This is a genomic window from Streptomyces sp. NPDC049837, assembly GCF_040674455.1.
Lineage (GTDB): Bacteria > Actinomycetota > Actinomycetes > Streptomycetales > Streptomycetaceae > Streptomyces.
Genome location: NZ_JBFAMP010000005.1, coordinates 115041 through 557598, shown reverse-complemented (window position 1 = coordinate 557598; position 442558 = coordinate 115041). Strand labels below are relative to the sequence as shown.

At 72.5% G+C, this 442558-nt stretch carries 420 protein-coding genes, 4 tRNA genes, 1 pseudogene and 1 riboswitch (1 of these 426 running past the window's edge); of the genes and pseudogenes, 227 read left to right on the top strand and 198 right to left on the bottom strand.

Translation table 11 applies throughout. The features are described 5' to 3' along the window. From AB0J57_RS17530 to mshD, 5 genes are all read right to left on the bottom strand, one after another. Nucleotides 1–376, bottom strand: the 5' end (the start) of a protein-coding gene (locus AB0J57_RS17530) for an RNA degradosome polyphosphate kinase (RefSeq protein WP_366129045.1). Its footprint begins 1850 nt before the window's first position; only the first 376 of its 2226 coding nucleotides appear in the window; it begins with the start codon at nucleotides 374–376; its stop codon lies off the left edge, out of view. 171 nt (nucleotides 377–547) lie between these two features. Beyond that, nucleotides 548–1528 (bottom strand): ABC transporter permease, encoded by a 981-nt coding sequence (locus tag AB0J57_RS17525; RefSeq protein WP_366129044.1) that lies wholly within the window; start codon nucleotides 1526–1528, stop codon nucleotides 548–550. After that, entirely contained in the window at nucleotides 1525–2418 is an 894-nt protein-coding gene (locus AB0J57_RS17520) for an ABC transporter ATP-binding protein (RefSeq protein WP_366129043.1), read from the bottom strand. Before AB0J57_RS17520 ends, AB0J57_RS17525 begins: the two co-directional genes overlap by 4 nt. Continuing rightward, nucleotides 2415–2804, bottom strand: coding sequence for a GntR family transcriptional regulator (locus AB0J57_RS17515; protein WP_366129041.1), 390 nt, complete (start codon nucleotides 2802–2804; stop codon nucleotides 2415–2417). Before AB0J57_RS17515 ends, AB0J57_RS17520 begins: the two co-directional genes overlap by 4 nt. 102 nt (nucleotides 2805–2906) lie before the next feature. After that, the gene (mshD, locus tag AB0J57_RS17510; protein WP_366129040.1) at nucleotides 2907–3845 is read right to left on the bottom strand and encodes a mycothiol synthase; all 939 of its coding nucleotides are present in this window, start codon (nucleotides 3843–3845) and stop codon (nucleotides 2907–2909) included. Between the two features lie 134 nt (nucleotides 3846–3979). Between mshD and AB0J57_RS17505 the strand changes: the two genes are divergently transcribed. Together AB0J57_RS17505 and AB0J57_RS17500 are read left to right on the top strand one after the other, a co-directional pair. Next, nucleotides 3980–5788, top strand: coding sequence for a bifunctional metallophosphatase/5'-nucleotidase (locus AB0J57_RS17505; RefSeq protein WP_366129039.1), 1809 nt, complete (start codon nucleotides 3980–3982; stop codon nucleotides 5786–5788). 92 nt (nucleotides 5789–5880) lie between these two features. Beyond that, complete coding sequence (locus AB0J57_RS17500; RefSeq protein ID WP_366129038.1) at nucleotides 5881–6765, top strand: phosphatidylinositol-specific phospholipase C; 885 nt, start codon at nucleotides 5881–5883, stop codon at nucleotides 6763–6765. 134 nt (nucleotides 6766–6899) lie between these two features. Here AB0J57_RS17500 and AB0J57_RS17495 read toward each other — a convergent pair whose 3' ends face one another. The 5 genes from AB0J57_RS17495 to AB0J57_RS17475 form a co-directional block, all read right to left on the bottom strand. Continuing rightward, complete coding sequence (locus AB0J57_RS17495) at nucleotides 6900–8315, bottom strand: HAMP domain-containing sensor histidine kinase (RefSeq protein WP_366129037.1); 1416 nt, start codon at nucleotides 8313–8315, stop codon at nucleotides 6900–6902. Next, a complete protein-coding gene (locus AB0J57_RS17490; protein ID WP_366129036.1) occupies nucleotides 8312–9037 on the bottom strand; it encodes a response regulator transcription factor in 726 nt (241 codons plus the stop codon). The genes AB0J57_RS17495 and AB0J57_RS17490 overlap by 4 nt, the downstream gene beginning before the upstream one ends. A gap of 19 nt (nucleotides 9038–9056) precedes the next feature. Continuing rightward, nucleotides 9057–10010, bottom strand: a complete 954-nt coding sequence (locus tag AB0J57_RS17485; RefSeq protein WP_366129035.1) for a trypsin-like peptidase domain-containing protein — start codon at nucleotides 10008–10010, stop codon at nucleotides 9057–9059. Nucleotides 10011–10111: 101 nt separating this feature from the next. Beyond that, nucleotides 10112–11140 carry a LacI family DNA-binding transcriptional regulator gene (locus tag AB0J57_RS17480; protein ID WP_366129034.1) on the bottom strand — a complete coding sequence of 343 codons (1029 nt, stop codon included), beginning with the start codon at nucleotides 11138–11140 and terminating at the stop codon, nucleotides 10112–10114. A 24-nt stretch (nucleotides 11141–11164) separates the two neighbouring features. Next, nucleotides 11165–11950 (bottom strand): response regulator transcription factor, encoded by a 786-nt coding sequence (locus AB0J57_RS17475; protein WP_366129033.1) that lies wholly within the window; start codon nucleotides 11948–11950, stop codon nucleotides 11165–11167. A gap of 233 nt (nucleotides 11951–12183) precedes the next feature. On the opposite strand from AB0J57_RS17475, the gene AB0J57_RS17470 reads away from it, so the two are divergent. The 8 genes from AB0J57_RS17470 (at nucleotide 12184) to AB0J57_RS17435 (ending at nucleotide 17199) form a co-directional block, all read left to right on the top strand. Beyond that, nucleotides 12184–13011, top strand: a complete 828-nt coding sequence (locus tag AB0J57_RS17470; RefSeq protein WP_366129031.1) for an alpha/beta fold hydrolase — start codon at nucleotides 12184–12186, stop codon at nucleotides 13009–13011. Between the two features lie 42 nt (nucleotides 13012–13053). Further along, nucleotides 13054–13308, top strand: coding sequence for a MoaD/ThiS family protein (locus AB0J57_RS17465; RefSeq protein ID WP_366129030.1), 255 nt, complete (start codon nucleotides 13054–13056; stop codon nucleotides 13306–13308). 10 nt (nucleotides 13309–13318) lie between these two features. After that, nucleotides 13319–14398, top strand: coding sequence for a hypothetical protein (locus tag AB0J57_RS17460; RefSeq protein WP_366129029.1), 1080 nt, complete (start codon nucleotides 13319–13321; stop codon nucleotides 14396–14398). 103 nt (nucleotides 14399–14501) lie between these two features. Next, nucleotides 14502–15197 (top strand): DUF2993 domain-containing protein, encoded by a 696-nt coding sequence (locus AB0J57_RS17455; protein WP_366129028.1) that lies wholly within the window; start codon nucleotides 14502–14504, stop codon nucleotides 15195–15197. A 195-nt stretch (nucleotides 15198–15392) separates the two neighbouring features. Beyond that, nucleotides 15393–15473, top strand: a complete 81-nt coding sequence (locus tag AB0J57_RS17450) for a putative leader peptide (protein WP_350497993.1) — start codon at nucleotides 15393–15395, stop codon at nucleotides 15471–15473. A gap of 167 nt (nucleotides 15474–15640) precedes the next feature. Continuing rightward, on the top strand, nucleotides 15641–16486 hold the full coding sequence (locus AB0J57_RS17445) for a sulfurtransferase (protein WP_366129027.1): 846 nt from the start codon (nucleotides 15641–15643) through the stop codon (nucleotides 16484–16486). 46 nt (nucleotides 16487–16532) lie between these two features. Beyond that, nucleotides 16533–16820 carry a DUF1416 domain-containing protein gene (locus AB0J57_RS17440; protein WP_064067594.1) on the top strand — a complete coding sequence of 96 codons (288 nt, stop codon included), beginning with the start codon at nucleotides 16533–16535 and terminating at the stop codon, nucleotides 16818–16820. A gap of 118 nt (nucleotides 16821–16938) precedes the next feature. Further along, nucleotides 16939–17199 carry a DUF3099 domain-containing protein gene (locus tag AB0J57_RS17435; RefSeq protein WP_366129026.1) on the top strand — a complete coding sequence of 87 codons (261 nt, stop codon included), beginning with the start codon at nucleotides 16939–16941 and terminating at the stop codon, nucleotides 17197–17199. On the opposite strand, the gene AB0J57_RS17430 is transcribed toward AB0J57_RS17435, so the two are convergent. Beyond that, nucleotides 17196–17558: a DsrE family protein gene (locus tag AB0J57_RS17430; RefSeq protein WP_366129024.1), complete on the bottom strand. Its 363-nt coding sequence runs from the start codon at nucleotides 17556–17558 to the stop codon at nucleotides 17196–17198. The two genes, AB0J57_RS17435 and AB0J57_RS17430, sit on opposite strands and share 4 nt — an antisense overlap. A gap of 242 nt (nucleotides 17559–17800) precedes the next feature. Between AB0J57_RS17430 and AB0J57_RS17425 the strand changes: the two genes are divergently transcribed. The 3 genes from AB0J57_RS17425 to AB0J57_RS17415 all read left to right on the top strand — a co-directional run bounded on the left by AB0J57_RS17425 (nucleotide 17801) and on the right by AB0J57_RS17415 (nucleotide 19856). Beyond that, nucleotides 17801–18373, top strand: a complete 573-nt coding sequence (locus AB0J57_RS17425; protein ID WP_366129023.1) for an FABP family protein — start codon at nucleotides 17801–17803, stop codon at nucleotides 18371–18373. Between the two features lie 69 nt (nucleotides 18374–18442). Then, complete coding sequence (locus AB0J57_RS17420; protein WP_366129022.1) at nucleotides 18443–18880, top strand: transcriptional repressor; 438 nt, start codon at nucleotides 18443–18445, stop codon at nucleotides 18878–18880. A gap of 10 nt (nucleotides 18881–18890) precedes the next feature. Beyond that, nucleotides 18891–19856: a folate-binding protein gene (locus tag AB0J57_RS17415; RefSeq protein WP_366129021.1), complete on the top strand. Its 966-nt coding sequence runs from the start codon at nucleotides 18891–18893 to the stop codon at nucleotides 19854–19856. A gap of 9 nt (nucleotides 19857–19865) precedes the next feature. Here the strand turns inward: AB0J57_RS17415 and dtd are convergent, their stop codons facing one another. Then, nucleotides 19866–20291, bottom strand: coding sequence for a D-aminoacyl-tRNA deacylase (gene dtd / locus AB0J57_RS17410; protein ID WP_366129020.1), 426 nt, complete (start codon nucleotides 20289–20291; stop codon nucleotides 19866–19868). Between the two features lie 156 nt (nucleotides 20292–20447). Between dtd and AB0J57_RS17405 the strand changes: the two genes are divergently transcribed. From AB0J57_RS17405 to AB0J57_RS17390, 4 genes are all read left to right on the top strand, one after another. After that, on the top strand, nucleotides 20448–21002 hold the full coding sequence (locus AB0J57_RS17405; RefSeq protein ID WP_366129019.1) for an ABC transporter substrate-binding protein: 555 nt from the start codon (nucleotides 20448–20450) through the stop codon (nucleotides 21000–21002). A 39-nt stretch (nucleotides 21003–21041) separates the two neighbouring features. After that, nucleotides 21042–22004, top strand: a complete 963-nt coding sequence (locus AB0J57_RS17400) for an asparaginase (RefSeq protein WP_366129018.1) — start codon at nucleotides 21042–21044, stop codon at nucleotides 22002–22004. A gap of 72 nt (nucleotides 22005–22076) precedes the next feature. Beyond that, complete coding sequence (locus AB0J57_RS17395) at nucleotides 22077–23324, top strand: GNAT family N-acetyltransferase (protein WP_366129017.1); 1248 nt, start codon at nucleotides 22077–22079, stop codon at nucleotides 23322–23324. A 76-nt stretch (nucleotides 23325–23400) separates the two neighbouring features. After that, a complete protein-coding gene (locus AB0J57_RS17390; RefSeq protein ID WP_366129016.1) occupies nucleotides 23401–23892 on the top strand; it encodes a hypothetical protein in 492 nt (163 codons plus the stop codon). A gap of 6 nt (nucleotides 23893–23898) precedes the next feature. On the opposite strand, the gene AB0J57_RS17385 is transcribed toward AB0J57_RS17390, so the two are convergent. After that, nucleotides 23899–24873: a zinc-binding dehydrogenase gene (locus tag AB0J57_RS17385; protein WP_366129113.1), complete on the bottom strand. Its 975-nt coding sequence runs from the start codon at nucleotides 24871–24873 to the stop codon at nucleotides 23899–23901. 111 nt (nucleotides 24874–24984) lie between these two features. On the opposite strand from AB0J57_RS17385, the gene AB0J57_RS17380 reads away from it, so the two are divergent. Next, nucleotides 24985–25587: a TetR family transcriptional regulator gene (locus tag AB0J57_RS17380; RefSeq protein ID WP_366129015.1), complete on the top strand. Its 603-nt coding sequence runs from the start codon at nucleotides 24985–24987 to the stop codon at nucleotides 25585–25587. Between the two features lie 104 nt (nucleotides 25588–25691). On the opposite strand, the gene AB0J57_RS17375 is transcribed toward AB0J57_RS17380, so the two are convergent. Both AB0J57_RS17375 and AB0J57_RS17370 read right to left on the bottom strand, forming a co-directional pair. Continuing rightward, nucleotides 25692–26903: a cytochrome P450 gene (locus tag AB0J57_RS17375; protein ID WP_366129014.1), complete on the bottom strand. Its 1212-nt coding sequence runs from the start codon at nucleotides 26901–26903 to the stop codon at nucleotides 25692–25694. Continuing rightward, entirely contained in the window at nucleotides 26893–27666 is a 774-nt protein-coding gene (locus tag AB0J57_RS17370) for a tRNA-dependent cyclodipeptide synthase (protein ID WP_366129013.1), read from the bottom strand. The genes AB0J57_RS17375 and AB0J57_RS17370 overlap by 11 nt, the downstream gene beginning before the upstream one ends. A 210-nt stretch (nucleotides 27667–27876) precedes the next feature. Between AB0J57_RS17370 and AB0J57_RS17365 the strand changes: the two genes are divergently transcribed. Beyond that, complete coding sequence (locus tag AB0J57_RS17365; protein ID WP_366129012.1) at nucleotides 27877–29868, top strand: AAA family ATPase; 1992 nt, start codon at nucleotides 27877–27879, stop codon at nucleotides 29866–29868. Here AB0J57_RS17365 and AB0J57_RS17360 read toward each other — a convergent pair. From AB0J57_RS17360 to AB0J57_RS17350, 3 genes are all read right to left on the bottom strand, one after another. Next, on the bottom strand, nucleotides 29846–31279 hold the full coding sequence (locus AB0J57_RS17360; protein ID WP_366129011.1) for an MFS transporter: 1434 nt from the start codon (nucleotides 31277–31279) through the stop codon (nucleotides 29846–29848). The genes AB0J57_RS17365 and AB0J57_RS17360 overlap by 23 nt on opposite strands. Nucleotides 31280–31411: 132 nt before the next feature. Further along, nucleotides 31412–31900, bottom strand: coding sequence for a MarR family winged helix-turn-helix transcriptional regulator (locus AB0J57_RS17355; protein WP_366129010.1), 489 nt, complete (start codon nucleotides 31898–31900; stop codon nucleotides 31412–31414). 58 nt (nucleotides 31901–31958) lie between these two features. After that, nucleotides 31959–32381 (bottom strand): MarR family transcriptional regulator, encoded by a 423-nt coding sequence (locus tag AB0J57_RS17350; protein WP_366129009.1) that lies wholly within the window; start codon nucleotides 32379–32381, stop codon nucleotides 31959–31961. A gap of 98 nt (nucleotides 32382–32479) precedes the next feature. On the opposite strand from AB0J57_RS17350, the gene AB0J57_RS17345 reads away from it, so the two are divergent. From AB0J57_RS17345 to AB0J57_RS17330, 4 genes are all read left to right on the top strand, one after another. Next, nucleotides 32480–33385 carry an MBL fold metallo-hydrolase gene (locus AB0J57_RS17345; protein WP_366129007.1) on the top strand — a complete coding sequence of 302 codons (906 nt, stop codon included), beginning with the start codon at nucleotides 32480–32482 and terminating at the stop codon, nucleotides 33383–33385. Nucleotides 33386–33473: 88 nt separating this feature from the next. Then, a complete protein-coding gene (locus AB0J57_RS17340; protein ID WP_366129006.1) occupies nucleotides 33474–33878 on the top strand; it encodes a helix-turn-helix transcriptional regulator in 405 nt (134 codons plus the stop codon). A gap of 26 nt (nucleotides 33879–33904) precedes the next feature. After that, nucleotides 33905–34444 (top strand): hypothetical protein, encoded by a 540-nt coding sequence (locus tag AB0J57_RS17335; RefSeq protein ID WP_366129005.1) that lies wholly within the window; start codon nucleotides 33905–33907, stop codon nucleotides 34442–34444. 182 nt (nucleotides 34445–34626) lie between these two features. Further along, nucleotides 34627–34968, top strand: coding sequence for a DUF2516 family protein (locus tag AB0J57_RS17330; protein ID WP_366129004.1), 342 nt, complete (start codon nucleotides 34627–34629; stop codon nucleotides 34966–34968). Here the strand turns inward: AB0J57_RS17330 and AB0J57_RS17325 are convergent. The 3 genes from AB0J57_RS17325 to AB0J57_RS17315 all read right to left on the bottom strand — a co-directional run bounded on the left by AB0J57_RS17325 (nucleotide 34965) and on the right by AB0J57_RS17315 (nucleotide 38579). Then, complete coding sequence (locus AB0J57_RS17325) at nucleotides 34965–36293, bottom strand: PP2C family protein-serine/threonine phosphatase (RefSeq protein ID WP_366129003.1); 1329 nt, start codon at nucleotides 36291–36293, stop codon at nucleotides 34965–34967. The two genes, AB0J57_RS17330 and AB0J57_RS17325, sit on opposite strands and share 4 nt — an antisense overlap. A 239-nt stretch (nucleotides 36294–36532) precedes the next feature. Further along, complete coding sequence (locus AB0J57_RS17320; protein ID WP_366129002.1) at nucleotides 36533–37606, bottom strand: NlpC/P60 family protein; 1074 nt, start codon at nucleotides 37604–37606, stop codon at nucleotides 36533–36535. Nucleotides 37607–37763: 157 nt separating this feature from the next. Further along, the gene (locus AB0J57_RS17315; RefSeq protein WP_366129001.1) at nucleotides 37764–38579 is read right to left on the bottom strand and encodes a class I SAM-dependent methyltransferase; all 816 of its coding nucleotides are present in this window, start codon (nucleotides 38577–38579) and stop codon (nucleotides 37764–37766) included. Nucleotides 38580–38770: 191 nt separating this feature from the next. On the opposite strand from AB0J57_RS17315, the gene mshA reads away from it, so the two are divergent. From mshA to AB0J57_RS17300, 3 genes are all read left to right on the top strand, one after another. Then, nucleotides 38771–40132 carry a D-inositol-3-phosphate glycosyltransferase gene (gene mshA, locus AB0J57_RS17310; protein ID WP_366129000.1) on the top strand — a complete coding sequence of 454 codons (1362 nt, stop codon included), beginning with the start codon at nucleotides 38771–38773 and terminating at the stop codon, nucleotides 40130–40132. Continuing rightward, nucleotides 40125–40613 carry a YbjN domain-containing protein gene (locus AB0J57_RS17305; protein ID WP_366128999.1) on the top strand — a complete coding sequence of 163 codons (489 nt, stop codon included), beginning with the start codon at nucleotides 40125–40127 and terminating at the stop codon, nucleotides 40611–40613. Before mshA ends, AB0J57_RS17305 begins: the two co-directional genes overlap by 8 nt. Before the next feature lie 334 nt (nucleotides 40614–40947). After that, nucleotides 40948–42594 carry a glycosyl hydrolase family 28-related protein gene (locus AB0J57_RS17300; RefSeq protein ID WP_366128998.1) on the top strand — a complete coding sequence of 549 codons (1647 nt, stop codon included), beginning with the start codon at nucleotides 40948–40950 and terminating at the stop codon, nucleotides 42592–42594. Here AB0J57_RS17300 and AB0J57_RS17295 read toward each other — a convergent pair. Next, nucleotides 42584–43840, bottom strand: coding sequence for an MFS transporter (locus AB0J57_RS17295; RefSeq protein ID WP_366128997.1), 1257 nt, complete (start codon nucleotides 43838–43840; stop codon nucleotides 42584–42586). The genes AB0J57_RS17300 and AB0J57_RS17295 overlap by 11 nt on opposite strands. Nucleotides 43841–43958: 118 nt before the next feature. On the opposite strand from AB0J57_RS17295, the gene AB0J57_RS17290 reads away from it, so the two are divergent. Continuing rightward, on the top strand, nucleotides 43959–44717 hold the full coding sequence (locus AB0J57_RS17290) for a phosphoglyceromutase (protein ID WP_366128996.1): 759 nt from the start codon (nucleotides 43959–43961) through the stop codon (nucleotides 44715–44717). Nucleotides 44718–44780: 63 nt separating this feature from the next. On the opposite strand, the gene AB0J57_RS17285 is transcribed toward AB0J57_RS17290, so the two are convergent. Both AB0J57_RS17285 and phoU read right to left on the bottom strand, forming a co-directional pair. Next, the gene (locus tag AB0J57_RS17285; protein ID WP_366128995.1) at nucleotides 44781–44930 is read right to left on the bottom strand and encodes a hypothetical protein; all 150 of its coding nucleotides are present in this window, start codon (nucleotides 44928–44930) and stop codon (nucleotides 44781–44783) included. Nucleotides 44931–45044: 114 nt separating this feature from the next. Further along, entirely contained in the window at nucleotides 45045–45725 is a 681-nt protein-coding gene (phoU, locus tag AB0J57_RS17280; RefSeq protein WP_366128994.1) for a phosphate signaling complex protein PhoU, read from the bottom strand. Nucleotides 45726–45925: 200 nt separating this feature from the next. Here phoU and AB0J57_RS17275 point away from each other — a divergent pair, with 200 nt between their 5' ends. Together AB0J57_RS17275 and AB0J57_RS17270 are read left to right on the top strand one after the other, a co-directional pair. Continuing rightward, a complete protein-coding gene (locus AB0J57_RS17275; RefSeq protein ID WP_366128993.1) occupies nucleotides 45926–47152 on the top strand; it encodes an ATP-binding protein in 1227 nt (408 codons plus the stop codon). Next, nucleotides 47149–47829 (top strand): response regulator transcription factor, encoded by a 681-nt coding sequence (locus AB0J57_RS17270; RefSeq protein ID WP_064067557.1) that lies wholly within the window; start codon nucleotides 47149–47151, stop codon nucleotides 47827–47829. The genes AB0J57_RS17275 and AB0J57_RS17270 overlap by 4 nt, the downstream gene beginning before the upstream one ends. An 81-nt stretch (nucleotides 47830–47910) precedes the next feature. Here the strand turns inward: AB0J57_RS17270 and AB0J57_RS17265 are convergent, their stop codons facing one another. Further along, a complete protein-coding gene (locus tag AB0J57_RS17265) occupies nucleotides 47911–48582 on the bottom strand; it encodes a DUF461 domain-containing protein (RefSeq protein ID WP_366128991.1) in 672 nt (223 codons plus the stop codon). Between the two features lie 643 nt (nucleotides 48583–49225). On the opposite strand from AB0J57_RS17265, the gene AB0J57_RS17260 reads away from it, so the two are divergent. The 6 genes from AB0J57_RS17260 (at nucleotide 49226) to AB0J57_RS17235 (ending at nucleotide 55404) form a co-directional block, all read left to right on the top strand. Next, a complete protein-coding gene (locus AB0J57_RS17260) occupies nucleotides 49226–49708 on the top strand; it encodes a CarD family transcriptional regulator (RefSeq protein ID WP_003953493.1) in 483 nt (160 codons plus the stop codon). A 269-nt stretch (nucleotides 49709–49977) separates the two neighbouring features. Further along, entirely contained in the window at nucleotides 49978–50715 is a 738-nt protein-coding gene (gene ispD / locus AB0J57_RS17255; protein ID WP_366128990.1) for a 2-C-methyl-D-erythritol 4-phosphate cytidylyltransferase, read from the top strand. Continuing rightward, the gene (ispF, locus tag AB0J57_RS17250; protein ID WP_366128989.1) at nucleotides 50705–51208 is read left to right on the top strand and encodes a 2-C-methyl-D-erythritol 2,4-cyclodiphosphate synthase; all 504 of its coding nucleotides are present in this window, start codon (nucleotides 50705–50707) and stop codon (nucleotides 51206–51208) included. Before ispD ends, ispF begins: the two co-directional genes overlap by 11 nt. Before the next feature lie 58 nt (nucleotides 51209–51266). Then, nucleotides 51267–52664, top strand: coding sequence for a cysteine--tRNA ligase (cysS, locus tag AB0J57_RS17245; protein WP_366128988.1), 1398 nt, complete (start codon nucleotides 51267–51269; stop codon nucleotides 52662–52664). A 76-nt stretch (nucleotides 52665–52740) separates the two neighbouring features. Then, nucleotides 52741–53691, top strand: a complete 951-nt coding sequence (gene rlmB / locus AB0J57_RS17240; RefSeq protein ID WP_366128987.1) for a 23S rRNA (guanosine(2251)-2'-O)-methyltransferase RlmB — start codon at nucleotides 52741–52743, stop codon at nucleotides 53689–53691. 117 nt (nucleotides 53692–53808) lie between these two features. Then, nucleotides 53809–55404: a DoxX family protein gene (locus tag AB0J57_RS17235; RefSeq protein WP_366128986.1), complete on the top strand. Its 1596-nt coding sequence runs from the start codon at nucleotides 53809–53811 to the stop codon at nucleotides 55402–55404. Nucleotides 55405–55476: 72 nt separating this feature from the next. Here the strand turns inward: AB0J57_RS17235 and AB0J57_RS17230 are convergent, their stop codons facing one another. The 3 genes from AB0J57_RS17230 to ugpC form a co-directional block, all read right to left on the bottom strand. Next, nucleotides 55477–56187 carry a nucleotidyltransferase family protein gene (locus AB0J57_RS17230; protein WP_366128985.1) on the bottom strand — a complete coding sequence of 237 codons (711 nt, stop codon included), beginning with the start codon at nucleotides 56185–56187 and terminating at the stop codon, nucleotides 55477–55479. Nucleotides 56188–56227: 40 nt separating this feature from the next. Then, nucleotides 56228–56641, bottom strand: coding sequence for a hypothetical protein (locus AB0J57_RS17225; protein ID WP_366128983.1), 414 nt, complete (start codon nucleotides 56639–56641; stop codon nucleotides 56228–56230). A gap of 212 nt (nucleotides 56642–56853) precedes the next feature. Then, a complete protein-coding gene (gene ugpC / locus AB0J57_RS17220) occupies nucleotides 56854–57951 on the bottom strand; it encodes a sn-glycerol-3-phosphate ABC transporter ATP-binding protein UgpC (protein WP_366128982.1) in 1098 nt (365 codons plus the stop codon). A gap of 184 nt (nucleotides 57952–58135) precedes the next feature. Here ugpC and AB0J57_RS17215 point away from each other — a divergent pair. Continuing rightward, nucleotides 58136–58212, top strand: a tRNA-Thr gene (locus AB0J57_RS17215). 49 nt (nucleotides 58213–58261) lie between these two features. On the opposite strand, the gene AB0J57_RS17210 is transcribed toward AB0J57_RS17215, so the two are convergent. Further along, nucleotides 58262–59653 (bottom strand): FAD-dependent oxidoreductase, encoded by a 1392-nt coding sequence (locus AB0J57_RS17210; protein WP_366128981.1) that lies wholly within the window; start codon nucleotides 59651–59653, stop codon nucleotides 58262–58264. Nucleotides 59654–59712: 59 nt separating this feature from the next. On the opposite strand from AB0J57_RS17210, the gene AB0J57_RS17205 reads away from it, so the two are divergent. Both AB0J57_RS17205 and AB0J57_RS17200 read left to right on the top strand, forming a co-directional pair. Next, on the top strand, nucleotides 59713–60597 hold the full coding sequence (locus AB0J57_RS17205; protein WP_366128980.1) for an aminoglycoside phosphotransferase family protein: 885 nt from the start codon (nucleotides 59713–59715) through the stop codon (nucleotides 60595–60597). Between the two features lie 59 nt (nucleotides 60598–60656). Further along, the gene (locus tag AB0J57_RS17200; protein WP_366128978.1) at nucleotides 60657–61127 is read left to right on the top strand and encodes a GNAT family N-acetyltransferase; all 471 of its coding nucleotides are present in this window, start codon (nucleotides 60657–60659) and stop codon (nucleotides 61125–61127) included. Here AB0J57_RS17200 and AB0J57_RS17195 read toward each other — a convergent pair whose 3' ends face one another. The 3 genes from AB0J57_RS17195 to AB0J57_RS17185 form a co-directional block, all read right to left on the bottom strand. Then, a complete protein-coding gene (locus AB0J57_RS17195) occupies nucleotides 61128–62048 on the bottom strand; it encodes a hypothetical protein (protein ID WP_366128976.1) in 921 nt (306 codons plus the stop codon). It abuts the gene before it with no gap. Nucleotides 62049–62157: 109 nt separating this feature from the next. Further along, nucleotides 62158–63156 (bottom strand): zinc-binding dehydrogenase, encoded by a 999-nt coding sequence (locus AB0J57_RS17190; protein WP_366128975.1) that lies wholly within the window; start codon nucleotides 63154–63156, stop codon nucleotides 62158–62160. 91 nt (nucleotides 63157–63247) lie between these two features. Further along, on the bottom strand, nucleotides 63248–63748 hold the full coding sequence (locus tag AB0J57_RS17185; RefSeq protein WP_366128974.1) for a hypothetical protein: 501 nt from the start codon (nucleotides 63746–63748) through the stop codon (nucleotides 63248–63250). 120 nt (nucleotides 63749–63868) lie between these two features. Between AB0J57_RS17185 and AB0J57_RS17180 the strand changes: the two genes are divergently transcribed. Beyond that, nucleotides 63869–64495, top strand: coding sequence for a Uma2 family endonuclease (locus tag AB0J57_RS17180; protein ID WP_366128973.1), 627 nt, complete (start codon nucleotides 63869–63871; stop codon nucleotides 64493–64495). Nucleotides 64496–64499: 4 nt separating this feature from the next. Here the strand turns inward: AB0J57_RS17180 and AB0J57_RS17175 are convergent, their stop codons facing one another. Continuing rightward, entirely contained in the window at nucleotides 64500–65102 is a 603-nt protein-coding gene (locus AB0J57_RS17175; RefSeq protein WP_366128972.1) for a response regulator transcription factor, read from the bottom strand. Then, on the bottom strand, nucleotides 65099–66253 hold the full coding sequence (locus tag AB0J57_RS17170; protein WP_366128971.1) for a sensor histidine kinase: 1155 nt from the start codon (nucleotides 66251–66253) through the stop codon (nucleotides 65099–65101). The genes AB0J57_RS17175 and AB0J57_RS17170 overlap by 4 nt, the downstream gene beginning before the upstream one ends. A gap of 78 nt (nucleotides 66254–66331) precedes the next feature. Between AB0J57_RS17170 and AB0J57_RS17165 the strand changes: the two genes are divergently transcribed. Together AB0J57_RS17165 and AB0J57_RS17160 are read left to right on the top strand one after the other, a co-directional pair. After that, on the top strand, nucleotides 66332–66904 hold the full coding sequence (locus tag AB0J57_RS17165; protein ID WP_366128970.1) for a heme-binding protein: 573 nt from the start codon (nucleotides 66332–66334) through the stop codon (nucleotides 66902–66904). A 29-nt stretch (nucleotides 66905–66933) separates the two neighbouring features. Next, on the top strand, nucleotides 66934–68313 hold the full coding sequence (locus AB0J57_RS17160; RefSeq protein ID WP_366128969.1) for a M1 family metallopeptidase: 1380 nt from the start codon (nucleotides 66934–66936) through the stop codon (nucleotides 68311–68313). On the opposite strand, the gene AB0J57_RS17155 is transcribed toward AB0J57_RS17160, so the two are convergent. Both AB0J57_RS17155 and AB0J57_RS17150 read right to left on the bottom strand, forming a co-directional pair. Continuing rightward, a complete protein-coding gene (locus tag AB0J57_RS17155; RefSeq protein ID WP_366128968.1) occupies nucleotides 68294–68809 on the bottom strand; it encodes a GNAT family N-acetyltransferase in 516 nt (171 codons plus the stop codon). The two genes, AB0J57_RS17160 and AB0J57_RS17155, sit on opposite strands and share 20 nt — an antisense overlap. Nucleotides 68810–68870: 61 nt before the next feature. Continuing rightward, nucleotides 68871–69446: a TerD family protein gene (locus tag AB0J57_RS17150; RefSeq protein WP_366128967.1), complete on the bottom strand. Its 576-nt coding sequence runs from the start codon at nucleotides 69444–69446 to the stop codon at nucleotides 68871–68873. Nucleotides 69447–69553: 107 nt separating this feature from the next. On the opposite strand from AB0J57_RS17150, the gene arfB reads away from it, so the two are divergent. Then, complete coding sequence (gene arfB / locus AB0J57_RS17145; RefSeq protein ID WP_366128966.1) at nucleotides 69554–69991, top strand: alternative ribosome rescue aminoacyl-tRNA hydrolase ArfB; 438 nt, start codon at nucleotides 69554–69556, stop codon at nucleotides 69989–69991. A 165-nt stretch (nucleotides 69992–70156) separates the two neighbouring features. Here the strand turns inward: arfB and AB0J57_RS17140 are convergent, their stop codons facing one another. Next, nucleotides 70157–70711: a flavin reductase family protein gene (locus AB0J57_RS17140; RefSeq protein ID WP_366128965.1), complete on the bottom strand. Its 555-nt coding sequence runs from the start codon at nucleotides 70709–70711 to the stop codon at nucleotides 70157–70159. A gap of 317 nt (nucleotides 70712–71028) precedes the next feature. On the opposite strand from AB0J57_RS17140, the gene cdgB reads away from it, so the two are divergent. Next, entirely contained in the window at nucleotides 71029–72714 is a 1686-nt protein-coding gene (cdgB, locus tag AB0J57_RS17135) for a diguanylate cyclase CdgB (protein ID WP_366128964.1), read from the top strand. A gap of 65 nt (nucleotides 72715–72779) precedes the next feature. Continuing rightward, nucleotides 72780–73742, top strand: a complete 963-nt coding sequence (locus AB0J57_RS17130) for a CBM35 domain-containing protein (RefSeq protein ID WP_366128963.1) — start codon at nucleotides 72780–72782, stop codon at nucleotides 73740–73742. A gap of 34 nt (nucleotides 73743–73776) precedes the next feature. Here AB0J57_RS17130 and AB0J57_RS17125 read toward each other — a convergent pair whose 3' ends face one another. The 5 genes from AB0J57_RS17125 to AB0J57_RS17105 form a co-directional block, all read right to left on the bottom strand. Further along, on the bottom strand, nucleotides 73777–74628 hold the full coding sequence (locus AB0J57_RS17125) for a class II fructose-bisphosphate aldolase (protein WP_366128962.1): 852 nt from the start codon (nucleotides 74626–74628) through the stop codon (nucleotides 73777–73779). 15 nt (nucleotides 74629–74643) lie between these two features. Continuing rightward, on the bottom strand, nucleotides 74644–75570 hold the full coding sequence (locus AB0J57_RS17120; protein ID WP_366128960.1) for a 1-phosphofructokinase family hexose kinase: 927 nt from the start codon (nucleotides 75568–75570) through the stop codon (nucleotides 74644–74646). A gap of 117 nt (nucleotides 75571–75687) precedes the next feature. Further along, nucleotides 75688–76893, bottom strand: coding sequence for an N-acetylglucosamine-6-phosphate deacetylase (nagA, locus tag AB0J57_RS17115; RefSeq protein WP_366128959.1), 1206 nt, complete (start codon nucleotides 76891–76893; stop codon nucleotides 75688–75690). Further along, nucleotides 76893–77828, bottom strand: coding sequence for an ROK family protein (locus AB0J57_RS17110; RefSeq protein ID WP_366128957.1), 936 nt, complete (start codon nucleotides 77826–77828; stop codon nucleotides 76893–76895). Before AB0J57_RS17110 ends, nagA begins: the two co-directional genes overlap by 1 nt. Before the next feature lie 111 nt (nucleotides 77829–77939). Beyond that, nucleotides 77940–78851, bottom strand: coding sequence for an SIS domain-containing protein (locus AB0J57_RS17105; RefSeq protein WP_366128956.1), 912 nt, complete (start codon nucleotides 78849–78851; stop codon nucleotides 77940–77942). A 125-nt stretch (nucleotides 78852–78976) separates the two neighbouring features. Here AB0J57_RS17105 and AB0J57_RS17100 point away from each other — a divergent pair, with 125 nt between their 5' ends. Genes AB0J57_RS17100 through otsB form a run of 3 tightly spaced genes read left to right on the top strand, consistent with a single transcriptional unit; the run spans nucleotide 78977 to nucleotide 81378 of the window. Further along, the gene (locus AB0J57_RS17100) at nucleotides 78977–80230 is read left to right on the top strand and encodes an extracellular solute-binding protein (RefSeq protein WP_366128955.1); all 1254 of its coding nucleotides are present in this window, start codon (nucleotides 78977–78979) and stop codon (nucleotides 80228–80230) included. A gap of 31 nt (nucleotides 80231–80261) precedes the next feature. Further along, on the top strand, nucleotides 80262–80495 hold the full coding sequence (locus AB0J57_RS17095) for a DUF3263 domain-containing protein (protein WP_366128954.1): 234 nt from the start codon (nucleotides 80262–80264) through the stop codon (nucleotides 80493–80495). Nucleotides 80496–80532: 37 nt separating this feature from the next. Beyond that, on the top strand, nucleotides 80533–81378 hold the full coding sequence (otsB, locus tag AB0J57_RS17090; RefSeq protein ID WP_366128953.1) for a trehalose-phosphatase: 846 nt from the start codon (nucleotides 80533–80535) through the stop codon (nucleotides 81376–81378). A 247-nt stretch (nucleotides 81379–81625) separates the two neighbouring features. Here the strand turns inward: otsB and AB0J57_RS17085 are convergent, their stop codons facing one another. Beyond that, on the bottom strand, nucleotides 81626–83068 hold the full coding sequence (locus tag AB0J57_RS17085; RefSeq protein WP_366128952.1) for a trehalose-6-phosphate synthase: 1443 nt from the start codon (nucleotides 83066–83068) through the stop codon (nucleotides 81626–81628). A gap of 45 nt (nucleotides 83069–83113) precedes the next feature. Further along, nucleotides 83114–84058, bottom strand: a complete 945-nt coding sequence (locus AB0J57_RS17080) for a glucosyl-3-phosphoglycerate synthase (RefSeq protein ID WP_366128951.1) — start codon at nucleotides 84056–84058, stop codon at nucleotides 83114–83116. Nucleotides 84059–84173: 115 nt separating this feature from the next. Beyond that, nucleotides 84174–84318: riboswitch (SAM riboswitch) on the top strand. 17 nt (nucleotides 84319–84335) lie between these two features. Between AB0J57_RS17080 and thrC the strand changes: the two genes are divergently transcribed. The 5 genes from thrC to AB0J57_RS17055 all read left to right on the top strand — a co-directional run bounded on the left by thrC (nucleotide 84336) and on the right by AB0J57_RS17055 (nucleotide 89026). Continuing rightward, on the top strand, nucleotides 84336–85619 hold the full coding sequence (gene thrC, locus AB0J57_RS17075) for a threonine synthase (RefSeq protein ID WP_366128950.1): 1284 nt from the start codon (nucleotides 84336–84338) through the stop codon (nucleotides 85617–85619). Nucleotides 85620–85643: 24 nt separating this feature from the next. Continuing rightward, nucleotides 85644–85922 carry a ubiquitin-like small modifier protein 1 gene (locus tag AB0J57_RS17070; protein WP_366128949.1) on the top strand — a complete coding sequence of 93 codons (279 nt, stop codon included), beginning with the start codon at nucleotides 85644–85646 and terminating at the stop codon, nucleotides 85920–85922. A gap of 410 nt (nucleotides 85923–86332) precedes the next feature. Next, a complete protein-coding gene (locus AB0J57_RS17065; protein WP_008743607.1) occupies nucleotides 86333–86539 on the top strand; it encodes a cold-shock protein in 207 nt (68 codons plus the stop codon). Between the two features lie 330 nt (nucleotides 86540–86869). Then, on the top strand, nucleotides 86870–88492 hold the full coding sequence (gene groL, locus AB0J57_RS17060; RefSeq protein ID WP_366128948.1) for a chaperonin GroEL: 1623 nt from the start codon (nucleotides 86870–86872) through the stop codon (nucleotides 88490–88492). 90 nt (nucleotides 88493–88582) lie between these two features. Next, nucleotides 88583–89026: an SRPBCC family protein gene (locus AB0J57_RS17055; RefSeq protein WP_366128947.1), complete on the top strand. Its 444-nt coding sequence runs from the start codon at nucleotides 88583–88585 to the stop codon at nucleotides 89024–89026. 24 nt (nucleotides 89027–89050) lie between these two features. On the opposite strand, the gene AB0J57_RS17050 is transcribed toward AB0J57_RS17055, so the two are convergent. Together AB0J57_RS17050 and AB0J57_RS17045 are read right to left on the bottom strand one after the other, a co-directional pair. Beyond that, on the bottom strand, nucleotides 89051–89293 hold the full coding sequence (locus tag AB0J57_RS17050; protein WP_366128946.1) for a DUF397 domain-containing protein: 243 nt from the start codon (nucleotides 89291–89293) through the stop codon (nucleotides 89051–89053). Continuing rightward, the gene (locus AB0J57_RS17045) at nucleotides 89274–90116 is read right to left on the bottom strand and encodes a helix-turn-helix transcriptional regulator (protein ID WP_366128945.1); all 843 of its coding nucleotides are present in this window, start codon (nucleotides 90114–90116) and stop codon (nucleotides 89274–89276) included. Before AB0J57_RS17045 ends, AB0J57_RS17050 begins: the two co-directional genes overlap by 20 nt. A 115-nt stretch (nucleotides 90117–90231) precedes the next feature. Here AB0J57_RS17045 and AB0J57_RS17040 point away from each other — a divergent pair, with 115 nt between their 5' ends. From AB0J57_RS17040 to AB0J57_RS17020, 5 genes are all read left to right on the top strand, one after another. Continuing rightward, nucleotides 90232–90429 (top strand): hypothetical protein, encoded by a 198-nt coding sequence (locus AB0J57_RS17040; RefSeq protein ID WP_366128944.1) that lies wholly within the window; start codon nucleotides 90232–90234, stop codon nucleotides 90427–90429. Then, the gene (locus AB0J57_RS17035) at nucleotides 90426–90629 is read left to right on the top strand and encodes a hypothetical protein (RefSeq protein WP_366128943.1); all 204 of its coding nucleotides are present in this window, start codon (nucleotides 90426–90428) and stop codon (nucleotides 90627–90629) included. The genes AB0J57_RS17040 and AB0J57_RS17035 overlap by 4 nt, the downstream gene beginning before the upstream one ends. Nucleotides 90630–90746: 117 nt before the next feature. After that, complete coding sequence (locus AB0J57_RS17030; protein WP_366128942.1) at nucleotides 90747–91370, top strand: Uma2 family endonuclease; 624 nt, start codon at nucleotides 90747–90749, stop codon at nucleotides 91368–91370. Between the two features lie 75 nt (nucleotides 91371–91445). Continuing rightward, nucleotides 91446–92840: an ABC transporter permease gene (locus AB0J57_RS17025; RefSeq protein WP_366128941.1), complete on the top strand. Its 1395-nt coding sequence runs from the start codon at nucleotides 91446–91448 to the stop codon at nucleotides 92838–92840. A gap of 31 nt (nucleotides 92841–92871) precedes the next feature. Beyond that, nucleotides 92872–93555, top strand: coding sequence for an ABC transporter ATP-binding protein (locus AB0J57_RS17020; RefSeq protein ID WP_366128940.1), 684 nt, complete (start codon nucleotides 92872–92874; stop codon nucleotides 93553–93555). On the opposite strand, the gene AB0J57_RS17015 is transcribed toward AB0J57_RS17020, so the two are convergent. From AB0J57_RS17015 to AB0J57_RS17005, 3 genes are all read right to left on the bottom strand, one after another. Further along, a complete protein-coding gene (locus AB0J57_RS17015) occupies nucleotides 93533–94921 on the bottom strand; it encodes a PTS transporter subunit EIIC (protein ID WP_366128939.1) in 1389 nt (462 codons plus the stop codon). The genes AB0J57_RS17020 and AB0J57_RS17015 overlap by 23 nt on opposite strands. Nucleotides 94922–95054: 133 nt before the next feature. Next, on the bottom strand, nucleotides 95055–95957 hold the full coding sequence (murQ, locus tag AB0J57_RS17010) for an N-acetylmuramic acid 6-phosphate etherase (protein ID WP_366128938.1): 903 nt from the start codon (nucleotides 95955–95957) through the stop codon (nucleotides 95055–95057). 22 nt (nucleotides 95958–95979) lie between these two features. Further along, nucleotides 95980–96921 carry a MurR/RpiR family transcriptional regulator gene (locus AB0J57_RS17005; protein ID WP_366128937.1) on the bottom strand — a complete coding sequence of 314 codons (942 nt, stop codon included), beginning with the start codon at nucleotides 96919–96921 and terminating at the stop codon, nucleotides 95980–95982. A 66-nt stretch (nucleotides 96922–96987) separates the two neighbouring features. On the opposite strand from AB0J57_RS17005, the gene AB0J57_RS17000 reads away from it, so the two are divergent. Together AB0J57_RS17000 and AB0J57_RS16995 are read left to right on the top strand one after the other, a co-directional pair. Then, complete coding sequence (locus tag AB0J57_RS17000) at nucleotides 96988–97344, top strand: hypothetical protein (protein WP_366128936.1); 357 nt, start codon at nucleotides 96988–96990, stop codon at nucleotides 97342–97344. Next, nucleotides 97341–97610 (top strand): DUF4031 domain-containing protein, encoded by a 270-nt coding sequence (locus AB0J57_RS16995; RefSeq protein ID WP_366128935.1) that lies wholly within the window; start codon nucleotides 97341–97343, stop codon nucleotides 97608–97610. The genes AB0J57_RS17000 and AB0J57_RS16995 overlap by 4 nt, the downstream gene beginning before the upstream one ends. Here AB0J57_RS16995 and AB0J57_RS16990 read toward each other — a convergent pair. After that, nucleotides 97564–98787: a Cmx/CmrA family chloramphenicol efflux MFS transporter gene (locus tag AB0J57_RS16990; protein WP_366128934.1), complete on the bottom strand. Its 1224-nt coding sequence runs from the start codon at nucleotides 98785–98787 to the stop codon at nucleotides 97564–97566. The genes AB0J57_RS16995 and AB0J57_RS16990 overlap by 47 nt on opposite strands. 74 nt (nucleotides 98788–98861) lie before the next feature. Continuing rightward, entirely contained in the window at nucleotides 98862–99515 is a 654-nt protein-coding gene (locus tag AB0J57_RS16985) for an HD domain-containing protein (RefSeq protein ID WP_366128933.1), read from the bottom strand. A 61-nt stretch (nucleotides 99516–99576) separates the two neighbouring features. On the opposite strand from AB0J57_RS16985, the gene AB0J57_RS16980 reads away from it, so the two are divergent. The 4 genes from AB0J57_RS16980 to AB0J57_RS16965 all read left to right on the top strand — a co-directional run bounded on the left by AB0J57_RS16980 (nucleotide 99577) and on the right by AB0J57_RS16965 (nucleotide 103430). Beyond that, entirely contained in the window at nucleotides 99577–100254 is a 678-nt protein-coding gene (locus AB0J57_RS16980) for a maleylpyruvate isomerase family mycothiol-dependent enzyme (protein ID WP_366128931.1), read from the top strand. Between the two features lie 132 nt (nucleotides 100255–100386). After that, on the top strand, nucleotides 100387–101595 hold the full coding sequence (locus AB0J57_RS16975) for an argininosuccinate synthase-related protein (RefSeq protein ID WP_366128930.1): 1209 nt from the start codon (nucleotides 100387–100389) through the stop codon (nucleotides 101593–101595). A gap of 39 nt (nucleotides 101596–101634) precedes the next feature. Next, entirely contained in the window at nucleotides 101635–102375 is a 741-nt protein-coding gene (locus AB0J57_RS16970; protein ID WP_366128929.1) for a 2OG-Fe dioxygenase family protein, read from the top strand. Between the two features lie 50 nt (nucleotides 102376–102425). Beyond that, nucleotides 102426–103430, top strand: a complete 1005-nt coding sequence (locus AB0J57_RS16965) for a DMT family transporter (RefSeq protein WP_366128928.1) — start codon at nucleotides 102426–102428, stop codon at nucleotides 103428–103430. Here the strand turns inward: AB0J57_RS16965 and AB0J57_RS16960 are convergent. Beyond that, entirely contained in the window at nucleotides 103365–104390 is a 1026-nt protein-coding gene (locus AB0J57_RS16960) for a helix-turn-helix transcriptional regulator (protein ID WP_366128927.1), read from the bottom strand. The two genes, AB0J57_RS16965 and AB0J57_RS16960, sit on opposite strands and share 66 nt — an antisense overlap. A gap of 465 nt (nucleotides 104391–104855) precedes the next feature. Between AB0J57_RS16960 and AB0J57_RS16955 the strand changes: the two genes are divergently transcribed. Beyond that, nucleotides 104856–105719: a hypothetical protein gene (locus AB0J57_RS16955; RefSeq protein ID WP_366128926.1), complete on the top strand. Its 864-nt coding sequence runs from the start codon at nucleotides 104856–104858 to the stop codon at nucleotides 105717–105719. Here the strand turns inward: AB0J57_RS16955 and AB0J57_RS16950 are convergent. Beyond that, nucleotides 105716–106417 (bottom strand): copper homeostasis protein CutC, encoded by a 702-nt coding sequence (locus AB0J57_RS16950; protein WP_366128925.1) that lies wholly within the window; start codon nucleotides 106415–106417, stop codon nucleotides 105716–105718. The two genes, AB0J57_RS16955 and AB0J57_RS16950, sit on opposite strands and share 4 nt — an antisense overlap. Nucleotides 106418–106663: 246 nt before the next feature. Here AB0J57_RS16950 and AB0J57_RS16945 point away from each other — a divergent pair, with 246 nt between their 5' ends. Continuing rightward, complete coding sequence (locus AB0J57_RS16945) at nucleotides 106664–108916, top strand: heavy metal translocating P-type ATPase (protein ID WP_366128924.1); 2253 nt, start codon at nucleotides 106664–106666, stop codon at nucleotides 108914–108916. Nucleotides 108917–108960: 44 nt separating this feature from the next. Here AB0J57_RS16945 and AB0J57_RS16940 read toward each other — a convergent pair whose 3' ends face one another. Next, entirely contained in the window at nucleotides 108961–110910 is a 1950-nt protein-coding gene (locus tag AB0J57_RS16940; protein ID WP_366129112.1) for an ATP-binding domain-containing protein, read from the bottom strand. A 330-nt stretch (nucleotides 110911–111240) separates the two neighbouring features. On the opposite strand from AB0J57_RS16940, the gene AB0J57_RS16935 reads away from it, so the two are divergent. Beyond that, a complete protein-coding gene (locus AB0J57_RS16935) occupies nucleotides 111241–111414 on the top strand; it encodes a hypothetical protein (protein WP_366128923.1) in 174 nt (57 codons plus the stop codon). Between the two features lie 3 nt (nucleotides 111415–111417). Here the strand turns inward: AB0J57_RS16935 and AB0J57_RS16930 are convergent, their stop codons facing one another. The 3 genes from AB0J57_RS16930 to AB0J57_RS16920 all read right to left on the bottom strand — a co-directional run bounded on the left by AB0J57_RS16930 (nucleotide 111418) and on the right by AB0J57_RS16920 (nucleotide 116385). Further along, nucleotides 111418–113082, bottom strand: a complete 1665-nt coding sequence (locus AB0J57_RS16930; RefSeq protein WP_366128922.1) for a DNA repair helicase XPB — start codon at nucleotides 113080–113082, stop codon at nucleotides 111418–111420. Nucleotides 113083–113245: 163 nt separating this feature from the next. Next, the gene (locus AB0J57_RS16925) at nucleotides 113246–113398 is read right to left on the bottom strand and encodes a hypothetical protein (protein WP_366128921.1); all 153 of its coding nucleotides are present in this window, start codon (nucleotides 113396–113398) and stop codon (nucleotides 113246–113248) included. A gap of 341 nt (nucleotides 113399–113739) precedes the next feature. Next, nucleotides 113740–116385, bottom strand: a complete 2646-nt coding sequence (locus tag AB0J57_RS16920; protein ID WP_366128920.1) for a helicase C-terminal domain-containing protein — start codon at nucleotides 116383–116385, stop codon at nucleotides 113740–113742. Between the two features lie 42 nt (nucleotides 116386–116427). On the opposite strand from AB0J57_RS16920, the gene AB0J57_RS16915 reads away from it, so the two are divergent. Then, the gene (locus tag AB0J57_RS16915) at nucleotides 116428–117303 is read left to right on the top strand and encodes a hypothetical protein (RefSeq protein ID WP_366128919.1); all 876 of its coding nucleotides are present in this window, start codon (nucleotides 116428–116430) and stop codon (nucleotides 117301–117303) included. A gap of 455 nt (nucleotides 117304–117758) precedes the next feature. Here AB0J57_RS16915 and AB0J57_RS16910 read toward each other — a convergent pair whose 3' ends face one another. The 3 genes from AB0J57_RS16910 to AB0J57_RS16900 are packed head-to-tail and all read right to left on the bottom strand — an operon-like array spanning nucleotide 117759 to nucleotide 120570. Next, a complete protein-coding gene (locus tag AB0J57_RS16910) occupies nucleotides 117759–118553 on the bottom strand; it encodes an ABC transporter ATP-binding protein (protein WP_366128918.1) in 795 nt (264 codons plus the stop codon). Beyond that, nucleotides 118550–119581 carry an iron chelate uptake ABC transporter family permease subunit gene (locus tag AB0J57_RS16905; protein ID WP_366128917.1) on the bottom strand — a complete coding sequence of 344 codons (1032 nt, stop codon included), beginning with the start codon at nucleotides 119579–119581 and terminating at the stop codon, nucleotides 118550–118552. Before AB0J57_RS16905 ends, AB0J57_RS16910 begins: the two co-directional genes overlap by 4 nt. Beyond that, entirely contained in the window at nucleotides 119578–120570 is a 993-nt protein-coding gene (locus AB0J57_RS16900) for an iron ABC transporter permease (protein ID WP_366128916.1), read from the bottom strand. Before AB0J57_RS16900 ends, AB0J57_RS16905 begins: the two co-directional genes overlap by 4 nt. A gap of 92 nt (nucleotides 120571–120662) precedes the next feature. Between AB0J57_RS16900 and AB0J57_RS16895 the strand changes: the two genes are divergently transcribed. Beyond that, nucleotides 120663–121295, top strand: coding sequence for a haloacid dehalogenase-like hydrolase (locus tag AB0J57_RS16895; RefSeq protein ID WP_366128915.1), 633 nt, complete (start codon nucleotides 120663–120665; stop codon nucleotides 121293–121295). On the opposite strand, the gene AB0J57_RS16890 is transcribed toward AB0J57_RS16895, so the two are convergent. After that, complete coding sequence (locus AB0J57_RS16890; RefSeq protein WP_366128914.1) at nucleotides 121262–121522, bottom strand: hypothetical protein; 261 nt, start codon at nucleotides 121520–121522, stop codon at nucleotides 121262–121264. The genes AB0J57_RS16895 and AB0J57_RS16890 overlap by 34 nt on opposite strands. 153 nt (nucleotides 121523–121675) lie before the next feature. Here AB0J57_RS16890 and AB0J57_RS16885 point away from each other — a divergent pair, with 153 nt between their 5' ends. Continuing rightward, nucleotides 121676–122059, top strand: coding sequence for a cold-shock protein (locus tag AB0J57_RS16885; RefSeq protein ID WP_031073201.1), 384 nt, complete (start codon nucleotides 121676–121678; stop codon nucleotides 122057–122059). Between the two features lie 7 nt (nucleotides 122060–122066). Here AB0J57_RS16885 and AB0J57_RS16880 read toward each other — a convergent pair whose 3' ends face one another. From AB0J57_RS16880 to AB0J57_RS16865, 4 genes are read right to left on the bottom strand one after another with little or no spacing between them, the layout of a single operon-like run. Then, nucleotides 122067–122900 (bottom strand): 1,4-dihydroxy-6-naphthoate synthase, encoded by an 834-nt coding sequence (locus tag AB0J57_RS16880; RefSeq protein ID WP_366129111.1) that lies wholly within the window; start codon nucleotides 122898–122900, stop codon nucleotides 122067–122069. Between the two features lie 2 nt (nucleotides 122901–122902). Then, nucleotides 122903–123733 carry a futalosine hydrolase gene (locus AB0J57_RS16875; RefSeq protein WP_366128913.1) on the bottom strand — a complete coding sequence of 277 codons (831 nt, stop codon included), beginning with the start codon at nucleotides 123731–123733 and terminating at the stop codon, nucleotides 122903–122905. A gap of 17 nt (nucleotides 123734–123750) precedes the next feature. Continuing rightward, nucleotides 123751–124233: a DUF2771 domain-containing protein gene (locus AB0J57_RS16870; protein WP_366128912.1), complete on the bottom strand. Its 483-nt coding sequence runs from the start codon at nucleotides 124231–124233 to the stop codon at nucleotides 123751–123753. Between the two features lie 27 nt (nucleotides 124234–124260). Beyond that, nucleotides 124261–125607 (bottom strand): MFS transporter, encoded by a 1347-nt coding sequence (locus tag AB0J57_RS16865; RefSeq protein ID WP_366128911.1) that lies wholly within the window; start codon nucleotides 125605–125607, stop codon nucleotides 124261–124263. Between the two features lie 286 nt (nucleotides 125608–125893). Between AB0J57_RS16865 and AB0J57_RS16860 the strand changes: the two genes are divergently transcribed. From AB0J57_RS16860 to AB0J57_RS16850, 3 genes are all read left to right on the top strand, one after another. Beyond that, nucleotides 125894–126817: a DUF3027 domain-containing protein gene (locus AB0J57_RS16860; RefSeq protein ID WP_366128910.1), complete on the top strand. Its 924-nt coding sequence runs from the start codon at nucleotides 125894–125896 to the stop codon at nucleotides 126815–126817. A gap of 424 nt (nucleotides 126818–127241) precedes the next feature. Beyond that, complete coding sequence (locus AB0J57_RS16855) at nucleotides 127242–130343, top strand: molecular chaperone Hsp90 (RefSeq protein ID WP_366129109.1); 3102 nt, start codon at nucleotides 127242–127244, stop codon at nucleotides 130341–130343. Nucleotides 130344–130464: 121 nt separating this feature from the next. Next, nucleotides 130465–131361 carry an ALF repeat-containing protein gene (locus AB0J57_RS16850; RefSeq protein ID WP_366128909.1) on the top strand — a complete coding sequence of 299 codons (897 nt, stop codon included), beginning with the start codon at nucleotides 130465–130467 and terminating at the stop codon, nucleotides 131359–131361. A gap of 79 nt (nucleotides 131362–131440) precedes the next feature. Here the strand turns inward: AB0J57_RS16850 and AB0J57_RS16845 are convergent, their stop codons facing one another. Together AB0J57_RS16845 and AB0J57_RS16840 are read right to left on the bottom strand one after the other, a co-directional pair. Beyond that, nucleotides 131441–133993 carry a cation-translocating P-type ATPase gene (locus AB0J57_RS16845; RefSeq protein ID WP_366128908.1) on the bottom strand — a complete coding sequence of 851 codons (2553 nt, stop codon included), beginning with the start codon at nucleotides 133991–133993 and terminating at the stop codon, nucleotides 131441–131443. Between the two features lie 105 nt (nucleotides 133994–134098). Then, complete coding sequence (locus AB0J57_RS16840; protein WP_366128907.1) at nucleotides 134099–134359, bottom strand: DUF2530 domain-containing protein; 261 nt, start codon at nucleotides 134357–134359, stop codon at nucleotides 134099–134101. Between the two features lie 172 nt (nucleotides 134360–134531). Here AB0J57_RS16840 and AB0J57_RS16835 point away from each other — a divergent pair, with 172 nt between their 5' ends. Further along, nucleotides 134532–135989 carry an NCS2 family permease gene (locus AB0J57_RS16835; protein WP_366128906.1) on the top strand — a complete coding sequence of 486 codons (1458 nt, stop codon included), beginning with the start codon at nucleotides 134532–134534 and terminating at the stop codon, nucleotides 135987–135989. 390 nt (nucleotides 135990–136379) lie between these two features. Here AB0J57_RS16835 and AB0J57_RS16830 read toward each other — a convergent pair whose 3' ends face one another. Next, nucleotides 136380–136568: a ribbon-helix-helix protein, CopG family gene (locus AB0J57_RS16830; RefSeq protein WP_366128905.1), complete on the bottom strand. Its 189-nt coding sequence runs from the start codon at nucleotides 136566–136568 to the stop codon at nucleotides 136380–136382. 131 nt (nucleotides 136569–136699) lie between these two features. Here AB0J57_RS16830 and AB0J57_RS16825 point away from each other — a divergent pair, with 131 nt between their 5' ends. Together AB0J57_RS16825 and AB0J57_RS16820 are read left to right on the top strand one after the other, a co-directional pair. Then, nucleotides 136700–137143 (top strand): MarR family transcriptional regulator, encoded by a 444-nt coding sequence (locus AB0J57_RS16825; RefSeq protein WP_366128904.1) that lies wholly within the window; start codon nucleotides 136700–136702, stop codon nucleotides 137141–137143. A gap of 28 nt (nucleotides 137144–137171) precedes the next feature. Continuing rightward, the gene (locus AB0J57_RS16820; RefSeq protein WP_366128903.1) at nucleotides 137172–138515 is read left to right on the top strand and encodes an MFS transporter; all 1344 of its coding nucleotides are present in this window, start codon (nucleotides 137172–137174) and stop codon (nucleotides 138513–138515) included. A gap of 11 nt (nucleotides 138516–138526) precedes the next feature. Here AB0J57_RS16820 and AB0J57_RS16815 read toward each other — a convergent pair whose 3' ends face one another. Continuing rightward, a complete protein-coding gene (locus tag AB0J57_RS16815; RefSeq protein ID WP_366129108.1) occupies nucleotides 138527–139048 on the bottom strand; it encodes a GNAT family N-acetyltransferase in 522 nt (173 codons plus the stop codon). A gap of 47 nt (nucleotides 139049–139095) precedes the next feature. Between AB0J57_RS16815 and thpR the strand changes: the two genes are divergently transcribed. Next, nucleotides 139096–139668, top strand: a complete 573-nt coding sequence (thpR, locus tag AB0J57_RS16810; protein ID WP_366128902.1) for an RNA 2',3'-cyclic phosphodiesterase — start codon at nucleotides 139096–139098, stop codon at nucleotides 139666–139668. 124 nt (nucleotides 139669–139792) lie between these two features. Here thpR and AB0J57_RS16805 read toward each other — a convergent pair whose 3' ends face one another. The 3 genes from AB0J57_RS16805 to AB0J57_RS16795 all read right to left on the bottom strand — a co-directional run bounded on the left by AB0J57_RS16805 (nucleotide 139793) and on the right by AB0J57_RS16795 (nucleotide 142043). Beyond that, the gene (locus AB0J57_RS16805) at nucleotides 139793–140779 is read right to left on the bottom strand and encodes an aldo/keto reductase (RefSeq protein ID WP_366128901.1); all 987 of its coding nucleotides are present in this window, start codon (nucleotides 140777–140779) and stop codon (nucleotides 139793–139795) included. A 61-nt stretch (nucleotides 140780–140840) separates the two neighbouring features. Further along, complete coding sequence (locus AB0J57_RS16800; protein WP_366128900.1) at nucleotides 140841–141431, bottom strand: Uma2 family endonuclease; 591 nt, start codon at nucleotides 141429–141431, stop codon at nucleotides 140841–140843. A gap of 105 nt (nucleotides 141432–141536) precedes the next feature. Beyond that, nucleotides 141537–142043 carry a MarR family winged helix-turn-helix transcriptional regulator gene (locus tag AB0J57_RS16795; protein ID WP_366128899.1) on the bottom strand — a complete coding sequence of 169 codons (507 nt, stop codon included), beginning with the start codon at nucleotides 142041–142043 and terminating at the stop codon, nucleotides 141537–141539. 13 nt (nucleotides 142044–142056) lie between these two features. Between AB0J57_RS16795 and AB0J57_RS16790 the strand changes: the two genes are divergently transcribed. Further along, nucleotides 142057–142566, top strand: a complete 510-nt coding sequence (locus tag AB0J57_RS16790) for a carboxymuconolactone decarboxylase family protein (RefSeq protein ID WP_366128898.1) — start codon at nucleotides 142057–142059, stop codon at nucleotides 142564–142566. On the opposite strand, the gene AB0J57_RS16785 is transcribed toward AB0J57_RS16790, so the two are convergent. Then, nucleotides 142563–143009, bottom strand: a complete 447-nt coding sequence (locus AB0J57_RS16785) for a MarR family transcriptional regulator (RefSeq protein WP_366128897.1) — start codon at nucleotides 143007–143009, stop codon at nucleotides 142563–142565. The two genes, AB0J57_RS16790 and AB0J57_RS16785, sit on opposite strands and share 4 nt — an antisense overlap. 181 nt (nucleotides 143010–143190) lie before the next feature. Here AB0J57_RS16785 and AB0J57_RS16780 point away from each other — a divergent pair, with 181 nt between their 5' ends. Next, nucleotides 143191–144327, top strand: coding sequence for an alpha/beta hydrolase (locus AB0J57_RS16780; RefSeq protein WP_366128896.1), 1137 nt, complete (start codon nucleotides 143191–143193; stop codon nucleotides 144325–144327). Between the two features lie 138 nt (nucleotides 144328–144465). Continuing rightward, nucleotides 144466–145827 (top strand): serine hydrolase domain-containing protein, encoded by a 1362-nt coding sequence (locus AB0J57_RS16775; RefSeq protein ID WP_366128895.1) that lies wholly within the window; start codon nucleotides 144466–144468, stop codon nucleotides 145825–145827. 22 nt (nucleotides 145828–145849) lie between these two features. Here the strand turns inward: AB0J57_RS16775 and AB0J57_RS16770 are convergent, their stop codons facing one another. Both AB0J57_RS16770 and AB0J57_RS16765 read right to left on the bottom strand, forming a co-directional pair. Next, nucleotides 145850–146026, bottom strand: a complete 177-nt coding sequence (locus AB0J57_RS16770) for a DUF397 domain-containing protein (RefSeq protein ID WP_366128894.1) — start codon at nucleotides 146024–146026, stop codon at nucleotides 145850–145852. Further along, nucleotides 146023–146841, bottom strand: a complete 819-nt coding sequence (locus tag AB0J57_RS16765) for a helix-turn-helix transcriptional regulator (RefSeq protein ID WP_366128893.1) — start codon at nucleotides 146839–146841, stop codon at nucleotides 146023–146025. The genes AB0J57_RS16770 and AB0J57_RS16765 overlap by 4 nt, the downstream gene beginning before the upstream one ends. Before the next feature lie 82 nt (nucleotides 146842–146923). Between AB0J57_RS16765 and AB0J57_RS16760 the strand changes: the two genes are divergently transcribed. Both AB0J57_RS16760 and AB0J57_RS16755 read left to right on the top strand, forming a co-directional pair. Then, nucleotides 146924–147340, top strand: coding sequence for a hypothetical protein (locus AB0J57_RS16760; protein WP_366129106.1), 417 nt, complete (start codon nucleotides 146924–146926; stop codon nucleotides 147338–147340). A gap of 118 nt (nucleotides 147341–147458) precedes the next feature. Continuing rightward, on the top strand, nucleotides 147459–148001 hold the full coding sequence (locus AB0J57_RS16755; RefSeq protein ID WP_366128892.1) for a hypothetical protein: 543 nt from the start codon (nucleotides 147459–147461) through the stop codon (nucleotides 147999–148001). On the opposite strand, the gene AB0J57_RS16750 is transcribed toward AB0J57_RS16755, so the two are convergent. Further along, nucleotides 148002–148700 carry a GDSL-type esterase/lipase family protein gene (locus AB0J57_RS16750; RefSeq protein WP_366128891.1) on the bottom strand — a complete coding sequence of 233 codons (699 nt, stop codon included), beginning with the start codon at nucleotides 148698–148700 and terminating at the stop codon, nucleotides 148002–148004. 59 nt (nucleotides 148701–148759) lie between these two features. Here AB0J57_RS16750 and AB0J57_RS16745 point away from each other — a divergent pair, with 59 nt between their 5' ends. After that, nucleotides 148760–149755, top strand: coding sequence for a WD40 repeat domain-containing protein (locus AB0J57_RS16745; RefSeq protein WP_366128890.1), 996 nt, complete (start codon nucleotides 148760–148762; stop codon nucleotides 149753–149755). A 27-nt stretch (nucleotides 149756–149782) separates the two neighbouring features. On the opposite strand, the gene AB0J57_RS16740 is transcribed toward AB0J57_RS16745, so the two are convergent. Then, a complete protein-coding gene (locus AB0J57_RS16740; protein ID WP_366128889.1) occupies nucleotides 149783–150697 on the bottom strand; it encodes a LysR family transcriptional regulator in 915 nt (304 codons plus the stop codon). An 84-nt stretch (nucleotides 150698–150781) separates the two neighbouring features. Here AB0J57_RS16740 and AB0J57_RS16735 point away from each other — a divergent pair, with 84 nt between their 5' ends. Next, nucleotides 150782–151654, top strand: a complete 873-nt coding sequence (locus AB0J57_RS16735; protein WP_366128888.1) for a PhzF family phenazine biosynthesis isomerase — start codon at nucleotides 150782–150784, stop codon at nucleotides 151652–151654. On the opposite strand, the gene AB0J57_RS16730 is transcribed toward AB0J57_RS16735, so the two are convergent. Next, the gene (locus AB0J57_RS16730) at nucleotides 151651–152451 is read right to left on the bottom strand and encodes a TetR/AcrR family transcriptional regulator (RefSeq protein WP_366128887.1); all 801 of its coding nucleotides are present in this window, start codon (nucleotides 152449–152451) and stop codon (nucleotides 151651–151653) included. The two genes, AB0J57_RS16735 and AB0J57_RS16730, sit on opposite strands and share 4 nt — an antisense overlap. 103 nt (nucleotides 152452–152554) lie before the next feature. On the opposite strand from AB0J57_RS16730, the gene AB0J57_RS16725 reads away from it, so the two are divergent. After that, nucleotides 152555–153502 carry an ATP-binding cassette domain-containing protein gene (locus AB0J57_RS16725; protein WP_366128886.1) on the top strand — a complete coding sequence of 316 codons (948 nt, stop codon included), beginning with the start codon at nucleotides 152555–152557 and terminating at the stop codon, nucleotides 153500–153502. After that, on the top strand, nucleotides 153499–154329 hold the full coding sequence (locus AB0J57_RS16720; RefSeq protein ID WP_366128885.1) for an ABC transporter permease: 831 nt from the start codon (nucleotides 153499–153501) through the stop codon (nucleotides 154327–154329). The genes AB0J57_RS16725 and AB0J57_RS16720 overlap by 4 nt, the downstream gene beginning before the upstream one ends. A gap of 54 nt (nucleotides 154330–154383) precedes the next feature. Here AB0J57_RS16720 and AB0J57_RS16715 read toward each other — a convergent pair whose 3' ends face one another. From AB0J57_RS16715 to AB0J57_RS16680, 8 genes are all read right to left on the bottom strand, one after another. After that, complete coding sequence (locus tag AB0J57_RS16715; RefSeq protein WP_366128884.1) at nucleotides 154384–155046, bottom strand: DUF4360 domain-containing protein; 663 nt, start codon at nucleotides 155044–155046, stop codon at nucleotides 154384–154386. A gap of 226 nt (nucleotides 155047–155272) precedes the next feature. After that, on the bottom strand, nucleotides 155273–156391 hold the full coding sequence (gene serC / locus AB0J57_RS16710) for a phosphoserine transaminase (RefSeq protein WP_366128883.1): 1119 nt from the start codon (nucleotides 156389–156391) through the stop codon (nucleotides 155273–155275). A 69-nt stretch (nucleotides 156392–156460) separates the two neighbouring features. After that, nucleotides 156461–157687, bottom strand: coding sequence for a cytochrome P450 (locus tag AB0J57_RS16705; protein WP_366128882.1), 1227 nt, complete (start codon nucleotides 157685–157687; stop codon nucleotides 156461–156463). Then, complete coding sequence (locus tag AB0J57_RS16700) at nucleotides 157684–158901, bottom strand: cytochrome P450 (protein WP_366128881.1); 1218 nt, start codon at nucleotides 158899–158901, stop codon at nucleotides 157684–157686. The genes AB0J57_RS16705 and AB0J57_RS16700 overlap by 4 nt, the downstream gene beginning before the upstream one ends. After that, nucleotides 158898–159497: an ATP/GTP-binding protein gene (locus AB0J57_RS16695; protein ID WP_366128880.1), complete on the bottom strand. Its 600-nt coding sequence runs from the start codon at nucleotides 159495–159497 to the stop codon at nucleotides 158898–158900. The genes AB0J57_RS16700 and AB0J57_RS16695 overlap by 4 nt, the downstream gene beginning before the upstream one ends. After that, nucleotides 159478–159846, bottom strand: coding sequence for a DUF742 domain-containing protein (locus tag AB0J57_RS16690; protein ID WP_366128878.1), 369 nt, complete (start codon nucleotides 159844–159846; stop codon nucleotides 159478–159480). The genes AB0J57_RS16695 and AB0J57_RS16690 overlap by 20 nt, the downstream gene beginning before the upstream one ends. Further along, on the bottom strand, nucleotides 159843–160256 hold the full coding sequence (locus tag AB0J57_RS16685; RefSeq protein ID WP_366128876.1) for a roadblock/LC7 domain-containing protein: 414 nt from the start codon (nucleotides 160254–160256) through the stop codon (nucleotides 159843–159845). The genes AB0J57_RS16690 and AB0J57_RS16685 overlap by 4 nt, the downstream gene beginning before the upstream one ends. Next, the gene (locus tag AB0J57_RS16680) at nucleotides 160253–161518 is read right to left on the bottom strand and encodes an ATP-binding protein (RefSeq protein ID WP_366128875.1); all 1266 of its coding nucleotides are present in this window, start codon (nucleotides 161516–161518) and stop codon (nucleotides 160253–160255) included. Before AB0J57_RS16680 ends, AB0J57_RS16685 begins: the two co-directional genes overlap by 4 nt. A gap of 172 nt (nucleotides 161519–161690) precedes the next feature. Between AB0J57_RS16680 and AB0J57_RS16675 the strand changes: the two genes are divergently transcribed. The 10 genes from AB0J57_RS16675 (at nucleotide 161691) to AB0J57_RS16630 (ending at nucleotide 175620) form a co-directional block, all read left to right on the top strand. Further along, nucleotides 161691–164480 carry an FAD-binding and (Fe-S)-binding domain-containing protein gene (locus AB0J57_RS16675; protein ID WP_366128874.1) on the top strand — a complete coding sequence of 930 codons (2790 nt, stop codon included), beginning with the start codon at nucleotides 161691–161693 and terminating at the stop codon, nucleotides 164478–164480. A gap of 162 nt (nucleotides 164481–164642) precedes the next feature. Further along, nucleotides 164643–165539, top strand: coding sequence for an EamA family transporter (locus tag AB0J57_RS16670; protein ID WP_366129104.1), 897 nt, complete (start codon nucleotides 164643–164645; stop codon nucleotides 165537–165539). Between the two features lie 78 nt (nucleotides 165540–165617). Continuing rightward, a complete protein-coding gene (locus AB0J57_RS16665; RefSeq protein WP_366128873.1) occupies nucleotides 165618–166403 on the top strand; it encodes a TIGR03084 family metal-binding protein in 786 nt (261 codons plus the stop codon). After that, the gene (locus AB0J57_RS16660; RefSeq protein ID WP_366128872.1) at nucleotides 166400–168076 is read left to right on the top strand and encodes an acyclic terpene utilization AtuA family protein; all 1677 of its coding nucleotides are present in this window, start codon (nucleotides 166400–166402) and stop codon (nucleotides 168074–168076) included. Before AB0J57_RS16665 ends, AB0J57_RS16660 begins: the two co-directional genes overlap by 4 nt. Next, a complete protein-coding gene (locus AB0J57_RS16655) occupies nucleotides 168073–169671 on the top strand; it encodes a carboxyl transferase domain-containing protein (protein ID WP_366128871.1) in 1599 nt (532 codons plus the stop codon). Before AB0J57_RS16660 ends, AB0J57_RS16655 begins: the two co-directional genes overlap by 4 nt. 7 nt (nucleotides 169672–169678) lie before the next feature. After that, entirely contained in the window at nucleotides 169679–171586 is a 1908-nt protein-coding gene (locus AB0J57_RS16650) for a biotin carboxylase N-terminal domain-containing protein (protein WP_366128870.1), read from the top strand. After that, the gene (locus AB0J57_RS16645; RefSeq protein WP_366128869.1) at nucleotides 171583–172716 is read left to right on the top strand and encodes an acyl-CoA dehydrogenase family protein; all 1134 of its coding nucleotides are present in this window, start codon (nucleotides 171583–171585) and stop codon (nucleotides 172714–172716) included. Before AB0J57_RS16650 ends, AB0J57_RS16645 begins: the two co-directional genes overlap by 4 nt. Before the next feature lie 11 nt (nucleotides 172717–172727). Then, nucleotides 172728–174305: a 4-coumarate--CoA ligase family protein gene (locus tag AB0J57_RS16640; protein WP_366128868.1), complete on the top strand. Its 1578-nt coding sequence runs from the start codon at nucleotides 172728–172730 to the stop codon at nucleotides 174303–174305. Further along, a complete protein-coding gene (locus AB0J57_RS16635) occupies nucleotides 174302–175039 on the top strand; it encodes an enoyl-CoA hydratase family protein (RefSeq protein WP_366128867.1) in 738 nt (245 codons plus the stop codon). Before AB0J57_RS16640 ends, AB0J57_RS16635 begins: the two co-directional genes overlap by 4 nt. Next, nucleotides 175027–175620: a TetR/AcrR family transcriptional regulator gene (locus AB0J57_RS16630; protein ID WP_366128866.1), complete on the top strand. Its 594-nt coding sequence runs from the start codon at nucleotides 175027–175029 to the stop codon at nucleotides 175618–175620. Before AB0J57_RS16635 ends, AB0J57_RS16630 begins: the two co-directional genes overlap by 13 nt. 65 nt (nucleotides 175621–175685) lie before the next feature. Here AB0J57_RS16630 and AB0J57_RS16625 read toward each other — a convergent pair whose 3' ends face one another. After that, on the bottom strand, nucleotides 175686–176786 hold the full coding sequence (locus AB0J57_RS16625; RefSeq protein ID WP_366128865.1) for a citrate synthase 2: 1101 nt from the start codon (nucleotides 176784–176786) through the stop codon (nucleotides 175686–175688). A gap of 268 nt (nucleotides 176787–177054) precedes the next feature. On the opposite strand from AB0J57_RS16625, the gene pdxH reads away from it, so the two are divergent. Next, on the top strand, nucleotides 177055–177681 hold the full coding sequence (gene pdxH, locus AB0J57_RS16620; RefSeq protein WP_366129103.1) for a pyridoxamine 5'-phosphate oxidase: 627 nt from the start codon (nucleotides 177055–177057) through the stop codon (nucleotides 177679–177681). A 3-nt stretch (nucleotides 177682–177684) separates the two neighbouring features. On the opposite strand, the gene AB0J57_RS16615 is transcribed toward pdxH, so the two are convergent. Continuing rightward, nucleotides 177685–178563: a winged helix-turn-helix transcriptional regulator gene (locus AB0J57_RS16615; RefSeq protein ID WP_366128864.1), complete on the bottom strand. Its 879-nt coding sequence runs from the start codon at nucleotides 178561–178563 to the stop codon at nucleotides 177685–177687. 120 nt (nucleotides 178564–178683) lie between these two features. Here AB0J57_RS16615 and AB0J57_RS16610 point away from each other — a divergent pair, with 120 nt between their 5' ends. The 3 genes from AB0J57_RS16610 to AB0J57_RS16600 are packed head-to-tail and all read left to right on the top strand — an operon-like array spanning nucleotide 178684 to nucleotide 181375. Further along, a complete protein-coding gene (locus AB0J57_RS16610) occupies nucleotides 178684–179493 on the top strand; it encodes an ABC transporter permease (protein ID WP_366128863.1) in 810 nt (269 codons plus the stop codon). Nucleotides 179494–179495: 2 nt separating this feature from the next. Further along, nucleotides 179496–180542 carry an ABC transporter ATP-binding protein gene (locus AB0J57_RS16605; protein ID WP_366128862.1) on the top strand — a complete coding sequence of 349 codons (1047 nt, stop codon included), beginning with the start codon at nucleotides 179496–179498 and terminating at the stop codon, nucleotides 180540–180542. Next, entirely contained in the window at nucleotides 180539–181375 is an 837-nt protein-coding gene (locus tag AB0J57_RS16600) for an ABC transporter permease (protein ID WP_366128861.1), read from the top strand. The genes AB0J57_RS16605 and AB0J57_RS16600 overlap by 4 nt, the downstream gene beginning before the upstream one ends. A 6-nt stretch (nucleotides 181376–181381) precedes the next feature. Here the strand turns inward: AB0J57_RS16600 and AB0J57_RS16595 are convergent, their stop codons facing one another. Then, entirely contained in the window at nucleotides 181382–181750 is a 369-nt protein-coding gene (locus tag AB0J57_RS16595; RefSeq protein WP_366128860.1) for a hypothetical protein, read from the bottom strand. Nucleotides 181751–182187: 437 nt separating this feature from the next. Here AB0J57_RS16595 and AB0J57_RS16590 point away from each other — a divergent pair, with 437 nt between their 5' ends. Next, nucleotides 182188–183501 (top strand): PAS domain-containing protein, encoded by a 1314-nt coding sequence (locus AB0J57_RS16590; RefSeq protein ID WP_366128859.1) that lies wholly within the window; start codon nucleotides 182188–182190, stop codon nucleotides 183499–183501. 265 nt (nucleotides 183502–183766) lie between these two features. Here the strand turns inward: AB0J57_RS16590 and AB0J57_RS16585 are convergent, their stop codons facing one another. From AB0J57_RS16585 to AB0J57_RS16570, 4 genes are read right to left on the bottom strand one after another with little or no spacing between them, the layout of a single operon-like run. Continuing rightward, complete coding sequence (locus tag AB0J57_RS16585; RefSeq protein ID WP_366128857.1) at nucleotides 183767–184966, bottom strand: ABC transporter permease; 1200 nt, start codon at nucleotides 184964–184966, stop codon at nucleotides 183767–183769. After that, on the bottom strand, nucleotides 184966–185649 hold the full coding sequence (locus AB0J57_RS16580; protein ID WP_366128856.1) for an ABC transporter ATP-binding protein: 684 nt from the start codon (nucleotides 185647–185649) through the stop codon (nucleotides 184966–184968). Before AB0J57_RS16580 ends, AB0J57_RS16585 begins: the two co-directional genes overlap by 1 nt. Continuing rightward, nucleotides 185646–186701 carry a peptidoglycan-binding protein gene (locus tag AB0J57_RS16575; protein ID WP_366128855.1) on the bottom strand — a complete coding sequence of 352 codons (1056 nt, stop codon included), beginning with the start codon at nucleotides 186699–186701 and terminating at the stop codon, nucleotides 185646–185648. Before AB0J57_RS16575 ends, AB0J57_RS16580 begins: the two co-directional genes overlap by 4 nt. Continuing rightward, the gene (locus AB0J57_RS16570; protein WP_366128854.1) at nucleotides 186698–187165 is read right to left on the bottom strand and encodes a hypothetical protein; all 468 of its coding nucleotides are present in this window, start codon (nucleotides 187163–187165) and stop codon (nucleotides 186698–186700) included. The genes AB0J57_RS16575 and AB0J57_RS16570 overlap by 4 nt, the downstream gene beginning before the upstream one ends. A 90-nt stretch (nucleotides 187166–187255) precedes the next feature. On the opposite strand from AB0J57_RS16570, the gene AB0J57_RS16565 reads away from it, so the two are divergent. Beyond that, a complete protein-coding gene (locus tag AB0J57_RS16565) occupies nucleotides 187256–187915 on the top strand; it encodes a response regulator transcription factor (RefSeq protein ID WP_366128853.1) in 660 nt (219 codons plus the stop codon). Continuing rightward, entirely contained in the window at nucleotides 187912–189087 is a 1176-nt protein-coding gene (locus AB0J57_RS16560) for an ATP-binding protein (RefSeq protein WP_366128852.1), read from the top strand. Before AB0J57_RS16565 ends, AB0J57_RS16560 begins: the two co-directional genes overlap by 4 nt. A gap of 4 nt (nucleotides 189088–189091) precedes the next feature. Here AB0J57_RS16560 and AB0J57_RS16555 read toward each other — a convergent pair whose 3' ends face one another. After that, entirely contained in the window at nucleotides 189092–189847 is a 756-nt protein-coding gene (locus AB0J57_RS16555; protein WP_366129102.1) for an SIS domain-containing protein, read from the bottom strand. A gap of 163 nt (nucleotides 189848–190010) precedes the next feature. Between AB0J57_RS16555 and AB0J57_RS16550 the strand changes: the two genes are divergently transcribed. Together AB0J57_RS16550 and AB0J57_RS16545 are read left to right on the top strand one after the other, a co-directional pair. Next, on the top strand, nucleotides 190011–190703 hold the full coding sequence (locus AB0J57_RS16550; protein WP_366128851.1) for a metal-dependent transcriptional regulator: 693 nt from the start codon (nucleotides 190011–190013) through the stop codon (nucleotides 190701–190703). 712 nt (nucleotides 190704–191415) lie between these two features. Beyond that, a complete protein-coding gene (locus AB0J57_RS16545; RefSeq protein WP_366128850.1) occupies nucleotides 191416–192279 on the top strand; it encodes an alpha/beta hydrolase in 864 nt (287 codons plus the stop codon). Here the strand turns inward: AB0J57_RS16545 and AB0J57_RS16540 are convergent. From AB0J57_RS16540 to AB0J57_RS16530, 3 genes are all read right to left on the bottom strand, one after another. Continuing rightward, entirely contained in the window at nucleotides 192266–193858 is a 1593-nt protein-coding gene (locus AB0J57_RS16540) for a transporter (RefSeq protein ID WP_366128849.1), read from the bottom strand. The genes AB0J57_RS16545 and AB0J57_RS16540 overlap by 14 nt on opposite strands. After that, nucleotides 193855–194670, bottom strand: coding sequence for an ABC transporter ATP-binding protein (locus AB0J57_RS16535; protein ID WP_366128848.1), 816 nt, complete (start codon nucleotides 194668–194670; stop codon nucleotides 193855–193857). The genes AB0J57_RS16540 and AB0J57_RS16535 overlap by 4 nt, the downstream gene beginning before the upstream one ends. 93 nt (nucleotides 194671–194763) lie before the next feature. After that, on the bottom strand, nucleotides 194764–195468 hold the full coding sequence (locus AB0J57_RS16530) for a bifunctional DNA primase/polymerase (protein WP_366128847.1): 705 nt from the start codon (nucleotides 195466–195468) through the stop codon (nucleotides 194764–194766). Nucleotides 195469–195826: 358 nt separating this feature from the next. On the opposite strand from AB0J57_RS16530, the gene AB0J57_RS16525 reads away from it, so the two are divergent. Then, entirely contained in the window at nucleotides 195827–197209 is a 1383-nt protein-coding gene (locus tag AB0J57_RS16525) for a transcriptional regulator (protein WP_366128846.1), read from the top strand. Between the two features lie 157 nt (nucleotides 197210–197366). Next, on the top strand, nucleotides 197367–198710 hold the full coding sequence (locus tag AB0J57_RS16520) for a hypothetical protein (protein ID WP_366128845.1): 1344 nt from the start codon (nucleotides 197367–197369) through the stop codon (nucleotides 198708–198710). Between the two features lie 13 nt (nucleotides 198711–198723). On the opposite strand, the gene AB0J57_RS16515 is transcribed toward AB0J57_RS16520, so the two are convergent. Beyond that, a complete protein-coding gene (locus AB0J57_RS16515) occupies nucleotides 198724–200007 on the bottom strand; it encodes an ABC transporter substrate-binding protein (RefSeq protein ID WP_366128843.1) in 1284 nt (427 codons plus the stop codon). Nucleotides 200008–200164: 157 nt separating this feature from the next. Here AB0J57_RS16515 and AB0J57_RS16510 point away from each other — a divergent pair, with 157 nt between their 5' ends. Together AB0J57_RS16510 and purU are read left to right on the top strand one after the other, a co-directional pair. Next, a complete protein-coding gene (locus AB0J57_RS16510; protein WP_366129101.1) occupies nucleotides 200165–200611 on the top strand; it encodes a hypothetical protein in 447 nt (148 codons plus the stop codon). A 46-nt stretch (nucleotides 200612–200657) separates the two neighbouring features. Then, entirely contained in the window at nucleotides 200658–201509 is an 852-nt protein-coding gene (purU, locus tag AB0J57_RS16505) for a formyltetrahydrofolate deformylase (protein WP_366128842.1), read from the top strand. A gap of 348 nt (nucleotides 201510–201857) precedes the next feature. On the opposite strand, the gene AB0J57_RS16500 is transcribed toward purU, so the two are convergent. Continuing rightward, entirely contained in the window at nucleotides 201858–203078 is a 1221-nt protein-coding gene (locus AB0J57_RS16500; RefSeq protein WP_366128841.1) for a zf-HC2 domain-containing protein, read from the bottom strand. Further along, nucleotides 203075–203638, bottom strand: coding sequence for a sigma-70 family RNA polymerase sigma factor (locus AB0J57_RS16495; RefSeq protein ID WP_366128840.1), 564 nt, complete (start codon nucleotides 203636–203638; stop codon nucleotides 203075–203077). Before AB0J57_RS16495 ends, AB0J57_RS16500 begins: the two co-directional genes overlap by 4 nt. A gap of 230 nt (nucleotides 203639–203868) precedes the next feature. On the opposite strand from AB0J57_RS16495, the gene AB0J57_RS16490 reads away from it, so the two are divergent. Continuing rightward, nucleotides 203869–204243 (top strand): STAS domain-containing protein, encoded by a 375-nt coding sequence (locus tag AB0J57_RS16490; protein WP_366128839.1) that lies wholly within the window; start codon nucleotides 203869–203871, stop codon nucleotides 204241–204243. 31 nt (nucleotides 204244–204274) lie between these two features. Continuing rightward, nucleotides 204275–204796, top strand: coding sequence for an EF-hand domain-containing protein (locus AB0J57_RS16485; protein ID WP_366128838.1), 522 nt, complete (start codon nucleotides 204275–204277; stop codon nucleotides 204794–204796). On the opposite strand, the gene AB0J57_RS16480 is transcribed toward AB0J57_RS16485, so the two are convergent. Next, nucleotides 204774–206294 carry an AMP-binding protein gene (locus AB0J57_RS16480; RefSeq protein WP_366128837.1) on the bottom strand — a complete coding sequence of 507 codons (1521 nt, stop codon included), beginning with the start codon at nucleotides 206292–206294 and terminating at the stop codon, nucleotides 204774–204776. The genes AB0J57_RS16485 and AB0J57_RS16480 overlap by 23 nt on opposite strands. Before the next feature lie 133 nt (nucleotides 206295–206427). On the opposite strand from AB0J57_RS16480, the gene AB0J57_RS16475 reads away from it, so the two are divergent. From AB0J57_RS16475 to AB0J57_RS16460, 4 genes are all read left to right on the top strand, one after another. Beyond that, nucleotides 206428–207618, top strand: a complete 1191-nt coding sequence (locus tag AB0J57_RS16475; protein ID WP_366128836.1) for an amidohydrolase family protein — start codon at nucleotides 206428–206430, stop codon at nucleotides 207616–207618. Next, nucleotides 207618–208751, top strand: coding sequence for an acyl-CoA dehydrogenase family protein (locus tag AB0J57_RS16470; RefSeq protein WP_366128835.1), 1134 nt, complete (start codon nucleotides 207618–207620; stop codon nucleotides 208749–208751). The genes AB0J57_RS16475 and AB0J57_RS16470 overlap by 1 nt, the downstream gene beginning before the upstream one ends. 2 nt (nucleotides 208752–208753) lie before the next feature. Beyond that, the gene (locus AB0J57_RS16465; RefSeq protein WP_366129100.1) at nucleotides 208754–209629 is read left to right on the top strand and encodes an acyl-CoA dehydrogenase family protein; all 876 of its coding nucleotides are present in this window, start codon (nucleotides 208754–208756) and stop codon (nucleotides 209627–209629) included. Nucleotides 209630–210056: 427 nt separating this feature from the next. After that, on the top strand, nucleotides 210057–210530 hold the full coding sequence (locus AB0J57_RS16460; RefSeq protein ID WP_366128834.1) for an ATP-binding protein: 474 nt from the start codon (nucleotides 210057–210059) through the stop codon (nucleotides 210528–210530). Nucleotides 210531–210790: 260 nt separating this feature from the next. On the opposite strand, the gene AB0J57_RS16455 is transcribed toward AB0J57_RS16460, so the two are convergent. After that, nucleotides 210791–211717: a cyclase family protein gene (locus tag AB0J57_RS16455; RefSeq protein WP_366128833.1), complete on the bottom strand. Its 927-nt coding sequence runs from the start codon at nucleotides 211715–211717 to the stop codon at nucleotides 210791–210793. Nucleotides 211718–211815: 98 nt separating this feature from the next. On the opposite strand from AB0J57_RS16455, the gene AB0J57_RS16450 reads away from it, so the two are divergent. The 3 genes from AB0J57_RS16450 to AB0J57_RS16440 are packed head-to-tail and all read left to right on the top strand — an operon-like array spanning nucleotide 211816 to nucleotide 214909. Then, nucleotides 211816–212727 carry an SDR family oxidoreductase gene (locus tag AB0J57_RS16450; protein ID WP_366128832.1) on the top strand — a complete coding sequence of 304 codons (912 nt, stop codon included), beginning with the start codon at nucleotides 211816–211818 and terminating at the stop codon, nucleotides 212725–212727. An 8-nt stretch (nucleotides 212728–212735) separates the two neighbouring features. Further along, nucleotides 212736–213860: an acyl-CoA dehydrogenase family protein gene (locus AB0J57_RS16445; protein ID WP_366128831.1), complete on the top strand. Its 1125-nt coding sequence runs from the start codon at nucleotides 212736–212738 to the stop codon at nucleotides 213858–213860. Continuing rightward, nucleotides 213857–214909, top strand: a complete 1053-nt coding sequence (locus tag AB0J57_RS16440) for a Zn-dependent alcohol dehydrogenase (protein WP_366128830.1) — start codon at nucleotides 213857–213859, stop codon at nucleotides 214907–214909. The genes AB0J57_RS16445 and AB0J57_RS16440 overlap by 4 nt, the downstream gene beginning before the upstream one ends. A gap of 12 nt (nucleotides 214910–214921) precedes the next feature. Here AB0J57_RS16440 and AB0J57_RS16435 read toward each other — a convergent pair whose 3' ends face one another. Beyond that, nucleotides 214922–215917, bottom strand: coding sequence for a helix-turn-helix domain-containing protein (locus tag AB0J57_RS16435; RefSeq protein ID WP_366128828.1), 996 nt, complete (start codon nucleotides 215915–215917; stop codon nucleotides 214922–214924). A 59-nt stretch (nucleotides 215918–215976) separates the two neighbouring features. Between AB0J57_RS16435 and AB0J57_RS16430 the strand changes: the two genes are divergently transcribed. Continuing rightward, nucleotides 215977–217296: an MFS transporter gene (locus tag AB0J57_RS16430; RefSeq protein ID WP_366128827.1), complete on the top strand. Its 1320-nt coding sequence runs from the start codon at nucleotides 215977–215979 to the stop codon at nucleotides 217294–217296. Here AB0J57_RS16430 and AB0J57_RS16425 read toward each other — a convergent pair. From AB0J57_RS16425 to AB0J57_RS16410, 4 genes are all read right to left on the bottom strand, one after another. Further along, on the bottom strand, nucleotides 217286–217870 hold the full coding sequence (locus tag AB0J57_RS16425) for a flavin reductase family protein (protein ID WP_366129099.1): 585 nt from the start codon (nucleotides 217868–217870) through the stop codon (nucleotides 217286–217288). The genes AB0J57_RS16430 and AB0J57_RS16425 overlap by 11 nt on opposite strands. A 19-nt stretch (nucleotides 217871–217889) precedes the next feature. Next, nucleotides 217890–218612, bottom strand: coding sequence for an enoyl-CoA hydratase-related protein (locus AB0J57_RS16420; protein ID WP_366129098.1), 723 nt, complete (start codon nucleotides 218610–218612; stop codon nucleotides 217890–217892). 65 nt (nucleotides 218613–218677) lie between these two features. Then, nucleotides 218678–220900 (bottom strand): acetate--CoA ligase family protein, encoded by a 2223-nt coding sequence (locus AB0J57_RS16415; protein ID WP_366128825.1) that lies wholly within the window; start codon nucleotides 220898–220900, stop codon nucleotides 218678–218680. A gap of 91 nt (nucleotides 220901–220991) precedes the next feature. Then, nucleotides 220992–221537, bottom strand: coding sequence for a hypothetical protein (locus AB0J57_RS16410; protein ID WP_366128824.1), 546 nt, complete (start codon nucleotides 221535–221537; stop codon nucleotides 220992–220994). 116 nt (nucleotides 221538–221653) lie between these two features. On the opposite strand from AB0J57_RS16410, the gene AB0J57_RS16405 reads away from it, so the two are divergent. Beyond that, a complete protein-coding gene (locus AB0J57_RS16405) occupies nucleotides 221654–222109 on the top strand; it encodes a DoxX family membrane protein (protein ID WP_366128823.1) in 456 nt (151 codons plus the stop codon). Further along, the gene (locus tag AB0J57_RS16400) at nucleotides 222106–222537 is read left to right on the top strand and encodes a Zn-ribbon domain-containing OB-fold protein (RefSeq protein WP_366128822.1); all 432 of its coding nucleotides are present in this window, start codon (nucleotides 222106–222108) and stop codon (nucleotides 222535–222537) included. The genes AB0J57_RS16405 and AB0J57_RS16400 overlap by 4 nt, the downstream gene beginning before the upstream one ends. On the opposite strand, the gene AB0J57_RS16395 is transcribed toward AB0J57_RS16400, so the two are convergent. The 3 genes from AB0J57_RS16395 to AB0J57_RS16385 all read right to left on the bottom strand — a co-directional run bounded on the left by AB0J57_RS16395 (nucleotide 222500) and on the right by AB0J57_RS16385 (nucleotide 225397). After that, entirely contained in the window at nucleotides 222500–222805 is a 306-nt protein-coding gene (locus AB0J57_RS16395) for a hypothetical protein (RefSeq protein WP_366128821.1), read from the bottom strand. The two genes, AB0J57_RS16400 and AB0J57_RS16395, sit on opposite strands and share 38 nt — an antisense overlap. 40 nt (nucleotides 222806–222845) lie before the next feature. Continuing rightward, complete coding sequence (locus AB0J57_RS16390; RefSeq protein WP_366128820.1) at nucleotides 222846–223508, bottom strand: GPP34 family phosphoprotein; 663 nt, start codon at nucleotides 223506–223508, stop codon at nucleotides 222846–222848. Nucleotides 223509–224545: 1037 nt separating this feature from the next. After that, nucleotides 224546–225397 (bottom strand): helix-turn-helix transcriptional regulator, encoded by an 852-nt coding sequence (locus tag AB0J57_RS16385; protein WP_366128819.1) that lies wholly within the window; start codon nucleotides 225395–225397, stop codon nucleotides 224546–224548. A 133-nt stretch (nucleotides 225398–225530) separates the two neighbouring features. Between AB0J57_RS16385 and AB0J57_RS16380 the strand changes: the two genes are divergently transcribed. Beyond that, nucleotides 225531–226139: an NAD(P)H-dependent oxidoreductase gene (locus AB0J57_RS16380; RefSeq protein ID WP_366128818.1), complete on the top strand. Its 609-nt coding sequence runs from the start codon at nucleotides 225531–225533 to the stop codon at nucleotides 226137–226139. Nucleotides 226140–226156: 17 nt separating this feature from the next. On the opposite strand, the gene AB0J57_RS16375 is transcribed toward AB0J57_RS16380, so the two are convergent. After that, nucleotides 226157–226831 (bottom strand): hypothetical protein, encoded by a 675-nt coding sequence (locus AB0J57_RS16375; protein WP_366128817.1) that lies wholly within the window; start codon nucleotides 226829–226831, stop codon nucleotides 226157–226159. A 164-nt stretch (nucleotides 226832–226995) separates the two neighbouring features. Here AB0J57_RS16375 and AB0J57_RS16370 point away from each other — a divergent pair, with 164 nt between their 5' ends. Next, a complete protein-coding gene (locus AB0J57_RS16370) occupies nucleotides 226996–227436 on the top strand; it encodes a hypothetical protein (RefSeq protein ID WP_366128816.1) in 441 nt (146 codons plus the stop codon). Next, complete coding sequence (locus AB0J57_RS16365; RefSeq protein ID WP_366128815.1) at nucleotides 227433–228245, top strand: hypothetical protein; 813 nt, start codon at nucleotides 227433–227435, stop codon at nucleotides 228243–228245. Before AB0J57_RS16370 ends, AB0J57_RS16365 begins: the two co-directional genes overlap by 4 nt. A gap of 6 nt (nucleotides 228246–228251) precedes the next feature. On the opposite strand, the gene AB0J57_RS16360 is transcribed toward AB0J57_RS16365, so the two are convergent. Together AB0J57_RS16360 and AB0J57_RS16355 are read right to left on the bottom strand one after the other, a co-directional pair. Then, the gene (locus tag AB0J57_RS16360; protein ID WP_366128814.1) at nucleotides 228252–228905 is read right to left on the bottom strand and encodes a pyridoxal 5'-phosphate synthase; all 654 of its coding nucleotides are present in this window, start codon (nucleotides 228903–228905) and stop codon (nucleotides 228252–228254) included. Between the two features lie 7 nt (nucleotides 228906–228912). Continuing rightward, the gene (locus AB0J57_RS16355) at nucleotides 228913–230046 is read right to left on the bottom strand and encodes an acetyl-CoA acetyltransferase (RefSeq protein WP_366128813.1); all 1134 of its coding nucleotides are present in this window, start codon (nucleotides 230044–230046) and stop codon (nucleotides 228913–228915) included. An 85-nt stretch (nucleotides 230047–230131) separates the two neighbouring features. Here AB0J57_RS16355 and AB0J57_RS16350 point away from each other — a divergent pair, with 85 nt between their 5' ends. Together AB0J57_RS16350 and AB0J57_RS16345 are read left to right on the top strand one after the other, a co-directional pair. Then, the gene (locus tag AB0J57_RS16350; protein WP_366128812.1) at nucleotides 230132–231295 is read left to right on the top strand and encodes an acyl-CoA dehydrogenase family protein; all 1164 of its coding nucleotides are present in this window, start codon (nucleotides 230132–230134) and stop codon (nucleotides 231293–231295) included. After that, the gene (locus tag AB0J57_RS16345; protein ID WP_366128811.1) at nucleotides 231292–231780 is read left to right on the top strand and encodes a nitroreductase family deazaflavin-dependent oxidoreductase; all 489 of its coding nucleotides are present in this window, start codon (nucleotides 231292–231294) and stop codon (nucleotides 231778–231780) included. Before AB0J57_RS16350 ends, AB0J57_RS16345 begins: the two co-directional genes overlap by 4 nt. Before the next feature lie 81 nt (nucleotides 231781–231861). Here AB0J57_RS16345 and AB0J57_RS16340 read toward each other — a convergent pair whose 3' ends face one another. Then, on the bottom strand, nucleotides 231862–232509 hold the full coding sequence (locus AB0J57_RS16340; protein ID WP_366128810.1) for a TetR family transcriptional regulator: 648 nt from the start codon (nucleotides 232507–232509) through the stop codon (nucleotides 231862–231864). A gap of 375 nt (nucleotides 232510–232884) precedes the next feature. On the opposite strand from AB0J57_RS16340, the gene AB0J57_RS16335 reads away from it, so the two are divergent. Both AB0J57_RS16335 and AB0J57_RS16330 read left to right on the top strand, forming a co-directional pair. Further along, nucleotides 232885–233667, top strand: coding sequence for a VOC family protein (locus AB0J57_RS16335; protein ID WP_366128809.1), 783 nt, complete (start codon nucleotides 232885–232887; stop codon nucleotides 233665–233667). 138 nt (nucleotides 233668–233805) lie between these two features. After that, the gene (locus AB0J57_RS16330) at nucleotides 233806–236214 is read left to right on the top strand and encodes a PQQ-binding-like beta-propeller repeat protein (protein ID WP_366128808.1); all 2409 of its coding nucleotides are present in this window, start codon (nucleotides 233806–233808) and stop codon (nucleotides 236212–236214) included. Between the two features lie 313 nt (nucleotides 236215–236527). On the opposite strand, the gene AB0J57_RS16325 is transcribed toward AB0J57_RS16330, so the two are convergent. Beyond that, nucleotides 236528–237169, bottom strand: a complete 642-nt coding sequence (locus tag AB0J57_RS16325; protein ID WP_366128806.1) for a hypothetical protein — start codon at nucleotides 237167–237169, stop codon at nucleotides 236528–236530. Between the two features lie 136 nt (nucleotides 237170–237305). Between AB0J57_RS16325 and AB0J57_RS16320 the strand changes: the two genes are divergently transcribed. Continuing rightward, complete coding sequence (locus tag AB0J57_RS16320) at nucleotides 237306–237818, top strand: hypothetical protein (protein ID WP_366128804.1); 513 nt, start codon at nucleotides 237306–237308, stop codon at nucleotides 237816–237818. A 2-nt stretch (nucleotides 237819–237820) separates the two neighbouring features. Here AB0J57_RS16320 and AB0J57_RS16315 read toward each other — a convergent pair whose 3' ends face one another. Genes AB0J57_RS16315 through AB0J57_RS16305 form a run of 3 tightly spaced genes read right to left on the bottom strand, consistent with a single transcriptional unit; the run spans nucleotide 237821 to nucleotide 240157 of the window. Continuing rightward, complete coding sequence (locus tag AB0J57_RS16315; protein ID WP_366128803.1) at nucleotides 237821–238591, bottom strand: enoyl-CoA hydratase/isomerase family protein; 771 nt, start codon at nucleotides 238589–238591, stop codon at nucleotides 237821–237823. Then, nucleotides 238588–239004 (bottom strand): OB-fold domain-containing protein, encoded by a 417-nt coding sequence (locus AB0J57_RS16310; protein WP_366128802.1) that lies wholly within the window; start codon nucleotides 239002–239004, stop codon nucleotides 238588–238590. Before AB0J57_RS16310 ends, AB0J57_RS16315 begins: the two co-directional genes overlap by 4 nt. Before the next feature lies 1 nt (nucleotide 239005). After that, nucleotides 239006–240157: a lipid-transfer protein gene (locus AB0J57_RS16305; protein WP_366128801.1), complete on the bottom strand. Its 1152-nt coding sequence runs from the start codon at nucleotides 240155–240157 to the stop codon at nucleotides 239006–239008. A 53-nt stretch (nucleotides 240158–240210) separates the two neighbouring features. Here AB0J57_RS16305 and AB0J57_RS16300 point away from each other — a divergent pair, with 53 nt between their 5' ends. Next, entirely contained in the window at nucleotides 240211–241761 is a 1551-nt protein-coding gene (locus AB0J57_RS16300) for a FadD3 family acyl-CoA ligase (RefSeq protein ID WP_366128800.1), read from the top strand. Nucleotides 241762–241946: 185 nt separating this feature from the next. Here the strand turns inward: AB0J57_RS16300 and AB0J57_RS16295 are convergent, their stop codons facing one another. Both AB0J57_RS16295 and AB0J57_RS16290 read right to left on the bottom strand, forming a co-directional pair. Further along, the gene (locus tag AB0J57_RS16295; RefSeq protein ID WP_366128799.1) at nucleotides 241947–242180 is read right to left on the bottom strand and encodes a sigma-like protein; all 234 of its coding nucleotides are present in this window, start codon (nucleotides 242178–242180) and stop codon (nucleotides 241947–241949) included. Nucleotides 242181–242354: 174 nt separating this feature from the next. After that, the gene (locus tag AB0J57_RS16290) at nucleotides 242355–245396 is read right to left on the bottom strand and encodes a BTAD domain-containing putative transcriptional regulator (protein ID WP_366128798.1); all 3042 of its coding nucleotides are present in this window, start codon (nucleotides 245394–245396) and stop codon (nucleotides 242355–242357) included. A 143-nt stretch (nucleotides 245397–245539) separates the two neighbouring features. Between AB0J57_RS16290 and AB0J57_RS16285 the strand changes: the two genes are divergently transcribed. From AB0J57_RS16285 to AB0J57_RS16245, 9 genes are all read left to right on the top strand, one after another. After that, nucleotides 245540–246757 (top strand): amidohydrolase family protein, encoded by a 1218-nt coding sequence (locus AB0J57_RS16285; protein ID WP_366128797.1) that lies wholly within the window; start codon nucleotides 245540–245542, stop codon nucleotides 246755–246757. 52 nt (nucleotides 246758–246809) lie between these two features. Continuing rightward, nucleotides 246810–247223 carry a PaaI family thioesterase gene (locus tag AB0J57_RS16280; RefSeq protein WP_366128796.1) on the top strand — a complete coding sequence of 138 codons (414 nt, stop codon included), beginning with the start codon at nucleotides 246810–246812 and terminating at the stop codon, nucleotides 247221–247223. 94 nt (nucleotides 247224–247317) lie between these two features. Then, nucleotides 247318–248223, top strand: coding sequence for an LLM class F420-dependent oxidoreductase (locus AB0J57_RS16275; RefSeq protein WP_366129097.1), 906 nt, complete (start codon nucleotides 247318–247320; stop codon nucleotides 248221–248223). A 10-nt stretch (nucleotides 248224–248233) separates the two neighbouring features. Next, a complete protein-coding gene (locus AB0J57_RS16270) occupies nucleotides 248234–248995 on the top strand; it encodes a glucose 1-dehydrogenase (RefSeq protein ID WP_366128795.1) in 762 nt (253 codons plus the stop codon). Between the two features lie 96 nt (nucleotides 248996–249091). Further along, the gene (locus AB0J57_RS16265; protein ID WP_366129096.1) at nucleotides 249092–250219 is read left to right on the top strand and encodes an LLM class flavin-dependent oxidoreductase; all 1128 of its coding nucleotides are present in this window, start codon (nucleotides 249092–249094) and stop codon (nucleotides 250217–250219) included. 486 nt (nucleotides 250220–250705) lie between these two features. After that, nucleotides 250706–252436, top strand: a complete 1731-nt coding sequence (locus AB0J57_RS16260) for a D-aminoacylase (protein ID WP_366128794.1) — start codon at nucleotides 250706–250708, stop codon at nucleotides 252434–252436. After that, a complete protein-coding gene (locus AB0J57_RS16255; RefSeq protein ID WP_366128793.1) occupies nucleotides 252433–253878 on the top strand; it encodes an aldehyde dehydrogenase family protein in 1446 nt (481 codons plus the stop codon). Before AB0J57_RS16260 ends, AB0J57_RS16255 begins: the two co-directional genes overlap by 4 nt. A 215-nt stretch (nucleotides 253879–254093) precedes the next feature. Continuing rightward, the gene (locus AB0J57_RS16250) at nucleotides 254094–255647 is read left to right on the top strand and encodes an APC family permease (RefSeq protein ID WP_366128792.1); all 1554 of its coding nucleotides are present in this window, start codon (nucleotides 254094–254096) and stop codon (nucleotides 255645–255647) included. Nucleotides 255648–255749: 102 nt separating this feature from the next. Next, nucleotides 255750–256067, top strand: a complete 318-nt coding sequence (locus tag AB0J57_RS16245; RefSeq protein ID WP_126884967.1) for a cupin — start codon at nucleotides 255750–255752, stop codon at nucleotides 256065–256067. Nucleotides 256068–256088: 21 nt separating this feature from the next. On the opposite strand, the gene AB0J57_RS16240 is transcribed toward AB0J57_RS16245, so the two are convergent. The 3 genes from AB0J57_RS16240 to AB0J57_RS16230 are packed head-to-tail and all read right to left on the bottom strand — an operon-like array spanning nucleotide 256089 to nucleotide 258695. Beyond that, entirely contained in the window at nucleotides 256089–256418 is a 330-nt protein-coding gene (locus AB0J57_RS16240) for a putative quinol monooxygenase (protein WP_366128791.1), read from the bottom strand. A gap of 38 nt (nucleotides 256419–256456) precedes the next feature. Further along, entirely contained in the window at nucleotides 256457–257224 is a 768-nt protein-coding gene (locus AB0J57_RS16235) for an IclR family transcriptional regulator C-terminal domain-containing protein (protein WP_366128790.1), read from the bottom strand. A 10-nt stretch (nucleotides 257225–257234) separates the two neighbouring features. After that, entirely contained in the window at nucleotides 257235–258695 is a 1461-nt protein-coding gene (locus tag AB0J57_RS16230; RefSeq protein ID WP_366128789.1) for a CehA/McbA family metallohydrolase, read from the bottom strand. Between the two features lie 91 nt (nucleotides 258696–258786). On the opposite strand from AB0J57_RS16230, the gene AB0J57_RS16225 reads away from it, so the two are divergent. From AB0J57_RS16225 to AB0J57_RS16210, 4 genes are all read left to right on the top strand, one after another. Continuing rightward, nucleotides 258787–259614, top strand: a complete 828-nt coding sequence (locus AB0J57_RS16225; protein WP_366128788.1) for a TIGR03619 family F420-dependent LLM class oxidoreductase — start codon at nucleotides 258787–258789, stop codon at nucleotides 259612–259614. Between the two features lie 27 nt (nucleotides 259615–259641). Continuing rightward, nucleotides 259642–262224 (top strand): bifunctional FO biosynthesis protein CofGH, encoded by a 2583-nt coding sequence (locus AB0J57_RS16220; RefSeq protein WP_366128787.1) that lies wholly within the window; start codon nucleotides 259642–259644, stop codon nucleotides 262222–262224. Nucleotides 262225–262228: 4 nt separating this feature from the next. Next, nucleotides 262229–265849: a tetratricopeptide repeat protein gene (locus AB0J57_RS16215; protein ID WP_366128786.1), complete on the top strand. Its 3621-nt coding sequence runs from the start codon at nucleotides 262229–262231 to the stop codon at nucleotides 265847–265849. Between the two features lie 143 nt (nucleotides 265850–265992). After that, a complete protein-coding gene (locus AB0J57_RS16210) occupies nucleotides 265993–267114 on the top strand; it encodes an ADP-ribosylglycohydrolase family protein (RefSeq protein WP_366128785.1) in 1122 nt (373 codons plus the stop codon). On the opposite strand, the gene AB0J57_RS16205 is transcribed toward AB0J57_RS16210, so the two are convergent. Together AB0J57_RS16205 and AB0J57_RS16200 are read right to left on the bottom strand one after the other, a co-directional pair. Then, nucleotides 267099–268622: a sodium:solute symporter family protein gene (locus tag AB0J57_RS16205; protein ID WP_366128784.1), complete on the bottom strand. Its 1524-nt coding sequence runs from the start codon at nucleotides 268620–268622 to the stop codon at nucleotides 267099–267101. The two genes, AB0J57_RS16210 and AB0J57_RS16205, sit on opposite strands and share 16 nt — an antisense overlap. A 316-nt stretch (nucleotides 268623–268938) precedes the next feature. After that, nucleotides 268939–269721: an SDR family oxidoreductase gene (locus tag AB0J57_RS16200; RefSeq protein ID WP_366128783.1), complete on the bottom strand. Its 783-nt coding sequence runs from the start codon at nucleotides 269719–269721 to the stop codon at nucleotides 268939–268941. A 55-nt stretch (nucleotides 269722–269776) separates the two neighbouring features. Here AB0J57_RS16200 and AB0J57_RS16195 point away from each other — a divergent pair, with 55 nt between their 5' ends. Beyond that, nucleotides 269777–270613 (top strand): hypothetical protein, encoded by an 837-nt coding sequence (locus tag AB0J57_RS16195; RefSeq protein ID WP_366128782.1) that lies wholly within the window; start codon nucleotides 269777–269779, stop codon nucleotides 270611–270613. A gap of 71 nt (nucleotides 270614–270684) precedes the next feature. On the opposite strand, the gene AB0J57_RS16190 is transcribed toward AB0J57_RS16195, so the two are convergent. The 3 genes from AB0J57_RS16190 to AB0J57_RS16180 form a co-directional block, all read right to left on the bottom strand. Further along, nucleotides 270685–270885 carry a DUF397 domain-containing protein gene (locus AB0J57_RS16190; RefSeq protein ID WP_126884956.1) on the bottom strand — a complete coding sequence of 67 codons (201 nt, stop codon included), beginning with the start codon at nucleotides 270883–270885 and terminating at the stop codon, nucleotides 270685–270687. Between the two features lie 290 nt (nucleotides 270886–271175). Beyond that, entirely contained in the window at nucleotides 271176–272042 is an 867-nt protein-coding gene (locus AB0J57_RS16185; RefSeq protein WP_366128781.1) for a helix-turn-helix transcriptional regulator, read from the bottom strand. Between the two features lie 245 nt (nucleotides 272043–272287). Next, the gene (locus tag AB0J57_RS16180) at nucleotides 272288–273022 is read right to left on the bottom strand and encodes a GPP34 family phosphoprotein (protein ID WP_366128780.1); all 735 of its coding nucleotides are present in this window, start codon (nucleotides 273020–273022) and stop codon (nucleotides 272288–272290) included. A 178-nt stretch (nucleotides 273023–273200) separates the two neighbouring features. Between AB0J57_RS16180 and AB0J57_RS16175 the strand changes: the two genes are divergently transcribed. From AB0J57_RS16175 to AB0J57_RS16155, 5 genes are all read left to right on the top strand, one after another. Beyond that, on the top strand, nucleotides 273201–275489 hold the full coding sequence (locus AB0J57_RS16175) for a D-alanyl-D-alanine carboxypeptidase (protein ID WP_366128779.1): 2289 nt from the start codon (nucleotides 273201–273203) through the stop codon (nucleotides 275487–275489). Nucleotides 275490–275846: 357 nt separating this feature from the next. Further along, a complete protein-coding gene (locus tag AB0J57_RS16170; protein ID WP_366129095.1) occupies nucleotides 275847–277544 on the top strand; it encodes an MFS transporter in 1698 nt (565 codons plus the stop codon). A 41-nt stretch (nucleotides 277545–277585) separates the two neighbouring features. Further along, on the top strand, nucleotides 277586–278269 hold the full coding sequence (locus AB0J57_RS16165; protein WP_366128778.1) for an adhesin: 684 nt from the start codon (nucleotides 277586–277588) through the stop codon (nucleotides 278267–278269). 164 nt (nucleotides 278270–278433) lie between these two features. Then, on the top strand, nucleotides 278434–284262 hold the full coding sequence (locus tag AB0J57_RS16160) for a hypothetical protein (protein WP_366128777.1): 5829 nt from the start codon (nucleotides 278434–278436) through the stop codon (nucleotides 284260–284262). Next, a complete protein-coding gene (locus AB0J57_RS16155; protein WP_366128776.1) occupies nucleotides 284259–285749 on the top strand; it encodes a hypothetical protein in 1491 nt (496 codons plus the stop codon). The genes AB0J57_RS16160 and AB0J57_RS16155 overlap by 4 nt, the downstream gene beginning before the upstream one ends. Nucleotides 285750–285947: 198 nt before the next feature. Here AB0J57_RS16155 and AB0J57_RS16150 read toward each other — a convergent pair whose 3' ends face one another. The 3 genes from AB0J57_RS16150 to AB0J57_RS16140 form a co-directional block, all read right to left on the bottom strand. Continuing rightward, on the bottom strand, nucleotides 285948–286370 hold the full coding sequence (locus AB0J57_RS16150) for a hypothetical protein (protein WP_366128775.1): 423 nt from the start codon (nucleotides 286368–286370) through the stop codon (nucleotides 285948–285950). Between the two features lie 405 nt (nucleotides 286371–286775). Next, nucleotides 286776–286848, bottom strand: a tRNA-Arg gene (locus AB0J57_RS16145). A gap of 60 nt (nucleotides 286849–286908) precedes the next feature. Then, nucleotides 286909–287832: a ScbA/BarX family gamma-butyrolactone biosynthesis protein gene (locus AB0J57_RS16140; RefSeq protein ID WP_366128774.1), complete on the bottom strand. Its 924-nt coding sequence runs from the start codon at nucleotides 287830–287832 to the stop codon at nucleotides 286909–286911. A gap of 85 nt (nucleotides 287833–287917) precedes the next feature. On the opposite strand from AB0J57_RS16140, the gene AB0J57_RS16135 reads away from it, so the two are divergent. Genes AB0J57_RS16135 through AB0J57_RS16125 form a run of 3 tightly spaced genes read left to right on the top strand, consistent with a single transcriptional unit; the run spans nucleotide 287918 to nucleotide 290273 of the window. After that, nucleotides 287918–288559, top strand: coding sequence for a ScbR family autoregulator-binding transcription factor (locus AB0J57_RS16135; RefSeq protein WP_366128772.1), 642 nt, complete (start codon nucleotides 287918–287920; stop codon nucleotides 288557–288559). Then, entirely contained in the window at nucleotides 288556–289503 is a 948-nt protein-coding gene (locus AB0J57_RS16130; protein WP_366128771.1) for an NAD(P)H-binding protein, read from the top strand. Before AB0J57_RS16135 ends, AB0J57_RS16130 begins: the two co-directional genes overlap by 4 nt. Then, nucleotides 289500–290273, top strand: coding sequence for a glucose 1-dehydrogenase (locus tag AB0J57_RS16125; RefSeq protein WP_366128770.1), 774 nt, complete (start codon nucleotides 289500–289502; stop codon nucleotides 290271–290273). Before AB0J57_RS16130 ends, AB0J57_RS16125 begins: the two co-directional genes overlap by 4 nt. 30 nt (nucleotides 290274–290303) lie before the next feature. Here the strand turns inward: AB0J57_RS16125 and AB0J57_RS16120 are convergent, their stop codons facing one another. Next, nucleotides 290304–290885, bottom strand: a complete 582-nt coding sequence (locus AB0J57_RS16120) for a TetR/AcrR family transcriptional regulator (protein WP_366128769.1) — start codon at nucleotides 290883–290885, stop codon at nucleotides 290304–290306. 199 nt (nucleotides 290886–291084) lie between these two features. Here AB0J57_RS16120 and AB0J57_RS16115 point away from each other — a divergent pair, with 199 nt between their 5' ends. The 4 genes from AB0J57_RS16115 to AB0J57_RS16100 all read left to right on the top strand — a co-directional run bounded on the left by AB0J57_RS16115 (nucleotide 291085) and on the right by AB0J57_RS16100 (nucleotide 296189). Beyond that, nucleotides 291085–292371, top strand: coding sequence for a transposase (locus AB0J57_RS16115; RefSeq protein ID WP_366128768.1), 1287 nt, complete (start codon nucleotides 291085–291087; stop codon nucleotides 292369–292371). 71 nt (nucleotides 292372–292442) lie between these two features. Next, the gene (locus AB0J57_RS16110) at nucleotides 292443–293537 is read left to right on the top strand and encodes a diaminopropionate ammonia-lyase (RefSeq protein ID WP_366128767.1); all 1095 of its coding nucleotides are present in this window, start codon (nucleotides 292443–292445) and stop codon (nucleotides 293535–293537) included. Between the two features lie 160 nt (nucleotides 293538–293697). Then, nucleotides 293698–294360: a ScbR family autoregulator-binding transcription factor gene (locus AB0J57_RS16105; RefSeq protein ID WP_366128766.1), complete on the top strand. Its 663-nt coding sequence runs from the start codon at nucleotides 293698–293700 to the stop codon at nucleotides 294358–294360. A 128-nt stretch (nucleotides 294361–294488) separates the two neighbouring features. Beyond that, nucleotides 294489–296189, top strand: coding sequence for a class I adenylate-forming enzyme family protein (locus tag AB0J57_RS16100; protein WP_366128765.1), 1701 nt, complete (start codon nucleotides 294489–294491; stop codon nucleotides 296187–296189). On the opposite strand, the gene AB0J57_RS16095 is transcribed toward AB0J57_RS16100, so the two are convergent. Then, nucleotides 296176–297456 (bottom strand): M6 family metalloprotease domain-containing protein, encoded by a 1281-nt coding sequence (locus tag AB0J57_RS16095; protein ID WP_366128764.1) that lies wholly within the window; start codon nucleotides 297454–297456, stop codon nucleotides 296176–296178. The two genes, AB0J57_RS16100 and AB0J57_RS16095, sit on opposite strands and share 14 nt — an antisense overlap. A 250-nt stretch (nucleotides 297457–297706) precedes the next feature. Here AB0J57_RS16095 and AB0J57_RS16090 point away from each other — a divergent pair, with 250 nt between their 5' ends. From AB0J57_RS16090 to AB0J57_RS16070, 5 genes are all read left to right on the top strand, one after another. Further along, nucleotides 297707–298357: a helix-turn-helix domain-containing protein gene (locus tag AB0J57_RS16090; protein WP_366128763.1), complete on the top strand. Its 651-nt coding sequence runs from the start codon at nucleotides 297707–297709 to the stop codon at nucleotides 298355–298357. A gap of 144 nt (nucleotides 298358–298501) precedes the next feature. After that, the gene (locus AB0J57_RS16085) at nucleotides 298502–300040 is read left to right on the top strand and encodes an MFS transporter (RefSeq protein WP_366128762.1); all 1539 of its coding nucleotides are present in this window, start codon (nucleotides 298502–298504) and stop codon (nucleotides 300038–300040) included. A gap of 95 nt (nucleotides 300041–300135) precedes the next feature. Next, nucleotides 300136–301041, top strand: a complete 906-nt coding sequence (locus tag AB0J57_RS16080; RefSeq protein ID WP_366128761.1) for a LysR family transcriptional regulator — start codon at nucleotides 300136–300138, stop codon at nucleotides 301039–301041. Between the two features lie 86 nt (nucleotides 301042–301127). Then, the gene (locus tag AB0J57_RS16075; RefSeq protein WP_366128760.1) at nucleotides 301128–301688 is read left to right on the top strand and encodes a cysteine dioxygenase family protein; all 561 of its coding nucleotides are present in this window, start codon (nucleotides 301128–301130) and stop codon (nucleotides 301686–301688) included. Next, complete coding sequence (locus AB0J57_RS16070; RefSeq protein WP_366128759.1) at nucleotides 301688–302755, top strand: putative sulfate exporter family transporter; 1068 nt, start codon at nucleotides 301688–301690, stop codon at nucleotides 302753–302755. The genes AB0J57_RS16075 and AB0J57_RS16070 overlap by 1 nt, the downstream gene beginning before the upstream one ends. Before the next feature lie 23 nt (nucleotides 302756–302778). Here AB0J57_RS16070 and AB0J57_RS16065 read toward each other — a convergent pair whose 3' ends face one another. Beyond that, nucleotides 302779–303300: a MarR family transcriptional regulator gene (locus AB0J57_RS16065; protein ID WP_366128758.1), complete on the bottom strand. Its 522-nt coding sequence runs from the start codon at nucleotides 303298–303300 to the stop codon at nucleotides 302779–302781. A gap of 113 nt (nucleotides 303301–303413) precedes the next feature. Between AB0J57_RS16065 and AB0J57_RS16060 the strand changes: the two genes are divergently transcribed. Further along, nucleotides 303414–304220 carry a class III extradiol ring-cleavage dioxygenase gene (locus AB0J57_RS16060; protein WP_366128757.1) on the top strand — a complete coding sequence of 269 codons (807 nt, stop codon included), beginning with the start codon at nucleotides 303414–303416 and terminating at the stop codon, nucleotides 304218–304220. Here AB0J57_RS16060 and AB0J57_RS16055 read toward each other — a convergent pair. Continuing rightward, a complete protein-coding gene (locus AB0J57_RS16055) occupies nucleotides 304217–304738 on the bottom strand; it encodes an N-acetyltransferase family protein (RefSeq protein ID WP_366128756.1) in 522 nt (173 codons plus the stop codon). The genes AB0J57_RS16060 and AB0J57_RS16055 overlap by 4 nt on opposite strands. Before the next feature lie 148 nt (nucleotides 304739–304886). Between AB0J57_RS16055 and AB0J57_RS16050 the strand changes: the two genes are divergently transcribed. Next, complete coding sequence (locus AB0J57_RS16050; protein ID WP_366128754.1) at nucleotides 304887–305900, top strand: sigma-70 family RNA polymerase sigma factor; 1014 nt, start codon at nucleotides 304887–304889, stop codon at nucleotides 305898–305900. Nucleotides 305901–305972: 72 nt separating this feature from the next. On the opposite strand, the gene AB0J57_RS16045 is transcribed toward AB0J57_RS16050, so the two are convergent. Next, complete coding sequence (locus AB0J57_RS16045; RefSeq protein WP_366128753.1) at nucleotides 305973–306944, bottom strand: transcriptional regulator; 972 nt, start codon at nucleotides 306942–306944, stop codon at nucleotides 305973–305975. Nucleotides 306945–307006: 62 nt separating this feature from the next. On the opposite strand from AB0J57_RS16045, the gene AB0J57_RS16040 reads away from it, so the two are divergent. The 4 genes from AB0J57_RS16040 (at nucleotide 307007) to AB0J57_RS16025 (ending at nucleotide 312505) form a co-directional block, all read left to right on the top strand. Continuing rightward, nucleotides 307007–308527: an MFS transporter gene (locus AB0J57_RS16040; RefSeq protein WP_366128752.1), complete on the top strand. Its 1521-nt coding sequence runs from the start codon at nucleotides 307007–307009 to the stop codon at nucleotides 308525–308527. A gap of 167 nt (nucleotides 308528–308694) precedes the next feature. Continuing rightward, entirely contained in the window at nucleotides 308695–309456 is a 762-nt protein-coding gene (locus AB0J57_RS16035) for a DeoR/GlpR family DNA-binding transcription regulator (RefSeq protein ID WP_366128751.1), read from the top strand. Next, nucleotides 309453–310391, top strand: coding sequence for a 1-phosphofructokinase (gene pfkB / locus AB0J57_RS16030; protein ID WP_366128750.1), 939 nt, complete (start codon nucleotides 309453–309455; stop codon nucleotides 310389–310391). The genes AB0J57_RS16035 and pfkB overlap by 4 nt, the downstream gene beginning before the upstream one ends. 11 nt (nucleotides 310392–310402) lie before the next feature. Further along, nucleotides 310403–312505: a fructose-specific PTS transporter subunit EIIC gene (locus AB0J57_RS16025; RefSeq protein ID WP_366128749.1), complete on the top strand. Its 2103-nt coding sequence runs from the start codon at nucleotides 310403–310405 to the stop codon at nucleotides 312503–312505. A gap of 104 nt (nucleotides 312506–312609) precedes the next feature. On the opposite strand, the gene AB0J57_RS16020 is transcribed toward AB0J57_RS16025, so the two are convergent. From AB0J57_RS16020 to AB0J57_RS16010, 3 genes are all read right to left on the bottom strand, one after another. Further along, nucleotides 312610–313335, bottom strand: a complete 726-nt coding sequence (locus AB0J57_RS16020; protein WP_366129094.1) for a DUF6227 family protein — start codon at nucleotides 313333–313335, stop codon at nucleotides 312610–312612. A gap of 178 nt (nucleotides 313336–313513) precedes the next feature. Next, a complete protein-coding gene (locus AB0J57_RS16015; protein WP_366128748.1) occupies nucleotides 313514–314542 on the bottom strand; it encodes a P1 family peptidase in 1029 nt (342 codons plus the stop codon). Continuing rightward, the gene (locus tag AB0J57_RS16010; RefSeq protein WP_366128747.1) at nucleotides 314539–315720 is read right to left on the bottom strand and encodes a low temperature requirement protein A; all 1182 of its coding nucleotides are present in this window, start codon (nucleotides 315718–315720) and stop codon (nucleotides 314539–314541) included. The genes AB0J57_RS16015 and AB0J57_RS16010 overlap by 4 nt, the downstream gene beginning before the upstream one ends. Before the next feature lie 719 nt (nucleotides 315721–316439). Between AB0J57_RS16010 and AB0J57_RS16005 the strand changes: the two genes are divergently transcribed. Next, nucleotides 316440–316766: a hypothetical protein gene (locus tag AB0J57_RS16005; RefSeq protein ID WP_366129114.1), complete on the top strand. Its 327-nt coding sequence runs from the start codon at nucleotides 316440–316442 to the stop codon at nucleotides 316764–316766. 10 nt (nucleotides 316767–316776) lie between these two features. Here AB0J57_RS16005 and AB0J57_RS16000 read toward each other — a convergent pair whose 3' ends face one another. The 6 genes from AB0J57_RS16000 to AB0J57_RS15975 all read right to left on the bottom strand — a co-directional run bounded on the left by AB0J57_RS16000 (nucleotide 316777) and on the right by AB0J57_RS15975 (nucleotide 322652). Then, entirely contained in the window at nucleotides 316777–317292 is a 516-nt protein-coding gene (locus AB0J57_RS16000) for an MscL family protein (protein ID WP_366128746.1), read from the bottom strand. A gap of 90 nt (nucleotides 317293–317382) precedes the next feature. Then, nucleotides 317383–317883 carry a hypothetical protein gene (locus tag AB0J57_RS15995; protein ID WP_366128745.1) on the bottom strand — a complete coding sequence of 167 codons (501 nt, stop codon included), beginning with the start codon at nucleotides 317881–317883 and terminating at the stop codon, nucleotides 317383–317385. A 303-nt stretch (nucleotides 317884–318186) separates the two neighbouring features. Then, a complete protein-coding gene (locus AB0J57_RS15990) occupies nucleotides 318187–319053 on the bottom strand; it encodes an S-methyl-5'-thioadenosine phosphorylase (protein WP_366128744.1) in 867 nt (288 codons plus the stop codon). 74 nt (nucleotides 319054–319127) lie between these two features. After that, nucleotides 319128–319448 (bottom strand): FmdB family zinc ribbon protein, encoded by a 321-nt coding sequence (locus AB0J57_RS15985; RefSeq protein ID WP_366128743.1) that lies wholly within the window; start codon nucleotides 319446–319448, stop codon nucleotides 319128–319130. Between the two features lie 68 nt (nucleotides 319449–319516). After that, on the bottom strand, nucleotides 319517–320812 hold the full coding sequence (locus AB0J57_RS15980) for an MFS transporter (protein WP_366128742.1): 1296 nt from the start codon (nucleotides 320810–320812) through the stop codon (nucleotides 319517–319519). Nucleotides 320813–321098: 286 nt separating this feature from the next. After that, a complete protein-coding gene (locus AB0J57_RS15975; RefSeq protein ID WP_366128741.1) occupies nucleotides 321099–322652 on the bottom strand; it encodes a potassium/proton antiporter in 1554 nt (517 codons plus the stop codon). 173 nt (nucleotides 322653–322825) lie between these two features. Here AB0J57_RS15975 and AB0J57_RS15970 point away from each other — a divergent pair, with 173 nt between their 5' ends. After that, on the top strand, nucleotides 322826–325627 hold the full coding sequence (locus tag AB0J57_RS15970; protein ID WP_366128740.1) for a penicillin acylase family protein: 2802 nt from the start codon (nucleotides 322826–322828) through the stop codon (nucleotides 325625–325627). 34 nt (nucleotides 325628–325661) lie between these two features. Here the strand turns inward: AB0J57_RS15970 and AB0J57_RS15965 are convergent, their stop codons facing one another. Beyond that, nucleotides 325662–326255 (bottom strand): 5-formyltetrahydrofolate cyclo-ligase, encoded by a 594-nt coding sequence (locus AB0J57_RS15965; protein ID WP_366128739.1) that lies wholly within the window; start codon nucleotides 326253–326255, stop codon nucleotides 325662–325664. A gap of 95 nt (nucleotides 326256–326350) precedes the next feature. Between AB0J57_RS15965 and galU the strand changes: the two genes are divergently transcribed. The 7 genes and pseudogenes from galU (at nucleotide 326351) to AB0J57_RS15930 (ending at nucleotide 331797) form a co-directional block, all read left to right on the top strand. Next, nucleotides 326351–327262 (top strand): UTP--glucose-1-phosphate uridylyltransferase GalU, encoded by a 912-nt coding sequence (galU, locus tag AB0J57_RS15960; protein WP_366128738.1) that lies wholly within the window; start codon nucleotides 326351–326353, stop codon nucleotides 327260–327262. Then, on the top strand, nucleotides 327259–328566 hold the full coding sequence (glp, locus tag AB0J57_RS15955) for a gephyrin-like molybdotransferase Glp (RefSeq protein WP_366128736.1): 1308 nt from the start codon (nucleotides 327259–327261) through the stop codon (nucleotides 328564–328566). Before galU ends, glp begins: the two co-directional genes overlap by 4 nt. Nucleotides 328567–328598: 32 nt before the next feature. Beyond that, nucleotides 328599–329193: pseudogene (gene moaC, locus AB0J57_RS15950) on the top strand (cyclic pyranopterin monophosphate synthase MoaC). Next, nucleotides 329190–329789 carry a MogA/MoaB family molybdenum cofactor biosynthesis protein gene (locus AB0J57_RS15945; protein WP_366128735.1) on the top strand — a complete coding sequence of 200 codons (600 nt, stop codon included), beginning with the start codon at nucleotides 329190–329192 and terminating at the stop codon, nucleotides 329787–329789. The pseudogene moaC and the gene AB0J57_RS15945 overlap by 4 nt, the downstream one beginning before the upstream one ends. A 14-nt stretch (nucleotides 329790–329803) precedes the next feature. Continuing rightward, on the top strand, nucleotides 329804–330406 hold the full coding sequence (locus tag AB0J57_RS15940) for a GNAT family protein (protein WP_366129093.1): 603 nt from the start codon (nucleotides 329804–329806) through the stop codon (nucleotides 330404–330406). A gap of 169 nt (nucleotides 330407–330575) precedes the next feature. Next, nucleotides 330576–331637 (top strand): hypothetical protein, encoded by a 1062-nt coding sequence (locus AB0J57_RS15935; RefSeq protein ID WP_366128734.1) that lies wholly within the window; start codon nucleotides 330576–330578, stop codon nucleotides 331635–331637. Between the two features lie 86 nt (nucleotides 331638–331723). After that, a tRNA-Ala gene (locus AB0J57_RS15930) sits at nucleotides 331724–331797 on the top strand. Nucleotides 331798–331869: 72 nt separating this feature from the next. Here AB0J57_RS15930 and AB0J57_RS15925 read toward each other — a convergent pair. The 13 genes from AB0J57_RS15925 to AB0J57_RS15865 form a co-directional block, all read right to left on the bottom strand. Then, nucleotides 331870–333093, bottom strand: a complete 1224-nt coding sequence (locus tag AB0J57_RS15925; protein ID WP_366128733.1) for a site-specific integrase — start codon at nucleotides 333091–333093, stop codon at nucleotides 331870–331872. Continuing rightward, entirely contained in the window at nucleotides 333090–333296 is a 207-nt protein-coding gene (locus AB0J57_RS15920) for an excisionase family DNA-binding protein (protein WP_366128732.1), read from the bottom strand. The genes AB0J57_RS15925 and AB0J57_RS15920 overlap by 4 nt, the downstream gene beginning before the upstream one ends. Next, complete coding sequence (gene repSA / locus AB0J57_RS15915; RefSeq protein ID WP_366128731.1) at nucleotides 333293–334699, bottom strand: replication initiator protein RepSA; 1407 nt, start codon at nucleotides 334697–334699, stop codon at nucleotides 333293–333295. Before repSA ends, AB0J57_RS15920 begins: the two co-directional genes overlap by 4 nt. Continuing rightward, nucleotides 334696–334884, bottom strand: a complete 189-nt coding sequence (locus AB0J57_RS15910; protein WP_366128730.1) for a hypothetical protein — start codon at nucleotides 334882–334884, stop codon at nucleotides 334696–334698. The genes repSA and AB0J57_RS15910 overlap by 4 nt, the downstream gene beginning before the upstream one ends. Nucleotides 334885–334973: 89 nt before the next feature. Further along, on the bottom strand, nucleotides 334974–335291 hold the full coding sequence (locus tag AB0J57_RS15905; RefSeq protein WP_366128729.1) for a SpdD-like protein: 318 nt from the start codon (nucleotides 335289–335291) through the stop codon (nucleotides 334974–334976). A 20-nt stretch (nucleotides 335292–335311) separates the two neighbouring features. After that, entirely contained in the window at nucleotides 335312–335467 is a 156-nt protein-coding gene (locus tag AB0J57_RS15900) for a hypothetical protein (protein ID WP_344355378.1), read from the bottom strand. A 13-nt stretch (nucleotides 335468–335480) separates the two neighbouring features. Beyond that, entirely contained in the window at nucleotides 335481–335675 is a 195-nt protein-coding gene (locus AB0J57_RS15895) for a mobile element transfer protein (protein WP_366128728.1), read from the bottom strand. Between the two features lie 17 nt (nucleotides 335676–335692). Continuing rightward, nucleotides 335693–336352: a DUF2637 domain-containing protein gene (locus tag AB0J57_RS15890; protein WP_366128727.1), complete on the bottom strand. Its 660-nt coding sequence runs from the start codon at nucleotides 336350–336352 to the stop codon at nucleotides 335693–335695. After that, a complete protein-coding gene (locus AB0J57_RS15885) occupies nucleotides 336349–336621 on the bottom strand; it encodes a hypothetical protein (protein ID WP_366128726.1) in 273 nt (90 codons plus the stop codon). Before AB0J57_RS15885 ends, AB0J57_RS15890 begins: the two co-directional genes overlap by 4 nt. Nucleotides 336622–336701: 80 nt before the next feature. Continuing rightward, on the bottom strand, nucleotides 336702–336884 hold the full coding sequence (locus tag AB0J57_RS15880) for a hypothetical protein (RefSeq protein ID WP_366128725.1): 183 nt from the start codon (nucleotides 336882–336884) through the stop codon (nucleotides 336702–336704). Then, nucleotides 336881–337090, bottom strand: coding sequence for a hypothetical protein (locus AB0J57_RS15875; protein ID WP_366128724.1), 210 nt, complete (start codon nucleotides 337088–337090; stop codon nucleotides 336881–336883). Before AB0J57_RS15875 ends, AB0J57_RS15880 begins: the two co-directional genes overlap by 4 nt. Before the next feature lie 79 nt (nucleotides 337091–337169). Continuing rightward, nucleotides 337170–338522: an FtsK/SpoIIIE domain-containing protein gene (locus AB0J57_RS15870; RefSeq protein ID WP_366128723.1), complete on the bottom strand. Its 1353-nt coding sequence runs from the start codon at nucleotides 338520–338522 to the stop codon at nucleotides 337170–337172. A 2-nt stretch (nucleotides 338523–338524) separates the two neighbouring features. Next, on the bottom strand, nucleotides 338525–338881 hold the full coding sequence (locus AB0J57_RS15865; protein ID WP_366128722.1) for a hypothetical protein: 357 nt from the start codon (nucleotides 338879–338881) through the stop codon (nucleotides 338525–338527). A gap of 147 nt (nucleotides 338882–339028) precedes the next feature. Between AB0J57_RS15865 and AB0J57_RS15860 the strand changes: the two genes are divergently transcribed. From AB0J57_RS15860 to AB0J57_RS15850, 3 genes are all read left to right on the top strand, one after another. Beyond that, nucleotides 339029–339397, top strand: a complete 369-nt coding sequence (locus tag AB0J57_RS15860; protein ID WP_366128721.1) for a winged helix-turn-helix domain-containing protein — start codon at nucleotides 339029–339031, stop codon at nucleotides 339395–339397. Nucleotides 339398–339631: 234 nt separating this feature from the next. Next, nucleotides 339632–340846 (top strand): helix-turn-helix domain-containing protein, encoded by a 1215-nt coding sequence (locus AB0J57_RS15855; RefSeq protein WP_366128720.1) that lies wholly within the window; start codon nucleotides 339632–339634, stop codon nucleotides 340844–340846. A 19-nt stretch (nucleotides 340847–340865) separates the two neighbouring features. After that, nucleotides 340866–341351 carry an NUDIX hydrolase gene (locus AB0J57_RS15850; protein WP_366128719.1) on the top strand — a complete coding sequence of 162 codons (486 nt, stop codon included), beginning with the start codon at nucleotides 340866–340868 and terminating at the stop codon, nucleotides 341349–341351. A 449-nt stretch (nucleotides 341352–341800) separates the two neighbouring features. Here AB0J57_RS15850 and AB0J57_RS15845 read toward each other — a convergent pair whose 3' ends face one another. Continuing rightward, nucleotides 341801–342043 (bottom strand): hypothetical protein, encoded by a 243-nt coding sequence (locus AB0J57_RS15845; RefSeq protein ID WP_366128718.1) that lies wholly within the window; start codon nucleotides 342041–342043, stop codon nucleotides 341801–341803. An 804-nt stretch (nucleotides 342044–342847) separates the two neighbouring features. Between AB0J57_RS15845 and AB0J57_RS15840 the strand changes: the two genes are divergently transcribed. After that, on the top strand, nucleotides 342848–344776 hold the full coding sequence (locus tag AB0J57_RS15840) for a ricin-type beta-trefoil lectin domain protein (protein WP_366128716.1): 1929 nt from the start codon (nucleotides 342848–342850) through the stop codon (nucleotides 344774–344776). A gap of 60 nt (nucleotides 344777–344836) precedes the next feature. Here the strand turns inward: AB0J57_RS15840 and AB0J57_RS15835 are convergent, their stop codons facing one another. Next, nucleotides 344837–345805 carry a peptidase gene (locus AB0J57_RS15835; RefSeq protein ID WP_366128715.1) on the bottom strand — a complete coding sequence of 323 codons (969 nt, stop codon included), beginning with the start codon at nucleotides 345803–345805 and terminating at the stop codon, nucleotides 344837–344839. 146 nt (nucleotides 345806–345951) lie between these two features. After that, on the bottom strand, nucleotides 345952–346431 hold the full coding sequence (locus AB0J57_RS15830; protein ID WP_366128714.1) for a GNAT family N-acetyltransferase: 480 nt from the start codon (nucleotides 346429–346431) through the stop codon (nucleotides 345952–345954). A gap of 59 nt (nucleotides 346432–346490) precedes the next feature. On the opposite strand from AB0J57_RS15830, the gene AB0J57_RS15825 reads away from it, so the two are divergent. The 3 genes from AB0J57_RS15825 to AB0J57_RS15815 all read left to right on the top strand — a co-directional run bounded on the left by AB0J57_RS15825 (nucleotide 346491) and on the right by AB0J57_RS15815 (nucleotide 349002). After that, nucleotides 346491–347288 carry an exodeoxyribonuclease III gene (locus tag AB0J57_RS15825; protein ID WP_366128713.1) on the top strand — a complete coding sequence of 266 codons (798 nt, stop codon included), beginning with the start codon at nucleotides 346491–346493 and terminating at the stop codon, nucleotides 347286–347288. 108 nt (nucleotides 347289–347396) lie between these two features. Further along, entirely contained in the window at nucleotides 347397–348416 is a 1020-nt protein-coding gene (locus AB0J57_RS15820) for a DUF6528 family protein (RefSeq protein ID WP_366128712.1), read from the top strand. 91 nt (nucleotides 348417–348507) lie between these two features. After that, complete coding sequence (locus AB0J57_RS15815; protein ID WP_366128711.1) at nucleotides 348508–349002, top strand: hypothetical protein; 495 nt, start codon at nucleotides 348508–348510, stop codon at nucleotides 349000–349002. Here AB0J57_RS15815 and AB0J57_RS15810 read toward each other — a convergent pair. Beyond that, nucleotides 348992–349618, bottom strand: a complete 627-nt coding sequence (locus AB0J57_RS15810; RefSeq protein ID WP_366129092.1) for a MerR family transcriptional regulator — start codon at nucleotides 349616–349618, stop codon at nucleotides 348992–348994. The two genes, AB0J57_RS15815 and AB0J57_RS15810, sit on opposite strands and share 11 nt — an antisense overlap. A 195-nt stretch (nucleotides 349619–349813) precedes the next feature. Here AB0J57_RS15810 and AB0J57_RS15805 point away from each other — a divergent pair, with 195 nt between their 5' ends. From AB0J57_RS15805 to AB0J57_RS15790, 4 genes are all read left to right on the top strand, one after another. Further along, nucleotides 349814–351313 (top strand): NAD(P)/FAD-dependent oxidoreductase, encoded by a 1500-nt coding sequence (locus AB0J57_RS15805; protein WP_366128710.1) that lies wholly within the window; start codon nucleotides 349814–349816, stop codon nucleotides 351311–351313. Further along, nucleotides 351310–352206 carry an alpha/beta hydrolase gene (locus AB0J57_RS15800; RefSeq protein WP_366128709.1) on the top strand — a complete coding sequence of 299 codons (897 nt, stop codon included), beginning with the start codon at nucleotides 351310–351312 and terminating at the stop codon, nucleotides 352204–352206. The genes AB0J57_RS15805 and AB0J57_RS15800 overlap by 4 nt, the downstream gene beginning before the upstream one ends. Further along, nucleotides 352203–353099, top strand: coding sequence for an SDR family oxidoreductase (locus AB0J57_RS15795; RefSeq protein WP_366128708.1), 897 nt, complete (start codon nucleotides 352203–352205; stop codon nucleotides 353097–353099). The genes AB0J57_RS15800 and AB0J57_RS15795 overlap by 4 nt, the downstream gene beginning before the upstream one ends. A 97-nt stretch (nucleotides 353100–353196) precedes the next feature. Beyond that, complete coding sequence (locus AB0J57_RS15790) at nucleotides 353197–353391, top strand: hypothetical protein (protein WP_366128707.1); 195 nt, start codon at nucleotides 353197–353199, stop codon at nucleotides 353389–353391. A gap of 356 nt (nucleotides 353392–353747) precedes the next feature. Here the strand turns inward: AB0J57_RS15790 and AB0J57_RS15785 are convergent, their stop codons facing one another. Further along, a complete protein-coding gene (locus AB0J57_RS15785) occupies nucleotides 353748–357050 on the bottom strand; it encodes a S41 family peptidase (protein WP_366128706.1) in 3303 nt (1100 codons plus the stop codon). A gap of 171 nt (nucleotides 357051–357221) precedes the next feature. Here AB0J57_RS15785 and AB0J57_RS15780 point away from each other — a divergent pair, with 171 nt between their 5' ends. Both AB0J57_RS15780 and AB0J57_RS15775 read left to right on the top strand, forming a co-directional pair. Then, a complete protein-coding gene (locus AB0J57_RS15780) occupies nucleotides 357222–357794 on the top strand; it encodes a TetR/AcrR family transcriptional regulator (protein ID WP_366128705.1) in 573 nt (190 codons plus the stop codon). A 128-nt stretch (nucleotides 357795–357922) separates the two neighbouring features. Then, the gene (locus AB0J57_RS15775; RefSeq protein WP_366128704.1) at nucleotides 357923–360109 is read left to right on the top strand and encodes an MMPL family transporter; all 2187 of its coding nucleotides are present in this window, start codon (nucleotides 357923–357925) and stop codon (nucleotides 360107–360109) included. A 125-nt stretch (nucleotides 360110–360234) separates the two neighbouring features. Here the strand turns inward: AB0J57_RS15775 and AB0J57_RS15770 are convergent, their stop codons facing one another. Further along, nucleotides 360235–360591 carry an SsgA family sporulation/cell division regulator gene (locus tag AB0J57_RS15770; protein WP_366128703.1) on the bottom strand — a complete coding sequence of 119 codons (357 nt, stop codon included), beginning with the start codon at nucleotides 360589–360591 and terminating at the stop codon, nucleotides 360235–360237. A 160-nt stretch (nucleotides 360592–360751) separates the two neighbouring features. On the opposite strand from AB0J57_RS15770, the gene AB0J57_RS15765 reads away from it, so the two are divergent. The 4 genes from AB0J57_RS15765 to AB0J57_RS15750 are packed head-to-tail and all read left to right on the top strand — an operon-like array spanning nucleotide 360752 to nucleotide 364569. Next, nucleotides 360752–361804, top strand: coding sequence for an energy-coupling factor ABC transporter permease (locus tag AB0J57_RS15765; RefSeq protein WP_366128702.1), 1053 nt, complete (start codon nucleotides 360752–360754; stop codon nucleotides 361802–361804). Nucleotide 361805: 1 nt separating this feature from the next. Beyond that, on the top strand, nucleotides 361806–362567 hold the full coding sequence (gene cbiQ, locus AB0J57_RS15760) for a cobalt ECF transporter T component CbiQ (RefSeq protein ID WP_366128701.1): 762 nt from the start codon (nucleotides 361806–361808) through the stop codon (nucleotides 362565–362567). Continuing rightward, on the top strand, nucleotides 362564–363337 hold the full coding sequence (locus AB0J57_RS15755; RefSeq protein ID WP_366128700.1) for an ABC transporter ATP-binding protein: 774 nt from the start codon (nucleotides 362564–362566) through the stop codon (nucleotides 363335–363337). The genes cbiQ and AB0J57_RS15755 overlap by 4 nt, the downstream gene beginning before the upstream one ends. 47 nt (nucleotides 363338–363384) lie before the next feature. Then, nucleotides 363385–364569: a serine hydrolase domain-containing protein gene (locus AB0J57_RS15750; protein ID WP_366128699.1), complete on the top strand. Its 1185-nt coding sequence runs from the start codon at nucleotides 363385–363387 to the stop codon at nucleotides 364567–364569. On the opposite strand, the gene AB0J57_RS15745 is transcribed toward AB0J57_RS15750, so the two are convergent. Next, nucleotides 364559–364984 (bottom strand): hypothetical protein, encoded by a 426-nt coding sequence (locus tag AB0J57_RS15745; RefSeq protein WP_366128698.1) that lies wholly within the window; start codon nucleotides 364982–364984, stop codon nucleotides 364559–364561. The genes AB0J57_RS15750 and AB0J57_RS15745 overlap by 11 nt on opposite strands. Nucleotides 364985–365082: 98 nt before the next feature. Between AB0J57_RS15745 and AB0J57_RS15740 the strand changes: the two genes are divergently transcribed. After that, the gene (locus AB0J57_RS15740) at nucleotides 365083–365847 is read left to right on the top strand and encodes a hypothetical protein (protein WP_366128697.1); all 765 of its coding nucleotides are present in this window, start codon (nucleotides 365083–365085) and stop codon (nucleotides 365845–365847) included. Nucleotides 365848–365854: 7 nt separating this feature from the next. On the opposite strand, the gene AB0J57_RS15735 is transcribed toward AB0J57_RS15740, so the two are convergent. The 7 genes from AB0J57_RS15735 to AB0J57_RS15705 form a co-directional block, all read right to left on the bottom strand. Then, on the bottom strand, nucleotides 365855–366055 hold the full coding sequence (locus AB0J57_RS15735; RefSeq protein WP_366128695.1) for a type II toxin-antitoxin system VapB family antitoxin: 201 nt from the start codon (nucleotides 366053–366055) through the stop codon (nucleotides 365855–365857). 65 nt (nucleotides 366056–366120) lie between these two features. Beyond that, nucleotides 366121–366972, bottom strand: coding sequence for an EamA family transporter (locus tag AB0J57_RS15730; RefSeq protein ID WP_366128694.1), 852 nt, complete (start codon nucleotides 366970–366972; stop codon nucleotides 366121–366123). Next, a complete protein-coding gene (locus AB0J57_RS15725; RefSeq protein ID WP_366128693.1) occupies nucleotides 366969–367454 on the bottom strand; it encodes a YbaK/EbsC family protein in 486 nt (161 codons plus the stop codon). Before AB0J57_RS15725 ends, AB0J57_RS15730 begins: the two co-directional genes overlap by 4 nt. 42 nt (nucleotides 367455–367496) lie before the next feature. Further along, nucleotides 367497–369134 (bottom strand): penicillin-binding transpeptidase domain-containing protein, encoded by a 1638-nt coding sequence (locus tag AB0J57_RS15720; protein ID WP_366128692.1) that lies wholly within the window; start codon nucleotides 369132–369134, stop codon nucleotides 367497–367499. 162 nt (nucleotides 369135–369296) lie between these two features. After that, nucleotides 369297–369974: a hypothetical protein gene (locus AB0J57_RS15715; protein WP_366128691.1), complete on the bottom strand. Its 678-nt coding sequence runs from the start codon at nucleotides 369972–369974 to the stop codon at nucleotides 369297–369299. A gap of 35 nt (nucleotides 369975–370009) precedes the next feature. Beyond that, nucleotides 370010–370564 carry a hypothetical protein gene (locus AB0J57_RS15710; protein WP_366128690.1) on the bottom strand — a complete coding sequence of 185 codons (555 nt, stop codon included), beginning with the start codon at nucleotides 370562–370564 and terminating at the stop codon, nucleotides 370010–370012. A gap of 182 nt (nucleotides 370565–370746) precedes the next feature. Continuing rightward, the gene (locus AB0J57_RS15705; protein WP_366128689.1) at nucleotides 370747–372480 is read right to left on the bottom strand and encodes a phospholipid carrier-dependent glycosyltransferase; all 1734 of its coding nucleotides are present in this window, start codon (nucleotides 372478–372480) and stop codon (nucleotides 370747–370749) included. Between the two features lie 73 nt (nucleotides 372481–372553). Here AB0J57_RS15705 and rsmI point away from each other — a divergent pair, with 73 nt between their 5' ends. From rsmI to AB0J57_RS15670, 7 genes are all read left to right on the top strand, one after another. Beyond that, nucleotides 372554–373432: a 16S rRNA (cytidine(1402)-2'-O)-methyltransferase gene (rsmI, locus tag AB0J57_RS15700; RefSeq protein ID WP_366129091.1), complete on the top strand. Its 879-nt coding sequence runs from the start codon at nucleotides 372554–372556 to the stop codon at nucleotides 373430–373432. 128 nt (nucleotides 373433–373560) lie between these two features. Continuing rightward, on the top strand, nucleotides 373561–373980 hold the full coding sequence (locus AB0J57_RS15695) for a hypothetical protein (protein ID WP_366128688.1): 420 nt from the start codon (nucleotides 373561–373563) through the stop codon (nucleotides 373978–373980). Between the two features lie 43 nt (nucleotides 373981–374023). Further along, nucleotides 374024–374893: a TatD family hydrolase gene (locus AB0J57_RS15690; RefSeq protein WP_366128687.1), complete on the top strand. Its 870-nt coding sequence runs from the start codon at nucleotides 374024–374026 to the stop codon at nucleotides 374891–374893. A gap of 97 nt (nucleotides 374894–374990) precedes the next feature. After that, nucleotides 374991–376655 (top strand): ubiquitin-like domain-containing protein, encoded by a 1665-nt coding sequence (locus AB0J57_RS15685; RefSeq protein WP_366128686.1) that lies wholly within the window; start codon nucleotides 374991–374993, stop codon nucleotides 376653–376655. Next, entirely contained in the window at nucleotides 376652–377512 is an 861-nt protein-coding gene (rsmA, locus tag AB0J57_RS15680; protein ID WP_366128685.1) for a 16S rRNA (adenine(1518)-N(6)/adenine(1519)-N(6))-dimethyltransferase RsmA, read from the top strand. The genes AB0J57_RS15685 and rsmA overlap by 4 nt, the downstream gene beginning before the upstream one ends. Further along, entirely contained in the window at nucleotides 377509–378426 is a 918-nt protein-coding gene (locus AB0J57_RS15675; protein WP_366128684.1) for a 4-(cytidine 5'-diphospho)-2-C-methyl-D-erythritol kinase, read from the top strand. Before rsmA ends, AB0J57_RS15675 begins: the two co-directional genes overlap by 4 nt. A gap of 48 nt (nucleotides 378427–378474) precedes the next feature. After that, on the top strand, nucleotides 378475–379758 hold the full coding sequence (locus AB0J57_RS15670) for an acyltransferase (RefSeq protein WP_366128683.1): 1284 nt from the start codon (nucleotides 378475–378477) through the stop codon (nucleotides 379756–379758). A gap of 273 nt (nucleotides 379759–380031) precedes the next feature. On the opposite strand, the gene AB0J57_RS15665 is transcribed toward AB0J57_RS15670, so the two are convergent. Next, entirely contained in the window at nucleotides 380032–380682 is a 651-nt protein-coding gene (locus AB0J57_RS15665) for a lipoprotein (RefSeq protein WP_366128682.1), read from the bottom strand. Nucleotides 380683–380722: 40 nt separating this feature from the next. Continuing rightward, nucleotides 380723–381784: a hypothetical protein gene (locus tag AB0J57_RS15660; protein WP_366128681.1), complete on the bottom strand. Its 1062-nt coding sequence runs from the start codon at nucleotides 381782–381784 to the stop codon at nucleotides 380723–380725. A gap of 95 nt (nucleotides 381785–381879) precedes the next feature. Here AB0J57_RS15660 and AB0J57_RS15655 point away from each other — a divergent pair, with 95 nt between their 5' ends. From AB0J57_RS15655 to AB0J57_RS15635, 5 genes are all read left to right on the top strand, one after another. Next, nucleotides 381880–383682 carry an ABC-F family ATP-binding cassette domain-containing protein gene (locus tag AB0J57_RS15655; RefSeq protein ID WP_366128680.1) on the top strand — a complete coding sequence of 601 codons (1803 nt, stop codon included), beginning with the start codon at nucleotides 381880–381882 and terminating at the stop codon, nucleotides 383680–383682. Between the two features lie 245 nt (nucleotides 383683–383927). After that, complete coding sequence (locus tag AB0J57_RS15650; RefSeq protein ID WP_366128679.1) at nucleotides 383928–385796, top strand: PQQ-binding-like beta-propeller repeat protein; 1869 nt, start codon at nucleotides 383928–383930, stop codon at nucleotides 385794–385796. A gap of 139 nt (nucleotides 385797–385935) precedes the next feature. After that, the gene (locus AB0J57_RS15645) at nucleotides 385936–387330 is read left to right on the top strand and encodes a PQQ-binding-like beta-propeller repeat protein (RefSeq protein WP_366128678.1); all 1395 of its coding nucleotides are present in this window, start codon (nucleotides 385936–385938) and stop codon (nucleotides 387328–387330) included. Nucleotides 387331–387389: 59 nt separating this feature from the next. Further along, complete coding sequence (locus tag AB0J57_RS15640; protein WP_366128677.1) at nucleotides 387390–389174, top strand: PQQ-binding-like beta-propeller repeat protein; 1785 nt, start codon at nucleotides 387390–387392, stop codon at nucleotides 389172–389174. 222 nt (nucleotides 389175–389396) lie between these two features. Beyond that, the gene (locus AB0J57_RS15635) at nucleotides 389397–390086 is read left to right on the top strand and encodes a response regulator transcription factor (RefSeq protein ID WP_366128676.1); all 690 of its coding nucleotides are present in this window, start codon (nucleotides 389397–389399) and stop codon (nucleotides 390084–390086) included. A gap of 19 nt (nucleotides 390087–390105) precedes the next feature. Here the strand turns inward: AB0J57_RS15635 and AB0J57_RS15630 are convergent, their stop codons facing one another. Next, entirely contained in the window at nucleotides 390106–390381 is a 276-nt protein-coding gene (locus tag AB0J57_RS15630; RefSeq protein ID WP_366128675.1) for a hypothetical protein, read from the bottom strand. Nucleotides 390382–390402: 21 nt separating this feature from the next. Beyond that, the gene (locus tag AB0J57_RS15625; protein WP_366128674.1) at nucleotides 390403–392091 is read right to left on the bottom strand and encodes a sodium:solute symporter family protein; all 1689 of its coding nucleotides are present in this window, start codon (nucleotides 392089–392091) and stop codon (nucleotides 390403–390405) included. 195 nt (nucleotides 392092–392286) lie between these two features. Here AB0J57_RS15625 and galT point away from each other — a divergent pair, with 195 nt between their 5' ends. The 4 genes from galT to AB0J57_RS15605 all read left to right on the top strand — a co-directional run bounded on the left by galT (nucleotide 392287) and on the right by AB0J57_RS15605 (nucleotide 396458). Then, nucleotides 392287–393330 carry a galactose-1-phosphate uridylyltransferase gene (gene galT, locus AB0J57_RS15620; RefSeq protein ID WP_366128673.1) on the top strand — a complete coding sequence of 348 codons (1044 nt, stop codon included), beginning with the start codon at nucleotides 392287–392289 and terminating at the stop codon, nucleotides 393328–393330. Further along, the gene (gene galE, locus AB0J57_RS15615) at nucleotides 393327–394289 is read left to right on the top strand and encodes a UDP-glucose 4-epimerase GalE (protein ID WP_366128672.1); all 963 of its coding nucleotides are present in this window, start codon (nucleotides 393327–393329) and stop codon (nucleotides 394287–394289) included. Before galT ends, galE begins: the two co-directional genes overlap by 4 nt. After that, nucleotides 394286–395428, top strand: a complete 1143-nt coding sequence (gene galK / locus AB0J57_RS15610; RefSeq protein WP_366128671.1) for a galactokinase — start codon at nucleotides 394286–394288, stop codon at nucleotides 395426–395428. Before galE ends, galK begins: the two co-directional genes overlap by 4 nt. A gap of 244 nt (nucleotides 395429–395672) precedes the next feature. After that, a complete protein-coding gene (locus AB0J57_RS15605; protein WP_366128670.1) occupies nucleotides 395673–396458 on the top strand; it encodes a response regulator transcription factor in 786 nt (261 codons plus the stop codon). Here AB0J57_RS15605 and tamR read toward each other — a convergent pair. Continuing rightward, entirely contained in the window at nucleotides 396417–396914 is a 498-nt protein-coding gene (gene tamR / locus AB0J57_RS15600; RefSeq protein WP_073757514.1) for a MarR family transcriptional regulator TamR, read from the bottom strand. The genes AB0J57_RS15605 and tamR overlap by 42 nt on opposite strands. A gap of 131 nt (nucleotides 396915–397045) precedes the next feature. On the opposite strand from tamR, the gene AB0J57_RS15595 reads away from it, so the two are divergent. After that, complete coding sequence (locus tag AB0J57_RS15595) at nucleotides 397046–397885, top strand: trans-aconitate 2-methyltransferase (protein WP_366128669.1); 840 nt, start codon at nucleotides 397046–397048, stop codon at nucleotides 397883–397885. Nucleotides 397886–397991: 106 nt separating this feature from the next. On the opposite strand, the gene AB0J57_RS15590 is transcribed toward AB0J57_RS15595, so the two are convergent. Together AB0J57_RS15590 and AB0J57_RS15585 are read right to left on the bottom strand one after the other, a co-directional pair. Further along, on the bottom strand, nucleotides 397992–398669 hold the full coding sequence (locus AB0J57_RS15590) for a TetR/AcrR family transcriptional regulator (RefSeq protein WP_366128668.1): 678 nt from the start codon (nucleotides 398667–398669) through the stop codon (nucleotides 397992–397994). Continuing rightward, nucleotides 398666–399652: a fatty acid desaturase gene (locus tag AB0J57_RS15585; protein WP_366128666.1), complete on the bottom strand. Its 987-nt coding sequence runs from the start codon at nucleotides 399650–399652 to the stop codon at nucleotides 398666–398668. The genes AB0J57_RS15590 and AB0J57_RS15585 overlap by 4 nt, the downstream gene beginning before the upstream one ends. 214 nt (nucleotides 399653–399866) lie before the next feature. Here AB0J57_RS15585 and ppc point away from each other — a divergent pair, with 214 nt between their 5' ends. Further along, complete coding sequence (gene ppc, locus AB0J57_RS15580) at nucleotides 399867–402596, top strand: phosphoenolpyruvate carboxylase (protein ID WP_366128665.1); 2730 nt, start codon at nucleotides 399867–399869, stop codon at nucleotides 402594–402596. 67 nt (nucleotides 402597–402663) lie between these two features. Here ppc and AB0J57_RS15575 read toward each other — a convergent pair whose 3' ends face one another. The 8 genes from AB0J57_RS15575 to AB0J57_RS15540 all read right to left on the bottom strand — a co-directional run bounded on the left by AB0J57_RS15575 (nucleotide 402664) and on the right by AB0J57_RS15540 (nucleotide 409142). After that, nucleotides 402664–403362 (bottom strand): hypothetical protein, encoded by a 699-nt coding sequence (locus AB0J57_RS15575; RefSeq protein ID WP_366128664.1) that lies wholly within the window; start codon nucleotides 403360–403362, stop codon nucleotides 402664–402666. Nucleotides 403363–403507: 145 nt separating this feature from the next. Further along, nucleotides 403508–403975, bottom strand: a complete 468-nt coding sequence (locus tag AB0J57_RS15570; protein ID WP_366128663.1) for a hypothetical protein — start codon at nucleotides 403973–403975, stop codon at nucleotides 403508–403510. Between the two features lie 54 nt (nucleotides 403976–404029). Further along, nucleotides 404030–404626 (bottom strand): aminoacyl-tRNA hydrolase, encoded by a 597-nt coding sequence (gene pth, locus AB0J57_RS15565; RefSeq protein WP_366128662.1) that lies wholly within the window; start codon nucleotides 404624–404626, stop codon nucleotides 404030–404032. A gap of 84 nt (nucleotides 404627–404710) precedes the next feature. Then, nucleotides 404711–405304, bottom strand: a complete 594-nt coding sequence (locus AB0J57_RS15560) for a 50S ribosomal protein L25/general stress protein Ctc (protein ID WP_366128661.1) — start codon at nucleotides 405302–405304, stop codon at nucleotides 404711–404713. 208 nt (nucleotides 405305–405512) lie between these two features. After that, a complete protein-coding gene (locus AB0J57_RS15555; protein ID WP_366128660.1) occupies nucleotides 405513–406490 on the bottom strand; it encodes a ribose-phosphate diphosphokinase in 978 nt (325 codons plus the stop codon). 108 nt (nucleotides 406491–406598) lie between these two features. Beyond that, nucleotides 406599–408050, bottom strand: coding sequence for a bifunctional UDP-N-acetylglucosamine diphosphorylase/glucosamine-1-phosphate N-acetyltransferase GlmU (gene glmU, locus AB0J57_RS15550; protein ID WP_366128659.1), 1452 nt, complete (start codon nucleotides 408048–408050; stop codon nucleotides 406599–406601). A gap of 143 nt (nucleotides 408051–408193) precedes the next feature. Beyond that, nucleotides 408194–408267, bottom strand: a tRNA-Gln gene (locus tag AB0J57_RS15545). 8 nt (nucleotides 408268–408275) lie between these two features. Next, a complete protein-coding gene (locus tag AB0J57_RS15540; RefSeq protein ID WP_366128658.1) occupies nucleotides 408276–409142 on the bottom strand; it encodes a hypothetical protein in 867 nt (288 codons plus the stop codon). Nucleotides 409143–409297: 155 nt separating this feature from the next. Between AB0J57_RS15540 and AB0J57_RS15535 the strand changes: the two genes are divergently transcribed. Then, on the top strand, nucleotides 409298–410611 hold the full coding sequence (locus tag AB0J57_RS15535; RefSeq protein ID WP_366128657.1) for a histidine kinase: 1314 nt from the start codon (nucleotides 409298–409300) through the stop codon (nucleotides 410609–410611). A gap of 5 nt (nucleotides 410612–410616) precedes the next feature. Here the strand turns inward: AB0J57_RS15535 and AB0J57_RS15530 are convergent, their stop codons facing one another. Next, the gene (locus AB0J57_RS15530; protein WP_366128656.1) at nucleotides 410617–411105 is read right to left on the bottom strand and encodes an SUKH-3 domain-containing protein; all 489 of its coding nucleotides are present in this window, start codon (nucleotides 411103–411105) and stop codon (nucleotides 410617–410619) included. A gap of 10 nt (nucleotides 411106–411115) precedes the next feature. After that, nucleotides 411116–411631 carry a YwqJ-related putative deaminase gene (locus tag AB0J57_RS15525; RefSeq protein ID WP_366128655.1) on the bottom strand — a complete coding sequence of 172 codons (516 nt, stop codon included), beginning with the start codon at nucleotides 411629–411631 and terminating at the stop codon, nucleotides 411116–411118. Between the two features lie 227 nt (nucleotides 411632–411858). Here AB0J57_RS15525 and AB0J57_RS15520 point away from each other — a divergent pair, with 227 nt between their 5' ends. The 3 genes from AB0J57_RS15520 to AB0J57_RS15510 all read left to right on the top strand — a co-directional run bounded on the left by AB0J57_RS15520 (nucleotide 411859) and on the right by AB0J57_RS15510 (nucleotide 416431). After that, the gene (locus AB0J57_RS15520; RefSeq protein ID WP_366128654.1) at nucleotides 411859–412857 is read left to right on the top strand and encodes an SMI1/KNR4 family protein; all 999 of its coding nucleotides are present in this window, start codon (nucleotides 411859–411861) and stop codon (nucleotides 412855–412857) included. Further along, nucleotides 412851–415472 (top strand): SUKH-4 family immunity protein, encoded by a 2622-nt coding sequence (locus tag AB0J57_RS15515; protein WP_366128653.1) that lies wholly within the window; start codon nucleotides 412851–412853, stop codon nucleotides 415470–415472. Before AB0J57_RS15520 ends, AB0J57_RS15515 begins: the two co-directional genes overlap by 7 nt. Nucleotides 415473–415564: 92 nt before the next feature. Further along, nucleotides 415565–416431 (top strand): cellulose-binding protein, encoded by an 867-nt coding sequence (locus tag AB0J57_RS15510; RefSeq protein WP_366128651.1) that lies wholly within the window; start codon nucleotides 415565–415567, stop codon nucleotides 416429–416431. 88 nt (nucleotides 416432–416519) lie between these two features. Here AB0J57_RS15510 and AB0J57_RS15505 read toward each other — a convergent pair whose 3' ends face one another. Then, complete coding sequence (locus tag AB0J57_RS15505; RefSeq protein WP_366128650.1) at nucleotides 416520–418346, bottom strand: MFS transporter; 1827 nt, start codon at nucleotides 418344–418346, stop codon at nucleotides 416520–416522. Nucleotides 418347–418701: 355 nt separating this feature from the next. Here AB0J57_RS15505 and AB0J57_RS15500 point away from each other — a divergent pair, with 355 nt between their 5' ends. Then, nucleotides 418702–419490, top strand: a complete 789-nt coding sequence (locus AB0J57_RS15500) for an ABC transporter ATP-binding protein (protein WP_366128649.1) — start codon at nucleotides 418702–418704, stop codon at nucleotides 419488–419490. Then, complete coding sequence (locus AB0J57_RS15495) at nucleotides 419487–422066, top strand: FtsX-like permease family protein (protein WP_366128648.1); 2580 nt, start codon at nucleotides 419487–419489, stop codon at nucleotides 422064–422066. Before AB0J57_RS15500 ends, AB0J57_RS15495 begins: the two co-directional genes overlap by 4 nt. 19 nt (nucleotides 422067–422085) lie before the next feature. Here AB0J57_RS15495 and AB0J57_RS15490 read toward each other — a convergent pair whose 3' ends face one another. Next, entirely contained in the window at nucleotides 422086–423534 is a 1449-nt protein-coding gene (locus AB0J57_RS15490) for a DUF2079 domain-containing protein (protein WP_366128647.1), read from the bottom strand. A 257-nt stretch (nucleotides 423535–423791) separates the two neighbouring features. Here AB0J57_RS15490 and mfd point away from each other — a divergent pair, with 257 nt between their 5' ends. Beyond that, nucleotides 423792–427322 carry a transcription-repair coupling factor gene (mfd, locus tag AB0J57_RS15485; RefSeq protein ID WP_366128646.1) on the top strand — a complete coding sequence of 1177 codons (3531 nt, stop codon included), beginning with the start codon at nucleotides 423792–423794 and terminating at the stop codon, nucleotides 427320–427322. A 16-nt stretch (nucleotides 427323–427338) separates the two neighbouring features. Here mfd and AB0J57_RS15480 read toward each other — a convergent pair whose 3' ends face one another. Beyond that, nucleotides 427339–427905: a dihydrofolate reductase family protein gene (locus tag AB0J57_RS15480; RefSeq protein WP_366128645.1), complete on the bottom strand. Its 567-nt coding sequence runs from the start codon at nucleotides 427903–427905 to the stop codon at nucleotides 427339–427341. A 22-nt stretch (nucleotides 427906–427927) separates the two neighbouring features. Then, nucleotides 427928–428482: a dihydrofolate reductase family protein gene (locus tag AB0J57_RS15475; protein ID WP_366128644.1), complete on the bottom strand. Its 555-nt coding sequence runs from the start codon at nucleotides 428480–428482 to the stop codon at nucleotides 427928–427930. Between the two features lie 205 nt (nucleotides 428483–428687). On the opposite strand from AB0J57_RS15475, the gene AB0J57_RS15470 reads away from it, so the two are divergent. After that, nucleotides 428688–429329: a TetR/AcrR family transcriptional regulator gene (locus AB0J57_RS15470; RefSeq protein ID WP_366128643.1), complete on the top strand. Its 642-nt coding sequence runs from the start codon at nucleotides 428688–428690 to the stop codon at nucleotides 429327–429329. 7 nt (nucleotides 429330–429336) lie between these two features. Here the strand turns inward: AB0J57_RS15470 and AB0J57_RS15465 are convergent, their stop codons facing one another. Beyond that, entirely contained in the window at nucleotides 429337–429891 is a 555-nt protein-coding gene (locus tag AB0J57_RS15465) for a TetR/AcrR family transcriptional regulator (RefSeq protein ID WP_366128642.1), read from the bottom strand. Nucleotides 429892–430000: 109 nt separating this feature from the next. Between AB0J57_RS15465 and AB0J57_RS15460 the strand changes: the two genes are divergently transcribed. The 3 genes from AB0J57_RS15460 to AB0J57_RS15450 are packed head-to-tail and all read left to right on the top strand — an operon-like array spanning nucleotide 430001 to nucleotide 432423. Beyond that, nucleotides 430001–430855, top strand: coding sequence for a hypothetical protein (locus AB0J57_RS15460; RefSeq protein ID WP_366128641.1), 855 nt, complete (start codon nucleotides 430001–430003; stop codon nucleotides 430853–430855). Nucleotides 430856–430871: 16 nt separating this feature from the next. After that, complete coding sequence (locus AB0J57_RS15455; RefSeq protein WP_366128640.1) at nucleotides 430872–431624, top strand: HNH endonuclease family protein; 753 nt, start codon at nucleotides 430872–430874, stop codon at nucleotides 431622–431624. 52 nt (nucleotides 431625–431676) lie between these two features. After that, on the top strand, nucleotides 431677–432423 hold the full coding sequence (locus AB0J57_RS15450) for an N-acetyltransferase (RefSeq protein WP_366128639.1): 747 nt from the start codon (nucleotides 431677–431679) through the stop codon (nucleotides 432421–432423). Between the two features lie 127 nt (nucleotides 432424–432550). On the opposite strand, the gene AB0J57_RS15445 is transcribed toward AB0J57_RS15450, so the two are convergent. Next, nucleotides 432551–433315, bottom strand: a complete 765-nt coding sequence (locus tag AB0J57_RS15445; RefSeq protein ID WP_366128638.1) for a hypothetical protein — start codon at nucleotides 433313–433315, stop codon at nucleotides 432551–432553. Nucleotides 433316–433531: 216 nt separating this feature from the next. Here AB0J57_RS15445 and AB0J57_RS15440 point away from each other — a divergent pair, with 216 nt between their 5' ends. The 3 genes from AB0J57_RS15440 to AB0J57_RS15430 all read left to right on the top strand — a co-directional run bounded on the left by AB0J57_RS15440 (nucleotide 433532) and on the right by AB0J57_RS15430 (nucleotide 437818). Then, on the top strand, nucleotides 433532–435565 hold the full coding sequence (locus tag AB0J57_RS15440) for an N-6 DNA methylase (protein ID WP_366128637.1): 2034 nt from the start codon (nucleotides 433532–433534) through the stop codon (nucleotides 435563–435565). A gap of 115 nt (nucleotides 435566–435680) precedes the next feature. Then, a complete protein-coding gene (locus AB0J57_RS15435) occupies nucleotides 435681–436295 on the top strand; it encodes a hypothetical protein (protein WP_366128636.1) in 615 nt (204 codons plus the stop codon). Continuing rightward, nucleotides 436292–437818, top strand: coding sequence for a protein kinase (locus AB0J57_RS15430; protein ID WP_366128635.1), 1527 nt, complete (start codon nucleotides 436292–436294; stop codon nucleotides 437816–437818). The genes AB0J57_RS15435 and AB0J57_RS15430 overlap by 4 nt, the downstream gene beginning before the upstream one ends. Before the next feature lie 15 nt (nucleotides 437819–437833). Here the strand turns inward: AB0J57_RS15430 and AB0J57_RS15425 are convergent, their stop codons facing one another. Together AB0J57_RS15425 and AB0J57_RS15420 are read right to left on the bottom strand one after the other, a co-directional pair. After that, the gene (locus AB0J57_RS15425; protein WP_366128634.1) at nucleotides 437834–438649 is read right to left on the bottom strand and encodes a class I SAM-dependent methyltransferase; all 816 of its coding nucleotides are present in this window, start codon (nucleotides 438647–438649) and stop codon (nucleotides 437834–437836) included. Between the two features lie 19 nt (nucleotides 438650–438668). After that, nucleotides 438669–441026 carry a YfhO family protein gene (locus AB0J57_RS15420; RefSeq protein WP_366128633.1) on the bottom strand — a complete coding sequence of 786 codons (2358 nt, stop codon included), beginning with the start codon at nucleotides 441024–441026 and terminating at the stop codon, nucleotides 438669–438671. A gap of 126 nt (nucleotides 441027–441152) precedes the next feature. Here AB0J57_RS15420 and AB0J57_RS15415 point away from each other — a divergent pair, with 126 nt between their 5' ends. Both AB0J57_RS15415 and AB0J57_RS15410 read left to right on the top strand, forming a co-directional pair. Further along, complete coding sequence (locus AB0J57_RS15415; protein ID WP_366128632.1) at nucleotides 441153–442124, top strand: glycosyltransferase family 2 protein; 972 nt, start codon at nucleotides 441153–441155, stop codon at nucleotides 442122–442124. Beyond that, nucleotides 442121–442540: a GtrA family protein gene (locus AB0J57_RS15410; RefSeq protein ID WP_366128631.1), complete on the top strand. Its 420-nt coding sequence runs from the start codon at nucleotides 442121–442123 to the stop codon at nucleotides 442538–442540. Before AB0J57_RS15415 ends, AB0J57_RS15410 begins: the two co-directional genes overlap by 4 nt. Nucleotides 442541–442558 lie beyond the last annotated feature (18 nt).

The following is a 442558-nucleotide window of genomic DNA, read 5'->3' as shown; positions in this document are numbered from 1 at the left end:
CGGACGCGGAGCGGGTGGCCACACCGGTGGCGATCCGGCGCTTGAGGCCGGCGACCCGGACCATGAAGAACTCGTCCAGGTTCGAGGCGAAGATCGCGAGGAAGTTCGCTCGTTCGAGGAGGGGCGTCGCCGGGTCCTCGGCAAGCTCCAGCACCCGTTCGTTGAACGCCAGCCAGCTTCGTTCCCGGTCCAGGAACCGGCCGGCGGGCAGTTCGGCGCCGGTGCCGTCCTCTTCGTACGAGTCGAGATCGGCGTCGAGATCCCGCGCCAGATCGGACACGGGCACGTGCGCCACGGTGTGCGGCCGGTGCGCGGCTATGGAGCCGACGGACGGCTGGGAGTGCGGGACCTGGACCTCGGCGGGCTGCTGGCTCATGGCACCATTCTTCCGCGCGATGGGCTGGTCAAGCGCGTCGGAGCGGGCCGCGGACACGGCGGGCTTCATTCGCCGAGCTTCGCAAGCGTGTCTGAATGGTCGGTAACGACGACGTGACGTGCCGGGGGCGGACGGCCGGACCCCCGTCCAGGCCGTCCGCCCCCCGTCCGGTCACGCGTGCCGGCGGCGCAGCACGCGGAACGCGAGCAGGGTGGCCAGGGCCGCGAGGGCGAGGACGATGCCGGTCTCGACGAGCTGGAGCGGCCAGAAGTGCGAGGCGGGGTGGTAGTCGGCGTACCAGCCGGTGACGTCCGGGGGACACCGGGTGTCGCCGCTCGGCTGAAGACAGGTGTCGGGATGGAGCCGCTGCCCGTCCGTGGTGACGTAGCCGGAGCGGAGCAGGAGGACGTCGGGGGGCAGGTCCGACAGGCCGAGCGCCAGATCCGCGCCGCGACCGCTCGCGTGCACCGACGGCCAGAGCTCCCAGCGGAGGGACCCGAAGCCCAGCAGCACCGTGCCGATGACGGCCGCCGTCGTGGCCATGGCGGCGACGGTACGGCGGACCAGCAGGCCCACCAGCGCCCCGACGGCGACCCCGAGCAGGCAGTAGGCGCCCAGGGCAGGGCCCATCAGCTCGTAGGCGCCCAGGTCGGACCAACTCAGGTTCGGTTCGTAGCGGACCGGCACCCGGCCGAAGCGGAACACGGCGGTGAGCACGGTGGCCGTGGTGGCCGCCAGGGCGGCGGCGAGGACGAGTTTCGAGGCGAGCCAGCGGGCCGGGGTGGCCGACTGCGCCCAGGCGACCTTGTAGGTACCGCTCTCCAGCTCCCGGGCGAGCACCGGGCCGGCGACGAAGGCGCCGATCAGGGGCGGGACCGCCATCAGCACGAACAAGGACCGCTCCAGCACCAGAGCCAGGACGCCTTGCGGGGTCTTCCAGGTCCCGAAGAGCTGCTTGCCGCACGCCTCGGCCTCGCCCATGAAACAGCGGGCCTCGTCCATGGACCCGGCCACCCACCAGCGCAGCCCGGCCGTGACCGCCGCGGCCAGGGCGAGCAGCGCCAGGGTCACCCACAGCGCCCGCCGGTGCTGGCGGGCCGCCACCCGGTGGGTACGGGCCCGGTCGGTACGGGCCGTCGTCAGCGAGCTCACGCCCCGGTCACCCCCTCCGCGCCGAGGGCTTCCGCGCTCGGGGTGAGCAGGGGCGGGGCGTCGGGGGAGCGGAGATGGCCCAGCAACACTTCCTCCAAGGTGGGTTCCATGGTCTGCCAGGAACGGTCGTCGACCGGGCCGTCCTGGCGGACCAGCGCGGTGAGCTGGCGGCCGGTGACGCGGGACTCGACGACCGTGTGCGGGGCGAGGTCGGCGACGGGGCCGGTGATCAGGGTGTGGGCGGCGAGGATGTCGTCGATGCCGCCGCCGAGGCGGATGCGGCCGCCGTCGACCAGGAACAGGTAGTCGCAGGCGCCCTCCAGCTCGCTGAGGATGTGCGACGACATCACGACGCTCGTGCCGCGCTCGGCCGCGTCCGCCATGAGCGTCCCCATCAGTTGGTGGCGGGCGAGCGGGTCGAGGTCGGCCATCGGCTCGTCGAGCAGGAGCAGCTCGGGGCGCTTGCCGAGCGCCAGGGCGAGCGCGACGCGGGTGCGCTGGCCGCCGGAGAGGCCGCGGACGCGGGCGGCGGGGTCGAGCGGGCCGGCGATCCGCTCGGCGGCCTCGGCGTCCCAGCGGCCGGGGTTGAGCTCGCGGCCCATGCGGAGCGTCTCGGCGACGGTGAGCTGCGGGTACAGGGGCTTGTCCTGGGCGACGTACGCCACCCGCTCGCGGGCGGAGGCCGGATCGGTGCCGAGGACCCGGACCGTGCCGGCGGTCGGCCGTATCAGTCCGGCGGCCAGGGCGAGGAGCGTGGACTTGCCGGCGCCGTTGGGGCCGACGAGCGCGCAGATCCGTCCGGCGGGCAGCCGGAAGGCGCAGTCCTGTAGCGCGGCGGCCCGCCGGCCGTAGCGTTTGGCGAGGCCGTGGGCCTCCAGCGCGCTGGTCATGAGTCGTCCCCCTCGTAGAGCTGTTCCAGTACGGAAGTGAAGAGCGCCGTCACGTCGTCCCGCTCCAGACCGGCCGCGCGGGCGCGGGCCGCCCAGTCGGCGAGCTCGCCGCGCAGCGGGGAGTCGGCCGGGGCCGCGCTGCCCAGGGTCTTCCGTACGAAGGTGCCGAGGCCCCGGCGGGCCTCGACGAGGCCCTCCCGTTCCAGCTCGCGGTAGGCCTTGAGCACCGTGTTCGGGTTGATGGCGGTGGCTTCGACGACCTCGCGTGCCGTGGGCAGTTTGTCGCCGGGTTCCAGCAGGCCCAGGCGGAGGGCCTGTTTGGTCTGCTGGACGATCTGGAGGTAGGTGGCGACGCCGCTGCGCCGGTCGATCCGGTACTCGACCACGTCCTGGCACCACCCTTTCACTAATCAAGTAGTGAAAGGGTGGTGCAAGAGAGGGCGGGGTGTCAACCCGGATGGGTCGGCACCCCGCCCTCCCGGTGCGCCTCAGGTCTCCGAGCGGTACATCAGGTCCACCTCGTGCGTGGTGAAGCCCATGCCCTCGTACACCCGCACCGCCGCCGTGTTGTCCGCGTCCACGTACAGCATCGCCGTCGGCAGGCCCTGCGCCGCCAGGTGCCGCAGCCCGATCGCGGTCAGCGCCTTGCCGAGGCCGCCGCCCTGCGCCTCGGGGCTGACGCCGACGACGTACACCTCGCCGAGCTGCTCCTCGGCGTGCACCTTCGTCCAGTGGAAGCCCACGATCTCGCCGTCCGACTCCCGTACGGCGAGGAAGAAGCCCTTCGGGTCGAACCACGGCTCGGCCTTGCGGTCGTCCAGGTCCCGCTGGGTCAGCGAGCCCTGCTCGGGGTGGTGCGCGAACGCGGCGGCGTTGACGGCCAGCCAGGCCGCGTCGTCCTGGCCGGGCACGAAGGTGCGCACGGCGATGCCGGGCGGCAGCACCGGCTCGGGGATGTCCGCGAGGTGGGTGAGCGGCCGGCGCATCTGCCGCAGCTCCCGGAACAGGGTCAGCCCGAGCACCTGGGACAGGTGGCGGGCGGCCGACTTGCCGCCGTGCGCCCACACCCGCAGCCGCTTGCCGGACGCGGCCAGCAGCGCCGAGCCCAGCGCCCGGCCGTGGCCGCGGCCCCGGTGCGCGGGGTGGACCACCAGCTCGGCCGCCGGGGCCTCGACGGGGTCGGTGTCCTCGAGCTGGGCGTAGCCGACGAGGTCGCCGCGCACGGTGAGCAGCAGGTGCGACACCCCTTCGCGCCGCCCGCCGCGCAGTTGGAGCCGCCCCTGTTCGGACACGGCCTGCATGCCGTCCACACGGGCAGCCTCGGCGAGGAGGGCGAGGACGTCCTGGGCCTGCTCGTGGCTGAGCTCGTCGAAGGTCTCGATACGGCGGCCGGGCTCAAGGGCCGGTACGGGGGCGTCAGTCGTCATGTGTACGAGCCTACGGCGACCCGCCCGCGCCGGATGGCAACCGGCTTGTAACCCGCCACCCCCTGTTGCGCTACGCGCGTTGACTCTAGGCTGCGCCTGGCCGTACACGACTTGTTGACCAAACGAGGGGACAGATGTCAGTCACACCCAAGAAGAACCGGGCGGGGCGGCGGATACTCGCCGCCGCCGCCGGACTGGCCACCGTCGGCGCGATGGTCGCCGCCCTGCCCGCCGGCGCCGACGAGCGGGCCAAGCCCACCGGGTACCACCCGGGTCGCACGGTCGACGTCCAGCTCCTCTCCTTCAACGACCTGCACGGCAACCTGGAGCCGCCGGCCGGCTCGTCCGGGGAGGTCACCCACACGCACGCGGACGGCACGACCGAGAAGATCAAGGCCGGTGGCGTCGAGTACCTCGCCACGCACCTGCGGACCGCGCGCCAGGGCAACCCGTACTCCATCACCGCCGCAGCGGGCGACATGATCGGCGCCTCGCCGCTGATGTCGGGTCTCTTCCACGACGAGCCGACCGTCGAGGCGCTGAACAAGCTGCAACTGGACGTCTCGTCCGTCGGCAACCACGAGTTCGACGAGGGCGCCAAGGAACTGGCCCGCATGCAGAACGGCGGCTGCCACCCGACCGGTGGCTGCTACGAGGAGGGCAAGACCTTCCCCGGCGCCGCCTTCCCGTACCTCGCCGCGAACGTCACGGACGAGAAGACGGGCAAGCCGATCCTCGACCCGTACTTCATCTGGGAGCGCAAGGGCGTCAAGATCGGTTTCATCGGTGTGACCCTGGAGGGCACCCCGAACATCGTCACCGCCGAGGGCGTCAAGGGCCTGAAGTTCGGCGACGAGGTCGAGACGATCGACAAGTACACCAAGGTCCTGGAGCGCAAGGGCGTCAAGTCGATCGTCGCGCTCATCCACGAGGGCGGCGCGCCGGCCTCGTCCTCGTACAACTACAACTGCGACAGCCCTGGTGCGGGCGACGGCGTCTCCGGCCCGATCGTCGACATCGCGAAGAAGCTGAACCCGCAGGTCGACGCGCTGGTCACGGGTCACACCCACCAGGCGTACGTGTGCACCATCCCGGATCCGTCCGGCAAGCCGCGCATGGTCACCTCGGCGTCCTCGTACGGCAAGCTCTACACCGACACGACGCTGACGTACGACCGCCGGACCAAGGACATCGTCCGTACGGCGGTGGAGTCCGCGAACCACGTCGTGTCGCGTGACGTGCCGAAGGCCGCCGACATGACCTCGCTGATCGAGCGGTGGAACAACCTCGCCGCGCCGATCGCCAACAAGCCGCAGGGCTACATCTCCGCCGACATCGAGGGCCGCGGCTCCACGGCGTACGAGAAGCCGCTCGGCGACCTGATCGCCGACGCGCAGCTCGCCGGGCTCGCGCCCGCCGACAAGGGCGGTGCGCAGATCGCCCTGATGAACCCGGGCGGTATCCGCTCCGACCTGGTCTACAAGGCGTCCGGCTCCGAGGGCGACGGGGTGGTGACGTACGGCGAGGCGTTCACCGTGCAGCCGTTCACCAACATGATGAACGTGGTCGACCTGACCGGCGCGCAGCTCATCGCGGGCCTCCAGCAGCAGGTCAGCGGCTCGAACGAGGCCTCCCCGAAGATCCTCCAGGTCTCGAAGGGCTTCACCTACACGCTCGACATGACGAAGACGGGCGCGGCCCGGGTCGTGGACGGCTCGGTGAAGCTGAACGGTGAGCCGATCGACCCGGCGAAGACCTACCGCGTCGCGATGAACGAGTTCCTCGCGGGCGGTGGCGACGGCTTCCCGGCCCTCGCGCAGGGCAAGAACAAACTGGTCGGCGCGTCCGACCTGGACATCTTCAACGCCTACCTGGCGGCCAACTCCTCTGCGACCGCGCCGATCGCGCCGCCGAAGGCCGAGCGGATCACGGTCATCAAGTAGTTCCTGACGGGCGGGCGGCGGGCCGGTGAACGGTTGCGCCGCTCGCCCGTTCTCTCTGGCGGTGTTGTCGTGTACGCGCCATACTCCGGCTCATGAGCCTGGACCTGAGCCGCCGGAGTCTGCTCGCGGGTGCCGCCGCCGTATCCGCCACCGCCCTCTTGGGGACCCCCGCCCGTGCGCGGACGCGCACCCGGGTGCTCTCCACCCAGGACTGGATGGCCCGTTTCTCCGCCGACACGCCGTTGCGGGCGCTGACCATTCCCGGGACGCACAACTCCGGTGCGCCCGCCGGAGGGCTGTGGGTCGCCTGCCAGAACACCACCGTGGCCCAGCAGCTCAACAGCGGCATCCGTTTCCTGGACGTCCGCTGCCGGGTCACCGGCGACGCGTTCGCCATCCACCACGGGGCGTACTACCAGAACCAGATGTTCGGCGACGTCCTCATCGCCTGCCGCGACTTCCTCGCCACGCACCCGTCCGAGACGGTGCTGATGCGGGTCAAGCAGGAGTACTCCGAGGAGGCCGACGCCACCTTCCGGCGGATCTTCGACCTCTACCTGGACGCCAAGGGCTGGCGCCCCCTCTTCCGCATCGGCGACGGCCTCCCCTCGCTCGGCGAGGCACGCGGCAAGGTCGTCCTCCTCGCCGACAACGGCGGGCTGCCCGGCGTGCGGTACGGGGACGGCGCGCTGTTCGACATCCAGGACGACTACATGGCCGAGCCCTTCGCCAAGTACCCCAAGATCGAGGCCCATTTCAGGAAGGCCGCCGCCCAGCCCGGCAAGCTGTACGTCAACTACGTCTCCACCGCCGCGCTGTTCCCGCCCCGGTGGAACGCCGACCGGCTCAACCCGCGCGTCCACGGCTTCCTCGACGGCGCCGAGGCGAGCGGCTGGAAGGGGCTCGGCATCGTCCCGATGGACTTCCCCAACACCCGGGCGGGACTCGTCGAGTCCCTGATCCGCCACAACGCATGACACGGCGCATGAGATTTTCCGGCCCGGGGTTCCCTCCGCACCCGGTGAAAAGCGTCATGGCGATTTCAGGCCACTTCGGATAGCCATGGACGCACCCGGTCGGGGCCGTGGGGGAACCGGCCCCGACCGGGTACTCACCCCGGCGGCGACGACGGTGGCGGCGTCGGCGCACCCGGCAGCCGGATCACCGCGCGCGTGCCGCCGCCCTCCGCCGCCGTCAGCGCGACCTCGCCGCCCGCCTGCCGCACCGTGCGCGCCACGATCGACAGGCCGAGCCCCGACCCGGGCAGGCTGCGCGCCGACGGCGACCGCCAGAACCGCTCGAAGACGTGCGGCAGCTCCTCGGGCGCGATGCCCGGCCCGTGGTCGCGCACGGACAGCTCACCGTCCACCAGCGCCACCTCCACCGTGCCGCCGGGCGGGGAGAACTTCACCGCGTTGTCCAGCACGTTCACCAGCGCACGCTCCAGCGCGGCCGGCTCCGCGCGCACGTACCACGGCCGCACGTCCTCCGCCCAGATCGTCAGCTCCGGGCCGCGCAGCCGCGCCCGCGCGAGCGCCGTACCGAGGAGGTCGTGCAGCGCGACCACCTCCAGCCGCCCCGGGGCCGCCGCGTCCGGCCGGGACAGCTCCTGCAAGTCGCCGATCAGCGCGGCCAGTTCCGTCATCTGCGCCTTGACCGACGCCATCAGGGCCCGCCGGTCCCCGGGCGGGATCGCCCGGCCCGTCTCCTCGCTGCGCGCCAGCAGCTCGATGTTCGTCCGCAGCGACGTCAGCGGCGTACGCAGCTCGTGCCCCGCGTCGGCGATGAGCTGCGCCTGCCGGTCCCGGGAGGAGGCGAGCGCGGCCGTCATCGCGTTGAACGACCGCGACAGGCGGGCGATCTCGTCCTCGCCCTCCACGGGGATGCGTACGGTCAGGTCCTCCGTCCGCGCCACGTGCTCCACCGCCCCGGTCAGCCGGTCCACCGGCTTGAGCCCGGTCCGCGCCACCCACAGCCCGGCGGCGCCCGCTCCGAAGACCCCGATGCCGGCCAGCACGGTGAGCACCAGCGCGAGCTGGTTCAGCGCGCCGTCGACCTCCGTCAGCGGCCGGGAGATGGACACGGTGTACTGCGTCTCGGCGTCGGTGCGGGTGAGGACCCGCACGGGCTGCCCGCTGGTGGTGACGCCGTCGTGCAGGGACTCGCGCCGCAGCCCCGCCGCGACCTCGGCATCGGACCGCTCGACGACGACGGGCGGGGTGCCCGCCCCCACGCAGCGGCTGCCGTCCGGCCGCACGATCTGCACGTACGCCGTGCCCGGCGCCGTGTTGCCCTGGGCGGGGCCGCCGGACGGCCGGCAGGCGAAGGCGAGCACCCGCTGGTATTCGTCCTGGACCGACAGGCTGTACAGCGAGTTGTCCAGCTCGTCCCGCAGCTCCGCCCGGGTCAGCAGCCAGCACGCCACCGACACCGCCGCCACCGCCACCGCGACCGCCGTGGCCGTCAGCAGGGCGAGCCGTGAGCGCAGCGGCAGCGCTCGGAAGCGGGCGACCGGTCCCGTCGTCACCCGTCGCCCCCGCCCCGCAGCACGTACCCCACGCCCCGCACCGTGTGCACCAGGCGCGGTTCGCCCGCCGCCTCCGTCTTGCGCCGCAGGTACATCACGTACACGTCCAGGGAGTTGGAGCTCGGCTCGAAGTCGAAGCCCCACACCGACTTGAGGATCTGCTCCCGCGTCAGCACCTGCCGGGGGTGCGACAGGAACATCTCCAGGAGCGTGAACTCCGTACGGGTCAGCTCCACCGGCCGGCCACCGCGCGTCACCTCGCGCGTCGCCAGGTCCATCCGCAGGTCCGCGAACGTCAGGGCGTCCGCCTCCGGCTGCTCGCCGAGGGTGCGGGCGTACGAGCTGCGCCGCAGCAGTGCCCGGATGCGGGCGAACAGCTCGTCCAGCTCGAACGGCTTCACCAGGTAGTCGTCCGCGCCCGCGTCCAGCCCGGTCACGCGGTCGCCGACCGTGTCGCGGGCGGTGAGCATCAGGATCGGGACGGTCGAACCGGCGGCGCGGATGCGCCGGGCGGCGGTCAGGCCGTCCATCCGGGGCATCTGGACGTCGAGGACGACGAGGTCGGGGGCGTACGCGTCCATCTTCGCCAGCGCGTCGGCGCCGTCGACGGCCACATCGGTCCCGTACCCCTCGAAGGCGAGGCTGCGCTGGAGGGCCTCGCGGACGGCGGGCTCGTCGTCGACGATCAGGATGCGGTCGGCAGCGTCAGCGGTGGTGTTCATGGGGCCAGCGTCGCACGCGTCACGATCCCGACCGGAGGTTGTCCAGGTCGGCCTTGACGGTGTTGATCGGGATGGCGAAGCCCAGGCCCACGCTGCCGGCCGTGGAGCCGGTGGCGGCGCTCGGCGAGTACATGGCGGAGTTGATCCCGATGATCTCGCCGGCCATGTTGATCAGGGCGCCGCCGGAGTTGCCGGGGTTGAGCGAGGCGTCGGTCTGGATGGCCTTGTACGTGGTCTTCGAGTCGCCCGTGTCGCCGTTGAACTCCTGCCCGCCGAACTCGAAGGGCCAGCCCTGCCGCGGGTTCTGCGGCTGCTGGTCCTCCTCCTTGGAGACCGTCACGTCGCGGTCGAGCGCGGAGACGATGCCGCTGGTGACGGTGCCGGTCAGGCCCTCCGGCGACCCGATGGCGACGACCTGGTCGCCGACCCGGACCTTGCCCGAGTCGCCGAGCGTGGCGGCCTTCAGCCCGGACGCGCCCTGGAGCTTGATCAGTGCCAGGTCCTTGTCCGGGTCGGTGCCGACGACCTCGGCGTCGTACGTCCTGCCGTCGCTGAGCCGGACCTTGATCCCGGAGGCGCCGGAGATCACGTGGTTGTTGGTGACGATCTCGCCGTCGCCGGTGATGATCACGCCGGAGCCGGTGGACTTGCCGGAGCCGGTCGTCGCGTTGAGCTCCACGATGCTCGGCGACACCGCCTGGGCGACACCGGCGACCGTGCCCCTGCTGGACTGGGACACATTGGTGCCGGTCACGCCGCCGGCGTTGGTGCCCGCGCCGGCGTCGCCCCGGGTGAGCTCCTGGACCAGCGCCGAGGCGCCCCCGCCGACCAGGGCGGCGGCGATGGCGACGGCGGCCATCAGCGCGACCGGCCGCTTGGCCCGGCGGTGCGCGGTGGGCGGCTGCGCCGGGGGCGGCGGGTACGCGAACGTCTGCTGCGGGTCACCCTGGGAAGAGGGGGAGTAGTCCGTCATGGACACAACTCTCGGAGCCGTACATGAGAGCCGTCTGAGGACGTCCTGAGAGTCCGGGCAAAGTCGCGTATGCCCGGTATAAAGGCGCCCTGCCAGGGGGCCTACTGGCCGTCGCAGCCGCAGGACCGGCGCACTATCAGCGCCGACGGGAACTGCTTGACCCGCTCCCGGCGCGACCCCGCGACCCGCAGCCCGTCGTCGAGGACGAGGTCCACCGCCGCGCGGGCCATCGCCGGGCGGTCGGAGGAGACCGTCGTGAGCGGCGGGTCCGTCAGCGCGGCCTCCTTCACGTCGTCGAAGCCCGCCACGGCCAGGTCGCCCGGCACGTCCAGGCGCAGCTCGCGCGCCGCGCGCAGGACGCCGATCGCCTGGTCGTCGGTGGAGCAGAAGATCGCCGGCGGCCGGTCGGGGCCGGACAGGATCTTCAGGGCCACCTGGTAGGCGTCGTAACGGTTGTACGGGGCCTGGAACAGCCGGCCCTCGACCGAGCGGCCGGACTCCAGCATCGCGCGGCGCCAGCCCTCCTCGTGGTCGGCCACCGGGTCACCGACGGAGGGGGTGTTCTCGACGCCACCGAGGCAGGCCACGTACTCGTGGCCGTGCTCCAGGAGGTGGCGGGTGGCGAGCTGCGCGCCGCCGATGTCGTCGGTGACGACGGCGACGTCGTCGATGGCCTCGGGCCGCTCGTGGAGCAGCACCACGCGCGCGTCCCACGCCTCGATCTCCTGCGCGGCGCGCTCGCTGGGGCCCTGGCTGACCAGGATCAGCCCGGCGACCCGCATCCCGAGGAAGGCCCGCAGGTAGTGGACCTCGCGCTCGTCGCGGTAGTCGGAGTTGCCGACGAGGACCATCTTCCCGCGGTCGGCGGCGGCCCGTTCGACCGCGTGCGCCATCTCGGCGAAGAACGGCTGCCGGGCGTCGGGGACGATCATGCCTATGAGGTCGGTGCGCCGCGAGGCCATGGCCTGCGCGACGCGGTCGGGCCGGTAGCCCAGCTCCTTGATCGCTGCGAGAACACGCTCGCGCGTGGCCGGGGCGACCGGCCGGGGTCCGTTGTTGATGACGTAGCTCACGACCGCGGTGGAAGTACCCGCCAGTCGCGCCACGTCGTCCCGCGTCACCTTGGCCACGCGCGGCAGTCTACGCGGGGTGACCTACCTCTGGGCAGGTCGTACGGCGGCTTCCTGCACCTCTTCGGAGTCGTCGTTGCGCGCGGGGGCGGACGTTTTGGCCTCTTTCGTACGGGCTTCCTCGGCCGCCCGCTCGACCTTCTCCGGGGTGACGAAACGGTAGCCGACGTTGCGCACGGTCCCGATCAGGGACTCGTGCTCGGGGCCGAGCTTGGCGCGCAGCCGCCGTACGTGGACGTCGACCGTGCGGGTACCGCCGAAGTAGTCGTACCCCCAGACCTCCTGGAGGAGCTGGGCGCGGGTGAAGACCCGGCCCGGGTGCTGGGCGAGGTACTTCAGCAGCTCGAACTCCTTGAAGGTCAGGTCCAGGACCCGGCCCTTGAGCTTGGCGCTGTACGTCGCCTCGTCGACCGACAGGTCGCCGTTGCGGATCTCCATGGGGGAGTCGTCGGCGGTGATCTGCTGGCGGCCCATCGCGAGCCGCAGCCGTGCCTCGACCTCGGCCGGACCGGCCGTGTCCAGCAGGACGTCGTCGATGCCCCAGTCGGCGGTGACGGCGGCGAGACCGCCCTCCGTGACGACCAGGATCAGCGGGCAGCCGGGCCCGGTGGAGCGCAGGAGCTGGCACAGCGACCGCACCTGCGGCAGGTCGCGGCGGCCGTCGACGAGGATCACGTCCGCGCCGGGGGTGTCCACGAGGGCCGGGCCCTCGGCGGGGGCCACGCGCACGTTGTGCAGCAGCAGTCCGAGGGCGGGGAGCACCTCCGTCGACGGCTGGAAGGCATTGGTCAGGAGCAGCAGAGAGCTCATCGCGCCCCCCATGCCCGGGTCGTCGTCCTATGGTCGTGCACGGTTCGCTGGCCCATAACGTCGGTTCCTCCTCGGTCCCTGCGAGGACGTTGCGGCACTGTTGCGGCACTGCTTCGTACGAGGCTCTCCGCGCCCTGAGAGCCTTTGTTCACCTGCCTGTAACAACGGGCGGAAAACACAAAAGGATCCGGGGGCTGCGTCGCCCGGATCCTCTGCCGAGCAGAATAGCCCACATGAGTTCCGAGGCAGAGGGCGCATTTCACATCGTGGATGTTCCCTCGATCACGCGCGGCCCTCTGCGCGCCACCCTCCGTACACCGGACGGTGTCCGCATCGAAGCGGTCCATGCGCCGCACAAGCCGAACAAAGCACCGCATACGGCCAGTGTTGCGGATACGGCCATTGTTGTCGCCCATGGGTTCACGGGCTCGGTGGACCGGCCGGCGGTACGGCGCGCGGCGCGGGTGTTCGGGCGGCGTGCCGGGGTGGTGACGTTCTCCTTCCGCGGGCACGGCCGGTCCGGCGGGCGCTCCACGGTCGGCGACCGGGAGGTGCTGGACCTGGCTGCGGCGGTGCGGTGGGCGCGTGAGCTGGGGTACGCGCGCGTGGCGACGGTCGGGTTCTCGATGGGCGGCTCGGTGGTGCTGCGGCACGCGGCGCTGTACAGGGACGCGGGGGAGGCGCGTACGGACGCCGTGGTCGCCGTGAGTGCTCCCGCGCGCTGGTACTACCGGGGTACGGCTCCGATGCGGCGGCTGCACTGGGTGGTCACCCGGCCCGCCGGGCGTCTGGTGGGCCGCTACGGGCTGCGCACCCGTATCCACGACCGGGACTGGGACCCGGTGCCGATGTCGCCGGTCGAGGCGGTGCCGTTGATCGCGCCGGTGCCGCTGCTGGTCGTGCACGGCGACCGCGACCCGTACTTCCCGGTCGACCACCCCCGGATGCTCGCGGCCGCCGGGCCCGCCGAACTGTGGCTGGAGGAGGGCATGGGGCACGCCGAGAACGCGGCGGACGACGCCCTGCTCGCCCGCATCGCGGACTGGGTGTCGGCGCCATAGCCCATGATGGATGCCGACGAGGCCGACGAAAGGAGTGCCGCTATGGCAGCGGGGACCATCCGCTACTGGGCCGCGGCCAAGGCCGCCGCCGGGATCGCCGAGGAGCCGTACCGCGCGGAGAACCTGGCAGAGGCGCTGGACGCCGTGCGCGAGCGGCACCCGGGCGAGCTGGTCCGGGTACTCCAGCGGTGTTCCTTCCTGGTCGACGGTGACCCCGTCGGGACCCGGAGCCATGAGACCGTACGCCTTGCCGAGGGCGGCACGGTCGAGGTGCTCCCGCCGTTCGCAGGAGGGTGAACCGCACAGCATGAGCAGCGATCAGCAGTACCCGTACGGAAACGGGTACGAGTACCAGGATCCGAACGTCGCGCAGACGTGGGAGGGGCAGACCTGGGACACCCAGTACCAGCCGGCCGTCCAGCCCACGGCCCCCGTGCAGGCGGCGCCCGCCGCCGACACCGCCTACCTCCCGGCGCAGGGCGCCCCGGCCCCCGGCTCGTACCCACTGCCCCCCGAGGCCCCGTACGACACCCCGACCACGCACCTGCGCCCGGTCGCCCCCGAGCCCGCCCCCGTACCCGCCTCCGGTGAGCCGCGGTACAGCGCGCCCACCACCTCCGGCCACGTGCGGATGACGGACGCCCAGCGGGCCCGCGCCGAGGGCCGCTCGCCGATCATCGAGCCGGGCATGCAGCCGGCCGTGCTGACCGCCGCCCTCGGCGGCCTGCTCGCGGCGGGCGCCGCCCTCGGGCCGTACGGGCTGCTGGTCCCGCTGGTCCTGCTCCAGGCCGTCACCGCCGCCGGCTGGTTCCGGCTCAACGGCATGTGGCCCGCCCGCCAGGGCATCGCGCTCGCCTTCGCGGGCGGCCTGACGGCGGACGTCGCGCTGCTCGCGGCCGGCAAGGAGCACGCGCCCGCCGCGATCCTCGGCACGCTCGGGGTGTGGGTGCTGCTGGTGCTGGTCCTCCAGCTCCGCAGCCACGCGGGCTCCGACGAGCGCCAGTACGGCCTGATGGCCACCGTCGCCTCCTCTGCGCTCGCCGTCCTCGCGGCCGGGCACCTGGCCGCCGCGTCCGACGCCGTCGTCGTGGGCGGCCTCGCGGTCGCCGTCACGGTGGTGGCCCGCGCGCTGCCGCTGCCGGGCGCCGTGACGCTCGTGGTGGCGCTGCTCGCGGCCGCGGGCGCCGGTGTCGCCGCCGGCGGGATGACCGGCATCGGGGCGCAGGGCGCGCTGCTGGGGCTTGGCACCGGGGTGTGCGCCCTGGTCGGGCACCGGGTGGCGAGCTACGACTACCCGTCGCGCTTCGTCCACATGACGGCCGGGGTGGCACTGCCGCTCGCCGCCGCCGCGCCCGCCGTCTACGTGCTGGGGCGTGCGCTGGCCTGAGTGACGTACGCGACCGGGGGGGGGGAACCAATGAGTAGCCCCGCACGTCGATCATGAGGGGCACGGGGAGCCGGTCGCGAACAGGGTGGGGGAACACCGAGCAATGCGAGCACTGCGAATACTGCTGATCACCGCTGTGATCCTCGGTGGTCTGTTCACCATCGGCGACCGCTTGGCGGTGAACTACGCCGAGTCCGAAGCCGCCGAGCGAATAGCGGCCAACCAGGGCCTGGCGGCGGGGTCCGCGGACGTCTCGATCAAGGGCTTCCCGTTCCTGACGCAGGTCATGGGCAAGGAGCTGGACCAGGTCGACGTGACCCTCACGGGCGTGGAGGCGTCGGCCGGTGGCCGCAAGGTCCGCGTCACCGAGATGGACGCGGCGCTGAAGAACGTACGGCTGAAGAACAACTTCTCCACCGCCGTCGCCGCCTCCGCCTCCGGCACGGCGCGCATCTCCTACGCCGATCTCGCCAAGGCGTCCGGCGAGGACGTCACCCTCGGCTACGGCGGCAACGGCAAGGTCAAGGTCACCGGCAGCGTCGAGCTCCCGGTCCTGGGCAGCGTCACGCGCAGCGTCCTGTCCTCGGTCAGCGTCGTGGGCGGTGAGACCATCCGGGTACGCGCGGACAAGGTGCCCGGCGAGGGGATCCCGGGGCTGGAGGACCGCGTCCGGGAGCGCACCGACTTCGACCGGCAGGTCGGCGGGCTGCCGGCCGGGCTGAAGCTGACGAAGGTCGAGGCGACCCCCGAGGGCCTTACGGTCACCGTCACCGGCACGGACGTCGTGCTGGCGGGCTGAAACACCCGCCCGGAGCCTTTTCGGCCACATCGTGAGACGGGGCCGTCCGCTCCGCAGATGGCGAGCGGCAAAGCCCCGCCCGGCGGTCGGCCGCCACCCATCCGGGGGATCTTCCGTCTCGCATCCCGGACGATCGCGTCTCATCATGCGACACGCCGGTGACACGGCCGCCCGACCGTCCCTACGATCGGCTCCATGAAGCGACAGGCGGATCTCACGAAGCGGCGGGCAGTAGACCTGTGCCGCGTCGCCGCCATGCTCTGTCGCTCCGTCTGAGCGGGAGCCCGACCTCCCGTATCCCAGGGCCCTTGAGCACCTCGGGCCCATCCCCCGTGCCGACCGCAGCCACGCACGCGCTCCCACCGCCGTACCCCCCGTACGCGAAGAGCACCGGCACCACCCCGTCACACCCCGCCGCACACTGCCCCGGAGGAGAAACAGACATGAGCCGCAGCGACGTCCTGGTAGACGCCGACTGGGTCGAGGCCCACATCGACGACCCGAAGGTCGTCATCGTCGAGGTCGACGAGGACACCTCGGCCTACGACAAGAACCACATCAAGAACGCCGTCCGGATCGACTGGAAGAAGGACCTCCAGGACCCGGTCCGCCGCGACTTCGTCGACCAGGAGGGCTTCGAGAAGCTCCTCTCCGCGAAGGGCATCGCCAACGACGACACCGTCGTCCTCTACGGCGGCAACAACAACTGGTTCGCGTCGTACGCCTACTGGTACTTCAAGCTGTACGGCCACGAGAGCGTCAAGCTCCTCGACGGCGGCCGCAAGAAGTGGGAGCTCGACTCCCGCGACCTGGTCGACGGCTCCGAGGTTCCCAACCGCCCGGCCACCCAGTACAAGGCCAAGCCGCAGGACACCTCGATCCGTGCCTTCCGCGACGACGTCGTGGCCGCGATCGGCAGCCTGAACCTGGTCGACGTGCGTTCCCCCGACGAGTTCAGCGGCAAGCTGCTCGCCCCGGCGCACCTCCCGCAGGAGCAGTCGCAGCGCCCCGGCCACGTGCCGAGCGCCCGCAACATCCCGTGGTCGAAGAACGCCAACGACGACGGCACCTTCAAGTCCGACGAGGAGCTCAAGGCGCTGTACGCCGAGGAGCAGGTCGACCTGGAGAAGGACACGATCGCCTACTGCCGCATCGGTGAGCGTTCGGCCCTGACCTGGTTCGTCCTGCACGAGCTGCTCGGCCAGGAGAACGTCAAGAACTACGACGGCTCGTGGACCGAGTACGGCTCCCTCGTCGGCGTGCCGATCGAGCTCGGCGCCAACAAGTAATCCCGGACCTCCCGTCCCCTCCCCCCTCGACCCCTCAGGAGTACCCATGTGTGGAGCACAGGCCGGCGGCCCGGACGCTTCGACGATCAAGCCCGGTGAGACCACCATCCAGGGCCAGGTGACCAAGGACGGCGAGCCCGTCGTCGGTTACGTGCGCCTGCTGGACTCGACCGGCGAGTTCACCGCCGAGGTCCCGACCTCCGCGACCGGCCAGTTCCGCTTCTACGCGGCCGAGGGCACGTGGACCGTCCGCGCCCTCGTCCCGGGCGGCACGGCCGACCGCACGGTCGTCGCCCAGCAGGGCGGCCTGGCCGAGGTCGCCATCGCCGTGTGACGCGACGGCACGCATACCGGCCGAAGGGCCGCACCTCCTGGGGGTTGGACGCTTACCGGGACCGAGGTGCGGCCCTTCGGTCGTACCCCGGCGTACCCCCTCGTCGTACGCTGAAGACATGCTGGCGCGGCGCAGGCGTGTCTACTTCACGATGATGACGGCCTGCCTGGTGCTCTTCGTGGGCGCCTGGGCCGTTGTACGGCTGTGGTCGACGCCCGCCGCCGTCGTGATGTGCTTCGTCGCCATGGTCATCCCCCCGGTCGCGGCGATGATCGCCAACCGGCGGGGCCCGGAGGACCGCTGGTGGGACGACCCGTCCGGCGACCCGCAGTCCGACCAGTGGTGGGACGAGCTCGACGGCAAGAGGCGCCGCGATTAGTACACGAGGGCCTGTGTGCCGTCGGCCATCGACTCGCTGACGAAGACCTGCGCCCCCGCGATCCGCACGCCCTCCAGCACGTCCTTCTCGGTGATCTCCCGCCGCGCCGCGCACTGGGTGCACAGCGTGATCCGGCCGCCCGCCAGGATCGAGTCGAGCAGGTCCGGCAGCGGCGCCGCGTGCGGCAGCTCGAACTCGGCCGCCCGCCCCGGCAGCGCGAACCACGAGGACTCGCCGGTCAGCCAGAGCGACACCTCCACCCCACTGGCCACGGCGACCGCCGCCACCGTGAAGGCCTGGGAGCAGCGTTCGGGGGCGTCGGCCCCTGCGGTCACCTTGATCACGAGCTTCTTCGCCATAGGCCGCACTGTAATGCGCGGCGGGGAACCTCACACGGAGGGCCGCCTCCCCACCCATTACGCTGGGACCTGGCCCCTTTCTTCGCCCACACCGCTCACCGAGGAGCACCCTGTGCTTGAGGCTTTCTTCTCCGCCCTGCTGGTCCTGGTCTGCGTCGGCGTGCTCGGCTTCGCCGTGCTGACCGTGAAGAAGCTGTACCAGGGCCAGCGCTGACCACTCCTACAGATCGACTGAGCTGCTCATGATCGAGATCCCGTCCGACCTGAACCCCGAGCTCGTTCCCCTCGCGTTCCTCCTGGGCACGTGGGAGGGCGCGGGTGTGTCCGACTTCCCCGGTGCCGAGAAGTGCAACTTCGGCCAGTCCGTGACCTTCAGCCACGACGGCCGGGACTTCATCGAGTACACCTCCCGCACCTGGGTGCTGGACGCCGAGGGCAACAAGGTCAAGCCCCTGGAGTCCGAGAGCGGCTACTGGCGCATCGACAAGGAGCGCAAGGTCGAGATCGTGATGGTGCGCGACCAGGGCATCGTCGAGGTCTGGTACGGCGAGCTCGCCGACCAGAAGCCGCAGATCGACCTGGTCACGGACGCCGTCGCCCGCACCGCCGCCTCCGGGCCCTACAGCGGCGGCAAGCGGCTGTACGGCTATGTGAAGGGCGACCTGATGTGGGTCGGCGAGAAGTCGACGCCCGAGGTGCCGCTGCGGCCGTACATGTCGGCCCACCTGAAGAAGGTCGTCACGCCCGAGCAGGTCGAGGCCTGGGCCAAGGACCTCGGCGACCTGCCGGACGACGGCATCGCCTTCTTCAAGTAGGCCTTCTTCAAGCGGGCCGGCTTCACAGAGGCCGGGGAATCGAGGGTCGGTGCTCCTACACTGGACGGCGTGGTGAGCACCGACTGGAAGAGCGATCTGCGGCAGCGCGGCTACCGGCTGACTCCCCAGCGCCAGCTCGTGCTGGAAGCGGTGGACGTGCTGGAGCACGCGACGCCCGACGACATCCTCACCGAGGTCCGCAAGACGGCCTCCGGGGTGAACATCTCCACCGTCTACCGGACCCTGGAGCTCCTGGAGGAGCTGGGGCTGGTCAGCCACGCCCATCTGGGCCACGGCGCGCCGACGTACCACCTCGCCGACCGGCACCACCACCTGCACCTCGTCTGCCGTGACTGCACGAACGTCATCGAGGCGGATGTGGCGGTGGCCGCCGAGTTCACCGGCAAGCTCCGGGAGACCTTCGGCTTCGACACCGACCTGAAGCACTTCGCGATCTTCGGGCGGTGCGAGGACTGCACAGCGAAACGTACGACTAACGGGTCGTAGGCTTGCTGCCATGAAGAGCCCTCTGCTGTCCCTGCCCGGCGCCGTGCCCGCCGAGGGACGCGACGAAGGTGTCGCCGCCCACTACGGCGACCTGTTCCGCGAGCAGCGCGCCCTCGCCGCCGGCACCGGCCTGGTCGACCTGAGCCACCGCGGTGTCGTCACCGTCAGCGGCGCCGACCGGCTCAGTTGGCTGCACCTGCTGCTCACCCAGCACGTCAGCGAACTCCCGGCCGGCCACGCCACCGAAGCGCTGATCCTCTCCGCGCACGGCCACATCGAGCACGTCCTGTACCTGGTCGACGACGGCGAGACCGTCTGGGCGCACGTCGAACCCGGCACGCAGGAAGCGCTGATCGGCTACCTGGAGTCGATGAAGTTCTTTTACCGCGTCGAGGTCGCCGACCGGACGGACGATTTCGCCGTCGTCCACCTCCCGGCCGGGTCCATCGCCGAGGTCCCCGAGGGCGTCGTCGTACGGGAGACCCCGCACGGCCGTGACCTGTTCCTGCCGCGCGCCGACCTGGAGGCGTACGCGCGGGACAACGGGCCGCTCGCCGGGATCTGGGCGTACGAGGCGCTGCGGGTCGAGGCGCACCGGCCCCGGCTGGGCTTCGAGACCGACCACCGCACCATCCCGCACGAGATCGGCCTGATCGGCAGCGCCGTCCACCTCCAGAAGGGCTGCTACCGGGGCCAGGAGACCGTGGCGCGCGTCCACAACCTGGGGAAGCCGCCGCGCCGGATGGTCTTCCTCCACCTCGACGGCAGCGAGGTGCACCTGCCCCCGCACGGCACGCCGGTCAGGCTGAAGGCGGACGGCGAGGAGGGGCGGCAGCTCGGGTTCATCACCACCTCCGTACGCCACCACGAACTCGGGCCCATCGCGCTCGCGCTGGTCAAGCGCAATGTGCCGGTGGACGCGGAGCTGATGGCGGGCAGCACGGCCGCCGCCCAGGAGACGGTCGTCGAACCCTAGGGACCGGCCCTAGATGTCGACGACGATCGTGAACGGGCCGTGGTTCGTGAGCGAGACCCGCATGTCCGCTCCGAACCGGCCCGTCTCCACCGTCGCCCCCAGCTCGCGCAGCCGGGCCACGACCTCGTCGACCAGCGGTTCGGCGACCTCGCCCGGCGCCGCGGCGTTCCAGGTGGGGCGGCGGCCCTTGCGGGCGTCCCCGTAGAGGGTGAACTGCGAAATCACCAGGAGGGGTGCGTTCACGTCCGAACAGGACTTCTCGCCCTCCAGGATCCGCACCGACCACAACTTCCGGGCGAGCTGCGCCGCCTTCTCGGCCGTGTCCTCGTGGGTGACGCCCACGAGCACGCACAAGCCCTCGCCGACGATTTCCCCGACGGTCTCACCGGCGACGACGACCTTGGCCCCGTCGACCCTCTGTACCACTGCACGCATACAGACCAACCTATCCGCGTCCGAACGGGTGCAGGCGCCTGCATTGACACTGGCACAAATGGCACCATGCCTCTCAGGCGGTGCTTTCCGCACCGGTCGAGGGGACGGATTCCTATGAGCACACCTGGCGCCGGGCAGACGCCACATCCCGCACCGATGACATGTGCCGGTGGCAGAGGGGCCCTGCGGCCACCGGCCCAGCGGACCGGTGACCCCGTCCTGCCGGAGGCGCGGCAGCACGACCTGAAGGCCATGCGCCTGCCGGAGCTGCGCGCGCTGCGCCGCGACTCGCACGGCGACGAGGCCGACCTGAGTTACGTACGGAGGCTGCTCCAGGGGCGGATCGACATCCTCCGCGCCGAGCTGGCGCGCCGCGGCGGTGCGCAGGTCCCGGTCGTGGACCGGCTGTCGGAGATCCTCGCCGACACCCCGTCGCGGCACCGGTCCTCGGCCCGCCATGTGACGGTCTCCACGCCGCGCGGCGAGGAGTACCGGCGGCTGGCCGCCGAGATGCTCGCGGAGGTCGAGCTGTCGGACCTGACCGCCCGAACGGACGAAGAGCTGCACGCCGCGATGGGGCGGCTCGCACGCTATGAACAGCAGGTCTCCCGGCGCCGGCAGCAGCTCCAGCGGACCGCCGACGACTGTAGCGCCGAGATCGCCCGCCGGTACCGTGAAGGCGAAGCGCAAGTAGACGATCTGCTCCGCTGACCAGGCGGGAGCGGTCGCCGTCCCGGAAGGTGCGCCGTCATGACCTCCTCCGCCACCGCTGTCATACCCCCGGTCCTCGCCGAAGTCGTCCGTTCCGGATTCGTCGAAGGGCATCACCGCGGGTCGCTGGTGCTGCTGGCCGCCGACGGCACCGTCGAGGTGTCGGCCGGCGACCCGGCGGCGCCGGTCTTCCCCCGCTCGTCCAACAAGCCCATGCAGGCGGCCGCGGTGCTGCGGGCCGGCCCGGACCTGTCGGGGGAGGCGCTGGCGCTGGCCACCGGGAGCCACTCGGGCGAGCCGTTCCACCTCGACCTGGCCCGCAAGATGCTCGCCGATCACGGATTCACCGAGGCCGACCTCCAGACCCCGCCCGACCTGCCGCTGGACCCGGTGGAGGCCGAGGCCTACCTGGCCGCCGGCAAGGTCCGGGAGCGGATCACCATGGACTGTTCGGGCAAGCACGCGGCGATGCTGGCCGCCTGCGCGCTGAACGGCTGGGACCCCGGCTCCTACCTGGACCCGGGGCACCCGCTCCAGCGGCTGGTCCTCGACGAGGTACGGGCGGCGGCCGGCGAGGACGTGCCGGTGGTCGGCACGGACGGGTGCGGCGCGCCGCTGATGGCGATCAGCCTGGTGGGGCTCGCCCGGGCGTTCCGCTCGTACGTGCTGGCGGAGCCGGGGACGCCGCAGCGGCGGGTCGCCGACGCGATGCGCGCGCACCCCGAGTACGTGGCGGGCACGCGGCGCCCGGACACCTGGCTGATGCGGGAGGTGCCGGGGACGCTGTCGAAGGTCGGTGCCGAGGGGGTGCAGGCGGTCGCCCTCGCGGACGGCCGGGCGCTCGCCTTCAAGATCGACGACGGTTCGGCGCGGGCCCGGGGCCCGGTCCTCGCGCGGGCGCTGCGGATGCTGGACGTCGACGCGCCGGTGCTCGACCGCATCGCCGACGTACCGCTGCTGGGCGGCGGGCAGCGGGTGGGCGAGATCCGGGCGGCGTTCTGACCCCCGTGCCGGGTGCGGCGCGGGTGGAAAACCGGGTGCGGCCGCCGGGCGGCGCCGCCTAGCGTGACGCCCATGAGCGTCGACGTCCGCACGGTCACCGCGTCCGAGTTCCCCGACTGGCTGCGCGCCCTGCGCACCGGGTTCCTCAATCCGCCGACCGTGCCGGATGGGGAGGTCGAGCGACGGCTCCCGCACATCGACCTGGCGCGCACGCAGGGCGCGTACGAGGCCGGGCGCTGTGTCGCCACGTTCCGCTCGTTCGCGCAGGAGCTCACCGCCGTGGGCGGCGCCCCGGTGCCCGCGAGCGCGGTGAGCCAGGTGACCGTCTCGCCCACGCACCGGCGCCGCGGCCTGCTCAGCCGGATGATGGGCACCGAGCTGGCGGCGGCCAAGGAGCGGGGCGAGATCGTCTCGACGCTGATCGCCGCCGAGTACCCGATCTACGGGCGGTACGGCTACGGGCCGGCCACCTCGACCACCGAGTGGACCATCGACGTACGGCGCGCCGCCCTCGACCCGCGCTGGTCGGGCCCGGACGACGGCGGCCGCGTCGACCTGATCGACGCGGCCGAGTTCCGCAAGCTCGGCCCCGCCGTGCACGACGGGCTGCGGGCCGTGCGGCACGGTGTGGTCAGCCGCGACCGGCGCGGCTGGGACGTGTTCACGGGCGCAGTCCCGCAGCCGGACGGCGCGCCGTTCACCGAGCCGTTCCACGCCACGTACACCTCGGCCTCCGGCGAGGTGGAGGGGTACGTGGCGTACACGGCGGACGACAGGTGGGACGACGGCAAGCAGCCCATGAACACCGCCACCGTGCGGGATCTGATCGCGTTCACCCCGGCTGCCGAGCGCGCGCTGTGGCGGTTCGTCTGCTCGATCGACTGGATCACCACGGTCAAGAGCGGCTACCGCGCCCCGGACGACCTGCTGCCCCTGCTGCTGCCGGACCCCAGGGCGGCGCGCGTCACGACGCACGCCGACTTCCTGTGGGTGCGGATCGTCGACGTCGTACGGGCCCTGGAGGCGCGTACGTACGCGGGGTCCGGCGCCCTGGTGCTGGAGCTGCACGACGCGGCGGGCCTGGCGGGCGGCCGTTTCCGGCTGGACGCGTCGCCGGAGGGCGCGTCGTGCGCGCCGACCACCGCCTCGCCGGACCTCACCATGGACGTGCGGGAGCTGGGGACGCTGTACCTGGGCGACGAGTCGGTGACGCGGCTCGTGGACCTCGGGCGGGTGGAGGAAGCGGTGCCGGGCGCGGCGGCGGTGGCGGACGTGCTGCTGCGCACCGCGCGCCGGCCGTGGTGCCCGGACGTGTTCTGACCTCCTGCCCCTGTGCGGTTCACCTTCCGTCTGGCACCCTCGTCGTACCCCTGGCCCCCGACCCCTGGCGGCATCTGTGGACCACGACCTCACGGACCTCACCGACGTCATCGACGGCACCCGGCACGTCCTGTTCGGCTTCGACGGCCCGCTGCTGCGTGCCGAGGCGACCGCGTGGCCCACGCCCTACGCCGACCCGCTGGTCCGCACCCTGGCCGCGGTCGGCACGGGCCTCGCCGTGGTCACCGGCACCTCCCCGGCGGCGGTGTCCCGCTACCTCGCGGGGCGGGGCCTGGCCGACTGCTTCGGCCCGCACATCCACGGCCGCGTCGAGGACGCCCTCGCCTCACTGGGCGCGTCGCCCGCCGTGTCCCTGCTGATCGGCGCCACGCCCGCCGACCTCACCGCCGCACGGCAGGCGGGCGTGCCGTTCCTCGGCTACGGCCGCGACGAGCACCACGTCGAGCTGCTGCGCCGGGCGGGGGCGCGGCGGGTGGTGCCGTCGCTGGAGCCGGTGCTCACCGCCGTACGCGCCGCCGCGCAGCGGGCAGCGCGGCTCGGACCGTGATGCGGGTCAGACGGTGATCAGGGCCTTGCCGAGCAGGCTGCGGTCCTCGATCGCCGCGTGGGCGTCCGCCGCCCGCTCCAGGGGGAAGGTCCCGCCGATCACCGGGCGCAGCAGCCCGGCCGCCGCCCGGGCGAGCGCCCGCTCCGCCAGCCGGGCGTGGTCCTCGTCCGAGAGCTGTACGTCGCCGATGCCCAGCAGCCGTACGCCCCGCCGCTCCGCCTCGGCGGCGTCGACCTCGGTGAAGCCGCCGGTCGGCGCCCCGTGCGCGGAGAACCGCCCCCCGTCGGCCACGAGCGCGAAGGCCGCCAGGCCCACCTGACCGCCCACCCCGTCCAGCACCACGTCCGCCCCGGCTACGCCCACCGCCTCGCGGGCGCGCTCCGGCCAGTCGGGGGCGGTCGTGTCGACCACCGCGTCGGCGCCCAGCTCCCGTACGAGCGCTGCCTTGCGCTCGCCGCGCGCGGTGCCGACGACCCGGGCGCCCGCCGCCTTCGCCAACTGGACCAGCACGGTGCCCATGCCGCCGGACGCCCCGACGATCAGCACCGAGTCCCCGGGCTTCGGCTCCGTGGCGTCCAGCAGCGCGGTCGCCGTGACCCCGTCGTGGACGAGGGCCGCGGCGTCCGTGAACGCCAGCCCGTCCGGGATGGGCACCAGCGAGGCGACGTCGGCGACGGCGAGCTCGGCGTACCCGCCGGTGAGGCCGATCGAGGCGACCACGCGGCGCCCCAGCCACCGCGCCCCGTCGACGCCGGCGCCGACGGCCCGTACCGTGCCGGCGATGCCGCCGCCGGGGACGTACGGCGGCTCCAGCGGGAACCACTGGGTGGCCCGGCCGGCCCGCACCTGTGTCTCCAGGAAGATCGTGTCCACCGCCGCGACGTCCACGAGCACCTGGCCCGGTCCCGCGACCGGCTCCGGCACATCGGCCGGGACCAGGACCTCCGGACCGCCGAACGTCTTCGCCTCCATGACGCGCATCGCGCTCACACCCCTCCCGTTTCGCGGGCTGACCCGGTCCGCCCGGGCCCGCGGGGACGAGTCTCAAACATGAAGTTCGGTTGAGGTCAACCGATGCGTAGGCTCATCGGCATGAGCGGGTTGCGCGAACGCAAGAAGCGGCAGACGTACGAGGCGATCTCGGAGGCGGCGATCGCCCTCTTCCTGGAGAAGGGCTTCGACCGGGTGTCGGTCGCCGAGGTCGCCGCGGCCGCCGACGTCTCCAAGCCGACGCTCTTCCGGTACTTCCCGGCCAAGGAGGACCTGGTCCTGCACCGGTTCGCCGACCACCGCGAGGAGGCGGCCCGCGTGGTCCGGGCGCGGCCGGACGGTGTCGGACCGCTCGACGCCCTGCACCGCCACTTCCGCGACGGGCTCGCGCGCCGCGACCCGGTGACCGGGCTGAGCGACGAGCCGGACGTGCTCGCCTTCCACCAACTGCTGTACGGCACGCCCAGCCTGGTCGCACGGCTCTACGCCTACCAGGGCGCGTCCGAGCGGGCGCTGGCCGACGCGCTGGGGGGTGGCGTCCGGGCGCGTCTGGCGGCGGGTCAGATCGTCGCCGTACAGCGGATTCTGGCGGAGCAGAACTGGCGGCGCATCGAGGCGGGTGAGGCCGCCGACGCGGTGGAGGCGGACGCGGTGTCCGCCGCCGACCTTGCCTTCCGGCAGCTCGCGGAGGGGCTCTCGCTGTGAGCGGCCTGAGCGGCCTGAGCGGCCTGTGAGCGGCCCGAACGGTCTTTGAACGGCAGGACCGCCGCTCCCTCCTCCAGGCGAGCGGCGGTCCCGTGGGTGGCCGGCTACCACATCACGGGCAGCCGCTCCGGGATGCGCTTCATGAACCCGGTCCGCCACACCAACTGCTCGATCGGCACCGCGAGCTGGAGCCCGGGCATCCGGTCGAGCAGGGTCTCCAGGGCGATCTCGGCGTGCTTCTTGCCCAGCGCGGTCGCCGGGCAGTAGTGCCGGCCGCCGCCGAAGGAGAGGTGAGCCGTGTTGTTCTCGCGCGTGAGGTCCACGGTGTGCGGGTCGCTGAACACCTCGGGGTCGAAGTTGGCGCCCTCGACCAGCACCAGCACCAGGTCGCCCTTCTTCACCTCCACGTCCCCGAGCGTCACGTCCTCCATGGCCAGGCGGGGCAGGCCGTCGCCGATGGACAGGTTGATCCGCAGCAGCTCGTCCACGGCCGCCGGGATCTTGGTGCGGTCGGCGAGGAGTTCGGCGGTCAGCTCGGGGTGCTGGATGAGCGAGACGAGGGCCATGGTCAGGAAGCCGGCGGTGGAGATGACCCCGGCGCCGAACATGGTCACGCCGACCGTCGCCAGCATCTCGTCCGTGAGGTGCCCGTACTCGGGGTCCTCGCGCAGCGCCGCCAGTTCGGCCATCAGCCCCGTGGTGGCCGGGTCGTCCAGGCGCTCCACCATGTAGGCGATGTCGCGGTCCCAGTTGAGCTTGGCGCCCGCGATGGGGCAGGCCGAGTTCATGAACGCGATGTCCAGGCTGCGCATCAGCTTGGGCGCGTCGGCCTGCGGGATGCCGAGGATGTGGCAGTGCATGGCGGCGGAGTACGGGTCGGCGAACTGCCCGCGCAGGTCCGCCGGCGCGCCCTCGGCCATGAGCGCGTCGACCAGCTCGGCGGCGTTGGCCCGCATCCAGTCGGCGAGGCCGGGAGCCTTGGGGTTGAGCGCCTTGAGCACCGCCTTGCGCAGCCCGGCCCCGGTGATGTTGCCCATGTTGTTGACGACCTCGGGCGGGATCGTCAGCGCGTACTGCCGTGGCACACCCGGCGCCGAGGTGTCCTTGAGGCTGAACCGCTGATCCTCCAGGACCTGCTTGCACAGGGCGTGGGAGGACACCAGCCACGCCTCGTCACCGGCGATGGTCCGCACCCGCTTGACCGGTTCCTTGCGCAATATGTCGATCTCGGCGGGCAGTTGGTCGCCGCGCCAGGAGAACGGGAAGTCGACGATCTCGTCGGGCATGGCTGCGACGGGCATGGTTTCAACGGACATCGGAGGAGTCTCCTTCGGCGGCGTGCCGCGCGGACTGGGCGGGGGTCACGATCGCGTGGCCCTGGTTGCGGGAGGCGCGCAGTCCGGAGCCGCGCGAGTAGAGCAGCTCGGCCATCGGCAGTAGCTGGTGGTAGCAGTTGAGGGATGAGGGGACGCCCAGGATGGCCGGGGTGTCCAGGAACAGCGGGGCCTCGGCGCACACGTACTCCAGGCACACCGCGCGCTGCCGCTCGGTGGCGGTCTTCCCGCCCAGGACCTTGGAGGACAGGAAGGCGTCGATCAGCGCGTCGCAGGTCGCCCGGAACTCCCCGTCCACATCCAGTCGGCGGAGGAGGTGGTCGTGGATGGTCCGGTACGCCGGGTTGTCCTGGAACGCCGACATGGGGTGGGCGCGCAGGCGCCGTCCGTCCGGGTCGACGGCCGCGACGGCATTGGTGACCTTGGCCCGTACGCCGCGCAGGTTCTTCACGGCTTTGCGGCGGGCGTCTTCGGCGGTGTAGCCGGATGCCTCGTACATCTCGGCCACGTGGAGGTCGGTATAGACGAAGTCCACCTGGTCGAAGTGGGCGATGCCCCAGCGCGCCAGGTCGGTGACGCGCTGGGCGGAGAAATAGCTGTTGCCGGGTGACACGCCGATCACGGCGTGGGCGCCCTCGGCGCAGATCACCTGGCAGTGGGCGGTGTAGGGCTGAACGGTGAACAGTCCGGCGGCAGTGTCCGGAGGAGTGAAGGGCTGGATCTCGAAGACGGTCTCAGTCGTCAACTGGAAGGAGTCCTTCGCGTCGCTAGTCCCAATGGAGCCTCGTGCTCCTGGTGTGGCGACGACGCCGAGAAGTTAGCTTCCGAACACGGAGAGTGTCAACGCGAGCCCGATCGTTTCCTCTCCGTACATGTCTTCTTGCGGTGTGTGTAACCTGTCGTTCATCTTGAAACTCGGCCAGAAACATTACTCAGTTACGTTATTCTTGGCGGAATGACGTCACTCGACCATGAACTGAGCAAGGAACGGACCCACCACGACGCCTGCCGCGCGGCCCTGAAGCGCATGGTGGACGGCGCCGCCCACCGCGTCGTCACCGGAGAGGACGTCTCCGCGTCGGGCGCCGACGCCGAAGCCCTCGGCCACCACCTGCGCAGCCGGGCCAAGGAGTTGCGCGAGGAGCCGCGCGGCCCGCTGTTCTTCGGCCGCCTCGACCACGAGGACGGCCGGTGCCACCACATCGGCCGCCGCCGCATCGGCGAACACCCGGCGGTCCCGCCGCTGGTCATCGACTGGCGCGCCCCCGTCGCGCGCCCCTTCTACCAGGCGAGCGCCCGCGACCCGCAGGGCGTGCTGGTGCGGCGGCGGTTCGGCTGGGCGCCGTTCAGCGACGGCGACTCGGCGGACCTGACCGGTCTGGAGGACGAGCACCTGACCGCAGGCGACGCGGGCCCCAGCGCCATCCTCACCGGCGAGATCGAACGCCCCCGCGTCGGACCCATGCGGGACATCGCGGCCACCATCCAGCCCGAGCAGGACGACCTCGTACGGGCCGAGCTGGGCACCTCCGTGTGTGTCCAGGGCGCCCCCGGCACCGGCAAGACCGCCGTGGGCCTGCACCGGGCCGCGTACCTGCTCTACACCCACCCGCAGCGCATCCGGCGCGGCGGGCTGCTGATCCTCGGACCGAACCGCACCTTCCTGTCGTACATCGCCGAAGTCCTGCCCGCGCTCGGCGAGTCGGACGTCCGGCAGGCCACGATCGAGGACGAGATCGACCGGGGCCACCAAGTGCGTGCCGCGGACTCGCCGGAGGCCGAGGCCGTCAAGCACGACGCCCGCATGGCCGGCGTCCTGCACCGCGCCCTGTACGCCCGGGCCGGCGCCCCCACGGAACCGCTGGCCGTGCCCGACGGCTCCTACCGGTGGCGGGTCCCGCTGGACGAACTGGCGCAGATCGTCGCGGACGTACGGGCGGAGGCGCCACCCTACGCGGTGGGGCGCGAGCGGGTGCGCAGCCGGGCGGTGCGCGCGGTCCAGCTCCGGGCCGAGCGGCGGGCGGGGCCCAGGAGTGGGGCGTGGGCGCAGCGGATAGGGCGGGCGCGGGCGGTGACGGCGTTCCTGGACGCGTGCTGGCCCAGGGTCACGCCGGAGGAGGTCCTCGCCGAGGTGCTGGCCGACCCCCGCGACCCGGCGCTCGGCGCCGAAGAGCGTGCGGCGATCCGGTGGGCGAAGCCGCCGCGTTCGTACCGGACCGCCAGGTGGAGCGCGGCCGACCTGGTGCTGCTCGACGAGCTCGCCGGGCTCGTCGAACGCCCCTCGGGCTATGGGCACATCGTGGTCGACGAGGCGCAGGACCTCTCCCCGATGCAGTGCCGTGCCATCGCCCGGCGCGCGGACTTCGGGTCCCTGACCGTGCTCGGCGACCTCGCGCAGGGCACCACCCCGTGGGCCGCCCGCGACTGGGCGGAGCAACTCGCCCACCTGGGCCGCGCGTCGGTCCCCGTGGTCGCCCTGACGACCGGGTTCCGGGCCCCGGCCGGGGTCGTCGCGCTGGCCAACCGGCTGCTGGCCGCGCTGGACGTGGACGTACCGCCCGGAAGGTCACTGCGCCGGGACGGCGAGGTGACGGTCCGTGCGGTACGGGACGTGCGGGAGGCGGTGGTGGGCGCGGTACGGGCGGCGCTGACCCGCGAGGGCTCCATCGGCGTGATCGCCACGGAGGAGGCGGCCGGCGGGCTGCGGGCCGCGCTGGAGGCGGCGGGCCTGGCCGGGCCGCGTGTGACGGTGCTGCCCGCCACGCTGGCCAAGGGCCTGGAGTACGACCACGTCGTGGTGGCCGAGCCCGCCGACATCGTGGCGGCCGAACCGCGCGGCCTGAACCGCCTGTACGTGGTCCTGACCCGCGCGGTCTCCCGCCTCGACGTCCTGCACGCCCGGCCGCTGCCCGCACCGCTGCGGGCTACACCGTCGCGGCAGGCTTGAGCACCTCGCCGGCGGTGCCGGTGCGCGGCCGGCGCAGCACGGTGAACGCGACGGCGAGGGCGGCGACGAGGAGCCCCGTACCGACGGCGAAGGCCAGGCGGTAGCCGCCGGTCAGCGCCTCGGCCTGCCCGCTGCCGCTCGCGAGGAGGGTCTCCGTGCGGGAGGCGGCCAGGGTGGACAGGACGGCGACGCCCAGCGCCATGCCGATCTGCTGGGTGGTGTTGAACAGCCCGGACGCCAGCCCCGCGTCGTCCTCGCCCGCGTCCGACATGCCGAGCGTGGTGAGGGCGGGCAGGGCCAGTCCGAATCCGCCGGCGAGCAGCATCACGGGCAGCAGATCGACGACGTAGTTCGCCTGGACGGGCACACGGGTGAGCAGCCCGAGGACGCCGATCAGCAGGACCAGCCCGGTCAGCAGGACGTTGCGTTCACCGAAGCGGCCGATGAGGCGGGCGGAGACGCCCAGCGACACCGCGCCGATCACGGCGGCGGCCGGGAGCATCGCGAGGCCGGTGGCGGCGGCGCCGTAGCCGAGGACCTTCTGGAGGTGGAGCGCGACGAGGACCTGGAACGAGAACAGCGCGGCCACCATGAGGACCTGGACCAGGTTGGCCCCGGCGACGCTGCGGGAGCGGAGGACGCGCAGCGGCATGAGCGGGCTGGCGGCGGTGGCCTGGCGTACGAGGAAGGCGGCGAGCAGGCCGAGGGCGAGGGCGCCGAGGCCGAGGGTGTGCGCGGAAGTCCAGCCGTACGCCTCGGCCTTGACGACGGTGTAGATGCCGAGCATCAGCCCGCCGGTGACCAGGGCGGCACCGAGGACGTCGGCCCCGGCGGCCAGTCCTCTGCCGCGGTCGGCGGGGAGCACGGGAACCGCGACGGCGAGGGCGGCGACACCGATCGGCAGGTTGATGAAGAAGATCCAGTGCCAGTCCAGGGCGTCGGTCAGCACGCCGCCGAGCACCTGGCCGAGCGAGGCCCCGGCCGCGCCGGTGAAGCTGAACACGGCGATGGCCCTGGCCCGTTCGCGGGGCTCGGTGAACAGCGTGACGAGGATGCCGAGGCTCACGGCGGAGGCCATCGCGCTGCCGGCGCCCTGGAGGAATCGGGCGGCGATCAGCACGGCGGGCGAGCCCGCCACCCCGGCCAGCAGCGAGGCGGCGGTGAACACCCCGGTACCGGCGAGGAACATCCGCTTGCGGCCGATCAGGTCGCCGAGCCGGCCGGCGAGCAGCAGCAGGCTGCCGAAGGCGATCAGGTAGGCGTTGACCACCCAGCTCAGGGCGGCGGGGGAGAAGCCGAGGTCGTTCTGGATGGCCGGCAGGGCGACGGTCACGATGCTGCCGTCGAGGACGGTCATCAGCATTCCGGTGGCGATCACGCCGAGGGCGAGGGTGCGTGGAGCGAGGGACATGGCGGTCTCTCCTGTCGTGGGACGCGAGGCTGCGCGACAGGAGAGACCGTAGCAGATAGTTTTGTTGCAGACGATCTGAAGCAGATTCTTTTTGGGGTTGTGGGTGTGGGCGGCGGGTGTGGGCGGCGGGTGTTACTTCTCCCGCTGGCGGGCGCGCCGGGCCGGCCTGGGGCCCTCGACGGGGTTCGCCAGATGCCCCTCCACCAGGCGGTTCAGCGCCCGCAGGAGGGCCTCGCGGTCGCCCTTGGGGAGGGTGGCCAGCGCCTCCGCGTGTACGCGGTCGACGATCTCCTGGCTCCGTCGCGCGACCCGCGCGCCCTCCTCGGTGACGGCGATGATCCGTGCGCGCCGGTCGGTGCTGGAGGGGCGGCGCTCGGCGAGCCCGGCCTTCTCCAGGGCGTCGACCGTGACGACCATCGTGGTCTTGTCCATGTCGCCGATCTCGGCGAGCTGGATCTGGGTGCGCTCCTCCTCCAGGGCGTGGACGAGGACGCAGTGCATGCGCGCCGTGAGTCCGATCTCCGCGAGGGCGGCCGACATCCGGGTGCGCAGGACGTGGCTGGTGTGGTCGAGGAGGAAGGAGAGGTCAGGCTCGGTGCGGGTGGGTGACATGGCGGTCATGTCACCAGCGTAGCCATTCGGTCCGTCACGGATTATCCGAAACGAGACATTGCTCGGCTCAGCGGGTGATCGCCCGCCGGAGCAGGTCGTGCAAGGTGTGCTGTTGCTCCTGGGTGAGGCCCCCGAGGGGTGAGTCCTCGGTCAGCAGTTCCAGGAGCCGGCTCCGCAGCGCCGCGCCCTCCTCGGTGAGGACGAGTTGCTTGGCGCGCCGGTCGGTGGGGTGCGGGCGGCGCTCGATCAGGCCCTGCTTCTCCAGCTTGTCGACGACGAAGGTGGCGTTCGAGGGCTCGCAGCTCATGCGGTCGGCGAGCTCCCGCATGGTCATCGGCCCGGTCAGCTCGCGCAGCGCGGTGGCCTGCGGGGCGGTGAGGCCCAGTCTGACCGCGCGCTCGCGTACGTGCTCCGCGATCTGGTGGGCCATGCCGTTGACCAGGCCGCACAGCTCCCGCTCGGCGACGGCCTGCGCTTCCCGGTTCGTCATGGTGGCCAGCGTACCAAGCAACTCCATTCAGCCTGGATATTACTAGCTCGGATATTACTAGCTTGAATGATTCAAGCTTGATGCATATGGTGATCGTCATGAGCATGCACGCCACGCTGAACCACGAAGAACGGCTGCGCCGCCCATCGGTCATGCGATCGCTGAGGCTCGGCGAGATGAAAGTGACGTACGTGCCGGACGGGGCGGTGCAGTTGACGCCGCGCGGCTGGCTTCCGGCCACCACCGACGCCGTGTGGGAGGCCCATCCCGAGTACCTCGACGACTCCGGCAACCTCGTGGCGGGCATCGGCGGCCTGCTGGTCGAGCACGGCGGCCGCGCCCTGCTGATCGACGCCGGCTTCGGGCCCCAGTCGCTCCCGGCCGAGCCCGGCAACGCGCACGGCGCCATCCACGGCGGGGCCCTCCTGGACAACCTGGCGCTCCTCGGCCGCGGTCCCGAGGACATCGAGGCGGTCGCCTTCACCCACCTGCACATCGACCACATCGGCTGGGCCTGGCACCCGGCTCCCGGCAGCGACCGCCCCGCCTTCACCCGGGCCGACTACCTGGTGGCCGAGCCCGAGTGGACCCGGCGCCACCTGCTGGAGGCCCACGGCACCGGCAAGGAGACCCTCGCCGAACTGGCGCCCAGGGTGCGGACGGTGACCGACGGCCAGGAGGTCTTCCCCGGGGTGCGAGTGCGGTTCGTCCCCGGCCACACCCCCGGGCACGCCGCCTACGTCATCACGGCGGGCGGGCGGCGGCTGATCGCCTTCGGTGACGCCCTCCACTCGCCCATCCAGGTCGGCCACCCGGAGTGGTCCGCGGCCCCCGACCACGACTCCGAGCAGTCGGCCGGCTTCCGGCACCGGCTCGTCGCCGAACTCCAGGAGCCCGGCACGATCGGCTTCGGCATCCACTTCGCCGACGTGGTGTTCGGTCACGTCCGCACGGACGTCCGCGCGAACGGGGGCCGGCCCGCCTGGTACCCCGTCGACGCCTGACCGGCGGCAGGTGCGGCGGCGATCGCGATGGGAACACTTTTGCAAGCGCCTGCTTGCAAAAGTTAGCAAGTGGGTGCACCATCGGGGCATGGCATCACTCAACGTCGGCAATCTCGGCGAGTACCTGCGCGAGCAGCGGCGCACCGCGCAGCTCTCACTGCGTCAGCTCGCCGAAGCCGCCGGGGTGTCCAATCCGTATCTGAGCCAGATCGAGCGCGGGCTGCGCAAGCCGAGCGCGGAGGTGCTCCAGCAGGTCGCCAAGGCGCTGCGGATCTCCGCCGAGACGCTGTACGTGCGGGCCGGGATCCTGGACGAGCGGGAGCGCGAGGAGCTGGAGACGCGTGCCGTCATCCTCGCGGACCCGTCGATCAACGAGCGGCAGAAGCAGGTGCTGCTCCAGATCTACGACTCGTTCCGCAAGGAGAACGGACTCGATACGGAGACGAAAGGTGCCGATCACACCACCGAGGACGGCACCTCACCCGAACTCTGACTCTGCGATCCGGGAGGACCACAGTCGTGGCCATCATCGAAGAACTCCGCACGCCCCTCTACTTCGCCGCCGGTACGGCCGACCTCGCCGTGCAGCAGGCCAAGAAGGTGCCCGGCCTGATCGAGCAGATCGCCGCGGAGGCGCCCGCGCGCATCGACGCGGTGCGCAACACCGACCCCAAGGCCGTGCAGGAGAAGGTGAGCGCCCAGGCCAAGGAGGCCCAGGCCACCGTGCAGGCCAAGGTCACCGAGGTGCTCGGCTCCCTGGACACGGACCTGAAGAAGCTGGGTGAGAGCGCGCAGCACCTCGCACTGCGGAGCGTCGGCGTGGCGGCCGAGTACGCGGTCAAGGCGCGCGAGACGTACGAGAAGGTCGCCGAGCACGGTGAGCAGGCCGTGAAGCAGTGGCGCGGCGAGGCCGCCGAGGAGATCACCGAGATCGCCGTGGCCGTCGAGCCCGACCCGGAGCCGAAGACCGCGCCCGCCGCCAAGAAGGCCGCCCCGGCGAAGAAGGCCCCGGCTCCGCGCAAGCCGGCGGCGAAGAAGACGACGGCGTCGGACAAGTAACGCCCAGCGCCCCCGCTCGGGCTCCCGCGTGCCCGTCCATGGCCGGGCGACCGGCCCACCGGTCCGGTCCGGTCCGCCGTGGACGGGCACGTTCGGTGGACGGGCACGTTCAGGGGTGCCGGGGCGTTGTACGGGTACCTTGGCCGCGAGGCGCTTCACTCACTGACTAGGCGGTGCTCAGCATGTTGCTCGCAGGATTCAGCACGTTCCTCTTTCTGCTCAACCTCGCCATGCTCCTGATCGCCGTGGTCGCCCTGTTCATCGCGGCGACGGCACGCGAGGACGCCTATCGCGCCGCCGACAAGCAGACCAAGATGTTCTGGCTGATCATCCTGGGCGTCACGGTCGCGGTGAACCTGCTCGTACCGATGCTGTTCCTGCAGATCGCCGGTCTCGTCGCCTCGATCGTCTTCATGGTCGACGTCCGGCCGGCCCTCCAGCAGGTGTCCGGCGGCGGTCGTGGCGGCCGGCGCGGCGGGTCCAGCAGCGACGGACCGTACGGCCCCTACAACGGCGGACGCTAGCGGCGGCGCGGCTTGCGGCGGCGGCCCGGGGCCGCCCCCTCGCCGGCCGCGCCCCCGGCGCTCTCGGCGGCCGTGCGCTCACGCGCGAGCAGCAGCACGGCCACGTCGTCCGTCAGCTCACCGCCGTTCAGCTCCCGCACCTCCGCCACCGCGGCCTCCAGCAGCTCCTCGCCGCCCAGGCCCGACGCGAGCTGGCGGTTGATCATCTCGACCATGCCGTCCTGGCCCAGCCGCGGCGAGCCCGGCCCCGCCGAGCGCCCCTCGATCAGGCCGTCCGTGTACATCATCAGGCTCCACGAACCGCCCAGCTCGACCTGGCGGCGCGGCCAGCGGGCGCGCGGCAGCAGCCCCAGGGCGGGGCCGCCGTCCTCGTACGGCAGGAGCTGCGCGGCCCGGCCGTGCCGGGCTATCAGCGGCGAGGGGTGGCCCGCCAGGCACAGCCCGGCCCGGCGCCCGTCCGGCGCGATGTCGACCGTGCACAGGGTCGCGAAGATCTCCTCGTTGTCCCGCTCGTGCTCCAGCACCTGCTGGAGCGTCGAGAGCAGTTCGTCACCGCACAGCCCCGCCAGCGTCAGCGCCCGCCACGCGATGCGCAGCTCCACGCCGAGCGCCGCCTCGTCCGGCCCGTGCCCGCACACGTCACCGATCATGGCGTGCACGGTCCCGTCCGGCGTCCGCACGGTGTCGTAGAAGTCGCCGCCCAGCAGCGCGCGCGAGCGCCCCGGCCGGTAGCGGGCGGCGAAGCGCAGGTCGGAGCCCTGGAGCAGCGGCGTGGGCAGCAGGCCCCGCTCCAGGCGGGCGTTCTCCTGGGCGCGCAGCCGCGACTCGGCCAGCTTGACCTGGACCGAGTCGGCCCGCTTGCGCTCCACGGCGTACCGGATGGCGCGGCTGAGCAGCGGTCCGTCCAGCTCTTCGCGGCACAGGTGGTCCTGCGCCCCGGCGCTCACCGCCGCGGCCGCCAGCTCGGCGTCGCCCGAGGTGGTCAGCGCCAGGACGGCGTGGCGCGGCGCGAGGCGCAGCACATGGCGCAGCGGCGCCAGCCGGTCGTCGTCGGCCGGCCTGCCGGCGGGCAGCGCGAGGTCGACGAGCACGCAGTGGACGTCGTCGGTGAGCAGCCGCTCGGCCTCGGTGAGGTTGCGAGCGGTACGGATTCGGACCCGGCCGCCGGACGCGTCGACCAGCTCCGGAACGGTGAAGGTGCCCGCCGGGTCGTCCTCGATCACGAGGAGGGTGAGGTCCGTGCCGACGGCGGCGGCCTGGGCGACTGCGGCCTGGGTCGGCGTGCTCGGAGTGCTCACCCTCTGTCGCGGTACGGGTACGGGCATCGGTTCGGTTTCCTTCCCTCCCCCCGAGGGCACGGTGGCGCGTCGGTCGACACACCACCGACGGGGACCATAGCGGTCCGCGGTGGCCGAACGGAATGGAGATCGACGAAGAGCCGATGGCATATGCCGCGCAGCGGGAGGTAGTTGGGCACCGGGTCATGACGAACGTCACGCGCCGGTTGTTGGCCCGGTCACATCCCTGGACGTATCCGACAGGCGCCGGTGGAGTGCGGCGCGTCTCACTTGTCCGGGCGTACGACTCCGAGGATCGCCATCGAGCCGGCGCCCGCCACCGTCACGTTCCGTCCCGGCCGGGGCGCGTGGATGATCGCCCCGTCGCCGATGTAGAGGCCGACGTGGCTGGCGTCCGCGTGGTAGATGATCAGGTCGCCGGGCCGCATGTCCTTGACGTCGACCCGGGGCAGCAGCCGCCACTGCTCCTGCGAGGTGCGCGGGATGCCCGTACCGGCCGCCGCCCACGCCTGGGACGTCAGCCCCGAGCAGTCGTACGACCCCGGGCCCTCCGCGCCCCACACGTACGGCTTGCCGAGCTGGGCCGTGGCGAACTCGATCGCCTTCTTGCCCTGCGGGCTCGCGCTGCCGCCGATCTCCTTCAGCACGCCGGAGCCGAGCCACGCCGTCTGCGCCTTGTCCTGCTCGTCCCGCTCCAGTTGCAGCAGCCGCTCGCGCTCCTCGGCCTCCAGTTGCGACTCCAGTCGCTTCGCGGCCGCGATCTTCGCCTCGATCTGCTTCTTCGTCCGGGCCTGCTGGACCCGGTTCGCCTCCAACTGGGTCCAGTGCGCGCTGGCGTCCTTGGTGTACGCCTCCAACTCGGCCTGGCGCTGTTTCAGTTCGGCGAGCAGGTCCTTGGTGGCCTTCTGGCCCTGCTGGAGGCGGCCGACGCCGCTGAGGAAGGCCTGCGGGTCGTCGGTGAGGACGAGCTTGGCCTCGTCGGGTATGCCGCCGTTGCGGTACTGGGCGCGGGCGGCCGCGCCGGCCCGGTTCTTCAGGTCCGCGATCCGGGCCTGGCCGGCCACGATCGACCGCGCGAGCTTCACGATCTCGGCCGACTGCTTCTTCGCCCGCTCGTCGGCGAGGTTGTACGCGTCGGTGGCGGAGGCGGCCTGGCGGTAGAGGGCGTCGATCTCCCGGCGCACCTCCTCCAGGCTCTTGCCGGAGGCGGGGAGCCCGGACGCGGAGGCGGGCGGCGGGGGCGGGGTGGGTGCCGCGTACGCCGCCTGGACCGGTGACGCCAGCACGGTCAGAGCGCAGACCACGGTGATCGCGGCGGTGGCACAGCGGCGTCGGTTCACGGTTCCCCCATCTCCCCATCTGATTTACCGTCAGTAACTTCTGGCGCCGACCGAGATGGTGCCATGACGGTGGCGAAAACGACAGAGTCGTATCCACCCGGGGTCCACCCGTGTGGACGAAAGATCGTCGGCGTGCGTTCCGTCCGGACGTGGCTGTTCAGTACGAGCCCGGCGCCAGCGCCGACCAGCGCACCGTCACCTCGCCCTGCCGCCACCGGCGCCGGGCGTCCACCAGCGGCCAGTCGGCCGCCAGGTCCCGCGCCGTCCTGATCCACCGCTGCCGGGCGCCCAGCGAGGCGTACGGAGCCGCCGCCGCCCACGCCCGGTCGAAGTCCCGCAGGAACGCGTGCACCGGCTCACCCGGCACGTTCCGGTGGATCAACGCCTTCGGCAGGCGCTCCGCCAGGTCCGAGGGGCGGTCCAGCGAGCCCAGCCGGGTGGCGAACGTCACCGTGCGCGGACCCTCCGGGGCCAGCGCCACCCACACGTGGCGGCGCCCGATCTCGTCACACGTGCCCTCCACCAGCAGCCCGCCGGGCGCGAGCCGCGCGCACAGCCGCGCCCACACCGCCGCGACCTCGTCCTCGTCGTACTGGCGCAGCACGTTCGCCGCCCGGATCAGCGCCGGGGCACCGTCCACCGGGACCTCGAAGCCGCCGTGGACGAACGTCAGCCCGTCGCGCGCGTACGGCTGCGCGGCCGCCACCCGGGCCGGTTCGATCTCGACGCCCACGACCCGGGTGCGGGGGTCGGCGTCGCCGCGCAGCCGGTGCAGCAGCTCGACGGCGGTCCAGGGAGCCGCCCCGTACCCCAGGTCGACGGCGACCGGTGCCGTGCGGGCGCGGCGCAGCGCCGCGCCGTGGACGGCGGCGATCCAGCGGTCCATGCGGCGCAGGCGGTTGGGGTTGGTGGTCCCGCGGGTCGGTGTGCCGACTGGGCGGGACCCGGTCGGGCGGGTGGTGCGCTGGGCCATGGGGACGAGGGTAAGGGCTGCGCGGACGTGCCTCCGTACGCGTACGAATGCGCGTAATGAACGCGCGTAATGAATTGGCAAAGAGGAAATGCGGCGGGCCGGCCCGCTGTTGTCGCTTGGGAGGAGGGCCGTACGCACAGGCGCGCGCGTGTCCTCCGCTTGCCATGCCCGCACAGCGGAAGGACGCCGACGTGAGCCAGTACGTGTCCCGGTTCGCCGGCACCCTGGCGCCGCCGCACAGGCTCGGCGCGCCGCACCGGCTCCGGCTGCCCGGGCGGTCGCGGGTGCCGCGCCGGATCGCCATGCTGAGCGTCCACACCTCGCCGCTGCACCAGCCCGGCACGGGCGACGCGGGCGGCATGAACGTCTACATCGTCGAGCTGGCCAAGCGCCTCGCCGCGATCAACATCGAGGTCGAGATATTCACGCGGGCCACCGCCGGCGGGCTGCCCCCCGCCGTGGAGCTGGCGCCGGGCGTGCTGGTGCGGCACGTGGACGCCGGCCCCTACGAGGGGCTCGCCAAGGAGGAGCTGCCCGCCCAGCTCTGTGCCTTCACGCACGGCGTCATGCGGACCTGGGCGGGGCACCGGCCCGGCCACTACGACCTGGTCCACTCCCACTACTGGCTCTCCGGCCACGTCGGCTGGCTTGCCGCCGAGCGGTGGGGCGTCCCGCTCGTACACGCCATGCACACCATGGCCAAGGTCAAGAACGCGGCGCTCGCGGAGGGTGACACCCCCGAGCCGGCCGCGCGGGTCATCGGCGAGACGCAGATCGTGCGGGCGGCGGACCGGCTGATCGCCAACACCTCGGAGGAGGCCGACGAACTCGTCCGCTTCTACGAGGCCGAGCCGTCGAAGGTCGCGGTCGTGCACCCGGGGGTGAACCTCGACCGGTTCCGGCCGGCGGACGGGCGGGCCGCCGCCCGCGCCCGGCTCGGGCTGCCGGCCGACGCGTTCATCCCCGTCTTCGCGGGACGCATACAGCCCCTGAAGGCCCCCGACATCCTGCTGCGGGCGGCGGCGCTGCTGCTGGAGCAGGACCCGTCGCTGCGGTCCCGGATGCTCGTGCCCGTCGTCGGCGGACCCAGCGGAAGCGGCCTCGCCAAGCCCGAGGGGCTCCAGAAGCTGGCCGCGCGGCTGGGCATCGCCGACGTCGTGCGCTTCCACCCGCCCGTCCGGCAGGACGCGCTCGCCGACTGGTTCCGGGCGGCGTCCGTGCTGGTCATGCCCTCGTACAGCGAGTCCTTCGGGCTCGTCGCCATCGAGGCGCAGGCGGCCGGTACGCCGGTCGTCGCGGCGGCGGTGGGCGGGCTGCCGGTGGCGGTCAAGGACGGCTCGACCGGCTTCCTGGTGGAGGGGCACGACCCGGCGGACTACGCGGCCGCGCTGCGCCGGTTCGTCGTAGACCCGTCGCTCACCGGCCGCCTGGGCGCGGCGGCGGCGCGGCACGCCGGGTCGTTCGGCTGGGACACGGCGGCGGCGGGGACGGCGGACGTGTACACCGCGGCCATGCAGGAACACCGCCGTGGCGTACGCTCGCGTCATGGCTGACGCCCGGAAGATCATCGAGTCCGCGCTGAACGACGCCGAGCTGACCTGGGAGTCCCCGGAGCCCGGCTCCTACGTCGTCACCCTTCCCGGTACGCGCAAGCTGTCCACCACGCTGTCGCTGCGCCTGGGCCGCCACTCGCTGTCCCTGAACGCGTTCGTGATCCGGCACCCCGACGAGAACGAGTCGGGCGTCCACCGCTGGCTGCTGGAGCGGAACCTGCGGCTGTACGGCGTGGCGTACGCGGTCGACAGCCTCGGCGACATCTACCTGACCGGCAAGCTGCCGCTGTCCGCGGTCACCCCGGAGGAGCTGGACCGCGTGCTCGGCTCGGTCCTGGAGGCGGCGGACGGCGCGTTCAACACGCTGCTGGAGCTGGGCTTCGCGACGGCGATCCGCAAGGAGTACGCGTGGCGAACGGCACGTGGTGAGTCGACCCGCAACCTGGAAGCGTTCAGCCACCTGACCCGGCCGGAGAGGTAACGCCGGCCGCCTCCGCGGGGCGCGTGAACCCCGTGGGCGGGGGGCGTGGCCCCTCCGGGCTCACCTCCTCGAGGCCGGCGGCCTTGGGTGCCTTTCGAGGGAGCCCCTGCTTTGCCGCCAACCTCTGCGGGGGCGACCCTGCACGGCCCCACCCCGGCCGTCGTGCGTCTGCGGCCGGTTCGCCGCCACCTGACGGCGCCTGCCCGGGCCGGTCCGGCGGGGGCGGCGGGTGGGGGTGTGCCCGTGCACGACCCCTTCCACCGCGCGCCACCCCATGGCATGCTCACCGCAACCCCGCACCTGAACACCGTTCATGTACGTGGAAAGGTGGGCCATGCTGACCAGACGTACCCTCCTCGGTGGCGCCGTCGCCGGCGCAGTGGCGGCCACCGCTCCGGACGCCGCCGCGCGGGAGCGGCGAACCGCCGCGCTGTGGCGGGAGTTCGCGGCGGCGCCCTACACCCACCCGCAGATCCCGTACGTCGCCCGCGCGGGCCGCCGCGCCGGGGCCGTGGGGTTCCCCCGCCGTCCCGTGGTGGCCGACGTCCTGGCGTACGGGGCCAAGCCGGACGGCACGGAGGACGCCGCGCCCGCGATCAACCGGGCCCTCGCGGAGGCCGGCGCGCGCGGCGGCGGCACCGTCCTCGTCCCGCCCGGCACCTACCGCGTCGACGACGTCATCCGCATCGGCCACAGCGGCGTCACCCTCAAGGGCGCGGGCAGCGGGCGTACGAAGCTCGTCGCCACCAGGCACCTGACCGAACTGATCGGGCCGTACGGGTCGCGTTACGGCGGCGACAAGTCGTCGTGGTCCTGGGCCGGCGGGCTCATCTGGCTGTGCCCGAAGGGCCGTTACGAGGACCTCACCGCCGCGATCAAGGCCAGGGCGTGGCCCTTCGAGGGCTGGACCGGCAACCGGCGGGACCAGTGGCGGACGCTCACCACCGTGCGGCCCGCCCGCCGGGGCGATCGGTCGGTCACGGTCGACGGCCCGTCAAAGGTCGGGGAAGGCGAGCTCGTTCTGCTGCGGCTCGCCGACGACCACGCCCACACCCTGCTCCGGCACATGGCCGGCGACGGCCCCGGCCCCGCCGCGTACACGTGGGCCGACAAGACCAAGCTCCTCAGCTACGTCCCCTACGAGTGGCCCGTGCGGGTCATGGGCGTGCGGGGACGGACCGTCACCCTGGAACGGCCGCTGCCCCTCGACGTACGGCCCGAGTGGGACCCCCGCCTGACCACCCACGTGGACGCGCTCACGGACTCCGGGGTCGAAGGGCTCACCCTGGAGGCCGTCGAGGCGCCGCAGCAACCGCACCTGCTCGACAAGGGGTTCAACGGCGTCACCTTCCAGTGCGCCTACGACTGCTGGGCCGACGACGTCACCGTCCGCCATGTCGACAACGGCTTCGGGCTGGTCGCCGCGTCGGCGTGCACCCTGCGTCGTACAAGGGTCGCCGGACGAGGAGCGCACCACCCGTACTTCTGCCGCGAGGGCTCGCACGACAACCTCGTCGAGGACTTCACCGTCGAGCGGCGCACCACCCCCGCACCGCCCGGCACCCAACTGCACGGGATCAACGTGGAGGGGCTGTCCAGCTACAACGTCTGGTCGCGCGGGGAGATGGAGACGGGCACCTTCGACACCCACCGGGGCATGCCGTTCGCGAACGTCAGGACACAGATACGGGTCCACAACGACGGCCGGCACGGCGGAGACGCCTCGGCGGGACCGTTGTACGGGGCCCGGTTCACCCACTGGAACGTCACCGTCACCAACCAGCGCGCCGGGCTGGTCCGGCTGGACGGGATCGCTCCGTACAGCGCGACCGTCGGCATCAGCGAGGTGCGGGAGTTCGACCAGATCGACGTCCCGGACTTCGCCGGCCCGCTCCACACACGTCTGGAGGCGTACGGCACCCCCGTGTCCGTACGCCCCCAGAATCTCTACGAGGCCCAGCGCGCCCTCCTCAGGCGGTGACCGTCTCGCGGGAGGGCGTTGTTTCCCTCGCCGTCTCCTCCTCCGGCAGGCTCCGCATCAGCAGCCAGTAGCCGAGTCCGGCCACCGTCCCGAGGACCGCGCACGCGCCCCACAGCCACTCCGCGCCGAACCGGTCGATCATCCAGCCGGACATCAGCGGCGCGATCAGCGCGGCGACCGACCACGACATCGTGTACACGCCCTGGTAGCGGCCACGCCCGTGGACCGGGGAGAGCCGCACCACCAGGCCCGTCTGCGTCGGGGCGTTCACGATCTCGGCGAGCGTCCAGACGCAGACGGTCAGCGCGTAGACGCCGACCGACCCGGCGAAGGCGGTGAGCCCGAAGCCGTACCCGGCCAGCAGCGACGAGACGATCAGCAGCCTGCGCGGGTCGCGGTGCTCGATGTACCGGGTGACCGGAAGCTGGAGCGCCACGATGAGGACGCCGTTCACCGCCATCGCCAGCCCGAAGTCCGCCGCGCCGAACCCGTCCGCGCCCATGGCGACCGGCAGGCCCACGTACCCCTGCTGGAAGATCAGCGAGATGAGGAAGGAGAGGCCCACCACACCCATGAACCGCCCGTCGCGCAGGACCGTCCCCATCCCGACGTCCGGCTCCACTGCCTTCCCGGGAGCGGACGGGGCCTGCGAGGGGCGGGACTCGGGCAGCTTGACGAAGATCAGGACCGCGCAGGTCAGGGTCAGGACGGCCTCGCCGAGGAAGCCGGCGAGGTAGCTGTACTCCGCGATGAATCCGGCGCCGGCGGCCGAGATGGCGAAGCCCAGGTTGATCGCCCAGTAGTTGAGCGAGAACGCCCGCATACGGTCCTCGGGCCGGACGATGTCCGCCATCATCGCCTGCACGGCGGGCCGCGAGGCGTTCGACGCGGCGCCGACGACGAACGCGACGGCGGCGATCGCGACCGGGTGCTGCATGAAGCCGAGGACGGCGACCGAGACGGCCGTCGACACCTGGGCGATCAACAGCGTGGGACGGCGGCCGAGCCGGTCGGTCATCACACCGCCGGCGACCGACGAGATGACGCCGCCGAGCCCGTGGAGGGAGGCGACGAGCCCGGCGTACGAGGCCGAATAGCCACGGTCCAGGGTCAGGTACAGGGCCATGAAGGTCGCGACGAAGGCGCCGAGCCGGTTGATCAGGGTGCTGGCCCACAGCCACCAGAACGCGCGCGGCAGGCCCGAGACGCTCTCTCTGGCCGCCCGTTTGAGCGTGGTGATGGACATGCGTAACCCCCCGTAAGTGGCTGACCCGGTGATCGCAAATTACGGGCTGCCTGTTGTCGGGGGCCACTCAATTGACGGGAGCCGTCAAGTGTCATCGGCGTCCATTAATCTCGTACGCATGGCCGACGCACCGTACAAGCTGATCCTCCTCCGCCACGGCGAGAGCGAATGGAACGCGAAGAACCTGTTCACCGGCTGGGTGGACGTCAACCTCACCGAGAAGGGCGAGAAGGAGGCTGTCCGCGGCGGTGAGCTGCTCAAGGACGCCGGTCTGCTCCCCGACGTGCTGCACACCTCCCTCCAGAAGCGCGCCATCCGCACCGCGCAGCTCGCCCTGGAGGCCGCCGACCGCCACTGGATCCCGGTCCACCGCTCCTGGCGCCTGAACGAGCGGCACTACGGCGCGCTCCAGGGCAAGGACAAGGCGCAGACGCTCGCCGAGTTCGGCGAGGAGCAGTTCATGCTGTGGCGCCGCTCCTACGACACCCCGCCGCCGGTCCTCGCCGACGACAACGAGTTCTCCCAGGCCGGCGACGCGCGCTACGCCACCATCCCGCCGGAGCTGCGCCCCCGCACCGAGTGCCTCAAGGACGTCGTCGTCCGCATGCTGCCGTACTGGTACGACGGCATCGTCCCGGACCTCCTCGCCGGCCGCACGGTCCTGATCGCCGCCCACGGCAACAGCCTGCGCGCCCTGGTCAAGCACCTGGACGGCATCTCCGACGCCGACATCGCGGGCCTGAACATCCCGACGGGCATCCCGCTGGTCTACGAGCTGGACGCCGACTTCAAGCCGGTCAAGCCGGGCGGCACCTACCTGGACCCCGAGGCGGCCAAGGCGGCCATCGAGGCGGTCAAGAACCAGGGCAAGAAGTAACCGCACACGGCAAGGGCCCCGTCCACGGTGTGGACGGGGCCCTTTTCGTGCACGCCCGGCGGGTCAGCCGCAGCAGCCGCCGCACTGGCACGGCGCGCCCGACTGGCAGCCGCAGCCGCAGCCCGAGCCACAGCCACAGGCGCCCAGCACGGGCAGGCGGAGCACTTCGACGGGCACTTCCAGCTCGGGGTCGGTCATGGGCGTATCTGCCATGGGTCCCTCCTCGAAGGCGTACGTTCCAAGGCGTACGTCGCCTCTTCCCATTGCATGCCCAGCCGACAGGGCGCATCAACGGCGCACAGATGTGCGGGCGCCCGGTGCGTGCCGTTACGCGCCCTCGACCGGTGCCTCCGCCTGCTGGAGCTCGTCCGCGTGCTCGCCCGTGACCAGGTAGACCACGCGCTTGGCGACCGACACCGCGTGGTCGGCGAAGCGCTCGTAGTAGCGGCCCAGCAGGGTGACGTCGACCGCGGTCTCGATGCCGTGCTTCCAGCGGTCGTCCATCAGGTGCTGGAACAGCGTGCGGTGCAGGCGGTCCATCTCGTCGTCGTCGTGCTCGAGCTGGAGCGCCAGGTCGACGTCCTTGGTGATGATGACCTCCGCCGCCTTCGCCATCAGGCGCTGCGCGAGCTGGCCCATCTCCAGGATCGTGGCGTGCAGGTCCTGCGGCACCGCCGTGTCCGGGAACCGCAGCCGCGCCAGCTTGGCGACGTGCTGGGCCAGGTCGCCGGAGCGCTCCAGGTCCGCGCTCATCCGCAGCGAGGTCACCACGATCCGCAGATCCGTCGCGACGGGCTGCTGGCGCGCCAGCAGGGCTATGGCCCGGGCCTCCAGGTCGTGCTGAAGGTCGTCGACCTTCTGGTCGGCCGCGATCACGGCCTCCGCCAGCTTCAGATCCGCGTCGAGCATCGCCGTGGTGGCGCGCCCGATCGCCGACCCGACCAGCCGGGCCATCTCGACCAGACCCTCGCCGATCGAGTCCAGTTCCTCGTGGTACGCGTCCCGCATGGATGTCCCTCTCTCAGTGCGAACCTCAGGGGTCCGGGTGGGCTCGGACCCCTACGCTCCCACGGTCCGAGTCCAAAAAGTCCGGGGCCTCCCTCACAAGTGAACCGTCACTTTCCCCTCGGTGAACTCTGGGCGACGACTGTTCGAGCACGCCCCCTGATGGCTGGGAGAGTGTCCGAGCGCCCGCATAACCTGGATGCATGGACGTGAACGCGGCGGTCGCCGCATTGGCCGCGATCGCCGGCGCGTGCACCGGCGTGATCGCCATGCTGGCGTTCCGCTGGAGCGAGCGCGACCAGGCGAGACCCACCCGGACCTCCCTCCACACGGACGCGGTACTGCCGCCCGGTGTGGACACGGTCCTGTCCGTACTGCGCTCCTCCGCCGTCGTCCTCGACGAGAGCGACTCCGTCGTCAAGGCCAGCTCGGCGGCGTACGCGCTCGGGCTCGTCCGGGGCGGCAAGCTCGCCGTCGAGCCCATGCTCCAGATGGCCCGCGACACCCGCCGTGACGGCGAGATACGGCAGGTCGAGCTGGACCTCCCCCGGCGCGGCACCGGCCGCGGCGAGGCCCTCGCCGTCTCCGCCCGCGTCGCTCCCCTCGGCTCCCGCCTCGTCCTGCTCCTGGTCGAGGACCTCACCGAGGCCCGCCGCATCGAAGCGGTACGCCGCGACTTCGTCGCCAATGTGAGCCACGAGCTGAAGACCCCCGTCGGAGCCCTCTCCCTGCTCTCCGAGGCCGTCATGGACGCCTCCGACGACCCCGAGGCGGTCATGCGCTTCGCCGGGCGCATGCAGATAGAGGCGACCCGGCTCACCAACCTCGTCCAGGAGCTCATCGACCTCTCCCGCGTCCAGAACGACGACCCGCTGGAGGACGCCGAGCCCGTCCGGGTCGACGAGCTGGTCGCCGAGGCCATCGACCGCTCCCGGCACACCGCCTCCACCAAGCAGATCACCATGGCCGCCGGCGGCACCGCCGACCTGCACGTCTGGGGTCACCGCGGCCAGCTCGCCGCCGCCCTCGGCAACCTCGTCGAGAACGCCGTGAACTACTCCCCGGCCCACACCCGCGTCGGCATCGCCGCCCGCCGGGTCACCGCACCCGGCGGCGACCTCATCGAGATCGCCGTCACCGACCAGGGCATAGGCATCCCCGACAAGGACAAGGAGCGCATCTTCGAGCGCTTCTACCGCGTCGACCCCGCCCGCTCCCGCGCCACCGGCGGCACGGGACTGGGCCTGGCCATCGTCAAGCACGTGGCCGCCTCGCACGGCGGGGAGGTCACGGTGTGGAGCACCGAGGGTCAGGGCTCCACGTTCACCCTCCGCCTCCCCGAGGCCGGCGCCGGACGGGACCGCTCTTCCCGGTCCCACCACGACCACACCACCACCGAACCGCTCACAGCCCCGGAGGTCCTTCCGTGACCCGAGTGCTCGTCGTCGAGGATGAGGAATCCTTCAGCGACGCCCTGTCCTACATGCTCCGCAAGGAAGGCTTCGAGGTCGCCGTCGCGACCACCGGGCCCGAGGGGCTGGATGAGTTCGAGCGCAACGGCGCCGACCTCGTCCTGCTCGACCTCATGCTGCCCGGTCTGCCCGGCACCGAGGTCTGCCGCCAGCTCCGCGGCCGGTCGAACGTCCCGGTGATCATGGTGACCGCCAAGGACAGCGAGATCGACAAGGTCGTCGGACTGGAGATAGGAGCCGACGACTACGTCACGAAGCCCTTCTCCTCCCGTGAGCTGGTCGCCCGCATCCGCGCCGTCCTCCGCCGCCGCGGCGAGCCCGAGGAGGTCGCCCCGGCGGCCCTGGAGGCCGGACCGGTCCGGATGGACGTGGACCGCCACGTCGTCACGGTCGCGGGCGGCAAGGTCGACCTGCCGCTGAAGGAGTTCGACCTGCTGGAGATGCTGCTGCGCAACGCGGGCCGGGTGCTGACCCGGATGCAGCTCATCGACCGGGTGTGGGGCGCGGACTACGTCGGCGACACCAAGACTCTCGACGTCCACGTCAAGCGCCTCCGCGCCAAGATCGAACCCGACCCCGGCGCCCCCCGCTACCTGGTCACGGTCAGGGGCCTGGGCTACAAGTTCGAGCCGTAGGCCAACCCCCGGCCGTAGGCCGCCGGACAGCACAAGGGGCGCCCCACCACCGGTGGGGCGCCCCTTCCGCGTACGTGTGCGTCAGTGATCCGCGCCGTGCGACGCCGAGGCGGAGTCCGACGGGGTGGCCGACGACGCCTCGTCGCCGCCCGCCGGGGCGCCGGGGGTGGTGGTCGGCGAGCCGGTGGGGCTGCCGGTCGGCGTACCGGCGGGGGACTGCTCCGCCGGCTTCTGCGGGACCTCCTCCGGGCCGTAGCCCGCGAAGTAGCTGGTCGCCGGGATGACGAACGCCTTGAGCCCGACGTCGCCGGTCTCGCTCAGCTTGAAGACGACCTCCTGCGCGTTGCCGTCCTGCGCGGCCTCGCGGCCCTTCTCGATCACCGCGGAGGCGTTGCCCTTGCCGCCGATGAGGACCGAGCCGCCCGCCGGGACGGTGATCGGGCCGGAGCCGCTCGCGGCGGTGAGCTTGACCTCGGCGTTGGTGCCGGGCAGCTCGATGGCCTCCAGGGTCTCCGCCTTGGAGCCGTTGTTGAAGAGCATCGCCGAGACGACGGCGGGGCCCTCGGCGTCGAGCTTCGGCTGCGTGATCACCATCGCGTTCTGGATCTTGACGGTGCCGACGGAGGTGGCGGCGTTGTCCGGCTTGACGCCGAGCGTCTGCGCGTCGTTGCCCGCACCGCAGGCGGAGAGCGAGGCGATCGAGATCACGATGGCGGTGGCGGCGAGGGCGCCGCGTCGAAGGCTGCGGCTCACGGCGGCGGCAACTCCTAGGACGTACGGACGGAGGGACGGGCACGGTGTGGTGGTACTGGCTGTCCGGCCGACCCTGAGAGCGGGCCCGAGGATCAGTCGGCGCGCTCAGGTTACCGACCCCTCCACCCCGCCCCGCACCCGACCCGCCCCACTCCCGTGTCGGGGTCCGGGCACGCCGCCCGTACGCCGGCCGCTCCCGTGTGCTTCGTTCCGCGTTCACATAACCGCTCTTGATCAATTCCGGAGCGGTCCCGCATTCCTCGTGAAATGCGCCGCTCGATCAAGCTTCGCCAAGCTGCGCGATCAACGCGTGACCCGCACTCGGTCAATTTCGACAATCGTCCGGCACCGCCGTCCGTACGGGTGAGCGGCCGCCGAACGGAGTACGGGAAGTTCACCTCCTGGAACCCGGCAAACCGGGACGATCAGGCTCTTCGGACCTCCCGTGGAGGGGGGTGACGTGCCGGTTTCAGGCCGCCCGCGCAGCCGCTCCGACCTGCGAATACCCCCTTCCGGAACCCCTCCGCAGCACGTTCCTGTTGCTGTTGTCAAGCCCCGAGATATGCCCTGACCTGCGAAAACGCCATTCAGAAGAAGCCGTATCCGTGTTACCCTGGATAGCCACGGAAGGGGTACCTGTCACATGACGTTCAAGGTTGGCGACACCGTGGTCTATCCCCATCACGGGGCCGCGCTGATCGAGGCCATCGAAACTCGCCAGATCAAAGGCGTGGACAAGACCTACTTGGTGCTCAAGGTCGCCCAGGGCGACTTGACGGTTCGTGTGCCAGCGGACAATGCGGAGTTCGTCGGCGTGCGCGATGTGGTCGGTCAGGACGGACTGGACCGGGTCTTCGAGGTGCTGCGCGCACCGTACGCCGAGGAGCCGACGAACTGGTCCCGTCGCTACAAGGCAAATCTCGAGAAGCTCGCCTCCGGCGACGTCATCAAGGTCGCCGAAGTGGTGCGTGACCTGTGGCGCCGCGAGCGTGAGCGTGGTCTGTCCGCCGGTGAGAAGCGCATGCTCGCCAAGGCGCGCCAGATCCTGGTGAGCGAGCTCGCCCTCGCGGAGAACACCAACGAAGACAAGGCCGAGGCCCTGCTCGACGAGGTCCTCGCGTCCTGACGTGTCGCACGACGCGTCTCACACAGAGCGCGTAGCTGATGTGAAGCGATGCCGCGGTGCCCGCTGACATGCTGTGACAGACAGCTTCGTCGCCGGGCGCTGCGGCATGTCCGGCTCCAGCACGCTTCAGCACGATCTCGCTCTGCCCGGGCAGCTCGCGCAGCTCGCTCAACCAGTGGTCACGGAAGGGTCCGGTCAAGGCGTTGCGCCCGCCCCGCTGAGGCCATACCCATATCGGCCGAGTCAACAAACCTGCCGGAGTGCAACCGATGTCTGACGCAGCACCCCCTGCCCGCACCGCCGCGGTGATCCCCGCGGCCGGCCGGGGCGTACGGCTCGGCCCGGGCGCCCCCAAGGCGCTCCGCGCCCTGAACGGCACGCCCATGCTGATCCACGCGGTCCGCGCCATGGCGGCCTCCCGCGCGGTCTCCCTCGTCGTGGTGGTCGCCCCGCCCGACGGCGCGCCCGAGGTCAAGAACCTCCTCGACGCGCACGCGCTGCCCGAGCGGACCGACTACCTGGTCGTGCCCGGCGGCGAGACCCGGCAGGAGTCCGTCCGCCTCGGCCTGGACGCGCTGCCCGACGACATCGCCACCGTCCTCGTCCACGACGCGGCCCGCCCGCTCGTCCCCGTCGACACCGTCGACGCGGTCATCGAGACCGTCCGCGACGGCGCCGTCGCCGTCGTACCGGCCGTGCCGCTCGCCGACACCGTCAAGCAGGTCGAGCCGCGCGAGAAGGGCGAGCCCGAGCCGGTCCTCGCCACGCCCGACCGCGCCACCCTCCGCGCCGTGCAGACCCCGCAGGGCTTCGCCCGCGACACGCTCGTGCGCGCCCACCGCACCGTCACCGACAACGTCACCGACGACGCGAGCATGGTCGAGCAGCTCGGCGAGCCCGTCGTCGTGGTGCCCGGCCACGAGGAGGCGTTCAAGGTGACCCGCCCGCTCGACCTCGTACTCGCCGAGGCGGTCCTCGCCCGGAGGAGGGCCAACGATGGCTTCTAGCCCGCCGAGCGTCGGCATCCCCCTGGTGGGCATCGGCACCGACGTCCACGCCTTCGAGAAGGGCCGCGAACTGTGGTGCGCCGGCCTGCTCTGGGAGGACTCCGACGGCTACGGCCTCGCCGGGCACTCCGACGGCGACGTCGCCGCCCACGCCGCCTGCGACGCGCTGTTCTCCGCCGCCGGCATCGGCGACCTGGGCGCCCACTTCGGGACCTCGCGCCCCGAGTGGTCCGGCGCGTCCGGTGTGACGCTGCTCGCCGAGGCCGCGCGGATCGTGCGCGCCGAGGGCTTCGAGATCGGCAACATCGCCGTCCAGGTCATCGGCGTACGCCCGAAGATCGGCAAGCGGCGCGAGGAGGCCCAGAAGGCGCTGGGCGCGGCGGCCGGCGCACCCGTTTCGGTGTCCGGCACGACGACGGACGGCCTGGGGCTGACCGGCCGGGCCGAGGGCCTCGCCGCCATCGCCACCGCGCTGCTCGTACGCAAGGCCTGACGGCGCGGGTTTTCCACAGGCGCGCGGGGCACTGGCACCGGCCCACTACCCTGGAGTGGTGACTATTCGTCTGTACGACACCAGCGCCCGGCAGATCCGTGACTTCACCCCGATCACGCCGGGCTGTGTCTCGATCTACCTGTGTGGCGCCACCGTGCAGGCCGCCCCGCACATCGGGCACATCCGGTCCGGGCTGAACTTCGACATCATGCGCCGCTGGTTCGCCTACCGGGGCTACGACGTGACGTTCGTCCGCAACGTCACGGACATCGACGACAAGATCATCGCGAAGTCCGCCGACCAGGGCCGCCCCTGGTGGTCGATCGGATACGAGAACGAGCGCGCGTTCAACGACGGGTACGAGGCGCTGGGCTGCCTCCCGCCCAGCTACGAGCCGCGCGCCACGGGTCACGTCCCCGAGATGATCGAGATGATGCGCGGCCTCATCGAGCGCGGCCACGCGTACGTGGCGGACGGCAGCGTCTACTTCGACGTGCGCTCCTTCCCGGAGTACCTCGCCCTCTCCAACCAGGACATCGACGACCTGCGGCAGCCCGCCGAGGAGGGCATCACCGGCAAGCGCGACCCGCGCGACTTCGCCATGTGGAAGGCCACCAAGCCCGGTGAGCCCGACTGGGAGACGCCGTGGGGCCGAGGCCGCCCCGGCTGGCACCTGGAGTGCTCGGCCATGGCGCACAAGTACCTGGGCTCCGCCTTCGACATCCACGGCGGCGGCCTGGACCTGGTCTTCCCGCACCACGAGAACGAGATCGCCCAGGCCAAGGCGTACGGCGACGACTTCGCCCGCTACTGGGTGCACAACGCCTGGGTCACCATGAGCGGCGAGAAGATGTCGAAGTCGCTCGGCAACTCGGTGCTGGTCTCCGAGATGGTCAAGCAGTGGCGGCCGATCGTGCTGCGCTACTACCTGGGCACCCCTCACTACCGGTCGATGATCGAGTACAGCGAGGAGGCCCTGCGCGAGGCCGAGTCGGCGTTCGCCCGCATCGAGGGCTTCATCCAGCGGGTCGTCGAGAAGGCGGGCGCCGTCGAGCCGGCCGCCGAGGTCCCGCTCGCCTTCGCCGAGGCCATGGACGACGACATGGGCGTCCCACAGGCGCTGGCGATCATCCACAACACCGTCCGGCAGGGCAACAGCGCGCTGGCCGCCGACGACAAGGAAGCCGCCGTCGCGCGCCTCGCCGAGGTCCGCGCCATGCTCGGCGTCCTCGGCCTGGACCCGCTCGACCCGCACTGGGCGGGCGAGACCGACCGCGGCGAGGACCTCCACGGCGTCGTGGACTCGCTCGTCCGCATGGTCCTGGAGCAGCGCGAGGCTGCGCGGGCGCGCAAGGACTGGGCGACGGCGGACGCCATCCGCGACCAGTTGGGCCAGTCCGGGCTCGTCATCGAGGACAGCCCCGACGGGCCCAGGTGGACGCTCGGCGCACGCTGAGCACCACGCTGGCACACTTCATATACACGCTTCATATACACGTACGTACGACACGCATCGACAGAGCAGGTAAGTCATGGCCGGGAACAGCCAGCGCAGGAACCGCCGCACGTCCAACAAGAAGGGCGCGACGGTCGGCAGCGGTGGCCAGCGGCGCCGGGGCCTGGAAGGCAAGGGCCCCACGCCGCCCGCGTCCGCCCGCAAGGGCCATGTGAAGAACCGCGTCGCCAACGCCAAGGCCAAGCAGGCGCACCGCCGCCAGGTCGCCCGGCGCGGCGGCAAGGGCCTGTCCGAGATGGTCGTCGGCCGCAACCCCGTCTTCGAGGCGCTGCGCGACGGCGTACCGGCGACGACGCTGTACGTCCAGCAGTTCATCGACAACGACGAGCGGGTGCGCGACGCGCTCAAGCTCGCGGCCGACCGCGGCGGGATCAACCTCATGGAGGCCCCGCGCGCCGAGCTCGACCGGATGACGAACGGGCTCAACCACCAGGGCCTCGTCCTCCAGGTCCCGCCGTACGAGTACGCCCACCCCGAGGACCTCGCCGCGGCCGCCTTCGACGACGGCGAGGACCCGCTGATCGTCGCCCTCGACGGGGTCACCGACCCGCGCAACCTCGGCGCCGTCGTCCGCTCCGTCTCCGCCTTCGGCGGCCACGGCGTGGTCGTGCCCGAGCGCCGCGCGGCCGGTATGACCGCCGGCGCCTGGAAGACCGCCGCGGGCACCGCCGCCCGTACCCCGGTCGCCCGCGCCACCAACCTCACCCGCGCCCTGGAGGCGTACCAGAAGGCCGGCATCACGGTCGTCGGCCTGGCCGCGGACGGCGACATGGAGGTCGGCGAGCTGGAGGCGCTCGGCGGCCCGGTCGTCATCGTCGTCGGCAGCGAGGGCAAGGGCCTGTCCCGCCTGGTCGGCGAGACGTGCGACCACCTCGTCCGCATCCCCATGCCGGGCGGCGCCGAGTCCCTCAACGCGGGCGTCGCGGCCGGTGTGGTGCTGTACGAGGCGGCCCGCCGCCGCGCGTGATGTTCCGCGGGGCGACGCCCCGCACGCCGGGCTTTCCGGGACCCGTCATGATCTTGACGGGTCTCGGACATTTCCCACCCGTCAAGGCAGTGTCCTAAACCCACGTCACTCGGTTAGATGAGTGTGGACACCAGAACGCCCCGGCCCGGTTTCGACGATCAGCCTGCGCTGAGCATGGTCAAGGTGGATTGCGATCCCGCGCAGGTCATCGTGAACCACGCCAGTTTCCGTGTGCAGCTCGCCCCGGTGAACAAGCCCCGGTTGGCCGACACCACCCGAGTACCCGCCATGAGCGGCGCCGCCGCCGGCGGCGCGACGGCACGGCGGCGCGCGCCCGTCGTGTGGAGCGGGAAGTCCTCGCCCGGGGACCCCGGCGCGACCGGGCTGCTCCAGGCCGTGCGGGAATCGACGGCCGTCGACACGCTCGACGGCGGCGCCACCCAGGTCATCCCGCGCGTCGACCTCTCCGACGACACCATGCCGACCCCCGTCGTCGGCGCCCAGCGCGGCCCCGACGCGCCACCGCTGCTGCCGCCCATGCGCCGCGCCGTCGGCGCCTACGACGACCAGCCCGACCCGTACACCGATACGCACTCCGGCACCTACTCCGACGCGTACGAGGGCGACGACCGCCGCGACGGCGACCGTGACGCGGCCGGCGCGTACACCGGACCCGCCCACCGGCACGCGTACTACCCCGGCCGCCGGATGAACCTCGGCGTCGTCCTGCTGCCGCTGCGCGTGTTCCTCGGCTTCATCTCCATCTACGCCGGCATGGGCAAGCTCTGCGACCCCGTCTACTTCGACGGCGGCGAGCGCGGCTCCATGGTCAAGTGGCTCACCTCCCTGCACCCCTGGGCCCTCGCCGAGCCGCTGCGCGACTTCGCGCTCGCCCACCCCGTCGGCGCCGGCCTCACCGTCGCCTTCGCCCAGGTCGTCGTGGGCGTCCTCACCGTGCTGGGGCTCTGGCAGCGGGTCGCCGCCGTCTTCGGCGCGATGCTGTCCGCCGCGCTGATCCTCACCGTGAGCTGGAAGACCGTCCCCGTCTACGACGCGCCCGACATCATCTACCTCGCCGCCTGGTCGCCGCTGATCATCGCCGGCGCGCCCGTCTACTCCATCGACGGACGCCTCGCCGGCGAGGCCTGGCGCACCCTCGGGCCCCGCTCGGCGCTGTGGGACCTGCGCCGCCGGGTGCTGCGGCGCGGCGCGGTCGTCGCCACCGTCGTGGTCGGCCTGACGCTGCTCATCGGCTCGCTCCTCGGCGGCGCCGTACGGTCCACCGAGATGGTCACGGTCCCCGGACCGAACGACGACCCGACCAACCACCTGCCCGGCCGGCCACTCCCCGAGGAGCCGGGCGAGCAGTCCCCGTCGGCCCGGGAGTCCTCCCGGCGCCCCGAGCCCTCGGCGTCCGCGTCCGCCGGACCGACGGCCGAGGAGCAGGCGTCCTCCCCGGCCGAGGAGACCAGCGAGGCCGAGCGCATCGAGGAGGAGCGGCCGACCGCCTCGCAGGGCACCGGACAGCAGCCCCCGGAGCAGTCCGAGCCCGTGCCCCCGCCGTCCTCCAGCGCCGGCCCCACGTCCACCGGCGGCACCGGCAGCGGTGGCGGCACCGGCGGCGACGACGGCACGGGCGACGGCTCGGGCGGCAACGACGGCGGCTCGTCCACCGGCGGCAACCGCAACCCGATCGGTGGCCTGCTCGGCTGACGTACACGACGGGAGGAGGGGCGGTCACCGTGCCCACGGTGACCGCCCCTCCTTCGTGTCCGGGAGCCATGTCTAGGAGCCGGCGAGCTCCTTGGCCGCCTCCTGGAGGTCCTTCGCGGTGTCGATGGCCCTCCAGTACGCCCCCTGCGGCAGCGGGAAGCCCGCCAGACGCCGCTCACGGGCCAGCCGGGGGAACGTGGTGCGCTCGTGGTCCCCGACGTCCGGGAGGAGCCGGGTGAAGGCCGGGGAGAAGACGTACACGCCCGCGTTGATGAGGTAGGGCGACGGCGGCGACTCGATGAAGTCGGTGATGTGCCCGAAGGTGTCCGTCTCGACGGCCCCCCAGGGGATACGGGGACGGGCCAGGGCGAGTGTCGCGGCGGCGTCGCGCTCGGCGTGGAACGCGGCCATCTCGCGCAGCGAGAAACGGGTCCAGATGTCACCGTTCGTGGCGTACCACGGCTCGTCGGGGAGCGGCAGGCGCGCGGCCGCGTACTTGAGGCCGCCGCCGCGGCCGAGCGGCTCGGGCTCCACGACGGTGGTGACGCGCAAGGGCAGTTCGGCCGTCGCGAGCCACTGCTGGAGCACCTCGGCGAGGTGGCCGCAGGAGACGACGGCGTCGGTCACGCCCTCGGCGGCCAGCCAGGAAAGCTGATGGCCGATGATCGGGGTCCCGGTTCCCGGGATCTCGACCATCGGCTTGGGGCGGTCGTCGGTGTACGGGCGCAGTCGTGAACCCTGGCCGCCCGCCAGGACCACGGCCTGCGTCGGAGAGGTGTGCATACCGCGCACGATAGGCGCACCTCGGTGCTGGTGATACGCCTCAGCTCTCGTGGGCGACGCCGGCGGCGTAGGACGTGTCGCACACGGGGCGGGAGTACGTCTGTGCCTTCACGGGGCCGTAGTGCTGGACGGCGGCACGGCCGAGCGCGCGGGCGATCGACATGCAGTGCCTGGCGAGCGAGGGGCGCTCCTCCACCGCACGCTGGAGGTGCGTGAGGGCGACACCCGGGTCCTTCTCCTGAAGCTCCGCGAGGAGCTTGTCGCGGAGAATATCCTGCGGGGCACGGGGCTTGGCCCGTACCGAGACGTTCTCCGAGGACGCGGTGAGCATCCGGGTCTGGGAGCTGCTGCCCGCCCACGGGACGCTGGTGACCGCGAGAGTTCCGGAGAGCACCAGGACGACGGGCAGGACGAGGGCGAGAGAGCGGCCGATTCGGCGTGCGGTGTGGGTCACGGACGTGAGCGTAGCGGCCAGTGATGATTTGGAGACATTTAGTCACCCCCACGGGGGATGGTTCGATGCTCCTTTTCGAATCGGGTGTTGACGAACGGGGTCCGAATTGACCCGTGTGCCGGGGTATTTGTCGACATCCGGGCGGCCTCCGGCCCCGGGTACGCGGACGGCCCCGCACCGAAGTGCGGAGCCGCGTACGCGTATTACCGGCGTCAGTCGCTGAGGCGCTCACCCGTGGAGGTCGAGAACACGTGGATCTCGTCGGGGCGCGGTACGACGTGCAGCACGGAGCCCTTCTCCGGGATGGAGCGGCCACCGACGCGGACCACCAGGTCCTTGTCCTCGCCGCCGACGCGGGCGGAGCCGTACACGTACCCGTCGGCGCCCAGCTCCTCGACGACGTTGACCGAGACGGCCAGGCCCTGGTCGCTCTCGGCGCCCGCGACGTCGAAGTGCTCGGGGCGGACGCCGACCGTCACGGTCGTGTCGCCCTTGCCGGACGCGGCGGACAGCGCCTCGCGCGACACCGGCACGACGCTGTTGCCGAACTTGACGCCACCGTCGGTGATCGGGACCTCGACCAGGTTCATGGCGGGGGAGCCGATGAAGCCGGCGACGAAGAGGTTGGCCGGGCGGTCGTACATGTTGCGCGGCGTGTCCACCTGCTGGAGCAGGCCGTCCTTGAGCACCGCGACCCGGTCACCCATGGTGAGGGCCTCGACCTGGTCGTGCGTGACGTACACGGTGGTGATGCCGAGCCGGCGCTGGAGCGACGCGATCTGCGTACGCGTCGACACGCGCAGCTTGGCGTCGAGGTTCGACAGCGGCTCGTCCATCAGGAACACCTGCGGCTCACGCACGATGGCACGGCCCATCGCGACACGCTGCCGCTGACCGCCGGAGAGCGCCTTCGGCTTGCGGTCCAGGTACTCGGTGAGGTCGAGGATCTTCGCCGCCTCCTCGACCTTCTTGCGGATCTCCGCCTTGTTCACGCCGGCGATCTTGAGCGCGAAGCCCATGTTGTCGGCGACGGTCATGTGCGGGTACAGCGCGTAGTTCTGGAACACCATGGCGATGTCCCGGTCCTTCGGCGGCAGGTGGGTGACGTCACGGTCACCGATCCGGATGGCGCCGCCGTTGACGTCCTCCAGACCGGCGAGCATGCGCAGGGAGGTCGACTTGCCGCAGCCGGACGGGCCGACGAGGACGAGGAACTCTCCGTCGGCGATCTCGATGTCGAGCTGGTCGACGGCGGGCTTGGTGCCACCCGGGTAGATCCGGGTCGCTTTGTCGAACGTGACAGAAGCCATGGTGATGCGGTCCCTTCACCGGCAGGAACGTGCCGGACGATCCGAGTAAAGGAATGGAAGTGGTCTGGTCCACGCGAGTGAACCTGGGGTGACGCTACCTGGCGGGGCGGGCTCTGTCAGCAGTCGGCGGGCGGCGAAATTTTCGACCGGAGGCGGGCGGGGTCCGGTTACACTCGTGCGCAGTGCCTCCTTAGCTCAGTTGGCCAGAGCACCGCTCTTGTAAAGCGGGGGTCGTCGGTTCGAACCCGACAGGGGGCTCCACGCACAAGGCCCCGGACGATCCGTCCGGGGCCTTTACGCGTGTCCGGGGTCAGTGGCGGCCGCAGACGCGGTCGGCGAGGGCGGCGAGGCGGTCGGTGGTGGGGGTGTGGGTGGTGGCTTCGCGGCGGTCGGCGGTGCGGTAGGCGGCGTAGAGGGTCTGGACGCCGAGCCAGCGGAGGGGTTCGGGCTCCCATGAGCGGACCTTGTGGTTCACCCAGGGGAGGGTGGTGAGGTCGGTGGGGCCGGACTGGCCGGAGTCCTGCTGGATCAGGTCGCGGAGGGTGCGGGCGGCGAGGTTGGCGGTGGCGACCCCGGAGCCGACGTAGCCGCCGGCCCAGCCGAGGCCGGTGGAGCGGTCGAGGGTGACGGTGGCGCACCAGTCGCGGGGGACGCCGAGGACGCCGGACCAGGCGTGGGCGACGGGGACGCCGGCGAGCTGGGGGAAGAGGCGGATGAGGATCTCGCGGAGGGCGTCGATGGTGGCGGGCTGGGTGCGGCCGTCGTTGTCGGTGCGGGAGCCGTAGCGGTAGGGGATGCCGCGGCCGCCGAGGGCGATGCGGTCGTCGGCGGTGCGCTGGGCGTACATGTAGGCGTGGGCCATGTCGCCGAGGGCTTCGCGGCCGGTCCAGCCGATGTCGTCCCACAGCTCCTGGGGGAGGGGCTCGGTGGCGATCATGGAGGAGTTCATGGGGAGCCAGGTGCGCTTGTGGCCCTTGATGCTCGCGGTGAAGCCCTCGGTGCAGCGGAGGACGTAGGGGGCGCGGACCGTGCCGTACGGGGTGAGGGCGTGCTTCGGCTTGATCTGGGTGACCGGGGTCGACTCGTGGATCGTGACGCCGAGGGCTTCGACGGTGGCGGCGAGGCCCTTGACCAGTTTGACCGGGTGGACGCGGGCGCCGTGCGGGGTCCAGCTCGACCCGACGGCGCCGGTGACGCGGACGCGGGCGGCGGTCTCGCGGGCGCCGTACAGCTCGCGATCGGTCTCGCCGAAGGCCACCTCGACGGAGTGGAACGCCTTGAGGCGGGCCAACTGGGCGGGGCCGTAGGCCACTTCGAGGACGCCGCCCTGGTGGATGTCGGCGTCGATGTTCTCGTCGGACGCGACCTTGACGACTTCGGCGACGGTGTCGTTCATCGCCTGCTGGAGGCGTACGGCGGCCTCGTGGCCGTGCGCCTTGGCGTAGCGGTCGCGGCCGGCGATGCCGTTGTAGAGCCAGCCACCATTGCGGCCGGAAGCACCGTAGCCGCAGAACTTCCCTTCCAGCACGATGATGTTGAGGAAGGGGACGGCCTTCTTCAGGTAGTACGCGGTCCACAGGCCGGTGTAGCCGCCGCCGACGATGCAGACGTCGGCCGTGGTGTCGCCGGGGAGGGGCTCCCGGGGAGCGGGGGCGCCCTCCTGTGCGTACCAGAACGATATGCCGCCGTTGACGGTGCTCATGTGGTTCCTTGGGTCCATCGCCAGTGGGTGGGTGTGGACGTTATCGGATGGGGTGTGGAGTGATCGAGGTTCCGGCGGAGCTGGCGCGGGTCCAGAGCGAGACCAACGGCGAGGAGGGCCGGGCGTTCATCGCGGAGCTGCCCGGGCGGACCGAGCGGTTCCTTCGGGAGTGGGGGCTGCGGCCCACGGGCCCGGCGATGCACGGATGGTCGGCCCTGGTGCTCCCGGTCGTGGCGGGGGACGGCACGCGCGCCGCGCTGAAGCTCCAACTGCTGGACGAGGAGAGCGAGGGGGAGGGCGCCGCGCTGCGGGCGTGGGACGGCGCGGGCGCGGTGCGGCTGCTGAGGGAGGACGCCGGGACGGGGACGCTGCTGCTGGAGTGGCTGGACCAGGGACGGTCGCTGTCGTCGGTGGAGGACCCGAAAGAGGCCACGCGGATCCTGGCGGAGCTGATGGCGCGGCTGGTGGCCGTGGAGGCGCCGGCGGGGATGCGGAGCCTGGGCGACATCGCGGCCGAGATGCTCGACGACGTGCCGGACGCGGTGGCGGAGCTGGAGCGCGAGGAGGACCGGCGGTTGCTGCGGGACTGCGCGGCGGCGGTTCGGGAGGTGGCGGGCGAGCCGGGGGACCGGCTGCTCCACTGGGACCTGCACTTCGACAACGTCCTGGCCTCGGGCCGCGAGCCGTGGCTGGCGATCGACCCGAAGCCGCTGGCGGGGGACCCGGGTTTCGAACTGCTGCCGTCGCTGTTCAACCGGTTCGACGCGGGGGACGTGCTGTGGCGCTTCGATCTGATGACGGAGGTGCTGGGGCTGGACCGGGAGCGGGCGAGGGCGTGGACGCTGGGGCGGGTGTTGCAGGACTCCTTGTGGGACGTGGAGGACGGGGAGACGGTGCTGGAGGGTGAGCGGGTGGTGGTGGGGCGGCTGCTGCTGGGGCGGTAGGGCTGGGGGTGCTGGGGCTGGGGCGGTGGTGCCGGAGCGGTGGTCCTTAGGCTGCGGTCATGATTCGTAGCGCTGTTGTCGATGACGTACCCGCCATTTACGCGATGGTCCGTGAGCTCGCCGAGTACGAGAAGGCCCTGGACGAGGTGCGCGCGAGCGAGGAGCAACTGCGGGAGGCGCTGTTCGGCGAGCGGCCCGCCGCGTTCGCGCACATCGCGGAGACGGAGGAGGGCGAGGTCGCGGGCTTCGCGCTGTGGTTCCTGAACTTCTCGACGTGGCGCGGGGTCCACGGCGTCTACCTGGAGGACCTGTACGTGCGGCCCGAGCTTCGGGGTGGCGGGTACGGCAAGGCGCTGCTGCGGGAGCTGGCGCGGATCTGTGTGGCGCGGGGGTACGAGCGGCTGGAGTGGTCCGTCCTGAACTGGAACACCCCGTCGATCGACTTCTACGAGTCGCTGGGCGCGCGGCCGCAGGACGAGTGGACGGTGTACCGGCTGACCGACGGGGCGCTGGCGGAGCTGGGCTCGTGATCAGGTGGGGGTGCAGGTGACGGTGGGGCCGGTGAGCATCCCGCCGGTGCTCTCCTGGCCCCTGGGCGTCCAGTAACCCAGCTTGGACACGACGGTGGAGCAGGCGGACTTGAGGGTGGCCCGGACGGTGACGGTGGTGGGCCGGCCCGGCTGGAGGTCGGTGAGGGCGCAGTCCAGTGCGTACAGGCTCCGGGTGGTGGAGGGGTAGCGGCCGGGGAGCGGGTTGACGCAGCGGCGGTCGGGCGAGGTGAGTTCGATGCCGGTGGCCTCCTCGCCGATGAGGCCGAGGCGGGCGCTGCCGTCGCCGTGGTCGCTGACGCGGGCGACGGTGTAGGTGAGGGTGGTGGTGACGCCGGGCTTCAGGGTGCGGTGTGCCGGGGTGACGTCGACGCGGTGGGTGGGCTGTGGCTTGGCGTCGGTGAGGGTGACGGTGGCGCGTACCTGTCCGCGCAGGTCGGTTCCGGCGGGGTCGGAGCGTACGTGGACGGTGGCGCCGATGTCGTACGTGCCGGGGCCCGGGTAGTCGGCGCGGCCGGCGAGGGTGCCGGTGGCGGTGGGCGTGGCGGCGGGGCTGCCGTGGCGGTGGGCGGTCCAGGTGCCGGACGTGCGGCAGACGGGGCGGGCCCCGGTGGTGCCCCGGCGGCAGGTGGCGGCGGCCGACACGGTCATGGTGGCGCCGGTGTTGGTGACGCACAGGGCGATGTCGGCGTACTGGCCGTGCGGGCCGCGGAGGGTGCCACCGGGGGCGCAGTGGGTGATGGGGGACGTGGGTGGTGGGGCTTTTTCGGCCGGTGCGGCGGTGGGTGGGGTGGCGTGGGCCGTGGTGACGGTCCACAGGAGGAGCAGGGACAGGGCGCTCAGTGCGTACAGGGCGGTGGGGGGTCTCTTGGCGGCGCGTGGTCGCGTGGTGCGGGTGGTCATCCTTGCCTCCGGCTAGGTGGGCTTGGATGGTGCGGGAGCGGGGTGCCGCCGGGGCCCGCTCCACGCCGGGGACTGCGCCGGTTCCGTTACGCGGGTTCACCCGGCGGGGTCAGGGGACCAGGACCACCTTGCCCATCGTGGCGCGGGTCTCCAGGGCGCGGTGGGCGGCGGCGGCCTCGGCGAGCGGGAAGCGCTGGACGGCGGGGCGGAGGCGGCCGGCGGCTGCTTCGGCGAGGGAGCGGAGCTCCAGGGTGCGTATGTCGCCGCCGGCCTTCTGGAGCATCACCGGTCCGAGCACGGACCGGGAGGTGATGGCCCGTTCGGCGAGCTCCTCGTCGGTGAAGGTGAGGGGTTCGCCGTCGTGCGGGCCCTTGCCCGCCCAGCCGAAGACGAGGTGGTGTCCGCCCTTGCCGAGGAGGCCGACGGCGGTGCGGCCGGTGGCGCCGCCGACGGAGTCGAAGACGACGGTGGCCGTCCTGTCCCCGAGGCGGGCGCGGACCTGGTCCGCCCAGTCGGGGAGCGTGTAGTCGACGGCGAGGTCGGCGCCGTTCGCCCGGACGCGGGCGACCTTCTCGGGGCCGCCGGCGAGGCCGATGACGGTGGCGCCGGCGTTCTTGGCGTACTGGACGAGGAGCGTGCCGATGCCGCCGGCGGCGGCGGTGACCAGGGCGACGCTGCCCGGGCCGAGTTCGGCGAACTGGAGGATGCCCATCGTGGTGCGGCCGGTGCCGATCATTGCGACGGCCTCGGCGTCGTCGAGGGCGGACGGGATCTCGTGGAGTCTGGCGGCGTCGGTGACGGCGAGCTCGGCGTAGCCACCGGGGGTCATGCCGAGGTGGGCGACGACGCGCTTGCCGAGCCAGCCTGGGTCGGTGCCCTCGCCGAGCGCGTCGACCGTGCCCGCGACCTCGCGGCCGGGGACGGTGGGCAGTTCGGCGGGGGCGGGGTACGGGCCGGTCAGGCCCTGGCGCAGCGCGGTGTCCAGCAGGTGCACGCCGGCGGCCGTGACGGCGATCCGGACCTGGCCGGGGGCGGGGGTGGGGTCGGGCGTCTCCTCGTAGGTGAGGTTCTCGGCGGGGCCGAAGGCGTGGAGTCGGACGGCGCGCATGGTGGGCTCTCCTCTGCTGCGGGTACGGCTGGGGTACGGAGAAGAGCCTCCAACCTCAAGCGCGCTTGAGGTCAAGGGGTGTCAGGGGGCGTCAGGGGACGCGGGGGAAGCGGGACTGGAGGGTCCAGATCACCGGGTTGTCCGCGAGCCCCTCGTGCATGTCGGTGAGGTCGGCGATCAGGTCGTGGAGGAAGTCGCGGGCCTCCCGGCGCAGCGCCGCGTGGCTGAACGTGAGCGGGGGCTCCTCGGCCGGCATCCAGTCGGCCTCGACGTCCACCCAGCCGAACCGGCGCTCGAAGAGCATCCGGTCCGTGGACTCGGTGAAGTCCAGCTCGGCGTACTGCGGCCGCGCGGACCGGCTGCCGCGCGGGTCGCGGTCGAGCTGCTCGACGATGTCGCACAGCGCCCACGCGAAGTCGAGCACCGGTACCCATCCCCAGGCTGTGGATACTTCCCGGTCGGCCTTGGTGTCCGCGACGTACACGTCACCGCAGAACAGGTCGTGCCGCAGCGCGTGGACATCCGCGTGCCGGTAATCCGTCTGCGGCGGATCCGGGAAGCGGCGGGAGAGGGAGTAGCCAATGTCGAGCACGTACTCGATGGTGTCACGCCCGGGGCGTGCGCTCGCACGTGCGAGTGAGCGACTTCCGATCGCCCCGCGAGGGGGCGGCCTACGCTGAGAGCGTCGCTCCGTAATCGAAGGAGGTCCACCGTGGCGCTGCCCGTTCCCGAGCACGAGCCGCACGAGCCGGCCGACTACCGGGCCCTGGCCGAGCTGCTCAAGAACCAGGTCCCGGGCCTGTCCGTGGAGGAAGCCTTCGGCATGTTCAGTGCGGTTGCCCCCCGGGGCTGGCGCGTGGAGTTGTTCGAAGGGGAGATCCACGTGACGCCTCCTGCCAATGGAGAGCACGAAGAGATCGTGTCCGAGGTGACCGACCAGGTCGTCCAACGGCGGAAGGAGCACCACATCCGCTCCTACACCGGCATCGGGCTCTTCCTGCCCGGCGCGTCCGTCAGCGGCAAGGTCGAACCGGACATCGTCCTCGCGCCCAAGGGGAGCTTCGCCGATCAGGCCGAGTACCACGACCCCTCCCCCGTGCTGCTCGTCGCCGAGGTCACCTCCCGCTCCACCGCGGGCAACGACCGGGTGAAGAAGATCCGCGGCTACGCCCGCGCGGGCATCCCGGTCTACCTGCTCATCGACCGCGAGGCCGAGCAGGCCGTCGTGTGCACCGAGCCCTCCGGCGAGGATTACGGCACCAAGGTGGCCTACAAGCTGGGCGAGGTGGTTCCCCTTCCCGAGCCGCTCGGCTTCGAACTCGACACCGGGGCGTTCTGACCCGTCACGGCAGCAGGCGCTGTTCCTTGGCGACGGCGACGGCGCCCGCTCTCGTGTCGACGCCCAGCTTGGCGTAGATGCGGCCCAGGTGGGTCTTGACCGTCGCCTCGCTGATGAACAGGGCGCGGGCGATCTCCCGGTTGCCCAGGCCGCGGGCGAGCTGGCCCAGGATGTCGCGCTCGCGGTCGGTGAGGGCCGGGGCACGGTCCCGGGGGACGACGCGGCTCAGCGCCCGACGCCCCTCGGCCGCCGCGTGGATGGCCGCGAACAGCTCCTCGGGGCGCTCGGCCTTCAGGAGGTAGCCGGTGGCGCCCGCGCCGATCGCGCGGGTGACGTCGGCGTCCGTGTCGTACGTGGTGAGGACCAGGACCCGGACCCCCGGAAGGGTGGCGGTGATACGGCGCGTGGCCTCCACGCCGTCGATGCCGGGCCCGAGCTGGAGGTCCATCAGGACGACGTCCGGCCGCAGCTTGGCCGCCGTCGCCACGGCCTCCTCGCCGCTGCCCGCCTCGCCGACGACCTCGATGCCGGGCGCGCTGCCGAGCAGCGCGAGGAGCCCGGCGCGTACGACGGCGTGGTCGTCGCACAGCAGGATGCGTACGGTCACCGGGGGGCCTCCAGGGGGATCGACACGGACAGGACCGTGCCCTCGCCGGGCGCGGACTCGACGGTGAGGGTGCCGCCGAGCTGCTCGGCGCGGGCCCGGATCGCGGGCAGCCCGTGCCCGCGTACACCGTCCCGCGCCACGGACCCGGCCTCGAAGCCGCGCCCGTCGTCGGCGACGTCGAGGACGACCTGGTCGTCCAGGTAGGTGAGGGTCAGCGCGGCGGACGTCGCCCCGGCGTGCTCCCGTACGTTGGCGAGGGCGCCCTGCGCGATCCGCAGCAGGGCCGAAGTCACCCGGTCCGGCAGGTCGACCGGCGGGCCGTCCACCCGGAAACCGACCGGGAACTGCGCCGACTCGCGGGCGGCAAGCCGGCGCAGCGCCTCCTCCAGGCCGCCGCCCCCGGCGAGGTCGGCGGGCGCCAGGTCGTGCACGAACCGGCGGGCCTCGGCCAGGCTGTGCTCGGCGATCGACGCGGCCGTACGGACATGGCGGCGGGCGGCCGCCGGGTCGGTGTCCCAGGTGCGGTCGGCGGCCTGGAGCAGCATCCGCTGGCTGGACAGGCCCTGGGTGAGGCTGTCGTGGATCTCCATCGACAGCCGCTGCCGTTCGGCGAGGACGCCCTCGCGCCGCTCGGTGGCGGCCAGCCGCTCCGCCTGCCGCTGGGCGTGCACGAACACGGCGGTGGCGATGGCCGCGACGGCGGGCGGGGCGACCAGCAGGTTCGGGTCCAGGGCGCCGTCGGCCAGTCTGAGCTGGGCGGTCACGACGAAGACCGTCAGCAGGGCGACCAGCACGAGCGCGGCGCGCGGGCGCAGCGTACGCAGCCCGGTGTAGAACAGCGGGACCGCGCACCAGGCGAAGCTCGGCGCCAGCACCACCAGCACCATCCACACGGCGACGACCGTGCCCAGCCACGGCAGTTCGCGCGGCACGGGCAGCACGTACAGCACCGCCAGCGCCGCCGACAGCGCCACCACCCACGGGCCCAGGTCCAGCCACGGGTGCCGCAGCAGGAATCGGACCAGCGAGGCGCCGAGCAGCGCGAAGAACGCGGCGTGCATCACCCGGGCCAGCCAGCGGGCGTCGGGGTCCTGCTCCACGTCCACCACTCCTCGTACCGGAATCCGGTCCTCACCGGAATCAGGTCCCATCCTCACCCGCGCCCGCCGCCCGGGCATCAACCGATCGGCTGACCCCGGGCCCCCTGTCGTGCCCCCAGCATCGAAGGCATGACGAAGCACTCCACGAAGAAGATGTCGCTGCGCGCCCGCCTCCTGACCGGCACCGTCGCCGCCGCCGCGCTCGGCGCAGGCACCTTCGGCGCCATGTCCGCGAACGCCGCCGAGCCCGCCCAGGCGCCCGCCACGGCTGCCGCCGACGCCGCCCACCCCCGCGACCTGACGCAGTCCACGCACCTGACGATCGACGCCGCCACCCGGGCCGCCCAGGCCGCCCTGGACGCCGCCGAGCAGGAGAACCAGCGCGTCACGGTGGCCGTCGTCGACCGCAACGGCAACACGGTCGTCACCCTGCGCGGCGACGGCGCCGGCCCGCAGTCCTACGAGTCGGCCGTCCGCAAGGCGTTCACCGCCGTGTCGTGGAACGCGCCGACGTCCGAGCTGGTCAAGCGGCTGGAGACCGCCCCGAACCTGAAGGACATCCCCGGCACCCTGTTCCTCGCGGGCGGTGCCCCCGTCGCCGCCAAGGGCGCCCCGATCGCCGGCATCGGCGTGGCCGGTGCGCCCAGCGGCGCCCTGGACGAGAAGTTCGCCCAGGCGGGTGTGGCCGCGCTCACCCGCTGAAGCGGCCGGTCCGCCCATACGATCATGGAGTGGACCTACGCCGCCCCTTGGCTCTCGCCGCCGCCGTTCTCCTCGCCGTCACCTCCACCGGCTGCACCGGCGAGGAGGACGGCGCGCGCGGCAGGCCCGGAGCGGCCGGGCTGAGCGACCCGTACTTCCCGCAGCTCGGCAACGGCGGCTACGACGTACGCCACTACGCCCTGACGCTCGCCTACGAGCCGGGCACCGGCCGCCTCACCGGCACCGCCGACATCACGGCCCGCGCCACTCAGGCCCTCAGCGCCTTCAACCTCGACCTCACCGGGCTCACCGTCCACAGCGCCACCGTGGACGGTGAGCCCGCCGCCGTGCGGCGCGAGGGCGCCGAGGTCACGCTGCGCCCCGGGGCGGACCTGAAGAGCGGCGACACCTTCCGTACCGTCATCCGCTACTCCGGTACGCCCGCCACGATCACCGACGCCGAAGGGGCGCGGGAGGGCTGGCTGAGGACCGCCGACGGGGCGGTCGCGCTGGGCGAACCGACCGGTTCCACGGCCTGGTTCCCCGGCAACCACCACCCGTCCGACAAGGCCGCGTACACGGTCACCGTCACCGTCCCCAAGGGCCTCCAAGCCGTCTCCAACGGCGAACTGACGGGACATCGCACCACCGGCGACCGCACCACCTTCACCTGGCGCTCCGCCGAGCCGATGGCGAGCTACCTCGCGACACTCGCCATCGGCCGGTACGAGACGAAGACCTCCCGTACCCCGTCCGGGATTCCGGTCCACACCGCCGCCCGCGGAAACCCCGCGCTATTGGCCCGTATCCCGGAGCTGCTCGCATGGGCGGCGGAGAACTTCGGCCCGTATCCCTTCTCCTCCACCGGCGCGATCGTCGACCCGGGGCTCGACGTGGGGTACGCGCTGGAGACACAGGGCAGGCCGTTCTTCGGACAGGGCACCTTCGACGCCTCGACGCTCGTCCACGAGCTCGCCCACCAGTGGTACGGCAACTCGGTGTCACCGGAGTCCTGGCGGGACATGTGGCTGAACGAGAGCTTCGCGACGTACGCGGAGTGGCTGTACGCCGAGGACTTCGGGGACAAGCCCGTCCGGAAGAGCTTCGACGAGGCGTTCGCCGACGACGAGAACTGGGCGTTCCCGCCCGCCGAGCCGCCCACGGCCGCCGACATCTCGGGCCCGCCGGTGTACGGCCGGGGCGCGATGGTGCTCCACCGGCTCCGCCGGGCCGTCGGCGACGACGTCTTCTTCCGCATCCTGCGGGGCTGGCCGGCCGAGCACCGGCACGGCAACGCCTCGACGGAGGACTTCATCACCTACGTGGAGAAGGAAGCCGACGCGGACCTGACCGACCTGTGGGACACCTGGCTGTACGGCGAGGACCGCCCTACAGATCCTTCCGCATGACGACGCAGTCACGGCCGAGCCGCGCGTCCGGGCGGCGGTCGATCTCCTCGTACCCCAGTGCCGACCAGAAGGCGATGGCCTTCACGTTGTTCTCCAGCACGGCGAGCTTGATTCCCCGCCGTCCCCTCTCCCGGAACCGCTTCTCGACGATCTCGGCCAGCTCGCGGCCGAAGCCGACGCGGTGGTCCCGGGCGTGCACCATCAGCAGCCCGATCCAGGGGTCGGGGTCGTCGGGGTCGTCCGGGTGATGCGCCCGCGTCACCGAGACACCGATGACGTGCCCGGCCGAACGGGCCAGCAGCACCTCGGTGTCCGGGTGGGACAGCTCCTCGGCGAGCGAGGCGGCGACCTGCTCGGGCCGGATGTCGTCGGGGTCCGGGAAGTCCCCGCTGAGCTGCTGGAACTCCCGGTTGGACGCGTACAGCTCGGTGAGCTCGGTGAGGAGCGGGCCGGGCAGGGCAGCGCCCTCGCCGACCTCCAGCGGTTCGACGATCATGCCGGAAACAGTAGGGCCCCGGCGCGGACTTCGCCGCCGGGGCCACAACCGGTGCCGTCCGTCAGATGTTGACGCCGAAGTCGCGGGCGATGCCCTCCAGGCCGGAGGCGTAGCCCTGGCCGACGGCGCGGAACTTCCACTCGGCGCCGTGGCGGTACAGCTCGCCGAAGACCATGGCGGTCTCGGTGGCGGCGTCCTCGCTCAGGTCGTAGCGGGCGATCTCGGCGCCGCCGGCCTGGTTGACGATGCGGATGTAGGCGTTGCGGACCTGGCCGAAGTTCTGCGAGCGGTTGACCGCGTCGTAGATGGAGACCGGGAAGACGATCTTCTCCACGTTGGCCGGCAGACCCGCCAGGTTGACGTTGATCTGCTCGTCGTCGCCGCCGCCCTCGCCGGTGCGGTTGTCACCGGTGTGGACGATGGTCTGGTCCGGGGTGGACTTGTTGTTGAAGAAGACGAAGTGGGCGTCGGAGGCGACCTTGCCCGCCCCGTCCACGCCGATCGCGGAGGCGTCGAGGTCGAAGTCGGTGCCGGTGGTGGTACGGACGTCCCAGCCGAGGCCCACAGTGACGGCGGTCAGACCCGGCGCCTCCTTGGTCAGCGAGACGTTGCCGCCCTTGGACAGGCTTACAGCCATGGAAATGCCCTTTCGTCGTCCGTACGTCGTACGGGATAACGCGCCGCACGGCGGAGTGGTTCCGTGAACGCAAAACGGGGTGACGTGACCGTGGTCCGACAGGGACCATGGGGGGCATGTCCGGTCCCTATGTCATCCGTGGTTCGGTCTGCCTGCCGGAGGCCGAGTTGATGTGGCGTTTCTCCAGGTCGTCCGGGCCGGGCGGGCAGCACGTCAACACCAGCGACTCCCAGGTGGAGCTGCGCTTCGACCTGGCGGGCACGGAGGCGCTGCCACCGGTCTGGAAGGAACGCGCGCTGGAGCGGCTGGCCTCGCGGCTGGTCGGCGGGGTGCTCACCGTGCGGGCGTCCGAGCACCGCTCGCAGTGGCGCAACCGCGAGACGGCGGCGGTGCGCCTCGCGTCCCTGCTCGCCGAGGCGACGGCCCCGCCGCCGAAGCCGCGCCGCCCGACGAAGATCCCGCGCGGCATCAACGAACGCCGCCTGCGGCAGAAGAAGCAGCGCTCCGAGACGAAGCGGGGCCGGTCGTCCCGCGACTGGACGTAGTACGACCCGCGCCCGGGGTCACCGGGGCCGGGCGCCGCCCCTGTCCCGCCGGGCGCCGCCCCCGTCCCGTTGTGCCCACCTCCCCCCAAGCTCTCTCGGCTTCGCTCGAGCAGGGGGACCCCCATCGCCCTGCGGGACGACTGCCCACAACGGGAGGGACCGCCGTCAGGACAGGTGCCGGTAATTGCCGCGGAAGTAGGTGAGGGGGCCGGAGCTGTCGGCTGGGGGGAAGCCGACCGACAGGACGCGGGCGATGACCAGGGTGTGGTCGCCCGCCGTCACGCGCTGTTCCGTGCGGCACTCCAGGGTCGCCAGCGCCCCGTTCACCAGCAGCGCGCCGGTCGCCTCGCCCCGGGTGGTGGGGATGTCCGCGAACAGCAGCCGGTCGCTGACGCGGCCCTTCATCGCGAACCGGCCCGCGATCTGCCGCTGCCCCTCGGCGAGGATCGACACGCCCCACAGCGGCTGCTCCGCGAGCAGGTCGTCCATGCGGGAGCCCTCGCGGAGGCTCACCAGCACCAGCGGCGGGTCCAGTGACACCGACAGGAAGGCCGTCGCCGTCATGCCGACGTCCTCGCCCCGTGGGCCCTCGTCGGGGTCGTGGGCCGTCACCAGCACCACACCGGCGGCCAGCCGGGACATCGCGGCACGGAACTCGTCGTTGCTCACCCCCTCAGGATGAGGGACGGCGAGGGCGGGAGGCTGGGTCGTCGGCAACACACCAGGAACGCTAACCTCGCCCCCACCGCTCCCGCATCGGGCCGGAGGACCAGCCCGTGGTCCGTCCCGTGGTCCTAGGACCACGGCCCGGCGGGGCCCATACTGTGCCTTCGCGAGGAGTTCAACGGCCGGTTACCCGCAGTTCGTGTGGCTCCCGCAACCAACATCATCCTTTGTGACTTGAGTCACAGAGCGCAGGTTTTGTTGACCCTGTGTACCTGGGGCACAGCTCGCTGTGATTCAGTGGCGTGGACAGTGCAACACGAGCGCCGATGAGAACCCTGGAGTTGCTGTCGAGGTCTCGGGGAGAGCGAGCAATGGAGACCGAGTCGGAGCCGTACGTCCGTCTTGCGACCCTGCGGCAACTACATCAGGTCGTCGCCAACCTCAACACGGCCCGCAGTCTGGCCGACACGCTGCAGACCGTCGCCGACGGCGTCACCGCCGGTCTCGGCTACGAGCTGGCCTGTGTGAACCTCGTCCGCCCCGACGGTGACCTGGTTGTCGCCGCCTTCTCCGGCAGCCCCGCCGCCGAGGCCCTCATCACCGGCCGGGTCGGCTCCCGCGCCTCCTGGGAACGGCGCCTGAGCATGGGCGAGGCGTGGGGCGAGCTCCGCTTCATCCCGCACACCGAGGGCTGGGTCCTGATAGAGGACGACGTGCCCCAGTGGCACACCGACGGACCCGAGCCCCGCTTCGAGGACGAGTGGCACCCCCGCGACCGCCTCTACGCCCCCATGTACGCCTCCGGCAGCGGCCGTGAGCTCCTGGGCGTCATCTCCGTGGACCGGCCGCGCAACGGCCGCCGCCCCGGCCCCTGGGGCCAGGAGGCGCTCCAGATGTACGCCTCCCAGGCCGCCATCGCGATCAGCAACGCCCGGTTGCGGGCCAACATGCAGCGGGCCCTGGTCCGCCTGGAGCGCGAGCAGCAGGCGCTGCGCGCCAGTGAAGAGTCGTTCCGCCAGGCCTTCGAGTACGCGCCCTCCGGCATGGCGATCGCCGAGATGGGCGGCGATCAGCACGGCCGGCTGCTCCGCGCCAACGACGCGCTGTGCCGGCTGCTCGGCCGCCCCTCCTCCGTGATGCGCCGGTACTCCTTCGCCGACCTGGTCCACCCCGAGGACATCGGCACCCTGCTGCGCACCTCCGCCGAGGGCGGCCGTGCCGAGCTGCGCCTCGCCCGCCGGGACGGCACCTATGTGTGGGTGTCCCTGCGCAACTCGGTGGTCGCCGACACCGCCGACGGGCCGCGCTTCCTGCTCACCCACGTCGAGGACATCGAGGAGCGCAAGCGCCACGAGCTCCAGCTCGCGCACCGCGCCTCGCACGACGCGCTGACCGGCCTGCCCAACAGCGCCGAGCTGCGCGCCCGGCTCAGCTCCCGGCTGTGCTCCCGCCCGCACGCGGTGCGCGCGACGGCGGCCGGGACGCACGCGGTCGACAGCGGCGTCGACAGCTACGACAGCAGCTACGACAGCGGTGAGTACGAGTACGGCGAGCACGCCTACCGGGGGGACGGCTTCGACTTCGGCGACGGCGCGGACGGCGGCGCGTACGACCACCATGTGCACGCCGTCGCGCCCGACAGCGAGGTCGACGACGGGACAAAGGGCCTCGCGGTCCTCTTCTGCGACCTGGACGGCTTCAAGTCGATCAACGACCGGTTCGGGCACCACACCGGTGACGCCGTGCTCATCGAGGTGGCCCGCCGCCTGACCGCCGGGGTGCGGGACGGGGACACCGTGGCCCGGCTCGGCGGTGACGAGTTCGTCGTCCTCGCCGACGGGCTCGGCGCGGCCGACGCCGCCGACCTGGCCGTACGCCTCCGCAACGCGATCATCCCGCCGATCCGGGTGGACGGGCGCGCGGTGCGGGTGGGGGCCAGTTTCGGGATCGGCTGGGCGGAGTGCGGAATGTCCGTCGAAGAGGTCCTGAACTCCGCTGACCAGCGCATGTACATCGAGAAGCGCTCCCGCTCGAAGGTTCACCGCCGGGCGGGGTAGACCGTTCGGGGTAGGCTCGCCCGGGTCGGTGACCGCTGGCGAGCAGGGATGAGGAGTGACCAGGGATGGCTGCCGGTAACAACGGCAACGGCGCGGGCACGCCCGAGGACGACGATCCGTTCGGCTACCTGTACGCGGACGGGCAGGCGTCGGGCGCGCAGGCGCCGCGGCAGGGCGGCTACGGCTACCCGGGTCCGGCCGCTCAGCCGGGGGTGCCGAGGACGTCGTACAACCAGGTCAGGGCGGTCGGCGAGCGCCAGTACGGCGGTGCCCAGGTGCCGCCGCAGCAGCAGTACCAGCAGCAGTACGCCCAGCCGAGCCCCCAGTACGCGGCCCCGGAGACCTACCCGGGCGGCGACCGGACCCGGCCGGTGCCCCAGGCCCAGCCCCCGCGTGGCGGCGGCCGCAGCGGCGGCCCCAACACCAAGGGCCTGCTGGTCGGCGCGCTCGCGGTCGTCGCGGTCGTGGTGACCGGAATCACGGTCGCCGTCATGACGAACAACGGCTCCGACGACAAGGGCACCGACGCGGGCGGCAGCCAGTCCGCGCCGCCCACCTCGGTCCAGGAGTCCCCCACCGCCAAGCCCTCCGAGCCCACGGGCGAGCCCGTCGAGCTCCCCAAGCAGGACGCGGCGACGCTCCAGCTCGGCCCGCCCGCGATGCTCGCCAAGGACGTGAAGGGCGCCGAGGGCGCCGACGGTGCCTACGTCACCGGCTTCAACGCCGTGGGCGCCTCCGTCACGTGGAAGGCGGACGTCCCGGAGGAGGGCGACTACAAGCTGTACGTGCGCTACGCCATTCCGGCGAAGGACGCCAACGCGACCCTGACCGTCAACGGCAAGCCCAACTCCAACCCGCTCGGCCTGAAGAACTTCATCGGCTCCTCGGACCCGAACCTGGAGAAGAACTGGCAGACCACCTGGGCGCCGGTCACCCTCAAGAAGGGTGAGAACGAGCTGAAGATCTCCTGCGAGCAGGGCAATCAGTGCGACGCCCTGCTCGACTGGCTGGAGGTCCGGCCCAACTGACGCGCCGCCCCGGGGTGCTCAGGGCCGGTCGCCGTCAGGGACCCGTCACCGTCAGGAAGTGCGCCACCGTCGCGGTCATCGCCTCGCGCGCCGGGGTGAGGTACTTGCGGGGGTCCACCGTGTCCGGGTCGGTGGCCAGGAAGTCCCGTACCGCGCCGGTGAAGGCAGTGTTCAGGGCCGTACCGATGTTGATCTTGGTCATGCCGGCCGCGATCGCCGCGCGCAGTTCGGCGTCCGGGACGCCCGAGGAGCCGTGCAGGACCAGGGGGACGGGGACGGCCGTCTTCAGGGCGGCGATCAGGGTGTGGTCCAGGGCCGCCGTGCGTTCGGTCATCGCGTGCGTGGAGCCGACCGCGACGGCCAGCGCGTCGACGCCGGTGTCGGCGACGTACGCGGCGGCCTCCGACGGGTCCGTGCGGACGCCCGGGGCGTGGGCGTCCAGCGGAGGTTCGCCGTCCTTGCCGCCCACCCGGCCCAGCTCCGCCTCGACCCAGATGCCCCGCTCGTGGCCCCACCGCACCGCCTCGGCGGTCGCCTTGACGTTGTCGCCGTAGGACAGCTTCGACGCGTCGAACATCACGGAGCTGAAGCCCTCGGTGTGTGCGGCCCGCAGCAGCTCCGGGGTGACCACGTGGTCCAGGTGCAGGCCGAGCGGCGCGGTGGACGCGCGGGCGACGGCGGCCGCGGCGGCGGCGATCGCGGACAGGTCGCCGCCGTGGAACTTCACCGCGTTCTCGGAGATCTGGAGGATCGCGGGCCGCCCCACCCGTTCGGCCCCCGCCGCGATGGCCTCCGCGTGCTCCAGCGTGATGACGTTGAACGCGGCGACGGCGCCGGCCGCGGACCGGGCCCGGGCGATCAGTTCGCCGGTGGGGACGAGGGGCATGTGCGGTACCTCCGTTTATGCGGCCGTGGCGTGCTCCGTCACCGTGACGCGGGACAGCAGTTCCCGGTACGTCGTCATCTCGAACTCGCCCGCCGCCGGTGCCAGGACCGTCGCCGCCGACAGCGCCACCGCCCGCGCCAGCCGCTCCGGCCACGCCGCGCCCTCGACCAGGCCGGCCAGCAGGCCCGCCACCGCCGAGTCGCCCGCGCCGGTCGGGTTGCCCTTCACCGCCGCCGGAGGGGCCGCCTGCCAGGTGCCGTCCGGGGTGACCGCGAGGAGCCCCTCCGGACCGAGCGAGGCCACCACGGCGTGGGCGCCCCGGCGGCGGGCATCGCGCGTCGCGCGCAGCGGCTCGCGGGCGCCGGTGAGCCTGGCCAGCTCCTCCGCGTTGGGCTTGACCAGGTCGGGGCGGGCGGCGATGCCCCGGCGCAGCGGCTCGCCGCTGGTGTCCAGCAGGACCGGCACGGACGCGGCCCGGGCGCGGCGCACCAGCTCGGCGTACGCGCCGACGTGGATGCCGGGCGGCAGGCTGCCGCACAGGGCGACGGCGTCGGCGTCCCGTACCAGCTCCTCGTACGTGGCGAGGAAGGCCGACCACTCGGCGGGCGTGAGGGTCGGGCCGGGTTCGTTGAGCTGTGTGGTGTCGCCGGTCGACGCGTCCACGACGGCCACGGTACGGCGCGTGGTGCCGGCGACCGGGACGAGCGCGTCGCGCACGGGCAGCGGGGCGAGCAGGCCGCGCAGCACGTCGCCGGTGGGGCCGCCCGCGAAGCCGGTGACCACGGTGTCGTGGCCGAGGGCGGCGAGGACGCGGGCGACGTTGACGCCCTTGCCGCCGGGGCGTTCGGCGACGTCGGTGACGCGGTGCGAGGCGTGGGGGGTGAGGGCGTCGACCTTGTAGGTGATGTCGAGCGCGGTGTTGAGCGTGACCGTCAGGATCACCCGTAACACCCCCGAGTAGTACGTGCTCGCTTCAGCTTTTGGGGCCTGATCATGCCAAACCGAAGGCGGTTGGCCCAGACCCCTGGCCCAACCGCCTTGCAGTAATTCGATCAAAAATCAGCCCAGTTGGGGCTCAACCACCCATTCGCCCTTACGCATGACACCCACCAGGGTGAATGTGTCGTCAAGGACGACCAGATCGGCGTCCTTGCCGGGCTCCAGGGAGCCGACCTTGTCGTACACACCGAGCAACTTCGCCGGGTTGGCGGAAACCGCGCGCACGATCGACTCGACCGGCAGCCGGTCGATGGTCGCGGCCCGCCGGAACGCGGTGTCGAGGGTGAGCGTGGACCCCGCGATCGAGCCGCCCTCCACCAGTCGGGCGACGCCCTCGCGGACCTCCACCTCCAGCGGGCCCAGGTGGTAGATGCCGTCACCGAAGCCCGCCGCGTCCATGGCGTCCGTGATGAACGCGACGCGTTCCGGGCCCGCGTGATGGAACGCCAGCTCCAGGGCGGCCGGGTGCAGGTGCGTACCGTCGTTGATCAGCTCGACGGTGACCCGCTCGTCCTCCAGCAGCGCGGCGATCGGGCCGGGTGCGCGGTGGCCGAGGGCGGGCATCGCGTTGTAGAGGTGCGTGGCGACGGTGGCGCCCGCGTCGATCGCCTCGATCGTCTGCTCGTACGTGGCGTCCGTGTGCCCGACCGCGGCGATGACCCCGTGCTCGGCCAGCAGGCGTACGGAGTCGATGCCGCCGGGCAGTTCGGTGGCCAGGGTGACCATCTTGGCGTGGCCGCGCGCCGCGTCGATCAGCTTGCGCACCTCGGCCGGGTCCGGGTCGCGCAGCAGCGCCTCGCTGTGCGCGCCCTTGCGGCACGGCGAGATGAACGGCCCCTCGAAGTGGATGCCCGCGATGTCGCCCTGCTCGGCCAGCTCGGACAGCTCCCCGGCGCGGTGCGCGAGGAAGGCCGTCTCGCCGGTCACGGTGGAGGCGACGGTCGTGGTCGTGCCGTGGAGGCGGTGGGTGCGGACGCCGTGGAGGACCTCGTCCACGGTGCCGGACGTGAAGGACGCGCCGCCGCCGCCGTGGTTGTGCATGTCGACGAACCCGGGCACGAGCCAGTGGCCGGTGAGGTCGAGCACGGGGGCGCCGGCCGGTGCGTGGTCCTCGGCTGCTCGGGCGGCCTCCGTGGCGGGGCCTGGCGGGATCACCTCCGCGATACGGCCGCCTTCGACGATCACCCGCCCGTGGTCCACGATCCCGGTCGGCAGCACCACGCGGGCGCCGGCGAGAACCTTGCGATCGGCCATCAGATCGGCCATCAGGCGGATACCTCCGAACTGGCGAGTAGGTCCCAGGCGAGGAGGCCCGCGCCCAGGCATCCGGCGGTGTCCCCGAGGGCCGCCGGCACGATGGCGGGCAGCTTCTGGAACGTCACGCGCCCCTCGACGGCCGCCCGGAGGGGTGTGAACAACGTTTCCCCGGCCTCCGCGAGGCCGCCACCGATGATGAGCGTGCGGGGGTCCAGCAGGGTGAGCGCCGTGACCAGCCCGTCGGCGAGCGCGTCGACCGCGTCCCGCCACACCCGTACGGCTCGTTCGTCGCCCGACTCGACGGCCTTGGCGCAGTCCGCCGCGTCCGCCTCCGGGTCGCCGCTCGCCGCCGCCCAGGCCCGCGACACGGCCGAGGCCGAGGCGAGGGTCTCCAGGCAGCCGCGCTGCCCGCAGCCGCACGCGGGGCCGCCCGGACGCACCACGATGTGGCCGATCTCGCCCGCGTACCCGTGCGCGCCCGCCTCGATGGCGCCGCCGATGCCGATGGCGCCCGCGATGCCGGTGCCCAGCGGTACGAACAGGAAACGGTCGGCGCCCCGGCCGGCGCCCACGCGGCCCTCGGCCAGCCCGCCGGTGCGGACGTCGTGCCCGAGGGCGACCGGCAGGCCGCCGAGCCGCTCGGCGAGCAGGGCGCGCAGCGGTACGTCGCGCCATCCGAGGTTGGCCGCGTACACCGCGAGGCCCCGGTCCGGGTCGACGATGCCGGGTACGGCGACCCCGGCGGCGACGGCACCGGTGCCGTACCGCTCGCGGCCGTGCGCGTACAGCTCGGCGGCGAAGCCGAGGATGGACTCCACGACCGCGTCCGGGCCGCGCTCGCGGCCGGTCGCGCGGCGCGCCTCGTACAGCAGGGCCCCGTCGGTTCCGACCAGGGCGGCCTTCATCCCGGTGCCGCCCACATCGAGGGCGATGACGTGTCTCACGGGAGACAGTGTCGCTCGTGAACCCGTGAAAGGTCTAGTCCACTTCCCTGGATTGTTGCTGCTGCATACAAATGGGCTACGAGGGCGACGAGGGCTACGGGGCTGCGGGGGCTACGAGGAGAGGATGACGCTCCGCGTCAGGTTGCGCGGCCGGTCCGGGTCGTGCCCCTCCGCCTCCGCGAGCGCCACCGCCAGCCGCTGCGCGCGGATCAGGTCCGCCATCGGGTCGTCGCTCTCTCGCGCGTGGAGCGTGCCGCCCACCCGCTCCACGTCCGCCGCCAGCCCCTCCGGCACCGCGCCGAACACCCACGCCACCCGCCCCGGGCCGGTGATCGCGATCGGGCCGTGCCGGTACTCCATCGCCGGGTACGCCTCGGTCCACGCCCCCGCCGCCTCGCGCATCTTCAGCCCCGCCTCCAGCGCCAGCCCGTACGTCCAGCCCCGGCCCAGGAACGTCCACTGCTCGGCCCCCAGCACCGCCTCCGGCAGCGGGTCTGCCACGGCCGCCTCCGCGTCCGCCGCCGCCTCGGCGACCGGCTTCAGGCCCGGCACGCCCGGTACGTCCCCCAGCGCGGCCCGCAGGAACGCCAGCGCCGTCGTCGCGAACCGGGTCTGCACGACCGACTCCTCGTCCGCCCAGTCCAGCACCGCGACCGCGTCCGCCGCGTCCATGACCGGCGTCTTCGGGTCGGCCGTCAGCGCCAGCGTGGGCACCCCGCGACCGCGCAGCGCGCCCAGGAGGTCCAACACCTCCGTCGTCGTACCCGAACGGGTGATCGCCACGACCCGGTCGTACGCGCGCGAGGAGGGGAACTCCGAGGACGGGTACGCGTCCGTCTCGCCCTGCCCCGCCGCCTCCCGCAGCGCCGCGTACGCGATGGCCATGAACCACGACGTCCCGCACCCGGTCACGGCGATCCGCTCGCCGGGCTGCGGCAGCCCCTCCCCGAACGACGCGGCCGCCTCGGCGGCCCGGCGCCAGCAGGTGGGCTGGGTGGCGATCTCTGCTGCGGTACGTGACATGGGCGCTGTGCTCCTACTGCTGCGGAGAGAGGTTGTGTTGGCCAAGCGATACCCAGGTGGTGTAGACCTCACCCACGCTGTGGGAAAATCACGGCTCAGGCAGGAATCAAAGGTGGGGAAGAGTTGTGCGACTGATCGCGGCCGTGGCCGCACTGAGCATGGCGGCAACGTTGTCAGGCTGTGGTGCCGGTGACGCCGGCGACGACGTGACCCTCAAGCTGGTGGCCGCCGACTACGGCAGCAACGACAGCAACACCTCCCAGAAGTACTGGGACGGCGTCGCCCGTTCCTTCGAGAAGACGCACCCCGGCATCAAGATCGACGTCGACGTCATGTCCTGGAAGAACGTCGACCGCGAAGTCGCCGAGATGGTCAAGAACGGCCAGGCCCCCGACCTCGCGCAGATCGGCGCGTACGCGGACTACGCCGACGCCGGCCAGCTCTACCGGGTCGACGAACTCCTCCCCATCCCCACCCAGGCCAACTTCCTGCCCCTGCTCAGCCGGGCCGGCCGGGTCGAACGCACCCAGTACGGCATGCCGTTCGCGGCCAGCACCCGGCTCCTCTTCTACAACAAGGGCCTGTTCGACAAGGCCGGCGCCAAGCCGCCGAAGAACTGGGACGACATCCGCGCCGCCGCCGAGAAGCTCAAGGGCGAGGGCGTGAAGTACCCCTTCGCGCTGCCGCTGGGCTCCGAGGAGTCCCAGGCCGAGACCATGATGTGGATGCTGGCCGGTGGCGGCGGGTACCGCGACACCAGCGACATCTCCTACGACATCAACTCCAACGCCAACATCGCCACCTTCACCTGGCTGAAGAACAACCTGGTCAGGCGCGGGCTGACCGGCCCGGTCGCCCCCGGAGACCTCGACCGGCAGGAGGCCTTCGACGCCTTCATCCGCGGTGACGTCGGCATGCTCAACGGCCACCCCACGCTGATGGAGGCCGCCGAGAAGGCCGGCATCCAGGTCGGCAAGGTGCCTCTGCCGAGCCCCGACGGCGAATCCAGGCCGGCGATGGGCGTGGCCGACTGGATGATGGCGTTCAAGCAGAACGACCACCGCAAGCAGATCGGCGAGTTCCTGACGTACGTGTACGAGGACAAGAACGTGCTGGCCTTCTCCGACCAGTACGACATCCTCCCCGTCACCACGACCGCCAGCACCGCGATGCGCGCCGATGCGAAGCACAAGGACCTGTGGCCGTTCCTGGAGGAGCTGCCCACGTCCGAGCTGTACCCGGTGGGTCAGACGTCCTGGGCCAAGGTGAGCGAGAGCGTCAAGAAGAACATCGGCAAGGCCGTCGCGCCGGACGGCGACCCGGACGCGGTGCTGTCGGGGATAGCGCGGGACGCCGAGGACGCGGAAGCGGCCGAGTAACCGCGTCGACCACGTTGACTATGTTGCTCATATGACCGCCGAGCCACTCACCGAACGGGACCGGGCCGTCCTCGCCATGGAACGGCGCTCCTGGCCCGGCCCCGGTGCCAAGGAACGCGCGATACGCGAGCAGCTCGGCCTGTCGCCCACCCGGTACTACCAACTGCTCAACGCGCTCCTCGACGACCCGAGGGCGCTGGAGCACGACCCGGTCACCGTCAACCGCCTGCGGCGCGTACGGGCGTCGCGGGAGGCGCGGCGCTGAGGTGTGCGCGGGCGGGGCCCTGGATAGGTTTCGGTGCATGGGCACCCAACCGGATTCCTTGCCGCGTCCCGCCACGCCCGCGGGCCGCGACGGCCTCGCCGCGTTCCTGGACCGTCCCGGGCGGGCGGTCGTCGCCCTCGACTTCGACGGCACCCTCGCCGACATCGTGGACGACCCCGAGCAGGCCCGGGCCCACCCCGGTGCCGTCGCCGCCATCGCCGCGCTCGCCCCGCGCGTCGCGTCCGTCGCGGTCATCACCGGCCGCCCGGCGGGCGTGGCGGTACGGTACGGCGGCTTCGCCGGGGTGCCGGGCCTGGAGCACCTGGTGGTCCTCGGCCACTACGGCGCCGAACGGTGGGACGCCGTCACCGGCACGGTCCGCGCCGCCCCCGAGCACCCGGGCGTGGCTGCCGTCCGCGCCGAGCTGCCCGGGTTCCTGGACCAGGTGGGCGCGTGGCGCGGCACGTGGATCGAGGAGAAGGGCCGCGCGGTGGCCGTCCACACCCGCCGCGCGGAGGACCCGCAGGCGGCCTTCGACGCCTTGCGCGCCCCGCTGTCCGACCTGGCGGCCCGGCACGGCCTGGTCCTCGAACCCGGCCGCCTGGTCCTGGAACTCCGCCCCCCGGGCGTCGACAAGGGCGTGGCGCTCACCGAGTACGTCCGGGAGACGGGCGCGGAGGTGGTCGTGTACGCGGGCGACGACCTGGGCGACCTTCCGGCGTTCGCGGCGGTCGAGAAGCTCCGGTCGGACGGGCTGCCGGGCCTGCTGGTGTGCAGCGGCAGCGACGAAGTCACCGAGGTCGCCGGCCGCGCCGACCTCCAGGTCCCGGGCCCGGCGGGAGTGGTCGCGCTCCTGTCCGCCCTGGCGGCTGCCGCCGCCTGACCGGGCCGCTGGTCGCCCCTGCCCGGGCGCGGCGCCCGGAACCCGTGGGTGTGGGGCGTGGCCCCTCCGGGCTCACCTCCTCGAGGCCGGCGGCCTTGGGTCACGAGTCCTTGGGAGCCCGACCTTTGCCGCCAACCTCTGCGGGGGCGACCCTGCACGGCCCCACCCCGGCCGTCGTGCGTCTGACTGCCGGGGGTTCTTCGCGGCGCGAAGCTGCCGCGCCGGGGGTCCGGGGGCGGAGCCCCCGTCAGGGACGGAGCGCGGTGAGCTGGTCCAGGAACCAGCGGGCCGGGGGGAGGGACGTCGCCGCGGCGGCGAGGCGCTTCGTGCGGTCCGCGCGGTCGGCGGCGGGCATGGAGAGGGCCTCGTGGAGGGCGTCGGCCGTGCCGACCACGTCGTAGGGGTTCACCGTGATCGCGTCCTCGCGCAGCTCCTCGTACGCGCCCGCCTCGCGGGACAGGACGAGGGCGCAGCCGGTGTCGGAGACGACGGGGACCTCCTTGGCGACGAGGTTCATGCCGTCGCGGATGGGGTTGACCAGCGCGACGTCCGCCAGGCGGTACGCCGCCAGGGAGCGGGCGAAGTCGTCCTCGACGTGGAGGATGACGGGCGTCCAGCCGTCGACGCCGTACTCCGCGTTGATCTCGTCCGCGAGCTCGGACACCTGGGCGGTGTACTCGCGGTAGACCGCCAGGTCCTGGCGGGAGGGGTAGGCGAAGGCGAGGTGGACCACCCGTTCGCGCCACTCCGGGCGCTCGGCGAGCAGGTGCCGGTAGGCGAGCAGGCCGCGCACGATGTTCTTGGAGAGTTCCGTGCGGTCGACGCGGACGATCGTCTTGCGGCCGGGGCCGATCTGGTCGCGGAGGGTAGCCATCCGGTCGCCGACGTCGGGGCGGCGTGAGCGGTCACGGAGGAAGTCGCCGTCCGCGCCGAGGCCGTGCACGCCCAGCTCGGTGCGCCGGGGGCGGCCGTGGGTCATGTGTTCGACGCTCGGGGGGAGGTCCTTGGGCCAGAGGGCCTGGACGTCCATGTCCCGGAGGGACGTCGCGCAGCAGGACTGGAACGCCTTGAGCCAGCGCCAGGTCAGGAAGCCGAGGCGGTCCGCGCCGAGCATGCCGAGGAGGAGTTCCTCGGCGATGTCGTCGGGGAGCATCGAGAAGTACTCCGGCGGCGCCCACGGCGTGTGCGAGAAGTGCCCGATCCGCAGGTCGGGGCGCAGCTCGCGGAGCATGCCGGGGACGAGGGCCAGGTGGTAGTCCTGGACGAGGACGGCGGCGCCGTCGGCCGCCTCCTGGGCGAGGGCCTCGGCGAACGCCCGGTTGTAGAGGCGGTAGGCGACCCACTGGCGGCGGAACTCGGCGTCGAAGACCGGTTCCAGGGGCGTCTGATACAGCATGTGGTGCACGAACCACAGCACCGAGTTCGCGATGCCGTTGTACGCGTCCGCGTGCACGCGTGCGTCGATGTCGAGCATCTTCACGCCCGGCTCGGCCGCGATGCCCCGCTGCACCGCCTGCCGGTCGCCGTCGCTCAGCGCCGCGCACACCCACAGCGCGCCCGCGTCCGGACCGATCGCGGAGAGTCCCGACACCAGCCCGCCCCCGCCGCGCCGGGTGTCGAACGTGCCGTCCTCGCGGGGGACGTAGCTGACCGGACCGCGGTTGGAGGCGACGAGAATCTGGGCTGCCATGGAGACGAACCTAGCCCGTAGCGGAAACGCTCAAACGTACGGCACTCACGCCACCCGGCGGCGCCGTGCGTACTCGGCCACCTCGATCATCGGCGGCCGCTCCTCGGTGTCGACCTCGTGCGTGCGCGGCACGAAGCCGTCGTCGCCCCGGTCGAACTGGGTGAGCCGGGGCCGCACCAGGTGCCCGCGCGACAGCCGGAGCTGGGCCGTGCGGTAGATCGCCGCCGCCATCCGGCCCAGCGCCCGCTCGTCCTGGTGCCGGTGCTTGCGCACGCCCACGTCCACCTGGGCGAGGGCGTCGAGGCCCACGGTGTGCAGGGCGTCCACGAGGAGGCCCAGCTCGACCCCGTAGCCGACGGGGAAGGGCAGCCGCTCCAGGAGCGAGCGGCGGGCCGCGTACTCGCCGCCCAGCGGCTGGACGAACCCGGCGAGCTGGGGCCAGTGCAGGTTCAGCAGCGGCCGCGCCACCAGCTCGGTCACCCGCCCGCCGTGGCCGGCGACGCCCGCGAGGGGCCGGTCGTACATGGCCTTGACGAAGTGGACGGACGGGTCGGTGAGAAGCGGGCCGACGATGCCGGTGACGAAATCGGCCGAGAAGTCACGCAGGTCGGCGTCGACGAAGCAGACGATGTCGCCGCTGGTGGCGAGGAGGGAGCGCCACAGCACCTCGCCCTTGCCGGGGAGGGCGGGTATGCGGGGGAGTATCGCGTCCCGGTGCACCACGCGCGCGCCCGCGGCGGCGGCGACCTCGGAGGTGCGGTCCGTGGAGCCCGAGTCGATCACCACGAGTTCGTCGACGAGGGGCGCGGAGGGGGACATGAGGTCGCGGCGGATGACGGTGACGATGTCGCCGACCGTCGCCTCCTCGTTCAGCGCCGGCAGGACGACACTGACGGTCGTACTGTGCTTGGCCGCGAGCAGCCGGTCGAGCGGTCGGTCGGCCACGGACCAGGACCGCCGCTCCAGCCAGCGCTCCACCTCTTCCAGCACGTGATCTCCATCTCGCGTTTCGGACGACCATCTCAAGTGTCCGGGGGTTCGGTTACAGTCTTGAACAACGCGGATGACCGTCGCATGTCGGGTCCCCGTGCAGACAATCGAATACCGCTCATCCAGAGGGGCAGAGGGATACGGCCCGTTGAAGCCCCGGCAACCCTCCAGCCGGCACTCGCAAGATCTTGCGCGAGGCCCCGGCTAGGGAAGGTGCCAAATCCGTCTCATGGCGAAGTGCGCCATGAGGAAGATGAGGAGAAAGGGCCTCGCCTCCATGGCTGTACAGACTGTCGCCACCGCCAAGAACGTCGACCTCGGGCCTGCTTCCGCCCTCTCCTGTCGCGAATGCGGCGAGCGCTTCGAGCTCGGTCCCATTTTCGCCTGTGAGCTGTGTTTCGGGCCCCTGGAGATCGCGTACGACCTGCCGGTCGGCGACCCCGAGGGGCTGCGCAAGCGCATCGAGGCCGGGCCCGCGAACATCTGGCGGTACGCGCCACTGCTCCCCGTCCCGGCGGACGTGACCGACAAGCCGAACCTGAACCCGGGCTGGACCAAGCTCGTCCAGGCCGACAACCTGGGCCGTGAGCTGGGCGTCGAGCCGGGCAAACTGTTCGTCAAGGACGACTCCGGCAACCCGACGCACTCCTTCAAGGACCGTGTCGTCGCCCAGGCCCTGGAGGCCGCCCGCGCCTTCGGTTTCACCACCCTCTCCTGCTCCTCGACGGGCAACCTGGCGGGTGCCGTCGGCGCCGCGGCCGCGCGGGCCGGTTTCCGGTCGTGCGTGTTCATCCCGCACGACCTGGAGCAGGGCAAGGTCGTCATGGCGGCGGTCTACGGCGGTGACCTGGTCGGCATCGAGGGCACCTACGACGACGTGAACCGCTTCTGCTCCGAGCTGATCGGCGACCCGCTGGGCGAGGGCTGGGGCTTCGTCAACGTCAACCTGCGGCCGTACTACGCCGAGGGTTCGAAGACGCTGGCGTACGAGATCTGCGAGCAGCTCGGGTGGCGACTGCCCGACCAGCTCGTCATCCCGATCGCATCCGGCTCGCAGCTCACGAAGATCGACAAGGGGCTCCAGGAGCTGATCAAGCTCGGCCTGGTCGAGGACAAGCCGTACAAGATCTTCGGCGCCCAGGCGGAGGGCTGCTCCCCGGTGTCGGCGGCCTTCAAGGCCGGTCACGACGTCGTACGGCCCCAGAAGCCGAACACCATCGCCAAGTCGCTGGCGATCGGCAACCCGGCCGACGGCCCGTACGTCCTGGACATCGCGCGCCGGACGGGCGGCGCGGTGGAGGACGTCAACGACGAGCAGGTCGTGGACGCGATCAAGCTGCTGGCCCGGACCGAGGGCATCTTCGCCGAGACGGCGGGCGGGGTGACCGTGGGCGTGACGAAGAAGCTGATCGAGGCGGGTCTGCTGGACCCGTCGCTGACCACGGTCGTGCTCAACACGGGCGACGGCCTGAAGACCCTCGACGCGGTGGCCCCGACGACGGGCCCGACCGCGACGATCCGCCCGAGCCTGGACGCGTTCCGCGACGCCGGCCTGGCCTGACCCGACCTGAAAGGCACCACGAACATGAGCGTCAACGTCCGCATCCCCACCATCCTCCGTTCGTACACGGACGGCCAGGCCGAGGTCACGGCGGAGGGCGCGACCCTCTCCGAGGTCATCGAGTCGCTGGAGAAGAACCACCCGGGCATCGCCGCCCGCGTCCTGGACGACCAGGGCAAGCTCCGCCGGTTCGTGAACGTGTACGTCAACGATGATGACGTGCGCTTCGAGCAGGGTCTGGAGACCGCCACGCCCGACGGGGCGGGTGTCTCCATCATTCCGGCCGTCGCAGGCGGCTGCTGACGTACGCAGCGTTACCTCCATTGCCCCCTCCGCGAGCTAAGCGGAGGGGGCAATTCTGCATGGTTGAGCGCGGTAGAGTTGGGGAAGTCCCCGCCGCTGCCAGTGCCGCCCGCATATGAGAATGGGGCGAGGCGGCGACAAGATGCAGTCAATGTGAGCTTGAGAGTTGCGCCATTTGCGCACTTTGCCGGGCCCGACTTGCCCGGGATTCTGGCCAATTCGGCCATCTTTTCCGTTCACCCATGCTCGGAATTCTCGTCCGATTGACCTGTTGCAGACGGCAGTTGGGCAGATACATTCAGCGGCGGTCGACGCGTTCCGGCGCACGCCCGCACCTGTCAGCGGGTGAGGTCTGACCCGGGTCCGCGAAGTGCGGTCCTGTGCAAGGGCCAGTAATAGGGGAGTTAGGCATGGCTCAGGGCACCGTCAAGTGGTTCAACGCGGAGAAGGGGTACGGCTTCATCGCGGTCGACGGTGGTGCGGATGTTTTCGTCCACTACAGCGCGATCCAGATGGACGGCTACCGCACCCTTGAAGAAGGTCAGCGAGTCGAGTTCGAGATCTCGCAGGGCCAGAAGGGTCCGCAGGCGGACATGGTCAAGCTCGCCGCCGGCTGAGAGCCGCGTCGCGATCGACCGACCATCGACTGTCGACATCGCAAGTGCCGAGGGGCCCGCGTTCCAGGGGACGCGGGCCCCTCGCGCGTGTCCGGACCCCTGTCCTGCCCCTGGCGGACCCCTGTCTCGTATGCGAGAGGCGCTTGCACTCGTAGGGGTCGAGTGCTAATCATTGGCGTTAGCACTCTGAAGGTGAGAGTGACAACGAAGGACCGGGTCGGTGAGGTCCGCAGGCCGGTGGGGCAAGGAACCACAGGGGCATGCAGGCCGTCCGTCGCGGGCGCCAGCGCGGTCCGGAGCATCCACCCCAGTCCGGGAGGACCACTTCACATGGCCAAGATCATCGCGTTCGACGAGGAGGCACGGCGCGGCCTCGAGCGCGGCATGAACCAGCTCGCCGACGCCGTCAAGGTGACCCTGGGCCCCAAGGGTCGCAACGTCGTCCTCGAGAAGAAGTGGGGCGCCCCCACGATCACCAACGATGGTGTCTCCATCGCCAAGGAGATCGAGCTCGAGGACCCGTACGAGAAGATCGGCGCCGAGCTGGTCAAGGAAGTCGCCAAGAAGACGGACGACGTCGCCGGTGATGGTACGACCACCGCGACCGTTCTCGCCCAGGCGCTCGTCCGCGAGGGTCTGCGCAACGTCGCCGCCGGTGCCAACCCGATGGCCCTGAAGCGCGGCATCGAGACCGCCGTCGAGGCCGTCTCCGGCGCGCTGCTGGAGCAGGCGAAGGATGTCGAGACCAAGGAGCAGATCGCTTCCACGGCCTCCATCTCCGCCGCCGACACCCAGATCGGCGAGCTCATCGCCGAGGCCATGGACAAGGTCGGCAAGGAAGGCGTCATCACCGTCGAGGAGTCCCAGACCTTCGGTCTGGAGCTGGAGCTCACCGAGGGTATGCGCTTCGACAAGGGCTACATCTCGGCGTACTTCGCCACCGACATGGAGCGTATGGAGGCGTCGCTCGACGACCCGTACATCCTGATCGTCAACTCCAAGATCTCCGCGGTGAAGGACCTGCTCCCGCTGCTGGAGAAGGTCATGCAGTCCGGCAAGCCGCTGCTGATCATCGCCGAGGACGTCGAGGGCGAGGCCCTGTCGACCCTGGTCGTCAACAAGATCCGTGGCACGTTCAAGTCCGTCGCCGTCAAGGCCCCGGGCTTCGGCGACCGCCGCAAGGCCATGCTGAACGACATCGCCATCCTCACCGGTGGCCAGGTCATCTCCGAGGAGGTCGGCCTCAAGCTGGAGAACGCCGGCCTGGACCTGCTGGGCCGCGCCCGCAAGGTCGTCATCACCAAGGACGAGACCACCATCGTCGACGGTGCCGGTGACAGCGAGCAGGTCGCGGGTCGCGTCAACCAGATCCGCGCCGAGATCGAGAACTCCGACTCGGACTACGACCGCGAGAAGCTCCAGGAGCGCCTGGCGAAGCTGGCCGGCGGCGTGGCCGTCATCAAGGCCGGTGCCGCCACCGAGGTCGAGCTCAAGGAGCGCAAGCACCGCATCGAGGACGCGGTGCGCAACGCCAAGGCCGCCGTCGAGGAGGGCATCGTCGCCGGTGGTGGCGTGGCCCTGCTCCAGGCGTCCAGCGTCTTCGAGAAGCTGGAGCTCGAGGGCGACGAGGCGACCGGCGCCAACATCGTCAAGCTGGCCCTTGAGGCCCCGCTGAAGCAGATCGCCGTCAACGGTGGTCTCGAGGGCGGCGTCATCGTCGAGAAGGTGCGCAACCTGCCCGTCGGCCACGGCCTGAACGCCGCGACCGGTGAGTACGTCGACATGATCGCCGAGGGCATCATCGACCCCGCCAAGGTGACCCGCTCTGCCCTGCAGAACGCGTCCTCCATCGCGGCGCTCTTCCTCACCACCGAGGCCGTCATCGCCGACAAGCCGGAGAAGGCCGCGGCCGGTGCTCCGGGCGGCATGCCGGGCGGTGACATGGACTTCTGATCCGCTCGCGGATCAGACACGTCCTTTCGTTCCGAGGGCGGTACCCCTTCTCCCAGGGGGTGCCGCCCTCGGGCGTTCTACGCTGGTCTCATGGCCGTCGACGTCCTGACCGAGACCGTGATCGACGCCCCGTGCGACCTCGTCGCCGCGTACGCCGCCGATCCCTCGACCGCGCCCGAGTGGTACCGGAACATCGTGTCGGTGGAGTGGGAGACCGAGTCGGAGGTACGGGTGGGCGCCAGGGCCGCGTTCGTCGCCCGCTTCCTCGGTCGCCGGCTCGTCTACACGTACGAGATCGTCGAGTACGAGCCCGGGCGGAAGCTTGTGATGCGGGCGGATCAAGGCCCGTTCCCCATGGAGACCACGTACACCTGGGAGCCGTACGGGGTCGAGGGCGACCGGACGCGGATGACGCTGCGGAACCGTGGCGGAGGCGGCAGCCGCCTCGCCGCCATGGCGGTACGGCGCGCCAACCGCAAGGACCTCGCCATGCTGCGGCACCTGCTGGAGATGCGGTACGGCCCCGGGGCGTGATGGTCCCGGGGCCGTCGCGCTCTCTTATCGCTTGAGGCCCGCTACGAACGCGGACCAGGCGGCGGCCCGGAACACGAGCTTGGGGCCGGTGGGGTTCTTGGAGTCACGGACGGGGACGAGGTCGGGGTGGCCGTCGGCCACTTCGAGGCAGTCGCCGCCGCTGGGGCCGCTGTACGTCGACTTGCGCCACGTGGCGACTTCCAGGCAGTTCCCGCCGCTGGCGTCGCTGTAGCTCGACTTGCGCCACTCAAGGATGTCGATCTTCATGGGCGTAATCCTCCGCCACTGATTCGATCAGGGCCAGGGATTCTTGGGGTGACAGTGCGCTGGCCCCGAGCAGATCGTAGGACAGTTCGTAGTGTTTGACGGTGGCCGGGTCGTCGTGCAACTGCCCTGAGCCCAGGCTTTCGAGGTAGGCCAGCGGGGGCGCGTCGTCGAAGGACATGAGTTTGAGCGCGCCCGCCAGGGCCATGTGCGCACCCGCCTTGAACGGGATGACCTGCACGATCACCCGGTGACAGCGGCCCAACGCCGCGATGTGGCGCAGCGCCCCGGCCATCACCGCCGGGCCGCCCACCTCTCGTCGTAGGACCGCCTCGTCCAGGACGGTCCAGAACAGCGGCTTCGCCGGGTCGTCGAGGATGTGCGTGCGGGCGAGTCGCGCCTCGACCAGGTCGTCGATGACGTCGTCCGAGGCGGTGGGGCGCCCGCCACGGAACACGGCCCGCGCGTACGGCTCCGTCTGGAGCACGCCCGGGATCAGCAGCGGCGCGTACTCCTTGATCGCCGTCGCGACCGCTTCCGCCTCCGCCGCCTCGGCGAAGTGATCCGGGTACCTCGACTTGTTGGCGGCCCTACAGTTCCGCTGGAAGAAACCATTCGTGCCCAGTATGTCGTCGATCTTGGCCGCGATCTCGGGCTGCATCCGTCGTGTGCCCGACTCCAATTGGCCGATGAACGAGCCGCTCACGAAGAGCTTCTCACCCAGCGCTTCCTGGCTCAGACCGGCGTTTTCGCGGGCATGGCGCAGCTCGGCGCCAAGAAGTGCCCTGGGTGAGGAAGACGGGTCGAGATCCTTTGGACCGGGCATGTGTCAACTCCCGTTAGCACAGATGGGGTTGTTGGGCCGCCTTTGTGTTCAGACTAGCCGCCAATCGACCACGCTGTGTACAGAACCCGAACACTCAGCGTGGAGGTGCCTGGTCATGGGGATGCTGTCGGCCGAGCAAGTGGTGGCGCAACTGCGGGACGAGCTCCGCAGGGTGGGCGTGATCCTGCCGTCCCTGCGGGTCGACCCGGTGTCGGCCGCGAGCGAAGTGCCGTACCCGCTGGTGGAGCTCGGCCGGTGCAACGTGGACACGGCCATGCGGCTGGTCGACGTGCTGCGCGGGGCCGGCCGATGAGCGCGCCCGAGTACATGATCGACTCCCGGGACGGGCGGATCGGCGAGGTCATGGGGCACGTCGGCGGGTACGTACAACTGCGCCCGCCCGGCGGCGGCCGGGAGTGGGACTGCCCGCCCGAGGCGCTGACCCCCGCCCCGCCGGGCGAGGTGCTTCGGGCGCGTGTTCGGGAGTTGAACAGACAGGCTCGTCTGCCGTGAGAGTGCCGGGTTCGTGCGCTGCTCACACGATCGTGGGACGCTGAGGAAAGGGGCGCTTCCCCGGCGCCCCGTCGATCTACATTCGCCTTCCTCAGGCCACGGGAGAAGGGACCCGCGATGACAGCCGCGATGGTCGAGAACGACCCGGCCCCCGAGACCCCCCCGACGTGGGAATTCATGCTGAACGCCTGGCGCGAGCTGGACGTGCCCGAGGGCTGGCGCGCCGAGATCGACAAGGGGAAGATTTTCTTGGTTCCGCCGCCACACGCGCACCACAACGGCATCGCCGAGGTCGTGCAGCGCCGCCTCTACAGGGGGCTGCCCGACGAACTGGGCATCTACCAGACCCTCGGAGTGCACATCGCGCCGCTCGACAAACTGTACGTTCCCGGCCTGGTCGTGATGCCGACCGACTTGATCGCTGCCGCCGACCCGGACACCTATGACCCCGTCGACGCGTCCGAGGCCCTGCTGATCGTGGAGATCACCTCCAAGAACAACGCCACCGACGACCGGACCAGGAAGTACCACGCCTACGCACGCGCCCTGGTCCCGATGTACCTGCTCATCGACCGGTACGACACCCGTGGCGCGATGGTCACCCTGTTCACGGAGCCGCAGGACGGCACGTACAAGCAGTCCGAACAGGTGCCGTTCGGAAAGGTGCTCACCCTGCCCGAGCCGTTCGGGGTCGCGCTCGACACGGCGGCGTTCCCGGGCGGCGTGGCGGCCGGCGCGTAGCTCCGCCGTCGCTTCTCATGCGACTCTCACCGGCGCCTTAACCCCCCATCACGCCGCCTCCATAGCTTTCGCGGCATGTTCTTCACCTATCTCCGGCGCGAGTTGCGCCGCCGGCGGAAGGCGGCGTTCGTCGTCGCTTCGGGGCTGGCCCTCGGAATCGCGCTGGTCATCGTCGTCAACTCGGTCACGGCCGGGATGAACCGGGCCCAGGGCAAGGTCCTGGAGTCGCTGTACGGGCTGGGGACCGACATGACGGTCACCAAGGCCGCCTCGCCGCCCGGGGAGGGGGACATTGTGCGGCGGCCGAGGTTCCAGTTCGACGCCAAGGAGGACGGGGGCGGCGAGCAGAGCCAGGACGTCGTCATGGTCCAGGGGTTCGAGACGCTCGCGGCCTCGACCGTCGCGAAGGTCGGCGCGCAGGACGGCGTCGCCGAGGCCGTCGGCGGGCTGAACGCCCGGGTGATGAAGGTCGACGGGAAGTTCGAGCGCGGCGAGGCGCAGCCGGGGAAGCGTGTCCAGGGAGGCGGGGCGGACTTCGGGGTCGACTCGTACACCGTGTACGGCACCGACGTCGCCCACCAGGGGCTCGGGCCGCTGACGTCGTCGAAGATCACGGCCGGACGTACGTTCACGGCGGCCGAGACGGCCGCCAAGGTGGCCGTCGTCGACAGCGCGTACGCCAAGGAGCAGGGGCTGGCCGTCGGGGAGAAGCTCACCATCTCCGGCACGGCGTACGGCGTCATCGGCATCGCGACCGCCGACAGCGGTGACGCCGCCGCCAACGTCTACCTGCCGCTCGCCGAGGCGCAGAGCCTCGCCGACGCCAAGGGCAAGGTGACGACGGTCTACGTCCGGGCGACCGACTCGCAGCGGATCGAGGACGTCAAGGGAGCGATCCAGAAGAACGTTCCGGGGACGACGGTCACCACGTCCGCCGACCTCGCCGACACCGTTTCGGGGTCCCTGTCGACCGCCTCCGACCTGGCGGCGGGCGTGGGCAAGTGGCTGTCGGTCGTCGTGCTGGGCGCGGCGTTCGTGGTGGCGGGGCTGCTGACGTCGTCGGCGGTGAGCCGGCGGGTGCGGGAGTTCGGCACGCTCAAGGCGCTGGGGTGGAAGAGCGGGCGGGTCACTCGGCAGGTGGCCGGTGAGGCGCTGGTGCACGGGCTGATCGGCGGGGCGCTGGGGATCGGCGTCGGGCTGGCCGGGGCGTGGGCCATCACGGCGTTCAGCCCGACGCTCACGGCTGAACTGGGCGGCGGCCAGCGGGTCGTCGGCCCGGGTGGCGGGGGCGGGCCGGTGCGGGAGGCGGCGGGTCGCGCCCTGGACATCGCGCTCACCGCGCCCGTCTCGCTCACCACCATCGCCCTGGCCGTGGGCCTCGCCGTCGCGGGCGGGCTCGTCGCGGGCGGGTTCGGCGGCTGGCGCGCGGCGCGGCTGCGGCCGGCGGACGCGCTGCGCCGCGTTGAGTAAATCCTTCTCGTACGACTGGAGTTGACAGTAGATGTACCAGCTCAGTGGCGTCACCAAGCGCTACCGGCGCGGCAAGGACACCGTGCGGGCCCTGGACGGAGTGGACCTGATCATCGAGGACGGCGGGCGGCTGGTCATCCAGGGCCCGACCGGTGGCGGCAAGTCGACGCTGTTGCAGATGCTCGGCGGCCTGGACCGGCCGACGGAGGGCAGTGTCGTGCTGGACGGCACGGACCTGGCCACGCTGCCGGAGGCGCGGCTGACGCGCGTACGGGCGGAGAAGATCGGGTTCGTGTTCCAGGGGTTCAACCTGGTGCCGACGCTCACCGCCCAGGAGAACGTGGAGACCGCCCTCGTACCGCTGGGGCTGAGGGCGGCGGAGCGGCGGGAGCGGGCGGGGGAGGCGCTGGTGTCGGTGGGGCTCGGGGAGCGGCGGGGCCATCTGCCGGGCGAGTTGTCGGGCGGTCAGCAGCAGCGCGTCGCGATCGCGCGGGCGCTGGTGAAGCGGCCGGCGGTGCTGCTGGCTGACGAGCCGACCGGCAACCTGGACGAGTCGACGCGCGACGAGATCATGGACTTGCTGGAGGGGCTGTGGGAGGAGAACGGGCTGACGTTCGTCATGGTCACCCACGACACCGCCCTTGCCCGGCGCGCGCCCCGGCTCGCCGTGATCCGCAAGGGCCGGGTGACGATCAAGGAGCAGGCGTCGCGGTGAGGGTGGCCCTGTCGAGGCCGAAGAGGTACGTGGCGGCGAACCCGGCCACGTACCCGGTCAGCAGCCCGCCCGCGTAGACGGCGACGGTGGTGAAGGCGAGGCCCTGGTCGCCGGCGAGCAGCGGGAACAGGGCCCAGCCGGACGGGCCGATCGCCGTAGAACCGACGGTGGTGCCGAGCATGTTGAACAGCCCGACGAACCCGCCGCCGAACGCCCCGCCGACGCACGCGGTGATGAACGGGCGGCCGAGGGGGAGCGAGACGCCGTAGATGAGCGGTTCTCCGACGCCGAGCAGCCCGGCGGGCAGCGCGGACTTGATGGTGCGGCGGAGGTCGGTGTGGTGGCGGAGGCGTACGTACACGGCGGCGGCCGCGCCGACCTGGCCCGCGCCCGCCATCGCGAGGATGGGGAGGAGGACGGTGTGGCCCTGCTGCTCGATCAGGGTGGTGTGGATCGGGATCAGGGCCTGGTGGAGGCCGAGCATGACGAGGGGGAGGAAGAGGCCGCCCAGGACGAAACCGGCGACTGCTCCGGCGTGGGCGAGGAGCCAGTCGGCGGCGGTGCCGATGGCGGCGGACACCTCACCGGCGACGTACATCAGCCCGTAGACGGTGACCAGGCCGGCGACGAGGACGGTGAGGGTGGGCGTCACGAGGACGTCGAGGGCCTCGGGGACGCGGCGGCGGCACCACTTCTCGACGTGGACGGCGAGCACGGCGGCGGCCAGGGCGCCGAGGACGCCGCCCTGGCCGGGGGAGAGCTGCTGGCCGAAGGCCTCGACCTTGGCGACGCCCGCGTACACGACGATCGCGGCGACGGCGCCGCCGAGGATGGGGGTGCCGCCGAACTCCTTCGCCGTGTTGAGCCCGACGAACACGGCGATCAGCGCCATGAAGCCGGACGCGATGGCGGCGAGGGCGGGGGTGAGGGCGGGCAGCCAGTGGAGGTTGACGAGCAGTCCGTTGAGCCCGGCGATGACGCCGCAGCCGATGAGGGCGGGGATGAGGGGGACGAAGATGTTCGCGACGCGGCGGAGGAGGAGCTTGGCGGGGGTGGCGTTCCTGGCCTTCTGGGCGGCCTTGATGGCTTCGCCCCTGGTGCTCAGGAGGAGGGCTTCGAACGCGGGCGTCACGCGGGCGACGGTGCCGGGGCCGAGGACGATCTGGTAGGTCTCGTCGTCCTCGACGACCCCGAGGACGGCGGGGTGCGCCCGGAGCGCCTCGTCCTGGACGAGCGTGCGGTCGCGGAGGCCGAGGCGGAGGCGGGTCATGCAGTGGGCGACGGAGGTGACGTTGTCGGCGCCGCCGACGAGGGGGAGGAGGGCGGTGGCGGTTGCTTGGTGCGGGTCGGTCTCGGGTGCGGTCATGGCGCGGATGGTGCCAGGGGGAGGGCGCTGTACGGCGGCTGCACGCCGGTGGGTGGGTTGTGCCCACCCGTTCCTCCCCCTACGGCTACGCCGTGGGGGGACCCCCAGCGGAACGATTGCCCACAACCAGGGGCTACTGGTTGAGCGCTGCCCGTAGGTGGCCGTTCGTCTTCTGGAGCAGGGCTGTGGCCGTCTCTGCGTCCACGTCCGCCAGGAGCGTGAGGATCGCCGGCTTCACCTCGCCGTCCGTGGCCGTGAGGGCGGCTTCGATGGCGGCGTCGGGGGCGCCCGTGGCGAGGGCGACGATGCGGTGGGAGCGGGCGCGGAGTTTGTCGTTGGAGGCGCGGACGTCGACCATGAGGTTCCCGTACGTCTTGCCCAGCCGGATCATGGTGATCGTCGAGATCATGTTGAGGACCAGCTTCTGGGCGGTGCCCGCCTTGAGGCGGGTGGAGCCGGTGAGGAGCTCGGGGCCGACGACGACCTCGATGCCGTGTTCGGCGGCGGCCGCGAGGGCGCTGCCCGCGTTGCAGGAGAGACCGATCGTCAGGGCGCCCCGGGCGCGGGCGTGTTCGACGGCGCCGATGGCGTAGGGGGTGCGGCCGGACGCGGAGATGCCCACGACCGTGTCGGCGGCGGTGAGGGACAGGGCGTCCAGGTCGGCGGCCGCCAGGTCCTTGGAGTCCTCGGCGCCCTCGACCGCCTCCAGCATGGCCGTGGGGCCGCCCGCGATGAGGCCGACGACCTGGCCGGGGGTGGTGTTGAAGGTGGGCGGGCACTCGCTGGCGTCCAGGATGCCGAGCCGTCCGGCCGTGCCCGCGCCCGCGTAGACGAGGCGGCCGCCGCGTGCCATCCGGTCGGCGGTGGCGTCGATGGCGGCGGCGATCCGGGGGAGCTGGCCGGCGACGGCGACGGGGACGGACTGGTCCTCGGCGTTCATGAGGCGGGCGATCTCGGCGGTGGGGAGGCGGTCGATGTCGGCGAGTTCGGGGCGGAACGCTTCCGTGGTGAGGGCGGACAGCTCGGAGTGGTTCATGCGGGCGTGCTCTTTCGGCCGGTCAGCGGGTGCGGGGTGAGTGGCGGTGCGCGAGGGCCTCGTACGACGCGGAGAGGGCGGGGGCGGCCGTCTCGTACGTGCGCTGCGTGACGCCGGTGAACAGGCAGTCGACGACGAGGAGTTGGCTGGTGCGGGAGGACATGGCGGCGGGGCGCAGTTCGCTCTCGCGGGCCGTGGAGGTGGTGAGTATGTGGTCGGCGTACTGGGAGACCGGGCCGTCGGGACGACCGGTGATGGCGACGGTCGTCGCGCCGTGGTCGAAGGCGACGCGGAGGGGTTCTATGACGTCGCCGGTGGAGCCCGAGTGGGTGATGGCGATGGCGACGTCACCGGAGCGGAGCTGGACGGCGTTGGTGACGGCGAGGTGCGGGTCGCTGTGGGCGTGGGCGATCAGGCCGATGCGCAGCAGCTTCTGGGCGAGGTCCTGGGCGACGAGCCCGGAGGCGCCGACGCCGTAGATGTCGGTGCGGCGGGCGGCGGCCAGGGCGGTGACGGCGGCGCCGAGCTGGACGGTGTCGAGGCCGGCGGCGGTGTCGGCGAGGGTCTGCTGCTCGTCGTGGGCGAGCTTGGCGACGACGTCCGCGAGCGGGTCGTCGACCGCGATGTCGGCGGTGACGGAGGGCGCCCGGCCGGACTGCTGCTGGGCGGCGAGCCCGGCGAGGGCGAGGCGCAGGTCGCGGTAGCCGGGGTAGCCGAGGAGGCGGGCGGTGCGCACGACGGTCGCCTCGCTGGTGCCGGTGAGTTCGGCGAGGCCGGTGACGGTGAGGGCGGCGCACCCGGCGGGGTCGCCGGCGACGGCTTCGGCGACGCGCTGCATGGAGCGGGTCATGGACGGTGCGAGGGTGCGCACCTTGGCGGCGAGGGCGGCGGGGGCGGGGGCGGTCTCCCCGCCGGGTCTGCCGGTGCCCCTGCTGCTGAAAATTTCCTTCACGTCATTGGTCACACCTGAAAGGTATTTTCAGCCCTGGGGGTCGTCAACCCCTCCCGGACCTGGGGTGACAATGGCTCCATGGACGCCGTAGACCCCCTGGAGCAGGCCCTGCACGCCGCGCGGGCCCTGGTCCTCGCCGACCTCATGGCGCGTGACGTCGCCGAGGCGGAGGTCGTCTCGCTCGTGGAGGACGCGGTGACGCACCGCCGCTGGTGGGTCGAGCAGTGGCCGGAAGGCATCGAGTACGTCGCCGGGCTGGTCGCCCAGGACGTCCAGGACGCGCTGCTGGAGCGGTACGGCCGCTGGCCGCTGTGCCCGGTGTGCGCCTCCGGCGACCCGCACGCGCTGGACGTGGAGCCGGAGTTGGGGCCCGACCCGCACTGGGTGTGCGGCAAGGCGGGCGTGGTGGTGGCACGGGTCGGCGGCCTTACGTGACGGTCTACATCGACCCGCCGAACTGGCCGGGCCACGGCCGCATGTGGTCCCACATGGTGAGCGACACGTCCTACGACGAGCTCCACGCCTTCGCCGCCCTGATCGGCGCCCCGCCCCGCGCCTTCGACGGCGACCACTACGACGTGCCCTCCGAGCGCTACGCGGACGCGGTGGCGGCCGGCGCCGTGGAGGTGGGCTCCAAGGAACTGGTCCGCCGGCTCACGGAGTCGGGCCTGCGGCGCCCGAAGCGGCGGCCGGCTCCCTGACGGAGCCGCCCGACCCCGTCACCACCCGCGACGTCGAGCTGTGCAGGCGCAGCGCCACGGCGGCCGCCGCGAGGCCGAGGAGCGTCATCGCCGCGCCCGCCCAGGCCGTGGAGGGGAAGCCGAGGCCCGCGTCGATGACCGTGCCGCCGAGCCAGGGGCCGCCGGTGTTGCCGAGGTTGAAGGCGGCCGTCGTCGTGGCGCCCGCGAGGGTCGGGGCCGCGCCCGCGACGTTGAACATGCGGGCGTTCAGGGCCGGGGCCGTGTAGAAGGCCGAGACGCCGAGCAGGAAGGACAGGATCACCGTGGCGACGGGGCTGGAGGCGAACACCGCGAGCGCCACCAGGAACACCGTCGACGCCGTGATGCCGCTGATCAGCACCCCGAACAGGTGCGCGTCCGCGACCCGGCCGCCGATCGTCGTACCGATCAGCGCGCCGATGCCGAACAGGCCCAGCACGGTCGGCACCCAGCCCGCGTCGAGGCCCGCCACGTCGGTGAGCAGCGGCGCCAGGTACGAGAACGCGCAGAAGACGCCGCCCGCCGCGAGCGCGGTGACCACGACGGCGAGCCAGACCTGCCGGTCGCGGTAGATCGTCAGCTCGTGGCGCAGTCGGGGCTTGTCGTCCGGGAGCGGGATGCGGGGGATCAGGGTCACCACGCCGACCAGCGCGACGGCGGAGGCGGCGCCGACCGCCCAGAACGCGGACCGCCAGCCCAGGTGCTCGCCGAGGAACGCGCCGGCCGGGACGCCGAGGACGTTCGCGATCGACAGCCCGCCGATCATCACGGCCATCGCCCGGGCGCGCGAACCGACCGGCACCATCGCGATCGCGACGGCCGCCCCGACCGCCCAGAACCCTGCGCACGCGAGCGCGCTGACCACGCGGGACGCGAAGAGGATCCCGTACGAGGGCGCCAGCGCGCCCACGAGCTGACCGAGGCCGAACGTGCTGATCAGCGCGATGAGCGTGGTCTTGCGCGGCAACCGCAGCGTGGCGACCGCGAGCAGCGGCGCGCCGATCACCATGCCGATCGCGAAGGCCGATATGAGGAGCCCGGCCTTCGGGATGGAGACGTTCATGTCGTCCGCGATCGGCGGCAGCAGACCGGACAGCATGAATTCGCTCGTGCCGAGCGCGAAGACGGACAGGCCGAGGATGTAGACGGCCAGGGGCATACGGGTGCGATCACGTTCGGCGGTAGAGGGCATGCCAGGGGTCAACGCGGCCGGGAGCCCTTACATTCCCCCCCTCACGTTCCCGATGTCTCCAGCAGCTTCAGCTCGGTGGTCAGGTTCTGGCGGGCCCGCTCCTCCCACTCGCGTGCCCCGTGCGGGGTGCGGAACAGGCACGGCAGGCCCAGGAGCTGCCGCAGGACCGCCGCGCGGCCTTCCCGGAACGCGTCGTCCGGGACGAAGCCGTACTCCTCCCGTACCGCCGCCGCGTAGGCGGCGTACGCGTCGGGGGCGGCGGCCAGGATCGCCAGGTCCGCGTCGCACAGCACCTCGCCGTTGCGGTCGCCGTCCGCCGGGTCGTGGGTGATCGTCAGCCGGACCAGGCGGGCGACCTCCGCCGTACGGGCCTCGTCGAAGCCCAGCTCGGGCAGGGCGCGCTCGGCGAGGCGGGCGCTGCGCTCCTCGTTGGTGGACCGCTCGGGCAGGTAGACGGCGTCGTGGAACCAGGCGGCGAGGCGGACGAGGTCGGGGTCGTCCGCGTGGTCCGCGAGCTCGTCGACGCGGTCGAGGACGGCCACGAGGTGGTCGGTGGTGTGGTAGCGGCGCTGCGGCTCGGCCCAGCGGGCGAGGAGGTCGTCGGCGTAGCGGTCGGCATGCGGAGCGTCGTGCACGGCCGACGCCCAGCGGTGGCGCAGGTCGTCGTGTGCGGGGTGAGCGGGAAGGGGCGCCATGGGGTCATTGTGCCGGGTGCGGCCCGTTGCAAGGGCGGGGTGTGCACGGTTGGCTGGGGGCATGAGCGATCTACGTGACGTATCAGACGTACGTGACCCCGAGCTGCCCGGGCTGTTGCTGCGTACCGAGCGCGACACCCTGATCCCGCTGCTGCGCGGGGTGTCCGACGAGGCCTTCGCCGTCCGCACGTGCTGCCCCGGCTGGACGGTGCGGCACGTGCTGGCGCACTGCGCGGCGGCGCTGACACGGGTGGTGGAGAAGCGTTTCGAGGAGGGGGTCTTCAGCCCCGAGTCCAACGAGCGGGACATCGCGGAGCGTGCGGAGTGGTCCCACGCGGAGGTGGTCGACGAGCTGGAGCGCGGCATGACGGAGGCGGGCGCGGTGATCGCCGGGGCGCCGGACGGGCGGCAGGACGGCATCGCGCTGGGCGAGTGGGTGCACGCGGGCGACGTCCGGGAGGCCCTCGGCGAGCCCGGCGCCTACGCGGGCCCCGGGCTCGCCCCGGCGCTGGACCTCCTCGCCTCGGTCACCCGGGCACGCGGCACCGTGCCGCTCCACGCCGACCTCGACGACCGCGACGAGCCGCTCCGCCTGGGCGCCGCGTCCGGCGAACGGCCCCCGGCCCGCTACCTGGGCCCGGCGCCGACCCTGATCCGCCTCTACGCCGCCCGCCCCCTCACGGGCACCCGCTACGAGCTGGCGGGCGCCACGGAGGCGGACCTGGTGCTGTTCGGCTGACGCGCGGGCGGCCGCCGGCCGGCCACCGACCGGGTGCGGTCATGGCCGGGGGCGGACGTCCGGATCTCATTGTCCGGCGGTCGCCCGTCCGGAAGGCTCCCGTCTGTGACCAGTGCAGACGTTGGAGAGTCCATGCCGTCCTCCCCCCTCATACGTTCCTTCTCGCAGCTCGAAACGCTGGACCCGGATCGCCCCGTCGTCACCCTGTTCAGCGGTGGCCTCGACAGCTCGTACCTGCTGCTCCGGCTGCGCCGCATGGGCGTCCGCGACGTGCACGCCGTGAGCGTGGACATCGGCGAGGACGAGTCGAGCGGGTACAAGCGCCAGGTGGCCGAGGCCCTCGGCGCGACCATCCACATCCTCGACCGGCGCGAGGAGTTCGCCACCCGGTACGTCGCACCCGCGATCGCCGCCCAGGCCGTCTACCTCGGCATCCACCCGGTGAGCTCCACCCTCAGCCGGCCCCTGATCGCCGACAGCGCGGTCGCACTGGCCCGCGCCCTGGGCGCGCAGGCCGTCCTGCACACCGCCAACCGCTCGCAGAACACGCTGCGCCGCCTCAACGGCGCCCTGCGCCTCCTCCGCTACGAGGGCGCGTTCGGCAGCCCGTACGACCTCGATCCGGTGAGCCGCGACGACAAGCTCACCGAACTGCGGGCCGCGGGCATCGACCTGCTCGCCGGGCGGATCGTGAGCGGTGACTCCAACCTGTGGTGCCGCGAATTCGAGTCCGGCATCCTCGACGACCCCGAGCTGCACGAGGTCCCCGAGGAGATGTACGCCTGGAGCCGGCACACCGCCGCTCCCGGTGACACCGACACCGTGACGGTCACCGTGGAACACGGACTGCCCGTCGCCGTCGACGGCGTACCGCTCCCGCTGACCACACTGATCGACCAGCTCAACCAGCGGGTCGGCGCCTTCGGACTCGGCCGCTACTCGGGCCTGGAGCACCTCGACCACGGCGAGAAGGTGCTGGAGATCCGGGAGATGCCGGCCGCCTGGCTGCTGCTGAACACCTACCGGCACGTCGAGAGCGCCTGCCTGGACGCCGAACTCGTCCGGGAGAAGCGGCACCTGGAGCAGTTGTGGGTGCGTGAGGCACTGGAGGGCCGGTGGTTCGGTGAACTCCGGCTCGCCCTCCAGGTCTTCATGGACGCCTGCGCGGCCCGTACCACCGGTTCGGTGACCTGGCGGCTGCGTACGGGCGGTGCCGACACGCGTGCGATCAGCACCCCTTCGCCGCTGTACCTGCGCGACCGCGAGGCGTGGGAGGAGCGGGCGATCGCCGCGGAGTCGGCGCCCTTCGCCCGTACCGCCCCGCTGCTGACCGCCGTCTGATCACTCACCCACACCCCTTCCTGTACGGAGCACCTCGCCATGACCACGGCCACCGCCACCGCCACCACCCACCCCGTCGCCCTCGACGCCGTCCAGGCGCTCGCCGGACCCGGCGGCCACCTGATGCCCTCCGCCGCGCTGTCCGCCCTGGCCGGGGTGGACGCCGCCGACTGGGCCCGCTTCGCCGCGCACTGGGGCGAGCTGACCCTCGACACGTACATGGCCGACGGCGGCACCTACCGCTACCGCCGCTACGGCCAGTTCGAGCTCGACGCCGCCACCGGGGGCCTCACCCTGCTGCCGCACGCGCCCTACCGCCAGGAGTCGGAGATCAACCCGCTCAACGGCGGCATCGAGCGCGTATTCGACCCGCTGACCGAGTCCTTCATCGGCGACCCGCTGCTGCGCTCCGTGCTCGTCGAACTCGGCCGCATCTTCACGGCCGTCGACGGGACCGCCACCTGGAACGTGAAGCTCCACCCGTACCGCATCAACGCCTCCGCCGACCAGCAGGGGCAGCCCGCGCCCGAGGGCCGCCACCGCGACGGCGTCACCTTCATCACCTCGCTGATGATCGGCCGCACCAATGTCACCGGCGGCGAGAGCGGCGTGTACACGGACGAGGGTGAGCACCTGCTGACCACTACGCTGTCCGAGCCCGGTGACCTGCTTCTGGGCGACGACCGCCGCACCCTGCACTCGGTGACCCCGGTGCAGCCGGCGAACCCCGCTCTCGCCGCACACCGTGACGTCCTGGTGATCGCCTACACGGCGCGCTGAGCCGCGACGCCCGAGCACCCCCCGTAGCCCTTCCGTTCGAGGAGCCCGCCATGTCCGTGACCGTCACCGCGGCCCGCCGCGCCTGGCTGACCGATCTGCCCGTCCTGCTGGTCGCCGTGGTCTGGGGCTCCAGCTACCTGGCCGCGAAGGGCGTCACCACGGGACAGACCGTGCTGGCCGTCCTGGTGCTGCGGTTCGCCGTCGTGCTGCCCGTGCTGGTGGTCACCGGGTGGCGCAGGCTGCGCGCGCTGAGCGGGGCGCAGATACGCGGCGCGGGGGTCCTCGGGCTGATCCTGGCCGCGATCTTCCTGCTGGAGACGTACGGGGTCGTGCACACCTCGGCGACCAACGCCGGGCTCATCATCAGCCTCACGATGATCTTCACGCCGATCGCGGAGAGCCGGCTGCGCGGCACGCGCCTGCCGCGCTCGTTCGTCGCGGCGGCGGGCCTGTCGGTCGTCGGCGTGCTGCTGCTGACGCAGGGGGCGGGCTTCAGCGAGCCGTCCCTGGGCGACCTGCTGATGCTGGGCGCCGCCGTCGCCCGTACGGTGCACGTCCTGGCGATGTCGCGGATGCGGTCGGTGCGGGGCGCGGACGCCATGTCGCTGACGACCGTGCAACTGGGCGGCTCGGTGCTGGCGTTCGCCCTGCTGTGCGCGGCCCCGGGAACGGGCGCCACCCCGTGGGCCGCGGCGGCGGACTTCGGGGCCTCCGAGTGGGCGTGGCTGCTCTACCTGTCGGTGTTCTGCACGCTGTTCGCGTTCTTCGTGCAGATGTGGGCGGTGCGCCGTACCTCGCCCTCCCGGGTCAGCCTGCTGCTCGGTACGGAACCGGTGTGGGCGGCCGTGGCCGGCATCGCGCTGGCCGGTGACCGTCCGGGCTGGCTCGGCCTGCTGGGCGTGGTGCTGATCCTGGCCGGTACGGCGTGGGGCCGCACGGCGGCCGAGCCGGGCACCGGCCGGCAGGCGCCCGCCGATGGGCCCCGGCCGTCAGCCGTCGAGCCAGCCGAGCCGGACGGCACACACCCCGGCCTGGAAACGGCTGGCCGCCCCTAGCCGTTCGGTCAGTTCGGAGACGAGGCGACGGACCGTACGCTCGGACACCCCGAGTTTGCGGGCCATCGCCTCGTCCGTCAGCCCGCCCGCGAGCATCCGCAGCAGCTCCCGGTGTCTGCCCGTCGGCTGCCACTCGCCGTCGGCCCCCGCCGCCCCGGGGGCCGCTCCGGTGTCCTTACCGGTGTCGTTCAGGACGCTCGACCCGGCCCAGCAGTGCTCGAAGATGCCGCGGAGCACCCCGACCAGGGTCTCGCCGCGCAGCACGACCGCGGCGATGCCCCCGCCGCCCGCCTCCTGGGGCGGGGGCGCGGGCACGATGGCGAGGGAGTCGTCCACGATGATCAGCCGCAGCGGCAGGGTGTGCGCGGTGCGCACCTGGGCCCCTGCCGCGTTCAGCCGACGGAGATACGCCGTCATGTGCGGCACGGCTGCCGTGGAGGCCAGGTGGACGGTGCGGATGCGTACGCCACGGCCGAGCGCCAGGCGGTCGCGTTCGAGGCCCGCCTCCACCATCCCGGCGGGCAGCGCGCGGCCGGGATGGAGCGACAGCACCTCGCTCTCGGCCCGTTGTGAGGCGTCCTCAAGGGCGGCCGACACGTTGTCGCCGCCGGTCACCACCTCCATCTGCACGGAGGACAGTTCCCTGGCGTGTACGGGCTGGAAGTCGGCGACGACCTGGGCGAGCGCGGACCGGGTCTGCTGCACGGCGGCCAGCAGGGCGCCTGTGTGCTGCTCCTCCTCCAGGAGCAGGTTGCGCAACGCCGTGTCCGGTGCGAGCGCGGTCCAGCCGCTCCGGGTGTCCGCGGAGGGGACGAACAGGCCGAGCCGGCCGAGCAGGTGGAGGGCGTCCGCGAACTCCGTACCGTTCCAGCCGCGGTCGCGGGTGAGGACCTCCGGGCGCCAGCCCGCGTCATCCAGCGCTGTCCGGTACAGGTCCTGAGCCCTGGCCCGTGCGTCCACGCAGAACTCCCCCACCGCCATGGGGAACCGCCCCCCTGCGGTCCCCGCGACTGGGATCTTAGGAACACGTCGCGCCCCCGGCCAGGGTGGTTCCGGCATACGGACGCTCGCGGACGCGTCCGCCCCCGGCCATGACCGGTCCCGGACCTCCGTGAGCCGTAGCCGGAGGGGAGCCACGGCGAACATGCTGATCCCACACCGACCGACGTTTTCCAGGGGGTCTCCATGTCTGTTTCCGTCGCTTCCGCCTCTTCCGTCGCTTCCGCCTCTTCCGTCGCTTCCGCCTCTTCCGCCGCTTCCGGTGCTTCCGCCGCTTCGCGGGCCGGCGCCGTCCCTGGAGCACGCCCGCCGCTCGCCCGCGCGGTGACGGTCGTGCTCGCGGCGGCGTTCGCCCTCGGGGGCGTGGCCGTGACCGGTTCCGAGCCCGCTCCGGCGGCACCCCGTTCCTTCATCTGGGGCTGAGCGGTGGGGGATCAGCCCGTCGTCGCCGTCGTCGCGCCGCTGACCGGTCCGCGAGCCGCCTGGGGAGCAGTGCTGCTCGCCCAGGTGGAACAGGCCAGGGCCGAGGGCTCGGGCGCCTGCGCGTGGCACGTGCACGACGAGACGTCGGGGGCGGCGGCGGTCATCGCCGCCGGCGGTTATGCCGCGGTGGTCGGCCACAGCGACGGGGAACTGGCGCGTGCCGCCGTGCCCGCCTACCAGGCGGCCGGGGTCCCCTGCCTGCTGCCGTTCGTCCGGGCCGGTGACTGGCCGCTGAGCTGGGCCCCGGACGACACCGCGCTCGCCCGCACGGTGGCCGAGGGCGCGGTCGCCCTGGGAGCCGATGCGCTCTCGGTGGTCCACGACAGGGGAGACGCCTGGGCCGGTCTGGCGCGCCGCATCAGGAAGGAAGCCGCCGCCGCGGGGCTGGCGGACGGCCCGTCCGGCGCACTGGCCGTGCTCGCCGCCCAGGAACGTTTCGCGCACTTCCTGGAAGCGGCGGGCCCGGGGCCGGTACTGACCCCGGCGGACTGCGGCGTGCCCGCCTTCGCCTCCCTCGCCGCCGCGGCCCGGGGCCGCACGGTGTGGGCGGTCCACCCCCAGACGTGCGCGGTCCGGCGCGCCCGCACCGCCGTGACGGCCCTCACGGAAGCACTCTCCGACGCCCCCGCTCTGCGCGGCCCCGCCCTCTCCGCCGCCATCCGCGCACGCTCCGGCGCCCTGCTGACCGCCACCTCCGGCGTCCTCGGCGACGGCTGGCGCATCTCCCGCCTGCCCGCGGTGTGCCACCTCAGGTCCGCGTCACGGGGCACGCCGTGCACCCCGTTCGGGCGCCACGCCCGGTACTAGGCCCGGGCGTCGATCGCGTTGCGCCAGGTGCGGACCGCCGTGGGGGAGACCGGGGCGGTCCAGCCGGCGGGGCGGGCGGCGCCGCCGATGTGGAAGGCGGTGACGCCGCCCGCGAGGAGCGCCGGGACATGGTCGAGGCGGAGGCCGCCGCCGACCAGGAGCTGGGGCTCGTAGCCCGGCTCGCCGCGCCGGGCGGCGGCGGCCTCGGCCAGCAGGGTCGGTAGGCCCTCCTCGACGCCGGCCGCCGAACCGGCCGTGAGGTACGTGTCCAGGCCCGGGAGGTCGGCGAGCTGCTTGCGCGCCGCGTCCCGGCCGGCCGCCCGGTCGAGCGCGCGGTGGAACGTCCAGCGGCAGCCCTCCAACTCGGCGACCAGCCGCTCGACGGCCACCAGGTCGACATGGCCCTCGGCGTCGAGGAAGCCGAGGACGAACTCGTCGGCGCCCTCCTCGCGCAGCTCCCGAGCCACCCGTACGAGGGCGTCGATGTCGCCCGCGGCGAACCCGTCGGCCAGGCGCAGCATCACGCGCAGCGGGATGTCCACGGCGGCGCGGATCCGGCCGTAGGTCTCGCGGGACGGGGTGAGCCCGTCCGCGGCCATGTCCGTGACCAGTTCGAGGCGGTCCGCTCCTCCGGCCTGTGCGGCGATCGCGTCCTCCGCGTCGAGGGCGATCACCTCCAGGACTGCACGGTTGCTCACTGACGGCTCCATTCGCTACAGGTCTAGTCCAATGGCCAGCCTAATGCGCGTGCACGGTGAAGGCAGCCGTACGGACCTTCCCGTCGTGGCGGAAGTCCGGGAACGGCCGGTACGCGCCCGTGCCCGCGCCCGCGAGGCGCGAGCGCCGCGGTGATCGCTTGCCTCCAGGTACCCCCCAGGGGTATACATGGACTCCATCGAGTCGGCATACCCTGGACGGGTATCGATCCGCGAGGAGCAGCACTCATGAGCACCACGACGACGACACCCGGCCCCACCGCCGAGGTCGAGCTCGCCATCGGCGGCATGACCTGCGCCTCGTGCGCGGCCCGCATCGAGAAGAAGCTCAACCGCATGGCCGGCGTCACCGCGACCGTCAACTACGCCACCGAGAAGGCGAAGGTCACGTACGCCGAGGGGATCGAGGTGGCCGACCTCATCGCCACCGTCGAAGCCACCGGCTACACCGCCGAGGAGCCGGAACCCCCCGCACCCGAGGCCCACGAGGAACAGCAGCCGTCCGACGAGCTGCGGACGCTGCGGCAGCGCCTGATCACGGCCGTCGCCCTCTCCCTGCCCGTCGTCGCCATGGCCATGGTCCCGGCCCTCCAGATCGAGTACTGGCAGTGGCTCTCCCTCACCCTGGCCGCGCCCGTCGTCACCTACGCCGCCTGGCCCTTCCACCGCGCCGCCTGGACCAACGCGCGGCACGGCGCCGCCACGATGGACACGCTCATCTCGGTCGGTACGTCGGCGGCGTTCCTGTGGTCGGTGTGGGCGCTGTTCTTCGGCACGGCCGGCATGCCCGGCATGACCCACCCCTTCGAGCTGACCATCGCCCGCAGCGACGGCGCCGGGAACATCTACCTGGAGGCCGCCGCCGGGGTCACCGCGTTCATCCTGGCCGGCCGCTACTTCGAGGCCCGCTCCAAGCGCAAGGCGGGCGCGGCGCTGAGGGCCCTGCTGGAACTGGGCGCGAAGGACGTCACCGTCCTGCGTGACGGCCGCGAAACCCTGATCCCCGTCGGTGACTTGCGCGTCGGCGACCGCTTCCTGGTCCGGCCCGGCGAGAAGATCGCCACCGACGGCACGGTCGTCGAGGGCTCGTCCGCGGTGGACGCCTCCATGCTCACGGGCGAGTCCGTGCCGGTCGAGGTGGGCGTCGGCGACCCCGTCACGGGCGCCACCCTCAACGCGGGCGGCCGCCTGGTCGTCGAGGCCACCCGTATCGGCGCCGACACCCAACTGGCCCGCATGGCCAAGCTCGTGGAGGACGCGCAGAACGGCAAGGCCGCGGCCCAGCGCCTGGCGGACCGTATCTCCGCCGTCTTCGTCCCGGTCGTGATCGGTCTGGCGCTCGCCACGCTGGGCTTCTGGCTGGGCAACGGGGCCGGTCTGACGGCCGCGTTCACCGCCGCCGTCGCCGTACTGATCATCGCCTGCCCGTGCGCCCTGGGCCTCGCCACCCCGACCGCCCTCATGGTCGGCACCGGGCGAGGCGCCCAGCTCGGCATCCTCATCAAGGGCCCGGAGGTCCTGGAGACGACCCGCAAGGTCGACACCGTCGTCCTCGACAAGACCGGCACCGTCACCACCGGCCGCATGACCCTGCTCGCCGTCCACACCGCCGAGAGCACGGATGAGGCCGAGGTCCTGCGCCTGGCGGGCGCCCTGGAGCACGCCTCCGAGCACCCCATCGCCCGGGCGGTCGCCACCGGCGCGGCCGAACGCGTCGGCGCCCTGCCCACCCCCGAGGACTTCGCCAACATCGCGGGCCTCGGCGTCCAGGGCGTCGTCGAGGGCCACGCGGTGCTGGCCGGCCGCGAGCAACTGCTCGCCGACTGGGCCATCGAGCTGCCGGCCGAGCTGGAGCGCGCCAAGCACGAGGCGGAGGCGGCCGGCCGTACGGCCATCACCGTCGCCTGGGACGGCGAGGCCCGCGCGGTCCTGGAGGTCGCGGACGCGGTCAAGGAGACCAGCGCCGAGGCGATCACCCGCCTTCGGGCGCTGGGCCTCACGCCCATCCTGCTCACCGGCGACAACCGGGCCGTCGCGGAGGCCGTCGCCGCCGAGGTCGGCATCGACCAGGTCTTCGCGGAGGTCATGCCGGAGGACAAGGTCGACGTGGTCAAGCGCCTCCAAGCCGAGGGCCGGTCGGTCGCCATGGTCGGCGACGGCGTCAACGACGCGGCCGCGCTCGCCCAGGCCGACCTGGGCCTGGCCATGGGCACCGGCACGGACGCCGCCATCGAGGCGGGCGACCTCACGCTCGTACGCGGCGACCTGCGGGCGGCGGCGGACGCCATCCGCCTCTCGCGCCGCACCCTGGCCACCATCAAGGGCAACCTCTTCTGGGCCTTCGCCTACAACGTCGCCGCCCTGCCGCTCGCCGCCGCCGGTCTGCTCAACCCGATGATCGCGGGTGCGGCGATGGCGTTCTCGTCGGTCTTCGTGGTCGGCAACAGCCTCCGCCTGCGCGGCTTCAAGCCGGCGGCGTAGAGCGTGGAGCCGGTGAGGGGGCCCGCCCGGGAGGAGCGGCCCCCTCAGGCGTCCAACTGCGCCGGCAGAGGCGCCGCGTGGAGGACCGTCAGGCCCGAGACCGCCCTGGTCAGGGCGACGTAGAGCCGACGGAGGCCGGTGCGCTCGTCGGGTTCGCCGTCGACGACCGCCGCCGGCTCGTCGAGGACGACGTAGTCGTACTCCAGGCCCTTCGCCAGCGAGGCGGGGACCAGGGTCAGGCGGGACTCGGCGGTCGTCTCCTCGCCCGGCGACAGCCAGGCCAGGCCCGCCTCGCGCAGCGCGTCCGCCAGGACGGGGACGCGCGCGTCCGCCGCGATCAGGCCGATGGAGCCCTCGTGCCGGAGCGAGGCGCGGCACGCCGACACCACCGACGCGGTCAGGTCCTCCACGTGGCGTACCTCCAGTGAGCCCGGCGACTCACGCACCGAGCGCACCTCCGCCAACCCCGGCGACATGTGCGGCAGCAGCCGCGAGGCGTACGCGATCACCTCGCGCGGCACACGGAAACCGGCCGTCAGCTCCTCCACCACCGCGTCCGGCTTGCCCAGGTGCGCCAGCGCCTCCGCCCAGCTCGCCGTCGCCCACGGCGTCGTGCCCTGCGCCAGGTCGCCCAGCACGGTCGCCGAACCGGTCGAGCAGCGCCGCCCCACCGCCCGGTACTGCATCGGCGACAGGTCCTGCGCCTCGTCCAGGACCACATGGCCCAGCGACGGCGTGCGCTCCACCAGGTCGGCCGCCTCGTCGATCAGCACCGCGTCCGCCGCCGACCACTTCGCCGACTTCACCGAGCGAGGCGGCTTGGCCCACAGGATGGCCTTCTGTTCGTCGGCGTCGAGCAGCCCGTCCGCGTGCTCCGCCAGGAAATCCGCGTCGGACAGCAGCCGCAGCACCAACTTGGCCGGGTCGACGGCCGGCCACACCGCCTTCACGACCGCCTTCACCGCCGCGTTCCGCGCCACCGCGTCCTGCACCCGGTCGTCCGGCGCCTCGCCCGCCTGCTCCATCCGCACCAGCACCGCGTGCGCGATCCGCTGCGGCAGGGCGTCGCGCGCGGCCCCGTACCGGATGTCCCGGTCGAGCAACTCGCGCACGATCTCCTCCAGTTCGTACGCGGGCACCCGCCAGCGCCGCGAGCCGCGCACCACCATCAGCGGCTCCGTCGGCAGCGTCACATGCGACCGCACCGCCCGCCGCAGCACCTCCGCCATCCGGGCGTCGCCCTTGACCACGGCCGCCGCCGCGTCGTCGGCGCCCCGCACCTCGACGTGCGCCACCAGGTCGTCGACCGTCGCCTGCTTCACCTCCAACTCGCCCAGCGCGGGCAGCACCTGCTCGATGTAGTGGAGGAAGGAGCGGTTCGGCCCGACGACCAGCGTCCCGGTTCGGGCCAGCCGCTCCCGGTGCGCGTACAGCAGGTACGCCACCCGGTGCAGGCCCACCGCCGTCTTGCCCGTCCCCGGGCCGCCCTGCACGCACACCGAACCGGACAGGCCGCTGCGCACGATCTCGTCCTGTTCGGGCTGGATCGTCGCCACGATGTCCCGCATCGGGCCCACGCGCGGCCGTTCGATCTCCGCCTGGAGCAGCTTGGACGCCCGCTCCTCCTCCGCCGGATCGGACAGGTGCTCGTCCTCGTACGCCGTCAGCTCCCCGCCCGTGTACCCGAACCGCCGCCGCAGCGCGACGTCCTGCGGGTCCTTCTTCGACGCCCGGTAGAACGGCTGCGAGACCGGGGCGCGCCAGTCGACGACCATCGGGTCGCCGTCCGCGTCGTGGACGTGCCGCCGCCCGATGTAGAACGTGTGGCCCTCCTGCGTGGTGTGCAGGTAGTCCAGCCGCCCGAAGAACAGCGGGGTGTGGGAGAGGTCGGCGAGCGCCTTGATCCGCTCCTCGATCTGCGACGACAGCACGGCGGCGTTGACCCAGTTCGCGGTGACGTCACGGATGTCGAGCGCCTCGACGTCCTCGCGCATGGCGCGCAGGGCGGCGCGTGAGGCGGCGAGGTGGGCGCGTTCGCGCGCGAGCGGGTCGGTGGGCACGGCGGAGCCTCCGTCGGTCGTACGGATGTGATGGCGGGGCCGACCGGTTTCCGACCGGAGGGCGGCGCTCCACGAACGGGAGGCGGGCAAGGCGGGCGATTCTAGTCAGGCGCCGGGGGGAGGAGCGAGCGAATATCCGGCCCGGTGCCGGACCCGGTGTCCGACCCGTAGGGGATGCCGTATGCCTGGAGTCGTACGCGGGCGGCACCGGGGTTCGGTCTGCGGACCGATGTACCGCCCCGGCACGGAAACCATCATGGAGACATGACCACAGCCACCCTCCACAACGCGCCCGGCGCCACCGCCCTCGGCGCGACCCGGCACCACGCCCACCGCCTCGGCAACGCCCTGCGTGCGATCAAGGTGTTCGCCGAAGCGGCGTTCGGCGTGGTCGTGCTCGGCGAGTACGCCGAGGAAGCCGGCGTCAGGCGGCGCTGAGCATCACGCCGTGAGATCCGGATCGGCGTCCTTGGACAGCAGCTCGTCCGCGTCCACGATCCGGTACGCGTACCCCTGCTCGGCCAGGAACCGCTGGCGGTGCGCCGCGAAGTCCTGATCGATCGTGTCCCGGGCGACCACCGAGTAGAAGTGCGCCTGGTGCCCGTCCGCCTTCGGACGCAGGACGCGGCCGAGGCGCTGGGCCTCCTCCTGCCGGGAGCCGAAGGTGCCGGACACCTGGATGGCGACCGTCGCCTCGGGCAGGTCGATCGAGAAGTTCGCCACCTTGGAGACCACCAGCACGCTGATCTCCCCGTTCCGGAACGCGTCGAAGAGCTTCTCGCGCTGTGAGTTCGGCGTCTCGCCCTTGATCACCGGGGCGTCCAGGTGCTCGCCCAGCTCGTCGAGCTGGTCGATGTACTGGCCGATCACCAGGATCTGCTGGCCGGCGAACTTCCGCACCAGCGCCTCCGCGACCTTCTGCTTGGTCGCGGTCGTCGCGCAGAAGCGGTACTTCTCCTCCGTCTCGGCGGTCGCGTACGCGAGCCGCTCCGACTCGGTCAGATTGACGCGGACCTCGACGCAGTCGGCGGGCGCGATGTAGCCCTGCGCCTCGATCTCCTTCCACGGCGCGTCGAACCGCTTCGGCCCGATCAGTGAGAAGACGTCCGACTCGCGGCCGTCCTCCCGTACGAGGGTCGCGGTCAGTCCAAGACGGCGGCGGGCCTGGAGGTCGGCGGTGAACTTGAAGACGGGCGCCGGCAACAGGTGCACCTCGTCGTAGACGATCAGACCCCAGTCGCGGGAGTCGAACAGCTCCAGGTGGGGGTAGATGCCCTTCCGCTTGGTCGTCAGCACCTGGTACGTGGCGATGGTGACCGGGCGGATCTCCTTCTTCGTCCCGCTGTACTCGCCGATCTCGTCCTCGGTGAGCGACGTCCGCTTCACCAGCTCGTGCTTCCACTGGCGGGCCGAGACGGTGTTCGTGACCAGGATCAGCGTCGTCGCCTTCGCCTGTGCCATGGCCCCGGCGCCGACCAGCGTCTTGCCCGCGCCACAGGGCAGGACGACGACGCCCGAGCCGCCGTGCCAGAAGCCCTCGACGGCCTGCTTCTGGTACGGGCGCAGCGCCCAGCCGTCCTCGGCCAGGTCGATACGGTGCGCCTCGCCGTCCACGTACCCGGCGAGGTCCTCGGCGGGCCAGCCCAGCTTGAGCAGCGTCTGCTTGATCTGGCCGCGCTCGGAGGGGTGCACGACGACCGTGTCCTGGTCGATGCGCGCGCCGACCAGCGGCTGGACCTTCTTGGACCGGAGCACCTCCGCCAGGACGGGCCGGTCGGTGGTGGTCAGGACCAGCCCGTGCGTGGGGTGCTTGGTGAGCGTGAGCCGCCCGTAGCGGGCCATCGTCTCGGCGACGTCCACCAGCAGCGCGTGCGGCACGGGGTACCGGGAGAACTCGACGAGCGCGTCCACCACCTGCTCGGCGTCATGCCCGGCCGCCCGCGCGTTCCACAGGCCCAGCGGGGTGACCCGGTAGGTGTGGATGTGCTCGGGCGCGCGCTCCAGCTCCGCGAAGGGAGCGATGGCACGCCGGCAGGCGTCGGCCTGCTCGTGGTCGACTTCGAGCAGGAGTGTCTTGTCGCTCTGGACGATCAGCGGTCCGTTCACGCCTCACCCTTTCCTGGCGGCCTGGGACTGTGGCCAAACATCCAGTGTTACGCATCGGCGGAGCAAGTAGCCGGGTCACGGCCGTCTTCCCTGTGATGCTGCTCACCGGCCACGCCCGTTCCTGACGGGTTCCGTGACCGGTGAGGGGTGAACGGGCGGCGGGTCAGATCAGGGGGCTGGTGAAGAACGGGCCCTCGACCTGGATGTCGGCGAGCGGACCGTTGATCGGCGGCAGCGTGGAGGCTGCGGCGGGGGTGGCGAGGGCGGTGAAGAGAAGGGCGGTGCCCGTGAGGAGGAGGGCGAGACGTCGGCTCATTGCGGCTCCTTTCGCGTGTACGGCGCCGGGCCCGCACCGTCCGTGGCGGTGCGGGCCCGGTCGCGTCGGGGGACGGGCGGTCAGACAACCCCGAGGGCCGTCGCGAAATCGATGCCGACGGCGGCGGCCTGGGTGGTGAGCGCGGACAGGAACGCGGTGGTGGTGAGGAGGACGGTGGTGACTCGTCGCATGGGGCGACCCTTCCTGTGGTGCTGTTCGGGACGCCCCGTGGCTGCCCGCGCCGCGCCGGGGCAATGCGGAAGGTCCCCCTGGGGTGGGGTCTTGGTCACTCACGGGCGGTAAATCCGCCGCCCGCGCGCATGATCCGGGCCCGGGCGGGATCAGGTCGCGTCGTCGGCGAGCTCCGCGACGCCCGTGATGCGGTGCAGCGGGTACGTACGGACCTCGTCCGCCGTGTGGTCGTACGCCGTGACGAAGCCGCCCTCCACCCGTACCGGCGCGATGACGCGCTGACTGGCGGTGCCCTCGGCGTTGACGTAGCCGATCCAGAGCACCGAGCCGGTCATCGCGGCCGCCTGGACGGTGGCGAGGGTTTCGGCGGCGGAGGTGCGGGGCGGTTCGCCGTTCGCGCCGGTGGCCGGCTCTTCCTTGCGGACGACCGTCGAGGCGAGGTCCCCGGCGCGGATCGCCTTCACGGCGGCGCCCAGCAGCGTGGCGTCCGGCTCCGGCGGGCCCTCCGGCACCGGCGCGGGCGCCGTGCGCGCCGGGGTGCGGTAGGCGTGCGCCCGGGTGATCAGGACGTCGCCCTCCGCCGACTCGGCCGCCGGGGCGAAGCCCATGGACCGCAAGCCCTCCAGCAGCGTCGCCGGGTCCGCCTGCGCGGCCAGCACCGTCGGCGCGAGGCGGCGCAGCCGCAGGGCGGCCGACCGCTTGTCGGCGAGGATCTCGCCCAGCACGGCGTCGTCGTCGCAGCGTACGTAGGCGGAGGCGGCACCCACCCGGAGGTGGCCGTGCCTCCGGGCGACGTCGTCGATGAGGTACGCGAGCGGCTGCGGAACGGGCGTACGGGAGTGGGCCGCCAGGAAGGCGTGCAGATCGGCCGCCGCCTGCCCGGCGTCGAGGGCGCGGCGTACGGAGGCGGGCGTGAAGCGGTACACGGTGGCGCCGCCCTTGGACTCCACGTCCGCCGCCACGGCCAGCATGTCGGCGAGCGGCCGCTGGAGGGGGCCGGGGGCGACGGCCGTGAGGTCCGCCTGGAGCAGGACGTGGTCGACCGGCTCGGGCAGCAGCGGTGCGAGGAGCGCGGCGGCGCCCGCGTGGGCGGCGACGGCGGCGTGGGCGGGGCGGCGGCCGTTGAACGTCCCGGAGTCCGGGGCGGTGGAGGCGTGGGCGTGGGCGGGGCCATGGGCGTGGGCCCTGTCCGGGTGCTCCTGGGCGTGCCCGTCCGCGCCGTGCCCGGCCGCCGGGACCGGGTGGTCCGTGCCCGGGGCCGGCGCGCCCGGCAGCAGGGCCCGGCCGTGGGCCGACAGGGCTCCGCGCCCCGTCACGCCCAGCAGCTCCGCCTCCGTCAGCGTCCAGCTCGCCAGCCTGGCGCGCAGGTCGGCGCCCTGCTCCTGCGCGGTGCCCCGCAGCGGGCGCTCCCACCGCAGCCGGGCCAGCAGCGTCTCCGGGTCCGGCGACGCCCCGGCCGGGAGCCCGGCCAGCAGCGTCAGCACCCGGTGGCGCACCTCCGGCGCGGCGCCCCGGTCGAGGCCGGGCCCGAGCACCGCGAGGGTGCGGCCCTTCGTGTCCTGGGTGCCCACCAGGCCCGGCGTCCTGGTCGCGGCCAGCCACACCCCGGCCAGTCGCGCCCACCGCTCGGCGGCCGGCAGGCCGAGCCACTCGTCGTACTCGGGCGTCAGCGCGTACCGCTCGTCCGCCTCCCCGTCCGACGCGATCAGCCCCGCCCCGTACGCGACCTCCAGCCAGAACGCCGCCACCTGCTCGGACGTCTCCAGCGCCACCGCCGTCCGCTTCAGGTCCCGTACGGACATGCCGCCCGCGCGCAGCACGGCGGGTCCGCCCTCGTTCCACTCCTTCGCGAGCTCCTCGATGGTCGCGAGCGCGGTGTACGCCTGGCCCGCCGCCGTGCTGTCCACAACCTGTGGACGGTACTCACGGGCCGGCGTGACGGCGGGCGCCACCGGCTCGGGCGCCCGGTGCGCGCGCCCGGCGCGCAGATGCAGCGCCGCCTCGCGCGGCAGCACCACCGTGCGCGCCGTCGCCGGCAGCAGCAGGCCCCGGTCGCGCAGCCAGCGCACCGGCGGCGCCGGGTTCGGCGTCACCTCCCCGTACGGCGGCCCCCACACCAGCCGGTCCAGCACCCCCAGCGCCTCCACCGGCGCGGTGTCCAGCAACGCGCCCATCCGCTCCCGGTCCGTGAACAGCTCCGTCAGCGCGGCCACCGCCGACACCGGATCGTGTGTCGTCGGCAGCCCGGCCGCCGCGATGATCTCCTGGAGCCGGGTCGGCGACATGCCCGCCGTCGCCTCCGCGACCGTCGGTCCGAGCCCGGTGGGGGAGGGGTGCTGCGGGGAGGGCGCCAGCAGTTCGCGGGCGGTCCGCACCAGCCGCAGCCGGTCGTCGTCGCCCCACACCAGGGCCTGCCCGCGCAGCACCCCTACCGCCCGGGCCAGCGCCGCCTCGACGTCCGCGTCTCCCTCGTCACCGGCCATCAGCCCGAGCAGCAAGGGGTACGGGGCCGGGTCTGGGGCCACCGCGAGCGCCTCGGCGGTCTGGAGCGTGAACCGGTCGAGCCGCTCCAGCGCCCGGACGACGGACGCGCGGGTCCCGGCGCGGGTGGCGAGCTGGGTCAGGTCGCCGGGCACGGGAACCAGCAGGTCGGGGCGGGCGCGGAGCAGCGCGGTCAGGCCCTCGTCGCCGCGTGCCCGGAGGGCCTCCGCGAGGGTGCGCGGAGCCGCCGTACCGCCATTGCCTTCGGTTCCTGCGGCCACGTGCGCCTCCCGATCGAGCTCACCGGTCCCCATCCGGACCACGTTAGCCCCTGCGCAGGCGCTAACGTCGTGACGGTGGGGATCGAGAGCGACCAGTTGGTCTTCGACTATCTGAGCCGGGTCGGTGACCTGGCCCAGCAGCGGCAACTGTCCTCGCAGACGCGGATGCGGCTCGTGTCGTCGCTGCGCAGCGAGATCGACAGCCGGCGCGGCGAGGACGACAGCCCGGCGGCGGTACGCGGCATTCTCAAGGCCCTCGGCACGCCGGACGAGGTGGTCGGCGCGGCGGCGGGCGCCGCCGGTCCGGCGCGTCCCGCCGTACCGGTGCAGCGCACCCCGAGTACGCGGCCCGAGACGCCCGCGTGGGAGGCGGCGAGCCCGCACCTGGCGGGGATGGACGAGCTGGGCGACGGGGCGTCGGCGGGTCAGCCCGACTGGTGGCGCGTCGAGGAGGACGCGCTGCCGCCCGGCTTCCGGGGCGGGGTGGAGATCCCCGACATGCTGAAACCCCCGCCGAAGGCGGAGGAGGGGGAGGAGGCTGCGGAGCCGGAGCCCGTGTCGCCGGCCGTGTCGCCGGCACCCGCGCGTCGCCGGCTCTCCCTGTCGGGACTGCGGCTCGGGCACCCGATGCTGGTGGCCGCCGCCGTGCTGCTCGTGGCCGGCGTCATCCTCGGCTCGTGGCTCGCCCTCGGCGGCGGCTGGCTCCTCGCGTACGGCTCCCGCCGCCTCAGCCGTACGGAGGCGAAGCTCGCGGTGTTCGGCCTGCCGGGCGCGGTCGCGGCGGGCGCCGCGGTATGGCTGTGGGGCCGCCTCGACGGCCGCTGGGGCGACCCGATCCCCCCGGGCGGCGACGCCCTGAGCGCCGCGCTCACCGCCACCTGGCCCTGGACGCTCCGCACCGCCGCCCTCGCCTCCGCCCTCTACCTCCTCTGGCGCGCCCGCCGCGCGTGACGCCCCGGGGCGGCGCCTGCCGGTGGGTGGGTGTGGTCCACGCCCTGGTGGCCGTCCCCGTGGGCGGCGCCTGAACCCGGTGGGCGGGGGGCGGGGCCCCTCCGGGCTCACCTCCTCGAGGCCGGCGGCCTTGGGTTACGGGTCCTTGGGAGCCCGGCCTTCGCCGCCAACCTCTGCGGGGGCGACCCTGCACGGCCCCACCCCGGCCGTCGTGCGTCTGCGGGCCGGTTCGCCGACCGTTTGTGGGCATTCGTGCCGCTTGGGGGTCCCCCAGGACGAAGTCCTAGGGGAGGCACGGATGGGCGCCAACAGGGAGCCTGGGCGTGGCGCCCCGCGGCGCGAAGCTGCCGCGGCGGGGGGTGCGGGGGCGTCAGCCCCCACGAACAACTACCTCCCCCCGCCAGGGGGTCCGGGGGCGGAGCCACCGGTTTCGGGAAGGGGCGGGGTGGGGGACTTCAACCGCCCGCCGACCACGGCGCGCAAGGCACCACCAGCGGCGAGCCCGTCACCGGGTCCGGGATGACGACCGCGTCGAGACCGAAGACCTCGCGGACCAGGTCCGCCGTGACCACGTCCGACGGCGGGCCCTCGGCCACCACCCGGCCCGCCTTCATCGCCACCAGGTGGTCGGCGTACCGGGCGGCCTGGTTCAGGTCGTGCAGGACCACGACGACCGTGCGGCCGCGCTCGTGGTTGAGGCGGCGCACCAGGTCCAGGACCTCGACCTGGTGGGAGATGTCCAGGTACGTCGTCGGCTCGTCGAGCAGCAGCAGGTCCGTCTCCTGGGCCAGGGCCATCGCGATCCAGACGCGCTGGCGCTGGCCGCCCGACAGCTCGTCCACCGGCCGGTCGGCCAGCGTGGCGACGTCCGTGCGTTCCATCGCGGAGACGACCGCCCGCTCGTCCTCCTCCGACCACTGCTTCCACCACGCCTGGTGCGGCTGGCGGCCGCGCGACACCAGGTCGGAGACGGTGATCGCCTCGGGCGCCACCGGCGTCTGCGGCAGCAGGCCGATCGACTGGGCGATCCGCTTCGTGGGGATGCGCGACAGCTCCGTACCGTCCAGCAGCACCGAACCGCCGCGCGGCTTCAGCAGCCGCCCCAGCGCCCGCAGCGTCGTGGACTTGCCGCACGCGTTCGGGCCGACGATCACCGTCACCCGCCCGTCCGGTATCGCCAGGTCCAGTTCCCGCACCACCGTGCGGTCCTCGTACGCGAGGGTCAGCTCCCGCGCCGTCAGCCTGCTCACGCCCTACCTCCCGTACGGCTGCGCATGATCAGCCAGATCAGATACGGCGCGCCCACCGCGGCCGTCAGCACCCCCACCGGCAGTTCCTCCGGCGCGAACATCCGCCGCGCCAGCAGGTCCGCCCCCACCACGATCACCGCGCCCAGCAGGGCCGAGCACAGCAGCGGGATCTGCGCCGTGCGCGTCAGCCGCCGCGCGATCTGCGGCGCCAGCAGCGCCACGAAGTCCACCGGTCCCGCCGCGCCGGTCGCGACGGAGGCGAGGACCACGCCCAGCAGGACGAGCCCGAGGCGCACCCGGCCCAGCGGTACGCCCAGGGCCGTCGCCGTGTCGTCGTCCAGCGACACCGACCGCTGCGCCCGCGCCGCCCACAGCACGGCGGGCACCAGGGCGAGCAGCGTCCAGCCCAGCGGCGCCACCTCGTCCCAGCCGCGCCCGTTGAGCGAGCCCGTCATCCAGATCTGGGCCTGCTGGGCGACCAGGTAGTCGCCCTTCGTCATGAACAGCGTCGTCACCGAGCGAAGGGCGATGGCGAAGCCGATGCCGATGAGGACGAACCTGGTGGCGTGCAGTCCGCCGCGCCACGCGAAGACGTACACCAGCGTCGCCGCGACGATGCCGCCGACGACGGACAGGTACGGCAGCACGGCGTACGACGTGACGCCGAACGTCATCGCACCGACCGTCAGCGCGCCCGCGCCCTGGCTGATGCCGATGATGTCGGGGCTCGCGAGGGGGTTGCGGGCGACGGTCTGGATCAGTGCGCCCGCCACCCCGAACGCCGCACCCACCAGCAGGCCCAGCACCAGCCGTGGCAGCCGCAGCGTGCCCACGACCAGCTCGCTCGACGACGGCTGCCCCAGCAGCACCTTCAGCACCTCGCCGGGTTCGACGAACCGCTCCCCGGCGCTCAGGTACGCCACCGACAGCGCCGCCAGCGCCAGGGCGAGCCCGATGGCGGTCGCGGCTGCGCGGCGGTGGAGGAGGAAGGAGGCCGGTCCCGTGCGGACCACCGTGTACGCGGTCATGCCGGGACCGCCTTCCGGCGTACCAGCGCCACCAGGAACGGCACCCCGATCAGCGCCGTCATCACGCCCGCCGGGACCTCACCCGGCGGGAAGACGATCCGTCCGACGACGTCCGCCACCAGCAGCATCACCGGCCCGATCAGCGCCGCCATCGGCAGCACCCACCGGTGGTCGCTGCCCACCACCGCCCGCGCGATGTGCGGCACCGCGAGCCCGACGAACGCGATCGGCCCGGCCGCCGCCACCGCCGCGCCCGTCAGGACCGTCGCCCCCACACCGCCCACGACGCGTACCGTCGCCACCCGCTGCCCGAGCCCCTTCGCCACGTCCTCGCCCAGCGCCAGCGCGTCCAGGCCGCGCGCCACCGACACCACCAGCACCGTGCCGACCAGCAGGTACGGCCACAGCCGCGCCGCCACGTCGGCGTCCCGCCCGGCCAGCGCGCCCACCTGCCAGAACCGGAACTCGTCCAGCGCGGCGGCCTTCGTCGTCAGCACCGCCGTCGTCACCGACACCAGCAGCGCGTTGATCGCCGCACCGCCCAGCGCCAGCTTCACGGGCGTCGCCCCGCCCCGGCCGGCGGCGGCGATGGCGTACACCGCGACCGACGCGACCGCCGCGCCCACGAAGCCGAACCACACGTAACCCGTCAGCGTGTGCACCCCGGCGAACGCGATCGCCAGCAGCACGCCCACGCTCGCGCCCTGGCTGATGCCGAGGACACCGGGGTCGCCGATCGGATTGCGGGTGATGCCCTGGAGCGCCGTACCGGCCAGCCCGAGCGCGGTGCCGGCCATCAGCCCGACCAGCGTGCGCGGCAGGCGGAGCTGCGTGACGACCTCGCCGTCCTCGCCGCCCCCGCCGTGCAGCAGGGCGTCGACGACGGTGCCGGGGGCGATGGCGCGCGCCCCGACGGCGAGACTGAGCAGGACCGCGACCAGCAGGGCCACGAGGGCCGCCGCTGTCGCGGCGACACGTCTGGAAGACATCGGACCCCATCGGAAGCACGCAGGTAAGGCTTGGCTGAGCGGGGTCAGTCTAAGCAGGCGTCCGAAAACGGTCCGCAGGCACAATGGCCACCATGGTCCCCACGGTGACGGTCGGCTTCGACCTCGACATGACCCTGATCGACTCCCGCCCCGGCATCCACGCCGCCTACCGGGCGCTCTCCGCCGAGACGGGCGTGAGGATCGACGCCGACCTGGCCGTCACCCGCCTCGGACCACCCCTCGAACAGGAGCTCGCGCACTGGTTCCCGGCCGACCGCATCCCGGAGATGGCGGACCGCTACCGCGAGATCTATCCGGCATACGCCATCGAACCCACCCTCGCGATGCCCGGTGCCAGGGGTGCGATTCAAGCCGTTCGCGCGGCGGGCGGCCGGGCGGTCGTCGTCACCGCGAAGCACGAGCCGAACGCCAAGCTCCACCTCGACCACCTGGGCATCGAACCGGACGCGGTGATCGGCTGGCTGTGGGCCGAGGCCAAGGCGGAGGCGCTGCGTGAGCACGGCGCGAGCGTGTACGTCGGTGACCACACCGGTGACGTACGCGGCGCCCGCGCGGCCGGCGCCGTCGCCGTCTCCATACCCACCGGGCCGTGCGGCGCGGACGAGCTGCGGGCGGCCGGCGCGGATGTCGTCCTGCCCGACCTGAGGGCCTTTCCCGCCTGGTGGGACGCCTACAGGGCGGGCTTGGCGGCCGACCTGGCCTGACGGCGCTGCGCCGCGATCGACCGCAGCACCCCGGCGGCGGCGATCATGAAACCGACACCCATCAGCATGCACACGGCGTACGCCACCGGCGGGAACGGATCGGTGCCGAGGAACAGCGGCGCCACGGTGATCAGAGTGGCCACGGCGCCGACGATGAAGACGATCCCGCCGGCCCGGACGAGGCCGTCACCGGGGGCGGCGGTGCTCGCAGGGGTTTCACTATGCATTCGGCCAGGGTAGTTCCCTGGCCGGAGGAACAGACCGGCGACGTCTTGTCACCAGCCCCTGGACCATTAGCCTTGGTCCTGGCGGGCCCGAGCGGCCCGCTGTAGTGCTATCCAGAGCCAGTTTTTTTATCGAGTACGAGGACGAGGACAGACGTGCCTACCGGCAAGGTCAAGTGGTTCAACAGCGAGAAGGGCTTCGGCTTTCTCTCCCGCGACGACGGCGGCGACGTCTTCGTGCACTCGTCGGTGCTCCCTGCCGGAGTCGACGCCCTCAAGCCCGGCCAGCGCGTCGAGTTCGGCGTGGTCGCGGGCCAGCGCGGTGACCAGGCGCTTTCGGTGACGGTCCTCGACCCGACCCCGTCGGTCGCGGCGGCGCAGCGGCGCAAGCCGGACGAACTGGCATCGATCGTCCAGGACCTGACGACGCTGCTGGAGAACATCACCCCCATGCTGGAGCGCGGCCGCTACCCCGACAAGGTCCACGGCAAGAAGATCGCGGGCCTGCTGCGGGCGGTCGCGGACCAGCTCGACGTGTAGCGACGACTCAGACGAAATCGAGCGCGTCCGGGCCGAGGGGCGGCACCAGCCCCTCGGCCGCCGCGCGTGTCAGCAGGCCCCGTACGGCCGCGTAGCCGTCCTCGCCGAGGTCGGCGGTGAATTCGTTGACGTACAGGCCGATGTGCTGATCGGCCACGGCCGGGTCCATCTCCTGGGCGTGTTCCCGTACGTACGGGCGCGACGCCTCGGGGTCGTCCCACGCCATACGGACCGATGCGCGCGCCGACTCGGCGAGCAGTCGCAGCGTGTCCGCGCCCAGCGAGCGCTTCGCGATGATCGCGCCCAGCGGGATCGGGAGGCCCGTGGTGGACTCCCAGTGCTCGCCCATGTCGGCGAGGCGGTGCAGCCCGTACTGCTGGTAGGTGAAGCGTGCCTCGTGGATGACGAGGCCCGCGTCGACCTTGCCGTCCCGTACGGCCGGCATGATCTCGTGGAACGGCATCACCACGACCTCGCCGACCCCGCCCGGGACGACGTCCGCCGCCCACAGGCGGAACAGCAGGTACGCGGTCGAGCGCTCGCTCGGCACCGCGACGGTCCTGCCCGTGAGGTCCAGTCCCGCCTCCCGGGTGAGGACGAGCGGGCCGCAGCCACGGCCCAGCGCGCCGCCGCAGGGCAGCAGGGCGTACTCGTCCAGGACCCAGGGCAGGACGGCGTACGAGACCTTCAGGATGTCGTGGTCGTCCGAGCCCCGCTCGGCCCACCCGTTGGTGACGTCGATGTCCGCGAACGTCACGTCGAGCGCGGGCGCGCCGAGGACGAGGCCGTGCGCCCAGGCGTGGAAGACGAACGTGTCGTTCGGGCACGGGGAGTACGCGATCCTCACAGGTCCTCCAGGAAGACGGTGGTGCCGAGCAGCGTGCAGGCGTGCCGCAGCGAGTCCAGGGCATGACCGATACGCCAGGCGGCGCGGTCGCGCGGGCCGACGGTGTTGGAGACGGCGCGGATCTCGACGACGGGGACGCCGTGGGCGGTGGCCGCCTCGGCGACGCCGAACCCCTCCATGGCCTCCGCGCCGGCGCGGGGGTGACGGGTGATCAGCTCGGTGGTGCGGGCGGCGGTGCCGGTGACCGTGGAGACGGTGAGCACCGGTGCGACGACGTGCGGCCGGCCGCCCTCGTGCAGGGCCTTGGCGATCCGGTCGGGCAGCCCGGGCGGCGGCAGGTGGACGGAGCGGCCGAAGCCCAGCTCCTCGACGGCGACGTACCCGTCGGGCGTGTCGGCGCCCAGGTCGGCGGCGATGATCGCGTCGGACACGACGACCGCCCCGAGGGGCGCGTGGGGGAGGAACCCGCCGCCGATGCCGGCCGAGACGACGAGGTCGTAGGCGTACGGGGCGGTGGCGAGCGCGCTGGTGGTGCCGACGGCGGCGGCCGCGGGCCCGACACCGACGGCGACGAGGTCGACGACGGCTCCGTACGGCGCGCCGGCGCCGGCCGGCGGCGCACCGCCCGAGGGGCCCGGAGCGTGCGGGACGGCGCTGTCAGGCGCGCCCGACGCGGACCATGCGCCCGGCGCGGGGATGCCGTACCGCCCGCCCCACGGCAAGTGGGTCAGCGTGTGGCCGGACGGCAGCACGCGCGGGGGTCCGGTGGGGACGAAGCCCGCGAGGCCGGCGGCGACGGAGTCCGCCTCCGCCGCCACCGCCGTCACGACCAGGACGCGCAGCGTCAGGATTCCTTCTTCAGCTCGAAGTGCCAGATGCCGGTCAGCTTCTTGCCGCTCGTCTCGACGATGCTGATCTGCGCCGTGTTGGACGTCTCACCGGTCTGGCTGGAGAGGAACGCGCTGGCCGGGATCGACCGGTACGTCTTCTTGTAGGGCTCCTGCTCGGCCTGCTGGCCGCCGATGAACAGGGTCCAGCCGTTCTCGGCGATCTCCGGGTCGACGCCGAAGCGGACCCGGTCGTCGGCCGAGACCGTGATGGTCTTCTCCGCCTTCTTGTTCAGGCACGACTGGATCTGCGATTCCTTGATCGCTTTGCCGTCGTTGTAGCAGGTCGCTTCGGCGTTGACCGATTCGGACCCGACCGTCACGGTCGCGAGCGGGGTCGGCTTGGTGCCGCATGCGGAGAGTACGAGGAGTCCGGCGGAGACGGCACCCAGAGCGACGCCGGCCCGGCGGGCCTTACCGGAAAAGAACGCAACGGTCATGGCTCGAAGGCTATACGTCGCCCCGCATCACGCCACGCGGGGGTGCGGCGTGCCGCGCCGCGCCGCCGTCAGCAGGCCCCGCACGGTCACCGCCACCCCCAGCGCCAGGATCGCCGCCGCCACCGACATGCCCAGGGGCCCGTTCAGCGGCAGGGCGATGCCGATCGCCCCGCCGACCACCCACGACATCTGGAGCAGCGTCTCGGAGCGGGCGAACGCCGACGTCCGCACCACCTCCGGCACGTCCCGCTGGATCATCGCGTCCAGCGACAGCTTCGACAGGGCCTGCGACAGCCCGGCCACCGCGCCCAGCGCCGCCACCGCCACCCCGCCGAAGAACGCCGCCGCCACGATCGCCGCCGACATCGCGAGCGTCACCATCGCGGCGACGATCAGCTCCGGCGCCCGCGACCTGAGCAGCGCGCCCAGCGCCGTACCGCAGGCGTTGCCCACGCCCGCCGCCACGCCCACGATGCCCAGCGACACCGCCGCGCTCTGCCCCGACAGCGGGTGCTCGCGCAGCAGGAAGGCGAGGAAGAAGATCAGGAAGCCGGACAGCACGCGGTGCGCGGCGTTCGCCTGGAGGCCGTGCAGGACCGACGGGCCGACCGTGCGGAGGCTCGGCTTCTGCTCGCCGTGCGTCAGCATGTGGGCCTTGCGCTCGCCCTTCGCCGAGTCCACCTTGTGCGGCATCGACAGGGCCAGGAACGTTCCGCCGGCGAACAGCGCGCACGCCCCGTACAGCGGCCACTGCGGCCCGATCTGCTGCAACCCCACCCCCACGGGCGCGGCGATGCCCGTCGCCAGCAGCCCGGCGAGCGTCACCCGCGAGTTCGCCTTCACCAGGGAGAAGCCGTGCGGGAGGAGGCGCGGTACGACGGCGCTGCGGACCACCCCGTACGCCTTCGAGGCCACGAGGACGCCGAGCGCCGCCGGATACAGCTCCAAGTCGCCGGTGGCGACCGCGCCGGACAGGGCGATGGCCAGCACCACTCGTGTGCACATCGCGCCCGCCATCGCCGCGCGGCGGCCGTGCGGGACGCGGTCCAGGAGGGGGCCGATGACCGGGGCGAGGAGGGTGAAGGGCGCCATCGTGACGGCGAGATACAGCGCGACCCGGCCACGGGCCTCGTCGGTCGGTACGGAGAAGAAGACGGTGGAGGCGAGAGCGACGGTGATCATGACGTCGCCGGCGCCGTTCACGGCGTGCAGCTCGATCAGTTTGCCCAGGCCCGATTCGCCCGCGCCGTGGGCGTGCGTGGCTTTCCGGATACCGCGCGCGGTGCCCGTGAACGGCAGGTGCAGGGCACGGCCCACCCGCCGGGCCGCCCTCCGGAGCGGCCCGGGATCCTCGGACGACCTCACGGCTGCCACCCCGTCATAGTGCCCCAGCAGCCTCTTCAGTGAACCGTGATGAGGGCTACTTGGGGCGGGCAGGTGGGCGGCGGGCTGCGGAGGGGGTAGCGTGCGTAGCGCGCCACCGGCGGAAGTTCTCGGCCGCGCGCCTCTTCGGCATCCCGCAGAATGGATGACGATAGGTGTGCCCGAGACACGTCGGGCGCGGACGTCGATGCGGCCCACTGGTCCGCTCCGCCCGCCGCCCGTACATCGCGAATCGGCCGGCGCATCTGTGAGACGGCGTAGGAGATGAGCGAGACCTGTGAGTGCTGCGACGACGCGAAGCCGTACTGCGCGTACCCCGGCCCCCGACCGCCTGTGCGCCGAGGCGGTGGACTTCGCGCGGGAAGCGGCCGCCGAGGTGGCCGCGCCCGGGGTGGTGGGTGAGCACACGGGTGTCGTCGCGGAGGGTGACCGGGTCGTCACGCACTTCTTCGAATGCCGGAAGCCCGGCTACCGGGGCTGGCGCTGGGCCGTGACGGTCGCCCGCGCCTCCCGCGCCAAGGTCGTCACCCTCGACGAGACGGTCATGCTGCCGGGTCCCGACGCCCTTCTCGCCCCCGAGTGGGTGCCGTGGAGCGAGCGGCTGCGCCCGGGCGACCTCGGGCCCGGCGACCTGCTGCCCACCGAGCAGGACGACCTCCGGCTGGAGCCCGGCTACACCGGCGAGGACGCGCCGCCGCCGAACTCGCCCGTGTCGGAGGAGATGGCCGAGCTCGTCGACTCCGAGGACGCCGACCTCGTCACCCGTACGCCGTCGCGCGGCACCATCGCGGCCGTCGCGGAGGAGCTCGGCCTGCGGCGGGCGCGGGTCCTTTCGCGGTACGGGCTGCACGTCGCGGCCGACCGGTGGGAGGAGGCCTACGGGGCCAAGACCCCGATGGCCCAGGCCGCCCCGGCGACCTGCGTCACGTGCGGGTTCCTGATGCCGCTGGGCGGGTCCCTGAAGCAGGCGTTCGGCGTGTGCGCCAACGAGTTCTCGCCGGCGGACGGGCACGTGGTCTCCCTGACGTACGGCTGCGGCGGCCACTCCGAGGCGGCCGTCATGCCCAAGCCCCCGCGCCCGGCCCCGCCGGTCCTGGACTCCATGGGCGCCGACGAGTTCCCCCTCCGCCCCGCCCGCGACAGCGGCTCGGTCCCCCCGGTCTCCCCGGACGCCGCCTCCGAAGACCTGGGCCACAGCTAGCCCCCGGGGCGCGGGCCTGTCGCCGGTCGCCCCGGCGCGGTCGCGTGCCGTTGGGGCCGCTCCGGGGACCGTGTCCTGGGCTCTCCTTCGCAAGCTCAGTCGTCCTACGCCCAGAACGCGACCCACTGCGCGTCCCCCTTCGGGGTGGGCCGGGGTCGCCCGGGGCGGCACCCCACGCGGCGCGAAGCTGCCGCGCTCCGGGGACTGGAGCGCCCACGCCCACGTGGCGCGAAGCTGCCGCGGCCCGGGGGTGTGGGGGCGTCAGCCCCCACGTACAACCATCTCCCCTGTCAGGGGGGTCCGGGGGCGTCAGCCACCGGTTTCGGGGAGGGGCGGGGTGGGGGAAAAGCAGGCGCCCTCCGCCACGCGGTACCTTCGGGCCCCGGAGCAAGCGCAGGGCGAGAGAGCGGAGCGACACGTGAGCGTGAGGGCGACGGCGACCGAGGGGGCCGACCCGTTCGGCACCGCACGGCTGCGGCGCGGGGTGCTCGACGCGTGGGGCGCCGGGCCCGCGAGGTTCCGGGAGGACGCCAACGCCGAGGAGGACCTGGCGCTCGGCGGGTACCGCGACCGGCTGGTCGTGGAGCTCGCCCAGAACGCCGCCGACGCCGCCGCCCGCGCGGGCGTCCCGGGACGGCTGAGGCTCACGCTGCACCCGGCCGACGCCGACGGCCCCGCCGTCCTCGCGGCCGCCAACACGGGCGCACCGCTGGACGCGACCGGCGTCGAGTCGCTCAGCACGCTGCGCGCGTCCGCCAAGCGGGAGGGCCACGAGGGCGCGGTCGGCCGGTTCGGCGTCGGGTTCGCCGCCGTGCTGGCCGTCAGCGACGAGCCGGCGATCGTGGGCCGGCACGGGGGCGTGAGGTGGTCGCTGCGCGAGGCCCGCGAGATGGCCGCCCAGGCCGCGCAGGCCAGCCCCGGCCTGGGCGACGAGCTGCGCCGCCGCGACGGCCACGTACCGCTGCTGCGGCTCCCGCTGCCCGCCGAGGGCACCGCGCCCGAGGGCTACGACACGGTGGTGATCCTGCCGCTGCGCGACGCCGCCGCCGTGGACCTGGCCGAACGGCTGCTCGCCGGGATCGACGACGCCCTGCTGCTGACCCTGCCGGGGCTCACCGAGGTCGTCGTGGAGACCCCGAAGGGCACACGGACCCTCACGCGTACGGAGCGGGACGGGTACGTCCACGTCGACGACACGGACGGCGGCACCCGGCGCTGGCGGACCGTCACCCACCAGGGCGCCATCGAGCCCGGCCTGCTCAAGGACCGGCCCGTCGAGGAGCGGCTGCGCCCGCACTGGGCGGTCACCTGGGCCGTGCCCGTGGACGACGAGGGCGCGCCCGCCCGTCCCCGTACCGCGCCCGTGGTGCACGCCCCGACGCCCACCGACGAGCCGCTCGGCATCCCGGCCCTGCTCATCGCGACGTTCCCGCTGGACACCACCCGCCGCCACCCGGCGCCCGGGCCGCTCACCGACTTCCTGGTGCTGCGCGCCGCCGACGCGTACGCCGAGCTGCTGGCCGAGTGGCGGCCCGTGTCGACCGGGACGATCGACCTGGTGCCGGGGCCACTCGGCAAGGGCGTCCTGGACGGGGCGATCCGGGCCGCCGTCCTGGAGCTGCTGCCGCGCGTGGCGTTCCTGGCACCGGCGGCGGCCACGGAGGAGCTCCACGCGCTGCGTCCGTTCGAGGCGGAGGTCGTCGAGGGCGCGGGCGCCGACACCGTACGCGTCCTCGCGGAGGTCCTGCCGACGCTGCTGCCCGCCGGTCTGGAGCGCCGTACCGAGCTGCGCGCCCTCGGTGTGGCCCGGCTCCCCCTCGGCGACGCCATCGACCGGCTGGCGGGCACCGAGCGCAGCGCCGAGTGGTGGCACAAGCTGTACGAGTCGCTCGCGGGCGTCGACCCCGACCGGCTGACCGGCCTGCCCGTGCCGCTCGTCGGCGGCCGTACCGCGATCGGCCCCCGGCACGTCCTGCTGCCGCTGCCGGACACGCCCACGGACCTGACCCGGCTGGGCCTGAAGGTCGCCCACCCGGACGCCGCCCATCCCATCCTGGAGAAGCTCGGCGCCCTGCCCGCCACCCCGCGTGCCGTGCTCACCACGCCGCAGGTGCGGGCCGCCGTGGCCGCGTCCCTGGACGGGGGTGACGTGTGGGACGAGGACGCCCTGGACGCGGACGAGCTGGCCGAGACGGTCCTCACCCTCGTACGGGACGCCGGTCTGGAGCCGGGCGACGAGCCGTGGCTGGGCGCGCTCGCCCTGCCCGACGAGGAGGGTGAGCTCGCGCCCGCCGGTGAACTGGTGCTGCCCGGCAGCCCGTTCGCCTCGGTGATGCGCGAGGACGAACTGGCGCTGGTCGACGCCGAGTTGGCCGAGCGGTGGGGCGAGCAGCCGCTCGCCGCGTGCGGGGTGCTCGCGAACTTCGCCCTCGTGCGGGCCACGGACGTCGTCCTGGACCCGGACGAACTGGAGCCCCGCGAAGGGGACTTCGCCGAGCCGGACGACGTCGGGCTGCTGGACGCCGTCGACGTGTGGTGCGAGGACGCCCTGGACCAACTGCCCGAGACGCCGGTGCCGCCCGTCGCGACCGAGATCGTCGCCGTGCGGGACCTGGACCTGGTCGACGACGACGCCTGGCCCGAGGCGCTGGCGCTGCTCGCCCAGCCGCCGCTGCGCGACGCGCTCACCCAGCCGGTGCGCGTCCTGCTGCCGGACGGTACGACCGAGACGGTCCGCCCGTACACCGCCTGGTGGCTGCGCGACCACCCGGTGCTGGACGGGCGCCGTCCGGCCGGGCTGCGCGCCGCCGGGGCGGACCCGCTGCTGGAGGGGCTGTACGACTCGGCCGACATCGCGACGGGCTTCCGTGACCCGCAGGTGCTGCACGCCCTGGGTGTCCGCACCACCGTCGCCGCGCTCCTCGACGAGCCGGGCGGCGCGGCCGAGCTGCTGGCGCGGCTCGCCGATCCCGAGCGCGAGGTGACCGCCGCCCAACTGCACGGCCTGTACACCAGGCTCGCCGACCTCGACCCCGAGCAGGTCACCCTCCCCGACCGGCTTCGCGCGGTGGTCGACGGCGAGGTACGGGTGGTGGACGCGGCGGACGCGTTCGTCGCCGACGCGCCCGATCTGCTGCCGCTCGCGGAGGGCCGCCCGCTGCTGCCGGTGGCCCCGGCGCGGGCGGCGGACCTGGCGGAGCTGTTCCAGGTCCGGCGACTGAGCGAGGAGGTCGAGGCGGAGGTGACGACGGAGGGCGAGGAGCACGACGTACCCGAGTCGGTGCACGCCCTGCTCGGGGCGGGTACGCCCGCGACGTACGTCGAGCACGAGGAGTTGCGGGCGGGCGGCGTCGAACTGGACTGGCGCCGTACCCCCGACGGTGTCGTCCACGCCGCCACCCTGGAGGGCGTCGCGGCGGGCCTGGCCTGGGCGGCGGGCCAGTGGCCGCGCCGCTTCGAGGTCGCGGCGCTCCTGGAGGACCCCTCCCGCACGGCCGAACTGGCCCGCGACCGCTGGTTCGACTGATCCCGCGCGGGCCGGGCCTGGCGTGGGGGCTTAACTCATTTGACCTGATGCCGTAATTCGCACAAGATCAACACGCTTTCGAAGATGACGTGAAGATCGTTCTTGCGGTTGGTAGGTGTGCATGAAGCTGGCCCGTATCCCGGCCATCGTCGCGGCGGTGGCGATCACCCCCGCTCTGCTGTTCTCCGTCCCGGCGCTCGCCGCCGACGGTGAGGCGTCGGCCGCTCCCGCACCGGCCGCCTCGGCGACGGACGCCTCCCCGGCCGAGCGGGACCGGGCCGCGATCCTCAAGATGCTGGCCAACCCGTACACCGGCCCGGGTGTCCGCGAGGCGGCGCAGAAGGCGCTGGACGGCACGCCCGAGGACATGCGCCAGTTCCTGGAGACCGGCCAGTACGAGCAGCGGCTCGTCGACGATGAGGTGCGGGTCTCGCGGATCATCAGCATCGGTGGTCCCGCGGTGAAGGAGGCCGGCAAGAAGGCGCTGAAGGGCACCCCCGAGGACATCGTCCGCTTCCTGGAGTCCGGCCAGTACCAGGCGCAGCTTGAAGACGACAGGGTCCGCGTCGCCCAGATCATTCACCGGGGCGGCCCCGGCGTGAAGGAGGCGGGGAGCAAGGCGCTGGACGGCACGGCGGACGATGTGCGGCGCTTCCTGGAGACCGGCCAGTACCAGGCGCGTCTCACGGACGACCGCGTGCGGGTCTCACGGGTCATCAGCGTGGGCGGCCCGGCGGTGAAGGAGGCGGGCAAGAAGGCCATGCAGGCCAACACCGAGCAGGCCATCCAGGCCTTCCTGGAGACCGGCCAGCACGCTGCGCGCCTCACGGACGACCGGGCGCGCGCCACGCGGATCGCCGCGGCGGGCGGCCCCGCGGTCAAGGCGGCGGCGGCGAAGGCGCTGAAGGGCACGCCGGAGGGGCTGCGCCACTTCCTGGACATCGGCCAGTACGAGGCCCGTGCCAAGGACGAGGCGGCGAAGAAGAAGCCGGCCCCGGCGAAGACCGTCAAGCGCTGAGCTGAGAGCCCGGAGCAGTCCGGCACCGCAAGGGCGCCCGAGGCCCGCACCTGGATGGTGCGGGCCTTTTGGTGTCGGATCAGCCCCCGTCTGGCTGGCCCCGGTCCGACTGGCCCCGGTCCGACCGGCCCTGGTTCGGCTGACCCGGCTCCGGCTGTTCCGGCTCCGACTGGCCCTGGTCCGGCTGCTCCTCCCGGCCGCCCGCCGGGAAGCGCCGCTCCACCACCCGCCAGGCCAGCTCCACGAGCGCGGCGCCCATCGCCGCGATGGCCACCGCCGCCCACGGCATCGTCGTCCCGACCAGACGCAGCGCGAAGAAGTCCTGGAGCCAGGGCACGACGAGGACCAGCAGGAAGCCCGCACCCATCGTCGCGACCAGCCCGATCCGCCACCACGTGTACGGGCGGGCGATGATCGCCAGCACCCACAGCGACACCAGGAACAGCGTCAGCGTCGCCGCGCTGGTCTCGGCCGCGAGCGCGCCCGGTCCGCTGTAGTGCGTACGGGCCAGCAGGTAGGTGGCGAAGGTGGTGGCGGCGGCGACGATCCCGGCGGGGATGGCGTACCGCATGACGCGGCGGACGAAGTGGGGCTTGGCGCGCTCCTTGTTCGGGGCGAGCGCCAGGAAGAAGGCCGGGACGCCGATGGTGAGCGTGGACAGCAGCGTCAGGTGCCGGGGGAGGAAGGGGTACTCCACCTGGGAGCACACCACCATGATCGCCAGCAGCACCGAGTACACCGTCTTGGTGAGGAAGAGCGTGGCGACGCGGGTGATGTTGCCGATGACCCGGCGCCCCTCCGCGACGACCGACGGCAGCGTGGCGAAGCTGTTGTTGAGCAGCACGATCTGGGCGACGGCCTTCGTCGCCTCCGACCCGGACCCCATGGAGACGCCGATGTCGGCGTCCTTCAGGGCGAGGACGTCGTTGACGCCGTCGCCGGTCATCGCGACCGTGTGCCCGTGCGACTGGAGCGCGCCGACCATGTCGCGCTTCTGCTGCGGGGTGACGCGCCCGAAGACGGTCCCTTCGTCGAGGGCCGTCGCCATCCCCTCCCGCTCGGCGGGCAGGCGCCGCGCGTCGACCGTCCGCTCGGCGCCCGGCAGGCCGAGCTTGCCGGCCACCGCGCCGACCGAGACGGCGTTGTCGCCGGAGATGACCTTGGCGGCGACGTTCTGGTCGGCGAAGTAGGCGAGGGTGTCGGCGGCGTCGGGCCGCAGCCGCTGCTCCAGGACGACGAGGGCGGTGGCGTCGGCGGTCCCGGCGACCTCGGGGTCGTCCAGCTCGCCGCTGACCCGGGCGAGCAGCAGGACGCGCAGGCCCTGCTGGTTGAGGTCCTCGATCTCGCCGAGCACCGGGTCGCCGTCGGGCAGCAGCACGTCCGGCGCGCCCAGCAGCCAGGTGCTGGTCTGTCCGTCGCCCTCGCTGAAGGCGGCGCCGCTGTACTTGCGCGCGGAGGAGAACGGCAGCGCCTGGGTGCACCGCCAGTCGTCGCTGTCGGGGTAGGTGTCGATGATGGCCTGGAGCGAGGCGTTGGGGCGCGGGTCGGACTCGCCGAGCGCGCCGAGGACCTTGCGTACGTACGCCTCGTCCGAGCCGTTCAGCGTCCGCAGCTCGGTGACGTCCATGCCGCCCTCGGTCAGCGTGCCGGTCTTGTCGAGGCACACGACGTCGACGCGGGCGAGCCCCTCGATGGCGGGCAGCTCCTGCACCAGGCACTGCTTGCGGCCGAGCCGGATCACCCCGATGGCGAAGGCGACGGAGGTGAGGAGGACCAGCCCCTCGGGGATCATCGGCACGATGCCGCCGACCGTCCGCGCGACCGACTCCTTGAAGTCGGTGTCCTTGACGACGAGCTGGCTGATGATGAGCCCGATCGCGGTCGGGACCATCATCCACGTCACGTACTTGAGGATCGTCGAGATGCCGCTGCGCAGCTCGGAGTGGACGAGCGTGAAGCGGGACGCCTCCTCGGCGAGCTGGGCGGCGTACGCCTCGCGCCCCACCTTGGTGGCGGTGAACGCCCCGCCGCCCGCGACGACGAAGCTGCCGGACATGACCTGGTCGCCGCGCTTCTTCAGGACGGGGTCGGCCTCGCCGGTGAGCAGCGACTCGTCGATCTCCAGGTTGTCCGCCTCGGCGACCTCGCCGTCGACGACGACCTTGTCGCCCGGCCCGAGTTCGATGCAGTCCCCGAGGACGATCTCCGACGTCGACACCTCCGCCGACACCCCGTCGCGCCGGACGGTGGGCTTGGCCTCGCCGATGAGGGCGAGGGAGTCCAGGGTCTTCTTGGCGCGCAGCTCCTGGATGATGCCGATACCGGTGTTGGCGAGGATGACGAACCCGAACAGGCTGTCCTGGATCGGCGCGACGATCAGCATGATCACCCACAGCACGCCGATGATCGCGTTGAAGCGGGTGAAGACGTTGCCGCGGACGATGTCGACGGTGGAGCGGGAGCTGCGTACGGGTACGTCGTTGACCTCGCCCCGCGCGACCCGCTCGGCCACCTCGGCGGCGGTCAGTCCGGCCGGCCGGTGCTGAACGGGTGGCCGCACCGGGTGTACGGGGTCGAGCTCGGCCCCGGCGTCGATGGTGGGCCCGGTCTCGATCTTCGCCCGCTGCGTCATGTTTTCGACGGTACGGCCGTCGCCGCCCCCGCACACGGCGAGCGGCGGGAAGATCCGCCCCTGGTACGACGGGAATGGTCCCGTGGTGCTACGTCAGTCCGGGCGTCAGTCCTTGTCGGCCTCGGCCGCCGCCCGCTTGAGGGCCGCGTCGCGCTTGCGGACGTACCAGATGCCGATCAGTCCGAGCCCGCCGCCCGCGAGGCAGGTCCACACCCACCAGGTGAGGTCGCGGTCGGCGAACCAGCCGTAGAAGGGGACCTGCACCAGGAAGAGGACGAACCAGAGGATCGTGCCGCCGGTGATCGTGGCGACGACCGGCCCCTCCAGGGGTTCGGGTGCCTCGTGCTTGGGGGTCCACTTCGCCATGCGCACAGTGTAGGTGTGAGCCTTCCGCCCGCTGGCTCTACGCGCGGAGATACCGATCTTCGTCTGATGCGTTCATACTGGAACGTCTTGCGTCTGACCGGTTTCTTTCGTGTGAACGACCAAACACGACCGGTTATGGCCACTTCCCCGCCCCCGCACCATGAGGTTTCGCATGCCCTCCTCGGCCACCGCGCTGGTGGACGCCGGCGCCCAGCCGCCGTCGCCCCAGCAGCCGACCAGCGGCCGCCTGGACCGCTTCTTCAAGATCTCGGAGCGTGGCTCCACGGTCGCCCGAGAGGTACGCGGCGGATTCGCGACCTTCTTCGCGATGGCCTACATCATCGTGCTGAACCCGATCATCCTCGGCAGCGCCAAGGACATGTACGGGCACCAGCTCGACGGTGGCCAGCTCGTCACCGCCACCGTGCTGACCGCCGCCTTCTCGACGCTGCTCATGGGCGTCATCGGCAACGTCCCGATCGCCCTCGCGGCCGGTCTCGGCGTCAACACGGTCGTCGCGCTCCAGCTCGCGCCCCGCATGTCGTGGCCGGACGCCATGGGCATGGTCGTGCTCGCCGGCTTCGTGGTGATGCTGCTGGTCGCCACGGGCCTGCGGGAGCGGGTGATGAACGCCGTGCCCCTCGGCCTGCGCAAGGGCATCGCCATCGGCATCGGCCTGTTCATCATGCTGATCGGCCTGGTCGACTCCGGCTTCGTCTCCCGTATCCCGGACGCCGCCCACACCACCGTCCCGCTCCAGCTCGGCGCGAGCGGACACCTCACCGGATGGCCGGTCCTGGTCTTCGTGCTGGGCGCGCTGCTGACCCTGGCGCTGATCATCCGGAAGGTGCCGGGCGCGATCCTCATCTCGATCGTCGTCATGACGATCGTCGCGATGGTCGTCAACGCGGTCGCGACCGTCCCCTCCTGGGGCCTGACCACCCCGAAGTGGCCCGGCAACCCGGTCGCCACGCCCGACTTCGGGCTGGTCGGGCAGGTCAGCCTGTTCGGCGGCTTCGAGAAGGTCGGCCTGCTGACCGGCTGCCTGTTCGTCTTCACGGTGCTGTTGTCCTGCTTCTTCGACGCGATGGGCACGATCCTGGGTGTCGGCGACGAGGCGAAGCTGATGGACAAGGACGGCAACTTCCCCGGCATCAACAAGGTGCTCCTCGTGGACGGCCTGGCCGTCGCCTCCGGCGGCGCCAGCTCCTCCTCGGCCACCACCTGCTTCGTCGAGTCCACGGCGGGCGTCGGCGAGGGCGCGCGCACGGGCCTCGCGTCCGTCGTCACGGGCGGCCTCTTCTCGGTGGCCCTCTTCCTCACCCCGCTCGCCACGATGGTCCCCTCCCAGGCGGCCACCCCCGCCCTGCTGGCGGTCGGCTTCCTGATCCTGGCCGGGTCGGTGAAGGACATCGACTGGAGCGACTTCACCATCGCGGTGCCGGCGTTCCTGGCGATGGTGATGATGCCGTTCACCTACTCGATCACCAACGGCATCGGCATCGGCTTCATCGCCTTCACCGTGCTCCGCCTCGCGGCGGGCCGCGGCCGCGAGGTCCCGGCGGCGATGTACGTCGTCTCGGCGGTCTTCGCCTTCTACTACACGATGCCGTCGCTCGGCCTCACGTAACCGCCCACGTGCCCCCCGGGCATGGGCACCGCACGTGGGTGCACCGGGGCCTGGGCACCGCCCGCGGGTGCACCCGGCATGGGCACCGCCCTCGTGGGCACCGGGCATCGGCACCGCCCCGGCCTCGCCCAGGCGCCGGCAGGCGCTTTCGCGGCGCGGAGCTGCCGCGCCCCCGGCGGGGGCGAAGCCCCCGGACCCCAACCCCCACCAGCCCCCGGCAGGGTTTCGGGAAGGGGCGGGGTGGGGGACGAAGCCCCGGCGCCGCCACCAGCCGCCGCCCGGGCGGCGGGCGAACCCCGGGGGCCGCGCCCCGGCCTCGCCCAGGCGCCGCCAGGCGCTTTCGCGGCGTGGAGCTGCCGCGCGGGGGGCCGGGGGCGGCGCGCCCGGGGCTTACGCGCCGCGGGCGTTGTAGAAGCGGTTCGTCTCGTCGACCGCCGCCTCGAAGCGTTCGTCGAAGTCGTCGCGGATCAGCGTCCGGACCACGTAGTCCTGGACGCTCATTCCGCTGCGGGCGGCATGGCGCCGGACCCGGTCGAGCAGCTCTCCGTCTATCCGCAGGCTGAGCACTGTCGATCCCATGCCGCCCAGAGTCGCCGCCCCGCCCCGCCCCCCGCGTCACTTTCCGGCACCGTCTCACTCGTACGGGTGACCCGCACCACTCCCCGCCCACCCGGTGGTATTTAGCCAGGGTAATGAGTTACGCTAAATACATGCCTGACCTTTCCCACGGTGACGCCGCTGACGCAGCCGCCGTGAACGCCTTGCGCTCCGCCGTCATGCGGCTGGGCCGACGCCTCAAGCACCAGCGCGTCGACGAATCGCTGAGCCCCACCGAGATGTCGGTGCTCGGCACCCTCGCCCGCTGCGGTTCCGCCACCCCTGGTGAGCTGGCCCGCAAGGAGCACGTCCAGCCGCCGTCGATGACACGCATCGTCGCGCTGCTCGAAGCCAAGGGACTGGTCCGGCTGGAGCCGCATCCCGACGACCGCCGGCAGAAGGTCGTCACCCAGACCGAGACGGCCGAGGCCATGCTCGAGGAGTCCCGCCGCAAGCGGAACGCCTGGCTGGCCGCCCTCGCCGAAGGTTTGGACGAGGACGAGTGGGCAAAGCTGCGCGACGCCGCTCCTGTACTGGAGAAGCTCGCACACCTGTAAGACGTACGACACAAGGAGGCGAACCCTTTTGAGTACGGGACCCGGAGCAGACTCCGCACCCGCACACAACCCCTACGACACGCACGACAACACCACGCGCAACCGGACCTTCTCCTCCCTCAAGGTCCGCAATTACCGGCTCTTCTTCACCGGGGCCATCGTCTCCAACACCGGCACCTGGATGGCCCGCATCACCCAGGACTGGCTGGTCCTCAGCCTCACGGGCTCCGCCGCCGCCGTCGGTATCACCACGGCGCTCCAGTTCCTGCCGATGCTGCTGTTCGGCCTGTACGGCGGTGTCATCGCCGACCGCTACCCCAAGCGGCGCCTGCTGCTGCTCAGCCAGGGCGCCCTCGGCCTGTGCGGTCTCGCCCTCGCCGTCCTCACCCTCTCCGGGCACGTCCAGGTCTGGCACGTCTACCTGATCGCGTTCCTGCTCGGCATGGTCACCGTCGTGGACACCCCGGCCCGCCAGTCCTTCGTCTCCGAACTGGTCGGACCGGCCCAGCTCCGCAACGCCGTCAGCCTGAACTCCGCCAACTTCCAGTCGGCGCGGCTCGTCGGCCCCGCCGTCGCGGGCCTGCTCATCGCCTCCATCGGCAGCGGCTGGGCCTTCCTCGTCAACGGCCTGTCCTTCCTCGCCCCGCTGACCGCCCTGCTGCTGATGCGCACCGGCGAGCTGCACAAGGTCGAGCGCGCCCCGCGCGGCAAGGGACAGTTGCGCGAAGGACTGCGGTACGTCGCCGGGCGCCCCGAGCTGATCTGGCCCATCGCGCTCGTCGGCTTCATCGGCACGTTCGGCTTCAACTTCCCCATCTGGCTGACCGCGTTCGCCGACGGCGTCTTCCACGTCGGACCGGGCACGTACGGCTTCCTCAACACCCTGATGGCCGTCGGCTCCCTCGCCGGGGCCCTGCTCTCCGCCCGGCGCGGCACCTCGCGGCTGCGGCTGCTGGTCGGCGCGGCGATGGCCTTCGGCGTCCTGGAGATCGCCGCCGCGCTCTCCCCGGCCTTCTGGCTCTTCGCCCTGCTGCTGGTCCCCATCGGCATGCTCGGCCTGACGGTGAACGTCACCGCCAACTCCTCCGTCCAGATGGCGACCGACCCCGTCATGCGTGGCCGGGTGATGAGCCTCTACATGATGGTGTTCGTCGGCGGTACGCCGCTGGGCGCGCCCCTGCTGGGCTGGATCACCGACACGTACGGCGCGCGCGTCGGCTTCGCCACGGGCGGTGCCGTCTCGCTGGCCGCCGCCGTGGTGATCGGCCTGGTGCTGGCCCGGGTGGGGGGCCTCCGGCTGAAGGTCGACCTGCGCCGGGGCCACCCACACGTGCGGTTCGTCCAGCGGGAGGAACTGGCGACGGCCGCGTAGCCGGCCCCCGGTCACACCCGCAGCGCCAGCACCTGCCCCTTCCACTCACCGACCGTGAAGGTCTCCGTGGGCGTGAAGCCGTGGCGCACGTAGTAGTCCACGAGCCGTCCCTCGCTGCCCGCGAAGCAGTCAACGCGCAGCAGCGAGACGCCCTGCCGCCGGGTCTCCTCCACCGCGTGCGCCAGCAGCGCGCTGCCCACGCCGCGCCCGTGGTACCGGATGTCGGTGGCCAGTAGCCGCACGTACAGCTCCGGCTCGTCGGCGGGGGCGACCTCCGGCCCCGGTGCCGGCGTCAACGAGAGGGTTCCCGCCGGTACGCCGTCGATCTCGGCGATCCAGGGCGTGCCCTCCGCCACGACATCGTGCACGCGCTGCACGGCCCGGGGCTTCGCCGACCACGGCTCGGTGCCCCACTGGTCGGTGATGCCGCGCTCGTTGAGCCAGACGACGGCGCTGTCCAGCATGCCGAGTATCGCGGGGATGTCGTCGGACCCGCCCTTCCTGATCTCCACCTTGCCCCTGCTCATGTCCATGCTCATCGGACGAGAATAAGGCGCGGCGATCATGCCAGACTCGCGTCATGAGGCTTTTCGCTGCCGTGCTGCCGAGCCAGGTCGCCGTCGATGAACTCGCCGCCGTGGTCGACCGGTTGAAGCACCTTCCGGGCGCCGACGAGCTCCGCTGGGCGGGGCGTGACGGCTGGCACTTCACACTCGCGTTCATGGGGGAGGTGGACGAGCGGCTGCTGCCGGAGCTGCGCGGCCGGCTCGCCCGCGCCGCGCACCGCACCGAGCCCTTCCCGCTGCGCGTGCACGGGGGCGGACGGTTCGGGCGCCGCGTCCTGTGGGCGGGCGCGGCGGGCGGGCTGGACGACATGCGGCTGCTCGCCGAACGCGCGGACGCCGCCGCCCGCCGCTCCGGCATCCCGATGGACGAGCACCGCCGGTACCAGGCGCACCTGACGATCGCCCGCAGCCGCACCGACACCGCCGACCTGCGGCCGTTCGTCGAGCGGCTCCAGGACTTCGAGGGCACCCGCTGGGAGGTCGCCGAGCTCGCCCTCGTGCGCAGCCGTCTCGGCGCGGGCGGCGACGCGGGCCGGGGGCCGCGCTACGAGACGGTCGGTTCCTGGCCGCTGGGACGGGCGAGCTAGTCTCGGGGGGTGGACCCGAAGACCCGTAACCGGATCATGGCCGGTGTGCTCGTGCTGATGTTCGTGATCATCGCCCTGGCGGCCGCGCTCGGCTGACCGAGCGACGGCCGCCGGCCGGCGCCTGTCACCAGGCGAATGCCTCCGGGGACGGCCCCGGACCCGGGAAGATCGCGTCCAGCTCCGTCAGGACCTCGTCCGACAGCTCCAGCTCCACCGCCCGCAGCGCGGAGTCGAGCTGCTCGGCGGTACGCGGCCCGACGATCGGCCCCGTCACCCCCGGCCGGGACAGCAGCCAGGCCAGGGCCACCTCGCCCGGCTTGAGCCCGTGCTTGTCGACGAGGTCCTCGTACGCCTGGATCTGGAGGCGTACGTCGGTGTTGTCGAGCGCGTCCGCCGACCGGCCGCTGGTGCGGCGCGCCCCTTCGGTCTCCTTCTTGATCACCCCGCCGAGCAGCCCGCCGTGCAGCGGCGACCACGGGATGATCCCGACGCCGTAGTCCTGTGCGGCCGGGATGACCTCCATCTCGGCGCGGCGCTCGGCCAGGTTGTAGAGGCACTGCTCGCTGACGAGCCCGACCATGCCGCGCCGCTCGGCGATCTCGTTCGCCTGGGCGATCTTGTAGCCGGGGAAGTTCGACGATCCGGCGTAGAGGATCTTCCCCTGCTGGATCAGCACGTCGATGGCCTGCCAGATCTCCTCGAAGGGAGTGCGGCGGTCGATGTGGTGGAACTGGTAGAGATCGATGTAGTCGGTGTTGAGGCGCTTGAGGCTGCCGTCGACGGCCCGCCGGATGTTCACGGCCGACAGCCGGTCGTGGTTGGGCCATACGTGCCCGTCGGTCCCCATGTTCCCGTACACCTTGGTGGCGAGCACCACCTTGTCCCGGTCGCCGCCACGGGCGAACCAGGAGCCGATGATCTCCTCCGTACGGCCCTTGTTCTCGCCCCAGCCGTACACGTTGGCGGTGTCGAAGAAGTTGATGCCCGCGTCGATGGCGGAATTCATGATCGCGTGACTGCCGGCCTCGTCGGTCTGGGGCCCGAAGTTCATCGTGCCGAGGACGAGTCGGCTGACCTTGAGTCCGGTGCGTCCGAGCTGCGTGTACTTCATGAACGTACAGCCAACGCCTTGGAGCGCGCTCGAAGCAAGGGTGCGCCGGACCGGTGGTGCGTCAGTCGCGGGGGAAGTCGGAGGTGTCGAGGACGAGGCCGACGGGGGTGTCGGTGAGGTCGATGGGCTCGCCGAAGCCGAACCGCTCGGGCTCGGGGTACGCACCGTCCTTGGGCGTGGTGTGCAGCACGCACTTGCCGGTGTAGGGATTGACGATCAGGTAGACCGGCACGCCGGCTGCGGCGTACGCGTCCTTCTTGGGGCCGTAGTCGTTCATGCCGGTGCTGCGGGAGATGACCTCGGCGACGAACTCGACGTCCTGGTAGTGCCACAGACCCTTGTCGTCCATCGTGGCGCCTTCGGAGACGAGGGTCACATCGGTGGCGAAGCCGTTGAGGTGGCCGGGATAGTCGATGCGGACATCGGACTTGATCCGCTTCCTCGGGTGCTTGGTCCGAAGCTGCTCGACGATGTCCAGAATGATGTTCCAGTGGGTGTCCCGCTGCGGCGACATGAAGATGTGCCCCCGGACGATCTCAGCCTTGTATCCCTCGGGGACGCCCATCCGCTCAAGCGCCTCGAACATTTCGTCCAGGGTGCGCTCGTCGTTGCTGTCGGCCATGTGGATCCTGTCGTTCTCTACGACGGTCATCGTGGCGCTCCTCCCCGCTGCCGCGTGATCGCATGCAGCCGCGCCCTTCAACGATACGTAGGCACGGGCCGACACGCCCGTGGCGGCGGCTCGCCAACCCGTGCGTCACGCCCCGCCCAGCCACCCCGCCGCGTCGAGCCGGAAGGCGTCGGCCGGGACGACGGTACGGAGTGCCGCCTCCATGTCCCGGACCCGTTCCGCCCCCAGGGCCCGCGCCCAGTCCGCGCGCAGCTCGTCGAAGATGGCGGCCGAGCGGGCGAGGGCGTCCAGGCCGTGCGGGGTGAGGCGGACGAGCTTGCGGCGGGCGTCGGCGGGGTCGTCGGCGCGCTCGGCGTACCCGAGGGCGACGAGCCGGTCGACGGTCTTGCCGGCCGCCTGCTTGGAGACCCCGAGCCGCCGCCCCACCTCGCTGGCGGTCGCGCCGCCGACCCCGATGGCCTGCATGGCGAACCCGTGCGCGGGCCGTGCGTCCGGGTGGCCCTGGCGGGCGAGTTCGGCGTGGAGGCGGTCGATGAGGGTGCGGAACCCGGCGAAGAGGAGCAGGGGCAGCTCGTAGCCCTTGCCCGAATCGACAACCTGGTTTACCTTCTTATCGTCAACCATGTTGTCCATCTTAGGAGCGGCCATGTTCGTCGACCACACCCTGGACACCGCCCCGCCCGCCGCCCGCCCCGTGCTGGAAGCCATCACCCACCGCTCCGGCGGCCACCTCCCGCCCGCCGCCGCCCGCATGGCCACCTCCCCGGAGCTCCTGGAGGGCTTCATGACCCTCACGGCCATGTTCGACCGCACCACCCTGGACCCGGTCGCCCGCGAGACGGTCGTCATGGCGGTCGCCACCCGCAACGGCTGCGAGGTCTGCGTCGACCTCCACACCCGCAAGCTCCGCACCCTCGGCGCCGCCCCCGACGTCATCGCCGCCCTCCGGGGCGGCACCCCGCTGCCCGACGAACGCCTCGAAGCCGTACGCCGGTTCGTCGAGGCCGTGTACGCCACCACGGGCGAGGTTTCCGACGAGGACCTGGCCGCCTTCCTCTCCCGCGGCTACACCGAACGCAACGCCCTGGAGGTCGTCATGGGCATCGGGACGTACACGATGTCGACGTTCGCCAACCGCCTCACGGGGGCGTCCTAGGCGCCGGCCAACTCGGCGTTCGCGCGCTCCGTGACCAGCGTCAGCACGCGGCCCGCGACCGCGAGGTCCTCGGCCGGGATGCCCGCGTACAGCCGGGCGGAGATATCGGCGGTCTCGGCGGTGGTGGCCTCGTGCAACTCCCGCCCGGCGTCCGTGAGCCGCAGCCGGGGCGCCTCCGCGGGGACCTCCTCCAGCAGTCGCGCGGCCGTCAGCTCCTCGATCACGCCGCGCACGACCGACGCGTCGGTCTTCAGCGAGCCCCTGACGTCACCGATGAGCTCGTCACGGCCGATGGACCCGCCCGCGACGACGACGGCCCGGAGCGTCACGCTCTGGTGGAACGTGGCCCCGTGGCGGTCCAGTACGCCCTCCAGAAGGGCACGCCCGGCGTGGTGTGCCAGGGCTATGACTCGGCCATTGGTCGTGGGTGCGGTGGTGGTCATGACTGCTCCTCCGTCGTTTCCGGTGCGTGCGGACGACCGTAGAACCTCAACCACGCTTGAGGTCAACGCTGTTGAGGGGGTGGTCGGTCCACGGTCGGAGATCGACGTAGCTCCTGGGGCCCACACGGTTCAGGCCGCAGGGGGACGCCGGGGCAGGACCCCGCTGCCTAGCCTCGGCGGCATGAACCGTCTTCCTCGCGGCGCCGCCGCCGCGTTACTCGGCCTGTCCCTCGCCCTGCTCGGTACGGGCGTCGCCCACGCGGCCCCCGACACGGTCACGGCCGCCGAGACCGCCCGGGTCCGCCTCGAACTCCCGCCACCCACGGGTGACTTCGCCGTGGGCCGCGACACCCTGCACCTCGTGGACACCGACCGCCCCGACCCGTGGGTGCCGGAGGCCGGGCCGCGTGAACTGATGGTGTCCATGTACTACCCCGCCCGGCCCGGGGGCGGCGGCCGCACGGCCCGGTACATGACCACCGGCGAGGCCCGCGCCTTCATCGAGGACCGGAAACTGACCGACGCGGTCCGCCCCGAGACCCTCAGCGCCACCCGGACCAACGCCCGCCCCGGCGCGGCGCCCGCACGCGGCAGGTTCCCGCTCGTGGTGCTGTCGCCCGGGTTCACGGTGAACCGGTGGACCCTTACGGTCCTCGCCGAGGACCTGGCCAGCCGGGGGTACGTCGTCGCCGCCGTCGACCACGCGTACGAGTCGGTGGGCACGGCCTTCCCGGGAGGGCGGCTGCTGACGTGCGTCGCCTGCGGGCGGGCAAGTATGGCCGAGGTCGCCAAGGGGCGCGCCCAGGACGTCTCCTTCCTGCTCGACCGGCTCACCGCCTGGCGGCACGCCCGCGTGATCGACCACACCCGGACCGGCATGGCGGGCCACTCCGTCGGCGGCTCCTCCGCCGCCGCGACCATGGCGGGCGACCCGCGTGTACGCGCCGGGGCCAACATGGACGGCGGGTTCTTCGACTCGGTGCCGTTCCAGGGCCTGGACGGACGCCCCTTCATGCTCCTGGGCACCGCAGACGGCGGCACCTCCTGGGACAAGGACGGCTGGCCTCGCCTCGACGGCTGGAAGCGCTGGCTGAAGGTCACCGGCTCGGGCCACTTCACCTTCACCGACACGCCCGTCCTCGCGGAGCAGTTGGGCCTGCTGCCCCCGGACGAGCCCCTGTCGGGCGAACGGTCGCAGGAGATCACGCGCACGTACGTGGCGGCGTTCTTCGACCAGCACCTCAAGGGCGTGGGCCAGCCGCTGCTGGACGGCCCGTCCGCAGACCATCCCGAGGTGGTCTTCCACAAGCACGGCTGACCGGGCACCGAGCCTGACAAATGTCATGCATTCCTGTGCGCACAATCGGCCCCTGGGTGGAGGAAGGGGCCGTGCCGGCGCCATGAGGATGGTCGACGGCGCACACACCGGTGCGCCGTCGACCGTGCAGGAAGGCCCATGGACCCCACCACTCGCCGTGCTCCCTCCCCGCTCCGCCGCAACCTCCGCCGCGCCGCGCTCGCGTCGAGCGCCGCCCTGCTCTGCCTGGCCGCCGGTACGCTTCCGGCCCACGCCTTACCGACCACGCCCACGCCGGTCACCGCGTCCGCCCCGAGCCACGGTGCCGACCACGGCCGGCCTCTCGACCGCAAGGCACTGCGAGCCTCGCTCGAAGCGATCCACCAGGCCGGCATGTACGGCACGTACTCCGCCGTCCGCGACGGCTCGTCATCGTGGCGGGGCGCCGCCGGGACCGCCGACATCGGCACGCAGCGCCCGGTGCGGGCCGACTTCGAGCACCGGGTCGGCAGCATCACCAAGACCTTCACCGCCGTCGCCGTCCTCCAGCAGGTCGCCAAGGGCCGCATCGAGCTCGACGCGCCCATCGGCCGGTACCTGCCCGAGCTGATACCCGGCGAGCGCGGACAGGCCATCACGGTCCGCATGCTCCTCAACCACACCAGTGGCCTCGGCGACCACATCCTGGGCGCCTTCCCCGGTCTCCTGGAGGACCCCGGCAAGGCCCTCGACGCTCGCCAGTTCCACCGCTTCGACCCCGAGGAGCTCGTACGCCTCGGACTCGCCGCGCCCCCGGCGGCACCGCGCGGCACGCACGCGTACTCCAACACCAACTACGTGATCGCCGGGCTGCTGCTGCGCAAGGTGACGGGCCAGGAACCCGAGCAGTACATCGCCCGCAACGTCATCCGCAAGGCCGGGCTGCGCCACACCTACTTCCCGCGCACGCCCTTCCTGACCGGCCCGCACGCCAAGATGTACGAGTCGATGTACGGGACGATCGAGCCCGCCCGCGACTACAGCGTCTACGACATGTCCTGGTGCGGCCCGGCCGGGTCCCTGGTGTCGACCGTCGACGACCTCAACTCCTTCTACCGGCAGCTCCTCGGCGGCCGACTGCTCGGCCCCGCCGAACTGAACGCCATGAAGACCACGGTGCCCGCGCACGAGCCGCCGCCCGGCGGTGAGGTGACGTTCCGGTACGGGCTCGGGCTCTACACGCTGAAGATGCCCGACGGCCAGTGGTACTGGGGCCACGACGGAGGCGTCTTCGGTGCCGGTACCTGGGCGCTGTCCACCGAGGACGGCCGACGGCAGGTCGCGCTCGGCTGGAACCTCATGAAGTACCAGCGCGTCGACGAGCAGGGCCAGATGAAGCCCCACCCCATCGACGCGGCGATGCTCCGCCACATGACCGTGGCCCTCGGCGGCACCCCGGCCGACGCCCGGCCCGCCTCCCGGTCCGGCACCCCGGCGCCACTCGCCGCAGCAGCGGTCGACGCCCTGCGCCTTCGGCGCTAGCCCGCGCGTGGGACCTCCGGACCTACCGGAGGTCCCCCAGGAACGCCGCCCATGCGGCGGGGGAGAGGGCGAGGGCAGGGCGGGTCACGTCCTTGGAGTCCCGGACGTGGACGGTGTGGGGGTGGAGGGCGACCTCGACGCAGTCGCCCCCCTGCTCACTGCTGTAGCTGCTCTTGAACCAGTCGAGGTTGATGCTCATAGCTCGCATGCCACCTGTTCGATGAGTTGGGCGGAGTCTTGCGGGTTGAGGGCCTGCGCCCGCAGAACGCCATACCGCGCGAACGCGTCCCCCAACTCCGGCTGCTCACTCAGAAAGTACCGCCCGCTCAGGCCTTCGACATAGACGAGCTGGCTTTGACGCTTGGCTGTCTCCAGCAGGGTGAAAGGGCCGCTGAGTCCGGCGTGGACCTCTGGGTACTCCGGCATCACCTGAATCTGTACGTTTCGTAGCCGGCCAATGTCCAGGATGTGCAGCAGGTTCTCTTTGAGGACAGCCGCCCCGCCGATGGGCTTGGTGAGTGCCGCTTTGTCCAGGACGAAGCTGACGAGAGCAGTCGGCCGGCGGTGGAAAAGCTGCTGTCTTGCCAGCCTGGCCGCGACCATGATGTCGACCTCGTCCTCATCGAAGGGCGGGTTCGCACAGGCGAAGACGGCACGCGCATACGCCTCGGTCTGGAGCAGCCCTGGAATGAGGTGGTTCTCGTACTTGTGCACACCCGCCGCCCGCGCCTCCTCCTCCAAGTAGTCCTCGAACCACGCCGCGACCCCGCTCGCCTTCACCTCCTCCGCGACCTCTACCAGTGCACCCTGTGCACCCAGAAACTCGTCCGCCAGGTCCACGAAGTTGCCCCTCGGCCTGCGCTCGCCGCGCTCGATCATGGCCACTTGGGACTTGGAGTATCCGGTGTGGTGGCCCAGGGCCTCCTGGGAGACCTTGGCCCTTTCGCGGTAGAACCGCAGCAGCCTGCCGAACGCCTTCGCGGCGCCGGGGCTGCCGTTCTTTCCGATGTTCACGCCCGCCCTCCCCAAATGCACAGTTCCGCACGAACGCCTTGTGGCGCTGGTCACAGTAGATCCGGGCCGCAAAGCTGGCCGCATGAATCCGCGCATTTCACTTGACAGGGTGCCGTCCTGGGTTCCGGCCTCCGGGCATGCCCTGCGGCATGCGGGCATCCACTTCGACGCGGTACGCATCGGAGGGCTGCTCGGCCAGGAAGTGGCGTACAGGCTCATGGAGTTCACGGACTTCCAGGCCGGGCCGATCGTCCGGGAGCTGACCGGTGAGCAGAACCTGTACTTCCTGCTGCCGCCCGGGACGGCGGCGGCTCACGCGTGGCCGGCCGGGGCGCGGGCGCTGAGCCGGGCCGGACGCAGCATGGCCTTTGTGGGGGTGCCCGCGCTCGACGGGCTGACCTGGCCGCTGGACTGGAGGTCGCGGCCCACGGAGGAGGTGCCCTTCGTGGAACCGGACTTGTTGCACGAAATGGCTGTGCGCACGCTTTCGCCGTCGTGAAGTTGGCGATTCAACCAGTTCCCGTACGGGGACGGTCAAGTTCCTTTCCCGTGACGGTTCTTGGACTTTGCGGAGCTAAATTGATCTTGCAAACGTCCTCGCCTACGAAAGGCACCGCATGCGTAAGCTGAAGCGCTCGACCTCCTCCGCCGTCATCATCGCCGCGCTCGCCGGCACCGCCGCGATCGCGACCGCCACCCCGGCCTCCGCCGCCGACTACAGGTGCACCACCAGCACCAAGTCCGTCGACGACGCGGCGTACGACGGCCCGTGGGCGGACAACTGGGACTTCAAGGTCAGCCTGTGCGCCAAGCGCTCCGGCTCCACCGTCTACACGTACGCGAAGATCAGTTGGGACGGGCCGGCGTACGGCCAGGTGGACGACAGCACGATATTCGACGGCGCGTACTTCAAGCTCCAGGTCAAGAAGTCGCAGTCCGGCACCGACCCGGTGAAGAAGTCCGCCAACTACTGGGGCATCGAGTCGCGGCTGGAGAACAGCGACTCCAACGCCAACTACAACAACTCGTACACCACGCCCGTCCTGAGCTACAACATCGGCTCCAGCCGTGGCCTGGCGGACGGCGAGCTCTACCTGGACTGGAACAACGACGGCAAGGGCTTCGGGAAGCACCTGTTCAGCGGCTCCCCGACGGTCTGATCAGGCAGCCCGGCCCGGAGGGTGGGTGTAGGGCCCGCCCAGGCCCCAGGCCTGGTGCATCGCCGTGGCGAAGGCCGCCGCCAGCTTGTGCTCGCCCGACGGGCCGGGGTGGGTGCCGTCGTAGGTGTCGGTGTGGATGTCGTACGCCTCCGGCGGCGACGCCAGGAGGAGGGGCGAGCCCGGCTCGTCGAGGTCGGCGACGGTCTTGGCGAGGAGCTCGTTGAAGCGGGCGCACTCGGCGGCGAACGGGGGCTCGTCCTCGGCGCGCACGTTGGGGATCACCGGGAGGATGACCGCCCGTATCCGGGGGTTGGCGGCGCGGGCCGCGCCGATGAAGGCGCGGACGTTCTCGGAGGTCTGGCCGCTGTTGGTGTAGAAGCCCAGGTCTATCAGGCCCAGGGCGACCAGCAGCACGTCCGCCTCCGCCGCCGCGACCGCCTCGCCGATCAGCGGCGCCATGTGCAGCCAGCCCTCGCCCCAGCCGGACAGGTGCCTGCGGGCCGCGGCGGGGAAGGCCGGGTCGGCGTAGGCGTGCGAGACGGCGGCGTCGGCGGTCGCCTCGTACAGCTCGGTGCGCGGGCCGACGATCGCGTACGGACCGTCGAAGGTCGCGTCGAGGTGCTGCCACATGCGGTAGCGCCAGGTGTAGTCGCCGGCGCGTCCGATGGTTTGGCTGTCGCCGACGAACATGAAACGCATGGGGGTCATCATCGCCGACCCCGTCCCGTAAGTGCGATGTGACCATGGACACTGGGATCATGCGTTCGTTGCGTACGACCCTGGTGGCGGCCCTCGCCGTGGTGCTGGTGGCCGCCGGCCCGGCCGTGGCGGAGGGTGAGGACGGCGGGTTCACCATCAAGGACCCCCGGATCACCGAGTCCAGCGGCCTGGCCGCCAGCCGCGCGCACCCGGGCGTCTACTGGACGCACAACGACCAGGACGGGCCACGGGTGTTCGCCGTGGACGGGCGGACCGGCGAGACCGTCGCCACGATCACCCTCCGGGGCGTCGGCACGCCCCGCGACATGGAGGCGATCTCGGTCGGGGCGGACGGCGCGGTGTACGTCGGCGACATCGGGGACAACCTCGACGGCTCCTGGGACCACGTCTGGATCTACCGCTTCCCCGAGCCCGGGCGGCTTCGCGACCAGACGGTCGAGGCCACCCAGTACACGGTGACGTACGCCGACGGGCCCCGGAACGCCGAGGCGCTGATGGTGCACCCGAAGACGGGGCGGGTCTACATCGCGTCGAAGAACGAGGACGGGGGCGGGCTGTACGAAGGCCCGGCGCAACTGACCGCCGACGGTCCGAACGTCTTCCGGCGGATCGGCGAGGTGCCGTGGGTCACCGACGGGGCCTTCTCGCCGGACGGCAAGGAACTGGTGCTGCGGGGCTACTTCAGCGCGCGGGCGTACGCCTGGAAGGACGGGCGGCCCGGCACGGAGAAGCGGCTGAGCGCGCCGCTCCAGCGGCAGTCGGAGTCGGTGACGTACACGGTGGACGGCTCGGCGCTGCTGTTCGGCTCGGAGGGCGCGAAGAGCACGGTCGTGCGCGTGCCGGTGGAGAAGGAGGGCGGGGAAGCGTCGGGGGCGCCTTCGCCCCCCGGCGGTTCACCCACCGGCGGCTCGCCGGGTACGGGCGCGGGTACGGGCGACGGCGGCGACGGGAACGCCACGCTGGGCGCCCTGGTCCTGGCGGGTGTCGCCGTCCTCGTACTGGCGTGGCGGCGTCTGCGGCGGCCCAGGGGCTGAGCACGCCGGAGGCCGGAGCAGCCGCTCTCACCCGGAGAGGTGCCGCACCACTTCCCGTGTGAACACCTGCGAGGCCGGGGCGACCCACCGCCTGCTGTGCCGGGCCAGCAGGACGGGCACGTCGGCGAAGCCGGGTCCGGGCACCCGTGCCAGCCGGCCCTGACGCAGGTGCTCCTCCACCGTCGTGAGCGGGAGCAGGGCCAGGCCGAGTCCGGCGGCCACACAGCCACGCGCCGCGTCCACGCTCCCGAACCGGGTCAGCCGTGGCCGGGCCCCGGCCACGGCGAGCAGTCGCCGCTCCAGGGCGTCGCTGTAACAGCAGCCCTCTTCCAGCAGGAAGAACTCTTCCGCCGCGAGGTCCTCCCAGGAGACGGCACGCGCACGCGCACGCGCACGCGCACGCGTACGCGCGGCGAGCGGGTGCCCGGGGGCGCAGACGAGGGCGAGCGGTTCGCGGGCGACCGGCTCGGCCGCCACATCGGGGAAGTCGGCGTCCTCCTCCAGCAGCAGGGCCACATCGAGGCGTCCGGACCGCAGACCCTCGACGCACTCCGCCGTGCCCGCGGCGTGGAGCTGTACGTCGATCTCCGGATGGCGGGTGCGCAAGGCGGCCATGACGCCCGGGAGCCGGGTGGAGCACAGCGACTCGGGGGTGCCCACGACCACCCGCCCCCGCACGGCCCCGTCACCGTCGTCGCCGCCGGCCCGCAGGCGCGCCACGGCGTCCAGGACGTTCTCGGCATCCACCAGCACCCGCCGCCCGGAGTCGGTGAGCAGCGCGCCCGTGGGGAGCCGGTCGAAGAGCCTGGTGCCGAGCTCCCGTTCCAGGGTGCGGATGTGCACGGTGACCGTGGACTGGGCCACGTGCAGCTCCGCGGCGGCGGCGGTGAAGCTGCCCGTGCGGGCGAGGGTCGTGAAGGTGCGCAGAAGCCGGGTGTCCACGGGCCCAGGGTATGCGATATCGGCATCGCTCCAATGGAAACTGATCGTTGGACGCGATGGCCTGCCGCGCGCCAGCATAGGGCCATGACCACCACCGAAGCGCGCAGCCCGCTGACCGAGCCCCTCCGTTACTCCGCTTTCACCGACGACCCGAAGGGCGGGAACCCCGCCGGTGTCGTGCTCGACGCCTTCGGGCTCGACGACGCGGCGATGCTCGCGATCGCCGCCGACCTCGGCTACTCCGAGACCGCGTTCGTGACGCGCGGGGACGAAGCGGCGCGACGGTTCCAGGTCCGCTACTTCAGCCCGCTCGCCGAAGTGGCGTTCTGCGGGCACGCCACCATCGCCCTGACCGTCGCGCTCGCCGAGCGGCTGGGCGTCGGCGACATCCTCCTCGACACCCCGGTGGGCGAGATCCCCGTGGCCACCGGGCGCGACGGCTCGGGCGCGGTGGTGGCCACGCTGACCAGCGTCGCCACCCGCAGCCGGCCCGCCACCGGCGCGGAGCTGGACGCGACCCTGCGCTCCCTGGGGTGGTCCGGCGCCGACCTCGACCCGGCCCTGCCCCCGCACGTGGCCTTCGGCGGCAACGACCACCTGGTCCTGGCCGCCGCCTCGCGGGCGCGCCTGGCCGATCTGGAGTACGACTTCGACGCCCTGGCCGCGGTGATGCGGGAGCACGGGTGGACGACGGTGAACCTGGTGTGGCGGGAGTCGCCGGAGCGGTTCCACGCCCGCAACCCCTTCCCCGTCGGCGGTGTCGTGGAGGACCCGGCGACCGGAGCGGCGGCCGCGGCGCTCGGCGGCTACCTCCGCGCGCTGGGCCTGGTCACCCGTCCCACCACGATCGCGATCCGCCAGGGAGAGGACATGGGCCGCCCCAGCGACCTGCTGATCGACGTGTCCCCGGAGGACCCCCGCACCCGGGTGACCGGACGTGCCGTCCCGCTCGGCTAACCGCCGCTCTCCTCGGCCGGTTCGGCCTTCGCCGCCCTGGTCACCCTCGCCTCGAAGCCGTCGACGAGGGCCCGCAGGCCGAACTCGAAGTGGTCGAAGTCCTTCGAGAACGTGTCGGCGGACAGGGACGCCATGAGCGGGAAGTCGCCGCTGGCCATGGCCCGGTCCAGGAAGGGTTCCTGGCGCTTCCAGAACTCCTCGTCGCTGACGCCGGTCTCCTTGGCCGCCTCGACCGCCTCGGCCTCCATGCGCACGATGCCCGTGACGAAGCTCTGAACGGCGATGATCACCGAGATGGTCTCCGGGTCCGTCAGGCCCATGCTCTTCAGCCCCGTCAGGGCGAGTTCGAGTCCGCGCAGGGCGCTCGGGCCGAGGACCGTGCGGGTCTGGTTGACCTTCAGCAGCCAGGGGTGGCGGCGGTAGAGGTCGAGTTCGGCGCGGGCCAGGGCGTCGACGGCGGCGCGCCAGTCGCACGGCTCGGGCGGCTGGGGGTCGAGCATCGCGCCCCGTACCCGGTCGAGCATCAGGTCGAGCAGCTCCGCCTTGCCGGGGACGTACCGGTACAGCGACATCGTGCCGGTGCCCAGCTCGGCGGAGAGCCGCCGCATCGAGACCGCGTCCAGCCCTTCCGCGTCGGCGACCTCGACGGCGGCGGTGACGATCCGGTCGAGGGTCAGGCCGCGCTTGGGCCCCCGGGTGGGGGGTTCGCCGGTGCCCCAGAGCAGTTCCAGGCTGCGGTTGAGGTCGCCGCTGCCGCTCGTCGCCGTCGTCCGGGCGGGCGTCCTGTCGCTGGTCATGGCGTCAGCGTAAATCACTGGACCAAAACTGAGTACGGTGTACGCTCGCTTGGGTACGGTGTACTCAGTTTTCGGGTACGCGGTTTCGCGAACGGGAGGGCGCATGGACGACTGGGCGGTACGGGCCGAGGGCCTGGAGAAGAGGTACGGGGACAAACGGGCGCTGGACGGATTCGACCTCGCGGTGCGCAGCGGCACCGTCCACGGCCTGCTCGGCCCCAACGGGGCGGGCAAGACCACCGCCGTCCGCGTGCTGGCCACGCTGCGGCGCTTCGACGGCGGCCGCGCCGAGGTCGCCGGGGTGGACGTGGCGCGCGACCCGCGCCGTGTGCGCGCCCTGATCGGGCTCACCGGCCAGTACGCGGCCGTGGACGAGATCCTGACCGGCCGGCAGAACCTGGAGATGTTCGGCCGGCTGTTCCACCTCGGCGGGCGCCGGGCCCGCTCGCGCGCCGCCGAGCTGCTGGAGCGGTTCGGGCTGACCGAGGCCGCCGACAAGGGCGTCGAGGGCTACAGCGGCGGTATGCGGCGCCGCCTGGACCTGGCCGCCTCGATGATCCTCGCGCCCCGCGTGCTGTTCCTGGACGAGCCGACGACCGGCCTCGACCCGCGCGGCCGCGGCGAGGTGTGGGAGGCGGTGCGGGCCCTCGTCGCGGGCGGCACCACCGTCCTGCTGACCACCCAGTACCTGGAGGAGGCCGACAAGCTCGCCGCGCGCGTCACCGTCATCGACCGGGGCCGCGCCATCGCCGACGACACCCCCGAGGCGCTGAAGAACCGCGTCGGCGGCGACCGGATCGAGGTGGTGGCCGCCGACGCGGCCGACCTGCCGCGCGTCGCCAAGACCGTCGCCCGCGTCTGCCTGGGCGAGCCGCACCTCGACGAGGCCGAACGGCGCGTCCACGCGCCCGTCACCGACCGGGTCACGGCGCTCACCGAGGTCGCCAGGACCCTCCAGGACGAGGGCGTACCGGTCGAGGACATCGGGCTGCGCCGGCCGAGCCTCGACGACGTGTTCCTGCGCCTGACGGGACAGGGGGTCGCGGCATGAGCGTCACGATGGAGCCGATCGCGGGTCGCGGGCGGGCCTACTGGGCGGTCGTCGACTGCTGGAACGTCGTGCGCCGCCACCTGACCCTCTATCAGCGCAAACCCGTCTACATCGCCTGGCAGCTCGGCTTCCCGATCCTGTCGGTCCTGCTGTACGGGTACGTCTTCGGCGGCGCGATGAAGCCGCCGGGCGGCGGCGGGGCGGCGGACTACCGGGACTTCCTGATGCCCGGCATGTTCGTGATGACGATGGCCTTCGGGTTCATCAACACCGCGACGGCCGTGGTGACCGACGCCAACAAGGGCGTCATCGACCGGTTCCGCTCCATGCCCATGGCGCCGTCCGCGGTGGTCACCGGGCGGGGTGTCACCGACGGGGTCATCGCCTGCGCGGAGCTGGCCATCCTGGCGGCGACCGCGTTCGCGATGGGCTGGCGCTCGGACGGCGGCCTCGCCGCGACCGTGGCCGCCTTCGCGCTGCTGCTCCTGCTGCGCTACTGCCTGACGTGGGTGGGCATCTGGCTGGGGCTGCTGGTGCCGAACCCGGAGGCGGCCGGCGGGCTGTTCGCGGTCGCCTTCCCGCTCACCATGATCTCCAGCATCTTCGTGCAGCCCGGGACGATGCCGGGCTGGCTGGGCACCATCGCCGCCTGGAACCCCATCTCCTCCACGGCGGTGGCCACGCGTGAGCTGTTCGGCAACCCCGGCGCGGGCGGCGGGAGCTGGGTCGAGCAGCACGCCGTGGTGATGGCGGTGGTGTGGCCGCTGGTGATCACGGCGGTGTTCCTGCCGCTCGCGGTGCGGCGCTTCCAGCGGCTCTCGAAGTGAGGCGGGGGGTGGGCCCGCGGAGGGGGCGCGGGCCCACCCGGTCACGGGACCCGGTTACTTCGGCGGGCACTCCTTCCACGCCAGCCGGTAGACCGTCTTGATGTCGCCGTCCGTGGAGTCCATGGCGATGAAGCTGTTGGTCTTCGTCGGGTCCGAGGTGCCCGCGCTGACCCGCAGCTCGGTGTTGATGTTGAAGTTCCGCTTCACCCCGCACGGCGCCCACACGAGCTGACCCCAGTCGGTCTCGTCGGTCGCCTGCCAGTTGTTGTCGAACGGGCCCTTGTACGGGTGGCTCTTCTGCGCCGTGTCGGGCGAGCCCTGGAAGTAGTACGACGCCTTCTGCACGGCGGTGGCGCCGGGCTCCAGCTTGGCGTACCCGCGGTAGTCGGCGCTGGCGACGGCGTAGGTGAAGCCGCCCGGGACGTGCACGATCAGGTTGAGCTGGCAGTTCTTGCGGAAGTCGGTCGGCTTGGCGCCCACGCCCACCTGGGCGAGGTACTCGCTGTACGTCACGGTGAAGGCGGTGTTGTCCGGGGCCACGGCGACGGCGGCCGTGCCCTGGGGGCAGCCCGATCCGTTGACGGTCGCGATCTCGATCACGATCTTGTCGGGCGGGGCGACGATGCCCGCCGAGGCGGGGGTCGGCGCGAGGACGCTCGACGCCAGGGCCGTCGCGACGGTCGCGCCGGCGAGCAGGGTTCGGGGTCTTCTGGACATGGGACTCCGATCGGTGGCCGGGTGGAAGTGGGGGGTCCAACCGTGGATGTCGTGCACGTGGAATGTCGTGCACATGTCAACCACTCCGGTGGTCGTGCTCCCGGAGTGCTTCGGATGGTAGGGACCGGTGGAGACGGTGGATAGGGCGGTAATCGGCCGCATGCGGAAGGCATACGGAAGGGCCCCGACCCACCCGGGGTCGGGGCCCTCACCTACGTACCGCTGCTTACAGCTTCTCGATCACGTAGTCGACGCACGCCGTCAGCGCCTCGACGTCCGCCGGGTCGATCGCCGGGAACATCGCGATCCGGAGCTGGTTGCGGCCCAGCTTGCGGTACGGCTCGGTGTCGACGATGCCGTTGGCGCGCAGCACCTTGGCGACCGCCGCCGCGTCGATCTCGTCCGAGAAGTCGATCGTGCCGATGACCTGGGAGCGCTTCGACGGGTCGGCGACGAACGGCGCCGCGTACTTGGACTCCTCCGCCCAGCCGTACAGCGTGCGCGCCGAGGTCGCGGTGCGGCGCACCGACCAGTCCAGACCGCCCTGGCCGTTGATCCACTTGAGCTGCTCGTTGAGCAGGAAGAGGGTCGCGAGCGCCGGGGTGTTGTACGTCTGGTTCTTCAGCGAGTTGTCGATCGCCGTCGGCAGCGAGAAGAACTCGGGGACGTGGCGGCCCGAGGCGTGGACCCGCTGCGCGCGCTCCAGCGCGGCCGGGGAGAACACGCCGATCCACAGGCCGCCGTCCGAGGCGAACGACTTCTGCGGGGCGAAGTAGTAGACGTCCGACTCGGTGATGTCGACCGGCAGGCCGCCCGCGCCGGAGGTCGCGTCCACGAGGACCAGCGCGCCCTCGTCGGCGCCCTCGACGCGCTTGACCGGCGCGGCCACACCGGTGGAGGTCTCGTTGTGCGTGAGCGCGTACACGTCCACGCCCGCCTCGGCGCGCGGCTCGGGGTGCGTGCCCGGGTCGGCGGAGACGACGGTCGGCTCGGCCAGCCACGGGGCGAGCTTGGCGGCCTTGGCGAACTTGGAGGAGAACTCACCGAAGGACAGGTGCTGCGACTTGTTCTCGATCAGCCCGTGGGTCGCGATGTCCCAGAAGGCGGTCGAGCCGCCGTTGCCGAGGATCACCTCGTAGCCCTCGGGGAGGGAGAACAGGTCGCGTACGCCCGCGCGGACCTCGCCGACCAGGTTCTTGACCGGGGCCTGGCGGTGGGACGTACCGAGGAGGGAGGTGCCGGTGGCGGCCAGGGCGTCCAGCGCCTCCGTACGCACCTTGGAGGGGCCCGCGCCGAAACGGCCGTCGGCGGGCTTGATGTCAGCGGGAATCCGGATCTCAGCCACGGTCGGAGCCTAGCCGCTCAGGGACGCGGCCGATGACCGTGTCCGTCCGATGAGACACGAAATGGCAAGTCACCACGCACGCGTGCCCAGTCGGACCGGGAGCTCGAAGAGATCGTTCTGGGTGACGACCGGCTTGTGGCGCAGCTCGGAGTCCGGCACGGCGAGGGTGAGCTCCGGGAAGCGCCCGTACAGGGCGGGGAGGGCCACCCCCGCCTCCAGGCGGGACAGCGCGGCGCCCGGGCAGACGTGCGGGCCGTGGCCGAAGGAGATGTGCCGGCTGGGCGAGCGGGTGATGTCGAAGGCGCCGGCGCTCGGGCCGTGCTGCTTCTCGTCGCGGCCGATCGCCCCGTACGACACGATCAGCGCGTCCCCCGCCGGCAGGGTCCGGTCGCCGACCCGGACGTCCTCGGTCGCGAACCGGATCAGGACGTGCGAGGTGGGGGTGGAGAAGCGGAGGGTCTCCTCGACCACCGCGTCCCAGCCCGCCTCGCCGGAGCGGACGAGGGCGAGCTGCCCGGGGTGGGCGGACAGGTTCACCACGGCGTTGACGATCAGCGAGATCGTCGTCTCGTGGCCCGCCGCCACCATGAGCTGGAGGGTGGAGACGATCTCCTCGTCGGTGAGGTGGTCACCGTTCTCGGAGGCGGCGATCAGCGCGCTCGTCAGGTCGTCGCCGGGCTCCGCGCGCCGCGCGGACACCACCTTGGCCATCATCCCGGCCAGCTCGCCGAGGGTCGCCACGACCTCCTCGGGCGGCGTCTGGGTGGAGAAGAACCTGTCGAACAGCACCTTCAGGCGCGGATGGTCCGCCGGGTCGATGCCCATCAGGTCGCTGATCACGTACATGGGGAGGGGGTACGCGAAGGCGGCCTTGAGGTCCACGGTCTCGTCCGGCCCGTACGCGGCGAGGCCCTCCAGCAGGCCGTCGGTGAGCTCGGTGATCCGCGCCCGCATCCGCTCCACCCGGCGCGGGGTGAGCGCCTGGGCGACCAGCGCCCGCATCCGGCGGTGGTCCTCGCCGTCCACGGTGAGCATGGACCGGCCGGGGTTGGCCAGGCCGATCAGTGGCCAGTCCGGCGGTATCTCGCCGCGCTGCCAGGCGCCCCACACGCCGATGTCCTTCACCAGCCGCTTGTCGGTGAGCAGCTCGCGCGCCTCCGCGTGGTGCGTGACCGCCCACACCGGCACCCCGCCCGGCAGGACGACCCGGGCCAGCGGCCCGGCCGCGCGCAGCGCCGCGCTCTCGCCGTCGAGGTCGGTGACGAACGGGTCGAGGTGGATCGGCTCTGTGGTCACGGGGTGCCTCCCAGGGCGGGGGTCGGGGTGAACGTCACGGGCAGGCCGGTCAGGCCGCGCAGCCACGGCGACGGCCGCCGGGTGAGGGAGCCGGCCGGGACGGCCAGGTCCAGGTCGGGAAGGCGGTCCAGCAGCACCTCGATCCCGGTACGGGCGATGACCTCGGCGATCTCCTGGGCGGGGAACGGGCAGCGGTGCTCGCCGTGCCCGAAGGAGAAGTGGGCGCTGTTGCCGCCGGTGAGGGCCGCGTTGTCGATGTGGACCTGCGGGTCGGCGTTGGCGGCGGCCAGGCCCAGCAGGAGCAGGTCGCCGGCCTTGATGTGCCGCCCGCCCAGGTGCGTGTCGCGCGAGGCCCACCGGCCGGCCACGTTCTGGGTCGGGGTGTCGGCCCACAGCACCTCGTTCATCGCCTCGGCGACGGAGTGCCGCCCACCGGAGAGGGACGCGGCGAACCGGTCGTCGGTCAGCATCAGGCGCAGCGAGTTGCCGATCCAGTCGGCCGTCGGCTGGTGCCCGGCCGCCATCATGACCATCAGGTCCTGGGCGATCTCCTCGACCGTGAACCCGGCCGGGTCGGCCAGCATGCGGGAGGCCACGTCCTCACCCGGGGCGGCCTGCTTGGCGGTGAGCAGGCCGAAGATCGCCTCGGCCAGGTGCTGTTGGCCCGCCAGTGCCCGCTCCCGGCCGTCGATCATGTCGTTGAGCGCGGTGACCAGGCCGGGGCCCTGCTCGTCCGGCACGCCGTAGATCTTCACCAGCACGCGGACCGGCAGCAGCATGGCGTACTGGGCGACCAGCTCCGCCTCGCCCGCGCCGCAGAACGCGTCGATGAGCCCGTCCGCGTACCCCTCGGCGTACCGGCGCAGCGTGAAGGGGTCGAGGGACTCCAGCGCGTCGCCGATCATCGCGGCGCGCTCGCGGTGCCGTTCGCCGACCGTGTAGAGGATGGACGGCTGTTTGCGGCCGATCATGGGCAGGAGCGGCCAGTCACCGGGGATGCGGTCCCACTGGTTCCACAGCTCCGAGTCGCGGCTGAAGAGCACCGGGTCGCTGGTGACCTGGTGCAGTTCGCGGTAGTCGAGCACCAGCCAGGCCGGGACGTCCCCGTCGAGCACCACCGGGGCGACGGCTCCGTGCTCGCGCCTCATCTCCCGGTACAGCTCGGCGGGTTCGGCCCGGAACCGGGGCCCGGACAGGGGCACGGGGGCGGTCATGTTCTGGTCTCCCGTTGGGTGTGCATGCGCTGGAGGTGGGTGACGAGGTTGATCAGTACGTACTTGCTGGACGAGCGGTCGCGGGCGTCGCACTCCACCAGCGGTACGTCGTCGGCCAGGTCGAGCGCCTCGCGGATCTCCCGCTCGGTGTGGGCCGGGCCGCCGAAGTCGTTGCAGGCGACGATGAACGGCATGCCGTGGTGCTCCAGGCGGTCGATCGCGTACCAGGAGTCGGCGAGGCGGCGGGTGTCGACGAGGACGACCGCGCCGAGGGTGCCGGAGAAGAGGCGGTCCCACAGGAACCAGAAGCGTTCCTGGCCCGGGGCGCCGAAGAGGTACAGGACGTTGTGCGCGTCGAGCGTGATGCGGCCGAAGTCGAAGGCGACGGTGGTGGACGTCTTGGTGTGGATCCGGGCGACGTCGTCGACCGCCTCGCCCGCGCGGGTCATCGTCTCCTCGGTGTTGAGGGGACGGATCTCGCTGACGGAGCGTACGAGGGTGGTCTTGCCGACACCGAAACCGCCAACGATCACGATCTTGAGACCGTTGTCGGCGGTGCTGGTGAGCGGTGTCCGTTCAGAGGCTGCGGAGTCCAACGAGCACCTGCTCCAGGATGTCGGGGTCGGGAAGGCGGTACGTGGAGCCATGGCCGGCCGTACGGGGGTGGCGGGCGCTGATCCGGCCCGTGCCGAGCAGGTCGGAGAGCAGGATGCGCACGATGCCGATGGGCAGGGCCAGTTCGGCCGCCACCTCGACGACGGCCGTGGGTCGCCGGCACGTCCGCAGGATCGCGGCGTGCTCGGACTGCATGCCGGGCACCGGCTCCGACTCCGCCACCACGAGGGTGACGAGGTCGAACGGGGCGTCCGGCGCGGACCGGGTACGGCCACCGGTGAGGGTGTACAGCCGGTCAGGGGACTCGTCCCGGTGGCTGCCGGGGCTCACGGTGTCCGGGGCTCGGCGTGCAGGTGCTCGCCGAGCTGCTCGACGAGCTCGCTCATGTTGTGCCCGACCAGGCCGACGTCGGAGTCCTCGGCGGCGACCACCGCGAGATGGGCGCCCTGCCCGGCCTCGACGATGAGCAGGATGCCGCCGTAGAACTCCGCCATCGCGGACCGTACGCCGCCGGTCCCGTCGCCGAACTCGACGGACGCGCCGTGGGACAGGCTCTGGATGCCCGCCGCTATGGCGGCCAGTTGGTCGGCCTGGTCGACGGAGAGCTCCGGCGTACGGCACAGCTTGAGGCCGTCCCGGGACAGCACGAGCGCGTGGCGGGCTCCGGGCGTGCGCCGGAGCAGGCCCTCCAGGAGCCAGGTGAGCTTGTCGTCGGTGGTGGTGCCGGTGCCGGTGGTCATCGGGGGGTGCCTTCCGTGGTGGTGCGTACCGCTTGGCGGAAGCTGCTGAATCGGGCCGCCGACCGGGTCCGGGAGGCGGTATCGGTGCTTTCGTCGGGGGTGGTGGGAGTGCCTCCGGGGTGGGCGGCGGCGAGGGTCTGGCCCCGGCGGCGCTTGGGAAGCTGGGTGGTGCCCGGGGTGGCGAAGGGGGAGGCGGGGCGCTCCTCGGTGGTGCGGGGCGCGGGCGCGGGGCTTGCCTCGGGGCGAACGGCTGTTTCGGGACGGGGGCGGGTGATCAGCTCGTGCGGGATCATCATCAGCGCGCCCGTGCCGCCCCGGGCCGAGGGGCGGAACGACACGGTCAGCCCGTGCTTGCGGGCCAGGCGGCCGACGACGGCGAGGCCGAGGCGGGTGCCGGACAGACCGGTCAGGTCGGTGCCCTCGGCGGTGACGGCCCGCTCGGCGCGGCGCAGTTGGACGTCGCTCATGACCAGACCGCTGTCCTCCACGGTGACGACGATCCCGGCCGGGACCTCCTCGACGTACACATGGACCTCGGCGGTGGGCGGCGAGAAGTTCGCGGCGTTGTCGAGCAGCTCGGCGAGCGCGTGCATGACGCCTTCGGCGGCGTGGCCGGCGATCGCGGCGTCGCTGGTGGTGTGGAGCCGTACGCGCTGATAGCCGCCGATGCGGCTCATCGCGCCGCGCAGGATGGACTCCATCACGATCGGCTTCGCCCAGCGGCGGCCGGAGCGGGCGCCGGTGAGGACGGCGATGGAGTCGGCGAGGCGGCCGGCCTGGGCGGTGCGGTGGTCGAGGTGGAGGAGGTCGGTGAGGACGTCCTCGTCGGTGTGCCGGTGCTCCATCTCGCGGAGGTCGGCGAGCATGCCGGTGGCCAGGGCCTGCATGCGCCCGGCGGCGTTGGCGCAGGCGGCCACGGCGGCGGCGCGGCCGGTCTCGCTGCGGGCGGCTTCGGCGCGGGCGCGTTCCGCTTCGGCACGGGCCCGGGTGACCGCGCGGTCCGCTTCCGCCCGGGCCCCGGCGGCGGCGTGTTCCGCTTCCGTCCTCGCGCGGGTCGCGCGGCGGGCGGTGTCGAGGGCGTACGCGGCGGTGGTGATCGCGGCGGTCAGCAGCACGGCGGCCGTGGCCGAGCCCCACGCCAGCGGAGCCCGTACGGAGCCGGGCGCGGCGGCCACCGCCCCCGCGCACAGGAGGCCGGTGACGGCCGCCGAGATCAGCAGGGTCGGCGCGACCGGCCGGAGTGACCGGAGGGAGGGGCGCAAATCGTCAGTCCTCTGGGCGTGGTGGGGGGCATCTGGAGCCGTCAATTCCCGAGCAATTCCGGGTCACTATAAGAGAATTGACGATCACTTTGGGAAGTTCTTGTGCGCTTTCTTACGGAGGTCTCGGCGGGGGACCGGAGGCCACCGGCCCCGTCGGGGGCATGCTGGCCGCATGGGTGACCAGCGGCAGTCAGAGATCGCACGGGCGCTGCGCACCGCCGTGCGCGGCGAGGTGGACTTCGGCGCGGCGGCCCGGGCGCTGCACACCATGGACGCGTCCAACTACCGGCGCGTCCCGGCCGGGGTCGTGGCCCCGCGCGACGCGGCGGACGTGGCCGCCGCTCTGGAGGTGTGCCGGGAGCACGGCGTGCCGGTCGTGCCGCGCGGGGCGGGCACCTCGATCGCCGGGCAGGCCACCGGCACGGGCGTCGTGCTCGACTTCACCCGGCACATGCGGGACATCGTGTCGGTGGACCCCGGGGCGCGGACGGCCGTGGTCCGGCCGGGCGTGGTGCTGGACCGGCTGCGGGACGCGGCGCGCCCGTACGGGCTGACCTTCGGGCCCGACCCGTCCACGCACAGCCGCTGCACGCTCGGCGGGATGATCGGCAACAACGCGTGCGGGTCCCACTCGGTGGCGTGGGGGACGACCGCCGACAACGTCGTGGACCTGTCGGTCGTGACGTACGGCGGCACCGAACGGCGCCTGGGGCGCGGCTGGGAGGGCGCCCCGGACGGGCTCGCCCGACTGGTGCACGACCACCTGGCGGCCATCCGCACCGGCTTCCCGCCCGGCCTTCCCCGCCGCATCTCCGGTTATGCGCTGGACGCCCTCCTCCCCGAGCGCGGCACCGATCTCGCCCGCGCCTTCTGCGGCAGCGAGGGCACCCTGGGCGTGCTGACCGAGGCGACCGTACGCCTCGTCGAGTCGCCACCGGCGCGGGCGCTGGCCGTCCTCGGGTACGCCGACGAGAGCGCGGCCGCCGAGGCGGCGCCCGGCCTCCTCCCGCACGCCCCGCTCACCGTCGAGGGCATGGCCGAGGACCTGGTCCGCGACCCGGCCGCCCGCGCCGCCCTGCCCCGGGGCGGCGCCTGGCTGTTCGCCGAGACCGGCGGCGCGACGCCCGCCGAGGCGCGCGCCCACGCCGAGGCCCTGCTGCGCGCCGCCGACGCCCTGGACGGCGCCGTCGTCACCGACCCGGCCGCCCAGCGGGCCCTGTGGCGGGTCCGCGAGGACGCCGCCGGGACCGCCACGCGCACCCCCGAGGGCGCCGAGGCCTGGCCCGGCTGGGAGGACTGCGCCGTACCGCCCGCCCGCCTGGGCGCGTACCTCCGCGACTTCCGCGCCCTGCTCGCCGAGCACGGGCTGCACGGCACGCCCTACGGCCACTTCGGCGACGGCTGCATCCACGTCCGTATCGACTTCGACCTCGTGTCGAAGGCGGGAGTGGGCCGCTTCCGGCGGTTCTCCGAGGACGTCGCCGGCCTCGTCGTCGCCCACGGAGGCTCCCTTTCCGGCGAACACGGCGACGGGCAGGCACGGGCCGAGCTGCTGCCCAAGATGTACGGGGACGAGCTGGTCGCGCTCTTCGGCCGGTTCAAGGACCTGTGGGACCCGGCCGGCGGCATGAACCCCGGCATGCTCGCCCGGCCCGCCCGCCTCGACGACAACCTCCGCTTCGACGTCCTGCCGCGCGAGCGGGTGGACGTCGCCTTCGGCTACCCGCACGACGGCGGCGACTTCGCCACCGCCGTACGGCGCTGCGTCGGCGTCGCCAAGTGCCGGGTGGACGGCCCGAACCACGGCCCCGGCGTCATGTGCCCCTCCTTCCGGGCCACGGGGGAGGAGCAGCACTCCACGCGCGGCCGGGCCCGGCTGCTGCACGAGATGCTGGCGGGCGAGGTGGTGAGGGACGGATGGCGGTCACCGGAGGTGCGGGACGCGCTGGACCTGTGCCTGTCGTGCAAGGGCTGCCGCAGCGACTGCCCGGTCGGGGTCGACATGGCCACGTACAAGGCGGAGTTCCTGCACCACCACTACGCGGGACGGCTCCGGCCCGCCGCCCACTACGCGATGGGCCGCCTGCCGCAGTGGCTGCGCCTCGCGGCCCCCTTCGCCCGGCCGCTGAACGCCTTGGCGGGCGTGCGCCCGCTCGCGGCCCTGGCCAAGCGGGTGGCGGGAATCGCACCGGAGCGGGACATCCCGGAACTGGCGCCGCGGACGTTCCGCGCCTGGTTCGCCCGTCGGGGCGCCGGCGGCGGCGACCTGGTCCTGTGGCCCGACACGTTCACGAACCACCTGTCCCCCTCCGTGGGCCGCGCGGCCGTCACGGTCCTGGAGGCGGCGGGCCTGAGCCCGGCCCTGCCGCCCGCCCGGGTGTGCTGCGGCCTCACGTACGTCTCCACCGGCCAGCTCGACCACGCCCGAACCGTCATGCGCCGCACTCTCGACGTCATGGAGCCCTTCTCCGGCGTGCCCCTGGTCGTCCTCGAACCGAGCTGCGCCGCCGCCCTGAGGACCGACCTGCCCGAGCTGCTCCCCGACGACCCCCGCGCCCGCCGCCTGGCCGCATCGGTCCGCACCTTCGCCCAGACCCTGGAGGAGTACGCACCCGACTGGCAGCCCCCTCGCCTGGACCGCCCCGTCGCCGGCCAGACCCACTGCCACCAGCACGCGGTCCTCGGCGACACCGCCGAACGCCACCTCCGCGCCCGCGCGGGCCTGACCGGCGACCTGAGCGGCGGCTGCTGCGGCCTGGCCGGAAACTTCGGCTTCGAACGCGGCCACCACGACGTCTCGGTCGCCTGCGCCGAGGACCAGCTCCTCCCCGCCGTCCGCGCCGCCGCCCCCGGCACCGAACTCCTCGCTGACGGCTTCTCCTGCCGCACCCAGTTGGCCCAGCTCGCCGGCCGCCGGGCCAGGCACCTGGCGGAGGTGCTGGCGGAGGGGCTCGAAGGCTAGGCGCGGCCCTTACCGTGGGTGGGTGGGCTTCCGGCTGCTGGTGCAGTACCTTGGGCTGGAAGTTCAATCCAATGCACTCGCGAAGAGGAAGAAGTCGAGGTTACCCCGGTGAACGACACCGCACGTCCGGACGCGTCTGTCGCGGACGCGTCCGCCGTCGCGCTGCCCGAGGCCGTCGCCGCGCACCCCGAGGGGCGTGTCCGGCGGCGCGGGTCGCTCGGGCCGGTCGCGCTGGTGGTGGCCGGTGGGCTGTCCGTGCAGTTCGGGGCGGCCGTCGCCGTGCTGCTCATGCCGCGTGCCGGGGCGGTCGGGGTCGTCACGCTGCGGCTGGTGCTGGCCGCCCTCGTGCTGCTGGCGCTGTGCCGGCCGAAGGTGCGTGGCTACACGCGGGCCGACTGGGGGACGGTCGTCGCCTTCGGCGCCGTCATGGCCGCGATGAACGTCCTCTTCTACCAGGCCGCCGACCGCATCCCGCTGGGCGCCGCCGTGACCCTGGAGGTGCTCGGGCCGCTCGCCCTGTCGGTGGTCGTCTCGCGGCGGCTGGTCAACGTCGTGTGGGCCGGGCTCGCGCTGGCCGGCGTGGTGCTGCTGAGCGGGGGCGGGTTCGACCGGCTGGACCCGGTGGGCGCGGCGTTCGCGCTGTCGGCGGGCGCGATGTGGGCGGCGTACATCGTCTTCAGCGCCCGCACCGGGCGGCGCTTCCCACAGGCCGACGGGCTGGCGCTGGCGATGGCCGTCGGCGCGGTGCTCACCCTGCCGCTCGGCATCGCCGAGGCCGGGTCCAGGCTGCTGGTGCCCTCCACGATCGGGCTCGGCCTCGCCGTGGCGCTGCTGTCGTCGGTCCTCCCGTACACCCTCGAACTGCTCGCGCTGCGCCGCCTGCCCGCCCCGACCTTCGCCATCCTCATGAGCCTGGAGCCCGCTATCGCGGCGACGGCCGGGTTCTTCATCCTGCGCCAAGCCCTTTCCGTCACCGACGCGTTGGCGATCGCGCTGGTCATCGCGGCGAGCATGGGTGCGGTGCGGTCCCAGGTGACGAAGCGGACGCCGAAAAAGTAAAGCAAGCATGCTTGCTTGTTTCTTCGGGCGCTGCCATGCTCCGGGGCACGCACTGCCGTGTCCCGGAGGGAGCGCACCGTGTCGGATGCCCTGCTGGCCGATCTGCGAGACGAGAGCGAGGAGGTCGACCGGCTCGTCGCGGGCCTGAGACCGGACGGCTGGGCCACGCCCACCCCCGCGCCCCGCTGGACCGTCGCCCACCAGATCGCCCACCTGGCGTGGACCGACGACGCGGCCCTGCTCGCCGTCACGGACGCCGACCGGTTCGCCGCGCACGTCGAAGAGGCACTCAAGGCGCCCGAGACCTTCGTCGACGACGGGGCGGAGGCGGGCGCCGCCGCCCCGCCGCAGGAGCTCCTGACCCGTTGGAGGGACGGCCGGGAACGGCTCCTGACCGCCCTGCGCACCGCCCCCGCCGACGCCCGCTTCCCCTGGTACGGGCCGCCCATGAGCGCCGCGTCCATGGCGACCGCCCGCCTCATGGAGACCTGGGCACATGGCCAGGACATCGCCGACGCCCTCGGTGTCGACCGCCCGCCGACCTTCCGCCTCCGGCACGTCGCCTGGATCGGCGTACGGGCGCGGGACTACGCCTACGCGGTACGCGGCCTGACCCCGCCCCCCGAACCCTTCCGGGTGGAGCTCACCGCGCCGGACGGAAGCCTTTGGGCCTACGGCCCGGAGGGCGCGGAACAGCGCATCACCGGTCCCGCCCTCGACTTCTGCCTCCTGGTCACCCAGCGCGCCCACCGCGCCGACCTCGCCGTACGCGCCGAGGGCGCCGACGCCGACCGGTGGCTCGACATCGCGCAGGCCTTCGCCGGACCGGCGGGCCCCGGCCGGGCGCCCAAGGACGCCTCGTGAAGCGGCCGCTGCGGATCGGCAACGCCTCCGGGTTCTACGGCGACCGCTTCGACGCCGTGCGCGAGATGCTCACCGGCGGCGAGCTGGACGTCCTGACCGGCGACTACCTCGCCGAGCTGACCATGCTCATCCTGGGCCGGGACAGGCTGAAGGACCCGGGGCTCGGCTACGCCAAGACCTTCCTGCGCCAGATGGAGGAGGGCCTCGGCCTCGCCCACGAGCGGGGCGTCAAGATCGTCACCAACGCCGGCGGCCTCAACCCCGCCGGTCTCGCCGACGCGCTGCGCGCCCTCGCGGACCGCCTCGGGCTCCCCGAGGTGCGCGTCGGCCACGTCGAGGGCGACCATCTCCCGGTGCCGGAAGGGGTGCTGACGGCCAACGCGTACCTGGGCGGTGGCGGCATCACGGCGTGCCTGCGCGGCGGGGCGGACGTGGTGGTGACCGGGCGGGTCACGGACGCGGCGCTGGTCAGCGGGCCGGCGGCGTGGTGGTTCGGGTGGGGCCCGGAGGAGTACGACCGGCTCGCCGGGGCCGTGGTCGTCGGGCACGTCCTGGAGTGCGGGACGCAGGCGACGGGCGGCAACTACGCCTTCTTCGCCCGGCACGACGTCCGGCGGCCCGGATTCCCGGTCGCCGAGCTGCACGAGGACGGCTCCTCCGTCATCACCAAGCAGGACGGCACGGGCGGAGTCGTCGACATCGGCACGGTCACCGCGCAGCTCCTGTACGAGACGGCCGGCGCACGGTACGCGGGGCCGGACGTGACGGCACGGCTCGACACGGTGGCGCTGGAAGCGGACGGCCCTGACCGGGTGCGGATCACGGGCGTACGGGGCGAGGCGCCGCCCCCGGCGCTGAAGGCCGGGCTGAACCGGCTCGGCGGCTGGCGCAACGAGGTCGTGTTCGTACTGACAGGGCTCGACATCGAGGCCAAGGCGCGGCTGGTGCGCGAGCAGTTGGAGGACGCCCTCGCGGTGAAACCCGCCGAGGTGCGATGGGAGCTGGCCCGCACCGACCGGCCGGACGCCGGCACCGAGGAGACCGCCAGCGCCCTGCTGCGGCTGGTGGTCCGGGACCCCGACCCCGACACGGTGGGCCGGGCCGTGAGCGGCGCGGCCATCGAGCTGGCCCTGGCGAGCTACCCGGGCTTCCACGTCACGGCCCCGCCCGGGAAGGGCGCGCCCTACGGGGTGTTCGAGGCGGCGTACGTCGACCCCGGCACCGTCACGCACACCGCCGTACTCCCGGACGGCCGGCGCGAGGTGATCCCCGCGGCGGTGCGTACGCGAGCGCTGGAGCCCGTACCCGAGCCGCCCCTTCCGCAGCCGCTTGGGCACGGCCCGGTACGCCGCGCCCCGCTCGGGCTGGTCGCCGGGGCGAGGAGCGGCGACAAGGGCGGTGACGCCAACGTCGGGGTGTGGGCGCCCACGGACGAGGCGTGGCCCTGGCTCGCCCACACCCTCACCGTCGACCGGTTCCGCGAACTGATCCCGGAGGCGGCGCCCCTCGAAGTGGTCCGGCACGTCCTGCCGAACCTCCGCGCGCTGAACTTCACCGTCACCGGCCTGCTCGGCGAGGGCGTCGCCGCCCAGGCCCGGTTCGACCCCCAGGCCAAGGCGCTCGGCGAATGGCTGCGCGCCCGCCACCTCGACATACCGGAGGCTCTCCTGTGACCGTCCTCCCCTCGGCCCTCGACACCACCGGGCCCGACTACGCCGCCCACCGCGAGGCCATGCTCGCCCAACTGGCCGAGCTGGAGACCGAGCACGCGAAGGCGCTGAGAGGCGGCGGCGAGAAGTACACCGCCCGGCACCGGGGGCGCGGCAAGCTGCTGGCCCGCGAACGCATCGAGCTGCTCCTCGACCCCGACGCGCCGTTCCTGGAACTGTCCCCGCTCGCCGCCTGGGGCAGCGACTACCCCGTCGGCGCGTCGATCGTCACCGGCATCGGTGTCGTCGAGGGCGTCGAGTGCCTGATCACCGCCAACGACCCGACCGTACGCGGCGGCGCGTCCAACCCCTGGACGCTGAAGAAGGCGCTGCGGGCCAACGAGGTCGCGTACGCCAACCGCCTGCCCTGCATCGCCCTCGTCGAGTCCGGCGGCGCGGACCTGCCCTCCCAGAAGGAGATCTTCATCCCGGGCGGTGCCCTGTTCCGCGACATCACCCGGCTGTCCGCCGCCGGGATACCCACCATCGCCGTCGTCTTCGGCAACTCGACGGCGGGCGGCGCCTATGTGCCCGGCATGTCCGACCACACCGTGATGATCAAGGAGCGGTCGAAGGTCTTCCTCGGCGGCCCGCCGCTGGTGAAGATGGCCACCGGCGAGGAGAGCGACGACGAGTCCCTCGGCGGCGCCGAGATGCACGCGCGCGTGTCGGGGCTCGCGGACCACTACGCGGTCGACGCGACCGACGCCATCCGCCAGGCCCGCCGGATCGTCGCGCGCCTCAACCACCGCAAGGCGCACCCCGATCCGGGACCCGCCGAGCCGCCGAAGTACGACCAGGAGGAACTCCTCGGGATCGTGCCGACGGATCTGAGGACCCCCTTCGACCCGCGCGAGGTCATCGCCCGGATCGTCGACGGCTCGGACTTCGACGAGTTCAAGCCGCTGTACGGGCCGTCGCTGGTGACGGGCTGGGCGTCCCTGCACGGCTATCCCATCGGGGTGCTGGCCAACGCCCAAGGGGTGCTGTTCTCCGCCGAGTCCCAGAAGGCGGCGCAGTTCATCCAGCTCGCCAACCAGCGGGACATCCCCCTGCTCTTCCTGCACAACACCACCGGCTACATGGTCGGCAAGGAGTACGAGCAGGGCGGCATCATCAAGCACGGCGCGATGATGATCAACGCGGTGAGCAACTCCCGCGTCCCGCACCTGTCCGTACTCATGGGGGCGTCGTACGGCGCCGGGCACTACGGCATGTGCGGCCGCGCCTACGACCCCCGATTCCTGTTCGCCTGGCCCAGCGCCAAGTCCGCCGTCATGGGCCCGCAGCAGCTCGCCGGCGTCCTGTCGATCGTCGCCCGCGCGTCCGCCGCCGCCAAGGGACAGCCGTACGACGACGAGGGCGACGCCGCGCTGCGCGCCATGGTGGAGCAGCAGATCGAGTCCGAGTCCCTGCCGATGTTCCTGTCGGGGCGGCTGTACGACGACGGCGTCATCGACCCGCGAGACACCCGTACCGTCCTCGGCCTGTGCCTGTCCGCGATCCACACCGCCCCGGTCGAAGGCGCGCGCGGCGGCTTCGGCGTCTTCCGGATGTGAGGCCCTGATGATCACTTCTGTTCTGGTGGCGAACCGCGCGGAGATCGCCTGCCGCGTCTTCCGTACATGCCGCTCGCTCGGCATCGACACCGTCGCGGTGTACGCGGACCCGGACGCGGGCGCGCTGCACGTACGGGAGGCCGACGCGGCGGTACGGCTGCCGGGCGCGGCGCCCTCGGACACATACCTGCGCGGCGACCTGATCGTGGAGGCCGCGCTCGCGGCGGGCGCGGACGCGGTGCACCCGGGGTACGGGTTCCTGTCCGAGAACGCCGACTTCGCGCGGGCCGTCATCGACGCGGGCCTGGTCTGGATCGGCCCGCCGCCGAAGGCGATCGAGACGATGGCGTCCAAGACGCGGGCGAAGGAGCTGATGGGCGCGGCGGGCGTACCGCTCCTCGCGCCCGTCGACCCCGCGACGGCCACCGACGCCGACCTCCCGCTGCTGCTCAAGGCGGCGGCGGGCGGCGGCGGGCGGGGCATGCGGGTCGTCCGGGACCTCGCCGCCCTGCCGGGCGAACTGGCGGCGGCGGCCGCCGAGGCGCGCTCGGCGTTCGGGGACGGCGAGGTGTTCGCGGAGCCGTACGTCGAGCGCGGCCGCCACGTCGAGGTCCAGGTCCTCGCCGACGAGCACGGCACGGTGTGGGCGCTCGGCACCCGGGACTGCTCGCTCCAGCGGAGCCACCAGAAGGTCATCGAGGAGGCCCCGGCGCCCGGCCTGGGCCCGGACCTGCGTGAGACCCTCCACGCCTCGGCGGTGGCCGCCGCGCGGGCGGTGGGGTACGTCGGCGCGGGCACGGTCGAGTTCCTGGTCGCCGGCGACCGGGCGTACTTCCTGGAGATGAACACCCGCCTCCAGGTCGAACACCCCGTCACGGAAGCGGTCTTCGGCCTCGACCTGGTGGCGTTGCAGCTCCAGGTCGCCGAGGGCGCCCCGCTGCCGCCCGAATCGCCCGCCCCCGAAGGCCACGCCGTGGAGGCCCGCCTGTACGCGGAGGACCCCGCCGGGGACTGGGCCCCGCAGTCGGGAGTCCTGCACGCGCTGGAGATCCCCACCGGTCATGGGCTCCGCGTCGACGCCGGGTACGCCGCCGGGGACACCGTGGGCGTCCACTACGACGCCATGCTCGCCAAGGTGATCGCCCACGCGCCCACCAGGGGCGAGGCGGTCCGGCGACTGGCCCACGCGCTGGCGCGGGCCCGGGTGCACGGGCCGGTCACCAACAGGGACCTGCTCGTCGCCTCGCTGCGGCACCCGGACTTCGTGGCGGGGCGCCTGGACACCGGGTTCTACGAGCGCCACCTCGCCGGGCTCACCGCGCCCGCGCCGGGCGAGGAGTACGCGGCCGTCGCCGCCGCCCTCGCCGCCGCCGCCGGCCGCTCCGGACGGTTCGGCGCCTTCCGTAACGTACCGTCGCAGCCGCAGACCGCCCGCTACGGCGCCCACGAGGTGCGCTACCGGCCCACCCGGGGCGGCGGGTTCACCGTCGAGTCCCACCCGCACGCGCGCGTGGTGGACGTTTCGCCCGGGTGCGTGAGCCTCGAAGTGGACGGCGTCGTACGGCGCTACGAGGTGGCCGGCCACGGCGACGGCGTCGTCCATGTGAACGGCCACCGGCTGACCGCCCACCCCCGGTTCACCGACCCGGCCGAGCGCACCGCGCCCGGCTCGCTGCTCGCGCCCATGCCCGGCACGGTCGTCCGGGTCGCCGACCTGGCGCCCGGCGCCCGCGTCGAGGCGGGGCAGCCGCTCGTCTGGCTGGAGGCCATGAAGATGGAGCACAGGATCACCGCTCCCGCCTCCGGCACGCTCACCGCGCTCCACGCCGCCCCCGGCCGCCAGGTCGAGGTCGGAGCCCTGCTCGCCGTCGTAGAAGACGCAGAAGAGTCGTCCGAAGAGGAGACAGAGCAATGAGCACCGTCATCGAGACCGAAGAGCACCAGGCCCTCCGTTCCGCCGTCGCCGCCCTCGGCCGCCGCCACGGGCGCGAGCACGACCGCGAGGCCCTGTGGGCGGAGGCGGGCAAGCTCGGCTACCTGGGGGTGAACCTGCCCGAGGAGTACGGCGGCGGGGGCGGCGGCATGGCCGAGCTGTCCATCGTCCTCGAAGAGCTGGGCGCGGCGGGCTGCCCGCTGCTCATGATGGTCGTCTCGCCCGCCATCTGCGGCACGGTCATCGCCCGCTTCGGCACCGACGAGCAGAAGCGGCGCTGGCTGCCGGGCCTGGCCGATGGCACCCGCACCATGGCGTTCGGCATCACCGAGCCGGACGCCGGGTCCAACTCCCACCGGATCACCACCACCGCCCGCCGGGACGGCGACGGCTGGGTCCTGACCGGCCGCAAGGTGTTCATCTCCGGTGTCGACATCGCCGACGCCACCCTCATCGTCGGCCGCACGGAGGACGCCCGCACCGGCAGGCTCAAGCCGTGCCTGTTCGTCGTCCCGCGCGACGCCCCCGGCTTCGGGCGGCGGCGGATCGACATGGAACTGAACGCCCACGAGAAGCAGTTCGAGCTCACCCTCGACGACGTACGCCTCCCCGCCGACGCGCTCGTCGGCGACGAGGACGCGGGACTCCTCCAGCTCTTCGCCGGGCTCAACCCCGAGCGCGTCATGACCGCCGCCTTCGCCCTGGGCATGGGCCGGTACGCGCTGGCGAAGGCCGTCGAGTACGCCAAGGACCGGCAGGTCTGGAAGGCCCCCATCGGCGCCCACCAGGCCATCGCCCACCCCTTGGCCCAGGTCCACATCGAGCTGGAGCTGGCCCGCCTGATGATGCAGAAGGCCGCCCACCTCTACGACGCGGGTGACGACATCGGCGCCGGGGAGGCCGCCAACATGGCCAAGTACGCCGCCGCCGAGGCGTGCGTGAGGGCCGTCGACCAGTCCGTCCACACCCTCGGCGGCAACGGCCTCACGCGCGAGTTCGGGCTCGCCTCGCTCATCACCGCGTCCCGAGTGGCACGCATCGCTCCGGTAAGCCGGGAAATGATTCTGAACTACGTGTCCCACCAGACCCTGGGTCTCCCGAAGTCGTACTGACAGGAGCCGTGATGGTGTTCCACAGCGAGTACGCGGATGTCCCGACCGTTTCCCTCCCCATCCACGACGCGGTACTGGCCCGTTCGGCCGCCGCGTACGCCGACGAGGCCGCCCTCGTCGACGGGGCGGGCGACCTGACCCTCACGTACGGCCGGCTCGACACCTACCACCGGCGGGTCGCCGCCGCGCTCGCCGAGGCGGGGGTGCGCAAGGGCGACGTCCTGGCGCTGCACAGCCCCAACACGGTCGCCTACCCGGTCGTCTTCTACGGGGCGACGCGCGCCGGAGCGGCCGTCACCACCGTCCACCCGCTGTCCACCGCGGAGGAGTTCGCCAAGCAGCTCCGCGACTCCTCCGCCCGCTGGATCGTCACCGTCTCCCCGCTGCTCGCCACCGCCCGCCGGGCAGCCGAACTGGCGGGCGGCGTCACGGAGATCCTGGTGTGCGACGAGGCCGAGGGGCACCGCTCGATCCTCGACATGCTGGGCTCGACCGCCCCCGAACCGGACGTCGCCATCGACCCGGACGAGGACGTCGCCGCCCTGCCGTACTCCTCCGGCACCACCGGCGTCCCCAAGGGCGTCATGCTCACGCACCGCTCCATCGCCACCAACCTGGCGCAGCTCGAACCCCTGATCCCGATGCGCCCGGGGGACCGGGTCCTCGCCGTCCTGCCGTTCTTCCACATATACGGGCTGACCGCGCTGATGAACGCCCCGCTGCGGCAGGGCGCCACCGTCGTCGTCCTGCCCCGCTTCGAGCTCGACCAGTTCCTCGCCGCGATCGAGAAGCACCGCATCAACGCCCTGTACGTCGCCCCGCCGGTCGTCCTGGCGCTCGCCAAGCACCCGGCGGTCGCGCGCTACGACCTGTCGTCGCTGGAGTACGTCGTCAGCGCCGCCGCCCCGCTCGACGCCCGCCTCGCCGAGGCGTGCTCGGCCCGCCTGGGTCTGCCGCCGGTGCGGCAGGCGTACGGGATGACGGAGCTGTCGCCCGCCACGCACGCCGTCCCGCTGGACGTGCCGAACCCTCCGGCGGGCGCGGTGGGCAGATTGTTGCCGAACACCGAGATGCGGCTGCTGTCCCTGGACGATCCGGCCAAGGACGCCGCCCCGGGCGAGGAGGGTGAGATCGCCGTGCGGGGGCCGCAGGTGATGAAGGGGTACCTGGGCCGCCCGGACGCCACCGCCGCGATGATCGACACCGACGGGTGGGTGCACACCGGGGACATAGGCCGGGTCGACGAGGACGGGTGGCTGTTCGTCGTCGACCGGGTCAAGGAACTGATCAAGTACAAGGGCTTCCAGGTCGCCCCGGCCGAGCTGGAGGCGCTGCTGCTGACCCACGAGGGCGTCGCGGACGCGGCGGTGATCGGGGTGTACGACGAGGACGGCAACGAGGTCCCCAAGGCGTACGTCGTCCGGCAGCCCGGTGCGACCGGCCTGACGGGCGACGACATCATCGCCTTCGTGGCCGGGAAGGTCGCTCCGTACAAGAAGATCCGGCGCGTCGAGTTCATCGACGGCGTGCCGAGGGCGGCGTCGGGGAAAATTCTCCGGCGCGAACTGAGGGAGCGAGAGGGCGCATGACGAGTCTCGTCACCACCGCGCACGAGCGGGGCATCACGACCCTGACGCTGGATTCTCCGGACAACCGCAACGCCCTGTCGGCGCGGCTCGTCGGCGAGCTGGCGGCGGCGCTGGAGGGCTGCGGCAAGGACCCGGCGGTACGGGCGGTGGTGCTCACGCACACCGGGTCAACGTTCAGCGCGGGCGCCGACCTGAAGGCGCCGCCCAGCCCGTACACCTTCGTGGCACTGCTGCGGGCGATCGTGGAGCTGCCCAAGCCGGTGGTGGCGCGGGTGCACGGGCACGTGCGCGCCGGGGGGCTGGGGCTGCTCGGGGCGTGCGACATCGTGGCGGCGGGGACGGGCTCGGACTTCGCGCTCACCGAGGTGCGGATCGGGGTGGCGCCGTCGGTGATCTCCCTGTCCCTGCTGCCGCGCCTCGACGCGCGGGCCGCCGCCCGCTACTACCTCACGGGTGAGCGGTTCGACGCGGCCGAGGCGGCCCGGATCGGGCTGGCGACGGTCGTCGGGGACGACGTGGACGCGGCCCTCGCCCCCGTACTGGACGGGTTGCGCCGGGCGTCGCCGCAGGGGCTGGCGGAGGCCAAGAGGCTCGTCACGGCTAGGGTGCTGGAGATGTTCGAGCGTGACGCGGAGGACCTCGTGCAGCGCTCGGCCTCGCTCTTCGCCTCGGCGGAGGCACGCGAGGGAATGACGGCCTTCCTCGAACGACGGGACCCTGCATGGGTGTTGTGACCTCCTCGGCTCCCAAGGCGCCGAAGCAGGACCGCAGCCGGGCCACCCGGCAGCGGCTCCTCGCGGCGGCCGTGGCGTGCCTCGCGGAACACGGCTGGGCGGGCTCGACGGTCTCCGTCGTCGCCGAACGCGCCGGTGTCTCGCGCGGCGCGGCACAGCACCACTTCCCGACCCGGGAGGACCTGTTCACGGCGGCGGTCGAGTACGTCGCCGAGGAACGCTCCCAGGCGCTGCGCGCCCTGCCCGTGCAGGGCCGCGCGGCGGTCGTCGCCGCCCTGGTCGACCTCTACACCGGCCCGCTGTTCCGGGCGGCCCTGCACCTGTGGGTGGCGGCCTCCAACGAGGAGCAACTGCGGCCGCGGGTGACCGAGCTGGAGGCGCGGGTCGGCCGCGAGACCCACCGCATCGCGGTGGAGCTGCTGGGCGCCGACGAGTCACGGCCGGGCGTGCGCGAGACGGTCCAGGGCCTGCTGGACATGGCGCGCGGCCTGGGCCTGGCCAACCTGCTCACGGACGACACCGCGCGCCGCGAGCGCGTGGTGGCGCAGTGGGCGGCGCTGCTGGACGACGTGCTGGGCTGAAGCCCCGGCGTACGGGAACGGCGCCGCCCCTCGCGCGGGGGGCGGCGCCGTCGTCGTGCGAGGCGTCAGCCGGCGATGTCCTCGTACCCGGCGATCTCGCGCGGGCTGCGCGCGCCCGGGCCCACGTAGCGGGCCGAGGGGCGGACCAGGCGGCCGGTGCGCTTCTGCTCCAGGATGTGCGCCGACCAGCCGGCCGTGCGGGCGCAGGTGAACATCGACGTGAACATGTGCGCCGGGACCTCCGCGAAGTCCAGCACGATCGCCGCCCAGAACTCCACGTTCGTCGCCAGGACGCGGTCCGGGCGCCGGTTGTGCAGCTCCTCCAGGGCGGCCTTCTCCAGCGCCTCCGCCACCTCGAAGCGCGGCGCGCCCAGCTCCTTGGCGGTGCGGCGCAGCACACGGGCGCGCGGGTCCTCGGCGCGGTAGACGCGGTGGCCGAAGCCCATCAGGCGCTCGCCCTTGTCGAGGGCCTGGCGGACGTAGGCGCCGGCGTCACCGGTGCGCTCGATCTCCTCGATCATGCCGAGGACGCGGGAGGGCGCCCCGCCGTGCAGCGGTCCGGACATGGCGCCCACCGCACCCGACAGGGCGGCGGCCACGTCGGCGCCCGTGGAGGCGATGACGCGGGCGGTGAAGGTCGAGGCGTTCATGCCGTGCTCGGCGGCGGACGTCCAGTACGCGTCCACGGCCTTCACGTGCTTGGGGTCCGGCTCGCCGCGCCAGCGGATCATGAACCGCTCGACGACGGACCGCGCCTTGTCGATCTCGCTCTGCGGGACCATCGGCAGGCCCTGGCCGCGCGCCGACTGGGCGACGTAGGACAGTGCCATGACGGCGGCACGCGCGAGGTCGTCGCGGGCCTGCTCCTCGTCGATGTCCAGCAGCGGCCGCAGCCCCCACACGGGCGCCAGCATGGCCAGCGCCGACTGCACGTCCACGCGGATGTCGCCGGAGTGCACCGGGATGGGGAACGGCTCGGCGGGCGGCAGGCCGGGGTTGAACGCCCCGTCGACCAGCAGGCCCCACACGTTGCCGAAGGAGACCTGACCCACCAGGTCCTCGATGTCGACGCCGCGGTACCGGAGCGCGCCGCCCTCCTTGTCCGGTTCGGCGATCTCCGTTTCGAACGCGACGACTCCTTCGAGTCCGGGTACGAAGTCGGACATCAGGCGGCTCCTCGTCAGGTGAGTCTTCCAGTGGTGCGGTGATGCCCCGTACGGCGGGTGGTCATCCGGCACCGTCGTGGGGAGGGAACAGTGACCCAGCGCATGAGTCTGTCGGGTTCCTCCGATGCGGGGAAGCGTGACATCCGGCACACTCCGCCGAACCGGTCAGGGAGGATTAATGGCACGCGGTGCCGGGCAGACTGCCTCGCTACGGCAGGATGGCCTTGTGACAGACGCTCTTGACCCAGCAGCTCTCGATCCCGCCGCCATGCGCGAGCAGTACCGCACCGCCGAGTTCCTGGAGGCGGACCTCGCGCCCGGGCCGATGGACCAGTTCGCGCGCTGGTTCAAGGAGGCCGTCGACAGTGACGCCATCGTCGAGCCCAACGCCATGATCGTCTCCACGGCCACGCCCGACGGCCGGCCGTCGGCACGCACGGTGCTGCTGAAGCACTACGACGAGCGAGGGTTCGTCTTCTTCACCAATTACGGCTCCCGCAAGGGCGCGGAGCTGGAGACCAACCCGTACGTCTCGCTCCTCTTCCCCTGGCACCCGGTCGCCCGCCAGGTCCTCGTCACCGGCACCGCGTCCCGCGTCGGGCGCGACGAGACGGCCGCGTACTTCCGCACCCGCCCGCACGGCTCCCAGCTCGGCGCCTGGGCGAGCGAGCAGTCGTCGGTGATCGCCTCGCGGGCGGAGCTGCTGGCCCGGTACGAGGAGCTGGCGGCCCGCTACCCGGAGGGCGAGCAGGTGCCCGTCCCGCCGCACTGGGGCGGCTTCCGGATCGCACCCGAGACGGTCGAGTTCTGGCAGGGCCACGAGAACCGGCTGCACGACCGGCTGCGGTACGTCCGGGACGGCGAGGCCTGGCGGGTCGAGCGGCTGTCGCCCTGACGGTCACGCGGACACGCGGCGGGCCTCGGCCAGTGCCGTCTCCACGGCCGCCGGGATGTCCGTCACCGGGTACTGCACGTGCCGTACGGCACGCTCCCGGTCCAGTACCAGCACCGCCCGCTTCAGCCGCAGACCCTGGCCGGCCCGGAACGTCGGCAGCCGCAGCGCCGCCGACAGCCGGCTGTCCATGTCGGACAGCAGCGGGAAGGGGATGTCCTCGGCGGCGGCGAAGGCCCGCTGCTCGTCGGGCCGCTGCGTGCTGACGCCGCGCACCGCGAGCCCGGCCGCCGTGAAGTCGCCGTACGCGTCGCGGAAGAGCCGGTTCTCCAGGGTGCAGCCGACCGTGCCGGGGATGTCCGACCAGCCGTCCGGCAGCGGGCTCGGGCGCCCGGTCGCCGGGTAGGCGAAGAGCACGGTGGCGCCCGCGCGGCCGTCCACCGGGTCCAGTTCGCCGCCGGTGTGCGCGGGGAGCGTCAGGCGCGGCAGCCGGGTGCCCGGCAGGGCCAGTACGCGCCGCGCCTCGGCGCTGTCCTCGTCGGCGGACGCGGTCAGGGTGCCGTCGCCGAGCAGCCAGCGGTCGGCCCAGTCCTGCATGGCGACCAGGACGGGCAGCAGGGCGCGTCCGGCGGCGGTGAGCCGGTACTCGTGGCGCACGGGCGCCTGCTGGTAGGGGACCTTCTCCAGGACGCCGCTGTCGACGAGGTGGTTCAGCCGCTCGGTGAGGACCTTCCGCGAGATGCCCAGCTCGTGCTGCAACTCGTCGAAGCGGTGCCGGCCGCGCGCGGTCTCCCGTACCAACAGCAGGCTCCACCAGTCGCCGACGACGGCGGCGGCGTGCGCGACGGCGCAGGCGGCGTCGCGCTCGGGCACTGCTCTGTTCATGGCGTCCTCTCCCTCTCGACGGGCTCCATCTTGCGCCACCGAGTGAGTTCCCGATAGAAACTTACGCGCATCGAGTTTCCATTGGGAACTGACTCGACCGACTCGGGGGAGGAACCGGCCGTGCCCATTGCCCGGGCGACCGCCTGGCGCACCTGGCAGATGACCAGACGCGCCTATCCATGGACCTACGCCGTCGGCACCGTGCTGCCCGCCGCGCTCACCATCTCGCTCGCCTACCTCGGCTACCACGCCATCGGCGGCGGCCACGTCGGCGACGACTTCACCGCCGGCAGCGGCGCCGGACCCGCCGCGTACCTCGCCTACATCGCGGTCGGCGCGACCGCCTTCCAGTTCACCGTCCGCCTCATCCTGTGGTCCGCGAAGGCGCTCATCACCGAACAGCGCCAGGGCACCCTCGGCGCCCTGCTGATCGCCCCGGCGGCCCGGCTGCCCTACCTGCTGGGCTTCACCGGCTTCGCGGTGCTCAGCAGCCTCGTCGAGTTCCTCACCCTCGGTGTCGTCATCGGCCTGCTCGGCATCACGATCCCGGTCGCCTCGCCGCTCGGAGCGCTCGCCGGAGCGCTCGCCCTCGTCGCCGCCGTGTTCGCCCTCTCGGTGGGGCTCGGCGGGCTGATGATCGCGGCGGGCGAGGCGCACATCTCCCAGAACACCGTCTTCATCGTGCTCGGCCTGCTGTGCGGCTTCACCTTCCCCCGCGCCTACCTCCCGGAGCCCGCCCAGTGGCTCGCCGAGGCGCTCCCCACCACCGCCGCCATGGACGTCCTGCACGGCTCCCTCACCGGCGGCCACACCCTCGCCGGCCTCGCCCCCCGGCTCGTCACCTGCCTCGCGCTCACCGCCGTCCACCTGCTCGCCGGGCTGCGGTACCTGCCGCGCGCCGAGGCCCGCGCCGTCGAAAGGACGTACTGAAGATGAAGGCCACCCCGACCGGCATCGAGGTCCGCGCGCTGCGCAAGGACTTCCCCGTACGCGACGCGGGCCTCTTCGGCCCCCGTACGCTCAAGACCGCCGTCGACGGGCTCGACCTCGACATCCCGCCCGGCCGCGTCACCGGCCTCCTCGGCCTCAACGGCGCCGGAAAGACCACCACCATCAAGACCCTCGCGACGCTCCTGCGCCCCACCTCCGGCACGGTGACGGTCGACGGCCTCGACACGGTCGCCGACGCCCGCGCCGTACGCCGCCGGATCAACCTCATCGCGGGCGGCGAGCGCATGGTCTACACCCGTATGACGGGCCGGGAGAACCTCTGGTACTTCGGCCAGCTCTACGACGTGCCGAAGGCCGAGCTGCGCACCCGCATCGGCGAACTCCTCGCCCTCGTCGGCCTCACCGACGCCGCCGACACCATGGTCGAGCGGTACTCGCGCGGCATGACGCAGCGCCTCGCCATCGCCCGCGGCCTGATCAACCGCCCCGCCTACCTGCTCCTCGACGAGCCGACGCTCGGCCTCGACGCCCCCATCGCCCGCGACCTCCGCCGGGTCGTCGCCGACCTCGCCGCGGGCGGCACCGGAGTGCTCCTCACCTCCCACTACCTGGCCGAGGTCGAGGAACTCTGCTCCCACGTGTACGTCATCTCGGCCGGCCGCCACCTCGCCGAGGGCAGCCCGGCGCAGCTCAAGGCCGCGACCGGCAGCCACCGCACGGTACGCGTCACGGTCACCAACCCCACGCCCCGCACCGCCGCGGCCGTCGCCCCCTTCGGCGCCGTCGTGGAACGGCGGCCCGACGGCACGGAGCTGATCACCCTGCGCCACCCCGACGACATCGCCGGCCCGCTCGCGGCGGCCATCGTCGGGGCGGGCGGCTCCATCGGTGGCCTGGAGATCGCCGAGGCGAGCCTGGAGGACGCGATCCTGACGCTCGCCGCGGGCGCCGGGGGCGCGGGCGCGGGCGCTGGGGCTGCGGGTGCGGGGGGCGCGGGCGCCGGGGTCGCGGCGGGGAGCGCGGCATGACCGGCAGCCCCTTCCGTCACGCCCTGCGCGTCTTCGCGGCCGAGGCGCTCAAGCAGCACCGCCGCCTCTTCGGCCAGCCCCTCGTCGTCTTCTCCATGCTCGTCTGGCCGGTGCTGCAACTCGCCACCACCTACTACACGTTGCGCCCCGTCGCCACCGCGTCGCCGGCCGCCGCGAACTGGCCGCTCGCCGCCGACCCGGAACGGCTCCTCGCCTTCCTCGCGACCGGCACCCTCGCGTACGCCTTCTTCTTCTCGCTCGTCCAGTCGGCCTGGCACCTGTCCTTCGAGCGCACCACCGGAACCCTGGAGCTGCTCTTCCTCAGCCCCGCCGGACGCCTCACCCTCATGCTCGCCAACGGCACCGGCGCCCTCCTCCAGAACGCCTGGCTCCTCACCTGCTTCACCGTCGCCGCCCTCGCCGGCTTCGGCACCCTGTCCGTCGCCGCGTGGTGGATGTACGGGGTGGTGTTCCTGGCCCTGCTGGTCCCGGCCGTGGCGTGGGGGGCGTTCCTCAACAGCCTGCTGGTCTTCTCCCGGGACTCGGCGTTCCTCTACACGATCCTCGACGAGCCCCTCTGGTTCGTCTCGGCCGTCCGCCTCCCCAACTTCGCCCTCCCCGTGGCCGTCCAGCTCGTCGGCGCGGTCTTCCCCCTGACGGGCAGTCTGCTCGCGGTGCGCGGCGCGCTTCTCGAATCCCGGACCTTCACCGAGCTGGCCCCCGCCCTTACGGGCCTGGCCGCCCTCAGCGCGCTCCTGCTGTGCGCCGCGGCCCTGATCCTCCGCGCGGGCGAGGCACGCTCGCAGCGGACGGGGCGGCTGAGCCTGGCGTAGCGCGTTCTACGAGAAGTCGACGACCGCCAGCAGCGGTCCTGCCACGGCCAGCGCGTACTGGGCGAGCACCGCTCCTCGGCGTACGGCGTGGCTGATGGCGTCGCGGGGGAGGCACAGCGCCCACAGACCGACCAGGCCGGACAGGCCCAGCGACCACATGGCCAGTTCGGTCAGGGGGCCGTTGGCGCCGTCGCCGACGTAGGCCTGACGCAGCAGGATGACGAGGGTGCCGACGAACGTGACCGCGAGCAGCAGCAGTCCGATCCCGGCGAAGACGCGTACGGCTCTGGTGCTCGGCGCGAAGGGGCCCTGCGCGGAGTGGCCCAGCGCGGAGTGGCCCGGCGCGGTGGGGCCCTGTGAGTCGGTGGCGTTCATGCCGCCATCCTGGGCGCCGGCCGGTGGGCCGGACATCGTGGCGGGTACTCAGACGGGTACTCGGAACGGTGGGTCCGGATACTCACAGCAGAAACCCGCGGGCTCTGGCTCTCCTGACGGAGAGGCCGGCCGGATGTGCCGGCGAACCCGCGGGTCGGTGACTGCTTGGGATTGCGGCAGGAGGCCTGCCGACATTGCACAGAGTGCGACAACAGGCCTCAGCCCGCAGTCACCTCACGCATCCGAAAAGAAACCACTTCCGGATCACCTCCTTTCTTCGTGTGCCCCACACCCTAGGAACGGCCCCGGCGTCCCACAACCGGTTTTTCGCGCCAGGTGATTTCCGGGAACCGGCTGTGCTCTGAGTCACGTTCCAGTTGAATGACCGGGCGTGCACGTGCACGCACGCGAGTACACGTCCTGCAGGGGGTGCCGGGATGAGTGCGTCCAGGAGCGAGACCGAGGGGCGGGCCGCGACCGGGGCGGATCTGCTCGCCGCGCTGCTCGACGGGATGGACGCCGCGCTGTGCGCGTTCGACGCCGACGGGGTGCTCACCCACTGGAACCGGGAAGCCGAGCGCATCCTCGGGTGGAGCGCCGAGGAGGCCGTCGGACGGCGCGGGTTCGCCGGATGGGCCGTGCGCAGCGCGGACGCCGACGACGTACACCGGCGGCTGATGGCCGTCATGGACGCGCCCGGCCGCCAGGTCCACGAGTTCGCCCTCCTCCGCAAGGACGGCGGGCGGGTGCTCGTCCGGACCCAGTCGGCCGGGGTGCGGGGCGCCGACGGCAGGCCGGCCGGGGTGTACTGCGCGTTCAGCGAGGTGCACGCCCAGATCGACCTGGAGCGGTCCATCGCGCTGAGCGAGGCGCTGTTCGAGGACGCCTCCTGGGGCGTGGTGCTGGTGGACGTGGACCTCCGCCCCACCGTCGTGAACGCACACGCCGCGCGGGCGCTCGGCGCCGGGCGTACGACGCTGCTCGGGCGGCCGCTCGGCGAAGTCGTCGTGCAGGGCGTGGAGGAACTGGAGGGCGCCCTGCACCACGTCCTGGCGGAAGGCGCGCCCAAGGCGCCGGTCGAGCTGTGGGTGACGCTCCGGACGCCGGAGGGCGAGCGGCGGCGGTGCTGGCGCAGCGGCTTCCTGCGGCTGGCGTCCCCGCTCGCGGAGGAGCCGGTGCCGCTGGGCGTCGGCTGGCTGTTCCAGGACGTGACGGACGCGAGGCTGGCGGAACAGGAGGCCGACCGGCTGCGGTTCCGGTCCAGTCAGCTCCACCGGGCGGGCAGCGCGGCCGCCGAGTGCGAGGACCCGATGGAGGCGGCGGCCACGTACCTGGACTTCGCGCTGGCCGGCTTCGCCGACCACGCGCTGGTGGACCTCTTCCAGGGCGACCGGCTCGTGCGGGCCGCCGCCTCCCCGACCGGGGCGCCCGGCCCGGTGGCCCGCCTCACGGGCGGGGGCATCCCGGTGCGGTACGCGGCCGGGCACCCGGCGTTGCAGGCGGTGGACCGGGCGGGGCCGGTGCGGGCGAGCGCCACCTCGGACTCCTGGGCGACCGACCGCCACTGGCCCCCGGACGCGGCCCACGCCCTGTGCACGGTGCTCCGCAGCCGCGGCCGCACACTCGGCGTCCTCACCTTCCTCCGCTCCGCCTCCCGCCCCGCCTTCGAACGCCCGGACGCGGTCTACGCCCAGACCATCTCGGTCCGCGTCGCCTCGGCGGTAGACCTGGCCTCCATGCTGGAGGGTTAAGCGGAAGCGTTGCCCCCGCGCGCGGTCGCCTTCCGTTGTGGGCAGTCGTTCCGCACGGCGGTGCCTGTTCCCGGTGACCCCGGTGCGGGTCGGTGGGCTGGGCGGCCACCCCGGTGGGTGGGGGCGGGGCCCCTCCGGGCTCGCCTCCTCGAAACCGGCGGCCTTGGGCTACGGGCAGGGGAGCCCACCCCTCGCCGCCAACCTCTGCGGGGGCGACCCTGCAGGGCCCCACCCCGGCCGTCGTCCGTCGGACGGTAGGGGGTCACTACGCCGCGTGCAGCGCCAGCGTCGGGGACAGGCGGGACGCCCGCACGGCGGGGTAGAGCCCGGCGAGCGTGCCGATGAGCAGCGTCGCGCCGAAGCCGCCGCCCACCGCCCACGGCGGGACGACCCACGGCAGGCCGCCGGACGTGGCGTACGCGCCGGTGGCCGCCGCGCCGAGGGCCACGCCCGCCAGGCCGCCGAGGCCCGAGAGCATCAGCGACTCGGTGACGAACTGGACGCGGATCTGGCCCCGGGTCGCGCCCAGCGAGCGGCGCAGCCCGATCTCGTGGCGTCGCTCGAGCACCGAGATGATCATGGTGTTGGCGACGCCCACCCCGCCGACCAGCAGCGCGATCCCGCCCAGCCCGAGCAACAGCGTGGAGAAGGCGCCCTCGGTCGCCGCCTTGGCCCGCAGTGCCGACGACGGGTCGGTGACCCGGACGTTCTGCGGGTTGCGCGGGTCGACCGTGGCGGCGAGGACATCCCGTACGTCCCGTACCGACGCGTCCGTGGACCGCTCGTACACCGACGTGGGGTGCCCGTCGAAGCCGAGCAGCCGTTCGGCCGCCGCCCACCCCAGAAGGGCGGAGCGTTCGATCTCCGGGGCGAGCGGCAGGGGGTCGAGGATGCCGACGACCGTGAAGTACCGGTCGCCGATCCACACCTGACGCCCCGGCTCGGTGATGCCGAGCCGCTGGGCGGCGACGTGGCCCAGGACCACCGACGGGTAGCGGCCGTTGGCGGCGTTCAGCCAGGTGCCGTGGCCTACTCGGCCGCGCAGCACCTTGAGCAGGTCCTCCGTCGTGGCCTTCACCGCGATGCCGCCTGTTTCCTCCTCGGGGATCTTCTCCGAGCGGCGCACGGAGTGCTTCACGTCCCCCGTCGCGCCGGCCTGCTGTACGCCGTCGATGCGGCCGACCATGCCCGGAGCGTCCTTGGGGAGCTTGACGTCCTGCCCGGCGAACATCGACTCGCCGGGCGTGGCCACCAGCATGTTGGTGCCGAGCGCGTCGAGCTGCCGCATCAACTGCGCCTTGCTGGACGCGGAGATGCCCACCACCGCGATCATGGTGGCGATCCCGATCGCGATGCCGAGCGCGGACAGCACGATCCGCACGGGCCGGCTGCGCAGCCCGGCGGCGCCGACGTGCAGGACGTCACGCGGACCGAGCCGGGCGGCCTTGAGTTTCGTACGGGGCATCAGGCCGCCACCGCCCGTACGTCCGCGACGATCCGCCCGTCCCGGATACGCACCTGGCGGGGCAGTCGTGCGGCGATCTCCGTGTCGTGCGTGATGACGGCGATGGTGGCGCCCTCCGCGTTGAGGTCGTGCAGCAGCTCCATGACGGCTTCCCCGGACGCCGTGTCCAGAGCCCCGGTCGGCTCGTCCGCGAGCAGCAGGTCCGGGCGGCCGGCCACCGCCCGGGCGATGGCCACCCGCTGCTTCTGCCCGCCGGACAGTTCGTGCGGCCGGTGCCCGCGGCGGTCGGCCAGCCCGACGCGGGCGAGCGCTTCGGCGGCCAGGGCGCGGCGCCGGGCACGCGGCAGGCCGGAGTAGAGCAGCCCTTCGGCGACGTTGTCCTGGGCGCTGACGCCCGGCACCAGGTGGAACGCCTGGAACACGAACCCGATGTGCCGGGCGCGCAGCGCCGACAGGCGCCGGTCGGACAGGGCGGCCACGTCGTGCCCGGCGATCTCCACGTGCCCCGCCGTCGGCCGGTCCAGCGTGCCGACGATGTGCAGCAGCGTGGACTTGCCGGACCCGGACGGGCCCACGATCCCGATCAGCTCGCCCTGCCCGATGGCCAGGTCGACGCCGTCGAGCGCGGTGACGCCGCCCGCGTACTCCTTGGTGACGCCGGTCAGGCGTACGACCGTGCTCATACGGACGGCACCCCGACCTTCATGCCCTCGCGCAGTCCGCCGCCGCTGACCTCGACCCGGCCCTCGGCGAACATGCCCAGCTCCACCTTCACGTCCCGCCCGCGGCCCTTCTCCACCACTTCGACACCGAAACCGCCTCCAGGGAGGGCGAGAAGCGCGTTGACGGGGACGGAGAGGACGTTCTCGCGGGTCTGGCCGGTGAGGTTGACGGTCACCGGCGACTGGTCGAACGCCTTGACCTTCGCCGGGTCGTCGAACGACACCGTGATGTCGATCTTCGGGGTCTTGTCCTGAGGGTCGTCGCCCGCCTTGGCGGTCTTCCCGACACCCGTGACCTTCCCGGGCGCGCTGGTGCCGTCGGGCAGTTCGACCGTCACCTTGGTGCCGGTTTTCGCCAGGGACCCGTCGGACACCGGGAGCTGGAAGCGGACCACGCGTTCGGCGCCGGTCACGGTGAGGACCGGCTTGCCCGGGCCGACCGGGTCGCCGGGCGCCGCGCCGGTCTCCTTCACCCGGACGGAACCGGACGCGAACGTGATCTGGTCGGGCCCTATGCGGCCGGTCTGCTTCAGGTCGTGGGACTCCTGCCAGCGCTTGACGGCGTCGGCGGTGCCCTCGGTGTACTTCTCGTCGACGGCGAGGCCGGAGCCGTACCCGAGGTCGCGGAGGTTCTCCTCCAGCTCCTCGACGTCCCTGCCCTTGTCGCCGGGCTTCAGCGTCCGGTACATCGGCCCGCTGCCGTACATCAGCCGGACGGGCCGGCCGTCGACCTCGTACAACCGCTCGTCGCGCTCGACGGTGGAACCGGCGCCCGCGATCCAGGTGAGGGTGCCGGAGGGACCGGCGTTGATGCGGCGCTCCTTGGCGTAGCCGAGGGTGCCGGTCTGCTGACTGCTGTCCTTGAGGTCACCGCGCTCGACGGTGGCGGTCGCGGGCAGGGTCTCCTTGGGGGCGGTTTTCCGCTCGGGCGCGCTGTACGCGGTCACGGCGGCGCCGCCGCCCGCCGCCAGGACGATGACGGCGAGCGCGACGACCAGTCGTCGGCGGGTCACCGGCTCTCGCCCCCGCAGACCTTCATCGCCTTGTCGAACTTCTCCTTCTCCGGGCCGGCCGACGGCATGGGCAGCGCCTGCTGCATCGACCCGTCGAACTTGGGGTCGGGCATGTTGACGCCGTTCTCACGCATACAGCGGGCGTACTTCAGCGCCTTGTCCTTGTCGGCCTGGGTGATCTCCGAGCCGGCGGCGCCGCCCTTCCCCTGGCACGCCTTGAAGGCCTTCTCCATCTGCTCCTTGCTCAGATCGCCGCCGATGGTGATGCCCCGCTCGTCCTGCCCCGGCTTGGGCTCGGGCACGTCCAGGCCCTGTTCACGCAGGCACTTGCGGTACTCCAGGGCCTGGTCGGCCTTCTTGCCCTCGCCGCTGACGTCCTCGCTCTTGGTCCCGCTCTCCGTGCCCGAGCAGGCGGCGGCGAGCAGGGCGAGGGCGGCGATGGCTGTGCAGTGTCGGATTCTCATGGCTGTGGAGGGTGCCCGGGACGGGTGTTTCGCCGCTGCCAAGGAATTCGTTAACACCGGCGAAAGGTGCCCGTGGGTTACACAGGACCCATGCGCGTACTGGTGGTGGAGGACGAGGATTTCCTCGCGGAGATGATCGCCGAGGGGCTGCGCCGTGACGCGCTCGCCGTCGACGTCGCCTCGGACGGCCTGGAGGCACTGCGGAAGCTCCAGTTCGGGGCGTACGACGTGCTCGTCCTCGACCGGGACCTGCCGGGCCTGCACGGCGACGACGTGTGCCGCCGGGTGGTGCAGCAGGGGCTGCTGACCCGGATCCTGATGCTGACCGCGTCGGGGACGGTACGGGACCGGGTGGACGGGCTGGGCCTGGGCGCCGACGACTACCTGACCAAGCCCTTCGCGTACGACGAGCTCCTCGCGCGCGTGCTGGCGCTCGGCCGCCGGGCACGGCCCGCCCTGCCGCCCGTCCTGGAACGGGCCGGCATCGTGCTGGACACCGCCCGCCGGCAGGCCAGCCGCGACGGACGGCACCTGCACCTGTCGCGCAAGGAGTTCGCCGTCCTGGAGGCGCTGCTGCGCGCGGACGGGGCGGTCGTCAGCGGCGAGGACCTGATCGAGCAGGTCTGGGAGGAGCACACCAGCTACCGCACCAACGCGGTCCGGGTCGCCCTGAGCAAGCTGCGCGCCAAGCTGGGCGAGCCGCCCGTGGTGGAGACGGTTCCGGGCGCGGGCTACCGGATCGGCTCATGAGCCTCCTTCCGGGCGGTGAACGGGCGCGGCTCACCGCCCTCTACGGCGGGCTGCTGGTGCTGGCGGGCGCCCTGCTCACGGGCGTGGTCTACGTCCTCGTACGGCAGGGGCTGTACACGTCGATCAGTACGGCGGTCACGACGGCCGTCCCGGCCTCGACGTTCGAGCCCTCCGTGCCGGCGCCGACCCGTTCGGCCGTGCCGGCCAGCCCCATGCCGACGCCCGCGCCGTCGGACCTGGCCGTACGCGGCTACGCGGTCACCCGGCAGCTCAGCGACGCCGCCGAGGACGCCGCGCTCAGCCGGCTGCTGACCGTGTCGCTGCTGGTCCTGGTGGCGTACGCGGTGGTCTCGGTGGCCGTGGCGTGGTGGATGGCGGGGCGGGTGCTGCGGCCGGTCGCGGTGATCACGGAGACGGCGCGGCGGCTGTCCGGCGAGAACCTCCACGAGAGGATCGGGCTCGCGGGGCCGCCGGGGGAGCTGAAGCGGCTGGCGGACACCTTCGACGGGATGCTGGAACGGATGGAGCAGCTCGTCGGGGCCCAGCAGCGGTTCGCGGCGAACGCGGCGCACGAGCTGCGCACCCCGTTGGCGGTGCAGCGGGCGGCGGCGGAGATCGGCCTGGCGGGTGAGCCGGACGCGGAGAGGGTGGCCCGGATCCGTACGAAACTGATCGGCGTCGCCGACGACAGCGAGCGGATCATCGACGGGCTGTTGCTGCTGGCCGCGTCCGACCAGGGCCTGTCGGGCGACGTCGCGCCGGTCGCCGTCCACGAGGTCACCCGGGCGGCCGTGGACGCCCTCGCGGGGGAGGCCGCCGAGCGGGAGGTGACGGTCACCGTCCGGGCGGAGCCGCTGACGGCCGAGGGCGACGCGGTCCTGCTGGACCGGCTGGTGCACAACCTCGTGGCGAACGGCATCCGGCACAACCGGGCGGGCGGCCGGGTGGAGGTGCGGACCGGTCCGTCGGGCATCGAGATCTCCAACACGGGCCCGCAGGTTCCTCCGGACACGGTCCCGCTGCTCTTCGAGCCGTTCCACCACACCGGCACGGAGGGCGCCGGCCTGGGCCTGTCGATCGTGGCCTCCATCGTCCGCGCGCACGGGGCGTCGGCGACGGCTACGGCGAACCCGGCCCCGGAGGGCGGCCTGACGGTGCGGGTCGCGTTCTAGCGCCCTAGTGGCGGAAGAAGATCCGGTCCGCGTACTCGTTCATCACACGGCCGTTCCACTCGTGGCCGCCGTCGACGTTGCCGGAGCGCAGCAGCGGCGGCTCGATGCCGCGCGCCACCAGGGCCTCGGTCGCGGCCGCCATCACCGCCTGCATGACGGCGCTGGTGACGACCGTGGACGCCGGTGCGAAGGGGGCCTCGACGCCCTCGTGGGTGAGCTCCGCGTCCCCCACGGCGATCTTGGAGTCCAGCACGATGTCGCAGTGGTCCTTGAGGAAGGTGCCCGACACGTGCCGCGACTTGGTCTCCTCCGCGTACGCCACCGACGTCACCCCGACGACCTTCAGGCCCAGCGCGCGGGCGTTCATCGCCATCTCGACGGGCAGGGCGTTGCGGCCGGACAGCGAGACGATGATCAGTACGTCGCCGGCCCTGGCGGGCGAGGAGTCCAGGACCGCGCCCGCGAGGCCGTCCACCCGCTCCAGGGCCGAGCCGAGCGTCGCGGGCATCACGTCGACGCCGACGACACCCGGCACGGCGAGCAGGTTCACCAGCGCGAGGCCGCCGGCCCGGTAGACCACGTCCTGGGCCGCGAGGGAGGAGTGGCCCGCCCCGAAGGCGAACAGCCGGCCGCCGTCGGCGACCGTGTCGGCGATGGCCGCACCGGCGGCGGCGATGTTCCTCGCCTCCTCGTCCCGCACCCGCTGGAGCAGGCCGATCGCGGCGTCGAAGAATCGACCGGCCAGCTTGCTCTCGCCGATGGCGTCAGGCATCGTCGGGCCCCTTCTCTCCGTGTCGCGGATCACGTTGCGGTCTGGACCATTGCTCTGTCAATACCGGGCTTGTCCACAGGGCGGCACGGTTGTCGGCGCGATGCGCAAGAATTGAGTCAGGGCCAGCGCACGAATCTTTCGAGGGGCACGTATGTCCGGACTGATCGACACCACGGAGATGTATCTCCGCACCATCCTCGAGCTCGAAGAGGAAGGTGTGGTGCCCATGCGCGCCCGCATCGCCGAGCGGCTGGACCAGAGCGGGCCGACCGTCAGCCAGACGGTCGCGCGGATGGAGCGGGACGGTCTGGTGACCGTCGCGGGCGACCGGCACCTGGAGCTGACCGACGAGGGCCGCCGCCTGGCCACCCGCGTGATGCGCAAGCACCGGCTGGCCGAATGCCTGCTGGTCGACGTGATCGGCCTGGAGTGGGAGCAGGTCCACGCCGAGGCGTGCCGCTGGGAGCACGTGATGAGCGAGGCGGTGGAGCGCCGCGTGCTGGAGCTGCTGCGGCACCCGACGGAGTCGCCGTACGGGAACCCGATCCCGGGCCTGGAGGAGCTGGGCGAGAAGGCGGAGGCCGAGGCGTTCCTCGACGAGGGCATGGTGTCGCTGGCCGAGCTCGACGCGGGCACGGAGGGCAAGACCGTGGTGGTGCGCCGGATCGGCGAGCCCATCCAGACGGACGCCCAGCTCATGTACACGCTGCGCCGCGCGGGCGTCCAGCCCGGCTCGGTGGTCAGCGTCACCGAGTCCCCGGGCGGCGTCCTGGTCGGCAGCAGCGGCGAAGCCGCGGAACTGGGCGCCGACGTCGCCGCCCACGTCTTCGTCGCCAAGCGCTGACGGGTCACCTCGACCGTTTGTGGGCATTCGTGCCGCAGGGCGGCACGGGTGGGCACAAACGGTCCGGTCCGGGGCGGTGCCTGTTCCCGGTGACCACGGGTGTGGGTCGGTGGGGCGGCGGCCACCCCGGTGGGTGGGGGCGGGGCCCCTCCGGGCTCACCTCCTCGAGGCCGGCGGCCTTGGGTCACGGGCTTGGGAGCCCGGGCTTCGCCTCCCCCAAGCTCTCGGCTTCGCTCGAGCAGGGGGGACCCCCATCCTCTGCGGGGGCGACCCTGCACGGCCCCACCCCGGCCGTCGGCCGTCTGCGGGCCGTTGGTCCGCAAACGAAGGCGGAGCCCGGTGCGAGCCCCGCAAGTGTGCGGAACGGCAGCGGGCGCGCCCGGCGCGTGCCAGTCTTGGCCTCGGGCAGACCTGAGCGCGCGGGGAGGGGAGCCGGCTTGACGCGGCCGTCACATGTGGAGAGCCCCGGCGCCCATCGGCGCCGGGGCCTCACCTCCCCTGTGTCGACCCGGAGCCCCGAGCTCTCAGGGTCGTCCCCCTCGGACCGTTTTCCCCGAGCGGCCCGCCTCCCGATGAAGATCTCCCCTCGGCGGCGGCCGTCAATCCTTGAGCCGGGTCACTCGAACGAGCGGTGTTGCGAGCGAGAGCCCCGTTTTCGAATGCAGGTTCGATAGTCTGGCTGCGCACGTGACAGAAGGGGGTGTCAGGACACATGGTGCGACGCATCGACCTGACCGGAGCCGACGGCTTACGCCTCGCCGCCTGGGAGTTCGCCGACCCGCCCAAGGGCCGGACGTCCGGTGACGAGGTGCCGGGCGTGCTCCTCCTCCACGGCCTGATGGGCCGGGCCTCGCACTGGGCCTCCACCGCGCGCTGGCTCGCCGAGCGGCACCGGGCCGTCGCGCTCGACCAGCGTGGGCACGGGCGCAGCGACAAGCCCGCCGAGGCCCCCTTCACGCGGGAGGCGTACGTGGCCGACGCCGCCGCCGCGGTGGAACAGCTCGGGATCGCCCCGGCGATCCTCATCGGCCACTCCATGGGCGCCCTGACCGCCTGGCAGCTCGCCGCCGAGCGCCCCGACCTCGTGCGGGCGCTCGTCATCTGCGACATGCGGGCCTCCGCCCTGGGTGCCGCGTCCCAGCGGGAGTGGGAGGAGTGGTTCCGCTCCTGGCCGCTGCCCTTCGCCACGCTCGCCGACGTACGGAAGTGGTTCGGCGAGGACGACCCCCGGGTGGAGCGCCCCAACCCGGCGCGCGGCGAGTTCTTCGCCGAGGTCATGACCGAGGGCGCCGACGGCTGGCGCCCCCTGTTCTCCCGCCGCCAGATGCTGACCTCCCGCGAGACCTGGGTCTACGACGCCCACTGGGAGTCGCTGGCCCAGGTCCGCTGCCCCACCCTCGTCGTCCGTGGCCTCGACGGCGAACTGGGCCGTGCGGAGGCCCAGGAGATGGTCCGCGTCCTGCCCCACGGGCGGTACGCCGAGGTACCGGACGCCGGCCACCTCGTCCACTACGACCGGCCGGACGGCTGGCGCGCGGCCATCACGCCCTTCCTGGAGGACGTCAGCCCTTGCTGACCGCCGTCAGGATCTCCGGGAGCCGGTCCGCCGTGCGCGGCGCGGCGAGGCGGAGGCCCGCCCAGGTCAGCAGCGTGCCCCAGCCGGCGCCCAGGGCGAGGAGGAAGAGCCGCGCCGCCATGTCGGCTCCGGTCGCGTTCAGCCACACCGTGAGGGCGATCAGCGGCGCGCACAGCAGTGCCGCCGTGACCATGCCGCCCAGGATGGAGATCCACGCCAGCCCCGCCTGACCCGGCGCCACGTTCTTGAACCCGCTGTCCTGCGGGATCGAGTACGGGAAGCGGGCGGACGCCACCGCGCCCGTGCCCAGCATCGCGCCCAGCACCCCGAACGACAGGCCCAGCGCGTCGGGCAGCACCTGCCAGTCGCCGAGCACGCCCGCTGTCAGGGCGGTCACGAGGACCACGTACGGAAGGGTGATCAGGGCCAGTGCCAGCGCCCGCGCCCGGAGTTCCTCGTAGGCGTCCCGCGCCGAGGAGATCGTCATCGCGACCATCCAGAAGGCGGAGGTGTCCTGGCCGAACTGGTTGTACATCAGGATGCCGAGCATGCCCGCCGCGAAGCACGCGAAGTACACCGATCCCGTGCCCTGCAAGGCGTTGAACAGCGGCACGATCAGGCCGATCGCCAGCGATGTCACCCACGCCGCCTTGGTCTTCGGGTCACGCGCCACATAGCGCAGACTCCGCTGCATCACCGTCCCCGCACGCCCCTCGGGCCACAGGCGGCCGGCGGGCCCGGAGGAGGCCGCCGACTCGCGGCGGGACGGGCGCGAGGCCGCCGCCAGCGTCGAACCGTCCGGGGCCGTCATCAGCTTCTCCAGGCTGCGCCGCCACGCGTACAGCAGCGCCCCGAGGGCCGCCACCGACAGCAGGAGCCCGGCCACGGCCTCCCCATACGCACCCTCGCCCGCCGAATCGACCGCGGCGAACGCCGACGCGGGCGGCACCCACCGCACCACCTCCGCAGCCGGGTCCAGCGCCGACAGGCCGCCCGCCCGGCCGAGCCGCTGCGCACCGAAGTTGACGAACTGGATGCCCACCGCGATCACCAGACCGCTCAGCACCGCCAGGTCCCGGCCCTTGCGGGACGTCAGCAGCCGGACGTTCCCCGCCGCGACCGCCCGCGCCAGCGCCACGCACACCAGCAGCACCAGCGGCACGGCCACCACCGCGACCGCCACCGCGAACGCCCCGCGCGCCAGCGCGACCGCCGACCCGACCGCCAGGCACAGCGTGAACAGCGGCCCGATACCCACCAGCGACGACACCAACAGCGCCCGCACCAGCGGTCCCGGACGCAGCGGCAGCATCACCAGCCGCGTCGGATCGAGCGTCTCGTCACCACTCGGGAAGAACAGCGGCATCACCGCCCACCCCAGCGCCACCAGCCCGGTCAGCAACACCACCACGGTGGCCGCGTGCTCACTGCCCCGCAGCAGCACCAGCCCCAGCAACTGCCCCGCCGCGAACAGCAGCGCCAGCACGGCGGACGTGACGTACGCCGCCGTACGCCCCGCCGACTGCCGCAGCCCATTGCGCAACAGGGACAGCTTGAGCCGTACGAAGACGGAGATCACCGGGCACCGCCCAGCCAGTCCAGCGACTCGCCCGTGTCCCGCCCCTGCGCGCCCACCAGCTCCAGGAACGCCGCCTGCAACGACGGCGCACCGCCCCGCACCTCCGCCAGCGTGCCCTGCGCCCGGATCCGGCCGGCCGCCATCACCGCGACCCAGTCGCACAGCGACTCCACCAGCTCCATCACGTGGCTGGAGAAGACGACAGTGGCGCCCGACGCGGTGTACCGCTCCAGGACGCCCCGGATCGTCTGGGCCGACACCGGGTCGACGCCTTCGAACGGCTCGTCGAGGAAGAGCACTTCGGGGTTGTGAAGGAGGGCGGCGGCGAGACCGGTCTTCTTGCGCATGCCCGTCGAGTAGTCGACGACCAGTTTGTGCTGGGCCCCCGCGAGGTCGAGCACGTCCAGCAATTGCGCGGCCCGCTTGTCGACCTCGGCGCCGGGCAGCCCCCGCAGCCGCCCGGTGTACGCGAGGAGCTCCCGCCCCGACAGCCGCTCGAACAGCCGCAGCCCCTCCGGCAGGACCCCGATGCGGGCCTTCACCGCCGCCGGGTCCCGCCACACGTCGTGCCCCACCACCTCGACCCGCCCCTGGTCGGGCCGCAGCAGCCCCGTCACCATCGACAGGGTCGTCGTCTTGCCCGCCCCGTTCGGGCCCACAAGCCCGATGAACCGGCCCGCCGGTAGCGTCAGATCGATCCCGGCGACGGCGATCTGCTCGCCGAACCGCTTCCACAGCCCCTCGACGCGAACGGCGGGCGGCGCCGCCCCCGGCGCTCCACCCGCCACGTCACCAACCGTCCCGTCCGGCATGGTCACTGCCTTCCGTCGTCCCCGTCGTTACGGGAACCACCCTACGGACGGGCCGGGACGCACGCAGGGGCAGAATCCGGCAGTCTGCGCCGCTCAGCCTTGCCGGGCCCGCGCCGCGGCGGCCTCCCTGGCGGTGGCGGCCTCCCGGGCGCACGCGTACGCCAGCGGGCAGATCAGCTCCTCGACGTCCGGCAGCCACCGGTTCGCCGGCGTGGGGCGGCGCGCCCACTGCACCGCGCCGTGCCCGCCCACCCGGGTCGGCGGCGCCGCGACGTAGTGGCCCTCGCCCCGCGCCACCAGGTCGATGCCGCTCGGCGACCAGCCCAGTTTGCGCACCAGGTCCGGCACCTTGGCGGCGGCGCCCGGCAGGACGAAGAACATCATCCGGCGGTCCGGGGTGCAGGTGACCGGGCCGAGCGTCAGGTCCATCCGCTCCATCCGCGCCAGCGCCAGGAAGCCCGCCGCCTCCGGCACGTCCAGCGCGTCGAACGTGCGGCCCGTCGGCAGCAGGATCGACGCCTTCGGCTGCTTCCCCCACAGGCGGCGCGCCACCACCGCGCTGCCCGTCGCCTGGGTCGCCCAGTCCGGCCGGGCGGGGTGCGCACCCGCCGCGGGACACGCGGTGTCGCCGCACGAGCACCGCTCCATGCCGTCGACCGCCTCCAGCCAGGTGCCGGGGAACACGTCCCAGTGCCGCTCTTCCGCGTACCGCACGGCGCTGTCCAGCAACTGCTCGCCTCGCTGCTTGGGGATCTGTGCGGCTTCCGTGACTCCGATGGTCTCTTCCACGGTCAGCACAACTACCGGCCCCACCCGGGGTTACGGGGCGCGGGACGGGAGGCCGAGGCGCATCGATTCGGCATCCGGGGCGCATGGATGCACGGACGGGGGCGCGCATGGGGACCGGGAGCGGTGGCCGGGTAGCCACAGTCGGGGGAGGTGACCGGTCTACCGATATCGCATGACGTATCAGGCTTCATCGGTCTTCATCGCGCCAAGGAGGGCCACACGTTCATCCGTGCTCTTCCGTAACTGTCCGTGCCCTTCTTGGTGCTTCATCGGTTTCGTCAGTATTCGCAGGTCAACTTCTGCATTCTCCGTATATCAGCCGGGCAGTGATCAGCGAGACTGATCACCGCGGCAACAGGGGGTAGTCATGGCAGCGAGGCCGCTCGTCGCCCGTCAGCCGAACGAACGGTTGCAGGCTCTCATCCAGGAAGCAGGGTGCTCCAACGCCGGGCTCGCCCGCCGCGTCAACATGGTCGGGCAGGAGCGCGGGCTCGACCTGCGGTACGACAAGACGTCGGTGGCGCGCTGGCTGCGCGGCCAGCAGCCGCGCGGACGGGCCCCCGGGATCATCGCCGAGGCGCTCGGCCGCAAGCTGGGGCGTACGGTCACGATCGACGAGATCGGCATGGCCAACGGCAAGAACCTGGCCTCCGGCGTGGGGTTGCAGTTCTCGCCGACCGTGCTCGGGGCCATCGAGCAGGTCTGCGAGCTGTGGCGCAGTGACGTGGGCCGGCGGGACTTCCTGTCCGGTTCGACGGTGGCCGCCTCCGCGCTCGTCGAGCCCAGCCGGGACTGGCTGATCACGGCCGCCGATCCGCAGGTCGCCCGCCAGGCCGGGGCCCGGGTCGGGATGGCGGACGTCGAGGCGGTACGGGCGATGACGGCCGCACTGGTCGAGCTGGACCACCGGTTCGGCAGCGGCCATGTGCGGCCCGTGGTGGTGCACTACCTGAACAGCGTCGTCTCCGGGCTGCTGTCCGGCTCGTACCGGGACACCGTCGGCCGCCAACTCTTCGCCGCCGTCGCCCGCTTGACGGAGCTGGCCGGGTACATGGCGGTGGACACGGGGCAGCCGGGGCTGGCGCAGCGGTACTACATCCAGGCGCTGCGGCTCGCGCAGGCGGCCGGGGACCGGGGGTACGGCGGGTACGTACTGGCCGCGTCCATGAGCCACTTGGCGGCGCAGCTCGGAAACCCGCGCGAGATCGCCCAGTTGGCGCGGGCCGCCCAGGAAGGGGCGCGGGGGCACGTGCCGCCGAGGGCGGAGGCGATGTTCCTGGCGGCAGAGGCGCGGGGGCACGCCCTGCTCGGTGACGCGCACGTGTGCCAGGAGGTGGCGGCCCGGGCGGTGGCCGCGATGGACCGGGCGGACCCGGAGGCGGGTGACGACCCGGCGTGGATCGCCCACTTCGACCGGGCGTACCTCGCCGACGAACTGGCCCACTGCTACCGGGACCTGGGCCGGCCCGAGGAGGCGGCGCGCGCGGCCACCGAGTCGCTGGAGGGCCACCCCGAGGCGCGGGCGCGGCGGCGGGCGATCGGCCTGGTGCTGCTGGCCACGGCGCAGGTCCAGCAGCGCGAGGTGGAGGCCGCCTGCCACACGGGCACGCGCGCGGCCGAACTGCTGGGCACGCTGCGTTCGTCGAGGGGCGCGGAATACCTGGACGACCTTCAACAGCGCCTGGAGCCGTACGCGAACGAGCCCGCCGTCCGTGAATTCGGCGCCCGGCTGGAGCTCCAGGCCGCCTGAGGCGGCTTCCGGGGCGGCGAGGTATCGCGACTTCGGTATCAGCGTCTTCGGGAAGGTTCTTGTTACTGCCGCCACACACGTGTGCGCAGGCTCTGCGTCACCCGGTAGCGTGAGCCGACGCTTCCGTAGGTTTACAGGTTTACACGTAGGAGTCCCGGTGACGCAGAGCGGACAGGGTCAGGAGCCGCACCTTCCCGCGACGCGGCCCGCGCACGAAGGTGTCGTGCTGCCCGCCGAGGGCAGTGAGACCTGGGGCGCGAGGGACGCCGGACCGGCCGGGGGTCAGCCGTGGGGCGGCCCCTGGGGACCGCCGGGCGGCCACCAGCAGCCCCTCCCGCCGCAGCAGCCGCAGCAGCCGGGGGCGTACCAGCAGCACCAGCACCAGCACCAGCATCAGCAGCCCCAGCCGCCGCAGCAGGACGCGTACGGGACCGTCGCCCAGCCGCTGCCGCCCGAGGTCACCCCGGGCGCCGGCGACGCGGACGCCACGCAGTACCTGCCGCCGGTCGCCACGCCGGGCGCCGGACCGATGCCCATGCCGATGCCGCTGCCCCCCGAGAGCCCGGCCGAGTCGACGCAGTTCCTCGGCACCCGCCCGGCGGGCCACGACGCGGACGCCACGCAGTACATCCCGCCCGTCCCGCCCCAGCCGTCCGGCGCGCCCTACGGGATACGCCCCGGGGCGCCCGGTGACCGGCAGCCCCCGGCCGAGTTCGACAGCCTCTTCCGCGACGACGCGGCCGCGACGCAGCACATGCCCCCGTACGGGGCGGCGGCCCAGGCCCCGCGCCGGCAGCACCAGCCCCAGCAGCACCAGCCCCAGCAGCCCTACCAGGACCCGTACCGGGAGCCCGCCGCGCCCCGCCGGTCGTCGAAGCTGCCGCTGATCGCCGCCGTCGTCGTCGGCTGCGCCGTCCTCGGGCTGGGCGCCGGTGCCCTGCTCAGCGGGGGCGACGACGACAAGAAGGGCGCGTCCGACAAGACCGACGTCGCCGCCGCCAGCTCGCCCACCCCGGGCGCGGCCGGATCCCAGGCCGCGCCCGACCCGGCCAGGACGCAGGCGGAGGCCCTCGACAAGCTCCTCGCGGACAGCAACAACAGCCGCGACACGGTGATCCGTTCGGTCGAGAGCATCAAGAAGTGCCAGAACCTCGACCAGGCAGCCACGGATCTGCACGGCGCCGCCGGGCAGCGCCGCCAACTGGTGACCCGGCTCCAGGGCCTGGCCGTCGACAAGTTGCCCAACCACGCCGCGCTGACCACCGCGCTGACGGAGGCCTGGCAGGCGTCCGCCTCCGCCGACGACCACTACGCGGCCTGGGCCGCCGAGGTGAAGGGCAAGAAGGGCTGCAAGGGCGGCAAGGCGCGCAGCACGGGGCATTTCGCCCAGGGCAACAAGGACAGCGGTGACGCGACGACCGCGAAGAGGAAGGCGGCCCCGCTCTGGAACGGCATCGCGGGCACGTACAACCTCACCCCGCGCCAGCCGAACCAGCTCTGAAGCCGCTGAGAGGTTAGAGGGCGGCGGCCTTCCGGAGCGTCGGGCCGACGTCGACGAACCCGTCCGTCTGCGCCACCAGTCGTCCCTTGCGTACGACCTGGAAGGTGACCTGGTGGTTCACGATCCGCGGCAGGTCCGGCGTACCGAGCATGTCCTCGTAGCGCCAGCGCAGCGGCGGCGTCAGGCCGCCGGTGTCGACCCGCACGCCGCGGTCGAGCGCCTGGCCGATCCGGCCGGAGGTGACTTCCTCGTCGCCGAGGGATTCGACGACCGCCGTCAGGACGTTGTACGCGATCCAGGTCGTCTGGACGCCCGCGTCGGCCGGGTCGATCCGGTTGTCGGCGAAGGCGTGCTCGCGGATCACCCGCTTCATCGCGTCCCAGCGCTCGTCGCCCGCCTCCGGGTACCAGCCGGTGATGTAGGCGCCCTCGAAGGGGCCGTTGGCGCCGCCGGTGCGGTCCACGAGCGGCTGGTCGACGCTGCCGAGGACCGAGGAGACCTTGACGTCCCGGCCGTCGGGAGGGAGGCGGCGGAAGGAGTCGAAGAAGTTCGCGGTGTGCTCGCCGAGGGCGGCGGTGACGCAGCCGCCCTCGTCGCCGACCCGCTTGCGGGACTGCCGGGCCTCCTCGGTGTACTCGCCGGCGTCGTCGGCGGCCGGGATGTCGGCGGCGGTGCGGTGGTGGCCCTGGGCGAGGCCCGAGTTGAGGATGAGCGGCAGGTCGGCGCCGGTGATGGAGTCGGGCCGGACGAGGGAGACGCGGTCGCACGCGTCCGCGAGCTGGATGCCGTTGCCGGCCATCAGCGCGGCCTGGCCGCCGTTGACCGGGTAGGAGACGGGGCTGCGGAACTCGTCGTCGGTGAGGCCGTAGCCGCCGATGTACGGGATTCCGGCGGCCTCCAGCGGCGGCATGAAGGCGCGGCCGTTGCGGCTGTACGAGCCGACGACGGCGACCACGCCCTCCTGGACCGCGCGCCGGGCGCAGGCGGCGGCGGCCGCCGGCTCGTTGCCCGCGTTGCAGGTGAGCACGCGCAGCTCGCGGCCGTTGATGCCGCCTCTGGCGTTGATCCACCGGGCGTACGCCTGCCCCATGGCCGGCATCCCGGGCATATTGGTCGCGCGGGTGTTCTCGGGCGCCCACGTCATGACGGTGAGGGGCTCCCTGGAGCCCCCCGTGGCCCCAGGGAGCACCCCGCACCCGGCCAGGAGGCACGCCGAGCCGATTGCCGCCGCGGTCCTGATGAGGGAGAGGGTGGAGGAAGAGCGTCGCCTGCCGTTACCGGTCATGGTCATGCACAATTCCGCCTCATGGGTAACGCGGGAGTGAGGCAGGTTCAACGCTCGGTGACGTCGAGGTGAATTGCGGGGGCCGGTCCTCGGCCCGTGCGGGGGAACGTACGATCGAAACGTGTCAGCTTCCGTGAACTCTTCCCGTCGCGGCCGTCGCTCCTCCACCATGGGCGGTATGCCGCTCAACGACATGCCGTGGTGGCGCTGGCGCGCCAACGTGCGCTCGGCGCTGCACATGCTCTCCGACCCCGTCTTCCACCAGGAGTGCTGGCTGGCCGGCCTCGACGGGTACGGGGACGTCACCGACGCCGTGTACCGGCTGGTCGAGGACACCTGGCTGGACAACTGGTCCGCCGAGAAGTACGTCGGCACCATATTCCGCGACTCGGGCGAGGCCGCGCTGGTCGACGTCGCGGTGCTGCGGGTGCTGCGGATCATGCACCAGGTCGGGCCGGACGCCCCCGTCTCCGCCTACATGGGGCACCACGGCTGGCCGGAGGCGGTACGGGCGGCCCGTGACGCCCACGTACGGCTGGCCGTCAACGACGGCGAGGACCCGGACGCGCCGCCGCGGTCGCTGGACGTGCTGCGGATCATGACGAGGTCCGCGTGACGGACCGCCGTCCGGGGGTGTCGCCCGGATGTGGCATCCTGCCAGGATGACCGACCAGTACGTCCTCACGCTCTCCTGCCCGGACAAGCAGGGCATCGTGCACGCCGTTTCGAGTTACCTCTTCATCACCGGCTGCAACATCGAGGACAGTCAGCAGTTCGGAGACCGGGACACCGGGCTGTTCTTCATGCGGGTCCACTTCTCGGCCGAGGCGCCGGTGACGGTGGAGAAGCTGCGCGCGAGCTTCGCGGCGGTCGGGGACTCCTTCGCGATGGACTGGCAGATCCACCGCGCCGACGAGCGCATGCGGGTCGTGCTGATGGTGTCGAAGTTCGGTCACTGCCTGAACGACCTGCTGTTCCGTACGCGGATCGGCGCGCTGCCGGTCGAGATCGTGGCCGTGGTCTCCAACCACACCGACTTCGCCGAGCTGGTCGCGTCGTACGACATTCCGTTCCACCACATTCCGGTCACCAAGGACACCAAGCCGCAGGCGGAGGCCGAGCTGCTGGAGCTGGTGCGCGCGGAGAACGTCGAGCTGGTGGTGCTGGCCCGGTACATGCAGGTCCTGTCGGACGACCTGTGCAAGCAGCTCAGCGGCCGGATCATCAACATCCACCACTCGTTCCTCCCGAGCTTCAAGGGCGCCAAGCCCTACCACCAGGCGCACGCGCGCGGCGTGAAGCTGATCGGCGCGACGGCCCACTACGTGACGGCCGACCTCGACGAGGGCCCGATCATCGAGCAGGAGGTCGAGCGGGTGGGCCACGACGTCACGCCGGAGCAGCTCGTCGCGATCGGCCGGGACGTGGAGTGCCAGGCGCTGGCGCGGGCGGTGAAGTGGCACGCGGAGCGCCGCATCCTCCTGAACGGCCGCCGCACCGTCGTCTTCGCGTAGGGGCTCCCACCCCTACGAACCCGTGGGCCGGGCCCCACGGCTGGGCACCGCCCCAGTCCCGTTGTGCCCACCCTCCCCCAAGCTCTCGGCTTCGCTCGAGCAGGGGGACCCCCCATCGCCCTGCAGGACGACTGCCCACAACGGGTACGTGAGGCCGTGCGGGCGCAGCCTGCGCTGGTCGCAGCGCAGCCCGAAGCCCCCTCCCCCCGCGGCGCGAAGCTGCCGCGCCTGGGGGTGCGGGGGCGTAGCCCCCGCGTAAACCAACGGTCCCCCCGCCAGGGGGCTGGGGCGCAGCCCCAGCGTAATCACCCCCCGCCAGGGGCCCGGGGGCGGCAGCCCCCGGGGTGACTACAGGCGGCTCAGGGAGGCCGCGGCGAGGAGGACGTCGCGGATGGCTTCGCGGTCGCCGTCCTGGCCGGCGGCGGCTTCGTCGGGGGTGATGTGGCCCGCGACCAACTGGCAGAACTCGACGGCGTCCAGAGCCACCTGGGCGACCTTGCGGTCGGGGGAGCCGATCGCGGCGGGGGAGTCGAGGGCGATGTACCAGTCGCCGCCGCCGGAGCCCTCGACCTCCAGGTGGAGCGAGCGGCCGGGGGCGCCGGCCGTCACGAGGTGGCGGGCCGGGGCGGCGAGCCCCGCGCGGCGGCGGTCGGCGAGGGCGGCCGGCAGTAACCGGGCCGCCAGGTCGATCATGCCGTGCAGGTGGGCGGCGCTGGGCGGCTCGTACGGGTAGTCGACGGCGGTCGCGATGTCGTCCGCGTGCACCCAGCACTCGAAGGCCCGGTCGAGCAGCGCGTCGCGCAGCGGCAGGGAGAAGTCGCCGTACGACACGGACAGTTCCGCCACGCCGCGCCCCGCGAAGGAGACCGTGCGGATCAGCGTGTGCGCCTGGTCGCGCCACGGTTCGCGGACCGCTCTGGTGGGCGGGTGGTGGGCACCCTGCCAGTACGCCTCGGTCCGCTCGGCCGGGGTCTTCGCCGACAGCGAGTCGTCCAGGCCGATCGCCGTCGCGACGAGGCTGTCGACCGCCTGGAGGTGGCCGATCACCCCCGCGACGGTGGTGCGGCGGCTGACGGACCGGTCGCGCTCGAACCACCTGAGCCGCACCGGCGCGTGCCACTCGGAGTCGCCGATGTCCCGCAGCAGCGCGTCGAGCCGGGCGGTCTCCGCGTCGTACGGCCCGGCCCAGTCGGGCACGGGGATACGCGCCGGGCGGCGGCCCAGGCAGTTCTCCAGCACCCGGGAGCGCAGCAGCGGGTCCAGGTCCAGGTCGCGCTCGTGGTGCAGCAGGCCGACCGCGTCACGCAGCCGCAGGGCCTCCTCCGCACAGGGCGCGCACTCGGTCAGGTGCTCCTCGACGGCGACCGTCTCCTCGGGCGAGCAGGCGGACAGCGCCCACGCGCCGAGCAGCGACTGGAGGACCTTGTGCGGCAGGGGCGCCGCCGCCACCTCGGGCGCGGGCAGCGCCTCGCAGTTGTCGGCGGCCCGCCTCGGGGACGGTATGCGCGGCACGCCGCCCACCTCCTCGTGGCCGTCGCCGTGGCCACCGCCGTCCAGCGGGCCGGTCATAGCGCCCGTCCGTCCAGCGGCCGGGTGTTCGCGGTGGACAGCAACTGGAGCCCGAGCCGCAGCCGGCGCCGCGCCTCGTCCTCCGTCACGCCGAGGTCCGCGGCGGTCTGGCGGTAGTCACGGCGCTGGAAATAGGCCAGCTCCAGTGCGGCGCGCAGCGGCGCCGGCATGGACTGGACGATGAAGTCGGCGCGGGCCGACACGGCCGCGCGGCGCACCTTCTGCTCCAGCTCCTCGGTGGAGCCGCCGCCCCGCTCCGCGTACGCCTTGGCCTCCGCCTGGCGCAGCCGGTGCACGGCCTGGCGGCGGGTCAGCTTCGCTATCCAGGAGCGCATGGAGCCCTCGCGCCTGGGGTCGTACGCGTCCGGGTTCTCCCACACGTACCCGAACACCTCGCGGGTGACCTGGTCGGCGGCCGACTCGTCGTCGAGGACGCGGTGCGCCGTGTTGTGCACGAGGGAGGCGAAGCGGTCGTACAGCTCACCGAGCGCGGCCGCCTCGCCGCGCGCCAGCCGCTGCTGCATCTTGCGGTCCCAGCGCGGTGGTGTGTCCTTCGCCATAGGGAGCCCTCCCGACCCGACTCCTCTCGAATGTAATGGGCCGTACCGACAACGCGCCCCTCTTTGTGGCAAGTGCGTCCCGCGCGGGTCCGGGATGGTAAGGAAACCGTCACTGTGCGTGGATCGTGTTTCATGGGAGAACGACGGGGCAGCAGGGGCGCAAAGGAAGCACTGCTTCCGGTTCATGTTCCCGTTCATTTTTCCCGGTCGGATCGGCGAAGGGTAGGCGCGTGACGCTCACGGTGGACGAAGCCGAGCACGGCGCCTGGACCGTGCTCAGCGTCCAGGGCGAACTGGACCTGGTCTCCTCACCCGTTGTCCGCAGATGCGTGCACGACGCGGTCGCCGAGGGCAGACGTGACGTCGTCCTCGACCTGTCCCAGGTGCTGTTCTGCGACTCCAGTGGCGTCGGCGTGCTGATCGCCTCGCGCCGGCTGCTGCACTCCTGCCGGGGCCGGCTGCGGCTGATACTGCCCGCCCAGGGCGCTGTCGACGGCTCGCACGTCAACCGGGTCCTGGCGGCCCTCGGCGTACGGCGCCTGTTCTCGGTGTACGCGGACGTGGCCTCGGCCACCGGTGAGCAGGACGAACAGTTGTCCGCGTGACGGCGACCCCGTCGCGTCGTACCCTCCCGGCATGGACGCAGAGGAGTTGTACGAGCGCCGGATCGCCTCGCGGTTCGCCGCGTTCGACCAGGACGGCAACGGCTATATCTCCCGCGAGGACTTCACGACGGCGGCGGGCAAGCTGCTGGAGGAGTTCGGCACCTCGTTCCGCTCGGACAAGGGCCAGGCGCTGGCCGGTGGCGCGGAGGCCTTCTGGCAGGGCCTGGCCGGTATCGCCGACGTGGACGGCGACCAGCGGGTGACCCGGGGCGAGTTCGTGAGCGGCGCCGTGAAGCGGCTGCGGGACAACCCGGACCGGTTCGCCGAGATCGCCCGCCCCTTCGTCAGCGCCCTGCTCGCCGTGGCCGACCAGGACGGCGACGGCAAGGCCGGCACGGCGGAGCTGGAGCGCGCCCTGCGGGTGCTGGGCGTCGAGCCGCACACGGCGGCGCTCGCTGCCGAGTCGATGGACCTGGACCGCAGCGGGCTGGTCGACGAGGAGGAGGCCGTCACGGCCTTCGCCCGGTACTTCATGACCCAGGAACCCCGTTAGGTGACGAGTAGCGTTCGCGCAGTTTGTACTTGAGTACCTTGCGCAGCGTGTCGTTGCGCGGCAGGGCGTCCACGACCTCGAGCCGCTCCGGCAGTTTGTGCACCGCCAGGCCCTCGCCGCGCAGGAACCCGGTGAGGGCGTCCAGGGTGAGCGTGCCGGTGGCCTCGACGACCGCGCACACCAGCTCGCCGCGCTCCGGGTCCGGCAGGCCGATGACCGCCGCGTCCCGTACCGAGGGGTGGCGGTGCAGCAGGTCCTCGATTTCCTTGGCTGAAATGTTCTCGCCCTTACGGATGATGATGTCCTTGACACGTCCGGTGAGCACCAAGTGGCCGGATTCCGTGAGGTGCCCGAGGTCCCCGGTGCGCAGGAAGCCGTCGGAGTCGAACGCCTCGGCGGTCTGTGCCGGGTCCAGGTAGCCCCGGCACACCGCCTCGCCGCGCAGCCGGACCTCGCCGTCGACGACGCGTATCTCCATGCCTTCCGGGGGCCTGCCCTCGGTGTGGGCGAGGTTGTCGTCGGTGTCGTCCGGTGACCCCATCGTGATCATCGGGACCTCGGTCATGCCGTAGCCGTGGGTGAGGCGGCAGCCCATCTCCCGTACGACGTCGTGGTACAGCTCCGGCGGCTTGGGCGCGCCGCCGCCCGCGAGGAGCCGGAGGGTGGGGATGAGCTTTTCGCCGGGCTGTTTGCGCTGCTCGGCGAGGAACATGGCGTAGAAGGCGGTGGAGCCGCCGGCCGTGGTCACGCCGTGCGCCCGGTAGGTCTCCAGCGCCTCGGGCAGGGCGAACGTCTCGAAGAGGGCGGCCGGGAACCCGTACAGCAGGAGCATGACGAGGTAGTCGAGGCCGCCGATGTGGGCGAAGGGGAAGGCGATCGACCCGACGTCGTCGGGCGTAAGGCGCAGCGCGTGGGCGAGGCAGGAGCCGCCCGCGATCAGTGAACGGTCGGTGTGCAGGACGCCCTTGGGGTCGGACGTCGTGCCGGACGTCCAGTAGATCCACCGCACGTCCGTCCCCGTGGTGGGGGGCGGTGCGGGCAGGGTGTCGGGGTCGGCGTCGGGGAGGGTGTCGTACGCCTCGAAGACGCCGCGCGCGCCGAGGCGGTGCGCCATGGCGGTGTGGTCGAAGCCGCGCCACCGGCCCGGTACGGCGAAGAATTCGGCCTTGGACTCGCGTAGTGCGAAGCCCGCCTCGCGGTCCCGGTAGAAGGGGATGACGGGGGACTGGACGGCGCCGAGGCGGGCCAGGGCGACGCTGAGCACGACCGTCTCGATCCGGGTGGGCAACTGCCAGGCGACGACCGTGCCGGGCCGTACGCCCATGTCCCACAGCCCGGCCGCCGTCCGCTCGGCGCGGTCGCGCAAGGCGCCGAAGGTCAGGCGCCGGTCGCCCTGGAGGAGGGCGGGGCGGTCCGGGGTGAGGCGGGCGCGGCGGTCGACGAGCTCCCACAGGGTGGGCGAGGCGCCCAGGGCGTGTGCGGTGTCGGTGTCCGGCACGGTGCGCTCCTCCATTGCTGACGGTTAGTCAGGTCAGTGCGGTGAGCGTAGGGCGGTGTGCCTTGTCGGTCCAGGGGTGCGGGGCTAGCCTGCGACCGACAGAGCTGACGGAGCGTCAGAAAACGGAGGCGTCATGACGGAACTGCCTCGGATCATCAGCGTCGACGACCATGTGATCGAACCGGCGCACCTCTTCGAGACCTGGCTCCCGGCCAAGTACCGCGACCGCGGACCCCAGCCGCTGACCACGGGGATCGGCGAGCTGGCGTACGTGGGCGGGAAGTACCAGATCACGATGGACCCCGACGGGCCGCCGGCCGACTGGTGGATCTACGAGGACCTGAAGTTCCCGTACAAGCGCAACATCGCCGCGGTCGGCTTCGACCGCGACGACATGACCCTCGAAGGCATCACCCGGGCCGAGATGCGGCGCGGCTGCTGGGACCCGAAGGCGCGCCTTGAGGACATGGACCTCAACCACGTCGAGGCCTCGCTCTGCTTCCCCACCTTCCCCCGCTTCTGCGGACAGACGTTCGCCGAGGCCAAGGACAAGGAGGTGGCCCTGGCCTGCGTCCGCGCCTACAACGACTGGATGGTGGACGAGTGGTGCGGTGACAGCGGCGGACGGCTGATCCCGCTGTGCCTGATCCCGCTGTGGGACATCGGCCTCGCGGTCGCCGAGATCCGCCGCAACGCCGCCCGGGGCGTACGGGCGGTCACCTTCAGCGAGATCCCCACGTACCTCGGCCTGCCGTCGATCCACTCCGGCTACTGGGACCCCTTCTTCGCCGCGTGCGAGGAGACCGGGACGGTCGTCAACATGCACATCGGGTCCTCCTCGCAGATGCCGGCGGCCTCCCCCGACGCCCCGCCCGCCGTCCAGGCGTCGCTGTCCTTCAACAACGCCATGGCGTCGATGATGGACTTCCTGTTCTCCGGCGTCCTGGTGAGGTTCCCGGCGCTGAAGCTCGCCTACAGCGAGGGACAGATGGGCTGGATCCCCTACGCGCTGGAGAGGGCCGACGACGTGTGGGAGGAACACCGCGCCTGGGGCGGCGTGCGCGACCTGATCCCCGAGCCGCCCTCCACGTACTACTACCGGCAGATCTTCTGCTGCTTCTTCCGTGACAAGCACGGCATCGCGTCCCTCGACGTGGTCGGCCGTGACAACGCCACCTTCGAGACCGACTACCCGCACGTCGACTCCACCTTCCCGCACACCAAGGAGGTCGCCCTCGACCACGTCAAGGGCCTGGACGATGAGACGACGTACAAGCTGATGCGCGGGAACGCCATCCGGATGCTCGGCCTGGGCCTGGTCTGATGGACCTGGCCCACACGGAGGAGGAAGAGCACTTCCGGGCGCGGCTGCGGGAGTGGCTCATGGCCGTGCTGCCAGGCCTGCCGCCCAGACCCGACCCCGCCGACTGGCCGGCACGCCGCGCCTACGACACGGCCTGGCAGCGCATGCTGTACGACGCCGGGTACGGCGACCTGCACTGGGCGGCGGCTCCCACACTGCGGCTGGTCTTCCTGGAGGAGACCGAACTGGCCGGCGCGCCCTACGTGGGCGCCAACTTCGTCGGTCTGCTGCACGCGGGCCCCACCATCGCCGCCGAGGGCACGGCCGGGCAGCGCGAGCGGTGGCTGCCGCCCATCCTGAAGGGCGACGACGTGTGGTGCCAGGGCTTCAGCGAGCCCGGTGCGGGCTCGGACCTCGCGTCCCTCCGCACGCGCGCGTGGCGGGACGGCGACCACTACGTGGTCAGCGGGCAGAAGATCTGGACCTCCCACGCCGAGGTCGCCGACTGGTGCGAACTGCTCGTCCGCACCGACCCCGAGGCCCCCAGGCACCGGGGCATCACCTGGCTGGCCATGCCCATGGACGCCCCCGGCGTCACCGTCCGCCCGCTGCGCACGCTCGCCGGGACGGCCGAGTTCGCCGAACTGTTCCTGGACGAGGTCCCCGTGCCCGTCGCCAACCGGGTGGGCGAGGAGAACGACGGCTGGCGGGTCACCATGGTCACCCTGTCGTACGAGCGCGGCACGGCGTTCGCCGGCGAAGTGGTCGCCTGCCGCCGGGTCCTCGGCGAACTGGCCCGCGAGGCCCGCCGCAACGGCCGCTGGGACGACCCCGTGCTGCGGCGCCGCCTGGGACGGCTGGGCGCCGAGTTCCGCGCCCTGTGGCGACTCGTCCAGTGGAACGTGAGCGAGGCCGAGGCGACCGGCACGGTGCCCGGGACGGGCGGTTCGGTGTTCAAGCTGCGGTACTCGCACGCGCGCCAGGAGCTGTACGACGCGGCCGCCGAGGTGCTGGGCGCGGACGCGCTGGACCTGGACCGGGAGTGGGCCGGTGACCGGCTGTCGTCGCTCTCGTACACCATCGCCGCCGGGACCTCGCAGATCCAGCGCTCCATCCTCGCCGAGCGCGTCCTCGGCCTGCCGAAGGGACGATGACCGTGGATTTCCGGCTCGACGACGATCAGCGGGCGCTGCGGCGGGGCGTGCGGGAGCTGCTGGAGGGGCGGTTCGGCCGGGACGCGCTGCGGGCGGCCGTGGACACGGGCGTGCTGGACCGGAAGCTGTGGCGGGAGCTGGGCGCGGCCGGGTTCTTCGCGCTGCGGCTGCCGGAGGAGGACGGCGGGGCCGGGCTGGGGCTGCCGGAGGCGGCGCTCGCCTTCGAGGAGGCCGGGCGGGTGCTGCTGCCCGGGCCGCTGGTCGCCACGCACCTGGCGGCGGGGCACGTCGAGGGCGCGGCGGAGGGGGAGGTGGTCGTCACCGCCGTGGACGGGACGCTGGTGGAGTGGCTGGACGCCGCCGACGCCGTGCGGGGCGGCGACGCGGCCGGCGCCCGGCCCGTCCGCTCGGTCGACCCGCTCACGCCACTGCACCGGGTGCCGGCGGGCGCCGCGCACGCCGACCCGGTGGCGGTGCTGCTCACCGCCGCCGAACAGCTCGGCAGCGCGGGGCGTACGACGGAGATGGCGGCGCGGTACGCGCGCGAGCGCGAACAGTTCGGCCGCCCCATCGGTGCCTTCCAGGCGGTGGCCCACCTGTGCGCGGGGATGCTGGAGCGCGTGGAAGTGGCGCGCGTCGCGGTGTACGCGGCCGCCGTCACGGCCGACCCGGTGGACATCGCCGCCGCCAAGCTGCTGGCGGACGAGGCGGCGGTGCGCGGTGCCCGGGACTGCCTCCAGGTGTACGGCGGGATGGGCTTCACCTGGGAGGCCGATGTGCACCTGCACCTGAAGCGGGCGTGGGTGCGGGCCCGGCGGTGGACGGGGACGGCGGAGGCGGAGGAGGCGTGTGCGGCGGCGCTGTGCGACGGAGGGTGAGGCGTTCCCTCAAGGGTGATGCGGTCACGCAGCGTTGATATCGGGTTGTTGCCTTGCGAGTACTCGTCACGGCCTGGAGTCGGCGCCCGCCTCCGGTACGCTCCGGGGAATGCGAGTGGTTCAGAGGCTGGGACGCCCCGGTGTTGCCCGTGCGGCAGCTCCGCGCCCGGGAATGCCCGCCGCTCGTACCCCTCGTCGTACCCCTCGGTGGCGCGGTGCGCCCCCCTGTTCGACTACCCGCAACGTGCGTCGCACAGTATGCACCACGCGTACTCCTTCGCGCTGGAATATGCCCGAAGCGCTTGTTGCGGTGACTGTACGTCAACCATGCTGTCCCACAAGGAAATCACGTTCAGTGACGACTGTTACTGCTGTGGTCACTGTGAGACGCGAGGCGATGTGTCCGCCGGTTCGGATGGTGTGAGCGGTGCAGGTGCTTCAGGTGCAGTTGGAGATCGGCCCCGATCCAGCAGAGGTCGGTCGTGCCCGGAGATGGGCGCGATCCCGGCTCGCCGGTTCCGGGATAGGGGATGACGAGCCGCTGGCCGAGACGCTGGTGCTGCTCATTTCGGAACTCGTCACCAACGCCGTGGTGCACACCGGCTGTCCGGCCGTGCTGCGGATGCTCTTCGGTGCGGGCGCGGCCGAGGCGGGGACGGTACGGGTGGAGGTCGCCGATACCAGCGCCCGCCCGCCGCGCCCCCGTCACGCCGACGGTGACGACACCAACGGGCGGGGCCTGGAGCTGGTCGACGGGCTGGCCGACCGGTGGGGGTGGCAGCGGGAGGGCGCCGGCAAGAGCATCTGGTGCGAGGTGGACCGGGGCGCACCGGTTGTGACGGGGGTGGTGCGTGAGCCGGGAGCATATGCGCCGTCGTGCGCTGTCACAAATAGGGCATAACGGGCGTATCTCTGAATAGGTGTTGACGGGTCGTATCCGTCTGATCACCCTTGGAGCAGCGATTCGTGGCGAGGGGACGCCGAGGGCTTGACGCCCTCGGCGAGTACGGGTCGCGGCTCGGCGGCGGCTCCTGTTCAGGGCCCTCGGGGTGAGCCCGCCGGAGCCGGGTGGCGGCCGCCGTGCCGTGCTCGGGGTGCGCATGCGTGCGCCGCCACCCAAGGATGCGTCCACTGGAGAGGGCGCCGAGCGCCCCGTACCCGTCACAGAACCGCCACCGGGGCCACCGGGGTTCCCGTGGCGCCCACGAAGGGCTCGGGCATCGCGGACAGCAGGAACGCGTACCGGCGCTCCTGTGCACAGGCTGTGGACAGTTCCTCCAGGTTCCAGTTCTGGCCCTGGAGCATGCCCATCTCCACCAGGTGGAGCGCGTGCACCGGCAGCCACAGGTCCTCGATCTCGGGCGGGAAGATCTCGAAGGTGAGCGTGTCGTTCGCGACCGCCGCCACATCCCGGGCGTGGAACCACTCGGGCGTGCGCACCGACAGACCCGGCGACGGATACCCGTACGCCTGCCTGTCGCCCGCCAGGTAGACCTGAACCTGCCCCGTCCGTACGAGCACGATGTCGCCCGCCCGGACGCTCACCCCGCCGAACTCCGCCGCCTCGTCCAGGTCCTCCGGTGTCACGGCGTGGTCGCCCGGCAGCCGCTCGACGCCCTTGGCGCGGGCCACGTCCAGCAGGACCCCGCGCGAGACGATGTGCCGCGCCTTGTCGATGCCGCTGAACTCGCTGCGCCCGTGCGGGGTGATCGAGGAGGCGGGCCGGCCGTTGTAGAGCCGGCCCGAGTGTGAGACATGGGTGAGGGCGTCCCAGTGGGTGCCCGCCTGGAGCCCGAGCGTCACGACGTCGTCGCTGGTCGCGACCGTGCCGGGGCCGAACAGCTCCTGGTTGATCTGCACCATGGCGTGCAGCGGGTTGACCCGGCCCGGGATGAGGCCCGTCTGGACGCCGTCCTGGCGCAGCTCCAGCGCCAGCGGGACGCGCAGCCCGGTCCGTACGTCCCGGGCGGCCTCCCGTACGGCGTCGTCGGTGATCAGGTTCAGCGTCCCCCGCTCGTCGTCCTCGCCCCAGCGTCCCCAGTTGTTGACGCGCTTGGCGATCTCGTGGAACGCGGCCGGCAGTGACATGGGGCCCTCCCAGGGCTTGTGCTCGCATATCTGACGGACCGTAGAATCTAACGATCCGTCAGATAAGGCGGAAGTGGTGGCGCCGGAGGGAGCCGGGCATGGGGAACTTCTTGGCAGGCCAGGTCATCGCGGTGACCGGTGCCGGGCGGGGCATCGGACGGGCCGTCGCCCTCGCCTGCGCCGCCGAGGGAGCCAGGGTCGTCGTCAACGACTACGGCGTGTCGGTCGAGGGCGCGGAGCCCACCTCGGAGGTCGCGGCGGCCGTCGTCAAGGAGATCGCCGCTGCGGGGGGCGAGGCCGTCGCCGTGGCCGACGACATCTCCACCATGGCGGGCGGGCAGCGCGTCGTGGACACCGCGCTCGCCCAGTACGGCCGGATCGACGGGGCCGTGTGCGTCGCCGGCATCCTCCGCGAACGGATGCTCTTCAACATGTCCGAGGAGGAATGGGACCCCGTCCTCGCCACCCACCTCAAGGGCACCTTCACCGTCTTCCGCGCCGCGTCCGCCGTGATGCGCAAGCAGGGCGCCGGGACGCTGATCGGCTTCACCAGCGGCAACCACCAGGGCTCGGTCTCCCAGGCCAACTACTCCGCCGCCAAGGGCGGCATCATCTCCCTCGTCCGCAGCGCCGCCCTCGGCCTGCACAAGTACGGCGTCACGGCCAACGCCGTCGCGCCCGTCGCCCGTACCCGTATGTCGGCGAACGTCCCCATGGAGCTCAAGGAGATCGGCGACCCCGAGGACGTCGCCGCGCTCGTCGTCTACCTGCTCTCCGACCGGGCCCGCGCCGAGAGGATCACCGGGCAGGTCTACACGATCGCCGGACCCAAGATCGCGGTCTGGGCGCAGCCGCGCGAGCTGCGGGCCGCGTACGCCCAGGAGCCCTGGACGCCCGAGCGGATCGCCGACGTCCTGCCCGGGACGGTCGGCACCGACCCCATGCCGCTGCTGGAGCAGTTGGAGGAGATGGCCAGGGCGGCGGCCGCCAAATCCCGCCCGAACGCGTAGGGGCGGTCATGGACTTCGCGTTCGGGGCGGAGGACGAGGCCTTCCGGGCCGCCGCCCGGGAGTGGCTGGAGGGGCATCCCTGGGGTGAGGGCGGGCGCGCCTGGGAACGGGAGCTGGGCGCGGGCGGCTGGATCGGGCTCGGGTGGGAGGCGGAGGGCTACGGCAACCGGCGCGCCACGCTCACCCAGCAGGTCGTGTGGGCGGAGGAGTACGCGCGCGTGGGGGCGCCCGGCCGGGTCGGTCACATCGGCGAGAAGCTCCTCGCGCCGACCCTGCTGGCGTACGGGGACGAGGCGCAGAAGAACCGGTTCCTGCCCGCCATCGCGCGGGGCGAGGAACTGTGGTGCCAGGGCTACAGCGAGCCCGGCGCCGGGTCGGACCTGGCAGGGCTGCGGACGCGGGCCGAGCGGGACGGGAACGTGTACCGGGTCAGCGGGCAGAAGATCTGGACCTCGCTCGCGCGGGACGCCGACTGGTGCTTCGTGCTGGCCAGGACCGAGGCGGGCTCGCGCCGCCACCACGGGCTGTCGTTCCTGCTGGTGCCCATGGACCAGCCCGGGCGGATCGAGGTGCGGCCCATCCGGCAGATGACCGGGACGAGTGAGTTCAACGAGGTCTTCTTCGACGGGGCGGAGGCCTCCGACGTGGTGGGCCGGGAAGGGGACGGCTGGCGCGTCGCCATGGGGCTGCTCGCGGTGGAGCGGGGAGTGTCGACGCTCGTCCAGCAGATCGGGTTCGAGGCGGAGCTGGGGCGGGTGCTGCGGCTGGCCGTGGACAGTGGCGTGGTCGCCGACCCCGTACTGAAGGACGCCCTCGTACGGCAGTGGGCCGAGCTGCGCGTGATGCGGTGGAACGCGCTGCGGACACTGAGTTCGCCCGACGCGGGCGCGCCGAGCGTGGCCAAGCTGCTGTGGGGCCGGTGGCACCAGCGGCTCGGTGAGCTGGCGATGCGGGTGCGGGGCGCGGCGGGCGCGACCGGGCTGGGGGAGTGGGCGCCGGGCGCGTACGAACTCGACGACCTCCAGCACATGTTCCTGTTCAGCCGGGCCGACACCATCTACGGCGGCTCGGACGAGATCCAGCGCAACATCATCGCCGAGCGGGTGCTCGGCCTGCCGAAGGGGTCGTCATGAGAGGTGTTCTCTTCGACGGTGAGCGGGCGCGGGTCGTCGACGACCTGGTCGTACGGGACCCGGGGCCGGGCGAGGTGCTGGTCGGCATCGCGGCGGCGGGGCTGTGCCACAGCGACCTGTCGGTGATCGACGGGACGATCCCGTTCCCGGTGCCGGTGGTGCTCGGGCACGAGGGCGCGGGGATCGTCGAGGCGGTCGGGGCGGGGGTGACCCATGTGGCGCCCGGCGACCATGTGGCGCTGTCGACGCTGGCCAACTGCGGGACGTGCCCCGACTGCGACCGGGGGCGGCCGACGATGTGCCGGCGGGCGATCGGCCGGCCGGGGACGCCGTTCGCGCGGGACGGGCGGCCGGTGTACCAGTTCGCGTCCAACTCGGCCTTCGCGCGGCGAACGGTGGTGAAGGCCGTCCAGGCGGTACGGATACCGGAGGACGTTCCGCTGCGGTCGGCCGCGCTCATCGGCTGCGCGGTCCTCACCGGCGTCGGGGCCGTCCTCAACCGCGCCAAGGTGGGGCGCGGCGACAGCGTCGTCGTCATCGGCACCGGCGGCATCGGCCTCAACGTGCTCCAGGGCGCGCGGCTCGCGGGCGCCTCCGTGATCGTCGCGGTCGACGTGCGCGCGGACAAGGAGGCGGTGGCACGGCGGTTCGGGGCGACCCACTTCCTGGGCGGCGTGGACGCCGTGCGCGAGGTGCTGCCGGGCGGCGCGGACCACGTCTTCGAGTGCGTGGGCCACACCGGCCTCGTACGGCAGGCCGTCGACCTGCTCGACCGGCACGGGCAGGCCGTCCTGCTCGGCATGACCGCGCCGGACGCCGAGGCGGCGTTCCCGCCCGCCGCGATGTTCCTCGACAAGTCGATCCTCGGCTGCCGGTACGGCAGTTCCCGGCCACAGCACGACATCCCGCTGTACGCCGACCTCTACCGGCGGGGCGAGCTGCTGCTCGACGAGCTGGTGACGGAGACGTACCCGGTCGAGGACTTCGCCAAGGCGGCGGACGACGCCCACCACGGGCGCGTGGCGCGCGCGGTGCTCGAATTCCGCTAGGCGGGGCAGGGCCTAGCCGTCGCCCCCGTACGCGCGGGTGTCGCGGAAGGTGCGGCGGTAGACGGTGGGCGGGACGCCGAGCGCGGCCTGGACGTGCCGGCGCATCGACTGGGCGGTGCCGAAGCCGGCGTCGCGGGCGACCTGGTCGACCGGCAGGTCCGTGGACTCCAGCAGGTGCCGGGCGCGCTCCACCCGCTGCTGGGTGAGCCACTGGCCGGGGCTGATGCCCACCTCCTCGCGGAAGCGGCGCGTGAACGTCCGTACGCTCATCGCCTCCCGCCGCGCCATGTCCCGGAGCTGGATCGGCTCGTGGAGGCGCTCCAGGGCCCAGGCGCGGGCCGTGGTGGTGGTCGCGAACTGCGGGTCCGGGACGGGGCGGTGGACGAACTGCGCCTGGCCGCCGTCCCGGTACGGCGGTACGACGGTGCGCCGTGCGACCTCGTTGGCGACGGCCGACCCGTGGTCGCGGCGCACGATGTGCAGGCACAGGTCGACACCGGCGGCGACCCCGGCGGAGGTGAGGACGTCGCCGTCGTCGATGAACAGGACGTCCGCGTCGACCCTGATCGACGGGAACAACCGCTGGAAGTGCTCGGCGGAGGCCCAGTGGGTCGTCGCGGGCCGCCCGTCGAGGAAACCGGCGGCGGCCAGCACGTACCCGCCGGTGCAGATGGAGACGAGCCGGGTGCCGGGCCGGATGTGGACCAGCGCGGCGGCCAGTTCGTCGGTGAGCCTGCCCTCCCGGTAGACCGGCCCGAGTTCGTAGGAGGCCGGGACGACCACCGTGTCGGCGGTGGCGAGGGCCTCGGGGCCGTGGTCGACGGAGATGAGGAAGTCCGCGTCGGTTGGGACCGGTCCGGCGGCCACGCCACACGTGACGATCTCGTACAGCGGGCGCCCCTCGGAGTCCTTGGCGCGGCCGAAGATTCGGTGCGGTATGCCCAGCTCAAAGGGGAGGAGCCCGGCGAGGGCGAGGACGACGACGCGGTGCGGGACGGACCGGCTCATGGCCCGATCCTAGCGAAGGGTGTCATCCGGGCCACTGGTACGGTGCCCGGCCGCTCGCGATGCTGTCCGACGTGACCCAGACAACCCCTGCCCCCACCCCGGCCGGCTCGCCGGTCGCCCCGCCGCTCCGTCCCCGTACGCCCCGCGTCCACCGCGCCTGGTTCGTCGCCGCCGTCACGTTCGTGACGATCATCGGCGCGGCGGCCTTCGTGTCGCTGCCGGGACTGCTGATCGAGCCGCTGCACGGGGAGTTCGACTGGTCGCGCGGCACCATCGGCTTCGCCGTCTCGGTCAACCTCGCGCTGTACGGCCTGACGGCGCCGTTCGCCGCCGCCCTGATGGACCGGTTCGGCATCCGGCGGGTCGTGGCCCTGGCGCTGACGGTCATCGCCACCGGCTCGCTGCTCACCGTGTGGATGACGGCCGCCTGGCAGCTCGTCCTGTACTGGGGCGTCCTCGTCGGCCTCGGCGGCGGCTCCATGGCGCTGGCCTTCGCGGCGACGGTCACCAACCGCTGGTTCACCGCCCGGCGCGGCCTGGTGACCGGCATCCTCACCGCCGCGGGCGCCTCCGGCCAGCTCGCCTTCCTGCCGCTGCTGTCCTGGCTCGTCACGCACCACGGCTGGCGCCCGGCCGCCATCACGGTCGCCCTGTCCGCGCTCGCCGTGGTGCCGTTCGTCTGGCTGCTGCTGCGCGACCACCCGGCGGACGTGGGGCTGAAGCCGTACGGCTCCGCCGACTTCGTCCCCAAACCCGCCCCCGTGCCGGGCGCGGCGCGCCGCGCCGTGACGGTGCTGCTCTCGGCGGCCCGGACCGGCCCCTTCTGGCTGCTCGCCGGCACCTTCGCCATCTGCGGCGCGTCCACGAACGGCTTGGTCAAGACCCACTTCGTACCCGCCGCGCACGACCACGGCATGCCGATGACGGCCGCCGCGTCGCTCCTCGCGGTGATCGGGGTCTTCGACGTCGTCGGCACCATCGCGTCCGGCTGGTTCACCGACCGCTTCGAGGCGCGGCGGCTGCTCGCCGTGTACTACGCGCTGCGCGGCGTCTCGCTGCTCTTCCTGCCGATGCTGCTGGCCCCGGCCGTGCACCCGCCGATGATCTTCTTCATCGTCTTCTACGGACTCGACTGGGTCGCCACGGTGCCGCCGACGATCGCCCTGTGCCGCGAGCGCTACGGGGACGACTCGGCGATCGTCTTCGGCTGGGTGCTCGCCTCCCACCAGGTGGGCGCGGCGGCGGTCGCCTTCGGGGGCGGCGTGGCGCGGGACGTCTTCGGCTCGTACGACGTCGTCTGGTACGCCTCGGGCGCCCTGTGCGCGGCGGCCGCCCTGATGGCCCTGGTGATCCGGCGACGGCAGCCGGTTACGGCCTGAACTGCCCGAACCTGCCCCGGTGGAACAGCAGCGGGTCGCCGTCCTCCGACGCGCCCAGCGCCTCCACCCGGCCCACCACGATCAGGTGGTCGCCGCCCGTGTGGACGGCGTGGACCACGCAGTCCACCCACGCGGGGACGCCCGCCAGGCGGGGCGAGCCCGTCGCCGGTGCCGCCTCGTACGCGACACCGGCGAACTTGTCGGCCCCCGTGGCGGCGCTCACCGCGAACGCCCCGCACAGGCCCGCCTGGTCCGCGCCCAGGACGTTCACGCAGAAGGCGCCGGCCCGCGCGATACGGGGCCAGGTGGACGACGTACGCGCCACCATGAAGGCGACCAGGGGCGGGTCGAGCGACAGGGACGCGAAGGACTGGCAGGCGAAGCCGGCGGGGCCCTCGTCGTCGTACGCCGCGACGACCGTGACCCCCGACGCGAAGTGGCCCAGTACGCGCCGGAACTCGGCCGGGTCGACGGGCAGCCGCTCGTCGTCCCGCACTGCCCGCAGCGGACGGTAGGGGGCGGAGGCCGTGGGGGCTCCCACCGACCGGAGATAGCGGACGGCGCTCGCGGCCATCCCGGCGTGTCCCATCACGTCAGTTCCCCCTGAAGTCGGGTGCCCGGCGCGCCACGAAGCTCGCCACGCCCTCGTTCGCGTCGTGCGTCGTCATGGTGATCTCCTGCGCCGCGGCCTCGGCGGCGAACGCGGTGGCGCGGTCGGCGTCGAGCGAGGCGTTGACCAACTGCTTGGTGAGGGCGATGGCACGCGTCGGACCGGTGGCGAGACGCTCCGCCCAGGCCCGGGCCGTCTTCTCCAGCTCGTCGTCGGGCACGACCCGGTTCACCAGGCCGAGCCGCTCGGCGTCCCTCGCCGCGACCGCGTCACCGAAGAACATCAGCTCCTTCGCGCGCTGCGGCCCGACCAGGCGGGGCAGCAGATACGCGCCGCCGCCGTCCGGGACCAGGCCCCGGCGCACGAACACCTCGATGAACCGGGCCGATTCGGCCGCCACCACCAGGTCGCACGCGAACGCCAGGTGCGCGCCGATCCCGGCGGCCGTGCCGTTCACGGCCGCGATCACCGGCTTCTCGCAGTCCAGTACGGCGGCGATCAGGCGCTGCGCCCCGAGCCGGATGGTCCGTGCCACATCGCCCACGACCCGCTGCCGGTCCGTGGCCGCTGTGGCGCGCAGGTCGGCCCCGGCGCAGAAGCCCCTGCCCGTGGCGGTGAGGACGACGGCCCGTACGCCGGGGTCGGCGGACGCCTCGGCGAGCAGCGCGATGACGCTGTCCCGCTGGCCGGGCGTGAGGGCGTTCATCGCCTCGGGGCGGTTGAGCGTGATCCACGAGACGCCGCCCTCGGTGGCGTGGAGCACCGGCCCGGTCACCGGCACACCGCCATCGCGTCCAGCGCCACCGCGCCCTGCCCGCGCTCCAGCACCATCAGCGGGTTGATGTCCAGCTCCGCCAGCCCCTCGCCCAGTTCCAGCGCCATCCGCTGCACCCGCAGCACCACCTCCACGAGCGCGTCCACGTCCCTCGGTGGCGCACCCCGTACGCCGTCCAGCAGGGCCCGGCCGCGCAGTTCGCCGAGCATGGCCCGCGCCTGGTCCTCACCGAAGGGCGGCACGCGCACGGCCGTGTCCCGCAGCACCTCCACCAGGACGCCGCCCAGTCCGACGGTGACGGTGGGGCCGAACAGCTCGTCGTGCGTCACGCCCACCACCATCTCGACGCCCGGGTCGACCATCTGGCAGACCAGGATGCCGTCCAGCGCGGCCCCTTCGCAGCGGGCGAAGTCGGTCAGCTCGCGGTACGTGTCACGGACCTGGCTCGCGGACGTCAGCCCGAGCCGGACCAGGCCGAGTTCCGTCTTGTGGGCGAGCTGCGGGGCGGACGCCTTCATCACCACCGGGTACCCCACCAGGCTCGCCGCCCGCACGGCCGCCGCCGCGCTGGTCACGAGCTGCTCGCGCGGTACGCGGATGCCGTACGCCCGAAGGAGCTGCTTGGCCGCGTGCTCGCTCAGGCGGTGGCCCGGGCGCAGCAGGGCCTGCGCCTTGCGGTACGAGGGGGACGGGGTGCGCGGCGCCTCGTCGAAGGGGGAGCGGTACGCCCGGGTGAACCGGTGGTGGTCCAGGTAGGCCTTGACGGCGGTGACGCAGTTGCCGAACGTGCGGAAGGTGGCGACGCGCGAGGAGCCGAGGAGCGTGTCGCGGTAGGCGGCCTCGGTGCCGACGGGCGAGCCCCACACCACACAGATCAGCTTGTCCGTGGCCTCCGCCGCGTCCACCAGGTCCTGGGCGAGCTTGTCGCTCATGGGCGGGAAGGGACCGGTGATCGGGCAGATCAGGACGCCGACGTCCGGGTCGTCCAGGATCGCTTCGATGATCTTCCGGCCGCGCCAGTCGCCGACCGGGTGGCCGCCGTTGTCGACGGGGTTGGCGACGTTCAGGTAGTCCGGTATCCACTGGTGGAGCTCGTCCTGTTTCTCCCGTGACAGGGCCGGCAGCTTCAGCCCGGCCGCCGTGGCCAGGTCCGCGAAGTGGGCGCCCGTGCCGCCCGAGATCGAATACACCACGACGCCGTCGGCGACCGGCCGTCGGGCCCGGGCGAGCAGGGTGGCGGTGTCCTGGAGTTCGTCGAGGGCGTCGACCCTGATCACGCCGAACTGCCGCATGGCCGCGTCCACCACCTGGTCCGCGCCGGTGAGCTTGCCCGTGTGGGACGCGGCCGTCCGGGCGCCGGCCGGGGTGCGGCCGACCTTCACGGCGACGACGGGCACGCCGCGCCGGGCCGCGCGGTCGGCGGCGAGCAGGAAGGAACGGCCGTCCTTGATGCCTTCCAGGTAGCAGGCGACGGCCCCGACCTCGGGGCGCTCGGCGAAGTAGGAGAGGAAGTCGGCGGCCTCCAGGTCGGCCTCGTTGCCGGTGGGCGCCCAGTGGGAGAGGCGTACGCCCAGCTCTTGCAGCGCGTACAGCGGGCGGCCCTGGTGGCCGGACTGGGTGATCAGGGCGATGGCGGGGCCGTCGAGGTCGTCGCGGAACTCCTCGAAGGCGTTCAGGTTGGTGTTGGGGCCCAGCAGCCGCACCCCGGAGCGTTCGGCGGCGGCCGCGAGGCGGGCCTGGGCGGTGGCGCCCGCCTCGCCGGTCTCGGCGAACCCGGAGGCGAAGGCCACGGCGAACTTCGCCTTGGCGGCGCCGAGCTCCTCGACGACCGGCAGCGGGTCCGCGACCAGGAGCACGGCGACGTCGACGGGTTCGGGCAGGTCGGCGACGGAGGGTACGCAGTCGAGCCCGAAGACCGACCGGCGTTTGGGGTGCACGGGGTACAGGCGGGCGCCGACCCGCTCTGCCCAGCGGAGGAGTTGCCCGGTGACCCCGGTGTTGGGGCGGCCCTCGGTGTCGGACGCCCCGACGACGGCGACCGCCCCGGGCCGGAACAGCTTGTCCAGATCCGGGACGGAGGCGTGCAGCGGGCGGCCGCCGACGTCCAGGTCGCCCTCGGCGGCGGCGGTGCCGTGGACGGCGGTGCCGGGAGTCCGCCCGCAGGCCACCACGCGGGCGCGGAGGTCGGTGGTGAGGGTGCCGTGGGTCGATCCAAGCATCGTTCCGCCGCTCCTGCTCGTCGGAGGCTTTAGCTGACGCTCTGTCAGATTAGCGAACTGACGCTCAGTCAGGAACAGTCGCGCACAGACCTCATTCCGCTTCGACCTTCTGCCAGGTCCGTGGCCAGTTGCCCGGCGGCGGCGGAGGCCCCGCGATGCCGAGGTCCCGCCGCGCGCGGGCATAGAAGGCGTCACGTGCCAAGGTCACCTGCTGTACGGCCTCCGCCCATCCGGCAGGGTCGTCCCGCAGTCCGCGCGCGTACAGCTCCACGTTCCAGACGGCTTCATGCCATGCGCGCGCCGCCCCGATGGTGTCGGCGTCCCCGACGAGCAGGACCGACTCCCACTCCGCCGCCCGCCGTGACTCCGCCTCCGCCAACTGGGGCAGACCCTCCTCGGGTCGCAGCGGGTCCGTGACGTGCTCAAAGCCCCGGTCGGCGCCGATGCGCTGCGCGATGCGTATCTGTGCCTTCAGGGTGTTCGCGTAGCTCGCGTACGTGTGGAATCTCTGTTCGTCCCAGCGCTCCGCTCTCGCTCGCCGCCAGCGGCTCCGCTCCGTGAGGCTCGCCGCCAGGTAGGAGCCGACCGCCCCTATGACGACGCCGATCAGAGCCGGAGCCTGATCCCAGAAAGCCATTCATCCCCCTTGTTTCGGTGCGAGCCGGTCCAGAGCACCATGCCGGGCCCCCTTGCGAACCGTCCACGAAACCGCTGAACTGACGTACCGTCAGATTTGGCGAAGGGTGGTCCGGAATGCAGACCGTCTGGCTCAGCGGCGCCGAATGGCTCGCCGTCCTCCGTATCGGCCTCGGGCTGTGGTGGCTGGAGAGCTGGCGCCACAAGGACAAGAAGGGCTGGTTCGAGCGCGGCACGGGCATAGCGTGGGCCGCCGACGTCGCCGGCAAGCACCGCTGGGCGGCCGTACGCGCCGGCTTCGACAAGGTCGTCGCGCCCCGGCCCAGGCTCATGGCGTACGTCGTCGTCTACGCCGAACTCGCGCTCGGACTGGGGCTGGTCACCGGCTTCCTCACCCCGGTCGCCCTCGCCGGGGGCCTCCTGCTGAACCTGCTGTACCTCACGCTGATGATCCACGACTGGGCCGAGCAGGGGCAGAACGCCATGATGGCCCTCATCTCGCTCGTCGCCCTGTTCGCCTGCTCGTGGCAGACCTGGTCCCTCGACAGCGCGATCGGCTGGTTCGGCGCGTGAACGCCGCCCTGCCCGACATCGACGCCTTCACCCGCCCCTACTGGGACGCCGCCGCCGAGGGCCACCTCCTCATCCGGCGCTGCGGCGCCTGCGGGCGGGCCCACCACTACCCGCGCGAGTTCTGCCCGCACTGCTGGAGCGACGACGTCACCTGGGAACGCGCGACCGGCCGCGCCACGCTCTACACCTGGTCCGTCGTCCACCGCAACGACCTGCCGCCGTTCGGTGACCGAACCCCCTACACGGCGGCGGTCGTGGACCTCGCCGAGGGCCCGCGCATGATGACCCAGGTCGTCGACTGCCCGGAGGAGGACCTGCGGATCGGCATGGAGCTGACGGTCACCTTCCGCGCGGAAGGGGAGGGAGCGGGCGGCGTCGCGGTACCCGTCTTCACCGTTCCAGGTCCGGAAAGCCCCAGTCCAGGGTGATCTTCGCCGCCGGGGCCACCTCCTCGACCGCGTACCTCACGTAACTCTCGAACTCCGGCTGCCAGGCGGCGAACCGGGTGATGGAGAGCGGAAAGTCGGTCTCCCCCGAGACGAACGCCGTGCCGTCCTCCCACGCGACGCCCAGGTTCACCTGCTCCTGTATCCGCTCGTCGCTCATCACCTCGTCCAGGGAGCGCACGACCTCCCGCGCCTGGTGTTCGTCCGCCAGGTCCGTGACGGTGAGACTGAATGTGATGTTGACCGACATGGGGCAAGGCTAGAACGCCGGTCTGACATCGGGCCCCGCGTCAGAGCACGACGGTGGTGGCGGTGACCACGGTGATCGCCACCATGGCGGCCTGCATGTTGCGGATGGCCTCACGGACGCCGTCGCCCGCCCACTGGCCCTCGGCGAGCTCCGCCATGCGGGCCTGCACCTGCTTGCGCGGCAGTTCGGGGAACGCCAGCCGGTACAGCTTGGCGGCGTGCAGCAGGGCGATCAGCCCGCCGGTGCGGTCGTCCGGCTCCGTACCGTGCAGGACCACCGACGCCAGCCGCTCGCGCAGCTCGCGCTCGACCGAGCCGTCCGCCTCCGGGTAGCGGCGTACGGGGAAGAGCCCGAGCACCCGGCTCTCCTCCTCGACGACGAGGCCGCGCTCGCACAGGCTCTCCACGGTCGCGGTCACCGCCTTCGACTGGTCCTTGGTCAGCCAGTCGGCCACCTTGCGCCTGCTCTTGCGCCGCGTCCACTCGTCGAGCTGCGCCAGGCGCCCGTCGAGCAGCGCGTTTCCGGTGGGCGTCGGATCGGTCACCGCCAGGCGGCCGTCGGTCACCGACACCCGCCCGGCCATGGCCAGCTCCAGCAGGATGCCGCCCGCCACGGCCCAGCCGGCCGACGACCGCTCCTTCGCGGCCCCCGACTCGTCGTCCAGCGACAGCAGCGCGATCTCCTCGCCCAGCGTGACGGCCATGGTCATCCCCCTTGATCGTTTCGGTCATACGTGTCGACGCAGAAACGACCCCGCGGGGTTGCGCGTTCTGGTCACGGTGGGCCGTGTGGGCCGCCCTCTCTCCGAGTGTGGCGGGCTCCGGCGCCCCCTCAAGGGCGCTTCGCGTCGGCTTCGCCGATGGGCTTCGCCCACCCTTGACCGGCCGCCTCCGCCCGCCTCTTCGCACTCGGAGGGCGGCCCGGGGGAGCGGGGTCCACGGGCCCGGTGGCCTTGGCCGGGGCTGCGTCGCCGAGCGCGGGCCGGTGGGTGGGGTGCGGGAGTGGAATGGGGCGGTGGGGGTCGGTTCGGCGGGTGGCGGCCCGGTGGGGTGTTGGGGTGCAGGCCGGTGGCTGAGGGCGGTTGGGGGCTGGGGAGGGTGGAGCCGGAGCGGGTCCGGCGGTCTCAGGGGTGCCACTGGGGCCCTGAGGGCTCAGCGGGGTGCCTCGTCGGCCTCTCCTGTCACACCCGCCCCAGGATCAGGGACTTGTGGGTGGGTAGGGACACCCTTCTGCCCTTTGAGGCTCGCCTGGGGGTGTCCCTTAGCGCCCACAAGCCCGGTCGTCCGATACGGGTGTGACTGGAGGGCCCAAGCCCCCAACCGCCCCCAGCCACCGGCCTGCACCCCAACACCCCACCGGGCCGCCACCCGCCGAGCCCACCTCTGCTGCCCCACACCACTCCCGCGCACCCACCACCCACCGAAGCGAGGTCTGGAACCCCAGCCCGAAAACGCCCGCGCGCCGCCGAGCTCCGCCCCGCCGCCCCATTCCACTGCCGCGCATGTCCGGGCCGGGTGCCCTCGGCGATGAGCGGCGGCCCCGGGGGCGCTCTCCGTGGACCCGTTCCCCGGGGCCGCCCTCCGAGAGGAAAAGCGCGGGTGGAGGCGGCCTGTCAAGGGTGGCCGTAGGCCATCGGCGGAGCCGACGCGAAGCGCCCTTGACGGGGTGCCGGAGCCCGCGACTCTCGGAGGGGAGGGCGGCCCGGAACCAGAGGCTCGCCGCCCCGGGGCCGTGGGCCCGTCAGGCCGATACCGCGCGTAGGGCGCCCGGGCGGCGGCCCATGAGGGTGTCCAGGGCGGAGGCGGTGGCCTCGTCGGCGGGCAGGAGGACGATCAGGCGCTGTTCGTCGTCGGCGGGGAGGCCCAGCGTCTCGTACGCCAGGCGCAGCGGCCCCGCCTCCGGGTGCGTGAGGCGCGTGACGCCGGTTGCCGCCGGGAGCCCCGGCAGCGTCCGTACCCGGTCGGTGAACTCCGCCCCGGCCGTCACGGTGAGCTCGTCGGCGAGCGCGGCCACGTGGGGGTCGGCGCGGAACGGGCCCTCCTTCAGGGCGGCGACCTGCTCGTCGGCGACCCGGTCCCAGTCGGGGAACACGTCGCGCGCCCGCTCGTCGCCGAAGACGAACCGGGCGAGGTTCGGCGGGGCGCCGTCCAGGATGCCGACGGGCCGGGCGAGCCGGTCGTACCCGTCCGTCCAGGCGAGCAGGTCGCCGATCCGGTTCAGCAGCACCGCCGGGGCCGGCTCCAGGCGGTCCAGCAGCGCCCGCACGGTCGGCCGCACCGTCAGCGCCGGTGCCGCCGCCCCCGTGCACAGCCCCCCGCCCACGCTCTTGGTCAGGCGGTGCAGGTGAACCCGTTCGCTCGCCGTCAGCCGCAGCGCATCCGCCAGCGCGGCCACGACCTGCGGCGACGGGTGCCGGTCGCGGCCCTGCTCCAGGCGCGTCACGTACTCGACGCTCACCCCGGCCAGCGTGGCCAGCTCCGCCCGTCGCAACCCCGGGGTGCGGCGGCGCGGCCCGGTGGGCAGGCCCACCTCGGCGGGGGTGACCGCCTCGCGGCGCGTGCGCAGGAACAGCCCCAGTTCGTTGTCGCTCACCCGGCCGACGCTAGCAGCGGGTACGCCCCCTGATCGTGGCCCTGCCGCTACCAGTCTCGGCCCGGCCTTCCTGGCCGCCGTCCACCCCGGCAGGTTGGAGGACGTGAAACCCGACCCCGAAAAGGAGCCCGCCATGTCCTCCGCCTCCCAGCCCCTCCGCCTCGCGATCGTCATCGGCAGCGTCAGGGACGGCCGCTTCGGCCCGGTCGTCACGCGTTGGTTCGCCGAACAGGCCGAGCTGCACGGCCGGTTCGACGTCGACGTCATCGACCTGGCCGACACCGACCTGCCGCTCGCCCTGCCCGCCGTGCCCCCGGCCGTGGAACCGAACCTGCCGCGCCCGGCCGGCATGGCGGACCTCACCCGCCGACTGGCGGAGGCGGACGCGGTCGTGGTCGTCACGCCCGACTACAACCGCAGCTTCCCCGCCTCCCTCAAGGCGGCCATCGACTGGCACTACACCGAGTGGGAGGCCAAGCCCATCGGCTTCGTCGGCTACAGCGGTGCCAGCGGCGGCCTGCTCGCCATCGAACAGCTCAAGCAGGTCTTCGGCGAACTGCACGCCCACACCGTCCGCGACTACGTCAGCTTCCCCCGGTACTACCTGCTCTTCGACGAGGACGGAAACCTCAAGGACCCCGGGGAGCACGCGGCCGCCGCGAAGGCGATGCTCGACCAGCTCGACTGGTGGGGCTCCGTCCTCCGCTACGCCCGCCGCGAGCACCCGTACGCCACCCGGTAGGGCCCCCGCGGGGCCGGTCAACCGCAGTCGCGGACCGGGCACAGGTCGACGTGGCTGACGCCCGGCAGTTGCTCGATTTCCCGTTTGAGCGCCGCGCGCCGGGGCTCGGCGAGGTCGACGGGGAAGCTCACGTCCAGGTAGGTCATGTCGCCCTCCGCGGTTCCGCTCACGTCGGTCGCCCCGAGCTGCTTCAGGCGTTCGTCGTGGTCGCCGAGTTCGTCGTAGAACGTGTCGGGATCGGTCGCCGCGCGGTAGGTGTGGGGCTCCGCGAGGGCGGGGGCGATGTAGAAGTGCCAGGAGAAGGCCGCGACGGCGGCGAGGAACCCCGCCATCACCAGTCCGCCGGCCACGCCCAGGACCTTGGCGGCGACCGCGTGCCTGCGGGGATCCGCGAACGCGGCCAGGAGCAGCAACAGCGCGGCCGGCCAGAACAGGAACATGCCCAGGAGGAAACCCAGCACGCCCCAGGGCAGGAGCGCCAAGCCCACGATCAGGCAGGCGCGGGTGAAGGCCACGGCGCGGCTGAACAGGAACAGCGGGACCGCGACAGCGATGGCGGTCAGGACGTGCAGGACGAAGACGTAGCTGGTCAGTGCGTAGAACAGCACCGGCAGCGTGGCGATCAACGCGCCCGCCGCGAGGGCGCGCTGGAGCCCGTGTGCTGCCGCGCTTCTTCGCGCCTTCGCCTCCACGAGCGACCCCCCAAAGCGTTGAACGTGTTTAGTTGAACGCGTTCAACATACCCCATGGGGTCCCGGTGTGCGATGGCCACGCCTCCCTGCCCCTCAATTCGCCCTGCCCGGCGGGCTGTTGAGTCCTACGATGCGGTGAGGGAGCGCGGTGGAGGGGGAGAAGGATGCTCGCAGAGGGTTTCGCGGCGCTTGCGGCGGCGTTCGGGGCCGCCGTGGTGCAGGCAGTCGGTACGGACGCGTGGGCGGTGTTCCGGGACCGGGCGGCGCGGGTGGTCGGCGCGGGGAACGGCGAGGCGGCGCGCGTCGAACTGGAGCGGCTCGACCGGACCGCCGCCGCCCTCGACGGAGCGGACGGCGCCGAGCTGGACCGGGTCCGGCTGCGCCAGGAGGGCGCCTGGCAGGACCACGTCGAAAGGGTGCTGGAAGCGCTGCCCGACAGCGAGCGCGCGGACGCGGTCGCCCAGCTCCGGACGCTGATCGAGGAGCAGGAGCGGCGAGCCCGGGCGGAGGGTGGCGGGCTGTCCGGGAACACCTTTCACGGCCCCGCCGCCGTACAGACCGGGATGCACAACCGGCAGACCAACTACTTCGGGCGCGAGGCGTGAGCGGGTCCCGACCCGGACCGGGACCAGGCCCCGTACCCGGACCGGGCCCCGTACCCGGACCGGGCCCCGTACCCGGACCGGGCCCCGTACCCGGACCGGGCCCCGTACCCGGACCGGGGCCCGGGAACGCGTATCAGGGCTCCACCGCGGCGCAGGGCGGCCAGTACAACACCCAGATCAACCACTACGCCCCGCCGCGCGGCGGCAAGGGCTGGATCGCCGTCACGGCCGCTGTCGTCCTCGTGGTGACCGGCGCGGCGGTGGTGGCCTGGCTCAAGCTCGCCGACCGGGACGCTTCGGACGGCACAGGGCACGGCTCGTCCCAGCGGCAGGTGGCGGCACCGCAATCCACCTCCACGCCGACGAGCCCGACGGCTGCCACGGCGTCCTCGGAGCCTCCACCCCCGGCCGCGTCGTCCGGTGCCGAGGCCGTCCGGTGGCAGGGAGACCTGAGGATCGCGGCAAGGGGGCCACAGCTCGACGGCGACCCGCCCCAGATGTCCGACTACGACCGCGACGTCGCCCTCATGGCGCTCGGCCCCCCGTACATCCTGTATTCCGACAGCGTGTTCAACCCGACGAACCTGGCGGTGTGGGACGGCCCGGGGGTACCGGGCCGGCGGGAGTGCTTCGAGCGCGTCTCCACACAGGGCATGAACCAAGTCGAGGTGGACAAGGGCACCGTGCTCTGCGTGAAGACCGGCGGCGGGCGCGTCGCCCGGCTCACGGTCACCTCGGTGAGCGCGGACTACAACCAGGGGGTGCTGGCCCGGACGACGGTGTGGTCCGAGGGCTTCGGCACGGACTGAGCCCGGTCACGGCCAGAGCAGCTCCCGCTCCCAGCCTCCCGCCCGGCGGCGGTACCGCAGCCGGATGTGGCGGCGGGCGGCGTCGCCCTGGAAGAACTCGACCTCGTAGGGGTCGACGACGTAGAGCGTCCAGGTCTTCACGTCCGCGCCGGGCTCGGCCCGCGCCCGTGCCCAGGCGGCCTCGCTCGCCGTCGCCAGGGCGTCCAGGGAGTCCAGCGGCTCGCTCTGCCGGCCGACCAGCGCGGCGGCCAGGGCGCCCGTCGAGCGGGCGTGCAGGTCGGCGTACGCCTCCTCGGGCGTGCCGGTCGTCACGTGGCCCCGGACGCGTACCTGGCGGCCCTGCACCGGCCAGTAGAAGCCGAGCGCCGCGTGCGGGGCGGCGGCCAATTGGCGGCCCTTGGTGCTGGTGGCGTGCGTCGCGAAGTGCCAGCCGCGCGCGTCGGCGTCGTGGAGCATGACCGTCCGCACGTCGGGCCGGCCCTCCGCGTCGACGGTGGCCAGCGACATGGTGTGCGGCTCCACCTGCCCGGCGTCCGCCGCCGCCACGAACCAGTCGTGGAACAGCGGCAGGGGATCGGCGGGCGCGGAGCCCGGCTCGAAGGCGGGCAGCTCGGTGTCCCATACGCGCAGGGACCGCAGGGCGTCGTGGAAGTCGGTCATGGGGACATCATGCGCGCCCCAGGATCACCGTCCCCGACGAGCAGAACCAGCCGCCCGTGCCCGACACCACCCCGAGCCGGGCGCCCGGGACCTGGCGGCCGGGCGCCTCGCCGCGCAGTTGGCGGGCCGCCTCCACCAGGAGGAACAGGCCGCGCATGCCGGGGTGGCAGGCGGACAGGCCGCCGCCGTCGGTGTTGACGGGCAGGGTGCCGTGCCGGACGTACGGGCCGCCCTCGCCCTTGGCGCAGAAGCCGAGGTCCTCCAGGGTCACCAGGGTCATGTAGGTGAATGCGTCGTAGATCTGGGCGAAGTCCATGTCGGCGGGTGTGAGGCCCGCGCGTTCGAAGGCGAGGCGGCCGCTCACCGCCGCCGGGGACACCGTGAAGTCGGGCCACTCCGACATGGTGGTGTGCGAGACGTGCTCGCCGGTGCCCAGGACCCACACCGGGGCCTTCGCCGTGTCGGGTACGTACTCCTCCGCCGCCAGCAGCACCGCGCAGCCGCCGTCGCTGCGGATGCAGCAGTGCAGCTTGGTGAAGGGGTCGGCGATGACCGGTCCGGCGAGGACGTCGTCCACCGTGATCGGGTCTCGGAACATCGCCTCCGGGTTGAGCGCGGCGTTCGCGCGTGCCTGGACGGCGACCTCGGCGAGCTGTTCCAGGGTCGTGCCGTACTCGTGCATGTGGCGGCGGGCCGCCATCGCGTACTTGGCGACGAGGGTGTGCCCGTACGGCACTTCGAACTGGAGCGGGCCCCGGGCGCCGAAGGAGAGGTTCGCCGTGCGCCGGCCGGCCTTGATGTCGGCGCGGGCGGTCGAGCCGTAGACGAGGAGCACGGCGTTCGCGTGCCCGGCCGCGATGGCGTCCGCCGCGTGCGCGGCCATGACCTCCCAGGTGGCGCCGCCCACGGCGGTGGAGTCCACCCACCGGGGCCGCAGCCCCAGGTACTCGGCGACCTCGACCGGGGCCAGCGTGCCCAGCCCGGCCGAGGCGAGCCCGTCCACGACGGACCGGTCGAGCCCCGAGTCGGCGAGCGCCCGCCGGGCGGCCTGGGCGTGCAGCGCGTAGGGGGTGGCCGTGTCGACGCGGCCGCAGTCCGAGAGGGATACGCCCACGATGGCGACGGAACGACGACGAGGCATGAAACTGACGGTACATCAGATACGGGCTATGGGCATCGGTGGCGGCCGGGCCTAATATGACGAGCCGTCAGAAATGGAGGGCCCCATGGACACCGCCTTCACCGCCGAACAGGACGAGATCCGCCGCACCCTCCGCGAGCTGCTCGCCAAGCACTGCGCCACCGAGCAGGTCCGCGCCGCCACCGGCACCGACGCCGGACACGACCCGCACCTGTGGGCCCTGCTCGCGCGGCGGCTCGGGCTGCCGGGGCTCGCACTGCCCGAGGCGTACGGAGGCGTCGGCTGCACCACCGCCGAACTGGCCCTCGCCTGCGAGGAGACCGGCCGCGTCCTGGCCCCCTCGCCGCTCCTCGCCACCGCCGTGCTCGCCGCCCCGCTGATCGCCCGGCTCGGTACCGAGGCGCAGCGGGCGGCGCTGCTGCCGCGCATCGCGGACGGGTCGCTGACCGCCACGCTCGCCGCCGCGCCGCTGCCCCGCGTCCTCGCCCTGACCGGCGACAACCGGGCCGGTGAGTGGGCCGGGGGCGGGCGGGCCGGCGGCGTCCAGGCACGGAGGGCCGGGGACGGGGCATGGACGCTGTTCGGGGAGGTGGGGCAGGTCCTGGACGGGCGCAGCGCCGGCCTGCTGCTGGTCGCCGCGCACACGGGCGGCTACCCCGCCGCCCGGACGCTGCTGTTCCTCGTACGGGCGGAGTCGGCCGGCCTCGCGCGCGTACGGCTGACGTCGCTGGACGAGACGCGGCCGCTCGCCCGTGTGGAACTGCGCGAGGTGGAGGCCGAGTTGCTGGGCTCGGACGAGGATGGGGCGGATGTGCCGGACGCGCTCGCCGCGACCGGGCGCGAGGCGGCCGCCGTGCTCGCCGCGGAGGCCGTCGGGGCGGCGGCCCACGTGCTGGAGCGGACCGTGGAGTACGTACGGGCGCGGGAGCAGTTCGGGCGGGCGATCGGCTCGTTCCAGGCGGTCAAGCACCGGCTGGCCGACCTGTACGTGCGTGTGCAGGCGGCGCGCTCGGCGGCGTACTACGCGGCCTGGGACCCGGCCGCCGGGGGCCTGGCGCTCGCCCAGTGCCTGGAGGCGCTGGGCACCGTCGCCGCCGAGGGCGTCCAGCTCCACGGCGGCATCGGCTTCACCTGGGAGCACGAGGCCCACCTGTACGTCAAACGGGCGACCGCCGACGAGCTCCTCTTCGGCCCCGTCCACCGGCTGCGCGGCCACGCGGCCGAAGCGGCGGGGGTGCTCGCCCGGTGACCGGGCCGTCACCGGCCCTGCGGCTGGTCCAGTGGGCCTCCTCGACCCGTACGTTCGCCAAGCTCGCCCCGCACGTCGTCCCGGCCCTCGACCGCGCGGTCCACCGGCTGACCGGCGGAAAGGTGCTGCCCAGCGCCCGGATGCTGCCGGGTCTGGTGCTCGTCTCGCGCGGTGCGCGCTCCGGCCTGGAGCGCCGCACGCCCCTCGCCTGCGTGCCGGAGGACGCGGCGGCGGCAACCTGGATACTGGTCGGCTCCAACTTCGGCCGCCCCGCGCACCCCGCCTGGACGGCCAACCTGATGGCCCATCCGGACGTGGAGGTTCACTGGCGCGGCCGGACGGTTCCCGTCCACGCCCGGCTGCTGAAGGGCGAGGACCGGGAGGTGGCGTGGGCGAAGGTGCTGCGTTTCTGGCCGCCGTACGCCACGTACCAGGCCAGGGTCGACCGCGAGATCCGCCTCTTCCGCCTCACGCGGCGGGGGTGACGGGGGCCGAAACGGGAACGCCGACGGCGGTCGAGGAGAAGGACCGCCGTCGGCGCGACAGGACGTGTGGGAGTCGGGGTGTTACTTCGTCGGCTTCTTGCCCGTGATGCCGAGGTGGACCAACAGTGCGAGGTTGGGCTTGAGTTCGGCCTGCTTGACGCCCCAGGTCGTAAAGCCCTTCTGGTGTGAGGCGACCGCCGCGAGCATCGCGACCAGGGAGCCCGCCATCGCGGCCGGGTTGACGTCTTTGTCGACCTTGTTCTTGGCCTGGAGCTCCTTGACCGCGTCCGTAAGGGAGTTGGTGACGGAGTTCAGGATCTTCATGCGGATCTTGTAGAACCGCTTGTCGCCCTCGGCCGCGCCGAGGTCGACCACGCGGAGGATGGCGTCGTTCTTGCGCCAGAAGTCGAGGAATCCCTCGACCAGTTCCTCCGCGGCCTGCCAGGCGGCCTTGCCGACCCAGGTGCGGCCGGAGACCAGTTCGGTCAACCCGGCGCCCTCCTTGGCCATTTCTTCCGCGATTTCGAGGACCGCGCCCTCGACGTCCGGGAAGTACTGGTAGAACGTCGCCGGGGAAGTGCCCGCCTTCCGGGCCACGTCGATGACTTTGACGTCCCGGTACGGCGAGGAGCTGAGCATCTCGCTGAGGCAGTCGAGCAGCTTCTGCCGCGTCGCCTGTCCGCGTCGACCGGCCACGCGGCCGTCGACGGTGCGTACTTGTCCTGTCATGCCGTCAGCTTACCGAGGGGTGATCCGCGCGCGATTCGGCCGACTGCAAATGGGGTGACGCCCCTCGGTGACGGCCCGGGGCGGGCGTCCGGGCGGGCATCCGTGCGGGCCCGGGCGGTGCTGGCCAGTCGGCCCGTCGACGGCCCCGCGGCGTTTTTCGGCCACCTCGGAGCCGTGCACTGCCCCGATAGGATTATTAACAGCCTGTGGAAAACTTCGGTGGACAACCCATGCAAGCGCTGGGCCGGACCTCGTCCGTATCCCGACAATTGCGCGCATGTTCGATTCTTCTCCCTGCGCCGGACGCCCGGCGCCATTAGCGTGACTGTGACGGGCACCACACGCCCCGCCCGTACACGGAAAGGGATCAGGTCCATGGCCGCAGTCACAGAGGGCACGCCGTGCTGGGTGGACGCGATGCTCCCCGACCTCGAAGCCGGCAAGCGGTTCTACGGTGAGCTCTTCGGCTGGACGTTCGACGAGGGCGACGAGGAGTACGGCAACTACACCAACGCCTTCAGCGACGGGAAGCGCGTCGCCGGCCTCGCGCCCAAGCGGGACGGCCGGATGCCCACCGTCTGGGGCGTCTACTTCGCCACCCCCGACGCCGTCGCCACCACCCGCAGGATCCGGGAGGCGGGCGGCCAGATGGTGATGGACCCCATGCCGATCGGCTCCTTCGGCACCATGGCCCAGGCCGCCGACCCGGGCGGTGCCGTCTTCGGCCTGTGGGAGGCGGGCGAGCACACCGGCTTCGAGAAACAGGGCGAACCGGGGTCCTTCTGCTGGACCGAGGTCTATACGAGGGACAAGGACGCCGTGGACGCCTTCTACGAGACCGTCTTCGGCTTCCAGGTGCGCGACCTCGACGACGCCTCCATCGACTTCCGGGTCTGGTCGCCCGCCGGTACGCAGGCGAGTGACGAGACGGCCATCGGTGGCCGCAGCGTGATCACCGACGCCTTCCCGGCCGCCATGCCCGCCCACTTCCTCATCTACTTCGCGGTCGAGGACTGCGACGACACGGCCGCGCTCGCCACCCGCCTCGGCGGCCGGGTCACCGAGGAGCCCTTCGACACGCCGTACGGCCGGATCGCCCTGATCGCCGACAACCAGGGTGCCGTCTTCGCCGTCCTGGCCGAGCCGAAGGCCGCCTGACTGTGTGTTCCGGGGTGTCCGGATCGGGGTGAGACACCCCGATCCGCCCCCGGGTTCGCAACCACCGCCCCGGACAGGAACAATCAGGGGGCGACTGGGGCCGTACTTTCATGGCCCCTACGGGGAGGTGGCAGGCAAGTGGAACAGCTCACGCAGCACGACCCGAGACGGATCGGCCCCTTCGAGGTGCTGGGCCGGCTCGGTGCCGGAGGCATGGGCCTGGTCTATCTCGCGCGATCGGCGTCCGGGCGGCGCGTGGCGATCAAGACGGTCCGGACCGAGCTCGCCGAGGACCAGTTGTTCCGCGTCCGCTTCACGCGCGAGGTGGAGGCCGCACGGGCGGTGTCCGGCTTCTACACGGCGGCCGTGGTGGACGCCGATCCGCGGGCGGCGGTGCCGTGGCTGGCGACCGCGTACGTCCCGGCGCCCTCGCTCGAGGAAATAGTGAATGAGTGCGGGCCCCTGCCGGCCCAGGCGGTGCGCTGGCTCGCCGCCGGTATCGCCGAGGCGCTCCAGTCCATCCACGGCGCCGGGCTGGTCCACCGCGACCTGAAGCCGTCGAACGTGCTCGTCGTGGAGGACGGGCCGCGCGTCATCGACTTCGGCATCGCGTCCGGCGTCTCCAACACCCGGCTGACGATGACCAACGTCGCCGTGGGCACGCCCGCCTACATGTCACCCGAGCAGGCGAAGGACTCCCGCAGCGTGACCGGCGCGAGCGATGTCTTCTCGCTCGGCTCCACGCTGGTCTTCGCCGCCACCGGGCACGCCCCCTTCCACGGGGCGAACCCGGTGGAGACCGTCTTCATGCTGCTGCGCGAGGGCCCCGACCTGGAGGGCCTGCCGGACGAGCTGCGGCCGCTGATCGAGTCCTGCATGCAGATGGAGGCGGGGCTGCGGCCCTCGCCGGCGGACCTCCAGGCACAGCTCGCGCCGCACCTGTTCTCCGGCAGCGACGACAGCGGTACGGCGTCGGCGTGGCTGCCCTCCCGGGCCACCGCGATGATCGAGGCCCGCCGGGGCGGCCGCCCCAGCACCCCGCCGCCCCCGGCGGCGCCGCCGTCCGCTCCCGCCCCGGTGCCCGGTCCCGGGCCGGGCGGCGAGTGGGACGCTCCCCGGCGCGGCGGCAACGGCGACCCCCGTACGGGTCATGCGGCGCCGGCCGCGCCCGGGGCTCCCGCGGCGCCCGTACGGCTGCCGGGCGCCCCCCTGCCCATCGGCCCCGGGCCGCGCGTCGCCGACACGCGCGCCGGGGTCGCGGTGGACGCCGGGCCGGCCACCGGCTGGATCCGCCGCCCCGCGGGTGGTCCCGCGGGCTCCGACCCGGCGCCGGCTCCCGCCCCGGCGCACCCCGCGCCGCCCACGGGCCCGCCTGTCTCCGCGCCCGCCGCGCCGGAGCCCGCGGGCCCCGGGCACTGGCGGCCGTGGCGGTTCCGGATGTCCAACGACGTGTGGGGCACCCCGGTCGTCTCGGGCGACCTGCTCTACGTCACGTCCTTCGAGGTCCACGCGCTGGACGTCGGCACCGGCCGGCGCCAGTTCAAGACCCGGGACGTCGCCTGGACGATGGCCGTGGCCGGTGGCCGTATCCACGCCTCCGACGGCCCGTCGCTGTACGCCCTGGACGCGCTCGACGGCAGTGAGCGGTGGCGGCTCCAGACGGACGCCTGGGCGTACTCCCTCAAGGTCGACCGGGGCACCGTCGTCACCGGCACGCGCGGTGGCGGCGTCCAGGGCTGGGAGGCCTCCAACGGCGAGAAGCTGTGGGAGATCACCGGCGCCCAGACCGACTTCGAGACCCCGGACGCCGGGCCCGCCCTGTTCGACGACACCGTGTACGTCTGGCGGGACGCCCGGCTCCAGGCCCTCGACGCGCGCACCGGCACGGAACGCTGGTCGTACCCGATCGGCGACGCCGCCTCCTGCGGCGGCGTGCCCGTGCGCGTCGCCCCGGCGGAGGACGGCTATGTGTACGTCTCCGCCGGCACCCGGGTGCTGTCCATCGACATCATGTCCGGCCACGTCCGGTGGCACTTCGAGGCCCCGGCGGTCTTCCTCTCGCCGCCCGCCTTCGCGCCCGGCCCGGCCGTCACGGGCGGCGGGGTGTACCTCGCGGACTACCTCGGCACGGTGTACGCGCTGGACGCCACGACCGGCAAGGACCGCTGGCGCATCGCCACCGAGTCCCGCCATTCGAGCGAGCCCGTCCTGGTCGCCGACGGCAACATCCATGTCGGCAGCGGCAGCGCGGTCTACACCCTGGACGCGGTGACCGGCACCCCGAAGTGGCGCTTCCCGGCCGGCGGCCCGATCATCGGCTCCCCGGTCGTCGCGGACGGCCGCCTGCACTTCGGCTCGGCCGACCACGTGCTGTACACGCTGGACGCGAGCGGCGGTCAACTGCGCTGGAAGCTCACCACGGGCGGCGAGATCACCGGCTCCCTCGTCGCCCGGGCGGGCGTGGTCTACGCGTGCAGCAAGGACCGCTGCGTCTACGCCCTCGACGCGATAAAGGGCACGGCAACAGGCCGCGGCGGGGGGCGCTGACAGCCTGGCCCACCTACCCGTTGTGGGCAGTCGTTCCGCTGGGGGCGGCTCCCTCTCCCCGTTGTGGGCAGTCGTCCCGCAGGGCGGGACGGGTGGGCACAACGGGACGGGCGGTGCCTTTGCCCGGTGCACCATGGGGCGGTGCCTGTTCCCGGCCACCCCGGGTGCGGGGCGGTGGGGCGGGCGGCCACCCCGGGTGGATGGGGGGGCGGGGCCCCTCCGGGCTCGCCTCCTCGAGGCCGGCGGCCTTGGGCCACGGGCAAGGGAGCCCGGCCTTTGCCGCCAGCCTCCGCGGGGGCAACCCGCGGGCGCGTCAGCCGCGGTGCGGCGGGCCCGGGCGTTCGGGGCCGCCCGGCCAGGGGCCCGGTTCGTCGCCCGGGCGGTCCACGGGCCGGGTGTCGTCGTGGCGGGGGTACTCGGCCGTCGGCTCGTCGCCCGCGTACGGCTCGGGTCCCGCGTACGGCTCCTCATGGCCACGGCGGTGGAGCCCGTGCCCGCGCCCCCAGCCGCCTCGCAAGCCCGGCTCGTGGGGTTCACGCGCCCGTGCCCGCCCGCTCATCAGCACGGCGGCCAGCAGCAGGAGCACCCCGCCGCCCAGGGCGAGCGCGACGCCCGGGCCGAGGCCGGAGCCGTCCGACTCCACGCTCAGGCTCCCGGCGTCCTGGCCCTGGCGGACCATCCACAGGACGGTGAAGGCCAGCACGACCAGCCCCGCGATGGCGACCAGCAGCCGGGACCGCAGCAGCAGCCCCACCAGCGTCACCAGCGCCGCGAAGGCGAAAGGCAGCAGGATCGAGGTCCACAGGTCCGGCTTCGTCTGACCGATGCCGGTGAACAGGTCCGCGATTCGGTAGTCGCGTCCGAGACGGCCGTCGTACCAGGCACGGAAGGGGCTCCAGACGGCGGCCGCCGCTCCGGCGAGAGCAAGGACGGAGCCGATGACGTTACGGATCATCGTCGGCCTCCCGGGGTCGGCTCTCGATCACGACGCTACGCCGCCGTGGGACGGGGCGCCACACGGCGCTGCTAGGGTGACGTGTGCCCGTCAAGATCGGGCTCCCGCTCACTCACACTTTCAACGGGGGTTGAACGTGAAGCTCCGCCATGTCCGTGCCATTGCCGTCTTCGGCGTCGCGCTCGTCGCACTCACCGGAGCCCGTGGCTCCGGAGGCGGTTGCAGCAGCAACAGCGGCAGCAGCAGCCACAGCTCCGACTCCGGCAGCAGCACCACTGGTGGCAGCCACGACAACGACAGCTCCAGCAGCAGCTCGGGCGGCGTCTCCGTCCCCGGCGGCTCCGGCAGCGACAAGGCCGCGCGCGACATCAAGATCGACGACTGCCGGATGGACGACGCGGGCAAGAACCTCGTCGCCCGGCTCACCGTCACCAACAGCGGCGCGCTGGACTACACGTACAACATCACCATGAAGTTCCGCGGCGACGCCGGCTCCGGCGCGACCACCGCGCGCGCCAGCGTGACCGGGCTGACCGTCAAGGCCGGCGCCTCGCAGGTGGCCGAGGCGACCACGACGTACACCGGCACGGGCAACGGCAGCGAGTACAAGGAGTGCGTCGTCGACAGCGCGACGAAGACCGCGCTCTGACCTCACCGGAGGCGGTACGACGCGCCCCTGCCCCGCTCCTCGAACAGCCCGGCCTGCCGGTCCGCCGGCAGGTTACCGAGCGCGATCAGGTGCGGGGCCTGGGCGAGCGCGTGGGCCCTGTCCGCCTCCCGGGCCGCCCACACCGCCCGTACCGTGCCCTGCACGGCCTCGGTGGGGTACGAGGCGATGACGGCCGCCGCCCGGCGGGCGGCGAGCAGCGCGCCGCCCGGCTCCGTCAGCTCGGAGACCAGGCCCGTCTCGTAGGCCCGCCGCGCCGACACCCGTTCGGCCGTACCCATCAGGGACATCCGGGCGACCTCCCCGTACGGCATGCGCTGCGCCATGAGGACCGCCTCGTACGCGCTGACCATGCCGTACGCCGTATGGGGGTCGAAGAAGGTCGCCTCGCGCGAGGCGACGACGAACTCGCACTCGCCGAGCAGGTAGAACGCCCCGCCGCAGGCCATCCCCTCCACGGCCGCGATCACGGGCTTCCACAGGTCGTTGGCCTTCGGGCCGATGGTGAGGAGCGGGTCGTCGATGCTGTACGGGGAGGACGGCTGCGGGACCGCGGCCGAACGGTCGATGCCGGTGCAGAAGGCCCGGCCGCCGGCGCCGGTGAGGACCGCCGCCCGGATGCCGTCGTCGAACCGCAGCTCGCGCCAGACGGCCGTGAGCCGGGCGGCCGTGTCGAGATCGATGGCATTGTGCCTGGCGGGGCGGTCGAGGGTGACGACCGCGACGCCCGCCTCCGTTTCGATGTGGACCGTCATGACCGCTCCAGGACCCAGCGCGGCATGCCGTCGTCGAACACCACCCTGACCGGCGCGCCGATGCGCAACTGGGCCGGGTCGATCGAGTCGATGGGGGCGCCGGGCGCGGCGACGACGTTGCCGACGAGCCGGATGCGCGGTGCGTCGGCGAGCTCGACGAGGGCGACGTTGTAGCGGGGCGCGAGGGCGGCGTACGCGGGCAGGAGGGGCGGGTGGGGGACGACGTAGGACCAGATGCGGCCGCGCCCGCTCATCGGGCGCCACTCGCTGTCGAACGACTGGCAGTGCGGGCAGCAGGGGCGGGGCGGGAAGCGGAGCTCGCCGCAGCGGGCGCAGCCCTGGACGCGCAGCTCGCCCCGGGCGGCGTACTCCCAGAAGGGGGCGCCGTCCTCGTCGATGACGGGTTCGAGCATCTCAACTCCTGAGGAGGAGGGCGGAGGTGGGGACGCCTTCGCCCGCGGTGACCAGACAGGTGGCGGCGTCGGGCACCTGTGCGGTGCTGGTGCCGCGCAGTTGCTTGACGCCCTCGGTGATGAGGTTGAAGCCGTGGACGTACGCCTCGCTGAGCCCCCCGCCGCCGGTGTTGAGCGGCAGCCGGCCGCCGATCTCCAGCGCGCCCCCTTCGGTGAAGGCGGCCCCTTCGCCGCGTGCGCAGAAGCCGTAGCCCTCCAGGGAGAGGGGGATGAGAGGGGTGAACGCGTCGTAGATCTGGGCGACGTCGATGTCCTGGGGGCCGAAGTCGGCCTGCTTCCACAGGTGGCGGGCGGCGGTCCAGGCCGGGCCGGTGAGGGGGTCGTCGTTCCAGTAGTTGACCATGCCGTGGTGCTGGGCGGGCAGGCCCTGGGCGGCGGAGTGGACGTACACGGGGGTGCGGCGGCAGTCGCGGGCGCGCTCGGCGCTCACGATCACGCAGGCGAGGGCCCCGTCGGTCTCCAGGCAGTTGTCGAAGAGGCAGAGCGGCTCGCTGATCCAGCGGGAGGTCATGTACATCTCGCGGGTCAGGGGGCGCTCGTACATGATCGCGGCCGGGTTCTGGTTGGCCCGGTTGCGGCAGGCCAGGGCGACGTTGAAGAGGTGGTCGCGGGTGGCGCCGTACTCGTGCATGTAGCGGCGGGCGAGCATGCCGATCTCGTCGGCGGGGCGCAGGAGGCCGTACGGGCGGGTCCACTGGGCGGGGGTGGGCAGTTGGGTGCGGGTGTTGGTCCAGGGGCGGGGGCCGGAGCCGCGTTTGCGTGAGCGCCAGGCGACGCCGACGGTCGCCTGGCCGGTGGCGATGGCGGCGGCGAGGTGGGCGACGGTGGCGCACGATCCGCCGCCGCCGTATCCGGCTTTGGAGAAGAAGGTCACGTCGCCCGCGCCGATGGACTTGGCGACCTCGACCTCGTCGGTCTCCTCCATGGTGTACGAGGCGAAGGCGTCGACCTCGGCGGGTGCGATGCCGGCGTCGTCGAGGGCGGCCAGGATGGCGCGGCACGCCAACGTCTTTTCGGTCTCGGGGAGTTGCTTGGCGAATCGGGTCTGTCCGATCCCGGCGATGGCCGTCGCGTCCTTGAGCGCACCTGTCATGTTCGCGAGGCTACCGCTAATCTGACGGGTAGTCAGCTAATGGGAGGGTTGAGATGCGCGGCGACCTGGAATGGGGCTCGATCCCGGGGCTGGTGCGGTCGGCGGCGGAGCGGTACGGGCCACGGGAGGCGGTCGTGGAGGGCCGTACGAGGGTCTCCTACGCCGAGCTGGGCGAGCGCGTCGAACGGGCCGCCGCCGCGTGCATGGCGGCGGGCGTGGAGCCGGGCGCCCGGGTCGCGGTGTGGGCGCCCAACACCCTCGACTGGATCGTCTCCGCCCTCGGCGCGGTGACGGCCGGCGCCGTGCTGGTGCCGCTGAACACCCGCTTCAAGGGGGCCGAGGCGGCCTACGTCTTGGAGCGCAGCCGCACGCAACTGCTGTTCATCACCGGTACGTTCCTGGGCACGTCGTACGTGGCGTCCCTGCGGCGGACGGGCGTCGTGCTGCCGGACCTGGAGCAGGTGGTGGTGCTGGCGGACAGCGCGCCGGAGGACTTCCGTACGTGGAAGGACTTCCTGGCGGGCGGGGACGCGATCTCCTCGCGGGAGGTCCGCGCACGCGCGGAGTCCCTGGACGGGAACCGCCCCTCGGACATCATCTTCACGTCCGGGACGACGGGCCGCCCCAAGGGCGCGGTGATCACCCACGCGCAGACGCTGCGCTGCTACGAGACGTGGGCGGACCTGGCCGGGCTGGTGGAGGGCGACCGCTATCTGATCGTGAACCCGTTCTTCCACACCTTCGGCTACAAGGCGGGGATCATCGCGTGCCTGATGCGCGGGGCGGTGATGGTGCCGCAGCCGGTGTTCGGCGTGGACACGGTGCTGGCCAATGTGGCGGCGGAACGCGTCTCGGTCCTGCCCGGCCCGCCCACGCTCCTCCAGTCCCTCCTGGACCACCCGGCCCGGCCGGCGCACGACCTGTCCTCGCTGCGGCTGGTGGTGACGGGCGCGGCGGTGGTGCCGCTGCGGCTGGTGGAGCGGCTGCGCACCGAGCTGGGCGTGGGCACCGTCCTCACGGCGTACGGCCTCTCCGAGGCGAGCGGCATCGTCACCATGTGCCGCCGGGGCGACCCGCCCGGGACGATCGCCACCACCTCGGGCCGCCCCATCCCCGGCACGGAGGTCCGCGTCGGCGCTTCGGGCGAGGTCCTGGTGCGCGGCCACAACGTGATGAGCGGCTACTTCGAGGACCCGGCCGGCACGGCGGAGGCCATCGACGCGGACGGCTGGCTCCACACCGGCGACGTGGGCGTCCTGGACGAGGCGGGGAACCTGCGCATCACCGACCGCCTCAAGGACATGTTCATCGTGGGCGGCTTCAACGCCTACCCCGCCGAGATCGAGCAGCTCCTCGCCGTCCACCCCGAGCTCGTCGACGTCGCCGTCATCGGCATCCCCGACCCCCGCCTCGGCGAGGTCGCCAAGGCCTTCGCGGTCCGCCGCCCCGGCTCCACCCTCACGGCCGACGACCTGATCGCCTGGGCGCGCCGGGAGATGGCCAACTACAAGGTGCCGCGGGAGGTGGAGTTCCTGGCCGAGCTGCCGCGCAACGCGAGCGGGAAGGTGGTGAAGGGGGACCTGCGGGCGCGGTCGGCGGGCTGAGCGTCCGCGCACACGGCGAAGGGGGCGGACCCGGCTCAGGTCCGCCCCCTTCGTGGAGCGTGCCGCCCCCCGCGAAGGGTGGGGCTTCGTGGTGACGGCAGGTGCGGCCGACCGTGGAGTGCCGCGGCCGCGGCGGCTCCCCCTCCGCGCCGCCGCGGCCGCACCCCGTTGCGAAGAACGCTCGGTCAGCTCGCCGGAGGCGCCGGCGTGTGGTGGTCGCCCAGCGTCGTGATGGTGTCCTGGGCGGGCGGGGCCGGCGTGTGGTGGTCGCCCATGGTGGTGATGGTGTCCTGGGCGGGCGGCGCGGGCGTGTGGTGGTCGCCCATGGTGGTGATGGTGTCCTGCGCGGGCGGGGCCGGCGTGTGGTGGTCGCCCAGCGTGGTGACGTTGTCGAGCTTCTTCTTCGCGGACTCGCTCATGCTTCTGTCCCCCGTTAGGTGCTGATGTGTGGTTGGTGCCTTCTGACCGGCGGCTCCCCCGAGGGTCGCCGGGCAGAAGGCTAGTGGACCCGCGTGCCCCCCGACGCGGCGGATCGACTGCAATGGAGCATGCCGGGTGGGCATAAACAATCGATGAACGCGCTGTTCGGGGCCTCAGGCCGCCGTCAGCGGCGACAGGAGCGCCCGGACCTCCTCCGCCTCCGCCGTCGCGCCCGACTGCTCGTGCAGGGCCAGCGCCTCGCGCCAGCAGGCACGCGCACGGCCCGACTGCCCGAGGCGGTCCAGTGCCTTCCCCAGCGTGATCAGGACGTTGCCACGGATGCGGTCACCACCGATGCAGCCGATGGCGAGCGCCTGTTCCGCGTGCTGGGCGGCCCGGGTGGGGTGCTGGGCGGACAGGTGCGTCTGCGCGATGCGGAAGTGCGTCGTCCCCGCCCACAGGCGCTGCCGGTTCATCTCGAACCGGTGCAGTGCCTCCGCCAGTTGCTCCAGCGCTTCGGCATGGCGGCGGGCGTGGGTGAGGGCGACCCCCAGGGCGTACTGCGCGTTGGCCAGGCGCAGGGTGTGTCCTATCCGCTCGTACAGCTCGACGCCCTGCTCGGCGAGCGAAATGGCCCGTGACACGCGCCCCATGGACAGGTGGATCCGTGAGAGGTTGCACAGGGCGCTCGCCTCACCGGGGCGGTTGTCGTCGGCGTGGGAACCCTCCATGGCCTTGAAGAGGTACCGCTCGGCGTCCTCGTACCGGCCCTGGTTGAAGGCGATGATTCCCCGGTCGTTGTCGGCCCAGTAGACGGGGGCGGCGTCCCCGGCCGCCGTCGCCAGCCGCGCGGCCTGCTCGGCTTCCCGGTCCGCCTCCTCGTACCGGCCGGCGACCAGGTGGACGTTGGTCATCGAGGTCCGCGCGCGTCCCTCGATACGGGCGTCGCCCGAGGCGCGGGCGGCGTCGAGGGCGGACAGCGCGGCCGACTCGTACAGCTTGGAGTTCGCGCCGGACTCCGCCAGGTCCTGGGCGGCCCACAGCAGGTCCACCGCCGTGCGCAGCCGCGGGCCCTTCGCCGCCTGCCGCGCGCACGCGAGGAGGCAGTTCGCCTCCGTGTACAGCCAGTCCAGTGCCCCCTGGCGGTCGGTGAAGGTGAGGCCCTCGTACGTCGTCGGTTCCAGGTGGGCCACCAGGCGGTCGCCGGGGCGTTCCATGGCGAAGACGCGGGCCGCGGTGGCGAGGTAGAAGTCCAGGAGGCGGGAGAGGGCCAGTTCGCGTTCCGCCGGGGGCTGTTCGTCGCGGTCGGCGCATGCACGCGCGTAGAGGCGGACCAGGTCGTGGAAGCGGTAGCGGCCGGGGGCGGCGGATTCCAGGAGGGAGGTGTCGACCAGGGCCTCCAAGAGGTCCTCGGCGTCGTGGAGGGGGAGGTCCAGCACGGCCGCCGCGGCGGCGAGGGAGATGTCGGGGCCGTCGGCCAGGCCCAGGAGGCGGAACGCACGGGCCTGGGCGGGTTCGAGCTGGCCGTAGCCGAGCTCGAAGGTGGCCTTGACCGCGAGGTCGCCCGCCTGGAGCTCGTCCAGGCGGCGGCGTTCGTCGGCGAGCTTGGCCGCGAGGACCGACACCGTCCAGGTGCGGCGCGCCGCCAGGCGGGAGGCGGCGATGCGGATCGCGAGCGGGAGGAAGCCGCACGCGGCCACCACGTCCAGGGCCGCCTCGCGCTCCGCCTGGACCCGTTCGGCGCCCACGATCTTGGTGAAGAGCTGGAGCGCCTCCTCCGGGGACATCACGTCCAGGTCCACCAGGTGCGCACCCGCCAGGTCGACCATCCGGACGCGGCTGGTGACGAGGGCCGCGCACCCCTCCGTGCCCGGCAGCAGGGGCCGCACCTGGGCGGCGTCCCGGGCGTTGTCGAGCAGGACCAGCACCTGCCGCCCCGCGAGCGTCGACCGGTAGAGCGCGGCACGCTCGTCGAGGGTGTCGGGGATGGCCGAGTCCGGGGTGCCCAGCGCGCGGAGGAAGGCGCCGAGCACGGTCTCCGGCTCCGCCGCCCGCGCCCCGGCGCCCTGGAGGTCGACGTACAATTGCCCGTCGGGGAAGCGCGGGCGCGCGGCGTGCGCGACGTGCACCGCGAGCGTGGTCTTGCCGACCCCGCCGATGCCCGCGAGCGCCGACACGGCCATCACCGAACCGTCGGCCGTGGCCAGCCGGTCGCCCAGCTCCCGTACGAACGCCGCCCGCCCGGTGAAGTCCGGCACCGTGGCCGGCAACTGCGCCGGCCGCGACACGGCCGGGAGGGGGGACTGCTCCTCCACCGGGCGGGCCAGCTCCGCGTCCGCCTGGAGGATGCGCTGCTGGAGCCGCGCCAGCTCCGGGCGCGGGTCGACGCCCAGCTCGTCGGCGAGGAGCCGGCGCGTGTCGGCGTACACGGCGAGCGCCTCCGCCTGCCGCCCGCTGCGGTACAGCGCCAGCATCAGCAGCTCCCGCAGCCGCTCGCGCAGCGGGTGCGCGGCGGTCAGGGCGGTCAGCTCCGACACCGCCTCCGCGTGGTGGCCGACGTCGAGGTCCATTTCGAGGCGGGTCTCCAGGAGCTGGAGCCGCCACTCCTCCAGGCGGGTGCGCTGCGTCTCGGCGTACGGGCCGGGCACGTTCGCGAGGGGCTCGCCGTCCCACAGGCCCAGCGACTTGTCGATCAGCACCCGCGCCTGGTTCCGGTCACCCGCCGCGCGTGACTTCTCCGCCTCGGCGGCCAGCTCCTGCGCGACGTTCAGGTCAAGGGCGTCGGCGCGGCCCCGGATCGCGTAGCCGCCCGATTCGCTGACCAGCACGCCCGGTGGGAGGACCTTGCGCAGGCGGGAGGCGTACGTGCGGATCGTCGCGAGGGCCTGCGAGGGCGGTTCGTCGCCCCAGATCGCGTCGATCAGCTCGGCGGCGGTCGCCGTGCGCCCGTCGCGCAGCAGCAGCGCGGCCAGCAGGGCCCGCTGCTGGGGCGAGCCGGACGGCAGGGCCTCGCCGTCCCGCCAGGCACGTACCGGGCCGAGCACGCCGAAGCGCAGGTCGACGCACGCGTCGCCCTGCGGGCCGTCGCGCCGGTCGCGCGCGTGCGTGCCGCCGTGCGGGCCGTCGCGCCGGTCGCGCGCGTCGCCGCCGCGCTCGGCGGGACCCGGCTGCGGAGCGCGCTGCTCCGGCACTCGCGGCCCGTCTTCACGGTCCATAGCTCCCCCTGCCCGTACCGCTGGTTTCGCCCCCGACAGTCTGCCTTGTCGATGGCGTTTGCGTCAGCACTGGGTGACGCTCTGCACAAGCTCCCCCCACCGAAGAGCTGACGGGTCGTCAGTTCAGCGCTACCGTGCTACGCATGGAGACCTTCCCGAAGATCATCTCGGTGGACGACCACACGGTGGAACCGCCCCACGTCTGGCAGGACCGGCTCCCGTCGAAGTACCGCGACACCGGCCCGCGCATCGTCCGGGCGCCCTTGAAGGAGATGACCTTCCTGGGCGGGAAATTCGCCCCGGTGATGGGCGAGAAGGGCGACGAAGGGCCCATCGGGGACTGGTGGGTGTACGAGGACCTCCACCGCCCCCTCACCCGCCTCGACACCGCCGTCGGCTACGACCGCGACGAGATACGGCTCGAAGTCATCACGTACGAACAGATGCGGCCCGGCTCGTACAGCGTCCCCGACCGCCTCGCCGACATGGACGTCAACCACGTCCAGTCCGCGCTCTGCTTCCCCACCTTCCCGCGCTTCTGCGGCCAGACCTTCACCGAAGCCGCCGACCGCGAGCTGGGCCTGCTCGGCGTCCGGGCGTACAACGACTGGATGGTCGAGGAGTGGTGCGGCCCCGAGGCCCACGGCCGCCTCATCCCGCTCACCCTGATCCCCCTCTGGGACGCCGAACTGGCCGCCGCCGAGGTGCGCCGGAACGCCGCCCGCGGCGTGCGGGCCGTCGCCTTCTCCGAGATCCCCCCGCACCTGGGGCTGCCGTCCATCCACACCGATGCCTGGGACCCCTTCCTCGCCGCCTGCGACGAGACGGGCACGGTCATCGCCATACACATCGGCTCGTCGTCGAAGATGCCGTCCACCTCGGCGGACGCCCCGCCGGCGGTCGGCTCCACCATCACCTTCGCCAACTGCTGCTTCTCGATGACCGACTGGCTGATGAGCGGCAAGCTGGAGCGCTTCCCGGGCCTGCGGATCATGTACGCGGAGGGCCAGATCGGCTGGATCCCGTACATCCTGGAGCGGGCGGACGTGGTGTGGGAGGAGAACCGCGGCTGGGGCGGCGTCGCCGACAAGGTCCACCGGCCGCCCTCGGAGGTGTTCGCCGAGCACGTCTACGGCTGCTTCTTCGACGACGCCTTCGGCCTCAGGAACCTGGACGCGATCGGCGTCGGCAACGTCCTGTACGAGACGGACTACCCGCACTCCGACTCCACCTGGCCGAAGTCGCGCGAGGTCGGCGAGGCGCAGATGGGCCACCTGGCCCCGGACGTGGTCGAGCGGATCGTCCGCGGCAACGCCATCGAGCTGCTGGGCCTGACGGAGGACGGCCTCTGGCGACCGTGACGGGATCGGTCGGCCGTGTTTTGTCGTCGTGGCACGGCGGGAGCATCCCGGCATGACTCTGACGCTCGCTGAGGCCGACAAGATCCTCGCCGACAACTTCGCGCCCTGGGTGCTGGAGCTCGGCCTGTCCGTGGTGGAGACGGGTGAGGCGCACGCCGTGCTGCGGTTGCCGTGGGACGGGCGGCTGGCCCGGGAGGGGGGCGGGCTGTCGGGGCAGGCGCTGATGGCGGCCGCCGACACGGCCACCGTGATCGCGGTGTCCTCGGCGCGCGGGGCTTTCGTGCCCATGACCACGGTGCAGCAGTCCACCAGCTTCATGCGGGCGGTGACCGGTGCCGACGTCCTGGTGGACGCGCGGATCACCAAGCTGGGCAAGCGGATGGCGTTCGCCGAGATCACGATGACCGCGGAGGGGGCGGGGGAGCCGGCGGCGCGGGCGTCCACGGTGTACGCGCTGCTGGGGTGAGCACCGCCCTTGTCGTCTGATGGAGCGTCAGGTAGGACTGTGAGGTCACTGATGCTTCGTCAGGTATGGGGGTGCGGGCGTGGTCTCGTACGGGATGCAGTTGCCGGTCCAGTCGCAGAGCACCCTCTACGCGGAACCCTGGGAGGCGGACGCCGGTCCGGAGGATCTCGTCGAGACCGCCCGGGCCGCCGACCGGGGCGGGTTCTCGTACATCGCGTGCTGCGACCACGTGGCGATACCCCGGCGGCTGGCCGGGGCGATGAGCACCGTCTGGTACGACCCCGTCGCCACCCTCGCCCACCTCGCCGCCGTCACGCGGCGCGTGCGGCTGCTCAGCCACGTGGCGGTCGTCGGGCTGCGGCATCCGCTCGTGACGGCGAAGGCGTACGCCACGCTCGACCACCTGAGCGGCGGGCGGCTGGTCCTCGGCGTCGGGGCCGGACACGTGCGGGAGGAGTTCGAGGCCCTGGGGGCCGACTTCGAGCGGCGGGGCGCCGTGCTGGACGAGGTGATCGACGCGCTGAGGGCGGCGCTGGGGGCGGAGGAGTTCCCGGCGTTCCGTGGCGAGAGGTTCGCCTTCGAGGGGCTCGGGCAGCGGCCACGGCCGGCGCAGGCGCGGGTGCCCCTCTGGGTGGGCGGATCGTCGCCGGCCGCCGTGCGCCGCGCCGCGCTCAAGGGTGACGGGTGGCTGCCGCAGGGCGACCCCCGCGACCGGCTGCCCGCGCAGATCGGGAAGCTCCGGCGGCTTCGCGAGGAGGCCGGGATCGAGGAGCCGGCCGTCATCGGCGCGATCACCGAGGCGCTGTACGTCGGCGACGCCCCCTGGGACGTCGGGCGACGCACCCTCAGCGGCAAGCCGGACGCGCTCGCCGAGTCGCTGCGGGCGTACGGGGCGATGGGCGTGGACCAGATACAGGTGCGGTTCCGGTCCCGGAGCCGCACGGAACTCACCGACCAGATGGCGGCCTTCGCCGAGAGCGTGGCACCGCTGCTGGGCTGAGGAGGCCGGCATGGGCAAGCTGGACGGGCGTGTCGTGCTCATCACGGGTGCGGCGCGCGGACAGGGCGAGCAGGAGGCCCGGCTCTTCGTGGCGGAGGGCGCCAGGGTCGTCCTCGGGGACGTACTCGACGAGCCGGGGAGCGCCCTCGCCAAGGAGCTGGGGGAGGAGCGGGCGCTGTACGTCCACCTGGACGTGGGGCGCGAGGACGACTGGGGCCGCGCGGTCGAGGCCGGGAAGGGCGCCTTCGGCAGGATCGACGGGCTGGTCAACAACGCGGGCGTGCTGCGCTTCAACGAACTCGTCTCCACACCGCTGGTGGAGTTCATGGACGTGGTCCGGGTCAACCAGGTCGGGTGCTTCCTGGGGATACGGACCGTGGCGCCCGAGATCGAGGCCGCCGGGGGCGGCACGATCGTCAACACCGCCTCGTACACCGCCCTGACGGGCATGGCGTACGTCGGTGCCTACGCCGCCACCAAGCACGCCGTCCTCGGGCTGACCCGGGTCGCGGCGGTGGAGCTGGGCGGCAAGGGCATCCGGGTCAACGCCGTCTGCCCGGGCGCGGTGGACACCCCCATGTCCAACCCCGAAGGCGCGGACCCCGCCACGCTCGACGAGCTGTACCGCAAGCTCGTGCCGCTGGGGAGGGTCGGCAGACCCGAGGAGGTGGCCACGCTGGCGCTCTTCCTGAGCTGCGACGACTCCGCGTACGTCACCGGACAGCCCTTCGTCATCGACGGGGGATGGCTGGCGGGGGTCAACCTGTTCTGATGTTCCGTCAGGTATTGACGGTGCGGACGGGCGGTGGAACAGTCGGGCTTCTAGAACTGACGGTACGTCAGAAATAGCGTAGGGACGGTGAACCCCTTGGAATTCGGGCTCTTTGTACAGGGATACGTACCGGCCAAGCGGGCACAGGCCGACCCCCAGGCCGAGCACAAGGCGCTGATGGAGGAGACGGAGTACGTCATCCAGGCGGACAAGTCCGGGTTCAAGTACGCCTGGGCCTCCGAGCACCACTTCCTGGAGGAGTACTCGCACCTGTCGGCCAACGACGTGTACCTGGGCTATCTGGCGCACGCGACGGAGCGCATCCACCTCGGCTCCGGCATCTTCAACCCCCTCGCCCCTGTCAACCACCCCGTCAAGGTCGCCGAGAAGGTCGCCATGCTCGACCACCTGTCGGGCGGACGCTTCGAGTTCGGCTCCGGGCGCGGGGCCGGGTCCCACGAGATCCTCGGGTTCCTGCCGGGCATCACCGACATGAACCACACCAAGGAGATCTGGGAAGAGACCATCGCCGAGTTCCCCAAGATGTGGCTCCAGGACGAGTACGAGGGCTTCCAGGGCAAGCACTGGTCCCTGCCGCCGCGCAAGGTCCTGCCCAAGCCGTACGGGGCCGCGCACCCCGCCATGTGGTACGCGGCCGGGTCGCCGTCCTCGTACGCCATGGCGGGCCGTAAGGGGCTGGGCGTGCTCGGCTTCAGCGTGCAGAAGGTCTCCGACATGGAGTGGGTCGTCGACTCGTACAAGACGGCGGTGAAGGACGCGGAGCCGGTCGGGGCGTACGTCAACGACAACGTGATGGTCACGTCGACGGCGATCTGCGCGGAGACGCACGCGAAGGCGGTCGAGATCGCGGTGTCGGGGGGCCTCAACTACTTGCAGTCGCTGCTCTTCCGGTACCACGACACGTTCCCCCGGCCGGAGGGGATCCCGGAGTGGCCGGAGCTGCTGCCGGAGTACACCGAGGAGATCATCGAGCTGCTGATCGCGGAGGAGCTGATGATCTGCGGCGACCCGGACGAGGTGCTGGCGCAGTGCCGGCGGTGGGAGCGGGCCGGCGCCGACCAACTGTCGTTCGGGCTGCCGATCGGGGTGTCCTACGAGGACACGATGACCACGATCCGGCTGATCGGGGAACACGTGATCCCCCGCATCGACACGGACCCGGTCCACCGCACGACCCGCTTCCGCCAGGCCTCGTCCGCCTAGCCGGGTGGCTTCCGTTGTGGGCGGCCCGTCCCACCGACCCGCACCCGGCGTACGGCCGGGTGGGGCCGTGCAGGGTCGCCCCCGCAGAGGTTGCGGCGACTGTTGGGCTCCCAATCCGGAGAACCCAAGGCCGCCGGCCTCGAGGAGGTGAGCCCGGAGGGGCCCCGCCCCCACCCACCCGGGGTGGCCGTCCAACCACTGACCCGCACCCGGGGGTCACCGGGAACAGGCACCGCCCCAGGGGGCACCGGGCAAAGGCACCGCCCCGTCCCGTTGTGCCCACCCGTTCCTCCCCCAAGGACTTCGTCCAGGGGGACCCCCAGCGGAACGACTGCCCACAACGGGGGGCGGGCCCCGACAGACGCGGGGCGGTGGCATCCCGGGCCGCCGGCTCCGTCACGCCCCGGCCGTGGGGCGCCGTGGCCGCGGCCGGTCACGGCGGCCCCGGCCGGGGCACACACGCGACGCAGCGAGTAAGGGGACGTCATGCTCGACCATCTGATCAAGGGCGCCGACCTCGTCGACGGCACCGGGGCGCCCGTCCGCAAGGCCGACGTCGGGATACGGGACGGTCGCATCGCGGTCGTCGCGGCGGCGGGGGCCGTCACGGAGGGGGCCCGGAGCAGTGAGGACGCCGACGGGCTCGTCCTGGCGCCCGGGTTCGTCGACCCGCACACGCACTACGACGCCCAGTTGTTCTGGGACCCGTACGCCACGCCCTCGATGAATCACGGGGTGACCACCGTGGTGGGCGGCAACTGCGGGTTCACGCTGGCGCCGCTGCGGCCCGAGGACGCCGACTACACGCGGCGCATGATGTCCAAGGTGGAGGGGATGGCGCTGGCCGCCCTGGAGGAGGGCGTCGACTGGAGCTGGCGCGGCTTCGGGGAGTACCTGGACGCGCTGGAGGGGCGCATCGCCGTGAACGCCGGGTTCATGGTGGGGCACTGCGCCCTCAGGCGGTACGTGATGGGGGCGGAGGCGGTGGGGGGCCGGCCCACGGAGGCGCAGCTCGGCGAGATGGTGCGGCTGCTGCACGAGGCCATGGACGCCGGGGCCTGGGGGCTTTCCACCACGCAGTCGTCCACGCATTCGGACGGGGACGGCGCCCCCGTTGCGTCGCGCCACGCGGGGCCCAGGGAGCTGCTGGCCCTGTCGAGGGCCGTGGGGGAGCACGAGGGCACACAGATCGAGGCGATCGTGGCCGGGTGCCTGGACCAGTTCGCGGACGCGGAGATCGACCTGCTGGTGGAGATGAGCGTCGCCGCGGGGCGGCCGCTGAACTGGAACGTCCTGACCATCGACGCGGCGGTTCCCGAGCGGGTGCCCCGGCAGCTCCTGGCGAGTGAGCGGGCGCGGAAGGCGGGCGGGCGCATCGTCGCGCTGACGATGCCGATCCTCACGCCGATGAACATGTCGCTGGGTTCCTTCTGTGCCTTGAACCTGATTCCGGGGTGGGGCGATGTACTGGGGCTCCCCGTGGACGAGCGGATCGCCCGGCTGCGGGATCCGGCGGTGCGGGCGGAGATGCTGCGGCGCGCCGACTCCAAGGAGGCCGGTGTCTTCCGGCGCCTCGCCGACTTCGGGCGGTACGTCATCGGCGACACGTACAGCCCGGAGAACGAGGGGCTGACCGGGAGGGTGGTGCGGGACATCGCGGCGGAGCGCGGGACGGATCCGTTCGCGTGTCTGGTCGAGATTTGCGCGGCTGACCGGCTGCGCACGGTGCTGTGGCCGATGCCGCCCGACAACGACCCGGCCTCCTGGGCGCTGCGCCGCGAGACGTGGGAGCACGAGGACGTGCTGCTCGGCGGCTCCGACGCGGGGGCGCACCTGGACCGGATGTGCGGGGCGCCGTACACGACGAGGTTCATCGGCGACTGTCTGCGGGGGCGCAAGCTCGTCGGGCTGGAGCGGGCGGTCCGGATGGTGAGCGACGACCCGGCCCGGCTCTTCGGGCTGCGGGAGCGGGGCAGGGTGGCGGAGGGCTACCACGCGGACCTGGTGCTGTTCGACCCGGAGCGGATCGATGCCGGGCCCGCGACGCTGGTGCACGACCTGCCGGGCGACAGCCCGCGGTTGGACTCGCGGGCGGTGGGGATCGTGTCCGTGCGGATCAACGGTGTGGAGACCGTGCGGGAGGACCGGGTCACGGGTGCGGTGCCGGGCAGGGTGCTGCGCTCGGGGCGGGACACGAGGACGGTGCCGACGCGGTGAGGCTGTTCATCGGGGGCGAGTGGGTCGAGCCCGAGGGCGGGCACTACGAGGTGGTCAACCCCGCCACGGAGGAGGTCGTCGGCCTCGCCCCCGAGGCGAGCCGGGGACAGGTGCACGAGGCGGCCGCGGCGGCGAAGGATGCCTTCGGGAGCTGGTCGCGCACGCCGCCGGAGGAGCGGGCGGCCGTGCTGGACCGGGCCGCCGACGTCATGGCCCGGGACGCGGAGGAGCACGCCCGGCTCGCGCGGGCGGAGAGCGGGGCGACGGCCGGCACGGCGCGGGCGATGCAGGTCGCGGTGGGGATCGCGCGGTTCCGCCGGTACGCGAAGGGCGCCCTGGAGCCGGTGGAGCAGCCGCTGCCGCCGCAGATCAGCGGGGCGGGCCCGATGGGACCGGCGTCGGTCCTGGGGGCGGTCGCGGTGCGCCGCCCCGTCGGCGTGGTCGCCTGTATCACCTCGTACAACAATCCGTGGGCCAATCCGGCCGGGAAGATCGCTCCGGCGCTCGCCATGGGCAACACCGTGGTGGTGAAGCCGGCGCCGCAGGATCCGCTGTCGGTGTACGCGATGGCCCGGGCGCTGGAGGAGGCGGGGGTGCCGCCGGGCGTGGTCAATGTGGTCACGGGGTCGGGACCCGCGGTCGGGGAGGCGGCGGTCGACTCGCCGGACGTGGACATGGTGAGTTTCACCGGGTCGACGGCGGTGGGGCGGCGTATCGGCGAGGTGTGCGGGCGCGAGCTGAAGCGGCAGCTCATGGAGCTGGGCGGCAAGGGCGCGGCGCTGGTGTTCGACGACGCCGACCTGGGCGCGGCGGTCCGGGGCATCGGCAGCACGTTCTCCTTCTACAGCGGCCAGATCTGTACGGCTCCCACGCGCGTCCTGGCGCAGCGCGGGGTGTACGAGCGGCTGGTGGAGGGGCTGGCCGGTTACGCGGGGCGGCTGACGGTGGGGGACCCGGCCGATCCGGGGACGGTGGTGGGGCCGGTCATCTCGGCCGCCCACCGCGACCGGGTGGAGGGGTACGTGGAGCTGGGGCGCAAGGAGGGCGCCCGGGTCGTCGTGGGCGGGGCGAGGCCCGCGTACGACAGGGGCTTCTACGTGGCCCCGGCCCTCCTGGCCGACTGCACCAACGACATGCGGGTCGTGCGGGAGGAGATCTTCGGCCCGGTCGTGGTGGTCGTGCCGTTCGACGACGAGGAGGAGGGCGTCGCGCTGGCCAACGACAGCGACTACGGCCTGATCGACTACGTCTGGTCCGGGGATGTGGCCCGCGCCTTCCGTGTGGCGGCCCGGTTGCGGGCCGGCGGGGTGGGCGTGAACACGATCGGCCGGAACATGGAGGCGCCGTTCGGAGGCTTCAACAAGAGCGGTGTGGGCCGGGATTGCGGGTCCTACGCGCTGCACGCGTACAGCGAGCTGCAAGCGGTCGTGTGGCCGGGCTGAAAACAGCGCGGGAAATTTTGGAAACCGGCAAATCGGACACCGTTGCGGTTCCCGTATATCGAACGGTGCAGTTTTCACCTACCAATCGGTCTGCGGCAGGTGGGAGGGGGCTTGATTTCCTTGCCGGGTCGGCGCCTCCTCCCTGGTAATGCAAGGCAAAGATCGCGGAGTGCCTTGTTCCGGATATGGAAACCGCAGCACCTAACGTCCTCTGCATGACTCAGGTAGAAGCGCGGCCCCAGGCCGGAGACACGGTAATGAGCGGCTCCGAAGGGGGCGTACGCAAGAAGGGGCTCGGCGACAACTCCGTCGGGCTCATGGGTGGTGCCGTCATCGGTGTGTCCACCGTCGCTCCCGTCTACTGCCTCACGGCCACACTCGGCCCTACGGTCAGTGAGGTCGGGCTGCAGATGCCGGCGATCTTCCTCGCCGGATTCCTCCCGATGCTCCTGGTGGCCTTCGCCTACCGCGAGCTCAACCGGGCGGTGCCCGACTGCGGCACGTCCTTCACCTGGTCGGTGAAGGCGTTCGGCCCCCGCGTCGGATGGATGTGCGGCTGGGGCCTGCTCGTGGCCACCATCGTGGTGCTCTCCAACCTGGCGGGCGTCGCGACCTCCTACTTCTATCTGCTCCTCGGTGAGGTCACCGGCAGCGAGTGGGTAGCCGGCCTCGACGGCAACAAGGCCGCGCACATCGCCACGACGCTGGCCTTCATCGCCGTCGCCACGGCGATCAGCTACCGGGGCATCACCGCCACCAAGTGGGTCCAGTACGCCCTGGTCGGCCTCCAGCTCACCGTTCTGGCGATCTTCGCCTTCATGGCGATCACCAAGGCCGACGAGGTCGCCGGATCGCTCGACTTCTCCTGGTCCTGGATGAACCCGTTCGGCGTCGACTCCCTCGCCGCCTTCACCGCGGGCCTGTCCCTGTCGATCTTCATCTACTGGGGCTGGGACGCCTGCCTGTCCATCAACGAGGAGAGCACCGGCAGCGCCCGGACACCCGGCCGCGCCGCCATGCTGGCCATGGTCGTGATCGTCTCCTCGTACCTGATGATCGCCATCGCCTCCCAGATGTACGCGGGCATCGGCGACAAGGGCACCGGCCTCGGCAACCCCGACACCGCGGACAACGTGTTCGCCGTCCTCGCGGAGCCGGTCATGGGCTCCGGCCTCGGCGTCCTGCTCTTCCTCGCCGTCGTCGCCTCCGCGGCCGCCAGCCTCCAGACCACCTTCATCCCGGTCGCGCGCACCGCCCTGGCCATGAGCACCTACCAGGCCATGCCGGCCTCCTTCGCCAAGGTCCACCCGCGCTTCAAGACCCCCGGCCGCGCCACCGTCATCGCGGGTGTCGCCACCGGCGTCTTCTACGCCGTGATGTCGCTGGTCAGCGAGAACGTCCTGATCGACACCATCTACGCGCTCGGCCTGATGATCTGCTTCTACTACGCGATCACCGCCTTCGCCTGCGTGTGGTTCTTCCGCCGCGAGCTGCGCCGCTCGGTGCGCGACCTGACCGTCAAGGGCATCCTCCCGGGCCTCGGCGGCGTGATGCTCACCGCCGTCTTCGGCCAGACGCTGTACGACATCTGGGACCCGGCCTACGGCAGCGGCTCCTCGGTCTTCGGCGTGGGCTCGGTCTTCGTGATCGGCGTGGGCCTGCTGCTCCTCGGCGTGGTGATCATGCTGGTGATGCAGCGCCGCAGCCCGGCGTTCTTCCGCGGCGAGGTCCTCACCAAGGAGACCCCGGCGCTGGTCGTGGAGGACTGACGCACCACTTCACCTGAGCCGGAAGGGGCGGACACCGTGGGACGGCACGGTGCCCGCCCCTTCCGTATGCGTACGTTCCGGCAGCGGGGCAAGGTGGACGGTATGTATGACCTCAACGCCATCGCAGAGGAACACCTCGTCGCCGCCCACGCCGACGAGCACGGCCGCAGCGCGAACCTGATCCTCCGGGACCCGCCGCTGCGGCAGAGCGTCATCGCGCTCACCGCCGGCACCTCGCTCGACGAGCACAACACCCCTCCCGCCGCGTCCCTCCAGGTGCTGCGGGGCGTGGTGAAGGTGACGGCCCAGTCCGGCGACACGGAGCTGACCATGGGCGCCCTCTACCTGCTCCCGCCGGAGCGGCACGGGGTGACGGCGGTGACCGACGCGGCGGTGCTGCTCACCGCCGTCAACGACTGAGGCCGGGTCTCGGGCGCGGCCTCAGGCGCGGGGGCTCAGCTCGGTCATGGCGTTCCAGCCGCCCTGACCGGGCAGCTCGACGTTGATGATCTCCGGTGTCGAGGCGATCGCGCCGGCCATCGCCTCCAGGCCGGCCGTGAAGTGCTCCGACCGGACGTGCGCGGCGCCCGCCTCCGCGTCCGCGAAGGCCTCCAGCAGCACGAACCGGTTCGGGTCCTCGACGTCGCGCGACCAGTCGAAGAACAGGTTGCCGGGCTCGGCGCGGGTGGCCCGGGTGAAGTCGTCGACCAGCGTGAGCCACTGGTCGCTGTGCTCGGGGCGGACGGTGAACCGGACGGCGATGAAGATCATGCCGTTACGGTGCTCCGCGCCCGGCCCCCCCGTCCAGCTCACGCGCCCGCGATTCCGGCACCGCCGGAAAACGCGCGTACGGACTCGGCCACGGCCGCCCGCACCTGCCCGTGGCGACGGCGGAACTGCTCGGTGGGCAGCGACACCGACAGCGCGTGCAGCGCCACCTCGCTTTGACCCGGCACGACCATCGCCACACAGGTGTACGCCGGGTCCGCCTCCCCCACCGACACCGCGAACCCCTGCCCCCGCACCCGCGCCAGCTCCGCCTCGAACCGCTCCGCCGACGTGATCGTCCGGTCGGTGAACCGGGCCATCCCGTGCTCGGCCAGATACCGCCGCCGCACGCCCCGCTCCACCCCCGCCAGCAGCGCCTTCCCGTGCGCGGTGGCATGCGCCCGCACCTCGGGCCCCGGCACGAAGGGGTGCGCCGGGTCCGTGACGGGCACCGTGCTGTCGACCACGGTGATCCGCCCGTCCCGGTACGCCGTGAAGTACGCCTCCGCCCCGCTCTCCCGCCGCAGCCGCCCCAGCACCTCCCCGACCCCGGGCCGGGCCCCCACGTGCCGCTGGAACCCCCGGTGCAGCGCCGCCACCCGCGGGCCCGGCGCATACCCGCCGCCCTCCGCCCTGACCAGGTGGCCGCGTGCCGTCAGCGGTCCCAGCAGGTGGTACACGGTCGACAGCGAACACCCCAGCCGCCGCGCCAGCACCTTCGCCCCGACGGGTGCGCCCGCGTCGGCCACGATGTCGAGGATCTCCAGGGCACGGTCGACGGACCGCGGGCCGGGGGTCGTGCTGCTCATGCGGACGAGCCTAGGCGGTCTCCCCCAGGAACACCGGGTTCGTGAACGCCGCCAGCGCCCCCGGCAGGCCCGGGACCGTCGCCGGGTGGCGGACCTCCGCGCGGACGTAGGTGGCGTACGCGGGCGTCGTCGTCCACTCGACCGTGCCCGTGCCGGAGGCGGGGAGGGGGGCCGTGTGGAGGACGCCCTGGTCGGTGACGAAGCGGGCCGTGCAGCCCGGGGCGCCCGTGACGTCGAGGCGGACCGTGACCGGGGCGCCGGGGGGTACCGGGAGCCGCTCGCCGATGCCCGCGTGGGCGCCGCGGCCACCGGTGGCGGAGAAGGCGAGGGACACGGCGGCCGACTCGGCGACGTACGACCGCCCCGCGCGGAGGCCCACCAGGATCGCCTCGCGCGTCAGGTCGTCGGCGAGGACGACCGTCTGCGGCTCGCCCACCTTCTGCGGCTCGCGGTGCGCGTCGCTGCTGCCCATCGCCGGGGTCCAGCGGCGCCCGGTGGCCAGGGTGCTGTCCCAGTCGGCCAGGGTGACCTCGTCGTCCGGGGTATACGAGCCGTTCCACACCTCCACCACGTCCGCCTCGGCGAAGCCGAACTTCCAGTTGCAGCCGATACAGGTGGCGTGCGGGTGCGCCGGGACGACCAGGCCGCCGGCGCGGCGGATCGCGCGGGCGTAGTGCCCGAAGCGGTTGTCGCGGGCCCGGTAGCGCCAGTCGACGAACGTGCCGGGGTCGGTGCCGACCGCGACGACGTGGCCGTTGCGGGTGGTGACCTCCTCGCCGGTGAGGATCAGCAGGTCGTCGCCCCACAGGCCCTCCCAGGCCCGGTGCGCGGCGTGCGTGTTGTGCTCGGAGGTGTTGATGAAGTCCAGCCCGGCGGCCCGCGCGGCGGCCGCGACCTCGGCGGGGGTGCGCCGCCCGTCGGAGTACACCGAGTGCAGGTGGCAGTCGCCCCGGTACCAGGCCCGGCCCCGCCCCTTGGCGCGCTCCGGCGGGTACACGGGCGCGGGCGTACGGCCGGAGGGCCCGTACGTGAGGCGGACCGTGACCGTGTACGCCAGGCCCTCGGGGGCGACCGTGTACGGGCCGAGCGCGATGTGCCAGGTGCCCGCGCGGACGGGCCCCGGGAGGTAGCCAGGGGTGGCGTCGTCGGCACGGAGGAAGAACTCGGTGCGGGCGCCGCCCGACCAGCCCCGGAAGCCGCGCCCGCCCAGCTCGGTGCCGCGCTCGTCGAAGACGCCGATGTCCAGGGCGTTGCCCTGCGTACCGGGCGGCACGGCGGGCCGCTCGTACGCGTACGACACCCGGATCTCCCGCACCCCGCGCGGCACCTCCACGGGCACGTACACGTAGTCGGGCGAACCGGGCGGCAGGGTGCCGCGCAGCACCTGCTCGGTCTCCCCCGGGGCGAAGCTCACGCCCCGCGCCACGAAGACCCCCGCCGCGCCCGTCACGAATCCTCGTCTGCCCATCATGGGTACCACCCTCCTCGCGGCCGGTGAATTTCCCGCCAACCCGAGGCGACCGTCTCGGAATTCGGCGCCGAGCGCCATACGTTGGGCGGTCATGCGGATCGCGACGACGATTTTCCTCACGGACCAGACCATCACCCCGGTACGGCTCGCGCGCGAGCTGGAACAGCGCGGCTTCGCGGGCCTCTACCTGCCGGAGCACACCCACATCCCCGTCGAACGCACCAGCCCCTACCCGGCGGGCGGCGATCTGCCGCCCGAGTACGGCCGCACCCTGGACCCGTTCATCGCGCTCGGCCAGGCCGCCGCCGTCACCGAGCGCCTCGGGCTCGGCACCGGCGTCACGCTCGTCGCCCAGCACGACCCCATCGACCTGGCCAAGCAGGTCGCCACCCTCGACCACCTCTCGGGCGGCCGGTTCACCCTCGGCGTCGGCTACGGCTGGAACAGGGAGGAGGCGGAGGACCACGGCGTCGTCTGGCGCACCCGCCGCGGCCGCACCCGCGACCGGATGGCCCTGATGCGCGCCCTGTGGGCCGCCGAACCCGCCGCGTACGAGGGCGAGACCGCCTCCGTACGCGCCTCGTACGCCTTCCCCAAGCCCGCCGGCGGCGCGCCACGCACCCTGATCGGCGGCGCGGCCGGGCCCACACTCTTCGCGCACATCGCCGAATACGCCGACGGCTGGCTCCCCATCGGCGGTCGCGGCCTCACCGAGACGCTCCCGGTACTGCGCCAGACCTGGGAGAAGGCGGGCCGTGACCCGGAGGCCCTCCAGGTCGTCCCCTACGCCGTCCACCCGACGGAGGGCAAGCTCGCCCACTTCGCCGACCTGGGCATCACCGAGACCGTCGTCCAACTCCCGCCGGGCGACGAGGCCGAAGTACTGCGGAAGCTCGACGAGTACGCGCGGTATGTGTAGAACCCCCGCACTCGTATGCTCGGGTCCATGACGGATGACCAGGCCGGACGCCCCACCAACAACGCCATGCGACGTGCCCTGAAGCGGGCCAGAGACGGCGTGGCGCTGGATGTCGCCGAAGCCGCCGTCCTGCTGCGGGCGCGGGGCGCGGACCTGGAGGACCTGGCGGCTTCGGCGGCGCGGGTGCGGGACGCCGGGCTGGCGGCGGCGGGGCGGGGCGGGGTCATCACGTACTCGAAGAGCGTGTTCATCCCGCTCACCCGGCTGTGCCGCGACAAGTGCCACTACTGCACCTTCGCGACCGTGCCCGGCAAGCTGCGGCGGGCCGGGCACGGGATGTTCATGTCGCCGGACGAGGTGCTGGACATCGCGCGCCGGGGTGCCGAACTGGGCTGCAAGGAAGCCCTGATCACCCTGGGGGACAAGCCGGAGGACCGCTGGCCCGAGGCGCGGGAGTGGCTGGACGCCCACGGGTACGACGACACCATCGCCTACGTACGGGCCATGGCCATACGCATCCTGGAGGAGACCGGGCTGCTGCCGCACCTCAACCCGGGCGTCATGTCCTGGACCGACTTCCAGCGGCTCAAGCCGGTGGCGCCGTCCATGGGCATGATGCTGGAGACCACGGCGACCCGGCTGTGGTCCGAGCCGGGCGGGCCGCACCACGGCTCGCCCGACAAGGAACCGGCCGTGCGGCTGCGCGTCCTGGAGGACGCTGGCCGCTCGTCCGTGCCCTTCACCAGCGGGCTGCTCATCGGGATCGGCGAGACGTACGAGGAGCGGGCGGAGTCGCTGTTCGCGCTGCGGCGCGTGGCGCGGGCGTACCACGGCATCCAGGAGCTGATCATCCAGAACTTCCGCGCCAAGCCGGACACGGCGATGCGCGGCATGCCGGACGCCGAGCTGGACGACCTGGTGGCGACGGTGGCGGTCGCCCGGCACATCATGGGGCCGTCGGCGTGTTTGCAGGCCCCGCCGAACCTGGTCGACGGGGAGTACGGGCGGCTCATCCGGGCGGGCATCGACGACTGGGGCGGGGTGTCACCGGTCACCATCGACCACGTCAACCCCGAGCGGCCGTGGCCGCAGATCGACGCGCTCGCCGAGAGGTCGGCGGCCGAGGGCTTCCGCCTGCGTGAACGTCTCTGCGTCTACCCCGAGTTCGTGACGCGCGGCGAGCCGTGGCTCGACCCGCGCCTGCTGCCGCACGTCCGCGCGCTCGCCGACCCGGAGACGGGGCTCGCGAACCCGGACGCGCCCGTGCGCGGCCTGCCGTGGCAGGAGCCCGACGAGTCCTTCACCGCCACCGGCCGCACCGACCTGCACCGCACCATCGACACAGACGGCCGCACCTCCGACCGGCGCGACGACTTCGACGAGGTGTACGGCGACTGGGAGGCGCTGCGCGAGGCGGCGGCGCCCGGGATGGTGCCGCAGCGCATCGACACCGACGTACGCGAGGCCCTCGCCGTCGCCGCCGACGACCCGACGCGGCTCACCGACGACCAGGCCCTCGCCCTCCTCCACGCGGACGGGCCCGCGCTGGACGCGCTGTGCCGGGTCGCGGACGACATCCGGAGGTCGGCCGTGGGCGACGACGTCACCTACATCGTCACCCGCAACATCAACTTCACCAACGTCTGCTACACCGGCTGCCGCTTCTGCGCCTTCGCCCAGCGCCGCACGGACGCCGACGCCTACACCCTGTCCCTGGACCAGGTCGCCGACCGCGCGCAGCAGGCGTGGGACGTCGGCGCGGTCGAGGTGTGCATGCAGGGCGGCATCCATCCGGACCTGCCGGGCACGGCGTACTTCGACATCGCCCGGGCCGTGAAGGACCGTGTCCCCGGCATGCACGTCCACGCCTTCTCGCCCATGGAGGTCGTCAACGGGGCGACCCGCACCGGGATGTCGATCCGCGAGTGGCTGACCGCCGCGAAGGAGGCCGGCCTGGACTCCATCCCGGGCACGGCCGCGGAGATCCTCGACGACGAGGTGCGCTGGGTCCTGACGAAGGGCAAGCTGCCGACGGCCACCTGGATCGAGGTGATCACCACCGCGCACGAGCTGGGCATCCGGTCGAGCTCGACGATGATGTACGGCCACGTAGACCAGCCCCGCCACTGGCTCGGCCACTTCCGCACCCTCGCCCGCATCCAGCAGGAGACCGGGGGATTCACCGAGTTCGTGACCCTCCCCTTCATCCACACCAACGCCCCCGTCTACCTCGCCGGCATCGCCCGCCCCGGCCCCACGGCCCGCGACAACCGCGCCGTCACCGCCATGGCCCGCGTCCTGCTCCACCCGCACATCCCCAACATCCAGACGAGCTGGGTCAAACTCGGCGCCGACGGCGCCGCCGAGATGCTCCGCTCCGGCGCCAACGACCTCGGCGGCACGCTCATGGAGGAGACCATCTCCCGCATGGCGGGCTCCTCCTACGGCTCCTACAAGTCCGTCCGGGACCTCATCGCCATCGCCGAGTCCGCCGGCCGCCCGGCCCGCCCCCGTACGACCCTGTACGGCGAGGTCCCGGAGGAGCGGCAGCGGGCGGCGCGGGCGTCCGACGGACACCTCCCGGAACTGCTGCCGGTGCTGACAGACTGATCGCATGAGGACCGGTGCGGGGGCGGCGCGGCCATCGATGCAGGCACTGCTGCAACGGCGCAAGCGCGCCGGGTTCGTGGGGCGGCGTGACGAACTGGCCGTGTACCGGGAGAACTTCGACATCCCCGTGGACGACGACCGGCACCGGTTCGTGTTCCACGTCCGGGGCATCGCCGGGGTCGGCAAGACCACGCTCGTCCGCGAGTGGCAGGACCTCGCCCGCGGGCGCGGCGCCCTCACCGCCTACGTCGACGAGAGCGTCAACAGCGTCCCCGAGGCGCTGGCGGAGATCAGCGCGTGCTGCGCCCAGCAGGGGCACCCGCTCAAAGCGCTGGACCGGCAGCTCGCCATCTACCGGCAGCGGCGGTACGAGGCGGAAGCGGCGTCGGCCGCCGTGACGGGTCCGGAGCAGCAGGACGCCGCCGCGGCGCCGAGCGCCGGCGGCATGGCCATCGCACAGGCCGGGCTGATCGGCGCGGGCATGCTGCCCGTCGTCGGGGCCTTCGCCGGGGCGGTCGACCCCGCCCGGGTCGCCCAGGGAACCGACCGGCTGCGGGCCGTGCTCAGCGCGCGCTTCCGCAACCAGGACGACGTCCAGCTCGTGCTCGACCCGCTCCAGGCCCTCACGCCCGTCCTGGTCGCGGAACTGGACCGGGTGGCGGCCGAGGTGCCCTGGGTGGCGCTGTTCTTCGACACGTACGAACGCACCGCGCCGTTCCTCGACACCTGGCTGCGCGACCTGATCACCACCGAGGACCGGTACGGGGCGCTGCCGCCCAACGTGGTCCTCACCCTCGCCGGGCAGACCCGGCTCGACCCGGCCTGCTGGTCCGACTACGCCGAGTTCGTCGGCGACATCCCGCTCGAACCCTTCACCGAACCGGAGAGCCGGCAACTGCTCGCCGCCAAGGGGGTCGTGGACGAGACGGTCGTCCAGGACGTACTGCGGCTCGCCGGTGGCCTCCCGGTCCTCGTGTCGACCCTCGCGGAGAAGCCCGGCGAGGTGGACGCCCCGAGCGCCGACGCGGTCGACCGCTTCCTCAAGTGGGAGACGGACCCCGTCCGCCGGGCCGCCGCCCTGGCGTGCGCCCTGCCGCGCCGGTTGAACGAGGACGTGTTCGCGGCGGCCACCGAGACCGGCACGGCCCTGTTCGCCTGGCTGGGTTCGCTGCCGTTCGTGTCCGAGCGGGAGGGCCACGCCCGCTACCACGACGTCGTACGCGGCCCGATGCTCCGCCTCCAGCGCTTACGGTCACCACGCCGCTGGAGCGCCGAGCACACCCGCCTCGCGGAGGTCTTCGCCGGCTGGGCGGAGGCGGCCGCCGGCGACGTACCGGCCGACGAGCTCTGGAGCCGGGAGACGTGGCGCGCACCACGCCTGGAGGAGCTGTACCACCGGCTGTGCGCCCAGCCGGTCACGGCGCTGCCCGGCATGCTGCGGGCGGGCGTGGACGTGTGCGAGGAGCAGGACCCCGCGACGGCCCGCCGCTGGGCCCGGGTCCTCGCCGACGCGGGTGAGGACACCGACTCGGCGGACCTGCGTGCCTGGGGGCGGGACACCCTGGCCGCCCTGGACGGCGAGGAACGGCCCGTCGGGTTGCTCGGTCTGCTGCTGGCACGGGCCGGGTTCGGCCGGGAGGACCAGGTGGCGGCGCTGGTCGTCCGGGGCATGCACCACCGGCGGGACGGCGACCACGCGAAGGCGGTCGCCGACTACGAGCGGGCGCTGGCCCTGGACCCGGACTGCGCGCGGGCGCACTACGGGATGGGGCTGGTGCTGCGGGCCGAGGGCGACTACGCGGGAGCGCTGGCCCGCCTCGACCGCGCGGACGGCCTCGCACCGGACACGGCGTGGATCCTGGAGTCACGGGGCGATGTCCACCGGCTGCTGGGGCAGCACCAGAAGGCCGTGGCGGACTGCGACCGCGCGCTGGAACTCCGGCCCGACTCCACCTGGGCGCTGGCCACCCGGGGCATGGCCAAGTACCTCATGGAGCGCGACCGCGAGGCCCTCGCTGATCTGGACCGCGCCATCGAGCTGGAACCGGAGTACTGGTGGGCGCTGCTGAGGCGGTCCGAGGTGCGCCTGCACCTGGGGGACGAGGACGGGGCGCTGGCCGACCTGTACCGGGCCGAGGAGATCGAACCGGACCGGGCCTGGGTCATCGGTGAACGTGCCCGCCTCCACTGGCGGTGCGGCCGCCACGAGCAGGCGCTCGCCGACTTCGGCCGGGCCCTGGAAATGGACCCGGAATACGCGTGGGCGCGTGCGAGCCGGGCGCTGGTGTGGGAGTCGATGGGACGGCTGGACGAGGCGCTGGCGGACCTCGACCGGGCCGTCGAGCTGAAGCCCGTCTACACATGGGCCCTGACACAGCGGGCGGACGTGCATCGTCGCCTCGGTGACGGGGAGGCCGAACGGGCGGATCTGGACCGGGCCGTGCTGAGCGGTGACAATCCGGCGCTGGCGTTCGCGATGCGCGGTGCCGGGCACCGGCTGGCGCGGCGGTACGAGGAGGCCGTCGCCGACTTCGGCCGGGCCGTCGAGCTCGACCCCGACTACGGGTGGGCCATCGGTTCGCGCGGGGTGACGTACCGGGCCATGGAACGGCTGCCCGAGGCGCTGGCGGACCTGGAGCGGGCCGCGCTCCTGCTGCCGGACACGCCCTGGGTGCTGGCGGAGCGCGAGACGGTCTACCGGGAGCTGCGGGTGATCGGCAGGGACGCCTCGCCGGTCGACGAGATCGCCGAGAGCGTGCCCGGCGACGTGGGGTCCTGGATCCGGCGGGCTTCGGCCCGGACGGTGTGCGGACGGTTCGGGGACGCGCTGGCGGACTTCGACCGGGCGCTCGCCCTGGACCCGGGGCACGGGTGGGCGCGGGTGAGCAGGGCGTGGCTCCGCGGGCGGCTCGGCGACCGGCAGGGGCAGTTCGCGGATCTGGACGAGGTGGTCGCCTCGAAGCGGAACCACGGCTGGGCCCTCGGTGAGCGGGCGATGGCGTTGCGGTCGGCCGGTCTGCCGCTGCGCGCCCTGGCTGACCTGGACCGGCGCGCGGCGCTGGGCTTCGACCCTTCCTGGACCCGTGGCCGCCGGGCCGCCGCCCTGCTGTCCCTGGACCGGGCCGGGGAGGCGCTGGCGGTGCTGGAGGAACTGCCGCCGGGTGACCGGGACGGCGAGCTGCCGCTCCTCGCGAAGGCGCTGCGGCGGCTCGGCCATTTCACCGAGGCGCGTGAGGCGGCGGCACGGCTCGCCGAGTTGGCGCCTCCTCTCGGGCTGTTCCACCTGGCGATGGCCGAGAGCCGGCTCCGGGGAACGGCGCACGCGGCGGCGCACTGGCGGGCGTACGGGCAACGGTATGCGGCCGTCGCTCCGCGCGAGCCCTGGGCCCACGAGGTCGGGAGGTCCTGTGTGCCGGCCGCCGCGCTCGGGGACTGGGACGAGGCCCGGCTGCGTCTGGAGCGGATGCTGTCGCTGCGCCCCGACTGGGGAGAGCTGAAGGACCTGGAAGGGTTCCTGGAGGAGCTGGCCGCCTGCCCCGGCGCCGACGGGGACGCCCTGGCGCGGCTGCTGGATCCGGTGCGGGCGGCCCGTATCGCAATGACGCCCGACGACGACGGGACATGAGACCCGAAGGACCGGTGGGCGCCCAGATCCGTACCTCTTGGGCGTCCGCACCCATAACACTCCGGCCCCCAGGCCCCCCGATTCCTTCGATTACAGTGCTGCGCGCCGGACGTAGGCCGATCGGGTGACGGGAGGGACGCGAGGTGAGTGCGGCAGTTGCGGCTGTCTGGGGCCGGGCCGAGCAGCAGGACTTCCGTGCCCGGGTGCGGGGCTGTCTTCTGGGTGCCGCCATCGGGGATGCCCTCGGGGCGGGCGTGTCCGGGTTGTCGGTCGAGGCGATCCGGGCGGCGCACGGGCCCGACGGGCTCGCCGACCTGGCGCCCGCGTACGGGCGGCGGGGTGCCGTGACGTCCGCCACCCAGCTCGCGCTGTTCACCGTGGACGGTCTGATACGCGCCCAGGTGCGCCGCGACACCGGCGCCTGGCACCCGCCCACCGACGTCCACCGCGCCCATCTGCGCTGGGCGGCCACCCAGCGCGACTGGGGTCCCGACGAGCGCCGCAAGGACAACGGCTGGCTGGCCTGCGAGGAGTGGCTGTACGCCCGCCGCGACCCCTCGCCCGCCACCCTCACCGGCCTGGGCGACGAGATCCTCGGCACGCTCGACAAGCCGAAGAACCCCGCCGCCCGCGACGCCGGCGCCCTGGTGCGCTCCGCGCCGTACGGGCTGCTCGTCGGGTGGGAGCCGCAGTTGGTGTGCCAGCTCGCCGTCGAGTGCGCCGTCCAGACCCACGGCCACCCCGCCGCCTACCTGTCGGCCGGTGCCTTCGCCGTCGTCGTGCACGGCCTGGCCCGTGGCGAGACCGTCGACGGCTCCGTCCAGCGGGCGCTGGCCCAACTGGCGGCCCGCCCCGGCCACGAGCCGGTCACCGAGGCGCTGAAGCACGCGCTCGGTGCCGTACGCCAGGGCATCCCCAGCCCGGCCAGGATCGCCTCGCTCGGCGACACCGACGGCGAGCACGCCGAGGACGCCCTGGCCATCGCGGTCTACTGCGCGCTCGTCGGCGAGGACGTCCGCCACGGGCTGCGCCTGGCCGTCAACCACGACGGCCCGTCGGAGACCACCGGCGCCCTCACCGGCGCGCTGCTCGGCGCCCTGCACGGCGAGACCGCCCTCCCGCCGGCCTGGCTGGCCGAGCTGGAAGGGCGGCCGACGATTCTCCAGATCGCGGACGACTTCGCCATGGAGATGACCCAGGGCCCGGCCCTGCACGGCCCGGCCGTCTCCGCGCCGGGCTGGCTGGCCCGCTACCCGAGGGGCTGACGTTCGGGAGCCGCTTGGGCGGGGCTGCCGTCGTCGGAGTGGAGCTTGTCGAGCACGGCGTCCCGCTCGGGGGTGTCCTCCGGCTTGATGAAGCCGATGAGGACGTACAGGATCAGCGAGGTCGCCAGCGGCGAGACGATCTGGATCTGGAGCTCGATGCCGTCGAGCCCGTAGTTCGTCAGCCAGAACGCGAACAGGCCGGCCGCCCACGACACCAGCGCGGCCGTCGGCCCGGACCTGCGGAACGTCCGCAGCAGGCCGAGCATGAACGGGATCGCGATCGGGCCCATCAGGCCGGCCACCCACTTGATGACGACGGTGATGATGTCCTTGAAGGTGGGGGAGTTGACCTGGGTCGCGATCGCCATCGACAGGGCGAGGAAGGCGACGGTCGACCAGCGGGCGGCCAGCAGCCCGGCCCGGTGCGACCAGCCGCGCGCCGCCTTGCTCATGGCCGGGGCGATGTCCCGGGTGAAGACGGCCGCGATGGCGTTGGCGTCGGAGGAGCACATGGCCATGGTGTGGGAGAAGAACCCGACGATGACCAGCCCCAGCAGCCCGTGCGGCAGGAGCTGCTCGGTCATCAGCGCGTACGAGTCGGACGCGTCCGGCTTCTCGGGCTTCACCAGCAGCGGCGCGCACCACATCGGGAAGAAGAGGACGAGCGGCCAGACGAACCACAGGACCGCCGACAGCCGCCCGGAGCGGGTGGCCTCCCGGGCGCTGGGTGTGGCCATGTAGCGCTGGGCCTGGTTCCACATGCCGCCGCTGTATTCGAAGGTCTTGATGAAGAGGTACGCGAGCAGGAAGGTCAGCGTGTACGGGCCGGCGGTCGGTTCCGTGTGCCCCTGCATCTCGGGGCGGTCCCACACGGTCCACAGCGCGCTGACCCCGCCCAGCTCCGCCATGACGGCGACGAGCATGGCGATGCCCGCGAAGAACTGGATGATGAACTGGCCCAGTTCGGTCAGGGCGTCGGCCCACAGCCCGCCGACCGTGCAGTAGATGCCGGTGATGACGCCGGTGATGAGGATGCCCTGGTTGAGCGAGATGCCGGTGAAGACGGACAGCAGGGTGGCGATGGCGGCCCACTTGGCGCCCACGTCGACGATTTTGAGCAGCACGCCGGACCAGGCGAGGGCCTGCTGGGTTGGCAGGTTGTAGCGGTTCTTGAGGTATTCGAGCGGCGAGGCCACATGGAGGCGGGAACGCAGCCGGTTGAGCCGGGGCGCGAAGAGGTGGGCGCCGATGGCGATGCCGATGGCGATGGGGAAGGACCAGGTGACGTACGAGGTGACGCCGTACGTGTAGGCGATGCCCGCGTACCCGGTGAACATCACCGCGCTGTAGCCCGACATGTGGTGCGAGATGCCCGAAAGCCACCACGGCATCTTGCCGCCGGCCGTGAAGAAGTCGCTGACGTCGTCCACGCGTTTGTGGGACCAGACGCCGATCGCGACCATCACACCGAAGTAGCCGATGAGCACGGCCCAGTCGAGACTGTTCATGTCCCCCTCCAGGGGTCCGCCTTGTGAACGTCGAAGCACTTCGTCAGTACGTCCGGTCAGCGGTGCCCCCGTGCGGGAGCGGGGACTTCGGGGATTGAACCGTCAGTTCGAGCGGCCGGTCAAGAGCTTCAAGGGTCACGGATATGAACAGAAGTCAGAAAGCCGAACTCCTTTACCCTTTCTTGACCCACGCGGCCGTTGTCAGGCCCGGGACGGCGGCCGGACGATGATCGGGCGCTTCGTCAGGTCCGTGCACATGACTGAGCGACCGCACGGGATGCGGGTCCCGTGCGGTCGGTGGATACAGGAGGCGGCCCTACCTCATCAGCTCGCCCGCGTTGACCAGCAGCGACTGGCCCGTGATCGCCCGCGCCCGGTCGGAGGCGAGGAACACCGCCGCCTCCGCCACGTCCGCGTCCGTGGCCAGCTCCGGCAGCGCCATCCGCTCGGCCAGCCGCCCCAGCACCTCGCCCTCCGGTACGCCCTCGGCCTCGGCCGTCAGGCGTACGTACGCCTGGACCGGCGGCCCCCACATCCAGCCGGGCAGCACCGTGTTGACCCGTATCCGGTGCGGGCCCAGCTCGTGCGCCAGCGAGTACATCGCCGACGTCAGCGCGCCCTTGGACGCCGCGTACGCCGCCTGCCGCACCTGGGACGGGGCGGCCACCGCCGACTGCGTACCGATGATGACCACGGCACCCCCGCGCTTCTTCAGCGCCGGCAGACAGGCCCGGGTCATCCGCAGCGTGCCCAGCAGGTTGACGTCCAGGACGTCCCGCCAGGCACCGAAGTCGGCATCCTCCAGGCCCCCGAAGTAGCTGTCGTACGCCGCGACATGGACCACCGCGTCGATCCCGCCGAACCGCGCGACCGCGAGCGCGGCCAGCGCCTCGCACCGGCCCTCGTCGGTGATGTCCGTGGCCAGCCGCGCGCTGCGCCGCCCCTCCGGGTCGATCCGCTCGGCGCACGCGGCGAGGTTCGCCTCCGTACGCGCGCCCAGCACCGCGTTGCCCCCGTCCCGTACGACGGCGGCGGCGACCTGGTGGCCCAGGCCGGGGCCCACGCCGGAGACGATCACGGTCTTGTCGCGCAGCGGCATCCGGTGCCTCCCGGGCTCTGGACGAGAGATCTGACGCACCGTCAGAGTAGGCCGCATGAGCGACGACGACAATGACACCCGCAGTGAGGACTACGCCCGGCTCGCGGCCGTGGGCCCGTACGGCGTTCGCCCCGGCCACGCACTGATCACCATGGTCGAGCCCCACCCCGGCCACGAGTACGCCTACAACCGCTGGTACGAGGACGACCACTACTACGCGGGCGCCATGGCCATGCCCTGGATCTACGCCGGGCGCCGCTGGGTCGCCACCCGCGAGCTCCAACTGCTGCGCTACCCGGAGAAGTCGGCGGTGGCCCAGCCGGTGACCGCCGGGTGCTACCTCTCCACGTACTGGATCACCGAGGGCCGCTACGACGACCACATGAAGTGGACCGTGGCCATCAACAAGCGCCTGAACCACGACGGCCGCGTCCACCAGGCCCGTACCCACGTCTTCACCGCGTTCCAGGACCACGCGGCGACCGTCTACCGCGACGGCGCGGCCGGCCCCCGCGACCACCACGCCCTGGACCACCCCTACGCGGGCCTCGTCCTGGAGGTCATCGACGCCGAGGGACCCCGCGAGCGCGCCGAGCTGCTGGACTGGCTGCGCACCCGCCACCTCCCACGCCGCCTCGCCGGCTCACCCGCCGCGATGGTCACCGCCTTCCGGCCGACGCCCCTGCCGGGCGACCGGATGACCTACGTCAAGCAGGTCGAGGCCGTCGACACCCGCCTCACGCTCCTGTGGTTCCTGGAACAGGACCCGCGCACATGCTGGGAGGACCACTTCACGGGCCTGGAAGCGGGCGAGCGGGGCAGGGTGGAACTCGTCGCGCCGTTCATCCCGACGGTGCCGGGGACGGACCGGTACGTCGATCAGTTGCGATAGCGCATGACCGAGCCCCCTCGGCCGGGACGGCGGACCAGTCGAGAGGGCTCATCGGTGATGCGCCGACAGTCTCAGAGAGCTCCCGTGCTCACTTCACGCACGAACGCGTTCCACGACTCGGGGACGAACGTGATCGACGGACCGGCGGGGACCTTGGAGTCCCGTACCGCGATCGACGCGACGACGGGGGACTTGACCTCGACGCACGCGCCGTTCCCGCCGGAATACGAGGACTTGGTCCAGGTGTCCGTGGCGCCCTGAATGATTGCCATCTTCTCCGCTCCGGTTCTCGACAAGTGACAGCAGTGACTCGCACCGGCCTGACCTGCAGGCTGGCGTGATCGACGCTACTCGTCGCGATCTGTGCGCGGGGCGGGCGTTCACTCGACCGGATGGCATATTCCATGCGGGTCTTCCGCTGGAAGCCGGTCGGGGTGTACCGTACCGGCTTCTTCCCCGGCGGGCTGGGCGAATCCCCGTCATTCACGCCGTACTTGGCGAATCCGGACGACCGGGACTTGCGGGGCGTGCGGGCCAGGACGAGGGGGCCAGGACGAGTGGGTCAGCGCGTGGCGTCCGCGTAGTCCTTGATGACCTCGCCAATGAACTGCCGCGTCTGCTCCACGTTCAGCGCCTGGGCGCGCAGGTGCTCGTACATCACGCTGTACCGCTGGACGTCGTTCGCCTTCTCCAGATACAGGTCACTGGTGACACCCTCGATGTAGACCACCGAGGAGTCGGAGGCGTCCGGGAACTCCAGGATCGCGTAATGGCCGCTGATGCCCGGATGCGCGCCCATGTCGAACGGCAGCACCTGCACCGTGACGTGCGGCAGGTGGGACTGCTCGACCAGGTGCTCCAACTGCTCGATCATGAGCTGTTTGTCGCCCACCACCCGGCGCAGCGCCGACTCGTCGATCACCGCCCACAGGCGCAGCGGCGTCTCCGCGTCCTTGATGCGCTCCTGGCGGCGCGCGCGGACGTTGACCCGTTTCTCGATGTCGGCCGGCGACGACTCCGGCAGGGCACCGGTGATCAGCGCCTCCGCGTACTGCCGGGTCTGCAGCAGGCCCGGCACGACCTGGGGCTCGTACACCCGCAGTGAGGCCGCGTCCGTCTCCAGGCCGATGTAGACGCTGTACGGGATGTCGCCGAACGCGTGCCACCAGCCCTGCTGGCGCGAGTCCTTCGCCATCTGCATCAGCGAATCGACGATGCGGTGGTCCTCCACCTCGTACACCCCGCACAGGTCACGTACATCGCGCTGGCTGATGGAGCGGCGGCCGTTCTCGAGGCGGCTGATCTTCGACTGCGAGACGAGCAGGCGCTCCGCCACCTCCTCCGCCGTCATGCCCTTGAGCTCACGCAGCCGGCGCAGCTCCTGGCCCAATCTGCGTCGCCTGACGGTGGGGTTGACGTTGGACGCCACGGGAAACTGCACCTCCGGCTGCTTGGCTGCGTTTGCTGGCGTAGCTCTGCGTATCTACTGCTCAGCAGACTGCCACCATTGGGCTGTGCGCGCTGGAAAATGGCCACACGAGCCCCTATGCGCACGCACGTACGGACACGTGCGAGCGCGCGGGGCGGCCTTGGCGGCTGTCCCGCGCGCTCGTGCGGCTCCCGAACCGGCCCGTGGGGGTGCGTTCTCAGCCGTACCGTTCAGTGCGTCACCGCTCAGTGCGCCACGGCGCGGGCCATCGACCCGCTGCGTGGCTGCGGCTGCATCGGCAGGGCCGTGGCCGGGCGGCCACCGCCTCCCGAGCCGGAGCTGCGACGTGGCTGTGCGCCCACGCCGTTCTGGACGTCCATCACGGCGTGCGCCACGAGGCCGCCCATCGGATCGTGTCTGATCAGGTCCCGGAGCCGGGAGCGCGACGAACGCCCCTCGTTCCCGGGGTAGAGGTGCTTGCCGAGCCCGACCGCGTGGGCCAGTGCGGCGAGCGCCGCGGTCCGCGGGTCCGGCGGTACGCCGGTGCGGATCGCACTGTCCAGCCGGGCCCTGATTTCCCGGCTGATCGCCGTCTCCGTCGCCTGGTAGCGCGTCGTCGGCAGCACCCCGCACATCTGGCCCTCGACGGCATGGACCATGCCGCACCGCTCCAGATGCGAGAGATACGTCTGGCGCAGCCCCAGCCGGGGCCCGCCGATCCAGTGGACGGCGCGCACCGGACTGCCACGCCTGCGCAGCAGCTCGAGCGCGGAGTCCAGTGTCGGATCTCCGGTCGGCCGTGGCATCACCACGGCGATACGATCCCCGTCAGGGGCTATCCGTCCCGCCAGAGCCAGCTCCACTAGCTGTGCTCCGGCCAGGCCGAGGTCGAGCGACTGCGGCTGCGCTGTGGTACCCGTGGCCGGGTCCAGAGCGAGCAGCAGAAGCTCCTCCGGAAGTGTTCTGCGGCTCCTGCCCATCCATGCCTCCCCGCGTGGATGAATGACAGGGTGACCCCTCTCACATTGGTCTGTCGAGAGTGCCTGGGTGCTTCGTACGGGAACCAGTAGGTATGTCGTTCTCGTCTTGCCCCGGGGCCAAGCGCTCACACAGGACACTGGTACATGTTTCGGCAACGCGTTGATTGAAGGAGGCACGGTGGCGGGCGAGTCCCCCGACAAGTCGGAGCAACAGAAAACGCCGGGGGAGACGGCTTCGGACGAGCGCGATCCGAGGCTTACCGTGCGCCGTGACGCCAAGCCGCCGGTCGACCAGCCGACGGCGGTGTTCAAGGCGGTCCCCAGGGCCGCCGGGCCCAAGGACGACGACGCCCGCCTGCGCGACGCCGTGGCGGCCTGGGTCACGCCCCAGGCCACCGGAGCGGGCGGAAACGACCCTGCTGCGGATGAGCCGGTCGTCGGCGACGGTGACGGGTCGGCCGGTGCCGAGGGTGCCGAGCCCGCCGAGCCGGCCGCCGAGGCCGCCGCGCCCGCCGCTGCCGAGGAGCCGGACACGGGCGACGCGGCCGCCGCTGCCGAGGAGCCGGCCGCCGCCGAGGGTGCTGAGCCGTCGGGCGAGACCGCCGCGCCCGCCACCGCCGACGAGTCCGCCGCTGACGAGTCCGCCGCTGCCGAGGCCGACGAGCGGCCCCAGGCCCGTACGGCCGACGAGCCGACCCCCGCCAACGCCGCCGACGACGACGCCGCCGACGAGCCGTCCGCCGTCAAGGCCGAGGAACCGGCTCCCGAGGCCGACGAGCCGTCCACCGCCGCGGTCGAGGAGCCGCCGTCCCGCAAGGCCGGGGACACGCCCAGCGGGGCCGGGGAGGCCGGCCGGGAGGCCGACGGGCCGGCCGTTGACCAGCCCACCGCCGTCTTCCGGGCCGTGCAGCGGAAGCCGGTGGACCAGCCGACGACCGCGCTGAAGGCGATCACGCCCACGCCGAAGCCGGGCCAGGCGTCCGCGCCGGAGTCCGCGGCCGAGCGGACGAGCAAGTTCGTCCCGCTGCGCTCGGACGACGTGCGCCCGGTTGCGAAGAAGCCCGCGCCGAAGCCCCCGGCCCAGAGCACCCCCGCCGAGACCACCCCGAGCCCCGCCGGGGGGACGGCCGCCGCCACGCCCGCCTCCCTCACCGAGCCGGAGCGGACCAAGCAGCAGCCGCTGCCGCCCAGGCCGCCGCTCGACATGCTCGCCGAGCTGACGAACACGCCGCCCCCGCCGGAGACCCCGGTCCGGACGGTCGTCCGGCGCATCAAGATCTGGACGCCGCTCGTCGTCCTCCTGGCGATCATCTTTGCGATCGTGCAGTTCGTACGGCCACTGCCCGCGCCCACGCTGGCGCTGACGGCCAAGCCCTCCTACACCTTCGAGGGGGGCAAGCCCTCCCTGCCGTGGCCGGACGAGGGCCAGGGCTACATGTCGGCGACCGGCCTCGGCACCGTCGACTCGTTCGGCGAGCAGAAGCCCGTGCCGATCGGCTCCGTGGCCAAGGCGATGACGGCGTACATCATCCTCAAGGAGCACCCCCTGAAGAAGGGGTCCAAGGGCGAGATGATCGAGGTCGACGCCCTGGCCGAGAAGGAGGGCGGTTACGACGCGCAGAACGAGTCGACGCTGAACACCGTGAAGGCCGGCGACAAGATCTCGCAGCACGACGCGCTCGCCGCCATCATGATCCCCTCCGCCAACAACATCGCCCGGCTGCTCGCGCGCTGGGACGCCGGTTCCGAGGCGGCGTTCGTCAAGAAGATGAACGACACCGCCAAGGAACTCGGGATGAAGAACACCACGTACACCGACCCCTCGGGCCTGAACCACACCACCGTCAGCTCCGCCGAGGACCAGGTGAAGCTGGGCGAGAAGCTGGTGGAGATCCCGGCGCTGCTGGAGATCACCGCGATGCCGTGGTGGACGGACCCGTCGGGCAAGAAGTGGCGCAACTACAACGATCTCGTCCCGTACGACGGCGCCCTCGGCATCAAGACCGGCAGCACCACCAAGGCGGGCGGCAACCTGCTCTTCGCCGCGCACAAGAAGGTGGGCGACACGGACCAGCTCATCGTCGGCGCGGTGCTGGCGCAGTACAAGACGCCGATCCTCGGCAGCGCGATCGCGGCCAGCAAGGAGGCGATGCTCGCCACGCAGGACCTGCTGGAGAGCCACACGGTCGTCAAGAAGGGCGACGTGGTCGGCCACGTCGACGACGGTCTCGGCGGCACCACCCCGGTGGTCGCGACCAAGGACGTGAAGGTCGTGGGCTGGTCGGGCCTGAAGGTCGAGCTGGAGCTGAGCAACGGCGGCCGCGCGCTGCCGCACTCCGCGCCGGCCGGCACGCAGGTCGGCGTCCTCACCGTGGGCGAGGGCGCCAGCCAGGTCCGCGTACCAGTGGCCCTGCGGAGCGCGCTGGCCGAACCGGGCCTCGGCGACAAGCTGACCCGGCTCGGCTGAAACCGCCCTGGGCGCCCCGGATTTCCGGGGCGCCCCCGTGTTAGCGTCCGGACACGTCCGGGCAACGCGAGGCGCCGGGACGACGTCTACGCAGACAGCACGTGGCAAGGGCCTGGGGGACGACGCAGAGAGCAGAGAGCCGCAGTGACGACCACTGAGCCGACGAGCGCCGAGCCGACGAGCGCCGGACCGGCCCGCGCCCAGTCGGCCCCTGTTCAGTCGGCCGGCGGCGGACCGGCCCGCGCCCGGTCGGCCCGCGCAGAAGACGCCCCGGCTTCCCGGGCGCGAATAAGGCCACCGGCCGAGGCGCAGGGCAGTACCGCCGACCCCGGGGCGCCCGAGACCGCTCTCCCACGCATCCCGTTCCTCCGCCACCCCGTCACCATCGCGACGGGGCTGGCGGCGCTCACGCACATCGTCTGGTTCTTCGTCTTCGCGAACAGCGGAGGCGACCTCGCCGCGCAGGACGCGTGGGCCGAGTTCGTGGGGCGGCACCCCGACTCCGCGTACAACCTGGCCTGGTACGGCGGGATGCACCCGGTGTCGTACAGCGTCGTGTCGCCGTACCTGATGTCGCTGCTCGGCGTGCGTACGACGATGATGATCGCCGGTACGGCGTCCGCCGCGCTGACCGCGCTGATCCTGGTCCGGGTGCGGGCCGTGCGCAATCCGCTGGCGTGCTCGCTCGCCGGGGTGTTCGCGTTCCTGTGCAACGCGCTGTCCGGCCGCGTCACCTTCGGCCTCGGCATGATGTTCGCGCTGGGCGCGGTGGCCGCCGTGTTCTGCTGGCCGTACCGGTGGCGTACGAAGCGGTGGGCGAAGGCCGCGGTCGCGGCGCCGCTCGCGGGGCTGGCGACGGCGGCGAGCCCGGTCGCCGGGCTGTTCCTGGGCGTGGCGGCGGCGGCGCTGTTCCTCAACAAGCGCCGCCCCGGGGCGTACGCGCTCGGTCTCGCGCCGGTCGCCGTCGTGGCCCTGTCGTCGTGGCTGTTCCCGTTCTCCGGTACGCAGCCGATGTCGTTCGGGTCGACGATGCTGCCGTTCGCCTTCGGGGTCCTGGTCTTCGCCCTCGTACCGGAGGACTGGCGCACGGTCCGCACCGGCGCGGCCGTGTACGCGCTCGGCACGCTGCTGACCTGGCTGATCGACTCGCAGATCGGGTCGAACGTGTCGCGGCTGCCGATGCTGTTCGCCGGTGTGGTGCTGCTGGCGGCCCTGCCGTACACGGCCCGCCGCACCCGCAAGTGGTACGCCCTCGTCCTCGCCTTCGCGGTCCTGAACGTGTGGATCGGTTTCAAGAGCGCCGACGACATCGTCCGTACCGCCCCCGACGCGTCCTGGGCGCGTGAGGCGGCGCCGCTGATCAACCAACTGCAGCAGCTCGGCGCGGAGAAGGCGCGGGTGGAGGTGGTCCCGGCGCGCAGCCACCGTGAGGCCTCGGCGCTGGCCCCGTACATCAACCTCGCCCGCGGCTGGAACCGTCAGGCGGACATGGAGCGCAACCCGGTCTTCTACGACGACACCCTCAACTCCGCCACCTACCGCGACTGGCTGCACCGCTGGGCCGTCCACTACGTGGTGCTCCCCAAGGGCGAGCCGGACACGGGTGCCGAGCAGGAGGCGGAGCTGGTCAAGGACGGCCAGCCGTACCTCCGTCCGGTGTGGTCCGACGCCAACTGGCGGCTGTTCGCGGTCGAGGACCCGACCCCGCTGGCCGACCCGCCGGCGATGGTGGAACGGGCGGGCGCCGGCGAGGTAACGATCCGGGTGGGCACGGCGGGCCGGGTGCTGATCCGCGTCCCGTACTCGCCGTGGCTGGCGCTCCTCGACGAGGACGGCAAGAAGGTGGAGCCGCCGCAGGAGACGAAGGCCTCGCAGGAGCGCGAGGAGGGGCCCAAGACCTTCCTCAACCTCCATGGCTGCCTGCTGAAGGCGGAGGAGGACCGGGAGGGCGACGAGTGGACGGAGCTGCTCGCGCCGAAGCCGGGGGTGTACCGGCTGGCCGCACCGTACAAGATCTTCCCGCGCGGCACTCCGTGCCCGGAGGAACTGCGCTGACCCTCACGGTTACCGCGAGTCGCGCTGCATAGTGGTCGGGCATGGCGAGCGTACGAACTGTGCTGGCAGCGGGCTTCGTCGTGGCCGGGGGCTGCCTGATCGCTGCGGTGACCCTCCTGGGCGGCGAGGACCGCGCGGCCCCGGGCCCGGACGGGCGGGTGCCGGAGCGGAGCCTGCCGTCCCTCATCGCCCCGACGCGCCCGCCCACGTACACGGCCTGGGCGGGCCCGGGCTGCACGACGGACGCCACCTACCGGGAGCAGGGCCGCTTCGAGAACGGCGACGCCGCCTGGTTCACCGTGCCGTCCGGCGGCTTCCGGGGCGGCGGCTGCGACGGCCGGTTCACCGCCCTCCCCATGTCGGGCACCCCGGACCGCGACGGCCCGGGCACCGCGACATGGACCTGGCCGGTCGGCAAGGACTACGAACGCTGCGCCCTCGCGGTCTTCGTCCCCAAGGGCCCCCGCGACATCGATGTCGCCGGCAACCCCACCGTCTACCGGGTCCTCGCCGACCCTGACGACCCCACCTCCACCTACGCCGCCTTCGGCGTCCGCCAGCCCCTCCACCGCGGCACCCTGGTCCAGGTCGGCACCTACCCGGTCAAGTCCCCCACCTTCACGGTCCACCTCACCAACCGCGGCCTCGACTGGGGCACCCCCTCCCTGACAGGCGCCCACCACGCGGCGGCCCAACTCCGGCTGACGTGCCGGACTGAGGCATAGTCAGTCCGCTTGTGTGTGTGCTGAATAGGCACCTTTGGGCTGCCAATTGCATCGCGCATGTGCCTGGCGGCAGGAGTGGAGAGCGTGTGAAGATGGGCCGTGTGCCGCCAGCTCACGAACTCCGTCGTTGGTTATCCAGCCAGCCGTCAGAATCCCTGCAATACATGCTGGCCTTCCTCGCGGTCGTCCACGGCCACACGTTCGGATACCAGTGCGAACCGACGCGGCAGGCGCGCGCGAGCGGCGCGGGCATGCGGTCCTGGGTCGCCAGGGCTCCCGCCGATCTGCTCCTGCACATCGCAGAGGTCGGGCGCGAGGTGGCCGACAGGGTGGCCCGTCAGCAAGGCTTCGCCGGACAGGGCCTGCCTCACGCGGATGCCGAGGGCCTGAAAGCGACGTTCACGGCTCTGCCGCCGTCACTCGCATGTCTGGCCCTCCACTGGTACGCGCTCACCGACGAGAACCCGCCAGAGCGTCAGTGCGTCATGGAGCACTGGGGCACCCTCTGGCAGGCCGCCACCACCCCGGCACCGTGGCCCGAGCCGCCCAAGACCCGCCGGCGCTCCGCCAAGGCGGGGACAGGGCCGGCAGGCACGGCCCCGGCCTCGCCGGAGGCGCAGCACAGCACGCGATCCCAACTCGCCGACAGGGAGAACCTGGTGTCCGACGACCTCGCCGAGCAGCTCGTGGCCGCCGCGCATCGACTGCGCAGGGAGGGCGAGGCGCTGGCGGGCCGGCTGGAGAGCCTTGCGACGGACATCCGCAGGGGCGTGGGCACGAGGGACTCCCAGGTGACCGCTGCTGTGGACGCCTGGTTCGGCCGGCGAGCCGAGACAGCCGAGTTGGCACTCCGCCTCGGCGGCGACACCCGGTGGACCGATGAGCAGACCCATGACGATCTCGACCGGATGCTGGCGGGTGTTCGCGCGGCGAAGGTCCGTGAGGAGATCGAAAAGGCCGTGGCCGATCGCGCGGGGCTCGTCACGATGCTTGCCGGGACGAGCAATCCGGGCGTGCTCAGCGGATTGCAGGCGGCGATCGTCGCCATCGACACCCGGTTGGCGGAGCTTCGCTCGATCGACGGGCTTCCGCCCGAGCCCCGGCAGGCCGGCCCCCTCACCGGGGAGCCCCCCGCGCCCGACACGCCCGAGCCGCTTCCCGAGGCGGCGGGCGCGCACACCCTCCCCGCCGCGGCCGGGGCATCGGTTGCCGAAGAGGCGGGCTCGGGCGGCGAGGAGACGGAGCCCGCGGCAGACGCCCGCGTAACCGATCCGGAGGAGACGGAGCCCGCGGCAGACGCCCGCGTAACCGAACCGGAGGAGGCGCCGCCCGCGGCAGCCCCTTCGACGGTACCGGCCGCGCGGACCGTGAACGGGCCGGAGAGCCGCCTCGGGCAGACCGGCGGCGCCCTCCCGCAACCACGCACCGCACCACGGCAGCCGGTGGCACCGCAGGCGGCCCTCCCGCCGGACGTCCGGCAGGCAGCCGTACCACCGGACGTCCCTCAGGCGGCCCTTTCGCCGGACCTCCCGCAGCAGCGGCCGGACGAGGACGAGCGGGAGGCCACCGATGCCGTCGGGGCAGCCACCGCCGTCGGGTCGACCGACATCTGGACGCGGACGGGCGATCACCCCTCCCCGATGGAGACGTTGATCGCCGCCGGCAGGCTGGCCGAGGCCTATTGGCTGAGCCGAGCCGCCGGGGAGCGGGAGGAGCGGTGCCAGTCCCTCGCCTTCGCCGCGTCGGCGTTCGGCCTGGCGCCCGGTCAGCAGGCGGCGATGACCCTGCAGCTCAACGTCGAGGAGGAGTGCGGCCCGCTGCCGACCGCGGAGGACCGGGACGGATACCTCATCGCCCTGGCCGCCGCCGTACGCAGTGGTCTGCAGGCAGGCTGGGCGTTGCCGATCGTCAACGACTTCGCTCAGTTGCCCGGTCTGCCCGAGGTATGGAACGAGCTGTTCCGGACGCTGGCTCAGGAGACCCGCAGAGGAGTGTCGGTCCAGCCGGGCGAGGAGTTCAGCCTGGGGCAGGACGACACCGTCGATCCGATGGACCTGGGTGACCGGGCGGAGGCGCTCAAGCGTCGTCTGCCGACCAGCAAGATCGCCTACCAGCTCGCCTCGCGGGTGCTCCAGACCCTGCTCAAGGACGACGCGGAACTCGGGCGGACGCTCAACCTGATCACGGCATGGTCGGTGGGCGGGGCAACCCCTGAACAATTGCGCCAAGACCTTGAGAGCACCTACGGGGGACACGATTCCGTCGATCGGATCATCAGGGACACGACGCGCCGGGTCAGCTCCCCCAACCAGCGGAAGACCAAAATCATCGCCACGGCTCTGGATCAACTGCGCGGACGCATTGGAGAGGTGACGATGCTGCTGCGCGAGGCGGTGCAGGTCGCCGAGATGCCGCCGCGCGGTGACAGCCGACGGCTCCGCAGCGAGTTGGTGGACGCGGTCCGGGCGGCGCTTCAGGCGGCACCGCTGCCCGGCCCCGGCGGCGAAGCGGTGCGATTGCTGCTCAACTGGATCAACACAGGGTCCTCCCCGGTCCCGCCGGGGTCCGTGCGCGGGCTGCCCAGTACCGACTCGCTGCTCGTCCTGCCGGGTCTGACCTGGACCACGACGGCCGCGGGCCAGGACATACCGGACCTGTCCGCGGCGGACACCCTGGACGCCCTGCTGGAGCTCACGGATCCGGTCGACACGGGGAAGGCGTTCGCCGCCCATGTCGACCGCGGTGACCTGCACCTCGCCGGACGCCTCGTCGAACTCGTGGAGACGGGCAGACACCGCGCCGTCTCCACGCCGGAAGCGGGCCAGGCGGACACGTTGCGGCGTCTGCTCGGTGACTCCGAGGCCGAGTGGCGCGTCAAGGCCGACGCGGCCTTGCGCCAAGCCGCCGACCTCTTCGCCCAGGTGCGCCTTCAGAACCTGCTCACTCCCGGGCAGGAGAGCCACCTGGCGGCCCAGCTTCTCGATCTCGAGAATTCGGGCAACGACCTGCGGTTCCGTCGGCGGCTGGAACAGGTACGGGAAGTGGTCGCCCAATTGAGCACGCGGGTGTCGGAGAAGACCGACCAACTTCGCGAACAGCTCGCCGGACTGAACCTGGGTGAGGTGGACGTCGCCCGGATCAGCGGTCTCATCGACCGTGGGGACGTCGCCACCGCCGAGGAGCTGCTGTCCTTCGCACGCAAGGGCGAGAGCATTCCGGAGCAGGCTGCTGAGACCGGCGAGGAGATGGCGGCCTTCCTGGAGGGCGTGCGGCACCCGGACGCCCCCAAGGCCAGCAGCACCGGAGTCAGCGCGCGCTGGTGGTTCGACCACTACGCACGCGGTCGCTCCGGGCAGGCGGAGACCGATGCGGTCACGGTGGCCCTGGAAGCATGGGACTCGCTCGGGCGGCCGAACGAGCGCCGCAACTCCTTCCAGAAGCACGTCCCCAGCGTGCTGCGCATGCTCGGCCTGAGCGTCAAGGGGCCGGTCCGGCTCGGGGACCAGGACCGCAAGGACTGGCAGGTGATGACGCTCTCGATCACCGCCGAGATCAGTGACAACGTCCCCGGCTACGTGTCGCGGCTCGGTTCCCGCGCCGGTGGCGTCTACCGAGTCCTCATCGTCGCGAACGAGGAGCTGGGCCCCGACGCCCTGCTGCGTCACCTGCCCGAGGCCGCGCTCGGCGCCAACATCATCCTCTACCTGCAACCGCTCGGCATCGGTGGACGCCGGCGCCTCGCCCAGGCCTCGTACCAGAAGCCGCAGCAGGCGATCGTCGTCGACCCGGCCGTCCTCGGCTGGATCGCCGCCGGCGAGGCCCGCTCCTTCCGAGCGGTGCAGCGCGTGACACTGCCGTGGGCCGCGTACCGGCCGTACGAGCCCTTCCAGGCCGGGCAGGTCTCCGCCGAGGTCTTCAAGGGCCGCGACGACGAGAAGAGCGCCATCATGGCCCGTGAGGGTGGTCTCTTCGTCTACGGCGGACGTCAGTTGGGCAAGTCCTCACTGCTCCGGCAGGTGGCGGACAGCTTCCAGGTGGGGCACGGCGGCAACCAGGTCGCGGTCTACACGGACCTCCGCATCGCCGAAATCGGTCTCAGCCGGCTCCCCAACGACATCTGGAGCGTGCTGGCCCACGAGCTGAAGGTCGTGGGGGTCCTCGACCACAGCGTGTCGGGGAACGCGGCCCCGGCCACCGTTGCCACTCGGATCCGGCAATGGCTCGACGAGAGTTCGGACCGGCGCATCCTCTTCCTCGCCGATGAGGCGGACGCCTTCCTCAACGCGGACGCCCGGCCCGTCGAGACGGCCGGGGCACAGTCGACCTTCCGGACCCTCGCCGGCCTGATGCAATTGATGGCCGACACCGAACGCCGCTTCAAGATCGTGTTCGCGGGTCTGCACCAGGTGCAGCGGTACAACCGGCTCACCAACTCCATCACCGGCCACGGCGGCGAGCCGGTCCTGGTCGGCCCGCTGCGCCCGAAGGCCGCGGTCGACCTGGTCGTCGAACCGCTGGCCGCGGTGGGGCTGTTCTTCGACAACCCGGACCTCGTCTGGCGCATCCTGGCCCTGACCAACAACCAGGCCAACCTCGTGCAGATCGTCTGCGAGGGACTGGTCGAGGAGATGCAGAGCCGCGCACTGTCCCCGGACGGCGGGCGTCCCCGGATCACCGCGGCCGACGTGCAGAAGGTCGTCGCCTCCGGGGGCATCCGGGACAAGATCCGCGACCGGCTCCGGCTGACCATCGACCTGGAGGACCGGTACCGCGTTCTGACGCTGATCCTGGCCCTGCGAAGCCTCACGGACGGCTACGCCCGCGGCTACACGCCCCACGAGTTGCAGGAACAGGCGCACGGCGTGTGGCCGGACGGCTTCCCCGAGCAGAACGGCGTGGACGAGGTCCGCACCGACCTGATGGAGATGGAGGGTCTCGGCCTGGTCCTGCCCCTGCAGGGCCGGAGCAACAGCTTCGTCATGCGCAGCCCGAACATCGTCAACATGCTCGGCACCCGCGACGAACTCCACGCGGAGCTGCGCACCAGCGAGTTCACGCAGAAGTACGACTACAACCCGCGCGTGGCCCGCCGGTCCATCGGCGTCGACCGCCGTCAGGTCATGCGCATGAGCCCGCTGACGGACGAGCAGTGGCACGACGCGCTCTCCCGGCGCATCACGATGATCACGGCTACGACGGCACTCGGCGCCGGATTCCTGGAAAAGGCCGCGAAGCAGCACGCCGGGGAGGGCCGCCAGTTCTTGTCGGTGCCGATGGCGGAGCTGGCCCAGACCGTCACCAAGTGGGCCCGGGAGCACACGCCGCACCTCCTCTTCGCCGACCTGCGCGGTGCCCCCTCGGCCGATGTCCGGGACGCGGTCGAACGACTCGCCAAGTACGCCTGGGCGTCGGAGGAGGACGGCAAGGAGATCCCACGCCGGCGCACGCTGGCCGTCGTCGACCCGCTGACCGCGTCCGGCCTCGATCTCCCGGAGGTGTTCCGGGTACAGCCCCGGCGCTGGAACACCACCAGTCTCCGCGCGTGGCCTGAGCAGCCGTTCGTCTCGGCCCAGGAGCGGCGCAACCTCATCGAGGCGACGGGGGGCTGGCCCGCCTTCGTCGAGCAGACCATCGCCCGGTACATCCAAGGTGCCCGCCGGGAGGAGCTCTTCGAGACGATGCGTGTCCGCATGGACGACCCTGGTCCCGCCGCCGACCACCTGCAACGGGTGGGGCTCTCCGAACGCCGTGTGCGGCAGATGGCCGCCTGGGCCGATATGTTCAGCCTGGAGGAGTACCGCGAGGGCAAGGCCCATGCCATCCCCCAGGACCTGGCCGTCGTGCTCGACGACGACTTGGACGAGGCCGAGTCACTGCTGACGGATCTGGAGGCGCTCGGGGTCCTGGACGACGACGGCGAGGTCCTCACCGTCGACAGCGTCACCTTCCGCGCCCTCCACACCGTGGCGAGGCTGCAGGACGGGGCGGTGTGACCGAGCTGATCGGACCGGCCTGCGCCCTGTCCCCGGACGTCGTGCTGCACCTGCCGGGCGCGAGACGCCACTGTGCGCGGGTCCTTGCCGACCTGCGGGCCGGGCTCACATGCGTCTGGCTTTTCCCGGACGCTGAGGTGGAGTCGGACCGCGCGGACCGCGCCGTGGAGGCGGTGATCCACCGCCTCGACGACGTCGTGGACGTCCCACGCAAGGAGACGCGCTCGCGCACCGAGCCGAGGACGGCCGCGCCGGACGCGCGGGACCCGTGGGATGCTTTCGCCATCGAGGGCGCGTCTGTCGCCCGGAGCTCCGACGACGCCTTCGACATCGATGACGGCTTCGGCGACTGGGACCCATTCGGCCCCTCCGGCCGCGCCAACGGTTCCGGCCCTTCGGCGGCCCGGCCCTTCGGCGCAGCCGCGGCCCAATACTCCGACGGTCCGGACACCGACGTCGCCGTGCGCATTGCCGACAGTCTCAATCTGCACGGAGATCTGGTCTCGGAACTGGTCACCGACCCGGACCGCCGTGCGCCCGTGCTTGTCGTCCGTGCATGGACCGAGGATCCGACCGCCGTCTCCCGACTGATACGTCGCTTCCAGGCCGCTGTGAAGGAGGCCGGCCTGAAACCGGGCGACCGCCCTCGGCTCCTCGTGCCCTCTCGCCTACAGGACCTTGAGGCGGACACCGTGGGCCTCCTTGACGGAACGGTGTCGAGATCCCACTGGTGGTGGGGCGTCTGGGGCCACCTCGACACGGCCACGGTCGTGGCCGACGCCATCCCCCTTGGGGGAGTGGGGCATGCCCATGACCGCATGACGCCCGGTAAGCTCGTCCGGCACGCCCTGCGTTGCGAGACGGTCGTACAGGTGGCTGGTCCCGATCTGGGACTCGCCGTGAAGCTGGCCGACATCTGGAGCGGCAAGCTCAACGACCTGGCTCCCGCTCTGCGTGAGTGCTGCGCCGAGCCCGAGGCTCAAGGCGCCCACACTCGTGCGACCTCCGGCGCGGCATACGCGCCGCTCCCCGAGCAAGGGCTGCGCGAGGCGTGGTCGGCCGGGCTGGTCGACAGATGGGAGGGGCAGGTCCGCCGCAGCCCCCGCTCCGGTGTTGCCACACACGGTGGTCCGGAACTCGACAAGCTGGTGTGGCAGGCCCAGAACCGTGTGCTGCTACCGCTGATCGACGACGCCCGCCTCGGCTTCATCGAGCTACTCCCGCGCATCGCGGTACGCGGGGTCGCACGACTCGTCGACACCTATGTCCGGCAGTCCCTGCGTGGCGCCAACGGCTCGGCGGCAGACCTCGCTTCCATGGAACTCGGCGAGCTCTACGACGCGGCGGTGCACCGGGACATCGACCTCACCGAGGTTCAGTTCCGCCGGCTGCGCACGCTGCGGTTGGTACGAAACAAGCTCGCCCACCGCACACCTCTCGACGATGCTCTGCTCCAGGACCTGCTGGACGCGCTCGCCAGCTTCTGACGTCCGGCGCCCCCTATGGCGCCGCGCCGAGTCCGGGTGCCTCGCCCTCGACGGCCGGGGCCCTCTGGTACAAGCCCGTGGTGGGTCACGGTGCCCGGCATGGGCTTACCGGTGGCAACGAATGACCGGACCACCCCGGGGCTGGATCACCAGGGTGGTCCGGTGCACTCGACTTTGATCACTTACGGGCGTGTGACCTTACTTCGGGCGGTCGGTAGCGGCTGGGCTCTTGCCGTCCTGTCCGACGCCCGGTGCGTGCCCCATGTCTACGACCCAAGTTCCGTTGTGGCGGGACATTTGCACGTAGGTGCTGAAGGGCTTGCCGTCGCGGTCGGTTGCGAGGACTTGGGTACTGGCCAGATCCTCTCCAAACTCGTGAGACACCCGCACGTCCTTTAGCTTCAGGCCGCGTCCGCCGTCTGTGGCGATGACCTTCCGCGCGTCCTGCTCGGCTTCTCCGTAACCGGGCGGGCCGAGTTCTACGAGGGCTTCGACGTCGCGTGCGTTGAGCGCCGCAACGTACGCTTCCGCCGTCTCACGTTCGGTCCGCCCAACCGAGGAAGGCTCCTCCTGGGAGCAGCCGACCAGCAGTGCGAAAACAAGCGTGGTGGCTGGCGCCAAGGGCTTTCGTAAGGTCATCCGTTTCCCTCACCAGTTGGTCATGTCCGGTGGGCGTACCAGGTAGCACGCGGGTACTGCGCGAGAATCGTGCTCAGCCGAGACGACGGCCTGCCTCCCGGCCGGCACGCCGGACGTCCTTCAGCTCGCCCATCTCCGCGAGCTGGTCGGTGCCCAGGACTAGCTGTCCGTAATGGCCCTGGTACTGGGGCTTGAGGCGGCCCTCATCAGGGACCCCAGGCGGTCGACCAGGTTCTGGTACCGGTGCGGGGCCAGCTCGTCCTTCGGAGGCGTCTCGCCCAGCTCCCCACCCTCTTCCCGCAGCCCCATGTGTGCCATATGCGTAATGGGAGTACGAAGGCCCTCCCGTCCGTCGGACGGAAGGGCCTCTGACCAGGCGCTTCTCGGTGCCCCCGGCAGGATTCGAACCTGCGACACCCGCTTTAGGAGAGCGGTGCTCTATCCCCTGAGCTACGGAGGCGGACGGTGCCGTGGTGGGCACCGGCGTCAGTGTAGCGGGTGAGGGTGGGGCGGGGTGGGGTCAGGCCGGGCGGGCGAGGGTGACGAGGGCGTTGAAGCGTTCGTCGTCGTCCTGGCGCATTATCACGAGGACGCGGGGGCGGCCGTGGGGGTCGTGGGGGGCCGGGTGGGCTTCTATGAGGCAGGGGGTGTCGAGTTCGACGTAGCGGTGGAAGGTGACTTCCATGGCGGCGGGGAGCACCCGGTGGGGGTGGGAGACGGCCTGGGCGGCCTGGCGGGCGGCTTCCATGAGGAGCATGCCCGGGGCGTGATCGACGGGGTGGTCGAAGAAGAGCGGGTGGTGGACGTCCACGCGGAGCTGCCAGCGGCGGGGTATGTGGGTGGGGGAGAGGACCACGTTGTGGAAGGTGTCCAGGCCCACGTCCGGCGGGGAGGCCGGCGGTGCGAGCGGGAGGGCGCCGGACATCATGGCGTGGGCGTCGCCGCGGCCCTGGCGGAGGCGTTGGTAGACCGCCGGGGCCTGGATGGTGAAGCGGGTGTGCGCGGTGCCCAGGTGGATGCCGCCGCGCCGGACGATGATGCCCAGTGCGAGGGCGGCCGCGCGCCGGCCACGGCGTACGACGTCCTTGCAGACGACCTTGAGGTCCACCGCCGTGGGGTGGTCCGGGTCGGCGAGCAGGGCCGGTGTGCGGGCGGAGTAGCGGAAGTCCTCCCACAGCAGGTGGTGGCCGAGCGGGACCTCGAAGGCGTCGTGGCACAGCAGCGGGAACGTCTGGCGGACGGTCTCCACGAGCAGCATGGGGTCGTCGTGCCGGTCGCGGACGGGGAAGAGGGCGTGGGCGCGGGACCAGTCGGCCGTGATCTCGAAGGTTCGGTCCGAGATCCGTTCGCAGCGGGACAGGAGGACCTGGTCGGGGTCGTCCTTGTGGACGTGTTTCCGCGGGACTAAGGACAGGGCTGCCTTGGAACTGGCTGGCCTGGACATCGTGGTTCCCCCTGGGTGCTGCGGCCGGTAAGCCCGTAATATAGAGGGCGTTCTTTTTTGTGTCGAGGGAATTGAGGGCCCACGCATGGTGCAGCTCAAGCAGGAACGGGCCGTGCAGACCCGTTTGGCGCTCATGCGGGCGGCCGCCGAGGTGTTCGACGAGTGTGGCTACGCGGGAGCCGGGATCAACAAGATCCTCAAGCGGGCGGGGCTGACCGCGGGTGCCCTGTACTTCCACTTCGGCTCCAAGGAAGGGCTCGCCAAGGCCGTCATGAACGCCCAGCAGGACGCGATCGAGCCGCTGCTGGAGTCCCAGGGCCTCCAGCGCCTGGTCGACATCACCCTGGTGTGGTCCCACCGCCTCCTGGAGGACCCGCTGCTGCGGGCGGGCGTGCAGCTCTCGATCGACCAGGAGGGCCTCGCCGAGGGAACGCCGTTCGAGGGCTGGCGCGAGCTCATGGCCGGGTACCTGCGCGAGGCACGGGAGATGGGCCAACTGCGGGAGGGCGCCGACCCGGAGGTGATCGCCCGGTTCGTGGTGGGCGCCTGCACCGGCGTACAGCTCTACTCGCGGCAGGTGGACGGCCGCAGGGACCTGCCGCAGCGCGTCAAGGAGATGTGGGACTGCCTGCTCCCCGGCATCGCCGCACCCGGCACCGCCCAGGACTTCGACGCGGGCGTGGAGCGGGGCCGGCGGCTCAGCCGGAAGGGCGGGGAGGACGCGTGATACGGCAGACCCCGGTCGTGGCCCTCACCGGTGCCACGGGGACCATCGGCCGCCTCGTCGCCCGCGGCCTCGCCGCCGAGGACGGCGCGGACGGCGCGGACGGCGCGGACGTACGGCTTCTGGTGCGCGATCCCGCCAAGGCCGCGCGCGAGGGATTGCCCGGGCGGGCCGTCGCCGCCGACTTCGGTGAAGTGGACGGGCTCGCACGGGCGTTGGAGGGCGTGGACCGCGTCTTCGTCGTCACGAGCGATCCGCTGCGGCCCGAGCACGACGAGAACGTCCTCGCCGCCGCCCGCGCCGCCGGGGTCCGCCGCGTCGTCAAGCTCTCCGCCCTCGCCGTGCTCGACCCCGGCGCCCAGGACCTGCTCACCCGCTGGCAGCGGGACAACGAGGAGCGGCTGCGCGCCTCCGGGCTCGAATGGACGCTGCTGCGGCCCCGGGCGTTCATGTCGAACGCCCTCGGCTGGGCGGCCTCCGTACGGCAGGACGGCACCGTCCGGGCCCTCTATGGCTCCGGGCGCAACGCCTGCGTCCACCCGCGCGACGTCGCCGACGCGGCGGTGCGGGCGCTCCTCGACGCGGAGGGCGCCGGGCGGAGTTACGCCCTGACGGGGCCCGAGCCGCTGTCAGCGCGGGAGCAGACCGGGACGCTGGGCGAGGTGCTGGGGCGGCCGCTGACGTTCGTCGAACTGACCGAGGAGCAGGCGGCCGAGCGGTGGCGCGCCCGGTGGCCGGAGCCCATGGTGCGGGCCCTCCTGGAGAGCGCCCGGCGGCAGCGGGACGGGGCCAAGGAGGCGGTGGCCGACGGCGTACGGGAGGCCACCGGGCAGGACCCGCGCTCCTTCGCCGACTGGGCGCGGGCGAACGCGGAGGCGTTCGGGGCTCGTGGAGCAGCCCGGGGCTCTTCTCACCGGGGAGCGAGTGGAGTTGAATACCGCGCATGATCACTGACCGGGGGATGCTCAGCGGCCGGACCATCATGATCACTGGAGCGTCCAGTGGAATCGGAGCGGCCGCCGCGCAATTGTTCGCGGAGGAGGGCGCCGCCCTCGTCCTGATGGCCCGGCGGGCCGACGTGCTCGCCGAGGTGGCCGCGCCGCTCACCGAGGCGGGCGCCCGTGTGGCGATCGCGGCGGGCGACGTGACGCGGCCGGCGGACGTGGAGCGGGCCGTCGCCATGGCGGTCGATACCTTCGGCTCCCTCGACGCGGCGTTCAACAACGCCGGGTGGGGAACCGGTGGGACGCCGCTGCACGAGCTCGACGAGGACATGTACGACCGCGTCATGGACCTCAACGTACGCGGCGTCTGGAACTGCCTGCGCCGGCAGATACCCGCGATGCTCAAGGGCGGTTCGGGCGGCTCGATCGTCAACACCTCCAGCACCGCCGGCATCGTGGCCACCGGGGCGGTGGCGCCGTACGTGGCCGCCAAGCACGCGGTGCTCGGGCTCACCAAGGCCGCCGCCATGGAGTACGGCGAGTCCGGCATCCGGGTCAACGCCCTGGTCGTCGGCAGTACGCGCACGGAGCTGATGGACGAACTCCTCCAGGACGTACCGGAGCTGGAGGCCAGTTTCACCGCGCGCGCCATCCAGAAGCGGATGGCCGCCCCGCGCGAGGTCGCCCAGGCGGCGGCCTGGCTGTGCAGTGACCGCTCGTCCTTCCTCACCGGGGCCGCCATGCCGGTCGACGGCGGATGGAGCGCGATCTAGTACGCCGCCAGTGCGTCTTCCGGACGCTCTCTAGTACGAGTGGCTCCTCGTGGTGACGCCCTCCAGCACCGCGTCCCAGAGGAGGGCGAACTCGGCCGCCCCGTCGGCCATCGCGCGCGGCCGGGTGCCCAGCGCGGCCGCCGCGCCGTGCACCAGGTGGGTCGACAGCCGTACCAGCGTCTCGGCGTGGACGGTGGGCGTCAGCAGGTCCTGCCGCTCCGCCTCGGCCAGCAGCCGCCGCACCTGGGGCACCCACGCCTCGTCCCACACGGGCGGGGTGTGGGTCAGCGACTGGGCCGCCCGCACCCGGGTGTCGCGCGCCAGCAGGTCGACGAGCCCGCACGTCACCGCGACCACGGCGGCCAGCGGGTCCGGCGCGCCGCGCCGGGTCCTGTCCACCTCGTGGCGGGTGACCGCGATGCCCGCCTCCTTCACCGCTCTCGCCAGGTCGTTCTTCTTGGCGAAGTGGAAGGTGAGCGCGCCCATGGAGATGCCGGCGCGCCCGCAGATGTCCTGGAGTGAGCTGCCCGTGTAGCCGTCCCGGGCGAACGCGTCAGCCGCGGCCCGGACGAGGCGTTCACGGGTGAGCAGGGCCCGCTCCTGCTTGACCACGACGTCACCTTCTTTTTCGTGCCTGCTCGTGCCTACTCGTCCTGCTACGCCTCTTCGCACGCTACTGGGCGGCGCCGTACGGGAGTTGCCGCCGCGCCCCATCCAGGACGTCCTTGGCAAGTCCGCGTGCGAACCCCCGTTCAAAAACATAGAGAGAGTTCGTTATATTTCCCAGTGCCTGCCGACGAGGGGAGCCGACATGACTGACCGCCGGAACGCCGAAGAGCTGACGCGTCGCCTCTTCCACGGGCTTCCGCGGGCCGACCAGCGGCGGTGGGCCGGGGCGTACATGACGGGTCTGCTGAGCACGCCCGGCAAGAAGTCGGTACGGAACATGGGGTGGTCGGTGTGCGCCTCGTACACCGCCTCGCAATCCCTGCACCAGGTGGTCAACGAGAGCACCTGGTCGTGGACGGACGTCCGCCGGGAGCTGACCGCCTGGTGCCACGAGCGGACGGAGGTGCGCGGCTGGGCGCTGGAGCGGGTGATGATGCCCAAGCGCGGTCACTACTCCGCCGGGGTGCACCGGCGCTTCGACGCCACCGCCGGGCGCACCCTCGGCTGCCAGCTCGGTCTCGGGCTGTTCCTGCTCACCGGGTCCGGCGCTGCCGTGCCCGTGGACTGGCGGCTGTACCTGCCCGACGAGTGGCTGGACGACGCTTCGCTGCGGCGCCGCGCTCGCATTCCCGACACGGTACGGGCCGGATCGCCCGGCGGCCTGATGGTGGACCTGGCCGCGACGACCGCCGGCCCGGGTGCTCCCCTGGTGGCCGACGCCGAGACGGTCGGGGAGGCGGCCGAGCTGATCGAGGGGTTCGACGCCCTCGGGGTGGACTGGGCGGTCTCCGTCCCCGCGACGACCCCGGTCTTCGCCGCGCCGCAGCCCGCCGCCCGGCGCCCGGGGCAGGCCCCGTGCGGCACTGTCGTGAGCGCCGGTGGACTGGCCGGGCAGATGCGGGACTCGGCACGCGGGCTGGGTGCCGGGCCGGCGGTCTCGGGACCGGCGGTCTCCAGTGCGCCGGCGGTCTCCGGGCCGTCGGTCTCGGGGGCTCCGCACTCGCCGGGCGTGCTGCCCGTCCATGTGTACGCGGCCCACGCGGTGGGGCCCTTGCGGCTGGTCGCGTCCTGGGCGCCGGGCAAGCGGGCGCCGGAGCGGGTCTGGCTCACCACGCTGCACGGGGAGCGGCTCACCGGGGCCGCCGCGCTGTTCACCCGCCGGGTCGTGGGCGCGGAGGCGCTGGAGGGTCTCGACGACTGCGGGATGCGGGACTTCGAGGGCCGCTCCTACCCGGGCTGGCACCGCCACATGAGCCTCGTGTCCGCCGCGTACGCCCACCGGATGCTGGACGCCTCGGAAGCGCGGGCCGCTTCCGACGCGCGGGCTGCCGACCGGGTCGCGGACCGGGTCCCCCAGCGGGTCGGTGAACGGGTCGGTGGGCGCGGCCTCGGCCGTGGCGTACGGCGTACGGGCGTGAAGGCCGCGTGAGCCGGGGCGTGTGCCAACTCCCCGGGGACGGCCCGCTGGACGGTCACTCCGCGCCCGCGCGCCCTGGTGCGGTGACCGATTCCTCGTGGTGGTACGCGCGGCCCGGGGCCCGGGGCGACTGGACCTGCCCGCCCGCCCCCGACGGCGTACGGGACTTCCACGCCTCCCTCGACGGGTACGCCCCCACGCCGCTGACCGAACTGCCCTCGCTCGCCGACCAACTGGGCGTCGGGCGGGTGTACGTGAAGGACGAGTCGTCCCGCCTGGGGCTGCCGGCGTTCAAGGCGCTCGGCGCCTCGTGGGCGGTGCACCGAGTGCTGGCCGAGCGCCGCCGGTACGGGGACGGTGCCCCGCTCACGCTCGTCACCGCCACGGACGGCAACCACGGCCGGGCGGTGGCGCGCACGGCCCGCCTGCTCGGGCAGCGCGCCCGGGTCTTCGTGCCCCGGGGCGTGCACCCGGCCGCCGCGGCCGCCATCGCCGCCGAGGGTGCCGAGGTCACGCCGGTCGCCGGACCCTACGACGAGGCGGTGCGCCGCGCGGCCGAGGCGGCTCGGGGGCCCGGCGCGGTGCTCGTCCAGGACACCGCCTGGCCCGGCTACGAGGAGATCCCGGGCTGGATCGTCGAGGGGTACTCCACGCTGTTCGCCGAAATCGACGACCAGCTCGGCGCCCCTGATTCCGGGTCGCCCGACCTGGTCGCCGTGCCCGTCGGGGTCGGGTCGCTCGCGCAAGCGGCCGTCACCCACTACCGAGGCCGCCCGTACGGCGCCGCCGGGCCGGCGTTGCTGGCCGTCGAGCCCCGGGCCGCCGCCTGCGTCCTGGCGAGCCTGGCCGGCGGCGAACCGGTCACCGTGGCCACGGGCGAGACCGCCATGGCGGGCCTGAACTGCGGCACCCCGTCCAGCATCGCCTGGCCCCACCTCCGGCACGGCCTGGACGCCGCCGTCGCCGTGACCGACGCCGACAGTGCCCGTGCGGCCCGGGACCTCGCCGCCCTGGGCGTGTCATCCGGCCCGTGCGGGGCCGCGTCACTGGCCGGGGTCCGGGCCGCCCTGACCGGTGCGGGCGCGCGAGAGCGCCGTACCGCCCTGGGCGTCGGCGCCGCCGCCACGCTCGTGCTGCTCAGCACCGAGGGGACGGCCGCCAACCCACAGAGTCACTGAGGTGATTAGAAAACCGCCCAAACGGTTTGTTTACCGGGTCCCAGAGGGTGAATGGGCAGCTCGGAGCCAATTCGGGTGGTGCGAGTGACTCATTTACGCGCCTTTGACAAACCAAGAGGTTGGTTTCTACTGTCATGCCCAGGCGAGAGGGGTTTGGGCTGTGGCGAAGCAGGAGCGGGCCGAGAGGACCCGGGCGAATCTCGTCCGGGCGGCCGCCGCGGTGTTCGATCAGGTCGGGTACGAACGCGCCACACTCGCGGTGATCAGCGATCAGGCGCAGGTGACCAAGGGTGCGCTGTCCTTCCACTTCGCCGCCAAGTCCGACCTCGCCCGTGCCGTCCAGGCCGAGGCGTGCGCCACCTCGGGCGCCGCGCTGGCGGTGTGCGCCGAGCGCCAGGGCCCGTCGTTCCAGGCTGTCGTCGACATGACGTACACGCTCGTCGGGCTACTCGAAAGCGATGTCGTCACCCGGGCCGGGGTGCGGCTGGCCCGCGAGGTCGAGACCCCGGAGGACCCGGCGCTGCACTGCCACGTCAACTGGCTCGGCCGCCTGTTCCAGGCCCTGCGCCGGGCCGAGGCGGACGGGGCGGCGCTGCCCGGCGTCGACGCCCGCTCCGCCGTGGCGCTCGTCATGTCGGTCATCGTGGGCGCCGAGACGATGACCCGTACGCGCGTGGGCGCGGCCTTCGGCGAGGGTCCGTCCGCCCCGCGCGAGAGCGCGCAGGAGTGGCTGGCCCGCATGTGGCACGTCGTCCGGCCGGCCCTGGCGCCGACCGGCGACCTGCGCCCGGCCGCCGAGGTCCGTGAGCTGCATCCCCATTGAGCGGAGCCATGAGCGGCGTACGGCAAGCAGCACCCAATAAGTGTGCCATGCATCTACCTTGACGGCGTGCGGCCGGGACGCATAGCGTCGCCCGAAGGGAGTGAGCAAGCGCTTAGGGAGAGGCGATCGTGCCGCACACCGATCCGTCCACGCACCACCCGTCGGTACTGACCGCGCAGGGAGCCCCGTTCGCCGTCGGGACGGCCGGGGACGGGCGGACGGTGTACGCCGGCGGACCGCGCACGCTGCGCGAGTTCGCCGAGGTCACCTGGGCGTACGGCGAGCGGCCGTTCCTCGTCGCCGAGAGCCGGACGTACACGTACGGGGAGTTCTTCGCCGCCGCCTGCGCGCTCGCCCGCCGGTTCACCGACGTGTACGGGCTGCGCCCGGGCGAGCGGGCCGTCGTCGCGATGCGGAACCACCCCGAGTGGCAGATCGCCTTCTGGGCCGCCCAGTTGGCCGGCCTCGTCGCGGTACCGCTCAACGCCTGGTGGACCGAGGACGAGTTCACGTACGCCCTCGACGACTGCCGGCCGCGCGTACTGCTCGTCGACGGGGAGAGGGTGGAGCGCGTACGGGCGTGGGCGCGGCGCCACGGCGTGCCGGGCCTGGTCTTCCACGGGGAGGCAGGGGAGGCCGAGGCGGGCTTCGAGCGGTACGAGGACCTGCCCGCCGCCGACCCCGCGCTCGGCCCGCCGGAGGTGGACGTCCGGCCCGAGGACGACGCAACGATCATCTACACGTCCGGCACCACCGGGCGGCCCAAGGGCGCGGTCGCCACGCACCTCGCCCAGGCCGGGGCGGCCATGAACCCCCGGTACCACGCCGCCGTCGCCGCGCTCGAACGGGGCGAGATCCCCGGGCAGGGTCCGGCGCCCGTGTCGCTGACCACGTTCCCGTTCTTCCACGTCGCCGCCTTCACGTCGTTCTACACGGTGATGGCGGCGGGCGGCACGCTCGTGCTGATGCGCAAGTGGGACGCCGTGAAGGCCCTGGAGCTCATCCACGAGCACGGCGTGACGCACTACGCCGGGGTCCCCACCACCGCGCTCCAGCTCCTGGAGGCGGCCGGTGACAGGGGGCTCGGGACGCTCGTCCACCTCAGCACGGGCGGCGCCGCCGCACCGCCCGGCCTCGTCGCCCGCTGCCCCGAGGGCGTCGAGCCGCGCAACGGCTATGGACTGACCGAGACCAGCGGCGGCGTGCTGGCCAACTTCGGGGACTCCTACCGGCGTTTCCCCGGCAGCGTCGGGCGGCCCACCCCCGTGACCGAGGTGCGGATCGCCGCCCCGGACGGGCGGGCGCTGCCCGACGGCGAGGTGGGCGAGCTGTGGCTGCGCGGCCAGTCGCTGGTGCGCGGCTACTGGCAGGATCCGGAGGCGACCGCGGCCGCGTTCACGCCCGACGGCTGGTTCCGCACGGGCGACCTGGCCACGGTGCGGGACGGGCGGGTCACGGTCGTCGACCGGCTGAAGGACATGGTGATCCGGGGCGGCGAGAACGTGTACTGCGTGGAGGTCGAGGCCGCCCTGTCCGGCCACCCCGACGTGCTGGACGCGGCCGTGCTCGGTGTTCCCCACCCGGTGCTGGGCGAGGAGGTCGCCGCCGTGGTGCGGCTCCGGGAGGGGGCCACGGCCGGGGCGGAGGAGCTGCGGGCGCAGGTGGCGCGGAGCCTGGCGGCCTTCAAGGTGCCGGCGCACGTCCTCGTCCAGGACGGTCCGCTGCCGCGCAACGCGACCGGCAAGGTGCTGAAACGGGACCTGAGGAAGGACGTCGAGGATCAGGTCCGGGCGGGCGAGGCGTCCGGGTCCGGGCTCAGCCGCGGGTGACGCGAATCCGGTACGTGCCCGTCTTCGGGTTCTCGGAGAGCACCGTGATCCGTACGCCGCTCTCGCGGTCCGTGAAGGACTCGCCGGGGCGGTAGGGGGCGTCGGACAGTTCGGCGTGCACATTGGGGCGGCGCGTGCAGCCGCCGCTGTCCTCGTCGCTGTCGACGACGTTGACCGGGCCGTGCCCGGTGTCCACGTCCGACTGGACGTGGTAGACCAGCACGCCCGGCTCGCACACCGCCTCGTCGTTGCCGTCCCGGGTGCGTACCTCCACCGCGTACCCGGACTCCGGCGTCAGCGGGACGACGGCGAGCTTCGGCCCGCCCTTCATGGCCAGCGGCGTGAGCGTGTACTCGCGGGTGCCGGGCGTGGAGGCGCACCGCACCTGGTTGTTGTCGAGCCAGCCCAGCTTCCACTTGTGCCAGCCCAGCAGGTCGTTGTTGGCCCCCCAGTCCTCGGACATGATGTCCCAGTGCCCGACCGCGCCGCCGCCCTCGGCGGTGTAGAGGTCGGGCAGGCCGAAGACATGGCCGTTCTCGTGCGGCAGGACCCGGAACCCCGTCTCGTGGTAGGTGCCCGAGCCGTCGTCCTGGCGGCTGTAGACGAACGAGGTGTTGGCGAGCGGGGCGCCGTCGGCGTGCGGGGCCTCGCCGTTGCCGGAGAAGGTGACGGACAGGACGGTGTCCAGGGCGGAGGGGCCGGCGTTCGGCGTGACGAGGACGTTGACCAGGTCGTACGCGCTGAAGTCGACCTTGGGGTCGGCGGCCGTCACGATGTCCTGGACGAGCTGGCGGTAGCCGGGTTCATACGGTGAGCCGCGCTCGATCCCGTACGAGGCGAAGGGCACCGGCATCCGGAGCCAGTCGCGCAGCGGTGCCTCGGGGCGGTAGCGCAGCCGTCCGTACGAGCTGACGCGGAACCAGTCGGTGGTCTGCGGGAAGAACTCGGCGAACCGGCTCATCGCCGGGCCCTCGCCGGGGGCGTCGGGGAAGTCGACCATCAGGGTCAGGGCACGGACCTCGCCCGTCGAGCGGGCGTAGCCCGGGCCCGTGGGTATGCCCTCCGAGAGCTGGACCCCCAGGGCGGTGGAGATCCGGCACGCGGCGAGTCCCGGCTCGTCGGCGGCGGACCGGGCGGCGACGGGGCCGGCGGAGGCGCGGGTGGGGTCCGGGAGGGTCGAGCTCGCCGTGGCCAGGCCGGCTATGGCGAGGGTGGCGGCCGCGCCGAGGGCGGCCGGTCTGCGTATCCGCCGGCGGGTCTGCTGCATGCGTGCTGATCGCCTTCGGTCGGCGGCAGCCGGCCGGGTCCGGACTGCTCTCCGTCCGATCAGCCTCTGCCGGGCGGAGGCCGGACGCCCGCCGGATGCGGCCGATCGTGGGTTACTCGCCGGGAGGGGGGTGAAGTGGGGTGACGCAGGTCACGGGGGAAGGTGAAATTCCGGGGACGGACTCCCCGTTTATCCCTGTGTCGCCGACAACCGGGGAAGCCGTCCCCGCTTACGGCAGTAGGGAGTGACCGTGACCAGCACCGCCGACACCGCCACGCGCCGCGCGTCCCGCCCCCGCGCGGACGCCTTGCGAAACCGCGAGCGGATCGTGACGGCGGCCCGCGAGATGTTCGTCGAGCTCGGGCCGGACGTGCCGTTCGACGAGGTCGCCCGCCGGGCCGGAGTCGGCAACGCCACGCTCTACCGGCACTTCCCCGACCGCGCCGCCCTCGTCCACGAGGTCGTCCTGTCGGTCATGTCCCGTACCACCGAGCGGGCCCTGGAGGCGGCCGCCGAGGAGGCCGACGCCTTCGAGGCGCTGCGCCGCTTCACCCACGCCGCCGCCGACGAGCGGATCGGCGCCCTGTGCCCGATGCTCTCCGGCGCCTTCGACCGGGCCCACCCCGAACTGCTCGCCGAGCGCGACCGCCTGGAGGACGCCGTCCAGGCGCTCTTCGGCCGGGCGCAGGCGACCGGGCGGCTGCGCACCGACGTCGCCGTCGGTGACCTGCTGGTCGCCCTCTCCCAGCTCACCCGCCCGCTGCCGGGCTCCGCGTGCCCGAACTTCGACCGGTTCGTCCACCGTCACCTCCAGCTCTTCCTGGACGGCCTGGAGGCCCCCGCCCGCTCCGAACTCCCCGGCTCGCCCGCGACCCTGGAGGACCTGCGCCGCGAGTCCTGACCCGACCCGCCGACCACCGACACACCGACCCGCCGACACAACCGACCCGCCCTCCCGGGGCGGTCACCTGAACACCCGCCGGCACCAGCCCTTACGCCCTTACATCCCTTTTTCGCCTTTTCGAGTCCCTAGGTGGCTGCCCCCATGCCAAAAACGCCTTCCGGCCCCGTTCCCGCCGACCTCGCCCCTGACCCCAGCCGCTGGAAAGCGCTGGTGTTCATAGCCCTGGCCCAGCTCATGGTCGTGCTCGACGCGACGATCGTGAACATCGCGCTGCCCTCCGCCCAGCAGGATCTGGGCATCTCGAACGGCAACCGGCAGTGGGTCATCACCGCGTACGCCCTCGCCTTCGGCGGTCTGCTGCTCTTCGGTGGCCGTATCGCCGACCTGTGGGGACGCAAGCGCACCTTCGTCGTCGGCCTGCTCGGCTTCGCCGCCGCGTCCGCGCTGGGCGGTGCGGCGACCGGTGAGGCGATGATGCTGGGCTCGCGCGCCCTCCAGGGCGCCTTCGGCGCGCTGCTCGCGCCCGCCGCGCTGTCCCTGCTGGCGGTGATGTTCACCGACGCCAAGGAGCGCGCCAAGGCGTTCGGCATCTACGGTGCGATCGCCGGTGGCGGTGGCGCCGTGGGCCTGATCCTCGGTGGCGTCCTCACCGAGTACCTGAACTGGCGCTGGACGTTCTTCGTCAACATCCCCTTCGCCGTCGTCGCCGCCGCGGGCGCCTACTTCGTCATCCGTGAGCCGGCCGGTGGCCGCAACCGCTCCCCGCTGGACATCCCGGGCGTCGTCCTCTCCACGCTCGGCCTGGTCTCCCTCGTGTACGGGTTCACCCGCGCCGAGTCCGACGGCTGGTCCGACGCGAGCACGATCGGGCTGTTCGTCGCCTCGGCCGTGCTGCTCGCCGCGTTCGTCGCCGTCGAGGCGAGGGTGAAGTCGCCGCTGCTGCCCCTGCGCGTGATGACCGAGCGCAACCGTGGTGGCGCGTACCTCGCCCTCGGGCTCGCCATCATCGCGATGTTCGGGCTGTTCCTCTTCCTCACGTACTACCTCCAGGTCGTGAAGGGGTACTCGCCCGTCAAGACCGGTTTCGCCTTCCTGCCGATGATCGCGGGCATGATCACGGGTTCGACGCAGATCGGCGCCCGGCTGATGACCCGCGTCGCGCCCCGGCTGCTGATGGGCCCCGGCTTCCTCGTGGCCGCCACCGGCATGCTGCTGCTGACCGGCCTGGAGGTCGACTCCTCGTACGCCGGACTGATCCTGCCCGCGCAGCTCCTGCTGGGCCTCGGCATGGGTACGGCGTTCATGCCGGCCATGTCCCTGTCGACGCACGGCGTCGAGGCGCGGGACGCCGGTGTGGCCTCCGCGATGGTGAACACCTCGCAGCAGGTCGGCGGCGCGATCGGCACGGCGCTGCTCAACACCATCGCCGCGTCGGCGACCACCGCGTACATCGCCGACCGCGCGGCCGCCGCCACCTCGCCGCAGGCGCGCCGGCTGCTGGAGCTCCAGGGCATGGTCGAGGGCTACTCCGTCGCCATCTGGTGGGCCGTCGGCATTCTGCTGGTGTCCGCCGCGATCGCGTTCACCTTCATCAACACGGGCCGTCCGGGCGGCGGTTCGCGTCCGGTCGCCGCGGGCGGGGCCGAGGACGAGGTGCGGGTCCCGGTCGTCGCGCACTGACGGACACGCACACGCCGTGGAGGGGCGTTTCCCCGCCGCCGATGTGGCGGGGAAGCGCCCCTTCGCGTACCCCAATTTCCGCTTATGCTTTCGGCGTGTTCGACTCCCGGTACATCAAGACCTTCCACGAGGTGGTCAGGACCGGTTCCTATACGGCGGCCGCCCGCTCGCTCGGGTACACCCAGCCGGCCGTCAGCCAGCAGATGAAGGCGCTCGAACGGGACGTCGGCACCCCGCTGTTCACCCGGGTCGGACGCGGCCTCAGGCTCACCGAGGCGGGGGAGGCCCTCACCCGGCACACCGGGACGATCCTCGACAGCCTGGCCGCCGCGCAGGAACAGATCGACGCCATAGCGCGGCTCCGCTCCGGCCGGGTGCGCGTGTGCGCCTTCCCCAGCGCCGGGGCGACGATCCTGCCCGAGGCGATGGCCCGCATGGCCGCCGGACACCCCGGCATCAGGGTCGAGTTGGTGGAGAGCGAGCCGCCCGAGTCGCTGCGGATGGTCGCCCGGGGCGAGTGCGACATCACCCTGGCCTTCACCTATCCGGGCCTGCGGGTCGACGTCCCCGAGGAACTCGACGAGTTCCGACTGCTGGAGGACCCGCTGACGGTGCTCCTGCCCACCGGCCACCCGCTGGCCCGCCGCCGGGCGGTGCACCTGGCCGATCTGGCGCACGAGCGGTGGATCGCCGGCTGCGCGCGCTGCAACGCCAACTTCCTGCACGCCTGCGCCGAGGCGGGGTTCACCCCCGACATCGCCTGCACCACGGACGACAACCTGGTGATGCAGAGCCTGGTGGCGGCCGGCGTCGGCATCGCCATGGTGCCCGCGCTCGTCCTGTCCTTCCTCTGCCACGACAAGGTGACCGGGCGGATCGTCGAGCCGCACACGCGCCGCCAGGTGTACGCCTACGTCCTCCGCGACCACCTCAAGATCCCCGCGACGGCCCTCATGCTCGACGAGATCGTCGCGGTGGCCGAGTCCAGGGTGGGCTGCTGAGCCCGGCGTATCCATAAGCGTTCGTTGGGTGGATGGCAATGAACCGTCCTTGGACGTAATGGGTCGGCCGGGCGGACGCTGCCGCCATGACGACGACCTCCGTTGCCGCGGCCGGCACGACCACCGAACGCCTTCGCACCCTCGTCGCCGAGATACGCGAGGCCGTGGACCGTGGCCTGCCCCCCGACCCGACCGCCCGTCTCGTGGCGGACCGCCTCGCCCCGCACCTCGGCGCGCCGGACCTGCTCACCCCGGCGCAGTGCGAGGGCGACCCCGCCCACTACCGCCAGCACGTGCTCCACGCCGAGCCCGACGGCGGGTTCTCCGTCGTCGCCATCGTCTGGCTGCCCGGCCAGGGCACCCCCATCCACGACCACGTCTCGTGGTGCGTGGCCGGCGTCCACCAGGGCGAGGAGCACGAACGCCGGTACCAGCTCGTCCCGGACGGCACCTCCGCCCGGCTGCTCGCCACCGAGGACGTGGTGAACGGCCCCGGAGAGGTGGCCGCCTTCGCCCCGCCCGGCGACATCCACTCCGTACGCAACGCCGGTGACCGCACGGCCCTGTCGCTGCACGTCTACGGCGCCGACATCACCCGCCTGGGCACCAGCGTCCGGCGCCTCTACCGGCTGCCCGCGGACCGCTGATGGCGCTCGTCGGTTCACGCGTCCGCCCGCTCGTGGCCGGCGGCCGGGCCGGGTCCGGTCCCGTACCGGGGCTCGCGCTCGCCGTGGCCGGGGTGTGCGCGGCCTGGCTGGTGCACCTCGCCGTGCCGGCCGTGCCCATGCTCACCGCCGCCGTGGTCCTGGGCGTCGCCGCCGCCCACACGCCGTGGCTGCGCGCCCGCATCCGGGGCGGCTGCCGGCCGGGCCTCACCCTGGCGGCGAAGCGCCTGATGCGCGTCGGTGTCGTGCTGCTCGGGCTGAAGCTGAGCCTCGCCGACGTCCTGGGCCTGGGCTGGGGCACGGTCGCCATGGTGCTCGCCGTCGTGGCCGCCACCTTCGGCGGTACGTGGTGGCTGGGGCGCCGGATCGGCCTGTCGGGCGACCAGCCGGTGCTCATCGCCACGGGGTACGCGATCTGCGGCGCGTCGGCGATCGGCGCGGTGAGCGCGGTGCGGGACAGCGACGAGGACGACGCCGCCACGTCGGTCGCCCTGGTCACCCTGTGCGGGACGCTCGCCATCGCCGTACTGCCGCTGCTGCACGGCCCGTTGGGGCTGAGCGACGCGCAGTTCGGGCGCTGGGTGGGCGCGGGCGTGCACGACGTGGGCCAGGTGGTGGCGGCCGCGGGGACCGCGGGGCCCGCCGCGCTGGGCGAGGCGGTGCTGGTCAAGCTGATGCGGGTCGCGCTGCTGGCCCCGCTGGTCGCGGCGCTGGTGGTGGCGGCCCGGCGGCGGGCGCGTGCCGTGCCGGGGGGCGGTGCGCCGGGGAGTGCCGCGCCGAAGGGGCACCGGCCGCCGCTGGTGCCGCTGTTCGTGGCCGGGTTCCTCGCGATGGTGGCGCTGCGTACGACCGGATGGCTGCCCGCGCCGACGCTGGACGCCGCCGGGACGGCTCAGGAACTCCTGCTCGCCGCCGCCCTGTTCGGCCTCGGCAGCGCGGTGCACCTGCCGACGCTGTCCCGCACCGGGGTGCGGGTCGCGGCGCTGGGGCTGGCCGCCTGGGTGATCGTGGCGGCGGCGTCGTACGCGGGCGTGGTGCTGACGACCTAGCGAGGGCTACCGCGGCGCGAGGGCTACCGCAGCCAGGGCAGGTCGGCGTCCCGGTCGCACGGCTGGAGGCCCTCGGCCATGACCCGCATGATCTCGCCGAGCTGGTCGACCTGCTCCGGACTGAGCCGGTCGAAGATCGCCTGGCGTACGGCGGCGACATGGCCGGGCGCGCTGCGCCTGAGCACCTCGTACCCCTCGTCCGTCAGGTACGCGTTCTGGCCGCGCCGGTCGGAGGGGCAGTCCTCACGGCGTACCCAGCCGTTCTTCTCCAGCCGCGCCACGGCGTGCGACAGCCGGGACCGGGTGATCTTGGCGTCCTTGGCCAGCTCGGTCATCCGCATCCGGCGGCGCGGGGCCTGGGAGAGCTGGACGAGCAGTCCGTAATAGATGTGCGGCATTCCGGCGTCGCGCTGGAGCTGGCGGTCGAGGTGGTCCTCCAGGAGCGTGGTGGCGTGCCGGTACGCACGCCAGACGCGCTGCTCGTCGTCGCTGAGCCAGCGCGGCTCCTCGGACCGCCGGGACCCGCCGTTGGTTGCCGTATCCATGTATCCCACTGTACGGCTTCTTGAAACTTGAACAAATGGTCGGTACGCTCCTGTTCGAGCCTGCTTTAAGTTTCAAGTAAGTAGGATGGAAGAGCACGTCAGGAGTCGCCGTCATGACCGCCTTCGTGGAGCCCGGTTCCGTCGGGCGGATGCCCGCCCTCTACCTCTCCCACGGCGCGCCGCCGCTCGCCGACGACCCCGTCTGGCCCGGCGAGCTCGCCGCCTGGGCCGCCCGCCTGCCCCGGCCCTCCGCGATCCTGATGGTCTCCGCCCACTGGGAGGAGGCCCCGCTGGCCCTCGGTGCCACCGAGACCGTGCCGCTGGTCTACGACTTCTGGGGCTTCCCCGAGCACTACTACCGGGTCCGGTACGCCGCGCCGGGCGCGCCCGGGCTGGCCGAATCGGTGCGCAAACTGCTGCGCGGTCCCGGTGCGCCCGTGCAGGACCTGCCCGACCGGGGGCTGGACCATGGGGCGTACGTCCCGCTCGTCGAGATGTACCCGGACGCGGACGTCCCGGTCCTCCAGATGTCCCTGCCCACGCTCGACCCGGCCCGGCTCATGGACATCGGGCGCCGACTGGCGCCGCTGCGCGACGAGGGCGTGCTGATCGTCGGGAGCGGGTTCTTCACCCACAACCTGGCGGCCCTGCGGCACGAGGGCGTCCCCGGCTGGTCGGCGGAGTTCGACGACTGGGGGCGGCGGGCGCTGGAAGCCGCGGACGTGGACGCGCTGCTGGACTTCGCGCACGCCTCGCCCGCCGGCGCGCTCGCCCACCCCCGTACCGAGCACTTCGCGCCCCTGTTCGTGACGCTCGGTGCCGCCGACGCCGCCGGTGACCTGAGTGGCGGGCGCAGTGTGATCGACGGGTTCTGGATGGGGCTGGCGAAGCGGTCCGTGCAGTTCGGACAGGCTCTTTAGAGGTCCTTCTCGTACCAGGCCACATCCCAGTACCGCCCGAACTTGCGGCCCACCTCCCTGAAGGTGCCGGTGTGCCGGAAGCCGAAGCGGGCGTGCAGGCGTGCCGACGCCTCGTTGGGCAGCGCGATCCCGGCGTAGGCGCGGTGCACGTCCTCCTCCGTCAGGGCCTCGAAGAGCCGCTTGTACAGCAGGGTCCCGATGCCCCGCCCGGCCGCCGCGGGGGCGAGGTAGACGCTCACCTCCACGGAGGTCGCGTACGCGGCCTTCGGCCGGAAGGGGCTGGAGGTGGCATACCCGAGGACCGTTCCGGCGTTCCCGGTGCCGCGAGCAACCAGCAGGCGGTGGGGGCCGTCTTCCGGGTGGGAGTGCAGCCAGGGGCGCCGCTCTTCGGGGGTGAACGGGGCGGTGTCGAATGTGATCGCCGTCTCACGGACGTAGTGGTTGTAGATGTCCGTGAGCGCCCTGAGGTCACCCTCCGTGCCCGGCCTGACCTGCACCTCTTCGCTGTCGTGCGGCATCCGTCCTCCCCTGGTGGCGGGACAGGGTACTGCAAGATCGCGGAAATCGACGGGTGTCATGGGAATTCTGTCCGGATTCCAGTCGTTGTTTCCGTCGGATGCAGGGCACCCGGGAGGGTGTCGCGACCTACTCAGCAAGGGAGCTCGCATGGCAACCCGTGCCGTCGCCCGTCGTCAGTCCGCCCCCAGTGAGACCACCGACCGGGCCAGCAGCGTTCGCGCCGTGGGCGGGGAGATCGCCGACCGCGACCTGGTCGGCATGTACCTCGACGAGATCGCGCGCACGCCCCTGCTCGACGCCGCCAAGGAGGTCGAGCTGTCCCAGACGATCGAGGCGGGTGTGTACGCCCAGCAGATCCTGGACGGTGAGATCGAGCCCGAGTCGGGCGGCGCGGCCGCGGGTGCGTCCCGCGAGGAGCTGGAGCGCCTGGTCGCCGAGGGCGAGCGTGCCAAGGACGTCTTCATCCGGTCGAACCTCCGGCTGGTCGTCGCGGTCGCCCGGCGCTACCCGCGCAGTGGGCTCCCCCTGCTCGACCTCATCCAGGAGGGCAACGCGGGCCTGGTGCGGGCGGTGGAGAAGTTCGACTACACCAAGGGCTTCAAGTTCTCGACGTACGCGACGTGGTGGATCCGCCAGGCCATCACGCGGTCGATCGCCGACCAGTCGCGCACCATCCGCCTCCCCGTGCACCTGGTGGAGGAGCTGGGCCGCATCCGGCGCGTGCAGCGCGAGTTCAACCGCGAGCACGGCCGCGACCCGGAGCCGGCGGAGGTCGCCGCCGAGCTGGGTTCGAACGAGGAGCGGGTCATCGACGTCCTGGACTGGGCGCGCGACCCGGTGTCGCTGAACATGTCGGTGGACGACGCCGGTGAGACGCAGTTCGGCGACCTGCTGGAGGACACCTCGGCCGTGTCCCCCGAGCAGTCGGTGCTGACGCTGCTGCGCAGCGAGGAGCTGGACGACCTGATCGGCAAGCTCGACAACCGTACGGCGTCGATCATCCGGATGCGGTACGGCATCGAGGACGGCCGTGAGCGGACGCTGACGGAGGTCGGCAAGGAGCACGGCCTGACGCGTGAGCGGATCCGCCAGATCGAGAAGCACGCGCTGCTGGAACTGAAGCGCATGGCCCGCGACACGGGCTTCGACGCGGCGGCGTAGGTCTCCGGGGGCTCGCCCCCGGGCCCCAGTTGCGGGCCTCGGGGCCGTGGGGGCCGCCCGTGCGCGGGAGCGTCAGCGCGGGGTTCCTTCGGGGACCGACCGCGCAAGGCGGGCGGCCAGGGCGGACACGTACGACGCCAGTGCGCCCGGGCCGTGGACGGTGAACTCGCAGTCCGTCAGCGCCAGCCGCAGGGCCAGCCACTCCACCGAGTCCGCCGACCGGGCGCGCAGCCGGCATGTGTCGGGGCCCGTCGGGGTGGGGGCGAGGTGGGCCGGCAGGCGGGCCGTCACGAATTCCGCGGGCGCCTCGAAAGTGACGTCCAGGTCCAGCTCGGGCTGCGTGCGTGACGTGGAGTGCGACAGCAGCTCCGCCGCGCCTCCCGTCGGCAGCTCGCGCGGGGTGAACCGGGCGCCCGTCGGGAAGGGGTCCGCGACCCGGTCGACGCGGAAGGTGCGCCAGTCCTCGCGGGTGAGGTCGTACGCCACCAGGTACCAGCGGTGGCCCGTCGACACCAGGCGGTACGGCTCCACCTGCCGTTTCGTCTCCGTCCCGTCGCCCGCCCGGTACCCGAACCGCAGGCGCTCGTGGCCGGTGACGGTCGCCGCGAGCGTCGTCAGTGTCGCGGGCGCGACGGTCGCGCCGTCCCCCCGCGTCAGCGGGATGGTCGCGTTCTGGAGGGTCGCGACCCGGTGCCGCAGCCGCGACGGCAGTACCTGCTCCAGCTTGGCCAGCGCCCGTACGGCCGCCTCCTCGACGCCCTCGATGGCGTGGCCGGCCCCGGCGCGCAGCCCGACGGCGATGGCGACCGCCTCCTCGTCGTCCAGCAGCAGCGGCGGCATCGCGGCGCCCGCGACCAGCCGGTAGCCGCCGACCGCGCCCCGCGTCGCCTCGACCGGATAGCCCAGGTCGCGCAGCCTGTCGACGTCGCGGCGGATCGTACGGGGACTGACGCGCAGCCGCTCGGCCAGCTCGCTGCCCGGCCACTCGCGCGGCGTCTGGAGGAGCGACAGCAGATTCAGGAGTCGTGCCGGAGTGTCCGTCATGCCATCCAGGATGCGCGCCCATTAGGACACAAGCTGACCTATATGCCAATTAGCTTTTCGGCATGACCTCCACCTCCACCTCTTCCGCCACTACCGCACCAGCGGCCGACAGGCGGCGATGGCTGGCACTCGCCATCGTCATGACGGCCGCGTTCATGGACCTCGTCGACGTCACCATCGTCAACATCGCGATCCCGAGCATCGAGCGGGACCTGTCGGCGTCGTTCGGCGCGATCCAGTGGATCACGGCCGGTTACGCGCTGGCCTTCGCCGCCGGTCTCATCACCGGCGGGCGCCTGGGCGACATCTACGGCCGCAAGCGGCTCTTCCTCGTCGGCATGGCCGGGTTCACCGTCGCGTCCGCCCTCTGCGGTTTCGCCGCGAACCCCGAGATGCTGGTCGCCTCCCGGCTGTTGCAGGGCGCGATGGCCGCGATGATGGTGCCCCAGGTGCTGGCGATCATCCATGTCACGTTCCCGGCGCACGAGCGCGGCAAGGTGTTCGGGATGTTCGGCGCGGTCGTGGGCCTCGGGGCCGTCTCCGGTCCCCTGCTGGGCGCGCTGCTGACCCAGTGGAACCTGTTCGGGCTGGAGTGGCGGCCGATCTTCCTGATCAACCTGCCGGTCGGCGTCGCCGGACTGATCCTGGGCCGGAAGTTCATCGCCGAGTCGCGCGCCGACAAGGCGCTGCGGCTGGACCTGGTCGGCGTCGCGCTGGTCACGCTGGCCCTGCTGATGCTGATCTACCCGCTGACGCGCGGGCGTGAGCTGGGCTGGCCGCTGTGGGGCCATGTGTGCATGGCCGGCAGCATGGCGGTGTTCGGCGTCTTCGTGGCGTACGAGAAGTACAAGGCGCGCAAGGACGGCTCGCCGCTGGTCGAGCTGTCGCTGTTCCGGGTGAAGAGCTTCGCGGCCGGTATCGCGGTGCAGCTCACCTTCGGCGTCGTGCTGGGCGTCTTCTTCCTCGTCTGGACGCTGTACATGCAGATCGGGCTGGGCTGGAGCCCGCTGAAGGCCGGCCTGACCGGCGTGCCGTTCTCGATCGCCGTGTCCGCCGCCGCCGGGATGTCCGTGCAGAAGCTCGTGCCGCGCTTCGGGCGGAAGGTGCTCCAGGCCGGTGCGCTGACCATGGTCGCCGGGGTGCTCCTCTACATCTGGGAGGCCGGGCGGTACGGGACGGGGATCGAGCCGTGGCAGATGGTCGCGCCCCTGGTCGTGATGGGTATCGGCATGGGTCTGATCGTGGCGCCGCTGACCGACGCGGTCCTGTCGGACGTACCGCGCGAACACGCCGGTTCGGCCTCCGGGCTCATCAACACGACCGGGCAGATGGGAACGGCGCTGGGTCTCGGGCTGGTGTCGGTCGTCTTCTTCGGGGCGATCGACGAGGAGCGGCTCGCGCCCGGTGAGGTCGGCGCCGCGTTCGCGGAGGCGTTCCGGGGCGCGCTGTGGTGGGTCGTGGCGGTGCTCGCGGTGATCTTCGCCGTGATGTTCGCGCTGCCGGGGCGGCCGAAGCAGCACGTCGAGGGCGGCGCGGTGGCCGCCGACGAGGTGCCTGAGCCGGTGCCCGCGCTCACGCACTGAGGGGGCGCGCGGTAACGCGCGGAGGCCTGACGGCCCGGCTCCGGGGATCGGTTCACGATCCCTAGAGTCGGGCCTTCCGTTTGCCCGGATGTGTTTACTTCACGGGAATCCGGACGTAGCCTGCTGGTGAAACCACAAGTTCGGGCATCGATCGGACGTAAAACCACATGTACGCACCGGAGCGCCAGCAACTGATCCTGCGCCTCGCCCGCGAGGGCGGCCGGGTCGACGTGCTGTCCCTCGCCGAGCAGTTCCAGGTGACGGCCGAGACGATCCGGCGCGACCTCAAGGCCCTGGACCGCGCCGGGCTCGTCCGCCGGGTGCACGGCGGCGCCATCCCGGCCGGCCGGCTGGACTTCGAGCCCGACCTCGCCGAACGCGAGTCCACCGCCGCCGACGAGAAGGACCGCATCGCGCGCGCCGCCCTCGGCGAACTGCCCGAGGACGGCAGCGTCATCCTCGACGCGGGCACCACCGTGGCCCGGGTGGCCGCCGGACTGCCCCCGGAGTGCGCGCTCACCGTCGTCACCCACGCCCTGCCCGCCGCCTTCCGGCTCGCCGACCACCCCGGCATCGCCCTCCACCTGGTCGGCGGCCGCGTCCGGCACCGCACCCGCGCCGCCGTCGACGCGTGGGCGCTGGAGGCGTACGGGCAGATCCGCGCCGACGTCCTCCTCCTCGGCGCCAACGGGTTCTCCGTCGAGAGCGGACTCACCACCCCCGACCTCGCCGAGGCCGCCGTGAAGCGCGCCATGGTCGCCGCCGCCCGCCGGGTGGTGCTGCTCGCCGACTCGGCCAAGCACGGCGCGGAGCACTTCGCCCGCTTCGGCGACCTCACCGACGTGGACCTGCTCATCACGGACACCGGGCTCAGCACAGAACACGCGGCGGCCATCGAGGCGGCCGGAACGGAAGTCGTACGCGCATGATCCTCACCGTCACCCCCAACCCGTCCCTGGACCGGACGTACGAAGTCCCGGCCCTGGTCTGCGGCGAAGTGCTGCGCGCCACCGGCGAGCGCGTGGACCCGGGCGGCAAGGGCGTCAACGTCTCCCGCGCCGTGGCGGCGGCCGGGCGCCGTACCGTCGCCGTCGTACCGCTGGGCGGCGCACCCGGCGCGCTCGTCGCCGAACTGCTGGCCGACGAGGGCATCGAGGTGGCGCCCGTACCGCTGAAGGGCCACACCCGCTCCAACATCGCGGTCGCCGAACCCGACGGCACGCTCACGAAGATCAATGCGCCGGGGCCCTGGCTGACCCCGGGCGAGTCGGAGGCGATCCTCGCGGCGGTCGGCGCGTACTCGCCCGCCGCCGACTGGGTCGCCTGCTGCGGCAGCCTGCCGCGCGGCCTCGGCTCCGAGTGGTACGCCGACCTGGTCACCCGCGCGCACGGGTACGGCTCCCGGATCGCCCTGGACACCTCCGGCCCCTCGCTGCTGGCCGCGCTGCGCGCCCGCCCCGACGTGATCAAGCCCAACGCCGAGGAGCTCGCCGAAGCCGTCGGCCGCCCCCTGGCCACCGTGGGCGACGCGGCCAAGGCGGCGGACGAGCTGCGGGCGGCGGGCGCCGGCGCCGTGCTCGCCAGCCTGGGCGCGGACGGGCAACTGCTGATCTCAGAGTCGGGTGCCTTCTACGGGTACGCCGCCGTCGACGCCGTACGCAGCAACGTCGGTGCGGGCGACGCGTCCCTGGCGGGCTTCCTCGCCGCCGGCGGTGACGGTCCCGACGCGCTGGCGGCGGCGGTGGCGCACGGCGCGGCGGCGGTGCGGCTGCCGGGCAGCGAGATGCCGACGCCGTCCGACCTGGACCTGTCGGCGGTCACGGTGACCGCCGACATACCTCTCGACCGAGACCTGAGCGAGTAAGGGAGCCCGCGATGAGCGAGATGATCACCGCGGACCTGGTCGATCTCGACCTGGCCGCGAACACGAAGGAAGCGGCGGCCCGTTCGCTCGCCGAGCGGATGGTGCGGCTGGGCCGGGTGACCGACCTGGACGGCTTCCTGGCCGACGTGGCGGCGCGCGAGGCGCAGATGCCGACCGGCCTGGACGGCGGTATCGGCATCCCGCACTGCCGCAGCGCGCACGTCACGGAGCCGACGCTCGCCTTCGGCCGCTCGGGCCCCGGCATCGACTTCGGCGCCCCGGACGGCCCGGCGGACCTGATCTTCCTGATCGCCGCCCCGGCCGGCGCGGACGACGCCCACCTGACGATCCTCTCCTCCCTGGCCCGCCGCCTGATGGACCCCGACTTCACGTCGGCGCTCCGCACGATGACCTCCGCGCCCGAGGCCGCCGCCCTGGTCCGCGGCGACGCCCCATCGGCGGTCCCTTCCTCCGGCGAGGCCTCCGCGTCCGCCCCGGCCTCCGGCGAGGGGCCTTCCGAGGCGGAAGGGGCCGTCGCGGGAGGGGAGCCGGGCTCCGCACCCGCCGGAGTTCCCGCCGCCGGGGGGCCGGAGGGAACCCCCGGGGCGGAACCGTCGGCGCCGTTCCGGGTCGTGGTGGTGACGTCGTGCCCCACCGGGATCGCGCACACCTACATGGCGGCCGAGTCCCTGGAGAACGCCGGACGGGACGCCGGGGTCGAGGTGGCCGTCGAGACGCAGGGCTCCGCCGGGTTCGCCCGGCTCGACCCGGCCGTCATCGCGGCCGCCGATGGCGTGATCTTCGCGCATGACGTGCCGGTCCGGGAGAAGGAACGCTTCGCCGGGAAGCCCACCGTCGACGTCGGCGTCAAGGCCGGGATCAACCGCGCCGCCGAGCTGATCGCCGAAGTGCGCGGCAAGGCCGAGCGCGGCGAGGTCACCGCTCCGGCGGCGGCCGGGGCCGGTCGCGGCACACCCGTCGAGAGCGCGGGCGAGCCCGGCGAGGGCTACGGCACCAAGCTCCGCAAGTGGCTGATGTCGGGCGTCAGTTACATGGTCCCGTTCGTCGCCGCCGGCGGTCTCCTCATCGCCCTCGGCTTCGCCATCGGCGGCTACACCATCGACAAGGCGCCCTCCGTCGCCGAACACTTCGCCTGGGGCCAGGCCGACAGTTGGGCCGCGCTGCTGTTCCAGATCGGCGGCCTGGCGTTCAGCTTCCTGATCCCCGTCCTCGCCGGTTACATCGCGTACGGCATGGCCGACCGCCCCGGGCTCGTACCCGGCTTCGTGGGCGGCGCCGTCGCGCTGACCATCAACGCCGGGTTCCTCGGCGGTCTGGCCGCCGGTCTGATCGCGGGCGGGGTGGTGATGGCGATCCAGCGGGTCAGGGTGCCCGGCCCGCTGCGCGGCATCATGCCCGTGGTGGTCATCCCGCTGATCTCGTCGGTGATCGTGGGCTTCCTGATGTTCCTGGTGATCGGCAAGCCCATCGCCTCGCTCCAGAAGGCGCTGACCGACTGGCTGTCGGGGCTGTCGGGCGCCAACGCGGTCGTCCTGGGCGTGATCCTCGGCCTGATGATGTGCTTCGACCTGGGCGGCCCGCTCAACAAGGTCGCCTACGCCTTCGCGGTCGGCGGCCTGGCCAACCCCAACGAGGGCTCGCTGAAGGTGATGGCCGCCGTGATGGCCGCCGGCATGGTGCCGCCGCTCGCGATGGCCCTGGCCACCGTGGTGCGGGGCAAGCTTTTCACCAAGGCCGAGCGGGAGAACGGCAAGGCCGCCTGGGTGCTGGGCGCCTCGTTCATCACCGAGGGCGCCATTCCCTTCGCCGCCGCCGACCCGCTGCGCGTCATCCCGTCGGCGATGGCGGGCGGCGCGGTCACCGGCGCCCTGTCGATGCTCTTCGAGTGCACCCTGCGGGCCCCGCACGGCGGTGTCTTCGTGGTGCCCCTGATCGGCAACCCGGCCCTCTACCTGCTCGCCATCGTCGTCGGCACCCTGGTCAGCGCCGCGCTCGTCGTCCTCCTCAAGGGCCACGCCCGCAAGGCGTCCGTCCCAGCTCAGGCTGCGGACGAGCCGGGGGAGACCCACGAGAAGGTCGCCGTGGCGGCCTGAGAGCCGGGCCCGGGGACCCGTCGGCGCACCCGGGCCCGCGGTCGGCGCACCCGGCCCAGCGGTCAGCGCACCCGGCCCAGCGGTCAGCGCACCCGGCCCAGCGGTCAGCGCACCCGGCCCCGTACCCGCGCGCGGCGCTCCATGGCGTCGCGCGCGGTGTGCTCGTCCTCGTACACCTCGCACATGTGCCGGCCGTCCGGCGTCGCCGTGTGCTCCACCTCCCAGATGCTCATCTCGCTGCCGTCCAGCAGCAGGAACGCGTGCTCGTACAGCGTGAACCCGGCGTCCTTCCCCGCCACGCTGCACTGCCGGCCGAAGACCTGCTTGATGTGGTGCGCGAACGCCCCCCGCAGCCGCGCGGCCACCGCCTCGCCCGGCCGGTCCTCGTTCTCCGCGCGGCGCAGCACCCGGCGCGCGTGGTCCGCCGAATCGTCCGGCACGTACATCGGCGGGGCGGGGAGCGGCGGCCTGCTCAGCAGCGAGCCCAGCAGCTCCAGGTCCGCGTCGAGGTCCACCTCCAGGTCGTCCTCCGGCTCGGGGAAGCCGACCGGTAGCCGGGAGGCGGCGAGCCGTACGTCGGTCTCGTCCGCGTACAGCTCGTGCTGCTCGTGGCCGTCCCGCCCGGTGTTGTGCACCAGCTCCCACAGCGTCAGCGACGAGCCGTCCGCCAGCAGGTATGTGTGCCGGTACGTCGCCCGGTGGAGCGCCGCGCTGTGGTGCGACGAGTGCAGCGAACTGGCGTGGGCCAGCGCGGAGTCCAGTCGCGTGACCAGCGCGTCGGGCAGATCGAAGGAGTTGAGCGCCCGCCCCAGGAGGCGCTCGACGTGCATCTCGGTCGTCTCGTCGTCGTTCGGAACGTTCAAGAGGGGTCTCCAGGCCGTCGCCGTGTGTCACTCGATGCTTGCTTAAGGTAGTACCTGGGTCTGACAACGCGTCCGGCTTCCAGAAAACGAGGGGCGCGCAAAGCCAGTTCCCGCGCGCCCCCTCTCAACTCCTCACCGTCGCCCCTCAGTCCAGCCGGTACAGATCCCGGTACGAAGGGAAGTCGCCGCCCGGCCCCGACACCGAACCGGCGGCCAGCACCGCCCGTACGATCGCCCTGGTCACCACGGTGGCACCGGCCGCCAGGACCTCGTTCAGCGCGAGCGGGCCGTGCGTGTCGGGCAGGGGGCGCTCGCCCGTCGCCAGGGTGAAGACGGTGTCGCCGTCGTTGAGGAGGTGCACCGGCCGCACGGCGCGCGCGATGCCGTCGTGCGCCGTCCCCGCGAGCTTCTGCGCCTGAACGCGGGTCAGGTCGGCGTCCGTGGCGACCACGGCGAGCGTGGTGTTCAGCGGCGGCCAGTCGTTGCGCTCCAGCGCCTCGGCCAGCCGCCGTGCCGCCGCCGCGTGCGTCTCCGGGTCCGGCTGGACGAACGGCCCGTCGCCGTACGCCCCGTACAGCACCCCCGTCAGCGGATCGACCGCCGAGCCCACCGCGTTGGCCACGACGAGTGCGCCGACGGTGATCCCGGAGGGCAGGACCGTACTGGCCGTGCCGACCCCGCCCTTCATCCCGCCGATCACCGCCCCGGTCCCGGCGCCGACGGCCCCGCACTCCACGGGGGCGCGCAGCTCCGTGGCGTCCGCCGCCTCCACCGCCGCACGCCCCGTCGACGCGTCCGGGCGCGCCTTCCAGTCGCCGCCCCGGCCCAGGTCGAACACGCACGCCGCCGGGACGACCGGCACCACCTGCGACGGGTCGGGCCCCACGCGCACGCCCCGCCCGCGCTCCTCCAGCCAGGCCATCACCCCGGCCGCCGCCTCCAGCCCGTACGCGCTGCCGCCCGTCAGGACCACCGCCTCGACGCGCTGGACCAGGTTGCGCGGGTCGAGCGCGTCCGTCTCCCGGGTGCCGGGGCCACCGCCCCGCACGTCCACCGCCGCGACCGCCCCGCCCTCGGGCGCCAGGACCACGGTGGTGCCGCTGAGCGAGTTTTCCCCCGGTACGCGCGCGTGGCCGACCCGGAGGCCGGCCACGTCCGTCAGTGCGTCATTCATCCCCCTTGCGTACCACGCTCCATACGGGCGGTGAGCGTGACCCCGACCGCGACGGCCGCCGCCGCGACGAGCCCGCCCGCGAGGACGCCCCAGTGCCCCGCGAACGTGCAGAGCAGGATGCCCAGCGCGGCACACGGCAGTACGAGCTGCTGGGCGATGCCCACCTTGAAGTAACGCGAGTGCAGCGCCCACACCAGCAGCAGGAACAGCGCCGACGGCAGGGTCACCGCGGCCGCCGCGGCGGTCGCCGACACGTGCGCCTCGCCGACCGCCTGCTCGACGGCGACCTCGATGCCCGCGCCGATCGCGGCCGCCGACGCGAAGATCAGGTAGTGGCCGTATCCCCACAGGAACGCCTGCCGGTTCGACAGCAGCCGCCGGTGGACGGGGACGACGAAGTACACCCACCAGGCGGCGAAGATCAGCAGCAGCCCGCCGGCGGCGATCGGCAGCAGGTCGCCCAGCGCGTCGTTCTCCTCCACGCCCGTCTTCACGGCGACGGTCGCCGCGGCGATGGTCTCGCCGAGCACGATGATGGTGAACAGCCCGTACCGCTCGGCGATGTGGTGCGCGTGCCAGCTCGACGCGAAGTCCTTCTCGGCGAGCGGCGGTACGGCCATCTCGGCGACCACCATCACCAGGAACACCCATGGGCGGGCCGCCTCGGGCACGAACAGCAGCGCCGTCCAGCCCGCCTGGCACAGCGTCACCCCGGCCGCGTACCGCAGCGCCATGGTCCGCTCCGCGCCGGACGCGGCCCGTGCGGCGCGCAGCCACTGCGAGGCGAGCGCGAGCCGCATCACCAGGTAGCCGAGCCACACCAGGAAGAAGTCGTGCTCCGCGAAGGCGCGGGACACCCCGGCGGCCAGGAGCAGGACACCCGCGATCTGAACGAGCGTCACGACCCGGTAGAGGGCGTCGTCGTTGTCGTACGCCGAGGCGAACCAGGAGAAGTTCATCCAGGCCCACCAGATGGCGAAGAACACCATCGCGTACCGGGCGATGCCGTCGCCGGCGTGACCCTCGGCCACGGCGTGCACGAGCTGGATGCCCGCCTGGGCGACCGCCACGACGAAGCACAGGTCGAAGAAGAGCTCCAGGGGCGTGGCGGCGCGGTGCGCCTCGTCCCGACTGCGCGAGACCAGAGGCCGCAGGGGCGTACGGGGAGGGGAGGTCATCCCCCCAGGACAGCAGAGGCACCGCCGCCGGACGCCATCCGTGGGAAGCCGTCACCCCGAAGTCCCCAAAACGGGCGAACCAGATCATGTCCCCCCTACGGTAGCCGCGTGACCGAGCCCCCCGCCCCCACCGGCGACCCGGCCCCCAACGAGCCCCCGGCGCCTACGGGCGACCCGGCCCCGGCCGAGCCCCCGGCCCCCACGGGGGACCCGGCCCCGGGCGCACCTCCGGCGCCCACGGGCGAGCCGAGCCCGGCCGAGTCTCCGGCCCCCACGGGCGAGCCGGCCCCCGAGGAGCCCCCGGCGCCCACCGGTGACCCGAGCCCGGCCGAGCCCCCGGCCCCTACCGGCGACCCAGCCCCCGAGGAGCCCCCGGCGCCCACGGGCGAGCCGAGCCCCGACGAGCCTCCGGCGCCCACCGGTGACCCAAGCCCGGCCGAGCCGCCGGCTCCGACGGGCGAGCCGAGCCCGGCCGCACCCCCCGCCCCAACGGGTGAGCCGGCCCCCGATGAGCCCCCAGCGCCCACTGGCGACCCGGCCCCCGACGAGGCATCCGCCCCCACCCGTGACCCGGGCCCGGGTGAGCCCCCGGCGCCCACCGGCGACCTCCCACCCGGCGTTGCACACGGCCCCACCAGGTCAGTGCCCTGGAGCGGGCTTCCTGGTGCCGTGGCTGCTCGACCCCGATGACCGCTGACATCCGGCGTACGCTGAGAGGCATGAGGACCGCCCCCACCCCCGGACCGCGCGACGCGAAGAGCGAATCGGCGCCGGAGGAAGAGAACACCCCGCAGAATCCGAGGAGCACGAAGAGTCCGGACAGCGCAGACAGCCCGAACAGTCCGGCGAGTCCGGCGAATCCGGCCAGTCCCCAGAAGAGGACAGCCAGTCCCAAGAAGAGGAAGCCGGCGCTGATCTTCGACGATCCGCTGGACCAGCCATCCGCGGACGATACGGACCGTGGGTGGGGTGAGCGGCCTCCGGCCGGCGACAGCGCCGCCGACCTCGCGCGCTTCCTCGACGAGAAGCCGCCGCACCACCTGTGAGCCGGCGGCCCTAGGGGGCGCCCGGTCCGGATCCGCGCTGGGCGACGAGGGCGTCGCGGATCTCCTTGAGCACCTCCAGCTCGGTGATTTCCAGGGTCTCCTCCACGCCCCTCTTCTCCTTCTCCAGCGCCGCCCGCCGGGCCAGGTACTTGGCCATGGGCAGCACCATCAGGAAGTAGACGACGGCCGCGGTGATCAGGAAACTGAGCGTCGCGCTGAGCACCGAACCCCACAGGATCGCGACGCCCTCGACGACCTCCCCGTTGTCGTTCACCTGGCACGGGCCTTTCAGGCAGGACCGGTAGCTCTCCAGGTTCTTCGTGCCGAAGGCGCCCACGACCGGGCTGATCACTCCCCTGACGATCGCGTTCACGATGTTGGTGAACGCGGCGCCGATCACCACCGCGACCGCCAGGTCGATCACGTTCCCGCGCAGCAGGAAGGCCTTGAAGCCCTCCAGCAGGCTCTGGTTCTTCTCCTGGCTCACCACGGTGCCCTTCGTCGCATGTGCAGTTGGCGGAGCCATTAGGCCGTGCACCGTGCATAACCGTCCAATCCGTACACACGGACAGGTGACCCGGCAGATGGTCAGTGCGACCGGGAAGCGTCCGGTGACTCAGCACAGCGTCACCGCCAGACGGGACGTCGTCCCCGCGCCGGCCAGCACCGCGGCGGTGGCACGCGGGACGGACAGCACGACCAGCGCACCGCCGTCCGCGCCCGCCTCGCCGGTCCGCGGCACCTTCTCCACGCGAGCGCCCCTGGCCACCACGCGGGCCTCGTCATCACCGTCCGCCGACGGCGAGTCCGGCGCCGCGATCACGTCGACCCGGTCACCGGGGCGCAGCAGCCGGACGGTCGCGCCGTCCGCGATCCGCACCGGAGCGGACACCACCTCGACCGGCTGCCGCTCCCGCTGTGGCGCCGCGGCGGCCTGCGGCTTGTCCGTCTCGGCGGGCCCGCGCGCCCCCGCCGCCGAAGCTGCCAGCGCCGCGGCCGTCATGGCGAGCCCCGCCGCCATCGCGCGCCGCCTTCGCCGCACGGCCCGCCGCAGCCGGTGCCGCCCGCCGCGCACCCGCAGCGGCGCGAACTGCGGCACCCCACACGTCTCGGGCACCGGCGACGACACCGGCGACGATCCCGGCGATAACCCCGCCGACGGCCCCGGTGCCGAACGCCCATGTGCCACTGGAGGACGACCGGGGCGAAGACCGGGACGCAGACCGGGAGGGACGGAAACGCGCGAGGTGAACGTCATGGCAACCACCTGCCGTGAGAGACCGGGAGCGAGCATCGGCTCCGCCGGCTTTCCGCCGACGCCCCTTACGATTCCGCGTTCCCGCCGATCCCGCTCACGCCTGTGGACAGCCTTGGCAGTGTGGAAAACCCTGTCACTCGCAGGCGTGACCGCCCGCCATGATCACGGCAGTTCGATCCCCAGGTCCCAGCCGTCGTGCGCCCGGGTGCACAGGCAGGAGCGGCTGTCGGTCTCCGGCAGGGCGGCCACCGCGTCGAAGAGCACCTCCCGCAGCCGGCCCACGTTCTCGCCGAACACCCGCAGCACCTCGGTGTGCGAGACGCCGTCGCCGGTCTCGGCGCCCGCGTCCAGGTCCGTCACCAGCGCCATTGAGGTGTAGCAGAGCCCCAGCTCACGGGCGAGGTACGCCTCCGGGTGGCCGGTCATGCCCACCACCGACCAGCCCATCGCGGCGTGGAACTGCGACTCGGCGCGGGTGGAGAAGCGCGGGCCCTCTATGACGACCATGGTCCCGCCGTCCACCGCCTCCCAGCCGCGCCCGTGCGCGGCGGCGAGGGCGACCTTGCGCCCGTCGGGGCAGTAGGGGTCGGCGAACGAGGTGTGGACGACGTTCGGCACCGTTCCGTCCGGCAGCGGCTCCCCGTCGAAGAAGGTCTGCGTACGGGCCTTCGTCCGGTCCACCAACTGGTCCGGCACCAGCAGCGTGCCCGGCCCGTACTCGGGGCGCAGCCCGCCGACCGCGCACGGACCGAGGACCTGGCGTACGCCGACCGACCGCAGTGCCCACAGGTTGGCCCGGTAGTTGATGCGGTGCGGCGGCAGGTGATGGCCGCGCCCGTGCCGGGGCAGGAAGGCGACGCGACGCCCGGCCAGCTCGCCGAAGAACAGCGAGTCGCTCGGGCTGCCGTACGGCGTGGTCACCCGGACCTCGGTGACGTCCTCCAGGAAGGAGTAGAACCCCGAGCCGCCGATGACGCCGATGTCCGCGCGCATGTCCGTGCCAGTGCCTGCCTTCGCTGCGTTCGCCATGCGGCTCACCCTAGCCGGGCCCGGATATGCCGAGGACCCCGCCGTGGAAACGGCAGGGTCCTGGCAAAGCGTGATCAGGCGGCGGAGCTGGAGCTTCCGGCCGTGCTCGAAGTGCTCGACGCGGCGGGCTTGGAGTCCGACGAGCCGGAGGACGAGGAGTTCGACGACGTACCGGCCGAGCCGGACGACTTCGCGGCGGGCGAGCTGCTCGACGACGCGCCACGGCTGTCGTTGCGGTAGAAGCCGGAGCCCTTGAAGACAATGCCGACGGCCGAGAACACCTTCTTCAGGCGTCCCTGGCAGCTCGGGCACTCGGTCAGGGCGTCATCGGTGAACTTCTGCACCGCCTCGAGGCCCTCGCCGCACTCGGTGCACTGGTACTGGTAGGTCGGCACTTGTCTTCCTCCTGGCACTCTCACTCGATGAGTGCTAACGACAGTCCATAGTGACGTATTCCGCGGGATCAGTCCACCGTCACCGGCACTCGGTGACCGACGCCACGTGCGACGGTCCGGCTCGCCGGACGGGGCGCGAGCCGCGACCGGAGCGCCACCAGGGTGGTCAGCGCCAGTGCCGTACCGGCCAGCGGGACCAGGAATCCGGCGCTCGCGCCGTACCCGTCCGCGAGCCGCCCGGCCACCGTCACGGCGGCCGCCTGGCCCAGGGCCACGGCGCCGGTCAGCCAGGTGAAGGCCTCGGTGCGGGCGGACGCCGGGACCAGCGACTCGACCAGCGTGTAGCCGGTGATCAGCGCCGGGGCGATGCACAGCCCCACGACCAGGCCGAGGGCGCCCAGCAGCACCACGGAGTGCGCGGACCACAGCAGCGAGGCGGTGACGGTGAGGGCCGCGTACCCGAGGATCAGGCGGCGCCGGGGCCCGGACTTCCAGGCGATGGCGCCGACCGCGACGCCGGCCAGCATGTTGCCCGCGGCGAAGAGGCCGTACAGCAGGCCGTTCATGCCCGGCTGGCCGATCTCCTCGGTGAACGCGGTCAGCGAGACCTGCATGCCGCCGAAGACGGAGCCGATGCCCAGGAAGGCGACCGCCAGGACGCGTACGCCCGGGATGGACAGGGCGGAGGTGTGCTCCACGCGCGCGTGGGCGGCGGACAGGCCGTGGGCGGGCTGGGTGCCGCGCTGGGCGGCGAAGAGCAGGCCGCCGGCCAGGGTGAGCGTCGCCTCGGCGACCAGGCCGGCCGCGGGGTGGACGCCGGTGCACAGCGCGGTGGCGAGGACGGGGCCCACGACGAAGGTGAACTCGTCCGTGACGGACTCGAAGGCCGCCGCCGTCGACATCAGCGGCGAGCCCTCCAGCTTCGCGGCCCAGCGGGACCGCACCATGGGGCCGATCTGCGGCACCGAGGCGCCGGTCGGCACCGCCGCCGCGAACAGGGCCCACAGGGGGGCGTCCGCCAGTGCCAGCGCCGTCAGGGCCGACACCGACACGGTGTGCACGAGCACGCCGGGGATGAGGACGGCGCGCTGTCCGAAGCGGTCGGCGAGCTTGCCGCTCTGCGGGGCGAACAGGGCCATGGAGACGCCGGTGAACGCGGCGACGGCGCCGGCGCTGCCGTAGGAGCCGGTGGTGTGCTGCACCAGCAGGACGATGCCGATGGTGAGCATCGCGAAGGGCTGCCGCGCCGCGAATCCGGGAAGCAGGAACGTCCAGGCTCCCGGGGTGCGCAGAAGCTGCCCGTATCCGGGACGCTTGACAGCGTCAGACGTGGTGACCGTGGCTGTGTTAACAGCGGAGGGCACGGCCTGTGCCTTTCTGCTGCCTGGTAGCGCTCCCCTGGGTGTCGGGAGCCGCCGAGAGCTGTCCTCTTGCGCGGAACTGCGGTAGATACCGGACCCCTACTGCGGAGGGGCGACTCGGCCGCCATACGGTCGCGCCAGCTCTGCGTCAGGCAGAGTTGGTTCGATCAGTGTGTGCCTTCATGGTACAGGGAAGAGCGCGTGTGGTGCCTGTGAATTTGCCAATACGGAGCAGGCGTCACCTCCGATTAACCGGATGTTCGCTTTCCGGGCCCCTTGGTCGTGCCTCTCAGGCCCCGCCATTGCCTCCCGTTCCCAGCCAGCCGGCCAGCTTGCCGCCCTGGGCCACCGCCCGCAGCCGCCGCTCGGCCGCGTCCCGGACCGGGTCCGTGGCCACCACCAGCAGCTCGTCGCCGCGCCGCAGCACGGTCGTCGGCGACGGCACGAAGCTCTGGCCGTCCCGTACGACGAGGGTGACGGCCGCGCCCGGCGGCAGCCGCAGCTCCGCGACCTCCACGCCGTGCATCCTGGACTTCTCCGGGACGGCCACCGACAGCAGGTGCCCACGCAGCCGCTCCAGGGGGGCGGATTCGACGCCCAGGTCGGCGGCCTCGGCCGGGTCGCCCAGCCGCAGCGCCCTGGCCAGCCAGGGCAGGGTCGGGCCCTGCACCAGGGTGTAGACGACCACCAGCACGAAGACGATGTTGAAGACCTTCTCGCTGCCCTCGATCCCGGACACCATGGGGATGGTCGCCAGGATGATGGGCACCGCGCCGCGCAGGCCCGCCCACGACATGAGGGCCTGCTCCTGCCACGGGATCCGGAAGGGCAGCAGGCTCAGGAGGACCGACAGCGGCCGCGCCACCGCCGTCAGCACCAGCCCGACCATCACCGCCGGCCAGAAGTCGTCGAGCAGCTCGTGCGGGGTCACCAGCAGGCCGAGCAGCACGAACATGCCGATCTGGGCGATCCAGCCCAGCCCCTCCGCGAAACCGCGGTTGGCGGGCGCGTGCGGCAGCTTGGCGTTGCCCAGGATCACCGAGGCCAGGTACACCGCGAGGAAGCCGCTGCCGTGCGCCATGGCGCCGGCCGCGTACGCCACCACCGCGATGGCCATCACGGCGATCGGGTACAGGCCCGAGGCGGGCAGGGCGATGTGTCGCAGCCCGAACGCGCCGATGAAGCCCACGGCCAGCCCGATGGCCGCGCCGATGGCCAGCTCCAGCGCGATCGTGCCGAGCAGCAGGTACCAACTGTCGACGGGGCCGGTGGTCGAGAAGGCCACCACCAGGATCACGACGGGGGCGTCGTTGAAGCCGGACTCGGCCTCCAGGGTGCCGGTCACCCGGGACGGGAGGGGCACCTTGCGCAGGACGGAGAAGACGGCGGCGGCGTCCGTCGAGGAGACGACCGCGCCGATGATCAGTGCCTGCCGCCAGTCCAGGCCCACCCAGTAGTGCGCCGCCGCGGCCGTGACGCCCACGCTCACCGCGACGCCGGCGGTCGACATGACGGCCGCCATGGGCAACGCGGGTTTGATCTCCTTCCACTTCGTTCCCAGGCCACCCTCGGCCAGGATCACCACAAGTGCGGCATAGCCGATCACCTGGGTCAGTTCGGCGTTGTCGAAGTGGACACCACCGATTCCGTCCTGCCCGATGGCGATGCCGATCCCCAGGTACAGGAGCAGGCTGGGGAGCCCGCTGCGCGAGGAGATCCGCACCGCCGCGACGGCGACGAGCAGCACGAGCGAGCAGACGAACAGGAGCTCATTGAGCTGGTGGACAGTCAGTGGGCCGACCCTTTCCTCACTTGCGCGCCGGATCGTTCCAGCCACGGGCACTTCGTTACTTTACCTAATCATTAACGCTTCCTTGACGCCGGGGCCGGGGTACGGCCCATGTGCCGGGTCCCCCGGGAAAGGCCTCCTTACTGACACCGCGTCCGGGCCGGGCGGGCGCTGCGCCTATGGTTGCTCCAGCACTCCAGGACCAGCCTGCGCCTCGAAGGACAGCGATGCCCGCCAACACCACCGCCGCTTCCACCAAGAAGAAGGGGCGACGCGCCCGTCTGCTCGTGATCGCCCTGGTGCTGGCGCTGGTCGCGGGCGTCGGCTACGGCGCCTATTGGAGCGTCAGCACCGTGCGCGCCCCCTTCCCGCAGACCACCGGCACCCTCAAGCTCGACGGGCTCTCCGGGCCCGTCGACGTCAAACGGGACGACTACGGCGTTCCGCAGATCTACGCCTCCACCGACGAGGACCTGTTCCGCGCCCAGGGCTATGTCCAGGCACAGGACCGGTTCTGGGAGATGGACGTCCGCCGCCACATGACGGCCGGGCGCCTGTCGGAGATGTTCGGCAAGGAGCAGGTCGAGACGGACGCGTTCCTGCGCACCCTGGGCTGGCACCGGGTGGCCCAGGAGGAGTACGACAAGCTCCTGTCGCCCGACACCAAGAAGAACCTCCAGGCGTACGCGGACGGCGTCAACGCCTACCTGAAGGGCAAGGAGGGCCGCGACATCTCGGTCGAGTACGCCGCCCTCTCCTTCAGCAACGACTACACCATCGAGCCCTGGACGCCGGTCGACTCGGTGGCCTGGCTCAAGGCCATGGCCTGGGACCTGCGCGGCAACATGCAGGAGGAGATCGACCGTTCGCTGATGACCAGCAGGCTCAGCGAGAAGCAGATCAAGGACCTCTACCCCGGTTACCCGTACGACCTGCACCGCCCGATCGTCGACAAGGGCGGCGTGGACAAGGTCACCGGGAAGTTCGACCCCTCCGCCAAGGGCGGCACCCAGGACGCGGACTCGGGCAGCGGTCAGGGCACGGGCACGGGGACCGGCACAGGGACCGGCGCGGGCGGCTCGAACACCGCTCAGGGCGCCACCCAGGGCCTCCAGTCGCAGCTCTCCGCGCTGTCCGCCTCCCTGGAGAAGATCCCCGCCCTGCTCGGCCCCAACGGCAACGGCATCGGCTCCAACTCCTGGGTCGTCTCCGGCAAGTACACGACCACCGGCAAGCCGCTGCTCGCCAACGACCCGCACCTGGCGCCCCAGCTCCCCTCGCTCTGGTACCAGATGGGCCTGCACTGCCGCTCGGTGTCGGACAAGTGCCGTTACGACGTGGCCGGCTACACCTTCGCCGGGATGCCCGGCGTGATAATCGGCCACAACCAGGACATCGCCTGGGGCTTCACCAACCTGGGCGCGGACGTCAGCGACCTGTACCTGGAGAAGATCACCGACAGGGGCTACCGGTACGGCAACAAGGAACTGCCCTTCGTCACCCGCGAAGAGGTCATCAAGATCGCCGGAGGCGGCATCAAGAGGATCACCGTCCGGACGACGAACAACGGCCCCCTGGTCTCCGACCGCAGCAACGAGCTGGAGAAGGTCGGCGACGAGGCCCCCGTCGACACCCTGGCCCCGGACCGGGGCGACGGCTACGCCGTGGCGCTGCGCTGGACCGCCCTGGACCCGGGCAAGTCCATGGACGCCGTGTTCAAGCTGAACCGCGCCACCGACTTCAAGCAGTTCCGCGCGGCCGCCCGCGACTTCGAGGTGCCCTCCCAGAACCTGATCTACGCCGACGCCAAGGGCGCCGAGGGCAACATCGGCTACCAGGCCCCCGGCAAGATCCCGGTCCGCAAGAAGGGCCACGACGGCACCATGCCGGCGCCGGGCTGGGACCCGAAGTACACCTGGGAGAAGAAGTTCGTCCCCTTCGACGAGCTTCCCTACGAGGAGAACCCCGAGCGCGGCTACATCGTGACCGCCAACCAGGCCGTCATCGATCCGGAGAAGTATCCGTATCCGCTGACCGAGGACTGGGGCTACGGATCGCGCAGCCAGCGCATCAACGACCTCATCGAGTCCAAGACCAAGGACGGGGCCAAGGTCTCGACCGAGGACATGCGCACCATGCAGATGGACAACAGCAGCGAGATCGCCAAGCTGCTGACGCCCTACCTGCTGAAGATCGACATCTCGGACCCGCACGTCCGTGAGGCGCAGAAGCTCCTGGAGGGCTGGGACTACACCCAGGACGCGGACTCCGGCGCGGCCGCCTACTTCAACGGTGTCTGGCGCCACGTCCTCAAGCTGGCGTTCGGCAACAAGCTGCCCAAGGAGCTGCGGGTCAAGGGCGAGTGCCTCAACGTCCGCCCGGCCGACTCCACCGGACCGGTCGACGAGCAGAACCGGCTGGTCCGGGAGTGCGGCCAGCGCGACGCCGCGGCGGCCACGGCCCAGCCGGACGGCGGCGACCGCTGGTACGAGGTGGTCCGCCGGATCCTGGAGGACGAGAAGAACGAGTGGTGGCAGTCCGCCCCCAGCCGCACGTACCGGGAGGGCACCGCCACCCGTGACGAGCTGCTCAAGCGCGCCATGGTGGACGCCCGCTGGGAGCTGACCTCAAAGCTCGGCAAGGACGTCAATAGCTGGAGCTGGGGCCGGCTGCACCAGCTCACCCTGAAGAACCAGACCCTCGGCACCGAGGGCCCGGGCTTCATCCAGTTCCTGCTCAACCGGGGCCCGTGGAACCTGTCCGGCGGCGAGGCGGCGGTCAACGCCACCGGCTGGAACGCGGCCGGCGGGTACGGGGTCGTCTGGGTGCCCTCCATGCGGATGGTCGTGAACGTCGGCGACTGGGACAAGTCCCGCTGGATCAACCTGAGCGGCGCCTCCGGGCACGCCTACAACGCCCACTACACCGACCAGACGGACAAGTGGGCCAAGGGCGAACTGCTCGACTGGCCCTACGGCAGGCAGGCGGTCGACGCCAGGACCGTCGACACGCTCGTCCTCACGCCGTAGGCGGCAGGCGGCACGAGACCGGACGGGCCGGCCATCAGGCCCGGAAGCGGAGGGTGGCCTCCGGGGTCACCACCGCGTGCACGGGGTGGTCGTGCGGTTCCTCCGGGACCCGCTCGACCACCTCGTTCGCGTACAGGAGCACCACCAGGGCCGGATCGTGGCCGGCCCGGGCGATGCGGGCCAGGACCCGGTCGTACGAGCCGCCGCCCCGCCCCAGCCGCATGCCCCGCACGTCCACCGCCAGGCCGGGCAGGAGGACCGTGTCGGCCTCCAGGACGGCGTCCACGCCCTGCCGGGGCCCCGAGGGCTCCAGGAGGCCGCGCCGGGCCCGTACGAGCCCCTCGGCGCCCTCGTAGACCGCCCAGTCCAGGTCGTTGTCCTCCAGCAGGACCGGCAGCAGGACGCGCACGCCCCGCTCGCGCAGCACGTCGAGCAGGGCACGCGTGCCCGGTTCGCTGCCTATCGAGACGTATGCGGCGACTGTCCCGGCCCGCCGGAGCTCGGGCAGATTCAGGGCGACGTTCGCGAGAACCGCGGCCGCCTCCTGGACGTCATCACTGGTCAGGAGGGTGCGCGCGGCGAGGAGTTGGCGGCGCAGAGCGGCCTTTTCGGACATGTCGCCGACCATGGTTTACCTCACAAACCTCTCGTACGTGACCGTATGGGGAGGAAGTTAACCGGAAGCTAATCTTCCGCCCATACCGAGCAGATATGGTGCTCCGCATGACCAAGTCGCACCCCAGGATCAGCAAGGCTGTCATCCCCGCCGCCGGCCTCGGCACCAGGTTCCTGCCGGCCACGAAAGCCACTCCCAAAGAGATGCTGCCTGTGGTCGACAAGCCCGCCATCCAGTACGTCGTCGAGGAGGCCGTGGGCGCCGGCCTCTCCGACGTGCTGATGATCACCGGTCGCAACAAGCGGCCGCTGGAGGACCACTTCGACCGCAACTACGAGCTCGAAGAGGCCCTCATCAAGAAGGGCGACCAGGAGCGCCTCGCCAAGGTCCAGGAGTCCAGCGACCTGGCCACCATGCACTACGTCCGCCAGGGCGACCCGCGCGGCCTCGGTCACGCCGTCCTGTGCGCCGCCCCGCACGTGGGCAACGAGCCCTTCGCCGTCCTCCTCGGCGACGACCTCATCGACCCGCGTGACCCCCTGCTGTCCCGCATGGTCGAGGTCCAGGAGCGCGAGGGCGGCAGCGTCATCGCGCTGATGGAGGTCGAGCCCTCCCAGATCCACCTCTACGGCTGCGCGGCGGTCGAGCCCACCGGCGACGCCGACGTCGTGAAGGTGACCAACCTGGTCGAGAAGCCCGACCCGGCCGAGGCGCCCAGCAACTACGCCATCATCGGCCGGTACGTCCTCGACCCCGCCGTCTTCGGGATACTGCGCAAGACGGAGCCGGGCCGCGGTGGCGAGATCCAGCTCACCGACGCCCTCCAGAAGCTCGCCGCCGACGAGTCGGCGGGCGGTCCGGTGCACGGCGTCGTCTTCAAGGGACGCCGTTATGACACCGGCGACCGCGGCGACTACCTGCGGGCCATTGTCAGACTCGCGTGCGAACGTGAGGATCTGGGACCGGACTTCCGGAACTGGCTTCGCAGTTACGTCACCGAGGAGATGCAAGCACTGTGAGTACGACCTGGTCGGTGGACGAGCACCTGGAGGACATCCTCCAGGCGGTCCACCCGCTCGACCCGATCGAGCTGCCGCTGCCCGATGCCCAGGGCTGTGTCCTGGTCGAGGACGTCATGGTGCCCGTCGCCCTGCCGCCCTTCGACAACAGCTCCATGGACGGGTACGCGGTACGGGTCGCCGATGTCACCGGCGCCACCGAGGAATTCCCGGCGGTGCTCACGGTCATCGGTGACGTGGCGGCGGGCAGCGAGGGGCTGCCCACCGTCGGCCCCGGCCAGGCCGCCCGCATCATGACCGGCGCCCCGCTGCCGCCCGGCGCCGAGGCCGTCGTCCCGGTCGAGTGGACCGACGGCGGCACCGGCGGCGCGCCCGCCACCGGCATGCGGGCCGCCAGCGCCGCCCCCGAGGGCGCCACCGGCGAGGTCCGCGTCCACCGCCCGGCCGAGGCCCGCGCCCATGTACGCGCGCGTGGCAGCGACGTCCAGGCCGGCGACCTGGCCCTGGAGGCCGGCACGGTCCTCGGGCCGCCGCAGATCGGGCTGCTCGCGGCGATCGGACGCGGCACGGTGCGGGTCCGTCCCCGCCCGCGCGTGGTCGTGATCTCCACCGGCAGCGAACTGGTCCAGCCGGGCGAGGAGCTGGGCCCGGGCCAGATCTACGACTCCAACAGCTACGCCCTGGCCGCCGCCGCGCGCGACGCCGGCGCCATCGCCTACCGCGTCGGCGCGGTCACCGACGACGCCACGACGCTGCGGGCCGCCATCGAGGACCAGCTCATCCGCGCCGACCTCCTCGTCACCACCGGCGGGGTCAGCGTCGGCGCGTACGACGTCGTCAAGGAGGCCCTCTCCTCGGTGGGCGACGAGGACGAGCCGGGCAGCGGCATCGACTTCCGCAAGCTCGCCATGCAGCCGGGCAAGCCGCAGGGCTTCGGCTCCATCGGCCCCGACCACACCCCGCTTCTGGCCCTGCCCGGCAACCCGGTCTCCAGTTACGTCTCCTTCGAGCTGTTCGTCCGGCCGGCGATCCGTGCCCTGATGGGGCTGAAGGACGTCAAGGACGTCCAGCGGCCACGCGTGCGTGCCGTCCTGGCCGCCGACAAGCCGCTGTCCTCACCGGCCGGCAAGCGCCAGTTCCTGCGCGGCAGGTACGACGCCGAGGCCGGCACGGTCACCCCTGTGGGCGGCGCCGGCTCCCACCTGATCGCCGCCCTCGCACACGCCGACGCCCTGCTCGTCGTCCCCGAGGACACCACCACGGTCGAGCCGGGCGGCGAACTGGACGTGGTCCTCATCGGCTGAGCGGCGCGCGGTGGCGGTACCGTGTCTGCGCTGTGCCTTCCCGGGGGACCACCCCCGGCCCCCGGCGGCGCGACAATGGGCCGTACGGGGCAATCGGCGCCGGAACACGCGAGGCGGAGTTCAGCAGTGAGTACGCAAGGCAGCCTGACGCACATCGACGAGTCGGGGGCGGCCCGCATGGTGGACGTCTCCGGGAAGGACGTCACCGCCCGCACCGCCCGCGCCACCGGCCGGGTCCTCGTCTCCCCCCGTGTGATCGAGCTGTTGCGCGGCGAGGGCGTCCCCAAGGGAGACGCCCTGGCCACCGCCCGTATCGCGGGCATCATGGGCGCCAAGCGCACCCCGGACCTCATCCCGCTGTGCCACCCGCTGGCCGTCTCGGGCGTGAAACTGGACCTGTCGGTCACGGACGACGCGGTCGAGATCGCGGCGACGGTGAAGACCACCGACCGCACGGGCGTCGAGATGGAGGCCCTCACGGCCGTGTCGGTGGCCGCGCTGACCGTCGTCGACATGATCAAGGCAGTCGACAAGGCGGCCGTCATCACCGACGTACGGGTGGAGGAGAAGACGGGCGGCAAGTCCGGCCACTACCGGCGCACCGAGGCGGAAGGGGAGCGGGCGTGACGCCCCGGGCCGGGAACGTCACCGGCGCACACGCCCACGAGCCGGAGCGCGACGCCACTCCGCACGCCCCGAAGCGCGCCTCCGAGCCGGAGCACGCCCCCACCGGCGGCAGCCCGTACCGCGCGCTCGTCGTCACCGCCTCCAACCGGGCCTCCGCCGGGGTGTACGAGGACAAGGGCGGCCCCATCCTCGCGGAGGGGCTCGCCCGCCTGGGCTTCGCCGTCGACGGGCCGCAGGTCGTCCCGGACGGCGACCCCGTCGAGGCCGCGCTGCGCGCCGGGGTCGAGGCCGCGTACGACGTCATCCTCACCACCGGCGGCACCGGCGTCTCGCCCACCGACCGCACCCCCGACGTCACCCGACGGGTCCTGGACCACGAGGTCCCCGGCATCCCGGAGGCCATCCGCGCGTACGGCCGCGAGAAGGTCCCGACCGCCGTGCTGTCCCGGGGCCTGGCCGGGGTCGCCGGCCGCACCCTGATCGTCAACCTGCCCGGCTCCACCGGCGGCGTCCGCGACGGCCTGGCCGTCCTGGAACGGCTCCTGGTCCACGCGGTCGACCAGCTCCGCGGCGGCGACCACCCCAGACCGTCATGAACCCGGCCTGGCCGGTGACGCTGGCGGACGGCGCCGTCGTCCTGCGGCCGATAAAGCTGCGCGACCAGCGGGCCTGGCGCGAGGTCAACCGGCGCAACCGCGACTGGCTGCGCCCCTGGGAAGCGACGATCCCGCCGCCCGCGCCCGGCGTCCCGTTCGCCCAGCGCCCCACGTACCGCCAGATGGTCCGCCACCTGCGCGCCGAGGCGAACGCGGGGCGGATGCTGCCGTTCGTCGTCGAGTACGAGGGGCGGCTGGTCGGCCAGCTCACCGTCGCCGGCATCACCTGGGGCTCGATGTGCTCGGGCCACGTCGGGTACTGGGTGGACCGCGAGGTCGCGGGCCGGGGCGTCATGCCGACCTCCGTGGCGCTCGCCGTCGACCACTGCTTCCGTACGGTCGGACTGCACCGGATCGAGGTGTGCATCCGGCCCGAGAACACCCCGAGCCGCCGGGTCGTCGAGAAACTGGGATTCCGCGAGGAGGGGCTGCGCCCCCGCTACCTCCACATCGACGGCGCCTGGCGCGACCACCTCGTCTTCGCGCTCACCGCCGAGGAGGTCCCGGAGGGGCTGTTGCGCCGGTGGCACCGCGTCAGCCGAGGAACTCCCCGCTGAACGGACACTGACCGATCACGCTAATAAAATATATGTTCGAATTCAGGTCGGCGTTCTGTCGGAACCGGTCGGACCATTCACAAAAAAATTCAGTGATATCAGCCAGATCGTGCGACACACCGGCCCAATTGGCCGATGGCCGGATGCGAACCCCTCTACGGTGTGAGGCGTGAGCAGCAGCGGCCTCATCTACGCAGTCATCGTCGGGGCCTGGGCCGCCTACCTGGTGCCGATGTGGCTCCGCAGGCAGGACGAGCTGAACGAAGCCCGTCCGACGGAACGCTTCAGCACCGCCATCCGGCTCCTGTCCGGACGGGCGGGCATGGAGCGCCGGTACGCCAAGGAGCTGCGCGAGCGCACCGCCGAACAGGCGGCGTCGCCCGACGTCGACCCGGACGCCGAGACGGAGCATCTGAGCTCGGTCGACGTCCGGGCCTTCGCCGCGCCCCCGGACCGTACGGAGGCGCGCCTGGAGGTCCCGGCGGTTCCGCCCGCGAGGCCACGCCCCGCCCGGCGCCCCCGCCCGGCCGGTGCGGCCGCCGAGCGCGCCCGGCGCTCCAAGGTCCTCGCCCGGCGCCGGCGCACCACGGTGATCCTCTTCCTCGCCTTCACGCTCGGCGCGATCGTCGCGGCGGTCGGCGGCCTCGCCTTCCTGTGGGCCCCGGGCGTCCCGGCCGTGCTGCTGAGCGCGTACATCGTGCACCTGCGCGCCCAGGAGCGCCGTCGGTTCGTGTACGTCATGGACCGGCGCCGCGCCGAGGCCGCCGCACAGCGCCTGCGTGAGAGCCGCCCGCGCGGCCGGACCGCCCCCGACCAGCCGGACGCGCCCGAGGCCCGCCACCCGCAGCCCGACCCCGAACCGGCCCCCGCGCTCACCCCGCAGGAGGCCGGGCGCCGCGCGCTGGTCGAGCAGACCGACCACGCCGAGTGGGTGGACCAGCAGCGCGACCACGGCCCCACCCGCGGCGATAGCTGGGACCCGGTCCCGGTGCCGCTGCCCACCTACGTCACCGCCCCGGTGGCTCCGCGCGCGACGGGCGGCGTCGACGTCACCGACCCGGAGACCTGGAGCGCGGCCCGCTCCTCCCCGGCGGAACCCACCCCGCCGCCGGCCACGCGCCAGAACCCCCACCCGAGCCCGCACCCGCCGCGCCGCTCCCACGACCACGGCCGGACACCGCTCTTCGACCAGTACGCGGACGAGGACCGCCCCCGCGCGGCCAACGAGTAGGCGCCGCGTGACGGACCTCTCGGCGGCCTGCGGGGAACGGATTTCCAAGCACCCGGATCGGGATGCTAATGTTTCACACGTCGCAAGGGCCTGTGGCGCAGACTGGTAGCGCACCTCGTTCGCATCGAGGGGGTCAGGGGTTCAAATCCCCTCAGGTCCACGCACGTCAAAGCCCCTGTCGGAGAAATCCGGCAGGGGCTTTGAGCTGTTGTACAGCAGCGGAGTACAGCAATTACTTCGGATCTTGCTTGCCCAGGTGCTTGCCGAGCTTGCGCAGCGCCTTACGGGTCGCTTCCGACGGCACGTGCGTGTAGACCTCCATCGTGACTGCGATCTTGCTGTGCCGGAGGATCTGCATCGCGATCCGAGGGTGAACGTCCAGGGCGGCGAGAAGCGAACCGCACGTGTGGCGAGTGTCGTGCAGCCGGATCGTACGGACGCTAGCTTTTCCGGATCGGCCGGCAAAAGAGCGGTTGAAGTTCCTCGGCTCGACCGGCGTCCCGTATCGGGTGGTGAATACGAAGTCTGTTTCCGACCACAGATCACCGGCCGCCTGTTTGGCCGCTTCCTGTTCCTTCTGGCGGAGCTGGAGAGCGGTGATGCAGATCTGCGGAAGCGGCAGCGTGGCCGACGAGGCTTCAGTCTTGGTTTCGTCGTGCACCAGGCGTCGCCGGATGCGCTGCAACTGGTGCTGCACGGTGATCTCTCCGGCGTCCAGGTTCACGTTCTGCCACGTGAGGCCGAGTACTTCACCGCGTCGGAAGCCGAGGACGAGGATCAGCACGTACGCCGGGTACAGCGGGTCACGGGCAGCACGGGCAGCTTCGAGGAACTGTCGGGCCTCCGCGACCGACCAGGGCTTGCGCTTGGTCTTCCGCCCGGAGCGGACCTTGACCAGTCCGGCGACGTTCTTCGTGATCAGCTCCTCCGTCATCGCGTTGGTCAGTGCCGACCGCAGGACGGCGCGAGCATCCTGCACCGTGCGGCGGGAAGGGATCTGCTCGCAGCAGTCACCGATCGCGCAGCAACGAGGCTCCTCACGCTTGGCGTCCTTGCCCTGAGCACAGCACTGGCATTGATCCAGTAGACCGTTCACCCATGTGCGGATGTCCCGGACGGTCAGCTTGTCCAGCCGCTTGGAGCCCAGCCCCGGAGCGATGTAGAGCCGCACGTGCATCGCGTACGTCTCAGCCGTCTTGGGCTTCAGGTCCGGTTCCACAACCTCCTTGAGCCAGCGCGTGAGGTACTGCCCCAGCGTCGGCGTAGAGGTCGCCACGGGCCCCTTCTTGGCCTCAGCGTGCAGCCTGATCCACTTGTCATGGACCTCGTCGCGAGTCTTCCCATACACGTACTTGCGCTTGCGGTTGCCCTCCGGAGTGTCCACCCAGACGTAGGCCGCGAAGCCGTTCTTGTACGGGTAAATGGAGCCCTCGCCGTTGCCGCGCTTGCCACTCATGCGGCCCACCCTTCAGCGTTGGCGGTGACGCGCTGGACGTACTCGTCGACCCAGGCCGGAAGGATGCGGCGATTGCGGCCGACCTTGACCGAGCGGATCTCCCCGGTGAGCACGAGCATCTTGGTCTTGGACAGCCCGAAGCCGAGCATCTCGGCCACCTCGGCGGTGGTGTGCCACTTCCTTTCGATCACGGTGGTGGTCATGCGGTGACTCCTTCCAGGACGAGTTGGTCGTGCAGGGCTTCGCGGGCGGTTTCGCGGTTGAGCTGGATGTCGTGGGCGATGGTGGCGGCGAGGGCTGATTCGCCGGGGGTGTGGCCGTGTCCGGCGTATTGCCAGTCGGCGAGGACGAGGACGGTGTCACTGTCGGTGGTCGTTTCGCCGTGCCGGCCGTTGCCGTAGGTAGCCAGCTCTTCGGCGCGGCGGTAGTCGGCTCGGGCCTGGCGGAGGGCGCCGAGGGTGGTCGAGTAGCGTCGGGACTTGGAGGAGAAGTGGCCCCGGAAGCCGAGCATGTGAGCCCAGGCCCACAGGCGCCGGTCCGGGTACAGGGGATCGAGGTCACGGCAGGCGGTGATCAGGCGCCGGGCGTGGTCGGGTACGTGGTGGCGGTCGAGTTCAGCGAGCTCACCGATGCGGCGGTCCAGAGTGCCGGTGTTCTCAGCGGCCTTGGTGGCGTACTTGGCGACATAGGAGGCGACGGCTTGTTCCGTGATGTCGGAGCCGTCGCCGAACGCCTTGACGGGCCGTACGTCGAGCTGGGTGCCCCAGCGGAAGGTACGGGCCGGTTGGTCACCGGCGGCCGGGACGGTGACGCTCGTGTACGCGTGGCGGGCGGCGGCTCGGATGGCGTCAGCGAGGAGCCCGACGCTTGCCCAGGAGGGGGGCGGGGTGTCGGGACCTTCCGGCCCGTCCAGGCGGATCACGGCATGGAAGTGGACGGCGCCGCGCTTCTGGAACTCGGCAACCTTGCCGTACGACAGGCGGGCGGTGTCGGTGAGTTCGCGTTGCGTCAGTCCGGCGCGGGCGGCGATCTCGCGGCGGAGCCGGTTGGTGAAGCGCTGCCACAGGGCACCGGCGTGGTTGTTGAACAGGACTGCGCCCGCGTAGTCGTACGTGGCCAGGTCGAGGGCGGTGCCGAGTGCCGGATCGTCGGGGGCGTGCTGGGTGCCGCAGCGGCAGCGGCCGGAGTCGGGGCGGTTGTGGACGGGGCCGAAGGACGGGGCGGTGAGGGTGGCGAAGACGCGGGGATGATCGCGCACGGTGGTGGGGATGTCGCGGCGGTCGTCTCCGGCGAGTCCGGCGCGAATCAGGTGGTAGGTGTCTCCGGCGTACGTCCAGGCGCAGGCAGGGCAGCGGGAGGCGCGGCGATTGCCGCACGCGATGCGCAGGCGTCCACCCGGCTCGCCTTCGGTGGTGTAGCGGTGGAGAGTCTCTCCCGTGACGCGGTCCTTGATCACCGTCCAGCCGGTCAGATGGATCGGGTCGGCGCAGCCGCCGGTGCGGCGGATCTGGTCCTGCCAGCGGTCGAAGCCCGGTGACCCGGCCACCCGGAGAAGGTCTCCCAGGGTGATCGGGTCCAGGCCCGCGAAGGTCGCGGTGTCGGTCATGCGCGGCCCCCGGCGAGGGAGGGGACGCGGGCAGGCAGGTGTCCGGTGCCGTGGCAGGCCGGGCAGTGCACGGTGATGGTGCGCAGGTGACCGTGGCGGTTACGGCCGCCGAGGGTGACAGCGGCGGAGGCGAAGCCGTCGCAGGCCGGGCAGATCCTCAGTGTGGGGCGGTCGTGATCGGTCATGATGGGTGTTCCTTCCGGATCAGTGGTTCGGACAGGGACGGCGCCCGGGCGGCGGAGACTTGGCGGTTTCAGGGCCGCCCGGGGGCCGGTCAGCGGCGCTTGCTGTCGGCGGTGATCAGCGAGCGGGCGACCAGCGCGCAGACGGCGACGGACGCGGCGGTGATGGCGACCGCGAGGAGCATCGAGACCAGGACGGCGCCCACGACGAGGACCACGGCGGTACCGCCAGCGATGACGGCGAGCAGGGCGCCGGGGGTGAGCTGCACCGTGGGCCGGGTCGGCGCCGGAGCGACCGGGGCCGGGGCGGGCGCCGGGGTGTGCTGGATGACGGTGGTCGGCTCGATGACGGCGGGCGGGGTGACGATGCCGGTCGGCAGCGGATTGGTCGGGATCTTCGGGCGGAACATGGTCGGTCTCCCTTCGGCGGTTACTTGACGGCGGTGTCGACGACGGGGGCGAGCAGGCTGTCTGCGAGGAGGTAGCCGCCCAGGAGGAGCACGACGACGAGCCACCAGGGCGGGCGGATGAGCTTGATGCCGAGCCAGCCGATGACGATCAGGGCGAGCCAGAGCGGTACGTCCATGACGAATCTCCGATCAGTCGGCGAGGCGGCAGCGGTGGGTGCGGGCGGCGAGCTGGGCGGCGGACGAGGTGGAGTAGTCGGCGGACCAGCCGCAGCGGTCGGCGGTGCACACGGCGGCGTGCTTGGTGCGGCCGTGGCGGTCGCGGTGGGTGCCGATCTGCACCGGCCCGATGCGCATCACGGAGTGGAAGTGGTCGCGGGCGGGCATAGCCGGTTCCTTTCGGGTCAGGTGAGTTGGGCGGCGATCGCGTCGGCCATCGGGGCGGGGACACCGAGGCGGGCGCGCAGGGTGTCGATGTCGATCTGAGTGCCGGTGCGGGCGCGGTGGTCGTCGGCGACCTTGCGGGCGTGGTCGACCAGAGCGGCCGGGACGGCCGGGGTGGGTGCTGGTGGCGACGCGGCGGGCAGTTCCGGTGCTTCGTCGGCAGGCATGACCGGCTCCGGGGCGGGATCGGGCTCGACAACATCGGGTGCGGGGGCCGGGGCTGCGGGCGCCGGCAGAACCGGCACCCGGTCCCCGGCGGAATGGGCGAGGAGTGTGCCGCCGAGGAAGGCCAGGGCGGGCCATCCGGCGATGCCGAAGCGGAGCCAGGCCGGGGGGTGGGCCAGGTCGAGGAATCCGGCGGTGGCGACGTTGGCCCCGAGGGATGCGAACAGGGCGATCAAGAACCAGCACCAGGCCAGCCGGGACGGGCCTTCACTGCGGAGACGTCGCCAGGCGGCGACCAGAAGCAGGTCGACCGAGATCGGGTAGGCCCACGCCTTCCAGCCGTCCTGTCCGGCAGCGGCGGCCAGGTCGTGCAGGTGGGCGAAGGACAGAGCGCCAGCAATCACGGCCTGTACGAGGACGGCGTCCGGGCGCATACGGCCAGTGGAGGTCTTCATGACTGACTCCGGGGAACACGGCCCAGGGCGCGGGCCACAGCGTCGCAGTCGACCGGGCTGTAGGCAGTGCGGACCCCGGAGATCGACAGTCCGGCCGCCTCCGCCAGCGAGGCCAGGGTGTAGGGCCGGGGGCTGGTGAACTCCCGCGCGTAGGCCAGGTGGGCGCGGATTTGCCGATCGATCCGGTCACGCCGCTCGCGCAGGGCAGCAAGCTGACGTAGGAAGTCGTCCGGGGTGAGGCCGTCCAGGGCAGTCAGCGGCTCAGACACGACGGGGCTTCTCCTTCCTGGAGTTGAGGGCCGGGACGGGGCGGGGCTCACACGTCCTGCCGCCCGGTCCCGGCGGTGGTTCAGTCGGTGGGTGCGTCGCCGGTGCCGAAGCAGGTCAGGCAGAGCGCGGCCTGTCGGTCAGCGGTTTCGCGGGGCTTGCGGGCGGAGCCGACCCGGACGGTTTCGGTGATCTCGCCGGTGCCCTTGCAGTCCGGGCACTTTTTCGGCAGGGGCTTGCGGGCGGTGGTCTTGCGCGTGGTCACGGCCGCCACCCGCAGCCGGGGTAGTCGGGGCCGTCGTTGGGGTCGTAGCCGGACGGCAGCGGCGGGAGGTAGCCGCACGGCAGGGATGCGGCAAGGGCCGGGCCGATGGCGTCGACGAAGTCGAGGTCAGCGCCGATCAAGTGCGCGTACAGGGCCAGATCACCGAGCATCTGCACCGTGCGCTCGTAGTCCTCGCGGGCGTCCATGGGTTCGCCTCTGTTTTGGGCATGGGGCGGGTAGGGACCTGGCACGAAGCGGTCGCGCCTGCCGATGGAGCGGGGTATGTCAGACCGTGGCCGGGGCGGGTTCGACGGCGGGAGCCGGAACCTTGGTCAGGCTCGGCAGCGCGGGCCGGAAGGGCGCCAGGGCGGGCAGGTCCGGGGTGCGGTCGGCGTGCCGGTTGCAGATGTTCACGGCCTGCCTCAGCGTGGTGTGCGGGGCGCGGATGCGGGCCCAGCCACCGGTGGAGTCACCAGCGACAGCCACGCCGGGAGCATCGGTGGGGATCTGGATCGCGGCGAGAACGGCGTCGGGGGCGATGTCGCCGAAGGCCATGTTCGCCGAGGACTCGTCGTTGACCCGGTGGGCGGTGCGGCCGGTGAGCTGGGCGCGAAGCATCGTGATGCCCTTGCCGAGTTCGGAGCCGAAGCGCTGTCCGCAGATCTCCAGATAGATGCCGGCAGCGCGGCCGAGCTGGGCAAGCCGGGCCAGGGCGGTGATGATCCGGTCCCGGCGTTTCTCCTGCTCCTTGTTCGCGAAGAGGGCCAGTTCGGCGACCTCGTCGACCAGGACCACGATCGGGGTCGGGCGGATGTCGTCGGGCAGGTCCCAGATGTCGGCGGCGATCTCCGCATCCGGCACGTCAGCGGTAATCCGCTGTTCGGCCCGGATCAGGTGGTAGACGTCCTCCATGTGCTGGACGAGGGCGTCGAGGAGTTCGGCGGCGGTGTCGGGGTTGTCGGCGAGCGCTGAGAAGCGGCGGGCAAGTGGGAAGAGTTCGACGCCCTGTTTGCAGTCGATGCCGACCAGGGCGACATCCTGTGTGGCCAGTGCGGTGACGAGGTTGCGTTGGTAGACGGACTTGCCGGACTCGGTGGCACCGAGCGTCAGCGCGTGAGGGATGGCGCGATAGTCGCGGTAGTGGACGGCTCCGTCTTCCCGCAGCGCGACCGGGATGCGCATCGGGGCACCGTCGGTCTTGGCGGGCATCTGCACCCGCTTGAGCACGTCGTACCCGGTCATGCGCAGCTCGACAACGCCGGAGCGCAGCTCACGGGAGGTGACGCCGTACATGCCGAACGAGTGGCGCAGTCGGTCCGTCGCCGCTGAGATGTCGAAGGAGTCCTGTCCCGGGCGGAGCTTGAGCCGTAAGACCAGTCCGGTCCGGGTCGGCCAGAGCCGCAGGATGCGGGGCGGTCGCGACTCGGGCACCGGACGGTTGGCCACCCGGGCGAGCGTCAGACGCCAACGGGAGGGCGGTACCGTCAGGCCGCAGGCGTCCATGACCGAGCTGTACCGGACCAGGACCCGCAGCGCGGCGAGGGTGACCCCGAAGGTCAGCCAGTACCAGGCGGGGCGCCGCCACCGCAGGAGACCTGCGACGGCGACGACCAGCAGTAGGGAAGCCAGCCAGCCCATGATCAGGCAGCCTTCGGCTTCGAGGCGTCAGCGGCGAGCGACGTGACCGCGACGGCGCGGAAGGCGATCCCGTGGCGCTTCTGGCCGTTGAACTCGTTTTCCCACGGCCGGGCGATCAGGCCGGTCAGGGCGACCGGGGTGCCCATCATCAGCTCACCGGAGATACCGGTCTCCGGGACGGTCACTGACAGGATCTCGACCTCGTCGTTGGCCGCGAACATCACGTCCACGGTCATCAGCGTGGCGCCGGTCTGGGCGTCGGTGGCGACTTCACCGGAACGGCGGTCCTTGACCTTCGGCTGTGGGGGCTTGGCCACCATCACGGTGGCGGCGGATGTGTCGACGGGGATCTGACGCATGTGTGCGCTCCTTGATCGGACAACTTGACGTACTTAGTGCGTCGGCTGTTATCGAGAGTGCACCTAACACACTTAGTACGTCAAGTGGCTCTCGACTCTTGTCGGTGCGATGTGCTGGACTTAGTGCGACAAGCACTGAGAGGGGCTATGGCCGACTTCACCGGGCGTGCGAAGTACCTGGAGATCGCCGACGATTTCAAGCGGCGAATCCGTGATGGGGAGCTACCCCCGGGCGAGAAGTTGCCTTCTGAGACGGAGCTGATGGCCACGCACGGGGTCTCCCGAACCGTCGCCCGCCAAGCGATCTCCCGGCTCCGCGAGGACGGGTACGCCATCTCTCACCAGGGGAAGGGCAGCTTCGTCACCCTTCCTGGGGAGGCCCGGCCCGTGAGGCGCAGCCCAGAGTTCGAGCAGATCACCGAGTACCTGTCGGAGGTCCGCCAGGACGTGCGTCGGCTTGCGGAGCGGATGGACCAGCTTGAGGAGCTGGTTCGTAAGCAGTCGCAAGCCGGTTGACCATCGCGTCGGCACGGTTCGCAAGGTCGGCCACCTCCTGGCCAAGTTCCCTTACCTCACTGATCAGTTCCATCACTTCAGCCGGGGTCAGCGCCATCGTGTCCCCTCCGTCGCACGTTCGACCTGACAACCCATCGGGTTGTCAGCAACGCTAGAACCGGACCACCGCGCTACCCCGGAAAATCTCTCCGGGGTCGTATCTGGAGACGGGGGGACGCTCTTCCCATGCGAGGGATGACGACGAACCTGACGATCGGTGAACGAGTCGCCTGGTACCGCCGCAGGCGGGGGATGTCTCAGGAGGTCTTGGCCGGACTCGTCGGCCGCACGGTGGACTGGCTGAGCAAAGCCGAGAACAACCGGCTGGAACTGGACAGGCTCTCGGTGATCAAGTCGCTCGCCGACGCCCTGGACGTGAGCCTCGGTGACCTGATCGCCGAGCCGACTCTCTTGGAGTGGACAGCCGACAGCGGCACCCGGACAGTGCCGGCGCTCCGCTCGGCGCTGATGAACTACCGCCAGCTCACCCCACTGCTGGGGGTCACCACCGAGGGCGAGCCGACCCCGCTCGACGAGCTCCGAAGCAACGTGGCGGAGGTCTGGGACGCGTACCAGGACTCACGGTATGGATTCGCCACCAGGCGCCTGCCGCTCCTGCTTGCCGACGCGCTCATCGCTGGGCAGGCATACGAAGGGCGGGAACGCGAGCAGGCGCATGAACTGACGGCGATGACCTACCAAGGCGCCGCCATGGTCCTGACCAAGCTCGGCGAGACGGACCTTGCCTGGATCGCTGCGGACCGTGGTCTAGCGGCGGCACAACAGTCGGGCAACAGCGTCGTGACCGGCTCACTGTTCCGCTCCGTGGCCCACTGTCTGCTGTCGAACGGCAGGTTCGATGCCGCCGTGCAGCTTGTCGGCGATGCCGGCGAATACCTCCGCCCTGGACTGGAGGACGCCACACCCGAATTCCTCTCGATCTACGGAACGCTCTTCCTCGCGGGATCAATCGCAGCGGCTCGCGCAGAGGACCGGGCCACAACGCGGGACTTCCTGGACGAGGCCGACCGGACAGCGCGCCAACTCGGACGCGACGCCAACCACGTATGGACTGCCTTCGGCCCGACGAACGTCGCCATCCACCGAGTGGCCACCGCCGCCGAGCTGGGCGACATGCAGGTAGCGGTAGATCTTGGCCCGCAGATCGATACGAGCAGGCTGCCGACTGAGCGCCGGACCCGGCACAACCTCGAAGTCGCCCGCGCGCTCAGCGCTCACAACCGGATGGACGATGCCATGGCCAAGATCCTCGAAGCGGAGACTTGGGCGCCGGAGCAGGTTCGGAGCCACTACCTCGCGCGCGAGCTGGTACTCACTTGGGTCCGAAACCAGCGCGGCCGACCCAGCCGCACCCTCGCGGGCCTGGCCGACCGGCTCCATGTGGTCTGAGCTGGGTACGCTCGGCTCCATGGCAGCGAACGCACAGGAAGCAAAGATGGCGCATCCGCGTATGGCCGCGGGTGCGCTGTTCTTCGATGCCGTGGGACGTGTCCTCATGGTCGAGCCCACCTACAAGAGCTACTGGGAGATTCCCGGCGGATACGTCGAGACCGGCGAATCCCCCCTGCACGCTGCCATCCGGGAGGTCCAAGAAGAGCTTGGGATCACGCCCGCTCTGGGGGGCTTGCTCGCCGTCGACTGGGCGCCGAATGAGGCAGAGGGCGACAAGGTTCTGTACCTCTTCGACGGCGGCCAGCTCAGCGAAGAGGACCTCTCGAAGATCACCTTGCAGCCGGACGAGCTGAAGGCGTTCAGGTTCGTATCGCTGGACGAGGTCGGCGAGCGCACCATCCCCAGGCTGGCCCGCCGTATTCTGGCAGCGGCGCAGGCTCGTCAGGAGGCAGTACCGGTCTACCTTGAGCATGGGCAGAGGCCCGACAGCGAAGCCGCATGAACCTTCGTGACGTCGGTCGGCCGACTCGGTCTGTCGCCCCCAATCGCCAGTGACGAACGACCCCGTACCTTGTCGGCGGGGACCGTGCCCCAAGGCCAAGGGCGCGGTAAGACTTTCTCTACTTCATCAAGGCCCGCGCACGGCGCGGGCGCGCGCCGCCTCTGCGGCGCGGCCTGCCTCCTGTCTCCGCCCCGGCTGGCCGCGCCCGGCGGCGCGCCACGTGCTGCGGGCGAAGGGCGGAAACCCGCTGTGGCTGGGGCGGTCGGCTCCACGGCTTTAGGCAGCCACCATGGGGCGAGCCTCTAAGATCATGGCCCCAACGTCGTGCTTTAGCGGGCAGGTCCACAGACTGCCCGACGCGCCGGAAGCTTACGGGGCCATGATCTCTCGCCCCATGGCAGCTCCCGCCCAAAGCCGCTCCACCGACCACGTGGGCAAGCCGACCGTGATCAGCCTTCTTCAGGCAAGCGATCCCAGATCTCGCCCTCACATCGCAGGTCGAAGCCTTCCTCATCAGCGACGCTCCGAGCGTGCTTCCTGCTGCGGATCTCGACGTGCCAGTAAGTGGTCGGGCCCGTGTACGAGTCGAATCGGTCATCCTGCGCAGTGCGCCAAACCCTGTAACCGACGCGCCCACTCTTGTCGACGACAAGAACCATGATCGGCTTACTGTTCGGCAGACGCTCGTCCATGATGGAACAGTATGTCCCACTTCCCGCCACCACAATCGCAACCGGCCATGGGGCCGGGCGGAAGGCTGACCAGTCCAGATGGACTCAGCTACCACACCGCCGGCAGTTCGTGTCTGGGGGCTGGCTGACTCCACGGCTGACATCAACGACGGCAGACGCGAACAGATGCCGAAGGCGCCCGACCGAGCAGGCATGACCCCGGCGTTGTGGCCAGCCAGGTCCGGGCCAACCTCCGATCGAACTCCTGAAGCGGTGGTCGGCTGGCTGTGCTGTACAGCAGCGGAGTACAGCAACCGCCGAGACCGCAACCAGCCGTCACAGACTTCGGGCGGCCGGTTGACCAGCCGAGCAGACGCCAGCGACCGCCCCGCCCGTAGTTCGCATCGAGGGGGTCAGGGGTTCAAATCCCCTCAGGTCCACGCACACACAAGATCCCGCCCGATCACTCAGATCGGGCGGGATCTTGTCGTTGGTGCCGGCGACGTTGGGCCGGCCCCGGCGTCCTCCGCAGCCCGGGCGATCGCGCCCCGTGCCGTGCGCGGAGGGCGCGGGCGAATTCCCGATGGGCACCGTGCCCTCGCCGCCGTGTGCCGGAACTCTTGTTCCAAAGTGGCGGGTTATGGAAAGCTGTGCAGCCCCGCGGGCCCAACAGGGCTTAATTGAGCGGCAGTTCGAATTTCCGGGCGGTGGCACCCCAAAAGGGAATCGGCCCCCCAAAGGGAATCGACATCCGACAAGGTATGTACCAATCAGGCGGCGTTCCCCTCAGCCCCCCATCGCAATGCCCTGAATGGAAATACACCCATGCCCTCACGCCCTCGCCCCGATTCCTCCGTTCCCCCGCCCCCTCCCTACGCGCCCACCTCGGGGGGCGCCGACGCGGCACTCGCCGGCATGCTGGGCGCGGCGCCCGGCGGCGGGGGCGCGGCGGACGCCTATCCCGCCACCGTGCTGATGGCGCGGCACTGTGGAGCGGTCAGTGACTACGCGGCGCTGCTCACCGGCTCCCGCACCTATGCCTCGATGGTCGTGTCGGCCGCCTTCGCGCGCGTGCTGGACGAACTGCGCCAGGGCGTGGGCGGTACGGAGGCGGCGGTGCGGCCACGGCTGCTGGTGGCGGCGCGGCGGACCCTCGCGGAGTGGGCGGGGGACGCGCGGATCGCGGCCCTGCTGACCGGACTGCCGAATCCCGCCGGGCCGGCGCCGGACCGGGAGCTGGTCGCCCGGGCATTCGCGGCATTGCCCGGACCGGCGCAGGTTCTGCTCTGGCACCGGGAGGTCGAGGCGGAGGGCATATCCATTCCGGCGGCTTTGCTGGCCATCGACCCGCGTGCCGCGACAGCGCAACTCGAAGAGGCCCGGGAACTGTTCCGCGCAGGCTGCCTGCGCGCCCATTCCGAGCTGGCCGCCGATCCGGAATGCCGCCACTACAACCGGCTGCTCGACATATCACTGCGGCGCGGCGGCGCCCTGATCCCGGACATTCAGCGGCATTTGTCGAAGTGCCGGCACTGCCGGTACGCGGCCGACCAACTGCGCCACTCCGACGGGCGGCTGCCGCTGCTGCTGGCCGAGGGCGTGCTCGGCGAGGGGGCCCGGGCGTACGTCGAGTCGCGGCCGGGCCGCTCCCGTGCCCGTACCGGGGCGCCGGCCGAGGCGCGGAGGGCGGGCCGGCACTCGCGGGCCGTGCCGGTGGGCGCCGTGCGGCGCCTCGCCGGGGCCGTGCCGGGCGGCGGGGCGCTCCTGGCGGGGCTGGGGCTCGTCATGACGGGCGTCCTGGGCGTGGCGGCCGTCGCGGGCCTCTGGACGGACAGCGGCGGCGGGCCCGGCGCCGGAACGGCCGCCCCGAGCGGCCCGGCCGGCAGCGCCGCCCCCGCGCCCGGCTCCCGGCCGACCACCGCCCCGCCGCAGTCGCAGCCCCAGCCGCCCTCGTCGGCCGGGCACGGCGGTGGAGCCCTGACCACGCGGCTGCGCAACGCCGAGACCGGGCTGTGCCTCGACATCCGGGACGGCCGGCCCCAAGTGGGCGCCGAGCTCACCCTCGCGCCGTGCTCGGGCCACCCGACCCAGGCGTGGCGGTACGAGCGGGACGGGCTGCTGCGCAGCGCCGCGGCCCCGGTCCTGTGCCCGAACTCGCAGGAGCCCTCGGGCGTGGTCGTGCTGCGGCTGTGCGCGACGCAGGCCGCCGTGACCGTGCGGTACGACCTGAGCATCCAGGGCCATGTCGTGCCCCGGTGGCACGCGGGCCTGGGCCTGGTGCCGGTCACCGCGCAGCCGGGGACCACCGTGGTGGTCAAGCTCCGCGACGGCTCCGCGTCCCAGCGCTGGCTGACCGACGACAACGCTGTCGGCGCCGCCCCTTCGCCCCGGCGGGCCGCCGGGGCGACCGGGGACGTGGAGTCGGCGCGCTCCGGAAGGGGCCCGTCGCCGGACCGGACGCCCGGCGCGCCGGCCGCCGGCACCGGGCGCGGTCGCGGAGCGCCGCCGGGGACGGCTCCCGGGGACGGGCATGGGAACAGGGACGGGTACGGGGACGGGTACGGCGTGCGCGGCGTCAGGGACGCGGTCCCCGGACCGGGCACGGCGCAGCCCGCCCCCGGGCCCGCCCCGGAACCCGCACCCCTGGACGGCACCACGCTCCCGGCCGGCCCCGCGCCCCTGGACGGCACCCCGCCGCTCGTCACGGTCCGGCTCCCGGGCGCGACGGTGGACGCGGCGGTCGGCGTGGGGTGAGGCCCGCCCAACCGCCCGGCGGGCGGGCCCCGCCCGCCGGGCACCGCCGGAGTCAGCCGGTCAGGAGACCTGGGCCTTGTCGTACAGGGCCTTGGCCTCGTTGCCGAAGTACGGCCCGAACATCCGGTTCGGCAGGAAGGTGTACCCGAAGCTGTTCACCGAGACCTGGAGGCCCGTGCCGGTCGCCTCGCTGAAGCCGGTGAACCAGGGGCCGCCGCTGGAGCCGCCGGTCATGTTGCAGCCCAGGCTGTGGTCCTGGGAGAAGAGGAAGTCCTTGGAGGAGTTCCCGCTGCAGTAGATCAGCTTGGAGCCGTCGTAGGGGGACGCGGCCGGGAAGCCGAAGGCGTACATCTGCTTGTTGTAGCCGCCGTTGAACTGGATGCCCTGGGCGCCGGTGACGGACGTGAGCTTCCGGCCGTTCAGGGGGGCGACGACGGCCGCGCCGACGTCGTGGTTGATGTCCTCGCTCGCCTCCCACTGCGGGGTGGTCAGCGTCTTGGTGGCGGTCCACTGGCCGTGGGGCGCCTGGCCGTTGTTGTACGCGGGGACGAAGACCCAGTTGGTGTGCCAGCTCCCCTGGTACTTCACGCAGTGCCCGGCGGTGATGACCGTGCTGGCGTTCTGGCTGGTCACGGCGTTGCCGGAGCAGGAGGCGGTACGGCCCTGGAAGGTGAAGAACACCCTGCCGGACGTCTTCACGACCGCCCCGCCGCCGGTCCAGGGCCCGCCCGCCTGGGGGAAGGCGGTGGGGGCGACGGTCGTCGTCTCGCCGCCCGGCTTCGGGGTCTTGAGCTTCTTCAGCGCCTGCGGGGTGAGCAGCAGGTCGAGCGGGGTGGCGCCGCGCATCCGCTCGGCGGTCCAGAAGGTCCGGGCCGTCTGCTGTTCGGCGGCCGGGACGCCCCGTGCGGCGGGGGCGGGAGCGGGGGCGGGGGACGACGGGGCCGCGGTGGCGGTGGTGGTCGACAGGGCGCCGGTGATCAGGGCTCCGACGGTCAGCAGGACGCCCATGGCGGTGCGTTGGCCTCTCACGCATGTCTCCTTCTGCCGTGCCCGGGGCGCGGTCGGCGCGGCCGGGCAGGGTGGGGGAACGAAGAGCGGTGCGGATCGACGTGCGTGAGGCAGGGTGCCACGGACGGCTGGTGTTTGTCAGGGGCGCGTCATGACTGATTTCGGCGTCACTTCAGCGGTTTCGCGAAACAGCGGCTGCTCTCGTACTCGCGGTAGTAGCCGAACTTGGCGCACGGCTCGTACCCGCTGGACGTGTAGAGCGCGATGGCCTCCGGCTGCGCGTCGCCGGTCTCCAGCACCATCCGGGTGCGGCCGGCGGTCCGGGCGTCGTCCTCCAGGGCGGCGAGGATGCGGCGGGCCAGGCCCAGGCCCCGGGCCTCGGGAATCACGTACATGCGCTTGAGCTCGGCGTCCCCGTCGGCGTACCCCTCCTCGTTCTCGTCCTGCGTGCGCCAGCCGCCCGTGGCGACGGGGCGGTCGTCCGCGTCGTAGGCGATGAGGTACAGGCCGCGCGGCGGGCGGAACATCGTCGGGTCCAGCGGTGTGAGGTCGCCCTCGTCGTCGTACCGCTCGGCGTACTCGAGCTGGACCATGTCGTTGAGTTTGCGGGCGTCGGGGTGGTCGAACGGCCGAGGACGTATAATCATGCAGAGCATCGTACATTCATGCGAGGCGATCTTCGAGGGCTTCTCGGTAGTGTGCCCGGATGCTCATTGTGACGTCCGTGAACGTGAACGGTCTCCGCGCCGCCGCCAAGAAGGGGTTCGTGGAGTGGCTGGCCGCCACCGAGGCCGATGTCGTGTGCCTCCAGGAGGTGCGGGCCGAGGAGGCGCAGCTCCCCGAGGCGGTCCGCGCGCCCGAGGGCTGGTACACCGTCCACGCCCCGGCCGCCGCCAAGGGCCGCGCGGGTGTCGCCCTCTACACGCGGCGTGAGCCCGACGCCGTGCGGATCGGATTCGGGTCGAGCGAGTTCGACGGCAGCGGGCGGTACGCCGAGGCCGATCTGCCGGGCGTCACGGTCGCCAGCCTCTACCTGCCCTCGGGTGAGGTCGGCACGGAGCGGCAGGACGAGAAGATCCGCTTCATGGGCGAGTTCCTGCCGTACGTCAAGGAGCTGAGGGAGCGCGCGGCCGCCGACGGCCGCGAGGTGGTCGTCTGCGGCGACTGGAACATCGCCCACCAGGAGGCCGACCTGAGGAACTGGAAGGCCAACCGGAAGAACTCCGGCTTCCTCCCCGAGGAGCGGGAGTGGCTGACCCGCGTCTTCGACGAGGCGTCGTACGTGGACGTCGTCCGCGCCCTGCACCCCGGTCAGGAGGGGCCGTACTCGTGGTGGTCCTACCGCGGCCGCGCCTTCGACAACGACGCGGGCTGGCGCATCGACCTCCAGGTGGCCACGCCCGGCCTCGCGGCCCGCGCGGTCAAGGCCTGGGTGGAGCGCGCGGCGACGCACGGCGAGCGGTGGAGCGACCACGCCCCGGTGACGGCGGCCTACGACCTGTAGGGCAGGTCCGCAGGGCAAGCGGGATGACGTGATCCGGAAGTGAGGGTATGTCACCGCTTGTGTGGCGAGGCCGGGTCCGGGGGAATGCTTCTGGCAGGGTAAGGCGGTGTGCGCATCACCGCCGTACGTACGCCGCTGAGGTCCGCCCTGGTCGCGGCGGTCACGTGCGGCGTGCTGATCGCCGCCACCGTACCGACGTCGGCCACCGTCCCGGTTCCCGCTTCCGAGATCCCCGCCGGGACGCCCGACGTCCTCGTCACCGATCAGGCCTCCAAGCGCGTCCTGCTCCTCGACGGAGGGCGGCGCGAGTGGGACCCGGGTGCTGATCCGGACGCCGTGAAGTGGGCGTTCTCGCCGGTCGGGGACGCCCGGTACGCGGACCTGGACCCGGACGTGAGCTGGGTGCACCCCAGCGAGGCCAAGGTGCGGACCTGGCGCGGCCGGACGTACGTGCTGACCGTGGCCTCGTACGGCTTCGCCGCGGTGGTGGAGTACCCGTCGGGCGGGCGGTACTGGGGCGGCGCGCTCTCGCCGGGCACCATCCGGGACAACCCGCACAGCATCGAGCTGCTGCCGGACGGCGAGGTCGCCGTCGCGGGCAGCACCGGCGGCCTCGTGCGGCTGTACGCGGCCCCGCGCGGCCGGGCGGACGTGCCGCACGTGACGTATCCGCTGAAGGACGCGCACGGGCTCCAGTGGGACGCCGGGCGGCGCGTGCTGTGGGCGCTGGGCGGCGACCGGCTGGTGGCGCTGAAAGCGGGCGGAACGGCGGCGGAGCCGACGCTCGACGCGGTCTTCGAGGCGCGGCTGCCGAGCCCGCACGGGCACGACCTGGGGCAGGTGGCGGGCGACCCGGACCGGCTGTGGGTGAGCAGCGGCTCGGCCGTGTACCAGTACGTGAAGAGCACCGGGGCGTTCCTGCGGGACTTCCCGGACGCGGCGGGGATCGGCCGGGCGCGGGTCAAGGCGGTGGGGGACGACCCGGCGACCGGCCAGGTGGTCTCGACCGTGCCGGAGCGGGGGCTGGGGGAGGCGTGGTGGACGCGCACGGTCGCGGTGCACCGGCCGGCCCGGGCGTACCGGCTGGTGGACGGCGGGATCTACAAGGCGCGGTGGTGGCTGCCGTGACCTGGTCGTAGACCCCGCTCCGCCGCCCGGCGGAGGCGGATGCGACCGTACGGCGACGCGGGCCGGGCCGGGCGCGCGGAAGCATGGCCGCATGCTGAGGATGAACGCTCTTCCGGACGTACCCCGTTGGGCCGTACTGGCCGCCCACGCCGTGCCGTTGATCACCCTGCCGTCGGGCCTGTGGCGGATCGGCGTGGCGCTCGGACTGCCGCTGGCCGACTACCGGCCCGTCGGGTGGGAGGCCGTGTACGTCGTCGGGCTCAGCGTGGTGGCGGAGGCGCTGGCGCTGCTGACGCTCGGGCTGGTGCGGGCGTGGGGCGAGGCCGTGCCCCGGTGGGTTCCGCTGCTGGGCGGCCGGCGGGTGCCGCCGCGCGCCGCGGTCGTGCCGGCGCTGACCGGCGCGGCGGGGCTGGCGGCGCTGTGCGCGTGGTCCTTCTACGCCCAGTACGCGGGGCTGGGGGAGGGCAGCATCGGAACGCCGGCCCAGGACCTGCTCCTGGTGGTCTGTTACGTGCCGCTGCTCGCCTGGCCGCCGCTGCTGGTGGCGGTGACCGTCGCGTACCGGCGGCGGCGCGCTACGGCGTGAGGGTGCGCAGGCGGCGGTCGAGGGCCATCGAGACCTCCGCCTCCACCACGCTCTTGGCCAGCGGCCGCAGCCGTACGAGATCGGCCTCGCCGCCCGTGTGTTCGTGCAGCAGGTCGGTGAAGAGGCGGGCCAGGGCGTCCGCGTGCTCCCGGACCCGGCCGGCCGCCGCGAGGACCGCCGCGAGCGGGATGCCCTCCTTGACCAGCGCGGCCGAGACGTCCAGCAGGCGGCGGCTGACGTGGACGATCTCCTGGCCGTCCGTGGCCAGGTAGCCCAACTCCAGGGCGGCGGCGAGGTTCTCGGGCGTGACCTGGTCGCCGAAGTGGTCGGCCAACTCCTCGGGCGTGAGCCGGACCGGCTCCTCCTCGGTCGGCTCGCCCAGCCCGAGCACCTCGCCGACGTCGCGGCCGCTCTCGAAGGCGGCGGCCAGGTCGGCGATGCCGTTGAGGGTGTGGCCGCGCTCCAGCAGGGCGGCGATCGTCCTCAGCCGGGCCAGGTGGTGGGGCCCGTACCAGGCGATGCGGCCCTCGCGGCGGGGCGGCGGGATCAGGCCGCGCTCGCGGTAGAAGCGCAGGGTGCGTGCCGTGATGCCGGCCGCCTCGGCCAGCTCCTCCATGCGGTACTCACGCGTGGGGGCCGGCTGCCCGTTCGTCCGCTGGTTCGTCACGTCCGCAACCCTATGTCGTACCGCCGGTAACTTCCTTGGTTCGACCCCTACCGCTCGGTAAGGACCTGCTCTACTCTCCCAACAACCGTGCCAGTGATTGCTGGCAGAGTATTGCGGATTTCGGATTTCCGATGCGGAGGCGGCATGAGCCAGCACGAGCACGTACGAGTGGCGGTGATCGGATCCGGATTCGGCGGCCTCGGCGCCGCCGTCCGGCTGCGCCGCGAGGGGATCACCGACTTCGTCGTCCTGGAGCGGGCCGACTCCGTCGGCGGCACCTGGCGCGACAACAGCTACCCCGGCTGCGCCTGCGACGTACCGTCCCACCTCTACTCGTTCTCGTTCGCGCCCAACCCCGACTGGCCGCGCACCTTCTCCGGGCAGCGCCACATCCGCGCCTACCTGGAGCACGTCACCGACACCTTCCGGCTGCGCCCGCACCTCCGCCTGGGCCACGAGGTGCTGATGATGCGCTGGGACAACGACGAGCTGCGCTGGGAGATCGAGACCTCGCGGGGCACGCTCACCGCCGACGTCGTCGTCTCCGCGACCGGCCCGCTGTCCGACCCCAAGATCCCGGACATCCCGGGGCTCGCCGCCTTCGAGGAGGCCGGCGGCAAGGTCTTCCACTCCGCCCGCTGGGACCACGACTACGACCTGGCCGGCAAGCGCGTCGCGATGATCGGCACCGGCGCATCCGCCATCCAGATCGTGCCGGCGATCCAGCCGGAGGCCGGGAAGGTGACGCTGTTCCAGCGCACCCCGCCGTGGGTCATGCCCCGCATGGACCGTGCCATCAGCGGCGTCGAGCGCTGGCTGCACCGGCAACTGCCGTTCACCGGGACCGCGCGGCGCGGACTGCTCTGGGGCATCCGGGAGTTGCAGGTCAGCGCGTTCACCAAGCGGCCGAACGAGCTGCGGCTGGTCGAGTCGATCGCCAAGGCCAACATGGCCAGGGCCATCAAGGACCCCGCGCTGCGGGCCAAGCTGACCCCCTCGTACCGCATCGGCTGCAAGCGCATCCTGCTGTCCAGCGAGTACTACCCGGCCATCGCGCGGCCCAACGTGGACGTCGTCGCCTCCGGGCTGGTGGAGGTACGCGGCCGGGCCGCCGTCGCCGCCGACGGGACCGAGGCCGAGGTCGACGCGATCATCTTCGGAACCGGCTTCCACGTCACCGACATGCCGATCGCCGACCGGGTGGTGGGCGCCGACGGGATCACGCTCGCCGAGGCGTGGAAGGACGGCATGGAGTCGCTGCGCGGCGCGACCGCCGCGGGCTTCCCCAACTGGATGACCATCATCGGGCCGAACACCGGCCTGGGGAACTCCTCCATGATCCTCATGATCGAGTCCCAGCTCAACTACATGGCCGACTACCTGCGGCAGTTGAACCTGCTCGGCGAGCGTGCCGCGCTCGCCGCCCGGCCGTCGGCGGTGGCCGCGTGGAACCGGCGCGTACAGGCCCGGATGGAGCGGACCGTGTGGAAGGCCGGCGGCTGCGATAGCTGGTACCTGGACGCCAACGGGCGCAACACCACGCTCTGGCCCGGCACGACGTCCGAATTCCGGCGCGCGACGCGGACGGTGGACCTGTCGGAGTACGAGGTCGTGCGGGCACGCAAGGCGGAGGCCGTCCGATGAAGGCCGTCTCCCGCGTCTCCGCCGTCTCCACCGTCTCCGCCGACGGATCGTCGCTGCACGTCGAGGTGTACGGGCCCGAGGGCGCCCCGGCGGTGGTCCTGGCCCACGGCTGGACCTGCTCGACCGAGTTCTGGGCCGCCCAGGTGCGGGACCTGTCCGCCGACCACCGGGTGATCGTCTACGACCAGCGCGGTCACGGGCGTACGCCCGCCGTGGGGCCGTCCGGATACACGACCGACGCGCTCGCCGACGACCTGGAGGCCGTGCTCGCCGCCACGCTGGGACCGGGCGAGAAGGCCGTGCTCGCCGGGCACTCCATGGGCGGTATGACGCTCATGGCGGCGGCCGGGCGGCCGGGGCTGCGTGAGCACGCTGCGGCGGTCCTGCTGTGCAGCACGGGCCCCTCGCGGCTGGTCGCCGAGTCGCTGGTGCTGCCGATGCGGGCCGGGCGGCTGCGGACCCGGCTGACGCGTGCCGTCCTGGGCGCCCGGGCGCCCCTCGGGCCGGTCACCCCCGTGTCGAAGGCCATCCTCAAGTACGCCACGATGGGCCCCGGTTCGGCGCCCGAACGGGTCGCGGAGTGCGCCCGGATCGTGCACGCCTGCCCGCGCCGGGTGCGGGTGGCGTGGTCGCACGTGCTCGCGGAGCTGGACCTGGAGGCGGGCGTACGGGAGTTGACGGTGCCGACGGCGGTGCTGGCCGGCACGGCCGACCGGCTCACGCCGCCCGTACACGCCCGGGCGCTGGCCGCCGCCCTGCCCGACTGTGTGGGCCTGGAGGAACTGGCGGGCGTCGGGCACATGACGCCGGTCGAGGCGCCGGAGGCCGTGACCGCCCGGATACGCGCCCTGGTGACGACGTACGTCCGTACCGAACAGGAGGAAGTCGCATGAGCAGGGTGAGCCTGGAGGGACAGGTCGCGGTCGTCACGGGCGGCGCGCGGGGCGTCGGCGAACTGCTGGCGCGCAAGCTGTCCGCGCGGGGCGCGAAGGTCGCGCTGCTGGGCCTGGAGCCGGAGCTGCTCAAGGAGGTGTCCGGCCGGCTGCACACCGAGAGCGACTGGTGGCACGTCGACGTCACCGACCACGAGGCCATGGCCCAGGTCGCGGGTGAGGTGAAGGAGCGCTTCGGCAAGGTCGACATCGTCGTCGCCAACGCGGGCGTCGCGGCGGGGGGTCCGTTCGTGGACTCCGACCCCGACGCGTGGCGGCGGGTCATCGAGGTGAACCTGATCGGCGGCGCGGTGACGGGCCGGGCGTTCCTGCCGGTGCTCATGGAGAGCCGGGGCTACTTCCTCCAGATCGCCTCCCTCGCGGCGATCACACCGGCGCCGATGATGACCGCGTACTGCGCGTCCAAGTCGGGCGTGGAGGCCTTCGCGCACAGCCTGCGCGCGGAGGTCGCCCACAAGGGCGTACGGGTCGGCGTCGGCTACCTGTCGTGGACCGACACCGACATGGTGCGCGGCGCCGACGAGGACGACGTGATGCGGGAGTTGCGACAGCGGCTGCCGTGGCCGTCGAACCGTACGTACCCGCTCGGCCCGGCGGTCGACCGGATCGTCGCCGGGATCGAGCGGCGCTCGGCGCACGTGTACGCCCAGTGGTGGCTGCGCGGCATGCAGTCCGTGCGCGGCTACCTGCCGGGGCTCATCGCGACGGTCGGACAGCGCGAGATGCGGCGCTTCGAGCCCCGGCTGTCGGGCGTGCGCAAGGGCCTGGTCGGCGCGGGTGGCGCGGCGGACGAGCAGGCGCGTACGGAGCGTGACCGCCCGGTGACTACTTGATCGAAATGCGCGGTATGTCGGGGCGTGCCAGGCTGGTCGAGGCCGGGGGCCGATGACGGTCCTCGGAGTCCCCCACACCCTTTCAGGAGAAACCTCGATGGGTATCGCAGACCAGTTCAACGACAAGGCGCAGGAGATGAAGGACCAGGCCAAGCGCCGGGCCCAGGACGCGAAGCGCGAGGCGCAGGAGCGGAAGGGCCAGCCGAAGGGCCGCCAGTCGCGTGACGAGCGGCGGCAGGGCCTGCAGGACGAGCAGATGCGCGGCCGCCCCGACGAGCGCTACGACGTCTGACGCCGCGCGGCGGTAGGCAGGGCGCACCCGGGACGCCGGGTGCGCCCTTGCGTTTTCGTGCGGGGCTGCGCGCCGCGCCCTGGGCGCGGGTGCCCCTTCCCGAAACCGGGGGCTCCGCCCCCGGGCCCTGACGGGGTAGTTGCGGGTGGGGGGCCGGCGCCCCCACACCCCCCGGGCGCGGCAGCTTCGCGCCGCCGGGGCTGCGCCCGCAGCCCCGGCGCGTGCAGGTTACGTGCTGTGGGGGCGCCCCTTGGCCCCCAGTGCGTGGAGGTTCGCGCGGCCGGGGGGCTCGGCCCCGGCGCCCGCCTGTAACGACCGCACCGGGCCGCGCCTGCCCGTGTCCCGGCCGGCGTGGGTCAGGAATTGGGCCTCGGGGGGAGTTTGGGGCGGGTGAGGGATGGGACCTGGGAGTAGTCGGGCGGGCGGGCGGCGGGGTGGGTGGAGAGGAGGTCCAGCGCGACCTCCACCGCGTCCGCGAGTTGCCGGTGGCGGCCCTCCGCCCAGTCCAGCGGGGTGCGGAGGATCTCGATGTCGGGGGCTACCCCGTGGTTCTCGACGGACCAGCCGTACTCGTCGAACCACGCCGCGTTCATCGGCACCGTGATCACCGTGCCGTCGCCCAGCCGGTGGCGGCCCGTCATGCCGACGACGCCGCCCCAGGTGCGCTGGCCGACGACGGGGCCGAGGCCCAGCAGCTTGAAGGCGGCCGTGATCATGTCGCCGTCCGACGCGGTGGCCTCGTCGGCGAGGGCGACGACCGGGCCGCGCGGGGCGTTGGAGGCGTACGAGACGGGCTGGGCGTTGCGCGTGAGGTCCCAGCCCAGGATCTTGCGGGTGAGCTTCTCGACGACGAGCTCGCTGATGTGCCCGCCCGCGTTGCCCCGGACGTCCACGATCAGGGCGGGCCGGGCCATCTCCATCCGCAGGTCCCGGTTGAACTGCGCCCAGCCCGAGCCGCCCATGTCCGGGATGTGCAGGTACCCGCACATGCCGCCGCTCAGCTCCCGCACGACCTCGCGGCGCTTGGCGACCCAGTCCTGGTACCGCAGCGGCCGCTCGTCGACCAGCGGGACGACGGCCACGCGCCGCGCGGGGCCCTCGCCCCCGTCGGAACCCCCGTCGGGGCGGAACGTCAGCTCCACCGTCGTACCGCCCGCCCCGGCCAGCAGCGGGTACGGCCCCGCCACCGGGTCCACCGGGCGGCCGTCCACGTGGGTGAGGACCGCCCCCTCGCGGATGCCCGTACCGGCCAGCGGTGAGCGCGCCTTGGAGTCGGACGACTCGCCCGGCAGGATCCGCTTCACCGCCCAGTGGCCGTCCCGGGGGACGAAGTTCGCGCCCAGCAGTCCCTGGGCGCGCTGGTAGTGCGGCGGGCCCTCGTTGCGGCGCGCGGGCGTGACGTACGCGTGCGACGTGCCCAGCTCGCCCAGCACCTCCCGCAGCAGGTCGGCGAACTCGTCGGGCGAGGCGACCCGTTCGACCAGCGGGCGGTACTGGTCGAGAACGGAGTCCCAGTCGATGCCGCTCATGCCCGGGTCCCAGAAGTACGCCCGGATGATCCGTCCGGCCTCGTCGTACGCCTGGCGCCACTCCGCGCCGGGGTCCACCTCGTGCAGGATCCGGCGCGAGTCGACGTACACGGTGGAGTCACTGTCGCCGGGCTCGTTCGCCGGGACGGCCCGCAGGTCGCCCTCGTCGACCACGACGAGCCGACTGCCGTCGCCGCTGACCGCGTACCAGTCCAGGTGGTCGACCAGCTCGGTCTTACGGGCCTTCGCGAGGTTGAAGTGTTCGAGGGTGGGCCGCCCGGAGGTGTCGGCCGGGTTGACGAACGTCTCGCCCAGCGCGCCCGAGATGGGCCACCGCAGCCACACCAGGCCGCCGCCGCTCACCGGGTGCAGGGAGGAGTACTTGGAGGCCGCGACGGGGAAGGGCGTCACCCGGTTCTCCACGCCCTCGAACTCGACGACCACCGTCCCGTCGCCCTCCGTCGCCTCCTCCGCGAGGTCGAGCCCGCCCGCCGCGGGCCGCCCCTCCGGCGACAGGGCGAACGGGGAGGGCGTGGTGGAGGCCAGCGGCACCAGGTAGGGGCGGCAGCCGAGCGGGAAGGACAGGTCCCCGGTGTGCACGTCGTACACCGGGTCGAAGCCCCGCCAGGACAGGAAGGCGAGGTAGCGGCCGTCCCGCGTGAAGACGGGGCTCTCGTCCTCGAAGCGGCCGTTGGTGACGTCCACGATCGTCCGGTCCGCGATCCGGGCGATCTTGATCTGGCGCAGCGACCGGCCGATCCCCGGGTGGGACCAGGTCAGCCAGGCGCCGTCGGGGGAGAACGCCATGTCCCGGACGGGCCCGTTGATCGAGCGGGTCAGCTCGGTCAGTCCGCCGTCCGGTTCGCTGCCCGGCTCGCCGCCCGCCTCCTCGGACTCCGCCGAGACGTCCAGCAGCAGCAGGCGCCCGTCGTTCGACGAGATCGCCAGCCGTTCGCCGTCCGGGTCGGCCACCATCTCCGTCACGTGCCCCAGCTCGCCCGCCGCGAGCCGCCTCGGCTCCCGGTCGCCGCTGGCCCGCGGCAGGTGGGCCACCTCGATGGCCTCCTCGCCCTCGGCGTCGGTGACGTACGCGATCCGCCCGCTGCTTCCGAGCATCACCGGCAGCCGCACCCGTACGCCCGGGGTGTCGGCGATCGTCCGGGCGGGGCCGTCCCGGTGGGTGAGCCAGTACAGGCTGCCGCGTACGGAGACGGCGCTGGCCCGGCCGGTCTCGTCCACCGACACGGCGTCCACGTTGTTCGCCGCGGGCACCTGGTAGGTGCGCCGCCCGGCGCGCGGCCCGCCGAGCCGCACCGCCAGCCTGCGCGGCTCGGAGTCGGGGGTCAGGGCGTCCACGATCCACAGGTCGCCCGCGCACTGGTAGACCACGCGGCGCCCGTCGGAGGAGGCGTGCCGGGCGTAGAAGGCGTCGTGGTCGGTGTGGCGCCGGAGGTCGGTGCCGTCCGGGAGGCAGGAGTACAGGTTGCCGACGCCCTCGTGGTCGGAGAGGAACGCGATCCTGCCGTCCACGAACATCGCGCAGTCCAGGTGGCCCTCCAGGTCCGGCAGCAGCCGCTCCCCGTGCAGCCACAGCCGCCCGGTCGCCCCGCCCCGGTACCGCTTCCAGGCGGCCGGCTCGTGCGGCGGCTTGCCGGTCAGCAGCAGGGTGAGGTGGCGCCCCTCGATGTCCGCGACCGCGATGTCGGCGACCGGCCCCCACGGCAGCCGGCCGCCGGGCGAGCCGTCGACCGGGACCTTGTAGGCCCAGGAGAAGTGCGAGAACGGCTGGCCGTGCGAGGCGACGGCCAGGATCTCCCCGTCGGGCGTCCACCCGCACACGCGCGTGTCGACCGACCCCCAGTACGTCAGCCGGCGCGCGGGCCCGCCGTCGACCGGTGCGAGGTGGATCTCCGGGTCCAGGCTGCGCCAGTTCGTGTACGCGATGTGCCGCCCGTCCGGCGAGAAGCGCGGGTGCCCGACCCGCGTCCGGTCGACCGTCACCCGCCAGGCCCGGCCGGGCGGTTCGCCGTCCGCGACCAGGGGCGCGACCCACAGGTCGTCCTCGGCCACGAAGCACAGCAGGTCGTCGTGGAGATGGGGATAGCGGAGGTATGCGCCGTCGCTGCTCACACAGCCATGCTTTCCGCGCTCGGGGGGCCCGGCAACCCGATCACGTGATCCAGCCCACGTACGAAACGGTTTCGTTTCGCTGTGCGCCTGCCGTACTCTCGTATGCGTACGAAACCGTTTCGTCTCGATGGTCGACAGTCGATATCGACAGTCGATGGGAGTAGGAGAGGCATGGCACGCGGCAGGCTCACCCCGGAACGCGAGGCCGAGCTGTACGAAGCCGTGCTCGACCTGCTCCGCGAGGTCGGTTACGACGCCCTCACCATGGACGCCGTCGCCGCCCGCACCCACTCCAGCAAGGCCACCCTCTACCGCCAGTGGGGGAGCAAGCCCGAGTTGGTCGCCCACGCCCTGCGGCACAACAAGCCGGTGAACATCGCCGAGATCGACACCGGCTCGCTGCGCGGCGACTTCCACGAGATGCTCGCGCGTTCCGACGACTGCCAGATGGAGAAGGACTCCGCGCTGATGCGGGGCCTCGCCCATGCCGTCCACGACAACCCCGACCTGCTCCAGGCGCTGCGCGACCTGCTCATCGAACCCGAGATGACCGGGCTCGGCGAGGTGCTGGGCCGCGCTGTGCGGCGCGGCGAGGTCGCCGTGGACAACCCGGCGCTGGGACTCGTTCCGCACATGCTCATCGGCGCCTTCGTCGCCCGCCCCCTCGTCGAGGACCGGCCGGTCGACCAGGCGTTCCTCACCGCGTACGTCGACGCCGTGGTCCTCCCCGCCCTGGGCGTCTGAAACCCGAATCGCACCACCCCCCACGCACCACCCCCCACGCACCACCGCACCACCTGACACGTACCGCTCACGCTGTCGGGCCGGCTCCCCATGTCCTGTTGTCCCATCCATCACCGGGAGACGCCCCCGTGGCAACGTTCCTCTACCGACTCGGCCGGTCAGCCTTCCGGCGCCGCCATCTCGTGGCCCTCATATGGGTCGCGCTGCTGGCGCTCGCCGGCGTCGGCGCCGCCTCCGCGCCCGCCGCGACCTCCAGCTCCTTCTCCATACCGGGTACGGAGGCCCAGAAGGCCTTCGACCTGCTCGAAGAGCGCTTCCCGGCCGCCGGTGCCGACGGCGCCACCGCCCGGGTGGTCTTCAAGGCCCCCGAAGGCCGGAAGATGACCGACCCGGCCCACAAGGCCGAGGTCCGCAAGGCGGTCGGTGAGCTGAAGAGCGGCTCCGACCAGGTCGTGAACGTCACCGACCCGTACACCGTCCAGGCGGTCTCCCGGGACGGCACCACCGCCTACGTGCAGGTGTCCTACAAGGTCAGCGGCATGGAGCTGACCGACGCGACGCGCGAGGCGCTGAAGGAGACCGGCGAGGAGGCGCGCAAGAGCGGGCTCACCGTGGAGATCGGCGGCGACGCGCTCCAGACCGTCCCGGAGAGCGGGGCGAGCGAGATCATCGGCGTGATCGTCGCGGGGATCGTCCTCGTGATCACCTTCGGCTCCCTGGTGGCGGCCGGGCTGCCGCTGCTCACCGCGATCATCGGCGTCGGCATCGGCGTCTCGACGATCACGGCGCTGGCGTCCGTCCTCGATCTCGGCTCCACCACCTCCACCCTCGCGATGATGATCGGCCTCGCCGTGGGCATCGACTACGCGCTGTTCATCGTCTCCCGCTACCGCGCCGAGCTGGCCGAGGGCCGCGAGCCGGAGGAGGCGGCCGGACGGGCCGTCGGCACGGCCGGTTCCGCCGTCGTGTTCGCCGGGCTCACCGTGGTCATCGCCCTGGTCGGCCTCGCCGTCGTCAACATCCCGATGCTGACGAAGATGGGCTTCGCGGCGGCCGGCACCGTCCTGATCGCCGTCCTCATCGCCCTCACCCTCATCCCGGCGCTGCTCGGCTACGCGGGCAAGCGCGTGGTCGGCCGCAAGGCCCGCAAGGCCCGCAAGGCGGCCGAGTCCGTGCCGACGGGCGACGAGAAGCCCAACATGGGCACCCGCTGGGCGCGCTTCGTGCTGCGCCGCCCGGTCGCCGTGCTGCTCGTCGGCGTCATCGGCCTCGGCGCCGTCGCCGTACCGGCCGCGTCGCTGGAGATGGGCCTGCCCGACGACGGAGCCCAGCCCACCTCCACCACCCAGCGCCGCGCCTACGACCTGCTCTCGGACGGTTTCGGGCCCGGCTCCAACGGCCCGCTGATGGTCGTCGTCGACGGCGACAAGGCCGCGGCGGACCGTACCGTCACCGGCATCAAGGGCCTCGACGGGGTCGCGGCCGTCACCCCGGCCACGGCCAACAAGGCCGGCGACACCTCGATCATCACCGTCGTACCGAAGGACCGCCCCTCCTCCGTCGAGACGGAGAACCTGGTCCACTCGATCCGGGACACCACAGGTGACGACGTGCTGGTCACCGGCGCGACCGCGATGAACATCGACTTCTCGCAGAAGATGAACGACGCGCTGCTGCCCTACCTGGCACTCGTCGTCGGCCTCGCCTTCCTGCTGCTGATGGTCGTCTTCCGGTCGGTGCTGGTGCCGCTGAAGGCCGCGCTCGGCTTCCTGCTCTCGGTGGTCGCCGCCCTCGGGGCGGTCGTGGCCGTCTTCCAGTGGGGCTGGCTCGGCTCGCTCTTCGGCGTCGAGCAGACCGGCCCGATCATGAGCATGATGCCGATCTTCATGGTGGGCGTCGTCTTCGGCCTGGCCATGGACTACGAGGTCTTCCTCGTCACCCGGATGCGTGAGGCGTACGTCCACGGGGAGCGGCCCGGCGAGGCGATCGTGACCGGCTTCCGGCACGGGGCGCGGGTCGTCACGGCCGCCGCCGTGATCATGATCGCGGTCTTCGCGGGCTTCATCGGCTCCAGCGAGCAGATGGTGAAGATGATCGGCTTCGGCCTCGCGGTCGCCGTCTTCTTCGACGCGTTCGTGGTGCGGATGGCGATCGTGCCGGCTGTGCTCGCGCTGCTGGGCCGCAAGGCCTGGTGGCTGCCGCGTTGGCTGGACCGCGCCCTGCCGAACGTGGACGTCGAGGGCGAGGGCCTGCGCAAGGAACTGGCCGCCGACGCGTCACCGGAGGGCGGCGAGCGGGAGCTCGTACGCGTCTGACACGAACCCCGGGGCGGCCGCTTGAGCGGAGCCGCCGCCCCGGCCGGGCCGGCGACGGCCCACGCGCCCGGGACCGCGGTGGGGACGGCGGCCCGGGCGCCCGCGCGTCCCCCCCGGCGCGGCCGTCACCCGGTGACGGTCGACGTGGTCGTGGCGTACGTACGCCGGAGGAAGCGCAGCAGGGCCGAGGAGTCGAACTGCACCACGGCCACCCCCTCGGGGGCGTGGAACTCGACGATCGTCTGGACGCGGCCGCACGGCCAGACGCCGAAGTCACCGTCCCGGGCGGGGGCGCGCAGGCCGGTTTCCAGCAGGGAGCGCGGGAAGCTCCAGTCGGTGCCGCCGGGGAAGCACAGCCGTACGACGGGTTCGGGATCGACCGGTTCGTAGCGGAGCGCGACGGGGACGGGACGGGAGAGCGGGCCGTCGGTCACGATCAGGGCCTTGGTGTGGACTACGACACCTTCCTCAGCGGGGTACATCGGCCGACTCCTCACACTCGCCTCATTTGTCTCTAATGTCCCACCATTCCGCGGGGTATGCCCGCCCCCCTTTTCGTGATGTGGACGCTCTTGCAAGTCGTTCGCAAGAGGACCCATCATCGAACCCGTTCTTATCCGCCTGTCCGAAAGCGGTCCCCGCATGCATGTCCCCGACGGATTCATCAACGCGCCGGTCTCCGCGGCCGCCGGTCTCGCCGCCGCCGGCGCCGTCGCGGTCAGCCTGCGCGGGGCGCGGCGGGAACTGGACGACCGGACCGCGCCGCTCGCCGGTCTCGTCGCCGCGTTCATCTTCGCCGTGCAGATGCTGAACTTCCCGGTCGCGGCCGGGACCAGCGGGCACCTGCTCGGCGGGGCGCTGGCCGCGATCCTCGTCGGACCCCATACGGGTGTGCTGTGCATCTCGGTCGTCCTGCTGATGCAGGGCGTCCTGTTCGCGGACGGCGGCCTCACCGCGCTCGGCGTCAACATCACCGTCATGGGCGCGGTCACCGTCCTCGTGGCGTACGGGCTGTTCCGCGGCCTGGTCAAGGTCCTGCCGCGCAGCCGCCGCTCGGTGACCGTCGCGTCCTTCGTCGCCTCGCTGGTGTCGGTACCGGCCGCGGCCGCCGCGTTCACCGCCATCTACGCCATCGGCGGCACCACCGACGTACCCCTCTCCAAGGTCCTCACCGCCATGGTCGGCGTCCACGTCCTGATCGGCATCGGCGAGGCGGTGATCACCACCGCGACGGTCGGCGCCGTCATCGCCGTACGCCCGGACCTGGTGTACGGGGCCCGTGGCCTGGCCGCGCCGCTGAAGCTCCGGGTGGGCGGCGAGCTGGTCGACGCGACCCCGGCGCCCGCGCCGGTGGAACCGGTGGCCGCCCGCTCCACCAAGAAGGTGTGGATCACCGGCCTGGCCACCGCCCTCGTCCTGGCCGGATTCGTCTCCTTCTACGCCTCCGCCAGCCCCGACGGCCTGGAGAAGGTCGCCGCCGACCAGGGCATCGACAAGAAGGCCGAGGAGCACGCCGCCGCCGACTCGCCGCTCGCCGACTACGGCGTCAGCGGCCTCACAGACGCCCGCCTGTCCGGGGGGCTGGCGGGCACCATCGGCGTCGGCGGGACCGTCCTGGTCGGCACGGGGGTCTTCTGGGCGGTACGCCGCCGCCGTGCCGGGGCCCCGGCCCCCGCCGAGCGGGAAACCGTCTGACGTGGGCGCAGGCCACGCCCACAAGCTCTACCGGCACGGGCGCTCGCCCGTGCACCGGCTGCCGCCGCACTGCAAGCTGGCCGCCGTCTTCTGCTTCGTCGTGGTCGTCGTCTCCACGCCCCGCGAGGCCGTCTGGGCGTTCGCCGCGTACGCCGTGCTGCTCGGCGCGGTCGCGGCGGCCGCCCGGGTGCCGCCGGGGTTCGTACTGCGGCGCCTGGTGATCGAGGTGCCCTTCGTGGCGTTCGCGTTCCTCATGCCGTTCGTCGTGCCCGGCGAGCAGACGACGCTGCTCGGCGCCTCCGTCTCCGTACCGGGCCTGTGGGACGCCTGGAACGTGCTGGCCAAGGGCACCCTGGGCGTCGCCGCCTCCGTGCTGCTCGCCGCCACCACCGAGCTGCGCGCGCTGCTGCTCGGCCTGCAACGGCTGAGACTGCCGCCCCTCCTGGTCCAGATCGCCTCGTTCATGATCCGGTACGGCGACGTCATCACCGACGAGATGCGGCGCATGTCCGTCGCCCGGCGCTCACGCGGCTTCGAGGCGAGGGGCGTACGGCACTGGGGCGTGCTCGCGAAGTCGGCGGGCGCGCTCTTCATCCGCTCCTACGAGCGCGGCGAACGCGTCCACCTGGCGATGGTGAGCCGCGGCTACGCCGGTTCGATGCCGGTCATCGACGAGGTGACGGCCTCCCGGGCGCAGTGGTCGTCGGCCGCCGCCCTGCCGCTCACCGCCCTCGTCATCTGTCTGCTGGGATGGACGCCATGAGTCTCAGTTTCGTGCCGTCGCTCGACGTCCGGGGCCTCGCGTACGCCTACCCCGACGGCCACCAGGCGCTGTTCGGCGTCGACCTGACCGTCGAGCGCGGCGAGCGGGTCGCGCTGCTCGGCCCCAACGGCGCCGGCAAGACCACCCTCGTGCTCCACCTCAACGGAATCCTCGCCGGTGGCGTGGGGACGGTGACCGTCGCCGGGCTGCCCGTCGAGAAGGCCAACCTCGCGGAGATCCGCCGCAAGGTCGGCATCGTCTTCCAGGACCCCGACGACCAGCTCTTCATGCCGACCGTCCGCGAGGACGTGGCCTTCGGCCCGGCGGCGGCCGGGCTGCGCGGTGCCGAGCTGGAGGCGGTCGTGGTGAAGGCCCTGTCCAGGGTCGGGATGGCGGAGTACGCCGACCGGCCCCCGCACCACCTGTCGTTCGGCCAGCGGCGGCGCGTCGCGGTGGCGACCGTCCTCGCGATGGAGCCCGAGATCCTCGTCCTGGACGAGCCGTCGTCCAACCTGGACCCAGCCTCCAGGCGCGAACTCGCCGACATCCTCCGGTCGTTGGACGTGACCGTCCTGATGGTCACCCACGACCTTCCCTACGCCCTCGAACTGTGCCCGCGCTCGGTGGTGCTGAGCGAGGGCGTGATCGCGGCGGACGGCCCGACCGGTGATCTGCTCGCCGACGAGGACCTGATGCGCAAGCACCGCCTGGAGCTGCCCTTCGGCTTCGACCCGACCGCAAGGCCGACCCGGAAGCCGGCGCCCTACTAGCGCGTTGCACCATGGGGTGAACGATCGCGGGAGAGGAGCGTGGGAGCGTGAACGTCCAGGACATCCAGGGCCTCCAGGACATCCAGGGCACGGTGCAGGCGGGCTTCGAGCCGGTCAGGGACGCGTTCCTGCGCAACTTCCAGCAGCGCGGCGAGCGGGGCGCGGCGGTCGCCGTCTACCGGGACGGCCGCAAGGTCGTCGACCTGTGGGCCGGGGTGAGGGACGCCGACGGCGCCGCCCCGTGGGCCGTGGACACCGCCCAGGTGGTCCGCTCGGCCACGAAGGGGGTCGCCGCCGCCGTACCGCTGCTGCTGCACCAGCGCGGGCAGCTCGACCTGGACGCGCCGGTCGGCACGTACTGGCCGGAGTTCAAGGCGGCGGGCAAGGAGCGGGCGCTGGTGCGCCACCTGCTGTCGCACCAGGCGGGCGTCCCGGTCCTGGACCGGCCCCTGACGCCGGCGGAGGCCGCCGACGTCTCCGTCGCGGCGGACGCCATCGCCGCCCAGGCACCCGCGTGGGAGCCGGGCACCGACCACGGCTACCACGCCCAGACGTACGGCTTCCTGCTGAGCGCCCTCGTCCAGCGGGTCACCGGCCGCTCCATAGGCCGCTGGGTCGCCGAGGAGATAGCCCGCCCGCTCGGCCTCGACCTGTGGATCGGCCTCCCGGCGGACGAGGCGCACCGGGTCGGCCGCGTCGGGCCCATCGAGGAGCCGGCGGCCGGCGGCGCGCTCAAGCTCCGCCCCAAGCGCTCGGTCGCCGACGCCTACGCCGACCCGTCCTCGCTCACCCGCCGCGCCTTCGGCGCCATCAGCCCGGCCCCGGACGAGAACGACCCGGCGTACCGCGCCGCCGAACTCCCCGCGTCGGCGGGCGTCTCCACCGCCCGGGCCCTGGCCCGCTTCTACGCGGCGACGCTCGGACCCGTTGACGGCCACCGCCTGTTCGCGCCGGCGACCCTGGCGATGGCCCGCACCGAGGAGTCGGCCGGCCCGGACCAAGTGCTCGTGGTCTCCACCCGCTTCGGCCTCGGCTACATGCTGCACGGACCGGCGTCCCCGCTGCTCGGCCCCGGCTCCTTCGGCCACCCGGGGCGCGGTGGCTCGCTCGGCTTCGCCGACCCGGAATCGGGCATCGCGCTCGGCTACGTCACCAACGGCATGCGCAAGGGCGTCACGGCGGACCCCAGGGCCCAGGCGCTGGTGCGGGCGGTCAAGTCGGTCATCGCGTAGGCGTCTGCTGGCCGGTCAGCAGACCGAGCAGGTGGTCCATCTCGCCCCGCCAGATGCGGTGCACGTTCATCCGGGTCGGCTGCGTCTGCCCGGGCAGCAGCACGCGGAACGAGCTCCATATGGTGTTGCGCCGCACGTCGCCGATCATCGCGCCCACCTGGGCGGGCGGCAGGGCGAACGCGATCTCCTGGGGGCGGTTGCTCATCCGGCTCGCCTTGTGGATGACGACGCTCTGCTCGGTCAGGGTGATGAAGTAGTACGTCAGGAACGCCTGCCCGATGATTCCCAGCATGCTCATCAGCCACACGCTGGGCCCGGCGATGGCCTGAATGGTCACGATCGGCCGGTCGGTCGGATTGGCCTGCGCGAGGGCCTCCGCCACCTGCCGCTGAATGGTCGCCTTCTTGATGGCCATGGGCCCTCCCCGGGATGCGGAATGTACGCCCCCACTTTCGGGGGCACCGCAGAATACCCAGACGTGACGGCCGCACGAACGCCCGTACGATGTCGCGCATGTTCAGCCTGTCCGTCGACACCACGTCCGAGAGCTACGCCACGGGCCAGTCCTTCGGCGCGCTGCTCGTCACCGCCGGTGCCATGGCCCTGGTCTGGCGCCTGACGGCCGCGTGGCGTCGCGCGGAGAGCACTGAGGCGTCCGGGGTGTCCGGGGCGTCCCGGGCGGGGCGCCGGCGGAACGTCGTCCTCGGCGTGCTGGCGCTGATCGCGGCGGGCGGGTTCGCCAAGGCGATCACCGTGTACGACCCGGAGCCGCGCGCCGCCGAGACCGGCCGTCGCACGGTCGACGACGGCACACCGGCATGGGCCGCCGAGGACCGGCCCGCCCCGCCCCGCACGGTGGCCGCGCCCGCGAAGGTAGGCGACTACCGGCTCATGGAGGTCGCGGACCCGGAGCCCGCCAAGTCGGGCAAGCGGTGGTTCTACGGCAAGGACCGGGGCGGGGTCGCCGACGTCGTCCTGTACGCCAACACCGTCGGCTGGGACCCGGGACTCGCCGAGGAGAAACGCCGCAAGTCCATCACCCAGGAGTTCCGTGACTTCTTCGCCGGGGCGAAGGCCCTGCAGCCCTCCGCCTTCGAACCCGGCCCTCTCGGCGGCCGCCTGAGCTGCGCCCACCTGGACCGCCACGGCACCGAACCGGCCCTGTGCGCCTGGAGCGACGCCACCACGTTCGGCGCCGTCCTCGTGCGCGAACCCACGAGCCTCACCGCCGCCGCCGACACGGCCCGCGCCTTCCGCGCGGCGGCGGTACGTCCCTGACGGGACGTCAGCCCTGTGGCTCCTGCGGCCGGACGTCGACCTCCCGCAGCGCCTGGTCCTTCAGCTCGGTACGGGCCTCGGTGCGGTGACCGCGCGCGATGTAGTCCCGTACGACGAGCTCTACGGCGTCCTGCGGCGACCCCACGCCGGCCAGGACCATGACCTCCACCACCAGTTCGGCGTCCAGACTGATGTCGACCTTGGCCACCACGGCCCCCCTTCGTCACGCGTCGTCCCCGGACCCTAGCGGTTCGGGCACCGGCACGGGCGCGCTCAGCCCACGTGCAGCATCAGGCCGATGCCCACCACCATGACGCCCGCCGCCGCGATTCTGGGGGCGCCGAAGCGTTCCTTGAAGAAGAGGGCGCCGATGGCCGCGCCGACGATGATGGAGGATTCGCGGAGGGCGGCGACCGGGGCGAGGGGGGCGCGGGTCTGGGCCCAGAGGACCAGGGCGTAGGCGGAGATGGAGAGCGCCGCGCCCAGGAGGCCCCGGGCGGCGTGGGGGCGGAGCTGGGCGGCCAGGGCGGTGCGGCGGCGGTGGAGGGTGTACGCCGGGATCGCGAGGCCCTGGATGAGCATCAGCCAGGCGATGTAGCCGAGCGGGGTGCCCGAGGCGCGGACGCCGACCCCGTCGACGACCGTGTAGGCGGCGATGGCCAGGCCCGTGGCGAGGGCGGCGACGATCGCCGGCCAGTGCGGGCGGTGCTTGCCGCCCCGGATGCCCCACAGAGCGAGGCCCACCAGGCCCGCGGAGGCGACCGCGACGCCGGTGAGCTGCCGGCCGTCGGGCAGCTCGTCGACGAAGGCGGCCGCCAGGACGGTGACGACGAGCGGTGCCGTGCCCCGCGCGATCGGGTACGTCTGGCCGAAGTCGCCGAGCGTGAACGACCGCATCAGCAGGGCCATGTAGCCGACGTGCAGGGCGGCGGACAGCAGCAGGTACGGCCAGGCGGCCGCCGCCGGCAGCGGGACGAAGCAGGCCGCCACCGCGCCGATCAGCGCACCGCCGCCGGATATGAGCGTGAAGGACAGCAGTTGGTCCTTGATGTGGTGGGCGATCGCGTTCCACCCGGCGTGCGTCACCGCGGCCAGCAGCACGGCCGCCGCGACCAGTGGCGTCACGCCGTCCGCTCGCGTACGTCGGCCAGGGTGCCGCCCGCGTGGGCGATCAGCGTCTTGGGGTCGAGCGGGAACACCGTGTGCGGCGTCCCGGCCGCCGCCCACACCACGTCGTGGTCGAGCAGCCCCCGGTCGGCCAGCACCCGGGTCGCCGTCACATGCCCGAAGGGCGGTACGCCGCCGATCGCGTACCCCGTCGTCCGCCGGACCAGGTCCGCGTCCGCCCGCGTCACGGCGGCGGCGCCCAGCTCGCGCCGTACCAGCTCCACGTCGACCCGCGACGAGCCGTCCATCAGGACCAGGACCGGCACCCCGTCGGCCGCGAAGACCAGCGACTTGACGATCTCGGAAGGGTCGCAGCCGATCGCGGCGGCGGCCTGGGCGGCGGTGCGGGTGGCGTCGGGGAAGCGGCGGACCTCGACGTCGTGCAGGCCGAGCGCGCGGAGGGCCTCGGCGAAACGCGGGTGGGCAAGTGAAGCGCTCATGGCCCGCACGCTAGCGGTAGCTGTACGGGCCACGCGAGCGGGTTACCGGGCGTTGAGCACGGCCGCGACGAGCGGGCCCGCCGCGTCCCCGCCGTGGCCGCCGGACTGGACGACCGCCGCGGCGGCCAGGTCGTCGGCGAAGCCGGCGAACCAGCTATTGGACGTGGACTGCCCGCCGACCTCGGCCGACCCGGTCTTCGCGCCCTTGTCGCCGCCGACCCCCGCCATGGCCGCCGCGCCCGTCCCGCTGGTCGCCGTTGCCCGCATCATGTCGCGCAACTGCCGGGCGGCCGAGCCCTCCAGGGGCCGCGCGGCGGTGGCGATCTGCCGGTGGTCCAGGTCCCGGGCCACGATGACCGGCTGCTTGAAGGAACCGTTCTTCGCGGTCGCGGTGATGGACGCGACGTTGAGGACGTTCATCTGGATGGTGCCCTGACCGATGTACTGGGCCGCCGCCTCGCCGCCGCGCTCCTCGGGCACGGAGCCGTCCCAGGTGCGTACCCCCGTCTGCCACTCCAGGCCGATGCCGAAGACGTCGCGGGCCTCCTTGCCGAGCGCCGCGTCGTCACCGACGTCGTCGATCAGCTTGATGAAGGCGGTGTTGCAGGACCGCTTGAAGCTCTCGTTGAACGTGGCGCCGCCCGGCAGGGCGAAGTGGTCCAGGTTGTGGAACGTACGGCCCTGGTACAAGACGTTCTTGGGGCACTCGGCCGGGCGGTCCTTGCCGGCCAGGCCCTTCTCCAGCAGCAGCGCCGCCGTCACGATCTTCATCGTCGAGCCGGGCGCCTGCTTGCCCTCGAACGCCGCGTTGAACGCGTCCTTGCGGTTGTTGGCCACCGCCCGTATCTCGCCCGTGGACGGCTTGATGGCCACCACCGACGACTCCCCGTACTGCTTCACCGCGCGCTCGGCCGCCGCCTGGACGTCCGCGTCCAGCGTCGTCTCCAGTCGGCCCGGCTTGCCCTGGGTGAGCGTCAGCAGCGTCTGGTCGGGCGCGCTGTCGGTGTCCGAGTCGATCCACGTCTCGATACCGGGCGTGCCGCCGGCGTCGGCGCCGTACTTCTGGCGCAGCTCGTCCAGGACGGGCTTCAGGGACGGGTACTTCTCCGGCGTCAGCTCCACGCCGTTGCGGTCCACCGCCTTGACCGGCGGGTGCGACGCCTGGCCCGTACGCAGCGTCGTCCGGTCGGTGAGCTTGGGGTGGATCACCGACGGCTCCCAGTCGACCAGCGGCTTGCCGGTGGTGAGGCCGCGGACGACGGTCAGCTCGGAGGCGTACGTCAGGCGCTTGGACTTCCCTTCGTACGTCACCGTCGCGTCGACCGTGAACGGCACCTTCGGGCCCACCGGCGCGCCCGGGGTGATGACCGCCTTCGAGACGTGCGCGACGTCCCGGAAGTTCTGCACGGCCGGTCCGGCGGTGTCGGCGTGGTTGGTCAGCTCACCGGCCGCCGCCGCGTCGCCCGCCGCCCACGCGGCGAGGAAGTCCTTCGCGGTCTGCTCGACCTCCTCCGCGGTGACCGGCCCGCTGCCGGCCTTCCGCGGGGCGGCTGCCGACGTCGTCGTCCCCGTCGCACCGCCCGTGATGCCGTTCCACAGGTTGTACGCCCCGTACCCCACACCACTGGCCACGACGGTGAACACCCCGCCGACGACGGCGACCTTCACTCCACTGCGCATCGTGCAGTCCCCCTCCCCAGGAGCCCCCTTGAACGCGTTCAAGCGCGTAACTGGAGCCACCCTACGGGACAGGAGTGACACCGCGGCCGACTGTTACCCGACCGGAACGTCAGGGCCCCGGACACCCCTGCCGGTGTCCGGGGCCCGCGCGTGCCTACCGGCTCAGCGCGTGGTGCTGAGCGCGAAGACGTCGTCCGCGCTGTTCAGCCGCTGACCCGGCGGGGCCGCCTGGGCCGTCTTCCCCGCCTGGGCCGGAGCCGCGCTCTTGGTGCCCTTGGTCAGCTCGTGCGCCGCCTCCGGGTCCCGGGGCGTCTGGAGGGCGCCGTCCTTGGCGGCGACCACGCACGCGGCGGTGGCCGCGCAACTGTAGACGGGGCCGTCGGCCCCCTCGTACCAGGACGTGAGGTAGAAGACGTACTTCCCCTTGGGGAGGCTGTCGGTGATGTCCTTCAGGTTGTGTCCCGGGTCGCGGGTGAACTCGACGACCGCGCCGGTCACTCCGGGCTTGCTGGACTTCTCGACCTTGATCTCGACGTTCGAGGTCCGGTTCGCGGGCTTGCCCGGGTCGGTGTAGTCCTTGCCCTCCTTGGCGCCCGTGATGGTGCCGAGGACCACCAGGTCCGAGCGGCCCGCGAGATCCGGGACGCTCGCCGGCGGGTTGGCCTCCGAGGCCGCCGCACCGGCGTGCGCGCTCCAGAAGTCGCCGGATGCCTTCGTGGCGTTGGACGTGCCCTGCTCCCCGTCGGCCTTCGGCGTGCCGGACGAGCACGCCGCCGTGGCCAGCAGGACCGCGAGGGTGGCGGCGCCTGCGGCCGCCCGCGTGATGTGTGTGCGCTTCATCGGTCGCTCACTCTCCTCTGCTCTCCCGGTCCTGCTCAGTAACGGCCGTTGATGTGGTTCTTGTCGTGCTTGGCGTAGTAGTTGTGGTCGGGATTGCCCCGCATGCAGGAACGATTCGGCGAGGTGTAGTCGCTGTTCTTCCCGCTGGCGTGGCCCAGGCCGACGCTGTGGCCGATCTCATGGCACGACAGCGACTTGTAGTTGGAGTGCGGCAACCTGTGGTTGAACACGATGGTGTGCTGGTCGCACTTGGAGGAGCTGCCGCTCACCCTCTTGACGCACGTGGTCCACGCGTACCAGTTCTTCTGGTCACCCGTGGGGTTCCACGTGGCGTACGCCCACACGTCGACCTTGTTGTTGTAGCGGCTTTCCAGGCTCGTCGTCATGTCCGTCGGCGCCAGCGAGTTCTTGCGCGCCCAGTCCATGCCCTTGTGCTGCCCCGACGACAGATCGTCGTCGAAGAAGAAGCTGTGCGCCTTGTTGTCCGCGAACGTCGGCCCGAAGGAGTTGGCCGAAGCCGGCTGAGCGACGAGTATCAGCGAACCGGCGGCGGCACCGAGCGCCGCGAGCACACGTGTGCTCCGTCTCATGGTCTTTTCCCCGTTCCCCGTTGGTCCTGTCCCACGGGGGAAACGGCGATCCCTCACGGACCCCCACGGGCGGCACGCGCGCCACATGTGCACACACGGCCACGCACGCCGCCCAAGGCCCGTTCCCCCCGGCTGTAAAACACACTACACAGCACAACTGACAACGGGGCAGCGGGATTTGCCTACACCCAGGTGTCCAGCCACATCCGGTCGCGCCAGTCGCCCATCGGGATCGACTCGCCCGTGTAGAGGGGCCAGAAGTAGATGAAGTTCCACACGATGAGCAGCACCAGTACGCCCACGCCGACCGCGCCGATGGTGCGTCGTCGTTCGGCCACCGCGTCCGTGCCCGGTGGGCCCAGCATCGCGCCGGCCATCATCGCGACCGCCAGGCACAGGAACGGCACGAACACCACCGCGTAGAAGAGGAAGATGGTGCGCTCCTGGTAGAAGAACCACGGCACCCACCCGGCCGCGACCGCGCACGCGATCGCGCCCGCCCGCCAGTCGCGCCGGAAGAACCAGCGCCACAGGACGTACAGGAGCGCGAAGCACGCCGCCCACCACAGCAGGGGCGTACCGATCGCCAGCACCTCGCGCGCGCACTTCTCCCTGACGTCCGCCGGGCAGCCGTCGCGGCCGGCCGCCGGGTCCTCGTAGAAGTACGAGACGGGCCGGCCCAGCACGATCCAGCTCCACGGGTTCGACTGGTACGTGTGACCCGACGTCAGGTTGACGTGGAAGCTGTAGACCTCGGACTCGTAGTGCCACAGGCTGCGCCACCAGTCGGGGAACAGCCACGACCACGAACTGCCCTTGCCCTCCGTGGCCGCCCAGTTCCGGAAGTAGCCCTTGTCCGTGAAGATCCAGCCCGACCACGACGCGATGTACGTGGCGATCGCCACCGGCACCGTCGAGACGAACGCGGGCAGCAGGTCGCGCCGCAGCACGCTCGCGTACGGGCGGAAGGCGCCGGCCGTGCGGCGCGCGCCCACGTCCCACAGCACCGTCATCACCCCGAACGCGGCCAGGATGTACAGGCCGTTCCACTTCGTGGCCGCCGCCAGGCCCAGCATCAGCCCGGCCGCGATCCGCCACGGCCGCCACCCCAGGCGCAGCGTTTCCGCGACGTCCGCGTCGGGCCGCAGTACCCCGTCCTCGCCCACCGGCAGTGCCGCCGCGAGCCGCCGCCGCGACCGGTCCCGGTCGATCAGCAGGCACCCGAACGCCGCCAGGACGAAGAACATCAGCACCTGGTCGAGCAGTGCCGTGCGGCTCATCACGAAGTGCAGCCCGTCCACGGCCAGCAGCGCGCCCGCCAGGCACCCCAGGAACGTCGACCGGAACAGCCGGCGCCCGATCCGGCACAGCATCAGCACCGACAGCGTGCCCAGCACCGCCACCATGAAGCGCCAGCCGAACGGGGTGAACCCGAAGAGCTGTTCCCCCAGCCCGATGACCCACTTGCCGACCGGCGGGTGCACCACGTAACCGGGGTCCGTCGGGACGGCGACCGCGTCGGGGTTCTTCAGGATCGACGCGTCGACGTCCTTCGGCCACGCCCCCTCGTACCCCTGGTTGATCAGCGCCCAGGCGTCCTTGGCGTAGTACGTCTCGTCGAATATCACCGCGTGCGGCTGTCCCAGGTTCCAGAACCGCAGCAGCCCCGCCACCAGCGCCACCAGCAGCGGCCCGCCCCACGCCGCCAGCCGCCACAGCCGCTCGGCCACCGCGGGCGGCGCGCCGAGCACCGTCCAGACCCGGTCCGAGGGGCGGGCGTACGGGGGCACCAACCGCTCGCGCAGGCCCGTCACCGGCCGCGGCGCATAGCCGAAACGGCGCAGGCGCTGCTGCCACGAGGGCGGCTCTTTCCCGGCGTCCTGCCCGTGCAGGGCCTTATGAGCAGTACTGGTCACCGCGCCATCGTAGGGAACGCGCCTGTGCGAGTCGCCCGTCCGGGCTGCGAGGATGGCCCCTGTGACAGGAACGGTGACCGGAACGCTCGTACTCGCAGGGACCCCGATCGGAGATGTCGCGGACGCCCCGCCCCGCCTCGCCGCCGAGCTGGAGACCGCCGACATCGTCGCCGCGGAGGACACCCGGCGGCTGCGCCGGCTGACCCAGGCGCTCGGCGTGCACACGACCGGCCGGGTCGTGTCGTACTTCGAGGGCAACGAGTCCGCCCGTACGCCCGAGCTCGTCGAGGCACTCGCGGGCGGCGCGCGCGTGCTGCTGGTCACCGACGCGGGCATGCCGTCCGTCTCCGACCCCGGCTACCGGCTGGTCGCCGCCGCCGTCGAGCGGGACATCAAGGTCACGGCCGTGCCCGGGCCGTCCGCCGTGCTCACCGCGCTCGCCCTGTCCGGGCTGCCGGTCGACCGGTTCTGCTTCGAGGGCTTCCTGCCGCGCAAGGCGGGCGAGCGGCTGTCCCGGCTGCGTGAGGTCGCCGGCGAGCGGCGCACCCTCGTCTACTTCGAGGCCCCGCACCGCCTCGACGACACGCTCGCCGCCATGGCGGAGGTGTTCGGCGACGAGCGGCGGGCCGCGGTGTGCCGCGAGCTGACCAAGACGTACGAAGAGGTCAAGCGCGGCGGCCTCGGCGAGCTGGCCCGCTGGGCGGCCGAAGGCGTACGCGGCGAGATCACCATCGTGGTGGAGGGCGCGCCCGAGCCCGGCCCCGGGGAGCTGGACGCCGACGAGCTGGTGCGCCGGGTCCGGGTGCGCGAGGAGGCGGGGGAGCGTCGCAAAGAAGCCATCGCCGCCGTCGCCGCCGAGGCGGGGCTGCCCAAGCGCGAGGTCTTCGACGCCGTCGTCGCGGCAAAGAACGCGCCTGCCGAAGGCTCCGCAGAGGGTAAAGGACTATCGTAAAAGCTAAAGACCAGACCGTGCGGCAGGCCTTTCGGCATGGGAAGCCCCAAAACCGGTCCAACTTTCGACAGGTGCCTACGCACTCCCGCCCGTAAAGGCGTCCACTGGTTCAGTGGAAAGGAGCTGGCATGAGCGAGACCACAAGTACTCCGGTCGGCCATGAGGCATATGCCTTCGCCTGCATGAACTGCGGGTACGGCTGGGAGCAGGCGTACGACATCGAGCACCACACCGACATCAGCGGGCACGAGTTCGTCGTGTACAAGGCGGGGGGGCGCCGGGTGCCGTCACCGCTCTCCAACCCCACCTGTCTGAATTGCGGACGGCACCGCGTCCGGATCATGCGGGCCGGCCAGGTCTCCTCGGTGCTCGAACTGCTCGCCCAGCACCAGGCCGAGCCGACGAAGGGCTCCGTCGGATCGGCCGGGCCGACCCTGGGCCAGGAACAGGCGCAGGCGGGGGCGGAGGAACCGGCTTCCGAGGCCCCGGCCAAGGAGCCGCACCACTGGCACCTGTCCGACCTGATGCACGCCTTCCACCGGAAGTAGTTCCACCGGAAGTAGTCCCTGGCCGCTTCCGTACGATCGGGGCATGAGTTCCAAGGACGCCCCGCCGCCGCTGCCCGAGCCCCTCGGAGTGCCGGTCGCCGATTCCCACACCCACCTGGACATGCAGTCCGGCACCGTCGAGGAGGCCCTCGCCAAGGCCGCCGCCGTCGGCGTCGACACGGTGGTCCAGGTGGGCTGCGACCTCAAGGGCTCCCGCTGGGCCGCCGAGACGGCCGCCGCGCACCCCCAGGTGCACGCGGCGGTCGCCCTGCACCCCAACGAAGCCCCGCGCATCGTGCTCGGCGACCCCGACGGCTGGTCCCGGCAAGGCGCCCGGGAGGCGGGGGGCGACGCGGCCCTGGACGACGCGCTCGCCGAGATCGACCGGCTCGCCGCCCTGCCCGAGGTCAAGGCGGTCGGCGAGACGGGCCTGGACTACTTCCGCACCGGCCCCGAAGGCATGGCCGCCCAGGAACGGTCCTTCCGCGCCCACATCGAGATCGCCAAGCGGCACGGCAAGGCGCTCGTCATCCACGACCGCGAGGCCCACGACGACGTGCTGCGGGTCCTCGCCGAGGAGGGCGCTCCGGAGCGGACGGTCTTCCACTGCTACTCCGGCGACGCCGCCATGGCCCGCGTCTGCGCGGAAGCCGGGTACTACATGTCCTTCGCCGGGAACGTCACCTTCAAGAACGCCCAGCCGCTGCGCGACGCGCTCGCCGTCGCCCCGCTGGAGCTCGTCCTCGTCGAGACGGACGCGCCGTTCCTGACGCCCGTGCCGTACCGCGGACGGCCCAACGCCCCGTATCTCGTTCCGATCACGGTCCGGGCGATGGCGGAAGTACGGGGGATCGACGAGGAGGCCATGTCGACCGCGATCGCCGTCAACAGCGCGCGAGCATTTGATTACTGACCGATAACGAGGCGGCGACCCAACAGGGTAGCGCCGCGACACAGCGTAGTCGAATCGCTTTGGTGAGTGACGGGCCCTCCGCTAGGGTCCCGGCCTCGTGAGCAACTCCCAGGGCAGTCACCGCACCGCCCCGGCTCCGCCCCGGGAGCCGGTGGCGGGGTACGAGGCAATGGGGTACGCGTACGAGCCGGTGGGGTACGGCTACGAGACGGCCGGCTACGAGACGGCCGGCTACGCGGCGACCGGGTACGAAGCGGCCGGCTACGAAGCGGCCGGGTACGAGGCGTGGGACGTGCCGTCGGCGTCGACCGAGCCGGCGTTCCCGCTGCCGACGGCGCCGGTGCAGGACACTCCGCCCGCGCCCGTCGCCGTGTACCGGGCGCTGCCCCGGCAGGGACCCGGAGCCCGGGCCCGGGCGCGGTCGGGGACGCGCGCCGGGGCATGGGCCGGCGCGGGGTCGGGGTCGGGGTCGGGGACGACCGGGGCGGCCGCGACATGGGCCGGTGCCGACGCCGGGACGGGAGCCGGGACCGGGGCCGGAGTCGGAGCCGGCGTCGATCCCGGGGCGCCCACCCTCCCGGCGGTGCCCACCGGGGGCCGCGCCGAGGCCCGCCGTGCCGCCCGCCGCCGCAAGGCGGCCGGTGCGGGCGGGGCGGCCGGTGCGGGCGGTCCCGAAGGGCTGCGGCGGCTCGTCCCGCAGGCCCTCGTCGTGGCGTTCCTCGCCGGCGGCACCAGCGCGTTCGTCGCCGACGACAAGGCCGTGCAGCTCAGCGTCGACGGCGTACCGCGCACCATGCACACCTTCGCCGACGACGTCTCCGAGCTGCTCGCCGACGAGGGGCTGGACGTGGGCGAGCACGATCTCGTGGCCCCCGCGCCGCACGAGGCGCTCGCCAGCGGCGACGAGGTCGTCCTCCGCTACGGCCGCCCCGTCACCCTCACCCTCGACGGGCAGCGCCGCCGCGTCTGGACCACCGCGCGGACCGTCGGCGAGGCGCTGCGCGGGCTCGGCGTCCGCGCCGAGGGGGCCTACCTGTCGGTGTCCCGCTCCGCCGCCATCTCCCGGCGCGGCCTCGCCCTCGACGTACGCACCGAACGCACCGTGACCTTCATGGCCGACGGCCGCGAGCGCACCATCCGCACCAACGCCGCCACCGTCCGCGAGGCGGTCGAACAGGCGGGGATCGTCCTCGGCGGCCAGGACACCACCTCCGTACCGCTCGGCAGCTTCCCCCGCGACGGCCAGACGATCACCGTCATGCGGATCACCGCGGGCAAGGAGGTCCGCGAGGAGCCCATCCCGTACGAGGTGGAGAAGGTCGAGGACCCTTCCCTCTACACCGGCACCGAGGTCGTCGAACGCCAGGGGCGGCAGGGCTCGCGCCGGGTGACGTACGCCGTGCGCACCGTCAACGGGGTCAAGCAGAGGCCCCGCAGGATCGCCGACGAGGTCGTACGGGAGCCGGTCCACCGGCTGGTGAAGGTCGGCACCAAGCCCATGCCGACCTCGGTCGCCGGCGCCGACCACCTGAACTGGGACGCCCTCGCCCAGTGCGAGTCCGGCGGCCGGCCGGACGCCGTGGACTCCTCCGGCACGTACGGCGGGCTGTACCAGTTCGACCCCGGCACGTGGCGCTCCCTCGGCGGCAGCGGCGTCCCCCAGGACGCGCCCGCCGCCGAACAGACATACCGGGCGAAGAAGCTCTACGTGCAGCGGGGGGCGAGCCCGTGGCCGCACTGCGGCCGTAGGCTGTATCGGTGAGCACCACTGAGCCCGACGCACTTCTCGGCCCCGCCGACATCCGTGAACTGGCCGCAGCGCTGGGCGTCCGCCCCACCAAGCAGCGCGGCCAGAACTTCGTCATCGACGCCAACACCGTCCGGCGCATCGTCCGCACCGCGGAGGTCCGGCCCGACGACGTCGTCGTGGAGGTCGGGCCCGGGCTCGGGTCGCTGACCCTGGCGCTGCTGGAGGCGGCGGACCGGGTGGTCGCCGTCGAGATCGACGACGTGCTCGCGGGCGCCCTGCCGGCGACGATCGCCGCCCGCATGCCGGCGAAGAAGGACCGTTTCGCGCTCGTCCACTCCGACGCGATGCACGTCCAGGAGCTGCCGGGCCCGCCGCCGACCGCGCTCGTGGCGAACCTCCCGTACAACGTCGCCGTGCCCGTCCTGCTGCACATGCTCGACCGCTTCCCGACCATCGAGCGCACCCTCGTCATGGTCCAGTCGGAGGTCGCCGACCGGCTCGCGGCACGGCCCGGCAACAAGGTGTACGGCGTGCCGTCGGTCAAGGCCAACTGGTACGCGGAGGTCAAGCGGGCCGGCGCCATCGGGCGCAACGTCTTCTGGCCCGCGCCGAACGTCGACTCGGGCCTGGTGTCCCTGGTACGCCGGGACCCCCCGAGGACCACGGCGTCGAAGCAGGACGTCTTCGCGGTCGTCGACGCGGCCTTCGCCCAGCGCCGCAAGACGCTGCGCGCCGCGCTGGCCGGCTGGGCCGGTTCCCCGGCGGCCGCCGAGGCGGCGCTGGTCGCCGCCGGGGTCTCCCCGCAGGCGCGGGGCGAGTCCCTCACCGTGGAAGAGTTCGCACGCATCGCGGAGGCCAAGGCAGCGTGACCCAGAGCAAGCCCGAGAGCATCACCGTACGAGTCCCGGCGAAGGTCAACGTCCAGCTCGCGGTGGGCGCCGCGCGCCCGGACGGCTTCCACGACCTCGCCAACGTCTTCCTCGCCGTCTCGCTGTACGACGAGGTGACGGCGACCCCGGCCGACGCGCTGCGGATCACCTGCTCCGGCCCGGACGCGGACCAGGTGCCGCTGGACGCCACGAACCTGGCCGCCCGCGCGGCGCTCGCCCTCGCGGCCCGGCACGGCATCTCGCCGGACGTCCACCTCCACATCGCCAAGGACATCCCCGTCGCGGGCGGCATGGCGGGCGGCAGCGCGGACGGCGCGGGCGCGCTGCTGGCGTGTGACGCCCTGTGGGGCACCGGCGCGTCCCGCGAGGAGCTCCTCGACATCTGCGCCGAACTCGGCAGCGACGTGCCGTTCAGCCTCGTCGGCGGGGCGGCGCTGGGCACCGGGCGCGGTGAGCGGCTGACGCCGCTGGAGGTCGGCGGCACGTTCCACTGGGTGTTCGCGGTCGCGGACGGCGGCCTGTCGACACCGGCGGTGTACGGGGAGTTCGACCGGCTCGTGGCCGGCACGGACGTCCCCGCCCCGGCCGCCTCGCCCGCCCTGCTGGACGCGCTGCGCACCGGCGACGCCGCCGCGCTGGCGGGCGCCCTCGCCAACGACCTCCAGCCCGCCGCCCTCTCCCTGCGCCCCTCCCTCGCCGCCACCCTGGCGGCCGGCACGGAGGCCGGCGCCCTCGCGGGCCTGGTCTCCGGGTCCGGCCCGACGACCGCGTTCCTGGCCAAGGACGAGGACGCGGCCCGCACCATCGCCGACGCCCTGCTCGCCTCCGGCACCTGCCGCACGGCCCGGGTGGCGACCTCGCCGGCGCCGGGGGCTACTCAGATCCGCACCTGAGTACGAGAGCGCTGACGCCGGTGCGGCCCCGTCCGGGACCGTACCGGCATGGCAATCAGCGTCTCGGAGCTCGCCGCCCGCACTCCCGATACCCGTGACCGGTACATCGACCTGCTGCGGGTCGCGTCCCTCGCGACCGTGGTGCTCGGCCACTGGCTGATGGCGGTCGTCACCGCCGACGGCTCCATCGGCAACCTGCTGGCCGTCGTCCCGGAGCTGCAAGTGCTCACCTGGGCGCTCCAGATCATGCCCGTGTTCTTCTTCGTCGGCGGCTTCTCGCACGCCCTGTCGTACCGCTCGCGCCCCGTCTACGCGGCGTTCCTGCGGGCCCGGCTCCAGCGTCTGCTGCGCCCCACGATGGTGTTCATCGGGGTGTGGACGGCCACCGCGCTCGTCGTCCAACTGCTGGGCGGGGACGGCGGCCTGACGGGCGTGGCGCTGCGCCTGGTCGCCCAGCCGCTGTGGTTCATCGGCATCTACCTGGCGATGGTGGCGTTCACCCCGCCGCTGCTGAAGCTGCACGAGCGGTACGGGTGGGGTGCGTTCGCCGCGCTGGTGGCGGGCGCGGTCGCGGTGGACGCGCTGCGGTTCGCGGCCGGGGTGCCGTACGTCGAGTTCCTGAACTTCGCCTTCGTATGGCTGGCCGTGCACCAGCTCGGCTTCCTCCGGGCGGACGACCGCATCCGGATGCCCGCCGCCCTGGCGGTGTGCGGCCTGGTGGGCGCCGCCGCGCTGGTGGCCTTCGGCCCGTACCCGCTGTCCATGGTCGGCATGCCGGGCGAGAAGGTCTCCAACATGGCCCCGCCGACGGTGGCCCTGCTGTGCCACGGCCTCTGGCTGGTCGGCGCGGTGGAACTGCTGCGCGGCCCGGGCGGCCGGCTGGCGCGGCGCCCCGCCGTGTGGCGGGCCGTCATCGCGGCGAACGGCGTCGCCATGACGGCGTTCCTGTGGCACCTGACGGCCATGCTCGGCGTGTACGGCGCGATGCTCGCGCTGGACGTGCCGCTACCGGAGCCGGCGTCCGCCGCGTGGTGGGCGCAGGTGCCGGTGCGGCTGGCGGTCGCGGCGGCGGTGACGGCGCTGCTGGTCGCCGTGTTCCGCGCCGTCGAGCGCCCCGGCCCGCGCCCGGCCGCCGCCCCGGGCTCGTCGCCCGTGGCGGCGCTCGGCATCACGCTGTGCCTGTTCGGGGTGCTCGGCCTGTCGATGGTCGGCTTCGGCGGCCTGCTGGAAGGCCGCTCGGCGCTCCTGATCGCCGTCCCCGTCACCGCCCCGGCGGCGGTCGGCATGGCCCTGGTGGGCTGGCTCCTGGTGGAACGGGCGGGCCGCGCCTGATCAACCGGCGGGCATGCGGTCGCTGCTGACCGGCCCCGAGCGCGGGCCGCTCCCCGGGGCCGGCCGGTCGGCGGGCGGCCGGACCGGTCGGGCCGGTCGGGCCGCCGAGCAGGGCCGGCCGGGCCTACGGGCGCGGCGCGGCCCGGGTACGAGGCCGGCCCGGCGCCCGGCCGTATGGCGAGCCGTCAGCGCGGCGAACGGCTCGGGCTCGCGAGCACGGCCGGCCGGCCCCTCTTGGCGTTACGCCCGCGACGCCCGGCCCCGCGAGTGCGGTCAGCCCGCGAGTGCGGTCGTTCGCTTCGCCCGCTCGTAGGCGGGGAGCATCGCCTTGTGCTCCTCGGCGTCCAGCCCGCCCAGGTGCACCACCACCGGGCCGGCGGGCGTGCTGACGGCGAAGGCCCGCTCGGGCTTGGGCCCGTCGGTGAACTCGCTGGTGATCGTGTACGTCACCTCGGTGGCCGGCAGCGCGCCCGCCTTCGTCTCCGCGTACACGACCTTCGAGGCGTTCTTCTCGGCACCCACGAACGCCTCAAGCGCCTTGCGCGGCGTCTCCTTCGCGTCCGCGCCCGTCCAGACCCGGATGAACCCGACGTTCCCGGCCGGCTTGGCGTCGACCTCGCAGGAGAGGGTGACGGTTCCCTGCTCGGCCAGCGCGGCGAAGTCGGCGTCCTCCGACACCGTCACCTTCTCCGCCGTCCACTGGGGCGCCGTCTCGAACGACACGGGCAGCACGCACGGCGTGCCCTTGCCACCGATCACGGTGCCCCTGGCCTCCGCCGAGGCGCTCGGCTTCGCCTTCCCGGCCGCCTCCCCGGCCGCCTTGGCGGAGGGCTTGGTCTCCGGCGCCTCCGACGAGCATCCCGTCAGCACCGCCCCGGCCACCGCCGCCACCGCGACGCCCCGCAGCGTTCCGTACCGTCCCATGACAAACCCCACCCCTAGCCTGACGATCAAACGCCGCACGCTACCGCACCGGCACCGCACACCCGTGCGCGGCCGCCGACCGGTCCGCGAACCGCTTCAGCGCGGCCCGCAGCCCGGCGCCGTCCACGGCCGGGGCGCCCTCGCGGAGCGCGTCCGGGTGGGGGAACGCCGTGTACAGCGCGGTGGCCCCCGCTCCCGGGCAGACGGCCGTCAGACGGGGAGCGTGGTCCGTGTCGGTCCGGGCCTGTCGTGCTTCGTAGCGGGCGAACGGGCCGTACAGCGCGGTGAAGCCGTACAGGGGCGTCCCGTCCGGGCCGCCGAGCCCGCACGTCTCCACGGGCGCGGGGGTACGCGGGTGCTCCGCGACCGTCCGTACGCCCCAGGCGCGGGCGGTCGCCGGGTCCACCAGACCCGCGCACGTCCCGGCCGCCTCGGCGACCGGGACGGCGGGCCGGTCCGCCGGCACCGCGACGGACTTCACCGGCGAGCCGGTACGGGCCTCGCAGCCGGTCCGCCCGGCGTACGCCGTCACCGTCTCCGTCAGTACGGCGACGAGCCGGACCCGCGCCCCGGAGTCCCGGAAGTCGCCGCCGCGCGCCAGCCGGGCCTCGGCGGTGGCCAGCAGCCCGTCCCCGGAGCCCTTGCCGCAGTCCACCAGCACGGAGGCGACCCCTTGGCGGACGACCGCCTGGTCAGGGTCGCCGCCGAAGTCGAACAAGCCGGTCCAGCCGTGCCCGAGGGGCATCCCACCGCCGTCGCCGTCGCGCCGGAGGGCCGCCCCGTCCGCTCTCTCGATGTTGACGCTGACGCGCGCCCTGCCGTCCCGTTCCGTGTCGGCGGCGGTCGCGAGGCAGGACCACCGCCCGCCCGCGTAGGCATCGCCGTGCGGCACGAGCTCGACGTCCGGGAACAGCGCCCGAACCTGCCCGGCCGCCAGGTCCCCGTCGCACACGGTGTCCAGCGCCCGGTCGTGGCGCCAGGCGTCGTAGCCGCCCGACAGCCAGAAGTACCCGCCCGCCACGGCCACGGCCGCCGCCGTCCACCCGGCGGTCCGCCGCACCCGCCCGCGCCGCCGGAAGCGCTCCGGCACCGTGTCCGTCATCCCGGCCCCCCGTCCTTGATCGACCGCCGCACGCCAGCGCACCGCCCGCGGCGGCTACCCTGGTAGGTCGACCCCGTCCCCTGCACAGGAGTGAAATGGCCGTCAACCTGGTCAATGTCGAGGCAGTCAGCAAGGTGTACGGCACCCGTGCCCTGCTCGACGGTGTCTCCCTCGGCGTCTCCGAGGGGGACCGGATCGGTGTCGTCGGCCGCAACGGAGACGGCAAGACCACCCTCATCCGGATGATCGCCAAACTGGAGGAGGCCGACACCGGGCGGGTCACGCACAGCGGCGGCCTGCGCATCGGGGTGCTCACGCAGCACGACTCGCTCGACCCGGCCGCCACCGTCCGGCACGAGGTCATCGGGGACCTCGCCGACCACGAGTGGGCCGGCAGCGCCAAGATCCGGGACGTGCTGACCGGGCTGTTCGGCGGGCTCGACCTGCCGGGCTTCCCGCAGGGCCTCGACACCGTCATCGGGCCGCTGTCCGGTGGCGAGCGGCGCCGGATCGCGCTGGCGAAGCTGCTGATCGCCGAGCAGGACCTGATCGTCCTCGACGAGCCGACCAACCACCTCGACGTGGAGGGCATCGCCTGGCTGGCCCGCCACCTCCAGGCACGGCGCTCCGCCCTGGTCTGCGTCACACACGACCGCTGGTTCCTCGATCAGGTCTGCACGCGCATGTGGGACGTACAGCGCGGCACGGTCCACGAGTACGAGGGCGGCTACTCCGACTACGTCTTCGCGCGTGCCGAGCGCGAGCGCATCGCCGCCACGGAAGAGGCCAAGCGGCAGAACCTGATGCGCAAGGAGCTCGCCTGGCTGCGGCGCGGCGCCCCCGCCCGTACCTCCAAGCCGCGCTACCGCATCGAGGCCGCCAACGAGCTGATCGCCGACGTACCGCCGCCGCGCGACACCAGCGAGCTGATGAAGTTCGCCAACGCCCGGCTCGGCAAGACCGTCTTCGACCTGGAGGACGTGACCGTCACCGCCGGGCCCAAGGTGCTGCTCAAGCACCTGACCTGGCAGCTCGGCCCCGGCGACCGCATCGGCCTGGTCGGTGTCAACGGCGCGGGGAAGACCTCGCTGCTGCGCGCCCTCGCCGACGCCGCCACCACCCAGGGCGAGGCGCAGCCGGCCGGCGGGCGGATCGTCGTCGGCAAGACCGTCCGCCTCGCCTACCTGTCGCAGGACGTCGCCGAACTCCCCGCCACCCTGCGGGTGCTGGAGGCCGTCCAGCAGGTGCGCGACCGCGTCGACCTCGGCAAGGGCCGGGAGATGACGGCGGGGCAGCTCTGCGAGCAGTTCGGGTTCACGAAGGAGAAGCAGTGGACGCCGGTCGGCGACCTGTCCGGCGGTGAGCGCCGCCGGCTGCAGCTCCTGCGGCTGCTGATGGACGAGCCGAACGTCCTCTTCCTCGACGAGCCGACCAACGACCTCGACATCGAGACCCTCACGCAGTTGGAGGACCTCCTCGACGGCTGGCCCGGCTCGATGGTCGTCATCTCCCACGACCGGTTCTTCATCGAGCGGACCACGGACAAGACGTACGCGCTGCTCGGCGACGCCACGCTGCGGATGCTGCCGCGCGGCATCGACGAGTACCTGGAGCGGCGGCAGCGGATGATCGAGACGGCGGCTCCCGTACCGGCCGTCGCGTCCGCGCCTCCCAAGGAGAAGTCCGCGGGTGACGCCCGTGCGGCGAAGAAGGAGCTCCAGAAGATCGAGCGCCAGCTCGACAAGGTCTCCGAGAAGGAGGCCAAGCTGCACACCCAGATCGCCGAAAACGCCACCGACTTCGAGAAGGTGGCGAAACTGGACGCGGAGCTCCGGGAACTGGCGGCCCAGCGCGAGGACTTGGAGATGCGCTGGCTGGAACTCGCCGAAGACGCCTGAGCCCCAGGGGCACGTGGCGAAGGCGTGGAGAGCGGATAACGAGGGCATCACAGGCCGGTCCTCCCTTGGGAACAGGGGCGGACCGGCCCCTTTCGTGTCGGTGCCGAGTGATAGAAAGAAGCCCCGCTCGACTCACGTAACACTGCGGAATCCATGTCCGATTCGCTCCTTTCCGGCGGTACGTGCGCGCCGGAATCGCGGGGGAGGCCGGTCGGGCAGCGGACCGCACGAAGGGGGAAGCGCTGATGACTCAGCCGCCCAGCCAGCAACCGCCGCAGGGGGGCTTCGGGTCTCCGCAGGACCCGCACCAGCAGCCCCCTCAGGCTCCGGCCCAGCCTCCGGTCCCGCCGCAGGCTCCCGCGCAGCCGCCGGCCGGAGCACCGGCCTACGGTGCTCCGCAGGGCGCCCCGGCCCAGCCGCCCGCCGGGCAGCCGCCGGTGCCGCCGCAGGCTCCGGGCCAGCCGCCCGCCGCCGCGCCCGGTTACGGCTACCCCCAGACTCCCCCGGCCCAGCCCGGTTACGGCTACCCGCAGCAGCCCGGGCAGCAGCCCGGCCCGTACGCGGCACAGCCCGGGCCCTACGGCCAGCAGCCCAACCCCTACGGGGGCTACCCCGGCCAGCCGCAGTACCCCGGCGCGCCCACCCCGCCCCCGGCCGGCAAGAGCAGCCCCTTCAAGGGCAAGCCCGCCGCCATCATCGGCGCGGCCGTCGCCGCCCTGCTCGTCATCGGCGGCGGTACGTACCTCGCCCTCAGCGGCGACGGCAGCGACCCCGAGAAGCCCGACGCCAAGGGCGGCTCCAGCGCCGCGCCCGACCCGTCCGGCTCCGGCGACGTCGACCAGGGCGACGGCACCGGCGGCGGCCGCGAGGCCAACGACGACCTGAACGCCGGGCGCAAGAAGGGCGAGGCCAAGGTCGAGTGGCTGATGACCAACGACGTGGACCTGCCGCGCAACGGCGCGGACGTGTACGGCCCGTGGGTGGTCGGTGACACCGTCGTCAAGGCGATGTACAAGAGCGTCGTGGGGTACTCGGTGGCCGACGGCAAGAAGAAGTGGGAGGTGCCGTTCACCACCGAGGTGTGCACCGCCCCGGCCGCGCCCGCCGCCGACGGCACCATCGTCATCGGCGTCAACGACAAGGCCGGCGAGAAGGCCGACTGCACGGTGCTCCAGCAGATCGACCTGAAGACCGGCAAGGCGGGCTGGAAGAAGCCCGTCCCCCAGGGGACCGGCTTCAACGCGCTGTCCGACATGACCCTCGCCATCAGCGGCACCACCGTCACGGCCGCCGGCACCGGCAACGCCCACGGCTTCTCCCTCGCCGACGGCAAGCACCTCTTCGGCACGCCGGACGCCGACTGCAAGCCGTTCGCCTACGCGGGCGGCCCGAAGCTCATCGCCGCGTCGAGCTGCCGCACGGGCGACTACAACAAGACCCAGCACGAGGTCAGCGAGGTCGACCCGGCGACCGGCAAGCCCAAGTGGACGTACAAGCTGCCGGCGAACTGGGAAGTCACCAAGGTCTTCTCGGTCAGCCCGCTGGTCATCTCCACCGAGGAGCCCGACAGCAAGAAGTGGAGCATCGTCGCGCTGACCGACGCCGGCAAGCTCCGCTCGACGCTCGACGGCGGCAAGGACAAGTTCAACCCCAAGTGCGGCGGCAGCTTCGTCGTCTTCGGTGAGAACCTCCAGGGCTGCATCGGCGTCGCCGCCGACGCCAACACGTTCTACATGTCGACGGAGCCCACCCAGCTCACCAACGGCACCAACGACGTGGTGGCCTTCGACCTGAACACCGGCAAGCCCAAGTGGCGCGCCCCCGCCGGACCGCAGCGCACGATGACGCCCCTGCGCATGGAGGGCGGTGAGGTCCTGATGTACATGGAGGGCTCCTGGGACCGCGGCGGCGCCGTCGCGACCCTCGCCCCGACGGGCGGCAGCCCGAAGGTGCTGCTCCAGCACCCGGCGTCGACGGCCGAGATCGAGAGCGACTTCTACTCGCCCCGGTACGCGTACGCCGACGGACGCTTCTTCATCGCCAGTGGCCGCGTCAGCGCCCGTAACGACACCGAGGAGAAGCAGACGAAGACGATGATGGCCTTCGGCAAGTGACGACTGGCCCCGTTCGATGACTCAGCCGAACCGACCGCCGTCCGGCCCGCCCGGGCCGTACGGCACGCTCAACCCCTACGGGGGCGGCGCCCACCAGCCGCCGCCCCCGCCGGGCCCCGTCCGCCGGAGGGGCCGGATCGTGGCCGCCACCGTCGCGGCCCTGCTGGCCGTCGGCGGGGGCGGGTTCTGGTACGCGACGGGCGGCGACGCCCAGGACGACCGGCGCCCCACCGCGGGCAGCACCGCCTCGGCACCGGCCGCCGCGCCCTCCGGCCCCGCCGCGTCCGGACTGGACCCGGCGGCGGCCGACCGGGTCAACACCGCCCGCAAGCCGGACGAGGCGAAACTGCTCTACCTGCGGAAGAACGTCGTGGACGTCCCGCACTTGGGCGCCGACGTCTTCGGCCCCTGGCAGGTGGACGACACGGTCGTCATCGCCATGTACCGCACGGTCACGGCCTATTCGGCCGCCGACGGGCGGGAGAGGTGGAGCCTGCCGCTCGGCAGCGACCTGTGCTCCGCCTCGCCCCGCATGACGGCGGACCGGCGCATCGTCGCGGTCACCAAGGACGGGTCCGGCAAGAAGGGGGAGTGCCGCCGCCTGCGGGCGATCGACCTCACGACCGGTCGACCGGCCTGGGAACAGAAGATCGTCAAGGAGAACCGGACGGACGTCGGCGAGACCTTCTCCCTGGCGTTCGCCGGTGGCACGGTGGCCGTCGGCCGCCCGGGCGCCTCCAGCGGGTACCGCATGAGCGACGGCAAGCGCCTGTTCGGCTCGCCGCTCCTGACGGGCTGTGTGCCCTACGGGTTCGCCGGCGGCCCCAAGCTCATCGCGGCGGCGTCCTGCCCCGCTGCCGATGGAGTCGCCCGGGAGGAGGTCCGGGAGCTGGACCCGGCCACCGGCAAGACGCGGTGGAGGTATCCACTTCCGCGTGGCAGCCGCGTGCAATCCGTCTTCTCCGTCGCACCGTTGGTCGTGGCCGTGAGCAACGACGCGGGCGAGACGACCGGCGTGTTCGCCCTTTCGGACGACGGAGCCAGGCGCTCCACGGTCGGCGGCGCGGCCGCGTTCTTCCTGTCGTGCCGCGAGGCGGCGAAGACCGACCTGGCGAACTGCCGGGCCGTCGTGGACTCCGACACGCTCTACATGGCCACGCGCCCCGCCCCGGACGGCAGCAAGGGCAACGAGATCGTCGCCGTCGACCTCGCGACCGGGAAGACCGCACGCCGGATCTCCCTGCCCATGAAGGCGATCGCCACCCCCCTGGGCATGTCCGGGCACGACCTGCTGATCGACGCCTCACCGCTGGCCGGTGGCCCCGATGCGGTCGCGACCGTCGCCCCGGGCACCACCGAGCCACGCGTCCTGATGCGGGCCCCCATGGAGCGCGTACGGCAGGAAGGCGGACGGCTGTTCGCCCCGACGCCGCTCTACACCGACGGCCGCTACGTCCTCGTCAACGGCCGGGTCAGTGGCTTCGACGACGACGAGGAGCGGGAGATGGCGATCACCCTGGCCTTCGGCACATGACCTGCCCCCAATCCTGACGCACCGAACCGACATCCTTCCCTTCCAGAGGTACGCACACCATGACGCAGCCGCCACCGCCACCGCCGCCGAACCAGCCTCCGAACCAGCCGCCGTCGCCCGGGGGCTTCGGCGCCCCGCAAAACCCTCCTCCCGGAGGGTTCGGGGCTCCCACTCCGCCGCCGCAGAACCCCGGCTACGGCTACCCCCAGGCGCCTCAGGCGCCTCAGGCTCCCCAGCCGCCCCAGACTCCTCCGCCCGCCCAGCCGCCCGGTTACGGCTACCCGCAGGCGCCGGGGCAGGTGCCCGCGCAGCCGCCCGGTTACGGGTACGGGTACCCCACCGCCCCGATGCAGCAGCCGGTGCAGGGCGGACCCGGGGGCGGGGGCGGCAAGAGGCTGTCCACGCAGATGCAGATCATCATCGCCGCGGCCGTCGCCGTCGTGCTGATCATCGGCGCCGGGGTCTGGTACGCCAGCTCCGGCAAGAGTGACCCCGCCGACAGCGCCAAGGGCGGCTCCTCCGGCGCCACCGGCAGCGCAAGCGGCGGCGGCACGGGCGGCCCCGACGGTGCCGGCAAGGAGAAGGTGCCCGCCAACACCCAGGCCAAGGTGGCCTTCCAACTGCCGCTGCCCAAGGTCCAGGACCTCACGGACGTGAACGGCTCCTGGGTCACCGACAAGGCGTACGTCAAGTCCGGCGTCGAGTCGGTCGTCGGCTACGACATCGACAAGGGCACCCCGCTGTGGACCACGCCGCTCCCCGGCCAGGTCTGCGCTGCGTCCCGGCACGTCAAGGACAACAAGACCGCCATCGTCTTCGAGGCCGCCAAGCGCGTGCCGCCGAAGAACTTCCAGCCGTGCACCGAGGTCGGCGTCATCGACCTGACCACCGGCAAGCTCCTGTGGCGCAAGTCCGTCACGGGCGCCGACGCCGGTGACGACAAGGCCGCGTTCGACGAGGTCACCATCGGGGCCACCACCGTCGCGGCCGGTGGCCTCGACGGCGGCGCGGCCTGGGACCTGACCACCGGCAAGGAGCTGTGGAAGCCGCAGGTCAACGCCGAGGAGTGCGAGGACCGCGGCTACGGCGGCGGCGAGGCCCTCGTCGCCGCGCGCATCTGCGGGCCCTACGACAGCGCGTACCTGCTCATCCAGAACCTCGACCCGAAGACCGGCGCTCCCCTGTCGTCGTTCAAGATGCCGGCCGGTGTCGAGGACGCGGGCATCGTCTCCACCAAGCCGCTGGTCGTCGCCGCCGACGTCGGCGACACCGCCGGTGACGGCTCCGGCATCTCGGACTTCTTCTCCATCGACGAGAAGACCGGCAAGCTCAAGGTGAAGATCGCGGCGGACGCCGAGCGGTACGCGGCCGAGTGCGACTCGTCCGGCGTGGAGGTCTGCCACCGGGCGGTCGTCGGCAACAACCGGCTCTACCTGCCCACCGAGGACCACGAGGGCGGGGGCGAGTACGGGGACACCAACGAGATCGTGTCGTTCGACCTCACCACCGGCAAGCCCACCACCGACAAGGCCGACGCGGGCGACCGGTACTCGATGTTCCCGCTGCGGATGGACGGCGGCAACATCATCGCGTACAAGAAGGCGCCGTACGACAAGGGCGGACAGGTCGTCAGCATCGACGGCGGCTCCTTCAAGCAGACCGTGCTGCTGGAGAACCCGTCCGACGAGTCCGTGCGGTCCGCGGAGCAGTCATTCGTCCTGGACTCCGCGGAGATCCGCTACAGCGACGGCAGGCTGTTCATCGCCGACAACCTGTTCGACAAGCCGAGCGGCACGTCCACCGACCGCAAGGAGTACCTGGCGATCGGGTTCACCACGCACTGAGCACCTCGCACAGGGCGGACGGCCCGGCACATCGACTCGCTCGACGTGCCGGGCCGTCCACTTGGTGAGCCGCATGTAGCCCTGTTTGGCGAAGAATTCGACATTCTGGGGGGCTTCTGACAAGTAACGGGCGCGCAACGTCGAACAAGCGTGTAGCTTGCCGGGTCAACAGTGCTGGAGCGCGGCGGGGGGCCGGCCCCAGGTGGATGGGGGGAAAGCTCGATGGGCGTGCGGCTCATGGTGGTCGACGACCACCGACTGCTCGCCGAGGCGCTCGCCTCGGCGCTCAAACTGCGCGGGCACCGGGTGCTCGCGGCCGCCGCGCCCACCGCGGGCGCGGCCGAACTGGTGGTGAGCAGGGCGCCCGAGGTCTGCCTGCTGGGGACGGCGGCCCCGGCCGAACCCGGGGCGTTCGACCCGATCGTGACGATCAAGCGGGAGCGCCCCCAGGTCGCCGTGGTGGTGCTCGGGCCGGTGCCGTCCCCGCGCGGCATCGCGGCGGCGTTCGCGGCAGGCGCTTCCGGTTACGTACGCCACGACGAGCGCATCGAGGGCGTGGAGCGCGCCATGATGAAGGCCAGGGCGGGCGAGACGGCGGTCGCGCCGCAGTTGCTCCAGGGCGCCTTCACCGAGCTGCTCAACCCGGCCGCCCAGCCGGACGACGAGGGGCAGCGGCTGCTGCGGCTGCTCACCCCGCGCGAGGTCGAGGTGCTGGTGCGGGTCGCGGAGGGCGACGACACCAAGCTGATCGCGGCGGGCATGAACATCGCGCCGAGCACGGCCCGTACGCATGTGCAGCGGGTGCTGATGAAGCTGGGCGTCGGGTCCCGGCTGGAGGCGGCCGCGCTCGCCGCCCGTACGGGGCTGCTGGACCGGGCGTCCGGGGTGGCGAAGGGGCCGGACCCCGTCTGACGCGGTCCGGCCCCGGGGCCTATTCGCCGGGCGGCGCCGGGTGCGCCATCGGGCGCAGCCGCAGCCAGATCAGGAAGAACAGCCCGAGGGCGAGCATGCCCAGGCCCGTCCAGAGGTTGATGTTGACGCCGACGGCCTTCTTCAGGTCGGCGTCGGACGCGGTGAGCCCGGCAACGGTGACGATGATCCCGTACACCGTGAACAGGCCCCCGATGATGCGCCGGATGTCGAAGAGACGGGCGGCGGTGGCGGACTTCTTCTCCAGCTCGGAGACTTCACGCTGCAGTTCGGACATGGGTGGGTGCCTCCGGGGCGGTCAGAAGGAGTACGGCAGGTAGCAGGCGGCGGCCAGGACGACGGCTCCCCAGCCGAGCAGGGCGGGGCGGCGGTACCAGGCGTCGTCGCCCTCGGACGGCGCCTCCTCCATGCCGGGCGACCTCGTGCCGTACACCAGGCCCGCGAGCTCCGCCTCGGGCTTCGGGGCGGTGAACAGCGTGACGGCGACCATCACCACCGCACCGGCGACGAACCCGACGATCGCCGAGACGAAGTTGGCGCCCTGGTCGGTGGGGATGGCGATGACGCCCTGTTTGTAGATGACGAAGTAGTTGACCATCGCGGCGACGGTGCCCGCTATCAGGCCCCAGAAGCCGGACTTGACCGAGGCGCGCTTCCAGAACATGCCGATGACGAAGACGACGAACATCGGCACGTTGAAGAAGGAGAACAGGGTCTGGAGGTACCCCATGATGTTGGAGAAGCCGGCGGCGAGGAACGCGGTGCCGATGGAGGCGAGGACGCCGATCGCGGTGATGAGCCGCCCGAAGCGCAGGTAGTAGGTGTCGTCGCGGCCCTTGACCACGTACTTGGCCCAGATGTCGGCGGTGAAGACGGTGTTGAACGACGACACGTTCGCGGCCATGCCCGCCATGAACGCGGCCAGCAGACCCGTCACGGCTATGCCCAGCACGCCGTTGGGCAGCAGCTCCTGCATCAGCAGCGGGATGGCGTCGTTGTAGGTGAGGTCGGAGCCCGCCGTGCCGATCTTCGGTACCAGGACGGCGGCGACCAGGCCGGGGATCATCACCGCGAAGACGATGAAGATCTTGGGGAAGGCGGCGATCAGCGGGGTGCGCTTGGCGGCGGACAGGTTCTTCGCGGACAGGGCGCGCTGCACCTCGGCGAAGTTGGTGGTCCAGTAGCCGAAGGAGAGCACGAACCCGAGGCCGAGGACGATCGTCAGCCAGTTGGCGCCCAGCGGGTTGGGGTCGCCGATGCCGGTGCCGCCCCAGGCGGAGAGGAAGTCGGAGCCGTGGCTGCGTTCCAGTGACCCGGTCAGCCCGTCCCAGCCGCCGACCCGCTTCAGGCCGAGGACGGTCAGCGGGATGAGCGCGGCGAGGATCACGAAGAACTGGAGCACCTCGTTGTAGATGGCCGACGACAGGCCGCCGACGGTGATGTACGCCAGGACGAAGAAGCCGGCGACGACGATGGAGACCCACTGCGGCCAGCCGAGCAGCGCCTCGACGACGATCGACAGGGCGTAGAGGTTGACGCCCGCGATGAGGATGGCGGCGAAGGCGAAGAGCACCGAGCTGAGCAGGTGCGCCGGCCTGTCGAACCGCTGGAGCAGGAACTCCGGTACGGAACGGACCTTGGAGCCGTAGTAGAAGGGCATCATCACCAGGCCGAGGAAGACCATGGCGGGGATGGCGCCGATCCAGTACCAGTGGACGACGGCGACGCCGTACTGGGCGCCGGTCGCGGCCATGCCCAGGATCTCCGTCGCGCCCAGGTTGGCGGCGACGAAGGCCAGTCCGGTGACCCAGGCGGGCAGGGAGCGGCCCGAGAGGAAGAAGTCGAGACTGGTCTTCACGCTGGCCCGGGCGGCGAATCCGATGCCCAGGACCACGGCGAAGTAGATCGCCAGGATCGTGTAGTCGAGCCCGTTGGTGGGGAGCCGGAGCCCGTCGGCCAGGAGGTGCCCGTCGGCGAGGTGATGCATGAGTACTCGCTTCGTCGCGTGAACTGATCACGCCGGAACCTACGCCTCACCGTTCATGATCTGAACAGTTCTGTTCGTTTTCTTTGTTGGATTGTGATCGGGCAAGGTCGAGCGCCATTGACGGTGCCGCCCCCCTGTGGTTGATTATGTTTGTTTCTGTTGGGTATGGGCGTGAGGTTTCCGAGGAGTCCTTGAGTGAAGAAGACGTCGACCCGGCTGGCCGACGGCCGTGGACTGGTCTATTACGACGCGCGGGACGACGCCGTCCGCGACGCCGTGGACCGGCGGCCCCTCGACCCGATCTCCACCACCGCGGAGATCCGCCACGACCCGCTCCTCGGCGACTCGGTCGCCATCGCCTCGCACCGCCAGGGCCGCACCTACCACCCGCCCGCCGACGAATGCCCCCTGTGCCCCTCACGCGACGGCCGGCACAGCGAGATCCCGGACGGCGACTACGACGTGGTCGTCTTCGAGAACCGCTTCCCCTCCCTCGCCGGTGACTCCGGCCGCTGCGAGGTCGTCTGCTTCACCCCCGACCACGACGCCTCGTTCGCCGACCTCACCGAGGAGCAGGCCGCCCTCGTCCTGGAGGCCTGGACCGACCGCACCGCCGAACTCGCCGAGCTGCCGGGCGTGAAGCAGGTGTTCTGCTTCGAGAACCGGGGCGCCGAGATCGGCGTCACCCTCGGCCACCCGCACGGGCAGATCTACGCGTACCCCTTCACCACCCCGCGCACGGCGCTGATGCGGCGCTCCGTCGCCGCCCACCGCGCCGCCACCGGCCGCAACCTCTTCGACGACCTCGTCGAGCGCGAGCGCACCGACGCCGAACGGGTGGTCCTGGAGACCGACGAGTGGATCGCCTTCGTGCCGTACGCCGCGCACTGGCCGTACGAGGTGCACCTCTACCCCAGGCGGCGCGTGCCCGATCTCAGGGCGCTGGACGATGCCGCGCGCACCGGGTTTTCACAGGTCTACCTGGAACTCTTGCGGCGCTTCGACCGGATCTTCGGGGAAGGCGAACCGCCGACGCCGTACATCTCCGCCTGGCACCAGGCGCCCTTCGGCGACCCCGGGCGCGACGACTTCGCCCTGCATCTCGAGCTTTTCACCATCCGACGTACTTCCGGCAAGCTGAAGTTCCTCGCGGGCTCCGAGTCCGGCATGAGTGTGTTCATCAATGACGTGCCGCCGGAGGCCGCGGCCCGCCGACTGCGAGAGGTAGCGAGCGCATGAAGTATCTCGTCACGGGTGGAGCCGGCTACGTCGGCGGTGTGGTCGCCGCGCACCTGCTTGAGGCGGGGCACGAGGTGACCGTCCTCGACGACCTGTCGACCGGCTTCCGCGAGGGTGTCCCGGCGGGCGCGCGCTTCATCGAGGGCCGCATCCAGGACGCCGCCCGATACGTGGACGCCTCCTACGACGGCGTGCTGCACTTCGCCGCGTTCTCGCAGGTCGGCGAGTCCGTAACCGACCCCGGGAAGTACTGGGTGAACAACGTCGGCGGCACCATGGCGCTGCTGGCCGCGATGCGGGAGGCGGGCGTGCGCCGCCTGGTCTTCTCCTCCACGGCCGCGACCTACGGCGAGCCGGTCTCGACCCCGATCACCGAGACCGACCCCACCGCCCCCACCAGCCCCTACGGCGCCTCCAAGCTCGCCGTCGACCACATGATCACCGGCGAGGCCGCCGCGCACGGACTGGCCGCCGCCTCCCTGCGGTACTTCAACGTCGCCGGGGCGTACGGGGAGTGCGGCGAGCGCCACGACCCCGAGTCGCACCTCATCCCGCTCGTCCTCCGGGTCGCGATGGGCGAGCGGGAGTCGGTCTCCGTGTACGGCGACGACTACCCGACCCCCGACGGCACCTGCGTGCGCGACTACATCCACGTCGCCGACCTGGCCGAGGCGCACCTGCTCGCCATGGACGCGGTCACGCCGGGCGAGCACCTCATCTGCAACCTCGGCAACGGCGAGGGCTTCTCGGTGCGCGAGGTCATCGAGACCGTCCGCGAGGTGACCGGCCACCCGGTGCCCGAGGTCATCACCGGCCGCCGCGCCGGCGACCCGGCGGTGCTGGTGGCCTCGGCCGCCACCGCGCGCGACCGGCTGGGCTGGAAGCCGTCCCGGCCCGACCTGGCGGGCATCGTGGCGGACGCGTGGGAGTTCGCGAAGAGGAGAGGGGCGGGGGAATGAGCGTCGAGGACGGCTTCAAGGACCTGTACGGGTACGCGCCCGAGGGCGTGTGGGCGGCGCCCGGCCGGGTCAACCTCATCGGCGAGTACACCGACTTCAACGACGGCTTCGTGATGCCGCTGGCGCTCCCGCACACCGCCGTCGCCGCCGTGTCGCGGCGCACCGACGGGCAGGTGCGCGTCCACTCGGCCGACACCGGCCAGGGCGTGGTCCAGCTCGGCGTCGACACCCTGGAGCCGCTCGCCGACACCGGATGGGCCGCCTACCCGGCCGGTGTGGTGTGGGCGCTGCGCGCGGCGGGCCACCCGGTGACCGGCGCCGACATCCACCTCGCGTCCACCGTGCCCACGGGCGCCGGGCTGTCGTCGTCGGCCGCCCTGGAGGTCGTCACCGCGCTCGCGCTGAACGACCTGTACGGGCTCGGGCTGACCGCCCCGGAGCTGGCCGTCCTCGCGCAGCGCGCCGAGAACGCGTTCGTGGGCGTTCCGTGCGGCGTGATGGACCAGATGGCGTCGGCGTGCTGCACCGAGGGCCACGCCCTGTACCTCGACACCCGCGACCTGGCGGTACGTCAAGTGCCGTTCGACCTCGCCGCCGAGGGCCTGACGCTGCTGGTCGTCGACACCCGCGTGAAGCACGCGCTCGGCGACGGCGCGTATGCCGAGCGGCGCGCCGGGTGCGAGGCGGGCGCGCGGGCGCTGGGAGTGCGCACGCTGCGCGAGGTCGAGTACGTGCAACTGTCCGATGCCCTGCGACGGTTGGGTGACGAAACGGTTCGCTCGTACGTCCGCCACGTCGTGTCCGACAACCACCGCGTCCAGCGGACGATCGCCCTCCTGGACGCGGGCGACGTGCGGGCGGTCGGGCCGGTCCTCAGCGAGGGCCACGCCTCCCTCCGCGACGACTTGGCGGTGTCCTGCCCGGAGCTGGACCTGGTGGTGGCGGCGGCGACCGCCGCCGGGGCGCTCGGCGCGCGGATGACGGGCGGCGGGTTCGGCGGCTCGGCGATCGTGCTGGCCGAGGCGGCGGACGCGGACACGGTGACCAAGGCGGTCGGGGAGGCGTTCGCGGCGGCCGGGTACACCGCTCCGCGGGTCTTCCCGGCGGTTCCGTCGGCGGGGGCGCGCCGCGTGGCGTGAGCGCGGGCGCGGCCGGCGTCCACGCGCGCGTACCTGTGAGTTTGGTGAAGTGCCCTTCCCCGCCGCCCGCCCCGCCGTACTCTGATGCACGGCACCGGTGGGGGCCGGTGCTGATCAGGGGGCGAGACAGCCGGGTACGACGCCCGGGGCGGGGGTAACAGTCACTGCACGGCGGCGGCCGTGCGACCACTGAGTACCTCGGGCTCCGGGCGCCGTACCCGTAGCTGCTCAGCTTCCTCGACACATGGGGGTGTCAGTGGTCCGTATCCGGGTTCTGGTGGTGGACGACCACCGCATCTTCGCCGAGTCGCTCGCCGCCGCTCTGGCGGCCGAGCCCGACGTGGACGTCGCGGCGGCCGGCAGCGGCCCCGCCGCGATGCGCTGCCTGGACCGGGCGACGGCCGAGGGCCGCAGGTTCGACGTGCTGCTCATCGACGCCGACCTGGGCACCGCGGCCGCTCCGGCGGTCGCCCGCGCCGTGCCGGACAACGGCGAGGGCGTGGTGGACGGCATCTCGCTGGTCGCCGGGGTCCGGGAGGGCCGCCCCGAGGTGCGTACGGTCGTGCTGGCCGAGAAGGACGACCCGCGCCGGGCCGCGCTCGCCCTCCAGTCCGGTGCCTCGGGCTGGGTCGCCAAGGACTGCTCGCTCCAGCGGCTGCTGACGGTCATACGGGGAGTGCTGCGCGACGAGACGCACCTGCCGCCCGCGCTGCTCACCGGGGTGCTGCGGGAGCTGACGGCCGCGCGCAAGCACCGCACCGAGAGCGAGCGGCTGGTGGAGTCGCTCACCCCGCGCGAGCGGGAGGTGCTGCGCTGCATGGTGGCGGGCCTGGGCCGCAAGGCGGTCGCCGAGCGGCTGTTCCTGTCCCCGCACACGGTGCGTACGCACATGCAGAACGTGCTGGGGAAGCTGGGCGTGCACTCCACGCTGGCGGCGGTGGCGCTGGCCCGCCGGGCGGGTGTGGGGCCGGCCGAGACGGGGCCGGCCTTAGCCGGGGATGTTGTCGAACGGGGCGGTCAGTTGGCGTAGCAGCGCGGCCAGTTCGGCGCGCTGGGCGCGGGACAGCTCCGCGAGGATGGCGCGCTCCTGGGCGAGGAGCCCGGCGAGGGCCTGGTCGGCGCGGTCGCGGCCCTCGGGGGTGAGGCGGACCAGGACGCCGCGCCGGTCACTGGGGTCGGGCAGCCGCTCGACGAGGCCCTTCTTGGCGAGCCGGTCGATGCGGTTGGTCATGGTGCCGGAGGTGACCAGCGTCTGGGTGAGCAGTTGGCCGGGGGAGAGCTGGTAAGGTGCGCCGGCGCGGCGCAGCGACGTCAGGACGTCGAACTCCCAGGGCTCCAGGTTGTGCTCGGAGAAGGCGAGGCGTCGGGCCCGGTCGAGGTGGCGGGCCAGCCTGGAGACGCGGCTGAGCACCTCGAGCGGTTCCACGTCGAGGTCGGGGCGCTCGCGGCGCCATGCAGCGACCAGTCGGTCGACCTCGTCCTCCATGGCGATCAGTGTAGGGGATCTGTCGACGTGAAGTCTCTTGACGTCAAGAAATATTCGGCTGGACCATTGGGCATGACGGGGCCGGGACTCTGTTCCGCTTCGGTACTACGTTCCAGCAAGGGGGCTCGAACATGTATTCCGCACCAACCTGGGATCCACAGCAGTACCTGCGCCACTCCTCGCACCGCACGCGACCGTTCCTCGACCTGCTCGCCCGGATACCGGAACTGCCGGCCATCCTGGAGGGCCGCTCTCCCCGCATCGCCGACCTCGGCTGCGGCCCCGGCAATGTCACCGCCCTGCTCGCCGACCGCTGGCCCGGTGCGCGCATCACCGGCTTCGACCTCTCGCCCGAGATGCTGGAACAGGCGAAGAAGACATACGCCGGCACCACCGACGGCGGCGGCTGGCTCGATTTCCGCCCGGCCGACGCCGCGCACTGGACGCCGGACGAACCTTACGACCTGATCATCTCCAACGCGGCGCTCCAATGGGTGCCCAACCACCCGGAGTCGTTCCCCGTCTGGACCCAGGGGCTCGTCCCGGGCGGAACGCTCGCTTTCCAGGTGCCCGCCAACTTCACCTCGCCCAGCCACGCGCTGCTGGGCGAACTGTGCGAGACCCCGCAGTGGCGGGCCCGCCTCACGGGTCACGGCCGCCGCTTCGTCCACATCCTGGACGCCGCCGACTACCTCACGCGGCTGGCCGACCTCGGCCTGGCCGTGGATGTGTGGGAGACGGTCTACTCCCAGCTCCTCCAGGGCGAGGACCCGGTCCTCGACTGGGTCAAGGGCACCGCGCTGCGGCCGGTCCTGACCGCCCTCGACGGCGACGACGAGGCGGTCGCCGAATTCCTGGCCCAATACCGTGACCTGCTGCGCAAGGCCTATCCGCCCGGCCCGCACGGCACGGTCTTCCCGTTCCGCCGCATCTTCGCGGTCGCCACCAGGGGCCAGGAGGCGAAGGGGTGACGCCCCACTTAACGGCGATACCCGCCATACGCCCGTGCCGGGGCGCGCCACGCGGCCGCGCCGCGCCCCGGCACAGGTCCGCTCGGCTCTTGCGGGTTGTTGCTTCTCAGCTCTTGCGGTGGCCTATCAGCCGGGGCTTCTGCTCCAGGCCGTCCAGGCCGTGCCAGGCCAGGTTCACCAGGTGGGCCGCCACCTCCGCCTTCTTCGGCTTGCGGGCGTCCAGCCACCACTGGCCGGTCAGGGCCACCATGCCCACCAGCGCCTGGGCGTAGAGCGGGGCCAGCTTCGGGTCGAAGCCCCGCGCTTTGAACTCCAGGCCCAGGATGTCCTCCACCTGCGTGGCGATGTCCGAGATCAGCGACGCGAACGTGCCCGTGGACTGCGCCACCGGCGAGTCCCGCACCAGGATGCGGAAGCCGTCCGTGTACGTCTCGATGTAGTCCAGCAGCGCGAACGCGGCCTGCTCCAGCAGCTCGCGCGGGTGCCCGGCGGTCAGGGCGCCGGTCACCATGTCGAGGAGCTGGCGCATCTCGCGGTCCACGACGACCGCGTACAGGCCCTCCTTGCCGCCGAAGTGCTCGTACACCACCGGCTTCGAAACGCCCGCCTTCGCGGCGATCTCCTCCACCGACGTGCCCTCGAAGCCCCGCTCGGCGAAGAGCGTGCGGCCGATGTCGAGCAGTTGCTGCCGGCGCTCCGCGCCCGTCATCCGGACCCGGCGCCCGCGCCTGGGTTTGTCGCTGCTGCTGGTGCTACTGCCGTCGATCGCCACACTGTCCATCATGCCGCGTTCGCGGCGTGGTCCTGGCGGCGGGCTTCGATCCGCGACTCGCTCGGCCAGCGCACGTCGTAGGCCCAGCCCAGCATCTCGAACCAGCGGATCAGGCGGGCGCTGGAGTCGATCTGCCCCCGCATCACCCCGTGACGTGCACACGTCGGGTCCGCGTGGTGCAGGTTGTGCCACGACTCACCGCACGACAGCACAGCCAGCCACCAGACGTTGCCGGAGCGGTCCCGCGACTTGAACGGCCGCTTGCCCACCGCGTGGCAGATGGAGTTGATCGACCACGTGACGTGGTGCAGCAGCGCCACCCGCACCAGCGAGCCCCAGAAGAACGCCGTGAAGGCGCCCCACCACGACATGGTGACCAGACCGCCCACCAGCGGCGGGATCGCCAGCGACACGACCGTCCACAGCACGAACTGGCGCGAGATCCGGCGGATCGCCGGGTCCTTGATCAGATCCGGTGCGTACTTGTGCTGCGGCGTCTGCTCCTCGTCGAACATCCAGCCGATGTGCGCCCACCACAGGCCCTTCATCAGCGCCGGCACGGTCTCACCGAACCGCCACGGCGAGTGCGGGTCACCCTCCGCGTCCGAGAACTTGTGGTGCTTGCGGTGGTCCGCCACCCAGCGCACCAGCGGCCCCTCCACCGCCAGCGACCCCATGATCGCCAGCGCGATGCGCAGCGGCCGCTTCGCCTTGAACGAACCGTGCGTGAAGTAACGGTGGAAACCGATCGTGATGCCGTGGCAGCCGATGTAGTACATCGCCACCAGCAGCCCCAGATCCAGCCAGCTCACGCCCCAGCCCCATGCCAGCGGCACCGCCGCGAGCAGGGCCAGGAAGGGCACCGTGATGAACAGCAGCAGCGTGATCTGCTCGATCGAGCGCTTGCTGTCCCCGCCGAGTGTGGCGGAGGGCAGGTCCGGGGAGGGGGAAGCGGCGGGATCCGAGGTTTCGAGCACGTCGGAGCTTGTGGTCATGGGTGTCCCCTGGGGGCTGAGGGATACAACGGAAGCTGTGGCTACGGTCCCGTAACCTACGGCGACGTAAGTATGGCAGCGGTTGGGCGCCGGGCAAGAGGGCTGGCGACGGCGCCGCCGGGCGGGACACCTATCCTGGGTGTCGTCGGACAGCGCGGTCCGCAGCCTCCAGTACCCCTCCAGACGTGCTCAAACACTGCAAGGAGCCGCACCTGTGAGCAGTGCCGACCAGACCCCCACCGCCAGCGCCGAGCTGCGCGCCGACATCCGCCGACTGGGCGACCTGCTGGGCGAGACGCTCGTACGGCAGGAAGGACCCGAGCTCCTGGAGCTCGTCGAGAAGGTCCGCCGCCTCACGCGCGAGAACGGCGAGGCCGCCGCCGAGCTGCTCGGCGACACCGACCTGGAGACCGCCGCCAAGCTGGTGCGCGCCTTCTCCACGTACTTCCACCTGGCCAACGTCACCGAGCAGGTGCACCGAGGCAAGGAGCTGCGCGAGAAGCGCGCCGCCGAGGGCGGCCTGCTCGCCCGCACCGCCGACATGCTCAAGGACGGCGACCCCGAGCACGTACGCGAGACGGTCAAGCACCTCAACGTCCGCCCCGTCTTCACCGCGCACCCCACCGAGGCCGCGCGACGCTCCGTGCTCAACAAGCTCCGCCGCGTCGCCGAGCTGCTGGAGACCCCGGTCATCGCCTCCGACCGGCGCCGCCACGACCTGCGCCTGGCCGAGTCCATCGACCTCATCTGGCAGACCGACGAACTGCGCGTCGTACGCCCCGAGCCGACCGACGAGGCCCGCAACGCCATCTACTACCTCGACGAGCTGCACGCCAATGCCGTCGGCGACGTCCTGGAGGACCTCGCCGCCGAGCTGGAGCGCGTCGGCGTCGAGCTGCCCGCCGGCACCCGCCCCCTCACCTTCGGCACCTGGATCGGCGGCGACCGCGACGGCAACCCCAACGTCACCCCCGCCGTCACCTGGGACGTGCTGATCCTCCAGCACGAGCACGGCATCACCGACGCCATCGAGCTGATCGACCACCTGCGCAGCCAGCTCTCCAACTCCATCCGGTACGCCGGCGCCACCCAGGAACTCCTCGACTCCCTCCAGCAGGACCTGGACCGGCTCCCCGAGATCAGCCCCCGCTACAAGCGCCTCAACGCCGAGGAGCCCTACCGGCTCAAGGCCACCTGCATCCGGCAGAAGCTGATCAACACCCGCGAACGCCTCGCCAAGGGCACCCCGCACCAGGAAGGCCGCGACTACCTCGGCACCGCCGAGCTGATCCAGGACCTCACCCTGATCCAGACGTCCCTGCGCGAGCACCGCGGCGGCCTGTTCGCCGACGGCCGCATGGACCGCACCATCCGCACCCTGACCGCGTTCGGCCTCCAGCTCGCCACCATGGACGTCCGCGAGCACGCCGACGCCCACCACCACGCCCTCGGCCAGCTCTTCGACCGCCTCGGCGAGGAATCCTGGCGGTACGCGGACATGCCGCGCGACTACCGGCAGAAGCTGCTCGCCAAGGAGCTGCGCTCCCGCCGCCCGCTCGCGCCCACGCCCGCCCCGCTCGACGCGGCCGGCACCAAGACCCTCGGCGTCTTCCACACCGTCAAGGAAGCCTTCGAGCGGTTCGGACCCGAGGTCATCGAGTCCTACATCATCTCCATGTGCCAGGGCGCCGACGACGTCTTCGCCGCCGCCGTCCTCGCCCGCGAGGCCGGACTCATCGACCTGCACGCCGGCTGGGCCAAGATCGGCATCGTGCCGCTCCTGGAGACCACCGACGAGCTCAAGGCCGCCGACGTCATCCTCAACGACATGCTCGCCGACCCGTCGTACCGCAGGCTGGTCTCGCTGCGCGGTGACGTCCAGGAGGTCATGCTCGGCTACTCCGACTCCTCCAAGTTCGGCGGCATCACCACCAGCCAGTGGGAGATCCACCGCGCCCAGCGCCGGCTGCGCGACGTCGCCCACCGCTACGGCGTGCGCCTCCGCCTCTTCCACGGCCGCGGCGGCACCGTCGGCCGAGGCGGCGGCCCCTCCCACGACGCGATCCTCGCCCAGCCCTGGGGCACCCTGGAGGGCGAGATCAAGGTCACCGAGCAGGGCGAGGTCATCTCCGACAAGTACCTGATCCCCTCCCTGGCCCGGGAGAACCTGGAGCTCACGGTGGCGGCGACGCTCCAGGCGTCCGCCCTGCACACCGCGCCCCGCCAGTCCGACGAGGCCCTCGCCCGCTGGGACGCGGCCATGGACACCGTCTCCGACGCCGCACACACCGCGTACCGCAAGCTGGTCGAGGACCCCGACCTGCCGACGTACTTCCTCGCCTCCACGCCGGTCGACCAGCTCGCCGACCTGCACCTCGGCTCCCGTCCCTCCCGCCGCCCCGGCTCGGGCGTCTCGCTCGACGGACTGCGCGCCATCCCATGGGTCTTCGGCTGGACCCAGTCGCGGCAGATCGTCCCCGGCTGGTACGGAGTCGGCTCCGGCCTCAAGGCCCTGCGCGAGGCCGGCCTCGACGCCGTACTCGACGAGATGTACGAGCAGTGGCACTTCTTCCGCAACTTCCTGTCCAACGTCGAGATGACCCTCGCCAAGACGGACCTGCGGATCGCCCGCCACTACGTCGAAACCCTCGTCCCGGAGAACCTCCGGCACGTCTTCGACGACATCGAGGCCGAGCACGACCTCACGGTCAGCGAGGTGCTGCGCGTGACGGGCGGTGAGCAACTGCTCGACTCCAACCCGGTCCTCCAGCAGACCTTCGCCATCCGCGACGCCTACCTGGACCCGATCTCCTACCTCCAGGTCGCGCTGCTCGCCCGCCAGCGGGCCGCCGCCGAGCGCGGCGAGGAGCCCGACCCGCTGCTCGCCCGGGCCCTGCTGCTCACGGTCAACGGCGTGGCGGCCGGCCTGCGCAACACCGGCTGACACGCGCGGACAGACGAAGGGGGCGCCCGCAACCACCGGGCGCCCCCTTCAACGCGTCATACGCCGGTCAGGGCTGCTTCTTGGCCCTGCCCAGGCGGGACACGAGGTAGCCGCCGCCCACGACGAGCGCCGCCGCGATGCCGGCGAGGATGCCGACCGGGGCGGAGCTGCCGGTCTCGGCGAGGTCGCCCTCGGCGGAGCCGTTCGCGGCGGGAGCACCGGCAGCGGCCGGGGCGGACGAGGCGGGTGACGTGCCGTCGGTCTGGGCGGAGGGCTTGGCGGCGGACGGCTCGGCGGAGGGCCGCTCGCCCGGCTGGGACGCGCCCGGCTCGGCGCCGCCGGGCTCGTGACCGCCCGGTTCCGCGTCGCACGCCGACCAGAAGACCTTCTGCTTGGCACGGCCGTTCTCGCCGTCGAAGTTCCAGAACAGCTTGTAGTGCCCGTCGGGCAGGGTCAGGTCGTCGGTGCGTCCGTGCCCCGACCCGTCGAGCGTCAGCGAACCGGACTCGACCGTCTCACCCTTGACGTCCGCCGTCGGAGCCCAGGACTCGATGTGCCACTCCACCTGCTGGCCGGCGTCGAAGCCGAAGGCGTCGAGGTAGAAGGTGCAGACGTGCGGTTCGTTCTTGTGGAGCTCCTCGCCGGTGGAGGCATCGTGGATCTTGACGGTGCCGTTGTCGCCCTTCGTGGCGAGAGCGGATGGGGCGAACACCAGTGAGCAGGCCGCAGCCGCCACCAGCACGCCGGAGAGAGTAAGAGTGCGCATGGATAGTCCAACGAGAGAGGGGGGCCGTGGGGGGCGGCTGAAGCTTCTTGTGACTCCACAACGGCGTCAAGACACCGGACGCCGCATACCCGATCATCCGCATAACGATTGGGTGAATCCCTCATTCCGCTACCGGTGGCGACGGTCAGAGTGCGAAGAACGTCCCCACCAGCAGCGCCCCGCCCACCGACGCCGACACCCACGCCAGCCTGGGCAACCGCATCCCGCCACCGATCACCAGCGCCGCCAGCAACAACGCCCCGCCCAGCGGCAACCACGCGTGCAGCCCGCCCGGCCACCCCGTACGCACCAGCTCCGTCGTGTCCGGCTTCACCACGACCGGATAACGGCCACCCTCCCGCACCGCCACCGAATGGTCGATCGTCATGTCCGTACGCGGCCCCCCGGGGCCCTCCGGGTCGTACCGCCCCGTACAGACGTCCGCCGAACACCCCGTGACCGTCAGCGTGCCGTGCTCACGGCCCTTCGACAGCAGGACATGCTGCGCCGTACCCCACGACGCCCACGTCCCCGCCACCACAAGCAGCAGCGCCACCAGCGCCATGGCGGCACCGCGGGCGTACGGGAGGGCTGAAGTCCGCTTCTTGCTCATGGGGCGCGATCCTCTGGCACATGACCGCACCCGGTCAATCCCGGTCCCGGACGGTCAGGAGTTGTACGCCGACTGCGCCCGCTCCAGGCCCTCCGTCACCAGGCACTCCACCGCGTCGGCCGCCCGGTCCACGAAGTAGTCCAGCTCCTTGCGCTCCGCCGACGAGAAGTCCTTCAGCACGAAGTCCGCGACCTGCATCCGGCCCGGCGGACGCCCGATCCCGAACCGCACCCGGTGGTAGTCCGCGCCCATCGCCTTCGTCATCGACTTCAGACCGTTGTGGCCGTTGTCGCCGCCACCCAGCTTCAGTCGCAGCGCCCCGTAATCGATGTCCAGCTCGTCATGGACCGCCACGATGTGCGCGGTGGGCACCTTGTAGAAGTCCCGCAGCGCCGTGACCGGACCGCCGGACAGGTTCATGTACGACATCGGCTTGGCCAGGATCACCCGCCGGTTCGCCGGCCCAGGAGGCCCGATACGGCCCTCCACCACCTGCGCCTGCGCCTTCTGCGCCCGCTTGAACTTCCCGCCGATCCGCTCCGAGAGGAGGTCGGCCACCATGAACCCGACGTTGTGCCGGTTCGCGGCGTACTCCGGCCCCGGGTTGCCCAGACCCACGATGAGCCAGGGGGCGCTGGCGTCGGTCGTCATGTCCTTACGTCTCCTCGCCTACGAACAGGGAAACGGGGTGGCGGGCCGCAGCCCGCCACCCCGTCAAGCGGTGCCCGGAAGGGCTCAGGCCTCGGCGGCCTCTTCGCCCTCTTCGCCCTCGGCGGCCGGCTCCTCGGCCTGCGCGGCCAGGACCTGGAGGACGACAGTGTCCTCCTCGACGGCCAGCGAGACGCCGTTCGGGAGCTGGATGTCCTTCGCCAGGACGGAGGCGCCGACCTCCAGGCCCTCGACGGAGACGGTCAGCGACTCGGGGATGTGGGTGGCCTCGGCCTCGACCGGAAGCGCGTTCAGCACGTGCTCCAGCAGGTTGCCGCCCGGGGCCAGCTCGCCCTCGGCGACGACCGGGATCTCGACCGTGACCTGCTCGCCACGCTTGACGAGCTGGAGGTCGACGTGCTCCAGGAAGCCCTTCAGCGGGTCGCGCTGCACGTCCTTCGGGATGGCCAGCTCGTTGGACTTGCCGTCGATGTCCAGGGAGATCAGGACGTTCGGCGTACGCAGCGCCAGCAGCAGCTCGTGGCCCGGCAGCGTCAGGTGGATCGGGTCCGAACCGTGGCCGTAGAGAACACCCGGAACCTGGTTCGCGCGACGGATGCGACGGGCGGCACCCTTGCCGAACTCGGTGCGGGTCTGAGCGGTGAGCTTCACCTCGGACATATGCACTCCTCGTAAGAGATCAGACGAATCAACGGTCGTGGTCACCCGGCCACGACTGGACTTGGCCTGCTACGAAGAGCGCGTCGATAACGGACCGCCGCACCTCAGTCGGTGCGGCCTCCCTCGCCGAGCAACTACACCAGTCTAACCGAAAGCGAAAGACCGCCCCGACCGGTGTGGTCGGGGCGGCCCATCACCAGCTTTCCGGTCAGCCCTGCTCCTCGAAGAGGCTCGTCACCGAACCGTCCTCGAAGACCTCGCGCACCGCGCGGGCGATCGTGGGAGCCATCGACAGCACCGTGATCTTGTCCAGCTCCAGCTCACCCGGCGTCGGCAGGGTATTCGTCAGCACGAACTCGCTGACCTTGGAGTTCTTCAGCCGGTCGGCCGCCGGGCCGGACAGGATGCCGTGCGTCGCGGTGACGATGACGTCCTCGGCACCATTGGCGAACAACGCCTCCGCCGCGGCGCAGATCGTGCCACCCGTGTCGATCATGTCGTCGACCAGGACACACACCCGGCCCCTGACCTCACCGACCACCTCGTGGACCGTCACCTGGTTCGCGACGTCCTTGTCCCGGCGCTTGTGCACGATCGCCAGCGGCGCGTCCAGCCGGTCGCACCAGCGGTCGGCGACGCGGACGCGGCCGGCGTCCGGGGAGACGACCGTCAGCTTGTTGCGGTCGACCTTGGCACCCACGTAGTCGGCCAGCACCGGCAGCGCCGACAGGTGGTCCACCGGACCGTCGAAGAAGCCCTGGATCTGGTCCGTGTGCAGGTCGACCGTGAGGATGCGGTCGGCGCCCGCGCACTTCAGCATGTCCGCGATCAGACGGGCCGAGATCGGCTCACGGCCACGGTGCTTCTTGTCCTGCCGGGCGTAGCCGTACGACGGGATGATCACGGTGATGCTCCGGGCCGAGGCCCGCTTCAGAGCATCGATCATGATCAACTGCTCCATGATCCACTTGTTGATGGGAGCCGTGTGGCTCTGCATCAGGAAGCAGTCCGCACCACGGGCCGACTCCTGGAAGCGGACGTAGATCTCACCGTTGGCGAAATCGAACGCCTTCGTCGGCACGAGGCCGACACCCAACTGGTGCGCAACCTCCTCGGCCAGCTCGGGGTGGGCGCGGCCGGAGAAGAGCATCAGCTTCTTCTCGCCGGTCGTCTTGATCCCGGTCACAGCACTGTCTCCTCAGACGTGTTCTCTGGCCGCGACCACTTTCGCGCGAACCAGCCGAATTTGTGTGCACGTATCACGGTACGCCGAGTTCGACGCACCTGTTTCCGGTCAGTCCTCGCCGGAGCCCTGCTCCGAGGCCGCCGCAGCCGCCTGCGCCGCCGCGCTGCCCGGCCGCTTCCGAGCCACCCAACCCTCGATATTCCGCTGCTGGCCACGGGCGACAGCGAGCGAACCGGGCGGCACGTCCTTGGTGATCACGGAGCCGGCAGCGGTGTACGCACCGTCCCCGACCGTGACAGGCGCCACAAACATGTTGTCCGAGCCGGTACGGCAGTGCGACCCGATCGTCGTGTGGTGCTTGCTCTCGCCGTCGTAGTTCACGAACACGCTCGCGGCGCCGATGTTCGAGTACTCGCCGATCGTCGCGTCCCCGACGTACGACAGGTGCGGAACCTTCGAACCCTCGCCCACGCGCGCGTTCTTCATCTCCACGTACGTACCGGCCTTCGACTTCGGGCCCAGCAGCGTCCCCGGACGCAGGTACGCGTACGGACCCACCGTCGCGCCCTCACCGACGTCCGCGCGGTCCGCCACCGTGTTGTCCACCCGGGCACCCACGCCCACCCTGGTGTCCTTCAGCCGGCTGTTCGGCCCCACCTCGGCGTCCTCGGCCAGATGCGTCGACCCCAGCAGGATCGTGTTCGGGTGGACCACCACGTCCCGCTCGAACGTCACCGTGGCGTCCACGAAGACGGACGCCGGGTCGACGACCGTCACGCCGCCCATCATGGCCCGCTCCAGCAACCGCTGGTTCAGCAGCGCCCGCGCCTCGGCCAACTGCACCCGGTTGTTGATCCCCAGGATCTCCCGGTGATCCCCCGCCACCGACGCACCGACCCGGTGCCCGGCCTCGCGCAGGATGCCCAGCACGTCCGTGAGGTACTCCTCACCCTGGCTGTTGTCCGTCCGCACCTTGCCCAGCGCGTCCGCCAGCAGGTGCCCGTCGAACGCGAACACCCCGGAGTTGATCTCCCGGATCGCCCGCTGCGCGTCCGTCGCGTCCTTGTGCTCCACGATCGCCGTGACGGCGTCGGTCTCCGGGTCCCTGATGATCCGCCCGTACCCGGTCGAATCCGGCACCTCGGCGGTCAGGACGGTCACGGCGTTGCCGTCCGCCGCGTGCGTCTCCGCCAGCGCGGTCAGCGTCTCGCCGGACAGCAGCGGAGTGTCACCGCACACCACGACGACGGTCCCGTCCAGCGCCTCGCCCCCCAGCTCCTCCAGGGCCATCCGCACGGCGTGACCGGTGCCGTTCTGCTCGTACTGCACGGCGGTACGGGTACCGGCGTAGTGCTCGTCCAGGTGCGCGGTCACCTGCTCGCGGGCATGCCCGACGACGACACACAGGTGCGCGGGGTCCAGCTCGCGTGCCGCCGAGACGACGTGTCCGACGAGCGAGCGCCCGCAGATCTGATGCAGGACCTTGGGGGTCTTCGACTTCATGCGGGTGCCCTCACCCGCTGCGAGGACGACGACGGCTGCCGGGCGGTTGGCGCTCACGGGAATGCCCTTCGGCTTCGGGTGGTGGACACCCGCAGGATACCGGGGGGTTTCGCGGCGGAAATGAGGGCGGGGGGCTGTGGGAACGAGAGCGGGTCCTGACTGTGCAGTCAGGACCCGAACTAAGATGCTTCGCAGCGTTGCTCCCCCGCAAGGATTCGAACCTTGTCCTGCCAGAACCAAAATCTGGTGTGCTGCCGGGTTACACCACGGGGGACTGGCTGCTCAGACCATACCCGAGACGCGGCCCCGTGCGGCATTGATACCTGACCACCAACCCTCGATGCGGCAGTACAGGTCGGCGCTTCCTTTGACTTGGATCACGAGGCACCCGTAGTAGTCGTCACCCACGTTCTTCCGGACGGTCTTGGGGTTGTGCTTCTTCAACGTGGTCTTCTGCAACCACGCTACGTCCACGCTGACGAGGTCTGCCCAGTAGCGCTCGGCACTCTCGACGTCTGCCGTTTCGTGGATCATGACCCTGTACTGAATCCGGTGGCGCTCCACCCCCAGTAGGTCGAGCCAGGCCAGGTAGGTCAAGATCATGTCCGGATCGCTGTTCACGAAGATCGCTCGCTCACGGCGTGCGTACGGCTTGCTCTTCTGGCCTTCAGCCCAGTAAAGCCCCACGCCGATCAGGAACAGCTCCCTGTCGGTCAGGTTGCCGATCTCCTGGTGCGCCGCCCTCTTGATGGCTTCGCGTTCTTCGTCCTGCGCTGCTCTGAGCCTCTTGAGCCCGGCGTTCATGAGCGCCCGCTGTTCTTCGGGCGTGTAGCGGGGCGCGGGCTTCGGTAGGTCCCTCACCCACAGTGAGATCGAACTCTTTGAGCAGCCCAGCTCCACCTGGATCTGGTCGTAGGTCATGCCCTGGAGGCGCAGCTCGCGGGCCTTCTCGCGGAGGTCGTCCTTGGCGTTGGGGCGCTTCGTCCAGTCCGGGGGTGGTTCTCCCTTCACGAGGCGGTTGAGGATGTCGTTGTTGTGGACGCCCAGGCGGTCGCGGATCTGGCGGAGGCTGAGGCCTTCTCGGCGCAGGGCGACGGCCTGGGCGCGCAGGCCTTCGAAGTCGGCGTACTTGCCGGTGGCGGTTGTCACGTGGACAGGTTCGTCCGGAATGCGGACGTCCGGGTCGAATGTGTGGGCGATTCACGTGTTCGAGGGATCAACGTACGTTTCGCATGCGGATCGTCACGGTTTGTGCTGCCGGACTCCCCGGAAATTGAGTCGCGCCCGCCCGTAGGCTGGAAGACATGACCGCAACGGGGGCAGACCAGGATGCCGCGGGCGTGACCGCCCGGGGCTGGTGGTGGTGGGGGCGGCGGCGTAGTGCCGTGCTGGATGTGACGCTCGGGGTCGTGTCGGCCCTGGAGTGTGCGGCCGAGGGGGTCGGGTTCGCGGACAATGCCGGGCTGCCCGTGCCCGTGGGGGTGCTGTTCGGGCTGGTGGCCGGGGCGGTGCTGGTCGTGCGGCGGCGGTGGCCGGTCGCCGTGGTGCTGGTGTCGATCGCGATCACGCCCGCCGAGATGGGCTACCTGATGGGCATCGTCGGGCTGTACACGCTCGCCGCGTCCGAGGTGCCCCGGCGGATCATCGCGGCGCTGGCGGGGATGTCGCTGGTCGCGGTGCTGATCGTGACGTTCGTGCGGGTGCGGCAGGACATCGCGTCGGCCGACTTCGATCCCGGGCCCTGGTACGTGCCGCTGATGGCGGTGTTCATGTCGCTGGGCCTGAACGCCCCGCCCGTGCTGTTCGGGCTGTACATAGGGGCGCGGCGGCGGTTGATGGAGAGCTTGCGGGAGCGGGCGGACAGCCTGGAGCAGGAGCTGTCGCTGCTGGCGGACCGGGCGGAGCAGCGGGCGCAGATGGCGCGTACGGAGGAGCGGACGCGGATCGCGCGGGAGATGCACGATGTGGTGGCGCACCGGGTGAGCCTGATGGTGGTGCATGCGGCGGCGCTGCAGGCGGTGGCGTTGAAGGATCCGCAGAAGGCGGCGAAGAACGCGGCGCTGGTGGGGGACATGGGCCGGCAGGCGCTGACGGAGTTGCGGGAGATGCTGGGGGTGCTGCGGGCGGGGGACCCGGCGCCGGTGCGGGAGTCGGTGCCGCTGGCGGCGGTGGGGCGGGCGGCGGCCGCGGCGGCCGGCAGGGGGGCGGACGCGGCCGAGGACGGGCCGTGTCTGGACGCGCTGGAGGAGTTGGTGGAGCAGTCCCGGCAGGCCGGGATGGTGGTGGAGTTGCAGGTGATGGGGGAGGCGCGGTCGTACGGGCCGCAGGTGGAGCGGACCGCGTACCGGGTGGTGCAGGAGGGGCTGACGAACGTCCACAAGCACGCGGCGGGCGCGAAGGTCGTGGTGCGGCTGGCGCACCGGGGCGGTGAGGTGGCGATGCAGGTGGAGAACGGGCCGTCGGACGGTAAGGCGGCGGATGCGGGGCTGCCGAGCGGGGGCAACGGTCTGGTGGGGATGCGGGAGCGGGTGACGGCGCTGGGCGGGGTGTTCGTGTCGGGCCCGACGGACGAGGGTGGTTTCAAGGTGTCGGCGGTGCTGCCGGTGCGGGCCGCGTAACCGGTTCAGGGTGAGGTGAGCCGGGCGGGCTGGGCGCCGGTGATCAGGAGCGCCAGGGCGTGGTCGATGTCGGGGCCGAGGTACCAGTCGCCGGCGTGGTCGAGGCTGTAGACGCGTCCTTCGGCGTCGATGGCGAGGACGGCCCGGTTGTCGGCCTCTTCACCGATGGGGGCCATGTCCGTGTCGAGGGCGCGGCCGAGGTCGGCGAGGCTGCGGGCGTGGTGGAGCCCGGCGAGCGGGTCGAGGTGGACGGGTACGGGGGCGATCTGGCGGCCGGGTCCGGGTGCGGCGATGTGGAGGCCGCCGAATTCGGCCCAGGCTTCGACGGCGGCGGGGAAGACGCTGTGCCGGTGGCCGGCGGGGGAGACGTATGCGCGGAGGGTGTCGGCCCACTGTTCGGCTTGTTTGATGTCCCAGCGGCCGGGCTGCCAGCCCGCTTCCCTGAGGGCGGCGTCCACGGCGACGGGGAAGCGGGTGGTGTTCAGGTCGGGCATGTGTGTCCGGTCAGCCGTTCTGGGCGGTGGTGGGGTCGACGGGGCGTACGCCGAAGTGGGCGAGGAGTGCGGCGCAGGAGCGGCAGGGGGCGGCGTAGCTGCCGTGGAGGGGGTCGCCGTCCTCGCGGATGCGGCGTGCGGTGATCTTGGCGTGTTTGAGTGAGCGGCGGGCTTCGCCCTGGCTGAGGGGCTTGCGCTGGGCACGTTTGGAGCGGCTCGCCTCGGTGGCGGTGAGGTGGCGGGAGAGCAGGATGGCTTCGGCGCAGCGGCCGGTGAAGCGTTCGCGCTGGCCGCTGGTGAGGGTGTCGAGGAAATCCTGTACGAGGGGGTGCAGGGCGGGTGGCCGGTCGCCACGGCCGGCGGTGCAGGTGAGGGTCTCGCCGCGTACGGAGAGTGCCGCTCCGACGGTGGGCAGGATGCCGTCGCGCCGGTGGCGCAGGATCGGGGTGAGATCGGGGCCGGTGCTGCTCCAGCTCAGGCGTGGGTCTCCCGTGGCGGGCGTCGTGCCTGGTCGCGCTGCGTGCATGGTGCGTGGTGTCCCCTCTGCAATCCCCCGAGTTGCGGGGAACAGCCTGCCAAATGGGTGAGCTGATGGGGAAGCGGGGGCGCTGAAACGTGTGATCGGCGTGTCGTGTGATCGTCATTGGGTCACCTGAGTGTGACGGGTGGTCACCGAAACGGAGGACGAGTTCCTCCTGTTGCCCCACCGCATAGGCTGTGCGGACCAGCCAGCAGCAGCAGGGGGCATCCGCCATGACGACAGGTCGGCTCGGGCAGCACAGTGCCGCGCCACCGAACGCGGCCTACGCCGGGCAGGTCGTGCACTTCCCGGACCCGGTCCGGGCCGCCCGGCATCCCGGTGGAGTACGGGTGGACGGGAACGGCCATCCGGTTTTCTCGCCGTACGCCCGCGCGGCCGCGGAGATCGCGGAGCCGCCGGAGGGCTTCGGCGTGGACGAGCTGCGTCTGACGGACTACGTGTCCGCGAACGCGGCGCTGGCCGCGTCGGGGCACGAGTTGTGGGACACGGTTCCGGCGGTGGCGACGCCGCACGGCTGGACCTGGCACCACGTGGCCGGTACGCGGCGCATGGAGCTGGTTCCGGTGGAGGTGAAGGCGCTGCTGCGGCACCACGGCGGGCTGGCGACGGCTTCGGTGGATCACGGCAAGCGCGGTACGCGTCCGTTGCAGGAGACCCGGCCGGCGCACTTCGGGCTGCCGAAGGGCGCGCTGTCGGTGACCGAGGCGCAGTTGCAGGGTGTGGAGGAGGACCTGGGCTACCGGCTTCCGGGTGCGTACCGGTCCTTCCTGAAGGCGGCGGGCGGGTGCGCGCCGGTGGGCGCGGCGCTCGACCCGGAGCTGGGGCTGCTGGTCGACCAGCCGTTCTTCACGGTGCGCGACGAGGCGGCGGTCAATGACCTGGTGTACGTCAACAAGTGTCTGCGCGATCACCTGACGAAGGATTACCTGGGTGTCGGGTTCGTGCAGGGCGGTCTGCTGGCGGTGAAGGTGCGGGGCGGCGGTGATGTCGGCTCGGTGTGGTTCTGCGCGTACGACGACGCCCGCGACCAGGACGGCTGGTCGGTGCAGGACCGGGTGGACCGGCTGCTGTTGCCGTGCGGGGCGGACTTCGACGAGTTCCTCCAGCGGCTGGCGGGCAACCCGCCCGAGCTGGAGACGGTGGCGAACCTGATGGTGGACGGCGGCTTCGCGCGGGCCGTTCCGGTGGGGGGAGTGAGCTTTCGATGGTGACGTTCGCGCAGGCGCAGGAGCGGGCGGAAGAGTGGGTCAACGGCGATGTGCCCGCGTACCAGCACCGTGAGGTGCGGGTGCGGGAGTTCGAGCTGGGGTTCGTGGTGTGGGCGGAGGACCGTGAGGACGGCCCGACGTCGGACGGCGGGCGTCAGCGGCTGGTGATCGCCCGGGACAGTGGTGAGGCGACGCTGTGGCCGGGGCTGCCGGTGGGTGAGGTGATCCGCCGGTACGAGGAGGAGTACGGGGCTCCCGCGGCGGCGCCGGCTCCCGCCGCGGCGCAGCCGGAGCGGATCGATCTGAACCAGACGTCGTTCCTGTTGAGCCCGCCGGAGTGGCTCCAGGAGGCGGCGGACCAACTGGGCATTCCGGATCGGCGTGCGGGGAGCACGGGGAGCTCGGACACATCGGGCCGGGGTGCCGCGTCTGGCGCGGGCGCCCCTGGTGCCGGTGTGGTGGCCGGGGGCGGTGCGGGCGCTTCCGGTGCCGGTGTAGCCGCCGGGGATCGCGGGGAGGCCGTGACCGCAGCGGGGGCTGCCGCCGCGACGCCGCACGCCCCGGCCGACGCCGTGCCCGCCGCTCCCGCCGACGCCGTGCCCGCCGCTCGCGCCGATGCCGTCCCGGCGGACGCCACTCCGGCTCCTTCGGCCGGCGCGGTGCCCGGCGGCTCGGCGACGGCCGGGCACGGGTCCCATGTCGAGGGCGGCGCCTGGCCGGCCGCGCCCGGGGACCACGAGCCCACCACGCCCGACGGGGTGCCCGCCTCCGCGCCGTGGAGCGACGTCAACGCGCCCGGCGGCGGCGACGACGCCTCCGTACCGCTGCCGGCGACCGTGTTCGCGCCGCCGCTGTCCGGGTCGGACGACGACGACACGCCGCCGCCCGCGGTGGGGGCCGACGCGCCGACCGCGCTGATGGCGGGCGGCAGCCAGCTCCCGCGTACCGCCGTCGCGCCCGCCGTGGACCCGCAGCAGATGGCGCCGGGCGACATAGCGGACGCCGCGACCAGCAAGGCCGCCCTGCCGCCGCGCGGCGCCAAGCCCTCGCGCGGGACCGGACCGACGACTCCGCCGCCGCCCGGCGCGCCGGGTACTCCGGGGGCGCGGCCGCCCGCGTCGGGCCCGGGTGCGCCCGGGGCACCGGCCGGGGGGTACGTACCGACGCAGCTCGTGTCGCAGTTGCCGCCCGACGGCACGCCGCCGCCCGGGCCGCCGGCTCCCCCGCCGCCTCCGGGTGCCACGCCGCCTCCGGGTGGTGGGGTGCACCACGCGGCGACGATGCTGGCGCAGCCCGGTCCGGGCGGGCCGGGTGCTCCCGGTACGCCACCGCCTCCGGCGCCTCCCGCGCCTCCCGGTGCGACGCCGCCCCGGGGCGGTGGGGTGCACCACGCGGCGACGATGCTGGCGCAGCCGGGTCCGGGCGGGCCCGGTACACCGCCCCCGCCGGGGCCTCCGGGCGCGCCCGGTACGCCCGCGCCTCCGGGTCCGCCCGGGCCTCCCGGTTCTCCCGGCGGTGGGGTGCACCACGCCGCGACGATGCTGGCGCAGCCGGGTCCGGGTGGCGGGCCCGGTCCGCTGCCGCCGCCGGCTCCGGCGCCCGCGCCGCCCGCGTACGGCTACCCGCAGCAGCCGCCGACCGGGATGCCGACCGTCGGCCCCGGCTACCAGGCCGTGCTGCGCTACCGCGCGCCCGACGGTTCCGAGGCCCAGCTCATCCGCCGCTCGGCGCCCGGTACGCCGCACCCCGAGTGGCAGATCCTGCACGAGCTGCGCGCCATGAACGTGCCGCCGCAGCAGGTGCTGGAGCTGCACACCGAGCTGGAGTCGTGCGAGCTGCCCGGCGGCTACTGCGCCCGGATGATCCGGGAGACCTGGCCGCAGGCGCGGATCACGTCGATCGCCCCGTACGGGCGTGACCACGCGAGCCGCCAGCAGGGCATGGGACAACTGATCGCCCACCAGGGCGAGTTGCACCAGGTCGCCGACGGCCCGGCGCGTCCGGCGCCGCTGCGCGTGCCGCTGCCGCCGGTGCAGCCGGCGCCGCCGGTTCCGCCGGAGGGCATCGCACAGGAGCTGGTGGGCGCGTTCGGGCCGCAGGGGATCTGCCGGTTCGACCAGCGGGCCGTGTCGCGGCAGGGTGTGCCGGAGCTGGTGGCGCGCACGCTGGTGTGGGCCGGGCTGCCGGCGGACTTCGGGCCGTTCTTCTGGGCGCAGCCGGCCCAGCCGGTGGTGCCGACGCTCGCCGAACTGGCCGCTCAGCGGCAGGTGCAGCCGGCGTCCGACGCGGGTTCGTACCTGGTGGTCGGGTCCGACTTCGGGCGGGCGATCTGCGTGCAGTACGGGACGGCGCACATCGTGGCCGTACCGGTGGAGGCGGGCCCGGACGGGCGGCCGGCGGCGCCGCAGTTCGTCAACAGCGGGCTGCCGGAGTTCACCCGGTGCCTGGCACTGCTGGGACGGATGTGGCGGCTGCGGTTCGGGTTGACGCCGGAGCAGGCGGGCCGCTGGACGGTCGATTTCCAGGCACAGTTGGCGATGCTGGACCCGGCGGCGCTGTCGTCGCCGGAGAGCTGGTGGTCGGTCCTGCTGGAACAGATGTGGGACGGGCTGCTCTAGGGCTCTGACGTTGTAGGCGCGGTTGGCGTATAGGCGCCCCTTTCCGTCGGTACGGGTTGTTGCATCCTGGATCGGGGAAAGGGGCGTCAGTCATGAGTGGTTTCGCTGTCGTATGGGGGCGCGGCTACCGGACCGAGCAGGTCGACCGGGCCGTCGCGGGTCTGGAGGCCGAGCGGGATGCCGCGCGGCGGCGGTCGGACGAGCTGGCCGTACGGGTGGAGGAGCTGGCGGCGGAGGCGGCGCGGCTGCGGGAGTTCGTGGCCGAGTTGCCGCCGCAGCGGTACGAGACGCTGGGGCGCCGCGCGCAGCAGATCCTCGCCCTCGCGGAGGAGGAGGCCGACGCGCTGCGGGCGGACGCGCTGGAGGAGGCGCGGCGCCTGGCGGACGAGGCGGAGGCGGCGGCCCGGTCGGTGCGGGACGCGGCGCGTGAGGCGGCACAGGCGGTACGGGGCCGGGCCGAGGCGCGGGCGGAGGAGACCCTCGCGGCGGCGCGGCGCACGGCCGGGCAGACCCGGGCGGAGGCGCTCGCCGAGGCCGAGGAGCGGCGCGGCGAGGGGCTGGCCGCGCTGCGGGAGGCGCGGGAGCGCGCGGAGCGGCTGCTGGCCGAGCAGGAGGCCCGGCACGCCGAGCAGCGGCAGGCGGCGGAGCGTGAGGCGGCCGGGCGGGAAGCGGAGCTGGCGGCGCGGCACGAGGAGCTGATGGGCGTGGCGCGCGCGCAACTGGCGGAGGCGGAACGGGCGCTGGCGGAGACGGCCGAACAGGCGCGGCACGGCCAGGAGGAGGCGGACGCGCGGGCCGGGGCGCTGCTGGCCGAGGCGCGGCTGCGGGCCGAGCGGGTGGAGCGGGAGACGGAGCGGATCCTGCGGGAGCACGAGACGGCGCGCGAGGAGATGCGGGCGCACATGGCCCACGTACGCAGCAGCCTGGCGGCGCTGACGGGGCGTACGGACCCGGCGTAGGCGGGCGGGCCTGGGTGGGCCGGTCCGGGTGGGCCGGTCTGGGCGGGCCCGGGCCGGGCACCGGGGGGGCGGGCCCGGGTGGATCGGCCTAGGCGGTCCGGTTGTCGTCCGTGAGGACGGGGAAGCGGCGCGGGGCGAGGGTCAGCAGGACGACGAGGGCCAGGGCTCCGGCCGCCGCGGCGCCGACGTACACGTACTCCACCGCGGTGTCCACGGCCGTGGGGGTGAGCGCGGCGGGGTCGTCCAGGCCGCCTTCGGTGAGGCGGGTGGCGAGGACGGCGTTGGCGATGGCGCCGAAGAGGGCCGCGCCCAGGCTCTGGCCGACCTGGCGGCAGAAGAGGACGGACGCGGTGGTGGTGCCGCGCTCGGACCACGGGACGGTGGACTGGACGCCGACGATGAGCGGGAGCTGGACGAGGCCGAGGGCGGCGCCCAGGAGCAGCATGAGGAGTGCCGGCTGCCACGCATCGCCCGGGTAGGGCAGGAGCGGGAAGGCGAGGAGGACCAGCACGGCGAGGGTCATGCCGATGACGGCCGTGAGCCGGAAGCCGATGCGGGCGTAGACGCGGTTGGAGAACGCCGCGCTGATCGGCCAGGACAGGGTCATCGCCGACAGTACGAACCCCGCGGCGATGGGGCCCAGGCCCAGGACGGACTGGGCGTACGTCGGGAGGAACGCCGTCGGCGCGACCATGAGCAGGCCCAGCGCGCCGAGGGAGAGGTTGACCGCCGCTATGGTGCGGCGGCGCCAGACCCAGCCGGGAATGATCGGCTCGGCGGCGCGGCGCTCGATCATGACGGTGACGGCCATGAGGGCCGCCGCGCCCGCGAACAGTGCCAGGGAGGGCGCGGAGAGCCAGGGCCAGGCCACGCCGCCCTGAACGAGGGCGGTCAGCAGCAACGTACCCGTGGTGAAGATCGCCAGCGCACCCGGCCAGTCGACGCGGGTCTTCGCCTCGCGGGTGGTGTCGCGGGTGCGGGCGGGTTCGGTCAGGTGGCGGGCGATCAGCCAGAGGGCGAGGGCGCCGACGGGCAGGTTGACCAGGAAGATCAGGCGCCAGTCCGCGTATCCGGCGAGCAGCCCGCCGAGCGCGGGGCCGGCCACGGAGGAGGTCGCCCAGACCGTGGAGAGCCGGGCCTGGATCCTCGGGCGCTCCTTGAGCGGGTACAGGTCGGCCGCGATGGTCTGCACGGTGCCTTGCAGGGCGCCGCCGCCCAGCCCCTGGACGATCCGGAAGGCGATGAGGGACGCCATGCTCCACGCGGCGGCGCACAGGAGCGAGCCGATGAGGAAGAGCACGATGCCGGCGATCAGGACGGGCTTGCGGCCGAAGGTGTCGGACAGCTTCCCGTACACGGGGAGGGTGACGGTCACGGCCAGCAGGTAGCCGGAGAAGAGCCACGAGAACACGGACAACCCGCCCAGGTCGCCGACGATCTGCGGTACGGCGGTGGAGACGATGGTGCCGTCCAGGGCGGCGAGGGCCATGCCCAGCATCAGCGCCGCGACGACCGGCCCCCGCCGCCGGGTCGCGTCGGCCGTTGCGACGGGGTTGGCAGGTGCGACGGGGTTGGCAGGTGTGGCGGGGTGGGCCGGCGCCGGCTCGGCGGGGGTGGGCGGTGCGGTGGGCGGTGCGGTGGACGGTGGGTCGGCCGGGGCCTTCGCCGCGGGGCCGGGTATCGCGTCGGCCCGACCCTTGGCTGCCGCGTCGGGTATCGCTTCGGCTGCCGCGTCCGGTATCGCCCCGGTCGGCGCCCCGGTCGTGGAGCTGGCTCTCGCCCCGGTCGCCGCCCCCGCCGGCGTATCGGCCGGCGCCCCGGCCGGTGAGTCGGCCCGCGCACCGGATGGCGCCCCGGACGGCGTACCGGCCCGCGCCCCGGACGGCGCGCCAACTGCCGCGTCGGCTTCGGACACCGGAATCCCTTTCCCCATGCACGTATCTCGTCGGGCCAGCCTCTCACCCCCTCCCCGGGCGGAGAACCCCTAGGGGCGCCTCCCTACTTCAGCCCAGGGGGCGTTCGTCCCGCCGGAGGACGTGAAGGAGTGGGCCCGTTCCTTAGCTTGTTCTTACGGGCGCCGAGCCGCCGCGAAGGCGGTGGGGGCGGGGGGTGGGGAAAACCCCAGGGCGAAGACTGCGCTGGGCACCAGTGCGCTCGGGTGCGGGGCGGCGGAAGACTTGCGGTCATACGCGGGGCCCGCGCAGCGACCTTCCAGCACCACGACATTCGGCAGACCGACATTCCGTCATACCCGATATAGGAGACTTACCGTGACAACGGCTGTGACCATCCCCAGGCACGGGGGTACTGGAGGGCGTACGGCCGTCGCGGCGCGGGCGCGACAGGTCGTCAAGGCGTACGGGGCGGGCGAGACCCGTGTCGTCGCGCTGGACCACGTCGATGTGGACATCGCGCGCGGGCAGTTCACCGCGATCATGGGCCCGTCCGGTTCCGGCAAGTCGACGCTGATGCACTGCCTGGCCGGCCTGGACACCGTGACGAGCGGTGAGATCTTCCTGGACGAGACCGAGATCACCAGGCTCAGGGACAAGAAGCTGACGCAGCTCCGCCGGGACCGGATCGGGTTCATATTCCAGGCGTTCAACCTGCTGCCGACGCTCAACGCGATCGAGAACATCACGCTGCCCATGGACATCGCCGGCCGCAAGCCGGACGCCGCCTGGCTGAACCGGGTGGTGGAGACGGTGGGGCTGGCCGAGAGGCTGAAGCACCGGCCCTCGCAGTTGTCCGGCGGCCAGCAGCAGCGCGTGGCGGTGGCCCGTGCGCTGGCCGCCCGGCCCGAGATCATCTTCGGTGACGAGCCGACGGGCAACCTGGACTCCCGGGCGGGCGCGGAGGTGCTGGGCTTCCTCCGCCGGTCCGTGGACGAGCTGGGCCAGACCATCGTGATGGTCACCCACGACCCGGTGGCCGCGAGCTACGCGGACCGCGTGCTGTACCTGGCGGACGGGCGCATCGTCGACGAGATGTCCCGGCCGACCGCCGAGGCCGTCCTCGACCGCATGAAGGACTTCGACGCGCGGGGGCGGACATCGTGACCGTCGTCAGAACCTCCCTGCGCAACTTCTTCGCGCACAAGGGCCGCATGGCGCTCTCGGCGGTGGCCGTGCTGCTGTCCGTGGCGTTCGTCAGCGGAACACTGGTGTTCACGGACACCATGAACACCACGTTCGACAAGCTGTTCGCGGCGTCCGCCCCCGACGTCACCGTCAGCCCCAAGTCGGCCGGGGCCGTCGACGAGATGCCGCAGACCGGCAAGCCGGAGACGGTGCCCGCGTCCGTCGTGGGGCGGGTCCGGGCGGCGGAGGGCGTCAAGTCCGCCGAGGGAGCGGTCGTCTCGACGAGCGTGACCGTCGTCGACGCCGACAACAAGAACATGGGCTCCACCAACGGCGCCCCCACGATCGCCGGCAACTGGACGCGCAACGACCTGCGTTCCATGGAGATCACCTCGGGGCACGCGCCGCGCGGCCCGACCGAGGTGATGGTCGACGCCGACACCGCCGAGAAGCACCGCCTGGAGATCGGCGACGAGCTGCGCACGATCGCCGTCACCGGCGACTTCACGGCGAAGATCTCCGGCATCGCCTCCTTCAAGGTCACCAACCCCGGTGCGGCCGTCGTCTACTTCGACACCGCCACGGCCCAGCGTGAACTGCTCGGCGGGGCAGGGCTGTTCACCCATGTGTGGGTGACGGCCGACCCGGGCGTCAGCCATGACGAGCTGAAGAAGAACGTGGCGTCCGCCGTCGACGGGCCGTACCGGTTCCAGACGCAGAAGGAGGCGGCCGACGCGGGACGTGAGGACGTCAGCGGATTCCTCGACGTGATGAAGTACGCGATGCTCGGCTTCGCCGGGATCGCCTTCCTCGTCGGCATCTTCCTCATCGTCAACACCTTCTCGATGCTGGTCGCCCAGCGCACGCGTGAGATCGGCCTGATGCGCGCCATCGGGGCCGGCCGCAAGCAGATCAACCGCTCGGTCCTCATCGAGGCGGTGCTCCTCGGCCTCGTCGGCTCGGTGCTCGGTGTGGGCGCCGGAGTGGGGCTGGCGATCGGCCTGATGGAACTGATGTCGTCCGTGGGGATGGAGCTGTCCACCCAGGACCTCACCGTCAAGTGGACCACTCCGGCCGTCGGCCTGCTCCTCGGCGTCGTCGTGACCGTCCTGGCGGCGTACATACCGGCCCGCCGGGCCGGCAAGGTCTCCCCGATGGCCGCCCTGCGGGACGCGGGCACTCCGGCGGACGGCAAGGCCGGTGTCGTGCGCGGCATCACGGGCCTGGTCCTGACAGGCGCGGGCGCCGCGGCGCTGTACGCGGCGGCGCGGGCGGACAAGGCGGCCGAGGGGTCGGTGTTCCTCGGTGCGGGTGTGGTCCTGAGCCTGATCGGCTTCGTCGTGGTCGGCCCGCTGCTGGCCGGTGGCCTGGTCAAGGTGATCAGCGCGCTGCTGCTGCGGATGTTCGGGCCGGTGGGGCGGATGGCGGAGCGCAACGCGCTGCGCAACCCGCGCCGTACGGGGGCCACCGGCGCGGCCCTGATGATCGGCCTCGCCCTGGTCGCCTGCCTGGCGGTGGTCGGCTCGTCGATGGTCGCCTCGGCGACGGAGGAGCTCGACAAGTCGGTCGGCGCGGACTTCATCGTCCAGAGCGCGAGCGCCGACGGCCGGCCGATCGTGCCGCAGGCGCAGGCGGCCCTGGAGGGGACACCGGGCATCGCGCACGTGACCGAGTACAAGCTGGTGGAGGCCAGGCTCACGTCCCCGGACGGCAGGACGGAGGACGAGGGCGTCATCGCCGCCGACCCCACGTACGCCACCGACCTGCGGCGCGAGACCGTCGCGGGTGACCTGGCGGCCGCGTACGGCAAGGGCGCGATGTCGGTGGGCAGCGACTACGCCGGCCGGCACGGTGTGAAGGTCGGCGACACGCTCACGGTGGCCTTCAAGGGCGGCAAGGCCGCCGAGCTGAAGGTCGCGGCGATCACCTCGGACGACACGAACGTCGACAAGGGCGCCATGTACACGAACATCACGACGGCCGAGAGTTACGTCCCGGCCGAGAAGATGCCCCAGAGCGTGATCATGTTCGCGAAGGCGGAGGAAGGCAAGGAGAGCGAGGCGTACGCCGCGCTGAAGGAGTCGCTGGCCGCGTATCCGCAGTACAAGGTGCAGAACCAGACCGACTTCAAGCAGGACTTGAAGGACCAGGTCGGCCAGCTCCTGAACATCGTGTACGGGCTGCTGGCGCTGGCGATCATCGTGGCGGTTCTCGGTGTGGTCAACACCCTGGCCCTGTCGGTCGTCGAGCGGACCCGGGAGATAGGTCTGATGCGGGCGATCGGCCTGTCGCGGCGTCAGTTGCGTCGCATGATCCGCCTGGAGTCGGTGGTCATCGCCGTCTTCGGCGCCCTGCTCGGCCTGGGGCTCGGCATGGGCTGGGGCACGGCGGCCCAGAAGCTGCTGGCCCTGGAGGGGCTGGGAGTTCTGGAGATACCGTGGCCGACGATCCTGACGGTGTTCGTCGGGTCGGCGTTCGTGGGACTGTTCGCGGCGCTGGTCCCGGCGTTCCGGGCGGGCCGGATGAACGTGCTGAACGCCATCGCGACCGAGTGACGACCCGCCCCGTGGCCGGTCAGGTGCGGCGCTCCAGCAGCAGGTAGCCGCCCGCTTCGCCGGCCACGCGGTAGCGGGCGTCCGGGTGGAGCTGCCGGGCGTAGGAGTGAGCGTCGCGCACCCAGCCGGAGGAGTTGTTCAGCGCGATCCAGTCGGGGGTCACGCCCCGTGTGTCGCCCAGCCACATGACCCGGCAGCGGCCGGTCAGGCGGCTGATCGGCCCGACGTTGGCCTCGACGGTCGCACCGTCGGGGATGCGGGCTAGGAGGTTCTCGGCCGCGACGACGCGCGGTGACTTGCGGTACGTGGCGGCCTCGGTGAGCGACGCGAGGGGCAGCGAGGTGGTCAGGGCGAGCGCGGCCGCGGCGGCGCAGGCGGGGAGCCGGTCCGCGTAGGTGCGCAGCCAGGGGCGCGGGCTGCGGCGGGAGACGTCGACGGCGTCGGCGAGGGCCAGGAACAGCACGGGCATCAGGACGGCGCTGTAGTGCCAGTCGGTCGACCAGTAGTGGTCGTCGCCGGACAGGAAGCGCCAGCCCAGGGTGGGTGCGGCGGCCAGCAGGAGGGGGGAGCGGACGGCGAGCAGCCCCGTGGTGGGCAGCAGCAGCCAGGCGAGGGTGCGCAGCTTGGTCTCGGCGCCGGCGAAGGGGGAGGGGCCGTCGTTTACCTTGGTCCAGTAGTCGTAGCCGCCCGTCGTGTTGAAGGCGGGGATGACGGCGGTGAGGGTGAGGAGCGTGGCGGCCGCGCCGAGGACGGCGACCCCGAGCGCGTACAGGGCGGCGTGGGACCGGGCCCGGCGGGCGCGCCAGGCGACGACCAGGGCGATCGCGGTGAGGGTGATGCCCAGGTCCTCCTTGACCAGGACGAGGGGTGCCGCCCACAGGAGGGCGGCTCGCCACCGGTGGGCCAGGAGGGCTTCGAGCGAGAAGGCGATCAGGGGGACGGCGAAGCAGATCTCGTGGAAGTCGAAGTCGGTCGCCTGCTGGATGCCCCAGGACAGCCCGTACGCGACGCCGATGGCCAGCCCGGACGCCCGGCCCAGCAGGCGGGTGGCGGCGCGGGTGACGGGGATCGCGGCGAGCGCGAAGAGCGCGGCCTGGGTGACGAGGAGCGTGACGGGGGTGGGGAAGAGCCGGTAGGCGGGGGCGAGGAGGGCGGTGACGGGGCTGAAGTGGTCGCCGAGGATGTTGGTGCCCGGGCCCTTCAGGTCGGCGACCGGGGCCTGGAGGTGGGCGTAGCCGCGTATGGCCTGCTCGAAGATGCCCAGGTCCCAGGAGCGGGTCTCCATGCGGCGGTACCGCAGGACGGACAGGGCCGTGTAGGCGGCGAACAGCGCGAGGGCGAGGAGGTGGGGGGCGCGGTCCGTCCAGGTCCGCTGCCGGGTCCCGGGCGTGGCGGGACCGCGTGGGCCGGGTATCGGTATCGGTTCGGTGTCGCCGGCGGGCGGGGCGGCGACGACGGCTCCACGCATGGGGGAGGGGCTCCTCGGGGGTCACTCGGCGGGGCGGACAGGTCTCGGGGCGTATACGTCATGGGCGTATACGCCCCGGGCGACGGTTCCGGTTGACACTTTGCCGCACGTATTTTCGGACACTCCGAACGGACGCCTCGTGGGGCGGGAGAGGTTTCGGGCGCGGCTGTCGGACCGACGTCGTACGCTGGGAACCCCCGGCCCGTGAGACGTGTCGGGCGGTTCGCGTTGCCCACACCCCCCGGATGGACGCCTTCATGAGCTTGCACGGTCTGCTCGACGCCGTCGTCAAGGACCCCGCCCTCACCGAAGCGGTGAAGGCCGCCGCCGATGGTCACCGGGCCCATGTCGACCTGGTCGGCCCGCCCGCGGCGCGCCCCTTCGCGCTCGCCGCGCTGGCCCGCGACGCCGGCCGCCCGGTGCTCGCCGTGACGGCGACCGGCCGGGAGGCGGAGGACCTGGCGGCGGCGCTGCGCAGCCTGCTGGACCCGGACACGGTCGTGGAGTACCCGTCCTGGGAGACGCTGCCGCACGAGCGCCTCTCGCCCCGCTCCGACACCGTGGGCCGCCGCCTCGCCGTGCTGCGGCGCCTGGCCCACCCGTCGGCGGACGACCCGGCGACCGGCCCGGTCTCGATCGTCGTCGCGCCCGTGCGGTCCGTGCTCCAGCCGCAGGTCAAGGGCCTGGGCGACCTGGAGCCGGTGTCGCTGCGCACTGGTCAGCAGGCCGACCTGAACGATGTGGTGGACGGCCTCGCGGCGGCGGCGTACGCGCGCGTGGAGCTGGTCGAGAAGCGCGGCGAGTTCGCGGTGCGCGGCGGAATCCTGGACGTGTTCCCGCCGACCGAGGAGCACCCGCTCCGGATCGAGTTCTGGGGCGACGACGTCGAGGAGATCCGTTACTTCAAGGTCGCCGACCAGCGGTCCCTGGAGATCGCCGAGCACGGCCTGTGGGCGCCGCCGTGCCGGGAGCTGCTGCTGACGGAGTCCGTCAAGGCGCGGGCGGCCGCTCTCGCCGAGGCGCATCCGGAGCTGGGCGAGCTGCTCGGCAAGATCGCCGAGGGGATCGCCGTCGAGGGCATGGAGTCCCTCGCCCCGGTCCTGGTCGACGACATGGAGCTGCTGCTCGACGTGCTGCCCAAGGGCTCCATGGCGGTGGTGTGCGACCCGGAGCGCGTGCGTACCCGGGCCGCCGACCTGGTGGCCACCTCCCAGGAGTTCCTGCACGCCTCATGGGCCGCGACCGCGGGCGGCGGCGAGGCGCCGATCGACGTCGGCGCGGCGTCGCTGTGGGGCATCGCGGACGTCCGGGACCGGGCGCGCGAGCTGGGCATGATGTGGTGGTCGGTGTCGCCGTTCGCCGCCGACGAGGAGCTTGACGCGGACACCCTCAAGCTGGGCATGCACGCCCCGGAGTCGTACCGGGGCGACACCGCCCGTGCGCTCGCCGACACCAAGGGCTGGCTGGCCGACGGCTGGCGCACCGTCTTCGTCACCGAGGCGCACGGCCCGGCCGCCCGCACGGTCGAGGTGCTGGGCGGCGAGGGCATCGCGGCCCGCCTGGACGCCGACCTCACCGACATCTCCCCCTCCCTCGTACACGTGGCGTGCGGTTCGATCGAGTACGGCTTCGTCGACCCGGCGCTCAGGCTCGCCGTCCTCACCGAGACCGACCTGTCCGGCCAGAAGGCGGCCGGCAAGGACGGGCAGCGGATGCCGACGCGCCGCCGCAAGACGATCGACCCGCTCACCCTGGAGACCGGCGACTACATCGTCCACGAGCAGCACGGCGTGGGCCGCTACATCGAGATGGTGCAGCGCACCGTCCAGGGCGCCACCCGTGAGTACCTCCTCGTCGAGTACGCCCCCGCCAAGCGCGGCCAGCCCGGCGACCGGCTCTACATCCCCACCGACCAGTTGGAGCAGGTCACCAAGTACGTCGGTGGCGAGGCCCCGACGCTGCACCGGCTCGGCGGCGCGGACTGGACGAAGACCAAGCAGCGCGCCAAGAAGGCGGTCAAGGAGATCGCCGCCGACCTGATCAAGCTGTACAGCGCCCGGATGGCCGCCCCCGGCCACGCCTTCGGCCCGGACACCCCGTGGCAGCGGGAGCTGGAGGACGCCTTCCCGTACGTGGAGACCCCCGACCAGCTCTCCACCATCGCCGAGGTCAAGGAGGACATGGAGAAGACGGTCCCCATGGACCGCCTGATCTGCGGCGACGTCGGCTACGGCAAGACGGAGATCGCCGTGCGCGCCGCCTTCAAGGCGGTGCAGGACGGCAAGCAGGTCGCCGTCCTCGTCCCGACCACGCTGCTCGTGCAGCAGCACTTCGGCACGTTCTCCGAGCGGTACTCCCAGTTCCCGGTCAATGTCCGCGCACTGTCCCGCTTCCAGACCGACACGGAGGCGAAGGCGACGCTGGAGGGGCTGAAGGACGGCGCCGTCGACATCGTCATCGGCACGCACCGCCTGTTCTCCTCCGAGACCAAGTTCAAGGACCTGGGCCTGGTCATCGTCGACGAGGAGCAGCGCTTCGGTGTCGAGCACAAGGAGCAGCTCAAGAAGCTCCGCGCCAACGTCGACGTGCTCACCATGTCCGCCACCCCCATCCCCCGGACGCTGGAGATGGCGGTGACCGGCATCCGCGAGATGTCGACCATCACGACGCCCCCGGAGGAGCGGCACCCGGTCCTCACCTTCGTCGGCCCGTACGAGGAGAAGCAGATCGGCGCGGCGATCCGCCGTGAGCTGCTGCGCGAGGGCCAGGTCTTCTACATCCACAACCGGGTGGAGTCGATCGACCGGGCGGCGGCCCGCCTCCGCGAGATCGTGCCCGAGGCCCGGATCGCCACCGCGCACGGCCAGATGTCCGAGACCGCCCTGGAGCAGGTGGTCGTGGACTTCTGGGAGAAGAAGTTCGACGTCCTGGTCTCCACCACCATCGTCGAGTCGGGCATCGACATCTCCAACGCCAACACCCTCATCGTCGAGCGCGGTGACAATTTCGGCCTCTCCCAGCTCCACCAGCTCCGCGGCCGGGTGGGCCGTGGCCGCGAGCGGGGTTACGCGTACTTCCTCTACCCGCCGGAGAAGCCGCTGACCGAGACGGCCCACGAGCGCCTGGCGACGATCGCCCAGCACACCGAGATGGGCGCCGGCATGTACGTGGCCATGAAGGACCTGGAGATCCGGGGCGCGGGCAATCTGCTGGGCGGCGAGCAGTCCGGCCACATCGCGGGCGTCGGTTTCGACCTGTACGTACGCATGGTGGGCGAGGCGGTCGCCGACTACCGCGCCTCGCTGGAGGGTGGTGTGGAGGAGGAGCCGCCGCTGGAGGTCAAGATCGAGCTCCCGGTCGACGCGCACGTCCCGCACGACTACGCGCCGGGCGAGCGGCTGCGCCTCCAGGCGTACCGGTCGATCGCCTCCGCGAACTCGGAGGAGGACATCAAGGCGGTCCGCGAGGAACTCACCGACCGCTACGGCAAGCTCCCCGAGCCGGTCGAGAACCTGCTCCTGGTCGCGGGCCTCCGCATGCTGGCCCGCGCGTGCGGCGTCGGCGAGATCGTGCTCCAGGGCTCGAACATCCGCTTCGCCCCGGTCGAGCTGCGCGAGTCGCAGGAGCTGCGCCTCAAGCGCCTCTACCCCCGTACGGTGATCAAGGCGCCCACCCACCAGATCCTGGTGCCCCGCCCCACCACGGGCAAGATCGGCGGCAAGCCGGTGGTGGGCCGCGAACTGCTGGCGTGGACGGGCGAGTTCCTGACGACGATCCTGGGGTCGTAGGACCGGCTCGCCCGGATCACCGCGCGCGCTGCGGTTCGAGGTGCAGCGCGGTGATCCCGCAGTCGAACTGCCGGGCGGTGACCAGGCGCAGTGGCTGCCGGTCCGCGGTGTAGGGGAACACGGCCAGGCCGGCGCCGAGGGCGGTCGGGTTGACGAGCAGGTGGAGCTCGTCGAGCAGGCCCTCGGTGAGGAGGTTCTGTACGAGGGTGGCGCCTCCGTAGGCGATGATGTCGCCGCCCGGCCGGGCCTTGAGCTCGTTCACCGTCTCGGCGAGGTCGCCGCCGGCGACGACGGCGTTCTCCCAGGGCGACTCGGTGAGGGTGCGGGAGATGACGACCTTGGGCGTGTTGTTCATCTTGTCGACGGACGCCTGGTCCTCGCCCTCGGGGCCGGCCGCCCAGGCCGGGATGAAGCCCTCGGCGAGCTTGCGGCCCAGGACGATGCAGTCGACGGGTTCGGTGAGCGCGTCGAGGTAGGCGTTGATGTCGTCGGTCCAGGGGTACGTCAGCCAGTCCATCTCGCCGTTCGGCCCGGCCATGTAGCCGTCGACGCTCATCTGGACCTGGAGCTTGAACTTGCGCATGGGGTTGGTCTCCTGGGAATGGTCAGCGCTCGTAGCGGAGGAGGACGACCTGGGAGTCGAAGGTCCGGGACTCGGCCAGCTTGAGGCCGAACCGCTGCTTGGGGTGCTGGAACACGGGCTTGCCGCCGCCGAGTACGACCGGGTGGACGAAGATCTGGTACTCGTCGATCAGGGCGTGCTCGGTCAGGGTCGCCGCCAGGGTGGAGCCGCCGAAGAGCACGAGGTGGGCGCCGGACTCCTTGAGGGCGGTGAGCTCCTCGACGACGTTCGTACGGATCACGCGGGTGTTCCAGTCGGCCTCCTCCAGCGTGGAGGAGACCACGACCTTCGGCGTCGCCCGCCAGACCGGCGCGAACGCCAGGTCGTGCTCGTGCGTCGAGAGCTCCTCGGCGCGCGGCCAGAAGCCCGCCATCATCTCCCACACCCGGCGGCCGTACAGGAAGGTGTCCGCGCTGTCGGTGAGCGCGCGGGAGTAGGCGGACAGCTCCGGGTCCATGACGGGCCAGTCGAACTCGCCGTTCGGGCCCTCGATGAAGCCGTCGACCGACTGGTGGACGAAGTGGGTGATCTTTCCCATGGGGTCTCCTCGGAGGTTGGTTCATCAATGTGGACCGCCGGGCGGGGCGGAACTCATCGGACTGATCAGAACTCATCGGATCTCGTCGCACGCACGCTTGTGTACGATGTCCACATTCCGGGGGTGCGGTGATCCGTGCCCCCGGAGCGATCTTGCAGCAGCGTACAGATGAGATGTGGATGCTGTCCACATTGGGGAGCCGTCGATGTCGGGCAACGCAGAAAAGCCGGCGCGGAAGACCTACCGCCACGGCAACCTCCGCCATGCCCTGACCGAGGCCGGCCTCGAACTCGCCCGGGAGGGCGGCCCCGACGCGGTCGTGCTGCGCGAGGCCACCCGCCGCGCCGGGGTCGTGCCCAACGCCGCCTACCGGCACTTCAAGGACCGCGCGGCGCTCCTGCACGCCGTGTCCCAGGCGGCCATGGCCAAGGTCGCCGTCGCGATGGAGGAGGAGCTGGCGAGCGTGCCGCCCGCCGGTGACCCCGTGGCGAGGGCCCGCGCCCGGTTCCGTGCCGTGGGCACCGGCTACCTGCGGTTCGCGCAGGAGGAGCCCGGACTGTTCCGCATCGCCTTCCACGTGCCCGGTGACATGACGCACGCCGCCGACGAGACCGCCGCCGGAGCCGGTGGCAAGACCCCCTTCGAGCTGCTCGGCTCGGCCCTGGACGACCTCGTCGGGGTGGGCGTCCTGCCGGAGGAGCGGCGACCGGGGGCGGAGTTCCTCGCCTGGTCGGCCGTCCACGGTCTCGCGGTCCTCCTCATCGACGGCCCCCTGCGGGGCCTGCTGCCCTCCCAGGCGTACGACGCCGGGCAGCACGTCATCGACATGGTGGAGCGCGGCATCTGACCGCTGCTCAGTGGTTGAAGAGCAGTCCGGTCAGCGAGCGGAAGACGTCCTCCGGGGCGCGGTCGCCCACCGGGTCGGTGAGGTTGTGGGTCAGCAGCAGCGTCGCGAAGCCGTGGGCCAGGGACCAGGCCGCGATGCCCGCGAGGCGGGGCTCGTCGGTGTCCACCGCGTCGGCCACGGCCTCGCGGAGACGGTCGCCCGCACGGGTCCGGGCGGCGAGCAGGGCGGGGTCGTCGGGGCGGTGGAGGCCGGGCTGGAACATGACCTGGAAGTGCGCGGGGTGGTCCATGGCGAAGCGTACGTACCGCACGCCCGCCTCCCGCAGGTCGGCCGCCCGGGCGAGCGCGTCCGCCAGGAGGTCGAAGCCCTCGGCCGCGATGGCGGTCAGCAGGCCGGCGCGGTCCTTGAAGTGGTGGGCGGGCGCCGCGTGCGAGACGCCCGCGCGGCGGGCCAGGTCCCGGAGGCTCAGGGCGGCCGGGCCGTCGGTGCCGATGACGTCGAGGGCGGCGGCGAGGACGGCCCGCCGCAGGTCGCCGTGGTGGTAGGCGCGCTGGCTGCTCATGAGGTCACCGTACGCCGAATCTAGGCATTGACAAGTTCGGGGTGCGGGAGCACGCTGGGCCGTGCTGGATCTAGTCAGTGCCTAGATGAGCCCGAGTAGGGGAGCGGTCATGGACGTCATGCGCGTACGCCGGATGTGGCACCTGCTGGAGCCGGTGCACGCCGTGCTCTACTACGCGCCGGAGGCCTTCGAGGAGGCCGCCGCGCTGGGGTACGGGACCGAGGAGCGCTGGCCCTCCTACTTCGCGTGGCGGGCCGCGCCGCTCGGGCCCGTGGGCGCCGGCCGGGTGGCGTCCGCGTTCTACAGCTTCAGCCCCGCGATGGTGGAGCGGTACGTGCCGGCCGCGTGGCGGGTCGCCGCGCCCGGGGACGTCCTGGCCGCACGGCTGCGGGCGGTGGACCGGTTCTACCGGCGGTTGCCGGGGGCGGACGTGGGCGGGCTGGACCGGGCCGCCGCCCTCGCCCGGCGCGCCGCCGAGGCCGCCGTACACGCCGGGCGGCCCCTCGCCGCCGCCAACGCCGCGCTGGAGTGGCCCGACGCGCCGCACCTGGTCCTGTGGCAGGCGGCGACCATCCTGCGCGAGCACCGCGGGGACGGCCACCTGGCCGCGCTGCTCACCGCCGGGCTCGACCCGGTCGAGGCGCTCGTCTCGTTCGCCGCCATAGGGGCCGCGTCCGCGCAGACCTTCGCGAGCCGCGGCTGGAGCGAGGACGAGTGGGCCGCCGCCCGTGAACGGCTCGCCGCGCGCGGGCTCGTCGCCGAGGGCGGCACCGCGACCGGGGCGGGCCGGGCGCTGCGCGCCGAGGTCGAGCGGCGTACGGACGAACTGGCCGCCGGGCCATGGTCGGTGCTCGGCGAACAGGACACGGCACGGCTTTCGGAACTGCTGGGCGGTATATGGGTGGCGGTTCTGGGAAGCGGGCTGCTGCCGCGCGAGAACACCCTCGGGGTGGGCAAGGTCTGACACCTACGATGCGGGCATGCCTACGCCCCGGACCGCCCTGCCCGCCGCCCTCCTCGCCGTCACCGCGTCCCTCGCCGCCGGCTGCGACGCCATCGGCGCCGGCGACCCGGCATCCGGACCGGATGGCGCGGCCACGGGCGCGGCCGCCCCGCTGGACAACCCGGACGGTACGAAGCCGGGCCTGGCGCCGCTCACCTCGGACGCCGACCGGGCTGAGGCACGGCGGCTCATCGAAGCGCTCACCGTGAAGGGACGCGGGCCGAGGACCGGTTACGACCGGGACGAGTTCGGCTACGCCTGGATGGACACCGCCGACGGCGTACCGCTGGCGCGCAACGGCTGCGACACCCGCAACGACCTCCTGCGCCGCGACGGTCAGGAGCCGCGCTTCCGCTCAGGCTCGGACTGCGTGGTCGTGGCGATGACCCTCCACGACCCGTACACCGGCCGGACCATCGAGTGGCGCAAGCAGCGGGCCGCCGAGGTGCAGATAGACCACGTCGTACCGCTGTCCTACGGCTGGCAGATGGGGGCCTCCCGATGGCCGGAGGGCAAGCGCGAACAGCTCGCGAACGACCCGCTCAACCTGCTGCCGGTCGACGGCCCCGCCAACTCCGCCAAGAGCGACTCCGGCCCGGCGTCCTGGCTGCCGCCGAACAAGCGGGTCCGCTGCTCCTACGCGGTGCGTTTCGCCCAGGTGGCCAAGAAGTACGAACTGCCCGTGACCCGGGCGGACAAGCGGGCGATGCTGAGCCAGTGCGGTGGCTGAGGCGGGCGGGAAATCAGTTGGGCGGGGGCTGTGGGCTGTTTAGCCTGCCCGGATGGATCTGTGCATAACGACGCTCGCCGAGCGGCCCGAACTCCAGGGCGCCCTATGGGAGATGCGGGACCTGTGGCCGGAGTTCATGCTCCACGACCCCATCGGCTGGGCGAACATGGGGCGGATCGTCGCCGAGCTGCCGGAGTACGTGCTGGTGGCCACCGACGCCGGAGGGGCGGTGGTGGCCCGGGCGTTCAGTGTTCCGTTCCAGTTGCGGGCCGAGGGGCGCGGTGAACTGCCCGCGACCGGCTGGGACCAGGTGCTGCTGTGGGCGTTCTCGGACCGGCGGCACGGGCGCATCCCCGACACGGTGAGCGCCATCGAGGTGGCCGTCGACGCCCGCGTCCAGGGCGAGGGGCTGTCGGGGCGGATGCTGGCGGCCATGCGGGACAACGCCCGGCAGCTCGGCTTCCGCGAGGTCGTCGCGCCGGTCCGGCCCAGCGGCAAGCACCGGGAACCGGGCGTGCCGATGGGGGAGTACGCCTTCCGGACGCGGGAGGAGGACGGCCTGCCGCACGATCCGTGGCTGCGCGTCCACGTCCGCGCGGGCGGGGTCGTGGAGGCGGTGGCGCCCGCGTCGATGACGATCGCGCACTCGGTGGAGCGGTGGCGGGAGTGGACCGGGCTGCCGTTCGACACGGACGGCCCGGTGGAGGTGGAGGGCGCGCTGGTGCCGGTGCGGTGCGAGGCGTCGCAGGGGTACGCCGTGTACGTCGAGCCCAACGTGTGGGTGCGCCACCCGCTGTAGGCCGCCCGGACACGGCGGAGCCGGACAGGCCGCCCCCTCCGACGGTCTGTCCGGCACCCCCCGTGGCCCCCCGGTTCCGTGGTCCCCCGGTTCCGTGGCCCCCCATGGCGTGGTCCTCGTGGTCCCCCTACTGCGCGCCGAGCTTGTCGAGGTCGAGGATGTCCTTGGCGGCCGGCTTCTTCGCCGCGACCGGCTTGTTGTAGTCGGTGAAGGACACGGTGCCCGGCTCCTCGCCGCCCTTCTGCTCGACCTTCAGCAGGTACGGCTCGCCCTCCGTGGCGACGTAGATCTTGTACGTCGTGTCGCCGTCCTTCTCGGTGAGCGTCAGCGCCTTCTTGCCGTTGACGGTGGTCTCCTCGCCCCGCTTGGCGAAGTTGACGCCCGTCTCGAACTCGTTGAGCATCGTGTTCAGTTCACACATTTCGAGGCCTTCCTTGGCCTCCGGGTCGGTGACGTCCGTCTTCAGCCAGCGGCCCTTGAGCATCTTCAGCGCCGCTTCCGTCTCCTCCGGCGAGCCGCCCTCGTTCTGCTCACGCAGGAAGGCCTCGTCGAAGCGCATGTAGGCGTCCTTGCCGGTCTTGATGAGCTCCATGGTGCCGGTGGGGCCCATGGTTATGGTCCCCGCGCACTGTCCCTTGGTGTCCAGGGCCAAGAAGGCCTTCATCTGTCCCTCGGGCATCTTCATGTTCGCGTCGAGGGTGAGGGAATCGGCCGTCTTGGTGGCCTTGATGGCCTTGTTCGCGATCTGCGGGCCGGACAGCCCGGCGAACGGACCGGTCTCCTCGGCCTGAGCGGAACCGAAGGGGCCGCAGGCCGTCAGGCCGAGCACGGTGGCGGCGCAGAGGGCGGCCAGGACGGGGCGCTTGAACGTGCGGAGGGCGGTGGCAGACATGGGTGTTTCTCCGGGGTGATGAGGACGGGGGAAGGGGAGGGAAGGGGTTCGGGGCTGCGGGGCTGCCCCACCTTGCGACGGGTCAATAAGAGCAGAGCTTGTGAACCGAGTCAACACGGATCACGAAAACGTGCTCCGCTCACGCTGTGAATCCATGGGTGTTGTGTACGGCTGTAGGATCGGCGACACAGCAGCAGATGGAAGGGAGTCAGCCAGGTGCCGGACAACGCAGCAGAGGTGACCGCGGCCGGGATCGCCCGCCTCGCCGGGGTGGGACGGGCCGCCGTCAGCAACTGGCGGCGTCGGCACGCCGACTTCCCCAAGCCCGTCGGCGGCACCGAGACCAGCCCCTCGTTCGCCCTCGCCGACGTCGAACGGTGGCTGCGGGCCCAGGGCAAACTCGCCGAGGTTCCCCTGCGTGAACGCGTCTGGCAGCAGATCGCCGGACACCCGGCCGGGGCGGTCACCGCCCTGATCCACGCGGGCTGCGCCCTCCTCCTTGTACGGGACAGGTCCAGCGGCTGGCTGGAGCTGACCGCCGTGTCGGACGAGCGCATGACCGAACTGCTGCCCACCGCCCTGGAAGAGGTGCTGACGCTCCGCTTCGGCGCCGAGCGGGCCGTCCCCACCCCGCGCCCGGCCGCGCTCGTGCCCTCCGTCCCGCTGCTGCGCGCCGTCACCGAGCTCGCCGCCGAGACCGGCGCCCGGCAGGCGTTCGAGTTCCTCATCGGCCGCCACCTGGACGCCAACCCGCGCCAGTACACCCTCACCCCGCCCGGCCCCGCCGCCCTCATGGCCGAACTCGCCGGGCCCGCCCGGACGGTGCTGGACCCCGCCTGCGGCACCGGCGCCCTGCTGCGCGCCGTCGCCGAGCCCGCCGCCCTGTACGCCCAGGAGACCGACCCCGACCTGGCCGCGCTCACCGCCCTCCGGCTCGCCCTGCACTCCGGCGCCGAGGTCCGCGCCCAGGTCGGCGACACGCTGCGCGCCGACGCGTTTCCCCGGCTCACCGCCGACGCGGTGCTCTGCCACCCGCCGTTCAACGAACGCAACTGGGGGCACGACGAACTCGCCTACGACCCGCGCTGGGAGTACGGCTTCCCCGCCCGCACCGAGTCCGAACTGGCCTGGGTCCAGCACGCCCTGGCCCGGCTGCGGCCCGGCGGCACCGCCGTCCTGCTGATGCCCCCCGCCGCCGCCTCCCGCCGCTCCGGCCGCCGCATCCGTGCCGACCTGCTGCGCCGGGGCGCGCTGCGGGCGGTCGTCGCCCTCCCGGCCGGCGCGGCACCCCCGTACGGCATCCCGCTCCACCTGTGGGTGCTGCGCAAGCCCGTCGCCGGTGCCCCGGCCTCACCGGAGCTGCTGGTCGTCGACACCTCCGAGCACACCGACGCCGGCCGCGACAAGCTCGACTGGCCGGCCGTCCACACCGCCGTACTGGACGCCTGGGTGCCCTTCGACAAGAACGGCACCGTCGCCGAGCGGCCCGGCGCCCACCGCTGCGTCCCGGTCATCGAACTCCTCGACGACGACGTGGACCTCGCCCCCGCCCGCCACCTGCCGCCCCCGGCCGCCGCCGGCGGCGCCGAGGAACTGGCCGGGGTGCACGACCGCCTGACGACCGTGCTGCGCCGGACCGCCGAACTCACCCCGCCCCCCGCCCGCACCTCCACGCGCCCCGAGCCCGCCCGCCTCCCCGGCGTCACCGTCGGCGAACTCGCCCGCACCGGCGCCCTGGAACTGCGCGCGGGCGGCACGGGAGCCGGTCGGGCGGCCCTCCGCGTCCTCACCGAGCAGGACGTCCTGGCCGGCCAGGCCCCCTCCGGCAGCCTCCCCGAGGGCACCGGCGAGGAGCCCGTGCTCGTCCGCGCCGGTGACGTCGTCGTCCCGGTCCTCGGCGGCGGGTCGATCGCCCGCGTCGTCGACGAGGCCACCGAGGGCGCCGCCCTCGGCCGCAACCTCCAGTTGCTGCGCCCCGACCCGGCGGCGCTCGATCCCTGGTTCCTCGCCGGCTTCCTGCGCGGCACCGCCAACAACCGCCAGGCCAGCAGCTACGCGTCCACCGCCACCCGCCTCGACGTGCGGCGCCTCCAACTGCCCCGCCTCCCCCTCGCCGAACAGCAGCGGTACGGCGAACGCTTCCGGGCGCTCGCCGAATTCGAGGAGGCGCTGCGCCTCGCCGGGCGCCTGGGCGAGCGGCTCGTGCGGGGCATGTACGACGGGCTGACGGACGGCACGGTCGAGGCCTGACCGGGGCGCCGGTGATCAGTTCGACAACGGTTCCGTACAACCCCGAGGTCGTTGTCGGTGTCGGTGTATACGCTCGACTTCTTGTCAGACTCGTACGTTTTCGTCAGGAGCAGGAATGCACGGCCACGGCTATGCACCGCCACCGCCACAGCGCCCGGCCGACGGCACGCTGATCGCGCTGCGCGTGGTGTTCTTGGCGATGACGTTGCTGAGCTGCGGCTTCCTCGGCTGGGTGCCCATGCTGCGGCTGGCGGTCGTGACCCGCAGGGTCCTGGACTGGTTCCTGTTCTGCGCCGTCCTGCTGCTCAACATCGGCCTGCTGGTGTTCATCGTGGCCGTCACCCCGATGGACGAGAACCAGGAGATCAGCGACGGTGACGCAGCCATCATGGTGCTCTGGATGCTCGCGGTGGTCATCGGTGTCATCGCGTACTACCTGATAGCCGAGATCCAGTACTTCAACCGGATGGCCGCGGCTCCCCAGCCCGTCTACGGGACCGCGCCGGCCGGGTACGGCTATCCGCCTGCCGGGCAGTCGCCCATGCAGCAGACGCACCTGGCCCCGCCCCAGCCCCCCGCCCAGCCGCAGCCCCCCGCCCAGCCCGTGCCGCCCCAGCCGCAGCCGCAGCCCACGGCGAAGCCGACGTCGCAGCGCATCGACCAGGTGCGCGCCGAGCTCGACGAGCTCAGCGACCTCCTCCGCAAGGACCCCCGGGAAGGGGACAAGTGAACGGGCGGGTCATCGCCGAGCGCTATGAGCTGTCCACCGTCATAGGACAGGGCGGCATGGGCCAGGTCTGGACCGCCTACGACGGGCGGCTCGACCGGCGCGTCGCCGTCAAGCTGCTGCGCCCCGACCACATGGCCGCCGCCACCGCGGCCGACGAGATGCGCCGCCGCTTCGTCCGCGAGTGCCGGGTCACCGCCCAGGTCTCCCACCCCGGCCTGGTCACCGTGCACGACGCGGGCAGCGACGGCGACGACCTGTACCTGGTCATGCAGTACGTCGAGGGCGCCGACCTCGCCGACCACCTCGCCGAGCACGACCCGTACCCCTGGCAGTGGGCGGTGTCCGTCGCCGCCCAGCTCTGCGCCGTGCTCGCCGCCGTGCACGCGGTGCCGATCGTCCACCGCGACCTCAAGCCGCGCAACGTCATGGTGAAGCCCGACGGCACGGTCACCGTCCTCGACCTGGGCGTCGCGTCCGTCATCGACACCGACACCACGCGCCTCACGCACACCGGCTCGCCCATCGGCAGCCCCGCCTACATGGCGCCCGAACAGGCCATGGGCGGCGCCGTCGGCCCGTACACCGACCTGTACGCGCTCGGCGCGCTCCTCCACGAACTCCTCAGCGGGAACGTGCCCTTCGCCGGCTCCACCGCCCTCGGCGTCCTCCACCGCCACCTGTACGAGCCGCCGCTGCCCGTACGGCAGTTGCGCCCCGAGATCCCCGAGGCGCTCGAAGCGCTCGTCCTGCGGCTGCTCGCCAAGGACCCGCAGGCCCGCCCGTCCGGCGCCCAGGAGGTGTACGAGACGCTCGCCCCGCTGCTGCCCTCGCGGGGCGTGCCGTCCGGCCCGCTCGACCCCACGCGCCCCTTCCTCCGCCCGCACGCCCCCTGGCCCGACCGGGCCACCACGCCCGCCCCCGTGCCGCAGCCGCCCGTCGCGCCCGCCGCGACCCGCCCCGACGTGGCGGCCGCCGTCGACGAGGTGAAGCGGCTGCTCGGCGAGGGCAGCATCACGCAGGCCGTCGACATCCTCGGCGGGATCCTCCCGGCCGCCGCCGCCGAGCACGGCGAGCACTCCCCGGTCGTCCGCATCCTGCGCAAGCAGTACGCCACGACGCTGATGGACGACGGCCAGTACCGGCGCGCCCTGCCCGAGTTGCGGCGCCTCGCCGACGACCGCGCGGCCGAGGCGGGCCCGGCCGATCCGCAGACGCTCCAGTTCCGGTACGAGGCGGCGCTGTGCCTGGAGCAGCTCGGCGAGACGGCCGCCGCGCTCGCCGAGTACCGCGCGGTCCTGCCGTACTACGCGAGCAGCCAGTCCGCCGGCGCGGACCCGGCCCGCGCCTTCGACATCCGGCACCGCATAGGCCACCTGCTGCTGGCGATGGGCGACCACACGGCGGCCCAGCAGCAGCTCCAGAACCTGCTGTACGACACGGAGCGGGCGTACGGCCCGTACCACCCGCTCCCGGCGGAGCTGCGCCGCGCGCTGGAGCGCCAGCAGCAGATGCGCGGGATGTGACGCCGCGCCCCGGGGTCAGGCCGCCCGGCAGTACACCGAATCCGCGACCCGCCCGAGCCCGGTGAGCCCGGCCGGGCGCGAACCGGCGTCCGAGCCGACGACGACGACCCCGCCCGGCGCGGCCAGCTCCCGCACGAGCGTCAGATCGTGGTCGCCGTTCACCACGATCACGCCGTAGCGGCGGTCGCCGATCCGCTCCCGTACCGCCGCGTCGCCGAAGCCGCCCCGCGCGATCCGGGCCGCGTCCGCCGAACCGTTCCCCGTCGCGCCGCCCAGCGCCAGGTTGCCGCGCACCTCCTCCTCCCGGGTGGGCGAGCCGTCCAGCGGGTCGACGATCGTCAGCCGCGCCTCGACGCCGTCGCGCCGCAGCATCCGCTGGAGTGCCGCCGCGAACAGTCCGTGCCGGGTGCCGATCTCCAGGACGTCGCCGTTGGGCGGGGTGAGCAGGGGCACGGTGGCGAGCCGCCCGCACACGTCGGAGACCGTGCCGGCCAGGCCGCCGGCCCCGAGGGCCTCCAGGGCCACCAAATGGCGGTAGGCGACGGTGATGTCGTGCCGGGCCCGCTCGCCGCCGTCGCCGGTGACGGCGCGCACTTCGCGTACGAGGGTGTCGACCTGGGTCTCGGTCGGCATCCGGTGCCCGTCGCGCCCCGCCTGGTCGAGCAGCAGGCCGAGGCCGTAGCTCTGGCGGCGCAGGTCGGCCACCGCGTGGTGCAGGGCGTCGAGGTCGGACTGGAGCGCGGTGGTCGCGCGCTCCATGCGCTGCTCGACCAGGGCGAACGCGGGGCGCAGGACCCGCTTCGCCAGCCGGTTGCTCAGAAGAGAGGGCATGCGGGGCAAGCTACGCCGCTCAGGCCGCTGTGGGGGTCACGGCACGGTGGTGCACGGGTGAAGTCTTGGTGGCGCGCAGGCGACTCGCGCGGCCGGCCACCACCAGGGCGATGAGCGCCACCGCTCCGACACCCGCCCCGGCACGCAGCCCGGGCGGCCGGAAGACGCAGGCCACGGTGGTGCGACGCCCCGTCACCTCGACCGCGACCAGCCCGCCGTACGACCCGGCGGGGCGGCCCTCGCAGCGCCAGCCCGCGATACGGGGCGCCGCGAGGACGGCCGTGCCCCGGGTGCCCGGGGGCAGGTCGGCGCGGACGCCGTCGGCGGTGACGCGCACCGCGACCGCGCCGGTCGCCCTCAGCCCGGCCACGGCCGCCGCCAGCCGGGCCCGGTCCAGGCACCCGACGCTCCCGGACGACGGCACGGCCCCCTCGCCGTCCAGCGTCACCGGCACGCCCGCCGCCCGCTGCGTACCCAGCGGGGTCATCGGGGCACGCCTCTTCGGCAGACCGCCGCGCAGCTCCACCGGCGGGCCCGCCCCGAGGCGCGCCGTCCCGGTGAAGTCGGGCGCCCACACGTAGACGTCGCTGCCGACCGGGCACGCGCCATCGGCGGGGAGGTCGTAGACGCGTGACCCGAGCAGCAGTTCCTGGTTACGGAACGGCGAGGCCCCGTACCGGAGTTCCCGGTCGCCGGGGCCGCCCGGCCGTACCGTCACCAGCGGGAGCACGTCCGCCCGCCGCTCCAGCGACGAGCCCCGCCACCGCGCGCCCACCCCGAACAGCGCGTCCGTCACGGGGTTGTCCAGCGACTGGAGGCTGCGCCCGTTGGACGTCCACCCGCCGCCCAGCGCGGCCAGCGTCCGGGTCAGCACCGCCGGCGTGTGGCTGCTGTAGTACGCGGCGCCCTGCCCGCCCACCAGCAGCGGGTCGTTGCCGGTGAGCTGCGGGCGCCCGGGGTCGGTGCGGTACCGCGGCCACCCGTCGGCCCCGGCCACCGCCGCCGCCCGCGCTTCGTGGGCCGCGCCCCAGGCCGGGTAGTCGTCCAGCCGCGCGGGCCGCTCCCGGTCGGCGTAAGCCGTGGTCGCCGCGGCCTGCCCGACCAGGGCGCCCGCCAGCAGCACGGCGCCGACGGCCCCGTACCGCCGCGCCCGGAGGCGTACCAGCGCCAGGGCGCCCACGCCGGCCGCCAGACCCGCCCCGAACAGGGCGTACGACCAGCCGCCCACGGGAGTGGCCCCCACGGCGATCACGCCCAGGACCAGCGACCCGCCGGCCACCGCCCGCCACCCCGGCCACCCGTACGACACGCCCGTCCACGCGGCGAGCACGACCACCCCGGCCAGGACGAACGTCTGCCGGTACGGGCTGCCGTTGGGCGTGGCGAACACATGCCACACCAGGTGCGTCGGCTCCCACTGGACCGACAGCACCACCCCCGCCACGAGCCCCGTCCATATCCACCGCTCCCGCACCGGCACCCCCCGGTGGAAGGGCAGCGCCGCCGCCAGCAGCAGCGCGCCCGTGCCCAGGAAGAGGGCCGGCGTGAAGAAGCCGTACGTCGCCGGAAGCACCCGCGCGGCCACGTCCCCCCACCCGGCGGGCGCGAACTCCCGTGTCCAGCCGGGGTACGCGTGCCGCGACCCCAGGAAGACCGGCAGCAGGACCGGCGCCGCGAGCCCGATGCCCAGCAGCACCGTCCAGGCCGCCCGCAGGAGCACCCGCCACCCGCGCACCCCGCGCGCCAGCAGCACCAGCGCGGCGCCGATCGTCGCCATGTAGGCGGTGTAGAAGTTGGCGATCCAGGCCACCGCGACGACCACCGGCCCCAGCACCGGGTGCCGTCCCGTCCGTATCCACTCCGCGACCAGGCACAGCAGCGGGAAGGCGATCAGGCCGTCCAGCCACATCGGGTTGTACGACGCCTCGACGACGGCCCAGCCGCACAGCGCGTACGAGGCGCCCAGCACCGCGGCGCCCCACCACGGGCCCCGGCGCTGCCCGAGCAGCAGCAGGCTCATGGCGGCGGCCGCGACGGACATCTTCAGGACCGTGATCACATACACGGCGAGGTCGGTGTCGTCGCGCGGGAAGAGTCCGACCAGCAGGGCGAAGGGGCTGGTCAGGTACGTGCCGAGGTCCGGCAGGAAGCTCGTGCCGTAGCCGGAGGACCAGTTGAGCAGCAGCCCGCCGTCCGCCCGCCCGTGCAGCAGGTCCCACAGGTGGGCGTGGAACGGCACGAACTGGTTGCCCAGGTCGTTGACGCTGCGCGTGCGCGGCCCGAAGGGGAAGGTCCGGGCGACGGCGTCACCGGCGCAGACGGCGAGCGCGGTCAGCAGCCCGGCGAGGGCACCGGCGCGGGGCACGTTTCTGTCCATGGTGCGGCCGAATATGCCAGCGCCCTTCCGGGAAATCACCGGCCTCCCGGACCAGTTCATTCAATGGTCGCTTGCCCGCCATGTGGAGCGACCGCCGCCGACACGCACATCGGTTGTCGTTCTTCCGTGCTGATCTCGATTGTTGTGCCGTGCTTCAACGAAGAGGAGATCATCGGCCGCTTCCACGGCCATGTGACCACGGAACTCGAATCCGTCGCGGGGGAATTCGCGGTGGAATTCGAGCTGGTCTACGTGGACGACGGAAGTCATGACCGTACGCTCTCCCTCCTCGAAGGGATCGCGGCTTCGGACCCCCGGACCCGCTATGTCTCCTTCAGCCGCAATTTCGGCAAGGAGGCGGCGATGCTGGCCGGGCTCCAGCACGCGGGCGGGGACGCGGTCGTCATCATGGACGCCGACCTCCAGCACCCGCCGGAGCTGATACGCCGCATGGTGCGGCTGTACGACGACGGCTACGACCAGGTCATAGCCCGGCGCACCCGCACGGGCGACCGGGTCACCCGTACCGTCGCCGCCCGCGCCTACTACTGGCTGATCAACCGCCTCGTCGACGTCGAGCTCGTCGACGGCGTCGGCGACTTCCGGCTGCTGTCGCGCCGGACGGTCGACGCGATACTGGAACTCACCGAGTACAACCGTTTCTCCAAGGGCCTCTTCGCCTGGGTCGGATTCCGCACCACGACCTTCGCGTACGAAAACGCACCACGTGAGCAGGGCCGCTCGAAATGGTCCTTCCGCAAACTGCTCAACTATGGCCTGGACGGTCTGATCTCCTTCAACGACAAACCGCTGCGGGCCGCGCTCTATCTCGGCCTGCTGCTGGTGGCCCTCGCCACCGCGTATGCCGCCTGGATCGTCGGTGTCACGCTGGTGAACGGTGTCGACACCCCCGGTTATGTCACCCTGCTGGTGACGGTCACGGCACTCGCCGGGGTCCAGATGGTGATGCTGGGACTCGTCGGGGAGTATGTGGGCCGTATCTATTACGAGGTGAAGCGGCGCCCGCACTTCCTGGTGAAGGCGACCAACACCCCCGTATCGCACCAACGACCCCGTGGGGAGCTCGTACGCCGATGACCGTCCGCGGCCAGTTGGTCAGGTTCGCGCTGGTGGGCGTGGTGAACACCGCCACGTACTACGGCTTCTACCTGTCGTTCCTGGCCCTGGGCCTGCCCTATGTGGCCGCCCACGTCGTCGCCTTCCTCCTTTCCATGACCGGGTCCTTCTTCCTGAACTGCCACGTCACCTACCGCACCCGCCCGACCTGGCGGAAGTTCCTGCTGTTCCCGCTGACCAACGCCGCCAACTTCGTGATCACCACGAGCGGCGTCTGGCTGCTGGTGGACCTGGCGGGCTTCTCCAGCCGCTGGGCCCCGCTGGTCGCCGCCGCGGCGGCCATCCCCATCACGTTCGCCGTCTCCCGGACGATCATGCTGCGTCCCGAGACTCCCCGGACCCGTGAGTCGTTGACGCAAGCAGTGGCCTCGAAGTAGTGGCCTATGCCACCGCGA

What these genes read in the sequence shown, in the direction of transcription:
- AB0J57_RS15825 (WP_366128713.1), top strand. Translation starts at nt 346,491, where the DNA reads ATGCTCATTGTGACGTCCGTGAACGTGAACGGTCTCCGCGCCGCCGCC.
- repSA (WP_366128731.1), bottom strand. Translation starts at nt 334,699, where the DNA reads ATGACCGACACCGCGACCTTCGCGGGCCTGGACCCGATCACCCTGGGA.
- AB0J57_RS15510 (WP_366128651.1), top strand. Translation starts at nt 415,565, where the DNA reads ATGAGTGGTTTCGCTGTCGTATGGGGGCGCGGCTACCGGACCGAGCAG.
- AB0J57_RS17455 (WP_366129028.1), top strand. Translation starts at nt 14,502, where the DNA reads ATGCGAGCACTGCGAATACTGCTGATCACCGCTGTGATCCTCGGTGGT.
- AB0J57_RS16800 (WP_366128900.1), bottom strand. Translation starts at nt 141,431, where the DNA reads ATGACCGTCGTAGAGAACGACAGGATCCACATGGCCGACAGCAACGAC.
- AB0J57_RS15855 (WP_366128720.1), top strand. Translation starts at nt 339,632, where the DNA reads ATGACGACGAACCTGACGATCGGTGAACGAGTCGCCTGGTACCGCCGC.
- AB0J57_RS16135 (WP_366128772.1), top strand. Translation starts at nt 287,918, where the DNA reads ATGGTGCAGCTCAAGCAGGAACGGGCCGTGCAGACCCGTTTGGCGCTC.
- AB0J57_RS16685 (WP_366128876.1), bottom strand. Translation starts at nt 160,256, where the DNA reads ATGACCACCGGCACCGGCACCACCACCGACGACAAGCTCACCTGGCTC.
- AB0J57_RS17235 (WP_366128986.1), top strand. Translation starts at nt 53,809, where the DNA reads ATGAGTGTGGACACCAGAACGCCCCGGCCCGGTTTCGACGATCAGCCT.
- AB0J57_RS17470 (WP_366129031.1), top strand. Translation starts at nt 12,184, where the DNA reads ATGAGTTCCGAGGCAGAGGGCGCATTTCACATCGTGGATGTTCCCTCG.
- AB0J57_RS17385 (WP_366129113.1), bottom strand. Translation starts at nt 24,873, where the DNA reads ATGCGCGTCATGGAGGCGAAGACGTTCGGCGGTCCGGAGGTCCTGGTC.
- AB0J57_RS15990 (WP_366128744.1), bottom strand. Translation starts at nt 319,053, where the DNA reads ATGGCGAACGCAGCGAAGGCAGGCACTGGCACGGACATGCGCGCGGAC.
- mshD (WP_366129040.1), bottom strand. Translation starts at nt 3,845, where the DNA reads ATGACGACTGACGCCCCCGTACCGGCCCTTGAGCCCGGCCGCCGTATC.
- AB0J57_RS16070 (WP_366128759.1), top strand. Translation starts at nt 301,688, where the DNA reads ATGGCGCTCGTCGGTTCACGCGTCCGCCCGCTCGTGGCCGGCGGCCGG.
- AB0J57_RS16900 (WP_366128916.1), bottom strand. Translation starts at nt 120,570, where the DNA reads ATGTCTTCCAGACGTGTCGCCGCGACAGCGGCGGCCCTCGTGGCCCTG.
- AB0J57_RS16425 (WP_366129099.1), bottom strand. Translation starts at nt 217,870, where the DNA reads ATGGCCGCGAGCGCCGTCCGCTATCTCCGGTCGGTGGGAGCCCCCACG.
- AB0J57_RS15660 (WP_366128681.1), bottom strand. Translation starts at nt 381,784, where the DNA reads ATGACGGACACGGTGCCGGAGCGCTTCCGGCGGCGCGGGCGGGTGCGG.
- AB0J57_RS15695 (WP_366128688.1), top strand. Translation starts at nt 373,561, where the DNA reads ATGAGCGAGACCACAAGTACTCCGGTCGGCCATGAGGCATATGCCTTC.
- AB0J57_RS17465 (WP_366129030.1), top strand. Translation starts at nt 13,054, where the DNA reads ATGGCAGCGGGGACCATCCGCTACTGGGCCGCGGCCAAGGCCGCCGCC.
- AB0J57_RS17050 (WP_366128946.1), bottom strand. Translation starts at nt 89,293, where the DNA reads ATGAAGATCGACATCCTTGAGTGGCGCAAGTCGAGCTACAGCGACGCC.
- AB0J57_RS17095 (WP_366128954.1), top strand. Translation starts at nt 80,262, where the DNA reads ATGACCGCCGAGCCACTCACCGAACGGGACCGGGCCGTCCTCGCCATG.
- AB0J57_RS16445 (WP_366128831.1), top strand. Translation starts at nt 212,736, where the DNA reads ATGGACTTCGCGTTCGGGGCGGAGGACGAGGCCTTCCGGGCCGCCGCC.
- AB0J57_RS15435 (WP_366128636.1), top strand. Translation starts at nt 435,681, where the DNA reads ATGCACGGCCACGGCTATGCACCGCCACCGCCACAGCGCCCGGCCGAC.
- AB0J57_RS16475 (WP_366128836.1), top strand. Translation starts at nt 206,428, where the DNA reads ATGACGGAACTGCCTCGGATCATCAGCGTCGACGACCATGTGATCGAA.
- AB0J57_RS15585 (WP_366128666.1), bottom strand. Translation starts at nt 399,652, where the DNA reads ATGACCACAAGCTCCGACGTGCTCGAAACCTCGGATCCCGCCGCTTCC.
- AB0J57_RS17380 (WP_366129015.1), top strand. Translation starts at nt 24,985, where the DNA reads ATGAGCGGGTTGCGCGAACGCAAGAAGCGGCAGACGTACGAGGCGATC.
- AB0J57_RS16825 (WP_366128904.1), top strand. Translation starts at nt 136,700, where the DNA reads ATGCCTGACCTTTCCCACGGTGACGCCGCTGACGCAGCCGCCGTGAAC.
- AB0J57_RS17475 (WP_366129033.1), bottom strand. Translation starts at nt 11,950, where the DNA reads ATGAGCTCTCTGCTGCTCCTGACCAATGCCTTCCAGCCGTCGACGGAG.
- AB0J57_RS17505 (WP_366129039.1), top strand. Translation starts at nt 3,980, where the DNA reads ATGTCAGTCACACCCAAGAAGAACCGGGCGGGGCGGCGGATACTCGCC.
- AB0J57_RS17330 (WP_366129004.1), top strand. Translation starts at nt 34,627, where the DNA reads ATGTTGCTCGCAGGATTCAGCACGTTCCTCTTTCTGCTCAACCTCGCC.
- AB0J57_RS15650 (WP_366128679.1), top strand. Translation starts at nt 383,928, where the DNA reads ATGACTCAGCCGCCCAGCCAGCAACCGCCGCAGGGGGGCTTCGGGTCT.
- AB0J57_RS15460 (WP_366128641.1), top strand. Translation starts at nt 430,001, where the DNA reads ATGGACGTCATGCGCGTACGCCGGATGTGGCACCTGCTGGAGCCGGTG.
- AB0J57_RS16500 (WP_366128841.1), bottom strand. Translation starts at nt 203,078, where the DNA reads ATGACCGGCCCGCTGGACGGCGGTGGCCACGGCGACGGCCACGAGGAG.
- AB0J57_RS17450 (WP_350497993.1), top strand. Translation starts at nt 15,393, where the DNA reads ATGAAGCGACAGGCGGATCTCACGAAGCGGCGGGCAGTAGACCTGTGC.
- AB0J57_RS17070 (WP_366128949.1), top strand. Translation starts at nt 85,644, where the DNA reads ATGAGCGTCAACGTCCGCATCCCCACCATCCTCCGTTCGTACACGGAC.
- AB0J57_RS15755 (WP_366128700.1), top strand. Translation starts at nt 362,564, where the DNA reads ATGAGTCTCAGTTTCGTGCCGTCGCTCGACGTCCGGGGCCTCGCGTAC.
- phoU (WP_366128994.1), bottom strand. Translation starts at nt 45,725, where the DNA reads ATGCGGGACGCGTACCACGAGGAACTGGACTCGATCGGCGAGGGTCTG.
- AB0J57_RS17425 (WP_366129023.1), top strand. Translation starts at nt 17,801, where the DNA reads ATGATCGAGATCCCGTCCGACCTGAACCCCGAGCTCGTTCCCCTCGCG.
- AB0J57_RS16985 (WP_366128933.1), bottom strand. Translation starts at nt 99,515, where the DNA reads ATGGCGCCCCTTCCCGCTCACCCCGCACACGACGACCTGCGCCACCGC.
- AB0J57_RS17485 (WP_366129035.1), bottom strand. Translation starts at nt 10,010, where the DNA reads ATGACGGACTACTCCCCCTCTTCCCAGGGTGACCCGCAGCAGACGTTC.
- AB0J57_RS16750 (WP_366128891.1), bottom strand. Translation starts at nt 148,700, where the DNA reads ATGCGTTTCATGTTCGTCGGCGACAGCCAAACCATCGGACGCGCCGGC.
- AB0J57_RS16055 (WP_366128756.1), bottom strand. Translation starts at nt 304,738, where the DNA reads ATGCCGCACGACAGCGAAGAGGTGCAGGTCAGGCCGGGCACGGAGGGT.
- AB0J57_RS16300 (WP_366128800.1), top strand. Translation starts at nt 240,211, where the DNA reads ATGCGCGGCGACCTGGAATGGGGCTCGATCCCGGGGCTGGTGCGGTCG.
- AB0J57_RS15795 (WP_366128708.1), top strand. Translation starts at nt 352,203, where the DNA reads ATGAGCAGGGTGAGCCTGGAGGGACAGGTCGCGGTCGTCACGGGCGGC.
- AB0J57_RS16140 (WP_366128774.1), bottom strand. Translation starts at nt 287,832, where the DNA reads ATGTCCAGGCCAGCCAGTTCCAAGGCAGCCCTGTCCTTAGTCCCGCGG.
- AB0J57_RS15780 (WP_366128705.1), top strand. Translation starts at nt 357,222, where the DNA reads ATGGCACGCGGCAGGCTCACCCCGGAACGCGAGGCCGAGCTGTACGAA.
- AB0J57_RS17295 (WP_366128997.1), bottom strand. Translation starts at nt 43,840, where the DNA reads ATGTCCATCACCACGCTCAAACGGGCGGCCAGAGAGAGCGTCTCGGGC.
- otsB (WP_366128953.1), top strand. Translation starts at nt 80,533, where the DNA reads ATGGGCACCCAACCGGATTCCTTGCCGCGTCCCGCCACGCCCGCGGGC.
- AB0J57_RS16020 (WP_366129094.1), bottom strand. Translation starts at nt 313,335, where the DNA reads ATGCACGTCGAGCGCCTCCTGGGGCGGGCGCTCAACTCCTTCGATCTG.
- AB0J57_RS15745 (WP_366128698.1), bottom strand. Translation starts at nt 364,984, where the DNA reads ATGGCCATCAAGAAGGCGACCATTCAGCGGCAGGTGGCGGAGGCCCTC.
- AB0J57_RS16830 (WP_366128905.1), bottom strand. Translation starts at nt 136,568, where the DNA reads ATGGGATCGACAGTGCTCAGCCTGCGGATAGACGGAGAGCTGCTCGAC.
- AB0J57_RS16380 (WP_366128818.1), top strand. Translation starts at nt 225,531, where the DNA reads ATGTCCTCCGCCTCCCAGCCCCTCCGCCTCGCGATCGTCATCGGCAGC.
- AB0J57_RS16895 (WP_366128915.1), top strand. Translation starts at nt 120,663, where the DNA reads ATGGTCCCCACGGTGACGGTCGGCTTCGACCTCGACATGACCCTGATC.
- AB0J57_RS17300 (WP_366128998.1), top strand. Translation starts at nt 40,948, where the DNA reads ATGCTGACCAGACGTACCCTCCTCGGTGGCGCCGTCGCCGGCGCAGTG.
- AB0J57_RS16000 (WP_366128746.1), bottom strand. Translation starts at nt 317,292, where the DNA reads ATGGCTCCGCCAACTGCACATGCGACGAAGGGCACCGTGGTGAGCCAG.
- AB0J57_RS17055 (WP_366128947.1), top strand. Translation starts at nt 88,583, where the DNA reads ATGGCCGTCGACGTCCTGACCGAGACCGTGATCGACGCCCCGTGCGAC.
- AB0J57_RS15720 (WP_366128692.1), bottom strand. Translation starts at nt 369,134, where the DNA reads ATGCGCAGTGGAGTGAAGGTCGCCGTCGTCGGCGGGGTGTTCACCGTC.
- tamR (WP_073757514.1), bottom strand. Translation starts at nt 396,914, where the DNA reads ATGGAGGACGAGGTCGACCGACTGGTCGCTGCATGGCGCCGCGAGCGC.
- AB0J57_RS17130 (WP_366128963.1), top strand. Translation starts at nt 72,780, where the DNA reads ATGGCTGCCGGTAACAACGGCAACGGCGCGGGCACGCCCGAGGACGAC.
- nagA (WP_366128959.1), bottom strand. Translation starts at nt 76,893, where the DNA reads ATGGCCGATCTGATGGCCGATCGCAAGGTTCTCGCCGGCGCCCGCGTG.
- AB0J57_RS17045 (WP_366128945.1), bottom strand. Translation starts at nt 90,116, where the DNA reads ATGCCCGGTCCAAAGGATCTCGACCCGTCTTCCTCACCCAGGGCACTT.
- AB0J57_RS15925 (WP_366128733.1), bottom strand. Translation starts at nt 333,093, where the DNA reads ATGAGTGGCAAGCGCGGCAACGGCGAGGGCTCCATTTACCCGTACAAG.
- AB0J57_RS16925 (WP_366128921.1), bottom strand. Translation starts at nt 113,398, where the DNA reads ATGAGCCGACGTCTCGCCCTCCTCCTCACGGGCACCGCCCTTCTCTTC.
- AB0J57_RS15470 (WP_366128643.1), top strand. Translation starts at nt 428,688, where the DNA reads ATGTCGGGCAACGCAGAAAAGCCGGCGCGGAAGACCTACCGCCACGGC.
- AB0J57_RS16370 (WP_366128816.1), top strand. Translation starts at nt 226,996, where the DNA reads ATGCTCGCAGAGGGTTTCGCGGCGCTTGCGGCGGCGTTCGGGGCCGCC.
- AB0J57_RS16335 (WP_366128809.1), top strand. Translation starts at nt 232,885, where the DNA reads ATGGCCGCAGTCACAGAGGGCACGCCGTGCTGGGTGGACGCGATGCTC.
- AB0J57_RS16945 (WP_366128924.1), top strand. Translation starts at nt 106,664, where the DNA reads ATGAGCACCACGACGACGACACCCGGCCCCACCGCCGAGGTCGAGCTC.
- AB0J57_RS15605 (WP_366128670.1), top strand. Translation starts at nt 395,673, where the DNA reads ATGGGGGTGTCAGTGGTCCGTATCCGGGTTCTGGTGGTGGACGACCAC.
- AB0J57_RS15870 (WP_366128723.1), bottom strand. Translation starts at nt 338,522, where the DNA reads ATGGGCTGGCTGGCTTCCCTACTGCTGGTCGTCGCCGTCGCAGGTCTC.
- dtd (WP_366129020.1), bottom strand. Translation starts at nt 20,291, where the DNA reads ATGCGTGCAGTGGTACAGAGGGTCGACGGGGCCAAGGTCGTCGTCGCC.
- AB0J57_RS16315 (WP_366128803.1), bottom strand. Translation starts at nt 238,591, where the DNA reads ATGACGGTCCACATCGAAACGGAGGCGGGCGTCGCGGTCGTCACCCTC.
- AB0J57_RS16870 (WP_366128912.1), bottom strand. Translation starts at nt 124,233, where the DNA reads ATGACCGTTGCGTTCTTTTCCGGTAAGGCCCGCCGGGCCGGCGTCGCT.
- purU (WP_366128842.1), top strand. Translation starts at nt 200,658, where the DNA reads ATGACCGACCAGTACGTCCTCACGCTCTCCTGCCCGGACAAGCAGGGC.
- AB0J57_RS16590 (WP_366128859.1), top strand. Translation starts at nt 182,188, where the DNA reads ATGAGTGCGTCCAGGAGCGAGACCGAGGGGCGGGCCGCGACCGGGGCG.
- AB0J57_RS16735 (WP_366128888.1), top strand. Translation starts at nt 150,782, where the DNA reads ATGACCACCACCGAAGCGCGCAGCCCGCTGACCGAGCCCCTCCGTTAC.
- AB0J57_RS17000 (WP_366128936.1), top strand. Translation starts at nt 96,988, where the DNA reads ATGGACGCCGTAGACCCCCTGGAGCAGGCCCTGCACGCCGCGCGGGCC.
- AB0J57_RS17365 (WP_366129012.1), top strand. Translation starts at nt 27,877, where the DNA reads ATGACGTCACTCGACCATGAACTGAGCAAGGAACGGACCCACCACGAC.
- AB0J57_RS16775 (WP_366128895.1), top strand. Translation starts at nt 144,466, where the DNA reads ATGGACCCCACCACTCGCCGTGCTCCCTCCCCGCTCCGCCGCAACCTC.
- AB0J57_RS16785 (WP_366128897.1), bottom strand. Translation starts at nt 143,009, where the DNA reads ATGACCACCACCGCACCCACGACCAATGGCCGAGTCATAGCCCTGGCA.
- AB0J57_RS16730 (WP_366128887.1), bottom strand. Translation starts at nt 152,451, where the DNA reads ATGACCAGCGACAGGACGCCCGCCCGGACGACGGCGACGAGCGGCAGC.
- AB0J57_RS17230 (WP_366128985.1), bottom strand. Translation starts at nt 56,187, where the DNA reads ATGCACACCTCTCCGACGCAGGCCGTGGTCCTGGCGGGCGGCCAGGGT.
- AB0J57_RS16615 (WP_366128864.1), bottom strand. Translation starts at nt 178,563, where the DNA reads ATGAACAGAGCAGTGCCCGAGCGCGACGCCGCCTGCGCCGTCGCGCAC.
- AB0J57_RS16350 (WP_366128812.1), top strand. Translation starts at nt 230,132, where the DNA reads ATGGACACCGCCTTCACCGCCGAACAGGACGAGATCCGCCGCACCCTC.
- AB0J57_RS16360 (WP_366128814.1), bottom strand. Translation starts at nt 228,905, where the DNA reads ATGACCGACTTCCACGACGCCCTGCGGTCCCTGCGCGTATGGGACACC.
- groL (WP_366128948.1), top strand. Translation starts at nt 86,870, where the DNA reads ATGGCCAAGATCATCGCGTTCGACGAGGAGGCACGGCGCGGCCTCGAG.
- AB0J57_RS16390 (WP_366128820.1), bottom strand. Translation starts at nt 223,508, where the DNA reads ATGGCCGTCACGCTGGGCGAGGAGATCGCGCTGCTGTCGCTGGACGAC.
- AB0J57_RS16510 (WP_366129101.1), top strand. Translation starts at nt 200,165, where the DNA reads ATGGGCGGTATGCCGCTCAACGACATGCCGTGGTGGCGCTGGCGCGCC.
- AB0J57_RS16250 (WP_366128792.1), top strand. Translation starts at nt 254,094, where the DNA reads ATGACTCAGGTAGAAGCGCGGCCCCAGGCCGGAGACACGGTAATGAGC.
- AB0J57_RS17210 (WP_366128981.1), bottom strand. Translation starts at nt 59,653, where the DNA reads ATGAGCACCGTCAACGGCGGCATATCGTTCTGGTACGCACAGGAGGGC.
- AB0J57_RS16640 (WP_366128868.1), top strand. Translation starts at nt 172,728, where the DNA reads ATGGTGTTCCACAGCGAGTACGCGGATGTCCCGACCGTTTCCCTCCCC.
- ugpC (WP_366128982.1), bottom strand. Translation starts at nt 57,951, where the DNA reads ATGGCTTCTGTCACGTTCGACAAAGCGACCCGGATCTACCCGGGTGGC.
- AB0J57_RS17500 (WP_366129038.1), top strand. Translation starts at nt 5,881, where the DNA reads ATGAGCCTGGACCTGAGCCGCCGGAGTCTGCTCGCGGGTGCCGCCGCC.
- AB0J57_RS16285 (WP_366128797.1), top strand. Translation starts at nt 245,540, where the DNA reads ATGGAGACCTTCCCGAAGATCATCTCGGTGGACGACCACACGGTGGAA.
- AB0J57_RS16485 (WP_366128838.1), top strand. Translation starts at nt 204,275, where the DNA reads ATGGACGCAGAGGAGTTGTACGAGCGCCGGATCGCCTCGCGGTTCGCC.
- AB0J57_RS16280 (WP_366128796.1), top strand. Translation starts at nt 246,810, where the DNA reads ATGACTCTGACGCTCGCTGAGGCCGACAAGATCCTCGCCGACAACTTC.
- AB0J57_RS17155 (WP_366128968.1), bottom strand. Translation starts at nt 68,809, where the DNA reads ATGATCGTCGAACCGCTGGAGGTCGGCGAGGGCGCTGCCCTGCCCGGC.
- AB0J57_RS16005 (WP_366129114.1), top strand. Translation starts at nt 316,440, where the DNA reads ATGAGGACCGCCCCCACCCCCGGACCGCGCGACGCGAAGAGCGAATCG.
- AB0J57_RS15920 (WP_366128732.1), bottom strand. Translation starts at nt 333,296, where the DNA reads ATGACCACCACCGTGATCGAAAGGAAGTGGCACACCACCGCCGAGGTG.
- AB0J57_RS17275 (WP_366128993.1), top strand. Translation starts at nt 45,926, where the DNA reads ATGGACGTGAACGCGGCGGTCGCCGCATTGGCCGCGATCGCCGGCGCG.
- AB0J57_RS16340 (WP_366128810.1), bottom strand. Translation starts at nt 232,509, where the DNA reads ATGACAGGACAAGTACGCACCGTCGACGGCCGCGTGGCCGGTCGACGC.
- AB0J57_RS15890 (WP_366128727.1), bottom strand. Translation starts at nt 336,352, where the DNA reads ATGAAGACCTCCACTGGCCGTATGCGCCCGGACGCCGTCCTCGTACAG.
- AB0J57_RS16815 (WP_366129108.1), bottom strand. Translation starts at nt 139,048, where the DNA reads ATGGACATGAGCAGGGGCAAGGTGGAGATCAGGAAGGGCGGGTCCGAC.
- AB0J57_RS16275 (WP_366129097.1), top strand. Translation starts at nt 247,318, where the DNA reads ATGCAGTTGCCGGTCCAGTCGCAGAGCACCCTCTACGCGGAACCCTGG.
- AB0J57_RS15515 (WP_366128653.1), top strand. Translation starts at nt 412,851, where the DNA reads ATGGTGACGTTCGCGCAGGCGCAGGAGCGGGCGGAAGAGTGGGTCAAC.
- AB0J57_RS17190 (WP_366128975.1), bottom strand. Translation starts at nt 63,156, where the DNA reads ATGCGCGCCGTCCGACTCCACGCCTTCGGCCCCGCCGAGAACCTCACC.
- AB0J57_RS16220 (WP_366128787.1), top strand. Translation starts at nt 259,642, where the DNA reads ATGACGGATGACCAGGCCGGACGCCCCACCAACAACGCCATGCGACGT.
- AB0J57_RS16245 (WP_126884967.1), top strand. Translation starts at nt 255,750, where the DNA reads ATGTATGACCTCAACGCCATCGCAGAGGAACACCTCGTCGCCGCCCAC.
- AB0J57_RS15640 (WP_366128677.1), top strand. Translation starts at nt 387,390, where the DNA reads ATGACGCAGCCGCCACCGCCACCGCCGCCGAACCAGCCTCCGAACCAG.
- AB0J57_RS15895 (WP_366128728.1), bottom strand. Translation starts at nt 335,675, where the DNA reads ATGCCCGCCCGCGACCACTTCCACTCCGTGATGCGCATCGGGCCGGTG.
- AB0J57_RS15530 (WP_366128656.1), bottom strand. Translation starts at nt 411,105, where the DNA reads ATGCCCGACCTGAACACCACCCGCTTCCCCGTCGCCGTGGACGCCGCC.
- AB0J57_RS15800 (WP_366128709.1), top strand. Translation starts at nt 351,310, where the DNA reads ATGAAGGCCGTCTCCCGCGTCTCCGCCGTCTCCACCGTCTCCGCCGAC.
- AB0J57_RS15570 (WP_366128663.1), bottom strand. Translation starts at nt 403,975, where the DNA reads ATGAGCAAGAAGCGGACTTCAGCCCTCCCGTACGCCCGCGGTGCCGCC.
- AB0J57_RS16725 (WP_366128886.1), top strand. Translation starts at nt 152,555, where the DNA reads ATGGACGACTGGGCGGTACGGGCCGAGGGCCTGGAGAAGAGGTACGGG.
- AB0J57_RS16625 (WP_366128865.1), bottom strand. Translation starts at nt 176,786, where the DNA reads ATGTCCGACTTCGTACCCGGACTCGAAGGAGTCGTCGCGTTCGAAACG.
- pfkB (WP_366128750.1), top strand. Translation starts at nt 309,453, where the DNA reads ATGATCCTCACCGTCACCCCCAACCCGTCCCTGGACCGGACGTACGAA.
- arfB (WP_366128966.1), top strand. Translation starts at nt 69,554, where the DNA reads ATGGGGGGCATGTCCGGTCCCTATGTCATCCGTGGTTCGGTCTGCCTG.
- AB0J57_RS16630 (WP_366128866.1), top strand. Translation starts at nt 175,027, where the DNA reads ATGGGTGTTGTGACCTCCTCGGCTCCCAAGGCGCCGAAGCAGGACCGC.
- AB0J57_RS15865 (WP_366128722.1), bottom strand. Translation starts at nt 338,881, where the DNA reads ATGCGTCAGATCCCCGTCGACACATCCGCCGCCACCGTGATGGTGGCC.
- AB0J57_RS16920 (WP_366128920.1), bottom strand. Translation starts at nt 116,385, where the DNA reads ATGGGGACCGGTGAGCTCGATCGGGAGGCGCACGTGGCCGCAGGAACC.
- AB0J57_RS16160 (WP_366128777.1), top strand. Translation starts at nt 278,434, where the DNA reads ATGCTGGCCTTCCTCGCGGTCGTCCACGGCCACACGTTCGGATACCAG.
- AB0J57_RS16355 (WP_366128813.1), bottom strand. Translation starts at nt 230,046, where the DNA reads ATGCCTCGTCGTCGTTCCGTCGCCATCGTGGGCGTATCCCTCTCGGAC.
- ispD (WP_366128990.1), top strand. Translation starts at nt 49,978, where the DNA reads ATGTCTGACGCAGCACCCCCTGCCCGCACCGCCGCGGTGATCCCCGCG.
- AB0J57_RS16415 (WP_366128825.1), bottom strand. Translation starts at nt 220,900, where the DNA reads ATGCTTGGATCGACCCACGGCACCCTCACCACCGACCTCCGCGCCCGC.
- AB0J57_RS17350 (WP_366129009.1), bottom strand. Translation starts at nt 32,381, where the DNA reads ATGACGAACCGGGAAGCGCAGGCCGTCGCCGAGCGGGAGCTGTGCGGC.
- galE (WP_366128672.1), top strand. Translation starts at nt 393,327, where the DNA reads ATGAAGTATCTCGTCACGGGTGGAGCCGGCTACGTCGGCGGTGTGGTC.
- AB0J57_RS15740 (WP_366128697.1), top strand. Translation starts at nt 365,083, where the DNA reads ATGTTCAGCCTGTCCGTCGACACCACGTCCGAGAGCTACGCCACGGGC.
- AB0J57_RS16235 (WP_366128790.1), bottom strand. Translation starts at nt 257,224, where the DNA reads ATGAGCAGCACGACCCCCGGCCCGCGGTCCGTCGACCGTGCCCTGGAG.
- AB0J57_RS16125 (WP_366128770.1), top strand. Translation starts at nt 289,500, where the DNA reads ATGATCACTGACCGGGGGATGCTCAGCGGCCGGACCATCATGATCACT.
- AB0J57_RS15910 (WP_366128730.1), bottom strand. Translation starts at nt 334,884, where the DNA reads ATGACCGATCACGACCGCCCCACACTGAGGATCTGCCCGGCCTGCGAC.
- AB0J57_RS17065 (WP_008743607.1), top strand. Translation starts at nt 86,333, where the DNA reads ATGGCTCAGGGCACCGTCAAGTGGTTCAACGCGGAGAAGGGGTACGGC.
- AB0J57_RS17460 (WP_366129029.1), top strand. Translation starts at nt 13,319, where the DNA reads ATGAGCAGCGATCAGCAGTACCCGTACGGAAACGGGTACGAGTACCAG.
- AB0J57_RS15520 (WP_366128654.1), top strand. Translation starts at nt 411,859, where the DNA reads ATGACGACAGGTCGGCTCGGGCAGCACAGTGCCGCGCCACCGAACGCG.
- AB0J57_RS17340 (WP_366129006.1), top strand. Translation starts at nt 33,474, where the DNA reads ATGGCATCACTCAACGTCGGCAATCTCGGCGAGTACCTGCGCGAGCAG.
- AB0J57_RS16635 (WP_366128867.1), top strand. Translation starts at nt 174,302, where the DNA reads ATGACGAGTCTCGTCACCACCGCGCACGAGCGGGGCATCACGACCCTG.
- AB0J57_RS16430 (WP_366128827.1), top strand. Translation starts at nt 215,977, where the DNA reads ATGCTGTCCGACGTGACCCAGACAACCCCTGCCCCCACCCCGGCCGGC.
- AB0J57_RS16290 (WP_366128798.1), bottom strand. Translation starts at nt 245,396, where the DNA reads ATGGACCGTGAAGACGGGCCGCGAGTGCCGGAGCAGCGCGCTCCGCAG.
- AB0J57_RS17315 (WP_366129001.1), bottom strand. Translation starts at nt 38,579, where the DNA reads ATGGCCCAGCGCACCACCCGCCCGACCGGGTCCCGCCCAGTCGGCACA.
- AB0J57_RS16230 (WP_366128789.1), bottom strand. Translation starts at nt 258,695, where the DNA reads ATGATGGGCAGACGAGGATTCGTGACGGGCGCGGCGGGGGTCTTCGTG.
- AB0J57_RS15725 (WP_366128693.1), bottom strand. Translation starts at nt 367,454, where the DNA reads ATGAGCGCTTCACTTGCCCACCCGCGTTTCGCCGAGGCCCTCCGCGCG.
- AB0J57_RS16560 (WP_366128852.1), top strand. Translation starts at nt 187,912, where the DNA reads ATGAGCCTCCTTCCGGGCGGTGAACGGGCGCGGCTCACCGCCCTCTAC.
- galU (WP_366128738.1), top strand. Translation starts at nt 326,351, where the DNA reads ATGACCAAGTCGCACCCCAGGATCAGCAAGGCTGTCATCCCCGCCGCC.
- AB0J57_RS17440 (WP_064067594.1), top strand. Translation starts at nt 16,533, where the DNA reads ATGTGTGGAGCACAGGCCGGCGGCCCGGACGCTTCGACGATCAAGCCC.
- AB0J57_RS16200 (WP_366128783.1), bottom strand. Translation starts at nt 269,721, where the DNA reads ATGCCGCTGCGCGACAAGACCGTGATCGTCTCCGGCGTGGGCCCCGGC.
- AB0J57_RS16015 (WP_366128748.1), bottom strand. Translation starts at nt 314,542, where the DNA reads ATGAATGACGCACTGACGGACGTGGCCGGCCTCCGGGTCGGCCACGCG.
- AB0J57_RS16190 (WP_126884956.1), bottom strand. Translation starts at nt 270,885, where the DNA reads ATGGCAATCATTCAGGGCGCCACGGACACCTGGACCAAGTCCTCGTAT.
- AB0J57_RS15770 (WP_366128703.1), bottom strand. Translation starts at nt 360,591, where the DNA reads ATGTACCCCGCTGAGGAAGGTGTCGTAGTCCACACCAAGGCCCTGATC.
- AB0J57_RS16310 (WP_366128802.1), bottom strand. Translation starts at nt 239,004, where the DNA reads ATGCTCGAACCCGTCATCGACGAGGACGGCGCCCCCTTCTGGGAGTAC.
- AB0J57_RS17020 (WP_366128940.1), top strand. Translation starts at nt 92,872, where the DNA reads ATGTACCAGCTCAGTGGCGTCACCAAGCGCTACCGGCGCGGCAAGGAC.
- AB0J57_RS16545 (WP_366128850.1), top strand. Translation starts at nt 191,416, where the DNA reads ATGGTGCGACGCATCGACCTGACCGGAGCCGACGGCTTACGCCTCGCC.
- AB0J57_RS15670 (WP_366128683.1), top strand. Translation starts at nt 378,475, where the DNA reads ATGGCAATCAGCGTCTCGGAGCTCGCCGCCCGCACTCCCGATACCCGT.
- AB0J57_RS16890 (WP_366128914.1), bottom strand. Translation starts at nt 121,522, where the DNA reads ATGCATAGTGAAACCCCTGCGAGCACCGCCGCCCCCGGTGACGGCCTC.
- AB0J57_RS15465 (WP_366128642.1), bottom strand. Translation starts at nt 429,891, where the DNA reads ATGAGCAGCCAGCGCGCCTACCACCACGGCGACCTGCGGCGGGCCGTC.
- AB0J57_RS16980 (WP_366128931.1), top strand. Translation starts at nt 99,577, where the DNA reads ATGAGCGATCTACGTGACGTATCAGACGTACGTGACCCCGAGCTGCCC.
- AB0J57_RS16600 (WP_366128861.1), top strand. Translation starts at nt 180,539, where the DNA reads ATGACCGGCAGCCCCTTCCGTCACGCCCTGCGCGTCTTCGCGGCCGAG.
- pdxH (WP_366129103.1), top strand. Translation starts at nt 177,055, where the DNA reads ATGCGCGAGCAGTACCGCACCGCCGAGTTCCTGGAGGCGGACCTCGCG.
- AB0J57_RS16455 (WP_366128833.1), bottom strand. Translation starts at nt 211,717, where the DNA reads ATGTCACTGCCGGCCGCGTTCCACGAGATCGCCAAGCGCGTCAACAAC.
- AB0J57_RS15970 (WP_366128740.1), top strand. Translation starts at nt 322,826, where the DNA reads ATGCCCGCCAACACCACCGCCGCTTCCACCAAGAAGAAGGGGCGACGC.
- AB0J57_RS16115 (WP_366128768.1), top strand. Translation starts at nt 291,085, where the DNA reads ATGACTGACCGCCGGAACGCCGAAGAGCTGACGCGTCGCCTCTTCCAC.
- AB0J57_RS15830 (WP_366128714.1), bottom strand. Translation starts at nt 346,431, where the DNA reads ATGATTATACGTCCTCGGCCGTTCGACCACCCCGACGCCCGCAAACTC.
- AB0J57_RS17170 (WP_366128971.1), bottom strand. Translation starts at nt 66,253, where the DNA reads ATGGGACCTGATTCCGGTGAGGACCGGATTCCGGTACGAGGAGTGGTG.
- AB0J57_RS16715 (WP_366128884.1), bottom strand. Translation starts at nt 155,046, where the DNA reads ATGTCCAGAAGACCCCGAACCCTGCTCGCCGGCGCGACCGTCGCGACG.
- AB0J57_RS15535 (WP_366128657.1), top strand. Translation starts at nt 409,298, where the DNA reads ATGACCGCAACGGGGGCAGACCAGGATGCCGCGGGCGTGACCGCCCGG.
- AB0J57_RS17415 (WP_366129021.1), top strand. Translation starts at nt 18,891, where the DNA reads ATGAAGAGCCCTCTGCTGTCCCTGCCCGGCGCCGTGCCCGCCGAGGGA.
- AB0J57_RS15410 (WP_366128631.1), top strand. Translation starts at nt 442,121, where the DNA reads ATGACCGTCCGCGGCCAGTTGGTCAGGTTCGCGCTGGTGGGCGTGGTG.
- AB0J57_RS17035 (WP_366128943.1), top strand. Translation starts at nt 90,426, where the DNA reads ATGAGCGCGCCCGAGTACATGATCGACTCCCGGGACGGGCGGATCGGC.
- AB0J57_RS17395 (WP_366129017.1), top strand. Translation starts at nt 22,077, where the DNA reads ATGAGCGTCGACGTCCGCACGGTCACCGCGTCCGAGTTCCCCGACTGG.
- AB0J57_RS15635 (WP_366128676.1), top strand. Translation starts at nt 389,397, where the DNA reads ATGGGCGTGCGGCTCATGGTGGTCGACGACCACCGACTGCTCGCCGAG.
- AB0J57_RS16035 (WP_366128751.1), top strand. Translation starts at nt 308,695, where the DNA reads ATGTACGCACCGGAGCGCCAGCAACTGATCCTGCGCCTCGCCCGCGAG.
- ispF (WP_366128989.1), top strand. Translation starts at nt 50,705, where the DNA reads ATGGCTTCTAGCCCGCCGAGCGTCGGCATCCCCCTGGTGGGCATCGGC.
- AB0J57_RS16780 (WP_366128896.1), top strand. Translation starts at nt 143,191, where the DNA reads ATGAACCGTCTTCCTCGCGGCGCCGCCGCCGCGTTACTCGGCCTGTCC.
- AB0J57_RS17040 (WP_366128944.1), top strand. Translation starts at nt 90,232, where the DNA reads ATGGGGATGCTGTCGGCCGAGCAAGTGGTGGCGCAACTGCGGGACGAG.
- AB0J57_RS16040 (WP_366128752.1), top strand. Translation starts at nt 307,007, where the DNA reads ATGACCTCCACCTCCACCTCTTCCGCCACTACCGCACCAGCGGCCGAC.
- AB0J57_RS15850 (WP_366128719.1), top strand. Translation starts at nt 340,866, where the DNA reads ATGGCAGCGAACGCACAGGAAGCAAAGATGGCGCATCCGCGTATGGCC.
- AB0J57_RS17345 (WP_366129007.1), top strand. Translation starts at nt 32,480, where the DNA reads ATGAGCATGCACGCCACGCTGAACCACGAAGAACGGCTGCGCCGCCCA.
- AB0J57_RS17015 (WP_366128939.1), bottom strand. Translation starts at nt 94,921, where the DNA reads ATGACCGCACCCGAGACCGACCCGCACCAAGCAACCGCCACCGCCCTC.
- AB0J57_RS15875 (WP_366128724.1), bottom strand. Translation starts at nt 337,090, where the DNA reads ATGGACGCCCGCGAGGACTACGAGCGCACGGTGCAGATGCTCGGTGAT.
- AB0J57_RS17445 (WP_366129027.1), top strand. Translation starts at nt 15,641, where the DNA reads ATGAGCCGCAGCGACGTCCTGGTAGACGCCGACTGGGTCGAGGCCCAC.
- AB0J57_RS16990 (WP_366128934.1), bottom strand. Translation starts at nt 98,787, where the DNA reads ATGCCCCTGGCCGTCTACATCCTCGGCCTGTCCGTCTTCGCGCTCGGC.
- AB0J57_RS16580 (WP_366128856.1), bottom strand. Translation starts at nt 185,649, where the DNA reads ATGAGCACGGTCGTACGCCTGACCGGCGTCACCAAGGAGTACGCGGGC.
- AB0J57_RS16795 (WP_366128899.1), bottom strand. Translation starts at nt 142,043, where the DNA reads ATGGACAACATGGTTGACGATAAGAAGGTAAACCAGGTTGTCGATTCG.
- AB0J57_RS15805 (WP_366128710.1), top strand. Translation starts at nt 349,814, where the DNA reads ATGAGCCAGCACGAGCACGTACGAGTGGCGGTGATCGGATCCGGATTC.
- AB0J57_RS16720 (WP_366128885.1), top strand. Translation starts at nt 153,499, where the DNA reads ATGAGCGTCACGATGGAGCCGATCGCGGGTCGCGGGCGGGCCTACTGG.
- AB0J57_RS16935 (WP_366128923.1), top strand. Translation starts at nt 111,241, where the DNA reads ATGACCACAGCCACCCTCCACAACGCGCCCGGCGCCACCGCCCTCGGC.
- AB0J57_RS16700 (WP_366128881.1), bottom strand. Translation starts at nt 158,901, where the DNA reads ATGACCGCCCCCGTGCCCCTGTCCGGGCCCCGGTTCCGGGCCGAACCC.
- AB0J57_RS17360 (WP_366129011.1), bottom strand. Translation starts at nt 31,279, where the DNA reads ATGTCCCTCGCTCCACGCACCCTCGCCCTCGGCGTGATCGCCACCGGA.
- AB0J57_RS16565 (WP_366128853.1), top strand. Translation starts at nt 187,256, where the DNA reads ATGCGCGTACTGGTGGTGGAGGACGAGGATTTCCTCGCGGAGATGATC.
- AB0J57_RS16165 (WP_366128778.1), top strand. Translation starts at nt 277,586, where the DNA reads ATGGCGAGCGTACGAACTGTGCTGGCAGCGGGCTTCGTCGTGGCCGGG.
- AB0J57_RS16760 (WP_366129106.1), top strand. Translation starts at nt 146,924, where the DNA reads ATGAATCCGCGCATTTCACTTGACAGGGTGCCGTCCTGGGTTCCGGCC.
- AB0J57_RS16535 (WP_366128848.1), bottom strand. Translation starts at nt 194,670, where the DNA reads ATGCCGGACGGGACGGTTGGTGACGTGGCGGGTGGAGCGCCGGGGGCG.
- AB0J57_RS17085 (WP_366128952.1), bottom strand. Translation starts at nt 83,068, where the DNA reads ATGGCAGCCCAGATTCTCGTCGCCTCCAACCGCGGTCCGGTCAGCTAC.
- AB0J57_RS16835 (WP_366128906.1), top strand. Translation starts at nt 134,532, where the DNA reads ATGCCCTCCTCGGCCACCGCGCTGGTGGACGCCGGCGCCCAGCCGCCG.
- AB0J57_RS16215 (WP_366128786.1), top strand. Translation starts at nt 262,229, where the DNA reads ATGAGGACCGGTGCGGGGGCGGCGCGGCCATCGATGCAGGCACTGCTG.
- AB0J57_RS16940 (WP_366129112.1), bottom strand. Translation starts at nt 110,910, where the DNA reads ATGCGCGAGGACGTCGAGGCGCTCGACATCCGTGACGTCACCGCGAAC.
- AB0J57_RS17290 (WP_366128996.1), top strand. Translation starts at nt 43,959, where the DNA reads ATGGCCGACGCACCGTACAAGCTGATCCTCCTCCGCCACGGCGAGAGC.
- pth (WP_366128662.1), bottom strand. Translation starts at nt 404,626, where the DNA reads ATGACGACCGACGCCAGCGCCCCCTGGCTCATCGTGGGTCTGGGCAAC.
- AB0J57_RS15425 (WP_366128634.1), bottom strand. Translation starts at nt 438,649, where the DNA reads ATGCCCTCTCTTCTGAGCAACCGGCTGGCGAAGCGGGTCCTGCGCCCC.
- AB0J57_RS16970 (WP_366128929.1), top strand. Translation starts at nt 101,635, where the DNA reads ATGACCACGGCCACCGCCACCGCCACCACCCACCCCGTCGCCCTCGAC.
- AB0J57_RS16570 (WP_366128854.1), bottom strand. Translation starts at nt 187,165, where the DNA reads ATGAGAATCCGACACTGCACAGCCATCGCCGCCCTCGCCCTGCTCGCC.
- mfd (WP_366128646.1), top strand. Translation starts at nt 423,792, where the DNA reads ATGAGCTTGCACGGTCTGCTCGACGCCGTCGTCAAGGACCCCGCCCTC.
- AB0J57_RS15845 (WP_366128718.1), bottom strand. Translation starts at nt 342,043, where the DNA reads ATGGACGAGCGTCTGCCGAACAGTAAGCCGATCATGGTTCTTGTCGTC.
- AB0J57_RS17285 (WP_366128995.1), bottom strand. Translation starts at nt 44,930, where the DNA reads ATGGCAGATACGCCCATGACCGACCCCGAGCTGGAAGTGCCCGTCGAA.
- AB0J57_RS16745 (WP_366128890.1), top strand. Translation starts at nt 148,760, where the DNA reads ATGCGTTCGTTGCGTACGACCCTGGTGGCGGCCCTCGCCGTGGTGCTG.
- AB0J57_RS16260 (WP_366128794.1), top strand. Translation starts at nt 250,706, where the DNA reads ATGCTCGACCATCTGATCAAGGGCGCCGACCTCGTCGACGGCACCGGG.
- AB0J57_RS16675 (WP_366128874.1), top strand. Translation starts at nt 161,691, where the DNA reads ATGGGTGACCAGCGGCAGTCAGAGATCGCACGGGCGCTGCGCACCGCC.
- AB0J57_RS16770 (WP_366128894.1), bottom strand. Translation starts at nt 146,026, where the DNA reads ATGAGCATCAACCTCGACTGGTTCAAGAGCAGCTACAGCAGTGAGCAG.
- AB0J57_RS16095 (WP_366128764.1), bottom strand. Translation starts at nt 297,456, where the DNA reads ATGCAGCAGACCCGCCGGCGGATACGCAGACCGGCCGCCCTCGGCGCG.
- AB0J57_RS15860 (WP_366128721.1), top strand. Translation starts at nt 339,029, where the DNA reads ATGGCCGACTTCACCGGGCGTGCGAAGTACCTGGAGATCGCCGACGAT.
- AB0J57_RS17430 (WP_366129024.1), bottom strand. Translation starts at nt 17,558, where the DNA reads ATGGCGAAGAAGCTCGTGATCAAGGTGACCGCAGGGGCCGACGCCCCC.
- AB0J57_RS15715 (WP_366128691.1), bottom strand. Translation starts at nt 369,974, where the DNA reads ATGAAGCGCACACACATCACGCGGGCGGCCGCAGGCGCCGCCACCCTC.
- AB0J57_RS16010 (WP_366128747.1), bottom strand. Translation starts at nt 315,720, where the DNA reads ATGACCTCCCCTCCCCGTACGCCCCTGCGGCCTCTGGTCTCGCGCAGT.
- AB0J57_RS15900 (WP_344355378.1), bottom strand. Translation starts at nt 335,467, where the DNA reads ATGGACGTACCGCTCTGGCTCGCCCTGATCGTCATCGGCTGGCTCGGC.
- AB0J57_RS16585 (WP_366128857.1), bottom strand. Translation starts at nt 184,966, where the DNA reads ATGCCCCGTACGAAACTCAAGGCCGCCCGGCTCGGTCCGCGTGACGTC.
- AB0J57_RS16240 (WP_366128791.1), bottom strand. Translation starts at nt 256,418, where the DNA reads ATGATCTTCATCGCCGTCCGGTTCACCGTCCGCCCCGAGCACAGCGAC.
- AB0J57_RS15450 (WP_366128639.1), top strand. Translation starts at nt 431,677, where the DNA reads ATGGATCTGTGCATAACGACGCTCGCCGAGCGGCCCGAACTCCAGGGC.
- AB0J57_RS17195 (WP_366128976.1), bottom strand. Translation starts at nt 62,048, where the DNA reads ATGACCACCCGCACCACGCGACCACGCGCCGCCAAGAGACCCCCCACC.
- AB0J57_RS17520 (WP_366129043.1), bottom strand. Translation starts at nt 2,418, where the DNA reads ATGACCAGCGCGCTGGAGGCCCACGGCCTCGCCAAACGCTACGGCCGG.
- AB0J57_RS15560 (WP_366128661.1), bottom strand. Translation starts at nt 405,304, where the DNA reads ATGTCCGAGGTGAAGCTCACCGCTCAGACCCGCACCGAGTTCGGCAAG.
- AB0J57_RS15445 (WP_366128638.1), bottom strand. Translation starts at nt 433,315, where the DNA reads ATGTCTGCCACCGCCCTCCGCACGTTCAAGCGCCCCGTCCTGGCCGCC.
- AB0J57_RS16180 (WP_366128780.1), bottom strand. Translation starts at nt 273,022, where the DNA reads ATGGGCAGGAGCCGCAGAACACTTCCGGAGGAGCTTCTGCTGCTCGCT.
- AB0J57_RS16650 (WP_366128870.1), top strand. Translation starts at nt 169,679, where the DNA reads ATGATCACTTCTGTTCTGGTGGCGAACCGCGCGGAGATCGCCTGCCGC.
- AB0J57_RS15665 (WP_366128682.1), bottom strand. Translation starts at nt 380,682, where the DNA reads ATGGGACGGTACGGAACGCTGCGGGGCGTCGCGGTGGCGGCGGTGGCC.
- thrC (WP_366128950.1), top strand. Translation starts at nt 84,336, where the DNA reads ATGGCTGTACAGACTGTCGCCACCGCCAAGAACGTCGACCTCGGGCCT.
- AB0J57_RS15455 (WP_366128640.1), top strand. Translation starts at nt 430,872, where the DNA reads ATGCCTACGCCCCGGACCGCCCTGCCCGCCGCCCTCCTCGCCGTCACC.
- AB0J57_RS16325 (WP_366128806.1), bottom strand. Translation starts at nt 237,169, where the DNA reads ATGATCCGTAACGTCATCGGCTCCGTCCTTGCTCTCGCCGGAGCGGCG.
- AB0J57_RS16905 (WP_366128917.1), bottom strand. Translation starts at nt 119,581, where the DNA reads ATGACCGCGTACACGGTGGTCCGCACGGGACCGGCCTCCTTCCTCCTC.
- AB0J57_RS16025 (WP_366128749.1), top strand. Translation starts at nt 310,403, where the DNA reads ATGAGCGAGATGATCACCGCGGACCTGGTCGATCTCGACCTGGCCGCG.
- AB0J57_RS17030 (WP_366128942.1), top strand. Translation starts at nt 90,747, where the DNA reads ATGACAGCCGCGATGGTCGAGAACGACCCGGCCCCCGAGACCCCCCCG.
- AB0J57_RS16195 (WP_366128782.1), top strand. Translation starts at nt 269,777, where the DNA reads ATGAGCGACGACGACAATGACACCCGCAGTGAGGACTACGCCCGGCTC.
- AB0J57_RS17200 (WP_366128978.1), top strand. Translation starts at nt 60,657, where the DNA reads ATGATTCGTAGCGCTGTTGTCGATGACGTACCCGCCATTTACGCGATG.
- AB0J57_RS16755 (WP_366128892.1), top strand. Translation starts at nt 147,459, where the DNA reads ATGCGTAAGCTGAAGCGCTCGACCTCCTCCGCCGTCATCATCGCCGCG.
- AB0J57_RS15815 (WP_366128711.1), top strand. Translation starts at nt 348,508, where the DNA reads ATGCTGAGGATGAACGCTCTTCCGGACGTACCCCGTTGGGCCGTACTG.
- AB0J57_RS16060 (WP_366128757.1), top strand. Translation starts at nt 303,414, where the DNA reads ATGACCGCCTTCGTGGAGCCCGGTTCCGTCGGGCGGATGCCCGCCCTC.
- AB0J57_RS15420 (WP_366128633.1), bottom strand. Translation starts at nt 441,026, where the DNA reads ATGGACAGAAACGTGCCCCGCGCCGGTGCCCTCGCCGGGCTGCTGACC.
- AB0J57_RS16605 (WP_366128862.1), top strand. Translation starts at nt 179,496, where the DNA reads ATGAAGGCCACCCCGACCGGCATCGAGGTCCGCGCGCTGCGCAAGGAC.
- AB0J57_RS16850 (WP_366128909.1), top strand. Translation starts at nt 130,465, where the DNA reads ATGAAGCTGGCCCGTATCCCGGCCATCGTCGCGGCGGTGGCGATCACC.
- AB0J57_RS15840 (WP_366128716.1), top strand. Translation starts at nt 342,848, where the DNA reads ATGCCCTCACGCCCTCGCCCCGATTCCTCCGTTCCCCCGCCCCCTCCC.
- AB0J57_RS17125 (WP_366128962.1), bottom strand. Translation starts at nt 74,628, where the DNA reads ATGCCCCTCGTCCCCACCGGCGAACTGATCGCCCGGGCCCGGTCCGCG.
- AB0J57_RS17025 (WP_366128941.1), top strand. Translation starts at nt 91,446, where the DNA reads ATGTTCTTCACCTATCTCCGGCGCGAGTTGCGCCGCCGGCGGAAGGCG.
- AB0J57_RS16805 (WP_366128901.1), bottom strand. Translation starts at nt 140,779, where the DNA reads ATGAAGTACACGCAGCTCGGACGCACCGGACTCAAGGTCAGCCGACTC.
- cdgB (WP_366128964.1), top strand. Translation starts at nt 71,029, where the DNA reads ATGGAGACCGAGTCGGAGCCGTACGTCCGTCTTGCGACCCTGCGGCAA.
- AB0J57_RS16085 (WP_366128762.1), top strand. Translation starts at nt 298,502, where the DNA reads ATGCCAAAAACGCCTTCCGGCCCCGTTCCCGCCGACCTCGCCCCTGAC.
- AB0J57_RS16470 (WP_366128835.1), top strand. Translation starts at nt 207,618, where the DNA reads ATGGACCTGGCCCACACGGAGGAGGAAGAGCACTTCCGGGCGCGGCTG.
- AB0J57_RS17150 (WP_366128967.1), bottom strand. Translation starts at nt 69,446, where the DNA reads ATGGCTGTAAGCCTGTCCAAGGGCGGCAACGTCTCGCTGACCAAGGAG.
- AB0J57_RS15810 (WP_366129092.1), bottom strand. Translation starts at nt 349,618, where the DNA reads ATGGAGGAGCTGGCCGAGGCGGCCGGCATCACGGCACGCACCCTGCGC.
- AB0J57_RS17305 (WP_366128999.1), top strand. Translation starts at nt 40,125, where the DNA reads ATGGCTGACGCCCGGAAGATCATCGAGTCCGCGCTGAACGACGCCGAG.
- AB0J57_RS17325 (WP_366129003.1), bottom strand. Translation starts at nt 36,293, where the DNA reads ATGCCCGTACCCGTACCGCGACAGAGGGTGAGCACTCCGAGCACGCCG.
- AB0J57_RS15790 (WP_366128707.1), top strand. Translation starts at nt 353,197, where the DNA reads ATGGGTATCGCAGACCAGTTCAACGACAAGGCGCAGGAGATGAAGGAC.
- AB0J57_RS16295 (WP_366128799.1), bottom strand. Translation starts at nt 242,180, where the DNA reads ATGAGCGAGTCCGCGAAGAAGAAGCTCGACAACGTCACCACGCTGGGC.
- AB0J57_RS15765 (WP_366128702.1), top strand. Translation starts at nt 360,752, where the DNA reads ATGCATGTCCCCGACGGATTCATCAACGCGCCGGTCTCCGCGGCCGCC.
- AB0J57_RS16550 (WP_366128851.1), top strand. Translation starts at nt 190,011, where the DNA reads ATGTCCGGACTGATCGACACCACGGAGATGTATCTCCGCACCATCCTC.
- AB0J57_RS16205 (WP_366128784.1), bottom strand. Translation starts at nt 268,622, where the DNA reads ATGAACAGTCTCGACTGGGCCGTGCTCATCGGCTACTTCGGTGTGATG.
- AB0J57_RS16845 (WP_366128908.1), bottom strand. Translation starts at nt 133,993, where the DNA reads ATGACGCAGCGGGCGAAGATCGAGACCGGGCCCACCATCGACGCCGGG.
- AB0J57_RS17375 (WP_366129014.1), bottom strand. Translation starts at nt 26,903, where the DNA reads ATGTCCGTTGAAACCATGCCCGTCGCAGCCATGCCCGACGAGATCGTC.
- AB0J57_RS15590 (WP_366128668.1), bottom strand. Translation starts at nt 398,669, where the DNA reads ATGATGGACAGTGTGGCGATCGACGGCAGTAGCACCAGCAGCAGCGAC.
- AB0J57_RS16065 (WP_366128758.1), bottom strand. Translation starts at nt 303,300, where the DNA reads ATGGATACGGCAACCAACGGCGGGTCCCGGCGGTCCGAGGAGCCGCGC.
- AB0J57_RS17400 (WP_366129018.1), top strand. Translation starts at nt 21,042, where the DNA reads ATGACCTCCTCCGCCACCGCTGTCATACCCCCGGTCCTCGCCGAAGTC.
- AB0J57_RS17490 (WP_366129036.1), bottom strand. Translation starts at nt 9,037, where the DNA reads ATGAACACCACCGCTGACGCTGCCGACCGCATCCTGATCGTCGACGAC.
- rlmB (WP_366128987.1), top strand. Translation starts at nt 52,741, where the DNA reads ATGGCCGGGAACAGCCAGCGCAGGAACCGCCGCACGTCCAACAAGAAG.
- AB0J57_RS15595 (WP_366128669.1), top strand. Translation starts at nt 397,046, where the DNA reads ATGTATTCCGCACCAACCTGGGATCCACAGCAGTACCTGCGCCACTCC.
- AB0J57_RS15490 (WP_366128647.1), bottom strand. Translation starts at nt 423,534, where the DNA reads ATGCGTGGAGCCGTCGTCGCCGCCCCGCCCGCCGGCGACACCGAACCG.
- AB0J57_RS16840 (WP_366128907.1), bottom strand. Translation starts at nt 134,359, where the DNA reads ATGGCGAAGTGGACCCCCAAGCACGAGGCACCCGAACCCCTGGAGGGG.
- thpR (WP_366128902.1), top strand. Translation starts at nt 139,096, where the DNA reads ATGAGGCTTTTCGCTGCCGTGCTGCCGAGCCAGGTCGCCGTCGATGAA.
- AB0J57_RS17260 (WP_003953493.1), top strand. Translation starts at nt 49,226, where the DNA reads ATGACGTTCAAGGTTGGCGACACCGTGGTCTATCCCCATCACGGGGCC.
- AB0J57_RS16045 (WP_366128753.1), bottom strand. Translation starts at nt 306,944, where the DNA reads ATGACGGACACTCCGGCACGACTCCTGAATCTGCTGTCGCTCCTCCAG.
- AB0J57_RS16305 (WP_366128801.1), bottom strand. Translation starts at nt 240,157, where the DNA reads ATGACAGGTGCGCTCAAGGACGCGACGGCCATCGCCGGGATCGGACAG.
- AB0J57_RS16450 (WP_366128832.1), top strand. Translation starts at nt 211,816, where the DNA reads ATGGGGAACTTCTTGGCAGGCCAGGTCATCGCGGTGACCGGTGCCGGG.
- AB0J57_RS17105 (WP_366128956.1), bottom strand. Translation starts at nt 78,851, where the DNA reads ATGTCACGTACCGCAGCAGAGATCGCCACCCAGCCCACCTGCTGGCGC.
- AB0J57_RS15625 (WP_366128674.1), bottom strand. Translation starts at nt 392,091, where the DNA reads ATGCATCACCTCGCCGACGGGCACCTCCTGGCCGACGGGCTCCGGCTC.
- AB0J57_RS16050 (WP_366128754.1), top strand. Translation starts at nt 304,887, where the DNA reads ATGGCAACCCGTGCCGTCGCCCGTCGTCAGTCCGCCCCCAGTGAGACC.
- AB0J57_RS15690 (WP_366128687.1), top strand. Translation starts at nt 374,024, where the DNA reads ATGAGTTCCAAGGACGCCCCGCCGCCGCTGCCCGAGCCCCTCGGAGTG.
- AB0J57_RS16525 (WP_366128846.1), top strand. Translation starts at nt 195,827, where the DNA reads ATGGCAGCGAGGCCGCTCGTCGCCCGTCAGCCGAACGAACGGTTGCAG.
- AB0J57_RS15710 (WP_366128690.1), bottom strand. Translation starts at nt 370,564, where the DNA reads ATGAGACGGAGCACACGTGTGCTCGCGGCGCTCGGTGCCGCCGCCGGT.
- AB0J57_RS15630 (WP_366128675.1), bottom strand. Translation starts at nt 390,381, where the DNA reads ATGTCCGAACTGCAGCGTGAAGTCTCCGAGCTGGAGAAGAAGTCCGCC.
- AB0J57_RS16975 (WP_366128930.1), top strand. Translation starts at nt 100,387, where the DNA reads ATGCCGTCCTCCCCCCTCATACGTTCCTTCTCGCAGCTCGAAACGCTG.
- AB0J57_RS16405 (WP_366128823.1), top strand. Translation starts at nt 221,654, where the DNA reads ATGCAGACCGTCTGGCTCAGCGGCGCCGAATGGCTCGCCGTCCTCCGT.
- AB0J57_RS16645 (WP_366128869.1), top strand. Translation starts at nt 171,583, where the DNA reads ATGAGCACCGTCATCGAGACCGAAGAGCACCAGGCCCTCCGTTCCGCC.
- AB0J57_RS16075 (WP_366128760.1), top strand. Translation starts at nt 301,128, where the DNA reads ATGACGACGACCTCCGTTGCCGCGGCCGGCACGACCACCGAACGCCTT.
- AB0J57_RS15475 (WP_366128644.1), bottom strand. Translation starts at nt 428,482, where the DNA reads ATGGGAAAGATCACCCACTTCGTCCACCAGTCGGTCGACGGCTTCATC.
- AB0J57_RS16410 (WP_366128824.1), bottom strand. Translation starts at nt 221,537, where the DNA reads ATGGCTTTCTGGGATCAGGCTCCGGCTCTGATCGGCGTCGTCATAGGG.
- AB0J57_RS16270 (WP_366128795.1), top strand. Translation starts at nt 248,234, where the DNA reads ATGGGCAAGCTGGACGGGCGTGTCGTGCTCATCACGGGTGCGGCGCGC.
- AB0J57_RS16595 (WP_366128860.1), bottom strand. Translation starts at nt 181,750, where the DNA reads ATGAACGCCACCGACTCACAGGGCCCCACCGCGCCGGGCCACTCCGCG.
- AB0J57_RS16965 (WP_366128928.1), top strand. Translation starts at nt 102,426, where the DNA reads ATGTCCGTGACCGTCACCGCGGCCCGCCGCGCCTGGCTGACCGATCTG.
- AB0J57_RS17165 (WP_366128970.1), top strand. Translation starts at nt 66,332, where the DNA reads ATGACGAAGCACTCCACGAAGAAGATGTCGCTGCGCGCCCGCCTCCTG.
- AB0J57_RS15965 (WP_366128739.1), bottom strand. Translation starts at nt 326,255, where the DNA reads ATGGTCGGCGACATGTCCGAAAAGGCCGCTCTGCGCCGCCAACTCCTC.
- AB0J57_RS15655 (WP_366128680.1), top strand. Translation starts at nt 381,880, where the DNA reads ATGGCCGTCAACCTGGTCAATGTCGAGGCAGTCAGCAAGGTGTACGGC.
- AB0J57_RS16790 (WP_366128898.1), top strand. Translation starts at nt 142,057, where the DNA reads ATGTTCGTCGACCACACCCTGGACACCGCCCCGCCCGCCGCCCGCCCC.
- AB0J57_RS16440 (WP_366128830.1), top strand. Translation starts at nt 213,857, where the DNA reads ATGAGAGGTGTTCTCTTCGACGGTGAGCGGGCGCGGGTCGTCGACGAC.
- murQ (WP_366128938.1), bottom strand. Translation starts at nt 95,957, where the DNA reads ATGAACCACTCCGAGCTGTCCGCCCTCACCACGGAAGCGTTCCGCCCC.
- AB0J57_RS16395 (WP_366128821.1), bottom strand. Translation starts at nt 222,805, where the DNA reads ATGTCGGTCAACATCACATTCAGTCTCACCGTCACGGACCTGGCGGAC.
- AB0J57_RS16495 (WP_366128840.1), bottom strand. Translation starts at nt 203,638, where the DNA reads ATGGCGAAGGACACACCACCGCGCTGGGACCGCAAGATGCAGCAGCGG.
- AB0J57_RS15480 (WP_366128645.1), bottom strand. Translation starts at nt 427,905, where the DNA reads ATGCGCAAGTTCAAGCTCCAGGTCCAGATGAGCGTCGACGGCTACATG.
- AB0J57_RS15575 (WP_366128664.1), bottom strand. Translation starts at nt 403,362, where the DNA reads ATGCGCACTCTTACTCTCTCCGGCGTGCTGGTGGCGGCTGCGGCCTGC.
- AB0J57_RS16225 (WP_366128788.1), top strand. Translation starts at nt 258,787, where the DNA reads ATGCGGATCGCGACGACGATTTTCCTCACGGACCAGACCATCACCCCG.
- AB0J57_RS17405 (WP_366129019.1), top strand. Translation starts at nt 20,448, where the DNA reads ATGACATGTGCCGGTGGCAGAGGGGCCCTGCGGCCACCGGCCCAGCGG.
- AB0J57_RS16420 (WP_366129098.1), bottom strand. Translation starts at nt 218,612, where the DNA reads ATGAACGCCCTCACGCCCGGCCAGCGGGACAGCGTCATCGCGCTGCTC.
- AB0J57_RS15525 (WP_366128655.1), bottom strand. Translation starts at nt 411,631, where the DNA reads ATGCACGCAGCGCGACCAGGCACGACGCCCGCCACGGGAGACCCACGC.
- AB0J57_RS15905 (WP_366128729.1), bottom strand. Translation starts at nt 335,291, where the DNA reads ATGTTCCGCCCGAAGATCCCGACCAATCCGCTGCCGACCGGCATCGTC.
- AB0J57_RS17355 (WP_366129010.1), bottom strand. Translation starts at nt 31,900, where the DNA reads ATGACCGCCATGTCACCCACCCGCACCGAGCCTGACCTCTCCTTCCTC.
- AB0J57_RS16435 (WP_366128828.1), bottom strand. Translation starts at nt 215,917, where the DNA reads ATGAGCCGGTCCGTCCCGCACCGCGTCGTCGTCCTCGCCCTCGCCGGG.
- galK (WP_366128671.1), top strand. Translation starts at nt 394,286, where the DNA reads ATGAGCGTCGAGGACGGCTTCAAGGACCTGTACGGGTACGCGCCCGAG.
- AB0J57_RS17435 (WP_366129026.1), top strand. Translation starts at nt 16,939, where the DNA reads ATGCTGGCGCGGCGCAGGCGTGTCTACTTCACGATGATGACGGCCTGC.